Here is a 452,784-nt window from a genome sequence, read left to right on the forward strand (position 1 = left end):
GTCCTGGAAGAATCGGGGACCACGGTCCGGCGGCCCTCGCGGTTGGCGAAGATCGGTTCCAGCCGACTGCGCAAGGCGCTCTACATGGCGGCGGTGGTGGCGACCCGGTACAACCCGGACGTGCGACACCAGCATCAACGTCTGCTGACACGCGGCAAGGCCAAGATGTCGGCGATCGGGGCGGCCATGCGCAAACTCCTGCACATCGCCTTCGGTGTGCTCAAATCCCAAACCCCGTATCAAGCCCGCCATGAAACTCCTTGCACCCCGTAGGGCAAGACGGTATCTACGGGGAGTGCGCCTGCGGGGGGGTGTGGCGGTTCTGTTGGTGGGGTTGCTGGCCGCGTGCGGGGGTGGGGAGCCGCCGGAGGCGGATGATCCGGGGGTGACCGGACTGCGGGTGAGCGAGGCCCTCGGGGGCGAGGACACTACGGGCTTTCGCCGCGCCGATGCGCCGCGGGCGTTCGAGTTTCCTCGCGATCATGGGCCGCATCCGGGGTTTCGCAACGAGTGGTGGTACCTGACGGGGAATCTGGACGGGCCCGAAGGCGAGCGTTTCGCGTTTCACGTGACGTTCTTCCGCGTGGGGCTGGCGCCGGGGCTCGCCGGGGATCCGGTCTGGCACGAGTCGGCCTGGGCCAGCCCCGATCTGTGGATGGTGCATACGGCGGTGCTGGACCGTGACGCGGGGTTTCACGCATCCGAGGAGCGGTTCGTGCGCGATGGCGGCGGGCTGGCCGGGGCGACCGAGCCGGCGGGGCGGGTCTGGGCCGAGGATTGGGAACTGGCCGGGCTGGAGGGGGCGCGCTGGACGCTGCGCTTCACGGTCGAGGACTACGTGCTGTCCCTGGAACTGGAGCCGGCGCGCGAGCCGGTGTTGCAGGGCGAGGCCGGCCTGAGCCAGAAGGGGCCGGAGCCGGGCGATGCCTCGTATTACTACTCGATGCCGCGTATCGCGGTGGCCGGCGAGGTGCGCCGTGCCTCGGGGGCAACGCTGGACGTGACCGGACAGGCGTGGATGGACCGCGAATGGAGTACCAGCGCGCTGGCGGAGGATCAGGCGGGCTGGGACTGGTTCGCGCTGCAGCTGGATGACGGGCTGGACGTGATGTATTACCAGTTGCGCCGCCCCGATGGCACGCCGCACGAGTTATCGAAAGGTCGCTGGATGCCGTTGGATGCCGAGGACGCCCTGCTGGAGCCGGAGCAGGTGCAGCTCGAACCCACCCGCTACGCCACCCAGCCGTCCGGTAACCGCTATCCGGTGGAATGGTCCCTGCGTATCGAGCCTCCGGGTGGCGGGCCTGTGCGCGAGTGGACCGTGGTCGCGGTGCGCGACGAGCAGGAGATGGACACGGTGGTCCGCTATTGGGAAGGGGCCGTGGATATCCTCGACGCGGATGGCGAGCCGGTCGGCCGGGGCTTCGTGGAGTTGACGGGGTATGAGGACGGGTGAAGGCCTTGGCTTGGGGGTCCCTCTGCCCCCGGGCGTTGATGCGATTCGCTCCGCTCATCGCATCCTACAAGGGCGGGTAGAATTTTCGTAGGATGCGATGAGCGGAGCGAATCGCATCGCGTCGGAGCAGCACAAACATCGGTTCGAACCAATCCCAGGGAAGGGAGGCGACGGATGACGGATTATCGCCGTGTGCGCGTGCCGGGTGGCACGTATTTTTTCACTGTGAATGCGGCCGTTCGGGTAGGAAACACCCTATTTACGGATCACATTGACGCGTTGAGAGACGCGTTTCGCGAGGTGCGGAATCGTCATCCGTTCGTGATCGACGCGATGGTGGTGTTGCCCGAGAATCTCCATTGTATCTGGCGCCTGCCGGACGATGATGCCGATTTCAGCCGCCGATGGCGGTTGATCAAGGCGCGGTTCTCGCGGTTGGTGTGTGCTGGCGAAGCGCGCACGCGTAGCCGGGCAAGACGCGGTGAGCGAGGGCTCTGGCAACGCCGGTTCTGGGAGCATTGCATCCGCGATGAGGATGATTGGGTCCGCCATGTCGATTATATCCATTACAACCCGGTGAAGCATGGCTGGGCACGTTGTGTGGCCGAGTGGCCGTACTCCAGTTTTCACCGGTTTGTGCGGGCAGGTGTGTATCCGGTGGATTGGGGTGGCGTGCCGGAATCGGATGGCTTGGTTGTGGGGGAGGCCCGGGGTGATTGATGTATCCGAGTGATGCGATTCGCGGGGCTCATCACATCCTACGAGGGGAGAAATGGGTTCGTAGGATGTGATCAGCGGAGCGAATCGCATCGATGATGTGGGGCGTTTCGGAAATGGGGTGGCGGGGCGCGCCACCCCGGGGGTTACCACTCCAGGGCTTCGTGGGCGGGGGCCAGGTCGAAGTCGTCCTCGAGGTGGGCGCGCAGGGCGCGTTCTTCCATCAGGCGTTCCAGGGCGCGGCGAGCGGCGTGGCGTGCCGGGCCGCGGTCATTCACGAGCTGGTTGTCGAACAGGCTGGCGATTTCGTCGGCCCCATCGGCCACGTCGTCGATCGTCGGATCCATTGTCGGGTCTCCTGACATGCCGGCCGGGCCACCCCGGACTGCGGTATCAGAAAAGCCTTATATATCGTTCCCGGCGCTGCGCAAGCAGAAAATTCTTATTGTTCGGCGGATTGTCTTATGGGCATGGCGCGCCGAACTCGGGACGCTGCTTCTGGTCCATCGTGCACGAGTGGCAGCGCTTCTCACTGTCATCCCAACCAGTCGCGAGGGCAGGCCATGCTGATCCGCAACCGACGTCGTTCCGAGTGTTCCCATAGCGAGATCACCCCGCCGGAGGTCTATGCGCGGCGGCGCGAGTTTCTGCGTGCCGGGGTCGGGTTGGGCGCGGGTCTTGCCCTGGGGGGACTGGGCATGGCGTTGCCGGCCTCGGCCGCGCTGCGCGGCTTCCCGCTCGAGTTCGAGGGCAGCGACTACTCCACGGACGAGTCGAAGACCGCGTATGACGAGATCACCAGCTACAACAATTTCTTCGAGATGGGGCCGGGCAAGAGTGACCCCAAGACCTACGCCGACCAGCTGAAGACCGACCCCTGGACCATCACCGTGGACGGGCTGTGCGAGAACCCCGGCGAGTATGCGGTCGAGGACTTCATCAGCCCCTGGTCACTGGAGGAGCGGATCTATCGCATGCGCTGTGTCGAGGGCTGGTCCATGGTGATCCCGTGGATCGGCTTCGAGCTGAATCGCATCATCGAGAAGGCGCAGCCGCGCGGCGGTGCCCGCTATGTTGCCTTCGAGAGCATCTACGATCCGGACAACCTGCGCGGCCAGCGCCGCCGCCGCGGCAGTAGTGGCGGGCTCGAGTGGCCCTATACCGAGGGGCTGCGCCTGGACGAGGCGATGCATCCGCTGACGATTCTGGCCGTGGGGTTGTACGACGAGGTGTTGCCGAATCAGAACGGGGCGCCGATCCGCGTGGTGGTGCCGTGGAAGTATGGCTTCAAGAGCATCAAGTCGATCCAGCACATCCGTTTTGTCGAGGACCAGCCGCCGACCCTGTGGAATCAGGCGCAGTCCGACGAGTACGGTTTCTACAGCAACGTGAATCCGGACGTGGACCATCCGCGCTGGTCACAGCGCACCGAGCGCCGGATCGGCGAGTTCCGCCGCCGGCGCACGGAGATGTTCAACGGCTATGCCGATGAAGTCGCCTCGCTGTACGAGGGGATGGACCTGACGCGGTACATCTGACGCGGTGACGGCATGACGTCCTCAACGCGCCGGGCGCGCGCCCGGCCACCGCGTGGCGTCTGGTGGGCGGTGCTGCTGGCCTCGCTGGTCCCGGCGGCCTGGATCGGCCTGCGTACGCTGGGATGGTTCGACGGGCTGGGCGTGAACCCGATCGAGAAGCTGCTGGAACTCTCCGGCACCCACGCGATGATCGCGCTGCTGATCGCGCTGGCGGTCACACCGCTGCGGCAGATGACGGGGCTGGCGTGGATCGTGCGGCTGCGGCGGATGCTGGGGCTGGTGGCGTTCGGTTACGTGACCGCGCACGCCCTGATCTGGCTGGGGGTGGATCTGTTCTTTGACTGGGAACTGGTGCTCTACGACCTGACCGAGCGCCCGTTCGTGATGGTCGGCTTCGCCGCCTGGCTGATCCTGCTGGCGTTGACGCTGACCTCCACCGACGGCGCCCAGCGCTGGCTCAAGAAGAAGTGGGTCTGGCTGCACCGTGGGGTGTACCTGGCCGGCGTGCTGGCGGTGCTCCACTTCCTGTGGCTGGCCCGCGCCGACTACGTGGAGGTCGCCCTGTACGCGGCGATCCTCGCCTTCCTCCTCGGCTGGCGCGTGCTCTACCGCTGGCAAACCCGGCGCCGCGTCCATGCCCGCCGCGTTAGCGCCTGATCCCGACGCCGTTACACCAACCACGAAGCGCACGAAGGCATGAAGGTGGTCAAAGGCCTGGAACCACAGAGTTCATAGAGGGCACAGAGAAGGGCAAGAAAGTTAATGGGATGCGGGCAACAGGCTTGGCGCCCGGATGCCGCATTCCATAGTTGCCGATTATTTTCCCTGGACCTGCTCCGTGTCCTCTGTGCCCTCCGTGGTTAATTCGCCCTTGCCCTTCTTCGTGTGCTTCGTAGTGGATAAAAGGGGGGCGCGAAGGACGCTAGCTGGCGTTGAGGGTGATCAGGAATTCGAGCAGGGCCTTCTGGGCGTGCAGGCGGTTCTCGGCCTCGTCCCAGACGACGCTTTGCGGGCCTTCCAGGACATCCGTGGAGACCTCTTCCTCCCGGTGGGCCGGCAGGCAGTGCATGAACAGGGCGTCGTCGTTGGCGAGCCGCATCAGGTCGGCATCGACGAAGAAGCCGGAGAAGGCCCGGCGCCGCGCGCTCTTTTCCTGCTCCTGGCCCATGCTCGCCCAGACATCGGTGACGACCAGATCCGCACCCTCGGCCGCGGCACGGGCGTCGCGCGTCAGCTCGAAGTGTTCCTGCGTGGTTTCGACCACGCTGGGCTCCGGGTCATAACCTTCCGGGCAGGCGGCGACCAGCTGGAAGTCCAGCTGGCGGGCCGCGTACATGTAGCTGTGGCACATGTTGTTGCCGTCGCCGATCCAGGCCACGCGCTTGCCACGGATGTCGCCGCGGTGCTCGACGTAGGTCTGCAGGTCGGCGAGCAGCTGCGCCGGGTGCTCCAGATCGGTCAGGCCGTTGATCACCGGGACCGAGGAGTGCTTGGCGAACAGTTCGATCTTCTCGTGCTCGTAGGTGCGGATCATCACGCAGTCGACCATGCGCGAGAGTACGCGGGCGGTGTCTTCGATCGGTTCGCCGCGGCCCAGCTGGGTGTCGCGCGGGGACAGGAACAGGGCGTTGCCGCCCAGCTGCTGCATGCCCACCTCGAACGACACCCGGGTGCGGGTGGAGGACTTCTCGAAGATCATGCCGAGCGTCTTGCCGCGCAGCAGGTCGTCGTGGTGCCCGCCCGACTTCAACTGCTGCTTGAGCTCGATCGCCCGTTGCAGCAGGGCACGGGTTTCATCCCCGGAGAGATCGAGGAACGAGAGGTAATGGCGAGGGTTCATGCAGAGACCTCCTTGGGGACAGACGATGACAGGAAGGCATCCACCAGGTCGGCTACGGTGGCGGCGATCTGTTCCACCTGGTCGTCGTCGATGATGAGCGGCGGCAGCAGGCGGATCACGCGGTCCGCCGTCACGTTCAGGATCAGGCCGCGTTCCAGGGCGGCCATCACCAGCTCGCCCGCCGGGCGGTCCAGCTCGACGCCGATCATCAGGCCGCGGCCGCGCACGGCGACGACGCCCGGGTGATCGCTCAGGCGGTCACGCAGGCGACCCAGCAGGAATTCGCCCTGGCGGGCGGCCTGTTCGCACAGGGCCTCGTCCTGCATCACATCGAGCACGGCCAGCGCCGCCCGGCACACCAGCGGGTTGCCGCCGAAGGTGGTGCCGTGCATGCCCGGACTGAACAGTTCGCGCGCCGCACCGGCGACCAGATTGGCGCCAATGGGGATGCCGTTGCCGAGACCCTTGGCCAGGCTGACCACGTCCGGCGTGATGCCCTCGTGCTGGAAGGCGAACCAGTATCCGGTGCGCCCGATGCCCGCCTGGATCTCGTCCAGCATCAGCAGCCAGTCCTTGCGGTCGGCCAGCTCGCGCAGGCGCCGCAGGTAGCCAGGGGGCGGGACATGGACCCCGCCTTCGCCGGTGACCGGCTCAACCAGGATTGCGACCACGTCGGGGTCTTCGGCCAGGGCCTCCACCGCATCGAAGTCGCCATGCGGGACATGCACGAAGCCCGAGACCAGCGGTTCGAACCCGGCCCGCACCTTGGGGTTTCCGGTGGCGGACAGCGTGGCCAGGGTGCGGCCGTGGAAGCTGCCCTCCATCACCACGATCTTGGGCTCGGCGATGCCCCGGGCGCGGCCGTGCAGGCGGGCGAGCTTGATCGCCGCTTCGTTGGCCTCGGCTCCGGAGTTGCAGAAGAACGCGCGGTCCATGCCGGCCAGCTTGCACAGACGCCGGGCCAGCTGTTCCTGCAGCGGGATGCGGTACAGGTTGGAGGTATGCACCAGCGTGCTGGCCTGGTCGCAGATGGCCTGGGCCACCTTGGGGTGGGCATGTCCGAGACCGCACACGGCAATGCCGGACAGGGCATCCAGATAGCGCTTGCCGTCGGTGTCCCACAGCCAGGCGCCTTCGCCGCGTTCAAAGGCGACGGGCAGGCGCTTGTAGGTGTTCTGCAGGGCGTCGTTCATTGGGTTCTCCGAAACCAAAGAGCCGGCGGAGGACCGCCGGCTCGATGAAAGGCGCAGCCGCATCATGCGGCCAAAGGCGCCTAGTATATAAACCCTTTGGGGTTTACTTCATCTGCTGGGCAGCAAAGTCCCAGTTGACCACGGCCCAGAAGTTCTCGAGGTACTTCGGGCGCGCGTTGCGATAGTCGATGTAGTAGGCGTGTTCCCAGACGTCGCAGGTCAGCAGCGGGGTCTTGCCGTCGCGCAGCGGGTTGGCGGCGTTGGAGGTGTTGACGATCTCCACCGAGCCATCACTGTTCTGCACCAGCCAGGTCCAGCCGGAACCGAAGTTGCCGACGGCGGATTCGTTGAACTTCTCCTTGAAGGCATCGAACGAACCGAAGGCGCTGTTGATCGCGTCCGCGAGCTTGCCGGAAGGTTCGCCGCCGGCGTTCGGGGCCATGCAGTTGAAGTAGAAGGTGTGGTTCCAGACCTGGGCGCCGTTGTTGAAGATGCCGCCGGCCGGGGCCTTCTTGATGATGTCTTCCAGCGAGGCATTTTCGAACTCGGAACCCGGCAACAGGCCGTTCAGCTTGGTCACGTAGGTCGCGTGGTGCTTGTCGTGATGGTATTCCAGCGTCTCGGCGGAGATGTGCGGCTCCAGCGCGTTCTTGGCGTAGGGCAGATCGGGCAGTTCGTAGGCCATGAAAGACTCCTTGTACGGTGTCGTGAGAAACTGAGGCGGCGTCGCACCCGAACCGGGAGCGACGCATAACGGGTTAACGATAGTCACGTTGCCCGGGCGATGCAATTCCCGATGATGCCGGTTGGTTTTCACCCCGGCGGATTTCCCACAAGACGAGGCGCATGGCGGATACCGACGAGACGGGGCAGGAAGGCGAAGCGGCGGTGGCGAAGGGCTCGACGGTGGACTGGCGCGCCCGGATCGGCCTGATGCTGGGCCCGGCGATCTTTGTGCTGTTCCTGCTGGTGCCAGCGCCGACGGGGTTCGATCCGGCCGCTTGGTGGGTGCTGGGGCTGACGCTGTTCATGGCGACCTGGTGGATCAGCGAGGCGTTGCCGCTGCCGGTCACGGCGCTGCTGCCGATCGCGATCCTCCCTGTCCTCGACATCACCTCCATGGAGAACGCGACCGCGCCCTACGCGAACCCGATCATCTTCCTGTTCATGGGTGGCTTTGCGATCGCCTTGGCGGTGCAACGCTGGGATTTGCACCGGCGCATGGCGCTGGCGATCGTGGCCCGTTCCGGGAATCGTCTGCACGCCCTGGTCGGGGCCTTCATGCTGGCCACGGCCGGGTTGTCCATGTGGGTCAGCAATACCGCGACCGCGGCGCTGATGCTGCCGATCGCCCTGTCGGTACTGGGCCTGATTGAACGTGGTGCATCGCCACAGGGGCCGGGGGCGAGTGCGGAGTCGCGGCGCCCGGCCCTGGCGTTGTTGCTGGGGATCGCCTTTGCCGCAAACATCGGGGGCATGGCGACCATTATCGGCTCGCCGCCGAACGCCCTGACCGCGGCCTATCTCGGGGATCGCCACGGGATGGAGATCGGGTTTCTGGAGTGGATGACCCTGGGCCTGCCGCTGGCGGCGATCCTCCTGGCCCTCGCGTGGTGGCTGCTGACGCGCTGGGTGTTCCCGGTGCACCGGATAGAACTGAACGGCCTGCGCGCCCTGCTGGACGAGCAGCGCGCCACGGTCGGGCGCTGGTCGACCGCAGAGAAGCGCGTGGCGGCGGTGTTCGTGCTGGTCGCGCTCGCCTGGCTGACACGGCCGCTGCTGGAGGGCTGGTTGCCCATCTCGCTGACCGATGCCGGCATTGCGATCCTGGGCGCCGGCTTGTTGTTCCTGATCCCCTCGGGTTCCATGGGGCAGCGCAGGTTGTTGGCCTGGGACAACACCCGCGAGCTGCCCTGGGGCGTTCTGCTGCTGGTCGGAGGCGGCCTGAGCCTGGGGGCGGCCATCGAGTCCAGTGGTCTGGCGGAGCTGGCGGCCGATGCCCTGGTGATCGCGCAGACCTGGCCGCTGATCCTGATCATGGCCGGGGTGGTGTTGCTGACCATGACGCTGAGCCACGTAACCAGCAATACGGCCACGGCCGCGACGTTGCTACCCCTGGTCACCGCGTTTGCGCTGAGCATGGACGTGCCGGTACTGATGCTGGCACTACCCGTCGCCTTTGCCGCTTCCGTGGCCTTCATGCTGCCGGTGGCGACCCCGCCGAATGCCATCGTGTTCGCCAGCAACCGCCTGCAGGTGCTGGACATGGTGCGGGGCGGGGCACTGCTTTCCGTGGTGGCGCTGGTGCTGATCAGCCTGGCGGTCTACGTCTTCGCCGAGGCCCTGCTGTTGTAGCTGCTGCGCGGATTCGTTCTGTGATGGCCGTGTCCCCGACGTTCTTGTGGGGATGAAAAGCCTTCCATGCTCAAGTTCTAGGATTCGCCGCCGCTAGGGAGGGCGAACGGCCCATTATTTTGCGAGCTGGCGCTGACCGGCGGACCGAAGGACGCACAGACATGTTCAACAATATTCGAATTGGCGTACGGCTCATGGTGGGCATCATCGGCGTGGTGGTCCTCGCCGTGGTGCTGACCCTGGTCGTGGTGATGAATGCCCTGGGTACGATGGCGGACAGGGCGGAGCAGCGTGAGCTGAACGACTTGGCTGGCCAGTTGCTGGACCGGCTGGACCAGGAGTCGGCGCGCGCGACCGCGATGGCGGAGACCGTGGCGCGCATCCCGGATGTGCAGGAGGCCATGGCCAATGGGGATCGCGATCGGTTGGCCGCACTGACCGTTCCGAGTTTCGAGTCCCTGAGCGCCGATTACGGCGTGCGCCAGTATCAGTTCCACACGCCGCCGGCGACCTCCTTCCTGCGCGTGCATCGCCCGGATCGTTATGGCGATGACCTGTCCGGTTTTCGCCAGACGGTCGTCGACACCAACGACCGCCGGGCCCCGATCTCGGGCCTGGAAGAGGGCGTGGCCGGCTTGGGAATCCGCGGCGTGGTCCCGATCGCTCACAACGGGGAGCACGTGGGTTCGGTGGAGTTCGGGCTGTCCTTCGGCGACCCCTTCTTCGAGCAGTTCACCGAGGAGTTGGGAGCGCCGGTCGCGCTCTACCTGCGCGATGAGGGACGGTTCAACCGCTTTGGCGGGACCATCGAAGGCGAAGCGACCTTCAATGCGGCCGAGATGCGCGAAGTGCTCCAGGGCGAGCGTCTGGTGCGCAACGTGACCTACCAGGGCGAGCCGATGGCGGTGATTGCCCGGCCGGTGCGCGATTTCTCCGGCGATGCGGTGGGTGTGCTGGAACTGATGGTGGACCGCAGCGCCTACGTGACCATGACCCGCAACGCCACCGGCACGGTGGTCATGGTCGGCGTGATTGCGGTGGTTCTCGGCGCGCTGCTGGCCTGGTTCCTGACCCGCAGCATCGTGCGCCCGCTGTGCCAGACGGTGGAGCGTCTGGACGACATCGCCAGTGGCGAGGGTGACCTGACGCGCCAACTGGAGGTGTCCGGCCGGAACGAGCTGGGCGATCTGGCGGTGGTGTTCAACCGCTTTGTCGAGAAAATTCGCGTGTTGATCCAGCAAGTGGCGGCGGGTTCCGATCAGGTCGCTGCCGCGTCCAACGAGCTGTCCGCGACCAGCGAGGAGACCAACGAGCAGGTGCGCCGCCAGAAGGCGGAGACCGACCAGGTCGCCACGGCGATGAACGAGATGACCGCCACCGTGCAGGAAGTCGCCCGCAATGCCGCGGATGCGGCGGCGGCCGCCCAGGCTACGGACCAGGACGCCGTGGCCGGTCAGCAGGTGGTGCAGAAGACGGTCACCGCGATCAACGGCCTGTCCAGGCAGGTCGACAATGCGGCCGAGGTGGTCACCCGCCTGTCGCAGGATGCCGAGCAGATCAACAAGGTCCTCGAGGTGATCGGCGACATTGCCGACCAGACCAACCTGCTGGCGCTGAATGCCGCGATCGAGGCGGCCCGCGCTGGCGAGCAGGGCCGCGGCTTCGCCGTGGTGGCCGACGAGGTACGCACCCTGGCCAGCCGGACGCAGGACTCGACGCACGAGATCCAGCAGATGATCGAGCGGGTCCAGAGCGGTACGCGCGAGGCGGTGCAGGCGATGGAAGATGGGCGTTCCAAGGCCCACGAGAGTGTCGAGCAGGTGAACCTCGCCGGCGAATCGCTGAACGCGATCACCCAGTCGGTGACCCGCATCAGCGACATGAACACGCAGATCGCCAGCGCCGCCGAGGAGCAGTCCACCGTGGCCGAGGAGATCAACCGCAACGTGGCCAACATCACCGAGGTGCTGGACCAGACCGCGGCGGGCTCCGAGCAGATCCGCAATGCCTCGGAGGAGCTGTCCAAGCTCGCGTCCCAGCAGCAGGAGCGCGTGGGTCAGTTCAAGGTCTGATACTCGACCCGATGGTGTCGAGCCCGCCTCCCTGTTCGGGGAGCGCGGGCTTTTTTATGCGTGTGGGGAAAAGGGCTGTTTCACCACGAAGTCGACGAAGACACGAAGAAGGGCCAGGTCAAGGGCGATTGGACCACGGAGGACACAGAGGACTGGGGGAAGGGCTGGGGAGGAACAGGTCGGATGATGGCCGTACGACGTCAGACGACACTCCGATCGTGATCTTTCGTCACTGTCCTTGCCGTTCTCTGTGACCTCTGTGGTTCAGGCCTTTTACCCGTCTTCGTGCCTTCGTCGGCTTCGTGGTGAATAAAGGCCCTTACTGAGCGGGAAAGAGGCGTTCGCCGTTTTCGAAGGCAATGGCGCGGGCGACGTTGTCGGGCAGCTGGTCGAGCCAGGCGCGGGTCTCGTCTTTCAGGTGGGTGTACTGTTCCCAGCGCGTGGTGGTGAAGGTGTCCACGCCGATCATGAAGCGATCCGGATGGGTGAGGAACAGCTCGAACCAGGCGTCGTCGATCTGACCACCGGGGTTGATGCGCGGGTTGCGCATGGACAGGTCCATGTTCATGCGCGGGTGGCGCTCGAGGTAGTCCTGCACCAGGGGCGGGTAGGCGTAGCTGCCGGCGTGGGCCCAGAGGATGCGGACCTCGGGGTGGGTGGCGTAGGCATGGTCGATCACGGCGGGGTCGCCGTGGATCATGATGGTCAGATCGCGGGCGACGGCCAGGTCCAGCAACTGTTCGAAGCCGGGTCCGAAGCGGTCGTCTGCCAGGATGTGAAACTCGCCCAGCCCGCGCCAGGCCACGTCGGATTCGTCCAGCATGTCGGCAATGCGGGCGCCCAGGTCCTCGACGTGCATCCAGTCCATCTTCTTGCCCAGGCGGTGGGAGACTTCCAGAAACGGCACGATGCGGGTATCCGAGCCCGCTTGCAGGCGACGAATCAAGCCGCCTTCGGTCGACATGACGATGGCGCTGCGCACGTCATTGGAGGCCAGGGTGCGGCCCACGTCGCTGATGCCAAAGGTTTCGGCCACCGCCGGGCGATAGTGCAGGTGGGCATCGAAGATCGGCGGCTCGGCGCTGGCGACGGTGAAGGGCAGGGCCAGCCCGAGCGTGGCGCCGAGCAGGGAACGGTGGAGGCGATGGTGCATGGGCAGACCCTTCGGAAGCCGATTCGACATCAGGAACGCGGCGGACTGTTGGGCGCAGGGGTCGGATCGGTCGTCTGTGCCGGATCGAAGCGCTCGCGCAGGTAGCGGATGATGGCATCGGATTCGTACAGCCAGCGCACCGAGCCGTCTTCTTCCTCGATTCGCAGGCAGGGCACCTGCAGGCGGCCGCCCTCGTTCTGCAGTTCCTCGCGCCAGGGGCCGGTGGCCTGGGCGTTGCGCAGTTCGATATCCAGCGACAGGCGCTGCATCGCGCGGCGGGCCTTGATGCAGAACGGGCACGCCGGGAAGTGATACAGGGCAAGGCGTTGCGTCTGTTCGTCGATTCGGGCTTGCTCGGCCGGGTCCCGTTCGATGCCGCGTGGGCGCGAGACGCGCTCACCGATCAGCATGAACGGGGTCAGAATCAGGCGGACGCCACGGAAGAAGGTGCGAATCAGGAATCTCATGGCGAAAGGATGCCACAGGAGCCCGACACCGTTACAGCATCTCGAGCGATGGAGGCGTTAGTTTCACCCTCAAACCTTTAGGGAAACACTGATCAATGAACGCGTTCGCGCTCGAGTCGCTTTTGCGTGAACGCTGTGCGCGCGCCCGTTTTTGATAACAACGGGCGGCCGAGCCCCTGCTTTCAATAACTTGCGGGGTTGGCGCCCCAGGTTCCCCGATCCTGCGTTGCGCCGCTTACAGGTAGAACCACTACCTGTTGCACGACGCGCCTTGTCTCGGAAAACCTGGGGTACCAACGCGAACGCGTTCATTGATCAGTGTTTCCCTAGAGCGCTTTTCCACAAACCGCATGAAGGCACGAAGAAGGTCAAGGGCGGTCTTACCACGGCGTATACAGAGGGCGCGGCGTGAAGGGGCCCAAGGGTGCGCAGAAATGGGTATCGGTACACCGATCCGCGCTGCTCAGCCCGCATCAAAGCTCCGATCCCGTTAACCATCCTGCCGTTCTCGGTGTCCGGCCGTGACCTCCATGGTTACAGGCTCTCGACCGTCTTTGCGTCTTCGTGGCGCGTATCTTTGAGAATCGGCATGCTCAGAGGGTGCCGAAGTCGAACTCCCAAGGGTCTTCCGAGGGCGCGTCGAGTAGCGACGGGCGCAGGCGGATCACTTCGAAGCCCAGTTCGCGATAGTCATCGAGGCGGTCCGGGGCGCGCTCGGCGACCTCGACGAAGTCGGCAAATGCCTCCGCGTCCAGGCCGCGCCAGCCGGCAAAGGTGCCGCAGACTGCCACGTTCACACCTTCGTCGCGGACCAGGGCCTCCACCTCGTCGTGCAGGCTGGGGTGCTGCGTCGCCTCGCGGCGCGTCAGGGTGAATTGTTCCGCACCGTGGGTGACGACGGCCACTGGGTAGTCGGGGTCGCGTTCGCGCAGGCGGGCGACATTGGCCCGAATCTCGGGAAGAAGCGCGGATAGCGCTGCGCGGTCGTTCTCGATGATCTCGAAGACCACGCCTTCGGGAAGCTTGTCGCGTTCCAGGAGTTCGAGGACGGCCGCGGAGGGTTCGCCCGGGGGCAGCGGGTCAGGGGAGGTCACGGGGCCCGCGTGCAGGCTGGGCGCGGCCAGCATGGCAATGAGGCCGCCCACGAACAGCCAGGCGGGAAGCGGAAATGGTTGAGGGCGTGAGCGGGTAATCCACATGGCCCCATTCAAGCGGGGATCGCCGGACGAAGCAAACATCCGCGCACGGGGCATCCGAATTGGGGCTCCCGCGCGTGGGCAGAGTCGAGTCGCTGGGGTCAGTGGCGGTCACCGGTGGCCTGCTCGGCCATTTGCTCGTAGCTGGTGTGGCGCACGTCCTTGCCCTTGACGAAATAGACGACGTATTCGCAGATGTTGCGCGCGCGGTCGCCGATACGTTCCAGGGAGCGGGTGGCCCAGACGATGTCCATCAGGCGCGGGACGGAGTCCGGGGCGGCGGTCATTTGCCGCATCAGTTTGTGGGTGACGGTCTCGTACAGGCTGTCGATCTGGATATCGAGCTGGGCAACGCGCACGGCCTGTTCCACGTCCATACGGGCGAAGGCATCCAGGGCCCCGCGGGTCATCTCGCGGACATGTTCGCCCATGCTGGCGATATCCGACATCGGGGCGCTGTTGCGGTCTTCATCCAGCAGGTGCAGGCCCATGCGGCCGACCCGCTCGGCCTCGTCGCCCATGCGTTCCAGGTCGGTGATGGTCTTGATGACCGCGATCACCAGCCGCAGGTCGGAGGCGGTCGGCTGGCGTCGGGCGAGGATGTGGGTGCACTCCTCGTCGATCTCGACCTCCTTGGCGTTGACCTCGTAGTCGGAGGTCATGACCTTCTCGGCGAGTTCGGCATCGCCCTCGACCATCGCGTGGACGGCATCGGCGAGCTGCTGCTCGACCAGGCCGCCCATGGCCATCACCTGCTTGATGATGTCTTCCAGCTCGGCGTTGAATTGCTGCGAGATGTGTTGCTTGAAGAAGCTCTTGTCCATGTCGTCGTTCCTCAGCCGAAGCGGCCGGTGATGTAGTCCTCGGTCTGCTTCTTGGCAGGCGAGGTGAACAGGGTGTCGGTATCCGCGTATTCGATCAGTTCGCCCATGTACATGAAGGCGGTGTAGTCGGAGACGCGCGCGGCCTGCTGCATGTTGTGGGTGACGATGACCAGCGTGTAATCCTTCTTCAGCTCGATCATCAACTCCTCGATCTTCAGCGTGGCCAGCGGATCCAGCGCCGAGCAGGGCTCGTCCAGCAGCAGGACCTCGGGGTCGATCGCGATGGCGCGGGCAATCACCAGGCGCTGCTGCTGGCCGCCGGACAGGCCGAAGGCGTTCTCGTGCAGGCGGTCTTTCACCTCATCCCACAGCGCGGCGCGCTTGAGCGACTTCTCCACCACCTCGTCCAGCTTGCGGCGGTTCTTCACGCCCTGCAGGCGCAGGCCGTAGGCCACGTTCTCGTAGATCGACTTGGGGAACGGGTTCGGCTTCTGGAACACCATACCCACACGGCGGCGCAACTCGGGGACATCCACGGACTTGTCGTTGATGTCCGCGCCGTCCAGGCGGATGGTGCCCTCGATGCGTACGGAATCGATCAGGTCGTTCATGCGGTTGAAACAGCGCAGGAACGTGGACTTTCCGCAACCGGAAGGCCCGATGAATGCCGTGATGCGGTTCTTCGGGATGCGGATGTCGATGCCCTTGAGCGCCTGGTCCTCGCCGTAGAAAAGCTTGAGGCCCTCCGCGGTCAGGCAGATGTCCTCTCGGTCGAGGCTGAGGCCGCGCGGGGCCTGGTTATTCTGGGCCACGTTGACGGCGTGGGTCTGGGTGTCACTCATTTCGGGTACTCCATGGGGAATGGGGTTCGACGCATCCCGGCACCGCGAAGGTACGGAAAAGCACCGTCATCGCGAGGCGCGCAGCGCCGTGGCGATCTCCGTGGGTGGCCCGGGCGCTGGGCCCGGCGGACCTCCGGGGTTGCGTCGGGAGATAACTCGCTGCGCTCGCCCTTCGGGCCGGCCTGCGGCCGTTCAACGCGCTTCGCGCTTTTGTGCCGCGGCCCCTGCGGGGCCTCGCAATGACGGTGCATATGAAAGACGTTATGCATGTCGTATCTCAGTCACTGTCGGCGCGGTACTTCTCACGCAGGTAGTTGCGGATCGAGATGGCGGTCAGGTTGAGCACGATGATCAGCATCACCAGGATCAGGGCGGTCGCGTAGACCAGCGGCCGGCCGGCCTCGACGTTCGGGCTCTGAAAGCCGACGTCGTAGATGTGGAAGCCCAGGTGCATGAAGGCGCGATCCAGGTGCAGGTACGGGAAGTTGCCGTCCACCGGCAGGCTGGGGGCCAGCTTGACCACCCCGACCAGCATCAGCGGGGCCACCTCGCCGGCCGCGCGCGCGACGGCCAGGATCAGCCCGGTCATCATCGCCGGCGCCGAAAGCGGCACGATCAGGCGCCACAGGGTCTCCGCCTTGGTCGCGCCCAGGGCCAGCGAGCCGTGGCGGATGCTGGCGCCGATGCGGGTCAGGCCTTCCTCGGTGGAGACGATTACCACCGGCAGGGTCAACAGCGCGAGCGTGAGCGAGGCCCAGATGATCGCCGGCGAGCCGAAGGTGGGCGAGGGCAGGGCGTCGCGGAAGAACATCTGGTCGATGTTGCCGCCAACCAGGTAGACGAAGAACCCGAGGCCGAATACACCGAACACGATGGAGGGCACGCCCGCGAGGTTGTTCACCGAGATGCGGATGATGCGCACCAGCGGGCCCTGCTTCGCGTACTCGCGCAGGTAGATCGCGGCCAGCACGCCGAACGGGGTTACGACGATCGACATGATCAGGACCATCAGTACGGTCCCGAAGATCGCCGGCAGGATGCCGCCTTCGGTGTTGGCCTCGCGCGGATAGCCGGTCATGAACTCCCAGAAGGTGTGCACGTAGTGCCCGAGCTTTTGCGGGATGCTCATGTCGTTCGGCCACCAGGCGTTCACGACATCCGCCAGTGCGATCACGGATTCGGCGCCGTCGGCGGTCTCCATCAGGATGGCGTAGCGGCGCAGTTCGCGGCGCAGCTCGTTACGTTCGTTTTCCAGCTCCGCGTACTGCTCCTCGAGTTCCGCGCGTTCGGCCTGCAGTTCGGCCTCGCGCTCGGCGCGCTCCTCGATCGACAGCTCGGTGGCACGCTCGATACCGCGCAGGGCAATGCGGATCTGCTCGATCTGGAAATTGATCGCGCCGATGTCCACGCGTTCGATGCGTTCGATCTGGCGGACCAGGCCGCGGGTCTCGGGGATAACCGCCTCGAAACGCACGCGGGCCTCGTTGCCGGTGGCCACGGCCTCGCCGTCCACGCGGAACTCGCGAACGAAGCCGTAGAAGTTGCCCCACTGCAGGCGTTCCAGCACCACGGCATCGCGAGGCATCTCGCGCTCGCCCATGAAGTCGTCCAGATACCAGCGGAAGTCTCGCGAGTCGAGGTCACGATTGCCGCGCTTGACCAGGTGCCGTACCACGATCTCCTGGCCTTCGGGCACGTCGAAGCCGGCGTCGCGCATGGCCTGGGCGGTCATTGTCTCGGAGCGCTGGAACTCGCCCATGACCTGGGTAGGCTCGCTTTGCTGCGCCGTCTGGTATTCGAACTGGGCCACGCTGGACGGCCAGAAGAACGACAGGCCGTTGACCGCAATCATCAGGATCAGCCCGAAAACCATCACCAGCGAGGTGGCCACCGCGCCCGCATTCAGCCAGATCCAGGGGGTGCCGGATTTGAACCATTTATTCATCGGATCGGGACCTGTCTGGAATGCGTTTTAAAGGGAGGCGTACTTGTTGCGCAGGCGCTGGCGCACGATCTCGGCGACCGTGTTCACGAAGAACGTGAGCGCGAACAGCACCAGTGCGGCGAGGAACAGGATGCGGAAGTGGCTGCCGCCGACCGCGGCCTCGGGCATCTCGACCGCGATGTTGGCGGAGAGCGTGCGCATGCCCTCGAAGATGTTGAAATTGACCACCGGCGAGTTCCCGGTCGCCATCAGCACGATCATGGTCTCGCCGACGGCGCGGCCGAAGCCGATCATGACCGCCGAGAAGATCCCCGGGCTGGCGGTCAGCAGAACCACGCGCACCACGGTCTGCCAGGGTGTGGCCCCCAGCGCCAGCGAACCCTGGGTCAGGTGCTTGGGCACGTTGAACACGGCATCCTCGGAAATCGAGTAAATGGTCGGGATCACCGCGAAGCCCATGGCGATGCCGATCACGAGGGCGTTGCGCTGGTCGTAGGTGATGCCGTTGTCGGTCAGCCACTGGCGCGCGTCCCCGCCGAACATCCAGATCTCGATCAGGGGGCTCAGCGTCACCGCTAACCAGCCCACCAGCAGGATCACCGGGATCAGGATCGCGGCCTCCCAGCCCGCCGGTATGAATGCGCGGACCTGCTCGGGGAGCACACGGGTCCAGACGAAGGCCATCAGCAGCATGGACAGCGGCAGCAGAATCAGGATGCTCGCGACGGCGGGCAGGTTCGCCTCGATGAACGGGGCCAGCCACAGCCCTGCGAGGAAGCCAAGGATGACCGTGGGCAGCGCCTCCATCAGCTCGATCGACGGCTTGGTGAGCGTGCGCATGCGCGCCGACATGAAGTAGGCGCTGTAGATCGCCCCCATGATCGCCAGCGGGGTGGCGAACAGCATGGCGTAGAAGGCGGCCTTGATGGTGCCGATGGTCAGGGGGATCAGCGAGAACTTGGGTTCGAACTCGTCGGTGGCCGAGGAGGACTGCCAGACATAGTCGCCACCCGAGCGGCCCTCGTACCAGACCTTCTGCCACAGCACGTGGAAGGAGACCTCCGGATGACGGTTCTCCAGGCGCTGCAGGTGCCAGTTCTCGGCCTCGTCGATGGCGATCAGCAGGCGGTTGCGCGGGTCCACGTACACTCGATGCAGCGCCTGATCGGTAATCTGGCGTTCCACCAGGGTGCGCTGCGAGGTGGGGTAGTGGATCTTGATCTGGCCGGTTTCGTCGGCGGTCAGGAAGCCCTTGCGGATGTATTCGGGCTGGGTGTTGGTGACCGGCCCGGCGTGCGCGGGGAATTCGCGCACGCGGGTGATGCGGTTCACGTTGTCGGCGTCGCGCACCAGCATGTACTGGGTGACCGATCCGTCCGAGCCGCCCACGACGATCGACACCGTGCCCAGGAGGTACTCGAGCGAGGTGACCTCGGCCTCGTCTCCGCGAATCACGCGTTTGCTGTCTTCCAGGGTTGCGCTGGCCGGACGACGGATGTCGTAGGAGTGCAGGCGGCCCTGGTCGTCGCCCACGAGCATGATGCGGCCGGTGATGTCGAGCAGGATGCGGGTGGGCGTGCTGCCTTCGGGCAGGGCGGGCATGTCGTAGGCACTGCGGCGCACCTGGGTCTCGCCGGTCATCATCGAGGTGGTCTCCTCGAACTGGACCAGACGGATGTGGCCGTCTTCGGTGGTGGCGGCGACACGAATACCGCTGGACCCGCGCTGGATCCCGACCACGCTGATGGCGGGGCCATCGCCGTCGATATCCAGCAGTGCGGAGTCTTCGTCACCCAGCGGGTAGATCACGCGCGGGTCATATTCGCGGCCCTCGGGGGTGAAGCGCTCGTTGTATTCGTACTCGATGGCGAGGACCTGCCCGTTGTCGAGGCCAAGCGCCACCAGGCGGGTACGCGGCTCGGCCGCGGTGAAACTGGTGACCCGGACGTCATCGGGAATCGGCAAGGTCTGTTCGCGCACGATTTCGCCGGTATTCGGGCGGAAGAACACGGCACGCCGGTCGTCGGTGATGCGCACGGCCATTTCGCGGTGGCGATTCACCGCCAGGTGCACGGTGCGGGTATCGGCGCCGCCGGGGGCGTCGTACTCGGTCAGGGGGTCGAGCTTGGCGCCCTGGAACATCGGCAGGGTTTCGCTCAGGAGGTAGACGAACATGAGGGTGAGGGCACCGACCACGGCGATCCCGAAAAACCCGATCATGTAGCGCGCGGAGCGATCCTTGGTGCGGCGCCAGCGCTGGAAACCGGCGAGACGCGGGGCGATGGTGGCGGTGGACATGAAGTTCCCCTGAGAGCCGCCGCGAAGGGCGTGCAAAACCATTGGATGTCGGGGCGTGATGCTACGGCCGCTATGTGACAGGGACGTGACATCCATGTGACGGCTGGTTGACCGGTGGGCGAGGAAGGCCTGCGCGCAACACACAAAAAAGGCCGGAACCCTTGGGTCCCGGCCTTTGCACCCATTCCCTGGGCGCGGGTACTGCGCCCGGTTTATTCCAGACCGAGGTTCTTGCGCTCGCGCTCGGCGACCGTGGCCGGCAGCGGGATGAAGCCATCACGCACCACGACCTCCTGGCCTTCCTTCGACAGCACCATCTTCAGGAACTCGGCGGCGCGCGGGGTCAGGCCGTCTTCCGGGTGCTTGTTGACCATCACGTAGAGGAAGCGGGCCAGCGGGTAGTCACCGGAGGCGGCGTTCTCGCCGTTCGGCTCGAAGTAGTTGCCTTCTTCGGTGCCCAGCGGGATGGCGCGCACGCCGGAGGTGGAGTACCCGATGCCGGAGTAGCCGATGCCGTTCAGGGACTCGGAGACGCCCTGAACCACCGAGGCGGAACCCGGCTGTTCGTTGATGGCGTTCTTGAAGTCGCCATCGCACAGGGCGTGCTGGCGGAAGTACCCGTAGGTGCCGGAGACGGCGTTACGGCTGTACAGGGTGATGTCACGGTTGGCCCAGGAGCCTTCCAGTCCGAGCTGACCCCAGCGGGTGATGTCCTCGGCACCGCCACAACGACGGGTGGAGGAGAAGACGGCGTCGACCTGATCGATGCTCATGCCTTCGATCGGGTTGTCGCGGTTCACGAACACGGCGATGGTGTCGATGGCGACCGGCACGGCGGTCATCTCGTAGCCGTGGCGCTGTTCGAACTCGGCATGTTCGCTGTCACGCGGCATGCGCGACATCGGGCCGAAGTCGGCGGTGCCTTCGGTCAGGGCGGGCGGGGCGGTGGAGGTGCCGGCACCCTGGATCTGGACGTTCACGTTCGGGTAGAAGCCCTGGAATTCTTCCGCCCACAGGGTCATGAGGTTGTTCAGGGTGTCGGAACCGATGCTCGACAGGTTGCCGGAGATGCCGGAGACCGTCTTGTAGGTCGGGATGTCGGCATCGACTTCGGCCGAGGCGGTCAGCGGGGCGATGGCGAGGGCTGTGGCCGTGGCCAGCGCGAGGATGCTTCGCTTCAACAACATGGGTGTACTCCCTTGGGCTTGCTTGAGGTTTTCAAGGCCGAGTGGCTCGGTCCTTGATGACGAATTATCGGGAGCGGTGCTTGCAGTTGCGTGACGCGCATGTGACAGCCGCGTGACATCTGGCCCGGTAGGGTTGGGGCCGGGTTCGTGGGGGGGATTACTTCGTTGCGCTTGCAATGACGGGTATTGGTATAGGTCATTGCGAGGAGCGAAGCGACGCGGCAATCGGTCTAAAAGGCCCATGGGTTCGGGGCGTTTGCGGACGATTGCCACGGGCCCTGCGGGCCCTCGCAATGACGTTAGTTGGAGGGGCCGGAGGGTTCGGCGCGGCGGATGCGGGTCAGGGGGAACAGGCAGGTGAAACGGCTGCCGCGGCCGACCTGGCTCTCGATGGCGAGGTGGCCTTCATGGCGGGCGAGGACATGTTTGACGATGGCCAGGCCCAGGCCTGTCCCGCCGCGCGACTGGGTGCGTCCGGCATCCACGCGATAGAAACGTTCGGTCAGGCGCCCGAGGTGATGGCTGGCGATGCCGGGCCCGGTGTCCTCGACGCTCAGGCGCCCACCGTCGTCGTCGGCGCGCCAGCGCAGGGTGATGGTGGTCCCGCCAGGGGTGTACTTCACGGCATTGAACAGCAGGTTGGCGCAGGCCGAGCGCAGTTCGTCCGGGTTGCCCTGGAACTCCAGTTTGGGGTCGGCGTCCAGTACGATCGCGTGCGCTTCCGTGCCCGAAAGGATGCGCGCCTCGTCCGTCAGCTTCTGGAACAGTGGGAACGGGTTGAACCAGTCCTGCGGGCCGGTGGTTTCGCCGGTCTCCAGGCGTGAGAGCAGCAGCAGGTCGTCCACCAGCAGTTTCATGCGCTCGGACTGTTCGCGCAGCATCTGGACCGAACGCGCGAGCTGAGGCTGGTCCTCCAGTTCGTCTTCCAGGCTCTCGGTGACGCCGTAGAGAACGGTCAGCGGCGTGCGGAGCTCGTGCGAGACGTTGGCGATGAAGTCGCGCCGCATGACCTCCAGGCGGTGCAGGTGGGTGGTGTCCCGGGCCAGCAGCAGGTACTGCGCGTCGCCATAGGGGAGCATGCGCATCTCCAGTTGGCGCTCGCTGTCCAGCGGGGAGGGCACGGTCACCCGCGCGAGGGACTCGCGGGCACGTTCCATGAACGTCAGGAACTCCGGGTGGCGCAGGAGGTGGGTAATGCGCTGGCCCTCGTCGCGCGGCCAGTGGAGCCCGAGCAGCTGGCAGGACATGTCGTTCAGCCACTCGATGCGCAGGTCATCGTTCAGGACCACTACCGCGTCGGGCATGGCCTTCGCCGAGTCCCGGTAGCGCTCCAGCAGCTGGCGCAACCGATGCACGCGGTTCTCGTGGCGTCTGCGGCGGCGGTAGAGGTGGTCGAAGATCACGCCCCACAGGCCGCGCACGTCCGGTGGGTCGGCACGGCCGCCCCGGCGCAGCCAGGTCTCCAGCCACAGCAGGTTGGCGATGTTCCAGGCCAGTGCAGCCCCAAGCAGAAACGCCAGGGTGGGCCAGAACTGGCCGGTGGCCCAGCCAAGCGTCAGGAGCGGCAGCGCGATCAGCAGGCTGGTAATGAGGATGTCGGGCCAGGTCTTGCGGGGCTGCACGGGGACCGCCGAAGGTCAGGGAAGTTGCGAGAAACGGTACCCTGAACCACGCACGGTTTGCACCAGGTGGTCATGCCCGGTGTCGGCCAGCGCCTTGCGCAGGCGGCGGATGTGAACATCCACCGTGCGTTCCTCCACATAGACGTTGGTGCCCCAGACCTTGTCCAGCAGCTGTTCGCGGCTGAACACCCGATCCTGATGGGTCATGAAGAAGTGCAGCAAGTTGTACTCGGTCGGGCCCATGCTGATGGCCGCGCCGTTGCCGGTGATGCGATGGGAGACGGGGTCCAGACGCAGGCCCTCGATCTCGATCGGTTCCTCGCTGGTGGTGGGCGAGGTGCGGCGCAGCACGGCCTTCATGCGCGCGACCAGCTCGCGCGGCGAGAACGGTTTGGTTACGTAGTCGTCGGCGCCGACATCCAGGCCGCGCACGCGGTCTTCTTCCTCGCCGCGGGCAGTCAGCATGATCAGCGGGATGTCCTTGGTGACCGGGCTGGTCTTGAGCGTACGCGCCCAGTCGATGCCGCTGATGTCCGGCAGCATCCAGTCCAGCAGGATCAGATCCGGCGGGTCTTCCAGCAGGAGGGATTTTGCCGAGCGGACATCTCCGGCCTCGCGGACCTCGTAGCCCGCCTTCTGGAACGGCACCTGCAGCATCTCGCGGATCGCTGCATCATCTTCCACCAGCAGAATTCGAGTGGCCATGGCCCCGTCTCGTGATTACCTGGTCCGCATTAGATAACAGGGATGTTACAGGCGTGTGAACGGGAGGTGGTGCGGCGGCAACCAGCCTGTGGCGTATTCGGGCGGCTCGCGACCGATCATCGTGGATGACGAGCGATGAGTAGCCGCTAAGGGTGGGCGCCGAGTTCGAAGCGTTCGTCGCCGTGCAGGAAGATCATGCCGTCGTGGTGCGGCGAGCGGGCGAGCTGCTGGCGGATGGCCTGTTCGTGGCCTGGCTTGAGATGGGTGATGGCAATGCGCGGGCGGTGCTGCAGTTGTGCCAGGTCCTCGCCCAGGTGCTGCGGGGTGTAGTGCTTGGCCAGATCCGCCATGCCCTCCATCTCGTCTGGGAGGCCGGTCTCGATCATCAGCAGATCGAGGTGGGGCAGGGCGTTCAGCGCGGGCCAGAGCAGGTGCGAGGAGGTCGTGTCGCCGCTGAAGGCGAAGGCGGCGCCGTCGCTGTTGGTGACGCTGTAGCCGACCGCGGGCACGGTATGGCGGGCCGGCAGCACCTGGATCTCGCGATGTTCCACCGCGATGCTGTGACCGGGTTGCAGCGACTCCAGGCGGATCAAGGGCTGATCGGGCCGTGGCAGACGGGTGAAGTCCGGCCAGATCACCCAGTTGAAGACGTGATCGCACAGGGCCTTGAGTGTTGCCGGGAGGCCGTGGACGTGGACGGGCGGGGCATCCGGGCTGTAGACCATGTCCGCCAGCATCGGGAGGAAGGCGATATGGTCCAGGTGCGAGTGGGTCAGGAAGACGTGGCGAATGCGCCGCAGCTCCTCCAGGGTCAGATCGCCCACGCCACTGCCCGCGTCGATAAGGATGTCGTTATCGATGAGGATGGATGTGGTACGCCGGCCCGGGCCAATCCCGCCACTGGCGCCAAGGATGCGAACGGACAGACTCATGTCGGACAGTATATCGAGCGAGCAGCGGGCCGTCGTGTGGCCAGACCCGCGAGCCGGAGGCTGGGGTCGGTCGCCCCGGGTCGTTGGATGTGGGTGACGGACATGCCCTAATGCTAGACCGGGTCCAGGCCCAAGTTCCGTGACGTGCGGCGCGAAAAGGTGATCCCGAGGCATGGCGGGGCGTCTCGCGAATCTTGTGCGGGCGGGGCTTCCCGCCACCCGGTGGAGTTGCTAGAATGCGCGTCCTGTTTGGGGCGGTAGCTCAGCTGGGAGAGCGTCGCGTTCGCAATGCGAAGGTCGGGAGTTCGATCCTCCTCCGCTCCACCAAACACCCCAGAAAATCAGGAAGTTATAGGGCAAAAAACGCCATATATACCATCCTGTGTGCCATTCTTAGGAACGGTAGGCCCCGCCGGTAAATTACTGGCGGGGCTTTTCTTTTTTGGGCCCTACGCTTCCCGAGGCACGAAAACCGGGCCAACAGGTAACAATTGACCTAGACGCCCCGTCCGACTTGTAGATTCTGCTGGACCGTCTCGCCGACGACACGGCCGAAGTGCTGGACACATAGACAAAACAGGCCCTGGCCATATACGAAACCGGGGTCGGCCGAGCGCAAGAGGCATACCCGTGGCGCCAAACGGGGGTGCGTGCTCGACCGGGCTGCGGGCAGATCCACGGCCGCCCTGTGTTCGCAATGCCTCTTTGCCCTTTCCCGCAGGTTCCTATCGGTCAGCGTAGTTGTCACCAGATCCAAGCAGTCGTAGTGACTCTGCTCCGCGCTATCGGATAGCGGTTCTAAGTCCTGCGTGGCCGGGGCTTCCTCTTTCACCCCTGAAGCACTGACCCAAGTGAAAGGGGCGCGTCAGCAGCAGGTCGGTGATGCGGCGGTTGAAGCTTACGACCATACCGTTGGTCTGGGGCCCTTTGGGGGCGGATCAGACGGCGGTCGATGTCTTTCTCGGCACACAGCCGGTCGCAGGGATGCTCCCCGCCGGCTTCCGCTCTCGGGCGGCGCCAAAGCGACCAGTAGATTTCTTTCGGTTCTCGTACAAGGCATGGCTCATATGGCAAGGAGCGTTGCACAGCCGCTTTTTCGGAATACTTGTCGCGGCCTCGGCACTCTGCGAGCCCTCTGGAGCGCCAGATAGACCAAGCGACTGGCGCGGTGGATGGCGATGCACTGATAGCCGGACGATGGTCGGCCATCTGGGGTATGTGTCTGAGGCCCACGTGCAAAGCCTGGGATAAATTGCCGAAACGGCTCGTGCGTCGTCTCCGCCGCCTCCTCGGGCTACGTCCCCCGCGGGGCTCGCAGTGTGCCCACGCCCTGTCGGGGCGAGAAGTCGGCCAGGGCCGCCCACCGGGTACCAACTCACACGCCACGAACACCAAGCCATCCAGGGACAGCGAGCCAGTTGGGGTCGTTTACCTGGATGGAGCTTCACGCCCCTCTCCCTGCATCTCTGGCGCGCCTCACGCTTCCGAATGACGCGTGCTCGCCGTGATGCCTGCCCACGCCGTTTGCAACCACGCGTGCCCCAACACTTTAGTGCCCTGATCACTCTGCATCTTGGTTGGCAGGCAGCTTATCGATCCAGCGTTCAATGCTGGAGAGGCGCCATCTGACGCACCGAGCGCTGATTCGACGGGGAGCCGGAAAGGCATCGCGCTGGAGCAATCGATAGATCGACGCTCGCGACAGGCGTGTCATGTCGCATACGTCGCGGATGGTGATTAGCGTGTCGATTTGTTTCGTATCCATTTTCGCTTTCCTTTTCGTATCTTTGGGCTTTCCTTGGCTTTCTCGGCTTCTCCCTAGATCTAGGGCTTACCGTTGATACGCGTACTACCGTGCCCGATTTCGATTAATTCTGCATAGGTCGTTTTTCACGTAGTGCGGCTGACGCGCACAGTGGTCTCTGAGAGCCTTCAGTCATTTCGTCTCCTTGGGGTTCTAGACCTTACAAGAAATGGACAGTGATGATTACTCGGATACGTTGGTCTCCTCCATGCCAGACGGGCAGGACGAAACCAACAATCACGAGGGATAGCGATATGAAGACATATAGGTTCCAAACAGCTCCAGCGACTATTGGGATGGGGCCATCCGCCGGATGGTGGCGCAGCTATAGAGTGGCGTTGAGCGATGGCCGGTCGATTTTCATCAACGCCTCATCGAGTCACGATCACATGCTCTATGACCTATCCAGTGGGGTGAGTTCGGGCATTTTCGCGCAACGGATATGCGCACTCCTTGGGCTGGATTATCGGCCCTGCAGTTGCACGGTGCGGAAATTGTGTTCGGGGTCAGCCTCGATGGTGATAGAGGCTTCAGTAATCGAGCATAGGGTCGAACTCGTTGTCAGCGAGATTGATCCGACCTTGGTTTCCGGCGAGACCTACGCACTTTGGGGGTTAGCGGCGGTGATCGCAGAAGTGTACGTGGAGCGGGCCCTCCACGAGATCGGCCAGGAGATTACCAGCATCGGCATGCCTGATGCGGAGGCAAAGGAGATACTGGGATCCGCGCTGGTGGTATGTCTGCGCTCGGTGGCGCGCGAGTGGGAAGGGAGCCCCAGTGGAGATCTGGCCGCTGCTGTGCACTCTGCTGTGACCGGGGATTGGGTGCTCCGCGATGCTATGTCGTCGGTTGCTGCCGATTACGTCCGGGCGCAGCAGGAGCTAATCGATGCAATGGCATGAGGCGGAATGGATATTGGGGTCGCTCGAAGCGTCCACCGCGGTGGGGATCGACTACGACGGACGAGTGATACACGCGATAGCGGTGATGACTCCGAGTGGGTATGAGTGGTATCGGTACTCGAAGGAACCAAGGATAGAGGATATGCGGCGATGTCTATGGCGGGCTGCCACACGATGGAGCCGACCAGATGTGCCGCGGGACACGATCGATCGGGCGATGTGGTTAGCGGAATACGAATTGGGCCGCGGAATCCACGCGATGCCATTGGCCTATGGCTTCGTTGCGCTCCACCGTCGACTTCTTTTCGCTGACAGCCCCGCTGAGGTCTAAGGCCTCGGATTGGGTATTTCGGGCAAGGGAACTGACCCCGGGTTCTGTCCACTGTATTAACTATTTGGAATGATGACCCATCATTCACCTTAGGGATTCGGCCGACCATCCGTAGCCTAGCCACCACGAATGTGCTCAACTTCCATCATTCCACTTAACCTTAAGTGGAATGATGATCGCTGTGTCATTTCCATGCTACTCGATCGCATCCAAGGGGCAGAACTTCCATCATTCCATTTAGCGCTAAGTGGAATGATGGAAGTTCTGCCCCTTCCGGAAAACCCCCTGGTAAGCTGCGTTTCGCGGGCGCGAAACAGGCTTTGACGGGTGTCGCAATTCCCATATCCGGGACGGTTTCGCGGCCGCGAAAAAGACGGGTAGGCGTCGAATAAATTAGGCCGAGTAACGCGGCATCGTGTGAGCGTGATGCTCTGGGTCGAGCGTGGGCGCTGATACTGGGCCGAACGGTTTTATCGGGATCCCATGGGTGAATTCGGGTCAGTCGGCGCGATGATCAAGGTGGGTGTGTTCTGGCGAGGGCCCGTGCCCGTGGCGTAGAGCCGAAAACCGTTCACCGCCCCGTAAACAGGCCCGGCGGCTGTCCCATCGCGCGTCCTTGGTTGAGGTCCAAGATGCCGATAACGCTACGGATGATCACCCATACCGCCCAGGTCAGCGTGATCAGGGAGCCCATGGCGGGCGCCTGACCGGCTGTAAAGGCGGCGCTGAAGGAGGCCATCCACATGATCCAGATTCCGACGATCACCACGAAGACGGCAAACGAGGTCCAGAACATCCGAATTATGTTGGTCCAGTGGCTTCGCAAGATCCCGTTTTCATTTCCGCGTTGGATGTACGCAATGATCACCGCAGCAAGTGCAGTCAGGCCGCCGGTGAATGGCGCGGCGATGTAAAGGGCATATCCCACGAAGCCGATGGTGCGGTCCGAGACCTCCGGTTCGTCCGTCGTCCGGGTTTTTGTGCGGGCGTTTTCCTGGCTCATTATCTGTTTCCAACGGGGGTGTTTTTAAACTCAATGGCAGCGGTGCATTGAACGTGCCGGCGGAAGGCGGGAGGGGCGTGCACGCTGCCAACAGGCGGCCGGGGCCGGTGCTGGGGCCTTGGCGGCCAGTGGTGGCATGCCGGCAAGGGCGCCACGATGAGGCCGGGCTGTTATCGACTCCGACCGGTGCCGGGGGCTGAACCGGAGTCCGATCCGGACGCACGAGGCCTCGGAGCCGAGGTCTTTGTCGACCGGGGAGGTTCGACGTGCTCCCTTAAAGGGTCCCCGATTCGGCTTCGCGCTGCTGGCGTTCCCGCTCGATCCGATGCTGGTTGAGGGCGTCTGCGTAATCTTGGGCGATGTAGCTCAGCGTGGTTTCGCGTGACATGTGTGGTTCGTTGAGCCGGATGGTCGTGTCACCGGCCGCGAACCGGGCCGATTTGTCGCCGACGTGCGGGCGGTTGACGTGGATCTGGCGGTATCCGGCATCGCGCAGCATGTCAACGAGCGAGTCAAAGGTTGCGCCGCCAAAACGCTTGCGGAAAGTTGCTTCCACGGCAACGAGGCGGTCGTTGCCCGCGTCGCAGACTGCCAGCAGACCCTGCAGCCCCTCGAAGCGAATGGTGCTGGCATCAAGGTGATGGAACGCATCGAAATCCAGTGCGCCGCCCGTTGTGCGAAGGATGTCATGGTGACGTTCGATCGCCTCGCAACTGCCATCGAGCGGTAGGTCGAAAGGTGCTGCCTGGGTATCGGCCATGGCGGGCATCAGTGCGGACAGGGAGAGGGCGGTCAGGGTCGCAATCAAGAAACGGGACATATCAGGGCTCCGTGGGATGTTTGACGGCGCTGATATTACCCAGACGTGCGACATCAGTCCCGGCCGACAAGCTTGCCGGTCTTCGCGACGGCCCCCCTGCCGCCAACGTTCGCCTCGAAGATTAATCCTGTGTGGAGTGCGTGCTCGCGCCAATATGGCGCATTCAGACTGTTCCCGTTGGGGTGCCTGGAAGTGGGCCAAGAGTAGTCGGGCGAGTCGGCCGCAGCCTTAATGCTGCCCTTGCCTGCCCGAGGGCCCTTTTCACGCTGAGCGTGGGGGTGATTCATCGATTCGCTTATCCGAGCTTCCCAGTCTGTTTATGGGGTTCCGTGGTTTAAGCCGGTAGGCTCTGCCCGCCTCGCAGCCGGTGAGGCCTCCATCACAACAAGGAAGATAGAAAAATGAAGAAGAAACTCCTGCTCATTCTCGGCTCCAGCATGGCTCTTGGGGGGTGCATGGCCGGCCCGAACGCGGGCGGTATGGGTGCTGGTTCGGTAGCTGGTGCCATTGGTGCCATCGCAAACCGCGGAAACACCGAGCGTCAGCTGGAGCAGGCGCAGCTCGAAGCTGAAGCAATCGCTCAACAGGCTGCGGGAGATGAAAACGACGTAACCGTGCCCGCAACGGTGGGGGACGATCCGCAGGCACGGGCTGCGCATGAGGCTATCGCTGCCGGGATCGGCGCAATGGATGGCTCGGCCGCCGCTCGCAGTGGCGCCGCGATCGGGCAGCGCGGGCCGTCGGCCGCAATGGCGGGCAATCTCGGCGCCGCTGCTTCGGGCGCGGGTATTGGCCTGGCATCGGGTGCAATGGGCGCAGGAATGGGCGCGGCGTTTAATGCCATGGCGGGTGAATCCTCGATCACCTACGAGGATGTCCAGGCCATGAACATCGACATCCAGCGCAGCGATGAATACGTCCATGCCAACGGTCTCACCTGCGTGGACTTCACTGTGGACGCGTCCAACCTGCCGGAAGATCAGGCAGATCAGTTCCAGAAGACGACGGCATGCCAGACGGCAAGCGGAGAGTGGGAGCCGATCTGAACGGCCTTTTTGCGCTCGACGTGTCCCCGCCTTCCGTGGCGGGGGCCTTCAAGGTCGGTTCACGGGTGCGCTCATCTAAGCACCAACCCTGACAAAGGATGTTTTTAATGACTCGATTCAAGGCAACGATTCTCCAGCACGGAGAGGAAGTCACAAAGACCATCCATGCGCTGTCGCTGAAAGAAGCTCGCACTAAAGCGGAGACCGACTACCCGGAAGGGAAAGTGGTGAGCATCGACGAGGATCATTCCACGCGTCGAGCGGCCGCGACTCTCGCTGAGCCTGAGGAGGACCCGGTCAAGCGGGCTTTCGCCTCACGCGACTCACTTGGTCCCGTCCTGACAGTGATTGGCTGGGCTGTGATTGTCGTCGCGGGCTTAGCTGGTTTGTTGTTCGGAGCCATGGTCGCTGAGACCCAGGGTGTCGCTGGATTCTGGTACACGGCCATTGGTGTGTGGGCTTATGCGGTTTCGGGTGTCGTTCTGCTGGCGGTGGGGGCGATGGTGACATATCTCCACCGTATCCAGTGGATGATGGCCAAGGACCGTGTGGGCCAGTAGCGAGGATCTAGTCCGGGCCACTGGGGTGGCTCAAAGCAGGGTGTGCGGTAGAGCATTGCACATAGCCTCCCATGTCCGGGGCTTCTTCTCGGCCTGAATTGATCCCGGTCGGATGTGCTCTGTGCGCATCTTGGAAGCCGAGCACGGCCACGTTCGTGGATTTTTGTCGGATCGTCATTCCTATCCCTTCGGGAGAGCCTCAATCCATCGTTCCACCGACGACAGTTGCCAACGCACGCAACCCCTGCTGATTCGTCTCGGTGCCGGGAAGGCATCGTTGTTGCGTAATCGATAGATTGACGCTCGGGACAGGTTTGTCAGTTGGCACACATCCTTCATGGTGATGAGCGGGTCTACGTCTGTTGTGTGCATGTTCTTCCTTTGTTTGATGGCCCGCAGCTGGCCTGCAGGCATGGTCCATACAACCGTGCCTGAATACGGTTATGGCTGCAGAGGTCGTTTTTCACTTCATCTGGCTGGTGTGGGAAGTGGGAACACCAAGCGGAGTACCCATCCCAGCATGCGGCGATGCAGTCGATTGCGCCGAAGATCGGCTGCACGCCGGAGACGCTGCGGCTGTGGGTACGCCGGGCCGAACGGGAGCGGAATGACGCCTCGGCGTTGTCGGACAACGAACGGGCGCGCCTGAAGGCGCTGGAGCGGGAGAACCGCGAGCTCAAGCGCAGCAACGAGATCCTGCGCAAGGCCTCGGCGTTTTGCGCCCAGGCGGAGCTCGACCGCCACGAGAAGTGATGCGGGCGTTCATCGACGCCCAGCGTGCGGTCTACGGGGTCGAGCCGATCTGCCGCAAGCTGCCGATCGCCCCGTCGACCTACTACGAGCACAAGGCCCGGGAACGTGATCCCGGGCGGCTTCCCGCCCGCGTCCGGAAGGACGCGGCGCTGGACGCGAAGATCCGGGACGTCTGGGAAGACAACTTCAGGGTCTACGGCGTGCGCAAGGTCTGGCATGCCCTCCGGCTGGAGGGCTGTGACGCCGGGCGTTGCAGCGTGGCGCGGCGGATGCGCGCCCTGGGCCTGCGCGGGGTAACGCGGGGCAAGGCCCCGCGCACCACCCGTCCAGCGCCCGGGGTCGCGCGGCCGCCGGATCATGTTGGACGGTGCTTCCGGGCTGAGCGTCCGAACGCCCTGTGGGTGGCGGATATCACCTACATGCCCACGGCGCGGGAAGGCTTCGTCTACACGGCCTTCATCACCGATGCGTTCGCCCGCCGCATCGTTGGCTGGCGCGTCAGTCGGAGCCTGCGCACCGACCTGACGCTGGGAGCACTGGAACAGGCGCTGCAAGCCCGGATGGGACGGGGCACGCCCCGTCCCATCCATCACAGCGATCGCGGTGTGCAATACCTGTCGGTCCGTTACACCGATCGCCTCGGGGAAGCCGGGCTCCAGCCCTCGGTGGGCCGGGTCGGTGACTCCTACGACAACGCCCTGGCGGAGACCATCAACGGGCTGTACAAGACCGAAGTCCGGGCCTACTGGGGGCGTCTCAACGATCTGCGCGACGTCGAGTGGGCTACGCTCCAGTGGGTCGACTGGTTCAACCGACGACGCCTGTTGGAATCCAACGGGTATCGACCGCCGGCGGTGATCGAAGCGCAGTACCATCAACCACTTCAGGGGGCCGTTCGTACAGCGTGACCCAAACCAACGGGTCTCCGGGAAACCCGGGGCGGTTCAAAATCCGGGGCGGTCCGCTGTGGGGAACTGACCCCGGGGTCTGTCCACTGTATTAACTATTTGGAATGATGACCCATCATTCACTTTAGGTTTTTGGCGGGCCCTCCGTAGGTCACTCCACGCGAATGTGCTCAACTTCCATCATTCACTTTAGGCCTAAAGTGAATGATGACCGCTGTGTCATTTCTGTCTGCCGAATCATTCGCGAGGGGCAGGACTTCCATCATTCCATTTAGGGCTAAAGGGAATGATGGAAGTCCTGCCCCTCGCCTGAGAATCATTGTCATGCGAGTTTCGCGCCCGCGAAACCACCGTCGAACCCTCCCGTGGTACCGTCTTTTTGCGCGTCCGTTTCTCGCTTTTTAACTCTGCTTTCGAGGGCGCCAGGGCGCCTCGTGTCTTGGTTGGTTTCGCGGCCGCGAAACTCAGACGCAGGCAGGGAACAAATTAGGCCGAGTAACGCCGCATTAGTCCGACGAGTACCCCTTGGATTTGCAGCTGTTCAGGGACGAGGGTGAGCGGAGGATACGCTGGGTTCGCTGCGTGCAGCAGGACCTGTTCTGGCGTTTGCTCGATGCGCTTTAGGGTGGCTTCTTCGCCATCGATCAGGGCCACGACGATCTCGCCGTTGCGCGCGTGGCTGCGCGACTCGATCACCACCCAGTCGCCGTCCAGGATGCCGGCGTCCTGCATGGAGTCGCCCTTTACCTCGAGGACATAGCACTCGCCACGCGCGCGGAGGGCCGGCGGTACCTCCACGGGTTCGGGGTTCGCCAGCGCCTCGATCGGCTGGCCCGCCGCGATGCGGCCCAGAAGAGGCAGGGTGCCGGAGCCCCATGAGCCGGGTCCCGTCGTGCCTTCGGCGACAGGCGAATCCAGTACGTCATCGGCCAACCGGATGCCTCGATGGCGTCCCTGGGCGGGCTTTACGTAGCCCGCGGCCTCCAGGGCGCGAATGTGCTTGTGCAGGGACCCGCGTGAGCGGAGACCCAGGGTCTCGGCCAACTCGTCCAGACTTGGCGCGTGCCCCTCGGCCGCGAAGCGCTGCAGGGCCTCGAGCACCCGACGCTGGTGCGGGGTCAGTGCCTCCATGGCATCCGTTCTCCAGGATCGTCATCGCACAGGGCAGAGAACATTGTTCTCCGTTTGTTCTCCGAGCTATGATCGCCACTGTACGGCTCCCGCGAGAAGATTGCCATGACCGAACCGGCGCGCGTCCTCCCCGAAGTCCCCGAACCCGAGCTGCGCACGGAACGCCCGGTCACAGAAGGGGGTGCGCGGCGCCTGGTTGAGCGCATCAAGGAACGTTACGCCAAGCGCATCACCGGTGAGCTGGTCCTGCCGGCGCGCCCCGCCCAGTACGCCGATCTGCCCGCCGATCTTGACCCGGCCATTGCCGGCGCGCTCCGATCCCGGGGCGTCGAGCAGCTCTACAGCCATCAGCGCGCCGCCTGGGACCAGATCCGCGCCGGACAACACACGGTGGTCGTGACCCCGACCGCGTCCGGCAAGACGCTTTGTTACAACCTTCCGGTTCTCCAGGCGGCCCGCGAGAACAAGGCCAAGGCGTTGTACCTGTTTCCCACGAAGGCGCTGTCGCAGGACCAGGTGGCAGAGCTCATGGAACTCAACGAGGCCGGTGATCTCGGGGTGCGGGCCTATACCTTCGACGGGGACACCCCGGGGGATGCCCGCAAGGCAGTCCGGACGCGTGGCGACATTGTCGTGACCAACCCCGACATGCTCCACCAGGGGGTTCTGCCGCACCACACCAAGTGGGCCCAGTTTTTCGAGAGCCTGCAGTACGTGGTGATCGACGAGACCCACACCTATCGGGGCGTGTTCGGATCGCACGTGGCGAACGTCATGCGGCGGCTGCGCCGGATCTGTCGCTTCTATGGCGCGGACCCGGTGTTCATCATGAGCTCGGCGACCATCGCCAACCCGGAGGAACTGGCCTCGGGCCTGATCGGGGAACCGGTCACGGCGATCACCGAGAGCGGGGCGCCGGCGGGGGAGCGCCATCTTCTGCTGTGGAACCCGCCGGTGGTCAACGCGGATCTCGGCATCCGCGCCTCGGCCCGATCCCAGGTCACGCGGATCGCGCGCATGGCCCTGCGCGGCAAGCTCACCACCATCATCTTTGCGCGCACGCGGCTGATGGTCGAGGTGATCACCCGCTACATGAAGGACGTGTTCGACAACGACCCGCGCAAGGCCTCGCGGGTCGCCGCGTATCGGGGCGGCTATCTGCCCAACGAGCGGCGCCAGACGGAGAAGGCCCTGCGCAGCGGCAACGTGGACTGTGTCATCGCCACCTCGGCGCTGGAACTGGGTGTGGACATCGGTAGCCTGGATGTCTGCCTGCTGACCGGGTACCCCGGAACCATCGCCAGCACCTGGCAGCGCCTGGGCCGCGCGGGCCGGCGCAACCGCCCGTCGCTGGGTGTGCTGGTCGCCAGTTCCGATCCGCTGGATCAGTACATCATCCGCAACCCGGAGTTCTTTCTCGGCCAGTCGCCGGAGCAGGCGCGGATCGCGCCGGACCAGCTCCTGATCCTGCTGGATCATGTGCGCTGCGCCGCCTTCGAGCTGCCATTTCGGAAGGGCGAGACCTTCGGCGGCGAGGATCTGGAGTCGTTGTTGGCGTATCTGGAGGAGCAGGGCGTGCTGCACCGCGAGTCCGACACCTGGCACTGGACCGAGGACAGCTATCCCGCCCAGAGCGTCAGCCTGCGTTCCGTCGCCGAGGGCAACTTCGTGGTGGTGGATACCACCGAAGGCCAGCAGCAGATCATCGCCGAAGTGGACTTCTCCAGTGCGGCCGAGACCCTCTACGAAGGCGCGATCTATCTGGTGCAGGCCGTGCCCTATCAGGTCGAGCGCCTCGACTGGACCGGGCGCAAGGCGTTCGTCACGCGCACCCGCGCCGACTACTACACCGACGCCATCGATTACACGCGCCTCAAGATCCTCGACGACTTTGAACGCTCGCCCGCCGGCAAAGGCGAGGCGGCTCGTGGCGAGGTCCACATCGTCCGGCGCATCCCGGGCTACAAGAAGATCCGCTACTACACCCACGAGAACATCGGTTACGGCAACATCCATCTGCCGGACCAGGAGATGCATACCACCGCCGTCTGGTGGCAGATGGCCCCCGAGGCCCTGGAGCAGCGCTTCGCATCCCGCCACGAGGCCCTGGACGGGTTTCTCGGTGCGGCTTACGCCATGCACCACGTGGCGGCGCTGGTGGTGATGTCCGAGCCGCAGGACCTGGGCCGGGCGGTCGGCGATGGCGATGCGCGCTGGTTTGCGACCGTGGGATCGAACGGCCGCGGCCAGTTGCGCACCCTCGATGGGGGCGAGTGCGATCCGGAGCAGGAAGGCCGGTTCCGCCCGGCCGTGTTCCTGTACGACCACTATCCCGGCGGCGTCGGGCTGTCGGCACCGCTGTTCGACAACCGGGGCCGGGTCATTCGCGATGCACTGAGCCTGATCCGGCAGTGCGACTGCGCTCACGGTTGTCCGGGTTGCATCGGTCCGATCCTGGCGAGCGACGAGGTACGCGGGTTTTCGCCGAAACAGGCCGCGATCACGGTCCTGGAGGGCCTGGAATCCCATGGGGTTGCATGACCGGCTGAACACCCTGCGCCGCCAGGCGGGCAGTGAACCGCCGGCGCCCGGCCGCAGTTCGGCCGAGCCCCACGCCCCGGCGTCCGAACCGGCATCCGGCAACGTGCTGGACGAGATCCGGGCACGCCTGGACCGGATGGGCGTCGTGGGAACGGGGCGTATTCGCGCAACCCCGCCATCCTCCAGTGCCGCCGTTCGACCCGATGAACTGGCGAAGCGCCTGGACGGCGAGCTCATCGACGAGCATCTGGTCCGGGTCGATCGCATCATCGCGGCGAGCCACGCCCATGGACGCCACACGCTCGAACTCGCCCGCGAACCGGCGAGCCCTTTCTGGTCATCCGACCAACGGGTGGGTTTCATCGACACCGAGACCACGGGTCTCGCCGGCGGTGCCGGCACCGTCGCCTTCATGGTGGGATTGGCGACGCTCGAGGGTGGCCAGGTCCGCCTGCGCCAGTGGTTGATGACCGCGTTCGCGGGGGAGGGGGCGCTGCTGGCCGCCGTGGACGCGGCCCTTTGCGACTGTGACCATCTGGTCAGCTACAACGGCAAGACCTTCGATCTGCCGTTATTGCGGGATCGCCGCCGCATGCAGCGCCGACCCGATGCCCCCGAGACCGCGCACACCGACTTCCTTCACCCGGTGCGTAGCCTGTACGGGCACGCCTGGCCGGACTGTCGCCTGCGCACCGTCGAGGAACGGTTGCTCGGGCTTGACCGGCAGGACGACTTGCCGGGGTCCGAGGCCCCGTGGGCCTGGAAGGCCTATCTCAGCTTCGGGCGCAGTGAGGATCTCGAGCGAGTGGTCCAGCACAATACCGATGACATCCTCTCCCTCACGTTGCTGGGACCGGCGCTGGCCAGCGTCCTGGCGCAGCCCGTCGTCCATGAGGCGTCGGTCGAGGGCGCAGCACGCCTGATGGAGCGCCTCGATGGCCCCGCGGCGGCTCGTCGGCTGCTGGCAGGCCACCAAAAGAGCCTGTCGGTGCCGGGCCTGCTGTGGCTCGCTCGCGAATGGCGGCGAGAGGGGCGATTCGACCAGGCGGTGCCCGTTTGGGAAGCGCTGGCCGAGCGGGGCGTTCAGGAGGCACTGGAGGCGCTGGCCAAGTACCACGAACACCAGCGCCGGGACTGGGAGCGGGCGCTCCGGTACGCTGAGCAACTGGAACCTGGACCTCGCGCCGATGGGCGTCTAGAAAGACTTCGAATGCGACATGAGGCGGCTACCCGGTAAGGCGATACCGAATGTGCGGACGATTTGCGCGCTACAGCGCGACCAGCGAGCTGGCCATGCGGTACTTCCAGGTGCCGGTGGACGAGGGATTCGACGCCCCTCGGTACAACGTTGCCCCGGGCACCGACATTGAGGCCTTTCGGGCGGGGGAGGAAACGCCGGCCGCGTTTCAGCCGATGCACTGGGGGTTCCGGCCCAAACGGGTAACGGATGGGCCGCGGCCCATCAACGCCCGCGCCGAGAAGGTAGCGAGCAGTCCGTATTTCCGCAGTGCCTTCGCGCATCGGCGCTGCATCGTCCCGGCGGATGGCTGGTACGAGTGGCAAAAGACCGAAGAGGGCAAGCAGCCGCATTTCATCACGTTGACCGACGACGCGACGCAGGACGTGCTGTTCCTGGCGGGCATCTGGGCGCCGACCGCGGACGGAGGGGCCTGCTGCGCGATCATCACCGAGCCTGCGTCCGAACACCTGGCGCATATCCACGACCGACAGCCGCTCGCGCTGGACGCGGAATGCCGATGGGATTGGCTAGACCCCGAGATCACCGAGCGTGAGCAGGTCCGCCATATCACTCGCCGTATGCCGCCCTCCGCTTTGCGGGCGTATCCAGTTTCCACCCGAGTGAATCGTCTGGCGAATGACGATCGGTCCGTGCTTGACCCTGTAGATCCTGCCTAGTCCCCGGACGTAATTTTGGGGCGGGTGTTTCACGGACGATTGATCGGCCGCTGCGTGGCCATCCCCACGGAACATGTTCTCTCGTTTGAGCATGGCACCCGGACAGGCTTGCCCCTGCGGAAAAACGCGTACCTATCGTCATTGGCTCGACGGCGCGAGTGAAGCAGGCCGCGCCGTTGGCGGGTCGTCGGTTAGTGGGTTCGTGTCCGATCTAGGTACGTACGCACCATCAGCAAGCCCGGAAATCCGTACTCGACGATTATCTCGGCCGGCGTGAGCTGATCGAAAGCGCGGTTTCGGGTGCGGATCCACCGGTACGCCAGATCGCGTTCGTGCGGGAACATCAGACTTAAGGTCTTGTGTATGGCCAGCAGGTGCCCGGCCCGGTCCAGCATGTCCCGGTTCGCGGACAGCGGCTCGCCTTTGCGATAACGCGTCAGCCAGTGGCGAGAGGCTTTCGTCATCCCCAGCATGGCGAGCGATTCGTCTTCATCCAGCGCCCAGTGGTTGAACAGCGTGGTCACCATTCGGGCGAGTGCGCGGCGCTCGTTTGGAGATCGGTTGGGCATCATTGAAGGCATGTTCCTTTCTCCTTCGGTCACGTGGACAGCCTACACCTGCACCTGATGATCCATATCAGGGCGACACCTACCGTCGCATGTGCCGTGTAGCTTCGTGCCCTCGGCTCCAGGGCAACCCGTACAAGGTGACTCTGGGGCGTTTTTCTTGCGCGTCGCAGAGCGCGTATCCACGGCTACGAAGATGAGCGGTACATGGAGCATTGGAAGGTACGAGGCGCGTCAGTCCTACTGGGCGGAGTTCTGTTGGTAGGGGCCGGTTCAGTGGCCCACGCGAGTGGGTTTGATGGCGGTTATGTGGGTGGTCAGATCGGGGGTGCCTCGTACGATGCGGATGTGGACCTGGACGGCGTCGCCAGCCTGTCGGGCCTGAGTGCCACGGGGTTCTCCGCCGGCTTTTTCGGGGGCTACGGTGTCACCTCGGCGTCGGGCGTCTACACGGGGTTCGAACTCGATGTGATCGGTGAGAACGCCGATGCCACGGCCCGCATTGAAGGCGAGGGCACTGCCTCGGTGGAGGCCCGCCACAGCATCGGAGGCAGCCTCCGCGTGGGCGGTCTCGTCAGCGACAACGTCCTGCTGTACGGCTTGCTTGGCTATCAGCACACCGAGTTCCGGGGACGTATCCGTGAGGCGGGTGTCAACAATGTTTCGGATACGGACGATGCGAGCGGCCCGCGCGTCGGAGCCGGTGTCGAGATCCAGCGCGACAGCGGCTGGTTCATGCGTGGCGAAGTGACCTATACCGCGTACAGCAGCGAGTCCTATGGCGACCTCGAGGTCGCCCTGGGTGCGACCCGGGTCAATCTGGGTCTCGGCTATCGCTTCTGATGGCGTGGCGCCGATCTCGGCGCATTGATCAGGTGCTCGGTCGAGGCCGCTCAAAGGCTTTTCGGCCGGGCTCCAACCCCTCTTTTCCCCGAACCAGAAATCCTTCCTGTAGCGCCCGGTCCAGTGGTGTCTGCAGTCGCTCCCGTGCGTTCTCGGTCAGTCGGATGAAGCCCATGCGGTAAAGGGCGTCGTTCAGGGCTGTATCGACCGCGAGCGAGCCGGCCTCCACCACGGTGCGTACGAGTGAGAGCATCAGCTCGGTGTCGTGGACGTGATCGAGCTGGCGCAGGTTGTCCGGCAAGCCGCTCCAGTCCCGAAGACACGGAACCCGAAACTGCTCCGGGCGGCCGCTGAAGTTTCCATCAAGCCGGATCTGTCCGGTGGCCCCCAATGTTGCACGCCGTTCATGGATACGCGCCTGGATCCGGGAGCCGGCCCGACTGAACCCCGCAGCATCGAGTAATCGCTGAGTCAGCAATCGAAGGTGGACAGGGCCTTCGGTATCCACTACCCGCATGATCGCTTCGTCCAGATCGGATTCCGGGATGTCGTGGAAGTGGTCGTGTCCGTCGAGGCCCAGAGAACGGGAATCCGTTTCCGGATAAGCAGGGTCATCGAAGGTCACCACAAAACCGCAGGTCTGTTCGTGGCAGTACGCGCGCCAGCCCGCGCAGGTCTCCCGCGGGCCGGGATTCCGGATCAGGGTCTGATGGATCTGCACCAGGGCATCGAGGGAGCCGGGGCGGGGGTCGCTCATGCCTCCCCCTCGAACACCAGCTCCACGCCCATCGCTTCGGCCGTGAGATCGATCATCGTTTCCTGTAGCAGCGTTTTTGGGCCATCCAGCAGGCAGGCATCATCCAGGGCGAGCAGGGTCTCGGTGATTCGGTCGGGACCGTTGTCCCGCGCATAGGCTTCCGCGATCGACACCAGCACCCCGAAGACCGGCTCGATGTCGTCGGGTGGCAACGGTCCCAGCCAGGTGTCCCACTGACGCCCGGCCTCGGCGATGTCCTCAAGAAGGGCCACCTCGGCCGCCGATGCAATGGAGTTATCGGCACCAGGTTGGGGCGGATGGGTGGAACCGCGTCCCAGTACCAGCAACGCGAAGGCGAGGGCGGCGAGCTGATCCCGCGAAGGCCAGTCGGCTATCGACACCGCGTGTTCGTCGAGGACGCGTTGCCCGAGCGGCTTGACGTGAGCCAGTGCCACGTCGGGCCGGGCGGCTTCCTCCTCGGCCAGGTGGCGGCGCGCGGCGGCGGCTGTTCCCAGACGGTGAAGGCCACCTAACAGACCGGCAACCATCTGCAGTAGGGCACCCACGAACCAGGAGGCGGCCGCGAATAGCCCATACAGCCCCTGGATGGCCGCGGCATTGTGTCCGCGCAGTTGAACCCCCCCGATCTTCGCCGAGGAGCGCCCCGGCCGGATCCAGTTGAACGAGCCGATCGGCGTCTTGGTGGAGACCGTGACGCCGGATTTGGAGAGGTTGAACTTCGCCGCATCCGAGCCGTAGCGCCCGCGCAGGATGAAACGCCCATTCTGCAAAGCGACCTGGGTGTTCTTCGCGAGGCGGGTCGAGACGCGAACGCCGTGGCGGGTGTTCCCGGTGAGATTTACGCCGGCCGCTCGGGTCTGCGCCCGGAGCGACAGCCCGCCGGTTCGGCTGGCTCGCAGATAGCGCCCGGTGTGCTCGATGCGCTTCTGGCGCCCGTCGCGGTCCTTCTCGCCTACTTTCAGAAGCGCCATGGCCTCGTGCTCATTGCAGGGCGATTGAGTAGGGCATTGTCGTTAGGCTATCGCCAGGGGCCTAGCGTACGCCACGAAGTCCGGGGCCGGCGCCTTCGCGTTCAGTACTGTTTTACATGGGCCAGGGTCTCGCCCGGCTCGAGCTTCGACCCCGTCAGCGTGGACGACGAGTTGTGTTTCATTCAGCCCGAACGTCAGATCTAGAACAGCTCGATCGAGCAGCTCAAGGGCACGTACCGCCGTGGAAGAATCGATCTGTCTGTTGTCCGTGTCCGAACCCAGGTTCGGGGCTACACGGAACCTTGGCTGCAGAATATAAATGAAGTCATCGCCCACGACTCGCTGGGAGCCTCGCGCTTATCGAATATCGACCGCTATACCACTTGAAGTCGCTAGGTATGCGTGGCATGAATCCGGGTAAGTCGAAAGGCTGTCAAGCTAGCCGTGCTCGAGGGTTAGGACCCTAATTGAAACCGGCGGCCAAAAGGCCGCCGAATGCAATGCTCAGACTTTCAGATACTTGTCTGGTTTGACCTTCCAACCGGCGGCCCGAAGGCCGCCCCATGCAACGTCTAGCCTTTTTGCGGATATCGATCCGGTCTGGCTTTCCAACCGGCGGCCCGAAGGCCGCCCCATGCAACGTCTAGCCTTTTTGCGGATATCGATCCGGTCTGGCTTTCCACCCGGCGACCCAAAAGCCGCCCCATGCAACATCCCCCCTCGCTTACGCTCTGTTTTGATTCTATTTCAGTCCAGTGACTGAATATCAGCAAAACAGGTTGCCCTGTCCGGGGTTCTTGGCTCCCTCGTCGTACCGGTTAACCAAGCTTGTTGAGCTAACCTTCAGCGCACATCGCTCTAGGTGGACTGGGTGCAAATATACGGATCTAATTTGCGATGTCAACTAAAATTAGAACAATGTTTTTATGTTCGTTTTCGACGGTGGAAATACGCCATTGGCTGTCACTGTTCACTTAGAACTCGGGGCGTAATAATCTGTAGAACTCGGGGCGTAATAATCTGGGTAGTCGCCCGCGAATAGTGTACTCGTATTACCGCCCTAGAAGGCTGAGTGCAGCGCGCTCTGCTGCCATAATGTGCGGGCCTAATGGCTGGGGAAGTCCGCAGCGGGGGAGAGCCGACATGCGATGACATCTGCAGCCACTACGCGCTTCTGTGGAGCCATAACGCATCACTGGGGCGTCAAAATCTGTCGCCTACTGGGTCGATGATTGAATCGCACCCAGACAGGAGATATTCGTGGCCGCTGTAGCCTGCCTCGATCCGAAGCACACTGACGACATGGCGGAGATGGACGCGCTCATACGCTTGTGGTGTCTGCGCGTCCTGCACGACCTCCAGTTCCATACGCACGTTTCGTTGTCCGACGTCACTCCTTCATTGTTGGCGGCATGTGGCCTTGAAGGAGAGGAAGCACCGGAAGGCTCGGATGTTCAAAGGGAAGCCGGAACCGAGCGCAGGATTCAGGACCTCCTGGATCGAGGCGTAGGCGAGGATTTTCCTGAGCCCATGCGCACCAACCTGGAGCGGTTGGGGAAGCGGTTATACCTCAGCCCGGTTGAGGTTCGGTTGTTGGGCGCCTTGGCGCTGATCCAGCTTAGTGGCGATCTGTACGAGGCATTGGACGCCTATCTGGATCGACGTTCGGGCCGTGGCTTCTGCATTCTTGGTCGGTTGCTCGGTATTCCCACGCGGGAGATCCGCGACGCTCTGGATGAAAGTGGGCGCCTCTTTGAGACGGGGTTAGTGTGCGCGTTCGGTCCTAGCCTCGGGCGCGCGAACGAGTTGCAGTTTCAGCTTCGAGGTCGGATGCACGAGGAACTATCGAAAGACGTCGCGGAGGTCGAGGACCTTCTTCGGTGGTTCTATACGCGTGCGCCGGCCCCGGAAATCACGGTAAGTGACATCCCGCATCTGGAGGATGAATTGCACCGCTTGGTCCGGATCATCCGGGAGAGCCAGCAACGGGGCGGCAAGGCGGTCAACATCCTTCTCTATGGTGGGCCCGGCACGGGAAAGACCGAGTTCGTGCGGCTCCTGGCTCAGGAGCTCGGGACATCCTTGGTTGAAGTGGTCCACTGCGAACCGGATGGCGAACCCATCGGACCGCTACAGCGTCTTCGCCGTTGGTCACTGGCTCAGAATCTCTACGGCCAGGACCGCAACGCGCTGCTGCTGTTCGACGATATGGATGATGTTTTCACCATGTCCGGGGACCAGGGTCCCCAGGTCTGGTCGCGCGGCGGAGTCAAAGTGGGGAAGGCCTGGATTAACTCGAGGCTGGAGGCGAGCGTTGTACCCAGTATCTGGGTCGCCAATTCGACGGTTCAGATCGAATCGGCGTACTTGCGCCGATTCACCTATGTCAGGGAGTTTCGATCCCCCGGTCCCGAGACGCGACGCCTGATGGTCCGTCGTTGTTTCGAGGGGGTCCCGATATCGGCGGAATTCGAGGACTGCCTTTCACACCATCGCGCTGTCACACCGGCGATGATGCGGCAGGTGGCGGCCCTGGGCTGCATGGGAGCATCCGGCTCGAACATCGCGACGACGGAATCATTCCTCAGAGAGCAGATCGATCAGCACCTCGGTGTACAGGGATTCGCAGCAGTGCCGAAGGCGCCGCCGGAAACGCTCCCGTGGAAGCGCGACGCCCTCGAGGCCAGCACCGACCTGGAGGAATTGTTCGAGGGTCTACAGCGCAGTGGCCGCGGGCGTCTACTGCTTCACGGCCCACCGGGAACCGGAAAGACCGAGCTCGTACGCGCATTGGCGCAGGAGCTTGATGCGCCGTTGATCCTGAAGCGTGCATCCGACCTGCTGGGCCAGTTCCTCGGACAGACCGAGGCCAACATCGCCGAGATGTTCGAGCATGCAAGGGAATCGAGAGCTGTGTTGTTCCTCGACGAGGCCGACAGCTTTCTAGCCGATCGCGAAGGTGCTCGAAATCGTTGGGAAGTCACCCAGACCAACGAACTCCTGACGCGCATGGAGGAGTTCCAGGGGATCTTCGTATGCGCAACGAACGCGTTCGACCGACTCGATGCAGCGGTGATGAGGCGCTTTGACGCCAAGATCGAACTGCAATACCCGAGTGCCGAGCGGCGCTGGGCTCTGTTTTTGAACCTGCTGGAAGCACTCACCCTTGCCGTGCCAGACTCCGGGCACACTCGGTACCTGCGACAACGGATCGGGCGACTCGAGAATCTGGCTCCCGGCGACTTCGCGATGCTGTTCCGATGCGCCTGCAACCTCGGGCATCGTTTCGAGCCCGAAATGCTCGTCGACGCCCTGGAGCGTGAGAGCGCCTCGAAAGGCCGGGTCGAGGGACGGAAATCTGGGTTTCTCTGAGTTTTCTTACGCTGGCTCACCGATCCGTGTGGGTATGTGGCACCTCGTAACACGAAGGGTGCGAATGCTTGAGATGGACGCGACACTGAAAGGATGGTATGCGACCGATTATTGGGTTTTGGAGAGAATTTCGTACAGCGTTCGAGAAGTCACTCGAAGGGATGAGATCCGACGAGTTCCTTATGGCCTGGAAGGGGAGTGCTGCCAGGACGAAACGGTATGAAGAACATGTCCTCCCTGAAGTCGCACAGCAGATGGGGCTTCGGTTCAAGAAAGAGGAGTTCAAGGTCGATTACACGATGTGTGAGGTCGATTCATCTGGCAATGCGGTTCCCCTCGTTTTCGTGGAGTCAGAGAACAACGCTCAATCCGCCGGTCACGAGATACGCAAACTTGCGTGCCTCCACGCACCTCTGAAAGTTCTGGTGGTCTGCGCTGAGTGGTCGAATGAGCCGGGAGACTGGGGACATCGAGGGTATCGGAAGAGATTGACCGACGAGTGGGCCGGACAAATCAATGCCCACAACGCCGTATGGCCGTCCGCGTCGGTGACCGGGGTCATCGTGGCGGAATGGAATCGAACTCTCCGGTACTACTCACAAGCATTAGGCCCCAGGGGCGAGATCGTTGACCCTCATGAATGCTTCTTCGACCGCGACATCAAGCAATAGGCTTGTCGTGACCCCCACCGTTCATTTCGGAACGCGTTAGCTTGGTGATCTGCTCCGAGGGCGCTCTTTTTAGAACATGGCGCGAGTGGGTGGTTGCTCGCTCCAGACACGTCCGCCCCATTAGGACGGCTGGCAAGCCGCACTCGGTGATGATCTCAGCCAGCGTTCGCTGATCGAAGACGCGGTGGCGGGTTGGGAACTGCGGGTGGCATTTCTTTCGGTCGGGAACACCTGGAGAAGGCACCAGTGTATGGCCAGCAGGTGCCCGGCGCGATCCAGTTGAACGAGCCGATCGGCGTCTTCGTGGAGACCGTGACGCCGGCCGCTCGGGTCTGCGCCCGGAGCGACAGCCCGCCGGTTCGGCTGGCTCGCAGATAGCGCCCGGTGTGCTCGATGCGCTTCTGGCGCCCGTCGCGGTCCTTTTCTCCAACCTTGAGCATCGTCACGGTCGGTTCCCGTCAGCTCGGGGTCGGGCAACCATCCAGGCTTGCATGCCTCAAGCGCTCAGCCCTGCATTCGGATTTCACTCGCGGTCCTTCGTTTCGCCTTCGTCTTGTTTCGGTTCATTCAGCACTTCGAAACCGCCGACGCCCATCTGGCCGTCGCTGCGCCGCTGCATATTCTCCAGGCGCTGCTGGCGTTCATGCTCTTCCAGCTCCTTGTCCCGTTCATGCTCTTCGTCGTCCATGTGGTGCTCCATGCTTTGATTCGTGACGGTGATGTTTCGTGTTTGGGGACGTTCTTCACCCCATGGCATGAATGCTACCCGCCGGTCGTTGGATGTGGCGATTGAGGGCGCCTTTGACCTTGAGGGTCATGGAAGGCCGGATTGCGCTGCAGTGATGTCCGGTGGCCGGACCACGATACTGACACGGTCGAGTGCAGGGTGACGCGTCAGGGGATGACGCCTGCGTGTGCTACCAACGAAGCGAAAGCGCCGTTCACCGGCCGCAATCACGTGAGCGTATCGTCAGGGTTTCATCAGGCCAACAAGAAGAAGGCGGGGCATGCCAACACTCGAAGACCGCTACCGGGGCGCCATGCTGGGATTGGCATGCGGTGACGCATTGGGAACCACACTGGAGTTCCAGCGGCCCGGCAGTTTCACACCGCTTACCGATATGGTCGGAGGTGGACCGTTTGGTCTGCAGCCGGGGCAATGGACGGACGATACCTCGATGGCGATCTGCCTGGCCGAGAGCCTGGTCCACTGCCACGGGTTCGATGCACACGACCAGATGGATCGGTACGTGCGGTGGTGGCGGGAGGGGTACGCGAGCAGTACGGGACGGTGTTTCGATATCGGGAACACGGTGCGAGCGGCACTCCATCGCTATGAGGATTCCGGCGACCCCATGAGCGGCTCGGAAGACCCACAAACCGCCGGCAATGGATCCCTGATGCGGCTGGTTCCGATCCCCCTGGCCTATCGGCGCACACCGGTTCAGGCACACGTTGCGGCGCAGGAGAGTTCGAAAACGACGCATGGTGCACGTGAGTGCCTGGATGCCTGTCGTTTGTGGACGGCCTATACGCTGGCCGCTCTCGAGGGCTCGACCCGAAAAGAGATCCTGGAACGTCCCTGGCGCGAGCTGCCGGGCTTCGAGGCGCAGGATGCGCTGGCGCCTCGGATCGAGGCGATTGCGCAGGGATCATTCCGGCACAACGATCCGCCCCGCATCCGCGGCACGGGCTATGTGGCCGATAGTCTTGAGGCCGCTCTATGGGCCTTTGCCCGAAGCCGCGATTTTCGGGAAGGGGCCCTGATGGCGGCCAACCTGGGCGATGACGCCGACACCACCGCCGCCATCTTCGGGCAATTGGCCGGGGTCTACTACGGGGAGGCGGGCATCCCCGATGAATGGCGCGCCCGGCTCAGCCAGCACGACCGGCTCGCAGCACTCGGCGATGCGCTGTTGCAGCTCTCGGATTCAGCACCCACGGGTGTGAGCGAAACCGGATCACCGGAGGCACTCTGAATGACCACCGTCCGCACCAGTACAAGCCTTCCGTTGGAGATCGCTGCGATTGCGTTGCCGGAAGGCGGCAGCATCGGCATCACCTTCTGCCCAGGCAAGCAGCAACACGACGCGATGACCGGTCCCTGGGTCCGCGACCTGCCGTTGGATCTGGAACGCATTCAGGCGTGGGGCGCCACGGCGGTCGTGACCCTCAACCCCAATGGGGAGCTTGCAGCGTTGGGCGTCCCGGGTCTGGGCCAGGCAGTCGGCGACGCCGGGTTGGCGTGGTATCACCTGCCGATTCCGGATATGGCCAGTCCGGACCGGCGGTGGGACGAGCGTTGGCAGGCCGTGGCGCCGGAAATCCATCGGTCGTTGTACGCGGGGGGCCGTTGGGTGGTCCATTGCAAAGGCGGCCTTGGCCGGGCCGGAACCGTCGCCGCCCGTCTGTTGCTGGACCGGGGTATCCCTTCAGGAGATGCGATGGCGCTCGTGCGTCAGGCGCGCCCGGGCGCGATCGAGTCCCGTGCGCAGGAGCGCTACCTGGCGCAGGCGCCGGTGGGACAGTACGCGAATGGGCGGACAGGCGGCCACGGGCGGGGCCGTTGATGAAGCGGGTGTTTATGAGGTGGGCCGGTTGGGTCGGATTCGCGCTGCTGTTCGCAAGCTCACCAGCGGCTGCCGAGGGCTACTTCAAATGTGAAACCGCCAATGGGATCGAGTACGCCGACGCCCCCTGTGCGGATGGTGCCAGCCGCCGGGGCTTTCCGGACCAGTACGAGCGCGAGCAAAGGCGTGCGGAGCAGAGGCGCTTCGCGGCCTGTTTCCGCCCCTCCCGTGTCTTCTCGCCCGGCGATGCCGCTTCGGAGCTCGCCGAGCTCTGTGGCCAGCCGCGTAGGGTACGTCGGCTGACGACACCCGATGGCGTGGAGGAGCGTTGGGAGTATCGACAGGGACAGGGCGTTCTATTCGTGTTTGTCGAGAAAGGCGCAATCACGGCCATCAGGGACTAGGCTCCGCTTCCAAGCAATCAGCCCGCCTTCACGCGGACCAGGATCTCGCCCGGTTCGGGGCGTGATGGCGAGGGCAGTGGACGCCCATCGAGTCGGTAGCCTTCCAGTGCCACCATGAGTGCGTCCGCCATCTCGGCCTTCGCTTCGTCGCGTTCCGCTCCGTCAGTGAGCGCTTCCGGTACGTCGCGGCAGGTGGCGAGGTAGCGCCCGGCGGCGTCGCGCTCAATGCGGACGGGGTAGTGCTCTGCAGTCATGTCGGTCCCTCCGGGGCTGAGTCAAACATCAAAGCCAGTCCGATATACCCAGACACCCATTGCAGCAGGTCTCGCGGTGCGAGGAGAATTTTTCAGGCGATTGACCCTTTTCCTACGGATATCATCGATCCGAGCACACCCGGTCGCGGCCATTCGCCTTGGCCTCGTAGAGGGCTTCGTCCGCTCGGCGCATGAGCCCGTCGAAGGATTCGCCGGTTAGCAAGGTCGCACTGCCGATGGAGATGGTCAGCCGGATCTCCGGGGCGAAATCGGGCAAACGGACCTCCCGCACGATATCGAGAAGCCGTCTGGAAAGGTCGAGCGCCCCATCGTGGTCTGTTTCCGGCAACAGGATCGCGAACTCTTCCCCTCCGGTACGTGCCATCAAATCCGACTCGCGCAGGATCCCTTCACAGGCCTGCGTGATGCGTCGAAGAGCTTCATCGCCCGCCGCATGGCCGTACTGATCGTTCAGCCGCTTGAAGTAATCGAAATCGATTTCCAGCAGGGAGAGAGGGTGCTGGTGGCGATGCGCGCGCTCCACCTCCTGTTGGGCCCGTGCGAACAGTCGCTGACGGTTGGCCTGCCCGGTCAGGGGATCCGTGTGGGCAACCTCCTGCCAGTAGTGTTCAAGCTGCTTGCGGGGCGTGATGTTCACCGCGACCCAAAGGGCGACGCGATTCGAGTGATCATACGTGGGCAAGGGAAGCACGCGACCCTCGAACCATTGCTCTGTCGTGCCTCGCGCGCCCGTGCGGGCGTCATCAGGCAGTAACGCCACATCGGCGGTTCGCAGGCAATATTCAACGGTCTGCAGTTCGCCGGACTCGATCGCAGTACGCACCATCTCCAGGCATTGGTCCGCGAGCGGAGCCGGCAGGGCATCATGCAGGTAGTGTCCGACCAGGCTTTGTCCGCTGACGTACATGCTCTCATTCGCGCCGCCGATCACCTTTACGTACAGGCCGTCCTCGTCGAAAACGAAGGAGATGTCGGGTAGGGCCTTCAGGAGCGTGAGGAGTTGATCCCTTTCCGCCTTCAGGGCGGCGATAGTCGCAGCTTGTGTCGCATCTTGAATGTCATCCATGTGGCGCTCCTTGGCCTCTGCAATCCGTGCTACTACGTGTTGGCAGTCTTGGGTCAGGCGAAGCCTGCGCGTCGTGCGCCCGTACCAGGCTTGATCCGATGTTCGCCGACCAGGGCGTCGGCCAGTGCCTGCAAGGTGAGGCCTGCGCGAGGCGTGCCCCGGCGCGAGTGGCCTCGCACCACCGTCGCGAAGTCGCCGGGAGTGAGACCGTCGAGTCGGCGCACGACCGCGTGAGCGGTATCGATTGCGGCGCGATCGTCTGCATCGCTTGGCTGCAGTCGCGAGATAAGCTGATCGAAGAGCTGTACGCGCTGCTGGTGATCCAGCGGGCGCAGTTCCAGCTTGTGGTCGAAGCGACGCAGGGCGGCCGGGTCCAGGGCCTCCAGGAAGTTGGTGGCGCAGACGAGGATGCCGTCGAACGCCTCGATCTGGACCAGCAGTTCGTTGGTTCGTGTGGTCTCCCAGGATTGCCGGGCCCGCGATCGATCCGTCAGGAAGCTGTCGGCCTCGTCCAATAGCAACACCGCGCCTTCCTTGCGCGCTTCCCGAAAGGCCCGGGCCAGGTTCTTCTCGGTCATGCCCACGTACGGCGAGATCAGTTCCGAGGCCGTGCGCTTGCGCAGCGGGCGGTCGGCTTGCTCGGCCAGGTGATGAGCCAGCGCCGTCTTGCCGGTCCCTGGCGGGCCATACGCCAGCAGGGTGCCTTGCCCACCCGCAATCAGGTCCTCGATAACCGCCTCCACCGGGGTGTCGGTATTGAGGTATTCGAGGCCATAGTCCAGTGCATCCAGCCCGCGGGGCGTGGTTAGTGGCGGGCGCCCCTGAAGTTCGGCCTGCTGGTTCAGGTGATCCGCCATGATCGATTCCGGCGCATCCCGGCCATTGCGCAGGAGCCGCGCCACACGTGCGGCGCGGCGGATCTCGGCGGGGGTCAGGGCCTCGGTCCCGGCCGTGTGGTCCAGCCAGGCTTCGGTCACGTCGAGGCCGTCGCAGGCGCGCGCCAGGAGTGCGCGGCGGACTGAGCGGGGTGGGTGCCCCACCTCAAGCGCGTAATCGAAGCGACGCAGATAAGCCGGATCCAGTTGATCCGGATGGTTCGTGATCCAGATCGCCGGTACGGCGTTCTCCTCCAGCATCTGGTTGGTCCAGGCCTTGCCGCCGCTTTTCGGGTGACGGCGGCCGCCGAACAGCGCCGCGAACGGGTCGCGCCCGAACACATCCTCGATCTCATCGAAGACGATCAGGGCATCGTCAGCACGGCGCAGCAGGTACTGACAGAGCTGGTAGGCCCGTTGCCGATGATGGGGTTCCATGGGGGCACCTTCGGCGTCTTCATGGTTCACCTCCCGTGCGCGTAGGTCGGTCTCCTGCGCGATGCGCCGCGCGATCTGCGTCTTCCCGGTGCCGGGGGGGCCGTACAGCAGAATGTTGACCCCCTGAACGCCGTCCGCAATGGCCTGCAGAAGAAGCGCCTTGAGCCGTGCAATGTCCGACTCGAGGTGCGGCAGGGCGAGTTGATTTTCCTCGGGAGCCGGCATGTCGCGGAAGAACCCCGCGAAGATGCGATCCGGGGAGTCCAGCGTGCCGGAGAGTTCGGAAGCGAGACCGCGCAGCAGCTCGAACCCGAGATCGTTGCTCATCAACGTGCCGCGCGTGTCCAACTCGACAAGACCGGCACGTACCAGGGTCTCGCTGGGGGCGAGGACGGTCCGGATCTCGCGTTCGGTCCGCTGCAGGGCAAACGCCAGCACCCCCTCCGGGGACAGGTCACAGGCCTCGCGAACTTCGGACAGCAGCGTGGCAAAGGCGCGGTTGGAGGCATTGACGGTGAGAAGCTCCAGGATCTCGCGTTCCGTGCCGTTCAGGCCCAACGGTTCGCCTAGGATCCGGACGTTCTGCGCGATCGGGTGGTCTCGCAGGCGCGGGGCGTCGGACTCGAATATCTGAAGCCGTTCCTGCACCGCCCGCTCCAAAGCGCGCTCGTCGAGGTCCCGTTCTTCGTCGTCGAGGTGTATGCCCAGGCCCTCAAGCAAGTCGCTGCTCAGCAGCTGATCCATGCTGCCGCTTGCGTCCTGCGGCAAGGCCGCTGCGACGACGCGCAGGCCCCACAGCATGCGGATCCCGTTCAGTGTCCCCGAACGGGATGGGCGGCTGGAGTGCACGCGGTTTTTACGAAGTCGACGACGATGGCTCATGGGCATGTGACGCTCCTGGTGTCAGTAGGGCTCCAGCCTTACACAGGAGGGCGACAGGTTTTGTCGCGTGGCGGATTTGGGAAGTCCGCACTTATCCCTCGAAAGGGGCGGGCCTCGTACTGCATGCCGAACGCACGTTTCCACGTCAGTCGCGGATCTCGTAGAGCAGCACGCCTCGAGTATCGCGGACCTGCTGTTGGCCCAGGGCGCCTTCGGCAATGTAGCCCTTGCGGTTCCCGTCGGCGTCATAGATGGAGGGCTTCCCGAATCCGGCAGGCACCGTCGCGGCGCACCCTGCCAACAGGCATGCGATTCCGATCACGATCCATCTCATGGCGACCTCCTGATCCGGTGATGTTTCGGGCAGTTTGAGGCCTTTGTGCGACATGACCTGACGCCCCGATGCGATGTACTGGGGGAACGATGGGGCAGGGGTCCGCTTTGCTATGAGGAGAGTTAGGCGGCGCGCCGGTCGGTGTTGGATGGCTCGGTTTGCTCGATGCCAATGATGAACTGAACACCGCGCTCGAGCGTGTCGACTCACTGGTAACTGCAGACCCTGAACGTCAGCGCTTCTGGGCGCGATGGCGGAGCCTGAACCTCAGGCTCAGGATCGCCTGCGGGTGACGTACCCGCGGGTCTTGGCCGTGCGCAGGCGCACGGTCACGAACGTAGACTCGATCGGGTTGTTGGTCCGGATCCATTGCCAGGGCGCGGCCGAAAAGTAGTAGAACGGCGGGAGTGCCAAGCGGTCTTTGGCCAGGGTGTCCACGGCTTTCGGGTACTTGTCGCCGTAGGCCGTCAAGAAGGCATCGAAGCCCTGCTCGGCATCGGCGCGATGGATGGGAAGGCCACCGTACTCCGGCCAAGTCCCTGCGTGCCGAAGACTTCGACGCCTTGCGTCAACAGCGCAAGCGCCGCATGCTCGAGATCATCGACAAGGTCATGGGTAAGAAGCCGCTGATGGGCTCCGATGAAAGGGAGCCAAGAGTTTGCTGAAGGAAGTACACAGACTGTCCGACCGCTGACCTGACGCATCCGTAATCTCGACAGCGGTGAAGCATGATCAGGATGCCGCTATCGCATTTGGCAATAAGGAATCAGGGATGAAGGAATGCACTGTAGTCGGTGTGGGCGGAGCCGGCCTTTCGTTGGCACGGCAAGCGCACAAGGTGATTGGTGGTCGTTTTTTGGCCATCAATACTGATCGCATAGGACTGGAAGACCTGCCGCCGGGGCAAGGGCTGGTAATAGGCCCTGAGGCCTGCAAGTGCACGAGTGCGGCATCAGCCGCTCGCGGTCGCAAGGCCGTGGAAGAGTCGCTCGAGGACATCAGGGCGCGACTACCCAATAGCGGCAAGGTGGTGCTTCTGGCGGGGCTGGGGGGCGGTGCCGGCACCGGCGCTATGCCTGCAATCGCCAGCGAGGTGGTGCAGCGGGGGCTGAATCTTCTCGTGGCTGTGACCCTGCCGTTTCGGGTCGAGGCGGACAGGCGCGAGGTCGCACTGTCAGGCCTGAAGGAGCTGGAAGCCACCGGCGCCACCATCATCAAGCACGACCATGCCGAACAAACCACAGGCTCGATGGGACTGGAGGAGGCACTCGCGAAAAGCGGGGAGGGCCTCGCCCAGCGGGTGCAACTTTGGATCAAGGGAGAGACCGATGCTTAATGACCTGTTGATGACAGACGAACTCCAGGAGGTCGTCAGCCAGGCCCGCGAGAAGGCCAACCAGCATGGCGAGTGCTTCAATATATTCACCATCCTCAGGATGCAGCGAAACGAAGCAGAGACCCACTCCAGGTTCCTGCATGAGCTGCTGAAACCCAATGGGCGGCATGGCGAGGGTAGCGCCTTCCTGCAGCTGTTTCTCGAGGGTGTGCCTGGCCTCCAAGGGCTTGGCGAAGGCTGCTATAGGATCAGTCGTGAACTTCTCACGGAAGAAAAGCGCCGGGTCGATATTGTCATCGAGTCACCAGACACCATCGTTGGCATCGAGCTCAAGATTGATGCGGCCGACCAGAAAAAACAGCTTCATGACTACTACCGGGAGCTCCAGCGGCGCGCGGGTGGAGAAAAACAGGTCACCCTAGTGTATTTGACCCTGGATGGGGTAAGCCCGTCGGCCAGCAGCTTGCATGCGTTGACCGAAGAGAAGGTGTCCTGCCTTTCGTTCGCAGAAGATATCTCACGCTGGCTGGATAGCTGCATTGAGAGAAGCCAGCACAAGCCGCCTTTGGCGCATGCTATCCAGCAGTACCAACAGCTTATTCATAACCTCACAGGGAAGGGAAATACCATGAACGATTTGGTGGCCGGCGAGCTGAGCAGTGACGTTGAAAAGTTTGAGGCGGCCCTTGCGGTCGAGAAAACACTGCCCAAGGCCAAGGCCTCAGTGCAGGAAAGGTTCTGGCACGAATTGAGATCAGCTCTCGAGGCCCATTTTGGATCTTCCCCGAGCGTTTATGGTGGAAAGAATATCGCCACCATTTCTGCAGACTACTACTCGAAGAACAGGAACAATAAGCATATCGGCATCAAGATGCCGATCTTCCGGGTGGGAGATAGGAAGGTCTGTCTCTATGTCAATCTCTACCACGCCGTTCACTATGGCCTCAGGGTGGAAGACGAGTCCGGTACTGTCGTTTCTTCCCCTGATCTGAGGGAGATGGTCCGAAACGGGCTCGGTAGTGGGAACGCCGTGGCGGACGGCGATTCCGACTGGCTGGTCTGCTACTACTACAACCCGGCTGAGGGTGATGATGAGAAGATGGTCAATTTCGACGCTTTCAATGGCGCAGCCGTAGGCCTCTTGGATGAGGAGGTACGCCGCACATTGATCGCGGATATGGTGTCGCACCTGGCGGAGTTGGCGGAGAAAGCCGAAGTACTGTGCAAGGGGCTGGTTATGGAACCCGAAGCACTGTGTAAAGGGTAACGGAGGCGATTCAGCGTATGCCGGCCTGCGGAAACATTCTTCTTAGAAAGGATGGGAACGGCTCCTTCACCACGGCTCGCCGGATGCCGCTGGGGTTTACCGATGGTCGGAATGAGGCCTGGGTGCGCGATCTGCTGGCCGGGAACCCGGACCTGCTGCCTATCGAGGAGGTCTATCAGTCCTTTGGACCTCTGGCACCGCTTTGTACCGAGCTGCAGACCGAGGCCGGCTCGGTGTTTGCGGTGTCATCAGTCCTTCCGTAGGGCTTGAGGCGGAGGCCGAGGCGGAAGCTTCGAACAAGAGGCCGCCAGTCCAGAATTGGCGTTTGGCCCCGGGGCGTAGAAAACGCGCGTACACTCGCCGACGCGCAGTCGATGACCCTACGAAAAATATAGCTAAACGTCACTATGACGCTTTCTTCCAAGCGCCTGAATAGAAGGGGAAAAAGATCCGGTATTTTTATTTTTAAATACCCACATTTTCGCAAAAAAGCGCCAATTTCGCGCTGTGAACCGCCCCGGGTTTCCCGGACCTTAGGCAGGACCCGCATTGCCCCATCAGTCTGGCACCTTTGTGCGACATGACCTGACGCCCCGATGCGATGTACTCGGAGAAACGACAGGGCAGGGGTCCGGTTTGCCATGAGGGCGATGTGGGATAAGGTGGCGGCAAATGCACCGGCATTTAACGGACCGGACGAGAAAGGGAAAGGGATGCCGGAAGGGCAGGGAATGCGCGCCACGTTGCAGCGCCGGATGTTATTGCTAGGCATGATTCCGCGTCGCCCGAGGCGGCTTAGCGCCCCGGATCTCAAGGATCGGCTCGCCTATCGCGGGATCGACGTGTCGCTGCGTACGATTGAGCGCGACGTAGAAAATCTCTCCTCGTTCCTGCCGCTGGTCTGCGACGACCGCGAGCGCCCCTACGGCTGGTACTGGTCCGACGAGGCGCCGTTGCAGGATGTGCCGGCGATGGATCCGGAAACGGCCCTGACGCTGCAGATCCTGCATGCACACTCTGCCCAACTGCTGCCGCCTTCGGCCCGGGCGCGACTCAAGCCGCAGGTGGCCCGCGCCCGGGAAGTACTGGATTCCGCCGGCGAAGCCTCCGGTCTGAGCCTGTGGCCCGAGCGGGTTCGCATCCTTTCCAACGGGCCGCCACTGAACCCGCCCGAGATGCCGGACGGGGTATTCCCGATCCTGCAGCAGGGCCTGTTGGAGCGCCGCTGCCTCGATATTACCTACCGCTCCCGTTCGAAGGGGCAGGTCAAGGACCACCGGATCCATCCGCTGGGACTCGTGTTTCGCGAACCGGTTATCTACGTTCTGGCCACGATGGAACCGCACCAGGATGTCGTGCATCTGGCGGCCCACCGTATCGAGGCCGCGGCCCTGACCGATCAGCCCGCCCGCGATCCCGAGGGCGGATTCGACCTCGACCAGATCATCCGCGACGGCGCCTTCGACTATCCCGAGGGTGATGCCATCCCCCTGGAACTGCGCGTCAATGCGGATCTTGCCTACCACCTCCACGAGGCCCGCCTGGCGGAAGACCAGCTCATTGAGCCGGGTCCCGACGGCACTGCGCGGGTGACGGCCACCGTGCGCGACACCGCCCGGCTCAAGTGGTGGCTCTTGGGTCTGGGGGCGGGCGTCGAGGTCCTTGGACCCCAGGCACTGCGCGACGCCATTGCCTTGGAGTTGGCATCCGCCCGTCTGGCCTACCGCGCGAAGGATCCCGCATGAGGGGCTTCCGTGCCTTGCGCAACATCTAGACGTGCTTGTCCGGTCGCAGGCGCCTGGCAACGCGCGAGGACATTCGGGCATGGACCGTGGGCAATCTGTTGCTGGAGCTTCCGCGGTGCACCCGCCGTGTTCGGCTTCTGTCACCCCAGCAGGGGCAGTCAGGCGGCGGTGAATGGGTTGTTTCCGCCCGTGGCCTGGAGCCCTGGCTGGAAGAACGTGACCCGCCTGCGGTCGCGGAAAGACCGGACGGGCCTCGTCGGGCCTTTCGATTGTGGCTGCGGGACTACAACAAAACCATCCCTCACGACTCGCTGGGGGGCATGACGCCAGTCGAATGCCGGCAGTTACACACCCGGGGACCATCTAGTTATGTGTGGACCTAATCCGGGGAGGTCGACAGATCGGCTGAGTGCGGACGGAGAGGCAAAGGGGACGGGTATGCAGTCGCAGCTTGGGTGGACACAGATTTCTCGGACGGCGGTTCAAAGGGCGGAAAGCCAGCTTGCAACCGGGGCGCAAGGCGTTGTGGACGAACTCGGCCTACTGAGGATCCACCAACATTATGCCGATCGCTTCTTTCCCGGCACCTCTGTGTTGCATACGCGTTTGCGGTACGTGCTCTTCGTTGCATGGATTTTCGATGACCTTTGGATTTCCGGGCGTAACATCTCCGATCCGGAAGAGGAGATCGCCAGAAGGGAGCTGCAGGTCGCCAAAGCCCTGAAGAAAAACGACTCCGAATCCAGCGTCGAAGGATGGGGGCTGATTGGGCGGAATACGCTACCGAGGATGCCGTCGCAGCGCCCGAGCATGACGTACTGGTCTGCGTTGGGCCGGTGGGGCATTCTGCACCGCCATCGCGACGGGAGTGTGCCGACTCGATCTGAGGTGGTCGCCCGGCTGAAGGGCGCGAGTTCGGCGCCGGCCTTGCACGATGCCGAGGGTCGTTGGCTCGCGGGGGGCGAATCGCCATTTGTAAGTTTGCCGCCCCGGCCCCCGGGTTGGGATTCCGGCGGAAAACTCGGCTTTCGTCTGGAGGAAAAGGAGCGCGAATTTCTGCGTGACGTACTGGAGCATGTATTCGAGCCCGAATCCGCACGTCGCTCCCTGTTCGGGCGCCTTGCCCAATCGAGGGCGGGGGCGGACTTGGCAAAGGGCGACGGGTTGTATTGCGATCGAGTCCGGAACGAGTTGCTGGATGAGCAGGAGAAAGAGGTTTTGCAACAGGCACGGTACGCTGCGGCTCTGGCAGCCGTTGTTCGTGCGGTCTATCTGGCTCTGGTGGAGGAGACGGCCGTGCATACCGACGGGCTGGGAAAGCGGGACGTTTGCCGTAAGAACCTGCAGATGGTGGTTGGTGAATGCCTCGGCGATGCGCAGCAGCTTGAGCTGAAGAGTCTGCGAACGGATCTCAGACCACTGGATCGCGGCACGCAAGGCGTGCTGGATGTGATGAAAAGGACTCGGGACTGGTTGCGCGAGACCGGTACCGCGGGGCTCGACTTGAAGGGTCTGTTCGAGCCCTATCGCAAGCAGGAGGTTGCTCTGAAGGGTGGTCGGGCCCGGCTCGGAGCGTTGGGGCGTGAGCGCCGTAAGGAGTGGTGGCTGGACAAGGCCAGGAGCAACGAATCGCGCCCCGGGTCCCTGCACTACCGCTGGTGGGTGGCGACAAACCTTCTGCGGGATCTGGAGGACACGGCTTGAGCGACTCGCAGGATTCGAGCCAGTGGTCGCATTTGCCCTTACTGGATGTCCTGCGTCCGCCGGCTGGCGCGCAGGTGACGGATGCCATCCTGTCGACGTTTTCGCTGGATCTGACCGTGATGGTTTCGGCCCTGTTGGCTTTGGCCGGGCGGGATGATTTGGACGGCGGGGGGAGCAAGGTGGGCCTGGCTACAGCACTGCAGCATTTTGGCGAAGGCTCGGGTCATTGTTTCCGTGTCCTGGTTCAGAAGGGACGCATTGCGGCTCCATCCACTAGTCCACAGGTGCTGTCCTTGCTGGATCAGTTCGTTCGTCAAGTCCCGCGGGATCCGCGCCAGTCGTCCTGGCACGCGAAAGCTGCCTTGGTCCGAGTGGAAAGTTCGGGAGATACGGCAGGTAGCCCGACTGTCGAGTGGCGGCTCTGGATAGGGAGTCGCAATCTCACTCGTGACATCTCTTGGGACAGCGGCCTAGTCCTGATTGGGCGTCCCGGGAGTGAAGGTGACACCCCCGTCGGTCTGCAGACCATCGCCGAGGGGCTTTTTGCCAATGCACTCGATGCGGAACAAGAGAAGAATCTACGCGAACAGCTTTCGGATGAGCTGAAGCTGGTGCGGTGGGAGCCGCCTGCAGAGGTGGAGTCAGTCCGGCGGATCGAGTGGCTAAATGGTGCGCAGGGGTGGGAACCGGAACTTCCGACCGACGCGGACGAGCTGGTTGTCGTGAGCCCGTTTTTCACCCTTGAGACGCTGAACCGGCTGGCTGCGAAAGCGCCGGCGGCAGATCGTTCTCTCCTGAGCACGCCTTTAGAGATGGATCGCCGGCTCCGGGATCGCCACAAGCAATTGCCGGGTTGGGCGCTCTGGACTCTGCAAGACTCCTGGCAGACGACAGCGGAACCCTTTGAAGCTGAGGAAGAACCCCTCGACGCATCGGTACCGAGCGAGGGGGGCATGGACGAAGTGATACCACTGGGCCTGCATGCCAAGCTGATCGCGACTCGTAAGGGCGGGAGCGTCTCTCTGTGGATGGGCAGTGCGAATGTGACCCGCAGGGGTTGGTCAGCGAATGCGGAGATTGTTGTCGAATTAACGGGCGGGATCGAACTCTTGAATGCCGTCAAGACTTTGTTTCAAGAGGCGAGCGAAGTTCTCGAAGATGGTGAGGGGAAGCCAGAGCCGACGCCGCGCGATCGCCTCGAACAGTTGCGAGATGGGCTGTCGGCCCTGGAGTTTTGTCAGGTTTCCGATCCTGATGGTGTCACCATCCATGTCGAGACGGCCAGGCCACTTGCCGTGGATCTGGCTGACTTCGAACTCTCTGGGGTCGAGTTGGATGTTGGCCCACTCGGGGCGCCGGAGAGTGCTTACGTGCTCTGGCCTCTCGGGCAGGCCTCGGTCCAAATTCCAATCGAGGAACTGAATCTGGCCGGTCAGACCGAGTTGCTCCGATTCCGTTTGCGAGACCGTTCCAGAGTAGCGCCAGACGCGGCGGGGATTCAGTTGCATTGGGTCCTTTTCATACCAATTGCGTCAGGCGTACCCCGCGACCGAGACCGCCGATTGCTGTCGCGCTATCTCACCCCCCACCAATATCTCGATTGGGTACACGGACTGCTGGAGGGGTATGACCTGGACCCCGTGGCGTGGGATGGCGAGGTGATTAATGCGACCGGTGTGGCGACATCCGGCTCCGGACGCCCGGTGGCCGGACGTCCGACCGTGGAGGCCCTTCTGAAAGTCTGGCAGCGTGCCCCGGAAAGCCTGCAGACGGTGCATGAGGCGTTGGAGCGCTATTTGGATGACAAGACGCTGGAGGAGCGCGCCGACGATGCTGCCGGCCGGGAGGCATTCGCCAGCATCAAGGCGTTTCGTGAGCAATTGAATAAGCTCAAGTCGGCGCTGGGGGGAGACAGACGATGACCCGACCGAAGCCCTATCAGGTAGCGACGGTGGAGTCTGCATGCAGGGTGCTGACCGATCCGCATCGGCTGCGGCCGCGTTTCCTGGTGGCTGACGAGGTAGGGCTGGGCAAGACGGTGGTGGCCCAGCAGATCATCCGGCGCATGGCTCAGGAGCGGGGCGACCGTCCGCTCGTGGTGTATTACGTCTGCAGCAGCCTCACGATCGCCGGGCAGAATAGCCGTAAGCTGGTGGAGGCCGTGGTGGGGGATGGCGGAGATGTGGACACGGCGGTCTGCCGAGCGGACCGCTTGTCCATGCTGCCTTTCGAGGAGCCTCCGAGCCACCCGAAAGTCCATCTCTACAGCCTCACGCCGGATACTTCGTTGCCAAACCGTAAGGGGAAGCGCCGTGACGGCCGCAAGGAAGAGCGCGCCCTTCTCCACCAGCTATTGAACCGGTGCTGGCCGGAGCTAATTTCCGAAGACTCCTTCCGTGGCCAAGTGAGCGAGGATAATTGGCCCGGGGCTCTCGCGGCAGCGGCTGCCAGACTGGAGGCGACTAAGGGGCGGCAAGGAACTGTCCCTCTTGGTAAGTTGACCCGCCGATTCCAAGAGCAGATGCGCCTACAGCTTAGCTTGGGTACGGGGGCGCATGTGCCATCCGCGATCCGGCGGACCGACAACCCCCTAGAACTGGTAAGTCTCGCCCGAACGGCCATGGTGGGGGCCGTTTTCGAATTGGAGGGCCTGCAGCCGGATCTGGTGATCTTCGACGAGTTTCAGCGGTTTCGTGATCTGGTCATGGCGGATCACGGGCAGCTGAGAGAGGACGGGAAAGAAATGTCGGAGCTAGAGGGTCCTGCGGCATTAGACCCAGCGCGGCGCTTGCGAGGAGACGAGACAGGCAGGCGAGTACCTCTTCTGCTCTTGTCGGCGACCCCCTATTCGCTCTATCGACAGAGGGACGAAGGGGAATTGTTCGGCGATCACCATGGAGAATTTCTCGACCTTCTGTGCTTCTTGTTCGGGGACGGGGACGGGGGCGAGAAAGCCGCAAAGCATGCGAGGGGCCTGTTCGGAGAATTTGCAGATCAGGTTCGGAAACCCTCCTTGGATTTCGACAGGATCGAAAACGTGAAGAGCGAGATTGAGGAGCATCTCGGCCAAGTCATGAGTCGTACGGAGCGTGCCCGGATTGCGGCTTTAAATGATGGCAGTCCGCCCCCGAAAAAAACCCCGCGTGCCATCCAAATTACAACGTCAAAGGAAGACTGGCAGGTATTCCGTCAATTCCATGAACGTCTGGCTCTGGAATATCGGTCGGCCGCCGTTCCTTACTGGCGTTCGATCCCGCTGCCTCTGCAAAGCATGGGGCGTGGCTATGTCGCTTGGCCAAAAGTGCCTGCGAAAGACCCGGAAGCAATCAGCAAGGCGCCTGCTTTCTGCAAAGACCGCCTAGTAAAGCAGGTTAGCTTCGAATGGCCACATCCCAAGCTTCGCGCATTGCTCAAAACCCTGGCACCGAAGACACTGACCTTGCCGTGGATGCCACCCACGCTTCCATGGTGGCGGCTCGCTGACTCATGGAATACGACGCGGGACATCGAGGGCAAACTGCTTCTGTTCAGTCGGCTCCGCGCAACCCCAAAAATCGTGGCAGCTGCGATTAACCATGAGGCCCGAGCCGTTGCGACCAGTATCGGATCGTGGAGCCGGGCGAGCGCGCATCTTCCTCTAAGGCCATCCCGGATGCCGGTGCTGGCGTGTTTCTATCCGTGTCTCTGGCTGGCGGAGGCTTGTGACCCCCTAGCGGAGGCGCTTCACCCGAACCGGAGGCGGGATTTCGCGGGGGCTCTAAGGGAGGCCTTGGTAACCCGCCTGGAACGGATTGGAGTTGAAGTGGTTCGGCACAGAGGGAAAAAAAGGCCTGTCTGGCAATTGCTTGCAGGGATCGAGACGTCCCTTGGACTCCGGTCTGGAGATACCCTGGCGGACGCGAAGATCGCCCCGGAGGTAGTGGAGGCTTGGAGGGGGGCGGGCACGAAGCGTCTTGCTGCCATCTCTAGGTCGGAGCTTGACGCACTAGCGTGGCATGGCCTATCGGCGCCTGGAGTTGTGATGGCCCGCAGCCTGCTTCGTCACTTCCCAGCCCTGATAGACGGGGCGAGTCGCGTCGACTTGGCCGACTTCAGTATGAATGCCTGGCGGCTCTACTTTGATAACCCGGTGTTTGTCGCCGCCTTGAGAAAACGGTCAAAAAGGCGCGGAGAGGCTAAGCTTCCTGGATATCCCCGAGCTTTGCAGCGGGCGGTAGTAGACGGCAATCTCGAATCCGTTCTGGATGAGCATATCTGGTATCAGACGCAGGGTACCTCTATGTCGGTTACGGATGTGATGGACGGTCTTCGAACGGTCTTGGGAGTCAAGGGTGGGCACGTAACCATTCACGACCCGAAGAATCCGTCAAAATCGTTCAGGGCGCCTTGTGAGGTCGCAATGCCCTTCGCGCAGGAGTTGGCGCGCTCCTCCGGTTCGCATGAAAAACCTCTGCGCACCGAACAGATCCGTGCCGCCTTCAATTCACCGTTCTGGCCGTATGTGCTCACTACGACCTCGGTCGGTCAGGAAGGCCTAGATTTCCACCCTTGGTGCAAGACCTTGCTGCACTGGGACCTACCCGGAAACCCCGTCGACTTGGAACAAAGAGAAGGACGGATTCAGCGCTATGCTGGATTGGGCGTGCGACAAGCCATTGGGCGGGAGTATGAGGAGCTAGAAGGGATTCCACGATTGGGAAGCCCGTGGAAAGTCCTTGAGAAAAAGGTTGATGCGGAGATAGACCCGACAGAGTCGGGGCTGCAGCCTTGGTGGCATTATCCGGGTGCTTCGGTCGACGCCCGTTTTTTCCACATTCCGGCCAGTGAAGAACTGGATGACCTTGCGCGTTTGAAGGAACAGCGCGCGATTTATCGCCTGGCTCTGGGGCAGCAACACCAGGAAGACTTTGTCAGGATGGTGAGTGCGCGCGACGGGAAAGACCTGCGAAGGTTGTCCGAACTAACCCCGGACCTCTCCGCATGGGGGCGTGCGAAGCGAGAAGATCCTTCGGTCTAGATTTGGAGTCTCATGAGGTCGTCCCTGGTTAGCCCGAGGATGGTGATGGGTGGTTGTTTGTTCAGACTACCGTGTGGTCGGTGCCAGTTGTAGTCATGGATCCACCGGGGTAGGTGCGCCCTCCGCTCCTTCGACGTGGCGTAGGTGAAGGCATAAGCCCACTCCCGCAAGGCGGTTTGGATAAAACGCTCGGCTTTTCCGTTGGTTCGCGGCGTGTAGGGTCGGGCCCGACGGTGGCGGATCCCCAGCTCGCGGCAGGCCTGGCTGAACGCCCGGGTGTGATAGCAGGGCCCGTTGTCGGTTAGCACCCGCCGGATGGTGATGCCGAGGGTCGCGTAGTAGTGCACGGCCGCCTTCATGTGGTTGATTGCATCCCCGGCCCGCTCGGCGAGATGGATCTCGCTAAAGGCGATGCGGGAGCGATCATCGATGGCGACATGCACGTACTCGTAGCCCACACCGATGGGGTCCTTGGCCCGGACCCCGCTCACCCGGTGCCCGGGATGGCGGAAGCGGGCCAGCTTCTTGATGTCGGGGTGCAACAGGTCGCCGGGATGCTCGTGCTCGTGCTCGTAGCGCCGCCGCGGCTCGGCCGGCTCCAGCGCCGCCACGCGGTTCAGCCCTTCGCGCCGCAGGATGCGGCTGGCGCTGGCGCGCGAGACGCCCACGAACCGGGCGATCCGATCCATGGTCCAGTATTGCCGACGCAGGGCCACAACCTGACGCTGGATTCTGAGGGAGGCTCGACGCGGCAGACTCCGAGGCCGGGACGAGCGATCCAGAAAGCCGGCACGGCCTTCCTCCTGGAACCGCTGCACCCAGCGGCGTACGACCTTGGGGTCCACGCCACAGGCACGGGCCGTCGCTCGAATGCTCCAGCCTCGATCCAGCACACAATGGACCATGCGCTCTCGACCGCGCGGTCCAAACAAGGATTTTTATGAAGGTTCACGGGCCGTCCTCCTTGGGATGTCTAAGTCGGCAAACTCAACATTTTTCGGACTCGCCCCGTGGACAACCTATTGAGAGATCACACCTAGTGGGGGATCCGGCGCTCCCCATAAGGCGCGAGGTTTCGCGCCTTGCCTTTGAAACCGCGATACTGGCGGCGTTTTAACGCCCTCCCTCGATTTCATCGAAGGCGACGCCGGAGCGGCCATTCGCGACGGCCTCGGCCACTTCGACCTGCATCCCCTGGCGGGGCATTCCAATTCGTTCCGCATACTCCTTGGCCTCGCTCAGCCCCCATGACAGCCACGATCGCTGCCCGGGTTCAACCTTAAAGCTGTGATCGTCGAGTAGCGCCTGTGTCTCCCGATCCAGGCGATAGGCCTCGAATTGCGCGGAATCCCGGGGCGCCAGTTCGAACGTAACGCTGGAATCCGAATCTCGTAGTTGAAAATCGCGGTAGTGCGCCATTACCAGCCACGCCATATTCATCCCTTCATCGCCCTCGATGACCTCCATCCCTGTTCGGGCGGTGCGCTCGACGGCCTTATCGTCCATCTCCGCGAATCGTGCCTTTTGCCCGTCGAGTCCGAAATGCACCGCGGCCGTCAGAGTGAGCACGTCATCCTCCCACCCCGGAGCAGACGCCAGCAGATCCCGCATTCGGTGGCGCTTCTTATCCGCGTCGGGGTACGCATACCCGTTGCCCGGCATTATGAAGCATGCTTCCCCTTCTCCCTTCACAAGGGACCGGCGGTTCCGGTCCAGAATGGCGATGTTGGGTCGGTCGATGACGTTGCGGCGATGGCGATTGACGCGGCCGGCGGTTTGCACAATCGACTGCGTGCTCGAGGGCTCGATCACCGCCCAGTCGAAGTCGTGGTCCCGCCCGATTTCCTCCACCGGCGTTGCCACGACCACGAACGTCAGCTCATCTTCTTCGGCCTCGCGGATGATCCGGTCGAGTTCGGGATCGTCCGCCAGCGGGTCCCGTTCGCCGCCGCGCTGAAAGAGCCGGTCGAGCCGGGCTTCCTTCATCGCGCGCCGCGCCTTGATGTCCATCGAATGATACGAGGAGGCGTACAGCCCCGGCTTCGTGTTCAGCACCCGTGTGAGTTCGACACAGGGCGGCACATTCGCCACCCGGACCAGGCCGAACGACACCTTCTTTCCGCTGGGATGCTCCCATTTCTGGAAGCCATGGAGTTGCCGCACCGCCAATCCCACCGCGATCTGGAACCGCTCCTCCTCGGTATCAGCCCCCTCGACCTCCACTGACTGGATGAAGGCCCTTCTGCGTGGTGTGTCGGCCAGCACTTCGCCCATCATTCGGTTCACGCGCGCGCCGTACCAGCTCGTAATGCTTTCAACGGACTCTAGGGGTTTGGTTTCCGGTTTCAGCCGGTTGTCGACCACCGACACACGGGCGGACTTCGTACCCTCCGGGTTTTCCATCAGCGCGGCGTTCATCCGGGCCCCGACCGCGAACGCGGTCACGAGCGCCTGGGCGACCGGGGAGGAGAGGGTCGCACTGGAGGCGACGATCTTGCGCCCCATCATCGCCGCCAGGGTGACCACGCGGAGCACGGCGACCAAGGCCTTCGGTTCGTAGCTATCAATCTCGTCGAGCACGAGGTCACTCCCGGCCACCCGAAGGAACGCTTTGACGTGGTGCCCCTGCCGGCCCGGCTCGCCGCATTGAATGAGGTAGTCAATGGTGGACACCAGAAGCGGTGATCCCAGCATCGTCCGGGTCCGGGCCTCGGCGGCTCCGGGTGCCCATTGCTCCAGCCATTCCGGGATCTCATGATCGACGCCTTCGCCGATGACATCGAACCCTCCGGCTTCCGTCTCGTCCTCGTCCTCGTCGTTGTCGGCCCTGAACTCCCGTGCGTCATCGAACGCAGCGCGGGCAAACGAGTCCCCGATCAGGCAGGCCAGCTCCTCTTCACCGAGATGGAGCTGATTCTTCAGGGCGTCGTGGGTTTGTAGGGTCAGCGATCGAAGGTTCAACGCGAGCGATGCGCGCATGGGCTCATGGTCCGGGGTCATGGCCTCGAGCGCGCGCAGATTCGCGCGGGTTTTTCCGGCCCCGGTCTCGGCGTTGTTCAGCAGGAGCCATGGACCCCCCTCCTGACGATGGGCCTCCAGGTGATCGACGGCCTGATCCTGCCACTGGAAGCGACCGGGCCCTGCGCGCTCCTGAAGGCGCTCGCGCGTGGTCGCGTGCAGCCCGGGGAGGTTGAGTCGGTCGAGCCGATACACCCACTCCTGGGCTTTCTTCCCGACGTGTTCGAGATGGTAGTCGAGGGGTTGATTGAGGATGGTCGACGCACCGGATTCATCGCGGCCCGTATTCGCAAAAAGCGCGACGCTCTCCGTGTTTCCGGAAAAGACCCGTTTCGAGACCTCGTGGTCGGCCGCGATCAGGGCCACCCGGGAAAGCAGGGTGACCGCGCGCCAGTAGTCCGCGTCCGGTTGCCCTTCCAGTTGACTGACCCGTCGGAGCATCCCGCGCAGATGTTTTTCGGTTTTCGGGTCGAGCGCCTGTTTTTCAAAAATATGATCGTAGAGCTGCACCCCTTGGTCGGGATAGTCCGCCTTCGATCGAACATGACGTTGGCTTTGAGGCTTATACGGGGCGTGATTTGTTTTACCGTCCGCATCCTTACTTCGCTGCGGCCCCATCAATCCGTGATGCGTCAAAACCGCAGCATCGACGGCTGCATGGGGATTGTCGATGGAGACGGGGTTGTCATCTTCGTCATAGGGATCGAAACCGTCCGCGTCTTCGTTTTCCAAAAAACCCGGATAGGCCTCCATCGACTGCACGCGATTCCATGCCTGTTCAATCGAAACTTTGGCGTCCGTTTCTTTCTGCATGGCCCGCCACGTTTCCAGTACGCGGGTGGATACCCACTCATGCCGGATTCGATCGGCCATGCCCTCGTGACTCTTCGGCTTCAGGGCCGCGCGTAACTTCTCCTGGAATCGCGGCGAGGCTTTGCCGATGTCGTGCGCCAGGCCCGCCATTCCGGCCACGAGAGCCGTTTTTCGCACCCAGGGGGCCGGTGGATCGGATGGCTTCACGCGCGTCGTCCCCACAGCGGTTTCCCCGGCGTTCCCAAAGGCACTGCGACGACCGACTACCCAAAGCAACTGATGCCGATTCCGGTCAACCCGGTAACAGCCGACAGCGGTGCTTCGGGAGGCGGTTCGCCGAAGCGCCTTCCGTGTTTCCTCAAGACCTTCCTGGGTAACGGGGGTAATCCATGAACCCTCCCCATGACGGACCGCATATCGATCCAGAATCCGGCGGGTTTTGTTTTTCGAATTTTTCTCGCACAGCGAGACCAATATCACTTGCATCGTTGCCCTTCACTTCAACTTTTTCCTTTGCTACTGTGCACTGAAAGGTATAACCCGACAACCCAAGGAGTGGGTCCGTGAGCCTCCCCGATATCGACACCATCCATCGATGGTTTTCGCAGCAGCTTGTTCATTTCAGTTTTAAGGTTGTCAACACAAATATCGCACCCGGAGGCGGTGTGCGAATCAGCCAGAACCAGGCGCTGGATCGACCGCACGTTTGTGCGCGAACCTATCTTTGTGAATCCCCGGCGGCGGCGGGAGCCGTCTTGAGCGGTCTGGATTCGATTGCGAATATTTCCGTTTCCGGCCCGGCCCGCCATAACGCTTCGGAGCGCGTCACCATTGGCCCGGCGAAACTGCTCAAGGCCGTCCGCCTGTTCCGCGGCGAAGCGGTCAAGCTGGACTCGCCGCCCGAAGCCGATCTTGCCGAGCAAGCCGAGGTCACGGACGCCTACCTCGATGTGGCGAGCAAGAGCCCGGCGGTCATCAATGGCGACCGCCTTTCGCCCCGGCTGCGGCAGATCCTGCTTCCCCGTGAGGACGGCTATCTGGCGGTGACGCCGCTCACGTCCACCGGGGTCGGGCTGGCCGTCAACGAGGCCATTCGTGCCCGTGATGATGCGTTTTTCGCGAGCCGCAAGGCCGCAGAAGCGCCTTCCACCCGGCGAATTCCACTGGTCCCTCAATTCTCGGTCGGGGGCTCGAAGCCCCAAAACGCCGGCGCGCGGGTGGGTGAGTGGACCAAGCGCCCGCTGGTGTTTGATTCCGTTCCGACGCTGGATCGCGAACTTAAGCGCGCCTTCCATCTCGCGTATGCCGGATTTCGCTACCGGCTCCCGGTCAAGCTCGTGGCGGAGCACCAGGCATTTCTGGGGCAGCTCCAGCTGGCGGGGGAGGACGATTCATCGGGCATCGTCTGGACGGTTCGCAATCGTGAGCGCGAAGCGGCGTATTTGATGGCCCTCTGGCAGGCCATCGAAAACCAGGCGGCCTCGGTTCGTAGCTGCCTCCGGCAGCACGAGGATGATCTCCCCAGCCCGCTCCCGGCGCTGGAGAAGCAGCCCATGCTGGAAGGCTGGATCGACCCCGAAAGACGATCTCGTGAATGGCGTGAAACCGTTAGCCGAGAGGTGGCCGCTTCCGTGGTCACCATGGTGCGCTCGTCCTCGTTCAGCCCCCATCGTGTGTGTGAGCTGGATGACGAAGACGGACGCCGCATGGCAGAAACCCTGGCACAAGGAGGTGCGTAATGACCTATTTGGCCCTTCCGCATCTTCGTATCCAGCGGGCGAATGCACTCTCGACACAATGGATGATCTCGCTGTGCCCCGTGATGGCCGCGGTCATGATGAGTCATGCCCTGGGGCGGGCTCTGAAAGTGCAGCCGTCCGGTGTGGCGGTGATCCACCATGATGCTCACCTGCATGCCGAATCGTTCGGGAATGATCGTCACCCGCATCAGTATCGAGCCTCGACTTATATCGATGGCGACGACTACAGCTCGCACTCGAAAGACCCTACGCTTTCGCTCCAGCCAACGGCCTCCATGGATCTGGAATGGTCCTTGGTGTTGCGTTTCGACGAGGACGTGTCGGAGCGGATTCTGAGCAAGGTCCACACGTTTCTCCAGCGGGCGCGCTTGGCCGGCGGTTTGATCGTCGATTTCCGAGATCCGGTGATGTCGCATTCCCTCCAGGGCCGCGATGGCGGCGACCGGGACCATTGGGGTGTGATCGATCGGGCGATTGGGGGTGGCCATATCCTTGCGGACCGCAGCGGGCTGCTGGTGGGTGATGAGTCCCACACTCGACTCGACCGCCTGCTGGCGCTGGCCGGCAATGATCCGAACCCCGGTGCCAGTGGGGCCGTAAAGTTTAATGGGTGGTTGACCCCGGCGGTACTGGGGTATGCGCTCACTTCTCCGGTGGAATACCGCGAAAATGTGCGCAACAACCTGACGCACGCGTATTCCGAGCCCATGGTAGGCCTCGTGGAGTACCTTGGTCTTCGCACCCTGAAAGACCGTCCCGATATCGACCCGGCGGATTTGTTCTGGAGCTATTCCTGGCCCGACGAGACCGCTTTTCTTCTGGAGCAGGATCGCGCTTCCGGCTCTACTTCTTCGCAACTGCAATAAGGAATTTCATCATGGATGAGCTCGCTACCCTCAAAAAAATTCCGGGTGTGACCAGCTTTCAGCGTCTCGCGATTGTCAGCGACGGCGTGTTTTTCAACCTCGACGCCGATGACGTCGAATCGCCGCTGGAAGTGATTCGTCACGGGATTCGCGGCACGCAGAACGTCAACAAGGAATCCGCTAAGGCGCGCGATGTGTCGAACATCCAGGTCACGGAAACGGCGCGGACTCGCGAGAACGCCAACCGATTTGGTGTTCGTTTCGGCCTTCGTTTTCTCCCCCTCCGGGAGAGTCTCCATAGCTGCGCCGGCGATGAGGCGGAGGCCATGCGGGAACACTTCAAGGTGTTTGCCCAGGCGGCGAGCGAAAGCGAAGGCCTGAAAGAGGTGGCTCGCCGGCTGGCTCGAAACGTCCTGAACGGGCGGTGGCTCTGGCGCAACCGAAGCCTCGGTCAGCGCATCGATGTGAAGGTGTCGGTGAATAACAAGGAGCAGGCGTCCGGGCCAGTCGAGACGATCGAGGCCGAGGCGTTGGCGGTCCCGCTCCAGCATTTCGATGCGTTCACCGATCCGGAAAAGGCGCTGGCGGAACACATCGAAAACGCGCTGGCGGGCCGGAAGGGCTCGAAGATGCTCTCGTTCGATGTTGAAGCGGTGATCGACCCCGGCTTTTCGGGCTCGATCGAAGTGTTCCCCTCGCAGAACTATGTCGAGAACAAGCCGAAGGGCTTTGCCCGGCCGCTGTACAAGCTGGGTCGCGCCCAGCCGGTGAACGCCTCCGGCAGCAACATCGGCTTTAACGACGTTCGGGTGATGGGGGTGGCCGCACTTCGTGACCAGAAGATCGGGAACGCCCTGCGCACGATCGACACCTGGTATCCCGAGTCGGAAAACAACGACCATGAACCGATTCCGGTCGAGCCGGAGGGTGCGAGCCTGGGTGCGATGGAGTTCTTCCGCAAGCACAAGGCGCGCGGGGCCAGTGCTTCGTCCTTCACCCTGGCGCGGGGCATGGGGCTCCTGGATCCGAATTCGCCGGAGGGCATGTACATGATGGGGGCCCTGATCCGCGGTGGCGTCTATGGGGAAACCGGGAAAGCGGATACCGCCGAGAAAGCCGGCAAGTGAACAGGGAGGTTCGCATGCAACCGACGAACTTCATTGATGTTCATCTTCGACCGGCGGCGGGCACGTCCGTCTGGGATCTGGCCGGCGCTGTGGTGCGCCAGGTCCATGGGCACCTTCAGGATGCCCCGGGTTCCGTGGCCCTGGCGTTCCCGGGCATGAGCGAGGGCGCGAGCCCGCACCCCGGCCGAGTGCTCCAGGTGTTCTCGGACAGCGAGCTTGACCTGGGGTCCATCAAGGGGCGGATCGAGGGGCTTCGGAGTCTTGCCGAAATGCTTCGCGTCGATCGCGAGGTGCAGGGCGTGCCGGCCGGGGTGGAGCGATGGGATGCCTTCACCCGCTTCCGCGTTCCGGATAACCGTCGACGTGACACGGACACGGATGAACGCTTTGCCCATCGGTGCCGCGCTCGCGTCCAGGCGGTATCCGATGAAGAAAAGCTCCCGACCATCGTTTGGCGGACCGGGCAGGATAAGGGGCGCTCGTTCGGGTTGTCCGTGAAGCGCGTTTCCCAGGAAGGCGGGGCTCCGCCCGAGCAAGGCGCGCTGAATGGCTACGGGCTTTCGAGCGCGGCCCATCCGTTCTGGCTCCCCGTTCTGCGGTAGAGGCGCGCAAGGTGAAGAAACAGGAACGCCCACGCTCGGTCATCCTGAGCAAGCGGGCCAACATCTTCTACCTCGAACGGTGCCGGGTTCTCCAGCGCAACGAGTCGGTGGTCTATCTCACAGATACCGGGTCGGATGTTGAGTCGTACTTCAACATCCCGGATCGCAATACGGCGTTTCTGCTTCTGGGCACCGGGACCTCCATCACGAACTCGGCCATCCGAAAGCTCTCCGAGTCCAACGTTCTTGTTGGTTTTGCGGGCGGCGGGGGCTCGCCCCTGGTATCCGCCTGCGACATGACATTCCTCCTGCCGCAGGATGAGTATCGTCCGACCGAGTACATGCAGGCGTGGATGCGGATGTGGGTTGATGACCTGGCCCGCCTTGAGGTGGGGAAGTCATTATTACGCACTCGCATGGAATGGGCGCGCAAGGCGTGGCTCGATCACGGGCTCTCGCTCCCCCCGGATCTGTGTGATCGATTCGAATCCGGCATTCAGCGATCCGAATCCGCAACTCAGCTTTTGTCGGCCGAGGCTGGGTGGGCGAAAGAGCTTTATGGTTTCCTGGCGCGTCACTGGTCGGTCGAAGGGTTTCAACGCGAAGAAGGCAAGAATGCAGGTGAATCCGTTTCGGATATTGCGAATGGTTTAATCGACCACGGCAACTATCTCGCGTACGGATATGCCGCTACCGCGCTTCACGCCCTGGGGATTCCGTATGCCATGCCGGTATTGCACGGGAAGACACGGCGAGGGGGGTTGGTGTTCGATGTTGCGGACCTGGTGAAGGATTCCCTTGTTATGCCGACCGCATTTGAGATGGCCGCGAAGAAAGGTTCTGAGCGCGATCTGAACCGGGAGTTTCGCGGTCGGGTTATCGAAACCGCACACGAATCCAAGTCGCTGTCAAAGATGATCGATACCATCAAGGCTCTTTGCCAATAAAAGACCATGTTGGCAATGAGTGAATGCCGCTCTTTTATAAATCAGTAAGTTACAACTCCATTCTCGTGTAATGGTATTTGCGACCCCGTGACATGATTCGCTTTTTGGATCAGTGTTTTACTGGGTTTCATCTACGGTTTCCCGCCCCATGGGCGGCTTAGAAGTCTAAGCGGGCGCTGGCTCTGTTGGGCGAAGAGTTTCCCGCCCCATGGGCGGCTTAGAAGATTGTAAAAAGGTCGCCAAAGTTCACCTGTAGGTTTCCCGCCCCATGGGCGGCTTAGAAGCAACCCAGCAGGGAACGTCGTCGTGTGCGTCAGTTTCCCGCCCCATGGGCGGCTTAGAAGGGTTCCAGGCGGGCGTGCCAGATGTTCCCGTGGCTTCCCGCCCCATGGGCGGCTTAGAAGAGCTTAAAACGCTGCCTCGAGTCCTCATCGAGGTTTCCCGCCCCATGGGCGGCTTAGAAGCAAGGGATCAACCCGGATACGGATCCGGATTGGTTTCCCGCCCCATGGGCGGCTTAGAAGGAGAACCCGGTGGAGTCCGGCGCTACGGTATCGTTTCCCGCCCCATGGGCGGCTTAGAAGAACCAGCGTGGATTGACGCAGACGGCATCTCGGTTTCCCGCCCCATGGGCGGCTTAGAAGTTGATCGGTCGGGTCTGGACTCTTCATCAGACGTTTCCCGCCCCATGGGCGGCTTAGAAGTGCCCCGCGCCGCCACCGCCACCACCAGAGAAGTTTCCCGCCCCATGGGCGGCTTAGAAGTAAAGTCCGCAGCCGAACTGGCTGGCGTCCCAGTTTCCCGCCCCATGGGCGGCTTAGAAGTGGCTGGCGGAGCAGATGGGTATTCCGGTTTCGTTTCCCGCCCCATGGGCGGCTTAGAAGAGCTTGCAGGCGTGATCCTCTGCGTCTCCGGCGTTTCCCGCCCCATGGGCGGCTTAGAAGTGTTCAATGGCCGAGGCGCTGGCCCAGCAGGAGTTTCCCGCCCCATGGGCGGCTTAGAAGACTATGGCGAACCGTGGCGGGGCAAGCGGTGCGTTTCCCGCCCCATGGGCGGCTTAGAAGACAATGGGCGTGCGCCCGTCGTTCTACGATGAGTTTCCCGCCCCATGGGCGGCTTAGAAGGCCCGGAGCCGGTGGAGAAATACCATGAACGGGTTTCCCGCCCCATGGGCGGCTTAGAAGCGTTATATCCGGCACCGGCTGGGATTGTTCAAGTTTCCCGCCCCATGGGCGGCTTAGAAGTTGTCGAGCGTGAACACCAGGGTGTTCCCCTCGTTTCCCGCCCCATGGGCGGCTTAGAAGTCGGCTTCGGTGTCTCTGCGATCAACTCACCCGTTTCCCGCCCCATGGGCGGCTTAGAAGATTGACCAAATCCTCAGCCCAGGCCACCGCATGTTTCCCGCCCCATGGGCGGCTTAGAAGAGAGCACCAACGAACCGAACGTCGCCAACCTGTTTCCCGCCCCATGGGCGGCTTAGAAGCGCAGCATTCGAGCCGCAATCTCCCGCAGCTCGTTTCCCGCCCCATGGGCGGCTTAGAAGCCATTGGGGACCGCGGAAATACCAATGCGGACGTTTCCCGCCCCATGGGCGGCTTAGAAGAAGGGCCAGCAGGTCGCTGTGCATGGCGAACTGTTTCCCGCCCCATGGGCGGCTTAGAAGCACGACGGACCATGCGCCCGCCGCCTTGGCGTGTTTCCCGCCCCATGGGCGGCTTAGAAGACGAAGACACCGAGCAACGGACGCTCATCGAGGTTTCCCGCCCCATGGGCGGCTTAGAAGTCAAGACGGTCGATGTAGTCCTGCACCTCATCGTTTCCCGCCCCATGGGCGGCTTAGAAGTCCAGCTCGTCCGCAATGGGGCCGCAAAGGTGGTTTCCCGCCCCATGGGCGGCTTAGAAGGTGAGCCGAATCGAAGGCCGCCTCGCGCAGATGTTTCCCGCCCCATGGGCGGCTTAGAAGCCTACCAGCAGCTCCCCGCGTGGCAGGGTAACGTTTCCCGCCCCATGGGCGGCTTAGAAGTGGTGGCGGTAGAGCCAGTCGTGGTAGCAAGCGTTTCCCGCCCCATGGGCGGCTTAGAAGGAAGCCCCGGCAGATTGCCGGCTTTGCAATTCGTTTCCCGCCCCATGGGCGGCTTAGAAGAGCGTGAACAGCCCCAACGTCAGCACGCCAAAGTTTCCCGCCCCATGGGCGGCTTAGAAGACCTCGAACCATCCCCAGTGGCAGTCCGAAACGTTTCCGGCCCCATGGGCGGCTTAGAAGTGATTCAGGTCACCGCCCTGCTCCAGCGCGTCGTTTCCCGCCCCATGGGCGGCTTAGAAGGGCTTCCTCCTCGGGTACACCGGCGCGCACCAGTTTCCCGCCCCATGGGCGGCTTAGAAGAGGGAGCTGGAAGCCGAGCCGACCGGGCCGTCGTTTCCCGCTGTAGTGGTCAAGCGATTTCGGACACCTCGATAGGAGGTTCGGCTGTCCATTTTCGCTCGTAGGCGTTGGGCGACAGGTAGCCCAAGGTCGAGTGCATTCGGCGCTCGTTGTAGAAGCCGACGATGTAGTCGGTGATGTCCCGGGTGGCCTCGCCATGGTTGGCGTAGTCCCGCCGCCAGACCCGTTCCATCTTCAGGTTCAGGAAGAAGCGCTCGGCCACCGCATTATCCCAGCAGGTGCCCCCGCCGACTCACGATGGCCCGGGCAGCCGTGCTGCGCCAGCAGACGCCGCCAGGCGTCGCTGGTGTTCTGACAGCCCTGGTCGGAGTGCACCAGAAGTCCCGGCTCGGGCTGCCGGCTCTGCAGCGCCATGCTCAGCGCACTGCAGGCCAACTCGGCATCCAGCCTTCGGCCCATGGACCAGCCCACCACCTTGCGGTGGAACAGGTCCAGCACCGCCGCCAGATACGTCCCGCCAGTGCGGGTCCGGATGTAGGTGATATCCGTCACCCAGGCCGCACTCGGACGCGAGGGTTGGAACTGGCGGTCCAAGTGGTTTTCCACCACCGGCGCGGTCGCATCCCGCTGGGTGGTGACGACGAACGCCCGCTTCCAGACCGGGCGCAGGCCCTGTTCCCGCATCAGACGGCGGACCCGGTAGCGGCCCACCGTCACACCGCCCGAACGCAGGGCGGCCTGCACACGGCGGCTGCCGTAGGTCCATTCCGACCGCTCGAACGCCTCCTTGACCCGTGCCTCCAGTGCACACGGCTGGCGCAGTGTGCGCTGGACCGGGATGCCCGAGGTGATGTCGACGTTCAGGGTTTCGACGTCGATTCTCTTTGCGCAGGCCTGTCAGGCCCGAGCATCTTCGATGCTGGTAACGGTGGCCCCGTCTGGCGTCCCTTCGCGGAGAAAGCGCGCCCAAGCGGCCATTAATTGCGCCCGCTGAGGTAACAACTCGTCGCGGGCATAGGCCGCTCGGGTGGCATCGTTGTTGACGTGCGCCAGCGCTAACTCGCTCACCTCATCGGCGTAGGTGGTACAGGATCGTGCCCAGTCCTTGAAGCTCGATCGAAAGCCGTGCGGTACCGCGTCCACCTGCATCCGTTTGCAGACGGCGCTGATACTCATATCGGACAGCGTGCCACCTCGGGGTGCGGTGAATACCAAATCGGAGTTCGCGAAGCGCGGCAGGGCTTCCAGCAGGGCCACGGCTTCATCGGACAACGGAACCCTGTGCTGTTTGCCTGCTTTGATCCGTTCAGCAGGCACTGTCCATGTTCGGGCGTCCAGATCGATTTCATCCCACGTTGCGCCGCGCACTTCACCCGATCGGGCGGTCGTCAGGATGGCGAATTCCAGCGCCCGTGCGCCCATGCCCGGCCGTTGGCGCAGCGCCTCCATGAATGCTGGGACATCGTTCCAGGGCAGGGCTCGGTAATGGTCGCGCTTGCGGATCTTGCGCGGGGCAGGCAACGCAACCTCCAGGTTCCCTTTCCAGCGGGCCGGGTTGTCGCCTTCGCGATAACCGCTCACGGTGGCCCAGCTGAGCACCGATTCAATGCGCTGGCGTATCCGGCTGGCCGTCTCGGTCTTTTCTTTCCAGATGGGGTCCAATACGGCTTTGACGTGCCCCAACTCGATAGCGGAGACCGGAAGTTTGCCCATCGTTGGGAAGGCGTAGTGCTCCAGGGAGCGAATCCAATCCTTGCGGTGCTTCAGGTTGCGGAACTCGTCTTGCTTCGCGGCATGGCATTGGTGGGCGGCCTCGGCGAAGGTGAGCCGCTTGGCTTCCTCGGCGCGCCTCGCGTCTTCTTCGGCTCTGCGTTCGGCTACTGGATCGATTCCCCGCCACAGTTGATCCTTCAGCTCCCGCGCCCGCTCACGGGCTTGTGCGAGCATGACATCGGGGAATCCTCCAAGACCGAAGTTGCGCCGCTTTCCGGCTACGCGCGTGCGCAACACCCATTGCCGCGATCCGGTGTCCGTCACCCGCAGCGCCAGGCCTGACACGCCGCCCACCGCATGGAAGCCTGGACGGTCGATCCGTTTGACCTCAATGGCGGTTAGCTCCTTCGCCTTCTTCGGCACGGTGTCCCTCACAGAGTTATGTGGAGGCTTTTTGTGTAGTGCCTCCTGTATACCCAAAAAAGATGTTCTTGGATGCTACAGGTTGAGACGAAGTTCAACAAGGAGAGAACGGGGAGTCCGGAAAAGGGCCGAAGAACCAGAGAGATAGAGAGGGTCTGTGAGACCTATTGAAACACCGGGGCGGTGGTCCTCCGCTCCACCAAACACCAAGGAAAAGGCCTGCTTTCGCAGGCCTTTTCCTTTTTCAGGTTCAGCTGCGCAGGTGGCCCCGTGGGGCCATGGCGGCCTTTACCGGGGTCCGGCGCGCGAACGGTTCGGGTTCGTGGTGGCTCACGAGCTCGGCCAGGGATGCGGCGGGCAGGGGGCGGCTGCACAAATAGCCCTGCCAGGCATCACAGCCCTCTGCGGCCAGAAATCCGAGCTGATCCTCGGTTTCAACCCCCTCGGCGAGCACATCCAGCCCCAGGTTGTGGGCCATGTCGATGATGGTCATGGCCAGCTCGGCATCGTTGCGGTCCTCCGGCAGGTCGCGCACGAAGGTCTGGTCGATCTTCAGGATGTCGATCGCGAATTCCTTCAGGTAGGCCAGCGACGAATACCCGGTGCCGAAGTCGTCGATGGCCAGCGCGATGCCCAGGCCCTTGATCTGCTGCAGGGTGCCACGGGTCGTGTCGGCCTGTTCCATCAGGGTGCTTTCGGTGAGCTCCAGGGTCAGGCGTTGTGCGGGGAGTCCGGATTCGTGCAGGACCTGGCGGAGCTGATGGAGCAGGCCCGGTGCGGCGACCTGGCGCGCCGACAGGTTGACCGAGACCTCCAGCGGCGGCAGGCCCTGACGATCCCATTCCACGACCTGGCGGCAGGCCTCGCGCAGAACAAAATCCCCGACGGCGGCGATCAGGCCCGTTTCCTCGGCCAGCGGTATGAACACGTCCGGCGCGATCAGGCCGCGTTCGGGGTCCCGCCAGCGCACCAGTGCCTCGATCCCGGTGATCTTCCCGGACGTCATGTGTACCTGAGGCTGGTAGAACACCTCCAGTTCGTTCTGGGCCAGGGCGTGCCGCAGCCGGTTCTCGATCTCCAGGCGCTGGTTGGCGGCATCGGTGAGGGCGGTTCGGTAAAAGCGGAAGGTGTTGCGCCCGGCGTCCTTGGCCTCGTACATCGCCGCATCGGCCTGAGTGAGAAGCTCACCGGCTTCGGTGGCGTCCTCCGGGAACAGTGCAATACCGATGCTCGCGCCGACCTGCAAGTTGGTCCAGCCGCCGACGGCAAAGGGTTCGGCTATGAGCTCCAGAAGCTGGCGGGCGCGGGCCTCGAGCTCTTGATGCTCTGCGGCGTCGTCGATTACCGCGATGAATTCGTCGCCCCCAATCCGGGCCACGGTGCGGGCCTCGAAGCGCGTCTTCAGGCGCTCGCCCAGGATTTGCAGGAGGTCATCGCCGACGCGGTGGCCGAGGCTGTCATTGATGTTTTTGAAGCGGTCCAGATCCACGAACAGGATGGCCACCAGGCCTTGCCGCTGGCGAGCCTGTTGCATGGCCTCGTCAAGGTGCTCCTGCAGCAGCGTGCGGTTGGGCAGTCCGGTCAGCGGATCATGCCCGGCCTGGTACGCCAGGCGAGCTTCGTGTGCGCGCAGGCGGCCCTCCGCCGCGCGGCGTTGCTCGACCTCCAGGGAAAGCCGCCGAGTCAGACGCCGGTAGTAGAGCGCAGCCAACCCGCTCAGCAGCAATAGCCCCGCCATGAAGCCGAGCAGGACCTCCGGCCGGGCCTCCCAGTAGGCGCGCAGGCTGATTGCCACGGTGCGGTCGTACGGCGGGTAGCCGAGTTCTTCCAGGAGTTTGTGTACCGCCCCGTAGGACAACGGGGCCGACCAGCCGTGGTAGCCGCCTTCACGCGCCGCGGGGTGATCCGCGGGCAGGCTCAGCAGGGCGATCGTGACGGCTTCGGCCAGTTGGTCAGGGGTGTGTCCAAGACGCGAGAACGGCCATTCAGGGTAAAGCCGGGTGGAGTGGGCAAATGGAAACCCCGCTGTCTTGCGGGGCGCCAGTACGCGCAGTGTGTCGGCGGGCAGGTCGCCCGATTGCAGCCGTTCCTCCAGCACGCCGGTGCGCACCATGCCGGCGTCGGCCTCGCCGGTTAGCAAGCCCTCGATCACCCGGTAGTGGGGCATGCCCGTGTAGTGAACCGACGCCAGGTCCTCGAACGGATCCACGCCAGCGTTGCGCAGGGCCCCGTAACCGGCCAGCCAACCGCCCAGAGAGTCTTCTTCCACCGCCAGCAACCGCTGCCCACGAAGGTCGTCCAGTGACTGGAGGTCATTGCGTTCGTCGAGGACCAGGATCGTCCCTCCGAACTGACGAATGGGCTGGCCTTGCTCCTCGGCGATGAGGGTGGCCAGGCGGGTGATGCCTTGTTGCGCCTCCAGGCGCACGTAATGGCCGGTGTTGGTGAGGACGAAATCGACGCCTCCGGTGGCGACGGCCTGCTCCAGGTCCGGATAGTTAAGTGCCTGAATGCGAAATTCGGCCGCGTCGACCTGCGTGCTCAGGTAGTCGGCTGTGGGTTGCCACTGGGCCGTGGTCTCTTCGGCATCGCGAAAGGCCAGCACGCCGATGGTGTATACGCTGGCGTCGTCACTATTTGCCGCCATTGCGGGGGCGGCAACGGACAGGCTGATCAGCAGGATCAGCAGACGGGGCAGGGTGGATGGATGGCACATCGGCAAGAGCCTACTATGCGAAGGGACTTGCCGTACACGTTCGGGCGCGAACGGGCGCTGGGGTACCGGCTCGCGGGAAAGGGCGGTCACGCGGCGCGCCCGGCCGCCGCGTGACCGATGGGGACGCTACCAGCTCTTGTAGGGCAGGAACTTGCCGTTCCAGGTGATCTTCACGCGGTCGCCCTTCGGGTCCTCGACCTTGTCGATGTCCATGGTGAAGTCGATGGCGCTCATGATGCCGTCACCGAACTTTTCGTGGATCAGCGCCTTCATGGTGTCGCCGTAGACGTTGATCGCCTCGTAGAAGCGATAGATCACCGGGTCGGTGGGGATGGTCTTGTCCCAGGTCTTGTGCGGGAAGGCCTGCAGCGCCTGCGAGACCTCCGGGCCGAGCCCGAGGAAGGTCGCCAGCTTGTCGGCCTGGTCGCCCTCCAGGTGGTTCATGCCGTAGCAGGCGGAGGTCACGTAGACCTCGTGCAGCCCGGTGGCCTCGGCGATCGCGGCCCAGGTGGTTCCGCGGTTCTCCTTGGCCTCGAGGATGGTGGTGGTCATGGCGCTCTTGCTGAGACTCATCATGTGCTCCTTGAATGCGATGGATGGACTGGGGGTCAGACCGCGCGAACCATGCGCGGACCGGGTTCCGGGTTGGCCTCGGGCTTGGCCGGGTTGACGATGCGCGGGCTGTGGCGCGGGTTGTCACCGCGGGCGGCGCCCGCCTGGGCCTTGGCCGACATCTCCTTGGCGCCGTTCACGAGGAAGTCGACCAGGTGGTTGCGGATCGGGTAGTAGGCGTCGTTCTGGTGCAAAGTGGCGCGTTCCCGCGGCCGCGGGATGTCGATCTTCACCGACTCGGCGACCTGGGCATGCGGCCCGTTGGTCATCAGCAGCACGCGGTCGGCGAGCAGGATCGCCTCGTCGACGTCGTGGGTGATCATGAACACGGTCTGGTGGGTCTCCGACCAGATCTTCAGCAGCTCTTCCTGGATGACCCCCCGGGTCAGGGCGTCCAGGGCCCCGAAGGGCTCGTCCATCAGCAGCAGCTTGGGTTCGATGGCGAAGGCCCGGGCGATGCCGACGCGCTGGCGCATGCCGCCGGAGAGCTGCGCGGGCTTGCGGTCCATGGCGTGGTCCAGGCCCACCATGTGCAGGTAGCGCTCGGCGTGTTCCAGGCGTTTCGCCTTGCTCCAGTTCGGCCACCGGGCGCGCACCGCGAACATCACGTTGTCGCGCGCCGACAGCCACGGCAGCAGGCTGTGGTTCTGGAAGATCACGCCCTGGTCGAGGCTGGGTCCGGTGATCTCCTTATTGTCCATGATCACGTTGCCGTCGGTGGGTGTGGCGAGGCCGGCGAGCACGTTCAGGATGGTGGACTTGCCGCAGCCGGAGTGACCGATCAGGCAGACGAACTCGCCCTTGTTGATGGTCACGTCGACGCCCTCGAACACGGTCATCAGTTCGCTGGAGTCGGGCTGCGGGAAGCGTTGGCTCAGGTTCTCGATCTCGAGGAATCCCTTGCTCATGTTTGGTCTCCTTTTGGGGCCACGCTGACTCAGTCGGCGTAGCGCACGAATTTGGTGGCCTGGGCGAGGGACGCATCCAGCAGGAAGCCGACGATGCCGATCATGATGATCGCGAAGATCACGCTGGCGAGATCGAGGTTGTTCCACTCGTTCCAGATGTAGTAGCCGATGCCGGTGCCGCCCACGAGCATCTCGGCGGCGACGATGACCAGCCAGGCGATGCCGATGGAGATGCGCATGCCGGTGAGGATGGTCGGCGCCGCGGCGGGCAGGATCACCGTGAACGCGGTGCGCAGGTTCGACAGCTGGTGGGTCTTGGCGACGTTCAGCCAGTCATTGCGCACCGAGGCGACGCCGTAGGCGGTGTTCACCAGCATCGGCCAGATCGAGCAGATGAAGATCACGAAGATCGCCGACATGTTCGAGTCGCGGATCACGAACAGGGCGAGCGGCATCCAGGCCAGGGGCGAGATCGGCTTGAGGATCTGGATGTACGGATCGAACGCCTTGTTCAGCAGCGGCGACATGCCGATCACGAAGCCGAGCGGGATGGCGATCAGCGCGGCCAGGGCAAAGCCCAGCAGGACCCGGTAGATCGAGTAGGCCAGCTGGATCCCGATGCCCTTGTCGTTCGGGCCCGCGTCGTAGAACGGGTTGCTCAGTTCGCTGAAGGCGTGGCTGAACACCTGGGTGGGGGCCGGGATGCCGCTGCTGGAACTGCGATCGGTCCCGCCCCCCATCAGTTGTTCGTATTCGCTCAGCTCGCCCTGCTGCGGCGCGAGGACCTCCGGGGCGGTGGCCAGCTGCCACACGCCCAGGAAGACCACGAGCATCACCAGCGAGAGAACGGTCGCCCGGAAGTTGAGATTGCTCAACATGGCTTAGCTCCTGCGGATTGCGAAGCTGTCGAGATAACCTTCCGGGTCGGTGTAGTCGAACACCTTGCCCATGATCTCGAAGTTCTTGTAGGTGTCGCTCGGCGCTTCGTAGCCCAGCTCGGTCATGACCTCGGCGCACTCGCTGGCGAGGAAGACGTCTTCCGCAAGGCGGTTGTAGTCGAAGTCGCGATCCACATAGCCCCAGCGCTTCATCTGGGTGAGGATCCAGGTGGCCATCGAGTGCCAGGGGAAGGGGTCGAAGTCGATCCGGTGCGGGTCGTTCTTGACCTCGCCCAGGCCGTCGGCATAGCGCCCGGTCAGCACCTGCTCGACCACCGATTGCGGCTGGTTGAGATAGGCACGCGGGGAGATGGCCTCGGCAATCTCGGCGCGGTTGTTGATATCCGAGCTGTACTGGGTGGCCTCGATCAACGCGCGGAACAGGGCGCCGAAGGTGTTCGGGTGTTCGTCGGCGAAGGCGGCCGAGCAGGCGAAGGCGCAGCACGGGTGGCCGTCCCAGATCTCCTTGGTCAGCATGTGAATGAAGCCGATGCCGTCCCAGACCGCGCGCTGGTTGAAGGGGTCGGGGGCCAGGTAGCCGTCGACGTTCTCGGCACGCAGGTTGGCGACCATCTCCGGCGGCGGCACGACGCGGATGCTGATGTCGCGATCGGGATCCAGCCCGTGTTCCGCGACGTAGTAACGCAGCAGGAAGTTGTGCATGGAGTACTCGAAGGGCACGGCGAAGGTGAAGCCCTTCCAGTCCTTGGGATCGCGCTTGTCCTTGTGCTTGTTGTGCAGGGTGATGGCCTGGCCGTTGATGTTCTCCACCGCCGGCATGATGTAGTGCTCGCGCGAGGAGCCGGAGCCCAGGGTCATCGACAGCGGCATCGGCGAGAGCATGTGCGAGGCGTCGTACTCACCGGACAGCGACATGTCGCGGGCCACCGCCCAGCCGGCGGTCTTGATCACGTCGACATCCAGGCCGTGGCGCTCGTAGAAGCCCATGGGGTGGGCCATGATGATCGGCGTGGCGCAGGTGATTGGCACGAAGCCGACGCGCAGATTGGTCTTTTCCAGCGGCCCGCCGTCCTTGATTGCGGCCTTGACCTTGTCCAGCGGCAGGATGGAGCCCAGGGCCGCGGCCACCGTGCCGCCCCCGATCATCTGCAGGAAGCGGCGGCGGTTGATCTCGTTGTGGCCGAACATGCCGCGCACGATCGCGCTCTCCACCGCGCGATCGACCATGGCCTCGTCGCTCAGGTCCTCGCCGGTGGCGTGGGCATCGGCCTGAACGGGCTCATGGGTGGCGCGTCGTTCCAGTTTCTCTTCCAGGTCCGGGGACGCGGTGTCGAAGCAGCTGCAGCTGCCCGGGCCGGTGTGCCCGTGGCGACAGCTGGAGCCGTGGCGCAGATCGGCATTGGCGTCAAAGGGATCGTGAAGACTCTTGGTCGGCATGGTCGGCTCTCCTCGTGGGTCGAATCGATGCGGGCATCGTTGCCGCGCATGTCGAGGGTCATTGCAGGTGCCATGCCAAGCGTGGGGAATGGGCCGCCAGGGCGGCGCGCGAGTGCCGGGAGATCGGACCCTTCGTCGACATTGTCGACGAAGGGGACAAAAGGTCCGCTGGTGTCTGAGCGGTGGGCCTAAGTGGTTTCTATGCCGAGCTTTTTCAGGCGATAGCGCAATTGCCGCGGGGTCAGGCCCAGGTCCATCGCGGCGCGGGTCTTGTTGCCCCCGGTTTGCTCGATCGCGCGCTTCAGGCGCTCCGCCTCGGTGGCGTGCACGCGCTGATATGGGCGCACCGCGCTGGTGCAGGACGCGCCGGAAGAGGGCAGGGTTCGGGGCTCGTTGTGCCGCGATGGTGCCGGTGCATGCTCGTCGCGGAGGCCGTGCCTCTCGCTCTCGAACGGGCTGATGCGGGATTCCTCGTGCAGGATCTCGTCGATCAGCGGCGTGCCGATGCGGCCATCCGTGGATAGCAGCACGGCGCGCTCCAGCACGTTCTCCAACTGGCGGATGTTGCCGGGCCAGTCGAAGGCCTCCAGGCGTTCCAGCACGCCCTCGTCGACGACCACGTTCCAGCCGTGCAGGTGGGTGTAGCGGTCGAGGAAGTGGCGGGTGAGCAGGCGGATGTCGCTGGCGCGGTCGCGCAGGGCCGGCATGTGCAGCGGGATCACGTTCAGGCGGTAGAACAGGTCGAGCCGGAAGTTCCCGGCGTTCACCGCGGCCTGCAGGTTCTGGTGGGTTGCGGCGATGATGCGTACGTCCACCGGGAGATCGCGGTTGCCGCCAATGGGCTGGACCACCCGTTCCTGCAATACACGCAGGATCTTCGACTGCAACGCCTCCGGCATGTCGCCGATCTCGTCCAGAAACAGCGTGCCGCCGTCGGCCAGGGCGATCTTGCCGGTCTTGGCGCTGGACGCGCCGGTGAAGGCCCCCTTTTCGTGGCCGAACAGTTCGGATTCCAGCAGGTCGGCCGGGATGGCGGCGCAGTTGATGGAGATGAACGGCTTCGCGTTGCGCTGGCTGATCCGGTGGATCATGCGCGCGATCTTCTCCTTGCCGGTGCCGGAGGCCCCGGTCACCAGCACCGTGGCCTGGGTGTCCGCGATGCGGTGGACCTGCTTGAGGACATGGCGCAGGGCCGGACTCTCGCCGAGGATGCCGTACTGCCCGCCCTGGGTATCCAGGGCGCTCTTGAGGTAGCGGTTCTCCGAGACCAGCTCGGCGGTGCGCTCGGCGATCAGCTGGTGGATGCGCAGCACCTGGCCGATCATGCTCGCGATCACCCGCAGCAGGTTCAGGTCGTCCTGGAACTGGCGCGAGCGGCGTCGCAGCCGGTGGACGCCCAGCACGCCGATGGCGTGTTCGTCCTGGACGATGGGCACGGCGATGTAGGCGACGGTCTCCTGCGGCAGGGTGGAACGGTCGATGGCGCGCGCGAGGTATTCGGGCTCGTTGTCGATGTCCTGGATCAGGGCGATCTGGCCGGTCTTCATGACGCGCCCGGTGACACCCTCGCCGAGGCTGTAGCTGCCGCGGTCGCGCTCGGCATCGGTCAGGCCGTAGGCGTGGCGGATGCGCAGCTGGCCGCTGTTCGGATCCGGCAACAGGACCCGGCCGCGGTTGAGCCCCAGTAGCTGGGACATCATCCCGAGGATGCGGTAGATCGCGGCATCCGGGTCGCCGGAGCGGCCCATGAGCTTGGCAACCTCCAGCAGCAGGGTGATCTCCTGCTCCCGGGTGGCCAGGTCCGGTGGGGTCGAATCGGATATGCGGTGGAGTGCCATGCCGTGGGTTATGCAGAAAGCCTGCCAGTGCGAAAACGACGTGTTGGTGGGCGTTCGGGGGCGTCTGGCCGGGTCGGGATGACGCGGTTGCCTCGAGGCGGGGCAGGGCCTTGCACTGTTGGGTTGCGCTTGCCCGCTTTGCGGGCGCACAAAAAGGCCCGGCCATGAATGGCCGGGCCCGGGTATTGCCCGAGGGGATCAGCCCTCCGCGTGATAGCTGCTGCGCTTGATCAGGCGTACGCAGATGGCGTCGAGCATGTAGCCGATAATGCCGATGACCAGGACAAATGCGGCCAGTTTGTCGTACTCCAGGGTGTCGCGGGCATCGTTGATGGCGTAGCCCAGCCCCGAGGTGACGCCCAGGTACTCGGCCGGCACCAGTACGATCCAGGCCACACCCACCGCCAGGCGGATCCCGGCGAACACATCCTGGGCGATCGCGGGCATCACGATGTAGCGCAGGGTGTGGTACGGATTGGCGCCCAGGTTGTTGCCCACCTTGAGCCACATCGGATCGATGCGTTGCACCCCGTGCGCGGTGGCGTAGGTAATGGGCCAGACGGCCGCGATGGCGATCAGGAAGATGATGGCCGCATCCCAGGTGGCGAAGGCCAGTACCGCGACCGGCATCCAGGCCAGTGGCGAGATCATCCGCAGGAACTGGAACGGGACGTGGGTGACCTGCTTCAGCGTCAGGAAGTAGCCGATCATTACGCCCAGTGGCACGCCGATGGCAATGGCGTAGGCCAGGCCCCAGCCCACGCGGTACAGGCTGGACTCGATCGGCGACCACACGGCCCCGGAGCTGACGATGTCCCAGAAGGCCGCCAGCGTGGGCCCGGGGGCGAAGCTGGCGAAGGCCATCGTGTCCTCGTTGTTGCCGATGGCCCAGCCGCCCCAGTACCACAGGGCGAACAGGCCGGCGATGCCCAGCGCCGGGTACTGCAGCGCCCGGCGCGCTTGGTCCGCGAACCGCAGCACCGGCATGAGCCGCTCCACGGTCGCGGTGTCGACGGAGAGTGTGGCTTCGCGGTTCATAGGACCACCACCTCCTCGCGGGCATAGGGCGAATCCATGTCCACGCCCGGGGCGCCCTGCCAGGCGGTGTGTTTTTCCATCGCCTTGCGCACGAAGTCGTAGTTCACCAGGTCGTCGGTGACGAAGTCCGGGTCCAGGCCTTCGAGGAAGGTGGTGTCGCCGCCGACCAGGGTCTCGTTCATGGCGCCGACCAGCATCTTGGTCGCGGACGGGTAGGGCCAGGGCGAGAAGTCGATGCGGCCGTTCTCCCATTCGGGGTGACGGATCGCGCCGTTGTCGGCGTAGGTGCTGTCGTCGTGGTAGTTCGTCATCGCGCGTTCCACCACGTTGGCGGGCATCGGGAGATACCCCTTGCCATCGCGCGAGAGCATGGTGGCGACACTCTTCTTGTCTTCCTGGATCGTGCCCTGGGCGCGGACCACGGCGTTCATCACCTTCTGGGTCCACTCCGGCTCGCGGTCGGTCAGGCGCTCGTTCATGCAGACCACGCAGCAGGGGTGGTTCTTCCAGATATCGCCGGTGAAGCGCAGCACGTTGCCGCGCGCCAGCAGTTCGCCGGCGGCGTTGAACGGCTCGGCGACGATGTAGGCATCAATGGAGCGCGCGGCCAGGGCCGGCGGCATGTCCGGCGGTGGCATGAGCATCAGGTTGACCTCGTGCGCCTCCAGCGCGTCGCCCTGATCGCGGATCACCGGCGTCAGGCCGGCATCGCGCAGGGCCATCTGCATGACTACGTTGTGCATGGAATACCAGTAAGGTACGGCCACGCTCTTGCCGCCGAGGTCGGCGAAGCTCTGCACGTCGACATGGCGGCCGGTTACTACGGCCGAGCCGTTGGTGTGGGCCCAGGACATGATCTTCACCGGGAAGTCATTCTGGTAGCGCATCCACAGCGGGATCGGCTTCAGCAGGTGCACCAGGTTGAATCGGTTGGCGGCAAAGGACTCGATCAGCGGCGACCAGCCGCGGATCAGCTGGGGATCGGCGACCTCCAGTCCTTCGTCCTCGAAATAGCCCTCGGAGTGGGCGACCAGCAGGGCGGCCGCGTCGGTGATCGGGATGTAGCCGATGCGCACGACGCCGTCGAAGTCGATGACGACGCCTTCGGGCTCTTCGAGGCTCCCGGGTTCGGCCCCGAACAGGGAACCGGGCAGGGCAAGCCCGCTCCCGGCCAGGCCGCCGACGGCGGCGGTACGCAGGAAGTTGCGACGGGAGAAGCTGCGATCCAGCAGCCGGTCCAGTTCGCTGTCGATGTCGTGGTGGTTGTCGCAGTTGCACATGGTGGCGGTTCCTCGCTCGGGTTCGGGGCAGTGGTGGAGATGGATCAGGCGGCGCGTACGCGCGCTCGGGATTCGGATGAAGAAGACTCGTCTTGTTCGCTTTCGGTATCCGGCGTCGGGGCTTCGGCCTCCGCTGAACCCTTGTCAGCGGCCGGGGTGCGGGTGGCGCCGAAGTAGCCCATCAGTTCGGCCTTGCGGTCGACGAAGGCCTGGCTGTTGCGATCGCGAGGGTGGGCAATGTCGATCGGCAGTTCGGCGGTGATGGTCCCCGGGTTGGAGCCCATGACCAGCACGCGGTCGGCCATGGCGACGGCCTCTTCGATGTCGTGGGTGACGAACACCACCGAGATCCCGCGCTCCCGGGCCAGGCGGGTGACTTCGTCCTGCAGGGCGACGCGGGTAAAGGCGTCCAGGGCCGAGAACGGTTCGTCGAGCAGGAGCAGCTCGGGGTCGGTGGCCAGGCTGCGGGCCAGGGCGACGCGCTGTTGCTGGCCGCCGGAGAGCGACTGCACGTTGACCTCGGCCTTCTCGCTCAGACCCACGGTCTCCAGCAGCTGGTCGATGCGTTCGCGCATGTCGGTCTTGCGGCCCTGGAAGATCAGGCCTAGCGAGGCGTTCTTGCGCACTGTCATCCAGGGGTAGAGCGAGGGCTTCTGGAACATCATGTTCCAGCGCGGGCTCGGCTTGATGACCTGGTGGCCGTTGATTCGCACGCAGCCTTCGCTGGGCAGCAGCAGGCCCGCGAGCATGTGCAGCAGGGTGGACTTGCCGCAGCCACTCTGGCCGATCAGGGCGACGGTCTCGCCCGGTGCGACGGTGACCTGGATGTCCTTGAGCGTGGGGGCTTCCTGCCCGGGATAGTGGTGGGTGATGTAGTCGATGGAGATGGCGGCGCCCATGGCGTTTCCCTCTTGACCTTCGTTCATGAGCCGCCGGATGGATCGGATCGGCGGCGCGTTCAAGGGGGTTCCTTACAAGGGGCGTGCCAAACCCGTCGTGTTGCCCGGGAATTTCGTCCGGACCGGGGGCGAAACGGCGCGCTGGTGCGCAATACAGGGAGCGGCGAACGAGGCATCGCAGAAGCGGGGGGGTCCGGCGTGGGGGGCGAGAAGTGGACAATCCGGACAATGCGGACCAGTTCGATTGGACAAATCGGACGGATTGTCCGACGGGGGGATGGGTTGGATTCGGGTGGCCCGGCTGGAAATGGCTTTGTGGTGCGGTCCGCACGGTTTTGGCACGGCTTCTGCACCGGGATGGACGACCCGGTCGAATGCCGGGGATCCACGAATCCCAACTATCAGGAGCACCACCATGTCTGCAGCCGAAGCCACTACCTCCCTGTCCATCAACGCCCTGGAGCCGATCGACCAGGATGGCCTCAATAACCTCGCCGCCAAGGGCAAGGCCAACCCCGAGAACATCGTGACGCTGAAGGCCACCACGGTCTGCGAAGGCAAGTTCCGCAACCTGACCTTCGTGCGCGACCTCGAGGCCCACGTGATCGACGAGCCGCCGCACCTGCTGGGCGACGACACCGCGCCGAACCCCTCCGAGGCCGCGCTGGCCAGCTTGGGTGCCTGCCTGTCCGTGGGGATGCACGCCAACGCCATCGATCGCGGTATCACCCTGACCAAGCTCGAGCTGACCCTGGAGGGCGACATCAACGTGACCGCCGTATGGGGCGTCGGGGATACCGACGTGAACAAGCACCTCGGCTTCTCCGATATCCGGGTGAAGGCGAACCTGGAAGGGGATGCCAGCGAGGAACAGCTGAAGGAGCTGGTCGCCCATGCCGACTTCTGGTCGCCGGTAGCCAACACCATGCGCAACCCGGTCAAGCTCAGTGTCGAGCTGGCCTGATTCCGGTCCTGCTGCCCAACGGGAGTAAACCCCAATGCTTGAAACCCGCACTCACGACGTGACGGGGGTGTCGCCGGCCGCAGGGCCGGCGGATGCCGATGCCGCGCTGCAGGCGCTGGTGGAGCGCGATCTGGCTCCGCTGACCGCCCGTATCGACCGCGAAGGCCTGTACCCCGAAGACTTCCTGCGCGAGGCCGGTCGCCTCGGCGCCTTTAACCGCCACCTGGCCAGCCAGAACGCCAGCGGCACCACGGATATTGCCAGTGCCATCCGCGCGACCGAGGTGATCTCGGCCGAGTGCATGACCACCGGCTTTGTCGCCTGGTGCCAGAACGCCTGTGCCTGGTACGTGGAGAACAGTGCCTCGGACACCCTGAAGCGCGAGGCCCTGCCGAGGCTGGCGAATGCCGAGGCGCTGGGCGCCACGGCGCTGTCCAATCCGATGAAATGGTTCGCCAATATCGAGGACCTGAAGCTCTCCGCCGAACGCGTGGACGGGGGGTACGTGGTCTCCGGGGCACTGCCCTGGGTCTCCAACCTGGGCGAGGACCACTACTTCGGCGCGATCTTCCGCACCACTGGCGCGAACCCGCGGCCGGTGATGGCACTGATCAACTGCTCCGACCCCGGCTTCAGCCTGACCCCCTGTCCCGAGTTCACGGCCCTTGAGGGATCGCGCACCTTTGGCTGCCATTTCGATCGCGTGTTCGTGCCCGATGAGCACGTGCTGGCCGACGCCCTGCCCGAGTACATCCGCCGGATCCGACCGGGGTTCGTGCTGCTGCAGATGGGGATGGGGCTGGGGCTGATCGATGGCTGCATCCAGACCATGCGCGAGGCCAACGAGACGCTGTCCCACGTGAATGGCTATCTGGATGACCAGGTGGGCGAACTGGAAGAGGCGCTGGAGGATGGCCGTGCAGCCTGCTATGCGCTTTCGGAAACGCCCTTCGACGAGTCCGAAGGCTTCTTTGCCGATGTGTTGCAGATGCGCCTGACCGGTTCCGAGTTGTCGCTGCGTGCGTCGCAGTCGGCATTGCTGCATGCCGGGGCCCGGGGGTATCTGGCGAATGCCGCCGCCCAGCGCAAGCTTCGCGAGTCGTACTTCGTGGCCATCGTCACCCCGGCGATCAAGCACCTGCGCAAGGAGCTGGCGCGGATCCACGCGCACTAGTCCACCACCCACGGTCGGGGCCTACCGGGGCCCCGCACCGAACGAAGGAATCGTCATGCTGGAAACCACTACCCGACTGGACCCCGAGACCGCGGTCGCGACCCTGAAGGAGGCGATTGACGCCCAGGGGCTGAAGCTGGTCTCGCACATCAATGGCCAGGCCAATGCCGCGAAGATCGGGGTCGAGGTCCCGACCGACCAGATCCTGGAGATCTTTCACCCGAGCTACGCGGTGCGTGTCTGGGAGGCTTGCAAGCCGGCCGGCATCGACATCCCGTTGCGCATCCACGTCTCCGGAGATGGCGAGATGCTGCGCGTCAGCGCGCGCTCCGCACGGGACGTATTCGCGCCGTGGGCCAACCCCGATCTGGACGCCATCGGGTCCGAACTGGACCCGAAGCTGAAGGCCATTCTCGATGCCGTGGAGGCCGCGTGATGAGCACCGAAACCGACGAGTTCAAGCGCTATATCTGCAAGGTCTGCGGGTATATCTACGACGAGGCTAAGGGCGACACGGATTCCGGTCTGGCCCCTGGGACCCGCTTCGAGGATATCCCCGACGACTGGTATTGCCCCGACTGTAATGTGACCAAGGCGGATTTCACCGCCCTGGAGCCGCGCGCCGAGACCGCGGACGCCGGTGCCGCCGCGATGGCCTGGAGTGCCGGAGCCGGCGCGGCCGATCCGGACGCGGTGGTGATCGTCGGCGGCGGCATGGCGGGCTGGGCCCTGGCCGAGGCCCTGCGCGAGCGGGATCCGCGGCGCACGATCCGCCTGCTGACCGCCGATTCCGGTGATTACTACACCAAGCCGCGGATCTCCAATGCCTTTGCCCGGGGCGTCGCGGTCGCGGATCTGGTGGAGGAGACTGGCGTGGCGCGGGCGGCCCGGCTCGGCATTGACCTGATGCCGTTTGTCCGCGTGCTGGATGTCCAGCGGGCGCAGCAAAAAATCATCACCGCCCGTGGCGGCGTGCCGTACGGCCAGCTGGTGCTGGCCACCGGGGCGCGTCCGCGGCAAATGGCGTTCCCCGGTGGGGCCAGGGCGCCGCTGTCGGTGAACACGCTGGAGGACTACCGTGCGCTGCGTGCGGCCCTCGAGGCGCAAGCCGGGTCACCGGCCCATACCCGTGTGGCCATCATCGGCGCCGGCCTGGTGGGCTGCGAGCTGGCGGACGACCTGGCGGCCGGTGGTTATCCGGTGTCTTTGATCGAGTGTGCGTCGCGGCCGCTGCCGAATCTGCTGCCCGAGTCGCTGAGCGGCGATCTGGAGAAGGCGCTGGCGGACCGCGGCGTGCAGTGGCACACCGAGGCGACCGTCGAGCGCATCGAACCGGTGGCGGAGGGAACGACCCGTCTTGCCCTAGCCAGTGGCGAATCGGTAGAGGCCGAGGTGGTCATCAGCGCGCTCGGGCTGGTGCCCAACCGCGAGCTGGCCGAGCGGATCGGTCTGGCCTGCCACGCGGGGATCGAGGTGGACGCACTCTTGCGCACCACCGACCCGGCGGTCTTCGCCCTGGGCGATGGTTGCGAGTTCGACGGCCAGTTACGTCCCTACGTGGAGACCCTGCGCGGGCAAGCAGCTGCACTGGCGCGCACGCTGTCCGGCGAGCCGACGGTGTACCGGCCGGATGCCGGGATCGTGCAGGTCAAGACCGGGAGCCTGCCGTTGAACGTCTGCCCGCCGCAGACGGACGGGGGCGAGTGGGTGGAGATCTCGGGCGACGGCGAAGGGCGTCACCTGGAGTATCACGCCGACGCACGGCTCGAGGGGTTTGCCTTGTCGGGTTGCCATGCACGCCAGGCGCGGGACCTGGAGATGCGCCTGGGCGAGCCGGTGGCGGATACCCGAACCCGGCTGGCGTCCTGAGCCGCGTGGCCCGGCCGGTGCCGGGCCCGCGGGGGTGCGGCGATGCGGATCAGAGGATTCGGGTCATATGACCCCGTCGAGGCGCAAATAGCCGATCAGGAACAGCACTGCCAATACCCCGGCCAGGGCGTAGAGCCAGTTGGATAGCGTGGGGTTGTCGGGGCGGCTGAAGAAGGCCGCCCACAGTGCCAGCAGGATCAGGACGAAAAAGAAGAACAAAAAGCGCATGCGTCAGGCTCCTTCGGGGACTGCGTAGGGCAGTTCGACCACCTCGGCCTTGGCGCCGTCGGGTGCGTCCCAGCGCAGTTCGCCCTTGGCGGCCGCGACCTGCAGTACGGCCAGGGCGGAGTACAGCCCGTCCGGGTGCAATTCGGCTGCGACGATCTCGCCGTCCGACTGGTCCGGGTTGCCGTCGGCCTGGAACACAGGCGAGCCGGGTTGGGGTGGAGTCTGAGTATGGATCGCCAGGCGGAACATGCGCCGCTTGAGCTTGCCCAGGTAGTGCATGCGTGCCACGACCTCCTGGCCCGGATAGCAGCCCTTTTCGAAGCTGACCGCGCCCAGGGCATGCAGGTTGAGCATCTGCGGCACGAACTTCTCGCTGGTTTCCTCCACCACGGTGGGGACCCCGGCCAGGATGTCCAGCAGTGCCCAGTCGCGCGGGCCCACCGGGGCCGCGTGGACGTTCAGACCGTCCCACGCCTTGCGCATGGCGCCGATCTCGCCGAACAGCTCGAAGCGCGGGTGCACCCCGGGTACCCGGACCACGGTGACGCCGTCCTTCTCGACGACCTCCTCGACCTCGGCGGGACAGATACCCAGCGCGCTTTGCAGCTCCTTCTCGGCATCCGGCCCGGAGCAGCCGAAGTGGATGCGGGAGTCGCCGGCCTGTTCGATGATGACGTTCGCGCGCAGCACGAACATCTGCAGGCGCTTGGCCACCGGCTCGATCCGGTCTGCGGGCATCTCCAGCAGGTAGCCGTCGCGGGTACGCAGCACGCGGAACACGGCGTAGGCGCGGCCCTTGGGACTGGAGTAGCTGGACAGCTGGCTGTGTTGCGCGTCCACCGCGCGGATGTCGTTGCCGAACTGGCCCTGCAGGAAGTCGGTGGCGTCGTCGCCGCGAACCTCCAGCAGGCCGCGATGGGAGAGGTCGCAGATCACCTCGCCGTTGATGGCCATGCGGCGTTCACGTTCCGGGTTGCCGTAGTGCAGGAGGTCGTCCTCCTCGAACTCGGCACCCGCATCGGTGATGTGGTCTTTCCAGTCTTCGCGCATCGAGGATCTCCAGTGGACTGCTGCCCATGCCATCGCCGGGCGTACCGCGCGGGAGGCGGCGATACGGGGTCACGACGGCAGCATGGAGTGGTAAGCTGATTCGGTGGATCGATGGTAGACGAACCCCACGCGGGGTGTCAGCCTGACGGTCCTTTTCTTCCGGCTATTAGGGGTTGGCATGACTCGGCAGGGACGTCCCGTCTTTCTGGATTTGCGCAAGATCCGACTGCCGCTGAATGCCGTGGTCTCCATTCTGCACCGGATCACCGGTGTCTTCCTGATTCTGTCGATTCCCGTGCTGCTTTGGCTGCTGGACCGCTCGTTGGCCAGCCCCGAGGGCTTCGCCCAGGTCGTGGCGATCATTCATCATCCGATCGGCCTGGTGGCGCTGGCCCTGGGGCTTTGGTGGCTGCTGCATCACCTGTTTGCCGGGATTCGCTACCTGCTGATGGAATTCGGCATCGGCGAGGATCGCGCGGGCTCGCTGCGCACGGCGCGCGATGCGCTGTACGCGGGCATCCTCGGCACCGTGCTGGTGTGGCTGGGGCTGGTGCTATGAGGCTGCTGAGCGGACAGCGCGCCTGGCTGCTGCAACGCATCACGGCGGTGTACGTGGGCGTGTACGTGATCCTGGCCCTCGGATTCTTCGTGCTGGCCGCGCCGGCGGATCATGCCGCATGGCTGGGTGTGGTCGGGCACCCGGTGACTGGGCTGCTGACGGCGGTGTTCGTGCTGCTGATGCTGCTGCATGCGTGGATCGGGCTGCGCGACGTGGTGATGGACTACGTGCATGCGCCCGGCACGCGGCTCCTGGTGTTCGTGCTGGCCGCCGGCGGGTTGCTCCTGACGGGGCTGTGGGCATTTTTCATTCTGATTCGGGCGGGACTGGCATGAAGGGACTGGCATGAACGTGGCGCGACGCAAGTTCGACGCCCTGATCATCGGGGCCGGCGGGGCCGGCCTGCGCGCGGCGCTACAGCTGTCCAATGGCGATGCCAAGGTCGCGGTGGTCTCCAAGGTGTTTCCCACGCGCTCGCACACGGTGGCGGCGCAGGGCGGGGTGAACGCCGCCCTGGCCAACGTCCTGCCGGACTCCTGGCACTGGCACATGTTCGACACGGTGAAGGGCTCGGACTATCTGGGCGACCAGGACGCGATCGAATACATGTGTCGCGCCGCACCCAAGGTGGTCTACGAGCTGGACCACTTCGGCGTGCCGTTCTCGCGCCTGGACAACGGCACCATCTACCAGCGCGCCTTTGGCGGGCAGAGCCAGAATTTCGGTCAGGATCAGGCCGCGCGCACCTGCGCGGCGGCGGACCGCACCGGGCACGCGATCCTGCACTCGCTGTACCAGCAGAACCTGCGCGCGCGCACGCACTTCTTCGACGAGTACTTCGCGGTGGACCTGCTGCGCGACGCGCAGGGCTACGTGCTGGGCGTGCTGGCGTTCGAGATCCTGACCGGCGAGCCGATCGTGATCGAGGCCAAGACCACCCTGATCGCGACCGGCGGGGCGGGACAGCTGTTCCGCACCACGACCAACGCGCTGATCAACACCGGTGACGGCATGGCGATGGCCCTGCGCGCCGGGGTGCCGCTGGAGGACATGGAGTTCGTGCAGTTCCACCCGACCGGGATCGCCGGGCGCGGGATGCTGATTACCGAGGGCGCGCGCGGCGAGGGCGGGTTCCTGATCAACTGCGAGGGCGAGCGTTTCATGGAGCGCTACGCCCCGCGGGCGAAGGACCTGGCCTCGCGCGACGTGGTGAGCCGCTCCATTGCCACCGAGGTGCGCGAGGGACGCGGCTGCGGGCGCAATGCGGATCACGTATTGCTCGACCTGCGCCATCTGGGGGCCGATACGATCATGCAGCGCCTGCCGGGGATTCGCGAGACGAGCATGACCTTTCTCGGGGTCGATCCGATCGAGGCGCCGATCCCGATCTTCCCGACCTGCCACTACAGCATGGGCGGCATCCCGACCAATCGCTTCGGGCAGGTGGTGGCGCCGGAGAAGGACACGCCGGAGGACCCGGTCCCGGGGCTGTACGCGGCCGGCGAGACGGCCTGTGTCTCGGTGCACGGGGCCAACCGCCTGGGCGGCAATTCACTGCTCGACATCCTGGTGTTCGGCCGCGCGGCGGCCAATCACATCCTCGAGTACCTGGCCGAGAACCGTTACCACCGGCCGCTGGACGAGTCGGCCGTGGAACAGGCGATGGCGCGGCTCACGCGCTGGGATCGCAAGGACCCGGGCGATGGCTCCGCCGAGCAGGTCGAGCCGCTCAAGCGCGACCTGCGCAAGGTGATGGAAGACCACTGCTCGGTATTCCGCACCGACGAGGTGATGCGCGAGGGCGTGGAGAAGGTCCGCGCGCTCCGCGAGCGCCTGAACCACGCGGTGATCGCGGATCACTCCAGCACCTTCAATACCGCGCGGGTGGAGGCGATGGAGCTGGAGAACCTGATGGACTGCGCGATCGCGACCATCCGCTCCGCGCTGGGGCGCGAGGAAAGCCGCGGCGCCCACTCGCGGATCGATTTCCCCGAGCGCGACGATCAGCACTGGCTCAAGCACAGCCTGTACTCGCTGGCGGATGACAGCCTGGACTACAAGCCGGTGCGGACGCAGCCGAATACCGTGGCCTCGTTCCCGCCCAAGGAACGCGTCTATTGATGGGTCGACTCGACCGTAGGATGCCGATGAGCGTAGCGAATCGCATCAGGGGGCATGGCAGCCCGCGCGTTCAACCATGGGCATCGCGCCCAATGGGAGACGAGCAATGAGCAACCCTGCCGAACCGGTACCCGAAGCGTGGCTGCACGAGCAGCTCGAGGCGCTGCTGACGGAGCTGGATGCAGCGCTCGCGGGCGCCGCCGACAGCGGCGCGACCGTGGAGCTGGACCAGCAACGCACCGGACGGCTCTCGCGGATGGACGCGCTGCAGGGCCAGGCCATGGCCAAGGCGAGCCAGCAGCGGCGCGAGGCCCAGCGTGTTCGCGCCCGCCGGGCGCTGAAGCGGCTGGAGGAGGGCGAGGGCGGACTGTGCATCGACTGCCTGGAGCCGATTGCCCGCTCGCGGCTGGAGATCGACCCGTCGGCCGAGCGATGCATCGCCTGTGCCGAAGCGCAGGAACAGGATTGATTGGGGCTTACCGCAGCGTGTGACAACGGTGGCCGCGGTCACCGACAGGAGATACCGATGGAGTTCTCGATCTACCGCTTCAACCCGGAAACGGACACGCTGCCGAAGATGCAGCGCTTCAGCCTGCCCGATGACCAGGTCGAGCCCGGGATGATGCTGCTGGATGCCCTGCTTCTGCTGAAGGAACAGGACGACTCCCTGGGCTTTCGCCGCTCCTGTCAGCACGGGGTGTGTGGCTCCGACGGCATGAACATCAACGGCACCAATGGCCTGGCCTGCATCACGCCGCTGGCGGATCTGGACTCACCCGTGACCCTGCGCCCGTTCCCGGGCATGCCGGTGATCCGCGACCTGATCGTGGACATGGACAACTTCTGGGAGCAATACCGCAAGGCCGAGCCCTGGCTGGTCAACGACAGCCCGGAGCCCGAGGTGGAGCGCAAGCAAAGCCCCGAAGACCGCGAACAACTGGACGGGCTCTACGAGTGCATCCTGTGCGGCTGCTGCTCCGCTGCCTGCCCATCCTACTGGTGGAACCCGGACAAGTTCCTGGGGCCGGCGGCGCTTTTGCAGGCCGCGCGCTTCATCCACGACAGCCGCGACGAGGCCACCGAGCACCGTCTCGAACAGCTGGATGATGCCTGGAAGCTTTACCGCTGCCACACCATCATGAACTGCACCCAGGTGTGCCCGAAGGGCCTGAACCCGAGCCGCGCGATCAGCGACATCCGCCGCACCATGCTCAAGAAATCGCTGTGAGTGGCGCGACCCCCAACGGTTGTTCCACCCCTGTGGGAGCCTGTTTGCAGGCGAAGCCCCTGCCCGCGTCCTGCTTTGGCAGGGGCATTCGCCTGCAAGCAGGCTCCCACAGGGGGCCTGGACGGGTGTTTGGGTGATGGAACCGGATAACCGGACACGCTGGCGCTGTCGCCGCGGCATGCTGGAGAACGACTGGCTGCTCGGCCACTTTCTCGCGCAGGGATATGCGCAACTGGACCAGGAGGGTCGCGATGCCTTCGAGCGCCTGCTCGATTACCCCGACAACGTGCTGCTGGACGTGGTCATGGGTCGCCAGACCACGGTGGACGAGGGGATAGCCCGTCTTGTCCCGGCGATCCGCGCCGCCACTCAGGCTTCGGCTCCGGCCTGACCCGGTTCTTCCCCGGCTCGCGCTCGCGGGCCAGATCCTCCTGCTCCTGGCTGTGGCCGCCTATGTGCTGGTGTACAGCCCGTTGTGGACGCTGGCCCCGGTCTTCGGGCTGGCCATCGCCGGGTGGTGGTGGCAAGGGCGCTCGCAACCGCCGGCCTGGGACTGGCTGGGGCAGACGCCCGAGGGGGCAACCTGGCTGGCCACCGCCGAGGGCCTGCGCCAGGAGCAGGTGGACTGGGTCGAGGTGCTGCCCGATACACGAGTGTTGCGTCGGGTCGTCATCCTCGTCGTTCGGGTGCCCGCGACCGGCCGGGTATGGCGCCTGTGGCTGCACGCCGGGCGCATGCATCCGGAGGACCTGCGCCGTCTGCGCGTGCGGTTGCGCTGGTCGCCCGCGCGCGAGGTGGTGGATCCCGGCTGGCGGGTGCGGCTTCGCGCGGGGGTAGAGCGCGGCGTTGCTATACTGGCGAAAAGCCGAGTACCCGGAGGCCCGAACATGGCTGGACCCGACAATGCGCAGGTGATGGTGGACGTGTCACACCTGCTGAGTGACGAGCCCGATCACGTGTACAGCGAGGATGAACTGGACGCGATCGAGGAACTCGATCCGGAGCTCGCGCTGCGCCTGGACCGAGCCCAGACCCATGCGCAACGCGAGGCGGCCGACGTGCCGGCCGATGGCCCGATCGACGTGGACGCGGTGCGCGCCGCGATCGAGGAGGCACGGCGGATCATGATGCAGGACGGGGGCGATATCGAGTTCGTGGAGCTCGATGGCCGCACCGTACGGGTCCGACTCAAGGGGGCCTGTGTGGGCTGTCCGCGCTCCACGCTGGATCTCAAGAATGTGGTCGAACGCCTGGTTCGGTCGCGTGCGCCGGGCGTGGCCAGCGTCGCCAACACCTTCTGATCCGCTCTTTGGCAGTCAAGCCTGGCCGGCACCGAGCCGGCGCAGTAGCTGCCGGATGCGCCCCGGCCCGAACCCGTGCACCCGCTTGAAGGCCTTGCGAAAGGCCGCCTCCGAGGTATAGCCCACCGCGTCCATCACGCCCGCGACCGACTCCCGCCCGTCGCGTAGCTGGCGTTCCGCCAGGACCATCCGCCACTGGGTCAGGTAGTCGATGGGCGTCTGTCCGACCAGCGCATGAAAGCGCTCCGCGAAGCTGCTGCGCGACATGGCGGCCTCGCTGGCCAGCCCCTCCAGGGTCCAGGCCGCCTCCGGGTGGGCGTGCAGGGCATCCAGTGCCCGGCGGATGCGGTCGTCCGCCAGGGCGGCGATCAGCGATCCCTCCGAGTGTTCGCGTTGCGAGCAGATGTGATGGCGCACGGCCATCACGAACAGGGTGTCCGCCAGGCGGTCCAGTACCGGCCGATAGCCGGAGGAGCGCTCCGCGAGTTCGATGTTCATCAGGTCCGCCAGGTGTGATAGCCGGTCGCCGGATTCGCGGCGGCGGATGATGATGTGGTCGGGGAGCGCGGCCAGGATCGGGTTGCGGCGGCCGGAATCGAACTCGAAGTGGCCGCACAGGAGCTGGGTGACCGGGATATCCGGCGGATCCTCGCCTTCCACCAGCGTCAGATGGTTTTCGCGGTCGGGTACGGAGTCGCGGCTGGCCATCAGGTGCCAGTCGTCATGCGGCAGCAGGAGAAGATCGCCGGCCTCCATCCAGACGGGGGCCATCGCCTCCATGTGCAGATAGCATCCGCCTTGCCCCACCAGGTGAAAGCTGGCATTCCCCGAGCCCGCCGTGCTGAGCTGCCACTCCCCGCATAGGCGCGGGTTGGTGTCGATGCGGGCACGCAGGTTGTAGGCGGCCAGAACCGTCGACAGCACGTCTTCGTGGGGGCTGATGTCCATCGAACCTTCCTTTTGCCTGTTCCTGTTGGTTCTTCACCTTAGACCTTTGGACGCCCGGTTGCCGGGCGTCACGGGCCTCTCCCCGTGGTCCCGGACGATCGGACATAAAAGCCGGCGGATCACCCCGCGTACGGCGCGAGCCCGGGGTCTAGGCTTTATACCCAGTAGAAGGGGAAAAGGAGATCAGGACGATGGCTGCGACTGGAACCTTGGCAGTGCGCTTGCAGGGTTGGCTGGACTGGACGCGAGGCGCGGACTTCCTGGCGCCCCTGCTGTTGCGGCTCTACCTCGCGCCGGTGTTCTGGATGGCGGGAACCAACAAGCTGGACGGGATCCTGCCGAAAGAGAACGTGGTGATGTGGTACGGCAACGCGGACTGGGGGCTGGGCATGCCCTTCCCCTATCTGATGGTGATGTTGTCGGCGTATGCCGAGGTGCTGGGTGCGATCGCGTTGCTGCTCGGTCTGGCGACGCGCTGGTTCTCGATCCCGCTGATGATCACGATGGTGGTGGCGGCCGTGACCGTGCATCTGGAACACGGGTGGCAACGGATCTCCGACCCGATGATGTGCCTGTTCAACTGTTCCGGGATCGAGGAGGCACAGATGCGCCTGGATCGCGCCAAGTCCATTTTGCAGGAGCACGGCAACTACAATTGGCTGACCGAGACCGGACACTTCGCGATCGTGAACAACGGGATCGAGATGGCCGCGACCTTCTTCGTGATGCTGCTGGTCCTGTTCTTCTGGGGAGCGGGACGCTACGTCAGCATCGACTATTACATCCGTCGGAGGATGATGAGCAGGGGGTAACTCCAAGAGCTGTTTCAGCAGCCATTACACAACGGGTCCAGCGGATCCATAATCGCAACACGAGGAGTACGACCATGAAGAACGATCTGTTTTCCACCAAGACCCTGGCCGGTGCCGTCGGCACGGCGGCAATCGGCATGGCCATGGCCACCAGCCCGGTGTTTGCCTCGGCCGACCTGAACCACGGCTATCAACAGGGCGGCCAGTCGCCGCTGATGCTGGCCGAGGGTTCCTGTGGCGAAGGCACTTGTGGTGGCGCGAGCGATACCAAGGACAGTGAAGGCAGCTGCGGTGAAGGCACCTGCGGTGGCTCGGACGGCGACGACAAGGATTCCGAAGGCGCCTGTGGCGAGGGGACCTGTGGCGGCTAAAGTCGTCCACCCTGCCAACCCGGCCCGCGTCAGCGGCGCCGGGCTCGGCTTGCGGCGGGCCCTGCTGGGTCCGCTGGCCGAGGCCCCGGAGGCGACGGAGCGCCTGGGGTTCTTCGAGGCGGCTCCGGAAAACTGGATGCACCTGGGCGGGCGTCTGGGCCGCATCTTTCGCGAATACACCGAGGCCCAGCCCTTTGTGTGCCACGGGCTGTCTCTCGACATTGGCGGGCCGCGCCCGCTGGACAAGACCTTTCTGCAGGACCTGCGTGTCTTCCTGGATACCCACGGGATCGAGGATTACAGCGAGCACCTCTCGGCCTGTGGCGACGGCCAGGGGCATCTGTACGACCTGATGCCGATCCCGTTCACCGAGGAGGCGGTGCGGTACGTGGCCGATCGCGTGCGCCAGGTGCAGGACATCCTCGGGCGCCGGATGGCGCTGGAGAATGTCTCCTATTACACCCCGGTGGGGGCCGAACTGGACGAGATCACCTTCGTGCGGGCGGTGCTGGAGGAGGCCGACTGCGACCTCCTGCTCGACGTGAACAACATCGTCGTCAACAGCATCAATCACGGCTACGAGCCGACCGAGTTCCTGGATGCAATGCCGCTGGAGCGAGTGCGCTACCTGCACATTGCCGGGCACGAGGAGGAGGCCCCGGACCTGCGGGTCGACACCCATGGCCAGCCGATCTGTTCCGATGTCTGGGCGCTGCTGGAGGCCACCTATGCCCGCATGGGGCCGGTGCCGACCCTGCTCGAGCGCGACTTCAACTTTCCGCCGCTGGAGGAACTGCTGGCGGAGACCGACCGGATTCGGGATCTGCAGTTGCGGTCGCGCGCCGGCCAGGAAGAGCGACTCCTGCATGCCTGAGGCGGATTTCCAGCAGGTACAGGAGGCATTCGCGCGGCACTTGCGTGACCCGGAGCGCTATCCGGCCCCGGAGGGGATCGAGAGCCGGCGCCTGGCGATCTACCGGCGTCTGTTCTTCAACAACGTGGCCAACCTGCTGGCCAGGGGTTTCCCGGTCATGCGGGGACTGCTGGAGGCGGCCGCCTGGGAACAGCTGGTGCGCGACTTCTATCGCGATCATGGCAGCGAGACGCCGTATTTTCCGCAGCTGGCGGCGGAGTTCGTGCGCTACCTGGCAGAGGAACGCTCGGCGCAGCCCGGCGATCCGCCCTTCCTGGCCGAGCTGGCCCACTACGAGCGCGTGGAGACCGAACTGGTCTATGCGGATGCCACGCCGCCTCCGGATGTCGAGCCGGACGGTGACCTTATGGTTCAGGTTCCGGTGTTTTCGGCCGCCGCGCGGCTGCTGGCCTACGAGTACCCGGTGCACCGGATCGGGGCCGACTTCCAGCCCGATCAACCGGGAGAGGTGCCGACCTACCTGCTGGCGTACCGCACCGGGGAGGAGCGGGTGCGGTTTGCCGAGCTGAATCCGCTGGGCGCCCGGCTGCTGTGGCGGGTGATCGAGACACCGGCGACCGGCGATGAACACATCCGCCGGGTGGCCGACGATTTCGGGCTGGAACTCTCGGACGAGCTGGTGGCCAGTGGGCGCCAGTTGCTGGAGCACTACCGCGGGCTGGGCGCCATCGTGGGGACCCGGACTGACCGCGCATCCGCCTGAGGCGGAGGGACCGGACGCGCACGTCGCAGTCCCGGACGCCCGGGCATGGGAAACGAACGTCCAGGGCAGCCGCAAGGGAAGCAGGAAGTCGCTGTCCCCCAGGCGCCACCGGATATGGGCGCAGTTGCCTCGGTACAGCGGTGCCATTGTCTCTTTGCTGATGGCGCTCTCGTGCCTCGATGACACCCGTGACTCGGTGCTGGAGCGGATCCGGAACCTGCGGTGAGACGGGGCCTCAGTAACCCAGGTCGAGGGCGGGTTCGTCGAGGGCGGCGGCCTGCTCGCGCAGGGTGAGGATGTGATCCTCCCAGAAGCGCGGCGTGTAGAAGATCGGGAAGCCGTCGACAAAGGCGGGGTCGTCGGCGCGCCGGGCCAGCCAGGCGGCGTGGCGCAGGATGCGCAGGGTGCGTAGTGGGGCGATCAGCCCGAGCTGGCGACGATCCAGTGGTACGAAGGTCTCGTAGCCTTCCAGCAGGGCCTGCATCTGCCAGGCCATCTCGGGCGGTTCGCCGGACAGGAACATCCACAGGTCCTGCATGGCGGGGCCGGTACAGGCGTCGTCCAGATCGACAAAGTGCGGGCCGTCGTCGGTCCACAGGATGTTGCCGGGGTGGGTGTCGCCGTGCAGGCGCAGCTGCGGGACCGGGCCGATCGTGTCGAGGTCCCGCTGGATTCGCCCCAGGAGGTCGGCGCTGAGATCGCGGTACACGGATTCCAGCTCCAGGGGGAGATAGCCGGAGTCAAGCACAGCCTGGCGTGCCTCCTCGCCACGCGGGACGGGATCGAGCACGGGCCGCTCGTGAAAGCGGGCGGCGCGTCCGACCTCGTGGATGCGGGCGATGAAGCGGCCGATGCGGACCAGGGTTTCGCGCTGCTCCAGATCCGGCGCGCGGCCGCCGCAGCGCGGGTAGACGGCGAACATGAACCCGGCGTGATCGTGCAGGGTTTCGCCTTCAGGATCGGCCAGAGGGGCGACTACCGGGATCTCGCGGCTTGCAAGTTCCTGGCTGAAGCCGTGTTCCTCGCGGATGGCGGCGGGTGTCCAGCGTTGCGGACGATAGAACTTGGCGATGACCGGTGTGGTGTCCTCGATGCCGACCTGGTAGACGCGGTTCTCGTAGCTGTTGAGGGCCAGCAGGCGCCCGTCGCAGCGCAGACCGGTCGTTTCCACCGCGTCGAGGATGACACCGGGTTTCAGTTCGTCGTACGGATGTGCATGCATGCTTGCAGTGTACGGGTTTGCCGCGCATGGTTCCGGCAAAGTGACCGCGAGGAGTCGCGATTGAATCGCTATTACTGGGGGTTGGTTGTTGCCCTGGTGGGTCTCGTCGCCGTCTGGCTGGTGGTTGCGATGGGCCCGGGTCTGGATCTGGAGACCCTGCAGGTCGCGCGCCTGCAGGTGGAGGACTGGCGGGTCGCGCACCCGTTCGTCACGGCCTGGGTGTTCTTCCTGTTGTACATGGTGGTGGCCGCCTTTTCGGTGCCGGGGATCGTGGTGATGACCCTGGCCGGCGGTGCCCTGTTTGGCGTGGTCTGGGGCACCGTGCTGTCGTCGCTGGCTTCGACGTTGGGGGCGACCCTGACCTTTGTTGTGGCGCGGGCGCTGGCGCGCGATGCTGTTCAGCGTCGTTACAAGCACCAACTTGGGCGCATCAATGCGGGCTTTGAGCGCGAGGGCGCGTTCTACCTGTTCGCGCTGCGGATGATTCCGGTGTTCCCGTTCCTGTTGATCAACGCCGGGATGGGCCTGTTGCCGATCCGGATCTGGACGTATTTCTGGGTATCACTCGTGGGGATGCTGCCGGCCACGGCGGTGTTCGCGAATGCCGGGACGCAGTTGGGGCGGCTTGATGGCATCGAGGGCATTCTCTCGCCGGTGCTGGTCCTGTCCCTGGTTGCCACGGGGCTTTTTCCGCTCCTGGCGCGCTGGCTGGTGAATGCCGTGCGCCGCAGGCGGGGTCGATTGGAGAACCCGGGCGCGGACTAACACGCACGCAGTATCTGCCATCGCGTATATAATAGGGTTTACGGTTGGGAGGCGGCCGTGGAGCGCGCACCGCTGGACACAATCTCGAAGTTCAACGAACGATCCCGTCACATATTGCGTGCGCTGTCCGACTCGGGGCGCGAACGACACAAGGAGTTTTCCATGACATTGAATGTTTTGTTGCGCCAGGGTCAGGTGGCCTTCCTCGCGCTGGGCCTGATGGGCTTCGGCATGGCCGCCGTGCAGGCGGAGGAAGAGTCGCTTGATCGTCCGATCGAGAAGGTGCTGGAGCCGATTCAGCTGACCGACCGGGTTCATTACTTTTATGGCTCGCTCGAGAACCGCACGCCGGCCAATCTCGGTTTCACCAATAACACCGGCTTCGTGGTGACCGACGAAGGCGTGGTGCTGATCGATTCGGGGCCGAGCTACCAGGTCGCCCAGCGCATGGAGAAGGCGATTGCCGGGGTCACCGACAAGCCGATCACGCACGTGATTTCGGTGGGCAGCCAGGACCACCGCTGGCTGGGCAACGGCTACTTCCACGAGCAGGGGGCGGAGCTGGTTGCGCTGCAGCGGACCGCGAGCACCCAGGCCGATCGCGGGGAGGGGCAGATCGCCTCGCTGGCCAATTCCGTGGGCGAAGAGGCGATGGAGGGCACCCAGCCGGTTCCGGCACCGAACCCCATCGATGCCGATGAATACATCCTGACCGTGGGCGGTGTGGACTTCGAGCTGATCTATGCCGGGGATGCCCACTTCCCGGGCGACATCATGGTTCACCTTCCGGGTGAGGACGTCGTCTTTACCGGTGACATCGTCTACACCGAGCGCATGCTGGGCATCCATCCCTTCAGCAACCCGGTGGAGAAGCTCGAGGCCTTCCGGCACCTGGAATCCATCGATCCGGAGATCGTCGTGCCGGGGCACGGCCGCGCGACCGACATGGCCGAGGCACGCCAGGATACGGGGGATTACCTGGAACTCCTGGTGCGCGAGGTGACGGCAGGCATCGAGGACTGGGAATCGCTTAACGAGGTGGTCGACCGCCTGGCGGATCTGGAACAGTTCAAGCACCTGCGCCACTACGATGACTGGCACCGCCCGAACGTGAACCGGACCTACCTGTTCATCGAAGGCAACATGTAACAACCGCACGGTAATCCCGGCCACAGCCCGGGAGATCTGCCGACGGCGCGGGGCACATGGTATGCTTCGCGCCGTTGTCGTTTCCGGCAACTCCAAATTTCTGATACGCGACGTTCGACCCCGCGTATGGGTCGGCGAAGGAGCCTCGCAATGCCCGCAATAACCCTCCCCGACGGCAGCCGCCGCGAGTTCGATCACCCGGTCACCGTGCTGGACGTGGCGAAGGACATCGGTCCCGGCCTGGCCAAGGCCACCCTGGCCGGCAAGGTCGATGGCGAACTGGTCGATGCCCGCCACGAGATCGACACAGACGCCGCGCTGGCGATCGTGACCGACCGCGACCCGGAAGGGGTGGAGATCATCCGGCATTCGACCGCGCACCTGATGGCGCAGGCGGTCAAGCAGCTGTTTCCCGACGCGCAGGTGACCATCGGCCCGACCATCGAGAACGGCTTCTACTACGACTTCGCCTATGACCGCGGCTTTACGCCGGAGGATCTGGAGAAGATCGAGAAGCGCATGAAGGAACTGGCCAAGCAAGACCTGCCGGTGGAGCGCTCGCTGATGGATCGCGACGAGGCGGTGAAGTACTTCCGCGACATGGGCGAGGCGTACAAGGCCGAGATCATCGCGAGCATCCCGCAGGGCGAGAACATCTCGCTGTACAAGCAGGGCGACTTTGTCGATCTCTGCCGGGGCCCGCATATCCCGTCCACCGGCAAGCTGAAGGCCTTCAAGCTGACCAAGGTGGCCGGTGCCTACTGGCGCGGTGACTCCGACAACGAGATGCTGACGCGTATCTACGGTACCGCCTGGCCGAACAAGGATCAGCTGAAGGAGCATCTGGATCGGCTGAAGGAAGCCGAGCGCCGCGATCATCGCAAGATCGGTCAGGAGCTGGATCTGTTCTCGATCCAGGACGAGGCCGGTGGTGGCCTGGTGTTCTGGCACCCGAAGGGCGCGCGCATCCGCCGCGAGATCGAGAAGTACTGGTACGACATGCACGAGAAGGCCGGTTACGACTTCGTGGTCTCGCCGCATATCGCGAACCTGGAGCTGTGGAAGACCTCCGGCCACGCGGATTTCTACGCCGAGTCCATGTACGAGCCGATGGAGGACGAACACCAGTCCTTCCAGCTCAAGCCGATGAACTGCCCGTTTCATGTGCTGATGTACAAGGACCGGCTGCATTCCTACCGCGACCTGCCGCTGCGCTGGGCGGAGATGGGCACGGTGTACCGCCGCGAGATGTCCGGTGCGCTGCACGGGCTGATGCGCGTGCGCGGCTTCACCCAGGACGATGCCCACATCTTCTGCCGCGAGGACCAGATCGAGGCCGAGGTCATGGGCGTGATCGATCTGACCCTCGAAGTCCTGCAGACCTTCGGCTTCGAGAAGTTCGACGTGAACCTGTCGACCAAGCCCGAGGATGCGGTCGGCTCGGATGAAATCTGGGAACACGCGACCGCTTCGCTGCGCTCGGCGATCGAGAAGAAGGGCCTGGATTATTCGGTGGACGAGGGCGGCGGTGCCTTCTACGGTCCGAAGATCGATATCAAGATCCACGATGCGATCGGCCGCGAATGGCAGTGCTCCACGGTACAGCTGGACTTCAATCTGCCCGAGCGTTTCGACATGGAATACGTCGCCGAGGACAACGAGCGACGCCGTCCGATCATGATCCACCGCGCGCTGCTAGGCTCGGTGGAACGCTTCTTCGGCGTGCTGATCGAACACTATGCCGGCCACTTCCCGGCGTGGCTGGCCCCGGTGCAGGCCGAGGTGCTGACCATTACCGAAAGGCAGGATGAATACGCCCGCGAGGTCACGAAGACACTGCGCGCGATGGGGTTCCGGGTCGAGGCCGACTTGAGAAACGAGAAGATCGGCTTTAAGATTCGCGAGCACACGCTCAAGCGCGTGCCGTACCTGCTGGTCCTTGGAGACAAGGAGATGGAAAATGGGCAGGTGGCGGTGCGTACGCGGAGTGGGGAAGACCTCGGCGTGATGCGCCTCGAGGACTTCGGCGAACGCCTCCGGGAGGAGGTCGGCAGTCGCCAACACTGAACCCTGAACTGGAGAGAAGGCTATTAGCGCAGCGAAAACGGTCCGCCTGAACGATCAGATCACGAGTCCGCAGATCCGACTGATCGACGCCGAAGGCGAGAATCGCGGTGTCTGCAGCACTGCAGAGGCCCTGGAAATGGCCCAGGAAGGTGGTCTGGACCTGGTCGAGATCTCGCCGAATGCCGAGCCGCCCGTGGCCCGGATCATGGATTACGGGAAGTTCAAGTTCGAGCAGGCGAAGAAGGCGCAGGAAGCCAAGAAGAAGCAGAAGCAGATCCAGATCAAGGAAGTGAAGTTTCGTCCGGGTACGGACGAGGGCGACTACAACGTCAAGCTTCGCAACCTGCGCCGCTTCATCGAGGCCGGTGACAAGGGCAAGGTGACCATCCGCTTCCGCGGGCGCGAGATGCGCCACCAGGAACTGGGTGGCGAGCTGCTCGACAAGGTCGAGAAAGACATGGCTGATATCGCGGTCGTGGAACAGCGGCCGAAGATGGAAGGGCGCCAGATGATCATGGTGCTGACGGGCAAGAAGAAGTAAGTCCGTCAGACGACAAGGGCGATCGGGTTTCCGCATACCCGCATCGCTTTTTCATAAACGGTCGGCCCGCAGTGGGTACGGCCCAAAATGCCGGAGAGAGTAATGCCGAAGATCAAGACCAATCGGGGTGCGGCCAAGCGCTTCACCCGTACCGGGTCGGGGAAGTTCAAGCGGTTCCAGTCGCACCGCAGCCACATCCTGACCAAGAAGCCTACCAAGCGTAAGCGTCACCTGCGCAGTCCGGCGATGGTGCACGAGTCGGATGCCCCGGCCGTGCGCAAGCTGCTGCCGTACCGTTGAACTGACCGAGGAATCGAGACATGCCACGAGTCAAGCGCGGTGTAACCGCTCACGCCCGTCACAAGAAAGTCCTGAAGCAAGCCAAGGGCTACTACGGCGCCCGGAAGAACGTCTTCCGCGTTGCCAACCAGGCCGTCATCAAGGCCGGTCAGTATGCCTACCGTGACCGTCGCCAGAAGAAGCGTCAGTTCCGGTCGCTGTGGATCGTCCGCATCAATGCGGCGGCCCGTCAGTTCGATCTGTCCTACAGCCGTTTGATGAACGGTTTGAACAAGGCCGAGATCGATATCGACCGCAAGACCCTGGCCGATCTGGCCGTGCACGACCTGACCGCGTTCGGCAAGATCGCGGAGAAGGCCAAGGCTGCACTGCCGGCCTGAGCCGCAGGGCCTGAAGGACTGCCCGCCGGCGGTGTGCCGGCGGGTCCCGAGAAGGGAGGGTCGATGCCCTCCCTTTTTTGTTTCGGGAACAGGAAACGAGGCGCCTGCAAGGCAGCGGCCCGCACTCGGGGGCCGCTGCCTTGCAGGCGAATAGGGGGCCGGGGAGGCCCGTACCAGTCGGGGGAAGTCGTGGAACAACTGCAACAGCTGGTCGCCGAGGCGCGCGAGCGCGTCGAAGGGGCCACGGACCTGAAGGCGCTGGACGAGGTCCGGGTGCACTATCTCGGCAAGAAGGGCGCACTCACGGCACAGCTCAAGGAGCTGGGCAAGCTACCGGCGGAGGAACGGCCGGCGGCGGGGCAGAAAGTGAACGAGGCCAAGACCGAGGTCGCCGGCCTGATCGAGTCGCGCAAGGAGGCCCTGGCGCAGAGCGCACTGGCGGAACAGCTGGCGGGCGAACAGGTCGACGTGACCCTGCCGGGGCGGCGTCAGGCTGATGGCGCGCTGCACCCCATTACACAAACCCTGGAACGCATCGAGACCTTCTTTGCCGGGTTGGGCTTTCGCGTGGCCGAGGGCCCCGAGGTGGAAGATGACTTCCACAACTTCGAGGCCCTGAACATCCCCGAGCATCACCCGGCGCGGGCGATGCACGACACCTTCTACTTTGATGCCCACCGCGTGCTGCGCACGCATACCTCGCCGGTGCAGATCCGCACCATGGAACAGGAGCGCCCGCCGCTGCGCGTGATCGCGCCAGGGCGCGTGTATCGCTGCGATTCGGATCTGACGCATAGCCCGATGTTCCACCAGGTGGAAGGGCTTTGCGTGGATACGGATATCACGTTCGCGGATCTGCGAGGCGTGTTGAGTGCATTTCTTCAGGCCTTCTTTGATCGGGACGATCTGGCCACGCGCTTTCGGCCGTCGTACTTCCCGTTCACCGAGCCGTCGGCCGAGGTCGACATCCAGTGCGTGCACTGCGGCGGTGACGGCTGCCGCGTTTGCAGCCATACCGGCTGGCTGGAGGTGATGGGCTGCGGGATGGTGCACCCCAACGTGCTGGGTCACGTGGGGATCGACGCCGAGCAGTACACCGGCTTTGCCTTTGGCCTGGGCGTCGAACGCATGGCGATGCTGCGCCATGGCGTGAACGACCTCCGGCTGTTCTTCGACAACGATATCCGCTTCATCGGGCAATTCGGGCAGACAGGCTAATGCGTATCAGTGTGCAGTGGCTGCAGGAATGGCTGCAGATCGACGAGACCCCGGAACAACTGGGCCATCGCCTGACCATGGCGGGTCTGGAACTGGATGCGATGGAAGCGGCGGCGCCCGCCTTCAGTGGGGTGCGGGTGGGCCACGTGGTGGCGGTCGAGCCGCACCCGGACGCGGACCGCCTGCGGGTGTGCCGGGTCGAAGCGGGCGAGGCGGAGCCGCTGACCATCGTATGTGGCGCGCCCAACGTGCATGAAGGCATGCGGGCGCCGGTGGCGGTGGTCGGTGCGGTATTGCCCGGCGATTTCCGTATCAAGCGCTCCAAGCTGCGCGGCGTGCCTTCCGAGGGAATGCTCTGCTCCGCTCGCGAGCTTGGCCTGGCAGATGATGCCGAAGGCCTGATGTCCCTGCCGGCGACGCTGGAGGCCGGCCAGGACCTGCGTGAGGCGCTGGGGCTGGACGACACCATCCTGGAAGTGGACCTGACGCCGAACCGGGCCGATTGCCTGGGCATGCGCGGGATTGCGCGGGAGTGCTCGGCATTGCTGGACCGGCCGCTGCATGCCCCGGCGATGCCGGGCGTGGACGTCGCCAACGATGCCCGGGTGAGCGTCGTCATCGAGAATCCGGAGGCCTGCCCCTTGTATGCCGCCCGGGTGCTGGAGGGCCTGGACGCCAAGGCCGCGACGCCGCTGTGGATGACCGAACGCCTGCGCCGTGCCGGGGTGCGCCCGCTGAGCGCGATCGTGGATGTGACCAATTACGTGATGCTGGAACTGGGCCAGCCACTGCATGCCTTTGATGCCGATCGCACGGGCGCCCCGATCCAGGTGCGCCAGGGCAAACAGGGGGAAACCCTGACGCTGCTCGGAGGCGACCAGACGGTGAAATTGTCGCCGCAGGATCTGGTCATTGCGGGTGATGACGTCCCCCTGGCGCTGGCCGGAGTGATGGGCGGCGCCGCCAGCGCGGTCGATGCCAGCACCACCCGCGTGATCCTCGAATGTGCGCATTTCGCACCGCGCGCCCTGGCCGGTCGGGCGCGGGCCCACGGGCTGCATACCGATGCCTCCCACCGTTTCGAGCGGGGTGTCGACCCGACCCTGGTCCCGCAGGCGATGGAACGCGCGACCCAGCTGCTGCTGGAGCTCTGCGGCGGACAGTGCGGCCCGGTCGAGCAAGTGGGTGAGACGCCGGCCTCCCATGCGGAACAGGCGATCGTCCTGCGCCCGGATCGTGTCCAGCGCCTGCTTGGGGTGACCCTAGAGGCTTCCGAGGTCGAGCGGATCCTGGAGGCACTGGACTGCCGCATCGAGACAAGCGAGAGCGGCTGGTCGGTACGCGCGCCGCGGGCCCGATTCGACCTCGAACGCGAGGAGGATCTGATCGAAGAGCTGGCCCGGGTGCACGGCTATGACGCCCTGCCGCAGACACTCCCGAAGCCGGTTGCGCCGGTGACGCCGGAGTCGGGTCTGCGGTCACTGCGCAACGGGCTTGCCCGCCAGGGCTTCCATGAGGTGATCAGCTTCAGTTTTATCGCTCGCGAGGCCGCCAGTGCGTTCTACCCGGACGTGGAGCCCCTGGCGTTGGCGAATCCCATTTCGTCCGATCTGGCGGTGATGCGCCCGGGACTGTGGTCCGGGTTGGTGACCACTGCCGCCTACAACCAGGCGCGCCAGCAATCGGACCTGCGTCTGTTCGAGCATGGCCTGCGCTTTGTTCCGGATGCGTCCGGTCTGCGGCAGGAGCCGCGACTGGCCGGCCTGCTTGGTGGGAGGGTGGCTCCGGAGGCCTGGGAAGGCGAGGCGAAGAAGGTCGATTTCTTCGACGCCAAGGGCACCGTGGAAGGCCTGTGCGAACGCGTCGCCGGCGCGCTCGGCTTTCGCGCAGAACGTCATCCGGCGCTGCATGACGGGCAATCCGCACGGGTACTGGTCGACGGGCAGCCGATCGGCTGGGTCGGGCGCCTGCACCCGGCGTTGTGCGAGCGCTTCGACGTGGAGCCGGTCTACCTGTTCGATCTGGACGCGACTGCCGTGGTGCAAGCCCCGGTGGCGCAGTTCTCGCCGTTGTCGCCGTACCCGTCCATCCGTCGGGATCTGGCGCTGGTGGTGGCCGAGTCGGTGGCGGCGGGCGATGTGCTGGCGGCCATCGACGAGCTTGGCCTGGAGATCCTTCAGGATGTTCGCCTGTTCGATGTGTACCAGGGCAAAGGCTTGAATCCGGACGAAAAAAGCCTGGCTTTGGGCTTGATTTTACGGGCTTTTGATCGCACCCTAGGCGAACAGGACGTGGCTGGCGTCACCGACGCGGTGGTGCAGCATCTCCAGGCCCGGTTCAACGCAACCTTGAGACAATAGCCGATGGCAGCTGTAACCAAGGCGGATCTCGCCGCCGCGCTAAACGAGGAACTGGGTCTCAACAAGCGCGAGGCCAAGGAATTCGTCGAGATGTTCTTCGAGGAGATGCGGCAGTCGCTGGAGACCGGCGAGGGCGTGAAGCTTTCCGGGTTCGGGAATTTCATCCTGCGCGACAAGAACCAGCGGCCAGGGCGCAATCCGAAGACGGGCGAAGAGATTCCGGTCTCCGCGCGTCGTGTGGTGACCTTCCGGCCGGGACAGAAACTGCGCGAGCGGGTAGAGAGCTATGCTGGAGGCGAGTAACCACCAGGAACTGCCCGCCATCCCGGGCAAGCGCTACTTCACCATCGGCGAAGTCGCGGAGCTGTGCCAGGTCAAGCCGCATGTGCTGCGGTACTGGGAGCAGGAATTCCCGATGCTGGAGCCGGTCAAGCGGCGCGGCAACCGCCGCTACTACCAGCGTCAGGACGTGATCCTGATCCGTCAGATTCGCGCATTGCTGTACGAAGAGGGCTACACCATCAATGGTGCCCGTCAGAAGCTCTCCGGCGACGAGGCCAAGGGTGATCGTCAGCAGGCCCAGCAGATCATCCAGGACACCATCTCCGAGCTCGAGTCGGTTCTGCGCGTTCTGCGCGCCTGAGGCTCCCTAGGGGACGCCCAGACGTCGTATTGATGCGATTCGCTGCGCTCGTCGCATCCTGCGGTGTCCTTCTGAACCCAACTCCAGTTCGAAATTTCCGCTCTGTAGGATGCGACGAGCGCAGCGAGTCGCATCAATGCGCCATTCTCGGTGTACGTGACACGAATGGTCCGCACGGATCTCGCTGCAATGGGGTGGCCGACGCTTTCGTGAAGGCGGGGAATCGGATATAGTTCGCGGCTTCGGGGCGTGGCGCAGTCTGGTAGCGCATCTGCATGGGGTGCAGAGGGTCGCAGGTTCAAATCCTGCCGTCCCGACCAAACAGGAACGATCAAAAAAGGCCGCTTCAAGCGGCCTTTTTTGTGTTCGGGGTTGCAGGTTGCGGCGTCGCCTGGGCTCAGGCTCAATCCATCGAGCGGCGGCGTGCCTCGCGCTGGTAATGGAGCAGGGCGATGTTGGTCTGGCGTTCCATCCACTGGGTCATGCCGACGATCTCGAAGCCCGCAAACTCGAAGCCATCACGTGTGCTGCGGCGACGGTTGGCCAGACGCAGGTTCCCGGAAAGGCGTTCCCTGACATCGGGGAGCAAGAGGTTCTCGAAGGCCAGGTTCGCCTGCTCCTCAAGCGCATCCAGGAGGGTGGTGGGCAGCTCGATGCACATGCCCTGGGCAGAGAGGTCGGCAACCTCGCCGATCACGGGATCCCTCCAGGCCTTCGCATGGAGTTCGATCTGAGGGCGCTGTGCCATCGGAATGTGCACGCGGAACGTTTCGCGGCGTTGCAGGTAGTGCAAAGTCTCCGGATAGGTGCAGACGTAGAGCGCGCCTTTTTGCTCCTGCTCGATGCGTGTTACGTGCGTGCCGAATCGCACTGCGACCCCGCGCAGCGCCGCGAATACGCGCAAGTCCATGCCGGCACGGACCTGCTGGTGCGCCCGAGGCGGGGTCAGCTCGTCGAGAAAGAGTTCCTTGGCGGCTGGGTCCAGACGGACCAGGGCCGAGGTGTACAGGGGGCCGTCGGTATCCACGCGAACGCTCACGACGGTGAGCTTGTGGTCGAGGTCCTTGAGGATGCCGGCAATCCGGTCCGGCTTGTCGACGGTATAGTCGGTGTCGTCCATGCGTCCGAAGTGTTAGGAAAGTGTGAGGACGCAAGGTACTGGTGGATGCCGCGAAAAGCCAGCCTCCACCAGGACCGGGCTCTCAGGCCTGGGTGATCTGGCGTCCGCCGCGGCTTCCGGGGCGGGCGCGGCCATACGGGTCGTAGGTGGCCGCGGGGCCGGTTTCCTCGCCGCGGAGGATCTGCATGGAGAGTTCCACGCGCTGGCGGTCACGGTCGATCAGGCGCGCATTGCCCTGATTCAGAGTGTCGCAGCGTTCGATGGACTGGCGCAGGGCTTGCCACAGGTCGTTCAGTACTACGCCATCGTCCATCTTCGAGAACAGGCGCGCGACGCCCTCGGGGCTGAAGGCCTCGCCGGCGGCCTCGACCAGGCCTTGCTGGTTGCGGGTCTCGGTTTCCAGCTCATGCAGCAGGGTCTGCTTGCCGGTCACCACGTCCTGCAGCGTATCGGGTTGGCGCGCTTCGACTGCGCGCGTCTCCTGTAGCAGGCTCTCTTCCAGCTGATGAGCCAGCCGGATTGAGGTCTCGAGCGAGCGTTGCAGTTTGTGGTGCGCGTCGGCATTCATGGGCGATAGACCGGGTTAGCGCAGCAGGCTTTCGAGGTCGATCATGCGATCGGCCAGCTGCTGGTTGTCCACCGGATAATTGCCGCTGGAGATCGCCTCGCGCAGTTCGGCAACGCGGGCGGCGTCGAAGGGTGCGGTGTCACCCGCGCCCGCCGCGGCATTCATCGCCTGGGCGGCCCCGGTGAGCGTGACCGAATCATTGTTTGGCGCCGATGCGTTACCGGAGGCCGGGGCACGGCTCGCCGTGTTGCCGGACTCGTCGCGACCCTTTACCCCGGGATTCTGGCTGTCGGGGCGCAGGCTGTTCGTGTTGAGGCCCTTGATATCCATGATGCCTTCCTGTCGTTGTAACTGTGCTGCAATTGTTTACGGCCAGCGGTGCTGAAACTGTAGGCCCCGGGGGCGGAAAAGTGTAACGGGCTTCACAGTCCGCTTCGAAAATCATCGGCGTGCCTGGTGTGGCGAGGCCTCAAAGCGCTACCCGGATGTGGCCGGAGGCCTGGATTTCGCCTTCGACGACGCGCCCGGAGGATGCGTTCTTGACGCGGATTCGCTCGCCCAGCGTCCCGTTCTCCAGCGCTTCGCCCTGCATGCGGATGGCGATCGAGCCGTTCTCTGCCAGGATGGTAACCCGCTGGCCGCGACTGATGATCTCGCGCGGGCTCACATGCTGGGTGCCGATGATCTGACCCGGGCGGATGCTGCGGCGGGTCTGTTGGCCGATCAGGGCATTCTTTTCCTCATGATAACTGCCGGCATGGCGCGAGGTCTCGATTCGCTGGAAACGCAGGTCGCCCGCCGAGAGGGTGTGCTGGCGCGGCAGGGTGCGGTTCGCAACCAGCACTTCGGCGTAACGTTCGACGGTTGCCGGCACGTATAACTGCCAGGTCACCGGGCCGGCACACTGGATATGGACAGCGGTGTTGCCGTCACGCCGCCCGCCGGGTGGGAAACGCGCTTCCAGGCCGTCCGTGCAGGGGGCGAGGCGCAGACGCTTGTCGAGCTGGCCAATCTCGATGGAAACATCCTCCTCGCTATCGGTAACGCCCAGTTCCTGAATCAGGAACTGCTCGGCGGCGTGACGGATGTCGTCAACCGGGTGCACTTCGGCCCGGACGCTGGTAGACAGCAGCACCAGGGTGAACAAGAGGGCGACTCCGGCAAGGAGACGCGGAAGGGTTCGCACGTTTGCGCTCGAGTCGATTGCGCTCGCTGGCGAGGCACCGGACCGGCCGCCTTTTTCCGGAACGAAGAGGGCCCCAACGCGAACGAGCGAACGGATCAGCGTCTCCCTGGAAGCGGAAGAAAATTCTGAAATGTGTCGGCGCTGGTTCATGTCGCGGTCCTGTTTTGTCCTGTCCTGCGCAGCCAGGTCGGTGCGGGCGTCGGACTGTGCGCGAATGGCTCGGGTTTGACGGATCTTGCGTCGTTGTCGAGCGAATCGCGTGCGGTTTCAGTACGCAAAAACATGCAGATGTCGTGCCAATGACTGATCATCCGGCGCCACGCGTGCATTCAAGGCCCGTCGCGGGCGGCCGTTATCACCATGAGGCGGCGCCAGCAGGCGCATGCGCGCGAATGCAAATGACAGGCCGGGGTTGCGCGGTGCACACTTGGCCTTTGAGGCCTGTCCGGTGCCTAGAGCAATCGGGGCAAGGAGAGCGGCACGATGAGTCAATTCATTGACGATGTGAATCAGCGAACCCAGTTGGTGGGGCAGAACCGCATGGAGCTGCTGCTGTTCCATCTGGGCGGGTCGCAGACCTTCGGGATCAATGTCTTCAAGGTCCGCGAGGTGATTCCGTCGCCACCGCTGCGTCAGATTCCCGGCTCCATGAGCGTGGTGCGCGGGGTGGCGTCGCTGCGTGGCGGTACCGTGCCGATCATTGACCTGGCGCGAGCGATGGGCCTGCGTGGCGCCGTCGGGGCGGTCGACAACGGGGAGCAGAAAGTGGTGGTCACCGAGTTCAATCGTTCGGTGCAGGGCTTCTGGGTGTCGGCGGTGGATCGCATCGTCAACGTGAACTGGCAGGATGTGAAATCGCCCCCGCGCGGAACCGGGCGCGAATCCTTCCTCGTGGCCGTCACGGAGATCGACAACAAGCTGGTCGAGATCATCGACGTCGAACGGGTGCTCTCCATCGTCAATCCGCTGCCCAGCGAGGTCTCGCCATCCATCCGCGAGAACGCCAGAGAGGCCAGCGGGCGCAAGGTCGTGATCGTCGATGACTCGGTGGTGGCGCGCAAGCAGATCGAGGGGGCGATCAAGGGCCTCGGTTTCGAATACGACGTCTTCAAGGATGGCCAGGAGGCACTGGATTTCCTTGAACAGAAGGCCGCGGAAGGGCCGGTGGGTGACCAGATCGAGATGGTGATCTCGGATATCGAGATGCCACGCATGGACGGCTACACCCTGACCGCGCGCATCCGGGACAACACCGCGCTGAAGGACCTGAAGGTGCTGCTGCACTCCTCGCTGAGCGGTGAGTTCAATACCGACATGGTCAAGCGCGCGGGCGCGGATGCCTTTCTCTCCAAGTTCAATCCCGATGAGCTGGCCAATGCCGTACTGGATCAGACCGGGCGCGAGAGTCAGCAGGCCGAATGACCGGTCGGGCGGAACCGCGTTGCCGCCCGGCAAGCCCGGAGCGGCGACGGGTGGCCGGAAGTCGGTGTGTATGGTGCCATGCGCGCGACGCCGTATACTCGATCCGATCTTCGGGATCACCCCGGTTTTCCGGCCAAGCGGCCCCGGTCAAGGATTCGTCATCAGGATGCCTAATCACGATGGACAGCGCTCAGGGATGACTCGGTGATCGATTCCCGCGACTACGAGGAGTTCTCCCGCTTCCTGCAGGACTGCTGCGGCTTGGTGTTGGGTGACAGCCGCCAGTACCTGGTTTCCAGTCGTCTGTCGCGGCTGCTCGACGAGTTCGACTTCAAGAGCGTCCCGGAACTGCTGCATGCGATGCGGCAGGCCCCGAATCCGCGCCTGCGCACCCGCGTGATCGATGCGATGACGACCAACGAGACGTCCTGGTTCCGCGATGGCTTTCCGTTCGAGATCCTGCGCCACGTGCTGCTGCCGGAACTGGCCGCGAAGGGAGGCAGCATCAAGGTCTGGTCCGCGGGCTGCTCCAGTGGGCAGGAGGCCTATACGATCTCGATGGTGGTCTCGGAATGGGAGGAGTCGCGGCCGGCCCGGAAGGTACCGGTCTCCATTCTGGGCACGGACCTGTCAGAGAAGATCCTGGACGATGCGCGGCGGGCCGTGTACGACGGCCTGAGCATCGTGCGCGGGCTCAGCGAGAGCCGGCGCGCGCGCTTCTTCGAGACCGTCGCGGATGGCCACAAGGTGATCCCGGATGTGCAGCGGCGCTGTCGCTTTCAGAAGCTCAACCTGATCGACAGCTATGCGGCGCTGGGCAAGTTCGACCTGGTGTTCTGCCGCAACGTGCTGATCTATTTCTCGGGCGACACCAAGCGACAGGTTCTTGACGCTATCGCCCGGCAGATGAATCCGGGCGGGTATCTGTTTCTTGGCGCTTCCGAGACCGCAGGGCCCTATACCCAGGCTTTCGAGACCGTACGAACCGAGTACGGCTCGGTACTTCGTCTGAAGTCCTGACGTAATCCAGCCCCGGGGCTGATTCCCGGGAACGCCCGTGCAATGCGGGCGGCGAGTCGTTCCATCCCTTCCCCTGGCTGCCCGCTGTGCCTGCGCCCCTGCGGCACGCCGCTCGAGAATGGCATAACGATTGCTTCAGTCCCCCTGCGAAGGGTCGCAATCGGTGCGCCCCGTTCTCCAAGCGAGGGTCCGCCACGGGCGGACAGGACGGAAGCGATGAGTCTCTCTCTCGACAAGGCGATGGGTATTTCTCCGCAGGCGGTGAATGTGCGGGCGCAGCGCATGGAGCTGCTGGCCTCCAACATCGCCAACGCGGATACCCCGAACTACAAGGCGCGGGATATCGATTTTCGTGCGGTGCTCGAATCCGCGGCCGGCGGCGGCAATAGCTTGCCCATGGCGCGCAGCCAGGCGGCGCATCTCGACCCCAACGCCGGCGCGATGAACGGGCAGGTCGAGGCGCTTTACCGCGTCCCCTCGCAGGCGTCGCTGGATGGCAACACGGTGGACCCGCAGATGGAGCGGGCCGCCTTTGCCGAGAACGCCGTTCAATACCAGAGCAGCCTGGAATTCCTCAATCGCCGGGTCTCCGGCATCCGCGAAGCCCTGCGGGGCGATCGTTAAGGAAACACTGATTAATGTACACACTCGCGTTGGTACCCCAGGTTTTCCGAGCCAAGGCGCGGTGCGCAGCCGGTAGTGGTTCTACCGGCAAGTGCCGCAACGCAGGATCGGGGGACCTGGGGTTCCAACCCCCGCAAGTCATAGAAAGTAGGGGGTCGGCCGCCCGTTGTTATCAAAAACGGGCGCGGGAACGGCGTTGCGGTTCCTTTGTGCAGAATGACTGCACGGCAGTCACCGCGCCTTATTCGCACGCAAAAGCGACTCGAGCGCGAGCGTGTACATCAATCAGTGTTTCCTTAACGCGGACCTGATCGGGAGATCGATGTCGTGAGCAACCTTTTCAGCCTGTTCAATACCTCCGCCTCGGCGCTGTCGGCGCAGTCGGTGCGCCTGAACACCGTGGCCTCGAACCTGGCCAACGCGAACACCGCCGCGACCAACCCCGACGAGGCCTATCGAGCCAAGCAGGTGCTGTTCCAGAGCGTGATGGACCAGGCCAACCCGAACGGTTCGTCGACCTCCGTGCGGGTGGCCGGCGTGACCGAGTCGCAGGCGGCGCCGCATGCGCATTACGAACCCCATCACCCGCAGGCCAACGAGGAGGGCTACATCTTCCGTCCGGCCATCAGCGTGGTGGAGGAGATGGCCAACATGATGTCCGCCTCGCGCAATTACGAAGCCAACGTGGAGGTGATGGAGACCTCGCGTCAGCTGCTCCAGCGCACATTGCAGATCGGTCAAGGCTAGGGAGCCATCGATGACACAGATATCCCCCGAATTGCTGGATCGCCTGGGCCTCTCGCGCCCCGAGCAGAAACAGGACAAGGACATGGACCGCCTGGGCCAGTCCGACTTCCTCAAGCTGATGACGACCCAGCTGGAGAATCAGGACCCGATGGAGCCGATGGACAACGGCGACTTCCTGGGCCAGATGGCGCAGTTCTCGACCGTGACCGGCATCGAGGAACTGTCCAAGTCGTTCCAACAGCTGGCGCAGTCGCTGGGGCAGAACCAGACGCTGCAGGCGGCATCCCTGGTAGGCAAGGACGTGCTGGTTCCCGTCGAATTCGGCGAGCTGGGTCCGGACGGCATGGTCAAGGGTGCGGTGGACCTGGATCGCTCCACGGAGGAGCTGCAGATCGACGTGTACAGCCCGAACGGCGAGCGCATCCGCCGCATGAACCTGGGGGCCGCCGGCAGCGGCCTGCAGGAGTTCAGCTGGAACGGCATGCGCGACGACGGGACCTTCGCACCCCCGGGCGTCTACGAGTTCAAGGCCACGGCCCGCTCCGGGACCCAGTCCGAGGCCGTGGATACCTTCCTGGATGCCCGCGTGGAGAGCGTCGCGGTGGGCAATGATTCCGGGCTGGCACTGACCGTGCAAGGCCTGGGCGAGATCAGCTTTTCGGATGTACGGCGGATTGGCGGCTAACGGCCGGCGCGCGTCGAACGAACCCTAACGGAGGAAACACCCCATGCCCTTCAATATCGGATTGAGCGGACTGAACGCGGCCCAGGCCGACCTGCAGACCACCGGCAATAACGTCTCGAACTCGGGGACCACCGGTTTCAAGCGCTCGCGGGCGGAATTCGGTGACGTGTTTGCCCAGAGCTTCGGTGGCATCAGTCAGACGGCGATCGGCTCCGGCACGCGCCTGCAGGCGGTGACCCAGCAGTTCTCGCAGGGCCGGACCGAGTTCACCGAGAACGGCCTGGACCTGGCCATCAACGGCGAGGGCTTCTTCGTCCTGAACGACCAGGGCAGCACGGCCTATACCCGGGCGGGGGAATTCCAGGTCAATCGCGACGGCTTTTTGGTGAACAACCAGGGCCAGCAATTGCAGGGCTATCCACCGCAGGATGCCAACACCGCCGACCCGAATTTCAATACCGGGCAGCTAGAGGATATCCGCCTGCAGACCGGCGCGGCACCACCCAATGCCACCACCTCAGTGGAAGCCCTGCTCAATCTGCGCTCCGATGCCGAGGCGCCGGATGCGGATTTCGATCTGACTGACCCCGAGACCTACAACTTCTCGACGTCGCTGACGCTGTACGACTCACTTGGCACCGCGCGCGACGCAAGCATCTATTTCGTCAAGGGTGATGAGGTCGGTCAATGGGCGGCTCATGTCGCGGTGGACGATGGTGATGAACCGTCTGGATCGTTCGAACTTCGTTTTGATGGCAGTGGTGTGCTTACGACCGTGGATCCTGACCCAGCGGTGGTAGATGTGGATGGAGACGCCTTGGGCAACGGCGCTAATCCACTTGAATTCGAGGTCGATTTCGGCGGGACTACCCAGTACGGAGGCGATTTCTCGGTCAATGACCTGAACCAGAACGGTTTCGCCTCCGGGCGCCTGACGGGCGTGGATATCGATGACTCCGGGGTGGTTTTTGCCCGCTTCACCAATGGTCAGTCGACGGTACTGGGCCAGGTGGCGATGGCCAGCTTCACCAATCCGCAGGGGCTGGAACAGCTGGGCAACAACAACTGGGCCGAGACCTTCGCGGCCGGCGAGCCGGTCTTCGCGGCACCCGGGACCGGCAACCTGGGAACCATCCAGTCCGGGGCCCTGGAGGCCTCGAACGTGGATATCGCCCAGGAGCTGGTCAACCTGATCACCGCGCAGCGCAACTTCCAGGCGAATGCGCAGACCATCTCGACGGCCGATCAGGTCACCCAGACGATCATCAACATCCGCTAAGTCGCGGATGAGACGCTGAAGAGGGCTTGAGCATGGATCGATTTCTGTACATCGCGATGTCCGGTGCGAAGGAGACGATGCACGCACAGGCCATCAACAACCACAACCTGGCCAACGCCAATACCGACGGCTTTCGCCAGGCGCTGGCCACGGCAGATACCTTGCCGGTGCGCGGGCCGGGCCATGCCTCGCGCGACTACACCCAGATTGGCAACGATGCGGTGGACTTCAGCAAGGGCAAGATGCAGAGCACCGGGCGCGATATGGATATCGCCATCGAGGGCGAAGGCTTTATCGCGGTGCAGGGCCCGGACGGGGAGGAAGGCTACACCCGCGCCGGCTCGCTGCATGTGGATGCCTTTGGGCTGCTGCGCACCGCGCAGGGTCACCAGGTACTGGGGGATGGCGGTCCGATTGCCATCCCGCCGGCGGAGCAGATCGAGATCGGCACCGACGGCACCATCAGCGTGCGCCCCCTGGGGGTGGGCCCGGAGGCCCTGGCGGCGGTGGAACGCATCCGCCTGGTGAATCCGGACACCGACGAGCTCCAGCGCGGGGATGACGGCCTGTTCCGCCTGGCGGAAGGGGGCGAGGCCCCGGCGGATGCCGAGGTGCGCGTGGTCTCCGGGATGCTGGAGGGCAGCAACGTGAACACGGTGGAGGCGCTGACCCGGATGATCGAGCTGTCCCGCCACTTCGAGATGCAAGTGAAGATGATGGATAGCGCCAACACGCTGGAACAAAGCAGCAACCGCCTGCTGGGCCTCGGGTAATTTCCCGGGACTCGCGCGGCACTTGAGAGAAAACAGGAGAACACCATGAACCAGGCACTGTGGATCGCCAAGACCGGCCTCGACGCGCAGCACACGCGCATGTCGACGGTCTCGAACAACCTGGCCAACGTGAATACCACCGGCTTCAAGAAGGACCGGGCGGTATTCGAGGATCTGATCTATCAGACCGTGCGCCAGCCAGGCGCCCAGGCCACCCAGGATCAGCAGCTGCCCTCGGGCCTGCAGATCGGTACCGGGGTGCGCGCCGTCTCCACCGAAAAGATGTTCCAGCAGGGCAACCTGCAGCAGACGGACAACTCGCTGGACATGGCCATCGAGGGGCGCGGGTTCTTCCAGATCCTGCTGCCGGACGGAAATGTGGGCTACACGCGGGACGGCAGTTTCCAGTTGAACTCGGATGGCCAGGTGGTGATGTCCAATGGCTACCCGCTGCAGCCGGGTCTGTTCGTGCCGGAGGACACCCAGTCCCTCTCGATCGGCAAGGACGGCACGGTGACCGCGCAGATCCCGGGGCAGGCCGCCCCGGTGGAGCTGGGCAATATCCAGCTGGCGGACTTCGTGAACCCGGCCGGTCTGCAGGCGGTGGGTGAGAACCTGTTCCGCGAGTCTGCGGCCTCGGGCGTGGCGCAGCAGTCCCTGCCGGGCCTGAACGGCACCGGCACCGTGGTGCAGGGCTCGCTGGAGACCTCGAACGTGAACATTGCCGAGGAGCTGGTGAACATGATCGAGACGCAGCGCGCCTACGAGGTCAACTCCAAGGCGATCTCCGCGGCCGACCAGTCGCTGCAGTTCGTCAACCAGACGATCGGGTGATGTGATGACGCGCCTCGGAACCGTTCTCCGCCTGGCCCTGGCCGTGACCGCCGCATTGTTGCTGTCCGCCTGCGCCGCCACCCAGACGACCAAGCCGGACGACAACCCGGAATACCAGCCGGTGATGCCGGCGCAGCCGGTCCCGCAGTCGCAGAACAATGGCGGCATCTACCAGGCCGCCCACTCCCAGGGGCTGTTCGAGGACTACAAGGCGCGCAATGTCGGCGACATCCTGACGGTCATCCTGGCGGAGAGCACCAACGCGCAGAAGTCGGCGTCGACCTCCACCGGCAAGGATTCCAACCTGGAGCTGGGCAATCTCTCGGCCTTCGGCCGCGATGCCACGTTCAACGGTCGCCCGTTGTTTGGGGCGAGCAACTCGAGTTCGCGGGACTTCGACGGGTCCGGGGACTCCTCGCAGAGCAACCAGCTCGACGGCGAGATCACTGTGACCGTCGCCGAGGTCCTGGCGAACGGCAACCTGGTCGTGCAGGGCGAGAAATGGCTGGGCATCAACCAGGGCGAGGAGTATGTGCGCTTTCGCGGCATCGTGCGCCCAGTGGACGTAACCACCAACAACACCGTGCTCTCCACCCAGGTGGCCAACGCCCGCGTGTACTACGGCGGTTCCGGCGTACTGGCGGACAGCAACACACCCGGGTGGATCACGCGCTTCTTCAACAGCCCGATCTGGCCCTTCTGACCCGGCATGACCGTGGCGAGGTACGACATGGATTCCACACGCACGACACAACGCGCTTCAGGCCTTCCGGCTGCGCCGTTCGGCGGCTGGCGCCGGCTGGGGCTACTGCTCCTGGCGGCGCTGCTGGTGGCGGCGCTCGGGAGTGCCGCGGTCTCGGCCCAGACCGCGATGCAGCAGCAGGTGGCCATGCAGGAGCGCAGCTACATGGAGCGGGTCAAGGATGTGGCCAGCGTCTCCGGCGTGCGGGATAACCAGCTGATCGGTTATGGCCTGGTGGTCGGCCTCGATGGTACCGGGGACCAGACCACCCAGACCCCGTTCACCGTGCAGAGCCTGAACAACATGCTGGGCCAGCTGGGGCTGACGCCGGATGCGGGCAACCCGCAACTGCGCAACGTGGCCGCGGTGATGGTCACGGCTGAACTGCCACCGTTCGCCAAGGCGGGTCAGCGGATCGATATCACCGTGTCGTCCATGGGCAACGCGACCAGCCTGCGCGGCGGCACGCTGCTGATGACGCCGTTGAAGGGGGCGGATGGCCAGACCTACAGCATCGCCCAGGGCAATCTGATCGTGGGCGGTTTCGGTGCCGAGGGTAGCGATGGCTCGCGCATCACCGTGAACGTGCCCAGTGTCGGCCGTATCCCCAACGGCGCAACCGTGGAGCGCGAGGTCCCGACCGCGTTCGCCCAGGGCGATCACGTCACCCTGAACCTCAACCGACCGGATTTCACCACCGCCAACCGCCTGGTGCAGACGGTGAACGATACCTTCGGCCATGGCGTGGCCCATGCCCTCGACGGCTCGTCCGTGCGGGTGCGGGCGCCGGCGAACCCGGATCACCGGGTCGGTTTCGTGGCCGAGCTGGAGAACCTGCCGATCGAACGCGGCACACCGCCGGCGCGCGTGATCGTCAACTCGCGTACCGGGACCGTGGTGATCGGTTCCAGTGTGCAGGTGACGCCTGCGGCCGTCTCCCACGGCAGCCTGACCGTCACCATCAGCGAGGCACCGCAAGTGGTCCAGCCTGCGCCCTTTGGCGAGGGCGAGACCGCCATCCAGCCGGATACCGACATCGCGATCGAGGAGGGCGACAACACCATGTTCCTGTTCGACCCGGGCACCTCGCTGGACGAGATTGTCCGCGCCGTGAATAACGTGGGCGCGGCGCCGGGCGATCTGGTCGCGATCCTGGAGGCCCTGCGCGAGGCCGGTGCCCTGCGTGCGGAGCTGGTGGTGATCTGATGATTGGCTCGGGCGTCGATACCCAGATGCAGGCCCGCGCGGCCATGGCCTCGGACCCCAGTGGTCTGCAGGACCTGGCCCGGGGCGCGCGTTCGGGCGATCAGAAGGGTCTGGAGGCCGTGGCTCGCGAGTTCGAGGCCATGCTGATCGGCCAGATGCTCAAGCAGATGCGTGAGGCCTCTCTGGGCGACGGCCTGTTCGACAACGACCAGAGCGAGATGTACCTGGAGATGCAGGATCAGGAGTTCGCCAAGGCCATGAGCCAGGGCGACGGCATCGGCCTGCGTGATGCCCTGATGCGCCAGCTCTCCGCCCAGCAGCCTGTCGATCCCGAGACACTGAATGATCCGGATCGTCAGGCGGCCCTGGAAATGCCGCGTCGACGGTCGGAGCTGGATACCCTGCGGGCGTTGCAGGGCGAGGCGGAATCCGAGTTGCGCCCGGTGGGCCCGCAACGCCCGGAAGCTGTGTCGCCGGAGGCGGCTCGCGAAGCGGCGCCGCAACCGGCCCCCATTGCCTGGCCGCCGCGGGATGCCGCGGACTTTGTGCAGACCCTGGAACCCCTGGCGCGGGATGCCGCGGCGGAGCTGGGCGTCGAGCCCGGCATCCTGCTGGCGCAGAGCGCGCTGGAGACCGGCTGGGGGCAGCACGTGCCGTCGCGGGCCGATGGCCAGCCGAGTTTCAACCTGTTCGGGATCAAGGCCGACAGCCGCTGGGATGGCGACCGTGTCTCCGTGGGCACGCTGGAGTTCCGCGAGGGCGTGGCCCAGCGAGAACAGGCCCGCTTCCGCGCCTATGCCGATCCGTCCGAGTCGTTCTCCGATTACGTCGATTTCATTCGCAACAATCCGCGTTACCACCGGGCCCTGCAGGCCGGCGATGACGCGCAGTACATCCGCGAGCTGCAGGACGCCGGCTATGCCACCGACCCGGCTTACGCGGACAAGGTCCTGCGGGTGCGCGACCAGATGGCCGCGCATCGTGACAGTGGATCGACTCAAGTCGCGGCCGATGCGGCCGTTACCCGTACCAAGGGGTAGAGCATGAAGCAGAAATGGCCCAGTCCGATGATTAAACAGGCGTTGTCGCGGGAGGCACGGGCATGAGCGCGTCCGGTATCGGCACCTCCGCGCTGCTGGCGTTCCAGCGCGCGATTGGCACGACCAGCAACAACATCGCGAACTCGGCGACCGAAGGCTACAGCCGCCAGCGCACCGAGCTGTCCAACCTGACGCCGCAGTTCCTGGGGGGCAGCTTCCAGGGCCAGGGCGTGCAGGTGGACACCATCCGCCGTATCTCCGACGACTTCGTGAACACCCAGCTGCGCAACTCGATCTCCGATCAGTCGAACGCCGAGCTAAAGGCGTCGCTGGCCGGGCGCATCGACGACCTGCTGGGCAGCTCCAGTTCCGGCCTGACGCCGGTGCTGCAGGACTTTTTTGATGCCGGCCAGGACCTGGCCAACGACCCCACCTCCAGCGCCGCGCGCACGGTCTTCCTGACCGAGGCGGAATCGTTGGCCGAGCGATTTGGCTCGATCGACCGTCGCATCGAGGAGCAGCGCGACATCATCAACGGCCAGATCCGTACCAACGTCGAAGAGATCAACTCGCTGACCGAGGCGGTCGCCGGGCTCAATCGCGAGATCGTGTCCAAGTCGACGCAAGGCAGCCCCAACGACCTGCTGGACCAGCGCGATCGCGTGCTGAATCAGCTGGCGGAGAAAGTGAACGTCCGCATCACCGAGCAGGACGACGGCGCGGTCAATGTGTTTGTCGGCAACGGCCAGGCGCTGGTGCTGGGCGGTAACAACCGCGAACTGGTCGCCGAGTCGCTGACCGGGGACCCGCGTTCGCCGGACATCGGACTGGCCACCAGCGGCGATCCGGTCAACATCTCCCGCTTCATCCAGGGCGGCGAGCTGGGTGCACTGCTGGAGACCCGGACCGGCATCATCGACGAGGCCCAGAACACCCTGGGCCGCCTCGCGATCAGCATCGGAGAGGAATTCAACAACCAGAACAACCTTGGGCTGGACCTGGAGGGCAATCTGGGTGCGAATATCTTCGGGATCAGTGAGCCGACCGTGCGTGGGTTCCCGGGAAATGGGTCCGATGGTATTCCGGAGGTGGAAGTCTCGGATGTCCGTGCCATGACGACGTCCGACTACCGTCTGCGCTACGTCGGGGGTGACTACGAGTTGACCCGGTTGTCTGACGGCACCTCGAAAACATCCGACAACGGCGTGCTCGAATTCGACGGGATCCGAGTAAATACCGATGCGATCGATGATGCCGAGGAAGGGGACGAGTGGCTGATCCAGCCGACACGGAACGGCGCACGGGATTTGGCGGTGGAGATGACAGATCCCTCTAGGATTGCGGCTGCGGCCGCCGTGCGGGCCGACCTCGGCGAGGACAACAAAGGGGATGCCAAGATCGCTTCGGTTCGAGCCGTGGATGCCGATGACCTCACATTGTTGGACCCGATTACCGTTCAATTTAATGATGACGAAGGTGGGTTTGAGATCAATGGGAATACGTTCTTCCCACTAGATCCCGATGAGGGCGGGGTGACGACCATCGAGTATCAGGGCTGGGAGATGGAGATCCGCGGCACGCCAGCGGAAGGGGATACCTTCGTGGTGAGAAGCAATGAGGACCACCCGGGCGATAACCGCAACATGCTGGCGATGAACGATCTGTCGGATGAACGGCTGGTGGGCGGTGATCGTACCTTCGGGGATGGCTACAACAGCCTGTTGGCCAATGTCGGCACGCGCACCCGCCAGGCGCAGGTCGCGCAGGAATCCGCCGATGCGCAACTGGAGCAGGCGCGCGCCCAGCGCGAGGCGGTATCCGGCGTCAATCTGGACGAAGAGGCGGCGGACCTGATCCGCTATCAGCAGGCCTATCAGGCGGCGGCCCAGGTCATCTCGGTCAGCAATTCGCTGTTCGATACACTGCTCGGCGCGGTCCGCCGCTAGCGCCCACCCGGAGACACGGACATGCGCATTTCGACCACCCAGATCTTCCAGACCGGGATCGACCAGATCCAGCGCGGCCAGACGGAGCTCAACCGGACCTCGCTGCAGATGGGGCGGGGCGAGCGCATCCTGTCGCCGTCCGACGACCCGAGCGGTGCGACCCAGGTCAATCAGTTCGAGCGGATCATCCAGTCGACCAAGCAGTACCAGCGCAACATCGACAACACCCAACCGCGTCTGCAGCAAGAGGAATCGGCCCTGCAGAGCGGAACGGACCTGCTGCAGCGGGCGCGCGAGCTGGTTGTGGCCGGCAACAACGACAGCCAGACCAACGAGACGCGCGGCTATCTTGCTGGCGAGCTGCGTCAGCTGCGCGAAGGGATGTTCGACATCGCCAACACCAAGGATCCGAACGGCGAATATCTCTTCGCCGGCACGAAGTCCCTTGATCAGCCTTTCCGTCAGGACGGCAATGGCGAGGTTGACTACTTCGGCGCCGAAGGGACGGGGAGTGTCCGCGAAGTCGCGATCTCGGCCAACCGGAAGATCCCGGTGGGCGACACTGGCGCGCGCGTGTTCATGGATATCCCCGAGAATGACGGAAGGGTCGGGGCCGAAGTGAGAACCCGTGAACCGGACAGTACCCTTGTGGTCGAGCGCACCGGTGTGGTCGATTCCTCCGAGCTCGATGCGGGGGATTACACCATCACCTTCCAACTCGGTACCGACGGGCTGGAATACATGATTAAGGATGAGGACGATGCCGAGATCCAGCTAGCCGTCCCCTACGTGCCGGGTGAGTCGATCGAGTTCGCCGGCCGCAGCATCACCCTGAGCGGTACGCCGGAGGCGGGTGACGAAGTCGTGTCACGTCCGGCGGAGAACAAGAGCGTGTTCGAGACCCTGGACGCGATCATTGCGGCCCTGGAAGAGGGCGGTGCCAGCGGCCGCAGCCGGGCAAATCTCGCCACGGCCAGCAACACCGCGCTTGCCGATCTGGATGCCGCGCTGGGTAACTTCAGCGACATCCGCGCCGAGGTGGGGTCGCGCCTGAAGACCTTTGACCAGCAAAAGGATCTGAACGAGGACCGGCTGGTGGACCTGAACAGTGCGGTGTCCGAGATTCGCGACCTGGACTACGCCGAGGCGATCAGCCGCTTCAACCAGCAGCAGGTGGCCCTGCAGGCCGCGCAGCAGACCTATACCCAGGTGAACCGCCTGTCGCTGTTCGACTTCCTCTGATCCGCATCCCTTGCCGGGCGGGCCATGGTTGCGCCTTTGTGCGACCATGACGCCGTCCTGATCTGCGAGAGTCCGGCATGGCCAAGAACAACGAACCCTCCGCGCCCATCCAGTACCGTTCCACCGGGCGTCCCCCGCGCTATCTGATCGTCCTGCTGATCCTGGCTGCGTTGTGGGCCGGCTTCTGGGGTGTGATCCACCTGCAGTCGGGTGAGCCCGAGGCGGTGACGCTGGACGTCGAGGAGCAGGCCGAGCTGGAGGCCAAGTTGCAGGCGCTGGGGCCGCGCGATGCCGAGCCCCGCCCGGATCAGGTGCCCGGAGACCCGATCATCGATCTCGACGCCGAGGCCGAGCCGCTGGTCCCGGAACTCTACGAGGAACGCGCCGAGGCGCGCAGCGTGCGCTTCAGCGAGCGCGAACTGAATGCCCTGATCGCCCAGGACCCGGACCTGGCCGGACGCGTGGCCATGCGTCTTACGCCGGGGCAGGTCAGCACTCGGGTGCGTATTGATGTTCCGGCCGATATCCCACTCCTTGGGGGCCGTGTCCTGAATGTCCGCTCGGGTGTCCGCTTCGAGACCGAGGATGGGCGGGTGCATGCGCGCCTGGTCGGCGTCAGTGTTGCGGGAATCCCGCTGCCGGATGCCTGGCTGGGCGGGCTGAAGGACGAAGACCTGCTGGCGCTGGAGCCCTTCCAGCAACTGCGCGCGGGCATCGAGTCCATCGAGGTCCGCGACGGCGAACTGGTGCTGGAACTCGCCCCCTAAAGCCGCTCGAGTCCGTCCGCGAATCACACCGTTTCCCGCACGCGTTCATTTTTCCGTCAATGCCTCTACTAGGCGCGGAGGAGTGCGGGGCGGTTGCGGTGCCCCTGATGCGTTTCGATCCTCAGGGAGACGCAATGCATAAACGGCGATGGCATGGAGTACCAAGCCCATAGGTCGCCCGGATCCTCACCGTGAGCTCGTCATCCCGGAAACCGCGCAGCGGTTATCCGGGATCTCCATCGTTGGAAGGCGTAGAGACGTCGGGGTGTTCGTGCGTGAGGAGATCCCGGCTCTTCGCTGCGCTACGGCCGGGATGACGAGAAGGGGAACGCTGCTTGCACCGCTGGACGCCCGGGGCGTTCGGGGACCCGGGCCCGCATGGGAACGGTGCGGTTCGGCGGGCGCCTCACGGCACCTCACGGTGACGTTGGTGCTAACGCGGGGTGACGCGCAGGGTCTCGGCGCCCAGGGCCTGCAGGCGTCCACGCACGCTGAGGGTCAGGGTGGAATGCCCGGCCTCCAGCGACGGCTGGCTGGCTGACTCGTCCATGGCGCGCATGGCCATCATGGGCTGCGGTCGATCGTAGTGGTCGTCCGGCAATTCCACTTCCAGCGTGCGCAGGTGCGTGGCCCCCAGCGAGCGGGCGATGACGCGCGCTTGTTCCTTCAGGTCTTCCATGGCCTCTTCGATCATCGCCTCGCGATGTTCCTGGCGTGCCTCGGGGCTGAGGGAGAATCGGATCTGGCTGACGTTGAGGTCCCGCTGCTGGAGCGCGCCGACCAGTTCGGTCAACCGATCGAAATCGGCTCCGGTCAGTTCCAGGTTCTGCTGGACCAGCCAGGCATTGATGCGGCTGCGGTCGTCGGAGTCGTGAATGGCGCGGGTGGAATAGCCGATGGTGCGGGCGTCAATCCCATCCTGTTCGCCGGCGCGTTCCAGTGCGGCCTGCATGTTGCGGTTGACGGTGGCAGCGGCCGTGGCGGCCTCCGGGGCGCGGGCCTCGGTCGTCATCAGCACGGTCATGTGGTCGTTGGCGACCTGGCGCTCGGCCTTGCCGGTCAGGGTCAGCGTGGTTCCGCCGTCGCTGGCGATGGCCGTAGCCGGAAACGCCAGGACCAGGGCGGCGAGCCCGGCGACGAGCCAGGACGGGCGGGGCGCGAGGGGAGTGTTCTTCGGTCGCATGTTCATGAACCTCTACAGATTGCGCGCAAGCCGGAGGCCGGCGAACACGTGGCGTTTTTCGGGGGTGAAGAAGTTGCGCATTGTAGAGCGGGTGAGCAATGGATCGCTCCAGGCGCTTCCACCGCGCAGAACGTAGTGTTCGCCGTCGAACCAGGGTAGGGAGTATTCCTTGTACGGAAAGGGCTGGAAGCCCGGGTAGGGCTGAAAGGGGTTGCCGCACCATTCCCATACCTGGCCCGTGGCGCGCAATCGCCCGGCCTGGGCGGCGTGTTCCCATTCGTGTTCGTGGGGGAGGCGAGCACCCACCCAGCGGGCGTAGGCCGAGGCCTCGAACCAGGAGAGTCCGACGGCGGGTGCATGCGGATCGAGTGCCTGGGTGCCGTGGGGGAGGGTTTGTACCCGGGTCCCGTCGGGTAGCTTCCACCATCCCAGAGGGGCCGCGATGCCTGTTTGTTCCAGCCAGGTTCGACCCGGCGGGTCCCAGTGGGGGCCCGGGCGGTAGCCTCCGGCCTCGATAAACGCGGCGATCTCGGCATTGGAGACCGGATGCGAGCGGATCGTGTGGGGCGCGAGCCGGACCGGGTGGAGGCCACGCTCGTTGTCGAAGGCGGTCGCCGCGTCGCTGCCGCTGACATGTTCGCCGCCCGGGCACTCGATCCAGTCGCCGCCGGCCGCCAGTGCGGGTTTTGGCTCCTGCGTTCGGGGTGGGGCGGGGCGATGCAGGCGGGCGAACCAGCGCACCTGCTCCAGGCTTTCCAGGTGCATGGCGTGGTGCTGCGCGAGAAAACCGGTCAGGTAGTCCCGCTCGAGCAGGCGATGCCGCCGCACCGCCGGATGGTTGTGCAACAAGTCCAGGTGATGTTGCTGGCTGGCCTTGCCCCATTCCAGCAGGGATGGGCGCGTCGGGAGTCTTCCGCCGCGGCGCCACTTCGGGCTCTGTTCCGGGAAGTAGAGATCGTGCCAGTCGCGCCGGTCGGGCGGAGGTTCGCCCAGGATGCGTTCGTGTAGCCATACCGCCTCGATGAAATGGCAATGGGCGTAGTGCCACCCGATGGGGCTCAGGTCCGGGTGATACTGATTGCGCCATTCGTTCCCCGGTGTCGACTCCAGTGCCGTGTTCAGGCGGTCGTGCTGGGTCGCCAGGCAGTCCAGGAGGTCGGATGGGTGCGGGTTTGCACTTGGCTGCGGATGGGCGGCATTCATATCCGGTGGAGCGTGTTACAGCGCCAGGAGTTCCGGCGGTTCGTCGGGATCGAGGATCAAAAGATGGCCGGGCGGGACCGGGCGCCAGCGTTCGCGGTCGGTGAGGGGCTCGGAGGCCACGACCACGCTGTCGTCGGGGAACGTCTCGTCATCGGTGGTGTAGTAGAGGCTGGGACAGGGCGCATTGACCGCATGGCGGCTGGCGATGATGCGGCGGCCGTCGGACAGGATCACGTTCAGCAGGGCGGTGTCGGCACCCAGCCAGGTCTCCACGGTGGAGAACGCCTCGCCGAGGGCGCCCTCCAGCGTCGCGTTGTCGTCATCGGCCAGGTATTGCCGGACCAGGGCGAAGAGGTATTCGGAATCGGTGGTCCCCTCGATGCTCGCTTCGACCTCCTGGCTGAGGATGTTCTGGATCTGGCGCCGGATGTCGGGACGGAAGCGGCTGATCAGGCCGTTGTGGCTGTACAGCAGGCCATCGCGGGCGAATGGCTGGGCGTTGACGGTGTCGCCGCCGAAGCCGGGGGTTGCGCTGCGGATGGCGGCAACCCACAGGGGCTGGGTCATGTCGCTGGCCAGATCCACCAGGTTGGGATCCTGCCAGAGCGGATCGGCGCGCCGGTAGTGGCGCGCAACGCCCCCCTCGCCAAACCACCCGAAGCCGAAGCCGTCGGCGTTGACGCGCGCATACACCAGCTCCTGCGGGGCCATGGCTTGCTCGATCAGGTTGTGTGGCGGATCCAGGATCAGGCTGCGGAGCGTGATCGGAGGACCCAGATAGGCGAGGTGTCGGCACATGGCTAGGGTCAGTTGGGGCGTCCGGGGTTTCGTGCTAGCGTGCCGCAAACCACCCCGATACGGAAGCCCGGATGTCCGCCGAACCCAGTGCTGTCTCTATTTCCCCTCGTTACAGCCGCGAGGTGGTGGAGGAACGCGACGCCCACGCCGACTTGCTGGCCGATTTCCGTGCCGGGATGCTCGAGCCGCCCCGGTCCCTGCCGCCGAAGTATTTCTACGATGCGCGCGGATCGCAGCTGTTCGATGCGATCTGCGATACCCCGGAGTATTACCCCACGCGCCTGGAGGCCGACCTGCTGGAGCGGCATGCCGAAGCGATCCTGGAGGCATCCGGGGCGCGCACGCTGTTTGAACTCGGCAGTGGGACGTCGCGCAAGACCGAGTACTTGCTGGCGGCGCTGGAAGCCCGCGTCTCCGCGCCCCATTACGTCGCGAACGATGTCTGTGGCGAGATCCTCGACGAGGCCGGCGCGCGACTCCTGCAGCGCTTCGATCAGATGCGGGTGGACAGCCTGTGCGGGGACTATGCGGCGGCGCTGACCCATCTGGCCGATGTTTCCGGTGCGCAAGCCGACGGTCCGCGTCTGTTTGCCTTTCTCGGCAGCAGTCTGGGGAATTTCGAGGACGCCGAGGCGGCTGCACTGCTGCGACGAATCCGCGACACCATGAACCCCGAAGACCGGCTACTGCTGGGGCTGGACCGGGTCAAGCCGCGCCCGGTCCTGGAGGCGGCCTACAACGATGCGGCGGGGGTAACCGCGGCATTCAACCTGAACCTGCTGTCGGTGTTGAATACCGAGTTGGGGGCGGACTTCGATCCGGAGGGTTTCGAGCATCGCGCTCCGTTCGTCGAAGACCTCTCGCGGATCGAGATGCACCTGGTGTCGCGGCGGCAGCAGACGGTGCGCGTGTCGGAGCCGGAGGCGGTTCTGGAGATCGCCGAAGGCGAGGTCATCCGGACCGAGATCTCGCGCAAGTTCAGCCTTGAGGCCATCGACCGTCTGCTGACGGCGGCCGGGCTCGAACATGCGGCACAGTGGTCGGCGCCCGAGGAGTGGTACTCCCTGTTTCTGCTGCGGCCGGGGGCGGACTGAGCGGGATGCGCGCACCGCGGCTGGTGCTGGTGCGGCACGCCCAGGCCGGAAACCCCGGCGACTGGGACGGGGCGGATCGTGACCGGCCGCTGACCGACAAGGGCCAGGTGAGTGCGGTACGCATGGCACAGGCACTCGGGGATCTGCTGCCGGGATCGGTCGAGCTCCTTTGCAGCCCCTATCTGCGGGCCCGCCAGACGGCGATCCCTTTGTCCCAGGCGCTGGATGTCCCGGTGCGGCAGAAGAAATGGCTGGCGCCCGGACAACCCACGGGGCTGGAGGTCGAGGCCCTGGCCCGCAATCTCCCGGCGGATGGTGGCCTGGTGATCGTGGGACACGAGCCGGACCTGTCGCTGCTCGTAAGCTGTCTGCTGGGCACGACGGGCGGGCGGAGTCTGGTTCATATGGGCAAGGGCGATGCCTGCGGATTGACGGGCGCGCTGCCGGGCCCCATGCAGCTCGCCTGGCACCTGCCTCGACGTATCCTCGAACGGCTGGCCGGCGGTGAGGCGGATTGAACATGCACACGGAGAACGATGCCGAGACGGTTGCGGCCGTTGATCTGGGATCCAACAGCTTTCACATGATCGTCGCACGGCGCCAGGACGGCGAGGTCCTGAAGGTCGACCGCATCAAGGAAACGGTGCGTCTTGCCAGCGGTCTGGATCCCGATGGACAGCTGGATCCGGAGGTGGGGCAGCGTGCCCTGGCTTGTCTGGATCGCTTCGGCCAGCGACTGCGCCAGCTGCCGCGCGGCTGCGTGCGCGTGGTCGGCACCAACACCTTGCGCCAGATGGACGACAGCCGCGCCTTCCTGCGCGCGGCGGAAGAGGCCTTGGGGCATCCGGTGGAGATCATTGCCGGGCGCGAGGAAGCGCGGCTGATCTACCTGGGCGTGGCGCATGCGCTGGCGGACGATAGCGGCCGCCGGCTGGTGATGGATATCGGTGGCGGCAGTACCGAATTCATTATTGGAGAGCGCTTCGAGCCGGTCCTGGCCGAGAGCCTGGAGATGGGCTGCGTGACGTTCACCCGCAGCTTCTTCGCCGATGGCAAACTGACGCGCAAGGCCTTCGCGGCCGCGCAACTGCAGGCGCAGCGGGAGCTGCAACCCATCGCGAGTGCCTACCGCGCGGCCGGCTGGGAGCAGGCGCTGGGGGCGTCGGGTACGATCCTGGCCCTGGACCGCATGGTGCATGAGGGGGAATTGGACGAGGCGCCGGGTGTAAGCCGCGAGAACCTGGAGCGGCTGCGCGATGCGCTGATCGAGCAGGGGGCCATCAAGCGGCTGAAATGGCCTGGTCTGGCCGAGGACCGGGCGCCCGTGATTGCCGGTGGCCTTGCGGTGCTTCTGGGTGCCTTCGAGGCGTTGGAGATCGAACGGCTGCACCCCTCGGACGGGGCCCTGCGCGAGGGCGTGATTCACGACCTTCTGGGACGTTTTCGGCACGAGGACGTGCGTGGCAGCACCATTCACCATCTGCGCCGGCGGTTCGCAGTCGATGCGTCCCAGGCGGAGCGGGTGCAGGCGACGGTGGCGCGTCTGGTGACCGCCGTTCGCGCTGCCTGGGAGCTTGGCGAGGACGACGCGGAACGCCTGGACTGGGCGGCCGAACTGCACGAGATCGGCCTGGCACTGGCCCACAGCAAATATCACAAACATGGGGAGTACATCCTCACCTGGGCCGACCTGCCGGGTTTCTCGCAGCCCGAACAGGCCGAGTTGGCGTGGCTGGTGCGCCTGCACCGGGGCGGGCTGAAGCCCAAGCTGTTGTCCGGGGTGCGAGAGGATCGCGCGCGGCCGCTGCTGTTCATGGCGGCCCTGCTGCGTCTGGCCGTGTTGCTGCATCGTTCGCGCGCGCCGGATCCGGTGCCGCTGGAGCGCATCGAGGCGACGCAGGAGGGTCTGACGCTGACCTTCGCGCCCGACTGGCTGGATACCCACCCGCTAACGCGCGCCGATCTGGATGCGGAACGCGAGGACTGGGCCCGCCACAAGCTGGAACTGGAGTTCGAGTGAGCCCCTATTCCGAACCGGACACAAGGAACGCGGGATGCTGACATGGGTGGTCTGGATCTAAGTGCTCGCGGTGCCGCTGTGGATCGGCATCTGGTGGTCGGCGACCGGGTTTCGGTTGATGCGACACAACCGGTTGCTGGCACGGCCCTTCCTGCTCCGCCATGTGCAGTCGATCGGCCTGAATTTCGGGCTGTTCCTCTGCGTGGCCGGGATCGTGGTCCTGCTGCAGGACCTGCTGCGGCACGGCGACGCCGAGGTCAGCTTGCTGGGCGGGATGCACGATGTCCCGCGTTCCGGCACCGCTTCAGCGGACCGGGACCACGACAAATCCTGACCTGACTAGCCATGACGTTCAGCCAGCCGCCGGGTCGCAGGATGGCAGGATGGGATGAGCGCAGCGAATCCCATCAAGGGATTGGCACGACGCCGGAAATGGTGCGTTTCGCTGCGCTCAACGGCACCCTACCGCGGCGGAAGGGAGCCAACGCCTGGGAGAACGTTCCCTGCAATTGGCTGAAGCTCGTTGCTAATGAGGGATTCTGAAGTCGGCGAGACAGAGGGTCGCTCAGCCCGTGGTGGCACCCGACAGTTGGGCGGTCAGGGATTCCTGGGCGGAATAGGGGATCTCGCCCGCGGTTGGCCGGATGCGTTGGTAGCTGCCGTCGGGCTGCAGTGCCCAGGCGGTGGAGCTGTCCTGCAGGTAGTTGAACAGGGATTCCTCGGCGACGCGGTCGCGCAGGTCCGGGTCGCGTACGGGGAAGGCCACCTCGACGCGGCGGAAGAAGTTGCGCGGCATCCAGTCGGCGCTGGACAGGAACACCTCGGGGTCGCCGCCGTTCTCGAAATAGAACACGCGGGAGTGTTCCAGGAACCGGCCCAGGACCGAGCGCACCTCGATGGTTTCCGAGATGCCGGGCACCCCGGGGCGCAGGCTGCAGATGCCGCGCACGACCAGCTGGATAGGGACGCCCGCCTGCGAAGCCTTGTAGAGGGCCTGGATGATCTTCGCCTCGTTGAGCGAGTTCATGCGCGCGACGATGCGGGCGGGCTTCCCGGCCTGGTGGTTGTCGATCTCGCGCTGGATCTTCTCGAGCATCGCGGCATGCAGGCGGAACGGCGCCTGGAGCAGCTGGCGCAGCCGGGTCACCTTGCCCAGGCCGGTGAGCTGGAGGAACACGCGGTGGACGTCCTCGGTAAGCACCGGATCGGCCGTCAGCAGGCCGAAGTCGGTATAGGCCTTGGCGGTGCCGGAGTGATAGTTCCCGGTGCCCAGGTGGGCGTAGCGGGTGATGCGGTCGCCATCGCGGCGCACGACCAGCGCCAGCTTGGCGTGGGTCTTGTAGCCGACCACGCCGTAGGTCACATGGACCCCCGCGTCCTGCATGCGGTTGGCCAGTTCGATGTTGTCGGCCTCGTCGAAGCGCGCCCGCAGCTCGATCACGACGGTGACCTCCTTGCCGGCCTGCGCCGCCTCGATCAGGATCTCGACCAGCGGCGAGCGGGTGCCGGTGCGGTAGAGCGTCTGCTTGATGGCCAGCACCCGCGGGTCCGCCGCCGCCTGGCGCAGGAAGTCGACCACCGGCATGAACGACTGGTAGGGGTGATGCAGCAGCAGCTCCTGGTCGCGGATGCAGGCAAAGATGCCGGTGCCGCTCGTGTCACTGCGGGGCAGGGCCGGGACCAGCGGGGGAAACTTGAGGTCCGGCCGGTCCACCAGTTCGTGCACGGCCATCAGACGGTTCAGGTTGACCAGTCCGGTGACCTGGTACAGGTCGTCCGGCTCCAGGTGGAATTGCTGCAGCAGGAACTCCGCGACCTCCTGCGGGCAGTTGTCCGCGACCTCGAGGCGCACCCCGGCACCGTAGTTGCGCTGGGGCAGCTCGCCCTCCAGGGCGTTCAGGAGGTCGTCAATCTCCTCCTCCTGCACGAACAGGTCCGAGTTGCGGGTCAGCCGGAACTGGTAGCAGCCGGTGACCTTCATGCCCTGGAACAGCTCGTCCACGTGCGCATGCAGGATGGACGACAGCAGCACGAAGTCGTTGTCGCCGCTGGCGACCTCCCGCGGCAGCCGTACCAGGCGCGGCAGGGAACGCGGGGCCTGGACCACGGCGCGGCCGGATTCACGCCCGAAGGCGTCCTTGCCCTTGAGGGTGACGATGAAGTTCAGGCTCTTGTTGAGGATGCGCGGGAACGGATGGGCCGGGTCCAGGCCGATCGGGCTGAGGACCGGCTGGAGTTGTTCGCGGAAGTATTCCCGCACCCAGTCCCGCTGGGCCGCGTCCCAGTGGGTGCGCCGAACGAAGTGGATCCCCTCCGCTGCGAGTGCCGGGATCAGTTCGTCATTCAGGGTGCTGTACTGCTGTTCCACCAGCTCGTGGGCGCGCGGCGCGATCTGGCGCAGCTGTTCGGCGGCCGAGAGGCCATCCGGGCCCGGGGCCTGCACGTTCAGTTCGACCTGCTGGCGCAGCGAGCCCACGCGGACCTCGAAGAATTCGTCCAGGTTGGTGGAGGAAATGCTGAGGTAGCGCAGGCGTTCCAGGAGCGGGAAGGCCGGGTCCTGGGCGATGGCGAGTACCCGGCGGTTGAATTCCAGCAGGGACAGTTCGCGGTTGAGGAACAGGTCGGTTTGGGTCACGTCGGCATCCGGCATGCACGACTCGCGGCAGAAGTGGGACCGAGAGTCTATGACGGCATTATGTCAGTTCCGTGAACCGGGGTCGGTTGGGACGGCCCGGAACGGTCCTGGAAGTCCCCGGGCGGCGTACCTGAACTGCGCTGTCTCGGCGCTGGTGGCTATACTTGAATGCTTGATCATGCAGCGCGAAACGCGCTGCCGTAAGGAGAAGTCCGTTGGCCGAATTTACCCTGACACTGCACGCGCGCGACGAGGCACAGCCGGAGCTGCACAAGGTCTCGGTGGTCGCCGAAGGCGAGCTGCCCGAATACGGTCAGGTCTGGGTCTGGGACATCCTCTACGCCCGGCAGTTGTTCGCCCTGGGCGAGGTGCAGGCGGCCCAGGACCTCAAGGAGACCCTGGAGCTGTGGGCAGTGAACATGTCCAGCAAGGTGTTTCAGCCCCACGGCCATATCCTGTCCAAGGGCTACCTGGACCTGTCCGAGAACCTGCAGCTCGTGACTGGGGACGATATCCCCGCCGCGGCCGAAGGCGATCGCCAGGTGGTGGTCTCGGTCGATGGCCAGGCCGGGCAGCTGCCGGATGTCGTGGTGTCGCCGGAGAGCCTGACGGCCGAAGAACGCCAGGACCTCGTGCTGGGGCTCGGGCAGTACTTCAACTTCGAAAATCCGATGTTCGCGCGCGAGCTGCCGATCCACGTGCTGGCCATGCGCAAGTACTACGCGGACATCAACTTGCCGCATACGCAGATCGCCCTCGACGAGGCCCCGTTCTTCGCCATCCAGAAGGCGATGGAGTACTTCCAGGCCGCCAACCAGGGCACCGTGCAGTAGGCACCTTCGCCGCTCTGCGCCGGGTCCGGGCTGCGTGCTACGGTCGCGATCATGAGGACCGTCTATTCTGCCGCCGACCCGGTGATGGCCGGGTTCATCGAGACCCTGCTGCAGGAGGCCGGCATCCCGGCCTACGTGAACCAGGCCGGGCTTTACGGTGCCGTCGGGGAGGTCCCGCCGACCGAGACCTGGGCCCGCATCATGGTCGTGCACGAGGAACAGGCCGAGGAGGCGCGCGCCATCATCCTGGAATACCTGGAGGGCGAGCCCGAACACGACGGCCGCGACTGGAAGTGTCCGCGCTGCGGCGAGGTGATCGAGCCGCAGTTCACCCAGTGCTGGAACTGCGGCCGGGACAAGCCCAAGGCCTGAGGGTCGTCATTCGGGCCGCCCGTTGCCGCCATACTGGGCGCGGATGCGCTGGATGTAGTTCTGTGTCTCGCGAAACGGGGGCACGCCGCCATGCCGTTCCACCGCGCCGGGGCCGGCATTGTAGGCGGCCAGGGCGAGATCCAGATCCCCCTCGAAGCGATCGAGCATGGCGGCCAGGTAGCGCGTGCCGCCATCGATATTCTGGGCGGGATCAAAGCGGTCGGTCACCCCGAGATCGGCGGCGGTAGCGGGCATCAGCTGCATCAAGCCGTGCGCGCCCACCCGGGATACCGCCTGCGGATCGAAGCAGGACTCCACGTGAATCACCGACTGCACCAGCGCCGGGTCCACGCCCTGGCGGTGGGCGGCGTTGTGGATGAGGTCCGCGAAGTCGCCACCGCCGGTGGCCAGGGCATTGCGGGCGCGGGCACCGCAACGCGCGCGGGCGGTCGGTCGGCCGTAGGTAGCGATCAGCTCCATGCCGCTATTCTGCTGACGCTGGTTGGTGATCAGGCGCTCTCCACCCGGGCCCTGGAACACGAAGATCTGACTGGGTGACCAGTTTCCACCGCCGGGTGTCGAGGTGACCGTGCCGGCACCGCCGGGCGAACGGATGGTCTCGTAGGGAACGCCCTGCGGGCGCTCGTCGGTCAGGACGCGGGCCCCGGAGGCATCGCGAAAGGAGTAGAGCTCGGCCGCGCTGGTGCCGGCCAGAGCCAGCCCCGCCACCAGTATCAGCAGGCGCAGCACCGTCCGACCGGAATGCTTACCATGGTGCCTTGTATGCAAGCCCTGTTCCCCCTGGCCCGGATGCGAGCCGAGTACTGATCCCGATGACCGAGACCGCGTTCACAGTTTGCATTATGGCGCCGGAGAGCGCACGCCTGAAAGCGCGTGTCGAACGCCTGGTCGACGGGGCGGGTGTGACGGCGCCGGCGGTCGAGGTGCTGGAGTCGGTGGACTCGACCAACCGCTATCTGCTGGAGACCCGCCCCGAGGCGGGCGATCTGCCACGCGCCTGCGTGGCGCAGGCCCAGACAGCGGGTCGCGGGCGGCGCGGTCGTGTCTGGCATTCGCCTCCGGGGGCGAGCCTGGCGCTGTCGCTGGCATGGCCCATCATGCAGGGGCGGGTGCCGCCCGCCTATCCGGTCGGGGTTGGCGTTGGGGTCATCCGTGCGCTGGAAGCGCTGGGTCTGGAAGGTGTGCGGCTCAAGTGGCCCAATGATCTGATGGTCGATGCCGCCAAGCTGGGCGGCATCCTGGTGGAGCAGCGCGCGGCGAGTGGTGGCCAGCCAGGCTGGCTGGTGGTGGGGATTGGTCTCAACCGGCAAGGCGCCGGTGGCCTGGAGCTGGACCGCGCGGTGACCGATCTCGCGACCCAGCTCCCCGGCCCGGTTCCAGAGCTCCTGGAGCTTGCAGCCCGGGTGATCGCGGAGCAATGTCGCCTGCATCCGCTGTTGATGGGCGAAGGGCTTGTGCCGCTGGAGCGTGAGCTGGTACGGCTGGACTGCCTGCGCGGCCGGCCGGTCGAAATCCTGGATGACGGCGCCCGCGGACAGGCGCATGGAATCGATCCGGCGAGCGGCTGCCTGGTTGTGCAGTTCGACGACGGTGCGATCCGGCACCTGCATTCGGGCGAGGTCTCGGTACGGAGTTGCGAACATGGCTGACATTGCCCTGGTGGATATCGGCAGTACCCGTGTGAAGTGGCAGGTGCGCAACGCGGAGGGCGAAGTGCTGGGGTCCGGGGCGAATCGTGACCCGGCCGGTTGTGTCCGTGGCCTGGCCTCGATGGCGCGCGAGGCCCCGCTCACGGCCGTCTGGTTGTCGCGGGTCGGGCCCGGCGAGCGCGAGGAGGCGTTCTCGGTCGAACTGGCGGCTGCCGGGGTCGACGCGCCGGTACACGCGGTGACGGTGCCGGCGAACGGCCCGCATGGCCTGCGGATCGACTATGCGGCGGGGCAGCTGGGCGTCGATCGCTACTGCGCGCTGGTCGCGGCGCGGGCCCGCTGCGATGCGCCAATGATCCTGGTCGATGCCGGAACCGCCGTCACCGTGGATGTACTGGAGGCGGACGGTCGCCATGCGGGAGGCTATCTGTTGCCGGGGCGCCAGCTCGGCTGGGAGGCGCTGCAGACGCGTCTGACAGATCGCATTGCGCCGCGCGAGGCCACGCAGTGGCCGGATGACCTGGAGACCGCGCCGGGCCTGAACAGCACCGAGGCCCTGGAGCGCGGATGGAGCCTGGGGCTGGCCGGCGCGCTGGATGGGTTGATCGCGCGCTCGCGGACGGCGGAGCGGGCGGGCGCGGCCTGCTGGCTGACGGGGGGCGATGCCTACTGGCTGGCGCCGGTGTTGCGTGCAGAGTCCACGATCTTCCCGAACCTGGTGCTGGACGGCCTCTGGGAGCTGTCGCGCTGGGAGGGCGCCGAATGCGCTGGCTGATCCTGTTTCTCGCGTTGGTGAACCTGGGGTATTTCACCTGGGCCTGGCACGACGGCCGCCTCAACCCCGATCCCTACGCCGACGTGCCTCCGCTGGAGCGCAATGGTGGCGAGGTGGAGCTGCTGGATGCGTGGCTGGAGGCGCCTGCTGGTGACCCGGACCCGGGTGATTCGGTGTGGCGTGATCGACTTCGGAGCGGGGCCCCGTAGTGGGTCTCTAACGCTCCCGCTGTGCAGCGCGTTCGGCACGGCGCCGGGCGCGGTGGCGTTGCCAGGCGGCCGACAGGCGGCGGGAGGCCCAGTAGCCGGCAATGGCGGTTGGCGTGGCGATCAGCAGGCTGCCCATCAGGGTATAGGTGATCTCGTCCCCGATGCCCTGCAGATACCAGGCGTCGGGGTCGTGCGAGATCAGGGGGACATAGTAGAACACGGCCTCGCCGAGTTCGTGGAAGCCCCCATACAGCGGCGCGGCGGTGAAGGGGTTGCTGACGAACGAGGCCACGAACGCCGTCGGAAAATTGCCCGCCAGTGCAATGCAGAGAATGATCATCAGCACGGTCTGGAAGCCGACCGTGGGGGTCAGGCCAATAAACAGCCCGATCGCGACCCCGCGGGCCAGCGCCTCCGGGCCGCTCTTCATGCTCCCGGCGGCATGCAGCCCGGAATGCAGGCGCGGATGACGGGCCAGCCAGTTGTGGGCGCGCCAGCGCAAGGCCCGCCAACGGATGCTGGCCCGTCTCAGCATGGCCGCGAGTGCCTCAGGCCGCTCCCCACCGGGCCGCGGTCTTGGGTGTCCAGCCGACGGTGATCGCGTCGTCCTGTTCGATGACGGGCCGCTTGATGAGCGCCGGGTGTTCGAGCATCAGCGCGATGGCGCGTTCCGCATCCAGTCCCTCGCGCTGATCGTCCGGGAGTTGGCGCCAGGTCGTCCCGCGCCGGTTGACCAGGGTCTCCCAGCCGACGGCGTCGACCCAGCCGCGCAGCCGATCCGCCGCCAGCCCGTCCTTGCGAACGTCCACGAAACGATAGCCCACGCCGGCCGCATCCAGCGACCGTCGGGCCTTGCGGACGGTATCGCAGTTGGCGATGCCGTAGAGCGCGATCTCAGACATCGCGCAGCAGGGCGTTCAGGCCCACCTTGGCCTTGGTCTTCTCGTCGACGCGCTTCACGATCACGGCGCAGTACAGCGAGTACTTGCCATCCTTCGACGGAAGGTTGCCGGAGACGACCACGGAGCCAGCCGGCACGCGGCCGTAGAGGATCTCGTCGTTTTCGCGATCGTAGATGCGGGTGGACTGGCCCAGGTACACGCCCATGGAGATGACCGCGCCTTCCTCGACGATCACGCCCTCGACCACCTCGGAGCGTGCGCCGATGAAGCAGTTGTCCTCGATGATGGTCGGGGCGGCCTGCAGCGGCTCCAGTACGCCGCCGATACCCACGCCGCCGGAGAGGTGCACGTTCTTGCCGATCTGGGCGCAGGAGCCGACCGTGGCCCAGGTGTCCACCATCGTGCCTTCATCGACATAGGCGCCGATGTTCACGTAGGACGGCATCAGCACGGTGTTGGGGGCAATGAAGCTCCCGCGACGGGCGGTGGCCGGGGGCACGACGCGCACGCCGGCCTCGCGGAAGTCGCGGCTGGAGGTATCCGCGTACTTGGACGGGACCTTGTCGTAGTAGTTGGTGAAGCCGCCTTTGATGAACTCGTTCTCGGAGATGCGGAACGACAGCAGCACGGCCTTCTTGAGCCATTCGTTCACCACCCAGTCGCCGTCCTTCTTCTCGGCGACGCGGGCACGGCCGGTGTCCAGCATATCCAGCGCCTCGTTCACGGCGTCGCGGACGTTGGTTTCCACGTTGCGCGGGTTGATGTCGGCGCGGCGTTCAAAGGCGGCTTCGATGGTGCTCTGGATATCGGACATTAGGTATTCCCTTTAAGGCAATGAAAAATAGTTTGATGAATGGCGTTAACGATAAAGAGCGGTGATCCGCTCGGCCGCCTCGATGCAGGCAGCGGGCGCGGCGACCAGCGCCATGCGCACGTGCCCGGCCCCGGGATTGTGCCCGGTCTCCGGGTCGGTCCGGGAGAGGTAGCGCCCCGGCAGGACCGTGACCCCCGCCTCGCCGTAGAGGCGTCGGGCAAAGCCCTCGTCGTCGCCATCCGGCACGCGCGGCCACAGGTAGAAGCCGGCGGCGGGTGCTCGCACCTCGATTACCGATTCCAGGATCGGGACCACCGCAGCGAATTTCTCGGCATAGAGGGCACGATTCTCGGCCACGTGGGCCTCGTCTGACCAGGCGGCGCGGCTGACGGCCTGGGTCGGCGGCGGCAGGGTGCAGCCATGGTAGGTCCGGTACAGCGCGAAGCGGTCGAGCAGGGCCGCATCGCCGGCCACGAAACCAGAGCGTAGCCCCGGCAGGTTGGAGCGCTTGGACAGGCTGTGGAAGACGATGCAGCGCTCGAAGGCGGTATTGCCTATTCGCGCGGCAGCGCCCAGCAGGCCGGCCGGCGGCTCGCCATCGGGGGGGTAGATCTCGGAGTAGCATTCGTCCGCCGCGATGATGAAGTCGTGGCGCTCGGCCAGGCGGATCAGATCCTGCATCGCGGCCTCGGACATGCAGGCCCCGGCGGGGTTGCCCGGGTTGCAGATGTAGACCAGCTGCACGTCCTCCCAGGTGGCCCGGTCGACCGCCGAGAAGTCGGGCAGATAGCCGTTCTCCGGCGCCAGGTCGTAGAAGGCCGGCGCGGCCCCGGCGAGCAGCGCCGCGCCCTCGTAGATCTGGTAGAACGGATTCGGCATCAGCACGCGGGCGCCGGGCTTCTCCGCCACGACCGCCTGGGCAATCGCGAACAGGGCCTCGCGGGTTCCGCTGACCGGAAGCACCTGCCGTTCCGCGTCCACATTGCCGAGATCAAACCGCCGTTGCAGCCACGCCGCGATGGACTCGCGCAGGGCCGGTTCGCCGCGTGTGGTCGGGTAGTGGTTGAAGCCCTGGAGGGAGGCCCGCAGGACGGGTTCGACGAAATCGGGCAGTGCGTGACGCGGCTCGCCAATCGACAGTGCGATGGGCTCCCGGTCCGCAGGCGGTTGCAGGTCCGCGAACAGCCGGCGCAGGCGTTCGAACGGATAGGGCTGTAGCCGGTCCAGGCGCGGGTTCATGGCGGCTCGGGCGTCGTGGTCGGAGTTGAACGGAAGACTGCGCAGTATACCGGGCCTCGATGCCCCGCGGGAAAACCCCGACAGACCGGCGGCGACCGGGTGGCCCGGCGCAGACCCTGCAGGCTGAGCGGGGAGGCATCGGGCGGTTCTTGAGAAAAAGGTGCGCGCCCGCGGCAACGGCGCCTGGGTCCTGTGACTTGACAACGATACAAGGATCGTTGAAATATCGGCCTATGGATAAGGTCACCGCCACCCACATGTTCGAGTCGCTGGCCTCCGGCATTCGCCTGGATATCGTGCGCCTGCTGGTGCGTTATGGCCACGCTGGGCGGGTCGCCGGCGAGATCGCCGAAACCCTGGAACTGCCGCGCACGAACCTCTCGTTTCACCTCAAGACCCTGACGCAGGCGGGTCTGCTGACCGTCACGCAGGAAGGGCGCTACCAGCGCTATCGGGTGCATCTCGACGCGATGCAGGACCTGGTCGCCTACCTGACCGAAAACTGCTGTGCGGCCGACTCCGACAGCTGCGCGTTGCCTGCGGCCCTGGATTGTGCAGGGGATACGGAAGCCACAGCGGCTCTGCCAGTGCCGGGCCGGCACGTCCGATAGACCACGCGCCCGGGTGGGGACCGCAACAACCGAGCCGGACCGGGTTCACCCGGGATGGCCCGTGGGACCCCGGGCCGATCCGCGAAATGTAGGGAATCAAGGAGTCTGATCCATGAAGCGCATGCACCTGCACGTTTCCGTGCCGGAACTGGAACCGGCGATCCGCTTTTACTCGCAGCTGTTCGCGGCCCAGCCGAGCGTGGTCAAGGGCGACTACGCGAAATGGATGCTGGAGGACCCGCGGGTGAATTTCGCGGTGTCGGCCCGCGGTGCGCCGGTGGGCCTGAACCACCTCGGCATCCAGGCCGAAGAGGCGGCCGAGCTCGAGGAGCTGGGCCAGCGTCTGGACGCCATCGACGCGGACGTGCGCGAGGAGATGGGCACGCATTGCTGCTACGCGCAATCCGACAAGTACTGGACCACCGATCCGGCCGGGATCGCGTGGGAGAGTTATCACACGCTCGGGAGCATCCCGATGTTCGGCGCACAGGATGAAGGGACCGGTGACTGCTGTGTACCGGAAGGGACATCAAGCGTCTCGTGCGGGCCAGCTAGTGACAATGAAGCCAAGGGTTGTTGCTGACGCGTTACCTGGGCAGATACGGAGGAAGCAATGACCGACCGGAACGCCTCCGTCGAGGAGATCTCGACGAAGGAAGGCATGGGCATCTTCGAGCGCTACCTGAGCGTGTGGGTGGCGCTGTGCATCGTGGCGGGCGTCGCCCTGGGGCAGTTCCTGCCGGTGGTGCCGGAGACCCTGTCGCAGTGGGAGTACGCCCAGGTCTCCATCCCGGTGGCCATCCTGATCTGGGCGATGATCTACCCGATGATGGTGCAGATCGACTTCTCCGCGATCCTCGGCGTGCGCCGGGAGCCGAAGGGCCTGGCCATCACCACCTCGGTGAACTGGCTGATCAAGCCGTTCACCATGTTCGCGATCGCCTGGTTCTTCTTCATGGTGGTGTATGCCGCCTGGATCCCGGAAGACCTCGGGCGTGAATACCTGGCCGGGGCGATCCTGCTGGGCGCGGCGCCGTGTACCGCGATGGTGTTCGTCTGGAGCTACCTGACCCGCGGCGACGCCGCCTACACGCTGGTACAGGTGGCGGTGAACGACATCATCATGCTGTTCGCCTTTGCCCCCATCGTGGTGCTCCTGCTGGGTGTGTCGAACATCCACGTGCCCTGGGACACGGTCGCGCTGTCGGTGCTGCTGTACATCGTCATTCCGTTCGTCGCCGGCTACCTGACGCGCATCTGGCTGATCCGCAAGAAGGGCATCGAGTGGTTCGACAACGTGTTCATGAAGCGTCTGGGCCCGGTCACGCCGATCGGCCTGCTGGTGACGCTGGTCCTGCTGTTCGCCTTCCAAGGCGAGCGCATCCTGGAGAACCCGGGGCATATCGTGCTGATCGCGATTCCGCTGATCATCCAGACCTTCCTGGTGTTCTACATCGCCTATTACTGGGCCAAGGCGTGGCGCGTGCGGCATGCGGTGGCCGCGCCCGGCGCGATGATCGGCGCGAGCAACTTCTTCGAGCTGGCGGTGGCCGCGGCGATCGCGATGTTCGGCCTGCAGTCGGGTGCGGCGTTGGTGACCGTGGTGGGTGTGCTGGTCGAGGTGCCGCTGATGCTGGCGCTGGTGCGCATCGCCAATCGCACCCGCCACTGGTTCCCGGCGGACACCGAGGGGAAACCGGCATGACCACGGTTACCCTGACCGATGCGGCACGCGACTGGCTGGCCGGGCAGGGCGGCGAGGTGACGCTGCGGTTGTCTACGCGCCACGGCTGCTGTGGCGGCCAGGCCGCGGTGCCGGTGGCCGAACCGGGCGCACCGCGTAATGCGGACGGTTATACCGTCCGGGAGATTGATGGCGTCCGGGTCTTCGTCGCCGATGATCTCGGTGCGGGTCCCTATCGTATTGATGGGGAGGGCCTGTTTCGCTGGCGCCGGCTGGTGGTGGAAGGCGAAATGGGCCAAAGCCAAAACTAAAGGCTGGAGAGCGCGATGTTCGAACATATTCTGGTTGCAGTGGACTTCTCGCCCGCCTCGGCCCGTCTGGAGGGCCAGCTAGAACGCCTGCGAGCGCTGGGCTGCCGCAGGCTGACCCTGGTCCACGTGCTGGTCGGGGGGTACACCCAGGCCCCCGAGCTGGGGCATGGCCCGTATTACGAAGAGCGCCTGGAGGAAATGGCCGCCCGGCTTCGTGAGCGAGGTTTCGAGATCGATACGGCCGTCTGCGCGGGCGCCGTGGCCTCCGAACTGGAGCGCGTGGCCCGAGAGCGTGGTGCCGGCGTGATCCTGGCCGGCAGCCATGGTCACAGCTCGCTGCGCGATATCTTGCTCGGTAGCACGGTGCTGGATCTGGCGCGCCGCGCCCGGCGCCCGCTGCTGCTGGCACCCACCGGCGGCGATGTGGCACTGGCCGAGGCCCCGGTGTGTCGCCCTTTGCTGGCGACGGATGGCTCGAAGGCCGCAGCGGCTGCCGAGGAGGTCTTCCTCCAGGTCTTGCCTCAGTGTCGGCGCGGGGTGGTGGTGGCGGTCGGGCGTTGGGGCGATGATCCCGAACGCGTCGAGGAGCGCCGGACCATCGAGGCCCACGTCGAGGGGCTGGCGCAGCGGGCCGGTGAGCGCCCCTTCGACACCGTGCTCGTCGGCCAGGGCAAGCCCTCGGTCGTGATCGGTCGGGTGGCCGAGGAAAAGGCCGCGGATCTCGTGGTCATCGGCAAGCGCGGTCGCAACCCGGTCACGGACCTGCTGCTGGGCAGCACGGCCGAGGCGGTATGCCGCCAGGCCCGGCGCCTGACGCTGCTGGTGCCATCATCCTGAGAGGCCAAGTTCTGGAGTTCGATGTGTTTTGTTAATGCCGGCGTGGGCGGGTGTACCAGAACCAGCTGAGGCGGCGTGAGCGCAGGCTCCAGGGGAACAGCAGCACCTGCGTCACCACGAGGATGTGGCGGCCTGGATGGAACCAGTCCGCCTTGCGGCCGGAGGTCAGTACGGGTGTTTCCAGGATCTCGACGCGCTGGCCGTGCGCGCGGCCCCAGCGTCTCAGCGCGCGGGACAGGAACACCTCTTCCCCCGCGTACACGGCCTCGCTGAAGCCGCCCACCGCCGCGAAGGCCTCGCGGGTGCAGAAGACGTAGCAGCCAGCCGCCAGAACCAGGCGCGCGGAGAGGGTGTTCCACGCGGTGGCACCCCAGCGATAGATCCGGTGGCTGAGGTGGTCGAACGTGACCCGAGCGCCACCCCCACAAACCTCGCCGCTGTCCAGCGCGTCCAGTGTTGCCTGCAACAGGGCGCGGTCGGGCCAGGTGTCGGCATCGACGAACAGGAGGTAATCGCCGCAGGCTACGGCCGCGCCGGCATTGCGGGCGCGGCTGATGCGGCGCTCGGGTTCGAACACGACGCGGCATCCCGCGGCCTGGGCAATCTGTGGCGTGCGGTCGGTCGAGGCGTTATCGACCACGATGATCTCGCTGTTCCGGTCAATGCCGGACAGCGCTTCCTGCACCGCCGCCAGGGTGCGCGGCAGCCATTCGGCCTCGTTCCAGGCCGGGATGATGATCGACAGGGCCGGTCTGCGGGACACGCGGTTCAGTAGGTCGGCATGTGGGGGTCGACATCGCGCGCCCAGGCATCGACGCCGCCGGTCAGGTTGATCACGTGCTGGAACCCGGCCCGGTCCAGAAATCCGCAGACCTGCTGGCTGCGCACCCCGTGGTGGCAGATCACCACGATCTCGTCCTCGGCGTTCAGATCCTGATAGGCCGTCGGGATCTGGCCCATCGGGAGCAGTTGCGAGCCCCCGATGTGGCAGTGCTCGTATTCCCAGGGCTCGCGTACGTCCAGGAGCAGCGGCGGGTTCTCCGCCTGGGCGAGGTAGTCCTGTAGTTCTCGGGGAGACATCTGGCGCATGGGTCGATCCGTGCCTGAGTAAGCCCGTCACGCTAGGGTGCGGCGGGCCGGGGTGCAAGAAACACGATCCTTACCGCGTCGAGAGGGATCGACCGGCATGCTGTCGCGGAGGGAGACACCCATTCATGGGTGCGGCGGGTCGAGGTGCTCGGGATCGCATCGCCTGGTTTGCGGCAGGAGGGGTGGCTGGAGGTTGCGGCGGTTCTTGTATAACTGCGGCGATGGGGAGGCGTGCGAGAGCATGCGAATGGCACCCGGGCCCGCGACGTTCGTGGTGGATGGGCCTGGCCCCAGGCGCTTCATCCACGTCGATCCAGGGGGCTGTCAGCGAGACACGGCCAGGAGGCTCCCCGGCTGCAGATCAGGCGACGTTGACAGCAGACGATGGTATTCCGCCCGGACCGCCGTATAGCATTCACAGGCACACGCCTCCAGCCCGGGCCGGTCGAGCACGGTGATGTGCCCGCGGTGGTACTCGATCAGGCCCGCTTTTTGCAGTTTTCCGGCGGCGCAGGTGATGCCTTCCCGGCGCACGCCCAGGATATGCGCGATCAGTTCCTGGGTCATTTCGAGGGTGTTCGCGTGCAGACGGTCGAGATTCAGCAGCAGCCAGCGGGCGAGTTGCTGGTCCAGGGTGTGATGACGGTTGCATACCGCCGTTTGTGCCATCTGGGTCAGCAGCGCCTGGGTATAGCGCAACAGCAATTGCTGCATGTGACCGCCGTGGGTGAACTCCTCTTTCAGGACCTGGGCCTTTATCCGGAACCCGTGTCCGGCACTATGCACGACAGCGCGGCTGCATGTGCTTTCGCCGCCCATGAACAAGGAGACCCCGATCATGCCCTCGTATCCAACCACGGCGACTTCGGTTGTTGCACCATCCTGCATGACGTTGAGGAGGGACACGATGGCCGTGGTGGGGAAGTAGGCGTAGCGCATCGGGTGTCCGGGCTCGGCCAGGACTTCCCCCAGCGGCATGGGTACCGCCTCCATGTGCGGGGAAAGATGCGCGTAGTCCTCGAGCGGAAGTCCTGCGAGCAACTGGTTCGCGCGAAGTCTATCGGAGTACGGCATCCTGGCCCCCCTGCCCGAAGGTTGAATCAGCACATAAGCCCCCCCCGGTGGCCGCAAGCGCGCCGGCGTCCCAACGCTGGCTGAAGTGTTCATGGATTCGATCATTACCACGCCATGTTGGTTTAATAGCCTTACGGATGCTGGGCGTCAACGCTCTATTCACGTAAACGTGAACTCGAAAGGATTCTTTCGGGGGGCGTCCACTCGCATGCGTGTCGCCCCGGGCCACGCGGAGCCGAGACTGAACAGCGGGCAGATCGAGTAACACCCGGGTGCTACAGAGGTTTGGACGTTCCACGTTCAATGTGTGTGTCCAATTGGCGTGACCAGGGCGTCTGCACGGACTCGCGGAGGCGAACAGACGACAAGGTTCGCGGAGGGGCGGAGCGGAAGCTGCCATGGTTCCGCGGGCACAATGTGTGGGATCGAACATACGGTGAACGCGCCTGGCCCCAGTATAGGCTGGAAGTGTACGGCTTTCGGACCCGTTCCTAGTATCGAGACCGATAGCCCGGTGTTAGAAACCGGCTGGCCGGCGGTGGGTTGCGAACCCGGACGCTGGCGTCGAGCCAAGTACGGAGTCCCAGCATGGAGCCACAAGCAGCGGTCGTCGAACCCGCCGATGATCCCCGAGCGTTACAGCGCGCACTGTCCGCGTATCGTACGCCGCTTCTCGCGCGCAGCGGGTTTGAACTGGTCGTTACTGTGATCCCGTTCGGCCTTTTCTGGTTTCTGACCTGGGCCAGTGTGAGCGCCGGCTACTGGGTCGGCCTGGTGCTGGCCATTCCCGCTGCCGGGTTTCTCGTGCGGCTGTTCATGATCCAGCATGACTGCGGGCACGGGTCATTCTTCCCGTCCCGGCGCGCGAATGACTGGGTGGGACGGGTGCTGGGCATATTCACGCTCACGCCCTACGACTTCTGGCGTCACACGCACGCCCTCCATCATGCGCACTCCGGCAATCTGGATCGCGCGGACGAGGGGAGCATCGAAACCCTGAGTGTGCGTGAATTCCAGGCGCTGTCTCCCTCGCAACGCCTGCGTTACCGGCTGTACCGGCACCCGCTGATCCTGTTCGGGCTGGGTCCGGTGTACCTTTTCATGTTGAGCAACCGCCTACCCGTTGGGTTCCTGCGCGCGGGATGGATGCCCTGGCTGAGCACCATGGGTACCAATGTGGGCATTGCGCTGGTCGTCGTTGCGATGATGTGGCTGGTGGGTGCGGGCACCTTTCTCCTGGTGCATCTGCCGATCGCGGTTCTGGCGGGTTCGATCGGCGTCTGGCTGTTCTATGTCCAGCACCAGTTCGAGAATACGCGGTGGGCGCACGACGAGGCGTGGAGCTTCCAGGAAACGGCGCTCTACGGAAGTTCTTATTACGAGCTGCCTGCGGTGTTGCGCTGGATGACCGCGAATATCGGGGTACACCACGTCCACCATCTCGCCAGCCGCATTCCGTTCTACCGATTGCCCGAGGTGCTGGAAGACCATCCGCAGCTTCGCAAGATCAGCCGTGTCACGCTGAAGCAAAGCCTCCATTGCGCCCGGCTCGCCCTGTGGGACGAGGAACGGCAGCGTCTGGTGCCCTTCGAGCACGCAAGCACGGAGACGCCTCCGGTACGCGCGTAGGTATGGAGAGCGGGGTCTCCGGCAGGGCGCTCGACGGGTGCGTCGGCCACCGGTGCGCGACGTGCGAATGGAACAGGGTCTCCCTGGCGCGCAACCGGCCATGCCGGACAGGGTGCCCGGGCTGCACTCTGTCTGGCGGATGGGGGCCTGTGATCGCTCCCTGAATGGCCGGCGGGCTGCGCGGCACAGCCCGGAAAAGCCGCAGGCGGACCCTCCGCCGCGACGATGCGAGGCCTATCGGAGTCCGAAGAATCCCAGTATGAACAGGACGATAACGATGGCGCCGACGATGTAGATGATCTGGTTCATGAGCTTTTCCTTGGTTTGGACGGGTTCGGCGACAGGCTGTCCGAACCCGGTGATTCGCCTTTAAGCGTATGCGTGGCCGGATTGCCCGTCGGTGCGGCACCGCACAGGGAGTTTCGGGGCTCATTCGAGCTGCCAGTGCACCGCATTGGCGCCTGTGGCGCACAGACGCCCGCATGGCCGCATGCCGATCGGAGGGCGGGCGGGGCCGCGTCCCGCGGCCGGGTTTTGTTCGGCAGCAGACAGACGCTGGGCTTGGGGCCCGTGTAGCTTGGAGCTGGCGAAACCGCGGGAACGCGAGTGGTCGCTCGAGCACGCCGGAGACCGCCTCCGGGACGCGGGTCGGGTCCCATAAGTGAATGACGGATGGGCCGGGCGGCCATCCCGGACGTGACTCCTTTTTATCGACAACCGTTAATGGGAGAACAAGCATGAACAAGGACCAGATCAAGGGCCGCGTCGAAGAGGCGAAGGGCCAGGCAAAGCAGACGGCTGGAAAGGTCGTTGGCAACAAGGAACTGGAAGTGAAAGGGCGCGCTCAGAAGGCGGGTGGAAAGCTCCAGGCGGGATATGGCGACCTGAAGAAGGACATCAAGGATTCCACCTGACCCGGACTTCCCGCGGGTGACACCGGTCACCGGCTGCGATCGCGGTGCGTCCGCCGGGAAGCAGAACGGCCCGGCACCGGGCTATTATGCGCGCACCAGGGGCGGTGACCTCGGGATGGATTTGACTGGAGGACCGATGCGGAAGCTGAGCCCGGAGTTCGAGAGACAGTTGCAATTGCGCCATGAGGCCGAGTCCCGGCTTAAAGAGGGCTCGGCTCCGCCTACCGGTGGCTGGACGGTGGGCCCGGATTCGCTGACGCTCCTTTACCGCCTGGCAAGCGACCCCGATACCGCCGCGGATGCGCTCAGGCTGCTGAGTGAACTGCAGACCCACCAGGTCGAGCTGGATCTGCAGAATTTCCAGCTAAAGACCGATCAGGAGGAGCTGGACCAGGCCCTGGCTCGTTATCGAAGTCTCTATGAGTTTGCACCGGTGGGGTACCTGGTTGTCGGGCTCGATGGAAGAATCCGCGAAGGCAATCGCGCCGGCGCGGAGCTGCTCGGTACGGTACCGGATGGACTCGAGGGCGAGCCCCTGGCGTCGTGGTTCGCGCAGGGCAGCCAGTCGGCGATCCAGGGCGTGGTTGAAGCGTGCCGGGAAGGCGCCGGGGGTGTCTGCTGTTCGGTTGAATCCAGCAGCCGAGGGGGTGATGGCGCAGAACTTTTGCGAATCACCGCGAGCCTGGGCCCGGGGGGCGAGGATGTATTGCTGATCGTCTCGAGGTGCGAATCATCGCCGCGATGAGTCTGCCCGGGAGGCGCTGAGTATGGGTAACCATTCCCCTGTCGATGCTCCGGAGGCGGTGCGCATTATCGGTATCGGGGCATCGGCCGGCGGTCTGGTCGCGCTGGAGGAGTTTCTGCACCGCATACCACCGGACAGTGGCATCGCTTGTGTCGTGGTGCAGCATCTTGATCCCACCCAGAAGGGGCTGCTGCCCGAACTGCTGCAACGGGTCACCGCCATGCCGGTGCGTGCGGCCGAACAGGGCATGCGCGTCGAGCCCGGTCACGTGTATGTGATTCCGCCGAACACGGAACTCACCGTGGTCGGCACGACGCTGCATCTGGGCGCACCCGCGGAGCCACGGGGCATGCGCTTGCCAGTCAATATCCTTTTTTCGTCGCTGGCCGGTGGGCAAGGCGAACGCGCCATCGGTGTCGTGCTCTCCGGTATGGGCTCGGACGGAACGGCGGGCCTGGAGGCGATCAAGGCCGTGGGCGGCCTGACGGCGGTGCAAGACCCCGAATCGGCGCAGTTCGACTCGATGCCCCGAAGCGCGATCAATGCGGGGTGTGCCGATATCGTGGCGACGCCGAGCGAGCTGCCGGAACGGATCCTGGCCGTCGTGCGCGAGGCGAGCGCCGTTTCGGGCGAGGCGCTACCCTCGGACATCTCCACGCCTCTGGAACGGATCGTTGCCGCGTTGCAGCAGCGGATTCGCCATGACTTTTCGCTGTACAAGCCCAGCACGCTGCAGCGCCGGACGGAACGGCGCATGGCCATCCATGGCATCGCCTCGCTGGAGGAGTACGCAGCGTTCCTTGAACACAACGCGCAGGAAGCCGAACTGCTGTTCAAGGAACTGCTGATCGGCGTGACCAGTTTCTTCCGTGATCCCGCCGCCTGGGAGTATCTGGCGGATACGGTGCTGCCCGAGCTTCTGGAGCGCCAGAAGGGGACAGAGAAGCTTCGCGCCTGGGTGATTGGCTGTTCGACCGGCGAGGAGGCCTATTCGCTGGCCATGGTGTTCACCGAGGTCATGGAGCGATCGCCGCAGCCGCCTGCCGTCACGCTGCAGATCTTCGCGTCGGATTTGAGCCCGGACGGCATTGCGACCGCGCGCCGGGGCCGGTACCCACTCGCGATCGCGGACGATGTGTCGCCCGAACGGCTGGCGCGTTTCTTTACCGCCCATGAACACCACTATCAGGTCATACCGGGCATTCGGGACATGGTGCTGTTTTCCCAGCATGACGTGATCCTCGATCCGCCATTCACCAAGCTCGACCTGATTGCCTGCCGCAACCTGCTGATCTATTTTGGGCCGGTGTTGCAACGCAAGCTGCTGCCCCTGTTCCACTACAGTCTGCGCCCGGGTGGCGTACTGTTTCTGGGGACTTCCGAGACCGTCGGGCAATTCAACCATCTGTTCACGCCGATCGAGTCGCGGCTGCGGTTCTATCAGCGCCAGGATCACACCTACATGGGTGGGCGTGATTTCCTGCCTCATGCCTTCCCGCCCCTGTCCGGCCCGAGCAAGGAGCGTCCCGTGTCCCCATCCGAGGTTTCCTCCCAACCCACCGATGCGCTGCAGGCGGCGGCCGATCAGGTCCTGCTGCAGGTGTACGCGCCGGCCGCGGTCGTGCTCAATGCCGACGGGGATATCGTCTACGTCAGCGGCCATACCGGAAAGTACCTCGAGCCGGCCGCCGGCAAGGCCAACTGGAATATCTTCGCCATGGCGCGCGAAGGCCTGGGTGGACCTCTGGCCGGGGCGTTGAAAAAGGCCGCGAAGGCCGACTGCCCCGTGCACTTGCATAGCCTGGAGGTGCCCACGCACGCCGGAGTGCAGCGCGTCGATGTCACCGTGCATGCCTTTCATGACGCATCCCCCTTGCGGGGCATGACCATGATCGTATTCCGCGATCTGGCCCCGAGCACGGCCGGGCAGGGTGGGCGCAGGAACAAGGGCAAGGGGGCAATGCCGGCCGCGCATGCCGCCGAGCTGCAGCAATACCGCGCCGAGATCGAGGCCTTGCGCGAGGAGGCGCGCACGGCCCGGGAAGACTCGCAGGCTGCGACCGAGGAGCTGCAATCCGCCAACGAGGAACTGCAATCGTCCAACGAGGAGCTCAACAGCTCGAAGGAAGAGATGCAGTCCATGAACGAGGAACTGCAGACGATCAATGCCGAGCTGCAGGCCAAGCTGGACGATCTCGCGCTCGCGCAGAGCGACATGCAGAACGTGCTCAACAGCATCGATATCGCCATCCTGTTCCTGGATCAGAATCTGGATGTCCGGCGTTATACCGATCAGGCGGCCCGGGTCTTCCGACTCCGGGAGAGCGATGTCGGCCGGCCGCTGAGCGATCTGACCACCAGCCTGGAATACCCGGAACTGCATGACGATGCCCGCGATACCCTGCGCACCCTGGCCGTCTCGGAGAAACAGATCACGACCGACGACGGGCGCTGGTTCACGGTCCGCATCATGCCCTATCGGCGGGTGGACAACGTGATCGACGGGGTGGTGATCACCATGGTCGATATCACCGAGACCAAGAGGCTGGAAGCCGGGTTGCGGGACTAGGGAGACGCTGATCTATCGCACGCCCGCGTTGGTGCCCCCTGTTTGCCGAGACAACGCGCGTCGTGTAGCGGGTAGTGGTTCTACCCGCAAGCGGCGCAACGCAGGATCGGGGAACAGGGGGCGCCAACCCCACGAGCTATTGAGCGCAGGGGCTCGGCCGCCCGTTGTTGACAAAAACGGGCGTGGGAACGGCGTTGCGGTTCCCTTGTGCAGAATGACTGCACGGCAGTCACCGCGCCTTGTTCGCACGCAAAAGCGACTCGAGCGCGAACGTGTACATTAATCAGTGTTTCCCCAGGGCAAACCGATGACGGCCCGCCCCAATGGGCGGGCCGTCATGGAGCATGGACGAGTGGCGGCGCGTCACCGCGATCGCGGCCTCGGCAGGGTGGCCGAGCGTGCGTAGCGGGGTCCGACCGCTATTTGAGCTGCATGTCGTTTTCGACCGACCGTACGCCCTCGACGCCACGTGCGATCTCGACGGCCTTGTTGATGTCCTCCTGGGAACTGACGAAGCCGCTCAACTGCACGCGGCCCTCGTAGGTCTCGACGCTGACTTCGAAGCCGCTCAGGGATGGCTCGTTGAACAATGCCGCCTTCACCTTGGTGGTGATCACGCTGTCGTCGACGTACTCGCCGACAGTCTGTCGTTCATTCGATGCAGCGCAACCCGCGAGGAGCAGGGCCAGCAAAAGGGTCAGGAAGATCGGGGGTAAATATCGCAACTGTCTCATTTCTTGTTCTCCAGATGGGTATGGACCAAGTCACCGTGGACGGTGTCGGTCAGGTGCTGCCTTGGCTTCGGGGTGTCGGTGGCGGCATGTCCGTCGGCAGGAACGATGGGGACTAGATCCGGCCGGTGAGTAGCAGGATGAGAAGGATGATCAGCACCACGCCGATTACCCCGCCCGGGGCATAGCCCCAGTTCCGGCTGTGCGGCCACGTCGGGATCACGCCGATCAACAGCAGGACAAGGACGATGAGCAGAATGGTTCCCAGTGTCATGGCGTTTCCCTCAGTGTTGTGGGCCGTTTTGTGGCCGGGTCTTCTTGACCAGCACCTGTGAGAAAGTCTGGCGCGTGCCCGATGGGCTGTCTGTACGATCCCGCACACATCGCGGGTCTTTCCCGAAGCGAGAAAGGCCAGGCAGTAAGGCGGGGCCGGCGAGCAGGCGTGCGGGCTTGAGTTCACCCGGCGCGTGGGCCACCCAACCCGTGTGGACCAAGGGGCGGGTAGGCCTCGCCTGGGCCGGTGGGCGATCGGAGGGGCCGTGCACGGAAGGTGATTTTGTTCGGCGGCGAACAGAGTCGTCCCCGGGGGGATGGCATTCTTGTTCGGTAGCGTTTCCCTAAGTCGGGTCAGCCCGGGTAGCGGGCTGTCGGTTTTCTACTCGGGGGAGCCTGGACGAGACGGGCCGTCCGCGCTGTGGAACTCGCATTCAGTCCGGAGACAGGAGAGATCATGACCGCCAACGAACTCGGAAACGCCGCCGGTGACGCCCTCGACCGCATGGGTACCTGCGCAGAAGCGGGCGATGGCACTACCTTCTCCAGGAGTGCCCTTGCCAGAATCTGGAGCGGGCAGGAACGGCTGCGACAGAAAATGCGGAGCAGAACCTCGACGAGCCCTGCTCACCGCAACGGCTAAGGGCGCGGCCCTGCCTTGCGCAATAGCCGCTGAAAATCATCCAGTGGCAGTGGCGCGCTGAACAGGAAACCCTGGAAGGTATCGCAATCCTGATCGGCGAGGAGACGGCGCTGTGCCTCGGTTTCCACGCCTTCGGCAACGGTCGCGAGCCCCAGGCTCTTGGACAGGGCGAGGATGGCCGAAACCAGGGTGGCGTCATTGCCCGGTTGACCCATGTTGGCCACCAGCGATCGGTCGATCTTGATTTCCTGCAGCCTCAGCCGTGTAAGGCGAGACAGGGACGACCACCCCCGTCCGAAGTCATCCACCGACAAGCGAACGCCGAGGTCCATAAGCTGGCACGACCGTGCGATGGTCGCTTCACTGCTGTCGAGGGTCGCGCCCTCGGTCAGCTCCAGGGTCAGCTTTTCCGGATTGGCGCCAGTGGACTCCAGTGCCTGGCGGACCTGATCGATGAAATCGGCCTGCCGGAACTCCAGCGCACTGATATTGACCGCCAGGGTAAGTTCGCGGGTAGTGGGATCCTGCGCCCAGGCGGCGAGCTGGGCGCAGGCGATCTCCAGCACCCAGCGTCCGATGGGCAGGATCAGACCCGTCTGCGCGGCCATCCCGAGGAAGGCGCCAGGCGCCATCAATCCGTGTTTCGGGTGTCGCCAGCGGAGCAGCGACTCGGCCCCCACCACGCGCCGTGTTCCATCGAACCGGGGTTGGTAGTGCAGTTCGAGCTGTCCCTTGCTTAGCGCCTGGCCCAGTGCGTCCTCCAGGATGCCCCGGGCATCCAGCACTGCCTGCATGGACGGGTCAAAGAAGATTACCCGGTTACGTCCGGCCGATTTCGCCCGGTACAGGGCCAGATCGGCATGCTGGAGCAATTCTTCTTCGGCTTCGCCCGGACCGAACAGGCGCACGCCGATACTGGTCGTGCAGTGGAACGCGAAGTCGCCGAGATTGACGGGCTCGGCAATGCTTTGACGCAGTTTCTCGCCAATGCTCTGGGCGAGCAGGGCGGCGCTGTCCCGCGTCGGCCCCAGGCCATCCAGGATGACCACGAATTCGTCTCCGCCCATGCGCGCCACGGTATCGCCTTCGCGCAGCCCGGCACGCAGGCGCTGTCCCAACTCGGCGAGGAGCCGATCGCCGGCGTCGTGACCCCGGGTATCATTGAGCACCTTGAAATCGTCGAGGTCGAGAAACACGATCGCGCCGTAGAGGCCCTTGCGCTCGGATGCCGCCAGCGTCTGGGCCAGGCGGTCCAGTAGGAGCCGACGGTTGGGAAGGCCGGTCAGCGCATCGAAATAGGCCAGCCGGTGGATCTCTGCCGCGGCCTCGGCGCGCTCAGTGATGTCGAAGAACGCGATGCGCATGGTGGTCCCGGTGTGGGAGCGGTCCAGCACGCCGCATTGTAGTTGGGCCGGGAACTGTGAGCCCTCCGCGTTCTGGAGTAGAAGTTCGTGCTCCTGGGGTGCGTCGAGGCGGCCCGCCCACACGGCCGCGGCCCGTTCCTGCCACCGCTCCCGGTCGCAGGAAGCGATGAACTGGTCGAAGGAATGTTCAAGCAACTGTGCCTGGGTGAGGCCCAGGAGCCGGGTGGCGAGCTGATTGGCGTCGGTCAACCGGCCATCGGGCGCAAGGATGACATAGGCCACCGGGGCGGATTCGAAGAGATCGACATAGCGGTTACGCGATTCCTCCAGTTCATGCTGGGCCTGACGCAGGGTCTCGTTCTGCATCTCCAGTTCGATCTGGTTAACCCGGAGTTCGTGCACGAGTGCCTGGGTCGATTCGGGGGGCTCCCGGGAAGCGACCCTTGCGAGGCGGGCCTCCGCCGCGCGCCGCAATGCGTTCTTGGTCTGGTACTCATCCCTCATCTGGTACTCAAGCCTCATGGTATCGTCCCTGTCGCATTCGGGGTTCGGCACGCCTCGTGGCCGTCTGCGTGTACCACCAGGTGTAAAGATTCATCACAAACGATTCGACCGGACGCATGCAGATGGCAGGGCGGCGCGGTGTCCGCGCGGGGTCGAACGCTCATGCCCAACCCTGGCACCGACCCTCCAGGGGGTCTGTGCGCTAGCGAACACGCGGCCGGTTCAATGGGCGGTGCCATCCCTCCGGGCCGATGGGCCGGGCCGTGTGGGCCATGCGGCATCGGTGGCTGGTTGGTGTGGGCGCGATCACGCCTTTGTAACGAGATGGAGTTCGACATGATGCTCCTGGTGGTCGTCCACCAATGGGATGCGTGAATCCGGGCACTCGACACCGTCCACCGTCATGCGGGTCACCTGACCTTCGGGTTCCCCGGTCGGCCGGATGGTGATGTGGTAGACCGTCTCGCGGTAGCGGTAGTGGATGCGGTAGGCGTCCCAGTCCGCAGGGATGCGGGGCGTGATGCGCAGATGGTCGGCCTCCAGGTGCAGGCCCAGCAGGGTCTCGACCGTCAGCCGGTACATCCAGCCGGCCGCCCCGGTGTACCAGGTCCAGCCGCCGCGGCCGGTGTGCGGTGGGGCGCCGTAGATATCCGCGCACATCACGTAGGGCTCGACCCGGTAGCGTTCGATCGCCTCCGGGGTGCTGCCCTGGTGGATGGGATTGAGCATGGCGAAGAACTCCCAGGCGCGTTCCGTGTCGCCCATCCTGGCGAATGCCATCGTGGTCCAGATCGCGGCATGGGTGTACTGGCCGCCGTTCTCGCGCACACCGGGGATGTAGCCCTTGATGTACCCCGGTTCCAGGTCGGAGTGGTCGAAGGGCGGGTCGAGCAGCTGGATGATCCGCGCGTCGCGTCGCACCAGGCGCGTGTCCACCGCCGCCATTGCCTGGCGGGCGCGCAGCGGGTCGCCACCCCCGGAGAGGATCGCCCAGCTCTGGCTGATCGAATCGATCTGGCACTCCTCGTTGCTGGACGAACCCAGCGGAGTCCCATTGTCGAACCAGGCGCGCCGGTACCAGGCACCGTCCCAGGCTTCGGCTTCGATGTTGTCGCGAAGCGCTTCGGCCTGCGCGGTGCACAACTCGGCAAAGTCCGCGTCGCCGTGGTTGCGCGCGAGGTCGGCGAATTGCTCAAGGTTCTCGAACAGGAACCACGCGAGCCATACGCTCTCGCCCTTGCCCTCGTTGCCGACCAGGTTCATGCCGTCGTTCCAGTCGCCGCAACCCATCAGCGGCAGGTGGTGCTCGCCGAAACGCAGCCCGTGCCGAAGGGCGCGCACGCAGTGTTCATAGAGGCTGGCCGATTCCGACGAGGTCTGCGGCTGGTCGTAATAGGCCTCCTCGTCCGCATGGAGTTCGCGGCCCTCCAGGAACGCGATGGACTCGTCGAGCACGCCGGTGTCCCCGGTGGCTGCCACGTAGCGACAGGCGGCATAGGGCAGCCACAGGTAGTCGTCGGAGAACCGGGTGCGCACGCCCTGGCCGTTGGGCGGGTGCCACCAGTGCTGCACGTCGCCCTGCGGGAACTGGCGTCCGGCACAGCGAAGCAGCTGTTCGCGGGCCAGCCAGGGCGTGGCATGGACGAGCGCCATGGTGTCCTGCAACTGATCCCGGAACCCGTAGGCACCGCCGGACTGGTAATAGCCGCTGCGGCCCCACAGCCGGCACGATATCGTCTGATACACCAGCCAGCCGTTGGCCAGCACGTTCAGGGCGGGGTCGGGGGTGTCCACATGCACCGCGCCCAGCGTGTGATTCCAGAACTCCCAGACCGCTTCGAGTGCGTGGCGCGCGCCGGCGCGTCCGCCGAATCGCTGGATGTACTGGCGCGCCTCGTCGGCGTTGGCGGCCGCACCGAACACGAACACGATCTCTTGTTCCTCTCCTGCAGCCAGTTCGATCCGGGTCTGGAGCGCGGCGCACGGGTCGAGGCCGGGCCCGGTCTTGCCGGACAGCCGCTTACGGCGCATCGCCTCCGGGCTGGCCAGCGAGCGGTTGCGGCCAATGAATTCGTTGCGACTCCCGCTGATCCAGCGCTCGCGTCCGCCGACATGGGCAAACACCACCCGGTTGGCGCATTCGCGGCCGTAGGCATTGCGGGCCAGCAGCGCCCCGGTTTGCGCATCGGCTTCGGTGACGATGTGCATCATGTTCGCGTGCCGCCACTCGCCGAGCACCAGTTCCCAGTACCCGGTCAGCGACAGGCTGCGTGGCCGCTGCGATGTGTTGCTCAGTTTGACCCGCACGATCTTCACCGGCGCGTCCATGGCGACGTAGGTATGCAGCTCCGAGGCGATCTCCGATTCGGTGTGCTCGAACACGCTGTAGCCAAACCCGTGCCGGCATACGTAGCCGGATTGGCCGCGGGCTGGCAGCGGCGTGGGTGACCAGAACATCCCGGTCTCCTCGTCGCGGATGTAGAAGGCCTCGCCGCTGGCGTCCGAGAGCGGATCGTTGTGCCAGGTGGTGAGGCGGAACTCGTGCGCGTTCTCGACCCAGGTGTAGGCACTGCCGCTCTCGCTGACGACCGTGCCAATGTGGGGGCTGGCGATGACGTTGACCCACGGCGCCGGGGTCGTCTGGCCGGGCTCCAGGGTGACCACGTATTCATGCCCGTCGGGGGTGAAGCCGCCCAGCCCGTTGCTGAATACCCGCTCGCGTGACGCCAGCGGATGAACCGCTTCGGGGGTGGCAGGCTTGGCGGGTTCCAGCAGATCGGAGGCACGCGTTGCGGTCACGCGCCGGTCCACCGATCGGCCCGGCTTCGAGCGGCGCCGATCCACCGATCGTCCCTTGTTCGAGACCCGCCGATCCAGCGACTTGGCCGACAGCCTCCGGTCCATCTCTTCGCTCAGGGTCTTGGCCGTGTCGCTGAAGACGATCCGCGCCACCGTCTGCAGCAGGACCCGTTCGTCCTCGGTCAGTTCTTCGGCACGCCGCACGAAGACCCCGCCGGGGTGGTCGACGACCTGCGCCTCGGGTCCGGCGTGGATCAGCCCCATGATTTGATCCTGGAGCAGGGCGCGGTAGCCGGAGAAGTCCTCGTTCACGATCACCAGGTCGGCGGCCAGGCCCTTCAGACGCCAGTAGGTGTGGGCCTGCAGGATCTGTCTGACCAGGCCGATGCGATCCAGGCTGCGGATGTGCAACAGGACAATGGGCAGGTCCCCCGAGATGCCGAAGCGCCACAGCCCGGACTGGCCCAGCCGGTTGCGCGCGATGGTGGCGGGCTCGGTGCGGCGCAGGGCGTTGCCGTACACGACGGAACTGGCCAGGCGACCGAAGAGCTGGGCATCGACTTCGGTGGCATTGATGTGGCGCAGCACCTCCTGGCTCTGGAACCAGGCCATCTCGAATGCCCGCTCGACAAAGTAGCGGTCGCAATACTTTTCCAGCAGGGCCAGTGCGGTCTCGCGGGTGTCCACGGCCCCGGAGATGATCTGCACGCTGGCCGACTCGTCGGGCGCCAGGGTCAGGGTGCGGCGGATCGCGACCACGGGATCGAGCACCGGCCCATCCGTATTGGAAAGGGTCGCCTCGCTGTCCGGCTTGTCGAGCACCAGCGGGTTGGCGGCGCTGCGCCCGCGGCCGATGAAGCGGGCACGGTCGGTCTCGTAGGAGGGTTCGTCGGTTGTCGCACCCGGGGCCGCCATCAGGTGGAACATCCAGGGCACTTGTTCGCCCGGCGTGCGTGGGCGCCGCGTGCAGAGGATCGCCTGGCGCTCCGGCAGGATCTCGGTCTGCACAAACAGATTGCTGAACGAGCGGTGCGCGAGGTCGTTGTTCAACGGCGCCAGCACCACCTCCGCGTAGCTGGTCACCTCGATGTGGCGGGTACTGGACGACTGGTTGGTGAGGGTGACGCGGCGGATCTCGACATCGTCTTCGGGCGAGACACAGATCTCGGTGTGGGCCTCGATCGCGTGGTCGCGGCGGCGGTATTCCGCCCGCCCCTGGACGAAGATCGCCTCGTAGTGGTCGGCGGGGCGCAGGGTGGGCTGGTGGGCTGTCGACCAGTAGGTGCCGCTGTCGCGGTCGCGCAGGTAGATGAACGTGCCCCAGCCATCGGTGGTGGCATCCTCGCGCCAGCGGGTGACGGCGAGGTCGCGCCAGCGGCTGGCGCTGCCGCCGGCATGTGTCGCCACGACGTGGTAACGACCGTTCGACAGCAGATGAACCTCGGGCATCGGCGTGTCCGGGTCGGTGAACATGCGCATGATCGAACCGGTGTCCGCGCCGGAGGGTCGAGCGGCGGCACTGACCTCCGCGGCGTGCGGGTGCACGGTGGCGCCCTTCTTTGGCACCCGTTCCTGGAGCAGCAATTCGGTCGCCCGCACCAGCGGATCGGACATGAAACGGCGCTGCATTGGCTGATCGAGCAGGACATGGGCAAAGGCGAGCAGGCTCATGCCCTGGTGATGCGCCATGAAGGAGCGCACAACGGCATGCGGATTGCCGTGCGGCACCCGGGTCGCCGTATAGTCGATCGCCTCGTAGAACCCGTAGGCGCCGAGGAATCCCTGATCCGCCAGGTTCTGGAGGTTACGGCAGGCGTCCTGCGGTGCCACGGTCAGGGCCAGGGCGCTGGCGTAGGGTGCGATCACCAGGTCATCGCCCAGCCCCCGCTTCAGGCCGAGGCCGGGCACGCCGAAGGCGCGGTACTGGTACACCTGATGGAGATCCGTGGCGCTGTAACAGGACTCGGATATACCCCAGGGCACTGCCCGTTGACGGCCGTATTCGATCTGGCGTGCCACGGCCGCCTTGCCGGTCTGGTCCAGCAGGGTATTGGTGTAGCTCGGCATGATGAGCTGCGGCATCAGGTACTCGAACATGGAGCCGCTCCACGAGATCAGGCTGATGTCGCCTCCATGGCGAGTCAGCAGGCGGCCGAGCGTGAACCAGTGTTTCTGCGGCACCTGTCCCTGCGCGATGAGCAGGAAACTGGCCAGGCGGGCTTCCGATGCCAGCAGGTCGTAGCACGATGGGTCACGCCGCCGTTCGGTGACGTCATAGCCGATGGCCAGCAGGTCGCGCGGCGCGTCGTAGAGAAACTCGAAATCCATCGTCGCCAGTGCGCTGCAACGCCCGATCAGGTCATCGATGCGGTCGATCTGCGCCCGGGCCCCGCCACCTCCAGTATCCGCCCGGGCCAGTTCCGCCCGCGTCGGGAGGCCGTTGTCCGGCCACGTGGCGGGAACCAGCTGCGCGAACTCCTCCTGGAGGGCCTGGGCCTGGCGCTGGAATGCCTGCGTCCAGGCATCCAGTTCAGGGTCGATCTCGGTACCTGGCGACGGCTCCTCGAGGAGCATGCCCCCGAGTCGGTGAAGTTCGCCGAGCGCACGGGTGGCGGCCTCCAGGGTCTGCGGGGGGCCGTTCAGCATCAGGGTGCGCAGGGTCTCCTGCAGCCGGCCGACGGTTTTCGTCAACTCGGGCGCGGAAGCAGGGGGCAAGTGTTCGGCGAGCACCTCCAGGGTGTCCTGTAGGCCCTGCCACGCGTTCGCGGTCAGTATCGGTTGGTGTTTCAGTTCCTCCAGGCCGGCTTGCAGGGTCAGCAGGCTGCCGGCCAGGTTACCGCTGTCCACCGACGATACGTATTGCGGCTGGAGGGGTTGCAGGGTGCGGGTGTCGTACCAGTTGTAGAAATGCCCGCGATAGCGTTCCAGCTGCTCCATCGAGCCCAGGGTGTTGCCGATGCGTTCCAGGCATTCCCCGGTCGTGAGATATCCGAAATCGACCGCCGCCAGATCGGCCAGTAGCGCCATGCCCATGTTGGTCGGCGAGGTCCGCGTGGCGATGGCCGGGGCGGGGGATTCCTGAAAATTGTCGGGTGGGAGCCAGTGATCTTCGGGGCCGACGAAGTCCAGGAAGTAGCGCCAGGTACGTCGGGCCACGGCCCGCAGGAAGGCCCGCTGATCGGCGCTCAGGTCCGGAGTGGAAACGATTAGCGGCCGGCTGATCCACCAGCCGATCACCGGCGCGATCAGCCACAGCAGCAGGATTGGGGCGGCAGCAAGCCAGACCGCCGCCGGGCTGCCGGTCAGGGCCAGTAGCACGCCCAGCACGACGGCAAGGCCGGGTGCGCTCGCCATCTCCCGGAAAAAACCGGCCGGCGTCTGGCGGGCGTTGCGGCGCGCGTACGATGGCAGGTACCACAGCAGCAGACCGCTGCGCGTGTACAGCATGCGGATGCCCGAGTGCAGGATCGCACCCACGCTGATCCGCGCGTCGTAGGGCAGGAAGGCCAGGGTCAGCAGGGCAAGCAGCAGCGGCCGGCCGGTCGACCGTCCGGTCAGGTTCAAGTGTGGCGCCCAGTCGCGTCCGGTTGGCTTGTCGATCAGCTCGATGATGCTGGACAGCAGGGTGGGCAGGAGCACCACGGCCACGACCAGCAGGGTCCACAGCCACGCTGGTCCCAGCAGCCAGCCCCCTGCAAGCAGGAGTACCAGCGCGGGCGCGACCAGGCTGCGCCGCAGGTTGTCGAACAGTTTCCAGCGCGACAGGGCCGAGAGCGGGTTCGGCTGGCGCGGTCCCATGGATCCGTCCGGGCCGGGCGGCCCCGGTACCCGCGGGCGCAGCCAGCCTGCCAGTTGCCAGTCGCCCCGTATCCAGCGGTGGCGCCGACTGGCCTCGATGGCAACACTGGCCGGGTGTTCCTCGATCAGTTCGATATCGGTCACCAGGGCCGACCGCGCATACCCGCTTTCGAGCAGGTCGTGACTGAGGATCAGGTTCTCCGGAAAGCGTCCGTCGACGGCCTGGCGGAACGCATCCACGTCGTAGATGCCCTTGCCAATAAACGAGCCTTCGCAGAAGACATCCTGGTAGACGTCCGACACTTCACGGGTATACGGGTCGAGGCCGGACTCACCGGCAAACAATCGGCTGAAGTGCGACTGCTCGGCGCTGGTCAGGCTGATCATCGCGCGGGGCTGGAGGATCGCATAGCCCTCCACCACGCGGCCCTTGTCGGGGTCGTAGATCGGGCGGTTGAGCGGATGCGCCAGATTGCCGATCAGGGCGCGGGCGGCGTCGCGCGGTAGCTGGGTATCGGTATCCAGGGTGATGACGTACTGGATCGACGCGAGCACGGACGGATCGCCAACAAGATCGGAGAAGGCGGTCAGGGCTTCGCCTCGCAGCCGCGCATTGAACTGCTCCAGCTTGCCGCGCTTGCGCTCATGGCCCATCCATATCTGCTCGAACGGATTCCACACCCGGGGCCGGTGGAACAAGTAAAAGATGCAGGGGCGATCGTCGCTGTAGGTCTGGTTGAGTTGTTCGACTGCACTGCGCGCATGGGCGAGCAGGGCCTCATCCCCGGGCATGGTTTGTTCGGGCGCGTCGCGGAAGTCCGTCAGCAGGGCGAAAAACAGGTTGGGGTCACGGTTCCCGAGGTAGCGGATCTCCATGGCTTCGAGCAGATCATCGACATCCTGCGGACTTCCCAGCAGGGTGGGTACGACCACCATGGTGCGGTGGCGGTCGGGAATCCCGTGGGAAAAATCCATGCGGGGCAAGGCCCGTGGTGGAAGAACGCGCGTGTACAGCAGGTTTACCAGCGCGATCGCCAGCGCCGAGGCGGCGATCAAGAGCGGCAGCGCAAGCAGCCAGTTCCACCCGGAACCGGCGCCGAAGAAGCCTCCAAGGGATGCCGCACCCCCTGCGATGAGGAGCGTGAGCAACCCAATGGGCCCCAGATACAGGGGCAGGCTGTGTTCCCGGAACACCCCGCGGATGCGGGATCTCCACGAGGGCCGATAGCCCACTGCCTGCTCCAGGTCCGGACGTCCCCGGTCGACCAGGTAGTAGCCCACATGCGCATTGCGGTCGCGGTGGTTCTGGTGTGTGGCTGCCGCTTGCGCCAGACCGATGGCTTCGTGCGCGACGGTCGGTTCGCTGCGGCCGCTGTGGCGCGCCACTTCCTCAATGACGTGGCGATACCGGTCGCGGGTCGCGAAGTCCTGGCCGGCGTAGCTGCCCATTGGATCCTCGCTCAGGATCCGTTCCACTACGCTGAGTGACTCGACATACTGCTTCCAGTCCATCGAGGAGATGAACCGCAGGCTGCCGATGCAGTTGGCGATGGAAATCTGATTGGCTGCCGCCGTGCGTCCATACGCCTCGGACAACCCGGTAGTGGTGACCCCCTGTTCCTGCAACCGTTGCTCGACCCAGGTCTGCACGAAGGCCATGGACGGCCCCTGCGCCTGGAGCCGGCCGTAGAACTCCTCCACAAACGGCGCCGTCAGCGGCACATCGGCACTGGCAAACTCGGCCAGCAACTGGATCAGCTGCGCGGGTTCGCGTTCGGCGGCCGCGAGCATGCGGTCCGCCCAGGTGATGGCCGCGTCACGTTCCACGCGACGCTGGGCGATGCGCACCCCAACGCGGCGCAGGTTCTCCAGCAAGGCCAGCTGGAGCATGATCGGGAACGCCCACAGCTCACCCAGTTTCAGGGGCTCGACGGTTTGATAGGCGGCGATCATCTCGGTGGCGTTGTCGCGATCGACCCGCCCATCCATGTGCGAGATCAGTCCCAGCGCCAGGTCGTAGATGCGCGGGAAGCCCGCCGAGGGGCCATCGGCCAGGTGCGGCAGCTGCCGGCTGTAGCCGTCGGGCAGATGGCGTCGTGCCATCGCGATCTGCTGCTCGATCAGGTAGAAGTTGTCGAGCAGCCACGCCTCGTCCGGCACGATTCGCTGGCCCGGTACTTCGGCACGGGTCGCGGTGATGACATCGTAGGCCGCGATCAGGACCTGTTCATTGTCCGCCAGGCGCGGCAGCAGCCGGTCCGGTCCGGGGCGGGGATCGATACGGTGCTGCTCGGCCAGCGTGACCGCATGCCGCTTGAGCTGCTCGACGCTCAGAAGCTCCGAACGCAGCAACTCGGTGTCGCGGTCGTGGCGAAGCGCCTCGCGCGTACGCGAGGAAGATCCGAACGCCTTGATGTCGATGACCTTCTCCTTGTCCGGACGCAGGTGGGTCAGGGCCGGGCTGGCCTACCCCGTCGTAGGCAACGACTTCAGTCTTGCACCTTGCGTCAGCGCCGTATGTTCGCCAGCGCACGGTTGCCTGGCGTCAAACGTGATCCAGCGGGAAGTCGAGGCCGCCAGCCTGGGCAGGGGACACGGATGGCGTGAGGGGCTCGGTTGGAGCGGTCGGATCAGGCCTGGACCCGGTATGAAGTCACCCCGCCTCTGGGGAGGGGGTCCAGGGGCGGGGAGCGCAGCACGGCTGGGGGAAGGGGGGGTTCCCGAATGGTGGGTGCGGGAGAGTGCTCTCAGGTGCTGAACGCTATGGCGCTTGGGCAGGAGGTGGACTTGATGCATTGGTCAGCGCCGCACTTGGCAAAGAGGAGAAGTGGTTTCGACCGCGCGACCCACATGCCTGACGTGGCGCCTTCTTCGTCTGGCCCCGCACCCGATCGGCGACCCGCTGGAGGTGCGGTTTAGCCTGGGGCCTGACCTGCCTGACACTCGCTCGGCTCGACTGGAACTCGCAGCGACAAAAAAGCCCCTTGCAAACGGCCCGCGGGAACGGGGTCGAACTCAAGCGGAGTACCATCAACGACTTCAGAGGTCCGCTCGTGCGGCGTGCCCCAAACCAGCGAGTTTCCGAAAATCCGGGGTGGTTCATCCGCGGGGGTGCTTGTTGGTCAATGCGTATTTGGCTTGAAGGTAGTTGGACGCAATGACGAACATGGAGGCTTCAGAGCCGCGGAGCTGGGTCCTGGCCGCGACGGTGTATTCCGGCATGGCGCTCATCCTGGCGACCGAGTGGGTGACGCAGCTCGGCTTTGCGCACGGATTTCTCTACATACCGCTGATTGTGCTGGCCTTCTATGCCGGTGGTGGTCGCTTTCTGGCATTGGTGACTGCATTGGCGGTGGCGGCGATCTGGGTCGGGCTCCTGCTGTCGCCCCCCGCGCCAGAAGGTTTTTCGATGGACTATGTGCTGGCGAACCGGCTGGGGGCTACGGCCGCTGTGCTGGCGGTGTTCTTTGTCTTTTACTACCACCAGTCCGTCTTTGCTCAGGAACGCAGGGGGCTGGAATGTCTACGCGACGAGCGAGCGCGCTACGAGCAGATTGCGGACGTGATGCCGATTCAGGTCTGGACCGCTGGACCGGATGGCGAGCTGGACTATGTCGGGGCCCAGTTTGCGCGCTTTTCCGGGGCTTCCAAGGAGGATTTTCTGAGCGCCTGGCGCGACTGTCTCCACCCGGACGATCGCGACCCCACGCTCGAGCAATGGGGCCGGGCTGTGGCGACAGGAGAGCTCTATCTGCGCGAGGTGCGCCTTCGCCGTGCGGATGGCGAGTACATCTGGCATTTGGCCCAGGCGATTCCGGTGAAGTCGGCGTATGGCGTCGTCCAGCGCTGGCTGGGCTCGGCCATCGAGATCACGGCGTTACGACAACTGCGCGAGGAGGCCCGGGCGCTGGATCTTCGCCTGCAGGATACCGTCGAGAGCATCACGGACGCGTTCTTCACGGTGGACCGGGAGTATGGGCTGACCTACGCCAACCTCAAGGCGAGGAGCTTGCTCGGGTTGCCGGGTGGACCGGAAGAGGCCCGTTCCATCTGGGGCAAGGGGCGATTCTCGCCGAGTGACCCGTTCGGAGTGCAGTTTCGCCGGGCGATGCGGCGAGGGGGGGCGGTTACCTTTCAGGCCCATTTTGAACCCCGCGGTGTGTGTCTTGATGTGCGGATTTACCCGTTTCCGGACGGTCTGACCGTGTACCTCCTGGATGTGACCGAGGAGCGCAAGCAACAGCAGGACCTCAAGCTGCTGCGGGCGGCGATTTCGCGAATCAACGATATTGTCCTGATTACGGAAGCCGAGCCGATTGAGTACCCGGGGCCGCGGATCATCTTTGCGAACGAGGCGTTCGAGCGACGTACCGGGTACACGCTCGACGAAGCCATTGGAAATACGCCACGCATGCTCCAGGGACCGGGGACGCAGCCTGCAGAACTGCGCCGGATTCGGCGTGCTCTGGAGCAGTGGCGCCCGGTGCGGGCCGAGCTCCTGAACTACACCAAGAGCGGCGAGGAGCTGTGGTTGGAGCTGGATATCGTGCCCTTGGCCGACGAGACGGGATGGTTTACCCACTGGGTGTCGGTCGAGCGCGATGTCACGGCGAAACGGGGGCTGGAGCGCGAGCTGATGAACGCGCAGCGGATGGAGGCGACGGGGCGGCTGACTGGTGGTCTGGCGCATGATTTCAACAATCTGTTGACCGTCATTCTGGGCAACGTCGATCGACTCGCAGAGCATGTGCCCCAAGGGTCGCAACCGGCTCGGCTGCTGAGGGTCATCGAGCAGGCCGCGGAACGCGGCCGGAACCTCACGCAAAGCCTGCTGGCCTTTGCCCGACGCCAGACCTTGATGCCCGAGAGGCTGGATTTCCAGGATCTCCTCGAAGAGATGCGGCCGATTCTCGAGGCCTCGCTCGGGCAGCAGAGCCGACTGGTCATCCTGACCCCGAATGAATCAATCCTGCCGGTGCATATGGACCGAAGTCAGCTGGAGAGTGCCCTGCTGAACCTCGCCTTCAATGCTGCCGATGCGATGCCGGAAGGGGGCGTGCTGGAGATCGGGATGCGCAACGCGGACGGTGACGCTGCTGTGGGTGAGCTCGACGCTGACGCAGGCGACGGCGATTTCCTGGTGGTAACGGTGCGGGATACGGGCACCGGAATGTATCCGGACGAGCTGGACCGTATCTTCGAGCCATTCTTTAGTGGCAAGGCGACGGGGCAGGGCAGCGGCCTGGGTCTGAGCATGGTGTTCGGTTTCCTCCAGCAGTCGGGAGGGTCGATTCAGGTCAACTCCGAGCCGGGGTCCGGGACCACCTTTACCTTGTTATTGCCCGCCTCGAGCGAACCGGCCGACTTGATTGTCGAACCCGTACCGGACGTGTTGGACAAGGGTTGGGGGCAGGTCATCCTGATCGTCGAGGATCACCCCGAGATCCTGGAGCTGGTGACGGGCATTCTCCGCGAGGCGGGTTTTCAGACGTGCGAAGCTGAGGACGCCGACACGGCGATCGAGATTCTCCGCAGCGATGCGCAGCTCGATCTGTTGTTGTGCGATGTGGTGCTGCCGGGCTGTTTGTCGGGAACCGATGTAGTCGCGCAGGCCTGCGAGGTGCGACCGGGCCTGCCCATCGTCATGGCGTCCGGCTACACCGGTGACGAGCCGATGGTTGGCAATCCGTCCGGAAGCTCTGCACCGGTGCTACGCAAGCCCTATCGCAAGGCACAGCTCCTGACCGCCATCCATCAGGCGCTGCACAAAAGGGTCTGAGTAGTGGGCGAGCCGCAGTCATCGGTGAGCGAGTCCCGCCGCTGATGGTTTTTGAATGCCGAAGGCGCTCTCTCCGTTCAGGCCGTTTCAATGTGGCGACTAGGCTGGATCAAGTGCCGTTTCTTCGCTCGCGGGCGCAAGGGTGGCCGTAAGCGGCTTGATCTGCGAGAAGTGGACATCCATCAGGCTGTCCACTTGGGTATGTTCGACCGGCTTGCCGAGCAGTGGACCCTGGAGTTCGTCGCAGCCCAGATGCACGAATTCGCCGAGTTGCGTGGGGTTCTCGATCCCGGCGCCAATCACCGATAGTCCAAGGTCATGCGCCATCCGCACGATGGCCTGGATGGAGCGCGGGTCTTGCAGCTTCCCGGAGGCGTAGCACAGGGCCTTGGCATCCAGCTTGATCGTGTCCAGGGGGAGGGTGCGCAAGTGGGTGAGTGGCACATGTTTGCCGTGGAAGCTGTCTACAACACAGCGCATGCCGGACGCTCGCAGATGGCGCAGATGCCGCAGTTGCCGACCTTTCAAGGACATCACGTAGCGTTCGTGGATCTGTAAGCCCAGTTGTGCCAGGGATAGGTCATGGGTCCGCAGCTGCCGCGCCACCTCTCCAAAGAAGGTGTGGTCATGCAGCATGTGAGGGTGCAGGTCCAGATAAACGACGGGCTCGTAACCCTTGGCTTTCCACTCGGCCAGACGTTCCACAACGTCCTCGACTACCCAGCGGGCAAAATGCTGGACCATCCCCGCGTGTTCGATCAGCGGCAGGAAACGGCTGGGCGGGATGAGTCCCCGGATGGGATGGTTCCAGCGGGGCAAGGCCTCGAGCTTGAGGAACTTGCGGCTGCGCAACTCGAGGACCGGCTGATAGACCACCTGGATTTCCTGGTCCTCGATGGCCTTGGCGATCTCGCCCAGCAGTTGCGTGTCGCCGTGCCAAGAAGGGGCGGGTCCACCGGAGTTCAGATCGGACTCGGCCGTCAGGGCCTCGCGCGCACGCGCCAGCAGGCGGCTTGCGGCGTCGCTCATGTTGGAGAGCGGGGCGGCCGTATCGCCCATGCCGGGGCTCGCTGCGAGCGGTTCCATGCGTTGGCTGACCGTGCTTGAGACCAGCTCGGTATGAATCTCGAGGCCGTCAATCTGGAGCGGGGTCTCGCGGACCGAGCGCAGTCGCTCGGTCTGCTCGGCGGGGTTCCAGGGTGCATGCGAGCTGTTGACTACGGAGAGCGAGTCCGGGGCCGAACGACTGACAAAGGTTCCCGCGGGCATCACGAGGCGGATGCGCTCCGCCAGAACCTGCATGACTTCATCCATGCGCCGTGTGCCGAAGCGCTGCTGCAACGCCTTGAAATTCGCTACCCGCACCTCCGTGACATTCGCGTACTGGTCGCGGCCGGTTGTGCTGCTCAGCAGAACTTCCACGTGTTTCTGCGCAGAGTCGTAATCGGGGTCGCCATTTTCCGGATTGAGCCCTCGCAGCAGGTTGACGCGGCCCTCGAGGTTACAGACCGCGCAGGAGAGCATACCGACCAGCACCCCGATCACGGTCAGCCACGTGGCGCGGATGCCCCAATCCAGCCAGAGCCAGGCGTGTTCCGGCGCTAGGGTCAGGGCGGAGTAGGGAGCGATCAGCGCGGCCGCAACCAGAGCTGCGAAAAAACCTCCGTAGATGCCAAACGCCAGGGCTGCGAGGATAACGGGGGCAAACAGGAATAGCGTGAAGGTGCCCTGCTGGCTGTCGTCGACGTAGAGAAAGGCCAGACTACTGACGAACACCAGGACCACGAGCGCCGCCGACTCTTTCGGGTTGCGGCGCAGGGCGTGGACGAGGTCGGTCATCCCCGAGAGCGAGGGGTTCCAGTCGCGCAGGCGCTGGACAGGGCGTAGCCAGGGTTTCATCGCCGATATCCCGTTCCACGTGGGGTCGGCCACAGGGGCAAGTCGACCCAAAGTGGAGCAAATAGGTGCTGCAGGGGGGCAGTCCGGTGGGCATGGCGCTTCGTGAACCATGCCGGCAGCCGACGTATGCCACCCACCTGAGTGTGAGCTGCCGGTGGTCTGGGCCTGACATGGGTGCGGTGGATGGCGCGTTTCCTCGAGTCGCGGCTAGGCATGTCGAGTCTCCGTGTTTCCGAATGCTCGTCCTGCTTCCAGCATGTTGCCGCCGCAGCCAATCATCCAGGCATGTTTGTCCCAGTCTGGTGGGATGCCCTTGGCGCATTAGGCACGGTCCATGGGGACGGAGGTTTCCGGACGCGGGGAGAGCGCGAGGGGATCGCCCAGCCCGGCTGCCACCGGGTCGCGCAAAAGGACCGGATCCTCGACCCGCCCGGGCTTGAGCGTCAGGCCGGCGCCTTGTAGCGTCTGGTTCACTCGATCATGCAGTGAGTCGAGCAGTCCAAGCCCGTCCAGCGTGTCTCTGAATTCGTTGATCCGTTTGCCTTCGACCGATGTTTCGGTCCCGCAGAAGGCACAGAAAAGGGGAATTTCGTACAGGGCTTCTTCGACTGCCGGGTCGGTATAGGTGAACCACTGTTGCAGGCAATGGATGCGCAGGTGGGTGTTCAGCCCTGCCGGGAAGTGATCCTCGGCAACGCCGGCATCGATCAGCTGCTGGATCAGCGTCTCCCACGGAAGCAGGCGTTCGATTCGGTCCAGAAAAAGCGCACGATGGGTCATGCAGGCCGGGTCATCGGTCAGCGGGCGGGGCCAAGTGAGCAAGGCCATCGGTTTGGGTTCCTCGAATGGTAGAAGGCGGACGGAAAGGATGTTTTTACGGTTGTGCGTTGGGGGGCAGCGGTAGATAAACCGAGACGCGGGCGCCACCGCTCGTGGATGCCAGTTCGACATGGCCACCGCGCGCCTGTGCGATCCCCTGGACGAGCGTGAGGCCCAGTCCGAGGCCCTGCTCCTTGGTCGTGTAGAACGGTTCGAACAGGCGCGCCGAAGGCCCCTCGGGGAGACCACAACCGGTGTCCTGGATCGCAAGCACCGCCCAGGGGGCACCGTTGTATATCTCGCGGGACGTGGTGATCCAGATGGTGTCCTGTCCATTGCGCATGCGGGAACCAGGCTTTGTCTCCAGCGCATCGCGGGCATTGAACAGGAGGTTGGCCACAATGTGTTCGAGATCACCGCGTGCGGCGTGGACTGCGGGTAGCTCCGCGAACTGACACTGCACCCGGATGTCGCGCATCTCGAGTTGTTGCCCCATCAACGTGAGGACATGGTCAACCGCATCCCGCAACTGGATGGCTTGAAGGGCTGTCGCCTGCGGTCCGAACAACCGCAACAGGCGGATCAGTTCGGCCGCCCGCTCGGTCTGCTCCATGATCCGTTCGAGCCGTGCAACGGCGTAGGAGGGTGGCTGACCGCCACCGGGTTTGCGCAAGAATTCCTGGGCATTGTCCGCCGCTAGCTGGATGACCTGAAGCGGCTGGTTGAACTCGTGCGTCAATCCCAGTGCGATCTGGCCCATGGTGGCCATGCGAGCGTTTTCGAGCAGGCGTTGCGGACCGAGGCGGGCGCCCGTGACATCCAGGGCGAGCCCGGCGATGGTCCAGGGTCCGTCCGTTGTTTTGTCGCAAATGGCCAGTCGCTCGTGGATCCAGCGCAGGGTCCCGTCAGGAAGCTGGATACGATAGTCGACTTCACAGCGGCCCTGTGCGCGCAGGGTTTCCAGGGCGCACTCGATGTTCGATGCGTCCTCTTCCACGGCCGTCCCGAACCAGTCGTCCGGAGGTTCATTCAGTCCGGTGAGGCTGGTATAGCCATCGCTGACGGAGTCCACCCTGGGGCGCCCCTGCGGCTGCAGCGTCCCGCTCCACAGGGCGAGGGGGGCGGGGAGGCCGGTCAGGCACGCCAGTTGATGACGTTGCGTTGCCTCGACTGTGGAAGGCCGATCGGCGGACCCGGGCCTGTCACTCTCTTGCCCGGCGGTATGGGGGCTCGTTACGTCGAAGCCCAGGAATCCGATCAGCCAGGCTGTGGCAAGCCCCGCCACCAGGCCCCCAAGTACGTACCAGGGGCCCCCGGTCGATGGAGGCGAAGCCATGACGGTGTGGCCGGCCCAGGGGATCCCGAACATCACGATCGGGATCACAAGTGCGAGCAACAAGCCGATGCGTAGCAGGCGGGGGTTCATCAGTGGTGCAGCGCCGCGGTGGCAGAGGATCGACAGGTGTTTCGCGACGGCGAGCGCGCGCAGGCCTGCCTGAATGCCGTGCGGATCTGTTCTCGCGATACCGGTTTTTCAAGGTATTCGGCGTGGTGCTCGCGGGCCTGGTTGGCGGTCGTCTCGTTGCCATGCCCGGTCAGGATGATGGGAATGGGTGCGAGCTGACGGTCGAGAAAGACCGGATGCTGAAGTAACTGCAGTCCGTTGCCGTCGGGCAGGTCGATGTCGATGAACATGACCGCCACATCGTCGATGTTTGCCAGTTGCCACTCGGCATCGCTGACGCTGCCGGCCAGCCAGCACGTCACGCCTTCGCCGGTAAGAATCGCGGACATCTCTTCGCGAATATGGGGGTCGTCGTCGACGATCAGGCACCAGGCGGATGGTTCGTGGGTCGTCTCTGCATGCGATGAAACGAGGGCCTCGGGTTCCAGGGAGACCTCCGTCGTGCGGATGGTCCGGTTCGGGGCGTCGCTCTTCGAGGTGGATTCCGTGTTCAGGGCGAAGTGATCGGCGCACTCCATGGCGTGCTCGATCGGCACTGGATGCCCGAACAGGTATCCCTGTGCGACACCGAAGCCAAACCGCTGGGCCATCTGCAGCATTGCCTGGTCCTCGATCCCTTCGATGACACTCTCGATGGCCCGGTGGTTGCAAAGGATGGCGATATCCCGCAACAGGGCCTGACGGCGCCGGTCGCTTGTGGCGTTGCGGATGAACCAGCTATCCACCTTGGCTTCGGTCAAGGGCAACTGGGCGAGCCGTGTCAGACCTGCCGAGCCGGCACCGAAGTCATCCAGAGAGATCCCGAACCCCGCGATGCGTGCCCGGGCGAGACCCAGGCGCTGCTCGACGCTGAGTGACGGTGCGCTCTCGGTCAGTTCGATGGTGAGCGAATGAACGGGCAGCGCTGCCTCGGTGCATGCCCGAACCAGATCGCCCGGGAAGCGGGCGTGTCCAAAGATCGTTGCACCGGCGTTGACGGCAAAGCGCAGGTGAGCGCCGAACCGTTCTTGCAGGGCGGAGGCGTGGTGCAGGACCTGGCGGAAAATCTGTTCGAATACGGGCCATGCGAACTCAGGGTCATCCAGGTAGGCCGCAAATGTAACGGGCGTCAGCGTTTGGCCGAGTTCCCAAACCTCCCAGCGAGCCAGGCTCTCGAATCCGAGCAAACGACCGCTGCGAAGACAGTATTGGGGTTGGAGATAGGGGATCAGCCGCCTCTGTGCGAGCCCTTCGGTGAATTCGCGCCGCCCTATGGTGGCTGGGAGCTCGACCCCGGGGCGGGAGCGAGGCTCTTGTTCCAGTTGGCGAAACAACGCGGTCAGGGATGCGCGCCGGATGGGTTTTCCGAGTGGGGCGAGCACGTTCAGCCCGAGTTGGGCCGCCACGTCGCCCGCGGCGCCCAGGATGTCCGCGTTGAGTCCGGACAGAAACGCCACCGCTGGTGCCGCTGATTCCATCCGTGCGAGTTCGGGCAACAGGGCGAGCCCGTCCCCTTCCGAGAGCTTCAGGTCGAGCAGGATCAGGTCGTAGCGAGCCGTTCTCAGGCGGCGCCGTGCTTCCGCCAGATCGGGGGCTCCATGGGCCGCGATGCCATGAAGGCCGGCGCTGGCGATCAGTTCCTCCCGAATCTCGCGCACATCGTCCACAATCAGCATGAGTGGCGCGCTGGGCATGGTGGCAGGCTGCGTGTGGTCCACTGGCGTCATGCTGAGCCCCGGGGTCATTTCGACGATCGTTTCGTGTCGGCTCCAGCATACGGAACCAGCCGCCAAGCGGAAGCGAGCGACAATGAGACTTCTGCCAGAATGGGGCCATTGTGGCGATGCGATGCAAGGCACCTTCGTGGGATTGCCCCGCGCGGGTCCGCTTATCCAGTGGCTTTAGCCGGCAAATAGAGGCGGGTGCTGCTCGCGGTACCTTGTGAGCGTCTTTCCAGAATGAAAGAAGTGCTTTTGACGAGCCAATGCATTGATGATGCATTGAGCGCGCAGGTATAACACTTCAACCCGGCAATGGATAACGCTCCGCATGAACACGACGTCACTTGCCGAATCGGCGGTTGCCCCGATTGCGCTACTGGTCGATGACGACCCCGATGTCCTGGATGAACTCCAGGGCAGCCTGTCGCTTTCGGATATCCCGTGCGTTTCGGTGAGGGACGGACGTGAGGCCCTGCGATGGCTGCAGGGACACCCCGGCATTCTGGTCGTTGTCGTGGACCTTCGAATGCCGGGCATGGATGGCTTCGCGCTCATCCGCGCCATACATGACATCGCGGAGGATGGCGCGCGCCCTCGCATCGTCGTGATGAGCGGTCACCTGGATGCGGATGCGGCCGTGACGGCGCTGCGCCACGATGTTGAGGACGTGCTCAGCAAGCCGGTCAGTCGCGAAGTCCTGCACGGAGCGGTCACCCGGGCGATCCGCCGGGCACGCGAAGAGCGCGAGAGAAGTGGCTTTGTCGATAACGTGTCGTCCGCGATGGAGCATTTGCGCAAACAGATGCGCGATATGGACCGCCAGTTGAAGGCGTTCGGGTCGACCAGCCACAGGCGCGGGGCAGGCTCGACGCAACCGGACGAAATCGATCTGTCGGACGGCGAGATGCTGGAACGTGTCGGAGAGGTGTTGGCCCTGCAGCGACGACGGCTACAGCATTTCCCGTCCGATCTCTTTTCCGATCCGGCCTGGGACATGCTCCTCGATCTGACCCATAACCACCTGACTGGCCATGCGACTTATGTCTCCAGCCTCGCGGTAGGCGCGCGAGTGCCGTTGACGACCACCTCCCGCTACCTGGATACCCTCGAGCGTCTCGGTCTGACAACTCGGTATCCCGATCCAGGAGATCGCCGGCGAATGCGTGTCGCTTTGACGGACAAGGGCCTGGCCTCGATGCGCGCCTACCTGGCATCGCTGTGACGTGACTCTCCCTGGCATCTCATTGGGTCTTGGCGTGAGTGGTTACAGATTCCCTGCAGCCCGAAGAAAGGAAAAAACGCACCGGATGTGGATGCCCTCTTTCGAAAATATGGCGCGCCCGACTTCGTTCGTAGCCAGAATTTTCCATACTTCGGGAAACAGGCTAAAGCGACCTCAAGTGGGATCGCGGTACCCTGGTAATAACGTAACCCCCGGAAAATCGGCGCGGCCTTGTTCTTGAGATGGGACAAACAAGAACGGAAGACGTCGACTACGGTGTCACAGGGGGTGTCCCGCCCAAACGAGTATCTAGCGCTCGTCGGACACGAGTCGGTCGACCATTATGTGGAACCGTCTGGACAGGGAGGTGAGCGGACTGAGAGCATCCCTTCCGGTCGCCCCAACGGGTTGGGGGCTACCCAAGCCATCCCTCGCCGAACCTCCAGGCCAAAAAGGTAACGCCGCCCGGATACCCACTGATGTGGCACGGCTACGCCAAACTCACCACGACGGCCTACGCCTACGCCTACGCTTTGAGAGATGAAATCGGATGACATCGCCCTGCATTGATGGGTCTGCGCGACGTATGGGTAAAGGGCAGGACTAGCGCGGAACCGCGTCGATAGCGTGCATTCCCGGGCGCAACGCTTTTTGCGACTCGGCGTCCGCGCCTTGCCAGACGCCAAGCGCTTCACTCCTCGAAGGCCAACTCGCCCTGGGCCCAGGGTCCCGGATCTTCACCGCCCTTGCCAACCGGCACCAGGGCGCTGACATGTACGCCCAGCAGCCGCAGTGGCCGCTCCAGAGGCGCCCGGCGCAGGCACTCCCGGCTCGCGGCCAGCAGGCCTTCCGGTTCGTCGATTGGCTCGCGCAGCGTGTGGTCGCGGGTCAGCGTGCGGAAGTCCTCATAGCGGAGTTTGATGCCCACGGTCCGTCCGCGCACGCCCAGCGCCTGGAGATCCACGGCCACCCGTTCGCAGAGGGCCACAAGGGTTTCGGTGAGTTGCGCGCGGTCATGACGCGGATGCAGGTCGCGTTCGAACGTCGTTTCCCGGCTGACCGACTTGCGCCCGGCCTCTGTCACCACCGGCCGGTCGTCCCGCCCGCGTGCGGCCGCGTGTAGCCAGGTGGCGTAGTTGGACCCGAAGTGTTCTTGCAGAGACCCGAGCTCTGCTCGGGCGAGATCGCCGATGGTGTGAATGCCCAGACGCGCCAGCCGCTCTGAGGACTTTGGCCCGATCCCGTTGATCTTGCTCGCCTTCAACGGCCATATCCGGCCGCCCAAATCCGCCGGACCCACCAGCGTGAGACCATCCGGCTTGTCGAACTCCGAAGCCATCTTCGCCAGCAGCTTGTTCCGAGCGATTCCGATCGAGCAGGACAACCCCGTCGCGGCACGCACCGCCTCTTTGATCCGGCGGGCGATCCGCGCAGGGCCGCTGCGGTAGGACGTCAGGTCGATGTAGATCTCGTCGATCCCGCAGTCCTCGATCTGCGGCGCCAGGGACGCGACGGCCATCTTGAATCGCCCCGAGTAGTGCCGGTAGGCCGTGAAATCGGCCGGCAGCAGGAACGCATCCGGCGCGCGACGGGCAGCGGTCATCAATCCCATGCCGGAATGCACGCCGAGGGCCCGCGCCTCGTAGGTCGCGGTGGTCACCACGCCCCGGCCGCGGTAGTCGCGCAGGCGGGTGAACTGGACCCCGCCGCCGTCGCCCACAGCCGGGGCTTCGATACGGCGCCCACCGACCACGAGCGGCTGGCCCCGCAGTTGCGGGTAGCGCAGCAATTCCACGGAAGCGAAAAAGGCGTCCATGTCGAGATGTGCAATGCAGCGGTCCAAAACACTCAGAGCGGTCTCCTCCCGTTGACGGTATTTTCCATCAACCGAAAAGGCCTCGCGTGTTTCGCGTTCCGCTTTCACCACAGTGCAGCCAATATCCTTCATGTTGTGTTTGATTTTCGGGGGGGGGGCACAGAAGTGGCACGAGAGTGTCACGGGGCGTGACCTGGCCCAAAACGAAAAAAGGACCAGCGACGGTAAGTCACTGATCCTTTTCTCTGGAATATGGCGCGCCCGGAAGGATTCGAACCTCCGACCACCTGGTTCGTAGCCAGGTACTCTATCCAGCTGAGCTACGGGCGCATCGACTGAAGGCGCGCATTATCGCGATTGGTCCCGAAGGATGCAAGCCGTCGCGGGGTATTCTTTGCGTTCGGCTTGGTCTGCCTGGCTCTCCCAGCCGTGCACGATCGGGCGATAGAGCGTGCTTCGCACTCCGTCGCGTTCACGAATGCGGTCGTGGGCGAAATCCTGCATGCCGCCGACGCCCGCGGAGGCATGGCGCCGGCGCGGCATTGTTCCGGTGTGGATTTCACGATTCGAGCGTGCGCCCGAAAAGCCCCGGTCCCGGACGCGAATCAGAAGTTGTAGCCAAGTCCGACAGTGTACGAAAAGTCACTATCGAGGAGCGCATTCTCTGCGTCATTCGAGCCGCTGAAGAACCATTGGTATTCAATGCGACCCAGGGCGTAGGTGTCCTCCAGAAGGTAGTACTTCAAGCCCCCATCCAATCCGGCGAACCCGCTGTTGTTGACCCCGTCGCCGTAGACTGCGCCCAGGCTCCCGCCAGCGAAGGGACGCATCCGGCCGTCTGTGTCTTGAAGGTTGAGATAGCCTCGAGTGGCTCCGCTCCAGAAGTCATTGGTCAGGAAGTCGCCCTCGAGGTCGGCGTAGTGGATGCTCTGGCGGACGCCGAGGACCAAGTGACCACGCAGATACCAGCCTATATCACCCGTGATGCCGAGGTTGGTGTTGTCGAACCTCCGGTCACTGCTGCCACTTCCGGAAAGCGAGAATTCGCGGTCGCCTATGGAGGGCCCAAAGTTGGCGGCTGATCCTTGTTGAGCCTGGACGGAAAGGGTGAACGGTCCAGCCAGGCAGAGCATGACTGCGGCTACCTTTTTCATCATTACCTGCCTCCTGAAACGTTACCCGCCGCGTTGGCATGGCGCAGAGCACTTTGGAGTGCGACCGCGACCGGGAGGGCCCGCTTTGCATCCGAAACGGCAGATTGCGGTCGCAACCGAGAGGGCATCTGTACGTTGCCGCACATTCGCCCCCGGGCGCGTTGGGTTTCAGGTAACGGGAGACAGAAAAAATACGAGAGATCAATGGCGTAACGATGATTTCGATACGTCATATGAGGTGTTGAAAAGGATCTTCAGCGAGACGCTGATTGAAGCGCGTTTGCGTGTTCTCGCGGTGTCGCCCCATGTCGTCCGAGACAAGGGCGCTGTGCATTGGGTAGTGAACGAAAGGGGCCTGATCGAGGACGCACAGAAGTCTCTGTCAACCTGCTCTTCGAGCAGTTATGAAGCGACTTTGCGGCCCGATTGGATGGTGGCGGGCGGCGGCTGCCCCCTGACCGTGGTGTGCCTCGGGGCAGGGCAGCAGGCGTTCTTTCGAACTGCCCCTACCCCGGGCAAGAAGGCTCAGAAGTTGTAGCCGAGGCCTACGGTGTAGGCGAACGCACCATCGCGGAAGGCATCTTCTGCATCGCTGGAGCGGCTGAAGAACCACTGGTATTCGACGCGGCCCAGGACGTAGGTGTTTTCCAGCACGTAATACTTCAGGCCGCCTTCCAGGCCGGCGAACGCGCTGTCCTTGACGCCGTCGCCGTAGATGAAGCCCAGGCTGCCACCACCAAAGGGACGCAGACGGCCGTCCGTCGTCTGGAAGTTGAGGTAGCCGCGCGTGGCGCCATTCCAGAAGTCATTGGTTATGTTCTCGCCCTCGATGTCGGCGTAGTTGATGCTCTGGCGGACCCCGACGATCAAATGATCGCGCAGGTACCAGCCCATATCGCCCGAGATACCGAAGTTGGTGCTGTCGAACTTGCGGTCACTGCTGCCGCTTCCGGAAAGCGAGAACTCGCGGTCGCCCATGGAAGGTCCAAAGTTCGCCGTTGATCCTGCTTGCTGGGCCTGGACGGCGAGGGGGAGTGTTCCGGCCAGACAGAGCGTGAGCGCGATTAGCCTTTTGGTCATTAGGTTTCTCCTGATTGGTTCCCATCCGGGGCGGGATAGGGTGGTTGTCTCGGTGGGTTCTGGGCGTGGCCGGGATGGTCCCGGTCGATACTCGGGATCAGATTACGTTTCCAGAGATGGGGTATCTGTACGGTGGCGCACATAGACATCCGGACGCGCTGTGTTCTGGTTGGCGAAAATCAACAGAGCCCTGGGTTCTGCGGAACCGTGGATCCAAATCGTGCTTTTCAAGATGGGAAGGACCCTTGATGGGTAGAACGGAGGCGGACGTTGCGCGTGAAGTTCGGGCGGGTTTGTGCGGTCCCGCACAGACGGGGACGGGTGGGCTCCGCAGGGTTCTGGATCGGGCGGCAATCAGGCCGACCAGCCATTCGGAGGAGTGCGAGATGAACTGGAATATCGCGAAAGATCACTGGAAGCAGTTCAAGGGCAAGGTCAAGGCGCGTTGGGACAAGCTGACCGACGATGAACTGGAAACCGTGGCGGGGGAACGCGACGAGTTGGTGGGCTGCATCCAGGAGCGGTATGGCGTGAGCCGGGCCGCGGCCGAGGGGCAGCTCGTAGAGTTCGAGAGGAAAGTGAGTCGGGTCCACCACTGAACCGCCAGCCGTGGGTGGGGCCTGGCCCGCCGGGGCTCACCTCCAGGTTTCGGTGATTGGCGTGTGTCCGGGGCGGTGGCGTAGTAGTGGGCGGCCCTGCTAGCTGGAAACTGGCTACGCGGTTTGGGTGGCGCACGGGGTTTGCGCAAGCGCAGGGCCCCACCCGGACGCGCGAGATAACCAATGGCTGCGTAGCGAGTCGGTGGCCCCGAGGAGTGTGGTACCCCTCGGGGCGAGGACAACCAACGCGTTAGTCGCGTTCGTATTCCGGTATTTCCTGCAGCGTGTCTTCATTCATGTCGATGTAAAGCTTGACCTCTCCGTCTTCGGACGTACGCTCGATACGGTCCCAGGCGATCGCCACGTCCTTTCCGCCGAGGCCGAGAACGCCGCTGCCCGTGCCGATCACGACCGCGACGATACGGCCGTCCTGATCGACGACCAGGTCATGGACTTCCCCGATCTCGTCCTGGCTTTCACGGCTATGGATCTTCTGGTCCATCAGGTCCGAGACGTGCAGCCCCTGGTCCGGCATGCGCTGGATATGGGGGGCATCGTCACGGGCGTCCGCACGTGGTTGTTCCATGGCGTCGCGGTCGTGGCCTTCGGCGCCACGTTCTTCCATCACCTCGTGGTCGTCCGAGTCCTTCTCGTGTTCGCCGGCCATCGCGCCGGTCATGACACCGCCCAGGCCAAAGACGAAGATGGGGACCGTGGCCGCGGCGAGTTTGAGTGAGGAAAGTTTTTTCATGGTGTCGCTCCTTGATGGGTCCGGCGTTCAATCCGGAAGTCGATGTCGCGTGCATCACGCGGGCACTTGGACCCAGCGATGCGAACGCACCAACGATGTTGCGGAGCGCTGTCACCCACGTCTGTACGTTGAGGCACACACCTGGTTCGTAGCCAGGAAGTCTATCCAGCTGCGCTCGCATCGACGGGATGCACGGTGGACCCGATGGGCCCCGAGGCAGCAAGCAAACCGTCGCGGTGAGTGTGTTGTGGCTTTCCGGCCCCGTCCGCCGTCCTTATCCCCTCGGGATGGGGTGATAGGGCGTACTGCGTACTCGGTCGTGTTCATGCATGCGGTAATGGACGAAGGCGTCCTTGTCGTCAAAGTGCAGGAAGGGGTTGCCCGCATCCTCCTCCGCCAGGGTGGATTCCGCCTTTTCCGCGTAGTTGTGGCCCGGGTGGATGCAGGTATGGGCCGGAAGCCCCTCGCGCAGGCCGTTGAGGGTGTGAAACATCTGTTCCGGATCGCCGCCGGCCAGGTCGCAGCGGCCGCAGCCGAAGACGAACAGGGTGTCGCCGGTGATCAGGTCGTCGCCCGCCGGCATGTGGAAGCAGGCGGAGCCGGGGGTGTGGCCGGGTGTATGCAGGAAGCGGATCTCGGTGTCGCCCAGACGCATCTCGTCGCCACCGTGGTGCAGTTCCGGACGTTCCAGCTCCTTGCCCCAGAACTCGGCCTCGGGCTTGAGCAGGTGCAGTCGCGCATTTGGATACTGTTCAAGGATTGCCTCGACCCCGTTGATGTGGTCGTGGTGGCTGTGCGTCAGCAGGATGTCGGAGATGTCGACTTCATTTTCGCGGGCCTGACGGATGATCGCCTCCGGGTCCCAGGCTGGATCGACCACCGCACCACGATGGCTGGCGCGGTCCTCGATCAGATAGACGAAGTTCTCCATCGGGCCGAGTTCCTGGCGGTGGATGCGATAGGGCAGTTGAGTACGGTCCATCGAGGTCTCCGGGAGTTATTCGTGGTTTGGTAGGGTCTATGCATTTCCTATCCTGTGCCGAGAAGGGGAGTGATGCCAATTTCCGAAGGTTCGCCAGTTGATTCCGAAGTTCTGAATGCCGAGACCGACTGGGAGGCGCGCTATCAGGCGGGTTCGACCCGTTGGGATCGCGGCGCGCCCAGCCCTTCGCTGGAGCGTTGGTTGGAGGTCACCGCGCTGGGACCCGGTTCGCGGATTGTGGTGCCCGGTTGCGGTTTTGGGCACGAGGTGCCGGCTTTGGCCTCGCGGGGTTTCCGTGTGATCGGGCTGGATGTGGCGCCTACGCCGGTAGGGCACTTGCGCCGCGAACTGGCGCAGGCCGGGCTGGAGGCGGAGGTGGTGCAGGCGGACATGCTCGCCTGGCAACCAGAGGGGCCAGTGGACGGCATCTACGACCAGACATCTCTTTGTGCCCTGGCGCCCGAGCAGTGGTCGGCCTACGAGGCGAAGCTGCATGGCTGGCTGCGTGAAGGCGGTGAACTGTTTGCGTGTTTCATGCAGACCGGTCGCGAGGGCGGGCCGCCCTACCATTGCGCAGTGCCAACGATGCGTCAGCTGTTTCCTGCCGCTCGTTGGGGTTGGCAGGGCGAGGAGGGCCGGACCGACCACACCAATGGCAAGTACGAGCAACTCTACTGCTTGATCCGGCGTTAAGGCGCTGCTGTGGATCCTGTCGGCCGGGCCCGTGCGGGGCCCGGCGCCGATTGTGAATCTCCCGCGTCCAGGCGCGGTAGATTCGGTGAAGTGCATGCGCATGATCTAGATTCGCACTAGGGAGGGCCGCAAGGGCTTTCGGCCGACGGGCTCTCCCGTCCACCCGAACCAGGAGTGCGCGATGAAAGTCTGGATGCTCGTGTTGTCGTTATTGCTGCTGCCGCTTCCGCTGGCCGCGTCCGAATCGACGGAGGGGGACGAGGCGCTGGATCCTGAAACGTTGCAACAGATGGTTCGGCAGAGTGCCGAGGTTTTCAAGATCGAAGATGGTGTCACCATCGACGAGGCCATCGAGTCGATGAAATTGCGGGCCAATCTGCGCAATTTCCAGGAGGTCGCCGATTTGCCGCTGTCGGATCAGGTGCAGGCAATGGGCGGCGAGGGCAATTACATGCGTATTCTCGCCTTCTGTGATGCCCTGATCGCCAACCAGATGGTGAAGCACGACATCATCTATGCGAGCTTTCTGCCCTGTCGTATCGCAGTGGTGGAGGATGACGAGGGGCAGGGCTGGATCGTCACCACCAACATGGACATGATGCTGCATGCGACGGATCTCCCCGAGGATCTCGAGGTCGTGGCCCGCGAGGTGCGCGACACGATCTACAGCATCGTCGAGGCGGGGCGCACCGGAGATTTCTGAACGTCCAAATGAAACGCCCGCGGCTCCTTTCGGAGGCCGCGGGCGTTGTCTGGCACGCGCCTTTGAGTTGCCGCGCTTAGCCGTTGGCGGCCTTGCGCTTGATCATCAGCGTGCCGTCCGCGCGCGAGCCGGTGTTCTTGGGCCCACTGGTACCCTTGCGCACGGGGCGTTTGCCGGGTGCGGCGGCATAGGCCGGGCGCTTGCCGTTGCCCGGGGCCGGGCCGCGCTTGGCCGGTGTGGGCTTGCTGGTCGGCTTGGACCTGCCGCTGGTCTCCGGCTTGTCACTGCGCGGCTTGGCGGTCTTGCGCGGCGCAGGCTTGCGAGCGTCGTCCTGGTTCGCGGCCTGGCCCGGGCGCGGGGCCTGAAGGGTCAGTTCCAGCTTGCGGTTGGCAATATGGATGTTGCCCAGGCGACGAATCGCGGCTTCGTCCAGCGACGCCGGAAGATCCACATGGCTGTGGTCGTCACGCAGGCCAATGCGGCCGATGTCGCGGCCGTTCAGGCCGCCCTCGTTGGCCAGCGCGCCAACGATGGCACCCGGCGCCACGCCGTTGTTGCGGCCGACCGGCATGTAGTAGCGCACCATGTCGGCTTCCGGCTCGCGATCCTTGCCGCGCGATGGACGCTCGCCCCGGGGCTTGCTGTCCCGGCGCTTGTCGCCGCGCTCGGAATAGGGGGCACGGGCGGCCGCCAGCAGCGGATCGGCGCCCTTCGTGGCGTTGGCATCCAGCGGGCTGCCGGCGGTGGCCAGTGCGACCAGGGCGGTGGCGAGTTCGCGCTCGGATACGCCACTGTCGGTCAGCAGGCGATCGACCAAGGCTTCGTGTCCGGAGTTCTGCTCGCTGCCCAGGAGGGCCTGAACGCGCTCAGCGAAGCGCGTCTCGCGGCGGGCCTGTACGGCCTGGCGGTCGGGCACCGGCTGTTCGCGCACCGGCTTGCCGGTGAGGCGTTCGATGTCCTTCAACATGCGGCGCTTGCGCGGTTCCAGGAACAGGATGGCGCGGCCCTTGCGGCCAGCGCGACCGGTACGGCCGATGCGGTGGACGTAGACCTCGGCATCGCCGGGGGCGTCGAAGTTGAAGACGTGGCTGATGCGCGGCACATCGATGCCGCGGGCGGCGACGTCGGTGGCGACGATGACATCCAGGCGGCCGTCGCGCAGGTCACTGACCACACGCTCGCGCTCGCCTTGTTCCATGTCGCCGTTCAGCGCGGACGCGGCGATGCCGGCCTGGCCGAGTGAATCGGCGATCTCGACCGTGGAGGCCTTGGTGCGGGCAAAGACGACCGCGCCGTCCAGGTCTTCCTCGGTCTCCATCAGGCGAGTCAGGGCCTCCACCTTGTGGCGGGCATCGACCAGGCAATAGCTCTGGTCGATGTCGGTGCCGGCCTCGTTGCCGGCGCCGATGCGGATCTCTTCCGGTTCGCGCATGTGGCGGTGCGCGATACGACGGATGGGCGCCGGCATGGTGGCGGAGAACAGGGTGGTCTGGCGCGCTTCGGGGGTTTGTTCCAGGATCCACTCGATCTCTTCGACAAAGCCCATGCGCAGCATTTCGTCGGCTTCGTCCAGCACCACGACGCGCAGGGCATCCAGGTTCAGGGTGCCGCGCTTGATGTGGTCCACCACGCGGCCGGGCGTACCGACCACGATCTGCGGGCCCTTGCGCAGGGCGCGCAGCTGTTCGCCCATCGGCTGGCCGCCGTAGACGGGCAGCACATCGATGCCGGAGAACTCGCGGGCGAACTCAGTCAGGGCGCCGGCGACCTGGTTGGCCAGCTCGCGCGTCGGGGCCAGCACCAGTGCCTGGGGCGCGCGCTTTCCGGCGTCCATCAGGTCAATCAGCGGCAGGCCAAAGGCCCCGGTCTTGCCGGTGCCGGTCTGGGCTTCGCCCAGAACGTCGCGGCCTTTCAGCAGCGCGGGGATGCAGGCGGCCTGGACCGGGGTCGGGGTCGTGAAGCCCATGTTCGACAGGGCATGAACCAGCGACTCGGAAAGCCCGAGCTGGGAGAAGGAGGGGGAATCAGACATTGAGGGTACTCACACAGGCCGGAAACGAAGGCCCGGCGAAAATCGGATGGCAACTGCCAACCCCGCATCATACACGAATCGAAGACGTAACGAACGAAAACGTCGGACATCTTCCAGGGAGATGCGGCCGGATGTTCGAAATGCCGCAACCGGCTTGCTCGTCCTGGACTGGGGCGGAATCGTGGGGACGCCTATTCGTTGTTCCACTTGAGCTGTCGGGATATAGTTCGTCCAAGGATTTTTGCTGGATACGGTATGTCGCTTACCCCTACGGACCTGTTCAACTTGCTGGCCGACGAGACACGGCTTCGCTCGCTCTTGCTGATGCAGGCGGAAGGGGAGCTGTGTGTCTGCGAGCTGACCCACGCTCTGGAGATGTCCCAGCCGAAGGTATCGCGTCACCTGGCCGCTCTGCGCCATTATCAGGTGGTGCGTACCCGGCGCGAGAGCAACTGGATCTATTATCGGCTCTCGCCGGAGCTTCCTGAATGGGCCGCGGAGATCCTGAAGACTGCGGATCGTGCCGCCTCCCGAACGGAGCCGTACACAAGTGATCGCGACCGGCTCAACACCGCGCCCAGTCGTGCGGAGTGCCTGGATTCGGCCTGAGGATCGTCGTACGCAGAAAGCTGCAATAACGTCAAAACGGCCGGACCACCAAGAGGGTGGTCCGGCCGTTTCTGTTTGGATGCGAAGCCTTGCGCGTGACCGCTCAATGAGGCTCGCGGTGGACGCAGGCGAGGATCGCCGTCGCGATGTCGCTGGCTTCGATGCCCGGGGCGTCCAGGCCGATCTCCTGCATGCAGGTGGTCGCAGCAGTGCGCAGGGCTTCTTCTTCCAGTGGCTGGCCGTGCAGGGCGTCGGCGATGCGATCCATGCCGTCTTCCGGGAAGACCGTGAAATCGCCGGACAGAAGGAGATCGGCGATGTGGTCGTCCTTCTCCATCAGCTGGGCCCGGATCAGCCCGCCGGGGGCCTTGTGGGCACCTTCGGTCAGGTGGGTTCCGGCGGCGATCTTGACGCCCATCTCGACGAATTTGCGGCCCTTTCGGTAGGTCCATTCGGGGTCGGTCAGCTCGGCCATCTGTTCCTCGATGGCGGCGGTTTCCTCGGCGGTGGGTTCGCTCATCGCGACCTCGATGGCGAGGTCACTGGCTACGCGTTTCAGGAAGGCATCGCGCACGGTCTCGCGGGCAGGCATCTCGCCGAGTTCGCGTGACAATGTGGTGATGTAGTCCTCCATGCCGGCGCGCAGCTTGTCGCGGAACTTCTCCGAAGGGACCTTGAGGCAACGCGCCATGGTCGCGGTGTCGAAGTCGAACATGAAGCTGCCGACCATCACGGTGGCGTTGCCAATGCTGGCGGCACCCGTGCCACCGATCTTGCGTCCGTCCACGTGGATGTCGTTCACCGGGCGGAAGGTCGCGTTCACGCCCAGGTCCTGGTAGGTGTTGATCACCGGGTCGATGAACTTCTTGTAGATCTCGGAGACGATCCGCGGGGCCTTGGACGACGGATAGATGAAGTGGAAGAACATCTGGTTGTGGTCCAGATACACCGCACCGCCACCGACGTGGCGGCGGATGATCGGCAGGTCCTGTTCCTTGCAGAAGTCTTCGTCGGCCTCCAGGGCGATCTCCTGATGCAACCCGACGCAGACATACGGGTCGTCGGGGTTGACCAGGGTGAGCACCGGATCGTCGTCCTTGCCCATGGCTTCGGCGATGCCGTGGTAGACCGCCTGGGAACGCACGGCGGGCTGCTGGCCGAAATCGATTACGCGTAAACGCATGGTGTTGTCCTTGTCTTGTCTTGGGGGCGAAGGCGGCGGCCGGTCTAGAACTCGGCGTTCCAGGTGAGCCCGAAGCTGCGGCCGGGGGCCCAGATGTCCTGTACGCCATTGGCCGGGTCCAGGCGTGCCTCGGTCATCTCGTTGACGTGCTCGCGGTAGGTCTTGTTGGCGATGTTGGTCACGCTAAAGGTGATCTCGTTGGAACGAAAGCCGGCGCTGGGCCCGAAGCGGTAGCCGACCGCGAGATCGGCGGTGGCGAATCCGGAGGTGTTGCGTTCGCTGTTCTCCGTGAAGGTGTCGGCCGTCCGGCTCTGGCTCGCCACGGCCCGGATGCGGGCATCCCACTGCCAGCCCTGCGGGACAGAATGACTGAGCCCGACGCTGGCCTCCGGCGGCGGCATCTGGGTCAGCGGCTCGTCAAAGCGGCTGTCGCGGTTCTCGCCGCGAATCCACGTGCCGCTCGCGTAGCCGGTGATCGCAGCGGTAAACGCGTGCTCCACCAGGGCTTCGATGCCGTGTATGCGGGCCTCGTCGAGGTTGATCGTCTGCTTGGTTTCGGAGCCGATTACTTCGCCACCTATGTAGTCGCGGATCCGGCTTTCGTAAGCGGATACGGTGTAGGAGGTCGCGCCGATCTGGCCGCGTGCGCCCACCTCGAACGTGCGGTTCCGTTCCGGGTCCAGCTGCGGGTTGCTCTGCCAGGTGAAGCCGTCGCTGTAGGGGTAGGTCAGGTAGCGTTCCAGCAGGCTTGCAGAGCGATAGCCCTCGGAGAGGCTGAAGTAGGGGTTGAAGGCCTCATCCAGGTGCCAGGTCAACCCGGCCGACCAGCTGAGGTTACGGTCGGTCTTGTCGAGTGGGGGGGCGACCATGAACGCATCATCCGCTTTCCCGGAAATCTCGTCGTACCGAACACCAAGATTGACCGTGGCCCAGTCCAGGTAGGTCTCGTGCTGCGCGAATATCCCAACCGACTCAATGCGTCCGTTCTCTACCAAAGGCTGAGGCGTATCGATAAACGGATTGACATACTCGCCTGGTTGGAACTCATTGCTCTCGGTCCCGAAATACGATTCGGGGCTTGCACGAAGACGCCAGGCCTCGGCTCCGACCAGCAGGATCTGGTCGTCGGCGGGGACCAGTTCCGTCTGCACGCGAAGCCCGTCCGTAGTGAAGTCGGTATCCGACGTGCGGTAATCGCGGCCGAGTTCCGCGTTCCAATCGTAGTTGCCACGCGAGAGTTCGTGTCGGTACACCGAGGCTTCAACGCGAGGTGCCCAGTCGCCGGATAGCTCGCCCTCGTAACGAAGTTCGAAGAGATCGCGTGTCTGACGCGGGGTGTAGTGGGTATTAAGCCCCAGGGGCGGAGCAATGGGATTCGGTGAGGCGCTGGGTGGGGTTTCATTGAAGTTGCGCGAGGCGAGGTACCAGACGTCCTTGCGCTGGTCGCGCTGGGCGCGGAACTGGACCTCGTGGCCTGGTGCGAGCTTGCCGCGGTAGCGCAGGTGGTAGGCGTTCTGTTCGGTGCCGGAGTCGCGCAGACGGTCGCCGTCGCCGTTCTTGTAGTCGTCGGTGTTCAGGTAGGCGGTGGAGAGGTCCAGCACGTTGCGGTCGTTGGAGACGGTGACGCCGACCGCGCCGCGGATGCCTTCGTCGACCGAGGTGACGCCCAGGCGGGAGAAGCCGCGGGTCTCGGGTTCGTCGGTGAAATCGCCGCCGCGGGTGATGATGTTGATCACGCCGCCCATGGCACCGGCGCCGTAGAGCACGGAGCCCGGGCCGCGCACGATCTCGATGCGTTCGATCAGGTCGACGTTGACATAGGAAGCCAGCGAGCCGCGGGCCGGCGGCTGCATCGCATTGATGCGCACGCCATCGACCAGAACCAGCACCTGGTCGCGCTTCAGGCCACGAATGATCGGATCGGAGCCCACCGATCCGTCCACGGCCGTAGCGACACCCGGCTGGCCGCGCAGGAGGTCGCCCAGGGTGCGGGCCTCGCGGTTGCGGATTTCGCTGGCCTCGATCACGGTGACGGAGGACGGCGTCTCGTCGATCAGGGTCTCGTATCCGGTGGCCGTAACCGATACGGTGCCCAGTGTCTGAGCGGCCTCCTGGGCATAAGCGAGGGCGGGTGATGCAAGCAGACTGGCCAGCGTCAGATGACCGACAACACGACGTTTCATGACTCGATGGCTCCCCAATAAGCGTTTCAGAACGCGCTAAAGTAGGTTCGTCGATCACGAAGGGCAACTTAAACCCCGGATGGCCAGGCCCATTCCGGGCATGTCATGGCCGTTGGAGAACAGCCGCCAGAGGAGGGATCCGCCATGCTGGAACTGGGAATCGTCGCGCTGGCCACGTTTTTCGTGACCATCGGGCCGGTGGATGTCGCGGTGGTATTCGCGGTCCTCAGTCGGGGCGTGGACCCAGCCCAGCGCCGTGCCATGGCCATCCGCGGGGCGGCGGTCGCGGGCGGCATCCTGTTGCTGTTCGCGCTGGTCGGGGAGGCGCTGCTGTCGCTGCTGGGGATCTCGCTGGCGGCGCTGTACACCGCGGGCGGGATCCTGCTGCTGTTGATTGGCATCGACATGGTGTTTGCCCGCAGCTCGGGCGCGGTGTCGGCCACGGCGGCCGAGACGCAGGAGGCGCGCACCCGCAAGGACTTGTCGATCTTTCCGTTGGCCACGCCCTTGCTGGCCGGCCCCGGCGCGATGGGGGCCGCGATCCTGATGATGAGCCGGGCCGAGGGCGACTGGATGGCCCAGGCCGTGGTGCTCGGGGCGTTGGTGGCCGTTATGGTGCTTGCGCTGGTGTGCCTGCTGGTGGCGTCACGTCTGCAGCACTGGCTGGGCGTGACCGGCGCGCATGTGCTCACGCGCATCCTGGGCGTGCTGCTGAGCGCGCTCGCGATGCAGTTTATCTTCGACGGGCTTCAGCGAAGCGGTTTGCTCGGCGCCTGAAACGGCTGGCGTGGTCATGCGATGAACGGGGCCCTCCGCTCGCGCGAGAAGGCCCCGCCGGCAGATGGTGGGGTTAGAGCAGGTCTTCGGTGATGGCGTCGATGCCGGCTGCCGCGCATTCGTCATCGACCTGTCCGCTAGGGGCGCCGGAGATGCCGATGCCGCCGACAATCCGACCACCGGTGGTGATCTGCTTGCCGCCGCCCAGAGTGCTGACGCCCGGCAGGTGCTGGATGCCATAGCCGGCTGCCCCCGGTTCCGTCATCTCGCGAAGCTCCAGGGTGTCGGTGCGGAAGCTGACGGCAGTCCAGGCCTTGCGGATGGCGGTATCCACCGTGTGCGGACCGGCAAAGCGGTCGCGCTTCAGGGCCTGGGGGGTGCCATGTCGGTCGACCACGGCCGCAGTGACCTGGGTGTCGCGTTCGCGGCAGGCCTCGACCGCGGCCTCTGCGGCCTTGACCGCAAGCTCGGGGATCAGCGTTGGGGTGTCGAAGGTACCCTCGCTGGCGTGCAGGGGCGCGGCGGCAAACGCAAGGAAGATCGGGGCAGCAAGGCAGTAACGCAGGGTGGTCATGATGGGCCTCCAGAAAGCTGTGGTTTCGCAACTCTGATAACTAGATGCCCGGGCACCGCTCTTCAACGCGCCGAGACCCCGCGCTAAGTGGTATCCACTTTCGATCAGGTAAATCTGACTATTCGACAGTAAGGTACGGAAGAAGTCTTATAAAACGGATTGAATAACGCCACGCCTGGCGGGTGTGCAGCTGGGGCCCGTAGGACGGGCCGATCAGGCGGCGCCGCTCGCGGCTTCACGCTCGCGACGGGCGAGATCGCGCAATGCGTGGCGCAGGGCCGGGCGCAACGGGGTATTCAGGTGAGCCCTCGCTCGGGACGGCGGGATGGCGTGCCGCCGGCAGAACAATCCCAGGGCGTAGGCAAGGTCGTCGCGCGAGAGTGCGGTTTCGCGTTCGGCGCTCGGCCCCTTGCAGGCACCGCACTGATTCACGCGGACCTGGAAGGCAGTATTGGCCAGCATGACCCCGAAGCCCATCTGGGTGGCGAGGAGTTCCGCGATATGGGCCTCGTTACCCTCCAGGGCGGGTGGGGGCTCGCCAGCCGTGGCGAGCAGGCGCAAGGCGATCTCGCGCGCGAAGTGGGCAATCAGCGCCTGGGAATGGGCGACGAGCTCCGGGTCGTAGCGGATGCCGACGTCCCCCGACTGGGGTTCCGCCGGGTTGCGGCTGGGTCGGGCCGTATTCATCGCATCCCAGGGGATGGGATCGTCCATCAGGTTTCCAGGGTGCGCGAGCCGGAATGGGCTGTCTGCGAGCCCGGCATGTTCCAGCACGCGATCGAACACCAGTTGAGCCATGGCCTGGCGATTGTCGGCTTGCCCGGGGAAGTGCTCGGCCGTGGGCAGAACGAGGTGGGCCTTGCGCAGCATCGATCCCAGGTGTGGTTCGTTCCCGGCCCAATCGAAGATGGCGTGGATCCAGGCCCGGCTTTCGGGATCGAGGGCCGGGGCGCGTTGAAACAGGCGGGGAATGAGCGAGATCACAGGCGATCCTGAACAGCAGATGTAGGCTCATTGTAAGGGAGGCGAGCGGGGCGTCGCGATCAATCGGTGCCCGGGCGGGAAGATCGGGTGGCTGGCCTGCTATGTTTGATGAACAGGGTGTGCATGACGGCATGCCGCCCCTTGGGGAAAACGCTGGATGAGCCGGGCTTGCGGGTAGCGCAGCGGCGAAGCAATCCATGAACAGCGGATGGCCCGGCCCGATTGATTGGCTCGCTGCGCTCGAAATCATGGAAAGCGGGTGGTTCAGTGTTTTTCCGGGAACGCTACAAAGGAGGTTGGTATGAGCACGATGAAGGCGGCAGTTTTTGTCGAACCCGGGCGGATCGAGTTGCAGGAGCGTCCAATCCCGGAGATCGGGCCGACGGACGCCCTGCTGCGGGTGACGACCACGACCATCTGCGGGACCGATGTGCATATCCTCAAGGGCGAATACCCGGTGGAGGCGGGCCGCATCGTGGGGCACGAACCGGTTGGGGTGATCGAACGCCTCGGGGACGCAGTGACCGGCTACGAGGTCGGCCAGCGGGTCATCGCGGGCGCGATCACGCCCTGCGGGCAATGCCATTCCTGCCAGGAGGGCATCTCCAGCCAGTGTGGTGGCAAGGCCATGGGTGGCTGGCAACTGGGAAACACGATCGATGGCTGTCAGGCGGAGTACGTGCGCATCCCCAATGCGCAGGCGAATCTGACCCCGGTGCCGGACGGCCTGAGCGACGAACAGGTACTGATGTGTCCGGACATCATGAGCACCGGTTTCGGCGGCGCCGAGCATGGGCACATCCACATCGGCGATACGGTGGCCGTGTTCGCCCAGGGCCCTATCGGCCTTTGTGCCACGGCGGGTGCCAAGCTCATGGGGGCCACCCGGATCATCGTGGTGGACGGGGTGCCGGAGCGCTTGGAGACCGCCCGCAAGCTGGGCGCGGATGTGGCGATCAACTTCCGCGAGCAGGACCCGGTCGAGACGATCATGGAGCTGACTGGCGGGCGCGGGGTCGATGTGGCCATCGAGGCCCTGGGGCAGCAGCAGACCTTCGAGGCCTGTCTGCGCATCCTGAAACCGGGCGGGACCCTTTCCAGTCTCGGGGTGTATTCGGGCAAGCTTTCCATGCCGCTGGATGCGATTGCAGCCGGGCTGGGCGATCACACCATCGTGACCACCCTGTGCCCCGGCGGGAAAGAACGCATGCGGCGGTTGATGGAGGTCGTCGCCTCGGGGCGCGTGGAGCTGACGCCGATGGTGACGCACCGTTACAAGCTGGCGGATATCGAGACGGCTTACGAGCTGTTCTCGCATCAACGCGACGGCGTGCTGAAGGTCGCCATTACGCCGTAGGCAAGCACTTGCTGAACCAGGCGGCCGCGAGTTCGGCTGCCTGTTCCAGCGTGCCCGGTTCCTCGAACAGGTGGCTGGCGCCGGGTACGATCTGGAGCTCGCAGCGCGCGTGCATAAGCGCCTGCGCCTGGCGATTCAGCTGAATCACCATGGTGTCGTCACCGCCCACGATGAGGAGGGTAGGGCTCTCGACTCGGGGCAGGGCGGCGCCCGCCAGATCCGGGCGCCCGCCGCGCGAGACAACGGCCCGGATGGTCTCCGGAGCTGCTGCAGCGGCCTGCAACGCTGCGGCGGCGCCGGTGCTGGCGCCAAACAGCCCGAGCGGCAGGGTTGCCAGGCGAGGCTGGACGGACGCCCATTGGCAGGCCTGCACCAGCCGCCGGCCGAGGAGTTCGATATCGAAGCGGTTGGCGTAGGTGCGATCTTCCTCTTCGGTGAGAAGATCGAACATCAGGGTGGCGATGCGGCTGGCCTGCAGTGTCCGCGCCACTTGATGATTGCGCGGGCTCAGGCGGCTGCTACCGCTGCCGTGTGCGAAAACGACGAGCCCAATGGGTCTCTCGGGCACGCCGAGAATCCCCTGGTGGACCTGGCCGTCCAGGGCCAGGTCGACGGACTGTTCATTCGCGCGAGACATCGGGGTTTTCCGCACGGTGGACGGAGGCCATCATCGCGATGACCGCGTCGTCGGAGACTTGTTCGAAATCGTCGTAGTACGCCCCCACCGAGCCGCGGTAGTACTCGGGGATGTCCAGGGTGACCAGTTCATCGACCTCGTTTTCCAGGAGCGCCGCGGTCTCCTCTGGTGCCACCGGGATCGCCACGACCAGATGGCGAGGCTGGCGCTGACGTGCGTCGCGGATCGCGGCGCGCATGGTGAGTCCGGTGGCGATCCCGTCGTCGACAATGATCGCCAGCTTGCCGCCAACGTCCGGGGAAGGCGTCGTGCAGTACAGTTGGCGCCTGCGCCGGGCTTCGGCGCGTTCGCGTGCCTCGGCCTGGTCCAGCCAGCCTGAATCGACGCGTTCCGCCTCGCGTGGATTGCAGACCGGTTCGCCCTGCTCGGGCACGGCACAGATCGCGTACTCGGGATGGAACGGGTGGCCGATCTTGCGCGGGATCAGGAGATCCAGGGGCATGCCCAGGTGCCGGGCGACGGCGATCCCCAGGGGGACTCCGCCGCGCGGCAAGGCATACACAACGCCGGGTTGGCCGCGATAGCGGTCCAGGGCATGTGCGAGTTGCTCGCCGGCTTCCTTTCGGTCTCGAAATCGCATTGGGCCTACCCTCAGCGTGAGTGGGTATCACCTGAAGTGTAGACAGGCGTTGATCACTCGCGGGCGGCGCAAACAAAAAGGCCCGGGACCAGCGGTGCCCGGGCCTTGGAAGGGGTGGGGACCCCTCGGTATTAGTTGAAGGCTTCCCCGGGCTTCACGCCCATCGCCTTCAGGATCATGGCCAGCGGGCAGAAGCCGGTGAAGGCGGACTGCAACAGGTTCGCGCCGACGAACAGGGTCAGGATCAGCCACATCGGGGTGAAGACCCACCCGAGGATGGCGCTGATGATCACGACGGTGCCGGCAAAGGCGAGGACAATGCGGTCAATGCTCATGGATGGTGTCTCCTGATTAAGTATTAGCGAAGTCTAATATGCAGTCTGACGCTCACGAACACAAGGGGCGCGCAGTCGATGGGGTTTCCTCGCCACCCACCGCGCGGGCCGGGTTCAGGGGAAGATTTCGCCGGGCTTGAGCCCCATGGATTTCAGGATCATCACCAGCGGGCAGAAGCCGGTAAACGAGGCCTGAATCAGGTGGATGCCCATGAAGACGGCGAGCAGCAGCCACCAGGGGCTGGCCAGCCAGGTGAGCAGTACGCTGATCAGGACGACAATACCGGCAAACAACATGAAGAAACGGTCGGTGGACATGAGCACTCCCTCCCTTGTTACTACCCAGTAGATAGCACCGGCGCGGGAGTTCGGCAAGCATCGGATCGGATGCCCGCCTGGGGTGGATGCGGATCAACGCACGCGTTCGCGCTCGCGCGGCAACACCGTCGGTGGGCAGAATCGGCCAAGCCCCGGCGTTCCATCGGTCGTGGGGTGGGTACTCCACGCTCCCCGATCTGCGTTGCGACCTCCAATGAGAGGACACAGGCCGGTAGCGCGTCTACCCGTCTGCGTGCCGTATCGGGTCGCGGAAAACACGGGGTGCCAACGCGGACCTGCGCATGGATCCGTGTCTCTCTAGCGTTCCTCGATGGAGGTGTAGTCGCGCGAGCGGTAGCCGGTGTAGAGCTGGCGCGGGCGGCCGATGCGGGATTCGGGATCCTGCATCATTTCGTTCCAGTGCGAGATCCAGCCGACGGTGCGGGCGAGGGCAAAGATCACGGTGAACATGTTCAACGGGATGCCCATCGCGCGCAGGATGATGCCGGAGTAGAAGTCCACGTTGGGGTAGAGCTTGCGCTCGATGAAGTAGTCGTCCTCCATCGCGATACGTTCCAGCTCCATGGCGACGTCGAACAGGGGCTGGTTATCGGCGCCCATGTCGCCCATCTCCGCCAGCAGGTCGTGGCACATCTTGCGGATGATCTTGGCGCGCGGATCGTAGTTCTTGTACACGCGATGGCCGAAGCCCATCAGGCGGAAGGAGTCGTTCTTGTCCTTCGCGCGGGCCACGAAGTCCTCCACGCTCTTGTCGGAGTGCACGATCTCCTCGAGCATGCGGATGACCTTCTCGTTCGCACCCCCATGCAGTGGACCCCAAAGCGAGGCGATGCCGGCGGAGATCGCGGCGAACGGGTTGGCCTCGGAGGAGCCGGACAGGCGCACGGTGGAGGTCGATGCGTTCTGCTCATGGTCGGCGTGCAGGATCAGGATCAGGTCGAGCGCGCGCACGAACACCGGGTTCGGCTGGTAGGGCTCGCTGGGCACGCCGAACATCATCGCCAGGAAGTTGGCGGTGTAGGACAGGTTGTTGTCCGGGTACATGAACGGCTGGCCGTTGGCGTACTTGTACGACCATGCGGCAATGGTGGGCATCTTGGAGATCAGCCGGTGCGCGGCGATGCGCCGATGTTCCGGGTTATGCACGTCCACGTTGTCGTGATAGAAGGCCGACAGCGCGCCAACCACGCCGACCATGATCGCCATCGGGTGCGCGTCGTGGCGGAAGCCGTCGAAGAAGCGGCGCACCGCCTCGTGCAGCATCGAATGCTCCTTGATGATGCGCGAGAAGTCGTGCAGATCGTCGGCGGCGGGCAGGTCGCCGTTCAGCAGCAGGTAGCAGACCTCGAGATAGGTGCTTTCCTCCGCCAGCTGCTCAATTGGGTAGCCACGGTAGAGCAGGGTGCCCTCGTCGCCGTCGATAAAGGTGACGTCCGAACGACAGCTGGCCGTGGACATGAACCCCGGGTCATAGGTGAAGTAGCCGAGCTCCTTGTACAGGGTGCGGACGTCCAGGCAGTTGGGGCCGTGCGAGCCCTCCTGGATCGGCAGCTCGATGCTCTTGCCGGTGGTGTTGTCGGTCAGCGTGACGGTTTTGCTCATGAAACGGCCTCGTAGCGAAGGGGTCGTCCGGATGCGGATTAGGTGAATGGTAAACCATCGACCGGCCCGCGGCAGAGGGGTGCGTGAAGTGTGTTGAGCTCGGAGGAAAAGGGCGATCGCGCTTGCCGCGCGAGGGCGTCAGGGCCCGGGGGTTCCGCGGCGCTGGCGCTTGTCGGCGTACATCGCGGCATCGGCGCTGGTCTGGGCCTCGGGCAGGGACCCGCTGACGGTGCGGCAGGCGTAACCGATGGACGCCGACACACCGGCCTCCTGCAGCACCGCCCGCAGCCGGTTCGCGATCCCGGGGAGGTGGTCGGCCGGCGTCTCCGGAAGCAGCACGCCAAATTCGTCTCCACCCAGGCGGGCAATGATGTCGATTTCGCGACTGGCATCCCGCAGGGCCTGGCCAGCCGCCTTGATCAATCGGTCGCCGGCGTCATGGCCTTCCTGGTCGTTGACGGTCTTCAGGTTGTCGAGGTCGATGGCGACGAGACCCGCCGGGAGGCTGTGATCCTGGCAGCGCTGTTCCTCGGCGCTCAACGCGAGTAGCCAGCCGCGCCGGTTGCAGGTGCCGGTGAGGGCGTCGTTGTAGGCCTCCAGTCGCAGGGCCTCGCGCTCGCGTTCCAGTTCGTCGATCTGGCGGCGCTGGCGGATCAGTGACTCGATGACGGTGACGGCGGCCTGGATCTGGTCGGATTGCGCTTCGATGTCGGCCGATATGGGCTCCGGATTCATCGCGCAAAGTACGCCATACATCTCGTATTCGTGGTCCTGTACCGGAAACCCGATGTAGCTGCCGATGGCGGGGGGATCGGGTTGTGCGGCGAGGGCTTCCTGGTAGGCGGGAACCTGTTGTACGTCCGGCGTGATTCGCGGGCCGCGTTCGGCGAGCATGCGGATGCAGAAGGAGTTGCTCCAGTCAAAGGCCGTGCCGGCCTGAATGCCGTACCCGTGGTCGTCGGCGCGCACCACGATCTGCTCGTTGCCCTCGATGCGGGTTAGCATCCAGACGTCCAGGGGGGCGATCCGGCGGAGCAGTTTCAGGACGTGATCGACCCCGAGGTTGAACGGCGAGGGCGCGGTATCGGGGGGATCGAAGATTCGGGCCATGGGGCATTCCGTCGAGACGGTGGGGGCGGCTGTTCGCCGCGCAGGATGGAAAAAGTCTAGGAGATCGCAGGTCGCGCTGCCGGTCGCAGTTCGCGTTCCGCGCGCTTCAGGGCGTGTTCCAGGCTTCCAGCACCGGGTTCGCGCATGGCGTGGCCAATGGCCGCGGGGATGGCCTTTGCGGACAGGGCCTGTCGGATGTGTTGCGCCCGCGCCGCCAGGGGTTGCGCCCTCAGGTCGATCGCGAGCAGGCCGAAGCGGGTGCCACCGAGTCGACCGATCAGGTCGCTGGGGCCTGCCAGGCCCTGCAGGGCGAGGATCGCGCGAACCAGTTCGGTGTCATCCTGAATGCCAGTGCTGTCCACGCTCGAGTCCCCGGGGAAGAGATCGAACAGGATGATGCCGGCGGGTTGGCCGCTCTGTTGGCAGCGGGTCTCCTCTGCGTCTACCGCGAGCTCCCAGCCGTGGCGGTTGAGCACGCCGGTCAGGGGATCACCGTGGGCGGCCAGGGCCGCGTGCTGTCGCAACCGGTCCAGCCCCTCGGCGCGCTGGCTGAGGCGCAGCAGGTGCCCCAGCGATCCTGCCAGGGCACGAACGACCGGCTCATGGTGTTCGATCGCGGGGTCCATGGGTTCGGGATGCAATCCGCAAAGCGTGCCGAAGAGTTCGCCATCGGCATCGTACAGCGGGAACCCGATGTAGCAGCCAATCGTTGCGACGTCATTGATCGGGGCACTGGCATAGGCTGGAACCGTGCGTGCGTCGGCGGCGATGTTCGGTCCGTCTCCGGCGTTCATGTGCACGCAGTAGGAGTGCTGCCAGCTGAATGCCGCCCCGGGACGGATGCGCGGTGCGTGGCCGTGGGTGTGCAATACCACCCAGTCGTCGGATTCGACCCGCGTGAGCATCCACATGTCCAGCGGGATCAACGCCTGCAGCGCCCTCAGGGTGGCGTCGACGGCTCCGGAGAAGTCGTCGGCCAGTGCGGTAGCAAGGGTGGCCCGGGGCATTGGAGGTTTAGCTCGGTTCGGTCGAGCCGGTCATCCTACAGGCGCGGGAGTTCCGGGTGCGACAGCTGCCCACCGTGGACGTGTTGGCGTCCGAACTCGGCGCAGCGGGCGAGGGTGGGGATGGCCTTGCCGGGGTTGAGCAGCCCGAGCGGGTCGAACGCGCGGCGCAGGTGGTGAAACTGCTCCAGTTCCGGCGCGGCGAACTGCACGCACATGCCGTCCAGCTTTTCCACGCCTACGCCGTGTTCCCCGGTGACGGTGCCACCCACCTCCACGCAGAGTTCGAGGATCTGCTGGCCGAAGGCCTCCGCCGTTTCCAGTTGCCCGGGCTGGTTGGCGTCGTAGAGGATCAGTGGATGCAGGTTGCCGTCGCCGGCGTGGAACACGTTGCACACGCCGAGGCCAACCTCGCGCGACAGGATGTTGATCCGTTCCAGCACCGTCCCGATCTGGTGGCGCGGGATGGTCCCGTCCATGCAGTAGTAGTCCGGCGAAATACGCCCGGCGGCAGGGAACGCGGCCTTGCGCCCGGCCCAGAACAATGCGCGTTCGGCGTCGTCGCGGGCGGTGTGCACCTCGGTGGCCCCCAGATCCAGGAGCTTCTGGCGTACCACCATGACGTCCTCGGAGACCTCGGCGTTGGTCCCGTCGAGTTCGCACAAGAGGATCGCGGCCGCCTCCACCGGGTAGCCGGCGTGGACGAAGTCCTCCGCAGCGCGGATGGCAGCGTTGTCCATCATTTCCAGCCCGGCGGGAATCAGTCCGGCGGCGATGATGCCTGCCACTGCGCGTCCGGCGGCCTCGGCCTGGTCAAAGCTGGCCAGCAGGACCTGGGTGCGCTCGGGGCGGGGCAGCAGCCGCACGGTGACTTCGGTGACGATGCCCAGCATGCCCTCCGAGCCAACCATGAAGGCGAGCAGGTCCAGTCCGGCACTATCCAGCGTCTTGCCGCCGAGGCGGATGATCTCGCCCTCGAGGGTGACCAGTTCCAGCCCGATCACGTTGTGCACGGTGAGTCCGTACTTCAGGCAATGCACGCCTCCCGCGTTCTCGGCCACGTTGCCGCCGATGGAACACGCGATCTGCGAGGACGGGTCGGGTGCGTAGTAGAGCCCCTGCGGGGCCGCCGCCTCGGAGATCGCGAGGTTGCGCACGCCGGGCTGGACGACCGCGCAGCGGTTGTCGGCATCGATCTCCAGGATGCGATTGAAGCGCGCCAGGGATAGCAGCAGCCCAGTCTCGCTGGGCAGGGCGCCGCCGGACAGCCCGGTGCCAGCCCCGCGTGGCACGATCGGGACCCCGTGCTCGCGGCAAAGCCGGAGGCAGGTCAGCAGTTCCTCGTGGGTCCGTGGCAGGGCCACGGCCCCGGGGATCTGGCGGTAGGCGGAGAGACCGTCGCACTCATAGGCTCGGCGTTCCGCGGCCTCGACCACCAGGGCGTCCGAGGGCAGCTCGGTGGTCAGACCCTCAATGACCGCAGCCAGCGCCTGTGCGGCGGCCTCGGTCGGCGGTGTGGCGGGATGGGCGCTCATGGCCTCGATGGTAGGGGTCTGCTGGGTCCGTGTGAGGTGATCGCATAAACTGTGGGTCTTTTCCGCAAGCGGGACGTGATGATGGGCATTGGGCTGGGCTCGTATCTGGCAGTGGCGGCAGGCGGTGCGCTGGGCTCGGCACTGCGGCTGGGGATGCAGGAGTGGATGGTGGCGCACTTCGGGCGTGCCTTTCCCTGGGGTACGTTGAGCATCAACATCCTCGGCTCGTTCCTGATCGGGGTACTGGCCGTGGTGCTGGTGGAGCGCCTGGAACTGCACCCGGCCTGGCGCTTGTTGCTGGTCGTCGGGGTGCTGGGTGGCTTTACGACGTTCTCCACCTTCTCCCTGGAAGTCGTTCACATGGTGGATGTAGGCGCCTGGGCGCGTGCACTGGGCTACATGCTCGCGAGCCTGCTGGTCTGCGTGCTGGCTGCGGCAGCGGGGCTCCACGGAACTCGATTCCTGCTGGGGGTCGGGCCGGTCGCCTCGTGAGGGCATTGGCCGCGACCGTGGACGCCACGGGGCGGCAACCGTAGACTTCCCCGTCGTTCTTTCCACCCCTTGCCGGAAATCCGTCATGCTTGATATCCACAGCCTGCGCCAGGACCTGGATGCGACTGCCACCGCTCTGGAACGCCGTGGCTATACCCTGGACCGCGAACGCTTCAAGGCCCTGGAGGCCCGCCGCAAGGCGTTGCAGATGCGCACCCAGGAGCTGCAGGCCGACCGCAACACTCGCTCCAAGGGTATCGGGCAGGCGAAGGCGCGAGGCGAGGACATCGAGCCGCTGAAGGCCGAGGTCGGGCGCCTGGGCGACGAGCTCAAGCAGTGCGAGACCGATCTGCACGGGGTCCAGCAGGAGCTGGATGCGATGCTGATGCAGATCCCGAATCTGCCGCAGGCGGACGTGCCCGACGGACTGGACGAAAAAGACAACGTCGAGGTCCGCCGCGAGGGGACCCCGCGGACCTTCGATTTCACGCCGCGCGATCACGTGGATCTGGGCCTGCCCGGTGGCTGGCTGGACTTCGAGGCCGCGGTGCGGGTGGCCGGTTCGCGTTTCGTGGTGATGCGCGGTCAGATGGCGCGCCTGCACCGGGCACTGACCCAGTTCATGCTGGATCTCCATACCGGCGAGCACGGCTACCAGGAGACCTACGTCCCCTACCTGGCCAACCCCGAATCGCTGGAGGGGACCGGGCAATTGCCGAAGTTCGACGATGACCTGTTCTCGGTCGACTGTGACCAGCGCTACCGTCTGATCCCCACCGCCGAGGTCACCCTGACCAACCTGGTGCGCGAGCAGATCCTCGATGCCGAGGCCTTGCCGCTGAAGATGGTGGCCCACACCCCGTGTTTTCGTTCCGAGGCGGGCAGCTATGGGCGCGACGTGCGCGGCCTGATCCGGCAGCACCAGTTCGAGAAGGTGGAGCTGGTGCAGATTGTGCAGCCGGAGAGCTCGGATGCCGCACTGGAGGAACTCCTGAGCCATGCCGAGCGGGTCTTGCAGGCGCTGGAACTTCCGTACCGCGTGATGCTCCTGAGCGCCGGGGACATGGGCTTTGCCGCGGCGCGCACCTATGACCTGGAAGTCTGGCTGCCGGCCCAGGATGCCTACCGCGAGATCTCCTCTTGCTCCAACTTCCAGGCCTTCCAGGCGCGCCGCATGCAGGCGCGCTTCCGACCGAAGGCGGGCGAACGCCCGGAGCTGGTGCACACCATCAACGGGTCCGGGGTTGCGGTGGGCCGGGCCCTGGTCGCGCTGCTGGAGAATCACCAGCAGGCAGACGGCTCGATCCACATCCCGGAAAAACTGCGCCCGTATCTCGGGGGAACCTCGGTGATGGAGCCGCCGTCCGAATAGGAGGTCCACCGGGAGTCTTCTCGACGTGAATAACGCCCTTGGCAGGAAGAATTGGTTGGGTTGGCTGGCGAGCGTCGTCTCGCTGCTGGGCATGGTGGTGTTGTTCGCGACCGCCTCTGTGGCGGACGAATCCGTCGAATCCGACGAGGGGATCGTGTTCGATGACACCCCGCGCCCGATTGGGCTGCATACGCCCGACTGGTTCGAGCTGAGCTTCCTCGATCTGCGCGAGGACCTGGAAGATGCGGTGGAGCAGGGAAAGATGGGGCTGGCCGTCTACTTCGGCATGGATGACTGCCCCTATTGCGAGGCGCTGTTCGACAAGAACTTCGCCCAGGACGATATCCGCGAGTACCTGGCGTCACACTTCAACGTGGTGGCGATCGACGCGCTGGGCACACGTGAAGTCACGGACCTGGGCGGCGAGACCTGGCTTGAACGGCGCTACGCCGCCGAACAACGGCTGAACTTTACCCCCTCGATTGCCTTTTACGACGAGGATGGCGAGCGCATCCATCAGATGCGCGGTTACTACCCGCCATACCGGTTCCGCGCGCTGCTGGAATACGTGATTGACCGGCATGACCGCGAGGAGAGTTTTCGCGACTATCTGGAGCGCGCCGACCCACCGCCAAAGTTCGATCTCGACGACATCAACCAGCGGGAGTTCTTCATCAACCAGCCGTATGCGCTGGATCGGAGCCGAATCCCCGCCGAACGCCCACTGGTGGTGTTCTTTGAGCGCGAGGCCTGCCATGCCTGCGATATCATGCACTCCGAGCCGCTGCAGCAGGACGAAGTGCTGGAGCGCATCGGCCTGATGGATGCGGTGCAGCTGGATGCCGACGATGCCGATACGCCGGTGCTGACGCCGGGTGGCGACCGCACCAACGCAAAAGACTGGGCCGCGGAACTGGGTGTGCACTGGGCGCCCACGCTCATTTTCTTCGACGAGCGTGGCGAAGAAATTATCCGCATCGATTCGGTCGTCCACCAGAATCGGCTGCGCAACGTGCTGGATTTTGTCCTGACCCGTGGCTACGAGGAGTATCCGACCTTCGAACGCTGGCGTGCCCAGCAGCCGCCGCGCCCCTGACCACGCCGCTGACTCAAGGAATCATCCCTTTGCATTTCGACCGTGACTTCGTAATCCGCAACCGTGAAGTGCTGGAAGGTATCGTTGCCCGTTCCCACCGCGTGGCGCTGGGAATCTTCGCGCTGACCTTCGGGGGCTACGGGGCGGCGGTATGGCTCTGGTTCCAGGACAACGTGTGGGCCGCCCTGGTGGTGGCGACGCTCAGCTACCTGGTGTTCCGCCAGTTCCGCATGCTGGCGCTGGGCGTAGCGCGCATGCCGCTGCGCGGCGATGCGGAGGCGGTGGAGGCGCTCAAGGCGATCGATATGGCGCTGGAACAGGACAAGCCCCACCCGGTACTGGCCGAGGTCGAGGCGCATCTGCGGGCGCTGGAAGAGGCGCCCGCAACGCAGGAGGAACGCGAGGCCGCGGGCCCGGACGCTTCGAAGAAGGGGGCCGGCAAGGGCGACTGACAGCGACCTGTGGTCGCCGGATCAGAGCTCGACGGGTACGCCCAGTTTCTGCTCGATGACCCGCACCAGGGTCGCGTGCAGCTCTTCGCCGTTACGATCGTCGATCCAGGTGCCTTCCTCGTCGGAATAGCCGAAATGGGCCGGTCCTTCGGGCGAGGAGAGCCAGATCTGCTGTGCGGCCTCCTGGCGGTTCAGGATCATCTGGGCGCCATCGTCGAATTCGATCGTCATCACGCCGTCGATCAGGTCAATGTCCAGGTCGTCCAGCGCGCTTTGCTCGGTGAGGCGGGTCTGGATGTCGTCCAGGGTGTTTTCGGCGAATACGGTGAAGGAGGTCTGGCTCATGGGGATCTCGATACGGTCGGGAAGAGGGGGTTGGCTGCGCCGCGATTATAGGTCAGCCGCGCCAGGCGGCAATGGCCAACCCGGCCCAGCCGAGGATAAACGCCGTGCCGCCCAGCGGTGCAATCGCGCCGAGGATACGGGGTGCGCCGAGCGCCAGGGCATACAGGCTCCCAGAGAACAGCAGGATGCCGATCACGAACGCCACTGCACTGGCAGCGGCCCAGCCGTTGGCCAGGTGGGCCCACAACGCCGCGACCAGCAGCAGGGCCAGGGCATGGATGAAGTGATACTGGACGCCGGTATGCCAGGTCGCGAGGGCCTGTTCCGTCAGGCGTTCCTGCAGGGCGTGGGCGCCGAAGGCGCCGAGGACGACGGCAATCCCTGCCAACAGGGCAGCGATGACAACAAGGGGGCGAATCAGCGGTTCGCTGGCCCCCATCAGGCGTCGTCGCCCATCTCGCTGTCGATGTCCTGGCCGGCGACCCAGCCGTGCTCACGGGCGCGCTCGATGGCTTCGTTATGGATGCGCTCATGGCGCTCGCGCAGCTCGGGCGGGAGGTTGCTGATGCGCAGGCTGTATTTGTCCCACTCGGCGTTGACCTGGTCATGCAGCATCTGGATACGCGAGACATCCCAGCCATCGCAGGTTTCGTCCTCCGGGAGGATGCCGAATACCCAGGCATCGCGGATGAAATTGCCGATGGGGGTCATGCCGGCGTACATGTCGTTGTACAGGCCGACGTAGGTGCGACTGGAGCGTTTGGGTTCATTCATGCTGCATAGTCTAGGGAAATACTGATGAATGTACACACTCGCGTTGGCACCCCAGGTTTTCCGAGACAAGGCGCGTCGTGCAGCGGGTAGTGGTTCTACCCGCAAGCGGCGCAACGCAGGATCGGGGAACCTGGGGTGCCAACCCCATAAACCATTGAATGCAGGGGCTCGGCCGCTTTTGCGTGCGCCCAGCGTTGCGGCTCGCTTATGTAGCTCGGCTACACTTCGCTCACCGCGCCTTGTTCGCACGCAAAAGCGACTCGAGCGCGAGGGTGTACATTCACCAGTATTTCCCTCGGCGTGCGTCCGTCTCAGGCAAAGCGATTTCGACGCGGGTTCCGGGGGCTTCCGGACGCGAACAGGGATACCAGGTGCACGCAACAAACGACTCGCTGACTCGGGTACGCATCCGCGCCCTGATCAAACTGATGGTTCTCGGGGCCGCCCTGCTGCTGGTTGGGGTGATGCTCCGGTACGCCTTTTCCGGACCGGGCGATACCCGTGGCGAGACGCTGCGGGTGGATCTTGCCGAGATTGCCCCGGGCGAGGCCCTGCGTGTGATTCACGGTAGCCGCCACGTGCTTGTGGTCCATCGCGATGCCGCGTGGCAGGCCGCCCTGGCCGGTGATGACGAGCTGGTCGACCCGGAGGCCCGCCGCGGCCAGCAACCGGACGGGCTGGATCGGCCATTGCGCAGCTTCCGGCCCGAGTGGCTGGTGGTGATCGGCGAAAGTGCGGATCTGGGTTGCGAGCTGGACCTGGTCCACCCGGACGAGGCCGACGGCTGGAGCGGTGGCTTTGTCGACCGCTGCCGGGGCGGACGTTACGACGGCGCCGGCCGCGTATATGCGGATCAATCGGCCCGGCGCAACCTGCCCATCCCCGACTATCGTTTTGCCGGGGATGACCAACTGATCCTGGGCAGACCGTGAAGGTTACCTCCCAAGCGGCCCCGGCTCTTTCACAGGGCCCCAGGGGTGACGTGGTTCCGGGAGGCGCCAACTCGCTATGCGGGTGTCTCTGCGGACGCGGAAAACCGTGTCCGGCCTGGACGGACTGAGTCAGCCGTCCTCCACCTTCGCGAGGGTGATGGCAGGGTAGAGGTCAAAGCGCACGCTCTTGCCCTTGATGCTCGCCTGGGGCGAGTCGGGACCGAGGGCGGGCGCATGCAGCGGGCGCTTGACGATGACGCGACGTCCCACGTTCTGGCGCAGGGTGGCCAGGGTTTGCTCTGCGTCGGGGTCGGCCGCCTCGGGCATCAGCGCCTGCATCAGCTGCATGTCCTTTTTCACCGCGGCCCGCTTGGCCCGTTCCGGGAACATGGGATCGAAGACCGCGGCCATTGCCGGGACGGCGAGATGCGCCGGATCGGCCTTTCCCTCGTGCAGGGTGATGCGTCCGATGATGGGCGCGAGTTCCGGACTGGCCGCCGCGCGTTCCAGCGCGTCGGCGAGCAGGTGGTACACCACGGGATGCCGCTCCCAGGCCGTGACCCGGAAGCCGTGCGCGGCCAGCAGGAGGGTGTCGCGGCCCAGGCCGGCGGAGGCATCCAGCACATGGCCGTCACGCGGGAGTCTGCCGAAGGCGCGGATCAGGCCCTCGCGCTGGTGACCGGCATGGGCGAGGCGATAGCCCTGGCGCCCGGCGGCAAAGTCCAGCTGCAGTCGCAGCGGCGGGTGTACGTCCTCGCGGACCAGTTCGAGCCCGCGGTCTCCCGTCTCCAGCACGAGCGTGGCTTCCCCGGCATGGGCGTAGCCGCGCGCCGCCAAGGCCTGGCGCAGTGCGTTGGCGGCGGACTCGTGGCCGGGGGCCGCGCGTACGGTGAGTGGCATGGGCGTCAGTAGTGCGGCGGGGGTGGTTCGGCGCCCTCCGGCCCGCCGCCGTGCTCCTCGAGGTCGCGCATGCGATCGCGCAGCCACTGGACCTGCTGGCGCAGCTCGGTATTGGCCTGTTGCAGCTCCAGTTGCACGCGGGCCTGCTCCTCCTGGGTGTATTCCTGATGGGCCAGGCGGATCTCCAGATCCTCGATGCGTTTTTGCAGGGCTTCCGAATCCATGTGGGTTACTCCACCACGTTGCGCGGCTGGTCGCTCGCGAAGCCGTGGATATTGGCCGTGACCTCGTCGATCACCCGCTGCCGGGCGGTTCGCGCGGCCCAGGCGGTGTGGGGCGTGAGGACGAGGTTGGGGATATCGTCGGCCAGCAGGGGGTGATCCGCCGGTGGGGGTTCCGGTTCCAGTACGTCGATGCCGGCGCCGCCGAGATGCCCGCTGCGCAGGTACCTGGCCAGGGCCTCGGGATCGACCAGGCCACCCCGGGCGGTGTTCAGCAGCAGGGCCCCCGGACGCATCTGGCGCAGGGCGGCATCATCGATTAGGTGCCGGGTCGTCGCGGTCAGGGGGCAGTGCAGGCTGATGACGTCGCATTGTCCCAGCAACCGTTCCAGCGGCACGCGATCCTCTTGTGCTGCGCGGTCCGGATTCAGGCTCTCGGCGACCAGCACCTCCATGCCAAAGGCCTCGGCGACGCGCGCGGTGGCCCGGCCCAGTACGCCCCAGCCGATGATGCCGAGGCGCATTCCGGCCACCGTGCCGATGGGGTGGTCGAGGAGACAGAACTGATCGGAGGCGCTCCAGCGACCGGCGCGAATGTCCGCGCGGTAGGCGTCCAGTTGGGTGACCAGCGTCAGCAGCAGGGCGAAGACGTGCTGCACCACGGAGTCGGTGGCGTAGTCGCGCGCATTGCTGACGACGATACCCAGGCGGTGGGCTGCCTCCACGTCGATATTGTTGGTTCCGGTGGCGGCGGCGCAGACGAGTCGCAGGCGGGGTACGGCGGCCAGTACCTCCGCATTCAGCTCGACCTTGTTGGTGACGATCACCTCGGCATCGCCGATCCGGCCCAGCCGCTGATCCGGCTCGGTGTGCTCGTGGAAGGACCACACGGGAAGGCTGGCCCGGAGTTCGGTCAGGTCAAGATCGTCGCGGTCGACCGTGGCGAGATCGAGAAAGACACCGCGTTGGAGCTGGCTCATGATCGGCGTGTACCCGTAGTCAATGAAGATGGTGTCCAATGAAAAGGGCCCCGCTGTGCGGGGCCCTGGAACGCATTCCTGCCGTGCTGTGCAGCGCGGAACCTAGTTGTCGCCCATGAAGGCGTGGAACAGGTTCAGCAGGTGCAGGAACATCACATAGAGGTTCGCGTACAGCGAGACCGTCATCACGATGTAGTTGGCCTCGGGATCGTGAATCATCCGGCTGGTGTCGAACAGGATGGCGGCCGACAGCAGCAGGACAACCGCGGCCGAGATGGCCAGCGACAGAGCCGGGATCGCCAGGAACAGGTTGGCAACGATGGCCAGCAGCGCGACGATCAGGCCGACGACCAGGAAGCCGCCGAGGAAGCTGAAGTCCTTCTTGGTAGCCAGGGCGTAGCCGGAAAGCGTGACAAACGCGACCGCAGTGGCGGCGAAGGCGTTGCCGACGATCTGTGGCCCGTTCGGCAGACCCAGGTACATGCTCAGGATCGGGCCGAGGAAGAAGCCCAGCACGCCGGTGAAGGCGAAGGTCAGCACGATGCCCAGCGCCGAGTTGCGCGCGGCGTGGATGGCGAACGGGCCGCCGATCAGCACCCCCAGCATGATGATCCAGTGCACCGGCGGCGCGTTGACCGCCATGGCGATGAACGCGGTGATCGCGCTGAACGCCAGGGTGAGCGACAGCAGCATGTAGGTCTGCCGGATCACCTTGTTGGTGGAGATGGTCTCGCTGATGGAACCAGTGCTGGACGGATTGCGACTCGAGCGGACGATCTGGTCTCGGGACACGGGTCAACTCCTCATTGGATTCGAAACAAGCACAGTGTAGCGACAAGCGTTCCCGGTTGCAGCGGTTCCCTTGCGGTTTCAGGGCATGCGGGCCGATCACGCGGTGATCGGCCCGGCGCGGGTTACTTGATCGGCTCGCCGACCTTTTCCGAGATGGTCTTCACCGCATGGTCGGTGGACTTGAAGATGTTGTCCTTGCCGATGATGTCGTCCAGCCCCGTGCGCTGCATGACCTCCATGATCTGGGCCTTGACGCCGGCGAACACGAGCGTGATGCCGCGCGCCTTGAGGCGGTGAACCAGTTGATGGATGACCTCTTCGCCGGAGGCGTCGATCTCGTTGATGCCCTTGCCGACGACGATCAGATATTTGGATTGTGGGTGGCGGGCCAGCAGGTCCAGTACGGCATCTTCGAAGTAGGGCACGTTGGCGAAGTACAACGACCCATCGAAGCGCATGATGCCGACCTTCTCGTTGGTCTCCAGGCCGTAGCGCTGGGCCTCGCGCAGGGTGCCGTCCTCATAGCGTGCCAGTTCCGAGACACGCGGCTTCATGGTGCGGTACAGATACAGCACGATGGCCAGACCGGCACCGGTGAGGATGCCGTAGTCCAGGTTCGGAGCCATTGCGAGGGTCGCAACGAAGGTCACGGCCGCGGCAGCGCCATCGTGCTTGTTGGCCACCCATGCGTGCTTGATGGCCTTGAAGTTCACGAGCCCGGCAACCGCCATCATGATGATCGCAGCGAGGACCGCCTGTGGCAGGTGATAGATCAGCGGCGTCAGGAACAGCAGGGCCAGGCCGATGAGTACCGCAGTAAAGACCGAGGAGAGGCCGGTCTTGGCGCCGGAGTTCAGGTTGACCGCTGATCGCGAGAACGAGCCGCTGACCGGGTAGCCCTGGGTGAAGCCGCCGGCGATGTTCGCCAGACCCTGACCCATCAACTCCTTGCTGGGGTCCAGGCGCTGGCCGGTCCGTGCTGCCATGGCCTTGGCGATCGCGATGGCCTCGGTGAAGCCCACCAGCGCGATGACGAAGGCGGTGGTCAGCAGCGTGGTGAAGGTGCCGAAGGTGATATCCGGGATCGAGAACCCGGGGAGGCCCTGGGGCACATTGCCCACCACGGCGCCGCCGCCATTCAGATGCACGGTATCTTCACCGACCCGTTCGATACGCCATGCGGCGCGATCGGCGCGTGCACGTTCGGCATCAGTCAGGTGATCGTCTGCAATGAACCGCGCAGGCTGATCGTTCTCGCCGGGGACGCGACGCAGCGTGATGTCGCGGATCTCCTCGCGCATGCCGGCAAGTTCGGGGCGCAGTTCATCGCGCTGCAGACGCAGCTGGTCGGCCTCGTGGCGCATGCGCACGGCCTCGGCGCCTTCCTGTTCCTGGAGCTCTGCTTCCAGCCGACGGATCTGCTCGTCGAGATCGGCGAGGCGCCTGCCATCGCTCTCGATGGACTGCGCGAGAGTCAGAACCTGGGCCGGGGCGATCTGCTGAAGGGACGTCTCGGCCTTCTGCTCGTAGCCGATTGCCCAGCTCACCAGGATCGCCACGACCACGGCGACAAGTACCCCCGGGATCTTCGGCACGAACCGTTTCATCAGCACCATCAGGCCAATGGCGCCGACGCCGAACGCCAGCGTGGGCCAGTGGACGCTGCCCAGTTCCGTCATCACGCCCCAGAGACCCAGCATGAAGTGGCCGCTGGTATCAATCGGGACGCCGAGGATCTTGTTCAGCTGCGACAGGGCGATGATGATGGCCGCGGCATTGGTGAAGCCGACGATGACCGGATGCGAGATAAAGCTGACCAGCGCGCCAAGCTTGAACAACCCCAGCATCAACTGGACCAGGCCCACGATGAATGCCAGGGCAATGGCCAGCATGACAAATTCGGAAGAGCCCTCGGCGGCCAGCGGTATCAGCGCCGAGGCGGTAAGCAGCGAGACCACGGCGACCGGGCCGGTGGCGAGCTGGTTCGATGAACCCCACAGCGCGGCGACCATGACGGGCAGCAGGGAGGCGTAAAGCCCGTACACCGGCGGCAGCCCGGCCAGCTGGGCATAGGCCATGGACTGCGGGATCAGGACCAGGGCGACCGAGATCCCGGCGATGAGGTCCGCGTTGAGGGTTTGCTTCGTCGGGCGCCAGCTGAGGAAGGGGAACACTCGCAGCAGAATCGAATTCATCGGGTCGCTCGCTTGGCCAGTTCGTGAGGGTTGACGACGGCCGGAACCGATGCAATGGGCCCAAGGGCAGTCCGGGCCGGGGCTTGCCAGGGCCGTCGTCACAATACTGGCAGCCGGTGCTGGGCCCGGTCGGATGCACGGGCGCAGTCGCGAAAGTAGCGCCAGATTATAGGCGGTCAGTCCATTTTCTTCTATCTAACTTGTTCTATATGACACATGCCATATCGGCTATGTATTGCGAGGAAGTCGCGAGAGGTGGGGTTGCTTGGCGTAGTCGGGAGATGACTGTGGCCGGGACGGTGGGAATGGCGGAGAGGGAGGGATTCGAACCCTCGAGGGGCTTTCACCCCTGCCGGTTTTCAAGACCGGTGCAATCGACCACTCTGCCACCTCTCCGGGGCTGGGCATTGTCTGGCAAGGAGGGCGGGCTGGCAACCGAGGGTGGCCCGCGTGGCCTGGCGGCCACGAGAGGGAGGGATAGATTCGGACCTGCGGTCCTCACCCTCCGGGCGTTGCCTGGCGGCAACGTCCTGCGGCGGCTGCGCCGCCTTGTCGAACCCTCGAGGGGCTTTCACCCCTGCCGGTTTTCAAGACCGGTGCAATCGACCACTCTGCCACCTCTCCGAGGCTGAGCATTGTCTGGCAAGGGGGACGGGCTGGCAACCGGGGGCGGTGCCGGGTCTCCCGGCGAAGGGGTCGATGGGAGCGGGATATTCGGCATGCAACGCTTGACGTTCGATCGCTTGAACCCTAATCTTGTCCGCGCTCCGGGCGGTTAGCTCAGCGGTAGAGCACTGCCTTCACACGGCAGGGGTCACTAGTTCGAACCTAGTACCGCCCACCAGCTTTGAATAACAAGAAAGCGGCCTCGGGAAACCGGGCCGCTTTTTTTGTGCCTGTGAGACGGTCGCATGTGACATGAGAGGCGCTTGCGGAATCTGGCGGAGCGGGAGGGATTACGGCCAGCGCGGCTGGCCGCTTTCGCTTTGCTGCGGCGTTCTGGTGTCGCGTGCGCGCCACCGGTCGAACCATCGTTTCCGATTCCTCGGGTTCGAATCTCCAGGCATCTGTGGCCAAGAACGCGAAAGGGGCCACTAGGGCCCCCTTGCTTGAATCTGGCGGAGAGGGAGGGATTACTCGGCACTTCTTCGCGCCTCGCCCTTCGGGTCGTCGCCTGCGGCGACGTTCTGGCATCGCTGCGCGCTGCCAGTCGAACCGTCATTTTCGATTCCTCGGGTTCGAATCCCGAAACCGAAGAGGCCAGACATGCGAAAGGGGCCGCTCGGGCCCCTTTGCTAGTGTTTGGCGGAGAGGGAGGGATTCGAACCCTCGGTACTCGCGAGAGTACAACGGTTTTCGAGACCGCCCCGTTCGACCACTCCGGCACCTCTCCGAATCTGCTTGCCGCGCGGGGTCGAGCCGCTACGACGGAGCGAATCCTAGCAGATTCGGTTGGCCGAGCGGTAGCGTCTCCCTTAGGGCATCAGACGGGTGATCTCCCAGTCGCTGCCCACGCGGTGGTATTGGAACCGGTCGTGCAGCCGATTGGGGCGGCCCTGCCAGAATTCGAACAGTTCGGGCTGCAGGCGGTAGCCGATCCAGGCGGGATCGCGCGGAATGTCGCCCTCCGGGTATTGCTGCTCCAGCGAACGCACACGTTGCTCGAGTTCGTCGCGGCCGGCGACCGGGTGGCTTTGGGTCGAGGCCGCCGCGGCAATCTGGCTGCCGCGCGGGCGCTGGTGGAAGTAGGTATCGGCCAGTTCGCCCGGGAGGGCGGTGACCGGGCCTTCGACCCGGATCTGGCGCTCGGTCTCGGGCCAGTAGAACAATAGGGCGGCCTGCGGGTTTTCGCTCAGGTCCTGGCCCTTGCGGCTGCGCGAGTCGGTGTACCAGGCCAGGCCCTCGGGATCGACGTGCTTGAGCAGAACGGTGCGAGCGGAGGGCTGGCCGTCGGCGCCGGCGGTGGCCAGGATCATGGCGGTGGGGTCCGGGTTGCCGGCTTCACGGGCGGCCTCGAGCCAGTCATTCAGCAGGCCGAGCGGGTTTTCGTGCAGGTCGCTGCGGCGAAGTTCGGCGTGGGTGTAATCGCGGCGGGTATGGCGGTGGTCGGCGGTGCTCATGGGGCCCCCTGGGCTGGATGCGACGACGTCATCATACGGCGCCGGCGGGGATTCGGAAATTTGTGCGACTTTCACTGTCACAGATGAGGACGATTCAATTCGAGCGCAAGGAGCATCTGATGGCTGAACCGATTATCGCCGCAGTGGAACCCCGGGGAGTGGAACTGACAAAGGGCGAGGAGTACGCGTTCTGTCGCTGCGGGCGCTCGAAGGATCAGCCATTCTGCGACGGCTCGCACGAGGGCACAGGTATCGAGCCGCTGATTTTCACGGCGGAAGAGGACGGCGAGGCGTACCTGTGTCAGTGCAAGCAGTCCGGCAATCTGCCGTACTGCGACGGGACGCATGCGCAGTTCGATCAGGACGCGGTGGGTCAGCCCGCGAGCGCGGCGGAAGGGGATTCCGAGGCATCGGATCAGGGCGATCAGGCCCCGAGCCCCCGTAACAGCGCGGTTGAACCGCATGTCGAGTGGATTCACGCCCTGGCACGCGATGGCTTGGAGGGTGTGGGCCGCCATGGCACAACGGTGGCCATGGGTGTCCCGCGCGATCGATTGCCCGCGTGGGACGGGCTGCAGCTCCTGGCGGCGCAACTGGCCACACGCCCGCTCGACGAAGATGCCGACGTGGGCACCTCGCTGGTGATCGGGCCCGAGGCGAAGCGCCCGCTGGAACTGGCGATTCCGCTGCTGGTGTCGGACATGAGCTTTGGTGCGCTTTCGCGCGAGGCAAAGATCGCCCTGGCGCGCGGGGCAGAGCGGGCCGGGACCGGTATCTGCTCCGGCGAGGGGGGCATGCTGGACGCCGAGCAGGCAGAGAATTCGCGCTACCTGTTCGAGTTGGGGCCGGCGCAGTTTGGCTATTCGGACGAGGTGCTGGACCAGATTCAGGCGTTTCACTTCAAGGCCGGGCAGGCCGCGAAGACCGGGCTGGGCGGGGTTCTTCCGGGCAGCAAGGTGAGTGACGAGATTGCGCGGGTGCGTGGGATCGAGGCGGGGCAGGATGCCCATTCACCCGCTGCCCATGCCGATCTGCAAAGTCCGGACGATTTCCGCCGGTTTGCCGACGCGGTGCGCGAGAAGACCGGTGGTGTGCCGGTCGGATTCAAGCTGTCGGCCAACCACATCGAGGCGGACCTGGCCTTTGCCCTGGAGGCTGGCGCCGACTACCTGATCCTGGATGGCCGAGGCGGCGGCACGGGCGCCGCGCCGGCCCTGCTGCGCGATCACATCAGCGTGCCTACCATCCCGGCGCTGGCACGGGCGCGGCGCTTTCTCGATGCCAACGGCGCCACTGGACGGGTGACGCTGCTGGTTACCGGTGGGCTGCGCACGCCCGCGGACTTCGTGAAGGCCCTGGCCCTCGGTGCGGACGGGATTGCCCTCGCCAATTCGGCGATCCAGGCCGTGGGCTGCGTGAGCGCGCGGATGTGCCATACCAATCAGTGCCCCAGTGGTGTAGCGACCCAGGATCCGAAACTGCGCAGCCGGCTGGACCCGCAGGAGGGGAGCGAGCGGCTGGAGCGCTTCCTGAATGGTTCCACCGAGTTGATGAAAGTACTGGCGCGGGCCTGTGGGCATTCCAGTCTGGAGGACTTCGGGCCGAATGATCTGACCACGTTCGATCGCGATCTCGCACGTCTCGCCGGTATCCAGTACGCAGGGGTTCTCGAGGGACGTTGATGGCCGTCCTCTGGAGCCGGGTAACCCCGATGTGTTCCTGCTCCCGGGGGGATCTGGATTAGCCCGCCTCGGAGCAATCCCGGTAGAATCGCGCTTTTTCGGGAATGGGGGTTTTGATGAGCTACTCCGATGTCCACCAGAGCTACGGGCGTTGTCGGCGGGCCGGCAACTTCGTGGATCGCTTCTACGAACGCTTTCTCGCCGCCGACGAGCGGGTGGCGCAGGCGTTCACGACCACCAACTGGTCGCAGCAGAAGCGGGCCCTCGGGCAGGCAATCTCCACTGCGATCAGTTACGCCGAGGGCGAGAGCTTCGTGGCCCCGACCATGGAGAAGATGGCCGAGGTGCATAGCCGCCATGGCCGCGTACCGGTCGCGCCGGAGCTGTACGGGGTGTGGCTGAACTGCATGGTGGAGACGGCCCGCGAGGTGGATCCGCGCTGGGACGAGTCCCTGGCGCAGCGCTGGCGCGGCGCGCTGAGTCCTGCGATCGATCTCTTCATCGAGCGCTACTGACGCGAGCCGGGCCGTTTCCGGCGGCCCGGTTACCCACTGCGAAGTCCCGCCCGCGGGCGTGCCCTGTTGATCTTGGGGCTGCCCCGGCGTGTAATGCGCGCATTTCCTGTTGCCGGCGTCCGCCGGAAGAAGCCTGGTCATGTCCGCAGCACCCGATTCCCTGTTCGCCCGCAAGCCCTACTGGGCCAAGCGCTTTGGCACGGCGCCGTTTCTGCCAACCACGCGCGAGGAAATGGACGATCTCGGCTGGGAGAGCTGCGACATCGTGCTGGTGACCGGCGATGCCTATGTGGACCACCCGAGCTTCGGCATGGCGATCATCGGCCGGCTGCTGGAGGCCCAGGGGTTCCGCGTGGGCATTCTGGCGCAGCCGGACTGGACCTCGGCCGAGCCGTTCCGGGCCCTGGGGCGGCCGAACCTGTTCTTCGGCGTGACCGCCGGGAACATGGACTCGATGGTCAACCACTACACCGCGGAGCGGAAGATCCGCTCCAACGATGCCTATACCCCGGGTGACGTGCACGGCAAGCGCCCGGACCGCGCGGTGATCGTGTACGCCCAGCGCGCCCGCGAGGCGTACAAGGACGTGCCGGTCGTGGCGGGCGGGATCGAGGCCAGCCTGCGGCGTATCGCGCACTACGACTACTGGCAGGACAAGGTGCGCCGCTCCGTATTGCTGGATTCGCGCGCCGACATCCTGCTGTTCGGCAATGCCGAGCGCGCCCTGGTAGAGCTCGCCCATCGCGTCGCTGCGGGCGAGCACCCGCGCGAGATCACGGACCTGCGCGGGACGGCCCTGCTGCGCGATGCGGTGCCGGCCGGCTACGTGGAGCTGGATTCCAGCGAGGTCGATACCCCCGGACCGGTGGATGCCAACCCCGACCCCTACGCCATGGTCTCGCCCGAGACCTGCGCCGATGCCGAGGCACAGGATGCGCAGGCGGCAGAAGCGGAGGCGGGCGCGAAGGTCGTGCGTTTTCACCGGGATATCCCGCGCGGCACCCCGCGCGAGCAAACGGTGATCCGTATTCCGGCCTTCGAGCAGGTGAAGGGCGATGCGGTGCTCTACGCGCATGCCTCGCGGGTGCTGCACCTGGAGACCAACCCGGGGAATGCCCGCGCGATCGTGCAGCGCCACGGGGACAAGGAGGTCTGGCTCAACCCGCCGCCGATCCCGCTGTCGACCCCCGAGATGGATGCGGTGTTCGATCTGCCCTATGCGCGGGCCCCGCATCCCTCCTACGGGGATGCGCGCATCCCGGCCTGGGAGATGATCCGCTTCTCGGTCAACATCATGCGTGGCTGCTTCGGCGGCTGTACGTTCTGTTCCATCACCGAACACGAAGGGCGGATCATCCAGAGCCGCTCCGAGGACAGCGTGCTGCGCGAGATCGAGGAGATCCGCGACAAGGTGGACGGGTTCACCGGCGTGATCTCGGATCTGGGCGGCCCGACCGCCAACATGTACCGCCTGGCCTGCAAGGACCCGAAGATCGAGCAGAGCTGCCGGCGACTGTCCTGCGTGTACCCGGGCATCTGCAGCAACCTGGACACCGACCACGCGCCGCTCATTCGCCTGTACCGCAAGGCACGGGCGCTGCCGGGCATCAAGAAGATACTGATCGCCTCCGGGCTGCGCTACGACCTGGCGATCGAGTCACCGGAGTATGTGAAGGAACTGGTGACCCATCACGTGGGGGGTTACCTGAAGATTGCGCCGGAACATACGGAAACCGGACCGCTTTCGCGCATGATGAAGCCGGGCATGGGGACCTATGACCGGTTCAAGGCCATGTTCGAGAAATACTCGAAGGCGGCTGGGAAGGAGCAGTACCTGATCCCGTATTTCATCGCCGCGCATCCCGGCACCACCGACCAGGACATGCTGCAGCTCGCGCTCTGGCTCAAGCGCAACGACTTTCGCGCGGATCAGGTGCAGGCATTTCTGCCCAGTCCCATGGCCCTGGCCACCGCCATGTGGCATTCCGGGCGCGACCCGCTGCGCGGCATCCGGCGCACGACCAGCGAACGCGTCCCGGTGCCTCGCGGGGCGCGCGCGCGGCGTCTGCACAAGGCGTTCCTGCGCTATCACGATCCGAACAACTGGCCGCTACTGCGCGATGCCCTGCAACGCATGGGGCGTGCGGACCTGATCGGCAATGGCAAGCATCAGCTGGTGCCGACCTGGCAGCCGGCCGGGACCGGTCAGGGTGCGGCACGTCCGTCCACCGGCGGGCGCATCACCCGAGGCGGCAAGGCGCTGAAAAAGCGCGGCCAGACCTTCCAGACGCAGCACAACGGCGTCGAGGCTGCGGCGCGTCCCGGTGGCAAGCCAGCGCCAGCGGGCAAGGCCGGGGCACGCTCTGCCGCGCCCAAGGGCGGCAAGCCGCGCGCGGGTGGTGGGAAGGTGCGCAAAGGGCGCCCGGCCGGCAAGCGGCCGCGCGCCTGACGCCGCTGCGGTTCAGGACGCCGCGTCGGGCACCGGGACCTGGCCTTCCAGACTGATGTTCAGACCGGTGGTGGTGCGGTCGCCGGGGTCCAGGAAGTACAGATAGGGGCCGACCACGGCCTCGGGCTCGGGCAGGAGGTCGGGGTTTTCCCCGGGATAATGGCCGGCGCGGAAGCGGGTGCGCACCGGGCCGGTGTCGATACCGTTCACGTGCAGGAAGCGCGGTTCGTTGCGATGCTCGTGCGACAGGATGTCGATCAGGCCGTCCTGGGCCGCCTTGGCCATGCCGAAGGCGCCCCAGAAGGCCTTGCGGGCGTTCTGAGTGGACACGACCAGGCTCCCGGTGGGACTGGCCTCCAGCAGCGGCAGGACGGCCTGCGTGAGGAAGAACGGGCCGTGCAGGTTACTGTTGATGACCTTGAACCACAGCTCCGGGTCGTAGTTCTTCATCGGCATCAGGGCGCCGGCCCAGCCCGCGTTCATTACCAGCCCGTCCAGGCGGCCCAGCGAGTCGCGGATGTTCTCCGCCAGGTCACCATAGTCCTTGACCGTCGCGCCTTCGAGATTCAGTGGGTAGATCGCGGGCTGCGGGTGACCGGCCTGTTCGATCCGGTCATAGACCGCTTCGAGGCCCTTCAGGTCCTTGTCCAGCAGCACCACGATCGCGCCGGCCGCGGCACAGGCCTCGGCAACCGCGCGGCCGATGCCGTCGGCGGCCCCGGTGACCAGGATCACGCGTTCATCGAAGGCGCCGGGTTCCGGGCGGTAGGCGAGCAGGCGGGGAATATCGAGATCGGTCAAGGATGGTCCTCCAGGTACAGGTGCGCCGATTCTAGTCCAGATTGTACGGCCGCTTCGAGCGTGGACGGCAGTGCAGGCGTCAGGTAATCCCCGGCCAGATAACACCCCGGCCAGGGCGTGCGGGCCGGCGGGCGACGTGCATCCAGACCGGCTTGCGCGTCCAGCGTCGCGCGGCGTTCGCAAATGCTGTGGCCGGTCTCGGGTTCGCCCAGTTCGGGGAAGGTTTGGGCCAGGGAGCGGGCGACGGTGCGCCATCGCGCATCCGCCGTCAACGGTTCGAGGTCGTCGGCCGCGGAGATCACGACCGCCAGCCAGTGTGGCGCCCCGGCGACATTCCGCGCGATTAGCCATTGGCCATGCTGGTCCAGCAGCCCCTGTAGTGGCGGAAGATCATCAAGGCGCCGCGCATAGCGCAGGTAGACGGTGCAGATGCTGCGGGCGCTCATGGCATTCAGGCCCTGGTGCGTGGCCTCCCAGCCGGTTTCGTGCGGAAGCAGGGCAGCGGCGGCGGCTGGAGGGGCGGCCAGGATCACGCCGCGCGCCGGGCTCGCCACGCCCTGGCGGTCGCGCAGGCGGTAGGGGGCGGCGTCGTGAGTCGTGCTGCGCTCAATGGCGGTGATGCGGCGGCCAAGATCCACTCTGGCGCCACGCTCCCGGAGTTCCTGTACAGCCGGTTCCGGGAACAGCTCGCCGAGTGGCCGCGCGGGGACGAGAAGGCGCGCGGCTTCCGGGCCATGGTTGAGTGCCAGGCGCAGGACGTTCTGGAAGATGCGGGCCGAGGCGGTTCGGGGCGGGGTGTTCATCACCGCCAGGCACAACGGGTCCCACAGGCTGCGAATGAGGGCGTCGGGCTGACGGCGCTGGCGCAGCCAGTCGAGGACGGGGAGATCGTCGCGCAGGGGCCGGTGCAACATGGCGGCGGCGCCGGACAGTGCACGCAGGCGTGTACCAAGGGAGTGCTTCGCAAGCGCCCGGTAAAGCGCGGCGGCCAGGGCGGGCAACCGGGGCGAACGTGGTTCCAGCTGGAACGCCGGGGCCTGCGGCCGGCCCGTGGGCTCAAACATGCGCAGGCCGAAGGGCAGGGCCTGAAACGCCTGCTCGGGGTTGATGCCGACCGAACGGATCTGCTGCAGGGTCTGCTGGCAGGCCCCGACCAGGATGTGCTGGCCGTTGTCGAGCGGGGTACCGTCCAGGTCGAGGCTGCGGGCACGGCCACCGGGGGCCTTGCCGGCCTCGATCAGGTGCACGGGGTGCCCGGCGCGTGCAAGCGCCAGCGCGGCGGTCAGGCCGGCCCAGCCCGCGCCGACCACGACGACGGGCGCGTGGGGTGAGCCGGAGATCATGGCATCAGGTCGCGCGGCGGCGTTGTTCGCGCTTCAGGCGGCGCGCGGTGCGCCACGCGATCCACAGCTTGCGGATCGGGGTCAGGCGTACGCGGTGTTCCAGCACGCGATAGCCATCGTCCGCGATCTCGTCGAGCAGGGTGCGGTAGATGGCTGCCATGATCAGGCCCGGGCGCTGGGCGTAGCGGTCGGCGTCCGGGAGGTGTTCCTCGGCGCGTTCGTAGTAGCGTCGCGCCCGTTCCGCCTGCTCCGCGAACAGGGCGCGGTGGCGGTCGTCGGTGATGTTGATCTGGAATTCCTCCGGCTTGACCCCGTGCTTGCTGAGCTCGTCCATGGGGATGTACACGCGGCCACGCATGGCGTCCTCGTGTACGTCGCGCAGGATGTTGGTGAGCTGCAACGCCATGCCGAGGTCGTGGGCGTACTTGAGAGTGCGCCGATCGGTGTAGCCGAAGATGTGAGCGGACAGGATGCCCACGACGCTGGCCGCGCGGTAGCAGTACAGCGACAGCGTGGTGAAGTCCGGATAGCTGTCGTAGTCGAGATCCATCTGCATGCCGTCGATGATCTCGTCGAAGTACTCGCGCCCGAGGTCAAAGGCGGCGATGTGCGGCTGCAGGGCCTGGGTGATGGGGTGGCGGGGTTCGCCGGCGAACAGGCGTTCGATCTCCTGGCGCCACCAGTCGAGCTTGGTGCGCGCAATGCTCTCCTCGCTCACCTCGTCGACGATGTCGTCGACTTCCCGGCAGAAGGCGTACAGCGCCGTGATGGCGCGACGGCGATCCGGTTCCAGAAAGCGGAACGCGTAGTAGAAGCTGGAGCCGCTTTGCGCGGCCTTCTCCTCGCAATACTCGTCGGGGGACATGCGCTCTCGCGTGGCGGGTGTCGAACAGGGAGGAGAAGGCTAGCACAGGCAGCACAGGGGGCGGGAGAGGGCGCCGAAGGCGGATTGTTGACCTGTATCAAGCTCGGGCCTGGCGTGCGGCCGTAGTCTGCAGAACCAAGGTCGCGAGTGCGCGGCGACGGCTGTGGAGCTCCCAATGGAACAACGCCTGGTGTTTGATCCCGAAATCCTGCGCCGATACGACGTGAGTGGGCCGCGGTACACGTCGTATCCCACCGCGCCACAGTTTCACGAGGGCTTCGACGACCGCGCCTATGCCGAGGCGGCGCAGGCGACCAACGGGGCCGATCCGGCGCGCCCCCTGTCGCTGTACGTGCATGTCCCGTTCTGCGACACGGTGTGCTTCTACTGCGCCTGCAACAAGGTCATCACCGGAAATTACCAGCGCGCCCAGCGCTACCTGCAGTATCTGGAGCGCGAGGCCGAATTGCAGGGCGAGCTGTTCGATCGGGAACGCACTGTCGGGCAGCTGCACTTCGGGGGCGGCACGCCGACCTATCTTGGCGATGACGATCTGCGCCGGGTGATGGCGACGCTGGCGAGGCACTTCCGCCTGGACGAAAGCGATGCCCGCGAGTTCTCCATCGAGATTGATCCGCGCGCGGTGCGGCCCGGGACCATCCCGCTGCTGGGCGAGCTGGGTTTTAACCGGATCAGCCTCGGGGTGCAGGATTTCGACCCGAACGTGCAGCGGGCGGTGAACCGCATCCAGCCGTTCGAGGTGACCGCGCAGGCGGTGGAGCAGGCGCGGGCCAACGGCTTTGAATCCACCAACCTGGACCTGATCTACGGCCTTCCCTTGCAGACGGTGGAGACCTATACCGCCACCCTGGAGCGCGCGCTGGAGCTGCGCCCGGAGCGCCTGGCGATCTACAACTACGCGCACCTGCCGCAGATGTTCAAGACTCAGCGCCAGATCCGCGAGGCCGACCTGCCGGACGCCGCGGAGAAGCTGGCGATCCTCGAGACCACCATCGCTCGCCTGACCGATGCCGGCTATGTATACATCGGCATGGACCACTTTGCCCTGCCGGACGACGAACTGGCCACGGCCCAGCGCGCCGGGACGCTGCAGCGCAATTTCCAGGGCTACTCCACACGGGCGGAGTACGACCTGGTGGCACTGGGGCCGACGGCTATCGGCAAGGTGGGCGCCACCTACAGCCAGAACCTGCGCGAACTGGATGCCTATTACGCGCGGCTGGATGCCGGGCGCCTGCCGGTGTTTCGCGGACTCGAACTGAGTGCCGACGATCGGCTGCGCCGGGACGTGATTACCGAACTCATGTGCCACTCGCGCATCGATTTCGCCGCGATCGAGGCGCGCCACGGGATCGTGTTCGGCGAGGTCCTTGGGGATGCACTGGAGCGGCTGCAGGGCATGGAGGCCGATGGACTGGTACGGATCGGCGCGGGGCGCCTGGAAATCCTGCCGCGTGGGCGGTTGCTGCTGCGCAACGTCGCCATGGCCTTCGACGCCTACCTGAAGACGGAGAGCGCGCAGCGCTACAGCAAGGTAGTGTGAGCGGCTTGACGGCGATCCGTTCTCGGCGGAAGCTTTGAACAATAGCAACCGGTAACAGGGACGTTCCGGTGAAGACGACACGTTACTTCGAGACTGTACGCGAGAGGCCGGATCGGCGAATGATCCGGGATCACTGGATCAGTAGTGCAATCGACCAACCGTTGTGCGAAGAAGTCCAAGGCGATGGGCGTATCCGCAGATGGGCTCGTGTCGAGGAGGCTGAAGGACGCTACCTTCGCGTTGTTCTGCTGCCGGATGGAGAAACCGTTCACAACGCCTTTTTCGATCGAGGGTTCCAGCCATGAAACTCCAGTACTTCGGCGATACGGATACGCTTTATATCGAATTCCGAGGCGATAGCGTGGCCGAAACCCGCTCGCTTGACGAGAACACGACCCTGGATGTCGATGCCAGTGGTGGTGTTTGCGCCATTACCTTTGAGCACGCAAGCGAACGAACTGACCTCCAGCACCTTACGGTCGAGGGCATTGCCGCTTGATGCCTTTTAAGCCCTCAGCTTAACCAGGGGTTCTCGGCGGCTCGATCCCTACGGTCTTCGGCGGCGCGGCCGAAGGCTGTGGCTCAGGATGATCCAGGCGTCGCGGGTACGCAGGCGCGGGCGGGCAAAGACGTCATCCTGCTGCCGCAGCCGCCAGAGGATGCGTGCCCCGCCGTTGATGATCGCCCGGATCTCCAGCCCCATGCGCCCGCGCAGCAGGCCGCCCAGCGGCGCCCCGGCGCGCAGCAGCCGGTCGGCGCGGGCGTATTGAAACTGCATCAGGTTGCGTAGCTGGAAGGTGGTCTGCCCGGTGGCCAGCATCGCTTCGGTCACGCCGTACTGGTCCATCTCTTCCTGCGGCAGGTAGATGCGGTTGTTCTCCTGCAGGTCCTGCTGCAGGTCCTGGTAGAAGTTGATCAGCTGCAGCGCCGAGCAGATGGCGTCCGAGTACCCCAGCATCTCGTCGGTCGGGTTGCCGTTCAGGTGCAGCATCAGCCGGCCAACCGGGTTGGCCGAGCGGCGGCAGTAGTCCATGACCTCGCCGAAGGTCGCATAGCGGGTCTGTTCCAGATCCTGCAGGAAGGCGTCGATCAGGTCGGAGAACGGCGCGGCCGGGAGGTCGAAGCGGGCGCGGGCGTCGGCAAGGGCAATCCATTCGGGTTCGTGTTCGGCGGCGGGGTCTTCCAGGATCTGCACCCGTTCCTGCATCGTCAGCAGCGCCTGGCGCCGCTCGGCGACCGGACGCGGGTCCTCGTCGGCCAGGTCGTCGGCATCGCGTGCGAAGCAGTAGATCGCCGCCACGGGGCCGCGCAGGCGACTGGGCAGCAGCCAGGAGGCCACGGGGAAGTTCTCGTAATGCGCCTTGGCACGCTGGCGACAGTGGCGGTAGGCCGAACGGATACGGGGCGACATGGCTGCTCAGGCCCTGTTTCCGGCGTGCGGGGCGCCGGGGTGGGCGGATTCAGCGCGCAAGCCCGGGCTCCGTGGCGGCTCCGTCGGCGTACCAGGCCCAGAAGTCGTTCGGCTGTTCCAGGGCGGCATCGGCGCCCCATTGATCCGGACGCTGGTTGGCGTCGATGTAGCCCCAGTTGGCGATCAGGGTGGGCATGCCGGCGGCCCGTCCGGCCGCGATGTCGCGTTCTGCATCGCCCCAGTAGCAGTGGCGTTCCGGCGGCAGGCCAGTCTGCCGGGCGGCCAGCCACATGGGTTCCGGGGCGGGTTTGCGCTGGGGCAGGGTATCGCCGCTGACGACGGCTGCCATGCGCGCATGCAGCCCGAGGGCCTCCAGCAGTGGATCGGTCAGCCAGCCCGGCTTGTTGGTCACCACGCCGACGGACCAGCCGCGGGCCTCGCAGGCGTCCAGCAGCTCTGCGAGTCCGGGAAACAGGGCGGTGGTCCGGCACAGGTCGCGGGCGTAGATCTCCAGGTAGCGCTTCTTGAGATGCTCCGCGAAGGCGGGATCGGCGTCCGGGAAGGCGAGATCCACCAGGGCCCGGGACCCGTGGGAGACAAAGTTACGCACGACCTCGAACGCCAGCGGCGCACGGTCGTGTTCGGCCATCAGGGTGACCAGGGCCGCATGCATGTCGGGAGCGGTGTCCAGCAGGGTCCCGTCGAGGTCGAACAGGACCGATCCGAGTTCGTGGGTCATTCGTCGGGGCCGGCTTCGTCGCGGCGAGCGGCCATCAGGTAGTTCACGTCGGTGCGGGCGACCAGGCGATAACGCCCGCTCAGGGGCGAATAGGTCAGGCCGGTCATCGCGGTGACCTCGAACCCGTGGCGGCGCAGGGCGGTGCCCAGTTCGGAGGGACGGATGAAGCGGCCGTACTCATGGGTGCCGGTGGGCAGCATGTGCAACACGTATTCGGCCCCCACGATGGCCTCGGCAAAGGCGCGCGGAGTTCGGTTGATGGTGGACAGGAACAGCCAGCCGCCGGGGCGCACGAGCTTTGCAAGGGCGTCGATGACGGCATCCGGATCGGGCACGTGTTCCAGCATCTCCAGGCAGGTCACCACGTCGTAGTCGCCGGCGTGACGTTCGGCGTGCGCCTCGGCGGTGGTGTGCAGGTAGTGGATCTCAAGCCCTGCCTCCACCGCATGTTCGCGCGCCACCTCCAGGTGTTCGGCGCCGGCGTCCAGCGCGGTGACCTGAGCGCCGCGAACCGCCATTGCCTCGGAGAGGATGCCGGCGCCGCAGCCTACATCCAGCACCTTCTTGCCGGCGAGATCGGCCTGGCCGTCGATCCATTCGAGGCGCAACGGGTTGATCGCGTGCAACGTGGCGAAGGGGCCCTTCGGGTCCCACCATTCGTGGGCCCGATGGGTGAATTTGTGGATCTCGGCGCTATCGACGTTTGCGTGCGCAGAAGTTTGGGAGAGGGGTTCGGGGCTCATGGCGTCTGTCTCGCTCAGGCAGTGGGCTGCTGGGTTTCCAGCACCCGGATGCGCCAGTACTCGGCTTCGGCGTGGAGATCCTGCGAGTTCAGCGTAAGCAGTTCGCGGTCGCGTAGCAACGGCCGTCCGGCCACGTAGACATCGCGCACGGCATCGCGGGTGGCGGCGTAAACGATCTGTGCACTGGGGTCGTGCGCCGGTTGCAGTTCCAGCGCCTGCAGGTCTACTGCGACCACATCGGCCTGCTTGCCGGGCTCCAGGGAGCCGATCCGATCCGCGAGTCCCAGGGCTTTGGCACTCCCCAGCGTCGCCATTTCCAGCGCGGCGGTGGCGGGCAGGGCGGCGGCATCGCCACTGACGCCCTTGGCCAGCAGTGCAGCGGTGCGCATCTCGCCGATCATGTCGAGATCGTTGTTGGAGGCGGTGCCGTCGGTCCCGAGGGCGATGTTGATGCCGGCGGCCTGTAACCGCGTGACCGGGCAGAAGCCGGAGGCGAGTTTCAGATTGGATTCCGGGCAGTGGGCGATGGAGATCGGGCGTTCGCGCAGCAGATCCAGATCGGTATCGTCGACCTGGGTCATGTGCACCGCGATGAAGGGCTGGTCCAGCATGCCAAGGCGTGCGAGGCGGGCCAATGGTCGTTCGCCCTGGTCGCGCAGGGCGTCGGCGACCTCGCTGGCCGTCTCGTGAACATGCATGTGGATGGGCGCGTTCAGTTCGCGGGCACGGGCCGCCACGCGCTCCAGGCTTGTATCCCCCACGGTGTATGGCGCGTGCGGGGCGACATTGAAGGCGATGCGGTCATGGTGCCCCCAGTTCGCGACGACGTCCGCGCCGCGCTGGAAGTATTCGTCTGCCGTGCTTGCCCAGGGCGTTGGGAAGTCGAACACGGTGAGGCCCAGCGAGGCGCGGATGCCGGTCTCGTCGACCACCCGGGCCGCATCGTCCACAAACAGGTACATGTCACTGAAGCACGTCGTGCCCCCGCGCAGCATCTCGGCTATGGAGAGGCGGGTGCCTGCGCGTACGAATTCGGGGGAGAGCAGCTTGCCCTCGGCGGGCCAGATATAGCGCTTGAGCCAATCCATCAATGTGTGGTCGCTGCCGATGCCGCGCAGGAGGCTCATGCCGGAATGCGTATGGGCGTTCACCAGGCCCGGGATCAGGACCTGTCCGGGGTGGTCCCGGTACTCGGCGTCGGGATGGTTTGCGCGAGCGGTGGCTTGCGGCTCGATGGCTTCGATCACGCCGTTACGAATCACCAGGACGTGATCCCGCAGGATGGTGTCGCGGGGAATGACCGGGAGGATCTGCGGGGCGCCGAGGATCAGCGTCTGGGCGTTGTGCATGGCGGTATGTCTGCGCGGGGGCCAGGGTCGCGCATGGTACCCGAAAGGGGCGGCATTGCGCCGCCCCGGGAAACGGCCGGGACTACCAGCGATTAATCGCCAGGCGGCCCGGACCGGTCAGTGCCAGGGCGATGGCCGTGAACAGGAACATGCCCTGCAGCTCGAGGGCCCAGCCGCCGGTGCCGGTGAGCAGGAAGACCTCGTGGGTGTGGGCGAGCGCGATGGCGAAGAGCATGTTGATGGCGATAATCACCGCGCCGATGCGCGAATACAGGCCGATGATGACGAGGATCGGGGCGAGGATCTCGCCGATGTAGACGCCATAGGCGAGGATCGCCGGGAGTCCGGCGTTGGTAACCATGCCTTCGATGCCACTGATCCCGCCAGTCAGCTTGGCGATGCCGTGCAGCAGGATCATGATCCCGAGGGCCAGGCGGAGTACGAGCTTGCCACTGTCGTCTAGCGTGTTGTCCATTGCCATCCTCTCCTTGTCGTGCTGCGGATCGATGTCCCCAGTCGCTACGGTCGGGCCTGTGCCCGACCGGGTTTGTCCCCGGGCAACATCCGGCCAGGGCATGCGCCCCTTTGGGATGTACCTGTGGCGGGTCAGCCGGCGTCGCGCCCCAGACGCTGGGCCCGGGCGACCTCGGCGACGTGACGCCCCTGCGAGGCGGCCATGCCCAGTTCGTTCTCGCTCGGCTGGCGCGAGCCGTCGCCGTCGGCCAGCGTAGTCGCCCCGTAGGGGGTACCGCCGCAGACCTCGCTGACATCGAGCAGGCGCTTCTCGGTGTAGGGTAGACCAACCACGGTCATACCGTAGTGCAGCAGGTTCACGATGGTCGAGATCAGGGTGGTCTCCTGGCCGCCGTGCTGTGAGGCGGTGGAACTGAACACGCTCCCGACCTTGCCGACCAGCTTGTCGCCGAACCACAGGGCACCGGTTTGATCGAGGAAGTTGGCCATCTGCGCGGCCATCCGACCGAAGCGGGTAGGGGTGCCGATGATGATCGCGTCGTAGTCCGCCAGTTCTTCGGGCTTGGCGATGGGGGCGGCCTGGTCGAGCTTGGCGCCGGCATTGCGGGCCACGTCGTCCGGCATCAGCTCGGGGACGCGCTTGATCGTGACTTCGGTCTCCGGGACCTCACGGGCGCCGCGGGCCACAGCTTCGGCCATCTGCTCGATGTGGCCCCAGGTGGAGTAGTACAGGATCAGGATCTTGGTGCTCATGGCGAGTCGCCTCTGGTTGGCTAGGTTGCAATACCCGCCACCTTAGATCCGATTTATACGAATGAAAATGGCGAAAAACGGCTCCAACGATTCGGATAATACGAATGGTTAGGGGTGGGTTGCGGCGTTTCCGTTGCCGCTCTGGCGCAGCACCAGGGCCTCAAGTTCTGCCAGCGTGTCGGGATGGCCGTACAGGTAGCCTTGAAAGTGGCGGCAGCCGAGGCCGAACAGGAAGGCCCGCTGCTGGTCGTTCTCGACACCTTCGGCGATGACGTCCAGGTCGAGAGTGTGAGCCAGGTTGACCACCATCTGGGCGATCGCGGCATCGTTGGGATCGTCCAGGACGTCGCGTACGAAGGACTGATCGATCTTCAGCTGAGCGAGGGGCAGTCGCTTGAGGTAGGCGAGAGAGGAGTAGCCGGTCCCGAAGTCGTCCAGGGAGAACTCGATGCCGAAGCTCCGCAATTCCTCGATGTGGGCAATGACGGTCTCCACGTTTTCGAGCAGCATGCTCTCGGTCAGCTCCAGCTTCAGGCGGTGCCCCGGGGCGCCGGTAGCCTCGAGCGTCTCGGCCAGATCGCGCACGAAGTACTTGTGCCGGAATTGGCGCGCGCTGACGTTGACCGACAGGGTGAGGTCCCGAAAGGCGGGCTGGTGTTTCCAGGCGGCCAGCTGCTCACAGGCCGCGCGCAGCACCTTGCGGCCAATCGGGACAATCAGACCGGTCTGTTCAGCCACGGGGATGAACTCGGCGGGCGAGATCATCCCGCGGCTGGCGTGCTTCCAGCGCAGCAGGATCTCGGCCCCGATAACCGCGCCCGACGTGTTCACCTGTGGCTGGTAGTGCACGCTGAAGGCGTCCTGATCCAGGGCGTGGCGAAGCTCGCTCTCCAGCTCGAATCGGGCCTCGACGGCACGGTGCAGCTCGGGGTCGTAGAAGCGCACGGTGTTGCGCCCGGCGTTCTTGGCCCGGTACATGGCGAGGTCCGCCTGCTTGAGGATCTCCTCCACGCTCAGACTGCGGCCGCTGAACAGTGTGGCGCCGATACTGGGCGTTACGTGCCGCCTCTGTCCCGCCAGCTTGAATGGATCGCGCAGAATCTCGATGAGCTTGCGACCCACGGCCTCGGCCTGGGTCGCCGCGCGTGCCGGGTCCGGGTGGAGATCATTGAGGATGATGACAAACTCGTCGCCCCCGAGGCGGGCGAGGGTGTCCGCCTCGCGCACGGAGTTCAGCATGCGCTCGGCGACTTGGCGTAGCAGGTCGTCGCCGACTGCATGGCCGAGGGTGTCGTTGATGTCCTTGAAGTTGTCGAGATCGATGAACAGCAACGCGCCATGCAGTCGGGTGCGTTCGGTATTGGCGAGACTCTGACCCAGCCGGTCGTGCAGCAGGGTGCGATTGGGCAGTTGGGTCAGCCCGTCGAAGAAGGCGAGACGCCGGATCTCGTCCTCGGCCTGCTTGCGATCGGAGATGTCGGTCATCGTGCCGAAGGTCGCCATCACCTGGTCGTGGTCATCGAAGCGGGCACTGGCGTAGATGCTGACCCAGCGGATGTCACCGTCGCGGGTGCGCAGACGGATCTCCTCGGATTGCGAATGGGAGCCGCCCTCGAGGAGGGTGGCACAGAAGCTATGGGCGTCGTCGTGGTCCTCGGGGGCTACAAAGTCGCACAGCGGGCGGCCGAGAGTCTCTTCCACGCTGAACCCCGTCAGGGCCTCCCAGGCTGGATTCAGCAGGGTCCAGTGGCCTTCGGCATCGGTACGGAAGATGACCTCGGAGATGTGGTCCACCACGTCGCGGTAGCGGTTCTCGCTTTCCGCCAGAGCATCGGTGGTGCGTCGGTGGGTGGTGATATCCAGGGTCAGGCCGCGCAGGCTCTCCCGGCCGTCCGCGTCACGGGCCCAGGAGAGGATGTCTCGCAGCCAGATCCACTGGCCATCGCGATGGGCGAAGCGGTAGTCCACCGTGCGCGGGCTGGTCCGGCTCTCGCGGGCGGCGTTCTGCACGCGCGGCAGGTCGGCAGGGTGGATATGCCGGGCGCGCAGCTCGCCCCGGCCCAGGTTGTGGGCCGGGAAGCCCAGCAGACGGCGGGTGTCGCCGGACACGAACTCCCATTCGTGGGTGCGCGGGTCAGCCTCCCACAAGATCGCATTGGCACCGCCGAGCATGGACTCCAGGCGCGCGACCGAGCGGTTCAGTTGCTGGTTCTGTTGTTCCAGGGTGGTCTGGGTGGACCCCAGATGGGCGGCGACATCGTTGAAGGTGCGCGCGAGGTCGCCGAACTCGTCGTGCGACCGCACCGGGATGCGATGGTCCAGACGGCCGCCCTGTAGCGCCTTGCCGCCCTGGTTCAACAGGCGCAGGCGGCGAGTAATAACCAGGCTGAAGACCACCGCGGCCAGCATGGACAACACGAGCACGCCCAGTGCCAGCAGGACGTTGCGCTGCAGGAGGGTGGCGGACAGGGCGTCGATCGCATCGGTGGAATAGCCCACCGCCAGAGTCCCCAGTGGTTGCCCGGCCAGCTCAATGTCGCGAAGGATCTCGATCTGCCCGGGCGTGGTGCGAGTGCCGTCCGCGCGTGCCGGGATGGTGTCCGGCGAGATGCCCACCGACGCCATCGGCTGGTCCTGGGCATCGAGTACCACGGCATAGAGGACATTGGAGTCGTCCGCGACGAGCTCGAGCAGGTCCTGCAGCATCGCCGGATCCGCGTAGGCCAGGCCGGGGGTCAGCGCGCTGGAGAGCAGGCGGCCCTGCTGTTCGGCAAAGCGTTCCAGCATCTGCGACTGGTTGTGCTGCACCTGGGAGATGCCGCTGATCATCAGCGCTGCCACCATCGCGACCTGGATCGCGACGGTGCCGATAATGATCTGCCAGGCGAAATTCAGGCGCATGGGGGGGGCGCCGACGCCTGTGGGGCGATGCCGGCAGGGGTGGGGCCAGAGCTGGTTGGAGCCGGGCCGGGAAGGGGCATCGACGGAATCCGGGTTGCGTGCGCGCCAGAGTCACCGCGTGGTGCGGCCATGGATGTTATCCCGACCATTTTAACGATACTGGACGATGGATGCCCGTGCCGTTTGAAATTTGGGGAAGGCCACGGCGGTCGGGGGCGATCATTGGGGTGGGTGGATGGCGAGGTAGCGGGGGAGAAGCCGAAACCCCAGGAGCGGTCCGCGTCCGCGCGGCGGGCGTGATGGATGCTGCGGCCTGGACTTACGGGGTCGGGTTCCCGGCCGGGATGGGGGCCCGGAGATCGAATTTGGCTTCCAGGTCATCCAGCGCACCCTGAAATGCCGCGTACTCGCCGGCATGCGCCTCGATGAATCCGCGGTGTCCGATATGCCTCAGGAGTGTTGTGCCGGACGGGCTCTGCTGCAGCGTGATCAGGCGATGGTGCAACCGCGGGATGTCGCGATCCAGACGTTCGTGTACCAGAAGGGTAAGCCCCGGGAACCGTTCGGATTGGGCGAGGATACGCACCAGGCTTCCGTCGCCCAGCGACATGTGGCGTTGGCGGGTGCCTTCCATATCCGGTCGTACCGGCAATACGTTGCCTTCGATGATCATGACGAGGGCATCGGCGATTCCGCGTTGGAATGCGGCCACTGCCGCGTTGTTGTGGTGATAGTGCAGGTAGCGGGGCGGGCCGGGTGGGTCGGGCCAGTCCTGGGCGTCAGTCAGGCTGCGTGCGAGGGTCGCCGCGCGGCTTTCCTTGTACGGGACTGCGAGGGATCGGCCTGCGAGGCCGGCAAGCGAATCGATGCCACCCCCGGGCCGCACCAGGAGGACCATCGCCAGCTCTTCCTCGCTGCGTACCAGTAAGCGGTAGGGCCCGTTTTCCGTGAGGAGCGGCACTACCTGCGGTGCCACGAGGATCAAGTCGTAGCGGCCCTCTCGGGTGCGTTCGAGGAGCGTCGGCAGGTCGCGTGCGGACTCTAGCCGTACCGGCTGGCCGAGTTCCGTTCCCAGCCAGTCGCGCAGGGGCGCGTAGCGTGTGAACAGCGCTGGCGGGCTGGCAAATGGCTGAATCCCGAAGGTGAATGGGGCTTGTGCCTGAGCCGGGGTGCTCAGCAACCAGAGCAGGATGGCGAGTGCCAGCCAGACGAGCGCCGGCCGCCGCCGGGGCGGGCCGGTGGGCTTGCATGACACGTTCGCAGCAGGCGTGACCGTCGCAGGCATGGAGCCACCGTCTATTGGGCTTCACTAGGTAAGACGGGGCAGGCGCGCGATTTCGTCCCGTTCCGGGGCGTCAAAGAATGGACGATTGGGCTTTGGTTGGGCTTGGCCGTCTGGTCCGTGGGTGTCGGGAATCCGTCGGCATCTTGTGGCGCGCCCGGTCCTGTCGTGCCTGAAAGCCCCGTTCCACCGGTCTTTGGTGGGTCTGGCGTTGTTTTTGCTTGCATCCGGTTCTTACGAATCGCACGACCGCGCGGGCGCTACCGGCGCCGCGGGACGGAGGAAGCACATGACCGGAATTTTCGATCGGGTCGCCGAGGCGCTGTTGGCCACGTTGCAGGGGCTCAGTCCATTAAGTGTGATTGGCTTGTTCGCGCTGTTGCTGTTTGGGCTGTTCCTGGCGGCGTTGACGGCGACGGCATTGCGCCGCGCCGAGTCCTTGCAGGGAGCGGCGCCCGCGCTGCTGACCACCGTGGGGATCCTCGGCACCTTCCTCGGGGTCGCCATTGGGCTGCTGGATTTTGATGCTGGACGGGTGGAGGCCAGTATCCCGGCCTTGCTGGAGGGGCTCAAGCTGGCCTTCGTGACCAGTATCGTGGGCATCTTGCTGGCTGCGGTGTTGCGGATGGTTCAGGTGATGGTACCCGCACCGACGGCATCCCCCGAACCGTCTGCTGAGGGTGCGTCGGATGCACCATTGGATAATGCGCACCTGGCGGCACAACAACGGGATGCCTCGCTGGCCGTAGTGGAGGCGGTGCGGGCCCTCGATCAGCGCCTGGATGCCCGGCTGGAGCAACAGCACCGCGAACTGACCGGCGCGCTCGATGGCATGGCCGAACGTATCACCGAAATGAGCAGCGGACACCTGGTAGAGGCCCTGGAGCGGGTGATCCACGATTTCAACGATCGCCTGGGTGAACAGTTTGGCGAGAACTTCCGGCGTCTGGATGACTCGGTCGCCCGCCTGGTGGAGTGGCAGGCTCAGTATCGCGAGCAGATGGACACCCTGCATCGGGCCTTCGACCAGGCCCGTGCCGGGGTCGAACAGACCGAGCAGACCCTGGAGCGCATGACCGGGCAGGCCTTGCAGATCACCCGGCACGTGGAGGATCAGGAATCGACGCTCTCCAGTCTGCGGCGCGAGACGGTGGAACTGGAGGCCCTGCTGGGGAGCATCGCGGCCCTGCGGGATCGTGCCACCGAGGCCTTCCCGGCGATGGACGCACGGCTGGAGGCGATGCTCGAGAGTATCGAGAATGCCGTCCAGGCAGGGCTCGCGGCGGAGACGCGCTGGGGTGGGGAACGTTCCGCCGCCATCGCCTCCGCGGGCGGGCGTAACTGATGTTTTCCTGGTTGGCGCGCCGCCGTCGGCGACAAGGTGTGGCCGCGGGAAACGAGGCCGATCAGGGTTCGCACTGGCTGGCGGTGGCGGACCTGATGGCCGCGCTGATGATGATCTTCCTGTTCCTCGCGCTGCTGCACATGGTTCAGGTGGAGCGCGAGAGTGCGGTGCATACCGAGGTTCGCAACGAGGCGGCCGCCTTGCGCGCGGCGATTTATTCGGTTCTGGAGGAGGAGTTTCGCGAGGATTTGCCGCGCTGGGATGCGGAACTGGACCGCGATAGCCTGACCTTGCGCTTTCGCGAGCCGGAGGTCCTGTTCGAGCGCAGTTCGGCACGCATCCGGCCGCGCTTCGAGGCGATTCTCGAGGACTTCATGCCGCGCTACGCGGAACAGTTGCGTCCGTTCGCCGAGGTCATTCGGGAGGTGCGGATCGAGGGCCACACCTCCAGCGAGTGGGCCGGCAGCGACGATGCGCTGGATGCCTATTTCGGAAACATGGATCTTAGCCAGCGCCGCACGCGCGCGGTGCTGGAATATGCCTATCAGCTGGAGCCCCTGCAGGAGGCGGACTGGTTCCGCTCGCGGGTCGCGGCCGTGGGGTTGTCCTCTTCGCGCCGGGTGCTGGACGAGCGCGGCGAGGAGGATCGTCGGGCATCCCGCCGAGTCGAGTTCAGTGTCCTGACCGATTTCGAGGCGCGCCTGCTGGGCGCGGGGACGGCGTCGGACGAGGCAGGGCCTCGACCTCTGGAGGCGCGCGTCCGCTGACCCGGTTGCCGTCAGATGGCGCCGAGCAGGGCCTTGCGCAGGCGGGCCTGATCCTCGTCGTCGAGCGCCGCGTGGTCGGGGCGGCTGAGGAGGAAACTGTCCTCGACCTGTTCCCCGGCCGTGGCGATGCGTGCAGTCCGCACGTCGATTCCCTGCTCGGCAAGGACATGCCCGATGGTCGACAGCAGGCCGGGTCGGTCCAAAGCGCGCAGCCGCATGCGCGTTGCCTGGCCGCCCGCAGCGGGTTCGAATTCGATCTGCGTATCCACGTCGAAGTGCTTGAGGCGGCGTGGAAGCTGGCGTGAGGCCGGGTTGGGGATGGTCCCTTCGCGTTCGAGTTCACGTTCGAGGCTCTGGCGGATCTCTTCGGAGCGATAACCGGCATCCACCGTCTGGCCCCCGCCGCTTTCGAGAACCAGAAAGGTATCCAGCGTGCGGCCGGCTGCGGTCGTGATGATCCGTGCGTCCACGATGTCCAGTCCCAACTGGGTCAGGGCGCTGGTGATGCGCGCGAAGATCCGGGGATGGTCGCTGGCGTAGACGAAGATCTCCGTGCTCCCGCGCGAGGTCTTCGGGCGCACCAGGATCAGGGGGAGGGCGTCCGGGGGGAGTGGCAGCAGGGCCCGGCCGTGCCAGGCGATCTCGTCGGCGGAATGGCGCAGGAAGTATTCGTCGTCCAGTTCGTCCCACAACTTCCGGGCCTGATCGGTATCGAAGCCTTGTTGTTCGATTAACGCGAGTGCCTCGGTGCGGGTTTGTCGGATCTGTTCGTCCATGTCCGGCGGGGTATCCAGACCCCGGTCCAGGACATTGCGGGTGGCGTGATAAAGGGTTTGGAGCAGGGAATCCTTCCAGCTGTTCCACAGCTCCGGATTGGTTCCGCGGATGTCGGCAATGGTCAGCAGATAGAGAAAGTCCAGGCGTTCGCGGGTGACCACCTCGCGGGCGAAACCCATGACGACCTCGGGATCGGAGATGTCCTTGCGCTGGGCCGTCAGCGACATCAGCAGGTGGGAACGCACCAGCCAGGCAACCAGGCCGGCATCCGCGTCCGACAGGCCGTGATGCTGGCAGAAATGCAGGGCATCGTGGGCCCCCAGCTCGGAATGATCACCCCCGCGGCCCTTGGCGATGTCGTGAAACAGGGCGGCCAGCACCAGGCGTTCGGGGCGCACCAGTCCGGAGTAGATCTGGTGCGCCAGGGGCTGTTCGTGCGCGAACTCGGGCAGCGCCAGGCGCCGCGCGTTGCGCACCACGTTCAGGGTGTGCTCGTCCACGGTGTAGGCGTGGAACAGGTCGTACTGCATGCGTCCGATGATGCGCCCGAAGGCCGGCAGGTAATTGCCCAGCACGCCGTAGCGGTTCATGCGGCGCAGCTGGCTGGTGATCCCGCGCGGGGCGCGCAGGATGTCCATGAAGAGCTCGCGGCACACCGGATTGCGGCGGAAGTGCCCATCGATCAGGTGGCGGTGGGCCCGGATCAGGCGGATGGTGGAGGCGCGGATGCCCTGGATCTCCGGGTGTTCCTGGAGCAGGCGGAAGACCTCCAGCAGCGCCGGCGGATAGATCATGAAGACCTGATCGTGCGCCGCCTCGAGGTAGCCGCCCCGGACCTGGAAACGCTGGTGGATGCGTACGGGGTCCTGCAAGGCTTCCGGATCGTCGAGGATGGCCTCGTTGAAGTGTTGCAGCAGCAGTTCGTTCAGCCGCTCGAGATCGTTGATGGTGCGGAAGTAGCGCTGCATGAACTGCTCGACCGCCCGGTTGTGGTTCTGGTCGACGAAGCCGAAGGTGTTGGCCAGCTGGCGCTGCAGATCGAAAAGCAGGCGGTCCTCGCGGCGGCCAGCGAGCATGTGCAGGGCAAAGCGTACCCGCCAGAGGAAGTTCTGGCCCTCCATCATCTCGCGGAACTCACCCTCGCGCAGGAAGCCCAGTGACACCAGCTCCTCGATGCGCTCGGCGCCATAATGACGCTTGGTGACCCAGCCGATCATCTGGATGTCGCGCAGGCCGCCGGGGCCTTCCTTGACGTTCGGCTCGAGGCGGTAGGCGGTCTCGCCAAAACGCCGGTGGCGTGCTTGTTGTTCGGCCAGCTTGGCGGCATAGAAACTGCGCGAGTCCCAGATGCGGTCGGGCTCGATGGCGCCACGGAAGTCGTTGAACAGGCTGAGATGGCCGGCCAGGTAGCGGGCCTCGATCAGGTTGGTCGCGACGGTGATGTCGTCGCGCGCCTCGCGCGTGCAGTCGTCGATACTGCGCACGCTGTGCCCGACCTCGATGCCGATGTCCCAGAGGAACGTGACGAAGTCGCTGATCCGGTCGAAGAGGGCGGGGTCATGTTCGCCCTCGAGGATGATCTGGATGTCGATATCGGAGGCCGGGTGCAGTTCGCCGCGGCCATAGCCACCGACCGCGATCAGGCATAGCTGGTCGTCATCCGCGAGGCCCTTCTGAGCCCAGATCAGCTTGAGAAGCTCGTCGATGCGCCGGGCGTGGCCATGGATCAGCTCGGCGATCGGCATGCCGTCGCGAAAGCCCTGGTATTGCTGTTCCAGGATGGCGCGGCGCCGGTCCCGAAACAGCGCAATATTCCCCGGGTTGCGGCTCAGCCGCTGGTAGTCCTCGCCCCAGCCGGGGGTGAAGGCCGGAGTATCGAGTTCGCCGGGGGTGCTGCCCGCAGGATTCATTGGGGCTCCGTGGAGTGGGCGGTTCGAATCGGCGGGGAACAGGCGTGATGGCGTTCGATCAGGCCGCGATCTCCTGCGGTGGGGTTTCGTCCTTGCGCAGGGTCAGGATCTCGTATCCGTCGGCGGTGACCAGTAGTGTGTGTTCCCACTGCGCCGACGGACTGTGATCCTTGGTCACGGCGGTCCAGCCATCCGCCAGGATGCGGGTGTGGCGGCGGCCGGCATTGATCATCGGCTCGATGGTAAAGCACATGCCTTCTCTCAGGGTCATGCCGGTGCCAGGCTTGCCATAGTGCAGGACCTGCGGATCCTCGTGGAAGCCGCGCCCGATCCCGTGGCCGCAGAACTCGCGCACCACGGAGCAGCGTTGTGCCTCGGCGTACACCTGAATCGCGTGGCCGATATCGCCCAGCGTTGCGCCCGGGCGAACCTGCTGGATGCCGAGGTACATGCTGGTACGTGCCACGTCGATCACCCGCTGGGCCTGGATACCGGCCTTGCCGATCACGAACATGCGGCTGGTGTCGCCGTGGAAGCCGTCCTTGATCACGGTGATATCGATATTGAGGATATCGCCGTTCTTCAGCTTGCGATCCCCCGGGATGCCGTGGCAGACCTGATGGTTCACCGAGGTACAGATCGACCTTGGGAAGCCGCGATAGTTGAGTGGGGCCGGGATCGCGTCCTGGGTGTTCACGATGTAGTCGTGACAGATCCGGTCCAGTTCCCCGGTCGTCACGCCGGCTTGCACGTGGGGCTCGATCATCTCGAGGACTTCGGCGGCCAGGCGGCCGGCGACGCGCATGTGTTCGATCTCTTCGGGGGTCTTGATGGAAACGGACATGGGGGCTCCCGCCGCGGCGCCCGGAGGGGCTCGGCGTTTGGTTCGGGTAAGTGTCCTATGCTATAAAGCGCGCGCCTCGCTGGCAATTCGGCGGGGCCGGAAGCCGCCTTTTGCGGGGCGACTCCCGAAACCTTAATCCACACACGCATCGGCACGATCTGTCGGGTGCCCGCCCTCGAAGAAGATTCGGTTCGGGTTTCAGATCGGGATGCGTGGAGGCTCAACCCGTTACAGGAGAAAACTCATGTCCCTCGTGACTATGCGACAGATGCTGGAGGCCGGTGTGCACTTCGGCCACCAGACGCGTTACTGGCATCCCAAGATGGCCCCGTACATCTTCGGGGAACGCAACAAGATTCATATCATCAACCTCGAGAAGTCCCTGCCGATGTTCAACGATGCGTTGAACTTCCTCGGCAAGATCGCTGCCGATGGTGGCCAGATCATGTTCGTCGGCACCAAGCGCTCGGCCCGCGACGTGGTGGCCGAAGAGGCAAACCGTTGCGGCATGCCGCACGTGAGCCACCGCTGGCTGGGCGGCATGCTGACCAACTTCAACACCGTCAAGCAGTCGATCAAGCGCCTGAAGGACCTCGAGACGATGGACGCCGATGGCAGCTTCCAGGTCCTGAACAAGCGCGAGGCCCTGAGCCGTCGCCGCGAAAAGGACAAGCTGGATCGCAGCCTGGGCGGTATCAAGGACATGAACCGCATGCCCGATGCGATGTTCGTGATTGACGTCGGCTACGAGAAGATTGCGGTGGCCGAGGCGAAGAAGCGCGGCATTCCGGTCGTCGCCGTGGTGGATTCCAACCATTCCCCGGAAGGCGTGGATTACGTGATCCCGGGCAACGATGACGCGATGCGTGCGATTCAGCTCTATGTGGCTGCGATCGCCGATACCATCATCGAGGCCAAGGGTGCGGTGACCACGGGTGGCATGGGCGAAGCAGAAGCCGCCGAGCCGGCCGCTGCAACGACTGACGCCCCCGACACCGCGTCGCCCGCCAACCCCGCTTGATAACAGGAGCCGGTCGCCACGCTGGCGGCCGACTCGAGCATGATTCAGGAGCAAGCAACGATGCAGATTACTGCTGCACAAGTAAAAGAACTGCGCGAGCGCACCGGCGCCGGCATGATGGAATGCAAGAAGGCCCTGACCGAAACCGGCGGCGATCTGGAAGCGGCGGTCGAGGCAATGCGCAAGTCCGGCATGGCCAAGGCCGACAAGAAGGCGGATCGTGTCGCGGCCGAAGGTCGCGTCGAGATTGCCAGCGACGGTTCGCGCGCGGTGATCGTCGAGATCAACTGCGAGACGGACTTCGTCGGCAATGACGACAACTTCCGTGCCTTCACCAGCGCCTGCGCCAATGTGGCGCTGAACACCGCCGCCGATTCGGTGGAAGGCCTGATGACCGAGACCGTCGATGGTCAGACCCTGGAAGAGCAGCGTACTCAGCTGATCGCCAAGGTCGGCGAGAACGTCCAGGTCCGCCGTTTCGAACGCATGACCGCGGAAGGTGCGCTGGGTTTCTATCAGCATGGTGCCCGGATTGGCGTGCTGGTTGGCCTGAACGGTGGTGACGAGCAGCTGGCCAAGGATATCGCGATGCATATCGCGGCGAGCCATCCGGTGTGCATCGACGAGAGTCAGGTGCCGACCGAGATGCTCGACAAGGAACGTGCGATCTTCAAGGCCCAGGCCGAGGAATCGGGCAAGCCGGAGAACATCATCGAGAAGATGATCGAGGGGCGTATCCGCAAGTATCTGGGCGAGATCACCCTGGTGGGCCAGCCGTTCGTGAAGGATCCCGATCAGACGGTCGCACAGCTGCTGGAAAGCAAGGGGGCTTCGGTCTCCGGCTTCATCCGCTTCGAGGTGGGCGAGGGGATCGAGAAGAAGACCGAGAACTTTGCCGAAGAGGTAATGGCTCAGGCGCGCGGCGCCTGATCCAGCAGGACTCCGGGGCGGCCGCTTGATGCGGCCGCTTCCGGATAAAAGGGCCAGAAAAAACTGGCAAGCGAGAACAACCGAGCCCGAGATAAGGAACCCCATGAGTCAGGACAGCCAGCCCGCGTTCCGGCGCATCCTTCTGAAGTTGAGTGGGGAGGCCCTGATGGGTCAGCAATCCTATGGGGTTGACCCGGATGTCCTGGCGCAGGTGGCCGAAGAGGTCTCGGAGCTCTCCCGCATGGGGGTCGAGGTCGGCATCGTGATCGGTGGCGGCAACATCTTCCGTGGTGCGGGGCTGGCACAAGGCGGCATGGACCGGGTGACCGGCGACCACATGGGCATGCTGGCAACGGTGATCAATGCGTTGGCGCTGCAGGATGCGATCGAGCGCGCCGGGCGTTTTTCGCGGGTGATGTCGGCGATCCGCATCAACCAGGTGTGCGAGGACTACATCCGCCGGCGTGCGGTACGGCACCTGGAAAAGGGGCGCATCGTGGTGTTTGCGGCCGGAACCGGCAATCCGTTCTTCACCACGGATTCCGCGGCGAGCCTGCGGGCGATCGAGATCAACGCCGACATCATGATCAAGGCGACCAAGGTCGACGGGGTCTACGATGCCGATCCGATGACCACCAAGGATGCCCGACGCTACGAGCGGCTGACCTTCGACGATGCGCTGGAACAGCGTCTGGGCGTAATGGATACCACGGCCCTGGTGATGTGCCGAGACAATGGCCTGCCGATCCGTGTAATGAACATGTTTGCCAAGGGCGACCTGCAGCGGCTCGTGATGGGCGAGGCGGTCGGCACCTTGGTCGAGGGAGCCCGTAATGAGTGACGCCACCCTGAAAGATGCGCGCGAACGCATGGACAAGAGCCTGGAAGCGTTGCGCAACGAGCTATCGAAGATTCGAACCGGCCGTGCGCACCCCACGCTGCTCGAACATGTGCATGTGGAGTACTACGGCATGGATGTGCCGATCAACCAGGTCGCGAACATCAATGCCGAGGACGCACGCACGCTCTCCGTGGTCCCGTACGAGAAGGACATGGTCGGCAAGATCGAGAAGGCCATCATGACTTCGGATCTGGGACTCAATCCGGCGAGCATGGGGACGACGATCCGTGTGCCGCTGCCGGCGCTGACCGAAGAGCGTCGGCGTGACCTGGTCAAGGTCGTCCGGGCCGAAGCCGAGCACGCGCGGGTGGCCGTGCGCAATATCCGGCGGGATGCCAACAACGCCTTCAAGCAGCTGGTCAAGGACAAGGAGATGTCCGAAGACGACGAGCACAAGGCGCAGGAGCTGATCCAGAAGCTGACCGACGACCACATCGCCAAGGTCGACGCGATGCTTGCGGACAAGGAAGCCGAGTTGATGGAAGTCTGACCGGCGCAGGCGATGCCGGTTACTACTTCACCCAGCGAGGCGCTCCCTGCGCACGTGGCCATCGTCATGGACGGCAACGGGCGTTGGGCCGAGGCCCGAGGTCTGAGTCGTTCCGAAGGCCACCGGGCGGGGCTGGAGGCGACGCGGCATGCCGTGCGGTTTTTCGCCGAACAAGGCGTGGGCACCCTGACGCTGTTCGCCTTTAGCAGCGAGAATTGGGGCCGCCCGCGCGAAGAGGTCGAGGCACTGTTCGATCTGTTTGTGTCCGCCATCGAGGCGGAACTCCCGGAACTGATCGAGCGCGGGATCGCGCTCACCTTTATTGGCGATCGCGCAAGCTTCCCGTCGGATCTGCAGACGCGGATGGCGGAAGCCGAGCAGGCCTCTGCCGCCAACGAGGGTATGCGGGTTGTCGTGGCACTGGGATACGGTGGCCGCTGGGACATCCTGCAGGCGGCCCGCCGCTGGGTGGCCGCCGGCGACGAAGGGGCGAATCCCGAGACTTCTTTCGCCGGCTATTTGAGCACGGCCGGGATGCCCGACGTCGATCTGTTGATCCGCACCGGCGGCGAACGCCGCATCAGCAATTTCCTCCTGTGGCAGGCGGCGTATGCCGAGTTGCTCTTCGTCGAGACGTTCTGGCCGGACATCACAGCCGATGATCTGCGACAGGGGCTGGCGTGGTATGCGAGTCGCCAGCGGCGTTTCGGCTGCGTGACCGGAGCCGCCGAGGCAAGTGCGCGGGAGGTGCCGAGTGCTTAAACAACGGATTCTGACGGCCGCGGCGCTGGGTTTGCCGGCGCTGGCTCTGGTGGCCTGGGGCCCGAACTGGGCGGTGCTGGCGCTGGTCGCGCTGGTCCTCGGGTTGGCGACCTGGGAGTGGGGCGGACTGGCCGGGCTCGAAAACCCGTTGGCACGCGGTGCGCTGGTGGCGGCCGTGGTGGTTCCCGTGGTTGCGCTTGGTCTGGCGCCGGTTGCGGGGTTGCACTACCTGATCCTGGGTCTGGTGTTGCTGTGGTGGCTGGTGATCCTGTTGCTGTTGCCGTTTTATCGCGAACGCGAGAAGGCCGCACCGGCATCCAGTCGGACCCTCTTTGCGGTGGCCGCGATCATGACGTTGGTGCCGGCGGGAATGGGCCTGGTTTGGCTGCATGCCCTGGCGCCGTTGCTGGTGGTCTATCTGGTGGTGCTGGTTGGCCTCGCCGACACCGGGGCGTATTTCGCCGGGAAGGCGTTCGGGCGCAACCCGCTGGCGCCGCATATCAGTCCGGGGAAGACCCGCGAGGGCTTGCTTGGCGGTCTGCTGACGGTGCTGGCCTTCGCGATCGTGGTAGCGGCCGTTTGGGGCCTCGAGCCGATGGACGCGATGGTGTTCTTGCTGCTGTCGGTGCTGATCGGGCTGGTCTCGGTTGTGGGGGACCTGTTCGAGAGCATCCTGAAGCGACAGGCTGGCGAGAAGGATAGTGGTTCCTTGCTGCCGGGCCACGGGGGTATTCTGGACCGGTTCGACAGCATGGTCGCGGCGGCTCCGGTTTTCCTGGCCGGGTTGTTGTGGCTGGCGCTGATTCCGGCCCCGCCGGTGGCGGCATAGCGCGAACGGACGCAGGTACCCATGAAGACGACGCAGATCACCATTCTCGGATCAACCGGCAGCATCGGGTTGAGTACGCTCGATGTCGTGGCGCGTCAGCCGGAACGCTTCCGCGTGTATGCCCTGACGGCGCATTGCAATGTGGAGCGCATGCGCGCGCAGTGCCTCGCCCACCACCCGGAAGTGGCCGTGATGGTCGATCCCGACGCCGCCGAGGCCCTGCGCACGGCTTTGGCGGCGGTCGGTTCGCGTACCGAGGTGCGGGCGGGTGCGGAGGCCCTGGCTGAGGTCGCCCGGGAACCCCGGGTCGACGCGGTGATGGCGGCGATCGTGGGCGCAGCCGGGCTGTTGCCGACGCTGGCCGCGGCCGAGGCGGGCAAACGGGTGCTGCTCGCCAACAAGGAGGCGCTGGTCATGTCCGGGGCCTTGCTGATGGATGCCGTGCGCCGCTCCGGTGCCTGTCTGCTGCCGATCGATTCCGAGCACAACGCGATCTTTCAGTGCCTTCCCAATGGCTACGTCTGCGCCGAGTCGGTGACACCGCACGGGGCACGCCGGATCTGGCTCACCGCATCGGGGGGGCCGTTTCGCGACCGTCCGCTGGACAGCTTTGCCGGGATTACGCCGGACGAAGCCTGCGCCCACCCCAACTGGGATATGGGGCGCAAGATCTCGGTGGACTCGGCGACCATGATGAACAAGGGGCTCGAGGTGATCGAGGCCTGCTGGTTGTTTGCCGTGGCGCCCTCGACGATTCAGGTGGTACTTCACCCACAGAGCATCGTGCATTCGATGGTGGCCTACGATGACGGGTCGGTGCTCGCGCAACTCGGCAACCCCGACATGCGCACACCGATCGCCCATGCGCTGGCCTGGCCCGAGCGTATGGAGTCGGGCGTTGAACCGCTGGATCTGCTTACGATGGGCAAGCTGGAATTCTCCGAGCCGGAAGCGGCGCGTTTCCCGGCGCTCGGTCTCGCCTACGCGGCACTGGAGCGTGGAGGGACGGCCACCGCGGTTCTCAACGCCGCCAATGAAGTGGCGGTGGATGCCTTCCTGGGAGAGCGCCTGGCCTTCAGCGAGATCCCGGCGGTGATCGCCACGACCCTGGAGGCGATCGAGGCCGAGGCGGCCGATTCGCTGGAGCGCGTCCTGGGGGCGGACCGGCGGGCTCGCGAGGTCGCGAGCGAGTATGTCGCGAACGCACGACCCGTCCTGTCATGACGTTCCTGACGAGCCTGCTGGCGTTTGCGGTGGCCATTGGCGTACTGGTGACCGTGCACGAATATGGGCACTACCTCGCCGCCCGTCTGGTGGGGGTGAAGGTGCTGCGCTTCTCGGTGGGTTTCGGCCGGCCGATTTTTAAGCGCTACTTCGGGCGGGACCGGACGGAATTCGTGATTGCCGCATTGCCGCTGGGTGGCTACGTGAAGATGCTCGACGAGCGCGAGGGTCCGGTGGCGGAGGAGGAGGTCACGCGCGCCTTCAACCAGAAAGGTCTTGGGGCCCGTACATTCGTGGTGTCGGCCGGTCCGGCGGCGAATTTCCTGCTGGCGATCCTGGTATACGCCGTGATGTTCATGGTGGGTGTGGGCGGGATCAAGCCCATTCTCGGCGAGGTAGCGCCGGATACGCCGGCCGCCGAGGCGGGCCTCGAGCGGGGGCAGGAGATTCTGCGGGTGGGCGATCGTGAAGTGGCGGACTGGGAGCAGGCCAACCTGCGACTGCTGGACCATGCGGTTCGCGGCGAGGCGGTCACCCTGCTGCTGCGGGGCACGGACGGTCGAGAGATCGAGCGGGAGGTGGATCTGCGGGATCGCCAGGCGTTGCTGGCAGAGGGGCAGTTCCTCGACAAGCTGGGATTGCAGCCCTATCGGCCGATGCTGGAACCGCGGATCGGTGCCGTCGAGGGTGGGAGCCCGGCGGCGGCGGCCGGACTGGAGGTCGGGGATCGTGTGCTGGCAGTGGACGGCGAGCCGGTCGCGGACTGGAATCGCTGGGTCGAGGTGGTGCGTGCGCATCCAGAAGCCGATCTGCGGGTCACCGTGGAGCGCGACGGGCGCACCCTGGAACTACGGATGACGCCGGAGGCGACGGATCACGAGGGGGTGGCCATTGGCCGTATCGGCGCGGGCGTGGATACGGATCAATCGGCGGCACGGGACATGGCCGTACTGGTGCGCCAGGGTCCGGGATCGGCATTTGTCTCGGGGGCGGAGCGGACGTGGGATGTGACCGTCCTGACACTGGGCATCCTGTGGCGAATGATCACCGGGGATGCGTCGGTTAAAAATATCAGCGGACCGGTTACCATAGCCGAGTTTGCGGGGGTCTCGGCATTGATCGGGATTTCGGCGTTCCTGGGATTTCTCGGGCTGGTGAGCGTGTCGCTCGGGATCATCAATCTGCTGCCGATCCCGATGCTGGATGGCGGCCATTTGCTGTACTACGCCGCCGAGGCGGTGAAGGGCAGCCCGGTGTCGGAGCGCACCCAGATAATCGGTCAGCAGGTGGGTCTGCTGGCGATCGCGGGGCTGATGATACTGGCCCTGTACAATGATTTGACACGACTGTTCGGTTAGGCGAAGGCACACTGGAGCGCATCCCGGGTGCCTCGATCAGCCCACCGAACGGCCTATTTTTTGGCGGAGAGCATGGCGCGAAACAGCTTGAGAGGAATGGCCCTGGTCGGTTTGCTGGGCCTGGCGGGGACGGCCTGGGGCCAGGCCTACGAGATCGAGGATATCGAAATCGAGGGGCTGGAACGGATCACCGCCGGTACCGCGCTCAGTTATCTGCCCGTGCAGGTTGGGGATACCTTCGACGACAATCGAAGTCCGGAGGTGATCCGCGAGCTGTTCCAGACCGGCTTCTTCGACGATGTGGAGATCGCCCGGCGCGGGGACGTCCTCGTTGTGATTGTCTCGGAACGACCCGCGATCAACGAGATCAACTTTTCCGGTAACCGGGATATCCCCGACGAGGGCTTGCGCGAGGCGCTGGATTCGGCCGGCCTGCGTTCCGGGCGGGTATTCAACCGCACGATGCTGGACCGCATCGAGAGCGAGCTGCGCCAGCAGTATTTCGCGCGCGGGCGCTACAACGTGCAGGTCGATGTGGAGATCGTGGAACTGCCGCGTAACCGCGTGGACATCGAGATCGACATTACCGAAGGGCCGGTGGCCAAAATCCGCCAGGTCAATGTGGTGGGCAACGAGAGCTACTCGGGTCGTGAACTGACCCGGCGTTTCGAGTCCGGCGTGCCACGCTGGTGGGCCTTTTTCAGTCGGCGGGACAATTACTCGCGCGAGAAGCTCTCCGGGGATCTGGAACAGCTCCGTTCGCATTATCTGGATCAGGGTTTCCTGGAGTTCGATATCGACTCCACTCAGGTGACGCTGACGCCGGACCGGCGGGATTTGTTTATCACCATCAACGTCGACGAGGGCGATCGCTATACGGTGACGGGTGTGGATCTCGCCGGGGATTTCGTGATCCCGCGAGAGGAGCTGGAAAGCCTGATTGACGTGGACATCGATGCGCCGTTTTCGCGCAGTCAGGTGACCGAGTCCGCCGAACGGATCAGCGAACGCCTGACCCGGGAGGGTTTCGCGTTCGCCAACGTGAACCCGGTGCCCGACGTGGACGAGGACAACCGCGAAGTCGCGATCACGTTCTTCGTCGACCCGGGCCCGCGTGTCTACGTTCGGAACATCCGGATCACCGGCAATCAGAACACCGAGGAACGGGTGTATCGCCGCGAGATGCGGCAGATGGAGAGCGCCTGGTACAACGGGGCATTGGTCGAACGTTCCCGGGTGCGTGTCCAGCGGCTGCCGTTCGTCCAGAGCGTGAACGTGGAGACCGAGCGGGTCGCCGGCACCGATGACGAAGTAGACCTGAATATCACCGTGACCGAGCAGCAGTCCGGGGCCTTGTCGCTGGGCGCCGGGTTCTCGCAGAACCAGGGGCTGCTGCTGACCGCGAGCCTGACACAGGACAACTTCCTTGGGACTGGCAATCGCTTCTCCACCGAGGTGAGTACCAGCAAGGTCAACCAGCTGTTCCGGATGAGCGTCACCAATCCGCACTTCACCCCCTCCGGTGCGAGTCGCGGGTTCTCCGTGTTCTATCGCAAGATCGATGCCGAGGAGGCCAACATCTCGCGGTATTCATCCAACCGCTTTGGTTTCGACGTGACCTACGGGATTCCGCTGTCGGAGTTCGACCGGATTCAGGTGCGCCCGGGTTTCGAGAACATTGAAATCGAGACGGTCGAACGCTCCAATAATCGTATCGGAACCCCGGACGAGATCATCGACGAGCTGGACGAATTTGGCGATTCCGCGAACCTCTACAAGCTGGAGACAAGCTATATTCACGACACTCGGGACAGCACGACCTTCGCTTCGCAAGGCCGTCGTCATCGGGTCGGCCTGGAGGTCACGGTGCCGGGCAGTGACCGCGAGTTCTACAAGCTCACCTATTCGGGTCAGGAGATCTTCCGGCTGTCCGATCGGTACTCCTTCAGCCTCTCCGCCGGGCTCGCGTACGCGGATGGTTACGGAGGGGATGACGTCCCGTTCTACGAACGGCTGTTTGCCGGGGGCATTCGCTCGGTCCGCGGTTACGAGGACAACCAGCTGGGCGATCTGCGACCGATCCGCGATGGTCAGGTGGCGACGCGCGATTCCAATGACGATCCCTACGGTGGGCGTTTCCGGACTACGCTTTCCGCGGAATTGTTCTTCCCGATGCCGTTTGCGGCCGACAATGATGCAGTCCGCATGAGTACCTTTGTGGACGCGGGGAATGTGTTCCATGATGTGTCGGACTTTGATACCAGCGAGTTGCGGGCATCGGCGGGTGTGGCGGTGACCTGGTTCTCGCCGGTGGGGCCGCTGAGCTTCAGCGTCGCCGAGCCGTTCAACGATCAGCCGGGTGACGAGCTGCAGCGCTTCCAGTTCCTGCTGGGGGCCAGTTTCTGAGGATGATCGATGCAAGCGCATCGGGAGGCGTCATGAGATCCGGGATGGCCTGGTTCGCGGCGGTGATTCTCGTCGCCAGCGGATGGCTGGTAGTACCCGCTGTCGCCGGGGCGCAGAACGTGGCATTCGTGACGATGAACCGGATTCTCGAGGATTCGCCGCAGGCCGAAGATGCCATGCGCGAACTGGAGCGGGAGTTTTCGCCGCGCGATTCGGAGCTGGTGGCGGAACGTGAGGAGCTGCAGCGGCTGCGTGACCGGCTGGAACGTGACGGGGACCTGATGAACCCATCGGAACGGGCGGATCTGGAGCGGGAGTTCTCGCAACGTTCGCGCGAATTCCGGCGGGCGCAGGAGAGCTTCAGCGAAGACCTGAATGTACGCCGCAACGAAGAGCTGGCCAAACTGCAGCGACGGATCAACGATGCCATCGTCGATCTCGCCCGGGAACGCGACATTGATCTGATCCTGACCGAGCGCAACGTGCTGTATGCCAGTGACCGGATCGACATCACGGACGACATCCTTGCCACAATGCAGCGAGACTGACGGCGGGTATTCGGCCCGCGAGCTGGCGGAGGCGCTGGGCGGGCAGCTCACGGGCGATGACCAACGCCGCTTCACCGGGTTGAGCGCGCTGGCCACCGCAGGCCCCTGCGATCTGAGTTTTGTGACGGACGCCGGGCGTCATGCCGAGGCCCTGGCAGCGAGTGCCGCGGGTGTCATCCTGGTACCGGTGGCCGCGGGGCTGAAATCGACGGCTTCCCGAACCCTGATCCACCTGGATGATGTCTACCTGGGCTATGCCCGAGCGAGTCAGTGGCTGGGCAGGCCACGTCGCGCCCGAGCTGCGGGTGTCCATCCGGGTGCATTTGTGGATCCCGAGTCCTCGGTTGCTCCCGACGCATTCGTGGGGCCTGGGGCGGTGATCGGCGCGGGGGCCACGGTGGGACCCCAGAGTGTCGTGGGGGCGCACTGCGTGGTGGGCGAGGGGGTGATGGTGGGGGCCGATACCTTCCTGCACCCCCGTGTGACCCTGCTTGAAGGCGTTGCGGTGGGGGATCGCTGCATCCTGCACAGTGGTTGCGTGATCGGGGCCGATGGCTTTGGCTTTGCCCCCGCAGGCGACCACGGTTGGGAGAAGATCGAACAGCTGGGCCATGTCGTGATCGGTTCCGATGTGGAAATTGGAGCGAACACGACCATCGATCGCGGGGCGTTGCGCGCGACGCGGATCGGTAGGGGTGTGAAGATCGACAACCTGGTTCATGTTGCCCATAACGTCGAGATTGGCGACCATACAGCCATCGCCGGCTGTGTGGGGATTGCGGGCAGTGCCCGGATCGGAGCGCATTGCGCAATCGGGGGCGGTGCCGGGATCCTTGGCCACCTGTCGATCGTGGATCACGTCACCATTCACGCGATGACCTTGGTCACGCGCTCCATTACGCGTCCGGGTCACTACGCCTCTGGAGTCCCGCATCAAGAGGCCCGGTTGTGGAATCGCATGCTGGCCCGACTGCGCCGTCTGGCGCGTTAGGCAAGCGAGGGGCGATCAATCGGCCCTGGTAGTAACTGGCCTTGCCGCGTGTGGGGAGGCCGAGTCGAACGTCGTATTGCACGTCCCGCGCAGCGGTCCGGATGCGGCACAACAAGATCAAGAGAAAGGACACCGGCGTGGATGACTTTAATGTCCAGGAGATCATGCGCTACCTGCCGCATCGTTACCCGTTCCTGATGGTGGATCGGGTGCTGGAGTGGGAGGCGGGCAGCTATCTGACGGGGATCAAGAACGTCAGCATCAACGAACCGTATTTCCAGGGGCACTTCCCGATCAAGCCGGTGATGCCCGGGGTTCTGATCCTCGAGGCCCTGGCACAGGCCACCGGCCTGCTTGCGTTCAAGACCGAAGAGGCGCGTAACGAGAACCAGGACAAGCAGCAGCTATACCTGTTTGTCGGAATCGACGAGGCGCGCTTCCGGCGCCAGGTGGTACCCGGGGATCAACTCCACCTGCGGGTCGATCTGAAGCGTACGGTGCGGGGCATCTGGCGCTTCGACGCGGTCGCGAAGGTGGGCGACGACGTGTGCGCCACGGCGCAGCTCATGTGTTCCGGTCAGGAAATCCCGGCGTGATCGATCCGCGCGCGGACGTCCACCCGAGTGCCGAGATCGACAGCTCGGTGACGATCGGGCCGTTCTCGGTCATCGGTGCCAATGTGAAGATCGGCGCGGATACCTGGGTGGGCCCGCATGTGGTGATCAACGGACCGACCGAGATCGGGCGGGAAAACCGAATCTTTCAGTTCTCCTCGATCGGGGAGGAGCCTCAGGACACCAGCTATCGGGGTGAACCCACGCGGCTGATCATCGGCGATCGCAATGTGATTCGGGAGTCGGTAACGCTGCACCGCGGAACCGAGAAGGGCCTGGGTGAGACGGTCATCGGGCACGACAACCTGATCATGGCGTATGTCCACATCGCGCACGACTGCACCATCGGGAACGGCATCATCTTCTCCAATGCCACTTCGCTTGCCGGGCACGTGGAGATCCAGGATCACGCAACGCTGGGTGGGTTCACCCTGGTGCATCAGTTCTGTCGCGTGGGCACCTACGCCTTCACCAGCATGGGTGCGGCGCTGAACCGTGACCTCCCGCCGTATTGCCTGGCGAGCGGCAACTATGCGCGGCTGATCGGGATCAACAAGGTTGGCCTCAAGCGCAACGGTTTCTCCAATGACGCCATTCAGGCGCTGCACCGGGTATTCATCCAGGGAATGCGTGGACGCGCCGGGCGCGAGAGTCATCTGGACGCCATGTTCGAGGAGACCGAGGTGCCCGAAGTGCGCAATCTGATCGGTTTCGTGCGCGGCAGTCGTCGCGGCATTCTGCGCGGCGGTCGTCCGCACTGACGCGGTCGCCGCGGGACAGGACCCTGCGTGCTGCCCAAGCGGTTGCTCCCCAAACGAACCGTCGCCCTTAGATCGGCTTCTCGCTGTCCCTTAGTTGGCCGTGGTGCAGGAGTTCGTGCGCCATTTCGGCCACGCGGCGGTCGGCTCCACCATTGCCCAGGCGAACGCGCACCTGCGCCAGGCGATCGCGCATCGCTTCCAGGGCCTCGGGCCGGTCGAGGAGATCCGCGGCATCGCGCGCCAGACGTTCGGCGGTGGCATCGTGTTGCAGGTACTCGGGCACTAGGCGCTCGCCGCCCACGATATTGACCAGGGCGATATTCTCGACCCGTACGAGCCGCGAGAAGACCGCGTGGCTCAGGGCCCCCATGCGGTAGAAGACCAGCATGGGGGCCCTGAGCAGACCGGCCTCCAGGGTTGCGGTGCCGGACGCAATCAGCAGCAGGTCGGCCCCGGCCATCAGGGAATGGGTTCCTGCGTCCCCGCCCACGAAATGCAGGGGCAGGCCGTCAGAGGCGGCGAGGGCCCCCAAGTGTTCGGTGGTGACTCCCGGCGCCATGGAGGCCACGAACTGGATGTCCGGGTGCGATACGTGGAGGCGGCGGGCGGTGTCCACGAGCATGGGCCAGTGGCGCTTCAGTTCGCCGTTGCGGCTGCCTGGGAGAAGACCGACCAGGCGCGTATTGGCCGGGAGGCCAAGCTGTTCGCGAATCGGCTGTTTGGGCGGCTGCACCCGGTCCACAAGCGGGTTTCCGACATAGCGTACTGGCACCCCGGCCTTCTCGTAGACGTCGGTCTCGAAGGGAAAAAGTACCGCCATCGCGTCCACGCTGCGCTGGATGCGCTTGATCCGGCCCGAACGCCACGCCCACAGTTGCGGGCTGACATAGAACAGCACGCGGATACCGAGGCGGCGGGCGTGGGCAGCCAGGCGCAGGTTGAACTCCACGTAGTCCACCAGGACCAGCAGGTCCGGGCGGTGGGTCTCCAAATGCTGGCACATGCGCCGGAACAGCCGGCGCAGGCGCGGGTAGTTGACCAGCACATCGACCAGGCCCACCACGGCCAGTTCGGAGACGTCGATCAGGGTGTCGACCCCGGCGGCGCGCATCTGCGTCCCGCCCATGCCCGTGTAGCGGAGACCGGGCTCCAGTGCCGAGAGTTCGTGGACCAGCCCCGCCCCGAGTGCGTCACCGGAGCTTTCGCCGGCGCAGATCACGACATGCTGCGTCATGACCGGTTGAGGCCCCCTGTGGAAGCGATGTGGCGTGGCGTCACGCGAGGGCGGCGCGGATCTTCCCGCAGATCATGTCGATGGTCGCATCCTCGAGTTCCGGGAACACCGGCAGGGACAGACAGCGCGCGGCGACGTCTTCGGTGACGGGCAGCGATTCCGGCCGGTTCGGGAGATCGGCGAAGGCCTTTTGCTGATGCAGGGGTACCGGGTAGTAGATTGCACAGGCCACCTCGGCGGCCTTGAGCGCCTCCATGATCGCGTCGCGATGATCAGTCAGCAGCGTGTACTGGTGGTAGACGTGGACCCCGATGCCGTCCTCGAACGGCACTTCGACCGGCAGCCCGGCCAGGCCATCGCGATAACGTGCCGCCACCCGGCGGCGTTCGGCGTTGTAGGTGTCGATATGCGGCAGCTTCACCCGCAGGATCGCCGCCTGCATCTCGTCCAGGCGGCTGTTGTAGCCGATCTCGTCGTGGTAGTAGCGCACGCTGGAACCGTGGTTGCGCAATCGGCGCAGGGTGTCGGCGGCAGACGGGCAGTTGGTGGTCACCAGACCCCCGTCGCCGAAGGCCCCGAGGTTCTTGCTGGGGAAGAACGAAAAACAGCCGAAGGCGGTGGACGCGCCGGTCTGTACGCCATCGACCGTCGCGCCGAAGGACTGTGCGCAATCCTCGACGATCAACACCTTGTGTTTCTCGGCGATGGCCTGCAGCCGCGGCATGTCGGCTGGCTGCCCGAACAGGTGGACCGGCAGGATCGCGCGGGTGCGCTCGGTGATGGCCGCCTCGACCTGGTCCGGGTCGATGTTGAAGGTGCGCGGGTCGATGTCCACGAATACCGGGTCGGCCCCGACATAGCGGATCGCCTCGGCGGTGGCAATGAAGGTAAACGGGGTGGTGATGACCTCGTCGCCCGGGCCGATGCCGGCCGCGGCCAGCGCCAGATGCAGGGCATCCGTGCCGGAGGCACAGGTGATCGCGTGTTCCACGCCCAGGTACTCGGCGATCTCCTGCTCCAGGGCCTGGACGTTGGGGCCGAGGATAAAGCGCGCACCGGCCAGCACCTCCTGTAGCGCGGCATCGATTTCGGGGCGCAGGGTCTGGTACTGGCGCTGCAGGTCGACCATCGGGATCACGGCTTGACTCCTGTGGGGTTCGCGTCGAGGTGGCTGTGCGGGCCGTCGGCCCGGCTCATGATGTTCAGGTTTTCGTAGACCAAGTCGGTGATGCGGCTGGCCGTCTCCAGGGCGCGCTGGCCGTCGCGGCCACTGACCACGACCGGTCCCTGACCGCGCACGGCGGCCACGAAGGCCTGGATCTCGGCCAGCAGGGCGTCGGCCTCGTCGAAGACACTCTCCTCGCGGTGGATCGCGGGGGCCCCGGTCTCCGGGTCGGGCTCGCCGATGTGGTTCAGCGACAGGATGCGGTTCTGGAAGTCCACCGAGGCGTAGGCATGCGACTGGAAGATGCGCATGCGGCGCTCGGACTTGGTGCTGATGCGGCTGGAGGTCACGTTGGCTACGCAGCCGTTGGCGAATTCCAGTCGGGCATTGGCGATGTCGATGTCGCCGGTCAGCACGCGGGCGCCGGAGGCGCGAATGTCGGTCAGCGGGGCATCCACCAGCGACAGGATGATGTCGATGTCGTGGATCATCAGATCGAGCACGACCGAGACGTCGGTGGCGCGCGGCTTGTAGGGCGCCAGGCGGTGCGACTCGATAAACCGCGGGTGCAACGGGGTCTCGGTCAGTCGGCGTAGCGCGGCATTGAAGCGTTCCAGGTGCCCGACCTGGAGGACGACGCCCTGTTGCTCGGCGATCTGGTTCAGCGTCTCGGCCTGCTCCAGGGTGGCGGTAATCGGCTTCTCGACCAAGACATGACAACCGGCCTCGAGGAAGTCCCGGGCGATGTCGAAGTGCAGGGTGGTCGGCGCGGCGATGGAGACCGCATCGACCTGACCGATCAGGGCGCGATGGTCGGTCTCCGCGCGGCAGCCGTGCTCCGCCGCGACGCGGCTGGCGGTTTCGGAATCGGCATCGACCACGGCAACCAGTTCGGTGTCCGGCAGCGCGGCGTATTTGGCGGCATGCCATTTGCCAAGATGGCCCACGCCGATAGCGGCGCAGCGTAACGGAGATTGGGACATGAGTAGGCTCGGATCCGGAGGGGGTGTGCTAGGATTTTCGGCGCTATTGTAACGGATCCCCGGCGCGGCGCATGTTCGCGTTCGGGCGATTGCCCGCAGTTCACCGTGGTGGAGACTCCATGTCCGATTTAGAGGCAGCGCAGCGCTACGTCGCCGGCGTGGACGAAGTGGGGCGCGGGCCGCTGGCCGGGCCGGTGGTGGCGGCCGCCGTCATCCTGCCGGAAGGCTACACCTGCCCCGGTTTGACCGACTCCAAGAAGCTCAGCGCGAAACGCCGCGAGTCGCTGGACGTGCAGATCCGTGCCGACGCGCTGGCATGGTCGCTGGGCCGGGCCGAGGCGGCGGAGATCGATGAACTGAACATCCATCATGCGACGCTGCTCGCCATGCACCGGGCGGCGGCCGGGCTCGCCATCGCGCCGGCACATCTGCTGGTGGACGGGCGCTTCACACCGCAGGGTCCCTGGACTGCCGAGGCGATCGTCGGCGGGGATGGCTCGGTGGCTGCAATCAGTGCCGCCTCCATCGTCGCGAAGGTGGCGCGCGACGGCTGGTTGCGCGATCTCCATCACGACTACCCCGATTACGGCTTCGATCGCCATTCCGGCTACCCCACGGTGGCGCATCGCGAGGCCCTGGAACGGTTGGGGCCGTGCCCGCAACACCGCCGTAGTTTCGGCCCCGTAGCGCGTGCGCTGGCGGCGCGTGAACAGGAGATGGGGGCATGAGCGAAGGCCATCCCGGTTTCGTGCACCTGCGGGTGCATTCGGAGTATTCCCTGATCGACGGGCTGGTCCGCCTCAAGCCACTGGTGAACGCGGTGGCCGAGGGCGGGATGCCGGCCGTCGCGGTAACCGATCACTGCAACCTGTTCGGGCTGGTAAAGTTCTACCGTGCCGCGGTCGCAAAGGGTGTGCAGCCCATCATCGGTGCGGACGTTCTGGTGCGCGATGCCCGTGCCGACGGGAGCCTTGCTCGCATGACCCTGCTGGCGCAGAACGACCCGGGTTATCGCAATCTGACCCGGCTGATCTCGCGCGCCTGGCAGGAGGGCCAGGAGAAGGGCATTCCGCGGGTGGACTGCGCCTGGCTGGATGCGGCCGCCGAGGGCCTGATCGCATTGTCTGGCGGGATCGACGGCCTGTTCGTGAACGGTTCGGGGGCCGCGCGCGCGCTATTGGCCGAGGATCTCGAGCCGTGGATGCAGCGCTTCCCGGGTCGCTTCTATCTGGAACTGGTGCGTAGCGACCGCCCGGGCGAAGAGGCCTGGATCGAACAGGCGCTGGCCGCGGCCGAGGCCTTCGATCTGCCGGTGGTGGCCACCAATGATGTTCGCTTCCTGCGGCCCGAGGACTTCGAGGCCCACGAGGCGCGCGTCTGCATCCATGACGGCGTGACCCTGGACGACCCACGGCGCCCGCGCCGTTACTCGGAGGCGCAGTATCTGCGTACACCCGAGGAGATGGCGGAGCGGTTCGCGGACATTCCCGAGGCCCTGGCCAACAGCGTGGCGATCGCCCGGCGCTGTTCGGTGAGCCTGACCCTGGGCGAATCGGTGCTGCCGGACTTCCCGGTCCCCGAGGGCTATACCGTGGAAGATCACCTGCGCGAGACCTCGGCGCAGGGGTTGGCGGGGCGCCTGGAGCGCTTCTGCTTCGCGCCGGCGGCGGATTACGAGGCGCGCTTGCAGCGCGAGCTGGACGTGATCTGCCAGATGGGTTTCCCCGGCTACTTCCTGATCGTGGCGGACTTCATCCAGTGGGCCAAGGACAATGGCATCCCCGTGGGCCCGGGGCGTGGTTCCGGTGCGGGCTCTCTGGTGGCCTATGCGCTGGGTATTACCGACCTGGATCCATTGCGTTACGATCTTTTGTTCGAGCGATTCCTTAATCCTGAACGTGTCTCCATGCCCGACTTTGATGTCGACTTCTGCATGGAGCGACGCGACGACGTGATCGACTACGTCGCCGAGCGCTACGGGCGCGACAAGGTCTCGCAGATCATCACCCACGGCACCATGGCCGCCAAGGCGGTGGTGCGCGACGTCGGGCGTGTGCTGGGCCATGGCTACGGTTTCGTCGACCGCATCGCGAAGCTGATCCCGTTCGAGCTGGGCATGACCCTGCAAAAGGCCCTGACCGAGAGCACGGACCTCAAGACGCAGTACGACGAAGACGAGGAGGTGCGCGCGATCATCGATCTCGCGCAGAAGCTGGAGGGGCTCACCCGGAACGCGGGCAAGCATGCCGGCGGGGTGGTAATCGCGCCGTCGGCGCTGACCGATTTCTCGCCGCTGTACTGCGAGGACGACGGCGGCTCGCTGGTGACCCACTTCGACAAGGATGACGTCGAGGCGGTCGGCCTGGTGAAGTTCGACTTCCTCGGCCTGCGCACGCTCACCATCATCGACTGGGCGGTGGACAACATCCGCAAGATGGATGCCGCGGTTCAGGTCGATCTCGATGCCATCCCGCTGGATGACCCCGAGACCTTCCGGCTGCTGAAGGACTACCAGACCACCGCCGTGTTCCAGCTGGAATCCGGTGGCATGAAAGACCTGATCCGCCGCCTGCAGCCCGACAGCTTCGAGGAGATCATCGCACTGGTGGCGCTCTACCGCCCGGGCCCGCTGCAGTCGGGCATGGTGGACGACTTCATCGACCGCAAGCACGGTCGTGCCCAGGTGGAATATCCGCATCCGGATCTGGAACCCATTCTCCAGCCCACCTACGGCGTGATCCTGTACCAGGAGCAGGTGATGCAGATCGCCCAGGTGCTGGGCAATTACACCCTGGGTGGTGCGGATCTGTTGCGCCGCGCGATGGGCAAGAAGAAGCCCGAGGAGATGGCCAAGCAGCGCGAGATCTTCCTCGAGGGGGCACTGGGGCGCGGGGTGGATGAAGGGGTTGCGACCTACATCTTCGATCTGATGGAGAAATTCGCGGGCTACGGCTTCAACAAGTCGCACTCCGCGGCCTATGCCCTGGTTGCCTACCAGACCGCCTGGCTCAAGGCGCATTATCCGGCGCCGTTCATGGCGGCGGTGCTGTCCGCGGACATGGACAACACCGACAAGGTCGTGGGGCTGATCGAGGAATGCCGCAACATGGGCCTGGAGGTCCTGCCGCCGGACGTGAATCAGTCGGACTACCGCTTTACCTGCCACGACGCGCAGACCGTGGTCTACGGCCTGGGCGCGATCAAGGGCGTTGGGGAGTCGGCCATCGACACCCTGCTCAAGGCGCGCGGCGAGGGCGGCGAATTCCACGGGCTGGTGGACCTGTGCCAGCGGGTGGATCTCGGCAAGCTGAACAAGCGTGTGCTGGAGACGCTGGTGCGCGCCGGCGCGATGGATCGGATCGGCGCCAACCGTGCGACGCTGCTGAACGACATCCCGATGGCGGTCGCGGCAGCCGAACAGAGCGAGCGCAATGCCAATCTGGGTGTGGTGGACCTGTTCGGGGATCCGGCTGCGGCCGTGATCCCGGAGAGCGCGACCCTCGCCGAGATGGAGGACGACGATCGTCTGCGCGGCGAGAAGGACACCCTGGGGCTTTATCTGACCGGCCACCCGGTGGAGCGCTACCGCGCCGAGTTGCTGCGCCTGACCGGCACCACGCTGCAGGCGCTGGAGGCCAAGCTGGAGGATCGCCCGGACGAGCCCCAGGGCCAGAAATGGCGGGGCAAGCAGGAAACCGTGCGCATCGCCGGTCTGATCGTCGGGGTGCGAGAACGCAACACGCAGAGCGGACGCATGGGCATCGTCACCCTGGACGACCGCAGCGGGCGGGCCGAGGTGGTGTTGTTCAACGACGACTTCACCACCTACAAGGACCGTCTGGAGCCGGATGCCCTGCTGGTCGCGGAGGGCACGGTCACGCTCGACGACTATGCTGGCGGGATCCGTATGCGGGCCCGTACCGTGTACAGCCTGGATGAAGCGCGGGTCCAGTGGGCCCGCGCGCTGCACCTGTGCCTGGAAGGGGTGGTTCCCGAGCAGGTGGCCCATTTGCGCGGGCTGATGGAGCCGCATCGTGAGGGGCCTTGCCGGGTGCACCTGTGCTATCGCCGTGACGGGCTGGAGGCGGATATCAGCCTGCCGGAGGGATGGACCATCCGCCCGGACGAGCGGCTGTTGCGTGGCATTCAGCAGTCCCTGGGTCCGGGTTGCGAGGCCGAGGTGCTTTACGGCCGATAGCTGGAAACAAGGCGTCGCCGCACCTGCATTGGAGCGGGGATCGCCGCAATTGGTTACAATTCGCATCCTTCGTCGGTATCCACAACCAAGTCTTCGGGACCCTGCATGAATCCGGACTTTCTCGACTTCGAACAGCCCATTGCCGAACTGGAAGCGAAGATCCGCGATCTGCGCTATGTCGGCGACGATGCCGAGGTCAACATCCAGGAAGAGATCCAGCGCCTGGAAGGCAAGTGCCGGTCTTTGACCGAGAGCATCTTCGCCAAGCTGACCCCGTGGCAGGTCTCGCAGATGTCGCGGCATCCGCGGCGACCCTACACCCTTGACTACATTCCCGATTTGTTCGACGAGTTCGAGGAACTGCACGGCGACCGGGCGTTTGGGGACGACCCGGCGATCGTGGGCGGCGTGGCGCGCCTGGACGGGCGGCCGGTGATGCTGATCGGGCACCAGAAGGGGCGCCAGACCCGCGACAAGGTCTACCGCAACTTCGGCATGCCGCGCCCGGAGGGCTACCGCAAGGCGCTGCGTTTGATGGAGATGGCCGAGCGCTTTCGCATGCCCGTGCTCACCTTCATCGACACGCCGGGTGCCTACCCGGGCGTCGGGGCGGAAGAACGCGGCCAGAGCGAGGCCATCGCGCGCAACCTGCGAGTAATGGCGCGCCTCGACACGCCGATCATCGCCACGGTGATCGGCGAAGGCGGCTCCGGTGGGGCCCTCGCGATCGGGGTGGGCGACGCCACCCTGATGTTGCAGTACTCGACCTACTCGGTGATTTCGCCGGAGGGCTGTGCCTCCATCCTCTGGAAAAGCGCCGAAAAGGCCTCGGAGGCCGCGGAGGCCCTGGGCATCACGTCGGAACGCCTGCGCGAGCTGGGGCTGGTGGACCGCATCGTGCCGGAACCCCTGGGCGGTGCCCACCGCGACCCCGACACCATGTCCTCCAGTCTGCGCGCCGCGCTTCTGGAAACCCTGGACGGCCTGGAAGGGCTGGACCCGGGCAAGCGCCTGGAGCGGCGCTATCGCCGGCTGATGGATTACGGTGCCTTCCAGGAAGCCGCTTCCTGATCCCGGTGCCGGGGCGCTCGATCCTGTAGCCGCGGCGCTGCGGGACTTCCTCCAGGCGCATCCCGGCTATCGTCAGGTGCGCATCGCCTTTAGCGGCGGTCTCGACTCGACTGTCCTGCTCCACGCCGCGGTGCGCCTGGGTATCCCCAACCTCGAGGCCATGCACGTGGATCATCGCCTGCGTCCGGACTCCGGCGAGCAGGTCGAGCACTGCCGCGCCTTTGCACAGGCACTGAACTGCCCGTTCCGGCTCCGCACCCTCGGCTCGCTCGACTTCCGTGGCCTTGGCGTGGAGGCCGCGGCGCGCGAGGCACGCTACGCGATGCTGCGCGAAGGGCTGGACGCTACGGGCATCATCCTGGCCGCGCAACATGCGGACGATCAGGCCGAAACGTTCCTGCTGGGCGCTCTGCGCGGCAGCGGGCCCGAAGGGCTGCAGGCCATGCGGCCGCTGCGCCGCGAGGGCGAGACCTGGCTGGGGCGACCCTTGCTGGGCCTGCCCCGCGAGGCACTGGCCGCGTTGGCGGAGCAGGAGGGCCTCGATTGGTATGACGATCCCAGCAATCATGATCCCCGATTCGATCGCAATTTCCTGCGCCAGTCGGTGCTGCCCTTGTTGCGGGAGCGATTTGATGGCGCGGCCGGGCTGGCGCGCGCTGCCGGCTGGCAACAGGAGGCGGTCGGGCAATGCCGTCAGCACTTTTCCGGGCTGCTGAAGGGGCTGCGGGACCCGCTGGACGGTAGCCTGGACCTCCGCGCCTTGCGCGCGCTCGACTCGAGTACCCAGCGGGGGCTGCTACGGCACTGGCTGCGCGAGCAGGGCCTTCGTCCGCCCGGCCACGACCGCCTGGGTGAATTCCTGCGCCAGGCGCTCGTGGACAACCCCGAGGCCTCCCCCGCCGTGGAATGGGATGGCGGATGGATGCGGCGTTATCGCGATCAGCTGCACGCCGGGCCGAAGGAGGAGGCTGCGGGTCCGCCGCCCGAACAGCCGTGGCCAGCCGATCAGCCGGAACTGATGCTGGCAGACGGACGCCGCCTGACCCGGGAGATGCTGCCGCGGCTCGGCGTGGACCGCGAGGTCGCCCTCACCGTTAGCTATCGAAGCGGGGGCGAGGTGGTCGCGACCCCCGCCGGGCGCCGATCCCTGAAAAAGCTGATGCAGGAGCGCGGGATCGCCCCCTGGGAACGCAATCGGGTTCCGCTTTTGTGTCAGCTGGATGGAACGATTGTGGCGGTGCTCTGGCCCGGGTCGGTTCACGCTGGGAGTTGACGCGCCTGTCCAAATCGGACAATTCTTGGATCGTATTCAGGGGTGCGGGTGAGTGGTACGTGACAGGTTTCGCGGCACAATGCGGACGACGTACGGGCATGGGGGTGCTGGCGGCCGGGATGTTGCTGGCCGCGCCTCTGGCCGCGGACTCGCTGATGCTCACGACCGAGAGCTACCCCCCGTTCAATTTCGAGACCGAAACCGGCGAGCTGGACGGGATCTCCATCCGGGTGATGGATGCCCTGCTGGATGTCGCCCAAGTGGACGCCGAGATCCGCCTGCTGCCGTGGAGTCGGGCCTACGCCGAGGCTCAGTCGGACCCTGGTACCTGCGTCTTTTCCACCACGCGCACCTCCGAACGCGAAGATCTGTTCACCTGGGTCGGTCCTCTCGTGGAAAACCAGTGGCATGCGTTCGTGCTTGAAGGTGCCGAGGTGGATGCGCAGTCTCTGGAGGATCTGGAACGCTACCGCGTCGGGGGCTATCGAGACGATGCCGTGGCGCTCTTCGTTGAGGGCCGGGGCATCCCCGTGGATACCGCACCGAATGACCGGCTGAATGCGCGCAAGCTTGCGGCCAACCGGATCGATGTATGGGTCAGCGGTGAACATCTGGCCCCGTGGTTTGCCCGCCAGGAGGGTATCGGTGAACTCCGGTCCCTGTTCGCGTTCAACGATACCGTGATGTCCCTGGCCTGCCACCCGGAAACCGCGCGAGCCCCGCTGGATCGCATGCAGGAGGAACTGGATGCGATGCGCGCGGACGGGCGCTATGCGGCCATCGTGCAGGATGTCCTGGACAGCAATGGAGAGCGCAATGACTGACGCAGCCGAGGCCCGGACGGAATCGTCGGCCCTGATCGCCGAGGAGGTGCTGGGCTTTCAGCGCAACATGACGCGGCGCGGCATCATCTTTTCGTTCACTGGCTACATTTCCGAGGGCATCCTGAAGGCCCTGGGGGATGCACTGCGGCAGAAAATCCGACTGGAGTCCACCGATACGAAGACCGTGAACCGCGTCTTTTCGGTATTCGTGGAACAGGTGCAGAACGTGATTCGCTATTCAGCGGAGCGTATCGAGCACGATGCGGAGCCCCCTGTCGAGCTGAGCTCCGGGATGATTACCGTCGGGTCGGAAAACGGCCGCTTCTTCGTTATTTGCGGCAACGTGATCGGGCGCAAGGATGCCGACACCCTGGCCGTGCGCCTGCGTGAGCTCGCGGGCATGGACAGCGATGAGTTGCGCCGCTTTTACAAGGAAAAGCTGCGGGAACCACCGGACGAAGGCAGCAAGGGCGGCAGCATCGGCCTGATCGAGATCGCACGCCGCGCAAGCGAGCCCATCCAGTTCGACTTTCAGCATCTCTCCGATGCGCAATCCTATTTTGTCCTGAAGGCCTATATCTGATGGCAGTCGTCGAGACCATTGAACACGCGGCAACCGACCGGACCCCGGCTGTCGTTTTCGATTTCGCGGCGGGGCAGTACCGGCTGTCCGGCGAGTCGTATCCGGAAGATGCCGCGAACTTCTACGGCCCGCTGACTCAGGGGTTGCGGCAGGCGGTCGAGGACCGGGCCAGCGACGAGGTGGAGTTCACCGTGGAGATGATCTACTTCAACAGTTCGACTGCGAAGGCCTTGATGAACATGTTCCAGATCCTGGAAGACGGCGCCGAGTCGGGTCTGAACGTACGGATCAACTGGTGTTACCACGATGACGACGAGACCATGGAGGAGTTCGGCGAAGACTTCTCCGAAGATTTCGAACACGCTGACTTCCGAATGTGTCCGCTGACATGAAGGCCCCCTCCCGAGACGACCCGATGAATCCTGCTAGCCGGCCACGGGAGGGCCAGGAAATGGAGAGGCTCGCGGACTTCTCCCTGTTCGAGCAGGAAAAGTCCGTCATGCAGCGCTCCGAACAGATGCTCGAGGCGCTGGATGCGGTAGGCGATGGCGTGAAGGTGCTCGCCAAGGCCTATTCCGAGAGCTATCGGGCGCAGCGTCGCATGATGCGCATGAGCGACCGCATGCAGGCGGATCTGCAGGAGGCCAACCGCCAGTTGCGCGAACAGGCGGAGCACCTGGCACAACTCAACAATGCATTGTCCGACGAGGTGCGCGAGCGCGAGCGCCTGACGGCCGAACTGGAACGCCTGGCGCTGGAGGATGCCCTGACCGGCCTGTTCTCGCGTCGCCGGGTGATTGACTGCGTGGAGGGCATGGCGGATAGCGTCGGCGAGGAATCGCGTTCGCTCACCGTGATGATGCTGGATCTCGACGACTTCAAGGCGCTGAACGACACCCACGGCCATGCTGCTGGCGATTTCGCCCTCGAGAGCTTTGCCGACATCCTGCGGGGCGAGCTGGGGGCGGAACAGTACGCTGGGCGCATGGGTGGGGAAGAGTTCCTGGTAGTGGCGGCGGATCTGGATGCCGAAGAGGCAGTCGCACTGGCCGAGCGCATTCGTTCGTCAGTGGAGAATGCATCGCTGCACTGGAAGAACGAACCGCTCGCGCTGGCAGTTTCCATTGGCCTGGTCATCACCACGAACCCGTGGCCGGATGCCGGCGAGCTGGTGGCGCTGGCCGATGACCTGCTATACCGGGCCAAGAACGAGGGGCGCAACCGTGTCATCGTGCAAATGCACGGCGAACGCGGGTGATGGCGGGCGGTACCCGCCGGAATCGCAGCCTTGTCGCCAAGCTGGCCGTCGCCACGCTGCTGGCGGCGCTGGCGCTGAGCCTTCTCAGCAGCGCCTATGTCATTGCCTCGGACTGGCATGCCTTCCGTGCTGAGACCGGGGAACAGATCGACCGTCTGCAACGCCTGGTCGAACCACCCGCCGCCGAGGCGGCCTTCCAGTTGAGCGCGGCCCAGGCCGATTCCCTGGTCCAGGGCCTGCTGGTTTTCGACGAGATCCGGCGGGTCGAGATCCTCGACGACTTTGGCAACACCCTTGCGGAAGATGCCCAGGAGCGCACCCAGACCGGTGGCGAGTGGGCACACTGGCTCTTCGGCGATCTGCAAACCCATGAGCGCGAGCTGCGCCATCCTGATACCCGCGGAAATATCCAGGGCGTGGGCGTCCTGCGCGTGGAACTGGACCCCGGCGTGCTGGGGCGGGCCTTCGTCAACCGTCTGCAGACCGGGGTCGTGACCAGTGTGACCCAGGCGGTGATCGTCTCTCTGGTGGTGGTTGTACTGTTCTATCTGCTGATGCTCCGTCCGATGTTGAAGATTTCCCGTGCGGTGGCGGACACCGACCCGGAGCAGCCCGCGCACTGGCCGATGCCACGGCTGGGGCATCACGAAAACGATGAGCTGGGGGCGCTGGGGCGTTCGCTGGATCGTTTGCTGCGGGCCTTTCAGGCGGGGCTGGACGCGCGCGACGGGGCCCGCGGCGAGCTGAAGGCGCTGAATGCAGACCTCGAACGGCGCGTCGAGGAACGCACCCGGCAGTTGGAGGCCGAGAAATCCGAGACGGAACGGGCGCTGGCCAAGGTGGACGAGGCCAACCGTGAGCTTGAGCGTAGTAATCGCCTGGTGGTGGAGAGCATCCGTTATGCCCGCCGCATCCAGACCGCCATGCTGCCGGACAAGCATGCCCTCGATGGTCACATGGACGAGGTGCAGATCTACTGGGAGCCCCTGCACCTCGTGGGTGGCGACTACTTCTGGGTCGAGGCCATCGACGGACACAGCATCCTGGTGGTGGCGGACTGCACCGGCCACGGTGTACCGGGTGCCTTCATTACCCTGGTGGTGGCCTCGGCGCTGGATCGCATCCTGCACGAACACCGCTTGCTGGAGCCCTCGGCCATCCTGCGCGAGATGGATCGACTGGTTCGCTCGCGGTTGCGTCAGGATGGCTATGACTCCGACTCGGACGACGGGCTGGAGGCCGCGGTCTGCGTGTATCGTCCGGAGGACCGCAAGTTGGCCTTTGCCGGGGTCGGGCTGCCGTTGATGATCGACCGCGACGGCGAGGTCGAGGAGATCCGGGGCGTACGCGGCGGCCTTGGCTACCGCAGCCTGGAACCGGCCCAGCCCGTGGACCACGAGGTCGACGTGGAGCCGGGCACGGAATTCTTCCTGATCACCGATGGCGTGCACGATCATGTCGGCGGAGAGCCGCCGCGATTGTTTGGTCGGCGGCGGTTGCGCCAGGTGCTGTCGGACAAGAGTGGTCGCGATCTGTCCGCCAAGATCGATGCCGTGGTCCGAGTGCTGGAAGATTATCGCGACGGCGAGCCGCGGCGCGACGATATGACCCTGGTGGCCTTCCGGCCGTTGTCATCCCGGGCTGGAAACGAGGCACTGCCCCCACCTTCCGATTGAGCGGGGGCGGGTGCTCTGGTACTCTCTCAGGGGTTTTCCGCCTGCCCCGGATTGTGTGTGCGAACCGGGGCAGGGTGCTTGTCAGCTCCCAGCCAGGTTTCCCGCATGACGCGTTTTGTTTTCATTACCGGAGGCGTGGTCTCGTCTCTGGGCAAAGGTATTGCATCCGCCTCGCTGGGGGCGATCCTGGAGGCGCGTGGCCTCAAGGTGACGCTGCTCAAGCTGGATCCGTACATCAACGTGGATCCGGGCACCATGAGCCCGTTTCAGCATGGCGAGGTGTTCGTCACCGATGACGGCGCCGAAACGGACCTGGATCTCGGGCACTACGAACGCTTCGTGCGCATTCGCACCTCGCGGCGCAACAATTTCACCGCCGGGCAGATCTACGAGAATGTGATCCGCAAGGAGCGTCGTGGGGATTATCTCGGCGGCACGGTGCAGGTCATCCCGCACATCACCGACGAGATCAAGCGCTCGATCCACGAGGGGGCCGGCGATGCCGACATCGCCCTGATCGAGATCGGCGGTACGGTCGGTGACATCGAATCCCTGCCGTTTCTCGAGGCGATCCGTCAGATGGGCGTGGAGCTGGGGCATGACAACGCCCTGTTCATGCATCTGACGCTGGTGCCGTATATCGAGGCCGCCGGCGAGATCAAGACCAAACCGACCCAGCACTCGGTCAAGGAACTGCGCTCCATCGGCATCCAGCCGGATATCCTGCTGTGCCGCTCCACGCAGGCGATCCCCGAGGGTGAACGGCGCAAGATCGCGCTGTTCACCAACGTCGAGGAGAAGGCGGTCATCTCTGCAGTGGACGTAGACAACATCTACAAGATCCCGCTGTGGCTGCATTCGCAGAAGCTCGACGAGATCGTGCTGCGCAAACTCCATATCGAGGTCCCGCAAGCCGACCTTTCGGACTGGAAGCACGTGGTCAATGCCATGGAGTTCCCGGAGTCCGAGGTGACGGTCGGCATGATCGGCAAGTACGTCGATCTGACCGAGTCGTACAAGTCGGTGAACGAAGCCCTGACCCACGCGGGCATCCAGGCGGGTACCCGGGTCCGGATTCGTTATCTCGATTCGGAAAAGCTGGAAGGGGCCGAGAACGAGGCCGCGCGCGAACTCGAGGGCCTGGACGCCATCCTCGTTCCGGGTGGCTTCGGCGAACGCGGCGTGGAGGGCAAGATTGCCGCGGTGCGCTACGCCCGCGAGAACGATGTGCCCTATCTTGGAATCTGCCTGGGCATGCAAGTGGCGGTCATCGAGTTTGCGCGCGATGTGGTCGGGCTGGAAGGTGCGCACAGCACCGAGTTCGCCCCCGACACGCCGCATCCCGTCATCGCGTTGATTACCGAGTGGCAGGACAAGGAAGGCCGCATCGAACAGCGCGATGCCGACAGTGACCTCGGTGGCACCATGCGTCTGGGCGCCCAGAGCGCGCGCCTGTCCCCGGGGTCACGCATTGCCGAGGCCTATGGTCGCGAAGAGGTAGGAGAACGCCATCGTCATCGCTTCGAATTCAACAACGCCTATCGTGAACGCCTGGAGGCCGCAGGTCTTCGACTCTCCGGGGTCTCGGAATCCGGTGAACTGGTAGAGGCCGTGGAGCTGGCCGACCATCCGTGGTTTGTGGGCTGCCAGTTCCACCCGGAATTTACCTCGACCCCAAGGGATGGCCACCCGCTGTTCACCGCGTTTGTGTGTGCCGCCCGGGATTACCAGGATGCCCGCGAACCGGAAACCACCACGGCGCTGACGGAATAGGCGCCCGTTCACTTTTTTGTGGCCGCACCCGGAGGGTGGTGGCCACCAGACAGGACAGAGCATGCAGCTTTGCGGTTTTGAAGTCGGCCTTGATCGGCCCTTTTTTCTGATTGCCGGCCCCTGCGTCATCGAATCCGAGGCCATGGCCCTGGAGACCGCCGGCGCGCTGAAAACGATGGCGGACGATCTCGGCATTCCGTTCATCTACAAGTCCTCGTTCGACAAGGCCAACCGGTCGTCGACGAAGAGCTTCCGCGGGCTGGGCATGGAAGAGGGCCTGCGCATCCTGGACAAAGTGAAGTCGGAGATCGGCGTGCCGATCCTGACGGATGTCCACGAGGACACCGCGCTGGACGAAGTCGCCAGTGTTGTTGATGTGCTGCAGACCCCGGCCTTCCTTTGTCGGCAGACCAACTTCATCCAGAACGTTGCGCGCCAGGGCCGGCCGGTGAACATCAAGAAGGGCCAGTTCCTCGCACCCTGGGATATGGGCAATGTCGTGGACAAGGCCCGCGAGGCCGGTAACGATCAGATCATGGTTTGCGAGCGCGGGGTCTCGTTTGGCTACAACACCCTGATCTCCGATATGCGCGGCCTGGCCCAGATGCGTCAGACCGGCTGCCCGGTCGTCTTCGATGCGACCCATTCGGTGCAGCAGCCGGGCGGGCAGGGCGCCTGCTCCGGTGGGCAGCGCGAATTCGTGCCGGTGCTGGCACGGGCGGCGGTGGCCGCTGGCGTATCCGGCCTGTTCATGGAGACCCATCCGGACCCCGAGAAGGCCCTGTCCGACGGTCCCAACGCCTGGCCCCTGCCGAAGATGGCCGCGCTGCTGCAGACGCTCAAGGCGCTGGACGCCGCCGCCAAGGCGCAGCCGTTTGCAGAGGCGGAGTACGGTCTCGGTTAACGACCGAAAGAATCGATAAAACGTCCCGGACGGGCCCGTCCGGGCGGGTATTTTCAAGGAGAGAGCATGTCCAAGATTGCGGAGATTCACGCCCGCGAGATCATCGATTCTCGGGGCAACCCGACGGTCGAGGCCGATGTTGTCCTGGATTCCGGCGCCATGGGGCGCGCGGCGGTGCCCTCCGGTGCCTCCACAGGCGCCCGCGAGGCCCTGGAACTGCGCGACGACGAAAAGCGTTACGGCGGCAAGGGCGTACTGAAGGCCGTCAGCCACGTGAACGGCGAGATCCGCGACGCCCTGCGAGGTATGGAGCTGGATCAGACCGCGGTCGATCGCCGCATGCTGGAACTGGACGGGACCGACAACAAGGCACGCCTGGGCGCCAATGCCCTGCTGGCCGTCTCCATGGCCACTTCACATGCCCTGGCCGCGGATCGCGAACAGCCACTGTTCGAGACCCTGGGCGGCGACGACGCCACGCTGCTGCCGGTACCGATGATGAACATCATCAATGGTGGTGCCCACGCCGATAACAGTGTGGACATGCAGGAGTTCATGATCCTGCCAGTGGGGGCGGATTCGGTGCGTGAGGCCGTGCGCTACGGCGCCGAGGTCTTCCACGCGCTGAAAAAGGTGCTGTCCAAGCGCGGGCTGGCGACGGCGGTGGGCGACGAGGGCGGTTTTGCGCCCGACCTGCCGTCCAACTCCGCCGCGATCGAGGTGATCCTGGAAGCGGTTCACAACGCCGGCTTCAAGGCGGGCGAGGACATCTGGATCGGCCTCGACTGCGCCAGCTCCGAATTCTACCGGGATGGGCGCTATCACCTCGATTCCGAAGGCAAGGCCTTCTCTGCCGACGAGTTCTCCGAGTATCTCGCCCACTGGGTGGACCAGTACCCGATCCTGACCATCGAGGACGGGATGGCCGAAGATGACTGGGACGGCTGGAAGACGCTGACCGAGCGCCTGGGCAATCGCGTGCAGCTGGTGGGTGACGACCTGTTCGTGACCAATACCCAGATCCTGCAGGAAGGCATCGACAAGGGCGTTGCGAATTCCATCCTGATCAAGCTCAACCAGATCGGCACGGTCACCGAGACGCTGGAAGCCATCGAGATGGCGCGCAAGGCCAATTACACTGCAGTGATCTCGCATCGCTCGGGCGAGACCGAAGACGTGACCATCGCGGACCTGGCCGTGGCCACGCGCGCCGGCCAGATCAAGACCGGTTCGTTGTCGCGTTCCGATCGGGTCGCCAAGTACAACCAGCTGATCCGTATCGAGGAACACCTGGGTTCGCGGGCGACCTATCCGGGCATGTCGGCGTTCACCTTCGGGCGCTGATCGAGACCCGGGACGGCCTTGGTCACCACGCAGTCCTCAGCCTGCGGCGCGGTTCCTGTCCCCGGTCGTCAGGGGCTCGTAGAATGCCGGGCATGCCGGCCACTTGCGAAAGCCCTCGTCTCCACGTTGTCGCGTCTGTCGCGCTGCGCGGGCGAGGGCTTTCTCTGTTCAACCATACGGAGTGCGGGTGATGCGCGGCCTGTTGATCGGTCTGGCCCTCGTGCTGCTGGCCCTGCAATGGCCCCTGTGGCTGGGCGAGGGGAGTTGGCGCGATGTTCGCGATCTGCGCGATCAGGTTGCGCAACAGCAAGCCGCAAATGCCGAGCTGGAACAACGCAACCAGGCTCTGGAGGCCGAGGTGCGCGATTTGCGCGGCGGTACCGCGGCGGTCGAGGAGCGAGCGCGTCGCGATCTGGGGATGATCCGCGAGGACGAGATCTTCTTCTTCGTGGTGGGCGAGGACGAGCCAGCGAGACTGAAGGTCGAGCCGCTACCGGGCCCGGCTGGAGAGACCGATCCGGGCCCGGATTCGCAAGTCCCGGAGGATGCCGAGCCGGCCACCGACACCCTGCCACCCGAGGACCCCTTTGATGGCTGACGCGGAACACGTGCCGACTCGGGAGCCAGCGTACTGGGCGTTGATCCCGGCGGCTGGCATCGGTCGGCGCATGGGATCCGACCGTCCGAAGCAGTACCTGACACTCGGATCGCACACGATCCTGTCCCACACCCTGTCGATCTTTCTCGAACACCCGCGGATTCGCGGGGTGGTTCTGGTACTCGGTCCGGACGTCGACCCGGATGCCCTGGACCTGCCGCTGGCCGGCGGGCGGCTGTTCCGTGCGGCCGGAGGGGCGGAGCGCGCGGATTCGGTCCAGAACGGGCTCGACTTCCTTGCCGAACGGGCGCACGAGGACGACTGGGTACTGGTGCATGACGCGGCACGACCCTGTCTGCCGCTAGCGGATGTGGACCGGCTGCTGCACGAGTTGCGTGACGATCCGGTGGGTGGGCTGCTCGCCAGTCCCAGCACCGATACCATCAAGTGGAGCGATGGTGCCGGGAAGGTCGAACGGACGCTGGATCGCGAACGGGTCTGGCGGGCCCTGACCCCGCAGATGTTCCGGCTGGGCATGCTCCGCACGGCCAACGCGCAGGCGCGTGCCGAGGGGCATCCGGTGACGGACGAGGCCAGCGCCATCGAGTTCCTGGGCCAGGCACCCCGGCTGATCGAGGGCTCCCCGATGAACATCAAGATCACCCGCAGCGAAGACCTTGAGCTTGCTCGCCTGTATCTGATGCAGCAGGGACGCCTGGAAGGCGGGTTTCGCGCATGAGCGGCTTGCGGATTGGCCAGGGCTTCGACGTACACGCCTTCGGCGAAGGCGACCACTTGGTACTCGGTGGCGTGCGCATCCCGTTCGAGCGTGGATTCGTGGCCCATTCGGATGGGGACGTGCTGATCCACGCGGTGTGTGACGCCCTGCTGGGCGCCGCGGCGCTGGGGGATATTGGCCTGCACTTTCCGGATACCGATCCGGCGTTTCGAGGGGCGGACAGCCGCGTCCTGCTAAGGGAGACGCTCGAACGAGTGGCCGGGGCCGGCTGGCGCCCGGTTAACATCGACACCACGGTGATCGCGCAGGCGCCCAAGCTTGCACCGCATGTCCGCGCGATGCGCGAAAACCTGGCAGCCGATACCGCACTGAATATCGCCGATGTCAGCGTGAAGGCGACCACCACCGAGCACCTCGGCTTCACCGGGCGCAAGGAAGGGGTGGCGGCCCAGGCTATTGTGTTGCTCGAACCGGCCTCGGGGGTGATGCGGGTATGACTTCGGCGAAGCGGGTAGAACCCGGCATCCTGCGTTTGCATCATGCAAGCCTGGTGATTGCGGACACGCGGGTGGCGGCGGCCTTTTACGGGGAGCAGCTCGGCCTGGTGCCACTGGAACGCCCGGATCTCGACTTTCCCGGTCTGTGGTATGACTTGGGGAGCGGACAGGCTCTGCATCTGTTGCAGGTGCCGAACCCCGATCCGACCGAGCGCGGCGTGCGCTGCGGTCAGGACCGTCATCTGGCATTGCGCGTCCGTGGCCTGGAGGCGCTGGCAGCGCGTCTGGAAGGGGCAGGGATTGCCGTGGAGCGCAGTCGTTCCGGGCGCCCGGCCGCATTCGTGCGCGATCCCGACGGCAACGCCATCGAGCTGATCGAGGAAGGCGGCTGAGGCCGGACTGGGGGGGCCGGCCACGAACCAGCGCCCCTGCACCCGTTGCGGGGCCATCCTTCTCCACGGAACGGATCGTGGGATCACCGGATCCACCCCCAAGCCTAGCTGGGTGGCCCGCGACGCCATCCATAGCGACCTTGGCTCCCAAAGCCCCTTCACCGCAGCCGTAGCGAACCGAAGAGCCGTGGTCATGTGCGTGGGTGCGAGAGAGCGGGTCGGGGTTCGTTCCACGCAGTGAGATCCCGGATAACCGCTGCGCGGTTTCCGGGCTGACGAAAGCGTTAGGTGGCGGGGGGGATGCAAGGATCACCGGTCGGGTGATCTTCCCTGGCGTCATCCCGGCCGTAGCGGAGCGAAGAGCCGGGATCTCCGGCGCGGGTGCCAGGCAGCAGGTCGGGGTTTGGTCCACGCGGGGAGATCCCGGATCACCGCTGGGCGGTTTCCGGGATGACGGTGAGGGGACTCGCGCGAGGAACTTGCGGGATGATGGGCTGGCTCGAGCTCAGTCCATGCTGGCCGGTTCGGCGGCGAGCTGGCCGGACTGGTAGTCGCTGATGGCCTGTTCGATCTCGTCGGAGGTGTTCATCACGAACGGGCCGTAGTGGGCGATCGGTTCGCCCAGGGGCCGCCCCTTGAACAGCAGTACCCGGGCATCCTGCTGCGCGATCAGGTGGACCTGGGTGTGGCCGTGCCAGACGCCCAGTTGGCCCGTGCCGAGGCCGGTCAGCTCGCCGTCGAACACGTAGGCCAGCACGCGATCTTCCAGTTGCACCGCAAGCGACAGGCGGTAGCCGGCCGGTAGCGTGAGATCGGCCATGGCGGCGCCTTCGCCGATCTGCGGCAGCGCGCCTTCGGTGTCCCCGGCGCTGGTCTGCCAGGAGCCGGCAATGGCCTTGAAGCGCAGCGAATCGTCGTCTTCCGGCAGGTGGCGCATCGCGTCGGCGCGCACGTCGCGGTAGCGCGGCGGGTCCATCTTGCGCGCGGCGGGCAGATTTACCCAAAGCTGGAAGCCGTGCAGGCCGTCGGCATCCAGCAGCGGCATCTCGGAGTGGATCACACCGCGGCCGGCGCTCATCCACTGGGCCTCGCCGGCCTCGACGCGGCCCTGATTGCCCATGGAGTCCTCGTGAGTCAGGCCGCCGTGGACCAGGTAGGTCAGCGTCTCGAAACCGCGGTGCGGGTGCGAGGGGAAGCCGCCGATGTAGTCCTCGCGCGCGCTGGCCTTCAGTTCGTCCAGCATCAGGAAGGGATCCAGCCCGCCACTAAAATCATGGATGCGCCGAATCTTCACCCCGGCCCCGTCCTGGGTGGGATGAGAGGTCTTCACGCTGTCCGGCGGTGTCGGGTTCATGGCGTTCTCCTTCGCAACAGATCTGCACCATACCGACCATGAAACGAAAAGAAAATTGCATCGTTTCCCGTCATGGGGCGTTCTGTCAGGTGGCCGAAAGCTCCCAGGAATCGGCGAACATCTCCAGGCTTTCGATGAAATCGGGATCGTGTTCCTGACGATTGATGGTGAGGTGCAGGGTGACGGCCCGCGGCTCCGGCGGGTGACCGGTGGTCAGCGTCCAGGCGAGGCCATTCGGGCATTCCGGCAGGGAAAAGCGCACGCCACCGTTGATGACTTCCCGATGGACGCGAAACTCGCCCCACAGGCAGTACACGACGCCGGCATCGGGGCCCTCGTCGGCGATCAGCGTATCGATCGCGCCGCTGGCGTCGGGTAATGCGGACACGGTGAGGCTTCGCTGCAGGTTTTCGGCATCCAGGTCGGAATGCAGGGTGCGGAAGAATTCCATGGGGACTACTCGTTGCGCGGCAGGAAGACGGGCAGGCCGTCCACCTCACCCACGCTCAGGCGTTGGTTGTACAGGCGCTCCAGTGCGCTGGGCACCAGCATGGTGGCCGTGGGGCCCCAGCACGCCTGTCCGTCAGGGAATAGCAGTAGCAAGTGATCGCAGTAGCGCGCCGCGAGGTTGACGTCGTGCAGGACCAACACCGCGCCTCGGTTTTCCTGACCGACGATGGCCTGCACGCGGTTGAGCACGGCCACCTGATGATGCAGGTCCAGCTGGCTGGTGGGCTCGTCCAGCAGGAGCAGGCTGGGGTCCTGCGTCAGCACGGTCGCGATCGCCAGGCGCTGGCGTTCCCCGCCGGACAAGGTGTCCACCATGCGGTCCTCGAGGTCGGCGAGATCCATCGCCGCGAGTGCCGCCCGGGCGCGGGCGTAGTCCTCGGAAGACTCGATATCCCAGGGCCGCAGATACGGGTGGCGCCCGATCAGGGCCGTCTCCAGCACGGTGGCGGGAAAGCCGTCGTGGTGGGTCTGGAAGACCAGGCCCAGGCGACGGGCCAGTTCCGCGCGGGCGAGGGTCGCAATGGATTGTCCCTTGACCTTGATGGTTCCGGCACGCGCGGTCCGCAGGCCGGCGAGGGTCTGCAGGAGGGTGCTCTTGCCGGCCCCATTCGGGCCCAGGATGCCCCAGCACTGGCCCGGGTCGACCGTCAGGTCCAGCGGCGAACCGGGCGGCCGCTCGGGCACGTCGATGACGAGCTCATGCGTCGCGAGCAGGGTCTTGGGCCCCGGTTCCTGGTGGACGCTGCGCGCGCCCAGGCCCGGCGTGTCGTGTGGCTGGGTCGCTGCGGGGGCGGGGGAAGGCGTACGCGGCATCAGCGGCTCCGGTAGAGCAGGAACAGGAACACCGGGACACCCAGCATCGCGGTGATGACGCCCACCGGCAATTGCTCCGGGGCGATGATCGTGCGGGCCAGGGTGTCGGCCAGGGTGAGCAGGATGCCCCCGCCCAGGGCCGAGGCCGGCAGGATCACGCGCTGGTCGTTGCCAAAGATCAGACGCAGCATGTGCGGCACGATCAACCCGACAAAGCCGACCGCGCCGACCTGGGTGACCGCGGTCGCGGTGATCAGGGCCGCCACCACATAGATCGTCCATTCCACCGGGCGTACGGCCACTCCGAGGGCCGCGGCCTGCATCGGGCCGCGCGCGAGCACGTTCAGGGTGCGGCCAAATGGCAGGGCGAGCAGCGCCACGACCACGAGTACGCCCCAGGCCGGGTAGGGGTTGCGGGCATGGGAGACGTCGCCCATCAGCCAGTACAGCATGCCCGGGAGCTCCGCAGTGGGGCTGACCGCGAGGATGAAACTGATCATCGCGCCCCAGCCGGCGGCCACCACGACACCGGTCAGCAGCAGGCGGGTCGGGGTCCAGCTGCCCGTGCCGTGGGCCAGGCCGAACACCAGAATGGTGGACAGCAGGGCGCCCACGAAGGCCGCGGCCGAGACCGAGAACATGGACAGTCCCGCGAGCATCGCCAGCAAGGCGCCCACCGAGGCACCGCCGGAGAGCCCCAGCACGTAGGGATCGGCCAGTGGATTGCGCAGCAGGACCTGCATCAGCGCTCCGGCCAGGCCTAGCAACCCGCCGGCGGCGAACGCGGCCAGCGCGCGTGGCAGGCGCAGATCCAGTACCAGGGTGCTGTGCAGTCGCGAGGCCTCGCCGAAGAAGACACTCAGCAGGTCAGGGAACGGAATCTGCACGCTGCCGTAGGCCAGTGCCACCAGAACGGAGAGCACAGACGCGGGCAACAGCGCGCCCAGGGCCAGGAGGAACGAACGGGTCAAGCGGTAGCCCTCCGCTCCAGGCGGGCGAAGCGGTAGGTTGCCGGAACGGCGGGAGCGCTGCCTTCAGCGCACGTACAACGCTCCTTCATTGGTGTCCCGCGATATCCTTTCCGAGAGACTGCGAGGCGGACCGTCATGGTCATGGGGCGGGACGGCGTGCGCGGGCGCGTTCGAGCTCTTCGCACATCAGGGCCGTGCCTTCCGCGATGCGTCCGGTATGGCGTTGCAGGAGCGAAGGGGGAATGAAGAACAGATTGTCGCGCTGGACCGCGGTCATGTCCTCCCATTGGCCCCAGGCGACCACCCAGTCGGGGCGGTCCTCGCCCATGCCGCCGCCGATGATGACCTCGGGGTCGGCATCCAGTACGGCTTCGCGGCCAATGCGTGGCACCAGGCGGTCGAGATCGCCGAACACGTTCACGCCGCCACAGACGGCGATGGCCTCGGCGATCAGGTGGTCGTCATTGACCGTCATCAACGGTTGCTCCCACACCTGATAAAACACGCGAATCGGGTCCCGGTCGCCGTACGTGGCGCGGAGCGCGTCCATTCGGCCCAGGAAGTCCTCTGCCGCGGCCTCGCCCTGGTCATGCGTGCCGGCGAGCGTGGCCATCCGCCGCATGCTCGAGGCCACACCCTCGAAGCTGCGTGGTTCCGATACGTACACTGGCAGTCCCAGTTCGCGCAGGCGTTCGACCTGGGAGGCGGAGTTGCCGCTCTTCCACGCGATCACTAGATCGGGGTCCCTTTCCAGTACCCGTTCCAGGTCAATCCGGCTGTAACCGCCAATCCGCGGGATGCCCTCCGCCTCGGGCGGATAATCGCTGTACTGCGTTGCGCCCACGATGCGGTCCCCCGCACCCACGGCAAACAGCACCTCGGTGATGTGCGGCGCCAGGCTGACGATGCGCTCGGCAGGCTGCTCCAGATGGACCTCGCGGTCATCGTCGTCGGTGACCGTGATTGAGTCCGCCATTGCGATCAGCGGGGTTGAGAGCACGCCCAGGAGGCAAGCGAGCAGTGGAGTTCGGAAAGTCAAGAATTGCATGATTTTACAGTCGCATTGGATTGGTTGTTCAAGCGCCTTCGAGCCGGCTGGGGAGCCGCCACCTGCCGCTGGACTAGCGGGGCATCATAGCAGCAAGCTTGGGGCCCCTCGGAGCGTCAATTGGTCGGCAGTGGGCTTGCCGCGTATGATTGGCGGCTTGCTACCAGGTGCCCGGGCGACTGATCGCGCGGGTTAAACGGGAAGTCGGTGCAGGCGCGAGATCCTCCGCAGCCCCATTCCGACGCTGCCCCCGCAACGGTAAGCGAGTGGGTTCGAGGGGTGCTTCCGCAGGCCGCTCGGACCTCGACAAGTCGAAAGCCACTGGGCCGAACGTGGCCCGGGAAGGCGACTTGCCGCCCCGGGTTGCCCGGGGCCTCGCGAGCCCGGAGACCGGCCTGGACGATGTTTCTGCGACCGCGCGGTGGGCGAGGGTCGGTAGGTGCGGGCCCCTGTGGCCACACCCCGATCCCTCTGCATCCGCGTCGTGTCCCCCTGACGGTAAGCCGATGCAGTCCGAGTTGCCCGCCAATGAGAACCCTTCCTGCCCGGGCGCTGATGCCGGGGGTTCGGGATTTTCCCAAGATGATCTTGCGGCCGTCTATCGCGTGATCGCGGAACGCCGGGATATGCGCCATTTTCGGCCGGACCCGGTCGATCCAGCGGTGTTGCGGCGGCTGCTGGAGGCGGCGCATCGCGCGCCGAGCGTCGGCTACATGCAGCCCTGGCGCTTCCTGCGCATTACCGACCCGGCGGTGCGCGAGGCGCTCCACGCCCACGCGGCGGATGAACAGGCGCGCACCGCCGAGGCCTGTGGCGAGCGCGCGGCCGACGTGCATCGCTTGAAGCTGGAGGGCATCCGCGAGGCGGGCGAGTTGCTGGTCGTGGCCCTGACCGATGGCCGCGAGCGCTACGTGCTGGGCCGGCGGACGCTCCCCGAGATGGACCTCTGTTCTGCCGCGTGTGCGATCCAGAACCTGTGGCTGGCCGCCCGCGCCGAGGGCCTGGGCATGGGCTGGGTTTCCCTGTTCGATCCGGACTGGCTGGCCAATCGGCTGGACATGCCCGAAGGCGGGTACCCGATCGCGGTGCTGTGCCTGGGGCATGTGGAGCGCTTCTATGACCGGCCAATGCTGGAGACCGCGGGCTGGGACAGCCGGCGCCCACTGGAAGACTTGGTGTTCCAGGATCGCTGGGGTGCGCCGTGCGAGCTGGCCTTGCCCACGGTTGTGCGGGAATCCGCCGCGCGTCCGGATGGGCCATCCGGGGGTGGCGACACATGAGTACCTTTCTGATCTTGATCGGCGCCCTGATCCTGGACCGACTGTTTGGTGACCCACGGCGGTTCCATCCGCTGGCCGGATTCGGCCGGCTGGCCGCCTGGGCCGAATCCCGCTGGCATGCGCCGAGTCGTGCACGCGGAGCGCTCCTCCTCGCGGCACTGGTCCTGCCCTGGGTGGCGCTGGCCGCACTGGGCGCGTCGCTGGCCTGGGGCTGGGTTCTGACGCTGGCGATCCTCACGCTGGCGATTGGCTGGCGCAGTCTGGACGAGCATGCGGAGGTGGTGGCCGAGGCCCTGGAAAAGGATGACCTGTCTGGGGCGCGCACCGGTGTCGGCATGCTGGTCAGTCGCGACACGGCGGCCCTGGACGCGCGCGGGGTGAGTGGCGCGACCATCGAGTCGGTGCTGGAGAACGGCAACGACGCGCTGTTCGCCACGATCTTCTGGTTCCTGGTGGCTGGCGCACCGGGCGTGGTGGCTTATCGCCTGGTGAACACGCTGGACGCGATGTGGGGCTATCGCAATGACCGGTTTCGCTCGTTTGGCTGGGCCGCCGCGCGCCTGGACGATGCGATGAACCTGATCCCGGCCCGTCTCACGGCGCTGGGCTATGCCCTGGCCGGTCGTGGCCGGGACGCGCTGCAGTGCTGGCGCGAGCAGGCCGCCGGCTGGAAGAGCCCGAATGCGGGGCCGGTGATGGCCGCGGGGGCGGGTGCGCTGGGCGTGGTCCTGGGGGGGGCGGCGCCCTATGGCGGGCAGCGCGAGTGGCGACCCCGTCTGGGGATGGGCCGCATGCCCGACGCGGCAGGCATTCGCCAGGCGGTTGCGCTGCTGGATCGTGCGCTGGCCATCTGGATGGCCTTCATTGTGGCCGGAGTGATTGTCGTTGTCCTGTTCTGAGGCCCAATCGATGCAGAAGCCGGAGCCGCAGGTACTGATCCAGGTGCACGGGGGCGGTATCCGTCAGGCGGCTGCGCGCTACGGGATCCCCGAGGCCGACTGGCTGGATCTCTCCACGGGCATCAACCCGCATGGCTACCCCGCGGGCGAGCTGCCGCCAGGGGCCTGGGCGCGCCTGCCGGAACCGGACGACGGCCTGGAGGCCGTAGCCGCCGCCTATTACGGGACCGGGGCGCTGTTGTCGGTGCCCGGTTCCCAGGCCGCGATCCAGCTGCTGCCCGCGCTACGGGAAGGCCCTTCGCGCGTGGGCATCCTCGAGCCCAGTTACAACGAGCACGCCCGGGCCTGGCACGGGGCCGGGCACGACGTCGTCCCGCTGGATGGGGATTCGATCGAGGCTGCATTGCCCGGCCTGGACGTGCTGGTGCTGGTCAACCCGAACAATCCGACCGGGCAACGGTTCGACCGCGCGGACCTGCTGGCGTGGCATGCGGCCCTGGCCGCGCGCGGCGGCTGGCTGATCGTGGACGAGGCGTTCATGGACGTGACACCGCAGGCGAGCCTGGCCAAGGAGGCGCCGCGCGAAGGGCTGGTGGTGCTGCGCTCGCTGGGCAAGTTCTTTGGCCTGGCCGGGGCGCGCGTGGGGGTTGTCATCGCGGAGGACACGCTGCGCACGCGGCTGGCCGCCCGGATGGGGCCGTGGGGTCTTGCCGGACCGTCCCGCTGGATCGCCACCCAGGCGCTGTCGGACCGGGCCTGGCAGGCCGAGACGCGCGGCATGCTCCAGGCACGTGGCCAGCGCCTGGCGGACTTGTTGCGCGACCAGGGGCTGGAACCCGCCGGTGGCACCGCGCTGTTTCAGTGGTGCCGCGTGGACGATCCCGCAGGCTGGCAGGATCACCTGGGCGCGCAGGGCATCCTCGTGCGGCGGTTTGATGAGCCGGGCAGCCTTCGTTTTGGCCTGCCGGGGCAGGAACACGAATGGAAGCGCCTGGAACAAGCGCTGGGGGCGTCCTGATGGGTACGACACTGATGGTGCAGGGCACGACCTCGGATGCCGGCAAGAGCGTGCTGGTGGCGGGGCTGGCGCGGGTGCTGTACCGGCGCGGACTGTCCGTGGTGCCATTCAAGCCGCAGAACATGGCGCTGAACAGCGCGGTCACGGCCGACGGTGGCGAGATCGGACGCGCCCAGGCCCTGCAGGCGGCGGCCTGTGGTCTGGAGCCGCACACGGACATGAACCCCGTGCTGCTCAAGCCCAGCTCGGACCAGGGGGCGCAGGTCATCATCCATGGTCGGCCGGCGGCGGAGCTGGATGCCCGTGCCTATCACGACTACAAGCCGGTAGCGCGCGAGGCCGTGCTGGCATCGCATCGGCGCCTGACGGCGCAGTACGCCCATGTGCTGGTGGAGGGCGCCGGATCGCCGGCGGAAATCAACCTGCGCGCGGGCGACATCGCCAACATGGGCTTTGCCGAAGCCGTGGACTGCCCGGTGATCCTGGTCGCGGATATCGACCGGGGCGGGGTGTTCGCGCATCTGGTGGGCACGCTGGCGCTTCTGAGCGAGACAGAGCGCGCCCGGGTGCGGGGCTTCGTGATCAACCGCTTTCGCGGCGATATCGGCCTGCTGCAACCCGGGCTGGACTGGCTGGAACAGGAGACCGGCAAGCCGGTGCTCGGCGTGATCCCGTACCTGCACGGGCTTTACCTGGATGCCGAGGACGCTCTGCCGCGCGAGGCGATGCCTTCGACGCCCGCGGACGCGCTGAAGGTGGTCGTGCCGGCACTGCCGCGCATCTCCAACCATACGGATTTCGACCCGCTGCGCCTGCACCCGGCAGTGGACCTGCGGTTTGTGGGGCCGGGCGAATCCCTGCAGCCCGCGGATCTGGTCATCCTACCGGGCTCGAAGTCCGTGCGCGCCGATCTCGCCTGGCTGCGCGAGCAGGGCTGGGAAGAAGCGTTGCAGCGGCATGTGCGCTATGGCGGCAAGGTGCTGGGGATTTGTGGTGGATTCCAGATGCTGGGCCACGCCGTGCACGATCCCGATGGCGTCGAGGGCCAGTCGGGCTCCACGCCGGGGCTGGGATGGCTGGATATCGAGACCCGGCTCGCACCCGAGAAGCACCTGGAGCGGGTTCGCGGCGACCGCGTGCTGGATCGGGAGGCCCGCGTGGAGGGCTACGAGATCCATGCGGGCGTGACGACCGGTCCGGGCCTGGAGCGGCCGGTGCTGCAGCTGGAACACGGCGCGGATGGCGCGCGCAGCGAGGATGACGCGGTGGCCGGAACTTATGTCCACGGCGTGTTCGATACATCGGACGCCTCCGAGGCCTTGCTGCACTGGGCGGGTATGCGGAGCGGGATGGCGACCGGGGAAGACCTGGCCACCGCGCGGGAGCGCGGCCTGGAACGCCTCGCCGATTCCCTGGAAGAACATATGGATATGAAATACATACTGACCCTTCTGCAAGCCGAACCGAAGGAGCCAGTCGCATGAAGACCCTGGTACTGGGTGGGGTGCGCTCGGGCAAGAGCCGGCTGGCGGAACAACTGGCGGTGGCCAGCGGCCTGCCCGTGACCTACGTGGCGACGGCGCGCGCGGACGATGCCGAGATGGCGCGCCGGATCGAACGCCATCGCGCCGACCGGCCCGGAGACTGGGGCCTCGTCGAGGCGGGCACGGGCCTGGCCCGGGCGCTGGAGCAGGCCGCGGGACCCGAGCAGTGCCTGCTAGTGGACTGCCTGACCCTGTGGCTCACCCAGCTACTGTGCACCGATGACGAGGGCCGGATCGAGCGTGAACGCGAGGCCCTGATTGAGACGGTTCCGCGCCTGCCGGGCACGTTGGTGTTCGTCTCCAATGAAACCGGCATGGGGATCACGCCCATGGACGCACTGTCCCGTCGCTTCGCCGACGAGGCCGGCTGGCTCCACCAGCGCTTGGCCCCGGCAATGGACCGCGTCGTCCTTACCGTCGCCGGCCTCCCGCACGTCCTGAAGGGTGACCCGCTGTGACAGGCCGGCATACAAGCATTCCGCCCTCCAGGCACATAGACAAGCACGCCGGCTGGCCGTCACCACCGCAGCAACCCGACCCCAATCATCATCCCGGCCACCCAACCCTCGTCATCCCGGAAACCGCGAAGCGGTTATCCGGGATCTCCGTCGTTGGCAGGTGGCACGGACGTCGGGGGGTCCCGGCGTGGGGAGATCCCGGCTCTCCTCTTCGCTGCAGCCGGGATGGCGGACAGTAGTGGGAGGGCGGGCTGACGTCAGGGGGGAGTGCTGCGCCCGGGATGACGCCAAGGAAAGCGCTTACGGCCGGGAGGGCGAGAAGTAATGGGCCGGGATGTCATGTGGGCGGGTGGCCAGGATTCCTGTTCCAGACATTCGGATGTTCCCCCCAACGTCGTAATCCCGGAAACCGCGCAGCGGTTATCCGGGATCTTCGTCGTGGGAGGTGGCGCAGACGTCGGAGTGTTCCCGCGTGGGCAGATCCCGGCTCTCCGCTTCCCTGCGGCCGGGATGACGGGAAGTAGCCGGCCGGGATGGCGAGGAGCCATGGGTCGGGATGAAGGAAAGTGGCAAAGCACGCACGAGAGACTAATGAGGACCAACAAGTGACCGAAGACTGTGACTGGCTGCAGGTGCCGCCGGCGACCCTCGACGCCGCTGCCCGGCGGGCCGCGGCTGAACGGCAGGCCCAGCTGACCAAGCCGCCCGGGTCGCTCGGGCAACTGGAGGCTATCGCCGAACGCCTGGCCGGCATGCAGGGCCAGGAAAAGGCCAGCCTGGAGAACGTCCACATCGCGGTGTTCGCCGGCGATCACGGCGTGGTGGCGGAGGGCATCTCGCGCTTTCCGCAGGCCGTGACGGCACAAATGGTCGCGAACTTCGCCACGGGCGGGGCGGCGATCTCGGTGCTCGCGCGGTACCTGGGCGCCTCCATCGATGTGATCAACCTGGGCACGGTCGCGGAGCCGCCCGCTGTTAGCGGTGTGCAGCAACTGAACCTGGGCCCCGGCACCGCGAACCTGGCCCGCGAACCGGCCATGACGCCGGCGCAGCTGGAACGCGCCCTGAACGCCGGCCGCCAGTGCGCGGAACGCGCCCGGCGCAGCGGCGCCCAGATGTTCGTCGGCGGCGAGATGGGGATCGGAAACACGACCTCCGCCGCTGCGCTGGCCTGTTCCCTGCTGGATCTGCCGCCCGCCGATCTGGCCGGCCCCGGCACGGGCCTGGACGCGAACGGGGTGAGGCACAAGGCCGAGGTCATCGAACAGGCGCTCCAGACTCATGCGGCCGTGCGGGGCGACGCCCTCGGCAGCCTTCGCTGCCTGGGGGGCTTCGAGATTGCCGGGCTTGCCGGCGCGTATATCGCCGCGGCCCAGATCGGCCTGCCGGTTCTGGTGGACGGCTTCATCAGCACCTCGGCGGCGCTGGTGGCCGAGCGCCTGTGCCCGGGCACGGCGGACTGGTTCTTCTATGCCCATACCTCGGCGGAGCCGGGTCATCAGCGCCTGTTGGCGGCGCTGGAGGCCGAGCCGCTGCTGGATCTTGGCATGCGCCTGGGCGAGGGGAGCGGGGCGGCCACGGCCGTGCCCCTGCTGCGCCTGGCCTGCGAGCTGCACTCCGGCATGGCGACCTTCGCCGAGGCGGGTGTTAGTGGAGAGGGCGCTTGAGCGTCGGGGGCACGCGCATCGGCCTGCTGCGCCACGGCGAGACCACCGGCCAGGGCTTTTGTGGACGCGGCAGCGATGTTCCGCTGACCGAGGGCGGGTGGACGGCGATGCGCGATGCTCTGGCCGGAGGTAGCGTCTGGGATCGCATTGTCTGTTCGCCGCTGATGCGTTGCCGCGCCCCGGCACAGGCGTTTGCGGAAGAGGCCGGTGTACCGCTCGCCGTCGACGACCGCCTGGCCGAACTCGACTTTGGCACCTGGGAAGGCCGCACGGCGGCGGCCCTGATGGAGACGGACGCTGGTGCACTGGGCCGTTTCTGGCGGGACCCGCTGAATCACCCGCCACCCGACGGCGAGTCGCTTCAGGAGTTTCGCGACCGCGTCGTCGCCGGCTGGAACGACCTGGCGCCGAGCGAAAACGAGCGGGTGCTCGTGATCGTCCACGGTGGCGTCATTCGCCTGATCCGTGCCCTGCGCGAGGACTGGCCATTGGAGAAGCTGCTCGGTATCGACGTCCCGCTCGCCTCGCTGCATATTGTCGAGCCATGGAAGCCCTACCCATGAATCTCCTGCCCTTGGTGGGCCAAGGCCCTGTGGGTGACCTTGTGAGGGCTCTTGTGGGAGCGTGCTTGCACGCGAAGCCCCTGCCAAAGTCTGGCGCGGGCAGGGGCTTCGCGGCCAAGGCCGCTCCCACAGGAATGCCGAGAACCAGCGGTGTGCGTCCTACATATTGTAGGAGCGCCCTTGGCCGCGAATACCTCCCACCAAAGTCCGACCGGGCACCCGCATGAGCGCCGCGCTAACACCCCTCTGGCTGGCCCTCCAGTTCCTCACCCGCCTGCCCACCCCCGCGCTCGACCCGCAACCGGCCGACCTGGGTCGTTCGGTACTGGCTTACCCGCTGGTCGGCCTGATCCTGGGCCTGGTCGTGATACTGGTCGGTATCGCGCTGGCGGCCATACCTGGCACGCCGCCGCTCTTGGTCGCGGCACTGGCGCTCGCGTTATGGGTCGGTCTGACGGGTGCGCTGCACCTGGACGGGCTAGCGGACACGGTGGACGCCTGGGTCGGCAGCCACCAGGATCCGGAACGCGCTCAGGCCATCATGAAGGATCCCACCAGCGGCCCGATGGCGGTCGCGGCCCTGATCCTGGTGCTGCTGATCAAGTTCGCCGCGCTTGTGGCCGTGGTGGAGGCGGGCGCCTGGATGGCGTTGCTGGTCGCCATCGTGCTGGGGCGCGCGGCGCTCACCGGGCTGTTTCTGCTGGTGCCCTATGTGAGAGAGCAGGGCCTGGGTGCCGAGATGGCCGCACACCTGCCGCGCAGCCCCGCCCAGATGGTGCTGGTCGCCACCGGCGTGTTGATCCTGCTACTGGCGCTGGTCACCGGCGTTTGGGGCCTGATCCTGGGCCTGGCCGCTGCGCTGGCCTTGGTGTTCGCCATCGCCGCCTTCCTGCGTCGCTGGCTCGGCGGTTTCACCGGCGATACCGCCGGCGCCACCCTGGAGCTCGTGGAAATGGTGGCGATTACCGTCATGGCGCTAGTGCTCGCCCTGCATTAGGGCGCTGCTGCTCAATGAGGCGAGGTGTTTCCCATCGCCTTGTCCAGCAGCGCAAGACCTTCCTGTTCCCGGCCCTGACCACGCTGGGCGCGCACCCGGAAAAGGGTCTCGGCATCGTGCTCCGCAATCATCAGCGTGGCCATTTCGTCGACAAGGCGGTTCACGCTGGTCCCGCGTTCGCGCGCCAGCGCCTTCAGCCGTTCGTACTTGTCGTCCGGCAAACGGATCGTCAATCGAGCCAATTCAGGGTCTCCGCGTTCAGGACCAGATGATGCATGTCGAGAGTTCGTAAAAGCTGTCATCGAATGGTCACGGAATTGCCACATACTTCGGCGATGAACGTTCCCGTGAGACTCAACCCGGCCCGCATGACCCTGCGCGCGCTCGTAAACCCGCTTGGGGCGGTGCGCGATGCGCGTGCAATCGAGCCGGCCCCGCCGTGGTGGCAGACGTTTCTGGGGCTGGCGTTGCCGGTGCTGCTGGTGAGCGTGGTCGCGAGCCAATGGCTTTACCAGGTGATCCCGACCGGCCTGCCACCCGAGGCCATGCCGGGCGCCTGGGGCTTTGGCGTCTACAGCATGCTGGCGATGAGCATCGGGGTGCTGGGGATGGCCTGGTCCGCGCACTACCTGACCGATCTGTTCCAGGGCTATTCGCACCCGGACCGGGCGATGCTGGCGGTTTCCGTAGGGCTGCTGCCCGCCTGGGTCGGCAAGGTGGTCGCGGCGTTCCCCTGGCCCTGGGGCAACGGCATCGCGTTGCTGCTGATCCTGTATTCCCTCTGGCTGCTCTACTGGGCCCTGCGCGAGATCATCGGCCTGCGCCGCGGCAACCGCATCGGCCTGTTCGTGGCCACCATCTTCTGCGGCGCCTTCATCACCCTGATCTTCGGCTGGCTCCTGATGGACCTGATCCCCGGCGCCACCCCCGATCACCGCATCGGCACCACCTGGCTGCTCTAGCCCGCGCCAGCCGTGGTGACCGGCACCTGTGACTATCGCAGCAGTCGCCCCCTACACACCCCGTCATCCCGGAAACCGCGAAGCGGTTATCCGGGATCTCCACCGTCGGGGGTGGCGCAGACGTCGGGGCGTCCCCGCGTGGGGAGATCCCGGCTCTCCGCTTCGCTGCGGCCGGGATGACGGTAAGGGGAGCGCAGCGGCCGGGATGACGGGGAGGGGCGCGTTGCGGCCGGGGTGATGGCGAAGGAGGGGCCCGCCGGGACAAAGGCCAGGGGATGCGGGCTGGATGGATGCACGCACGTTCGGGATGACCACCCATCCCTCGGGACGATCACCCAACCCTCGTCATCCCGGAAACTGCGGAGCAGTTATCCGGGATCTCCGTCGTTGGACGTGGCACATACGTCGGGGTGTGCCCGCGTGGGGAGATCCCGGCTCTTCGCTGCGCTACGGCCGGGATGACGAGAGCGATGGCGGGGGTGGGGCCGGGCCGGTCAGGGGCGCGGCGGCAAAGGAGTGCCGCCCCGTGGCAAAAAAATTCGAAATTAGGCTAAAGGTTCCTGGGTGAGGGTCGTTAAGGCTTGTGAGAGCGGGGATCAACCCGTTCACCAGAACCGCCCGAGGCGGTGACGCAAGACTCTTACAGGAGAGCGATCATGTCCCAAGTAATTAACACCAACGTTCTTTCCCTGAACGCCCAGCGTAACCTGAACAACTCCCAGGGCGCGCTGTCTCAGAGCCTGGAGCGTCTGTCCTCGGGCCTGCGTATCAACAGCGCCAAGGATGACGCGGCCGGCCTGGCCATCGCCGAGCGTTTCACCACCCAGATCCGCGGTCTGAACCAGGCGGTGCGTAACGCCAACGACGGTATTTCTTTCGCGCAGACAGCGGAGGGCGCCCTGGGGACCGTGGGTGACGCGCTGCAGCGTATCCGCGAATTGGCCGTCCAGTCGGCGAACGATACCAATTCCGCCTCCGACCGCCAGGCGTTGAATAACGAAGTTCAGCAGCTGATTGCCGAGGTCGACCGGGTCGCAAACGCGACCGAGTTCAACGGACAAAAGATCCTGGATGGCTCGCTTGAAGATCTGTTCTTCCAAGTGGGTGCGAACCAGGGTCAGACGATCTCCGTGAACGGGGTCAATGCCCAGGCCTCCGTGCTGGGTGCTGCCGTGGCCGAAGGAAACAGCATTGATACAGTTGCAACGAATCTGGCGGACGATTTGGCGGGCGATTTGACCGTTCAGGGTGTGAGTATCGACCTGACCGACGTGGCATCCGTGAACGACATCGTTGCCGCGATCAACAACGAGCTTTCGACCACCGGGGTCGAGGCCTCGCGTGCCACAAGCGTGACTTCGAGCGAATTGACGGTGGATGACAGCGCCACTGGTTCGATCGAACTGAATGGCGTCAAAATAGATTTTACGGCCGGTGATGGCGCAGCGGGGATGGTGGAGAGCATTAACAACTTCACGGCGCAGACCGGAGTTACCGCCGAAGAGGGCGAAAATGCTGGCACGATTGTGTTAACCAACACGTCGGGTGCCAATATCGCGCTTGTGGATGACGCCCCTGCGATCCTGGGTGGCGATGCCACCTTCGAGGCGGGTATCGTCTTGGCTGGTGAAGTGGGTACAGAGATTGAAGTGGGTGGTACGGACGCTGCTACCTTGGGTGGACTGAATGACGCGCTCACCGAGCAGAACCGGCTCAACAACGTCGACGTTCTGACGCGCGAGAGTTCGACCGAGGCCCTGCGCACCATGGACTTCGCGCTGCAGCAGGTGAGTGGCCTGCGCTCCGAACTGGGTGCGGTGCAGATCCGCTTCGAGAACACCATCAACAACCTGGAAATCTCCACGGAGAACCTGTCCGCAGCCCGTTCGCGGATCCAGGATGCGGACTTCGCTTCGGAGACGGCCGAGCTGACACGCGCCCAGGTGCTGCAGCAGGCGGGTACCTCGGTGCTGTCGCAGGCCAACGCCGTTCCGCAGAACGTGCTGGCCCTGCTGCAGTAAGCTCGATCACTCGGGCTCTGGTTGAGGGTGGATGGCGAAGCCGCCATCCACCCCTTCTGATGAGGACAGCGATATGAGTGATGGAATCGGTAATATCACATCGCCGCTGGTTGCAGTGAACCCGCGCGGGGGTGAGGGGGCGAAGGCGCCCGGTCCCGGCGCGGGTCTTGTTGGTGGCGAGGGGCAGCCGGAGGCCGTGGCTCGTGCGGACAGTCGTTCGGAATCAACGGCTCCTGGTTCCACCGGACCGGCGATCGAGGCCATGGATATGGCCGAGGTCAATCATGTGGTCGAGTCGATCAATTCCTATCTGCAATCCACCAAGCGGGCGCTGGAGTTCAGCGTGGACGACAGCAGCGGCCGCACGGTGATTACGGTGATGGACGGAGAACGAGAAGAGGTGATCCGCCAGATCCCGCCGGAGGCCGTGCTGGCCCTGGTGGAGCAGTTCCAGACCGAGCAGGAGCTCGGCGGTACGGGGCTGGCGGACAAGGCCTGAGCGCCTTCTTCAGACTGCACCTCAACGCGGTATGTTTCATTGAGCCGGATCCGGTAATGGGTCCGGCTTTTTTCGTTGTGCCAGCGCCAGCCAGCCGCAGATCCACGGTCCGCTGGCCCCTTCCCTGTCATCCGTGCCGCGGCCCCCTTGCCGTCATCCCGGCCGCAGCGAAGCGAAGAGCCGGGATCTCCCGCGCCGGGATGCACCACACGGAAGGGGCAGCCTTGGCGGTGGAGATCCCGGATAACTGCTGCGCAGTTTCCGGGGTGACGGGGTTGGGGTTTGGATGGCGTTTCGGGTGTTTGCGCCTTTCCGTGGCCTGGCGATTCGCGGGGCGCGATTCCGGCCACGCCCGCTTCACCATAGACGCGGCCACAGCCGCTCTACCGTCATCCCGGCCGCAGCGCAGCGGAGAGCCGGGATCTCCCGCGCCGGAATGCCCCCGACGTCTGTGCCACCTTCGGCGGTGGAGATCCCGGATAACTGCTGCGCAGTTTCCGGGATGACGGAGTATGGGTCTGGGGCTGGGTCGGATCGACGTATTGGGGCCAGGTTCTGGCGATTGCTTCGCTTCGCTCGCAATGACGGGGTTGCGGGCGGGGCTGGGGACGGACGTCCGGCGTCGACGGATTCTTCTGCGGCCCGCTCAAGATTTGGGCTAGGCTGTCGTTAAGTGATATATCGCACGTGCAAAGGGCACGTACAAAGGGTTCGAGACGTCGAACGCCGAGGAGCAGAGAGACCATGGCCATCAGTTCATTGGGTGTTGGATCGGGACTGGATCTGAATCAGATCGTTGGTGACCTGATCAATGCCGAGCGAGTACCGAAAGAGCAGCGTTTCGATCGCCGGGAAGGGCGGATCGAGGCGCAGATCTCCGCGTTCGGCAACCTGACCAACAGCGTGGAGCAGGTGGGTGGGAGCCTGAGCCGGTTGGCGGGCTTCGAGCTGTCGCAGTCGGCGACGGTCTCGGACTCCAGCGTGGCCAGTGTGACGTCCGACGGCACGGCCGCGAACGGCGATTTCTCTCTGCAAGTTAAGGAGCTGGCGCAGGCGCAGAGCGTAGCGACGGCGGCCGGTCAGTTCGATGACTCGGATGCGGAGGTGGGCGCCGGCCTGCTGGAGATCAGCGTGGGCGGCGGAAATACCATTACCATCGACGTGGAGGAGGGCGACACGCTCCGGGACGTGCGCAACGCGATCAACGCGGCCGAGGGCGGTGTGACGGCCTCCATCGTGAACGATGGCAGTGGCGCGCGATTGGTGCTGAACGCTACGGAGACCGGAGCGGAGAACACGATCTCCGTGGCCGTGAACGGTGACACCGCAGCCGCGAACGACGGGCTGGGTCGTTTGGCGAGCGGGAATCTGGAAACGACCCAGCAGGCGCGTGACGCCGTCGCCGTCATCAACGGTCTGGAAGTGACCAGTTCGACCAATACGCTCGATGACACCATTGAGGGGTTGAGCATCGAGTTGCGCGCGACTTCCGAGGCCCCGGTGACGGTCTCCGTTAGCGAAGACCAGGATCAGTTGCGGGCGGCCCTGCAGGGCTTTGTGGAGTCCTACAACGGCCTGGTGGGCCAGACGCGGGAACTGACTTCGTTCAACCCGGACTCCGAGGAGGGGTCGGTGCTGACGGGGGACAGTACGGTGCGCGGTATTCGCAGCCGCCTGGGCAATGCGCTGATGCAGCCGGCCCAGGTGCCGGACGCCAATGCGCAGACGCTGGCGGAACTGGGGATCGTGTCCAACCGCGACGGGACGCTCTCGTTTGACGGTGAGCGTTTCGATCGTGCGATGGAGACGGATGGCTTCGACCGGGTCACCGAGATCGTGCGCGAGATCGGCGGGCGCATGCAGGAAGTGACGGACGGCTTTATCGGGCCGGAGGGTCTGATCAATGCGCGAACGGACGGCTTGCGCAACGACCTGGAGCGGATCGGCCAGCAACGCGAGAATCTGGAGGTCCGCCTGGAGCAGATGGAACAGCGCCTGATCGGCCAGTTCTCGCGGATGGATAGTGCCGTGGCGCAGATGCAGAGCACGGGTGATTTTCTGATGGGGCAGCTGGCGAACATGCCGCTGGCCCAGAACAATTCTCGTCGATAGTCGCCCCGTTTGGGCGAACGGATAACGGAGACCAACGCATGTACGGACCGGGCATGAATCGCGGAGTGAACCAGTACCGGCAGTCGGGCGCGCTGGCCGAGGCCCAGGTGGCGGACCCGTACCGCCTGATCCAGATGCTCTTCGAGGGCGCACTGGAGCGGATTGCCGTGGCCAAGGGTGCCATGCAGCAGGGCAACGTGGCCCTGAAGGGCGAAAAGATCGGCAAGGCGATCGACATTGTCGAGTCCCTGCGGGCAGTGCTGGACCACAAGCACAACGGCGAGCTGGCCGGGAACCTGGATGCGCTCTACGAGTACATGAGCCGCCGCCTGCTGGAGGCGAATGCGAAGAACGATCCGGCGGCACTGGACGAGGTGGCCAAGCTGCTGCGCGAGATCAAGGCTGGCTGGGACGATATTCCGTCCGAACAACGTGTTGCCCGGGCGAGTTGAAGGCGCCCATGGGCCAGCTTCTCGTGTGCCCCCAGGGCCGACGCCTATGACGGCCGGCGATAGGACCGATACCGCCGACGTCACGGTCGCGGCGACCATGGAGGATGCTGTCGAAGCGATCCGCGCCCATATGGCACGGGCCGTGGCCGAGGAGGATTGGGAAGAGTTGCAGGAGCTGGACCGGCAGACGAGGGCTCTGGTGGAGCGGGCCTTCGGAGCCGATCCGGTGCCGCTGCGCGATGACTCCGGTGCGGCGCTGCGCGCGGCCCTGGAGGACTTGGCGCGCTTCTACGAGACCTCCGTACAGGACCTGTCGCAACGACGGGGCGAGGTCGCGCAGCAGATCCGCGAGCTGAAGTCCGGGCGCAAGGGCACCAACGCCTACGAGACGACCCGGCGGCATTCCATGCGGGCCGGGCCGGGCCACTCGGCCGACTGACGGGGCTCTGTACCCGGTCGGCACTTTTTCGACATCCAGCAAAGCTCGATCCCCCCTCCCGTCATCCCGGAAACCGCGGAGCGGTTATCCGGGATCTCTGTGGCGCGGTGCGCCCGCGCGTTGGGGCGTGTCCGGCGTGGGAGATCCCGGCTCTTCGCTGCGCTACGGCCGGGATGACGGGGAGCGCACGTTGTGCCGGGATGACGGGAAGGGGCGGCGATGTACGGTCTGGTTGACGAGATGCGGTCAGGGGTTTGGGGGTAGGCGGCGGACGGTTTGGACGCTGCTGAGGGATTGGAGGCGGTCGAAGAGGTGGCTGAGTTCGCCGAGGTCGCTGAATTCGGCTTCCAGTTCCATGCGGACGCTGCGGTCTTCGCGGTTGGTTTCGGTGTTTACGCGCAGCAGGTTGATGCCGCATTCGGAGAAGGCGTTGCCGACTTCGCCCAGCAGGCCGGGGCGGTCGTGGGCATCCACCTCCAGGGTGATCGCCTCGCGTTCGGGCTCTTCGCCCCAGGAGACGGGGATCAGGCGGCCGCGCTTGTCTTCCGGCATGTGCAGGATGTTTACGCAGTCGCTGCGGTGCACGGAGACGCCGGCGCCGCGGGTGATGAAGCCGATGATCGGATCACCGGTCTGCGGATTGCAGCACTGGGCACGAGTGGTTAGTAGCCCACCCACACCCCGGATTCGGATGTCGTCCGGTTTGGCTTCGCCCTCGTGGCGGCGCGGCCGCTGTGGCGCAGGGGTGGCAGCCGGCTGTTCGCCCGTTCGGGCGTCGCGCAGCTGGTGGGAAATGCGTCCGGCGATCTGGGCGGTGGTGACATCCCCCGCGCCCAGGGCAATCAGGAGTTCGTCGAAGGTCTGATACTTCATTGCCTCGGCCAGCGCGCTGCGGTCGAGGATGTGGCCGCAGCCGAGGCGCTGGCATTCGCGATCGAACAGGTGCTTGCCGGTCGCCAGGTGTTCGTCCTGGTGCTGCTGACGAAACCAGGTGCGGACCTTGGAGCGCGCGCGGGCGGTGTTGAGATAGCCCAGCGCGGGGCTCAGCCAGTCGCGGCTGGGCCCGCCTTCGCGGGTGGTCAGGATCTCCACGCGCTCGCCGGACTTCAGCTTGTAGGTGAGCGGGACGATATGGCCGTCGACCTTGGCGCCGCGGCAGCGGTGGCCGACCTCGGTGTGAACGGCGTAGGCGAAGTCCAGCGGGGTCGCGCCCTGGGACAGGTCCAGCACTTCGCCCTGGGGCGTGAGCACGAACACGCGTTGGTGCAGCGGTTCGCTCTGGATCTCGTCGAGCAGGTTCTGGTCGTTGTTGTCGGCGGCCTCCAGCAGCTGCCGCAGGCTGTTGATGGCGCGGTTGAGCGCCTGATCCTCACGCCCGCCTTCCTTGTAGCGCCAGTGCGCGGCGACCCCGAGCTCGGCGAAGTCGTCCATCTCGCGGGTGCGGATCTGCACTTCCACGACCTTGCCCTCCGGTCCGACCACGGCCGTGTGCAGGGACTGGTAGCCGTTGTCCTTGGGGTTGGCGATGTAGTCGTCGAATTCGCTGGGCAAGTGGCGCCAGTCGTTGTGGACGATGCCGAGCACGGTGTAGCAGGTGGCCAGCTGGTCGACGATCACGCGGGTGGCGCGCAGATCGTACAGCTCCGACAGCGAGGTGCGCTTGCGCTGCATCTTTTTCCAGATGCTGTAGATGTGCTTCGGCCGGCCGAAGACCCGGGCCTCGATGCCGTCTGCCTGCAGGCGTGTCTTCAACGTGCGGGCGAACTCTTCGACGTAGGATTCTCTTTCAGTGCGGTTTTCTTCGAGGCCGACGGCGATGTCGCGGTAGGTTTCGGGTTCCAGGATGCGCAGGGCGAGGTCTTCCATCTCCCACTTGAGCTGGCCCACCCCGAGGCGGTTGGCCAGCGGTGCGATGACGTCGAGGGTCTCCTGGGCGAGGATGCGGGCGCCTTCGTCGGGCTCGCGGACCAGCTGGCGCAGGTGCTGCACCCGAAACGCCAGCTTGATCAGCACGGCGCGCACGTCGTCCACCATGGCCATCAGCATGCGGCGCAGGCGTTCGGCCTGTTCCGGACGCCCGGCCGGGGCCTCGAAGCGGCGGCGCACCAGCGCGGCGACGTTGGTGGTCAGCCGGGCCACCGCGGCACCGAAGCGCTGCTCGAGCTCGGCCGGCTTGAGCAGGTCCGCCAGATACACGGGTACCAGCAAGGTCGCAATCAGCGTCTGCCGATCGACGTTGAGATGGCGCAGGATCTCGGCCACGTCCAGTGGATGCGATTCAAGCCCGGCGGTATCGACGGCCTCCAGTGCTTGATCCAGTGCCTCGGCCAGCTGCAGGCCGGTGGCGTCGTCCAGGGGCTGGCTGCCCGCGAAATGGCGCAGCAACGCGTCGCGGTCGAGCCCCTGCAGATCGGTATTGGTCAGCAGCGAATGGCGCATGGAGGCAATCGTCGAAACAGAGCGAGAGCCCTATTGTACGGGAGCGCAGAAGGTGGCGAGAGGCTTGCGAACGGGGGTGACCGGGATCAGGATCGGGATATGGCCAACTTGTTCAAGATCCTGCTGCTCGTGGGGCTGGGCTATGTCCTGGTAACCGCGCTGATCTTCGTGACTCAGGATCGTCTGATCTATCTGCCGTCGAGCACGGTGACCAGCACGCCGGAGCGCATTGGGCTGGACTACGAGGAGGTCGAGCTGGTCACCGAAGATGGGGTTCGGATTCATGGCTGGTTCCTGCCGGGGCCCGGGGGCGACACGCCCGTGTTGCTCTTCCTGCATGGCAATGCCGGAAACATCGGTCACCGGTTGCATTCCCTACGCCAGTTCCACGAGCTGGGACTGGCCGTGCTGATCATCGATTACCGCGGCTACGGGCGGAGTTCGGGGCGCCCCGACGAGGCCGGCACCTACGCGGATGCCCGCGCCGCCTGGCAGTACCTGATTGATGACCGTTCGGTTTCGCCAGAGGAGATCGTGCTGTTTGGCCGTTCGCTGGGGGCGGCAGTCGCGGCGGAACTGGCAACGGGCGTGGAGCCGGCAGCGGTGATCCTGGAATCCGCCTTTACCTCGGCTGCCGATCTGGGGGCGCGGCATTACCCCTGGCTCCCGGTGCGGGCGCTGCTGCGGCACCAATACGACACCCTGGGCCGGGTGGGCGCGATCTCCGCGCCCATCCTGCTGGCTCATAGTGCCGAAGACGAGATCGTGCCATTCGAGCATGCCAAACGCCTGCGGGCCGCCGCTACGAATGCGCGAGTGCTGGAGATGAAGGGTGGCCACAACGACGCTTTTCTGGCCACGGGGGACGACTACACGGAGGGCCTGCGGGCGTTCCTCCGCGATGCGGGTGTGGCGGTCTACGGCCCTCAATGACGAACGGACAAAGAGACTGGAAGGGGCAGGTCGAGGGGAGAACCCGTGTTTCCCTCGTGGGAGATTGGTAGACTCCGCGGCTGTTTTGGCTGGAATGGATCTCCCTGGCGTCCGGAATGAGCGAATCTGCCGCAAAAGCCCCCCTGACGGTTACCTATTGTCGTGATAAGCAGCCGGAATCCGCGTCGGCGCCGGTGGTGATCCGCTTTGGCGGGGCGAGCGGTGTGAAATGCAAGCCCGGGCGTCTGGAGATCCGCGTGGGGCTGGAGCCCCTGGGTGGCGAGTCGGACTGGGCGGAATGCTGGTCGCTGCCGGACGGCGCCGAGGGCGAGACCGGGGTGGAAGGCTCGCTGAGCTACCTTCGCCACAAGGATTGCCTGATCGGTTGCTGGATTCAGCCGCTGGATGCCGCAGGCGACCCGGACCCCCTGACCGAGCGCGCGTACCGCGAGATCCTGGATGGCTGCCGTGCGCTGGGTTTCGAGCACCTGGTGCGGGTGTGGAACTATCTTCCCGCGATCAATGACCCGGTCGCCGGCCAGGAGCGCTATCGTGGCTTCTGCAGCGGGCGGGCGCGGGTGTTCGAGGCATTGCCGGAGTACGACCAGTTCCTGCCGGCGGCGACGGCGATTGGCACCCATTCCGACGGCTTGCTGATCTATTTCATTGCCACTCGCGAGGCGGCCGCGCGTATCGAGAATCCGCGCCAGGTCAGCGCGTATCACTACCCGCCTCAGTACGGGCCGCGCAGCCCTTCGTTTGCCCGCGCCAGTCTGTGGCAGTCGGGGCCGGAATCGGCCGAGCTGTTTATCTCGGGCACCGCCAGTATTGTCGGCCATGAAAGCCGGCATGTTGGCGATCTCGAGGCGCAGATCGACGAAAGCCTGCGCAATGTCGGTGTCCTGCTGGAACAGGCCGCCACGGATCACCCGGTTCGGGTGGAGAGGCCGCGCGACCTGTCGCTGCTCAAGGTGTACCTGCGCCATGCGGCCGATGCGTCGGCCGCGGAACGTCACTTGCGCGCGCGCCTTGGTCACGATGTGCCGTGCCTGTTGCTGCACGGGGATATCTGCCGCGAGGAGTTGCTGGTGGAGATCGAGGGACTTTATTCGGAGCGTCTGGCCGCGACGTTCGCGACACCATGAAGGATTGATGCCGGGCCGGTCAGGCCGCCGACTTGCGGTGGCGCCGGTCCCTTGCCTGGGGAGTACACGCAATGCAGCCAACCACCAAGAAGCCACACCCGGTCCTGAAGGACTACTACGGGGATGAAGCCAGCCGGCGCGCCTACGTCGACGACCTGTTCGACCGGACTGCCCCGTATTACGACCGAATCCTGCGGGTCGGCTTCTTCGGCACCGGGCAGTCGTATCGCCGGTTTGTCCTGAAACAATCCGGTCTCGAGGCCGGCATGGAGGTGCTGGACGTGGCCACCGGCACCGGCCCGGTTGCAGAGGAGATCCGCAAGGTGGTGGGCGATGACCACCTGACCTGCGTGGACCCGAGCCGCGGCATGATGGATGTGGCCCGAACCAAGATGGATGCCACGTTCGTGCAGAGCCTGGGCGAACAGATGCCCTTGCGCGACCAGCAGTACGACCGTCTGTACATGGGGTATGGGCTTCGCCATGTGCGCGACCTGCACGAGTTGTTCAGCGAGTACTTCCGCGTGTTGAAGCCCGGCGGGCGCTGCACCATTCTCGAGGTCTCGCGGCCACGTACGAAGTTCCAGTTTGGCCTGGCGCGTTTCTATTTCCGCGATTTCGTGCCGTTCGTGGGGAAGGTTCTCACCCGCGACCCGGACGGGCAACTGCTGATGCGCTATTTCTGGGACACCATCGATCAGTGCGTCCCCCCGGAGGACATCATGGAAACCCTGCGATCCGTCGGATTCGAAGACGTGCAGCGCAATGTCCAGCTCGGCGTCTTCAGCGCCTACATGGCGACGCGCCCGGCCGGGTAGGGTTTTTGGGCCGGTTGAAGGTCAAGGTGGCGCCCGGGAGCAAGCGCAACGCCATTGGCGGCTGGATGGGCGACACGCTCAAACTTCAGGTCCAGGCACCGCCCGAGAAGGGCCGCGCCAACGCGGCGGTGATCGAGCTCCTGGCGGCGGAACTGGACTGTCCCAAGTCGGCCGTGCAGGTGGTAGCCGGTGCGACCTCGCGCAGCAAGACCGTGGTGGTCGAGGGCTGGTCCGCGGCCGAGTTGCACCGCGCGTTATCCTCATGACTCATACACTGTGACGGGGCCCAGTACCGGACGGCCCCCCTGCGAAGGGAACTACGGATGAACCGCCTGACCCTGACTCGACCGGATGACTGGCACCTGCACCTGCGCGATGGCGATGTGCTGGCGACGGTACTGCCGGACACGGCGCGCCGCTTCCGCCGCGCCATCATCATGCCCAACCTGAAACCGCCGGTGACGACGGTGGAGGCCGCCGCCGAGTACCGCGACCGCATTCTGGCGGCGCTGCCGGAGGAGGCGGACTTCGAACCCCTGATGACGCTGTACCTGACCGAGGGCACGACACCGGGCATGATCGACGCGGCGCAGGCCTCCGGGTTCGTGCACGGGGTCAAGCTCTATCCCGCGGGTGCCACCACCAATGCGGCCAGTGGCGTGACCGATATCCGCCGCTGCTATCCGGTGTTCGAGGCGATGCAGCGGGTGGACCTGCCGTTGCTGATTCACGGCGAGGTGACCGATCCGGACGTGGACATCTTCGATCGCGAGGCGGTGTTTATCGAGCGCCACCTGGAGCCGCTGATCCGCGATTTTCCGGAGCTTCGGGTGGTGCTGGAACACATCACCACCGAGTCGGCCGTGCAGTTCATCCAGGACGGGCCGGCCAACGTCGGCTCCACGATCACGCCCCAGCACCTGCTGTACAACCGCAATGCGCTGTTCGCGGGCGGCATGCGGCCGCATCACTTCTGCCTGCCGATCCTGAAGCGCGAACGCCACCGCAAGGCGCTGCTCGAGGCGGCCACCAGTGGCCACCCGCGCTTCTTTTTGGGGACCGATAGCGCTCCGCATCCACGCCACGCGAAGGAGTCGGCGTGTGGCTGTGCCGGGATCTATTCCGCGCACGCGGCCATCGAGCTGTACGCGGAGGCCTTTGCCGCGGCGGACGCACTGGACCGGCTGGAGGGCTTTGCCAGTCATTTTGGCCCCGATTTTTACAAACTGCCGCGCAATACCGACAAGCTGACGCTGGAGCGGTCCCCGTGGACCGTACCGGAGGCCGTACTGTTCGGGCATGATCCGGGTGTGCCCCTGCGCGCAGGCGAGACGATCGCCTGGCAGCTGGCGTAGTCCAGCCTCCGGAAGCGGCCGGCGTGGCGAACCCTGTAACGGCTCGGCGGTCAGCAGGGTAGACGAGTACAGGACAAGACGAGGATGGAGACATGACCGAACCCAATGTGCAACGCGGGACCCTGTTGTTCTGGATGGCCATCAGCCTGGGGGTGGCGTTGCTGATCGTGGCGCTTGGGGTCGGGCTGGAGCCGGCCGGCGCGCCGATCCTGCGCGCGCCGCTCAGCTCGCCGGCCGCCGGTGCCCTGGGCTTCGGTCTGCTGATGGTCTGGGCCGCGTATGCCTATGCGCTGTCTGCCGGACGAGCCGCGGGCAGCCAGGAGATGGGGGTGGTGATCCTCAACCTTGGGCTCCCGGTGGCCCTGATCCTGCTGTGGCGGGCCGAACTGAACGCGCTGGCGTTCTTCGTGGCGTTGGGCTGGGCGCTGACCCTGGGTGGCATGGCCGTGCGCCTGTTCCGGCGCGAGGCCCTGGCCGGCGTGATGATGTTGCCGCTGATCGGGGTCAGCCTGACGGCGATCCTGCTGTCACTGACGCTCTGGGTGCTGCCGGCCGCGACCGGCGGGGCCTGAGGCCGGTTTCCTATCCGGCCGCCGGCGCCGCTCGATTGGTGTCCGGCTTCAGCGCTGGCGCGCGGCGGCAGTGGTCGAAAAAGGCATTGGCATCCATGGGCCGGGCGAACAGGAAGCCTTGAAAGCGCAGGTCACCGTGGGTGGTCAGCCAACGGTACTGGGCCTCGGTCTCGACCCCCTCGGCCACCACCGCCAGACCGAATTGGCGTGCGATGTCGCAGATTGTGCGCACCATGGCCTGGTCGTCCGGGTCGTGGTCGACCTGGCGGACGAAGCTCCGGTCGATCTTGAGTTCGTCGAACGGGAGACGCTTGAGGTAGCTGAGCGAGGAAAACCCGGTCCCGAAGTCGTCCATCGAGAAGCGTAGGCCCATGTGCCGCAGGGCCTGCATGATATGGATCACCCGGTCGGTATCCTCCGCCACCACGTGCTCGGTGATCTCGAGCGTGATGCGGTGGGCGTGTTCACGGCCCAGATAGCGGGTGATCAGGTCTTGCATGCGGTGGACGAAGTTCAGGTGCACCAGTTGCCGCGGGCTGATGTTGATTGCGAGCTGCTCCAGGGGGAACCCGGCGCGATCCCAGTCGCGCAAGGCCTGGAACGCCCGCGCGATCACCGCGTCGCCCAGTTCGCTGATATAGCCGGTCTGTTCGGCGATGGGGATGAACTCCGCCGGTGACACGGCGCCCAGCTCGGCGCTGTGCCAGCGAATCAGGGTCTCGGCGCTGCGGATCCGCCCAGTGGTATCCACCTGGGGCTGGAACAGGACCTCGATCTCGCGATTGTGCAATGCAAAGTGCAGGCAGCGCTCGATCTGCAGATGCCGCTCCACCGCCCGCGACAACTCGTCGCTGAAGACGACCACGCCGTCGCGCCCGCGGTCTTTTACTTCGTACATGGCGATATCGGCCTCGCGCACGAGCTGATGCGAGTCGACCGGCTGCGCGGGCTCGATCAGGCGGATGCCGATGCTCGCGCTCACGTGCAGGTGATGGTTGCGGATAATGTAGGGCGTCTTGACCACCTGGAGCAGCGAATGCGCCAGGCGCCGGGCGGCGCGCTCGCAGGTCTGGCGGTCTTCCTTGCCAGGGGCCACGATGACGAACTCGTCGCCGCCCAGGCGGGCGAGGTGGTGGCCCGGGGGCAGGGCGTTGGCGAAGTCGCGCGTCACGGACTTCAGCAGCTCGTCGCCGATGTCGTGCCCCAGCAGGTCGTTGACCGTCTTGAAATGGTCCAGATCGATCAGCAGCAGGTACGAGTGCTGTCCGTGATGTTGCAGGACCTCGAGGCTTTGTTCGAGATGCTCGATGAAGGCGGCGCGATTGTTCAGCCCGGTCAGGGCATCGTGGGAGGCCTGGTGGAAGCTGTTGCGCAGCAGCCCGAAGCTGCTGTTGGCCGCGTAAAACAGGACCAGGGCAAGGGTTGCCGAGAAGGCCGCCAGGACATAGCTATACCAGTCCCCGATTAGCAGGAAATACCCGGCCAGCGGCACCATCATGGCCGGGATTAGCGGCCGGAAAACCCAGGGGGCCGGGTAGAGCAGGGCCGCGACCACCGTGGTGGCGCCGATCTGCGTGAAAATGGCGATGTAGTGGAGATTGTGCGAGTCCAGGCGCACAAAGATCAGAAAGATCGCGGTCCACAACGCCAAGTAGAGATACAGGAAGAGGGTGAGGTGCAGCCGCCAGCGGAGCCGTTGCTCCGGCGACAAGGGTGAGCGGTGATAACGCCAATACAGCTGCAGGCCCCAGAGCGATGCGGCAAGCATCACGCTGTACCAGGCTGCAGCCGCGGTGAAGGCCCCGTGCAGCGCACCCAGCAGGATGTAGCCCAGGCCGGGGACCAGGGACAGCGCCACCAGCACCGGGATCTGGCGCGTCAGATAGGTGTCGAACTGGGGATCGGCGCGTAATGCCTCGCGGGCCGGAACAAGCGCGCGTACGCTGGACGCCGGTGGATTGTCTCGCGGGGTGAGTGCCATCGGGGTCCAGACGGGGACGGTTTGTGGAAGAGCTGGACGTTACGGTAAATCGGGCGGGGCCTCAACAAGCGCGGCCCGGCGCATGAACAACGGACTACGGGATGTTGCTAACCGAGTTACAGATCGAGGCCCAGCTGGCCGATGCGGCGCGCCGCGGGGAGTTCGATGACCTCCCGGGGGCGGGTCGACCCCTGGAACTGGATGATGACAGCGCGGTGCCGCAAGAGCTGCGCATGGCCTTCCGGGTGATGAAGAACGCCGGCTATGTCCCCGAGGCCGTGCAACTGAGGGGCGAGATCGCCTCCACGGAGGCGTTGCTGCAGGCGGCGGATGACGAGGCGGCGCGCCAGCAGGCGGCCAAGCGCCTGCGCTTGCTGCTCGACCGGCTGAACCGCAGCGATGCGGGTCGGGGCATGCTCTCCGAGTCCGGCTATTTCCGACAGCTGTGCGAGCGCATGGATGGCCCCAGCCAATGAAGCCGGTCCATGGACCGACCAAGGGCCGGGGCGCGACCATCGATCCCCATGCTCGCTTCGAGTCGACCCGGCACGAACCCTTCGACGACGGGTGGGTCGGTGATGGCGAGGCACCGGCGCCGCTGCGCACCGAGGTGACGGTCGAGCACCCGCGCAGCGTCCTGTCCTGGAATCAGTCCCCGGATGTGCCATTCGAGCTCTCCCTGAACCCTTATCGTGGCTGCGAGCACGGCTGTGCCTACTGCTTTGCGCGGCCGGCCCATGCCTATGTGGGCCTTTCGCCGGGGCTCGACTTCGAGAGCCGGCTGTTCGCCAAGGTCGGCGCGGCCGACTGCCTGCGGCGCGAACTGGCGCGACCGTCCCACCGGGTGACCCCGTTGGCGCTCGGGATCAACACCGATGCGTACCAGCCGATCGAACGTGAATGGCGGATCACGCGTGAGCTGCTGGAGGTGCTGGCCGAGACCGGGCATCCCGTATCCATTGTGACCAAGTCCGCACTGGTCGAGCGCGACCTGGATTTGCTGGGTCCGATGGCGGAGCGCGGACTGGTGCAGGTGGCGATCTCGGTGACGACCCTGGATCGCGGGCTGTCGCGACATCTGGAGCCGCGCGCGGCGGCCCCGCAACGGCGCTTGCAGACCGTGGAGCGGCTCACGGCGGCGGGTGTCCCCGTCAGCTTGCTGGTGGCGCCGTTGATCCCCGTGCTCACGGACGGGGAGCTGGAGGTCTTGCTGGATGCCGGGGCGGCGGCTGGCGCAGTGGCCGCCGGCTATGTGCTGCTCCGGCTCCCGCGTGAGGTGGCCCCACTATTCGAGGACTGGGTGCGCACGCATCACCCGCTCAAGGCGGAGCACATACTGCAGCGCCTGCGCGAGGCGCATGGGGGCAAGGTCTACGATTCCACCTTCGGTCACCGTATGCGCGGGGCCGGGCCGTATGCGGAGCTGTTGCGGCAGCGCTTCCGGCTGGCGCGGCGCCGGGCGGGGCTGGCCGGACGTCTCGTGGAGCTGGACTGCAACCAGTTTGTCCCGCCCCCGCCCCCGCACCCGCAGAAGACGCGGTCCGAAGGGCAGCTCGATCTCTTCTGACGCTCGGCGAATGGCGCCATTGTCCTGAGGATGCTTCTCCCGCGGACGGGGTGTTCTGGTTTACAGTGGCGCCAACACCACGACAGGGCGGACGATGCCGCAGAATCCAACCATGAGTACCAACGATGCGGCCTGGTGGGGGCGCCGGGGACTTGCATCGGGGCAACATGGACGCTGGTCCATCGGCCCCCTGGACCTCTGGCTGCTGCACGGCGAGCAGGAATGGCAGATGGTCCTGGAACGCCCGCGCGACCCCGCCGATGCCACACTGGCGATCGATGTTCCCTGCGCCGATGGGTTCCCTGCCGATGCGAACGACCTGCTGCGTTTTGCCGGATCCCCGGCGGATTCGGTACCGGAGCTGCGGGTGGCCCTGGCGGATCGGCCGATGGTCAGCCGGCCGCAAAACCCCTTCTATGTGCCGGCCCGTGGTCAGGTCACGCTTTATCTGAGTTCCCCGGCCTGGGTGCAGCTGCACCTGGGCGACGCCATGGTGCAGGAGTTTCCGGTCTATACGCCGTCCGATACCTGGTTCGGCCCGAATACCGTGAACGGGGAGCTCTGTTATGCCACCCGCACCCAGGCTCGCCTGGACCTGGCCGACGTGCCCGTGCGCCCGCACCGCGTCATCACGCCGCTGACCATCGAGAACAAGGCTTCGGATGCCCTGTTCCTGGAACGCGTGAACCTGCCGGTGCCGCGCCTTCCGGTGTTCGCCGACGAGCACCACCGGTTGTGGACCCCGGCGGTGCGCATGGAGCGCGAGGAAGATCGCGACATGGCGGACATGAAGATCGACTCCGGTCCTCCCGGCGTGGCCGGCGGGGCCCAGCGCATCGCCGAACCCCGCCAGGCCGGGGGGCGGCATTTGATGGTCAGGGCGTTCACCGCCCTGTTTCAGTAGGGAGCTTCCGGCGCGATGAATGAATGGCTGCAAACCGCTCAGACCTTTGTGACCAGCGAGGCCTTTCTCGCCGCCATCCGCGCCGCGGTCTATCTGCTGGTGGGCCTGTTGCTGGCGCGCCTGCTGTCGCGCGGTCTGGCGCGCGCTTTGGAGGACAAGCTCGACGCGCAGCAGGTCATGCTCACCCGCCGCATCAGCTTTTACTTGATCGTTCTGCTGGTGCTGGCCTCGGCGCTGCGCGAGCTGGGGTTCGATCTCACCGTGCTATTGGGCGCGGCCGGCATCCTGACGGTCGCGCTTGGCTTTGCATCGCAGACCTCGGCCTCGAACCTGATCTCGGGGCTGTTCCTGATTGGCGAACGCCCGTTCTCCGTGGGGGATGTCATCAAGGTCGGGGATGCCACGGGCGAGGTGCTGTCGATCGACCCGCTGTCGGTCAAGCTGCGCACCTTCGACAACCTGATGGTGCGCGTGCCGAACGAGACCCTGGTGAAGACGCAACTGACCAATCTCAGCCGCTTCCCCATCCGCCGCCTGGACATGCAAATCGGGGTGGGCTACCGGACTGATCTCAAGCAGTTGCGCGACGTGCTCATGGGCGTGGCCGAGCGCAATCCAGTCTGTCTGGAGGAGCCCAAGCCGCTGTTTATCTTCCTCGAGTACGGTGATTCCGCGCTGAAGATTCAGCTCTCGGTGTGGGCGCGGCGGGAGAAGTTCCTGGACCTGCGCAATTCCATGCACGAGGGTGTGAAGGCCGCGCTGGACGAGGCGGGGATTGATATCCCGTTCCCGCAGCGCACGCTGGGTGGCCTGGATGGAAGCCCGTTACCCGTGCGCATCGTCGACAACGTGCCGGAGGCCGAGGCGGAAGCGTCCGCGCGCGACTGACCGGCAGGCCGCCGGAGCGGGGTTGGGCCGTCCCTCAATCCAGGCGGAGATCCGCCCAGACCGGGTCGTGATCCGAGGCGCGCCAGGGCCCCGTGGCGGGCGCGCGACCGTTAAAGCCGAGGAAGCCGGGTTCGTCTGCATTGACCGGCCAGGTCGCCCCGTCGTGCACGGCGTCGCGCAAGGCATCGGGACCCAGCAGGTAATCCAGCTGTCCGGCCCGGCCGCGAAAGACATAGGTATGGGCGGACGCTGGATCGTCATGCACCAGGTCCCGCTTGCCGGCCGCGGCCAGCGTTCGCACCGGGTCTTCGGCGGCGTAGGCGTTCAGGTCGCCGAGGATCAGTACGGGAACATTGGCAAACTCATTGCGTTGCTGTTTCCGGATCCATGTCACCAGACGTTCGGCCTGGGCCGTGCGCCGTTCATTCCAGCAACCCTGGCCGCGGTCGATATCGCCCGCGTCGGGGCAACCGCTCTTCGCCTTGAAGTGCACCACCACGGCCCCGAAACGCTTGCCACTCCCGGGTTGCTGGAACCAGCCGAGCAATGGCGGGCGATGATGCACGGCATCGCGATCGGTGGCGGACCCAACGAGTTGCAATCGGTCCGGACGGTAGAGCAGGGCCACCTTGATCGCGTCGTCGCCCGGCCCCGGGTGGGCGATGGCCGCATAGTCGCCGCGCGGCGGAGGGACGGCATTCAGTCGTTCGACCAGCTGCCGGCGCGCCGCCTTGGCGTTTTCCAGTTCGACCGCGCCCAGCAGGTCGGCGTCCAGCGTTTGCAGCAGGGCATCCAGCTTGGCCGTCTGGCGCTCGCGTTCCGCCCGGTTTTGTGCGCCGCGCTCGCCCAGCGTCACGAAGTCGTTCTCCAGATTGGCGGTGGCGATGCGCAGGTGGTCCGTCCCCGGCGTCGACGGCGGTTCGGGGCGCTCGCCGCCGAGCCAGTCCAGCGAGTGGGTGGGATGGATGCGATGGTCGCCGAAGGCGTGGGTCAGGATCCCGGTCAGGCCTTCCAGCGTGCTGCCCACCCGGCGCGTGCCATGATCGTCGCGATAGGGGATCGGGTCGGGGTTCGCGCGATAGCTGCCATCATCCAGGGTGATCCGGCGATTCTCGTCCCGGGCGGTTCCTGCGGCCCCGGTCTGGCCGGGGTGCATGAGCCGCCCCCCGGCCGAGAGCGTCAGGCTGCCATAGCGCGCGAGTTCGTGGTTGGCGGTCACCGCCAGCGTCTGCGCAAAGCGAACACGGAGGTCGGCGTACTCGCCGAGGCGGCTGGCGTCGTCAGGCAGGCGCACCTCCAGCGGTGCCGGCAGTTCGCCGTGCCCGCAGCCCTGGATGCGGTCCAGCCGAGCGATCTGCGGGCGTCCGCGGTGGCGGCTAAAGACCCCGTGTACTTGCACATGCTCGCCGGTCGAGACCGGCTCGCGCCGCGGGGCATACACGAACATACCGGCCGAGTCGGGCCCGGCGCCCTGCTGCAGATAGAACCCGCCGAGTTGATCGGGCCCCATAAACACGCCCGTGACGATGCCCTCCGCGATGACGGCATCCCCCTCGGCGACCGCGCCGGCGCGGAGCTCGGCGAGAGGGGCGACCTCGGCCCCGGGGGAGGGGCAGGTCACCCGGGCATCGACCGGGGAGGCTGCGAATAGCAGAACCACCAGTGCGCCCCCCAGCGTGCGGCGCACGCACGGGGCCGGGTTGGCGTGGCGGCGGGGGTGCGTCAGCCGATCCATGGCCGCATGAGAAGAATCAGGCGCTCTTGCTGGGGTTCAGCAGTTCGTAGAGATAATCCGGCGCCTGGGTGACATCGGCGATGGTGTAGCGGTCGAGGACGTCCAGGAAGGCATCGCGCGCATCGTTCAGTACCCCACGCAACTGGCAACCAGGGAGAATCGGGCAGACGGGATTCTCGCAGTCCACCACGTTCAGGTTCGGCTCCATGTCGCGGATGACACTGCCTACGTTGATCTCGTTCGGCTCGCAGGCGAGCGAGATCCCGCCCCCCTTGCCACGCCGGGTGATGATGTAGCCCTTCTGGCCGAGCTGGTGAACGATCTTTACCAGGTGGTTGCGCGGGATCGTGAACTGCTCGGAGATATCGCTCACGGTCACGCGCTGGTCGCGCGGTTGCACGGTGAGGTACATCAGGACCCGAAGGGAGAAATCAGTATAGCGAGTGAGCTGCATAGGGAAGGAATCGTCGGTTCGCGGTTTTGAAGGATATGCATGCGCGCATATGTCTTGGAACCTTAATCGCTCCGGACACCCGTCACAAGTTCGGTCGTTGCCGCTGAGTGAAGGCCGGGGCGTATTCGGGGTTCAGAAACCGCACAGCCCGGCCGTTACATGCCAATAATAACAAGGCTTCTGAAGCCGAAATACAGGGGAATTCAATGGAGTCGATCAAGGGGTTGGGCCGGCTGTCACTCGCCGGACGGTTCTCGCTGGCCCTGAGCGCGATCGTGGGGGTGTTCTTTCTAATTGCCGCTGCCGCGGTGTTCTGGCACACCGCAACGCTCAAGGGGGGTATGGAGGCGACGTTGACGGGGGTCATGCAGGGCCACGAGACGACCCCGGCACTGGAGGCCGAGGTGGCGCTCGAGATCAATCGTCTGCTGGATCTTGCGGCCTGGCAGGTCAACGCGATGATGCTGGGTGTCGCGATCGGCGTGGTCGTCGTGGTGTATTTCCTGTTCGTGTTGATGATTCGGCGGCGCCTGGCGCATCTGGCCTCGCAGTTTCGCGGGGTATCGGAGGGTGAGGGCGATCTGAGCCAGCGGATCGATGCCCCGCGCAATGACGGGATTGATCGTTTGGCGCGTCTGTTCAACGCATTTATCGAGCGCTTGCAGGGGATGGTTTCGGAGATGGTGGAACATGCGCGTGAACTGGGGGAGTCCGTCGGCACCCTTCATCGCGTGGCGGAAGAGACCAACAAGGAGGTGCAGCAGCAACAAGCCCGGATCGGCCAGGTTGCTACCGCGATGAACCAGATGACGGCCTCGGCCGAGGAGATCGCGCGCAATGCCCAAACCGCGTCGGAAGCCGCAGATCAGGCCGAGAGCGAGACGCGTACCGGGTCCGATGTGGTGGACGCCTCGGTCCGCACGATGCGCGAACTGGCGAGCGAGATTGGCACCGCAAACGAGCAGGTGGCGCGCCTGCAGTCCGAGTCGGACAGCATCGGTTCGGTGCTTGACGTGATCCGCGGCATTGCCGAGCAGACCAATCTGCTGGCGCTCAATGCGGCCATTGAAGCCGCGCGGGCGGGGGAGCAGGGAAGGGGATTCGCTGTCGTAGCGGACGAGGTGCGGACCCTCGCCACGCGTACACAGGACTCCACCACCGAGATCCAGGCCATGATCGAACGCCTGCAGGCCGGCGCCCGGGCGGCGGCCAGCGCGATGGAGCGCAGCCGCGAGAGGGGCGAGGCCGGAGTGGACCAGGCCGCTGGTGCGGGCGACGCCCTGCAGGCGATCCGTTCAGCGGTGGAACGCATCCGTGATCTCAACAACGAGATCTCCGGGGCGGTATCGCAACAGGCGGAGGTCGCGCGCGAGGTGGATGGCACGCTCACGGAGGTTAGCCAGGGGGCCCAGATCACCGCGGGGAATGCCGAAGCCACGGCCAGCGAGACGGACGCCCTGGTGGGGCGGATCGAGCGGCTGCGGGGACTGACCACCCAGTTCCGAGTCTGATCGACGCCTGCCTGGGCGTGCGAACGGGGTCCCGGCGTCTCCCTGGCGTTTTCCGTATACTGCGGCCCGCCTCGGGTTCATGGAGCGGTATCTGCAATGACAGTCTGGGTCGCTGCCCTGCTCGGGGTCGTTCAGGGCATCTTTATGTTTCTGCCGGTCAGTTCGACCGCGCACCTGGTCCTGACCCAGCACTGGCTGATCCGTCAGGGCGAACCGCTGCCGGCGCCCGAGAGCCCCGAGATGATCCTGTTCGACCTGGTAGTGCACGTGGGCACCCTGGTCTCGATCGTCTTCGTCTTCCGCAAGAGCCTGACCCGGCTGACCGGTGGCATTGCCCGCGAAAGCCTGCAGTGGGCATCGGCCCGCGGGTCGGCCGGGCGCGAGATGCTGTCCCTGCGTCTGGCCCTGCTGGTGGTGCTTTCGGTGTTCGCGACCGCGGTGGTCGGATTCACCCTGAAGGCGGGCTTCGAGCAGGTGTTCGCCCACCCGACCCTGATCGCGGGCACGCTTAGCCTGACCGGGGTATTGCTGTGGTGGACGGACCGGCTGCAACGGCGCCCGTTGGGGCTGCGCCAGCTGAGTCCGAAGATTGCTACCATCATCGGCGTGGCCCAGGGCTTTGCACTGATCCCGGGGCTCTCGCGCAGCGGCATGACCATCACCTTCGCCCTGTTCACCGGGCTCAAGCGGCGCTGGGCGGCGGAGTACAGCTTCTTCCTCGCGATTCCGACCATCCTCGCCGCCACCGCCGTGCAGTCACTGGACGTGCTCAATGGCGACGGGCTGGGGAATCTGAACTGGACGGCGCTCGCGGTGGGCTTCGTGGTGTCCGCCCTGGTCGGGATCGTCTCGTTGAAGATGGTCCTGTTTTTCCTGTACCGCGCCAACCTCAAGGTCTTCTCGTTCTACCTCTGGGCGCTGGCGCTGCTGGTCCTGTTCGGATTCCTCGACGTGGACATCATGTACGGAAAATGACCGGATCCTCGGGTGCGGAGTCTCACGAGGGGGCCCCATTTGCTCCGATCCTGCGCTGCGTCCCAATGATCGACGCGGGACCGGAGAGTGATCAGGGCGCTGCGGACCCCGCCTTGTCTCGAAAAAGTGGGGTACCAACGCGGACGGGTGAATGAATCAGCCGTTCCCTGGATCCCTAGGCTTACTCCGGTCCGCGCAGGACCGCCAGGGGCGCCTGATCCAGCACCCGTCGGGTGCCGAGCCAGCCCGCCAGGGCAATCCCCAGCGTACCGCCACCGATGCCGTAGACGAAGGTCAGCGGGTTCACGCTGTAGTCGAACCCGAAGACCTGCCAGGCAAGCAGGGCGCCGACCGCCGTGGCAATGACGGACGCCAGCAGCCCGGCCAGTAGCCCCAGGGCGCCAAATTCGGCGAGCAAGCCGTTGCGGATCTGGTCGCGGCGTGCACCCAGGGTGCGCAGCAGCGCGGCCTCGCGCCGGCGCACATCGCGTGTCGCCTGCACCGCCGCATAGAGCACGGTCAGACCCGCGATCAGCGTGAACAGGAAGACGTACTCCACCGCCCGGGTGGCCTGATCCATGACGTCGCGCACCTGCGCGAGGATCGCGCTGACATCGATCGCCGAGACTGCGGGGAATTCGCGCAGCCACTGGTTCTGGGCGGAGCGCTGCGCCTCGGGTACGTGCATGGCCGTGATAAAGGTCCGGGGCTGCTCGTCCAGCAACGGCGGCGGCCCAATGACGAAGAAGTTCACCTGGAAGCTGTCCCAGTTGACCTCGCGGACACTGGTGATCGGGCTGCGAATAGCCTGACCGCCGACACGGAACGTCAGGTGGTCCCCGAGTGCCAGGTTGAAGCGTTCCATCAGCCCGGCCTCGACCGACCACCCGGTATCGGGGTCCTGCCCCTGCTCGCCAAACCAGTCGCCCTCGACGATGGGGTTATGGTCCGGGGGCGACGCGGCGTAGGACAGGTTGAACTCGCGATCCACCAGCCTGCGGTCGCGATCATCGTCGAAATCATCCGGACGCACGCGCTCGTCGTTGATCTCGATCAGCCGACCGCGGATCATCGGGTCCAGTTGCGGGCGCTCGAGACCGGCCGCTTCGACGCGGTCGGCGAAGGCCTGCTCCTGTCCCGGCTGGATGTTGATGAAGAACTGGTTCGGGGCATCCTCGGGGATGCTGGCATCCCAGGCCTCCAGCAGATCCACCCGGACAATGGCAAGCAGCAGCAGTGCCAGGATGCCTACGCTGAAGGCCACGAGCTGCACGGCACTCAGGCCACCCCGACGGGATAGATTGGCCAAGCCGAAGCGCAGCGCCATGCCGCCGCGGTTGCGCAGGGGCCGCAGGGCCAGCACCAGCGCCATCCCGAGTGCGGCCAGCACCGCGATCGCAACGGCCGTGCCTACCAGCACCCAGGCGGCCAGTTGGGGATCGGCGGCCTGCCAGTACAGCAGACCGCCGAACGCCAGCAGTGCCAGGGCGCCGGACAGCCAGACCGAGGTGGGCGGCAGACCCAGATCGCGCCGGAGGACCCGCAGCGGCGAGACCTGGCCGATCCGCAACAGAGCGGGCAGGGCAAAGCCCACGGCCGTGATCAGCCCCACCCCAAGGCCGGCGATGACCGGGCGGGAACCGGGCGGAGGCAGGTCCCCGGCGAGCCAGTCGCCCAGCAGGGCCGCCAGGACAAACTGGGCCGCGAAGCCGATCGCGAGCCCAACCCCACTGGCCAGCAGCGCGACCAGCACAACACGGCCGAAGTAGGTGAGCAGGACCTGGCGTCCGCTGGCTCCCAGAGCGCGCATCACCGCCGCCGGGTCGGCGCGGCGCTGGGCGAAGTGATGGGCCGCGACGGCGATCGCGGCCCCGGCCAGCAGCACCGCCATCAACGAGGCGAGGCCGAGGAAGCGCTCCGCACGTTCGATCGCGGTGCGCAGTTCCGGGTTGGCGTCCTCCAGACCCAGCAGGCGCTGGCCGGACTCCAGGTCATCCTCCAGCCAGTCACGGAACTCCGCGACCCCGGCGCTGGGTCCCGCGGCAAAGAACTCGTAGCGTACGCGGCTGCCGGGGCCGATCAGACCGCTGGCTTCCAGGTCATCGAAGGCCAGCATCAGTCGCGGCGCGATATCCAGCAGGTTGCTGCCGCGATCCGGTTCATGAGTGATGATCGCGGCGACCTCCAGATCGAGGTCCCCGACCTCCACCCGGTCCCCGACCTCCAGTCGCAGGGCCTCGAGCAGCGCCGGCTCCAGCCAGGCCGTACCCGGTTCCGGACCGCGGTCGCGGACCCGCTCGTCCGCCTCGCGGCCAGGACGGATACGCGCCTCGCCTTTCAGTGGCCAGCCCGCCTCGACCGCGCGCAGGGCGGCCAGTCGCGATTCGTCGTCCGCAGTAAAGACGACGCTGGGGAGGGAGGCCGTACGCGCCGTTTCCAGTCCGTAGCTCGCCGCTTCGGCAGGCCAGCCTGCCGGCAGCGGGTTGTCGCTGACGACTGCCAGGTCACCCCCCAGCAGCGCGGTCGCCTGCTGGGCCATGCCCCGATCCACCCGATCGGTGAAGAAGCCCACCGCCGCGACGGCTGCGACGGCGACGACCAGGGCGGCGGCGAGGACGCGCAGCTCGGCCGAGCGCCATTCACGCCAGGTGCCACGCAGCAGGGCGCGTAGATGGCTGCGGTCGGTTCCCCGGGTGGCGATCATTCGAGCACACCATCCTGGATCGAGATAATGCGATCACATTGTCCGGCCAGCTCGGGGTCGTGTGTAACCAGCACCAGGGCCGTTGCCGGCCCATCACTGTCGGGGTGGCGCGCGAGGCTGAACAGCAGCTCGATGATGCGGTGCCCCGTCCGCCCGTCGAGGTTCCCGGTGGGTTCGTCGGCGAACAGCACCGCCGGGTGATCCACAATGGCGCGGGCAATCGCCACTCGTTGTTGCTCGCCACCGGAGAGTTGATGGGGGTAGTGTGCGGAACGTTCGCCCAGACCCACGCGTTCCAGGGCCTGTGAGGCCCAGTGGTTCAGGGTTTCCTGACTCTCTTGCGCATGGGCCGGGTTGAGCTCCAGCGGGAGCAGGGTGTTTTCCATCGCTGTCAGTGCCGGCAGGAGCTGGAAGGACTGGAACACAAACCCGACCCGGCCGGCGCGCAGGGCGGCCCGGCCATCCTCGTCCAGTTCGCTGATGGTTTGCCCGAGCAGCCGAACTTCTCCCGCACTCGGGGCGTCCAGACCTGCAAGCAACCCGAGAAGGGTGGACTTGCCGGAACCCGAGGCGCCGAGAATGGCCACCGTCTCGCCCGCCTGGACCGCCAGTGAGATGCCGCGCAGGATGTCCAGCGGTCCGCTGGGTCCGTTGATCCGCTGCTCGAGGTCCCGGGCCTCCAGTACAAATGACGAGGATGCATCCATGTTGCGTATTCCATTGGTCGTGATGGGCTTGATCGCGTTGCTATGGAGTCCTGTGGCGGCTGCAAATTCCCTACCGGACGAAAATCGTTCGCTCGAGCCGCTCCGGGTCCTGGTATTCGGGGACTCGCTGAGTGCCGCGTACGGCATGCCCGATTCCGCCGGCTGGCCGGCCCTGCTGGGCGAACGGCTGGCCGAGCGAGAGAAGGACTGGAAAGTGGTCAACGTATCCATCAGCGGTGATACCACTGCCGGTGGACGGAGTCGCTTACCCGACGTGCTGGAACGCGCAGCGTTCGAAGTCGTCATCCTGGCCCTGGGCGGCAACGATGGCCTGCGCGGCCTGCCCCCGCAGGCCATGCGCGAAAATCTGGAGGCCATGGTCGATGCGATCGAGGCCGTCGACGCCAATACCCTGTTGCTGGGCATACGCATCCCGCCGAACTACGGCCGCCGCTATACCGAGCGTTTCGAGGCGGTCTTCGCTGATCTTTCCGAGGAGCGGGGGCTGGCATTCGAGCCATTCTTCCTCGAGGACATCCTGCTGGAAGACGGCATGTTGATGGACGACGGAATCCACCCCAGCGAGGCCGCTCAACCCCATCTACTGGACGCCGTGTGGTCGCGGCTGGAGCCCATGGTGGAGGAGGTCGAAGCCCGATCGCGCCCATGCAACGGAGCCGGGTAGACCCTCACTCCGTCAGCAAATCCCGCAGGTCGGCCACGACGGATTCCGGAAGCAGTTGTCGCAGGACCGGGTGCAGGTCGCGTTCAACCTCTGACAGCAACGAGAGGGTGCGAATTTCCGAATGGCGACAGAGGGGATTGCCGTACTGATTGGCCTGGATGCTGCGCTCGGCGCCCATGCTCATCAAGGCGACCCCGGGCAAACCCCGAGGCCCCTCGTCGAGGACCTCGACCAGTTCGACCATACAACCATCCACCTCGCCCTGAATGCCGATCAGCGGGGCAAGCAGATCGATCATGCGGGTGGACTGTTCGGTCGTCAGCATGGCCATCTGCCTACCTTACGACCGATGCGGGCACGGCGCCAGATCGAAAATCGGCATCGGCCTCATGAATTTGGTGTCCCCGGCAGGATTCGAACCTGCGACCTGCCCCTTAGGAGGGGGCTGCTCTATCCAGCTGAGCTACGGAGACCTAGGGAAACACTGATCAATGTACACGCTCGCGCTCGAGTCGCTTTTGCGTGCGAACAAGGCGCGGTGACTGCCGTGCAGTCATTCTGCACAAGGGAACCGCAACGCCGTGCGCGCGCCCGTTTTCGTCAACAACGGGCGGCCGAACCCCTGCATTGAATGGTTTGTGGGGTTGGCACCCCAGGTTCCCCGATCCTGCGTTGCGCCGCTTGCGGGTAGAACCACTACCCGCTGCACGACGCGCCTTGTCTCGAAAAACCTGGGGTGCCAACGCGAGCGTGTACATTGATCAGTGTTTCCCTAGCGCGAGAGTATAAGCGCCGGGCAGGGGCAGCCCCAAACGCTTCAGTCACCCGGGGCGGATTTCGGGTCGAGCTGGTGATGGGCCCAGGCGGAGAATTCCTCCAGCGTGGCGCGGTCCTCGCCGGGGGTGTCCGGCCCTGCAAGGTTGCGGTAGGTCACTTGCCCGTCGTCGATGCGTAATACGCGGCGCACGGCCCAGTCGGCATCGCTCTCGCCATTGCTGAAACAGTGATCCGGCTGGATCGCATCCGGCGTGATGGGGTCGGGGTGCTGGTGATGGCGCCGGGCCAATAGGTACAGGCGTGCGAGGTCGTCTTCCGTGAGGTCGAGATACAGGTTCATTTCGCGCATGGCGTATTCGAGGTCGTCCTGGCCCAGTCCTGCTCGCTCCAGGGCAGCCAGGGGACCTTGCTTGGGGGCTTCGGGCGTCGGCGTCAGGCTGGCCGGGTAGCGCCGCCAGGGGAACGGGTAGTTGATGATTACCGCGACAACCAGCATGACCCCCACGCTGGTCAACACGGGATGCAGGAGGAACCAGGGGCCCAGGGCATGCACCGACTCTCCCCCGAGCACCGCATAAAGCGCGGTGGCGCCGCCGGGGGGATGCAGGCAGCGCAGGTAGTGCATCAGCCAGATTGCGAGCCCGACGGCGACCGCTGCAGCCAGCAATGGGTGGGGCAGAACGTCGCGCACCAGCACCCCCACGATGGCGGCGACGGCATGACCACCGAGCACGTTCCTGGGCTGCGACATCGCCGCGTGGGGCGCAGCGAAGAGCAGCACGGCCGTGGCACCCAGAGACGCGAGGATCAGGCCGTTGATCCCGTTGTCGGTGACCGATGCTGCGACTTCCAGCGAGAGGTAGAGGCCGATCACGCCGCCAATCAGGGCAATCAGCTTGTCCTTGTGGTCGGTGGTATCGAGCCAGTCGCCCAACAGGGATCCGCGTCCAGAGCGCAAACCGGCCTCCTCGTAAGTGGAAAACGGAGTATATGTTCTGCGTGCGGCGTCTCCGGGTCAAATGGCATCGCTTTGACACGGACTGGCGGAGGATGTCAGCGGGGCAGGTCAATAACGCGGCCGCACCCGGGAAACGCTAATCGCATGTTTCTCCGGAGATCCAGTTTCCGCTATGCGGCCAGCGAGCGAGCAATCACATCCGGGAAATGCCTGCATGAGCCTGCAGGACCGGCTGGAGGCCTTGCGAAACCGGGGTGGGGTGTCCGAGATAATAGCCCTGTGCGAAGTCGAACTTCAGGGCGCGTACCCGGCTGAGTTGTTCCGCGGTCTCGATCCCTTCCGCCACGGTAGTGTAGCCCACATCGCGGATCATCCGGGCCAGACCCTCGAGGATGTGGTGCTGGTCCGGGATATCCAGGCTACGTATCAGGGTGATATCGAACTTGACGGTGTCCACGGGCATGGAGGCCAGATAGCGGATGGAAGAGTAGCCGCTGCCGAAATCGTCGAGGGCGACGAGAAACCCTTTCCGGCGCAGTCGCTGGAGATTTTCCGTCGCCAGTCCGATCTCGGTGATCAGGGCGGTCTCCGTGACCTCGAGGATGATTGACCGGTCCTGCAGGAAGGGGACGAAGGCCTCCAGCCACTGGGTAACCCCGGCATTCACGATGGTGGGGCCCGACAGGTTGATAGAGATACCGACCTCAGGCGGGATGAGGGAGGCTCGCAGATCGCCGAGGATGCGGGTTAGTACGGCCCGGTCCAGGTCGATCTCCAGGCGGCGCGCCTCGACGACGGGGAAGATATCCGCGGGTCCGATAACCTCGCCCTGGTGTTCGATACGCAGCAGGGCCTCGACATACGAGGGATGGTGCTCGTTGAGCGCAACCACTGGCTGGTAGGCCATTCGGATCCCGGTTCCCCGGGTGATGGCCTCGTACACGGCATTGTTGATCCAGTTCGAATAAAGGCTCTGGGTATCCTTCTCCAGTTCCGGGGTGAACAGCACAACCGGCGAGGATCCCGGGCGCTTGGCCTTGTACATGGCAACGTCGGCCTGCCACTGCAGGGCAAGCATGGCCGGGCCGTTGTTGCCGGGTGCAACGGCCAGGCCGATACTGATCTTGATGGGTTCCCGCACCCCGTGCTGGGTGAAATCGGTGGCCCGGATCCGCTCCTGGCAACGCTCGCCCAGGCGCTGGGCGCCCGATTCGTCGCAGTTGAGGAGAATCGCGGCGAATTCATCGCCGCCGATGCGAAACAGGTGTTCCCCCTCCCGCAAGACCTCGTCGATGCTGCGCGCCACACTCTGCAGGACTGCGTCGCCCGTCTGATGGCCGTAGCTGTCGTTGATGGCCTTGAAGTGATTGATGTCGAACAGGGCAAAGCACACAGGATAGCTGTGGCGGGCGGCCAGTCGCGGAAGGGTGTCCCAGTATTCATCGAAGGCCCGGCGGTTGCGCACGCCGGTCAGGGCATCGTGATGCGCGATGCGCCAGAATTCGCGGTTCTTCTCCTCCAGGCTGGAATGGACGTCCTGGAGCCGGGCCTGGTAGGAATTCAGCGATTCGCGGATCTTTTCCGTCTCCGCGACGGGCAGCAGCCCGCCGACGCGTTCCAGCACAAGGCCCCCGGCGCTTTCGCGCAGCCGGTCGACGTGGCCGGAGATGTCGCGCAGGGGGCGGACGATCAGATAGGCCAACGTGGAGAACAGGACAAGCGTGATCACACCCAGGATGGCCCCGAGATTGACCACCGCGCCCGACAGCAAGTCCTCCACCTGATCGGCCATGGGATTGGGGCGCAGATCGAACTGAGCATGCTGCAGAAGCTCCCTCGCGGGGATGGCGTTCCGCTCGCCGAGGTCGAATCGGATCGATTCGGGATCGACATGGCGGTAGACACGGCCCTCGCGGAGGGCATCCAGGAACCGGCTCTTCAGACCGACGAAGCCGGGTGGGGACTGGGCTGCGTCCGGCGCGGGAATCGGCTCGATGACCATCAGGAAGGGCTCGGTGTCGCCCCGTACCGCCCGTGGAGCGGGTGGCGGGAGCTCGAGTTTCCCGGGCAAGTGGTCGCTGTCCGAACCGGGCAAGGTCATTCCCTGGTGATCATAGATCCCGGCGTCCAGGATCCTGTCGGTCAGGATCCCCGCCTGGTGCATGCGATGATTCTTCCAGTAGGCATAGTAGTGCGGCGTGCCCAGTTGCTGGCGCACTTCCTCCCAGCGGGCGAACCTTGATGCCTGTTCTGCCGCCTGCGTGAGGACGTGCTCGAGCGTGCCGGCAAGCTCCTGGCGGGCGGCCTCGCGGCCACTTTCCTGGATCTCGCCGCGTAGCTGGTCGACCTTGTACCAGGTGTAGAGGCCAAAACTGGCGAGGGTGACCAGGGCGATCGCAGCTAGCAGCAGGGCATAGTGCGTGATTGACGGGGTTCGGCCGGAAATCATTGCGCGCGGTATCCCTGGAGGACGTGCTCGATCTCGTCCAGCAGGTCGAATTCGTGAAACTGATCGAAGAAGTGGTTGGCACCCTCCACGATGCGGACCTCTGCGCCATGCTGTTGCAGGGTCTCGATCCATTCCAGGTCGATCCGGTCATCGGCGCTGCCCGCGATCAGGGTGGAAGACACACCGCACGACTGGAAGGCCCGGTTGGTACGTTGCTTGTCCCAGTCGTAGTAGGACAGGTACGCCGCGGGCGTGGTGACGTACTGGCGACAGAAACCCAGGGCATACTCCGCCAGCCCGGCCTCACCACGGGCAAGGGCAGCGCGGGCACGAGCGGCATGTTCGGGGGATTCGAACGCGGCCTCGCCGTGCCCAAAATAGGTCACGCTAATGAAGATGGCGTGGGCGACGGGGCTGCCCGGGGAGTGCGTAAGATAGTCGAGAAGGTTGATGCTGCCGGCGCTGTGTCCGATGACGACGGGTTCCTGGCCGGTCTTTGCGTGCAGCCAGTCGACCCAGATCGCGATCTCTTCCTGGGTGTGTTCCATGGTGTGGGTATGTACGGCCTCGCATGGCAGGCTCGCCGTGCGCCGATCGATCCCCAGTGTCAGTGTGGGGGTCAGGACCGTGAACCCCGAGTCCGCTAACGCCAAGGCGAGGCGGCGCACGGTGGGGAAGTGACGGGTCTGCAGGAAACCGTGCTGGATCAGGATCGCGGGCATGTCCGGTTCGCCCGCCCAGTACGCCGCTTCAGCCGAATCCCCGGACGACATCTCCAGGATCACGGATGTTTCCTTGGCGGTTGCAACCGTGTTCAGGCTCAGGAGGATCACGGTCGCAACCGCAGCCGCACTTCGCAAGAACCATCTAGACATCCTTGTATCCCCCTGTCCTGACACGCAAACCGCTAGCGAAAATCCCTGATCGCAATGTACCAGCATCCTGCTGCGGCGGCATGCGTTGGCTAATAAACACGCGTGGATCGTACCGCGCTGTCGCGCGATCGCCGCACCGGCGATTTTCGTCGCGGTCGAGCAACGTTGCCTGAGCCGAGCCTACTGGCCGGGATCCGTGTGTGGCACCGCATCGGTCTCCAGCATGAGTGACACACGACGGTTGGCGGCGCGGCCTTCCGGGCTGGCGTTGTCGGCAACCGGACGAGTGTCGGCCAGCCCGACCGCGCGGAGCTGGGCTGCGTCCAGCTCGCGGGCCACCAGGTAGCGCACGACGCCGCTGGCGCGAATCGAGGATAGCTCCCAGTTCGACGGGAAGCGCTCGGTCGCGATAGGGATGTTGTCGGTATGGCCTTCCACGGTGATGGTGCCCGGGTGGTCTTCCAGGATGGGGAGCAGGTCCTGGAGCAGCGACTGGCCATCCGGGCGCAGGTCTGCCTCGGCGGTCCCGAACAGGATGTCGTCGCGGATGCGCAGCTCCATCCGTCCAGGTTGCTCGACGACGTCCACGCCCTCGGGGGCGCGCGCGCGTAATCGGCCGGCCTCGCGGCTTGGGGGCTGTTCGGCGACCACCTCCGGGCCGGAGCGCTCACCGACCGGCGCTTCCTCCAGGGCGGGCCGATCCAGCAGAGAGGAATGGACCAGGGGTTCGATGAGGGCGCTGCGGTCCGGGTGGGCCAGGGCGATCGGGCTGGCCGAGACCGCCCTCGGATCATCGTCACGCGGGTCCATGAAGGTGAGCATGATGACGAACACCACGATAACCAGGGTCAGAACGTCCAGATAGGTGAGGATCCAGGCGTGCTCGTCGTCGCGCTGGCGTTCGCCCGGGTAGGAGCCGAGAAAGGCCTGCTCCGGACGCGTGGCGGCGTGGGCATCCATCTCTGCCTGCAGCGCGGCGCGTTCGGCGGTGGAGGGGCTGGGTCCGGACATGGACTCAGCGCCGCTCCGTGGATTCGCCGCTGGCGCGTTCGTCCGCCTCGGGTTCTTCCTCGCCATTTGGGGCCGCCTGGCGGATCTCGTCGCTGTGATTCTCCATGAACGAGCGCAGGGTCTCGCGGATGTAGCCGGGTGAGCGTCCCTTGCGCATCAGCATGATGCCCTCCAGCACCATGGTCATCAGCACCACGCGCTCCTCGGTCCGGCGCTCCAGCTTGATGGCGATGGGCCGGAAGACCAGGTTGGCGAGCAGGATGCCGTAGAACGTGGTGATCAGGGCGATGCCCAGGTTCACCGCGATGACGGTGAAATCGTCGTTTTCGGTGGTCAGCAGCAGGTTGATCAGGCCAATAAGCGTGCCGAGCATCCCGAACGCCGGGGCATAGGTGGCCATGGTTCGGAACATCTGCGCATCGGCCTGTTCGCGGGCACGCAGGCGCGCCATGCGCCAGTTCAGCAGGTCGGAGACATCGTCCATCGGCGTGTCGTCGATGACCAGCTGGATGCCGGTGCGCAGGAACGGGTTGCGGATCTGGTCCAGCCGATCCTGGATGCGCCGCAGATTCTGGGAGAACCAGTAGCGCGAGACCTGGACGATCTCCTCGAGATCCTGGGTGACGTCGTAGCGTTCCTCGCGAATCGCATTGGCGCCGGCGCGAAACACGCGCATCACCTCGTGGAAGGGGTAGCTCATCAGCGTGGCCGCGATGGTGCCGCCTACCACGATGCCGAGGCCCGGCAGGTTCAGGAAGGCGTCGATATTCTGCGAGGAAAACGCGATGACGCTGCCGAACACCAGCAGACTGCCAAGGATGCCGAGGAGGGTGGAGAGATTCATGCGTACTTCCGGAAGGAGACCGGGGTCAGCATAAAACACCGCCATCGTGAGCGTCTGCCTTGTCGTGCTACCCGCATTCCGGCGTACACTCGGCTCGTCGACGATCAAGGAGTGTGGCGGGATGGATATGACTTGGGTGGTACTGGGGATCCTGGTTCTGTTGGTGATCTGGGGGGTGTGGACGTACAACCGCCTGGTGACCTCGCGCAACCGGTACAAGAACGCCTTTGCCCAGATCGACGTGCAGTTGACCCGCCGCTATGACCTGATCCCCAACCTGGTCAAGGTTGCGGAACGCTACATGAGTCATGAGCGCGACACCCTCGAGGCGGTCATCCAGGCCCGTAACAATGCGAAGGAAAGCCTGCAGGAGGTCGGCGGTGATCCAACCAACACCGAGGCCGTGCGCAAGCTCTCGAGCTCGGAACAGGGGTTGTCGGGGGCCTTGGGGCGGTTGTTCGCGCTGTCCGAGAGCTATCCCGACCTGAAGGCCAACGAGAACATGATGCAGCTGTCCGAAGAACTGACCAGTACCGAAAACCGCGTGGCTTATGCCCGTCAGGCCTTCAACGATGCCGTCATGCAGTACAACATCCTGCGCGAGATGTTCCCCAACAGCCTGATTGCCAACAACCTTGGGTTCCGCCCGGGGCAGCTGCTGGAGATCGAGGACCCGCAGAAGCGCGAGCCCGTGCAAGTGAACTTCTCCTGATACCCGGGGCGTCATGAATTTTTTCGAGCAGCAGGACCGGGCGCAGCGCCGGACGCGCTGGTTATTGTTTCTGTTCGGCCTGGCAGTACTCGCCATCGTGTTGGTGATGAATGCCATCGTGCTGGTGGTGTTCGGTCAGGCAGAGCCTGTCGCTGCGGGCGAACCCTGGCTGACACGTGAGTTCCTTGCCAGCAATGTCGCCGTGATGGTCTGGACGACCGTGCTGACGGTTGGCTTGATTGGCCTGGGCAGTCTCTACCGCACGCTCGGTCTGCGCGATGGCGGCGGGGCGGTGGCCCGCGAACTCGGCGGGACGCGGGTGGATGGTGATACCCGTGACCCGCTGCGGCGTCGCCTGATCAATGTGGTGGAGGAGATCGCCATCGCTTCCGGCGTGCCGGTGCCCGAGGTCTACGTGCTCGAACAGGAGGCCGGTATCAACGCCTTTGCCGCGGGTTACTCGCCGGACGACGCGGCCATCGCCGTAACCCGCGGGGCCCTGGAACAACTGGACCGCGATGAGTTGCAGGGCGTGGTGGCGCACGAGTTCGGGCACGTACTCAACGGCGACATGCGCCTGAACATCCGCCTGATGGGCATGCTGTTCGGGATCCTGGTGATGGCCCTGATTGGCCAGCGTGTGCTGCTTGCCATGAGCCTGTCGCGCAATAACCGCAACGCCGGGGGCATCGTCGCCGCGGGCGTGGCACTGATCGTGGTGGGCTATATCGGGCTGTTCTTCGGGCGCTGGATCCGCGCATCCGTTTCGCGCCAGCGGGAATACCTGGCGGATGCCTCGGCGGTGCAGTTCACCCGGCAGCCGGAGGGTATTTCCGGAGCGCTCAAGAAGATCGGCGCCGCCCATACCGAGCTCGGGGCGGACACCGAGGAGGTCGGACACATGCTGTTCGCCTCCGGGGCCGTCAGTCAGATGTTTTCGACCCATCCACCGCTGGTCCAGCGCATCCAGGCGATCGAGCCGGGGTTCAAGCCGGAAGAACTGGAGACCATCCGCGAGCAGATGCAGAAGGATGCCGAGACGCGTCGTGTCGAAAAGGACGCCCAGGCCGAGGCGGAGGAACGCGACCGCGACTCGACGGAACGCCCGGGTGGCCTGCTCCTGAATCCGGAGCGGCTGATGGAAAACATCGGCGATCCGGGGCTTTCGCAGATCCTCGGGGCGGGGTTGCTAGTGGCGGCGATGCCGGGGCCGCTGGAGCGCGCGGCGCATTCCGATGCCTGGGGTGTCGATGTCTTGTTGTACCTGCTGATCAGTAACGATCCGGAAGTACGCGATCACCAGCTCCTGCGGATCGCCGGCACGCGGGGGGCGGAGAGCGAGTCCCACGTCCGCACCCTGCTGGAGGCCGAACCCGAGTTGCGCCCGGACCTGCGCATTCCGCTGCTGGAGATGAGCTTTCCGGTATTGCGCCATCGCCCACGCGAGGAACGCCGGCAGCTGGAAGGCCTCATTGACGAACTGATCCGCGCCGACGGCCGGGTATCGGCGTTCGAATACGCGACCGGCCGTCTGTTGCGGCGCCAGTTGCGCGACTTGGAGCAGCCCGAACGTGCCCGCGCGGGCGGACGCGACCGGCTGGCTCGCCATGCTGCCCACGCGCAGGACACGCTGGCCGTGCTCGCGCATCACGGACACCCGGACGACCCCGACAAGGCCAGGGCAGCCCTGCGCGCGGGCCTTCTGGCCCTGGCGATCGAGGATCCCACCGACGAGGCAATTGCCGCGGCTCTGGAGCGGACTGCCGATGAGGCCGTCTGGGCCGAGGGGCTGGATAGGGCGCTGGAGGCACTGGATGCCCTGCGTCCGGCGGACAAGCAGACCCTGGTCACGGCGATGCTTGCCACGATCACGCATGGCGGCCAGACGGTGGTCGCGGAAGTGGAGCTGTTGCGGGCGATCGCCGCCTCGCTGCACGTGCCGTTACCCGTCGCGGAGATGCCCGCCGCCGACGCGGAATAGTGCGGCCCGCTCCCGCGGGTGCGACGATTGGGGCCGCGCGGTATGATGCGGCCGGTCCGGGGGCGTGGCGGAACTGGTAGACGCATCGGACTTAAAATCCGCTGGGCGCAAGCCCGTGCCGGTTCGATTCCGGCCGTCCCCACCAATAAAAACAACACGTTATGCTAGCATTACCGCTAGCCTTGTTTCTTCGGGGTTTCCGTGTAACCGCTGTGTCACCCAAGCGAACGACTCGGGCCTCATGCCCCTTGCCCGTGACGGCGTAACGATCCACCACCACGGTTCTTCGGCCTTCTTTGTTGTACGCGGAGAAGTCCAGCGCCTATTCTACTACCTCGCACTTGAGAAGCACGCAACCTAAGCAGGTGGCCGGGATCGCGGTCGTCGCATCTTTGTTGCCACGGGAGGCTCTTATGAACTGCGATCAGGCGGCAACGACTGAGATCCTCTGGACAGGCGGATGGGACTCGACGTTCCGCGTGCTGGACCTTTTGGCCCGGTGCGATGGGACGATCCAGCCGCATTACCTGCGGGATCGGGATCGCGCATCGTGGAAGCTCGAGGTTGAAACCATGGAGGCCATTCGCGAGCACGCCAATCGCCGCTTCGGGTCTCGAATTCTGCCCCCGAAGCTTAGCGACCGAACCGATATCGAGGTCCCGGAACAGGTCAAGGCATGGTTCCGTCTCCTGAACCAGCAGTTTCGCCTCGGGTCGCAATACATCTGGTTGTCGCAATACTCTTTGAACGAGACCGATGGTCGGCTTGAACTCTGTGTTCATGTCGATGACAAGGCACACAAGGCGATTAGCTGGGCGCAGAGTCACAGAGATCGTGAAGAAGCCACGGAGATCGTGGAGGCGGTGGATGGCCTACTGTTGTCGACGTTCCACTTTCCAATCTTGGACATGTCCAAAATTGGGATGCAGCGGGCGGCAAGGGATGCCGGCTTCGATGATCTTCTGGACCGAACCTGGTTTTGCAATAAGCCAACCCTCGACGGCCGGCCCTGTGGATTTTGCGGACCCTGCACCTGGACGATCGAGGAAGGCTTGGGTTACCGCATTCCCGGAGACCGCCGTTTTCGCGCCAACCTCTACCAATGGATTGGATGCCACCTGCCTAGCTGGCGTCTCCGTCAGGCATTTCTGCGCACGGTCCGGGGGCAGAATTAGAGAAAACTGGATCGTCCGTAGCCTCGATGGATAGTCGTCAGCGTGCCTGATAACGCCGGGGTAAGTAGGCACAAAAAACCCCAACCCAAAAAACCCCAACTATTGTTTCGCCCGATAGTGCGTGTCCTGATTGGATAATGGCAAAGCGGCCTCGATCCATTCGACCGGATGCAGGCCAGCATCCCCATTGATTGAGTGCCGTGCCCGGTACGCGGATCTCTTGCGGAGGCAGTCAGCCGCTGTCCGCAGGGCATCCGCCGCTTATGCGGATAATTGCTCCACACGGCGCAGCGCCTCCGATACCTGGTCCGGCGCGTGAAACTTTAGGGCGTCGAGGATTGCGGTCAGGACAATTTGCGGGTGCGTAAAGTGGGGGACCTTGCGGCCAATCTCGGCAATGGCTCGTTCCAATTCGACGGCCGCCCCAGGCCCGAGCATGCGCTGAATCAACCGCGTCTCGCCGAAGTCGATACCTTGTTGCTCGTTACGGCCCATGCGGTCCCGCAACCAGGACCACGCCCACTCCGTCTCGCCGCTCATTTCGCCACCCGCAGGCGGCCGGCGCCGGGTTCGGGCTGCGGGATTCCAGCCTCATCGAGCATCCAGCCCTCAATTTTGGTAAGCCACTTGCGCAGAAGATCCAACGGCCGGCGACGATAGTGCTTTTCAGCGATCGCGCTCGGCTTGTGGCCCTGGATCTGCGCGACCACGCCAACCGGACACTCCACCCATTCTGACAGCGTGCCGAAGGATCGCCGCAACCCGTGCAGGGTGATATGGGGCAGGCCGGCCGCGCGCAGGGCCTTGGTGTGCGCCTGGTTCGCCCCACCCATCCGGCCGGTCTTGGAGGTGGGGCTCGAGAAAACCCAATCGTTGCGGCGGGGCAGGGCGTCGAGCAGGGTCGCCAGGTATGGCGTCAGGGGGATTACCCGCTCGCCTTCCACTTTGTCCCGGATGGTCAACGCGCCCCATTGGAACTCCACGTCATCCCAGTGCAACCGCGCCAGTTCCTCGCGGCGCGCGCCGGTCAGTTGGAGCCCTTGCAGGTATGCGGCCTTCGCGGGGTCCGCCAGCGTCCGCACCGCGTCGAACCAAAGGGGGAGCTGCTCGCGTTGCAGGCAGTCATCCCGCGCGCCGAGCTTGGGCACCTTCCGGCGAACGTCTCCAGTCAGCACCCGGCCAGGATCAGCGAGACCGGCATACTCGGGCCGGCCCTCAGCCCACCGGAGGCAGGCGCGAAGGAGGCGAAAGGCGCGAGCAGCATACGCCGGCCGCGATTTGCGCTCGGTGTCGAGCCAGTTTTCCAGGCGGCTGCCGGTCAGTTCCTCGAGGCGCAGATCCCGTAGCGGATAGAGCGCCCCGCCTTCGTGTTGCGCTTGCGATCAATCTGCCACCCTGGAGCGGTCATCGCCTGTTCATGGTCCCGCCGGTGCGCCTCGCTCCAATCCTGCGCCCGTGCAGCCGTGTACGCTTCCCAGACAGTCGCCAGCGCTACCGTGGCGCGTTCCTGTTCCCGCCACGACGAATCCAGCGCCCGCAGGCGCTCGGCCTTCTCCTGCCTCGGGTCGATACCCTGGTCGATCAGGATGCTGAGGCGCTTGGCTTCGGCGCGTGCTTGGTCGATTCCCCAGGAGGCGCAGTCGCCAATGGTCACCCGCACCTGCTTGCCGGCGGGCTTGCGCTGAAAGATATAGGACCGGGCGCGGACCGTGGCGCGGATGCCCAGGCCTGGCTGGCCGGAGTCTCAGTAGTAGGCTTGCTGTTTGTCGGGCGCGCACTCAATAGCCGCCCCGCGGCCGGCGGTGAAGTTCTGGCGGGTGGTACTATTCCGGGTAGCCATTGGCACCTCCATTTCAGGTTGCCGGTGGTCAGGGCCTCGGGGGGTGTTACCGCACCTTCGGGGCCTGCTTGCTTGGGTGACACGGGGCTTCGTGTCACCGCCATGTCACCCAAGAACCACAATATCCGCTAATGAAACTGCATTATCTATAGGGGTGAAAAATGCACAAGCCGTTGAAAACCGATGTTTTTGATAATCCACGGAAATGCATGAAACAGTCCGGAACCCGGACTTAAAATCCGCTGGCCGCAAGGCCGTGCCGGTTCGATTCCGGCCGTCCCCACCAATCATTTCTACCCGGGTGTGTGATCGTGGCCAGCCCCCAACCCTGGTACGTCTATCTCCTGGAGTGCCGCGGTGCCCGGATCTATACCGGGGTTACACCGCGGCTTGCGGCGCGTCTGGCCGCTCATCGTGCGGGGCGCGGGGCGCGTTTCACCCGCATGTACCCGCCGGAGCAGCTCCTGGGGGCGAAGGTGTTTCCCGGCCACGGCGAGGCATTGCGCGAGGAACAACGTATCAAACGCCTGCGACCCGCCGAGAAGCGACATCTCGCGGCGACCTGGAAGAGGCAGAACGACGGGTCCGAGGGCACGCTCGATCACGAGGCGTGAGGCGAAGGTTCGTGTTACATCCATGCAACGGTTCAGCCAGGCCCGGGAAAGGCGCATAGTGGGGCTCTGAGCGTCCCTGTGAAAAGATCCGGCATGCCCCAGTCCACGGACACAACGGAAGGATCCGAAGCGCGGCCAGCGGCCCAGCCGGCCGACGCCCGCACCACCGAACCGCATATCAGCGGCCCGGTGGTGGCGGCGCTGATTGCCGGGTTGCTGTTTGCCCTGCTGTTCGTGGCCATCGACCAGGGCTGGAAACAGCAGATGGCCGACCGCTATCAGCAAGCCGTGGTCTCGGAGGCAAGCAGCCTTCGGACCCAACTGGAAAGCGTGCTGAATGGCACGGTCCATGCGACGATCGGGCTTGCCGCCTATGCCTATGTCCACCCGGACCTGACCGAGGATGACTTCGACCGGGCAGCGGACCGTCTTTATCGCAGCCAGCCGGAACTGATTCGCTCTCTGACCCTGGCGCGCGGCGAGATCCTTGCGCTGGTCTACCCGCGCGATGGCAACGAGGACGCGATCGGCCTCAACCTGGCGGAACATCCGGAGCAGGGCGCCTCCTATCAACAAGTGCTGGAGAGCCGGCAAACGGTCGTCGCCGGGCCCTGGACGTTGGCACAGGGCGGTCGGGGGCTTCTGGTGCGCGCCCCGGTCCTGACCGATCCGGAAGATCCGCCGGCGTTGGCCAATCCGTGGACACTGTCGAGTATTGCGCTGGATTTCGAAACGATCCTTGGCAAGGCGGGTCTGGCCCCGCGCCCGCCCAGCCTGCAACTGGCCCTGCGCGGCCTCGACGGGACCGGCGCCGACGGTGAGGTCTTCTACAACCCCGAACAGATCGACGTGGCCAGCGCGCCGCTCGCGCTCGACGTGACCTTTGCCGGGGGCCAGTGGCAGATGCTTGCACACCCTGTCCCCAACCCATCCGCCACGGAGCGCCCGGCCGCCTGGTGGGTGATGGGCGTGGTCGGGCTGCTGGCGGTTAGTGGGTACACCTTCCGTGTGGGGGAGGGCATCCGGCAGCGGCGGGAGGCCCTCACGCGCTATCAGGCGCTCGTGAATCGTCTGGCGGATGCCACTCTGGTGGTCGCGGGGCGCCGGGTCCTTTGGGCCAATCCGGCCTTTACCCGCATGACCGGCCTGTCGCCGGATCCTGGCCAGACTCTTTCGGCGCTGGGGGTGATTCAGGCCGACGATCGCCGGCGCCTTCCCCCTGCGCTCGATTTTTCAATGGCATTGGAGGAGCCGCGCGGGCGCGAGATTCGCGTACACACGGCGGACGGAGACCAGCGGTTTCATCTACTGCGTTGGGTGCCGATTGACTGGGAAGGGCAGCGGGCCTTCCTGTTGAGCTTTGTGGATGTACACGACAACCGAATGCTGTTCAACGCGTTGAGCGAGGCCCGTGATCTTCAGGACGCGCTGTTCGAGGCCATGCCCGGCGATGCCCTGGTGATCGACGACACTGGCCTCGTTCGCGCGGTCTTTGGCGAAGCGCGGCGCGGCCAGGCACCCCAGCACACGGCGGCCGGGCACACACTGGCGGAACTGCTTCCGGATGAGGTCGCGCAGCGCTTTTCCGGCGTCGTGCGCCGGGCCTTGCGCGAAGGCGAATTGCAGGAGATCCAGTACCGCCTGCAGGCGAGCGTGTTCCACGGAGGCGAGACGAGTCCATCAATGGAGGCAACCCGCTGGTACGAGGCGCGGGTACGCCCAATCGACGCACCGTTCGAGGGTTCGTCGGCCGTGGTGTGGCACGCCCTGGACGTGACCGAGCGCAAGCAGCTGGAAGAGCGCATGCAGGCCCTGGCCTGGGAGGACCCGTTAACCAGAACCGCGAATCGCGCGGCGCTGGATCGGGCATTTCCGCGGCTTGCGGCGCGAGCGGATCGCAAGGAGGGACAGCTGGCGCTGCTGTTCATTGACCTGGACCGTTTCAAGCCGGTGAACGATCAGTACGGCCATGCCGTAGGGGACGAACTCCTGCGCCAGCTGGCGCAACGGCTTGCGGCCAGTCTGCGTCCGGATGACCTGCTGGTGCGCCTGGGCGGGGACGAGTTCATCGTGCTGAGTGCGCCGTTGAATCGACGAGAGGAGGCCGGGGGACTGATCGAACGGTTGCAGGCGGCTTTCCGGCAGCCATTCGAGTTGCACCCCGGCCATATGGAACCGGTGGAGGAGACCCTCTCGTGCAGTATCGGGGTCGCCTTCTACCCCCGAGATGGTCAGCGCCTGGCGGACCTGATGATGGCCGCGGACCACGCGATGTACCGCGTCAAGGCCGCCGGACGCAACGACGTGGCCTACGCGTCGGAGGCGGCGCCGGAATCCGGCACGGAGTGACGCGCCGGGGCGAACCGAGCCGCAGTTTGCGCCTCGAGCGGCTCGATCAGACCCAGCAGGTGATCGGCCAGCCATTCGCCAGCCAGCGGGGCATAGAGCAGTCCGCGCGAGCCATGCGCCAGGCTCAACAGTACACGGCCACCGGGATCCAGCCGGCTGCGCCCGACGAGCGGCAGGCGATCGCGGACCACGGCGCGCTCCCCGGTCCACTGCGCAAGGATCTCGACTGCCTGGGCATCCTGTAGCCCTGGAACCCAGGCAAGATGCCGCAGATTGGTCTGATCATCCTCGGCCTGCGGTGCCTGTTCATTTTCGGCCCCGGGGCCCTCCGTGCGGCGATAGGTCGCCCCAATCCAGGCGGTTCCGCCGCCCTCCGGGATGCAGTAGCCCTGACCTGTTGCCACAAAGCCACCCCAATCGGGGAAGGCCGCACGGACCCGGGTCATCTGACCGGTTACCGTGGAGATACCCGCTTGTTCCGGGCACAAGGTGGTGCCATCGCCGGCGGCCGTCGCCACTACGACCGCGTCGAAGGCTTCAGACCCAGCGTCGCTCTCAACCTGCACGGGACCGGCGTTGGACGACGGCTCCAGCGCCTGTACCGATTCCATGCGCAGGGGCGGCAGGTCGTGGGCCACAGCCTCGCAAAGGGCCCGCATGTCGATCGCCAGACCGTCCGGGTAGTAGATGTGAGGGTCCGCGGTGCAACCCGGCCCGCCAGGGTCGAACAGCAGGGCCGCATGTTCGGGACCCGCTTTCAGCAGACGTTCCACGCGCTTGCGTCCGTGGGCGCTGATGCCATGGAAGGCCACGCCCGTTGCCAGCCGGATACCGTATGCGCCGGTCGGGTCGAGCTGTCCGGAAAGGAAACCGGTACGGCGTATCCCCGCGAGTGCCAGGGTATTCAGCTCCCCGTCGCGAGGATGAAGGTTCGGCAACAGGACGCCCGCCGGGTTGCCGGAGGCGCCACCGCCAACACCGTTCGGGTCGAAGACCGTGACCTCCACTCCTCGCGCCTGCAGGGCATGGGCGGCGCTGAGCCCGGCAATCCCGGCCCCCACGATGGCGACACGTTGCGGTACCTCGCGGGGCGGTGACTTCGCGGGCGACTGGGTATCCCGAAGGGTCCCCACGAGACGCTCGCGTTTCGGGCCATGACCGGGCACCCGGCGTACCTCGAACCCCGTGCTCTCCAGGTCGCGTCGAACCTGACCGGCTGCGGTGTAGGTGCCGAATGTAGTACCCGGCGCGGAAAGCCGCGCCACTTGCCGGAACACCCCGGTGTTCCACAGGGCGGGATTGCTGCGCGGCGCGAACCCGTCAAAGAACCAGGCGTCCACGGTGCCGCGGATCTGTGCAAGAAGTGGGGCGGCGTCACCCAGGCCCAGGGTCAACGCGGCCCTGGCCTCGGGGAACTGGATTCGGTGGAGTCCGGGAACCGGTGGTGGATACTGGGCCCGTAGCTGGCGGGCGTCAGCATTGTCGAGGCCCAGGCGTTGGTGCAGGGCCGCAAGGTCGGCGGGTGCGAGCGGGTGGGCCTCGAGGCTCAACAGAGACAGGAAGGCGCCGGGGGGCGCGTGGCGTCGCCACTCCTGCAGCGCCAGCAAGAGGTTGAGCCCGCTCCCGAAGCCGGTCTCGGCAAGCACGAAGCGCTGACACTGGCGGAAGCGCCGGGCGAGGTCGTTGGCCTCGATGAAGACCTCGCGCACCTCGGCATGCGGATCGCTGGAGCCGAAGTAGCCGTCCCCGTAGTCGGCGGCGAAAGGCTGTCCGTCACGCCATTCGAGGCGTGCCCAGTCGAGCAAGGGGGGGGAGAGCAAGGGTGTCGCCAAGGACCGGACCGTCACAGCCCGCCAGGCGCGATTGCGCGAGACGGGCCGTAATGGGAGGTTAGCGGGCCAATTCTTCGAACGGGGTGAACGCCACCTGCTGGTTGCGCTGTCCGTTATCCAGCTGGGCCAGCAGGGTCTGGCTGATGGACTTGAAGCGGTCGAGCTCGTCGCCTTCCAGGGCGTCGCTTTCCGGCAGTTCCACGCGCATCGGGTTCTGGGGGCGGCTGTTCACGTGGATCTCGTAGTGAAGATGCGGCCCGGTACTGCGACCGGTATTGCCGGACAATGCGATGCGGTCGCCCCGCTCGACGGTCTGACCCGGGCGCACCAGCGGGCGGTCCAGATGCAGGTAGCGGGTGGAGTAGCCTTGACCGTGCTCGATCACGATGAAGCGACCGGCATACGGGTGGTTCTCGACGCGGGTTACGCGACCGTCGGCTGGTGCCTGGATCGGAGTTCCGATTGGCATGGCGAAGTCCGTCCCCTGGTGCGGGGCCACGCGCCCGGTCACTGGGTGACGACGGTTCGGGTTGAAGCTGGAGCTGATGCGATAGTTGCCGGAGAACGGGCGGCGATCGAACGGGGGCAGCAGGCTTTCGCCATCCGGGGTGTAGAAACGCCCGTTGACGTTGCGCGCCGCACGGATCTCGATGCGCTCGCCTTCGTAGTCGAATGCCAGCAGACGCAGGTTGAGCGGGGTGTCGTCGCCTACCAGGGTTTCCTGCTCTACCAGCAGGGTGAACTGGTCGCCGGTACGGGCGTGGGTGCGCACCGGCAGGTAGCGGTCCAGCAGCACGGCCAGGGCGTTGGCCGAACGCGCGGAGATATCCGCGCGTTCGGTCAAGGCGTTGGCGATGTTGCCATCGATCTCGGCCGTAATGATCAGGTGGCTGACCTCGCGGCCGTTCTCGACTTCGCCGAGTTCGAACTCCCAGCCATCGGCCTCGCGGACCCACTCATGCCCGCTGGCCCGGTCGGTCCACAGGCGCAGGCGAGTCAGGTAGCCCTCGTCGTCGACCTGCCATTCGATCTCCTGGCCGGGGCGCACACGGTTCAGGATCGAGGCGTTGTCGTCGTCGTCCAGCAGGCGGTAGAGGGTCGCCAGCGGGAGTTCCCATTCGCGTTCCCAGAGGCCCGTCAGACGCTCGCCTTTCTGCAGGGTGTGGGTGTACCAGTCGGTGTCCGTGGCTGCGGCGTCAGCGGCGACATCGGAGTCGCCGTCGAGATCGAAGGTCTCGTAGGAAGTGGGGGCCTCGGCGTCCGGGTCGATTGTGGCGTCGTCGTAATCCGGGGCGGGCTCGCCCGGCAGGTCGGAGGCAAAAGCCACGGTCTGGGCGCCACCCTCGAATGCGGCACTATGCGCCGTCCGTATCGACGCGCCGCCAGCCGGATGGTCCGCACGGGCGAGCGCGAGCTGGGAAGCGGGGAGGGGATTGCCGGCGCCGATTTTCAGCGGTTGGGACGTCTCGGAGGGCTGGGAGGCGAGAAGCAGGCTGGTGCCCACCAGAATGGTGAGTCCGGCGGTGCCCGCCAGAAAGAAATGCAAAGTCTTTCTGTTGTTACCCATATGGCCGTTGCCCTGCAGAGTTTCCGCTTTATACCACGTTTTTTCGGGCAATAAACAGCGTCGGAAGGCGGTCTCCCGGAGTTTCGCGGCCTGCGCGTCTCAGGATCGAATCCCCACGCCCCGGTTGAGCAGGACCAACGCAACCCCGTACATGACCGCAATGAACCCGGCAATGATGGCAAAGGACATGGCGATCGGGAAGTCGCTATGGCCCAGGCTGCCGTAACGGAAGGCGTCGACCATGTAGAGGATCGGGTTCAGCATGGACACGCCCTGCCAGAACTCCGGCAACAGGCTGATGGAGTAGAACACCCCGCCCAGATAGGTCAGCGGCGTCAGGATGAAGGTCGGGACGATGGCGATGTCGTCGAAGGTACGCGCGAAGACACCGTTGATCAGCCCGGCGAGGGCAAACAGGATGGACGTCATCAGCACGATGATCAGCATTACGCCGGGGTTGTGGATGCTGAGCGGGCTGAAGAACAGCGAGACCAGCAGTACGGCCACGCCGACCGCCAGGCCCCGCGCCACGCCGCCAAAGACGAACCCGAGAATGATCACGCTGTTGGGGATGGGCGAGACCAGCAGTTCCTCGATGTGGCGCTGGAACTTGGAGCCGAAGAACGACGACACCACATTGGCATAGCTGTTGGTGATCACCGCCAGCATGATCAGGCCCGGGACGATGAAGTCCATGTAACGGTAGCCTTCCATCTCTCCGATGCGCTCGCCGATCAACCCCCCGAAGATGATGAAGTACAGCGCCGTGGTAATAACCGGGGGCAGGACCGTCTGCACCCAGATCCGGGCAAAGCGCAGCACTTCCTTGCTGACGATGGTCCGGAAGGCGGTCCAGTAATCGCGCAGATGGGAGTCGCTCATGCCTGATTCTCCGGCTGCTCGGTGGTCCCGCTGGCGCCGGGGGTCAGATGGCTGGGGCTCTGGCCGGGGCGGGTCATGCGGATGAAGAGTTCCTCCAGCCGATTGGCCTTGTTGCGCATGCTCTGGACGCGAATGCCGGCCTGGTCCAGCACCCGGAACAGGTCGTTCAGGTGCTGGCCGCTGCGGATATCGGCCTCCAGCGTCATCTCGTCCACCTGGCGCAGGGCAATCGGGGAATCCAGCGGGATGCCGGGTGGCGGCTCGCTTAAATCCAGCACCATGGTCTCGGTCTCGAGCTTGGCCAGCAGCTGCTTCATCGTGGTGTTCTCGATGATCGCACCATCATCGATGATCGCGATGTTGCGGCACAGCGTCTCCGCCTCTTCCAGGTAGTGCGTGGTCAGGATGATGCTGCGCCCGTCGGTATTGATGCGGGTCAGAAAGTCCCACATCGAACGCCGGAGCTCGATGTCGACCCCGGCGGTGGGTTCGTCGAGAATCAGCAGGCGCGGTTCGTGGACCAGGGCGCGGGCGATCATCAGGCGGCGCTTCATGCCGCCGGAGAGCGTGCGCGCCATGTCCTTGCGCTTTTCCCAGAGCCCCAGCTCCTTGAGGTAGTGCTCGCAGCGTTTCCAGGCCTCGCGCCGGGGGATGCCGTAGTAGCCGGCCTGATTGACCACGATCTCGCCAATCGGCTCGAAGTTGTTGAAGTTGAACTCCTGCGGGACCAGCCCGATGGAGCGCTTCACTGCCTGCAGGTCGGTATCCACGTCATGGCCGAAGACCTTGACCGTGCCGGCGGTCTTGTTGATCAGCGAGGTAATGATCCCGATGGTCGTCGACTTGCCGGCCCCGTTGGGCCCCAGCAGGGCGAAGAAGCTGCCCGGGGCCACCTCGAGGTCGATGCCCTTGAGGGCCTCGAATCCGTTCTTGTAGGTCTTCTTGAGCCCGCGAATCTCCAGCGCTGGCGTCATCGTCACATCCTGTAAGGCTAGGGGAACACGACCCCGAAGGGTCGACAAGGCAGGTATTATGAAGGCTTTGAATCGTTTTCGAGGAAAGCCGCGTGGATTCTGTTTTTGTTGCGTCGTCCGAAACCGCCGTTCCCCTGATCCCGGTCAGCCGCGAGTCGCTGCCGGTCCGCCTGGAGAGTGCGCCGGAGAGCTGGCGCAAATGGGTGGAAGCCTCCGGGTTCGAGGCGGAGCCGGGCGCAACCCTGCGCATCCCCGATGCCGAGGGCGGACTGGCGGCGGTGCTGGCCGGCTTCGATGCGGAAACGCCGATCTGGATGGTGGCCGCGGCGGCGGAGACCCTCGGGACGGGGGATTACCGTCTGGAAACCGACCCCCTGAACCCCGAGATCCAGAACCTGGCGGCCATTGGTTGGGGCCTGGGGCGTTACCGCTTCGAGCGTTACCGCGAGCCGGTGGCGCGGTCGCCGCGGCTGGTGTGGCCGGAAGACGCGGATCAGGCGCGGGTGCTCGCGTTTGTGCAGTCCATCGGGCTGACCCGCGACCTGATCAACACCCCGGCCGCCGACATGATGCCGGCCAACCTGGTGTTGAAGGCACGGGAGCTGGCCGAGGAATTCGGCAGCAGCCTGCATCTGGTCAGCGACAGCGACAAGCTGGAGCAGGATTTCCCCTGTATCCACGCCGTGGGGGCTGCCAGCGACCACGGGGCCCGGGTGATCGAACTGACCTGGGGGGCGCCCGACGCGCCGTCGCTGGTGCTGGTGGGCAAGGGCGTGTGCTTCGATTCTGGTGGCCTGAACCTGAAGCCCGGCAATTCCATGCGCCAGATGAAGAAGGACATGGGCGGGGCGGCGATCGTGCTGGGGCTGGCGCGCCTGATTATGGCGCAGGCACTCCCGGTGCGGCTGACGGTGCTGATCGGGGCCGTGGAGAACGCCATCGGGGCCGGGGCCTTCCGCCCGGGCGATGTGCTGACCGCACGCAACGGCAAGCGGATCGAGATCGACAACACGGACGCCGAGGGGCGCCTGGTGCTGGCCGATCTGCTGGATCGTGCGGGGTCGTTCCATCCGGACCTGCTGGTGGACTTTGCGACGCTCACCGGGGCGGCGCGCGTCGCCGTGGGGACCGAGATCAGCGCCTGCTTCACCCAGGACGAGGGCTGGGCGCGAGCACTGGTCGAGCCGGCGCGCGAATGGGATGACCCGGTCTGCCAGTTGCCGCTACATACGCCTTATCGGTACATGCTGGACAGTGACGTGGCGGACATCGTGAACAGCACCACCGGGGGCCACGCCGGGGCCATTACCGCCGGTCTGTTTCTCAAGGAGTTTGTACCGGAGGGCACGACCTGGATGCATTTCGACATCATGGCCTTTAACGATCGCGCGCGCCCGGGGCGGCCCAAGGGCGGCGAGGCGATGGGCCTGCGGGCCCTGTTTGCGGCGCTCGAATCGCGCTATCGGAAGCCGGGGTAAGGGGGATACTCCCGCCCCTGACGCGGCGCGGCGCGGCGCGGCGGCATCAGATCAGTTTCAGGTCGCTGCGGGCACGAATGATCTTGCGCAGCGCGATTAGATAGGCGGCGGTGCGGTAGTCGAGCACCTCGCCATTGCTTTCCATCTCGCGGACCTCGTGCATCTCGCGGAAGGCCTCGCGCATGGCGTCGTCCAGGCCCGAGCGGACCAGGTCGATTTCCTCGGCCCCGCGCACCACGGCATCACGAATCCATTCGGGGACACTCTCGTTGGTCATCATCTCGATGGCACTGACGATGTGCTGGCCCTGGGCCTGGTCGTAGCGGCGCTCCAGGCGCCCGAAGCGCATGTGGGACAGATTCCGCACCCACTCGAAGTAGGACACGATGACGCCGCCGGCATTGACATACACGTCCGGCAGGATCGGGACGCCGCGATCACGCAGGGCCTGGTCGGCCTCCCAGGTGCAGGGGCCGTTGGCCGCCTCGGCGATCAGGCGCGCCTGGATTTGGTCGACGTTGTCCCGATGGATCGCGCCTTCCAGGGCGGCCGGAATCAGGATGTCGCACTCGCGTTCCATGATGCGGTTGCCATCGCGGACGAACTCGACCCCTGCGAAGCCCTCCATGGTGCCGCTGCGGCGCACGTAGTCGTGCAGGGCCTCGATATCGATCCCGTCCTCGGAATACACGCCGCCATCGCTCTTGATGACGCCGACAATCTTCGCGTGATCGTCCTCCTGCAGGAAGCGCGCGGCGTAATAGCCAACGTTGCCGAAGCCCTGGATGATGATGCGCTGGTCACCCAGGCCGCCCTCGAACCCGGCCTCGCGGGCCGCCGAGCCTTCGCGGAAAAAGGCCTGCAACGCGTACTGCACCCCGCGACCGGTGGCCTCCAGGCGCCCGACCATGCCGCCCAGCTCGACCGGCTTGCCGGTCACCGAAGCGGCATGGTCGAGGTCCTCCGGGTGGCGATCGCGATAGGTCTCCATGATCCAGGCCATCTCGCGCTGGGACGTCCCCACATCCGGCGCGGGGACGTTCTGGGCCGGGCTGATGTAGTCGCGTTGAATCAGTTCGTGGGCAAACCGTCGGGTAATGCGCTCCATCTCCCATTCGTTGTACTTCTGCGGGTCGATGCGCAGGCCGCCCTTGGATCCTCCGAAGGGGATATCCACGATGGCGCATTTGTAGGTCATCAGGGCCGCCAGGGCCTCGGCGTGGTCCTGATCCATGGTCGGCGAAAACCGCAGGCCGCCCTTGGCCGGCAAGCGATGGGCGGAATGCACCGCGCGCCAGCCCTTGAACACCTCGATGCGGTCGCGAAAGCGGATCGGAAAGCTCACCTGAATGACCGAGTCGCAGGTCTTGACGGCCTCCCGGGCCCCCTCGGGAAGATCGAGGTAGCTCATGGCCCGGTCGACCATGTGTGAGACACTATCGCGAAAGGTTTCAGGCACTTCGCTTTCCGACATGATGGCAATCCTTTCTGATTTTTGGCCGCCGCCTGCGCGGCATGGAGATTCTGTGAATGGGTAACGCGGGCCACGCTCCCGACCCGCGGTTTTCGGTTGCGCCGATGATGGACTGGACGGACACCTGGTGTCGCCGGTTCCATCGGCTGCTGACCCGACGGGCATTGTTGTACACCGAGATGGTGCATGCCAACGCGGTCATCCATGGCGATCGCGACCGGTTGCTGGGGTTCTCCCCGGTGGAACACCCGATCGCGCTGCAGCTGGGCGGCTCCGATCCGGCCACGCTGGCGCAGGCCGCCCGCATCGCGGCGGATCGCGGCTACGACGAGATCAACCTGAACGTGGGTTGCCCCTCCGACCGTGTGCAGTCGGGCGCGTTCGGGGCCTGCCTGATGGCACAACCGGGCCTGGTGGCCGAGTGCGTCGCAGCCATGCAGCAGTCCGTTGACGTCCCCGTCACCGTCAAGCACCGCATCGGCATTGACGACCAGGACTCGGAGGCCGACCTGCACGCCTTTGTCGAACGCGTGGCCACCGCCGGGTGCCGCCACTTCGTGGTGCACGCGCGCAAGGCCTGGCTCCAGGGGCTCAGTCCAAAGGACAATCGCGACGTTCCCCCGCTGGACTATCAACGCGTCTATCGGCTGAAGGCCGAGTTCCCCGACCTGACGATTGTCCTGAACGGCGGACTGGACGACGTCGGCGCCGCGCGCGCGCACCTGGAGCATGTGGACGGGGTCATGTTCGGTCGGCTGGCCTACCACCAGCCCTGGAGCCTGTCGGTGGTGGACCGCCTGTATTTCGAGGGCGCGGACGACCCGACGCGTGAAGAGGTTCTGGAGGGCATCTTGGGGATTGCAGAGGGGATGCGCCGTGATGGCGTGCCGCTGGCGCGTCTGACCCGGCATATCCTGGGTCTGTTCCACGCCGAGTCGGGCGCGCGCCAGTGGCGGCGCATCCTGACCGAGGGGGCCCACCACCCAGATGCCGGGCCGGCACTGATCGAGCGGGCCGCGCAGGCCTGTCTCCCCCGGGCAGCCTGAGAGCCCGGAGTCGTCCCGGCGTGACTATTCGCGCGGGTCGTCCGGTGCCAGCCAGCCAGCCTCGAGCCCATCCTCGAGGATCTGCCGGATCATGGGGATTGCCTCCTCCCATTCCGCGATGCTGAGCGTCTCCGCGCTACAGAAGGCTTCGAGAACGTCCGCCGCGACGGCTTGTGCGGGATAGTCGTTTCCGGCGATGCACAGGGTCGGGCCATCGGGGCCCTGGAACCACGCACGCCGGACGCCGGGGTGGATCGCAAAGCGATCGGCCGGGCCGGCGGTGGCCGCCAGTCCCGGATCCCCCGGGGCGAGCTCGACGTTGCCGGCGGGGCGGGTCAGGAAACGCCCCAGATAGGCGTCCAGATCGTGATCCTCCGCCGCCAGCAGGGCACGCAGGGCCTCGCGCAGCGCCTCGCGATCCGCGGTTGGGAGCTCGGCCGCGTGCGCGGACGGGTGCCGACCCGGATCCTCGAAGCGCGCCTGGTCGCCGATCACGTTGGCGCGCTCCTCGAGAAACCCGGTCAGGACATCGAGGATGGTCGGGGCGCGAAACCCCACCGACCAGGTCATGCACTGGTCGTCCAGCGACAGCCCGTAATGCGGCAGGTTGGGGGGCAGGTAGAGCAGGTCGCCGGGACCCAGCTCCCAGGTCTCGGTGGGATCGAATGCCCGCAGGATGGCCAGTGGCAGATCGTCGTGGCAATCCAGCGATCCCGGAGGGTCCTGGATCTGCCAGCGGCGCCGCCCCGCGGCCTGGAACAGGAAGACGTCGTACTGATCCACATGCGGCCCGACCGAACCGCCGGGTGGGGCGTAGGAGATCATCAGGTCGTCCCGGCGCCAGCGTGGGATGAAGTCAAAGCGCGACAGGAAATCCAGGCCACCGGGCCAGAAGCGCTCCACGTCAGTGACCAGCAGGGTCCAGTCGCGTTCAGGAAGCTCGCCCAGCCGCTCGGCATCGAAGGGGCCGTATTCGACATCCCAGTCCTGGCGGTCGACATGCCCGCTGACGATCCGGCTGGCCGCGTCCGGATCGGTGGCCAGGCCGGCGAGGTCATCGGGCTCGATCGGATTGTCGAAACCCGCAATCGCGTCGCGCACCAGTAGCGGGCGCTGTTGCCAGTGGTCGCGCAGGAATTCGGCGGACGTCAGGCCGCCGAGTAGCGCGAGCGGTTGGTTCGGGTCCGGGGCCCCCATGCCGCGCGCGGGATCAGAGTTCGCGCGCGAGTCGGTCGGCGATCCCGGTGTAACTGCCTGGCGTCAGCTCGCGCAGGCGGGCACGGGCCTCTTCCGGGATCTCGAGGCCGTCGATGAACGCCGCCAGGCCCTCGGGGGTGATGCGCTGACCCCGGGTCAGTTCCTTGAGCTTCTCGTAGGGCGACTCGATGCCGTAGCGGCGCATCACGGTCTGCACGGCCTCGCCGAGGACCTCCCAGTTCTGGTCCAGGTCCTCTGCCAGGCGTCCCGGCTCGATCTCCAGCTTGCCGAGGCCGCGGCCGAACGCCTTGTAGGCGATCAGCGACCAGGCGAATGCCAGGCCGATGTTGCGCAGCACGGTGGAGTCGGTCAGGTCGCGCTGGAACCGCGAAACGGGCAGCTTGCTCGCCAGGTGGTCGAACAGGGCGTTGGCCAGACCCAGGTTGCCCTCGGCGTTCTCGAAGTCGATCGGGTTGACCTTGTGCGGCATGGTCGAGGAGCCGACTTCGCCGGCGACCACCTTCTGCTTGAAATAGCCCAGCGAGATGTAGCCCCAGATGTCGCGCGACGCATCCAGAAGGATCGTGTTCGCGCGCATGAACGCGTGGAACAACTCCGCCAGGAAGTCGTGCGGCTCGATTTGGGTCGTATGGGTGTTCGGTTCCAGGCCCAGACTCTCGATCATCCGGCGCGACAGGGACGGCCAGTCGACCTCGGGGTAGGCCACGGAATGGGCGTTGAAGTTGCCCACCGCGCCATTGATCTTGCCGAGGCAGGCCACCCCGGCGATCTCGGCGCGCTGCCGCTCCAGTCGCGCGACCACGTTGGCCAGTTCCTTGCCCATGGTGGTGGGGGAGGCGGGCTGGCCGTGGGTGCGCGCGAGCATGGGCTGTTCGGCGAAGCGGCCGGACAGTTCGCGCAGCGGTGCGAGCACGGCGTCCAGGGCCGGCAGCATCACCATGTCGCGCGCCTCGCGGACCATCACGCCATAGGCGAGGTTGTTGATGTCCTCGGAGGTGCAGGCAAAATGGACAAACTCGATCTGGCTCTGCAGGTCGGAGCGATCCGCCATCTGCTCCTTGATGTAGTACTCGATCGCCTTCACGTCGTGGTTTGTGGTCGCCTCGATCTCCTTGACCCGGGCGCCCGCGGTCTCGTTGAAGCTGAAGGCGATCTCGTCGAGGAAGGCGCCGGCCGTATCGGTCAGCGCCGGGACCTCGGGGATCGCGGGCTCGGCGGCCAGGGCCTTGAGCCAGGCGATCTCCACCCGCACGCGGGCCTGCATCAGACCTTGTTCGGAGAAGTAGGGGGCCAGGTCGCGGGTATGCCGGGCATAGCGGCCATCGACGGGGCTGATCGCGGACAACGGGCTCAGGGACATGGGGATTCCGGGGTCGGGTTCGGGACAGGCGGCGCAGTATACTAAGGTGCTCAACTGCAATACAGCATCGCGCCACGCGCAAACCAGGAGGAAGGCATGTCGAAGCCCGCAATGCGTCAGGAACAGGACAGTCTCGGGACGGTGGAGGTCCCGGAGCAAGCCCTGTGGGGCGCCCAGACCCAGCGCGCTGTGGACAACTTCCACATCAGCGGGCGGCCGCTGCCGCAGGCCTTCATTCGCGCCCTGGCGCAGACCAAGGCGGCCTGCGCCGAGGCCAACCAGGCGCTCGACCAGCTCCCGGACGAGGTGGCCGGGGCGATCGTCGCGGCCGCCGAGACCATCGCCAGCGGCGAGCATGCCGATGCCTTCCCGGTGGATGTCTATCAGACCGGTTCCGGGACCAGCAGCAACATGAACATGAACGAGGTGATCGCAAGACTGGCCTCGAGTGATGCCTTGACGGTCCACCCGAACGATCACGTCAACCGTTCCCAAAGCTCCAATGACGTGATCCCCACCGCCCTGCATGTGGCTGCGTCCGTTCAGATGGAAAAGCAGCTGATGCCGGCCTTGCGTCATCTCATTGCGACCATCGCCCGGCGCGAGGGCGAACTGACCGCAATCGTGAAGACCGGACGCACCCATCTGATGGACGCGATGCCGGTGCGGATGAGTCAGGAGCTGTCCGGCTGGCGCCGGCAACTGGAACTGGACGTCGAACGCCTTCGCGACACGCGCGCGCGGGTCAACCGACTGGCGATCGGCGCCACGGCGGTGGGCACCGGCATCAATGCACCGGCCCAGTTCGGGGACCGGGTCACCCACCGCCTGGCGGAGCGCACCGGGATCGCGTTCGAGCGCGAACCCAACGGCTTTGCGGCACTGGCCAGCCAGGACACCGCAGTGGAGCTCTCCGGCCAGCTGCGCACCACGGCCACCAGCCTGATCAAGATCGCCAACGACCTGCGCTGGATGAATTCGGGCCCGCTGGCCGGACTGGGTGAGATCGCCCTGCCGGCCCTGCAACCGGGCAGTTCGATTATGCCGGGCAAGGTCAACCCGGTGATCCCCGAGGCGGTGATCATGGCCGCGCAGCAGGTCGTGGGCCTGGACGCCGCGGTCGCCGCCGCGGGACAGGGGGGCAATTTCCAGCTCAACGTCGGCCTGCCGCTGATCGCCGACAATCTGCTCAACCAGATGGGTCTGCTGGCGCGCGCGGCCGAACACCTTGCCGATCGGGCCATCGCCGGCTTCACCGTCAACGAGGAGGTCTTGCGCGCGGCGCTGGACCGCAACCCGATCCTGGTGACGGCGCTGAACGCAGAGATCGGCTACGAGGCCGGTGCCCGGATTGCCAAGGAGGCGTACGCCAGTGGCCGGCCGATCGTTGATGTCGCGGCGGAACAAACGGACATCCCGCGTGAACGCCTGCAGGCCTTGCTGAACCCGGCGACCCTGACCGAGCCCCAGACGGACTAGGCCGAGGCCGCCCGGGCCCATGCGTCCGGGGTGACGAACGGTGTCAGGCGGTCGCGGCTGGGAGCTGGGTCCGGTCGCGGAGCAGACCCCGAAGCGCATCGAACGCCACCGGGTGCGAGAAATAGAAGCCCTGGGCGGTGTGGCAATCCAGCTGTTGCAGAATCTCCGCCTGGCGTTCGGTCTCCACGCCCTCCGCAATCACGTCCAGCCCCAGGGTATGGGCCATCAAGACGATCGCGCGGACGATCTGCGAATGTTCCTCGCCCTGGTCGAGATCCTTCACGAAGGAGCGGTCGATCTTCAGGGTGTCGGCCGGTATCTGCTTGAGCTGCACGAGGGACGCATGACCGGTTCCGAAATCATCCACCGCCAGGGACATGCCGGCGTGACGCAGTCGCTGGAAGACCCGCGCCGCCCCTTGGGGGTCGTCCATGATCGCGGTCTCGGTGAGCTCCAGCTCGATACAGCGGGGCGGAATGCCGGCCTCGCGGATAATGCGGTGGAAGGTCCCCGCAAGATCCGGCTGGCGCAGTTGGCGCGCGGAGACATTGATGGCGATACGCGGCAGTTCGTCTTCGGCCAGGCGCAGGGACTGCAGGTCCCGACAGACCTGGCGCAACACCCATTCCCCAATCTCCTCGATCAGGGTCATGTCCTCCGCCAGTTCGATGAAATGGCTGGGGGGCAGCAGACCCAGCGTTGGGTGCTGCCAGCGAATCAATGCCTCCGCGCCGATGATTCGGCCGCTGTCCAGGTCGATCTTGGGCTGGTAATGCAGTCTTAGCTGATCATTGGCAATTGCCTGCCCCAGTTCGTTTTCCAGCTCAAAGTGGCGGAAGGTGCGGGCGTTGAGGTCCTGAGTGTAGAACCGGAACCCGTTGCGACCGCGCTGCTTGGCCTCGTACATCGCCGCATCGGCATTGCCAAGCAGGGTGTCCGCATCCTCGCCGTCATAGGGGTAGACGGCAATCCCGCAGGAGACACTGCTGACCACGGGCTGATCGAAGATCTGCCGCTCGGTCGCCGTTTTGCGCACGACATCGGTGACCAGCCGGACAACGCCCTCCAGTCCATGGGTGTCCTCGACGAGGATGCCGAACTCGTCGCCGCCAAGACGCGACAGGGTGGTTCGCAGGTGGCGTCCCGAGCGTTCTCGGGCATGGTCCAGCAGAGCGGACAGGTCCTGGGCGACCTTGCGGATCAGCTCGTCGCCGGCGCGGTGACCCAGCGAATCGTTGGTGCGCTTGAAGTTGTCCAGATCCAGCAGGATCAAGGCCACATGACCCGCCGCAGCACCCGCGTGGCGTTCCATCGCCTGCGACAGCCGGTCGCTGAACAGCATGCGGTTGGGCAGGTTGGTCAGCGAGTCATGGGACATGTGGTGCAGCAGCTCGCGTGACTGGCGCTCGGTGATGCGCTGCAGTGCCTTCTGGCGCCGGTCCATCATCTGAAACAGGTCGGCACTCTCCAGGGCATAGGCCGTGTTGAACAGCACCATGGTCAGTGTCGACAGGATCATCTCGTAGCGTTGCAGCTCCGCCTGCCGGAAGCGGGCGACGAACATCCCGCGAATCCGGGTGCGCGTCGAGATCACGTGCAGCATCACACTCTCGCCCTCGACCGGGGAGGGCAGACAGACCGGATGGTTCTGGTGCAGCGCCCAGGAGAACTGGCCGTCCTGGATCAGTTGCTCGACAGTCTCCGACAGGTCCGGCGCCAGTTCCCCGGGGCGTTCCTGATAGTCCAGGTTGAACGAGCAGTCGTTGTCCAGGACGTACACGGCCATGTCCTGCGTCGGCAGCAGGCGCCGGATGGACTCGACGGTGTTCTGGATGATCAGTTCGGGACTGCGGTTACGGTCAGTGTCGCCGAAGATCGCCGTGGTCGAGGCGAGCACATCCATCGCATAGGCGTTGGCTTCCAGTGCTTCCTCGAGGAAGCGGATGCGCTCATGGAGGGCATTGACCTCCTCGGGCGTGCGGTACGATGGGCTCATGCAACAGCGTCCTTTGCTTGCATACAGGCTCAGTCGAGGAGGATCGTCTGCATCTGATCCAGATGCTTGCGGGCGTGGCCGATGATGTCCTCGTAGACCGCCATCTCCAGGCCAATGCGGTCGAAGATCTCCGGGGCAACCGGGGGCACGAAACGTTCCCCGGAGGATCCCAGGCGCAAGGAGTTGGCGATGCTGTCGGCGACGTGCACGATGGCCGTCTCCACGGGAAACGCGCGGGCATCTTCCGGGGCATGGTGGTAGCGCGTGGCTTCCACCTGGGCCGGGGCCATGCCCCATTCCTCCAGCAGGGCGGACCCGATGGCGGCGTGGTCAAAACCCAGCAGCTCGCGTTCTGCCTCGTACAACAGGCACTGCTCGCGCTCGCGGATGTTGATCAGCTCCTCGGTGCGGCTGCCCAGCCGGAGAAACAGCAGCAGCCGCCCGAGGTCGTGCATGATCCCGTAGAGGTACAGACGTTCGATGTTCGCTTCGCGCCGAAAGCGGGCGATCGAGCGGCTGAGCACGCCGACAGCAATGCTGTGGCGCCAGAACGATTCCATGTCGACGCCGATGACCGGCAGGCCGCGGAAGTGCTCGATCACGATGGTCGACAGCACGATCTGCCGCATCTGTTGCAGGCCGATGATGGAGACTGCCCGGTGCAGGGTATCGATCGGTTCGGGGAAACCGTACAGCGAAGAGTTGGCCATGCGCAGCGTCTTCGCCGCAATGGCCGGGTCCAGTTCCACCGCTTCGGTAATCCCGGCCACGTTCGCGGTCGGGTCGCTAAGGCGCGAGAAGATCGTGTTGTAACTCCCGGAAAAGCTGCACAACGAGTCATCCTGCTCGAGAAACTCGGCAACGGTCATCATGCGCTCCGGGCCTTGTGGCCGCGGCGCATGAGCTCGTCGAGCAGCTGGGTACGCGCGATGGAGTAGATGCCGTCCATGGGATAGCCGGTCAAGTCACAGTGACGGAAGCGCTCGGCCAGGATGGCATCGGCCTGCTCCTCCATCTCCGGCGTGGGCCGGGCATCCGCGGCCAGGTCCGGGACCGCGTCGTCCCGGGAATCGTTGGCTGCAGCATGTTCGTCCTCGACGATCTCGACAGTGCTGATGCCCCAGGACAGGAGCACGCGGATCTGCTTGTCCTGGAGCACCATGCCGGCGGGGATCAGGAGACGGCCGGAACGGTCATGCACGGCTGTTGCCAGCGTCTGACCGGACTGAATCACCTCCGTGGATACCCGCCGTCCCATGGCCAAACCTTATGCGGAAGCCGCGAGCTGGCGCAACACGTAGGGCAGGATGCCGCCGTGGCGGAAGTAATCCACCTCCTGCGGGGTATCCAGCCGCACACGCACGGCAAAGGTCTTGCGGTGGCCATCATCGGCCACGGCAGTGACCGTGGCCTCGCGCGACTCGCCGTTCTCCACGCCGGTAATGCTGTAGGTCTCGCGCCCGGTCAGTTCGTGGCTGGCCGCGTTCTCGCCGGGCAGGAACTGCAGCGGCAGTACGCCCATCCCCACCAGGTTGGAACGGTGGATACGCTCGAAGGTCTCGACGATGACCGCCTTGACGCCCAGCAGCAGGGTGCCCTTGGCGGCCCAGTCGCGCGAAGAGCCGGTCCCATATTCCTGTCCGGCGATAACGATCAGCGGGGTGTCCTCTGCCTGGTACTGCATCGCCGCGTCGTAGATCGACATCTGCTCGCCATCCGGCAGGTGCTGAGTCACGCCCCCCTGGGTCCCGGGCGCCAGCAGATTGCGCAGGCGCACGTTGGCGAAGGTCCCGCGCATCATCACTTCATGGTTCCCGCGACGAGAGCCATAGGAGTTGAAGTCGGCCGGCTTCACGCCCTGGGACTCCAGGTAGCGACCGGCCGGGCTGTCCTTGGCGATGGAGCCGGCCGGGGAGATGTGGTCGGTGGTGACCGAGTCGCCCAGCAGCGCGAGGACGCGCGCGCCCTGGACATCGGTCCAGGGCGTAGGCGTCATGCTCATGCCCTCGAAGTAGGGCGGGTTGCGCACGTAGGTGGAATCCTCCTGCCAGTCGAAGCGCTGACCCTGCGGGGCCTCCAGGTTGCGCCAGCGTTCCTCGCCGGAATAGAGGTCACCATAGGCGCTGGTAAAGCTGCTGGCGCCGACGTGGCTGGCGACCGCCTCGCGCACTTCTTGCGTGGTCGGCCAGATATCCTTCAGGTAGACCGGCTCGCCCTGTTCATTCTCCCCGATCGGGTCGCTGTACAGGTCGATGTTGCTGCGTCCGGCCAGGGCGTAGGCGACCACCAACGGCGGCGAGGCCAGGAAGTTCATTTGCACCTCGGAGTGGATCCGCCCCTCGAAGTTGCGGTTGCCAGAGAGCACCGAACTGACGATCAGGTCGTCCTTGATGATGGCCTCGGAGATGGGCTCCGGCAGCGGGCCGGAGTTGCCGATGCACGTGGTGCAGCCATAGCCCACCACGTGGAAACCGAGAAACTCCAGATCGGTCAACAGCCCGGACTTCTCCAGGTAATCGGTTACCACGCGGGATCCGGGGGCCAGGGAGGTCTTGACCCAGGGCTTCACTTGCAGCCCGGCCTCGCGCGCCTTGCGCGCGACCAGGCCTGCGCCCAGCATCACCGACGGGTTGGAGGTGTTGGTGCAGGAGGTGATCGCCGCGATCACGATGTCGCCGTGATCCAGGGTGAAGGTCTCGCCGTCCATCTCGATGGCGGTGTGGTGGGGCTCCTCCGCCTGATGCTCCACGCCCACCGCGGTGTGCCCGCCCTCGGCCGCGAAGCGCTCGGCGTCGTCCGGCTCGTCGGCGCCGCTGGCGCGCTCCTTCAGCATGGTGTCGAGGTGACGGCTGATGGTCGCGCCGGCCTGGCTCAGCGGGATGCGGTCCTGTGGGCGCTTGGGCCCGGCCAGGCTCGGCTCCACGGTGGACAGATCCAGTTCGAACATGTCGCTGTAGCGGGCGATCGGGGCGTTGTCGTTGCGCCACAGGCCCTGGGCCTTCGCGTAGGCCTCGATGAACTCGATGTGCTGGGCGTCGCGCCCGGTCAGGCGGAGGTAGGTCAGGGTCTCGTCATCGATCGGGAAGATGCCGCAGGTGGCGCCATATTCCGGCGCCATGTTGGCGATGGTGGCGCGATCGGCCAGCGGCAGATCGGCCAGGCCGTCGCCGAAGAACTCGACGAACTTGCCGACCACGCCCTTCTTGCGCAACGTCTCGACGATCACCAGCACCAGGTCGGTCGCGGTCGCGCCCTCGGCCAGCTTGCCGGTCAGACGGAAGCCCACGACCTGCGGGATCAGCATGGAGATCGGCTGGCCGAGCATTGCGGCCTCGGCCTCGATGCCGCCCACGCCCCAGCCGAGCACGCCCAAGCCGTTGATCATGGTGGTGTGGGAATCGGTCCCGACCAGGGTGTCGGGGTAGGCCATGCAGCCACCCTCGGCCTGCTCGTCCACGAACACCGTGCGCGCCAGGTACTCGAGGTTTACCTGGTGGACGATGCCGGTGTCCGGCGGCACCACCTTGAAGGTGTCGAACGCCTGCTGGCCCCACTTGAGGAAGCTGTAGCGCTCGCGGTTACGCGAGTATTCGAGCTCCGCGTTCAGGTTCATCGCGTTGGCGTTGCCGTGGGCGTCCACCTGCACGGAGTGGTCGATGACCAGCTCGGCTGGCTGCAGCGGGGTGATCTTTTTCGGATCGCCGCCCAGGGCCTCCATCGCATCGCGCATCGCGGCGAGGTCGACGACCGCCGGCACGCCGGTGAAGTCCTGCAGCAGCACGCGCGCCGGACGGAACGCGATCTCCTGGGTCGGTTCGGCCTTCGGATCCCAGTCCAGCAAGGCCTCGATGTCGGCGCGGCGCACCGTGCGCTCGTCCTCGAAGCGCAGCAGGTTTTCCAGCAGCACCTTCAGCGCAAACGGCAGGTCGGTCGCCCGGGCGTCGTCGGTGATCGGCACGTAGCGGCATTCGCGGCCGCCAGCGGTGAGGGTCCGGGTGTTCTTGGGGTCAGCGTGGCTCATGTGCGTCTTCCGCGTTCAGGTATTGAGTCGATTGAGGATGTCATGCGCTTCGCGAATCAGCCGCTTGCGGCCGAAAAGCAATTTCCAGCGCGATCCACCGGCCTGGCGCCAGAGGACCGCCGCGCGGATCCCGGCCAGCAGCAACGCACGGATGCGCGCGGCGGTGTCGGGATTGGAGAGGTTGTTCTGTTCGCCCTGCACGATGATGCGCGGGCCGAGCTCGGAGATGGTCTCCTTGTAGATCTCGGCCAGCCGGGCAATCACGCTTTCGTGGGTAATGTGGAAGTAGTCGATCTGGCGCTGGGCGCCCTGCAGGCCGTCGGTCAGCTTCTGCAGCATGTCGTCGCGCCTTTGCAGCTTGCGCTCGAGGAAGATCAGCCCGATGGCGTAGCGGGTGATCTCCATGTCCGGCGGCTTGCTGCCATTTTGCAGCTGGCTCTCGATACGCTCCAGGCCACTGCGCAGGCTGACCGCCTCGCGATAGACCGCTTCCGGGGTGTCCGCGTCGAAGGCGAACAGGCTCCCGACCAGGACCTCGAATTCGTAGTCGTCGCAGCTCCCGCGCCAGGCCAGATCCTTGACCAGGCTCGCGCACTGGAAGAGGGCGGCCAGCGCCAGGGTGCGGTTGTGATCGGAGCGGTCCAAACCAGTCGGTTCCTTGGGTGGGTCGGAGTCGGGTCGCCGGGCAGCGGCCACTATACCGGAAGTGGCCTGGCAGACTCACGGCGCATTCGTGGTTCGTGTGGCAATCACCGCCCCGCCCAGGCAGACATCGCCACGGTAGAAGGCGATGGACTGCCCCGGCGTCGCCGCGCGTTGGGGTGTGTCGAAGACCACGGTGGCGCCGGCCGCGTCCAGCGCCTGCACTCGGCATTCCTGCAAGGGCTGGCGATGGCGTAACCGGGCCTGCAGCGGCTCACCGGGGACCGGTACATCGTGGATCCAGTGCACCACCTCGGTCGTCAGTGACGGGCTCATCAATAGCGGGTGCTGCGGATCCTGGGCGACCACCAGGGTGTTGCTGTCCAGGTCCTTGTCGACGACATACCACGGGGCTTCGGCAAAGCCGTCGACCCCGCCGATCCCCAGGCCCTGGCGCTGACCGAGGGTGTAGAACATCAGACCCTGGTGGCGACCGACCACCTGGCCTTCCGGGGTGCGCATCGCTCCCTCGGGCGCTTTCAGGTACTGGGCGAGGAAGTCACGGAAGCGTCGCTCGCCAATGAAGCAGATCCCGGTGGAATCCTTGCGCGCATGGTTCGGCAGACCCAGTTCCCGGGCGCGTTCGCGGACCTGATGCTTGGGAATGTCTCCGAGCGGGAACAGGGCGGGGCGCAGTTGCTCCTGGGTCAGGGTATGCAGAAAGTAGGTCTGGTCCTTGTTGGCATCGGCCGCCTGGCACAGCTCACTGTAGTGCGCGTGATGGCGCACCCGGGCGTAGTGACCGGTGGCAATCCAGCGCGCCCCGAGATCCCGGGCATGATCGAGGAACGAGCGGAACTTGATCTCGCGGTTGCAGAGGATGTCGGGGTTCGGGGTGCGTCCGGCCTCGTACTCATGCAGGAATTGCGCGAAAACGCGCTGGCGGTAGTCCTCGGAAAAGTTCGCCTTGTGCAGCGGGATTTCCAGGCAGTCCGCCACCTCACGGGCCATGGCATAGTCGGCCTCGGCGGCGCAGTACTCGGCGTCGTCGTCATCTTCCCAGTTCTTCATGAACAGGCCTTCGACGCGATAGCCGGCCTCCAGCAGGCGGCTGGCCGCGACAGCGGAATCGACCCCACCGGACAATCCGACGATGACGCGCTCGCCGCGCATCATGCGCCCGGCGCCCGAACCAGATCGCCCACCGCCGCAAGCGGCAGACGCAAGCCATCCTGATACCGGCGGATGCTGCGCATCACCAGCAGACTGCGCAACGGCCAGTCGCCCTCGGCCTGTTCGGGCGCCAGCCAGTGCAGGGCATGAATCGCCGGGTCGCGGGGGGCAGGGGATTGAACCGGTGTCACCGGGCCGCAGAAGGTCACGCGCAGGATCACGGCGCCGCTGGCCACTTGCAGCAAGTCGCAGCCGAGGGCCGCCTCGGGCACGAATTCCAGGCAGGTTTCCTCGCGGACCTCGCGGATCACGGCCCCGATCAGGTCCTCGCCGGCATCCAGGTGGCCTGCGGGCTGGTTCAGCACCCGGCGGCCGGCGTCGGTCTCCTCGACGAACAGGAAACGGCCCTCGCGCTCGATTACGGCGGCCACGGTGATATGACAGGGGAGGCGGTCGGTCATGCCACGGATGATAACGCAGGCTGCCGGTCGGGCTGCCATACGGGAACGCGCAATCGCGCACTGGTTCGGTCACCGGAAAACCCGGCCCGGCATGTATAATCAGGTCATACGTGATTAACGATTCATCTACGAGATCCGCACAAGGAGTTGGCATGGCCTATCAGCACATTCAGGTCCCGGAGAAGGGCGAACGCATCACCGTCGACGACCAGGGGAAGCTGCAGGTGCCGGATCATCCGGTGATCCCCTACATCGAAGGTGACGGGATCGGTGTGGACATCACCCCGGTGATGCGCCGGGTGACCGATGCGGCGGTGGAAAAGGCCTACGGCGGCAAGAAGGCCATCGAGTGGATGGAGGTTTACGCCGGCGAGAAGGCGACGCAGGTCTACGATGACGACTCCGGGCTGCCTGACGAGACCCTGGAGGCGGTGAAGGACTATCGCGTGTCGATCAAGGGTCCGCTGACCACCCCGGTCGGTGGCGGCTTCCGCTCCCTGAATGTGGCCCTGCGTCAGAAGCTGGATCTGTATGTCTGTCTGCGCCCGGTGCGCTATTACGACGGCACCCCGAGCCCGCTGAAGGAGCCGGAGAAGACCGACATGGTGATCTTTCGCGAGAACTCCGAGGACATCTACGCCGGGATCGAGTTCGAGTCGGGGACCCCGGAGGTCAAGAAGGTCATCGACTTCCTGCAGGACGAGATGGGTGTCACCCAGATCCGCTTCCCGGAGACCGCCGGGATCGGTGTGAAGCCGGTCTCCAGCGAAGGCACCAAGCGCCTGGTGCGCAAGGCCATCGAATACGCGATCGATAACGATCGCCCGTCGGTGACTCTGGTGCACAAGGGCAACATCATGAAATTCACCGAAGGTTCCTTCAAGGCCTGGGGCTACGAGCTGGCACGCGAGGAATTCGGCGCGAAGGATCTGGACGGCGGTCCGTGGCAGACCTTCAAGAACCCGAAGACCGGGCGTGACATCGTGATCAAGGATGTGATCGCCGACGCCTTCCTGCAGCAGATCCTGCTGCGCCCGGAGGACTACTCGGTGATCGCGACCCTGAACCTGAACGGCGACTACATCTCCGACGCCCTCGCGGCCCAGGTGGGTGGTATCGGCATCGCGCCGGGGGCGAACCTGTCCGACAGCACGGCGATGTTCGAGGCCACGCACGGCACGGCGCCCAAGTATGCCGGTCAGGACAAGGTGAACCCGGGGTCGCTGATCCTGTCTGCCGAGATGATGCTGCGGCACCTGGGCTGGTCGGAAGCGGCAGACCTGGTGGTCAAGGGCATGGGTGGAGCGATCAGTGCCGGCGAGGTCACCTACGACTTTGCGCGGCAGATGGATGGCGTCGAGCCGATCGACTGCTCGGCCTTCGGCGAGGCGATGATCAAGCACATGTGAGGGTCGGGTGGTCGGAGTGTCCGTAAGGGCACTTGGCCTGAACCCGGAACCAATCGAGGATGACGACTAACAAACGAGTAACCGCTGAAGGCGTAATTTCGACCGATGAGTAATGACAAGCCCCAATCCCCCGATCGAGACGACTCGGTAACGGTCGAAGAATCGAGGCCGGAGCTCAAGCCACCGCGACAGTACAAGGTGGTGTTGCTCAACGACGATTTCACGCCGATGGAGTTCGTGATCGAAGTACTGGAGACCTTCTTCAGCATGGATCGCGAGAAGGCCACCCGGGTCATGTTGCACGTGCATACGCGTGGCAAAGGCGTATGCGGCATCTTTACCCGGGATGTGGCCGAGACCAAGGTGGCGCAGGTGAACGACTATGCCCGCAGTCATCAGCACCCACTGCTTTGCTCGATGGAGGAGGTCTGACTCCCATGCTCGACAAGGAACTCGAATTCAGCCTGAACATGGTCTTCAAGGAGGCCCGCGAAAAGCGTCACGAGTTCGTGACGGTTGAGCATCTGCTGATGGCGCTGGCGCAAAACCCCAGCGCTGCCACGGTGCTGCGGGCCTGCGGGGGCGATCTCGATCGCATCCGCGACGAGCTTGCGGCCTATATTGACGAAAACACGCCGCGCATCCCGCCGAGCGATTCGCGCGAGACCCAGCCAACCTTGGGCTTCCAGCGAGTGCTGCAGCGGGCGGTATTCCATGTGCAATCCAGCGGGCGCAAGGAGGTCTCCGGCGCCAACGTGCTGGTGGCCCTGTTCGGAGAGCAGGACAGCCAGGCCCTGTACGTGCTGGGTCAGCAGAACATCTCGCGTCTGGACGTCGTGAATTTCATCTCCCACGGCATCTCCAAGGTCGGCGAAGACGAACTCGGGGCCCAGCCCAACCCGGGCGAGTCCCAGGCCGAGCCGGTGGAGGGTGAGCGCGAAGAAAAGACCAACGCGCTGCAGCTCTACGCCGCCAACCTGAACGACAAGGCGCGCAAGGACGAGATCGACCCGCTGATCGGGCGCGATCACGAAATCGAACGCACCATCCAGATCCTCTGCCGCCGCCGCAAGAACAACCCATTGCTGGTGGGCGAGGCCGGCGTGGGCAAGACCGCGATCGCCGAGGGTCTGGCGCGCCGCATCGTCGATGAACAGGTACCGGACGCGATCGCGTCTGCCACCGTCTATTCGCTGGATCTGGGCGCGCTGGTCGCCGGCACAAAGTACCGCGGTGACTTCGAGAAGCGTCTGAAAGGCGTGCTCGCCCAGCTCAAGAAAGAGCCGGGCGCGGTGCTGTTCATCGACGAAATCCATACCATCATCGGGGCCGGCGCGGCCTCCGGCGGGGTGATGGACGCCTCCAACCTGATCAAGCCGATGCTCGCCTCGGGCGAACTGAAGTGCATCGGATCCACCACCTATCAGGAATATCGCGGCATCTTCGAGAAGGACCGGGCCCTGGCGCGGCGCTTCCAGAAGATCGAGGTGCCGGAGCCGACGGTGGACGAGACCGAGCAGATCCTGCGCGGCCTGAAGTCCCGCTTCGAGACGCACCACAACGTGCGCTTCACCAAGCCGGCCCTGCGCGCGGCAGCGGAACTGGCCGATCGCTACATCACCGACCGTTTCCTGCCGGACAAGGCCATCGACCTGATCGACGAGGCCGGGGCCAGCCGGCAGTTGCAGCCGGTCAGCCAGCGCAAAAAGACCATCGGCGTACAGGACATCGAGACGATCGTGGCCAAGATCGCGCGCATCCCGCCGAAGTCCGTCTCCAGTTCCGACAAGGAGACCCTGCGCCACCTCGATCGCAACCTGAAGATGACCGTCTTTGGACAGGACGAGGCCATTGGGACGTTATCCACCGCGATCAAGATGGCCCGCTCCGGGCTGGGCGACATGGACAAGCCGATCGGCTCGTTCCTGTTTGCCGGGCCGACCGGTGTCGGCAAGACGGAGGTCACGCGCCAACTGGCGCAGCAGATGGGCATCCATCTGGCCCGCTTCGACATGTCCGAGTATATGGAGCGGCATACCGTATCTCGCCTGATCGGGGCGCCGCCGGGCTATGTGGGCTACGAACAGGGAGGGTTGCTGACCGATGCCATCCTGAAGCATCCGCATTCGGTGCTGCTGCTGGACGAGATCGAGAAGGCCCACCCGGACGTGTTCAATGTGCTGCTGCAGGTGATGGATCACGGCACGCTGACCGATGCCAATGGGCGCGAGGTCGACTTCCGCAACGTGATCCTGGTGATGACCACCAACGCGGGGGCCGAGCAGGCCAGTCGTCCATCGATGGGCTTTACCAAGCAGGATCATTCCAGCGATGCGATGGAAGCGATCAAGCGCACGTTCACGCCGGAGTTCCGCAACCGCCTGGATGCCACGATTCAGTTCGGGCCGCTGGACGAGGCCACCATCCTCAGCGTGGTCGACAAGTTCCTGATCCAGCTGCAAGCCCAGCTCGACGAGAAGAAGGTGCATATGACGGTCGAGCCGGAGGCACGTGCCTGGCTGGCCGAGCACGGCTACGACGTCAAGATGGGTGCGCGCCCGATGGCGCGTACGTTGCAGGAGTACATCAAAAAGCCGCTGGCCGACGAGCTGCTGTTCGGGCGACTGGCCCACGGTGGCGAAGTGGTGGTCCGATTGGGCGAGGCCGGTCTGGAGCTGGACATCCAGGAAACCGCGGTGCCGTCCTGACGCAGCTCGCCGATCAACGCTACCGGGCCCGGGAGGGCCCGCAAACGAAGAAGCCCCGGTCCGGCCGGGGCTTCTTCGTTGGAGAGGGAACTTACTTGTTGCGGTAGACGATACGACCCTTGGTCAGGTCATAGGGCGTCATCTGCACGATCACCTTGTCACCGCGCAGGATCCGGATGTAATGCTTGCGCATTTTTCCGGAGATGTGCGCCGTGATCGTGTGCCCGTTTTCGAGCTCCACCCGGAAGGTGGTGTTGGGGAGCGTTTCGACTACAGTGCCCTCCAGCTCGATTTCGTCTTCCTTCGCCATACGGTCCCTCTCGTATTGAATCAAGGTGCGACATTATCCGGATGCACCGGCGGAACACAAGTCACGTGGCGGCTTTCGGGGGGACATAGCAGCCCCGGCGACGGACCAGAACCGGTCCCTGCGGATGGGCGGCGTTTGCCGGGGTGTACGTGACCGCCTACACTACGCGCGCTTTCACGCGCGAGATCTGTAACGAATGACAACTTCTTGGGCCGCCGTATTTCCGGGGCAAGGGTCCCAGTCCACCGGCATGCTGGCCGATCTGGGCGATGACCACGCCATTGTCCGCGACACCTTTCAGGAAGCGTCGGATTGCCTCGACGCGGATCTCTGGAGCCTTTGCCAGCATGGTCCGGTGGAACAACTCAACCAGACCGAGTGGACACAACCGGTGATGCTGGCTGCCGGGGTCGCCACTTGGCGCCTCCTGACCGAACAAACGGACGCCCGCCCGCAGGCCGTCGCGGGCCATAGCCTGGGCGAATACAGCGCCCTGGTCGCCGCCGGCGTCCTGCGCTTCCCGGATGCAGTACGCCTGGTCGCCGAGCGCGCCCGGGCCATGCAGGCTGCGGTGCCGGAAGGTGAAGGCGCGATGGCGGCCATCCTTGGGCTCGACGATGCCGCGGTACACGCGCTTTGTCTCGAGCATGCCGGAGGCGAGATCCTGGAGGCGGTCAATCTGAACGCGCCGGGGCAGGTCGTGATTGCGGGCAATGCCACTGCGGTGGATCGGGCCGTAAGCGCCGCCAAGGATGCTGGTGCGAAGCGCGCTCTGAAGCTGCCGGTCTCGGTCCCGTCGCATTGCGCACTAATGCGCCCGGCCGCGGAACGCCTGCAGGCGGCCCTGGACGGCACCAGCTTTCAGTCCCCCACAATCCCGGTCTGGCAGAATGTGACTGCCGCGCCGACCGATGCCGCCGCGGCCATCAAGGAAAATCTGGCCGCGCAGCTGTATCGCCCGGTGCGCTGGGTCGAGACCATTCGCGGCTTGCGCGGGCAGGGCGTGGCGGTTCAGGTTGAATGCGGGCCGGGACGCGTCCTGACCGGTCTTGCCAAACGCATCGACCGCGAACTGGAGCTGTTCGATGTCGCCGACCGCGATACCCTGAAAGTCACGCTCGAACGTCTGGCCGCAGGCTGATCGACCGATCGCGACGGCGGCTTCCTCTCATTTGAAGTAAAGGCACAACCATGTCCGACAGCAAACGTGTAGCCCTTGTAACCGGTGCAAGCCGCGGAATTGGCGCGGCCATTGCCCGCCGTCTGGCGGAGCAGGGCCTGCAGGTGGTGGGTACCGCGACCAGTGCGTCCGGCGCCGAGCGGATCACCGAAACCCTGAAGCAATGGGGCGGGCGCGGCATTGCGATGGACGTTACCGACGCGGACTCCGTCGCGACCGGCCTGCAGGCGATCCAGGAACAGGAGGGTCCGATCGAGGTGCTGGTCAACAATGCCGGCATTACCCGCGACAACCTGTTCATGCGCATGAAGGACGCGGAATGGGACGCGGTCCTCGACACCAACCTGTCCGCTGCCGTGCGCCTGACACAGCGCCTGCTGAAAGGCATGATGAAACTGTGCCGCGGCCGCATCATCCTGGTTGGTTCGGTCGTGGGCTCCACCGGAAACGCCGGGCAGACCAACTACGCCGCCGCAAAAGCCGGCCTTGCGGGATTTGCTCGCTCCCTGGCGCGCGAGGTCGGCAGCCGCAGTATCACCGTGAACACGGTCGCACCGGGTTTCATCGATACTGACATGACCCGGGAACTGGGCGATGACACCAAACAGGCCCTGCTCGGACAGATTCCGCTGGGGCGCCTGGGGGCGCCGGAAGAGATCGCCGCGGCCGTCGGTTTCCTGGCCTCCGAGGAGGCCGGGTACATCACCGGCGAGACCCTGCATGTGAACGGCGGGATGTTCATGCACTGATCACGACGGGTCGGCTGCAGGCCGCCCGCACGGCCCGCTGCGCGGATCGCTAGATCGCGGCGGGGCTTTTCTCTAGAATGGCGGACCTTTCAACGAAGCCGCCTCACACTGAAGGGGATTTCTGAACCATGAGTAGCATTGAAGAACGCGTCAAGAAAATCGTTGTCGAGCAGCTGGGTGTCAAGGAAGAGGACGTGACCAACGCGGCCGGCTTCGTCGACGACCTGGGTGCGGATTCGCTGGACACGGTGGAACTCGTCATGGCGCTCGAGGAGGAATTCGAAACCGAAATCCCCGACGAGCAGGCGGAAAAGATCACCACCGTGCAGCAGGCGATCGATTACATCAACGAGCACATGAAGGACTGATTCGACGCCTCCGGGCGCCGATCAGGACGACGCGAACGGGCCTTCCTGCGCGCAGGGCGGCCCTTCGTCGTTGCGCTGAGCGCGTAATTTCAGTCTTTCGAGGAGAACACATTGGCTAAGCGACGTGTCGTGATTACCGGACTGGGGATCGTCTCCCCGGTCGGATCCACTATCGACAAGGCCTGGAGCAACATCAAGGCCGGCAAGAGCGGCATTTCCCCCATCGATGTCTTCGATGCCTCGGACATGCCGGTGAAGATTTCCGGCGCGGTCCGGGACTTCGAGGCCAATGACTACGTCCCGCCGAAAGACCAGAAGAAGATGGATACCTTCGTCCTTTACGGGATCGCGGCGGGGCTTCAGGCCCTGGATGACTCCGGGCTGGAAGTCACCGAGGAGAACGCCGAGCGGATCGGGGTGGCCATTGGCTCCGGCATCGGCGGGCTGCCCTATATCGAACGTTCCTACGGCGCGTATCTGAAGGGCGGGGCGCGCAAGATCTCCCCATTCTTCGTGCCCAGTGCGATCATCAACATGGTGGCGGGGAATCTGTCCATCATGCGCAACCTGCAGGGCCCGAATATCTCCATCGTCTCGGCGTGCGCCACTGGCACCCACAATATCGGCGACGCCGCTCGCATGATCGCTTATGGCGACGCCGATGCCATGGTCGCCGGCGGGGCCGAGATGGCCACCACGCCACTGGGCATTGGCGGCTTTGCTGCCGCCCGCGCGCTGTCCACTCGCAATGATGATCCCGAGCGCGCCTCGCGTCCCTGGGACAAGGATCGCGATGGCTTTGTGCTGAGCGATGGCGCCGGTGTGATGATGCTCGAGGAGTACGAGCACGCGAAGGCCCGCGGGGCCCACATCTACTGCGAAGTGGCCGGCTTCGCCTGGAATGCGGATGCGCACCACATGACGCAGCCGGTCCAGGATGGTTCCGGTGCCGCCAAGTGCATGCATCGTGCCTTGAAAGATGCCGGTGTGAATCCGGAAGAGGTTGGGTACATCAATGCTCACGGAACCTCGACCCCCGCGGGTGACCTGGCGGAGACCCAGGGCCTGAAGAAGGCCTTCGGCGATCATGCCTACAAGCTCATGGTCAACTCCACCAAGTCGATGACCGGCCACCTGCTGGGTGCCGCCGGCGGGATCGAGGGTGTGTTTACCGCCCTGGCGCTGCGCGATCAGGTGTCACCGCCGACCATCAACCTGGATAACCCGAGCGAAGGGTGCGACCTGAACTACGTGGCCAACGAGGCACGCGAGATGAAGACCAAGGTCGGCCTGTCGAACTCCTTCGGTTTCGGGGGCACCAACGGCACCCTGGTGTTCCGCAGCATTTGACGTTGCGGCGCCGCCATGGCGGTCCATGAACTGGCCGCCGGGGTCGACTTCGCGGCCCTGGCGCGGCGATTCCCAGAGCGCTATCCCCACCTGCTGGAGTCGGCCCTGATCGGGCAGGCTCCCGCTCGTTTTTCCATCCTGTTCGCCTTCCCCGGCCGCACGTTCTCCAGTGCGGCCGGGGAAGACGTGCTTGGCGTGCTGGACCAGGATCTCTCGAGCACACCACCACTCGACCCCGAAGACGCCGCATATGCCCATCTCCCGTTCCTCGGGGGATGGTTCCTGTACGCCGGCTACGAACTGGCCTGGCGCATGGAGCCGGCCCTGGGTGACTGCCGATCGGACCCCTGGCTTCCGGATGCACTGGTGACCTATTTTCCGGCGGCACTGGTCCACGATCACCACGAGGGGACGACCTGGTTCGTCGACGAGGCAGGCGATTACGCGCGTTTGGAGCGGGTTGAGTCGGACTGCGCGACAGTCCGGGGCCAGCCGAGTCCCGCATCCGAGCCGCTGCCCGCCCTGGCCCTTCAGGAGGAGGACGCCCAGCGCTATCGCGACGCAGTGATGAAGGGTCTCGAGTACATCCGGGCCGGCGACACCTTTCAGGTCAATCTGTCCCGCGAATGGCGTGCCACCGCCACGCAGCCGCTGGATCCGGCGGGGCTGTACACCCGCTTGCGCGAGGCCAATGCCGCGCCGTTTGCCGCATGGCTGCAACTCCCCGGCGCTCACGTGATCAGTTCCTCGCCTGAACGGCTGGTGTCGGTGGAAAACGCCATGGTCGAGACCCGGCCGATTGCGGGGACGCGTCGCCGCGATCCGGATGCGGAAGAAGACCGGCGTCTTTTCAGTGAGTTGACGTTCAACATCAAGGAACGCGCCGAGCATGTCATGCTCGTGGATCTGGAACGCAATGATGTCGGGCGCGTGGCCGAGATCGGTAGCGTGCGTGTGGCGGAGCTGATGACCATCGAGAGCTATCGCCGGGTGCATCACATCGTCTCCAGCATTGTCGGGCGCCTGCGCCCGGGCACCACCACGGCCGACATCCTGCGCGCGGTCTTTCCGGGCGGCACCATCACCGGCTGCCCGAAGATCCGCAGCATGCAGATCATCCAGGAACTGGAACAACAGGCCCCGCGTGGGGCCTACACCGGCGGCTGCGGGTACGTCAGCCGCCACGGCCGCATGGATACCAATATCCTGATCCGGACCCTCGTCGTTCGGGGGAACGAACTGCGTTTTCGGGCGGGAGCCGGCATCGTCGCGGACTCCGATCCCGAGCGCGAGCTGGAGGAGACCCGGCACAAGGCACGCGGCCTGCTGGAGGCGCTGCAGGGGGCGGGGGAGAAGAGCCCATGATCCTGGTGAACGGCGAGCGCGAGGGGCGGGTATCGCCATTGGATCGCGGGCTACTCCTGGGTGACGGCCTGTTCGAGACGCTACGGGTGCGACAGGGCCGACCGCAGCTATGGTCCTACCACTGGGCCCGCCTGACGCGCGGGCTGGAGCACCTCGGGTTTCCGCAACTCGGCGAGACCGAGGTGCTGGACGAGATTGCCCGAGTGGCGACCCTGCCAGCCTGCATGGTGCGCCTGACGGTGACCCGGGGTGAGGGGCCAAGGGGCTACGCGCCGCCCGCGGCACCGGCACTGACTCGGATCGTCAGTGCCGGTCCGGCGCTGGACGACACCGCCCCCACTGAACGCGAACCCCTGAGCCTGGGTTGGGCCGCAGTGCCGATCGGCGTAAACCCGGCGCTCGCGGGTCTCAAGCACACCAGTCGCCTGGAGCACGTGATGGCCCGGCGCAGCTGGCAACCGGGCTGGGACGAGGCAATCCTCCACGATGCGCTGGGGCGCGTGGTCAGCGCCACGCAGGGGAATCTCTGGCTGCGCGAAGGGTGTACCTTGCTCACCCCGCCGGTGGATCAGTCCGGGATCGCCGGTACGCGACGCGCCTGGGTCCTCGAGCATGCCGAACGGTTCGGGTTCGAGGTGATCGAGGCGTATCCGGAGCGCGCGCGTATCGGGCGCGCCGATGCGCTCTATGTCAGCAACGCGCGTATCGGGATGACCCCGGCCGTGCTGTCCGAAGGGGACAAGCGGGGGCCTGCGTGGCAGGATGATCCGCTGTATTCAATGGGAATTGCATTGCATGAAGCGGATTAGCCTCGCTGTCCTGGCGCTCCTGGTCGTTCTGGCCCTGGGCGCCGCCTGGTGGCTTAGCGAACACTACCAGGCGCAGCTGGATACGCCGATGGCGCTGGACGCCTCGGAACGCTTTCAGTTGGAACCGGGGCAGGGGTTGCGTTCGGTGAGCAGGACTTTTGCCGAACGCGGCTGGGTGGATTCTGCCTGGGTGCTCGAGGCCTATGGACGGCGTCAGGGCATTGCACCGCGTCTCCAGGCAGGAGAATACGCCGTGACGCCGGGCATGACCCCGCGCGAACTGATCCATGCGATGGCTCGCGGCGAGGTGGTACAGCATCGCCTCACGTTCCCGGAGGGCTGGACCATCCGCCAGGCGCTGGCCGCCCTGCGCGAGCACCCGGAACTCATCGGGCCCGCCGAATCGGTCGGGGTCGACAACCTGCTGGAGGCACTGGGGCTCGAGGACCTGGGACACCCGGAAGGATGGTTCCTGCCGGACACCTATTTCTTCGGCTCCGGAACCGAGGCCCTGACGGTGCTGCATCGCGCCCACCAGGCGATGGGCCTGCACCTGGACCGCGCGTGGGAGGACCGCATCGAGGACCACCCGGTGAATTCCCCCTATGAGCTGCTGATCCTTGCCTCCATCATCGAACGCGAGACCGGGCGCGGGGACGAACGTGACCGGGTGGCCGGGGTGTTCGTGAATCGGCTCAAGCGCGGCATGCGCCTGCAGACCGATCCCACCCTGCTGTACGCGCAGGAGCCCGGCGTACAACGCCTGACGCGCGCCGAACTGGACCGCGATCATCCCTACAACACCTACACCCGTGCCGGGCTCCCGCCAACGCCCATCGCCCTGCCGGGGCGCGCGGCCTTGCAGGCGGCGGCACGTCCGGCCGAAACCAATGACCTGTTCTTCGTCTCGCGCGGCGACGGCAGTCATCATTTCTCCGAGACCTATCGTGAACATCGCGAGGCCGTGATCCGCTACCAGCTGGGCGGGGATGGCAGCCGCTACGGCATACGCAACCGGTAACTGGAGACGCCCTGCACATGGAACGCTCGCCCCATCCCGGCCATTTCCTGGTCCTCGAAGGCATCGAGGGCTCGGGCAAGACCACCCAGATCGAGCGTGTGGACACCGCGCTGCGCGCTGCCGGACACGCGGTGCGCAACACCCGGGAGCCGGGCGGGACCGCCCTCGGCGAACGCCTGCGCGGCCTGCTGCTGGACCCCGACCTGCCGGGCATGTGCGCCGAGTCCGAGCTGCTGCTGATGTTCGCCGCGCGGGCCCAGCACCTGCACGAGGTGATTCGGCCGGCTCTGCAGGCCGGCGATTGGGTGCTTAGCGACCGCTTTACCGATGCCTCGTTTGCCTACCAGGGGGCCGGGCGGGGACTCGGCTCCCAGCGGGTCGCGCAGCTGGAGGACTGGCTGCAGGGCGATCTCCGCCCGGATCTGGTAATCCTGCTGGACATCGACCCACAGACCGGGCTCGATCGAGCCGTCCAGCGCGGCCGGCGAGACCGCATCGAACGCGAGGCGCTGGACTTCTTCGAGCGCGCACGCCAGGCGTATCGGGAACGCGCCGAGCGAGCGCCGGGACGCTATCTGGTCGTGGATGCATCCGCGGACCCGGACACGGTAGCCGAGCGCATCCTCGCGGGCGTGCGCGAGCGCCTGCCGTTGCACGCGCTGGAGGGTTAAGGGGGCCATGGCTGCGCCAGTCACCGACGATACCCTGCCGCCCTGGCTGCAAAAGCCGTGGGAGGCGCTGGCGCGGCGCGGGCGCGAAGGGCGCCTGCCCAGCGGTCTGCTGGTTCATGGCGCTCCGGGCGTTGGCAAGGCACTGCTGACGCGGGCGCTGGTCCAGGCCCTACTGTGCCAGCGCGCGACGGGCACCGAGCTGCCGTGCGGCGAATGCAACGGCTGTCGCAGCTTCCTTGGTGGTGTACACCCCGAGGTGATGACGCTGGAGCCGGAGGAGGCGGGCAAGGAAATCCTGATCGCGGCGGCCCGCGAGGCGATCGAGTTTCTCTCGCTGTCCGGTTCGGGCGGGCTGCGCAGCGTGATCATCCGCCCGGCCGATGCCCTGAACACGAATGCGGCGAATGCGCTGCTGAAGACCCTGGAGGAACCCCCGCCCAGGGCCATGCTGATTCTCGAGGCAGCGCAGCCGGCGCGCCTGCCAGCGACCATCCGCAGCCGCTGCCAGATGGTCGAGATCGCCACGCCGGGGCCTGCCGAAGCAACGGACTGGCTGCGCGGGGCCGCCGATGACCCTGCGGCAGTGGACGAGGCCTATGCCGCCAGTCTCGGGCGTCCGCTGGCCGCCCGCGAGATCCTGACCGACCCCGACCGTATGGCGCGCTGGGAACAGGACCGCGAGGCCCTGACCCTGCTACTGCGGCGCCCCGGGGTGACACCGATGGCCAGTGCCATGCAACGCAGCCTGCCGGAATCCCTGATCCCACGAATCCAGGCCCTGCTGGTTGCGGCCCAGCGCCTGCTCGTGAACGGCGAGCCGGACGCGTTTGGCCGGCAGTTCCCGCGCGATCGACTCGAGGACTTCGCGCGCCGCATGGGACCGCGGCGGCTGGCCGAACTTTCGAATCAAGCGCTCGGCTGGCAACGCCAGGCCTCGCGCCAGCTCAACCCGCAGCTGCGCATGGAAGACATCGCATTGAGCTTCCTCGAGCAGTAAGGCGTCACACGCCACGAGTACAGTCGGGGTGGCGCGGTATCGGTGCGATGGGCGATACTGCCAGACCCAGTACGATTTCAGGTCACACGGAGGGTCTATGGCCGGGCAGGGCATGCTCACCTTGGCAATCAAGGAAAAACCCGCGCTGTATGCGGCATACATGCCGTTCGTGACCAATGGCGGTCTATTCATCCCGACCGACAAGGCTTACAAGCTCGGAGACCAGGTCTTCCTGCTGCTGTCACTGCTGGAGGATTCGGATCGCCTTCCGACCCCTTGCACGGTGGTCTGGATTACGCCACCGCGCGCCCAGGGCAACCGGCTGCGGGGCATCGGCGTGCAGTTCAACAAGTCGGACAAGGGTGTGACCCACCGCCGCATCGAGGAACATCTGGGCGGCATGCTGAACTCCGACCGCAAGACCCATACCTTCTAGAAGAGACGTCCTTGCGGACGACGCCTCGCGCCCTTGGGGCGCGCTCCCACGCGCGTTACCACCGGCCGTTCTCCGCCGTACCTCTCAGCGTACCGTAGCCGCGCCGGCTTCTCGGATGGCCTCGCCCAGATACTCCAGCGCCTGGTCGATCTGCGCCCGCGTCAGGTAGAAGTGGGGCGCAAAGCGGATCCCGCCGCCTCGCATGGCACACAGGATGCCGCGCCCCTGAAGCCTCGCGTATAGCGCTTCCAGGTCATCCACCGGCGGTCGGAACGTCAGGATGCCGGCACGCCGGCCGCGCGGTGTCAGGATTTGGCAGCCGTGCGCAAGCAGGCCTTCTTCCAAATGTAGCCAGTGCTCGCGGATCTCGTGGTCGATGCTGTCCAGCCCGACCTCCAGCAGAAGGGAGAGACTGGCGTGCAGGGCGTGAATCCCGAGCATGTTCGGACTGCCCGGTTCGAAACGCCGCGCACTCGTGGCGGGCTCGATCCCCGGGTTCGAGAAATCGCCGGCATGCGCCAGCATGTTCCAGCCATATTCCTGCAGCGTCAGCCGTTCGCGGATCTCCGGGTTTACGTAGAACACCCCGATTCCCTCGGGCGCCAGCATCCACTTGTGGGCATCGGCCATCACGAAGTCGGCATGGCAACCCGGGGCATCGAAGGGCAGGGCGCCCAGGTGCTGGATCGCATCAACACAGAACAGGATGCGCCGCGAGCGCAGTTCCGCACCCAGCGCCTGGATGTCGACCCGCAGCCCGGAGTCGTAGCGCACAGCACTGGTGGCCACCAGGCGGGTCCGCGCATCACATGCGGCCAGCAGGTCGCGCTCCGGTTCCTCGCCAATGGCGACCTCGCGCGCCTCGATGCCGAAACGCTCTGCGGCGGCCAGCCAGACGACACGATTGGACGGGAACTCGTGCGCCGGGAACACCACATTGTCGCCCGGCTGCCAGTCCAGGCCGAAGGCCACCATCGACAGCGCCTCGGACGTGTTCTTCACGAAGGCAATGTCCTCTGCGGACGGCGCCCCGATCAACGCCCGTGCGAGTTCCCGCGTCGCGTCGATTTGCTGCAGCCACTGCAGGTAGTCACGCGAGCCATGGGCCACGTTCTCCCGGGCGAAGCGGCAGACCGCGTCCTCGGTGCGCCGGGGCCAGGGGCCCACGGCGGCATGATTGAGGTGGATGATCCCTTCCTGTGGAAACTCCGGGTGCATGCGATCCTCCTTGGCGGGAGCCAAAGGGTAACCCAGTCAGGCGAGGCTTAGAACACCCGGAGAGACGCAGCCGAAGGAGCCCGCCTGCGCACCCGGCGCATCAGCCGCGCCCGGGAACTGGTTGTGAAAATGCGCTCAAGTTGTTAATTTACCGGCTTCTGAAGGTCCCGCTACCCCGCCCATCGACAGCGGCACGGGTCAGCATCTTACTCGCAGCTCTTCCGGACGCCGTTCGCGTGCGAATGGTCATCCCGTATTCCTAGAGCTTGAGCGCCCCGAACGTCCCGGGATACACGCGCATCCTCGCCCATCGCTGCGGCGAGGCACTCCAATTTCAGTTTGTCGGCACAGGAGTCGCGGATGAATTCCGTTGTCCAGTTCTATCGTGATCCCCAGCTTGGTGCGGTCGAGCCGCGCGAGTTCCGCGTCTTTAATGAACGCTCGATCGAACGCATCCCGGCCCTGGCCAGCCTGCCCGAGGCCATACGCTTCGAGATGCAGGTCGTTGCCAGCGTTCTTCCGTTCCGGGTCAATGACTACGTGATCGAGGAGCTGATCGACTGGAGCCGGGTTCCCGACGACCCAATCTTCCAGCTGACCTTTCCGCAACGGGACATGCTGGCCCCCGAGGCCTTCGAGCGCATGGCCGTTCTGCATCGCCAAGGGGCAGGGCGGGCCGAGATCCAGGCCCTCGCGCGCGAGCTGCGCGAGGAGCTCAACCCGCATCCAGCCGGGCAGATGGAGCTCAACCGCCCGAGCGAGGAAGCGGGCGAGGTCATCAACGGCCTCCAGCACAAGTACCGTGAAACCGTGCTGTTCTTCCCCGGCCAAGGCCAGACCTGCCACAGTTATTGCACCTTCTGCTTCCGCTGGGCCCAGTTCGTCGGTGACAAGGAGCTGCGCATCGCCAGCACCGATGCCGCGTTGCTGCACGACTACCTGCGCGGCCATCCGGAGATCAGCGATCTTTTGATGACGGGTGGCGACCCGATGGTAATGAAAACCAAGCACCTGAAGGCCTATCTTGAGGCCTTGCTGGAGCCCGATCTGGCCCACATACAGACCGTACGGATCGGCACCAAGGCCCTGACATTCTGGCCTTACCGATTCGTGACCGACTCGGATGCGGACGAACTGTTGCGTCTACTGGAACGGCTGGTCGAGGCGGGCAAGCACGTGGCCCTGATGGCGCATTACAACCATCCGAACGAATTGCGGACCCCGATTGCCCACGAGGCCATCCGCCGTGTGCGCGACACCGGCGCCGAAATTCGCGCCCAGGGGCCCTTGCTCCGGCACATCAATGACGACGCCGAGGCCTGGGCCAATCTCTGGCGCGAACAGGTACGCCTCGGGATTATCCCGTATTACATGTTCGTAGAGCGTGACACCGGGGCGCGACGCTACTTCGAGGTCCCGCTGGCGCGCGCCTGGGAGATCTACCGCGAGGCCATGAAACAGGTCTCGGGGCTCGGGCGCACCGCCCGCGGCCCCTCAATGAGCGCCGAGCCCGGCAAGGTGGAGATCCAGGGCGTTGCCGAGATCCAGGGCGAGAAGGTCTTCGTCCTGCGCTTCATCCAGGCACGCAACCCCGACTGGGTCCAGCGCCCGTTTTTTGCGCGCTACGATGACCAGGCCACCTGGCTCGATCAGCTCAAACCCGCCTTCGGCGAAGATCGCTTCTTCTTCGAGGACGAGCTGATGGCGATGAAGGCCGAATCGGCTCACTGAGTCCGCCTCAGCCGGACGGGTTTGGCACAATGGACCTCATGGACAACAACACGCTCAAGCAACGCGACCTGCGCACCCTCTGGCATCCCTGTACCCAGATGAAAGACTACGGCGAGGAGGGGACCCTCCCGCTGCTTCCGATCCAGCGGGGGGAGGGCGTCTGGCTGTACGATTTCGACGGCAATCGCTATCTGGATGCCATCAGTTCGTGGTGGGTCAACCTGTTCGGTCACGCCAACCCCCGCATCGGCAATGCGGTGAAGGAGCAGCTCGATCAGCTGGAGCACGTCATCCTCGCAGGCTGCACCCACGAGCCGGTGGTCGAGTTGTGCGAACGCCTGATCGACATCACCCCCGAAGGCCTGAACCGGGTGTTCCTGGCGGACAACGGCAGCGCCGGGGTCGAGGTCGCGCTGAAGATGAGCTTTCACTACTGGCGCAACGTCGATCGCCCGCAGAAGACCCGATTCATTCGCCTGTCCAACAGCTACCACGGCGAGACCCTGGGCGCCTTGTCCGTGAGCGATGTACCGCTGTACAGCGCAACCTACGAACCGCTGATGCTGGACGTCATCACCGTGCCGGCACCGGATTGTTTCGACCGCGAAGACGGCGAAACCTGCGCCGATGTGGCGCGTCGCCAGTTCGACCACATGGAACAGGCGCTGGCGGAACATGCCGATGAGGCCGCCGCAGTCATCGTGGAGCCCCTGGTCCAGTGCGCCGGCCACATGCGCATGTACGACCCTGAATACCTGCGGCTACTGCGTGAAGCCTGCGACCGTCACGGCGTCCACCTGATCGCCGACGAGATCGCAGTCGGCTTCGGGCGCACCGGCACGCTGTTCGCCTGCGAACAGGGGCCAATCACGCCCGATTTCATGTGCCTGTCCAAGGGCCTGACCGCCGGCTATCTGCCCATGGCCGCCGTGTTGACCACAGATACCATTTACCAGGCGTTCTACGACGATTACGAAAAGCTCAACATGTTCCTGCATTCGCATTCCTATACCGGGAATCCGCTCGCGTGCAGGGCCGCACTTGCCACACTGGACATCTTCGATTCCGATCCCGTTCTCGAGAGAAACCGGGAGCTTGCCGCCCATATCGAGAAACGACTTGAACCATTGCGGGAACATCCGCATGTCGCCGACGTGCGCCAGCACGGCATGATTGCGGCGGTGGAACTGGTGCAGGACAAGTCCCGACGCACCCCGTATCCGTGGCAGGAACGTCGCGGACTGCACATCTATCGCCACGGCCTGACACGCGGTGCGCTGTTGCGACCGCTGGGGAACGTGAGCTATCTGATGCCGCCGTACGTGATCACCGAGGAACAGATCGACTTCCTCGTCGAGGTGATGACCGAGGGGATCGAAAAGGCCGTGCGCGCCTGAGGTGCGGGATCAGGCCTAAACGGGAACGGGATTGGGCCTGGCGCAGGCCGCGTTCATGACTTCGGTGGGAGCATCCCGGTCATTCCGCTCGAGACACGCCCATCTTCAATGTCGCATAATACATATTATGTTAAATCGTGGATAAGTGACTGTGCTGGTCGCCTTAGCGAGTCCCTGGACCATGCACGTGCGGTAGCCCGGCGCGGGTTCTCTCCCCGGCCGGACTCCGGATTGTTAACGCCTTGGAGTCAGGAAAGACTGCTGATCACGCGCGTCAGGATCTGTTTCACCCGGGCCATGCCGACATCGAGATTCGCGGCGATGTCGTTCATGGTGATCTCGCCTTCGGCGCGTCCGGCCGCCCAGTTGGCGATTACGGCACAACAGGCGTAGTTCAGCCCCAGTTCACGCGCCAGTGCCGCCTCGGGCATGCCGGTCATGCCCACCAGATCGCAGCCGTCGCGTTCCAGGCGATCAATCTCCGCGGCCGTCTCCAGGCGCGGTCCCTGCGTGGCCCCGTAGGTCCCGTGCTCCACGGCCTCGATACTCAGGTCGTCAATCGCGCGGATCAGCGTCTGGCGGACGCTGTCGCTATAGGGCCAGGTCATGTCGATGTGGGTGACCTCTTCCAGGTCTTTCCCCTCGAAGAAGGTATTCGCCCGTGACCAGGTGTAATCGATGATCTGATCGGGGATCGCGACCATACCCGGCTTCATCTCTTCGCCAATCCCGCCGACTGCAGCCACGGCCACCACGTTGTCGATCCCGGCATTTTTAAGCGCCCAGATATTGGCGCGGTAGTTCACCTCGTGCGGCGGGATGGTATGCCGGGCCCCATGCCGTGGCAGAAACACGATCTCGGTGTCGTTCAGGCGGCCGAACACCAGCGGCCCCGAGGGTTCGCCATACGGCGTGTGCATTACCTGACGCCGGGTGATCTCCAGATCTTTCAGCTGGGTCAGGCCGGTGCCGCCGATGACGGCGATACGGGGTGTGGACATGAGCGCCTCGGACGTCAGTGGTTTATTGGTCGGCCACGGCGAAGATGCCGGGCGCATTGCGCAGATAGTCCTGATAATCCATACCGTACCCGAACAGGTAGCGGTTGGGGGCCTCCAGGGCGGCGTAGTCGACGGTGATCGCCGGGTCCCGCTCCGGGTTGTGCTTGTCCACCAGGACGATGGAGATCACCTGCGCCGCACCCTGCTCCTCGCAGAACGTCTTGATTCCCTCCAGGGTGATCCCGCCGTCGAGGATGTCATCAACGACGACGACGGTACGGTCCTTGAGCGACGCCTGCGGACGTGCCAACCAGTGCAGCTGATCGCCGCCGCGCGTGCCACCGCGATAGCGCGTGGCGTGCAGGTAATCCACCTGCATGGGAAACGACCAGCGGGTCAGCAACCCGCCCATCAGCACCACGCCCCCGTTCATTACGCCCATGACCAACGGATTGCGGTCCTTCAGCGAGGCGGCCGTGCGTTCCGCCAGGCGGTCGATCGCCGTCTCGACGGCATCGCGGCTGAAGAGGCAGTCGGCGTCGCGCAGCGTGGCTCGGGCCTGTTCCGGGCTCATGGCATGTCCTGAGGGTGTCGATGCGGGGAAATCATGTCCGAGCGCCGAAGATTCGGCAAGGTTGGCCTCGCCTTTTCGGAGCCCGGAAACGCAACCGGCCGGCACAAGGGCCGGCCGGCTGAAAACGAACGTCGATAACCTTAGTAGGTAAAGGTGACCGTGTCGTCGTCCATCGCTTCGGAGATGACGTAGGCGCCGCCCACGGTTTCTTCGATCTCCGGAATCAGGTCGTTGCCCCACAGATCCAGCGTCGGGGTGCAGACCTTCATTACGACGCCGGCTTCGTGGGCGTCCTTCATGAAGTCGTAGACGCTCTTGCTGGAGCCTTCCTGCACGAACAGGTTCTCGGCAACGCCCTTCTTGGCGAGCTCGCCAGCACGGCCGGTCATCACGATTTCAACGTCGTATTCCATGGCGGCAGCCACGGTGGCCTGGAAGAACGGGGCACCCAGTTCGGAAGCGTTGCTCGGGTCGGTGTTGACCATGACGATCATGAGCTTATCGGCCATTTTGGATCTCCAACTTCAGTGGTGAGTGTGAATATTACTAGCTGCTCAACTGCAAACCGGTGGCGCATTATAGGCGGCTCGGCACGCGGGTGCCAATGCGCCCTTTCCATGGGGTTATGCCGTGGCGATCTGGCTCGCTTGAGTCCAGCGCGCCAACTGCTCGCGCAGTGCGACGAGACGCTGTGGATCAGGCTCCACTGGGCGCGCCCGCAAGCGTTCCAGTCGACGCCGCGATTCAGGTGACAACGGCTGATCCGTCTGGGCGGCAAGGATGATGTCGGCTTGTTCCGGCTGGTTGCAAATCAGCACCATGTCGCAGCCGGCCGCACGTGCGGCCGCAGCGCGCTCGGCGGGCCCGCCAATGCCCTCCGCTCCAGCCATGGCGAGGTCGTCGCTGAGGATCGCCCCGCGGTAGCGCAGTTCGCGGCGCAGGATGTCCTGCAGCCAGACGCGCGAGAAGCCCGCGGGATGTTCATCCACCTGTGGGTATACGACGTGGGCCGGCATGATGGCCTCGAGGTCCCCAAGCACCGGGCGAAATGCCTCCAGATCCTGATTCTCGATCTCGGAGAGTGGACGGTCGTCGACCGGCAAGGCCACGTGCGAATCCGCGGCAACAGCCCCGTGACCCGGGAAATGCTTGCCCACGGCCGCCATGCCGGCCGCGGACAGGCCCCGGATCAACTCGCCGGCCAGGCGCGCGATCACGTCCGGGTCATAATGGAAGGCACGATCACCGATGATCTCGCTGATGTCGAGGTCGCGATCCAGCACCGGGGTAAAGCTGAAGTCGATGTCCACCGAGCGCAGCTCGCGCCCGAGAAGTTCGCCGGTCGCATGCGCGAGCTCGCAGGCCTTGTTGCGGTCGTAATCGTGGACGTGGCCCAGCTGACGCATCGGCGGGATGGCGGTGAAGCCATCGCGCAGCCGTTGCACCCGCCCGCCCTCCTGGTCCACCGCAATCAGGATGCCGGGGCGCTCGGCGCGAATGGCGGCGACCAGCGCGCTCACCTGCTCCGCAGCGCCGACGTTGCGGGCGAACAGGATCACGCCGCCGGTGGCGGGATGACGCAGGCGTTCACGGTCTTCGGGAGTCAGTTCGGTACCGGCGACATCGAGCATCACCGGACCCAGGGGCAAGGGGTCGTTCTTGGACATTACTCAGGGGCTCGATTCGGCGCTCCCGCGGGAGCCATCTTTTCAGGATAGCGAGGCTTCGGGGAGAAAGGCGAGTGCCTTGAGCTTTTCGATGCGGTTGCGAATGCGGGCGGCCTCCTCGAACTCGAGGTCGCGGGCCTTGGCAAACATCTCTTGTTCCAGGCGCTCGATCTCCTTGGTCGCATTCTCCGGCGCGCCCACGTAATCGGCGCCCTCCTCCGCCACCTTCCGGCCTCGTCGGCCACCGGCGCCGGGCATCGCGTTGCGCGCCTCCAGGATGTCCGCAACGTTCTTGCGAATGCCCTTGGGCGTGATCCCGTGGGCCTCATTGTGCTCGATCTGCTTGGCCCGGCGGCGCTCGGTCTCGTCGATCGCGCGCCGCATGGATCCGGTCACCTTGTCGGCGTACAGGATCGCCTTGCCGTTGACGTTGCGCGCGGCGCGGCCGATGGTCTGGATCAGCGAACGATCGGAGCGCAGGAAGCCCTCCTTGTCGGCATCCAGGATCGCCACCAGCGAGACCTCCGGCATGTCCAGGCCTTCGCGCAGCAGGTTGATCCCCACCAGCACATCGAACTCGCCCAGGCGCAGGTCGCGGATGATCTCCATGCGCTCGACGGTATCGATATCCGAGTGCAGGTAGCGCACGCGTACCCCGTGCTCGGACAGATAATCCGTCAAGTCCTCGGCCATGCGTTTGGTCAGCGTGGTGATCAGGACGCGCTCGTTGCATTCGACCCGATCGCGAATCTCGGAGAGTGCGTCGTCCACCTGGGTACCGGCCGGGCGGATCTCCAGGATCGGGTCCAGCAACCCGGTCGGGCGCACCACCTGGTCCACGATCGCGTCGGCACGCTCACGCTCATAGGGCCCCGGGGTGGCGGAGACGTAGATCGTCTGCGGCTGCAAGGCCTCGAACTCCTCGAAACGCAGCGGCCGGTTGTCCAGCGCCGACGGCAGGCGAAAGCCGTATTCCACCAGCGTCTCCTTGCGCGAACGGTCGCCCTTGTACATCCCGCCCACCTGCGGGACCGACACGTGCGACTCGTCGATCACCAACAGCGCATCCTTGGGCAGGTAGTCGAAAAAGGTCGGTGGCGGCTCGCCCGGGGCGCGGCCGGAGAGGTAGCGCGAGTAGTTCTCGATGCCGTTGCAGTAGCCGATCTCGAGGATCATCTCCAGATCGAACAGCGTGCGTTGCTCCAGACGCTGCGCTTCGACCAGCCGGTCTTCCTTGCGCAGAAAGTCCAGGCGCTCCTTCAATTCGTCGCGGATGTGGTCCACCGCCCCCAACAGGGTTTCGCGCGGCGTCACGTAGTGGGTCTTCGGGTAGATCGTCAGGCGCGGGACGGTGCGCAGCTGTTCGCCGGTCAGGGGGTCGAAATACGACAGCCGTTCCACCTCGTCGTCGAACAGCTCGATGCGCACCGCCTCGATGTCCGACTCCGCCGGGTGGATGTCGATGACTTCGCCGCGGACGCGGTAGGTCGCTCGGCGCAACTCCGCATCGTTGCGGGTGTACTGCAACTCCGCCAGGCGCCGCAGCAAGTCGCGCTGGTCAATACGCTCGCCGCGCTCCAGATGCAGCACCATGGAGAGATACTTGCGCGGATCGCCCAGGCCGTAAATCGCGGAGACCGACGCCACGATGATCGCATCGCGCCGCTCCAGCAACGCACGCGTGGCCGACAGGCGCATCTGCTCGATGTGGTCGTTGATCGACGCGTCCTTCTCGATATAGGTATCCGAGGACGGGACGTAGGCCTCCGGCTGGTAGTAATCGTAGTAGGAAACGAAATACTCCACCGTGTTGTTCGGGAAAAACTCCTTGAATTCCCCGTACAATTGGGCGGCCAGGGTCTTGTTTGGCGCCAGGATGATGGTGGGGCGCTGGATATTCTCGATCACATTGGCGATGGTGAACGTCTTGCCCGACCCGGTGACCCCGAGCAGGACCTGATGTGCCAGGCCCGCCTCGAGGCCTTCGGTCAATGCCGCGATCGCCGCGGGCTGGTCGCCAGCCGGCTGGTATTCGGACACCACCTGGAATTGTTCGCCTTCGCCTGGCTGCACCTTATCCTCCGCGCCTGATTTCAGTATCATTTCGCACCCGACCGCCCGCGCGGCCCTTCGCCCCGATCACACAGAGGCCCCACCTTGGAAATCGAGCTCTCCGACCGCGTCCAGCGCATCCAGCCCTCCCCCACTCTCGCCGTCAGCGCCCTGGCCGCCCAGCTGCGAGCCGAGGGTCGGGATATTGTCGGGCTGGGGGCCGGAGAACCGGATTTCGATACCCCCGAGCATATCAAGCAGGCCGCGGTCGACGCGCTTGCCCGCGGAGAAACCAAGTACACTCCGGTGGACGGAACGGTCAGTCTCAAGGCCGCCATCATTCGGAAATTCGATCGCGACAACGGCCTGACGTTCACCCCCGACCAGATCCTGGTCTCCTCCGGCGGCAAGCAGAGCATCTTCAACCTCTGCCAGGCCCTGCTGAACCCGGGCGACGAAGTGGTGATCCCCGCCCCCTACTGGGTCTCCTACCCGGATATTGCCCTGCTCGCCGGCGCCCGCCCGGTGGTCGTCAGCGCAGAGCAGGAAGCCGGCTTCCGCATCACCGGCGCACAGCTGGAAGCGGCGATCACCCCGAACACCCGCCTGGTGTTCCTGAACAGCCCGTCCAACCCCACAGGTGCCGCCTATTCGGCCGAGCAACTGACGGAACTGGCCGAGGTCCTGCGACGCCATCCGCGCGTCGTCATCGCCACCGACGACATGTACGAGCACATCCTGTTCGGCTCCACGCCGTTCGTGAACATCGTCAACGTGGCCCCGGACCTGCTGGACCGTACCGTGGTCCTGAACGGCGTTTCCAAGGCCTACGCGATGACCGGCTGGCGTATCGGCTACGCCGGTGGACCCAAAAACCTGATCGCGGCGATGAAGAAGATCCAGTCGCAAAGCACCTCCAACCCGACTTCCATTGCCCAGGCCGGGGCCGAGGCCGCGCTCGATGGCGATCAGGACTGCGTGGTCGCCATGTGCTCCGCCTTTGCCGAGCGGGCACGTCGCGTGGTGGACGGCCTCAATGCCATCGACGGGATCGAGTGCCTGATGCCAGACGGTACGTTCTACTGCTTCCCGCGCGTCACCGGATTGATGCAGGCCGCGGACATCGATACCGATGTGGCCCTGACCAAGCAGCTGCTGGACGAGGTGGGGGTGGCCCTGGTGCCGGGCAGCGCCTTCGGGGCTCCGGGCCATGTTCGCGTCTCGTTCGCCACCAGCGTCGATCAGCTCGACAAGGCCCTGGAACGCCTGCGCCAGTTCGTGGCCAACCACAGCTGAGGCCGCGAACGGCGGTAAAACGCGAAGGGCGGCCAGATTTCCCTTGACGCCCCCGCCCCGCCCCATTAGGATTTGCGCCCAATTCCCCGGTAGCTCAGTTGGTAGAGCGGGTGACTGTTAATCACTAGGTCGGCGGTTCGAGCCCGTCCCGGGGAGCCAGATACAGGAAAAGGGCCAGGTCATTGCGACCTGGCCCTTTTTCGTGGTGCGTACAGCGGTGCCGATTACTCGGGATCGTGTTCGATGGGCTCCAGAGAACCCATATAGATCGCGATGGCGCGGCGATCGGCATCGGTCAGGTGGGCAGTGCCGTGGTCGATCACGTCGGCCATGCCGCCGCCTGCAAAATCGCCGTCGCGGGTCAGGCCCATCTCCAGATAGCGCGCGATATGCCGCTCCCCCCAGCGTCCGATGCCGGTTTCGCGATCCGGGGTGATATTGGAGGCAACGTCCCCGTCGGGCAGTCGGGCGCCGGCCCCAATGCGCTTGAGGTCCAGACCACCGGTCCGCGTGCGCGGGGTATGGCACTCCATGCAGTGTCCAAGGGCGTTGGCGAGGTAGGCCCCACGGTTCCATTCGTCCGACTGGTCGGGGTCAGCCTCGAAGGTGCCCGGTTCGAAATGCAGCCACTTCCAGCCCATCAGGGATGACCGGAACTGGGCATACCAGACCAGGTCATGCGGGGTGTTTTCTCGAGCGACGGGCTCCACCTCGGACTGCAGAAAGGCCCACAGGGCTTCCACGTCTCGCGGCTGCATCTTTGTGTACGACGTATACGGAAAGGCCGGATAGTAGTGGCGTCCGTCCGGACTGCGGCCCTCCAGCAGGGCGCGCTTGAAGTCCTCTTCCGACCAGCCCCCGATGCCGTGTTCCGCATCCGGGGTGATGTTCGGACCATAGAACGCACCAAACGGGCTCTCGATCGCACGCCCGCCGGCCAGGAATTCCTTGTCTTCGGCCGTGTGGCAGGTCACGCAGCCACCGGCTCGCAAGACGTACTCACCGTAGGCGATCTGCTCGTCGGTACCCGCGGACGGGTCGTGCTCGCCAATCTGCACCCCTGCCTGCGCCGTGGCCGCCGATCCAACCAGAAAAAGGGCTGACAGACAGGCTGTCAGCCCCTTGTTGCGAACTGCCGCCATGGATCACTCGCGGCGGAAGTCGTCGTGGCAGGCCTGGCAGGACTGTCCAAGGTTGCGAAAACGAATGGCGTATTCGCCTTCGTCACCGGCTTCCACGGCTGCGTGCAGGGCCTCGGCGGCCTCCACGGTGTCATTGGAGAGCTCCTCGAAGCGCTCCCAGTCGCCCCAGATCTCTTCCTTGGCATCGGTGTCCGGGAAGTCGCTTCCCTCGGGGAAGAGGCCCGGGATGTCCTGACTGAGCGCCACCAGCTGACTGGTATGCATCTCGAGGTTGTCGCCGAACTCGGCGCCGTCCACGACCACGGCGGCAATCGCGCCCACGTTGCCACCAATGGCGCGCATCACACCCTGGCGGTAATCGATGGTGGCCTCGTGTTCATCGAAGGCGTGAACGGTACTGCCGGCACCCAGCCCGAGGGTGAGTGCGGCGGCCACGGAGGTGGCGGTAATCAGGCGTGCGACGTTCTTCATGGTGCTTCCTCCCTGTAACAAACAAGAATTCGCCGATATCGGGCGAATCGGATATTCAAGGTCACTATAGACGGACGAATGGCCCAATTTCCATGAGCGAAAATGATCACCGTTAACGGACGCCGGTTTTTCCGATTGACCACATTCCCTGCGCGGGGTCCACGGACAAAGCCGGTACAATCGAACGACCCCCACTACGCGCTAAAAAGATGATCGCAAACCCCGATTACCCCACCGACGAGACGGCCCTCCGCGAGGCCATCATCCACACCGGCATGGAGACCAATCGTCGCGGGCTCAACCAGGGCACCTCGGGCAATATCAGCGTGCGCTGCGGCGACGGCATGCTGATTACGCCCTCGGGCATCGCGTACGAGGCGTTACAGCCAGACGACCTGGTCTATATCGATGCAGACGGGCAATGGGCGCCCGGCCGCAAGCCCTCCAGCGAGTGGCACTTCCATCGCGCCATCCTGCAGGCGCGACCGGAGCTGGGAGCCGTCGTCCATGTCCATTCCGTCCATGCCAGTGTCGTGGCGATCCAGGGCCGCGACATCCCCGCGCTGCATTACATGATCGCCGCAGCCGGCGGGAACTCCATCCGTTGCGCCCCATACGCCACGTTTGGAACGGAGACCCTCTCGCAGCTCGCGGTGGCGGCCTTGCAGGACCGCACGGCTTGCCTGCTCGCAAATCACGGGATGATTGCCACCGGCACGGATCTGGCGCGCGCCCTGTGGCTCACCGAGGAGGTTGAACTCCTGGCGCGGCAATATGTGCTGAGCCTGCAGATCGGAGGGCCACAACTGCTGGACGACGCGGAGATGGATCGCGTCCTGGAAAAGTTTCGCCACTACGGGCCACAGCGCGACAGGAAATAGACACGCGTGGAGCGTGCCACCCTCAAAGACCGGGGGTGACACCTTCTCCATCGGCCAGCGGGGCCGAGCGCGGGGCGAAGTCGGCGCGATCACGGGTTTCCAGATAGTGCTGCAGGGCCCAGGTCACCGACGGGAAGGCGCGCTCCTCCGGCAGTTCATCGAATCGGAACAGGCCGACCTCTTCCGATTCAGGGCCCGGCGCAATCGCATCGCTCAGCAAGCGCGCCCGATAGATCATCTGCACATGCCCGATGTGCGGGACGCTATAGACGCCCAGCAACTGACCGATTTCCAGATCGGCCCGCGCCTCCTCCCAGGCCTCGCGGCGGGCCCCCTCGGCCGGGCTTTCCCCCTTTTCCATGAACCCCGCCGGCAGGGTCCAGAAACCACGACGCGGCTGAATGGCCCTTCGACAAAGCAATACGCGGTCTTCCCAGATGGCCACGCTGCCGACGATGATTCGCGGGTTTTCGTAGTCAACGAAGCCACAATGGTCGCAGACACGCCGTTCGCGATCATCGCCTTCGGGGATATGGTGATGGAAGCTGGCGTCCAGCCTGTTTTGATTGCGACTCATGGCGGTACCGTTAGGGGCGTTATAGCTTTAAATACAAAGTCGTACAGTGCCATGCGGTGCACCAGAGAGCCGAGCTCGAACACGCGCCGGTGGCCGCGGTCCACAATAGAGGCTTGCGCACCGAGGCAGTACAGAGGCGAACATGACCACACGCACACGCTTTACCGTTGGTGAGCTCATTCACCATACCAAGTTCGATTACCGGGGTGTGATCGTCGATGTGGATCCGGTGTACGCCGGGTCGGACGAATGGTACGAAACCGTGGCCAAGAGCCGCCCACCCAAAGACCAGCCGTGGTATCACGTGCTGGTGGACGGCTATTCGCACAGCACCTACGTGGCCGAACGCCACCTGGAGCCGGATACTCGCGGCGAACAGATCGAACACCCCGCCCTCGGGCAGTTCTTCGATCGTTTCATGAACGGCCGCTACTCGCGCCACGGCGAGCCCGGCGCCCACTAACCCACAACTGCAGGGAAGACCATGGCACAGGACAACCGCCGCAGCCGCGTCGTCACCGAAGGGCCCCGCCGCACGCCCAACCGCGCCATGCTGCGCGCAGTCGGCTTCGGCGACGACGACTTTCAGCGCCCGATCGTGGGCATTGCCAACGCGCACAGCACGATCACGCCCTGCAACATGGGCATTGGTGCCCTCGCCGCCCGCGCCGAACAGGCGGTGCGGCAAGCCGGGGGCATGCCACAGACCTTTGGCACCATCACCATCTCCGACGGCATCTCCATGGGGACGCCGGGGATGAAGTACTCGCTGGTCTCGCGCGAGGTCATCGCCGACGCCATCGAGACCGTAGTCAACGGCCAGAGCCTGGACGGCATTCTCGCCACCGGCGGCTGCGACAAGAACATGCCCGGGGCGATGATTGCCCTGGCCCGTCTCAACGTGCCGGGCATCTTCGTCTACGGCGGAACCATCAAGCCCGGGCACTACAAGGGTCAGGACCTGACTATCGTCAGCGCCTTCGAGGCCGTGGGCCAGCATGGTGCCGGCAATCTGTCCGACGAGGACCTTCAGGGCGTGGAACGCAACGCCTGCCCCGGCGCCGGCTCCTGCGGCGGCATGTTCACCGCCAATACCATGTCGAGTGCCTTCGAGGCCATGGGCATGAGCCTCCCCGGTTCGTCCACCCAGGCCGCCGAGGACCCGGAAAAGGGCGATTCGGCCGCCCGGTCGGCCGAGGTCCTGGTAGCGGCCATCCACGCGAACCGGCGCCCGCGCGACATCCTGACCCGCGAGGCCTTCGAGAACGCTCTCGCCGTGGTGATGGCCATCGGGGGCTCCACCAACGCAGTACTCCACCTGCTGGCGATTGCGCATGCCGCCGAGGTCCCCCTGGACATCGACGACGTCGAGCGCATCCGCCGCAAGGTCCCCGTGCTGTGCGACCTGAAGCCTTCCGGACGCTACGTGACCACCCAGTTCCATGCGGTGGGCGGCACGCCCCAGGTGATGAAGATGCTCCTGAATGCCGGGCTGATGCACGGTGAGTGCCTGACCATTACCGGGGCCACCCTGGCCGAGACCCTGGCGGAGATCCCCGATACGCCCTCCCCGGATCAGGAGATCATCCGCCCGCTGGAGCGGCCCCTGTACCCACACGGGCACCTGGCCATCCTCAAGGGCAATCTCGCGACCGAGGGCGCGGTGGCCAAGATCACCGGACTCAAGCGGACCGCCATCGCCGGCCCCGCGCGCTGCTTCGACTCCGAGGAGGCCTGCCTGGATGCCATCCTCGACGGCCAGATCCAGGCCGGCGATATCCTCGTCATCCGCTACGAGGGGCCGCGTGGGGGTCCCGGCATGCGCGAGATGCTCGCGCCGACCGCCGCGATCATCGGTGCGGGCCTGGGAGATTCCGTTGGTCTGATTACCGACGGGCGGTTCTCCGGCGGGACGTACGGAATGGTGGTTGGACATGTCGCCCCCGAGGCGGCGACCGGCGGCACGATTGCGCTGGTCCGGGACGGGGATACGATCGAGATCGATGCCGGCGAAAACCGGCTCACGCTGCAGGTCGACGAAGCCGAGCTGGAACACCGCCGCGCCGCCTGGGAGCCGCCGGTGCCCCGCTTTGACCGCGGGGTCCTGGCGAAATACTCGCGTATCGTGGGCTCGGCCAGTCGCGGTGCCGTAACCGACGATTTCACCTGACGGCGGGGAGCAAAAGAGTCCGATGACACACCCGGACCCCCGCCACCCCGACTTCAGCATGATGCCGCCGGTGATCGGCTTCCTGCTGATCGCCAACGTGGGCCTGTTCCTCACTATGCCGTGGCTGGGTGACTGGTTGATCACCCATTTCGGGCTCTGGCCCATCGGCACGCCGGCCACCGTCCATCAGGACGGCAGCTGGATGCGGGTGCCCGACTTCCAGCTCTGGCAGCTGGTCAGTTACGGCTTTCTGCACGGCGGTCCAGTCCATTTGTTCGTAAACCTGTTCGCCGTATGGATGCTGGGCGTGCAGATCGAGAACGCGTGGGGTTCACGCACCTTCGGGACCTACTTTCTGGTGTGCGTGATCGGCGCCGGGCTGGTGCAGCTGGTCATCACTGCCCACGGCAACGGTGACATGATCTACCCGACCATCGGGGCCTCGGGCGGGGTATTCGGGGTTCTGCTCGCGTTCGGGATGATGTTCCCCAACCAGCGCCTGTTCCTGATCTTCCTGCCGATCCCGATCAAGGCCAAGTACTTCGTGATCGGCTACGGTGCGCTGGAGCTGTACCTGGGGATCTCCGGCACGCTCGCCGGCATCGCCCATTTCGCTCATCTGGGCGGGATGGCCTTCGGCTTCCTGCTCATCCAGTACTGGCGCGGGCGCCTGCCGATCCGCCCGCGTCAGCGCCGTTTCTGGTGGTGACAGGACCCGCCGAGGCTCGGCGTCTCCCTAGCGGTTGCGGAGATACTCGGCGAAGTCGTCTTTCAGCTCCGGGTGGTTCAGAGCGAGCTCCACGGTCGCCTCCAGATAGCCCAGCTTGGAACCGCAATCGAAGCGGCGCCCCTCGAAGTTGAAGGCCGTTACCCGCTCCAGCTCCAGCAACCGCGCGATGGCATCGGTCAGCTGGATCTCGCCGCCGGCCCCTGGCTTTTGCGTGGCCAGCATCTCGAAGATTCTCGGGGTCAGGATGTAACGCCCCACCACCGCCACGTTCGACGGGGCCTGGTCCGGATCGGGCTTCTCGACGATCCCCTTCACATCCCAGCTGCGCGGGCCGGTCTTCACTGGATCGATGATCCCGTACTGATGTGTGCGGTCACCCGGCACTTCTTCCACCCCGAGCACGCTGCACCCGTGCTCGGCGTATTGCTCCACCATCTGCCGCGTCGCCCCACCATTACTTGACTCAATCAGGTCGTCCGCCAGGATCACGGCAAAGGGTTCGTTACGCACAATCGGATGGGCACAGGCCACCGCATGGCCGAGACCCAGCGCATCGGACTGGCGCACATAGACACAGGTCACGTTCGGCGGAACGATATTACGCACCTGCTCCAGGAGCTCTGTCTTGCCACGCTCCTCCAGCTCGTGTTCCAGCTCGTAAGCCTTGTCGAAGTGGTCCGGAATGGAGCGCTTGTTGCGCCCGGTCACGAACACCAGGGTCTCGATCCCCGCTTCCACCGCCTCCTCCGCTGCGTACTGGATCAGCGGCTTGTCCACGATCGGCAGCATCTCCTTCGGATTCGCCTTGGTGGCCGGCAGAAAACGCGTACCCATGCCGGCAACCGGGAACACGGCAGTACGGATCGGTGGGTGATTCTGGCTCATTCCATCTCCTGGGCGCTCAATAACGAACCCCTGGCCCACGCGTCCTGCCGGACCCATTGACCAGGGGCTGGAACCGGATGGCAGCACACGCCGCCATCCACTACGCTACAACGTTACTCGACGACGATGCGGTCGAGATTCATCTCCACGGTGCGTTCACCAATCCCGGAGACCTCGGTCAGTGCCTGCACCGAAGCGAACTCACCGTGTGCCTCGCGGTGCTCCACGATCGCCTGGGCCTTCACCGGACCGACGTTGTCCAGCGCGGCCAGCTCTTCGGCGGATGCGCCATTCACGTTGAGCGGCTGGCCTCCCGAGGCCGTAACCATCACCAACGGCAGGACGCAAAGGCCCGCCAGGGCCCAGCACTTCGCGCATTGAAAAAGCTTCTTCATGAAAACGCTCCTTATCTTCATTGAACGATCGGTGCATCCATGCACCAACGGCATCCTAGCGGGATTGATGCCCTGCGAAAACCCCTCCAATCCACGCCGTCATTCCCTCTTCCCCAATCGTGTGATGAAGGCCTCCATGGCCATGCTCGGGTCCGCGGCACGCGTGATCGGCCGGCCGACCACGATGGCGCTGGCCCCGGCCGAGATCGCCCGTTCGGGGGTCATCACCCGCTTCTGATCGTCCCCGCCCGCGTCCTCCAGCCGAATTCCGGGCGTTACCAGCAACGGATCCTCGCCGAGCAGGCGGCGCAGCATGGCGGCCTCCTGCGCCGAACAGACCAGCCCTTCCAAGCCCGCCTTGCGCACCGCCAGTTCGCCCAGAAGACGCACCTGCTCGGCCGGTTCCCGATTCACGCCGATCTCACGCAAGGTACCGGCGTCACTGGAGGTCAGCACCGTTACGGCCAGAAGTGCCGTCGTGTCATTCGTCTCGCGCACCGCCGCGTGCGCGGCGCGCATCATCTCCACACCGCCGCTGGCATGCACGTTAATCAACCAGACACCGGTCCGCGCCGCGGCCCGACAAGCCGCCGCCACCGTATTCGGGATGTCGTGGAACTTCAGATCCAGAAAGACGCGAAAACCCAGGCCGTGCAGACGGTGCAACAGTTCGGGCCCGGCGACCACGAACAGCTCAAACCCGACCTTCAGCGCGCACTGGGCTGGATCAAGCTTTCGGGCGAACGCCAGTGCGGCTTCGGCTTCGGAAAAATCGAGCGCCACAATCAGGCGCGTTGCAGGTTCCGGAATCGGATTCATGAACGGGGACTCCCTTCGCGGATTAGCGCCTCCTCGGCGGCCTCCGTCGTCTGGTCAATGTCGAAGTCGAGACCGCGCAGCGTATCCCAGCGACGACAGCTTGGGCACTGCCACACATGCGCACGCCCTTGATAGCCACAGTTCACGCACTGGTACAGATGCTGGCTCCCGAGCTGGTCCGCCAGGGCCTTCTCGAATGCTGCAAACTCCGTGCTGTATTGCTGGACCGCCGGGAGAATCTTCATCCAGCGCACCGCCTCCAGCAATCCCGAGGTCGGCACCGGGCGCTGTGCCAGGATCGAACCCAGCTCCATCAGCGCGGCATCCAGTCGGCCAGTGCGTCGATAAAGACGCATCAGGGCGATGCGCGCCATCGTGATCCCACGGTTGCGCGCAAGATCGTCGAGGAGCTCCTCCAGCTGACCTAGACGATTCTCCCCAGGCAGCTCCTGATGCAACCGCTCGATACGCGGTACCAGCAAGGGCGCCAGCTGCGGGGTACGCGCCACCGCATCGCGTCCGAATCCGATCGCCTCGCGGATCTCGCCCTTGCGTGCCGCGATCTCCGACTGGATCAGCAGTGCCCGCGAAAGCCCCGGCACCAGGCCCTCGGCCTGCTCCGCGCGCGCTCTGGCGCTTTCCCAGTCACCCTTGTCCAGCGCGATCTGGGCCAGTTCGCAATGATAATGCGCGATCCTCTGATGCTCGTGCGCGACCCCATGTTCTTTCAGCCGGTCGCCCACCTCGATCGCACGCTCCCATTCCCGCTGGGTCTCGTAGACCTGACGCAGGCCTTCCAGTGCGGCGACCGCCTGATGCGGCGAATCCGCCAATTCACGAAACACCGCCTCCGCCCGATCCAATACGCCGGCCAGGAGAAAATCCTCGCCCAGTTCGCACAGGGCCTGCGCCCGCTGCGCCGCGGGCAGCGTGGGCCGCGCGACCAGGTTCTGATGGATACGGATGGCGCGGTCGACCTCGCCCCGGCGCCGGAAGAGCCGGCCCAGGATCACATGGGTCTCGAAGGTTTCGTGATCGACTTCCACCATTTCGATGAAGGCCTGAAGGGCATCATCCGTGCGGTCGTCGAGGAGGTGGCGCACACCTTCCAGGTAGCGATCCAGTGACGGCTCCCGTTCCTCACGGTCTTCCGGCACGCCGTAACGCGCGAGCCACCAGCCACTCGCAGCCGCAATAGGTAGCAGCAACCAGAACCAGTCGTCGATCATGAGCGAGAATGGTTCCCGGATGAGAAAAGAAACGTGTGGGGCGTCAGTGGCCGCATGCGCGCCACGTGACTAGTAGAAATCCCGCATGGGTGCGGTACGCAACTGCTCGACCTCGACCTTGAGGGCATGGTTCTGTTCGCGCAGGTCTGCAATCTTTTGACGCAACCGGCGCAGCCGCAGCCAGAGTACGAGCGAAGCCAAAACGACCCCGAACAGGACCGCAATCCCGAGGAACACCACGAGCGGCGCCTCGATCTGCACACCGGGTAACGCAAGGGTCACCAGGTCTTCGTTCAATACAACAAGAATGCCAACAGCGGACGAAATCACGATAAGCGCGGCAAAGGCCACGGCATTGCGAATCTGCTGTCGACGTCGGTCGTCCACGGACGGTCCCTAGTCGTTCCCGTCGATGGAGCCGTTTACCCGTTCGCGCAATTCCTTGCCGGGCTTGAAATGGGGGACATGCTTACCGGGCAAGGCAACACCTTCACCGGTCTTGGGGTTGCGTCCCAGCCTTGGGGGCCGGAAATGGAGGGAAAAACTGCCGAAGCCCCGAATCTCTACCCGCTGCCCATTGGCCAGCGCATGACTCATCCGTTCGAGTAATGCCTTGACCGACATCTCGACATCCCTGGCAGGCAAATGTGGCGATTTCCGGGCGAGGTTCTCGATCAATTCCGATTTGGTCATCTGGCACTCGTCACAGACAGGAAGGAAACCCGGTTTCCCGGAACAAAATGGCCCACGGCACCTTCCGGCACCGTGGGCCGCTGCAGAACGGACTTAGTCGTTCTTGTCCATCTGCTCCTTGAGCAGATCGCCCAGGGTAGTACCGGTACCGGCATTGCTGCCGTAATCGGAGACCATCTCGGCTTCCTCGGCACGATCCTTGGCCTTGATCGACAGGCTGATGGCGCGGGTCTTCTTGTCAACGCCCATGAATCGGGCTTCGACGGTTTCGCCGACCTTCAGCACGGTGCTGGCATCCTCCACACGATCCTGGGAGATGTCGGCGGCACGCAGGATGCCGTCGATGCCGTCGGCCAGTTCGATCACCGCGGCCTTGGCGTCCACTTCCTTCACGGTACCGGACACGATGCTGCCCTTGCTGTGCTCGGCCACGAAGTTGGCGAACGGATCGCGGTCCAGCTGCTTCAGACCCAGGGAGATGCGCTCGCGCTCGGGATCCACGGACAGAACCACGGCCTCGACCTCGTCACCCTTCTTGAAGTTGCGGATCGCCTCTTCGCCGGCCTCGTGCCAGGACAGGTCGGAGAGGTGGATCAGGCCGTCGATGCCGCCTTCCAGGCCAACAAACACACCGAAATCGGTGATCGACTTGATCTGGCCACTGACCTTCTCGCCCCGGTTGTGGTTGGCCGCGAAGTCGTCCCACGGGTTGGACTGGCACTGCTTCATGCCCAAGGAGATGCGGCGGCGCTCTTCGTCCAGGTCCAGGATCATTACCTCGACCTCGTCACCGATGGCAACCATCTTGCCCGGGTTGACGTTCTTGTTGGTCCAGTCCATCTCGGACACGTGCACCAGGCCTTCCACGCCGTCTTCGATCTCCACGAAGCAGCCGTAATCGGTGATGTTGGTGACCTTGCCGAAGATCCGGGTACCGGTCGGGTAACGACGGGTGATGTTTTCCCACGGATCCTCGCCCAGCTGCTTCAGGCCCAGCGACACACGCATGCGCTCGCGGTCGAACTTCAGGACCTTGACCTCGACTTCCTGGCCGATCTCGACCACGTCGGACGGATGCTTGACGCGCTTCCAGGCCATATCGGTGATGTGCAGCAGGCCGTCGATGCCGCCCAGATCCAGGAACGCACCATAGTCGGTCAGGTTCTTGACGATGCCCTTGACCTGCGCGCCTTCCTGCAGGTTCTTCAGCAGCTCTTCGCGCTCGGCGCTGTATTCCTGTTCGACCACGGCGCGACGCGACACCACCACGTTGTTGCGACGGCGATCCAGCTTGATGAGCTTGAATTCCAGCTCCTTGCCTTCCAGATACGCGGTATCGCGCACCGGACGGACATCCACGAGTGAACCCGGCAGGAACGCCCGGATATCGCCCAGCTCGACGGTGTAGCCACCCTTGACCTTGCCGGAGATCTTGCCGGTGACGTACTGCTCTTCTTCCATCGCACCTTCGAGACGGTCCCAGGCCTTGGCTCGCTTGGCCTTCTCGCGCGACATGCGCGTCTCGCCGAAACCGTCTTCCGGGGTTTCGAGGGCCACTTCGACGACATCGCCGACCTTGACCTCGAGCTCACCCTCTTCGTTCATGAACTGCTCGGTGGGAATGACCCCCTCGGACTTCAGGCCGGCGTTCACCACGACGACTTCCGGGGTGACCTCAATGACGGTGGCACTGAGGATGGCACCCGGCTGCATCTGGGTGTAGGCCATGCTCTCTTCGAGCAGTTGCGCGAAACTTTCACTCATGGATTTGTGAACCTGTGGTTTAACAAATGCTTGCAGATACTTCCTGCAACCAGTTCTAGACGTTTATGATCCCGCTTCCGACGGCTTATTCCGCGGGGCGGGGGCTTTGTTCCGGGAGTACGTCCCGGAGGCGTTCCAGGATCATGTCGACCACGCCGACGATGTCCAGGTCCGTGGTATCCACTTCCCAGGCATCTTCGGCGGGCTTGAGGGGGGCCACGCTGCGTTCGCGATCACGCCGGTCGCGGGCCTCCATCTCGTCCTGAAGGGCGGAGAGATTAGCACTAAGTCCTTGTTCCTTCAACTGCATGTATCGCCGCCTGGCCCGCTCCTCGGCCGAGGCCGTCAGGAAGATCTTCAGGTCCGCTTCGGGGAACACGACCGTGCCCATGTCGCGCCCGTCGGCGACCAGCCCCGGGGCCTTCGCGAAACCGCGCTGACGCTCCAACAGCGCCTCGCGCACCGCCGGAATCGCAGCCACCTGCGAGGCGTCACTGCCCGTCTGCTCCGTGCGCAGCAGTTGGTCCACGGGTGCACCTTCCAGCAGCGTGGTCACGGCCGTGGCATCCCGATTGACCTCGAAGTCCACATCCAGACCCGCGGCCAGCCGGGCCAGCGCCTCCTCGTCGGTCAGTTCCACGCCGTGCTGCCGGGCAGCCAGCCCCAACAGGCGATAGAGGGCTCCGCTATCCAGAAGATGCCAGCCCATCGCCGCCGCCACGCGCATGCAGACCGTGCCCTTCCCTGCACCGCCGGGGCCATCAATGGTCAGTACCGGAATGGCCGTATTCATGCCGCCTCCAGTTGCAGTCCAGCCTCACGCGCCAGCGCCACGAAGCCGGGGAAAGAGGTCCCCACGTTGGCGCAATCGCGGATGCGGATCGGCGCTCGGGCACGCAGCCCGGCCATCGCGAACGACATGGCGATGCGGTGATCGCCATGACTGTCGACCTCGCCCCCAGTGAAACCGTCACCGCCCTGGATGCGAATGCCATCCGGCTGCACTGCGCAGTCCACGCCCAGCGCGGCCAGACCATCGGCCATCACCTGGATACGATCACTTTCCTTGACCCGCAGCTCCTCCGCGCCGGTCAGGACCGTCTCGCCCTCGGCACAGGCCGCGGCAACGAAGATGGCCGGGAATTCATCGATTGCCAGTGGCACCAGGTGCTCGGGGATCTGGATCCCCTTCAGAGTGGCCGCCTCGACCTCGAGATCGGCCACGGGCTCGCCGCCGGCCTCGCGCTCATCGAGGACGCGGATCTCGGCGCCCATCAGACGCAGGATGTCGATCACGCCCGTGCGCGTCGGGTTGATCCCCACATGTTCCAGGCGCATGCGCGAGCCGGTGGCAATCGAGGCACCGACCAGAAAAAACGCCGCCGACGAGATGTCCGCGGGCACATCCACCGGGCTTCCGACCAGGCGCCCGCCGCCCTCGACACAGGTACGGGGGCCGTCGCGCTCCACGTGGTAGCCGAATCCGGCCAGCATCCGCTCGGTGTGATCGCGGGTGGGCGCCGGCTCGGTCACGCAGGTCCTGCCGTCCGCCCAAAGACCTGCCAACAACAGGGCCGACTTCACCTGGGCACTGGCGACTTTCAATACATGGTCCGTACCCCGCAACGGGGCCCCGCCGTGTACCCGCAACGGTGGCGTTCCGGTCGCGCTGGTATCGATGTGCGCACCCATGTGCGCGAGCGGGTCGGTGACTCGGCGCATCGGCCGCCCGCTCAGGGAGCGATCACCGATCAGCTCGCTGTCGAACGCCTGACCGGCCAGTACGCCGCACAGCAGCCGCATCGCCGTCCCCGAGTTGCCCATGTCCAGCGCCGCCGCCGGGGCCTTGAGCCCGTGCACGCCGGCACCCTGAATGCGTACATCGCCTGGCCCAGTCCGCTCGATCGCCACGCCCATCGCACGAAACGCCTCCAGTGTCGCAATACAATCGGCCCCCTCGAGGAATCCGGTCACACGCGTCTCGCCCTCGGCCAGCGCACCCAGCATGATCGCCCGGTGGGAGATCGACTTGTCGCCCGGCACGCGGGCGCGGCCCGAAAGCTGCCCTCCGGGCTGTACGGTAAAGGTATTCATCGATTTTCAGGTATCCAGTTGTGCGTCCGCGGGGTCGCAAAGGCGATCGCGGGTTTCCTTGGCGTGTTCAAAGCTCTGTTCGATGGTCGCGGCATCGCCGTGCTCGATGGCGCTGCGCAAACCCTCCAGATCGGCCTGGTACTGGCCGATCACCTCGAGGATGGCGGTGCGATTGGCGAGGCAGATATCCCGCCAGACCACCGGATCGCTGGAGGCGATGCGCGTGAAATCGCGAAAGCCCCCGGCGGCGTAATGAAAGATCTCGTCGCGCTCGCTCATGTTCGCAAGCGACGACACCAGTGTGAAGGCCAGCACATGGGGCAAATGACTGGTCGCGGCCAGCACCCGGTCGTGGTGCGCCGGAGTCATGTACTCGACCCGCGCCCCGGCGGCCTGCCACATCGCGGCCACTCGGTCGGTCGCCAGCGCATTCGTGGCATCGACCGGTGTCAGGATTACCAGGCGCTCACGGAACAGGGTGGCAAAGGCCGCCCCCACCCCGCTCTTCTCGGTCCCCGCAATCGGATGGCCGGGGACAAACGCGCGCGGGACCTTGCCGAAGCCGGTACCCACCGCATCGATTACGGCCTGCTTGCTGCTGCCCACATCGGTCAGCGGGCTGTCTTCGGGCCACGCCGCAGCCAGGTCGCGCGCCAGTGGCTCCATCGCCCCCAACGGGACGGCGAGCACGCCCAAGTCCGCGCCCTCGGCGGCCTCGGCGACATCGGTGGTCCAGCGATCGATCACGCCCAGGCGCTGCGCCTCGCGCAGGTTGTCTGCATTGCGCGAACAACCCACGATCTCGCGCACGGCCCCCGCCTCGCGCAGGGCCAGGGCCAGCGAACCGCCGATCAGCCCAACGCCGAAGATGACCAGCCGTTCGATCACGCCAGGGCCTTTTTCAGGGCCGCGAGAAAGCGGTCATTGTCCGCACGGGTCGAGATCGTGACGCGCAGATGCCCGGGGAGACCGTAATTCTCTACCGGGCGCGTAATCACGCCGTCGCGCAGCATGGCGTCATATACCGGGCCCGGGTCACGGCCGGTATCGAAGGTCACGAAATTGCCCACCGACGGGATCACACGCAAGCCCAGCTCGCGCAGGGCGACGCTCACCTGGCGAACCCCCTCCCGATTGATGGCCACCGACTTTTCCACATGCTCGTGGTCGTCCAGCGCGGCCAGGCCGGCCGCCTGGGCAATCGCATTCACATTGAACGGCTGGCGCACTCGATTCAGCAGGTCCGCGATGGCCGGCGAGCTAACCGCATAGCCGAGGCGCAGTCCGGCCAGGCCCTGGATCTTGGAGAAAGTCCGGGTGACGATCAGGTTCGGATAGCGATCCAGCCATTGCGTGGTGTCCGGATACTCGGCCTCCTCGACATATTCGAAATAGGCCTCGTCGATAACAACCACGGTCGTCACCGGCATCGCGGCCACGAAGGCTTCGAGTGCCGCCGCATCCAGCCAGGTGCCGGTCGGGTTGTTCGGGTTGGCCACGAACACGACCCGCACATCGCCATCCACCCGCGCCTGCATCGCGTCAAGATCGTGCCCGAAGGGCTGTTTCGGATGGTCGGCGGGCAGCGCCGGGGCCACTCGTGCCACAGCATCCACCGCCTGGGTCACCAGCGGATAGACCGCAAACGCGTGGGCAGAAAACACGGCAGCACGCCCCGGCGCCAGCCAGGTCCGTGCAACCAACTCCAGCACCTCGTTGGAGCCATTGCCGAGGGTGATCTGCTCCGGGGTCACGCCATGGCGTTCGGCCAGACGTGCCTTCAGCTCGAAGCCATTGCCGTCGGGATAGACATGCGCATCGGCCAACGCCGCGCGCCCGGCTTCCACCGCAAGGGGCGACGGGCCCAACGGATTCTCGTTGGAGGCCAGCTTGACTGCCTGGGTAATCCCCAGTTCGCGTTCCAGCGTGGCCACGGGCTTGCCCGGCTGGTAGGGGCTAAGCCCCTGGACGCCAGCAACCGCCAGAGTCACCGGATCAAACGCCGGGCCGGCCGTAGCGGATACGGAAGGATTGGATGCCATGCGGAAACCTCGGGGATTCAGGTGGCGGCCTGGGGATAGCTCCCCAGCACCTTGACGGTATCGGCGCTTGCGCGCAGCTGCTCCAGACATTCGCGGATCAGCGGATCCTGCTGGTGGCCGACCAGGTCGAGAAAGAACACGTAGTTCCACGGCGTGCAGCGCGACGGACGCGATTCGATACGGGTCAGGCTGATACCCGACTCGGCAATCGGCTTGAGCAGCGAATACAGCGATCCCGGGCGATTGGCGGTCGTCAGCATCACCGAGGTGCGATCCGCGCCACTGGGTTCCGTGGTGCCGGAACCGATAATCAGGAAACGTGTGGTGTTGTCGGCGCGATCCTCCACGTGCGGCGCCCGCACCGGGATCTGGTAATGGTCGGCCGCGGCCTGGCTGGCGAGTGCCGCCACGGTCGGGTCCTGCGCCGCAATCTCGGCTGCGCGGGCGTTGCTGGAGACCGCCTCGCGCTCGGCGTTCGGCAGCTCCGCGTCCAGCCACTGGCGGCATTGCGCCAGCGCCTGGGCGTGGGCCAGCACGCGCCGGACCTGACCGAGATCCTCGGCGTGCGTCAGCAGATGGTGATGAATCGGAGTCACGACCTCACCGCAGATCTGCAGCGAAGAATCCATGAAACAGTCGACCGTGTGGGTTACCACCCCCTCGGAGCTGTTCTCGATGGGCACCACGCCGAACTGCGCGCGACCGGTCTCTACGGCGTCGAACACGGCATCGATAGAGGCCAGCGGCTGGGTCTCGACCGCATGGCCGAAATGCTTGCGCGCCGCCAGATGCGTAAAGGTGCCCACCGGTCCCAGATAGGCCACATGGAGCGGATGCTCCAGCGCCAGGCATTCGGACATGATTTCGCGGAACAGCCGGGTAATCGCTTCGCCGGATAGCGGGCCGGGGTTCTGCTCACGCACCCGGCGCAGGATCTCGGCTTCGCGCTCCGGACGATAGAACACCGGATTGCTCTCCTGGCTGCGCTTCACCCGGGCCACGGCCTCGGCACAGCGGGCACGCTCGCTCAGCCGCTCGAGCAGCTCGGCATCCAGCGCGTCGATGCGCGCCCGCAGGGCAGCCAGATCTTCCTGGCCGTCGGCGGGCTGCGACGAATGCGGGTCCCCGGCCACGATCTACAGCACCCGCGCCCGCAGCACGCCGTCGATCTCATGCAGTGCATCCAGGGTCGCCTGGTCCGGCTGGCCATCCACATCCAGCAGGGTGTACGCAATGTCGCCGCGGGAGTCGTTCATCAAGTGCAGGATGTTGATGTTGGACTCACCCAGGGTATGCGAGATGCGCCCGACCCGGTCCGGCAGGTTGCGGTTGACGACGGCGATCCGGGTATCCCCCTTGCGATCCAGCACCAGGGTCGGCAGATTCACTGAATTGACCACGTTGCCGTTTTCCAGGTAGTCACGCAGCTGATCCGCGATCATCACTGCGCAATTCTCCTCGGATTCGGTCGTCGAGGCCCCCAGATGCGGCAGGGTGATTACCCGCGGGTGCCCCATCATGCCCTGCACCGGGAAATCGGTGATGTAGGCGTGCAGGCGTTCGGCGTCCAGTCCCTCGCGCACAGCGGCGTCGTCCACGATGCCCTCGCGCGCCAGGTTCAGCACCATCGCCCCGGGATTCATCCCGCTCAGGTTCTTCGCGTTGACCAGATTGGCGGTGTTCTCGGTCAGTGGCACATGCACGGTGACCGCATCGGCCCCCTCCATCGCGGCTTCCACCGAGCGCGCGCGCTCGATGCCGGAGTCCAGACGCCATGCGTTCTCGACCGTCACCTTGGGGTCGAAGCCCACCACCTCCATGCCGAGCGCCCGCGCGGCATTGGCCACACCCACACCGATCGCACCCAGGCCGAGCACGGCCAGGCGCCGGCCGGGCAGTTCGAAGCCGGTGAACTTCTTCTTGCCGTGCTCCACCGAGGACATGAAGTCCTCCTTGGTGGGGTCCAGCCCCTGCACGTAGCCTGCCGCCGGCAACAGATTGCGCGCGGCCAACAGCAGACCGGCAATCACCAATTCCTTCACGGCGTTGGCATTGGCGCCCGGGGCATTGAACACCGCCACCCCGCGCTCGGACAGCGCCTCCACCGGGATGTTGTTCACCCCGCTGCCGGCGCGCCCGACGGCCAGGACGGAATCCGGGATCTCCACCGAATGCAGGTCGAACGACCGCAGCATCAAGGCGTCTGGCTGGTTGATGTCCGACGCGACCTCATAGTGGTCGCGCGGGAAGCGGTCCAGCCCACGCACGGCGATGTTGTTGTAGGTCTGAATTCGGTACATCACGACCTCCTGGCCCGGTAGTTACGCCCGGCGACCACGATTCAACAGGATCAGGCGTGGCGGTTCTCGAAGTCCGCCATGAAATCGATCAGGGCATCCACGGAGCTTTCCGGCACGGCGTTATAGATACTTGCACGCATCCCGCCCACCGAGCGATGTCCCTTCAACGAGGACAGGCCGGCCGCATCCGCCTCGTTGAGGAACGTCCCGTCGAGGGAATCGTCCGCCAGGATAAACGGCACATTCATCCACGACCGGGCCGTGGGCTCGACCGGGTTGCGATAGAAGGCGGAGTTGTCGATGTACTGGTACAGCTTGGCGGCCTTGCGCTGGTTGGTCTTGCCCATGCTCTCCAGGCCGCCCTGCTCCAGCAACCATTCGAACACCAGCCCGGCCAGGTACCAGCCAAAGGTCGGCGGGGTGTTGTACATCGAATCGTTCTTGGCCTGCAGCGCCCAGTCCAGCACCGCCGGCACGTTGCCCTTGTCGCGCTCCAGCAGGTCATTGCGCACGATCACCACGGTCAGGCCGGCCGGACCGATGTTCTTCTGCGCCCCGGCATAGATCACGCCGAACTTCGAGACGTCGATCGGACGCGACAGGATGGTGGAGGACATGTCCGCCACCAGCGGTACGTCGCCCACATCCGGAATTTCCGGAAACTCGACCCCGCCGATGGTCTCGTTCGGGGTGTAGTGCACGTAGGCGGCGTTCGGGTCCAGTTTCCACGAGGCGCGATCCGGGATCGAGTCGTACCCGCTCGCTTGCGAGCTGGCCACGATATTCACCGGCCCGTATTTCTGAGCCTCCTTGATGGCCTTGCCGGACCAGGCCCCGGTATCGATGTAGTCCATACCCCGGCCATTCGCCAGGTTCATCGGGATGGCGGCAAACTGCCCGGTCGCCCCGCCCTGCAGGAACAACACCGAGTAGTTGTCGGGGATGTCCATCAGCCTGCGCAGGTCCTGCTCGGCCTTCTCGGCCACGGCCATGAAGGGCTTGCCGCGGTGGCTCATCTCCATCACGGACATCCCGGACCCGCGGAAGTCCAGCAGCTCGTCACGCGCCCGTTCGAGCACCGCCTGAGGCAGGGCCGCCGGCCCCGCGCTGAAGTTCATCACTCGCGTCATGCCTGTTCTCCATCGTCACTGGATTCGGGACCCGTCTCCGGGTCCGGGTCCGTCCCGATTTCCGATTGACCGGGCTCTTCATCGTCTTCGACGCCGTCCTCGCCTTGCAACTGGGCGACCCGGGCGAGCTCGACCAGGTTTTCGTCTTCATCGAGACGGATCAGACGCACGCCCTGCGTGTTGCGACCGATCAATGGAATCTGGTCGATCGGTGTCCGCACCAGCGTCCCGCCATTGGTGATCAGCATGACCTCGTCGTCGTCCAGCACCCGTGCTGCCCCGACCAGCAGGCCATTGCGGCCCTCGGTCTGGATCGCGATCACGCCCTGGCCACCACGGCGATGCACCGGGAATTCGTCGAAACGGGTGCGCTTGCCGTAACCGTGTTCGGTCGCCAGCAGCGCCGATCCCTCGTCGACATTCAGCAGCGCGATCACCCGCTGGTCATCCTCCATGCGCACGCCGCGCACGCCGCAGGCCGTCCGCCCCATGGCGCGCACGTCGCTCTCGTGGAAACGCACGGCCTTGCCGGCCGTGGTCACCAGCATCACGTCGAGGGTGCCGTCGGTCAGGGAGACATCGACCAGATGATCCCCCTCGCGCAGATCCACCGCGATGATGCCGGAGGTACGACGACGCGAGAAATCCGTCAGCGGGGTCTTCTTCACCGTTCCCTGCGCGGTCACCATGAATACATAGTGATCCGGGTCGTACTCGCGCACTGGAAGGATCGTGCTGATGCGTTCATCCGCTTCCAGCGGAAGCAGATTGACGATCGGCTTGCCGCGCGCGGCCCGCGACCCCTGCGGCAACTCGTAGACCTTCAGCCAGTACACCCGGCCGCGGCTGGAGAAGCACAGGATCGTGTCGTGCGTATTGGCCACCACCAGCCGGTCGATGAAATCCTCTTCCTTGAAGCTGGTCGCCGCCTTGCCGCGACCGCCCCGGCGCTGGGCACGGTAGTCGGCCACGGGCTGGTACTTCACGTAGCCGGCGTGCGAAAGCGTGACGACCACGTCTTCCTCGCCAATCAGATCCTCCAGCGTCAGGTTGGCCTGGCGCTCGCGGATCTCGCTACGGCGTTCGTCGCCGAACTGCTCGGCCACCCCCAGCAGTTCGTTGCGGATTTCCTGTTGCAGGCGGTCGCCCGAGCCGAGGATATCCAGGAGGTCTTCGATCAGCTCCAGAAGGTCGCGATATTCGTCGAGGATCTTGTCCTGTTCCAGCCCGGTGAGGCGGTGCAGACGCAGATCCAGGATCGCCTGGGCCTGGGCCTCCGACAGCCGATAACCATCCTCGCTCACGCCATATTCCGGCGCCATGTCCTCGGGACGCGAGGCACTGGCCCCGGCGCGATCGAGCATGTCGCTGACCACGCCCAGCGGCCAGGCGCGCGCCAGCAGCCCGGCCTTGGCCTCGGCCGGGTTCGGCGCGGCACGGATCAGTTCGATCACCGGATCGATATTGGCCAGCGCAATCGCCAGGCCTTCCAGGATGTGGGCGCGCTCGCGCGCCTTGCGCAGATCAAAGATCGTGCGCCGGGTCACCACCTCGCGGCGATGACGCAGGAAGGCCCGTAGCACCTGGCGCAGATCCAGCACCTTCGGCTGGCCATCTACCAGCGCGACCATATTGATGCCGAAGACATTCTGCATCTGGGTGTGCATGTAGAGGTGGTTCAGGACCACCTCGGCCATCTCGCCGCGCTTGAGCTCGATGACCAGGCGCATGCCGTCCTTGTCCGACTCGTCGCGCAGCTCGGAGATGCCCTCCATGCGCTTTTCCTTCACCAGCTCGGCGATCTTCTCGGTCAGACGCGCCTTGTTCACCTGGTAGGGCAGCTCGGTGACGACAATCGCCTCGCGCTGGCCGCCTTCCAGCGGCTCCACGTGCGAGCGCGCCCGGATCAGGACCCGGCCGCGACCGGTCCGATAGGCCTCGCGCACGCCATCGATGCCGTTGATGATGCCGGCGGTGGGGAAATCCGGCGCCGGCACGTGTTCCATCAGGCCATCAATGGAGATGTCGGGGTCATCGATCAGCGCCACGCAGGCGTTGACGACCTCGCGCAGGTTGTGCGGCGGGATATTGGTCGCCATCCCCACCGCGATCCCGGCGGAACCATTGACCAGCAGGTTGGGAAACTTGCTCGGCAACACGGCCGGCTCGCTCTCGGAGCCGTCGTAGTTGTCGGTAAAGTCGACCGTTTCCTTTTCGATATCGGCCAGCAGCTCGGCCGCGATGCGCGCCATGCGCACCTCGGTGTAGCGCATGGCCGCCGGCGAGTCGCCGTCGATGGAACCGAAGTTACCCTGCCCGTCTGCGAGCATGTAGCGCATCGAGAACGGCTGCGCCATGCGCACGATGGCGTCGTAGACAGCGGAGTCGCCATGCGGGTGGTATTTACCGATCACGTCACCGACCACACGCGCCGACTTCTTGTACGGCTTGTTGTAGTCGTTGCCCAGCTCGCGCATCGCGTAGAGCACGCGGCGATGGACCGGCTTGAGGCCGTCACGGACATCGGGGAGGGCCCGGCCCACGATTACGCTCATCGCATAATCGAGGTAAGACTGCTGCATCTCGTCTTCGAGATTGACCGGAAAAACTTCCTTGGCAAATTCAGCCATCGAGGGTTACGCCGTCCGTCTGAACAAGCTCGCGATGATACCACAGGGGTAACCACTGGGGGCGCCCTTTTCTCCCCTCAAAACGGTTCTCCGAGGCTCTCAGGCCCGAGGGCGGCCGGTGCCGGCCCCATTTTCCCGGGTGTCAGGCCCCGGTCGTGGTGGATTCCGCGGCAGCGGGCTCGCGCAGTGTGGCCAGGCGCTCCCGCGTCGGGGTCTCGACCACACCACGTTCGGTGACGATGGCATCGATCAGGTCCGCCGGGGTCACGTCGAAGGCCGGGTTGTATCCCCGCGCACCGTCGGCGGCCACGCGCTGGCCGGCCAGCGCCAGCACCTCGTCCTCGCCGCGCTGCTCGATGGGGATGCCCGATCCGTCTGCCATCTCGAAGTCGATGGTCGCCACGGGCGCCGCAACCATGAAACGCACCCCGTGGGCCCGCGCCAGCAACGCCAGGCCATAGGTGCCGATCTTGTTGGCGGTATCGCCGTTGGCGGCAATTCGGTCCGCCCCGACGATCACCCAGCCCACCCGGCCGGAGCGCAACAGGCTGGCCGCCGCACCCTCGCACAGCACCTGCACCGGAATGCCGTCGTGCACCAGTTCCCAGGCGGTCAGTCGGCTGCCTTGCAGCCAGGGGCGGGTCTCGTCGGCAAACACCTCCTTGATACGCCCGGCATCCCAGGCGGCCCGGATCACACCGAGCGCGGTGCCATAGCCCCCGGTTGCCAGCGAACCCGTATTGCAGTGGGTCAGCACGCCGCGACCCGGCTCGATCAATTGCGCACCCAGGGCGCCCAATTGCCGATTGCCGGCAATGTCCGCCTCCAGCATCCGCTCGGCTACCGCCCGGGTCTCGCTCACGGCCGCATCTACTGACTGGCTGGCGGCCACGACCGCCTGCATGCGATCCAGCGCCCAGAACAGATTCACCGCTGTCGGGCGCGAACCGCGCAGGGTCTCGATATCGGCGGCTACACACGCACGCCAGTCGTGCTGACCTGCCACGCGCTGGCAAGCCAGCACCACACCGAATGCCGCCGTGATGCCGATCGCCGGCGCCCCGCGCACGACCATGTCGCGGATCGCCACGGCGACGGCGGGCGCGTCCTGATAGGTTTGCCAGACGCTCTCCTGCGGGAGGCGGCGCTGGTCCAGCAACTGGAGCGCGCCCTCGCGGAAGCGGATGGGACGGATGGTGTCGGAATGTTCGCGATTCATCCAGTCATTCTACCAGCGTGTCTCGTCCGTCGGCGTGGGGGTGCAACCCTCCTGCCCGCGCAAGGGTGGCAAGGGCGCAGGCTGCCAGAGCCTCCGGTGGCGGGCCCGATGACCGGGCCCCACCTCCAGCTCCGAGTTCGCTTCCAGGCGCAAGGCGCCATGCAGCCCGGTCTCCTGCAGTGGCACACAGGCCGCCTTCAGACGTTCGCGGACAGTGGCCTCCAGACCGCGCCCGCGCCCATCGGTACTCGCCCAGGCGATGCGCGGCGGCGCATCCACCAGCCAGCCCCGGCTCAAGCTGCCCGTGCCAGCCCCGCGCGGCAGCACCAGAAGATCACTGGCACGCCCGTCCGGCACATCACGCATCAGCACTGCCTCGCCCAGTCCTCCGAGCCCGCCCGTCAGCAGCAGACGGACGCCACCGGCCGTCTCCACCGCCAGCACGCAGGAGGCCGAGGCGCTGCCATCCCATCCGGGCGGCGGGTGCAGCACTTCGAATCGCACCGCGTCCCATTCCCAGCGCTCTCCGACCTCGCACGCCCGCTCATCGGCCTCTGCCGGCACCCGTCGCAGGGTCTCGACCACGGGTATGGAATCCCCGACCCCGGCGCTGCCTCCGGCGTGCGCGGCGTGTTCGTGGCTGAGGATCATGCGATCCAGCCGGCGCACCCCCTCGGCCCGAAGGGTCGGGACCACAATCTGCTCACCCGCGCTGTAGCCACCCGCACGCCCGGGACCCGCATCGAACAACAGGTTGTGGTTACGCGTCTGCAGCAAGGCCGACTGCCCGTTCCCGACATCCATCAGGAGCACGTGCACGGCACCCGGCTCGATATCCGGTCGCATGGGCAAGGCCAGCGGCATGCCTGCGAGCACGACCCACAGGGCACCCAGACGCAGCCGCGGCTGCAAGGCCACGAGCACCGCGAGCCCGCCCAGCAGGCTCGCAGCCAGCGGGACCCGCCGCTCGTCCACCAGCACGGGCAATCCGGACAGGAGATCCAGCAACCCGACGAGCAGAGCCAGTACGCCGTCGCCCGCGTGCAGGAACGGCTGCCCCAAGGGGTCCCACAAGGCGGCCAGCCCTGCCCCGACCAGCAACACCGGCAGCACCAGCAGGCTGATCACGGGCACTGCCACCAGGTTGGCCACCGGCGCGACCCACGAACCCAACTGGAACCAGGCGAGACTGAGCGGGAGCATCGCCAGTGCCAGCATCACCTGGATACTCCCCGCCTCGCGCCAGCCCGGACGCCCCGAGCGCCCCTGCAACAACAGAAGAATGACCGCGACCGCGCCAAACGAAAACCAGAAACCGGGGGCCAGTACACTCGTCGGCTGCCACAGCACGACCGCGATCGCGGCCAGCATCAGACCTCGCCAGGCGAACGCCTCGCGGCGCCACAACAGGGCCGCCATGAAGGCCGCGAGCATGATCAACGCCCGTTGGGTCGGGATGCTGAAGCCGGCCAACGCGGCATACACCGCAGCCCCCGCCAGACCGGCCAGCGCCATGAAGGCCGCCTTCCGCAGACCCCGTTGCAGCGGCAACAAACCGCTCCAGACCAACCCCGACAGCAACCCGACAAAACCGGCAACCAGCCCTACATGCAAGCCGGAGATCGCCATCAGGTGGTTGGTTCCGGTGCGCAGAAAGGCCTGCCATTCCGGCGCGGTCATCCCCTGACGGTCGCCAATGACCAGGGCCTGCACCAGCCCCGGATGGCGCAACTCCGGAGCCGCGACTTCCAGCCGCCCGCGCAGCCAGCCGCGGACGCGGTGCAAGTCGGCCCGCCAGGGCCGTGCCGGTGCGGCCGACACTCCGTTCCCGATCGACTCCAGATCAAGCAACGTCGCGGAGCCATGCAGGCCCTCGCGGTAAAACCACCCCGCGCGATCGAATCCGCCAGGATTCGCGGGCCCTTCGGCCGGGCGCAGGCGCAGGATCATCTGGCCGCGTGTGCCTGCCTCGACCTCAGGCCGCGCCGGATACGCCGTCACCAGGAGTTCACGGGCAGCGAATTCTTCCGGCCCCGCGATGACCGCCTCCACCGTGACCCGGAACCGGCTGCGATGCCCGGCGTGTTCCGGCAAACTGGTGACCGTGGCAAGAACGGTGACCTCTTCTCCCGCAAGCGAAGGCGCCAAGGCCTCCTCGAGCCAGAGGTTCGCGGTCATGGAGACGCTCCCCCAGGCGACCACCACACCCAGCGCCATCGCCCATGGCACAGTGGCCCGGTAGCCGTATCGTCGCAGGCCGGCGCTAGCGCCTGCGGTGACCACGAGCAGCGCGAGCACCAGACCCGGGGCCATCGGAAGCGGCTCCGGTACCCGGTGTAGCCACCACGCCGTGACCAGAAGTCCGAGGGTGAAAGCGGTCACGTTGAGGCCCTGAACGCCCGGCCAACCGCGTGGCCCAAGACCCACGTGCCGGGCGACACGGGCATTCGCCGGCCCAAATCAGCGAGAATGGAACCCACATGCGCGGTCGCGAGCCCGCGCCAGGCGCACCATCGGCAACCCGGAACATGGCAAGACACATCATCAAGAAGATGTTTCCAGGCATGGAGCGCATGCGTGGGCACAAGGCGCTCGCCCCGCTGGGGCCGCGTCTGGGGTCGCCGGATCTGTGGCATCTGAACCGCCGCTCCGTGGCTGGTGCGTTTGCCGTGGGGCTCTTCGTGACCTTCCTGCCACTGCCCATGCAGATGCTGATCGCGGCGGCCGTGGCCATTATCGTCCGCGTCAATCTGCCGATTTCGGTGATCCTGGTCTGGATCTCCAACCCGATCACCATGCCGCCCATGTTGTATACGGCCTACACGATCGGGCGCAAGCTTCTGGACGAACCCCGTCGCGATATCCGCCTGGACTGGAGCTGGGAGTGGTTCAGCACGGAGTTACTGACCATCTGGCAGCCCCTGCTCCTGGGGAGCGTCCTGCTGGGCTCGGTCGCGAGCCTGTCGGGTTATTTGCTCGTCCGCTTCCTGTGGCGGCTGAACGTGGTCCAGCGCGTGCGCAGCCGCCGTTATCTGCGGCGGTTGCGCAAGGAACTGGCGGAACGCGAAGCCGCGGAACGCAGCGAAGAGGAAAAATCGAACAAGAAGCAACCGCCGTTGGACTGATCAACCGAGCCCGTTCAGGGTCCGATGCTGCCAGGCGCGCGGATGCGCGCTGCACGGGGGCCTATTCGTGGACCGCCGCCAATTGGCCGTCGAAGACCTCCGGCTCGAGGTGTCCCTTGACCAGCTGGACCGAGCGGTCCAGCTCGCGCGCCAGGGTGATGTCGTGGGTAACCAGGGCCAGCGCGGTGCCGGTGGAGCGATTCATCGCGCGCAGCAGCTCGAACACCTGCGCTGCCCGCTCCTGGTCCAGGTTCCCGGTCGGCTCATCCGCCAGGATGGCCGAGGGTCGGGTGACCAACGCACGGGCGATCGCGACCCGCTGACGCTCGCCACCGGAGAGCTCCGAAGGCTTGTGCTCCAGGCGGTGGCCCAGATCCACCTGCTGCAGCCAGTGGCGGGCCTCCTCCCGCGCCTTGCGGTTGGACATCCGCCGGATCAGCAGTGGCAGGGCCACATTCTCGGCGGCCGTCAGTTCCGGCAACAGGTGGTGGAACTGATAAACGAACCCCAGATGCTGGTTGCGCAGATGCCCGCGCCGCGCCTCGCTCATGCGGGTCCAGTCCGTGCCCAGCAAGCGCACCTCGCCGGCCGTCGGGCGGTCCAGACCACCGAGCAGGTGCAGCAGCGTGCTCTTGCCACTACCCGAGGCGCCGATAATCGCGGTCTGGTCCCCCGGCTGCAGGGCGAAATCGACCCCGGTCAGCACGGCCACATCCAGCTTGCCGTCGCGGAAACGGCGTTCCACGCCCAAGGCCTCGAGGACCGGGGTCTCGTGGTCAGTCATAGCGCAGCGCCTCCGCCGGCTGGGTACGGGCCGCGCGCCAGGCCGGGAACAGTGTGGCCACGACCGTCAGCAGGAAGCCCAGAATGCCGACCCGGAGAACATCCGACAGTTTAAGTTCAGATGGCAAGTCACTGATGTAATAGACTTCGGCGGACAGGAATTCGACGCCCACCAGCCGCTCGATAAAGGGCACGACGACATCGATATTGGACGCCAGCGCGACCCCGGCCGCGGTACCCAGGAGGATGCCGATCGCCCCGATCACGACCCCCTGGACCATGAAGATCACCATGATGCCTGCGGGCGACAACCCGAGCGTTCGCAGGATCGCGATATCCCCCTGCTTGTCGGTCACCAGCATGATCAGGGTCGAGACGATATTGAAGGCGGCCACCGCCACAATCAGCGAGAGGATGATGAACATCACCATCTTCTCCATCTGGATGGCGCGGAACAGATTCGCGTGCTGACGGGTCCAGTCGGACACCCGGAAAAGCCCGTCCAGCTGCGCCGCGACGTCGCGTGCAATCACCCCGGCCTGCATCATGTCGGTCAGCCGCAGCCGCAGCCCGGTAACCTGATCGCCCATCTGGAACACCGCCTGGGCATCCTCCAGATGGATGAAGGCAGTCCCCCGGTCGTATTCATACATGCCGACCTCGAACAGGCCGGACACCTCGAAGCGCCGCATGCGCGGCATCACCCCGGCCGGCGAGACCGAGGCCTGGGGAGCCATCAGGATGATCGAATCTCCGACCTGCACACGCAGTTCCGCCGCCAGTTCGCGCCCGAGCACGACGCGATAGCGACCGCCCTCCAGGCTCCCCAGCTCGCCGCGGATCATGTGCTCACCGATGCGCGCAACCCGTTCTTCCGCCTCCGGCTCCACACCGCGGATCAACGCCCCGGAGATGTTCCCGCGCGCACTCAGCATCGCCTCGCCCTGAACATAAGGGGCCGCGGCCACCACCCGGTCATCGATCTCCGGCGCCTCGCGCTGCAGGCGCTCCCAGTCACGCAGCCCTCCGTTGGCCTCACCGATGGTCGCATGCGAGGCCATCCCCAGGATGCGCTCGCGCAATTCGCGCTCGAACCCGTTCATCACCGACAACACGGTGATCAGCGCCATCACGCCGAGCACCAGCCCGATGATCGACACCACCGAGATGAACGAGATGAAGTGGTTACGCCGCTTGGCACGCGTATAGCGCAGGCCGATGGCAAGGGTCAGGGGGCGAAACATCGCGAAAGCATGCCAGAGATACCGGGTCGCGCCTATAGGGGAAGCCTCGGGGGAGGCATGGCGTCGCGGTTGACGCTACCATGGAGCCATCCAGCAAACGGAGAGTTGGTCATGCCAGGGAAATGCAACGCAGCGAACCCCACCTTGAAGTCCGGCGCACGCCGGGGCAGCACCGTGCGCGCCGCGGCCAGCGCCCTTGTACTGGCGCTTTTCGCCGGGGCCTTGGCCACCGCCTCGGCCGACATCCTGCGCAGCCCCGAAGGGGGGTTCACCGTAAAGGAACGTGAAGGGGCCCCAACCCGTGGTCAAAGCCAGTCAGCGGTCATCCGCCAGCACGGCGAGCCGGAACAACGCCACGCCACCGTGGGCGATCCGCCGATCACACGCTGGGACTATGCCGACTTCTCAGTGTTCTTCGAGGGCGAGTACGTCCTGCACAGCGCAGTGCGCAACGGATCCCGCTCCGACCGTCCATGAGTACCGGGGACGCCACCCCGGTGCCGCCCAAACGCCGCCTCCCCGCCGAGTGGGAGCCCCAGGGTGCGATCCAGCTGACCTGGCCGCATGACGCCACGGACTGGGCACCCGTCCTGGATCAGGTGCACCCGGTATTTGCCACCATTGCCGCGAGCATCAGCCAGTACGAGCCGGTCATCATCGTCGCGCGCGATCCCGAGCACATCGAGGAGATCTCCGGCTTCCTGACCGAGACCGCCATCCGGCCCGACCGGCTGTGGTTTGCCCTGGCCTCGAGTAACGACACCTGGGCGCGCGACCATGGCGCCATCACGGTATTCGACGGCAATCAGCCACGCCTGCTGGACTTTACCTTCAACGGCTGGGGCGGCAAATACCCCGCCGATCTGGACGATGCGATCACTCGGGCCCTGGCCAGCCAGGGCGTATTCGGCAGCTGTGTACCGGAACCCACCGGGCTGATCCTCGAAGGCGGGTCGATCGAATCCGACGGCGCCGGCACACTGCTCACTACAACGCGCTGCCTGCTCTCCAGCACCCGCAACCCCGATCTGGATCGCACCGGGCTGGAACAGCGCCTCGGCGAATGGCTGGGTGCCGAACGGATCCTCTGGCTGGAACACGGGCAGCTGGAGGGCGACGACACGGATGCCCATATCGACACGCTGGCCCGCTTCTGCGCCCGCGATACGATCGCCTACGTCCAGTGCGACGATCCGCAGGACCCCCATCACCCCGAACTGCAGGCGATGGAACAGGAACTCCGGGCCCTGCGCCAGACCTCCGGAGAGCCCTACCGCCTGATCCCGCTCCCTTGGCCGGCCCCCATCGTCGAGGACGGCCGACGGCTGGCCGCCACCTATGCGAACTTCCTGATTCTGAACGGTGCGGTGCTCCTTCCGGTCTACGATGATCCCGCCGATGCCGTCGCCCGAGACCGGCTCGCCGGGGCCTTTCCGGGACGCGAGATCGTGGAGATCGACTGCCGGGCGATCATTCGCCAGGGGGGCAGCCTGCACTGCCTGACCATGCAATACCCTGCGGCCGCCCTCGGCATCCCGCAGGAATAACCTTCTGCACCGAGCACCCGCCATGCCCAACGACCCATTATCCGTCGCCCTGATCCAGCACCGCGATGCCGGGAGCGTCGACGCCAATCTCGACGCCACCGCGGCCGCGGTCACCGAGGCCGCCGCGAACGGTGCCCGCCTGGTCGTATTGGCCGAGTTGCACACCGGCCCCTACTTCTGCCAGACCGAGGACCTCGCCACCTTCGACCTTGCCGAGGCGATCCCGGGCCCGAGCTGCGAGCGCCTGGGCGCAATGGCACGGGACAACGGCGTGGTCCTGGTCGGCTCCCTGTTCGAGCGTCGCGCCCCGGGCCTCTATCACAACACCGCAGTGGTCTTCGAAACCGACGGCCGCCCGGTTGGCGCCTACCGCAAGATGCACATCCCGGACGATCCCGGCTATTACGAGAAGTACTATTTCACCCCGGGGGACACCGGCTTCGTCCCCATCGACACTTCGGTCGGTCGCCTCGGGGTCCTGGTCTGCTGGGACCAGTGGTACCCGGAGGCCGCCCGCATCATGGCGTTGTCCGGCGCCGAGCTACTGATCTATCCCACCGCCATTGGCTGGGACCCGCAGGACACGCCCGAGGAACAGGCCCGGCAGCAGGACGCATGGATGACCGTCCAGCGCGGCCACGCCGTTGCCAACAACCTGCCGGTGATCGCCTGCAACCGCACGGGGCACGAACCGGACCCCTCCGGACACGCGCCCGGGGCGAACTTCTGGGGCACAAGCTTCGTCGCGGGGCCCCAGGGCGAGATCCTGGCCCGCGCCGGCGAAGCGCAGCCGGAGATCCTCACCGTCGAGCTGGATCGCGGCCGGACCGAGGCCGTACGCCGCCAGTGGCCTTTTCTCCGCGATCGCCGCATCGATGCCTACGGCCCGATCCTGCAACGCTACATCGATCCCACCTGAGGTGATCAACACCCACTAGCGCGATCCGCCCCAGGTAATCCCCGGCCTTCTCCGTGATCTCCACGCCCTCCGCCGCAAAAACGCCCTTCAGCCTCACACAGCACAAACCGATTCGTCAGGGCGTCTTCTGGCTCACGCGCACCCGTCAGGCGGAATCCGTATAATCGCGGCCCTTTCCGCCCCTCCCGACCGAACAACAGGCCCATGTCCGAACAACGCCGCAACCCGCTCCATCCCGGCCGCCTCCCCGGCTCCGGCTTCGAGGTGTGGTCGGGGCTCAATGCCTCAGCGGCGACGCTCGCACTTTCGCGGAACGCCGGCGAGTTCGCCCGGCCACTTCTGGTGATCACGGAATCCAACGAGGCGGCCGACCGCTGGCAGGAAGAGTGGGAGTTCTTCGCCGGCGACCACGACCTGCCGCTGCTGCGCCTGCCGGACTGGGAGACCCTGCCGTTCGATGTCTTCTCCCCGCACGAGGACATCATCTCCGAACGCCTGCGCACGCTGTACCACCTGCCGGGGCTGGAACGCGGGATCGTGTTGATGCCGGTCTCGACCCTGATGCAGCGCCTGCCGCCGCGCGACTGGCTGACCACCCAGGGCCTTTCGCTGCAAACCGGCCAGCGCCTGGACCGCATGACCCTGCGCGAGAACCTCACCGAGGCCGGGTACAGCGCCGTTCAGCAGGTCATCAGCCATGGCGAATTCGCCGCCCGCGGGGAGATCCTCGACCTGTTTCCGATGGGCGCGGACGAACCCGTGCGCATCGAGTTTCTGGATGACGAGATCGACTCCCTGCGCCGCTTCGACCCCGAGTCGCAGCGCTCCACCGAAAAGGTCGAGCGACTGGAGATCCTGCCCAGCCACGAATTCCCGCTGAACGACACCTCCATCAGCGAATTCCGCACCCGCTACCGGGCGCATTTCTCAGGCGATCCCGCCAAGCACCCGATCTACCGCGACATCAGCGAGGGCCTGGTCCCGCCGGGTATCGAGGCGTACCTGCCGCTGTTCTTCGAGGGCATGGACACGGTGTTCGACTACTGCCCCGAGGTCCAGATGGTGCAGGTCGGCAACATCGCCGGGGCGGCCGAGGAGTTCGCCCAGGAGATCCATGACCGCTTCGAACAGCTCAGCCATCAGTATGATCGACCGCTGCTGCCGCCCGAACGGCTCTACCTGGACGTCGACGGCCTGGCCGGCGCGCTGCGCGAGCACTCCGGCATTGCCTTGGGCGACCCGGCCGCCCCGCTCCCCGCGGGACGCGGCGCGGATATCGCATTTGCCTGCGACGCGCTGCCGGAACTCGGCATGCAGCAGGGCCGCGACGATCCAGCCCAGCCCCTGAAGGTCTTTGTCGAGGGGCAACAGCGCGTGCTCCTGACCGCGGAATCCGCCGGTCGCCGCGAGGCCCTGCTGACGCTGTTGCGGGACCAGGCCGTACCCCATCATGCCGTGGACGACTGGGACGCCTTCCTCACCGCCGAACCCGGCCTGTACGTCACCGTGGCCGCGCTCGGCGAGGGCTTTGTGCTGCCCGAGGGTGTGGCCGTCGCCCCCGAGGCCGCCCTGCTCGGAGAACGCGCGCGCCAGACCCGCGGACGCAACCGCACCACGCGGGACGCAGACGCGGTCATCCAGAACCTCAGCGACCTGACCATCGGTGCACCGGTGGTCCACGAGGAACAGGGCGTCGGCCGTTATCTCGGGCTGCAGACCCTGGACTTCAACGGCCAGCCTTCGGAGTTCCTGACGCTCGAGTACGCCGACGAGGCCAAGCTCTATGTCCCCGTGTCCTCTCTGCACCTCATCAGCCGGTATACCGGCGCGGATGCCGAGCACGCCCCCCTGCACCGGCTCGGCAGCGAGCAATGGGGCAAGGCGCGCAAGAAGGCGGCGGAAAAGGCGCGGGACGTGGCCGTCGAACTGCTCGATATTCATGCCCGGCGCGCGGCGAAACAGGGCACGGTCTTCGCTACCGACACCGCCGAGTATCACGCCTTCGCCGCCGGGTTCCCGTTCGAGGAGACCCTGGATCAGCAACAGGCCATCGACGCCGTGCTCGCGGACATGGCCGACACCCGCCCCATGGATCGCGTGATCTGTGGCGACGTGGGCTTCGGCAAGACCGAGGTCGCGATGCGCGCCGCTTTCGTCGCGGTGCAGAACAACAAGCAGGTCGTGGTCCTGGTCCCGACCACCCTGCTCGCCCAGCAGCACCACCAGAACTTCACCGACCGCTTCGCCGACTGGCCAGTCCACATCGAGTCGCTTTCACGCTTTCGCAGCGCCAAGCAGCAGGCCGCGGTACTGGAGGGCCTGAAAGACGGCAAGGTCGACATCGTGATCGGCACCCACAAGCTGCTGCAGGCCAACCTGGACTTCTCCAACCTCGGCCTGGTGATCGTCGACGAGGAACAGCGCTTTGGCGTGCGCCACAAGGAGGCGCTGAAGAAAATGCGCGCCGAGGTCGACATGCTCACGCTGACCGCCACGCCGATCCCGCGCACCCTGAACATGGCCCTGGCCGGCCTGCGCGATCTGTCGGTGATCACCACACCACCGCGCGACCGCCTGGCGATCAAGACCTTCGTCAACGAATGGAACGACGCCATCATCCAGGAGGCCTGCCTGCGCGAGATCCGGCGCGGGGGCCAGGTGTACTTCGTGCACAACGAGGTCAACACCATCGAACGCACTGCCCAGGGCCTGCAGGAGCTGTTGCCCGGTGCACGGGTCGGCATTGCCCACGGGCAGATGCGCGAACGCGAACTGGAACAGGTGATGCTCGACTTCTATCACCGGCGCTACAACATCCTGGTGTGCACCACCATCATCGAGACCGGCATCGACGTCCCCACCGCGAACACCATCATAATGAACCGTGCGGACAAGCTGGGCCTGGCACAGATGCACCAGTTGCGTGGCCGCGTCGGGCGTTCACACCACCGCGCCTACGCCTACCTGATCACCCCGCCTGAGAAGGCCATGTCCGCCGATGCCAAGAAACGGCTGGAGGCCATCGCATCGCTGGAGGACCTGGGCGTGGGCTTCACCCTGGCCAGCCACGACCTGGAGATTCGGGGTGCCGGCGAGCTGCTCGGCGACGAGCAGAGCGGGCAGATCCACGAGGTCGGATTCTCGATGTACAACGACCTGCTCAACCGCGCCGTGAATGCCCTGCGCTCCGGCAATATGCCGGAACTCGAAGGGCCCGCGGCTACCGGGACCGAGGTGGAACTGGGCCTTCCCGCCCTGCTCCCGGGCGACTACGTACCCGACGTGCACACCCGGCTGATCCTCTACAAGCGCATCAGCAGCGCACCGACCTCCGATGCCCTTCGCGAGCTTGAAGTCGAACTGGTGGACCGTTTCGGCCTGCTTCCGGACCCGGCCAAGGCCCTGTTCGAGGCCGCCCGTCTGCGGCTGAAGCTGACCCCGCTCGGGATACGCAAGCTGGAACTGGGCCCTGCTGGCGGACGCCTGGTTTTTGGCCCGAGTCCCAATCTGGACATCGCGGCCCTGATCCAGCTGGTGCAATCCGATCCGCAAATGTACAAACTGGATGGCCAGAAGGCCTTCCGCTTCTTTGCGCCGATGGAGACACTGGAGGCTCGGGCGCAGGCCGTCCTGCGCCTCTTGAACACCATCAGCCCCGAACAACAGGCCGCCTGAATGCGCAACGACCCATCCGAACCCCACAACCCCCTTCGACGCCGCCTGCTGGGCGGGCTGGCCGCCCTGCCCCTGGCTGGCGCCACGGGACCGGCCCTGGCACAGGCCGGACGCCAGTATCGCATCGAACTGGTGATCTTCGAGCATCGCACGGACGAGAGCCGTCGGCTGCAGATGGAGCTCGCCGCGCCGCGCGAGGCCATGCTCGGCGAATCCGAACTGGGCGGGCGGATCTATCGCGACTCACGCAGGGGCTTTGAACTGCAGCGCGTGGTACGCCGGGTGGAGGACTCCGGCGCCGGGCGCATCCTGGCGAGCCTGGCCTGGGATCAGACTGGACGCGACCACGCCTCCGCCCCCTGGCTGCGCGTGCAGCAGGGACGGCGAATCGGTACGCGTGATCTTCTGCGCGACGAGGCCGACCGGATGCCGCGTCCGCTGATGGAGGAACAGGACGAACGCTTCGAGCTGGAGGGCCGACTGCGTATCTGGGTGGGGCGATTCCTGCACCTGGAGACCGACCTGATCTACCACGTCGAGGATCCGCAGGGGGACCAGCCGCCGCGCGCGATAACGGTACGCGGCAGCCAGCGCATGAACTCCGGCGACGAACTGTTCTACCTGGACCATCCGGTGATCGGCATGATCGCCCGCGTCACCCGCATCGATCGCAGCTGACCCGCAGACTGGGAGGCCGGGCAGCGCGCCTCAGCGCCACTGCGGCGTGGTCTCCCAGCTCATCCATTGCTGGAAGGCCGCCATGCCGAGGTCTTCGAACAGCAACTGCAGCGCACTGCGCCGCGGCTTGAACTCCACCATCTTCTCCACACCGATCACGTCGCGCGCCACGCTGCGGTCCGTGCCGATGCCATCGATCAGGCCGAGCTCTACCGATCGATCGCCCGTCCAGATCAGGCCGTTGAACAGATCGTCGCGTTCGACCAGGCGATCGCCACGACCGGCACGCACCACGTCCACGAACTGCTCGTGCACGCCCTGCAGCACCCCGTCGAGGTGATTCACATGGTCATCGTCCAAGGGCAGGAACGGGTCCAGGAACCCCTTGTTCTCGCCGGCGGTAAACAGCCGTCGTTCCACACCGATGTTGTCGATCAGATCCACGAGCCCGAAGCTGTCCATGCGCACGCCGATCGAACCCACCATGCTGGCCTGGCTGGCATAGATCTCGTCCGCCGCTACCGCGATGTAATAGGCCGCCGAGGCGCCCACATCCCCAATGACCGCATACACGGGGATATCCGCGTGCTTCTCCTTTAGCCGCAGGATCTCGTCGTGCACGTTGGCGGCCTGCACCGGGCTTCCGCCCCCGCTGTTGATACGCAGCATTACCGCCTGGGTGCCAGCCGCCTCGAAGGCCTCTTTCAGCACCTTGGAGATGTCCTCGGCATTGGCCGCCGCGCTGGAGGCAATCAGCCCCTCGACTTCGACCACGGCCACGTGTTCGGTGGGCTCGCGTTCGCTCTCGAACATCCCCGAAAGCCCCAGATCGCCGCCGCGCACCAGGATCAGCAGCGCGACCAGGTAGAAGAAGAACAACAGCTTGAAGAAGATGCCCCAGCGTCGGGCCCGGCGTTGCTCGATCACCTGTGCCTGGACCAGATTCTCCAGGGCCTCGCGTTCCCAGCCCGGTTTGTTCTCGTTCGCCCAGCCCATCGTCATTCCTTTTCTAAGTTGTACCTTCAGCCCGCCGGAACGCCTCAAGCAGCGATTCCAGATCCGGCTGCAAGGCCAGGGGGGATTCGTCACTCAGGCGTTCCGGCGAATGCACCCCGTGGGTGACAGCCACGGCCGGTACTCCAGCATGCCGCGCCATTTCGAGATCATAAACGCTATCACCGACCATGCGCGTGCGGGCCGGTTCCACCCCCGCGCGCCCCATCACGGACTGGAGCATGGACGGATTCGGCTTCGACGGGTATTCATCGCCCGTGGCGGTTGCCATGAAGTACCTGCCCAGACCGGTCGCCTCCAGGGCCTGGTCCAGTCCCCGTCGCGATTTGCTGGTCGCCACGGCCAGCAGGATCTCGCGCGCATCCAGCCAGTCGAGCAGGTCGCTCACGCCGGCGAACAGCGGGGTCTCCGGGGCATCGTCAGCCGCCAGATAACACTCGCGATAGGTGTCGGAAAAGTGCTGCACGAAGGCATCATCGGCGTCCGGGTAGAGCTCGCGGACCGCTGCCTGAACCCCGAGCCCGATAATATTGCGCAGCGTCGCCTCGTCCCGCACCGGGGCACCGGTATCCTTCGCCGCACGCTGCAGGCAGTGCACGATCCGGCGAGGCGAGTCCATCAGCGTTCCATCCCAGTCAAACACAACCAGGCGCAGGTCGCCCTCCTCCGGTGGCAGCAACGGGGTCATCATGCGTCGTCCTCGCCTCCGGCATCCAGGCTCGCGAGCACCGCGGTCAGCTCGTCCGGCAACGGGGCGGAGAAGATATGTCGCTCGCCGTCCGCCGACTGGTATGCCAGTGCCTGTGCGTGCAGGAACAGCCGTTTCAGCCCATGGCGCCGCAGGCTGCGATTGGCATCCGGCAAGCCGTAGTCGTGATCGCCCCCCACCGGATGGCCGATCGACTGACCGTGGACGCGAATCTGGTGCGTGCGGCCGGTCCCGATCTTCACCCCCGCCAACTGGAAGGCACCGTGCGCCTCCAGCGGCACAAAGACGCTCCGGGCTTCCCGTGCCCGCGGCCCGTCGCTGTCGGTCTCGCCCGCACGCATCCGGCGGCGGCCGTCTTCCTGTCGGCCACTGGCGACCGGGGCATCGCATTCGATGGTCTGTCCGCCCGCGAACTGCCCCACCAGCAGCGCCAGGTAGCGCTTCTCGACCCGCCCTTCACGCAACGCGGCATGGAACTCTTGCAGCGCCGAGCGGCGCTTGGCCAGCAGCAGGCAGCCACTGGTCTCGCGATCCAGGCGGTGCCCCAGTTCCAGCTCGATATCCGGCCGTAACTGGCGCATCGCCTCGATAATGCCAAACGCCAGCCCGCTCCCGCCGTGCACCGCCAGGCCGGACGGCTTGTCCAGCACCAGCACATCGTCATCCTCGTGGATAATCGCCCGACGCAACCGGTCCAGTACCTTCGGCGGGATCTCGCTGCTGGCCACCTCCGGTCGATCCAGATCCGGCACCCGGACCTCGTTGCCGACCGCCAGGCGCTTGTGGGCCTTGGCCCGGCGCCCATCCACCCGCACGGCACCCTGACGGACCAGGCGGTAGATCAGGCCCTTGGGCACGCCCTTCAGTTCGCGGAGCAGGAAGTTGTCGAGCCGCTGACCGTCACCACGCTCGGTGACCTGGAAGGTACGTGGGCCGGAGGGTTCGCGCGTTGCTTTCATGGCGCGGGATGCTACCGGAGCCGCGCTCACCGGGCTACTGCACCCATCCCCCTTGCGGGCGGAAAAACTTGCCCGGACGGGGGGTTATGCCCTACATTGGCCCACGGTACGTTGCTGTGCTACGCCTGCAACGCGCCTCGAATCACCCGCCGCTTCGATCCACAGGCTGAACGCAGCCTCCGGTCGAAGGGCCATCGCCACAAAGCGACACTGTGACGCTATTTCTTCTAACCCAGTCCTGTCTCCCCGGCTACGCCTCCCGCAGGCGACTGATCCCGTGGTTGCTGGTGAACACCTGGCTGGCGCGTTGGCTTGTGCTACGCGCCGCCGCTGCGAGCACGCGTGCGCAAGCGTTGCCGTGCCGCCGCTCGATCGCCGCACCCCGGACCCCGATCTTCCCCGCCGGACGCCAGGACGCCCTACCGAGTCCAATGCATGAAACGCATCCTGATCAATGCCACGCAGCCGGAAGAGTTGCGGGTCGCCATGGTCGACGGCCAGCGGCTGTACGACCTGGATATCGAACTGCCTTCGCGCGAACGCAAAAAGGCGAACATCTACAAGGCCAAGATCACCCGCGTCGAACCGAGCCTGGAGGCCGCGTTCGTCAACTTTGGTGCTGATCGCCACGGCTTCCTCCCGTTCAAGGAGATCGCTCATTCCGCGGTTGGCGCCCCTGCCGACAGCGACAAGCCAATCCGCGACTTCCTGAAGGAAGGCACGGAACTCCTCGTCCAGGTGGAAAAGGAAGAGCGCGGCAACAAGGGTGCCGCGCTGACTACCTACATCAGCCTGGCCGGCCGTTATCTGGTCCTGATGCCCAACAACCCGAAGGCCGGTGGAGTCTCGCGCCGCATCGAGGGCGAAGACCGCGCCTCCCTGCGTGACGCACTCTCCGGACTGACGATGCCGGACGGCATGGGCGTAATCGCCCGTACCGCGGGCGTCGGGCGTACCACCGAAGAGCTCCAGTGGGATCTGGATTACATGACTGCCCTGTGGGCGGCGGTCACCGAAGCGGCGGAAAAGGCCAAGACCCCGGCGCTGATCCACCAGGAAAGCAACGTCATCATCCGCGCCCTGCGCGACCACATGCGCAACGACGTCGGCGAGGTCATCATCGATGACAACGACGTTTACCAGCAGGCCGAGGAATTCGTTCGTCTGGTCATGCCCAACAGCCTGCGCAAGCTCAAGCGCTACGACGACCCGGTCCCGCTGTTCAATCGTTACCAGATCGAGAGCCAGATCGAGAGCGCATTCGACCGCGACGTCACCCTGCCCTCCGGCGGTGCGCTGGTCATCGACCACACCGAAGCCCTGATCTCCATCGACGTCAACTCTGCGCGCTCGACCAAGGGTGGCGACATCGAGGAGACCGCCTTCCACACCAACCTGGAGGCGGCGGAAGAAGTCGCGCGCCAGTTGCGCATCCGCGACCTGGGCGGCCTGATCGTGATCGATTTCATCGACATGAACGCCAACAAGCACCAGCGGGAGGTCGAAAACCGCCTGCGCGAAGCGCTGGAGATGGATCGCGCCCGGGTCCAGGTCGGGCGCATCAGCCGCTTCGGCCTGCTGGAGATGTCGCGCCAGCGCCTGCGTTCATCGCTGGGGGAATCCAGCCAGAACACCTGCCCGCGCTGCCAGGGTCACGGCCAGATCCGTAGCGTGGAATCCCTCGCCCTGTCGATCCTGCGATTGATCGAGGAAGAGGCGATGAAGGACCGCACGGGCCTGGTGATGGGTCAGGTCCCGGTCGACGTGGGCACCTTCCTGCTGAACGAGAAGCGCGAATCGATCAACGACATCGAGGAGCGTCACAAGGTCGACATCAGCATCATCCCCAACCCGCAGTACCTTACTCCACGCTTCGAGGTCCGCCGCGTGCGCGGCGACGAACGCGAAGAGGCGATCAGCGACCGCGGCTCGCACGAACTGGTGGAGACCACCGAGGACGAGAGCGATCCGCATCAGGAGCGCCGCAGCAAGGTCGAAAAGCCACTGGTCCAGGGCGTCAAGATGACCGGGCCGGCCCCGGTCAGCGACAGCGCACCCTCCGCTCCAGAGACGTCACCGCCGGTGGCGAAGCCCGGATTCTTCACGCGCATCTGGTCCTCGCTGTTCCCCAACGCGCGTCCGGCAGACGGACCGGAAGATGAACAGGAAGACAGCCGCAAGGGCGGAGGTCGCGGGCGCGCCGGCGAAAGCAACCGCGGCGGCAAGGGCAGCGGCCGCGGGGGCAGTCGGAAAAAGGCCGACAACGGCGGCCGCAATACCGGCGACAAGCGTGACGAGACCGACAAGGGCAAGAAGGGCGCACCCGACAAGACGGATAGTGCCAAGGGCAATGGCACCAAGCCCGATGGTGCCAAGGGCCGTTCCCGTCGTGGCGGCAAGAAAGATGCCGATGCCGCGAAGGGCACGAGCAACGAATCTCCGAAACAAGCCGCCGAAAGCCGGACGCCTGACACCAGGGGACCCGAGAAGTCCGCAGACTCGAAACCGGCCGAGAAGCCGGCCGAGAAACCAGCACGGGACAAGGACGAGGCCGCCACTAGCGAAGCCGCGGACACTCCTGCGGGTAACGGACCGGAGAAGTCGGACGAGGATGACGGCAGCAAGGGTCGCAGCACCCGTTCCCGCCGTTCCCGTCGCGGTGGCCGGCGTCGTGGCGGTCGTGGACGTTCTGGCGAAAACGCCGGCGAAGCCGGCACCGATGGTGCGCAGAACACTGCAAACGAGGGTTCCGCTCCGGAATCCGGCAGTGATACGGCCGCCCCGGATTCGGCCGCCTCGGCCGACACCGGAAAGGCGCACGCTGAGACGCCCAAAGAAGCTCAGAACCCCGAGTCCTCTGCCCCAACCCGGGACGGTGGCGAGAGTACCCCGCCACCGGAAAAGGCCAGCCCCGACGATGGCGTCCCCAAGGACGCCGCGCCCGCCAAGGGGCGTAGCCGCGGTGGTCGCGGCCGCAAGCCGGCCCCGGCCTCCTCAGACACCTCCGCCGGCGAAGGGACTCCGGGCTCCAGCGAGCCGAACACCCCGACGGAAAGCCAGCCGGCCGTTTCCGATTCCCGGGAACCGGCCCCAAAAGCCGAGCCGGCTGCGAAGCAGGACACGGCGGACGCCACAGGCCAAAGCGACAAGGCCCCGGCCAAGCGCCCGGCCCGGGCCAAGAAGTCCGCAGCCGATGCCGGGGATGCCGCGAGCAAGACCGATGCGACCCCGACGGAACCGCCGGACACCGCTCCCAAGCCAAGAACCCGCCGGCCAAAGGCGACCAAGGCGGAGACCACCCCCTCCGATGAAGGGGCCTCTGCTTCAAGGCCGGACGAAGTGAAAGCAGAAAAGCCTGCGGAGGCGAAAGACGACAAACCTGCCGCGCCCAAGCCCACTGCCGAGCCAGCGGAACCGGCCGCCGAAAGTCCGAACCGCAAAGGCGACGACTGACAGGACCAGGTCCCTCGTCCAACCAAAAAGGGCCCGCCTATTGGCGGGCCCTTTTTGGTTCTGGCCTCGGGATTCCGAATGGATGATCTTCCAGAAGGGTCAGACCGACGCCTTTGGCGCGGCTTGCACGCGACCCTGCGCCAGTCGACTCCGGCAGCGACTCCTGCGCCCGGTCCGCCACTCGCCCGGCAGTGCTGTCAGGAGGCCTTCAACGTGTGGCGATCGCGGATATGTTCCAGCAACCCATCCGCTGCCGCTTCCACCAGGTCCATGACGTGCACGAACCCTTCGTCCCCGCCGTAGTACGGGTCCGGGACTTCGTGTTCGCCGAACTGTGGCGCAAAGTCCAGAAACCGCAGCAACTCCGCCCGCGCATCTGCCGGACGGATGCGCTCGGCATTGCGGTAGTTTGCGTCGTCCATGGTCAGGATGTAATCGAACTCCAGGAAATCCTCGGGCTCCAGCCGGCGCGCGCGCAGATGTTCCAGATCGTAGCCGCGCGAGCGCGCCTCCTGGCGGGCCCGGCTATCCGCCTTCGCTCCCACGTGATACCCGGCGGTTCCGGCCGAATCGACCTCGATGGCCTCGCTCAGTCCGTGTTCGCGCACCCGCGCCTCGAACACCCCATGGGCCATCGGCGAGCGACAAATATTGCCCAGGCAAACCATCAGTACACGTATCTTCGACATCGCTCCACAGTCCGAATCGCGAAAGGCATCAGGATAACAAACCGGGCATCCTGGGCGGGCCGTTTCATTCCGCGCCCTCCGGTATGCCATGCTGAGGCTTTGCATCACGAGATCCATTGATGGTCGACCTTGGCGGTCCGCGCATTCCCGGCTGGACACCCCCCGGCAATGTGGCCAGTGGGGCGGGCACCGGAACGCGACAATCCCTCCAGACCGGAACGCGCATCGAGGTTCGTGTCCTGGACGTACTTGCCGATCGCGGGGTGCGGCTGCGTCTCGAACCCTCCCCGGGCCGCAGCGGCGCATCGACCGCGACACGCCCCTCCCCCCCTGCCACGGTGGTCGCCGCCCAGCTGACCGGCGCATTGCCCACGGCCTTGTTGAACCGACCCGGCTCGGGCGCTTCCGGCACCGCCATGCTGGCCGAGATCACCCGCACCGAGCCACGCCTGGAGGTCCGCCTGCTCCCCCTGACCATGGATCGCGCCGCACCCCGCCCCGCCAGTAGCGGCTCAGCGCCCAACCCGGCCCAGCAGTGGCTGGGACAAGAACTGCGTCTACAGCTCCCCGGGGCTCGCTCACTGGGGCCGGCTCTGCATGGCCTGCTGACCCAGCCCTCCGGGACCGGGGCGCCAGCCACGAGCGCCATGCCCGGGGCCCAGGCCGCACCCGCACTGCACCGTATCCTGGAGCTCCTGCCCACGCCGGGCCAACTGGCACAGCCCGAGACCCTGCGCCAGCACGTCCAGCAATCGGGACTCTGGATGGAGGCCATGCTGGGGCATGCCGGACGCGGTCAAGGCCCGATGCATCCATTCGCGGCAGATCTCAAGGCCCAGCTGCTGCGTGCCGCAGACCAGGTTCGCCAAGCGGCGGACGCACGCCCTGCAGCGCAAGCACCCCCCGCCACCGCCTCGGCTCCCCCTGCCCCGGCCGCCCTGTCCGGCCTTCTGGAGGGCCTCCTGAAACGTGTCACGTCGCTCCAGCTCCAGTCGCTGCAGTCCTTCGCAAGTGACGAGCCCGGCAACAGTCGCTGGTTATTCGAACTTCCGCTGCGCAGCGAGCAGGGTATCCACGGTGTTTTCGGCGAGATCCACCGCGAAGGCGGAAGCGACGACGAAGCCGAAGCGCCCTGGTCGATTGTGTTGACGCTGGATATCGGTGACCTCGGCCCGACGCGGATCGCCCTGGCATCGCGCAATGGGGGCGTCAGCGTGCACTTCACCGCACCCGAGGCCGATACTGTCACGCGACTGCGCAGCGAAATGGCTTATCTCCGCGATCGGCTGGGCGAGCGCGACCTGACGGTGACGGGGCTGTCGGTACGTCAGGGCGAGGTCGATACGGACCCGCGCCCCACGAATTCGCATCGCATGCTGGACGAACAGGCCTGAGCCGATGGCACGAAAGGATCATGGGGACCGAACGGCCGACCGCGGCCGATCACCGGCCAAGGCGGTCGCACTGGAATGGGATCGTCGGCAGGCGCCGCGGATCACAGCCAGCGGCTCGGGCCTGACGGCCGAGGCCATCCTGCGCATTGCCGAGGAACACGGAATCCCGCTGCATCAGGACCCGGCCCTGAGCGAGGCGCTGGCGCAGGTCCCCGTCGGCAGCGAGATCCCGGAAGAGCTCTACATCGCAGTCGCGGAGATTCTCGCCTTTGTGTTCCTGCTGGCAGGGATCACACCCGACGACCGGGGCAGTGGGTATCAGGCCCCCTCGCGCCAGTCCAGACCGGACCGCGAAGGGCCGGACCGGGACTCATGAACGCCCGGCGAACCCGGAACCGCCGGCATTCCCGGAGCCGTGCAGGCTGAACAACAAGTCGAGTTCGGTGGAAGTAAGGCCACAACGCCGACGGACCTCTTCACGACCCAGGCCCTGCTGGATCAGAAGAATCGCCTGCTCGTAGGCACCGCTGTCGCCCTCGCGGGCGCGTAGCTCGCTGTGCTGGTCATGCAGGCGCGCCAGGGCACGCTGTACCGAGGCCTGTGCCTGCCCGTGGGTCGCAACCCCTTCAGACAGAGCCTTCATTGCCCCTTGCAGCGCCATTACCGAGGTGGCCTGACGCTGATAATCCTGACGCAGGGCAACCAACTGCCGACGCAACAGAATCACGAGCCCCACGGCAAATCCGGCGACGATGGTCGCCAGCAACGCAATCAACGCGGCGAGCCAGATCAGCATTCCCTCTCCCATTGCCTGCACACTCCTGAAACCCGGGGCCTGCCGATTGTCGCGTGATTCGTGAGGGCGTGACCAGCCATGGCGAAAAAATCGGACACGGACCCGCGCCCGGACCGAGTGGGTGCCGGTCCCCGGGGAGTTCAAGCGTAGTCGTCGATCAGGCCGCGCCGCTGGCGGCGTTCTTCCTTGCGCGGCGGACGCTGCTGGGTTGGACGCACTGCGGGACGAAAGACCGGATCGCGGTCATGGTCGTCGCTCAAACTGCGCCCGGGAACAGTGGTATGGACCGGTCGAACAGTCCGGTCCGGCTGGAGTTCGTCGACCATGGTTCACCTCCCGGCTTGCGCCTCATGGTCCTCGTCTGTTGACTGTAGACCCGACGTGCGCGGCTACAGTTCGCGCAACTGCGCCCACTCGTCGTCCGATAGCAGCCTGTTCAGGTCCACCAGGATGGTGAGGCCCTCCTCGGTGCTGGTCACGCCCTGAATAAAGCGGCTGCTGTCATCGTTACCCACCTCGGGCGCCGGCTCGACCGAATCCGGGGAGATCCGCACGACCTCCGAGACGGAATCCACCAGAATCCCCACGTTCTGGTTGTCTACATCGATGATCACGATGCGCGAGGCCTCATCCGACTCGCGATCATCCAGCCCCATACGCCGCCGGGCGTCGATCACCGTAACGACATTCCCGCGCAGGTTGATGATCCCGAGGATGTAGTCCGGCACACCCGGTACCGGGGCGATCTCGGTAACCTTGAGCACCTCCTGAACCTGCAGAACGTCGATCGCATAGGTTTCCTCCGCCAGACTGAAAGTCACATACGGAGCGGTGTCGGCCTTGGTCATGGCTTCTACGTCTTGTGCGCTGCTCATGTCATCCTCGATATTCCGTGCCGGCGGGGGCCGCCCTGTGGTGTCGTCTTGACCGGGTTATCGGCCGATTACCGCCATGCTTGAATGGCGCCGGCCGGGATCAGTCCCAGCCACCCTCGTCGAGGGTGCGATCCAGCGCCTCCAGGTCCAGCAACGTCGCCATCTTCTCGCGCTCCACGCCGGCCAGCCAGGGCAGGCGCCGGCGGTGGCTGCGCCAGCGCAACGACTCCGGCTGGATCACCCGGGTACCGTGAATCGCGCGACAGGCCAGCGCGAACCGCGAACCCGCGAGGAACACCACCTGCCGGGCCGTATCCGGCTCGTAGTCACGATCTTCCGGTGTCACCACTGCGGCCAGGTCAATCAGCTGCACCCGCCCCTGCTTGGTATCCGCCAATCCAAGGTACCAGACCGAATGATTCGGGGTGGGCCGCACTTCCAGGCTGTCCAGCGGCGCCACCCCGCCCAGCGCATGTAGCGGCGCCAGCAGGGTCAGGTTGCCAGCCTCGATCACGAGGGCCGAAAACGGCTGCTCGGGCCGCGCATACTCGCGCTCCGCTGGATCGGCCGGTGGGGCTGGTGGGGCCGAGGCCACTACCGGCGCCGGGACGACGTCCACCGCATCGGCTTCACGGACCGGGGCTTCCAACTCCACTACGGGCGCAGCTTCTTCTACCGGCGGCCGTGGCTCCAGGATATCCGGTCGCAGAAGCGGGCGAACGGGCTCCGGCTCGTCCAGCAGGCTGCCGAAGTAGTCGTCCAGCGCCTCCGGCTCGGCCTTCAGGGCCAGGTTGTCGACTATGGAACGGTTCATCCGCGTCGCCTCCGTTCATGGGGTTCGGACAGCCGGCCACCGATGGCCTCCAGCAGATCCGAGTAGGCGAGCACACCCCGGGCGTCCGGGATCATGAAACACAGCGGCTGCCCGGCACTGGAGGCATCGCGGAATTTCGTGTCCACCGGGATTACGCCCGGCCAGACGTCGTCGCCGTACAAACGACGCAGTTCCGACAGGGCCTCGTGCGCCGCGCGCGTACGACGGTCGAACAGGGTCGGAATAATCCGGTACGCCAACTCGGACTTGCGCGATTTCTGTACCATTTTCAGCGTATTGATCATTCGTTCCAGCCCCTTCAGGGCGAGGAACTCGGTCTGCACCGGCACCAGCAGTTCGTCACAGGCGGCCAGCGCATTGACCATCAACACACCGAGCATCGGCGGGCAATCCAGCAACACGTAGTCGTACTGCCCCGAGATCTTCTCCAGCGCGTGACGCAGCACCAGCCCCATGCCACTGCGGGTTCCCAGCTGGCGATCCAGCGTCGCCAGCGCGGTACTCGCGGTCAGTAGATCCAGCCCCGGGAACCGGGTCTCGCGGATCAGTCCATTCGGGTCCGGATCCGCACCCTCGGCGCACTGGCTGAAAAGCTCGTACACCCCGCGCGTGGCGGTCTCCGGATCATGGCCGAAATACGCCGTCAGCGATCCGTGCGGGTCCACATCCACCAGCAGCACGCGTTGCTCCGGGCCCGACAGGAGCCCGCCCAGCGTCACCGTGGTGGTGGTCTTGCCCACCCCCCCCTTTTGGTTTGCAACCGCCCAGACCTTCATGGTGTGTCTCCATCCATCGGGAGCGGTGCGGGCGGAAGATCCTCGCGCAGGCGCTCCGGTTCCTGCGCGCCCTCGGCGCGCGGACGCGCCCCGGGCAGTACCACGATGGACACGCGCCGGTTCTCGGCCCGCCCCTCCGCAGTGTCGTTGCTGGCCGTCGGCCGGTGCTCGCCATAGCCTAGGGCGACCAGATTCTCCGGATCGACCCCGACCTCCTCGAACACGCTGACCACTGCGGCCGCCCGTCCGGACGACAGCTCCCAATTCGACGGATAGATCGCGGTCTGGATGGGCACATTGTCCGTGTGTCCCTCCACATGAACGCGGGAGACACGTGGCGCAAGAATCTCGCCAACCTCTTGCAGAAGACCCTCCGCCTGTGGGTTCAGGGTCGCCGCCCCGGACGCAAACAGGAGACGGCTGGTGATCTCGATCTCCAGCCAATAGGCCTCGCGCGTCACGCGCAGGTCGCCATCCTCGATCCATTGCGCCATCGCCTGTTCGATCTCGCGCGCGGTATCCGCCAGTTCGTCCAGGAACGCCTGCATCCCAGCGTCGTCCGGGCCCTCGTCAAGCATCCCGCTCAAGGCCATGTCGATGGGCTGAGGACCATCCTCCACCAGACCTGGCTGGACCTCGATAGGCACCAGGGCACGCAGATCCTGCGGTGTACGTTCCCGGGCCACGGTGGGATCCCCGACCTGAATCGGGTCGGCCTGCATCGGTGCGCGAAAGGCGTCCACTAGCGACTCGGACAGCACCCTGTACTTGCCGTCATCCACCGAGGAGATGGCGTACATCACCACGAAGAACGCCAGCAGCAGTGTGACCAGATCCCCATAGGGGATGGCCCATGCCTCGTGATTCTGATGTTCTTCCGCCCGCTTGCGTCGCGCCATGGTGACCTCACTCGTGGATGAAGCCACTCAGCTTGCTTTCGATGTTCCGCGGGTTTTCACCTTCCGCAATGGCGATAAGACCTTCCATCAGCATTTGCTGGTGTTGCGAGCGGTTCTGAATAATCGACTTCAATTTGTTGGCCACCGGAAGGAACAGCAGGTTGGCCGAGGCAATGCCGTAGATCGTGGCGACAAAGGCCGCCGCGATGCCCGCCCCCAGCTTGCTCGGATCCGCGAGGTTCTGCATCACTGCCATCAGGCCCATCACCGCGCCGACAATCCCCAGGGTCGGGGCATAGATCCCCATGCTCTCGAAGATCTTCGCGCCCTGCAGGTCGAAGTGCTCGCGGTTGTCGAGGTCGGCCTCCATGATCTGGCGAATGGTCTGCGGTTCACTACCGTCCACCAGCAGTTGCAGTCCCTTGCGGGCAAAGCCGTCGGTCTCCTCGTCGGCCAGCGTCTCCAGGCCTAGCAGGCCTTCCTTGCGCGCGACATGCGACCACTCGACGATCTGCTCGACCGTCGCGCGATTGTCGACCTTCGGTGGCTTGAAGGCCCACGGCAGGATGCGCATACCGTGCATGAAGACCGACAGCCGTGCCTGCACCAGGGTCGCCCCCAGGGTCCCCAGCACCACGATCAGGAAGGCCGCGGCATTCCACAGCGCACCCAGGCCACTGCCCTTGGCAATGCTGCCGCCGAGAACCGCCACCAGCCCCAGGGTAATCCCGATGAGGCTCAGGATATCCATGTCAGCAGAACCCCTTCACCAGTGCGGGCCCGATTTCGGGCAGCGGGTACACATGATCGGACAGGCCGGCCTCGGCCACTGCCGCCGGCATCCCGTACACCACGCAGGTCGCCGCATCCTGCGACCACACCTGCGCGCCGGCGCCCTTCAGCGCCCGCGTGCCTTCGCGGCCATCGGCGCCCATGCCGGTGAGGATCACGGCAAGCACCTGCCCGCGCAGCGCCTCCACGGCGGAACCGAAGGCCGCATCCACGCTCGGCTTGTAGATGGTGCCCAGGGGGCTCTCCGCGATTCGCACATGCGTCTGGCTGCCGCGCTCCAGCGTTGTCTGCATCCCGCCCGGGGCCAGCAGCGCCACGCCCGGCTTCAGCACATCACCGTCCTTCGCCTGACGCACCTCGATATTGCACATGGCGTTCAGACGTTCGGCGAAGGCCGGGGTAAAACTGGCGGGCATGTGTTGCACCAGCAGGATCGGCAGCGGGAAATTCGCCGGGAGCGGCTTCAGCACCTCCTGCAGCGCCACTGGACCGCCGGTGGAGGTACCAATCAGTACCGCGCGCAACTGCCGTAACGGCGTCGGCGGCCGGGAACTGGCAACCGCCGGAGCCGGCTTGCGCGCATCGGCCGCGGCCTGACGGTCGGTCTCTTCGCGGCGCGCGGACGGCCGGGCCTCCCGCGCAGGCGTGGTCGTGCCCGGGGCACTGACAGAGCGCGCCCGGCTGCGTGACAACGAGCGCACGCGGCGCCGAAGCAGCATGCGCGCGCTGTCCTCGTCCCCCGCCATGTCGCTGAAGCGCTTGGGAAGGAAGTCCACCGCCCCGGCCTCCAACGCATCCAGGGTCGCCTGGGCTCCCTCGGTCGTGAGACTGGAGAACATCAGGATCGGAAGCGGGCGCTCGGCCATGATCTTGCGCACCGCAGTGATGCCGTCCATCACCGGCATCTCGATATCCATGGTCACGACATCGGGATCGAGGTCCCGGACCTTGGCGATCGCCTGCTCGCCATTCTCGGCCGAACCTACGACCTCAATGCCGGAATCGGAATCCAGGATCTCGGCGATACGCCGACGAAAGAACCCCGAATCGTCAACTACCAGAACCCTGATCGGCATCCTCAGCCCTCGCTCGAGCGCGACGCGCGGCGCGGTCGACCGGACATTTGCAGTTGCCGCATCAGGATGGTCACCAGGTCGGAGACGTCGAGGATCAGGGCGATGCCCCCATCCCCGGTGATCGTCGCTCCCGCCAGGCCCTTCACGCCTTGCAGATTCTGGCCGAGCGGCTTGATGACCACCTCTTCCTGCCCCACGAGATCATCCACCACCAGTCCTACCTTGCGGTCGGCCGTATGGACCACCACTACGTGGGCATCCTTGCGCACCTCGGGCTCGTGCCCAGGCTTCAGCCAGCGCTTGAGGTAATGGACTGGCAGGGCGTGCTTGCGCACCATGATGACTTCCTGATCATCCACGTAATTCGTCTTGGTCAAATCCAGATCCAGGATCTCGGAGACCGAGGCCAGCGGGATCGCAAAACGCCGGCCGTCCAGAATCACCATCAGGGCGGGCAGGATCGCCAGGGTCAGGGGCAGCTTCACCCGCAGCGTGGTCCCTACGCCGATCTCGGAATCGATCTCGATGGTGCCGTTGAGCTGCGAGATCTTGGTCTTGACCACGTCCATGCCAACCCCGCGGCCGGAGACGTCCGAGATCTCGGTCTTGGTGGAGAATCCGGCCATGAAGATGACGTTGAAGGCCTCGCGATCGGTCATGCGTTCGGCCATCGCGGGCTCCATCAGCCCCTTCTCCACCACCTTCCGACGCAGGGCCTGCGGGTCCATGCCACCGCCGTCGTCCTTGATCAGCAGTGCGATGTGATCACCCTCCTGGGCCGCGCCGAGCACGACCGTACCCTTGCGCGACTTGCCCGCCGCCTCGCGCACATCGGGCGTCTCGATGCCATGGTCCACAGCATTCCGCACCAGATGCACCAGCGGATCGGACAGGGCCTCGACCAGATTCTTGTCGAGGTCGGTTTCCTCGCCGAAGATCTCCAGCTCGATCTCCTTGCCCAGATTCCGCGACAGATCGCGGATCACTCGAGGGAAGCGATTGAAGACCTTCTTCACCGGCTGCATGCGGGTCTTCATCACCGAGGTCTGCAGGTCGGAGGTCACCAGTGCCAGCGAACTGATCGCCTTGCCCAGTTCGTCGTCGACATGCTGCGAACGCAGCATGCTCAGCCGGTTTCGTACCAGAACCAGCTCGCCCACCAGGTTCATGATCTCGTCCAGGCGCTCGGTATCCACACGCACGGAGGTCTCGCCCTGCGGAGCCGAGCGCCCACCGGCCTCGGCCCCGCCGGCGCGGGCACTACCGCCGCCCTGCCCACCGGCAGCCGCCGGTTCCGGCGTTACCGCTTTTTCCGGCTCGGGCGCCACGGCCGCGGGCTCGGTCGGCAGTGGATCCGCAGGGGCGTCCGCAGCCGGTTCGGGCGATGCCGGACCTCCGCCCTTGGCCTGCAACTCGTCCAGCAAATTCTCGAACTCGTCGTCGCTGATCAGATCACCGCCCGAGTCTTCGCTGGCCCCGGCGTCGCCCGGCACGGCCGCGTCCACGGGTGCCGGGGCCCCGTCACCATGCAACGTATCCAGCAGGGCCTCGAACTCGTCGTCCGTGATCTCCTCCCCACCGCCCACCATGGCGTCGCCGGGGGCCGAGGCCTGTGGCTCGGGGACGGGCTCCGGTTCAGGCGCGGGCGGCGCCCCGGCGGTATCTCCGGCGACATCTTCGTTTTTTGCCATGCGCCGCAGGTCCTCGACCACCGCGGCATCGGCGGGGGTCGGGTCCACTCCGGAACGCAGATCCCCGAACATGACGTTCAGGGAGTCCAGCACGCGGAGCATGGTGTCCATCAGATGGCTATCGGCACGGCGTTCGCCGTTGCGCAGCAGATTGAAGACGTCCTCGGCGTGATGACACACCGTCACCAGCGCATCCAGGCTCAAGAACCCGGCGCCCCCCTTGATGGTGTGGAAGCTTCGAAAGACCGCATTCAACAGATCCCGGTCGTCCGGGTTCTGTTCCAGGTCGATGAGTTGCTCGTTGAGCCCCTCCAGCAGTTCCCCGGCCTCGATCAGGAAGTCCTGAAGGATCTCGTCATTGGGGTCGATGGCCATTCAGTCTCTCCGGTCCCGTGGCGCCAGTCGTATGGGGGGCACTGCTAGAAGCCCAGGCTTGATAGCAGATCGTCCACCTCGTCCTGTCCTTGAACGACATCTGCGCTGGAATCTTGAGTCTTGGGCACACTGGGGCCGTGACCCTTGCGGTCCGCCTCGCGGTCTTCTTCGCCACGATCCAGGGACGCCTCGGCCGCTTCGACCTGCTCCATGCGCCCGCTGGAGAGCCGAATCAGGGTAACGAGGTTCTCTTCGAGGTCAGTCACCAACTGGATCACCCGGCGAATCACCTGGCCGGTAATGTCCTGATAACTTTGTGCCATCAGCACCTCGGAGAGCAGCCGCCGCAACTCCTCGGCGTCCTCGCCCGCCTGCCCGAAGAAGCTGTCCAGCTCACGCGCGAAATCGCGGAATTCGTCCACCGAGAGCTGCCGGTTGCGAAACCGCGTCCATTTGGCGGTCAAGTCGGCCGCCTGCTGGCTGAACGACTCGGCGATCGGCAGGCTCGACTCGATGGCGCCCATCGTGGCGTGCGCGGCCTGCTCGGTCATGGTGACCACGTAGTTCAGGCGTTCCTTCGCATCCGGGATCTCCGCCTGCGTCAGCTCCACCAGACGCGAGTCCCCACGGAAACTCTGCAAGGCCTCGTGAAGGTCGCGCGTCAGCTTGCCCAGTTCATCGAAGAGCTCGCGGTCGTAAGGACGCGCAAGATCCTGCACCAGCGCGCGCGCCGCCGCGTCGTCGCCCGCCTCGAGCGTCTGCACCAGTTGTCGGGCCAGCTCGAGCTGGCCGTCGCGTGGGGGGTGTTCCTGTTCAGTCATGAGGAGCCTCTTGCTGGTACGGCGCCGAAGGAGCCGGGTCACGCCCACCCGCGCAAGCGAGACGGACGTCGTCCGTATTCACCACCGGGCGATCCTTAGCCCTGTGCTTCAATACGTTCGAAGATCTTGTCGATCTTTTCCTTCAGCGTTTCGGCGGTAAACGGCTTGACCACATAACCGTTCACACCCGCCTCCGCGGCCTCCACGATCTGGTCGCGCTTGGCCTCGGCCGTCACCATCAGCACCGGCATCGACTTCAGGTTGGCATCCGCCCGGACGGCCTTCAGCAGGTCGATGCCCGGCATGTTGGGCATGTTCCAGTCGGTAATCAGGAAGTCGAAATCACCATTTTGCAGCATCGGCAGCGCGGTGCTGCCGTCGTCGGCTTCCTGCGTATTATTGAAGCCAAGATCGCGCAAGAGGTTCTTGATAATGCGCCGCATCGTGGAAAAATCGTCCACGATGAGAATTTTCATTCCCTTGTCCACACGTCACTCCGGGATTCGTAAGGTGAGTTTTAGAATAACTGCAAAGCCGCGCCGTCTTCGAGCCACGACCCCATGCGCGCGCGCAGCCGAATGACCGCCTGGCTGCGAATCTGGCTCACGCGCGACTCGGTCACGCCCAGAACAGCCCCGATCTCGCGCAGATTCAGTTCTTCGGTGTAATACAGCGAAAGCACCAGGCGTTCGCGTTCAGGCAGATCCCCAAGGGCCTCGGCCAACTCCTCGCGAAACTCGCCAGCCTCAAGGCTACGCGACGGCGAGACTTCCTGCCCCTCGATCACGCGATCGGCCCCGTCATCCCCGCCACCCAGATCGTCCAGTGCAAACAGATGGGCCCCGGCGTGGTCCTTGAGCATGTCGTAATAGTCATCGATAGGCACGTCCAGCTCGGCCGCCACCTCGCTCCCACGCGCCGCACGCCCCTCGCGGGCCTCGACACTCTGGATCGCGGCGGCAATACGCCGGCTGTTGCGATGCACCGAACGTGGCGTCCAGTCACTGCGACGCAACTCGTCGATCATCGCGCCGCGGATGCGGATTCCGGCGTAGGTGGCAAAGGTCGCCCCCTGCCCGCCCTCGAACTGCCGCGCCGCCTCCAGCAGACCGATCATGCCGGCCTGGATCAGGTCATCGACCTGGACCGAGGCCGGTAGACGGGCCATCAGGTGGTGCGCAATGCGATGCACCAGTTCAACGTGATCGGCAATCAGCTTCTCGTGTCCACCGGTCGCGGTGGACGTCGCCTGGTAGCCGGAAAGGCGATTACGCGTCGTCATCATGCGCTCTGCAGCATTCGTTCCACGAAGAACCCGACGCCCCCGTGGTCACCCCCACCGACTGGCCAGCGATCCACCGTGTGTGCCAGGTCGGCAAACGCCTTGCCAGCCGGACTGCCGGGATACTGCTGAACCACCGGCGCCCTTTTCTGCACGGCCTTGCGCAGATGTTCGTCCATGGGGATATAGCCGGCCAGGTCCAGGACCACCTCCGGCAGGTACTTGCCGCAGACGGTATTGAGTTTCTGCATCAGCCGCTCCGCCCCCTCGCGTCCGCTGACCATGTTCGTGACCATGCGGAAACGCCGCAGGCCGTGGTCACGGTGCAGCACCTTGATCAAGGCATAGGCATCGGTAATCGAAGCCGGCTCGTCGCAGACCACCACCAGGGTCTCCTGTACCGCCCGGCAGAACGAAGTCACCGACTCCTGCAGGCCTGCGGCGGTGTCCACGATCAGGACATCCAGCGGCCTGCGGTAGGCGCTGAAGGCATGGATCAGCCCTGCGTGCTCCGCCGGCGTGAGGTTCGCCATCGCCGCGATACCGGAGGCCGACGGGACCACCTTCACCCCGTCCGGCCCCTGGACCAGGACATCGTCCAGGCTGTCCACCGCGCCGGTCACCAGATCATGCAGGGTGCGCTCCGGGCGCATCCCGAGCAACAGGTCCACGTTGGCCAGGCCCAGATCCGCATCGAACAGCATCACCTCGCGGCCCAACCGGGCCAGGCCGACCGCCAGATTGACCGACACGTTGGTCTTCCCGACCCCGCCCTTGCCCGACGCGACCGCAATGACCTTCAACGGCTTGTTAGTGCGTGGCATAACGCCCCTTTCCAACCGGCTGAATCAGTTCCAGTGTTGCCGGCTCGGTCCCCTGCGCCGGGCGCAGCGGCGCGCGCGAGCGTCGCGGCGGTTCCATTTCGGCCAGCCGTTCGGCAGCCCAGGTCTCACGGGCATTGCCACCCGCCCGCGCGCCCTCCGCGTCGTCGTCCAGCGCCAGGCGGGTCAGATACCCCGTATCAACCCGGTGAAAATCCTCGGCGATGCGCTGGCCATCGCTCACGAACCCAAGTCCCAGGTGCTGATCCAGCAGGACCGACAGGACCTCGCCCAGCTGTTCTGCCTCGTCCAGCTTGGTCAGCACCAGCGCCGAGGGATCCGCCTTGCGAAACGCGTCCAGCACCCGCCGCAACGTACTGCCCTGGGTCGTGGCCGACACGACCAACCAGCTCTCGGCGCGGATATCCGGCGGCAGATGCGCGAACAGCGACTCCTCCTCCACCGTGCGCGGCGCCTGCCCAGCAGTATCCACCAGGATCAGGTGGCCATCGTCCACGCGCCGCGCCAGATCGCGCAGTTCGCGCGCATTCTGCAACACGCGCACCGAGATCCCCGCCATCTGGGCGAAGGCTTGCAACTGCCGTGTTGCACCGATGCGCTGGCTATCGAGGGTCACCAGCGTAACCGAATCCGGTCCCATCCGACGGATCTGGCGCAACGCGATCCGTGCCAGCGTGGTGGTCTTGCCGACACCGGTCGGACCCACCATCGCCAGCAGCCCACCCTCGTCCAGGATCGCCGGGCGATGCGTGGCAATCGCGCCCGAAAGCCGCGCGCGGAGACGCTCCCAAGCCTGCTCGGGGGAGCTGTCATCGAGGATGCTGCCCGCCAGGCTGCGCGCCAGCGATTCACTAAAGCCGCGGTCGATCAGGCGGACCTTGCATTCTGCCGCCAGCGGATGACGGGCCGCCCAGCGAGCCTCGTCACTCTCCGCATACTGACGCGTCATCAGGCTGCGCAGGTCACGCAACTCCTGGCGCATCGCGGTGAGCTCGGGATCGGCCGGCCAGGAAGGGGCCGCCGAATTCGGGGCGCGGTCGGCAGTACGCGCCTCGCGGGCCGGCTTTGCAGCCTCCGGCTCGCGCACCGGCTCCGAGGACTCGCCATCCTCCAGGGCGGCGACCACCTCCAACCAGCCATCCACCCGGCGACTGGAGAGGATCACGGCATCCTCTCCCTGTTGTTCGCGCACCTGACGCATGGCGTCGCGCATGTCCCGGGCCCGATATCGTCTGACATTCATGCTTTGATCTCCTGCGCCGCTCGCGCGGCGGAACCCCTATGTCTCATGCGGACTGCTTCGCCGTTTCTTCCTGACCGACCGTGGCCACTACCCGAATCCGCCGGTTGTCGGGGATCTCGGTAAACGCCAGGACGGTCAGGCTGCGAACCGCGCCGCGCAACCAGCCGGCAATCCAGGAACGGATCTCCGGTGCCACCACCAGGATCGCCGCTTGACCGGCTGTCTCCTGGCGGCGCGCCGCGTCCGCAACCGAACGCTGCAACCGTTCCGCCAGCCCGGGCTCCAGTCCAACCGTGCCACCCGAGCTGCCCTGCAGGGACTTATGCAAGAGCTGTTCCAGCGATGGGTCCAGGGCAATCAGTGGCAGCTCATCCTCCGGTCCCACAAGGTCCTGGACGATGGAGCGCGCCAGCGCGACGCGCACCGCTGCGGTCAAAGTGCCGGGATCCTGACTCTTCACCCCGTCGTCTGCCAGGGTTTCGGCGATCGTGCGCAGGTCGCGGATCGAGACCTGCTCGGCCAGCAGGTTCTGCAACACCTTCAGCACGATCGAAAGCGACAGCGTCTTGGGCACGAGGTTCTCCACCAGCTTCGGCGAATGCCGCGCCAGCTGATCCAGCAGGTGCTGTGCCTCCTCGTGCCCGATCAAGCGGTGGGCGTTCTCTCGGAACACCTGCGACAAATGCGTCGCAATCACCGTGGAACAGTCGACTACGGTATAGCCGGCGCCCTGGGCCTGGTCGCGATCCGACGGGTCGATCCACAGGGCATCCAGGTTGAAGGTCGGGTCCTTGGTCGGGGTACCCGGGACGGTGCCGAAGACCTCGCCCGGATTGATCGCCAGTTCGCGATCGGGAAACACCTCGGCCTCCGCCACAGTGACGCCCAGCAGGCTGATCCGGTAGGCGTTCGGGCTCAATTCCAGGTTGTCGCGGATATGCACCGGCTGCAGCAGGAAGCCGAGCTCCTGCGACAGCTTGCGGCGCACGCCCTTGATCCGGCCCATCAGCTGGCCGTCCTGGGTGCGGTCCACCAAGGGGATCAAGCGGTAGCCGACCTCGAGGGAGACCAAGTCCACCGGCGGGACATCTTCCCAGGTCAGGTCGCGATCCTCCGAACGAGCCCCGCCTTCGTCTTCCTGCGGGATGCGCTCCACTTCCACCTCGGCCTCGCGGCTCCGGCGCTTGAGCAGGTAGGCCCAGCCAAAGATCAGCGCCGCCAGCCCCAGGAACACGGCGTTCGGCATGCCCGGCACGACGCCCAGCGCGCCGATCACCCCACCGGCGACGTACAGGACCCGCGGGTTGGAGAACATCTGCCCGTACACCTGCTGGCCCATGTCCTGGCTGCTGGTCACGCGGGTCACAATGATCGCGGTGGCGGAGGACAGCACCAGCGACGGGATCTGGGCAACGATGCCGTCGCCGATGGTCAGCAACACGTAGTTGGTCGCGGCATCGCCGATCGACATGCCGTGCTGCACCGCACCGATGGTGAGCCCGCCGATGATGTTTACGAACAGGATCAGGATCCCCGCGATGGCATCGCCGCGGACGAACTTGGAGGCACCGTCCATGGAGCCGTAGAAGTCCGCCTCGCTGGCGATCTCCTCGCGGCGCTTGCGCGCCTCTTCCTGAGTCAGGATGCCGGCGTTCAGGTCGGCGTCGATCGCCATCTGCTTGCCGGGCATGGAATCCAGGGTAAAGCGGGCGCTGACCTCGGACACACGCCCGGCCCCCTTGGTCACCACCACGAAGTTGATGATGATCAGGATCGCGAACACCACCAGCCCCACGGTGTAGTTGCCGCCGACCACGAAGTCGCCGAAGGCCTGGATGACCTTGCCGGCGGCATCCGTGCCGGTGTGGCCTTCCAGCAGGATCACTCGGGTGGAGGCGATGTTCAGCGCCAGACGCAGCAGCGTGGCGACCAGCAACACGGTCGGGAAGACCGCGAATTCCAGCGGCCGCGGGGTGTACACCGCAACCATGATCACCACCAGCGACAGCGCGATATTGAAGGTGAACAGCACGTCCAGCGCCAGCGGCGGCAACGGCAGCACCATCATCGAGAGCATCGCGATCAGCAGGATCGGCGCCCCCAGCCCCCACTTGCCCACGTTACCCAGACGGTCAAAGAAGGCCATTATTGATCCCTCCTCTGGCCGCGCTGCTTGTCAGGATCCAGATAGTCCTCGGGCACCGGCAGGTCATCCGGCATCTGCGCGTCGGCATCGGCCCGCTTGAGCTGGTAGACGTACGCCAGGATGCGGGCCACGGCCACGAACAGACCGTTGGGCACTTCCTGGTTCAGATCGGTGGTGAAGTAGATGGCGCGGGCCACGCGCGGAGCCTCGACGCGGATGATCGCGTGTTCGTCCCCGACTGCACGGATCGAGGCGGCCACCTCGTCGACGCCCTTGGCCACCACCTTCGGCGCTGCCATGCGCGAGGCCTCGTAGACGATAGCCACGGCATAGTGGGTCGGGTTGGTGATGATCACGTCGGCCTTGGGGACCTCCTCCATCATTCGCCGCTGCGCCATCTCCTGCTGCAACTGGCGGATCTTTTGCTTGACCTCCGGCTTCCCGTCGGTCTCCTTGTACTCGTCCTTCACTTCCTGCCGAGTCATGCGCAGCTGTTTCTGGTGATTCCACATCTGGAACGGCGCATCGATGGCCGCTACGACGATCAACGCCGCGGACACCGCGATGAACGTTCCCAGCACCAGCTGGGCGGCATGGCTAATGCCCTGATGGACCGGTTCGTAGCCAAGCATCAGCAGCCGGTCGGAGAAGGTCGCCAGCACGGCGACCGCGACACTGCTGATCAGTACGAACTTGGCGAAGGTCTTGCCGAACTCCATCAGCCCCTGCCAGGAGAAGATTCGCTTGAGGCCCTTCCCGGGATTCAGCTTGGAGACCTTGGGCGCGGCGGCCTTCCAGGAAAAATTGGCGCCGCCGATCACGATCGGCGCGAGTACCGCGGCGACGATCAGTACGCCGAACAACGGGAACAGGGTCCGCAGGGTACGGAAGATCTCGTCGGCCAGATAAGGCAATAACAGCGACGAGTCGTAGGCCATTTCACGTTCGAAATCCAGGCGACTGCTCATCTGTTCAGTAAGTTGCGCCCCCATGTTCGGGCCGTACATCAGCAGGAAGCTCCCGCCCGCCATCAGCACCAGAAAGGTGCTCAGCTCGCGCGAGCGCGGGACCTGCCCCTTCTCCTTCGCCTCGCGCAGGCGTTTCGGAGTGGGCTCTTCGCTTTTTTCCTGTCCGCTCTCGTTCTCGGCCATCTCAGAAGCCCATCCGGGTCTGCATCAGGTTGAAGCCCTCGAGCATCAGCTCGCCGAAGCGTTCGGGCAGGCCCGGCAGGATCAACATCATCAGTACGAACCCGATCAGGATCATCATCGGGAAACCCACCGCGAAGATGTTGAGTTGCGGGGACGCGCGGGTGATGACCCCCATGGAGATATTCACCAACAGGAGCGAGGCAACCGCCGGCAACGCCACCAGCACCGCGCCCACAAACATCGTGGAGCCGAAGCCCACCAGGGCGTAGAAGGCCTCGGCGTTCAGACCGGTCGGCGCGATCGGCATGGTCTCGAAGCTGGTCAGCATCAGCTCCAGGGCGATCAGATGGCCGTTCATCGCCAGGAACAGGAGGGTCGAGAAGATCACAAAGATGGTGGAGACCACCGGGACCTGAACGCCCTGGGCCGGATCCATGATCGAGGCAAAACCCAGGCCCATGCCCAGTGCGACCACCTCGCCCGCCTGAGTCACGGCCGAGAACACCATCTGCAGAATGAACCCCATGAACACGCCGATCGCGACCTGGTGCAGGGTGACCAGCACGCCCTCAAGGCTCAACGGATCGATATCCGGCAGGACCGGCCCCTGCATGGCCACGAAGATCGCCAGCAACAGCGCCAGCCCCATACGCACCCGCGCATTGACCGTATCCGCACCGAAGATCGGCATGGCGACGAGCATGGCGCCAATGCGGGCGAACGGCCACAGGACCGCCCCCACCCACAGCACCAGCTGTTCCGCCGCCAGGGCCATATGCCTACCCCACCATCCCCGGCGCACCCTCGTAGAGGCGCTCGGTGTAGTCGATCAACAACGCCAGCATCCAGTGCCCGCTGATCAGCAGCGCCGCGAACATCGCCAGCAGCTTGGGGATGAACGACAGGGTCATTTCCTGTATCTGGGTCGCTGCCTGCAGCATCCCGATGGTCAGACCCACGGCCAGCGCCGTCAGCAGCGGCGGCGCGGCCAGCAGGACCACCACGGTCAGCGTCTCGCGACCGATGTCCACAACGAGTTCGGGTGTCATCGCGCTCTCCTACACGAAGAAACTGGTGGCAAGGGTGTTCATCATCAGCGCCCAGCCGTCCACCAGAACGAACAGCATCACCTTGAACGGCAGCGAGATAATCAGCGGGGAGAGCATCACCATCCCCATCGACATCAGGACCGAGGCCACCACCAGGTCGATGATCAGGAACGGGATCAGGATCAGGAAGCCAATCTGGAATGCGGTCTTCAGCTCGCTGGTAATGAACGCTGGCACCAGCAGGTTCAACGGGATGTCATCCGCCTCCTCGAATCCGTCGATCCCGTTGATCTCGGCAAACATCGCGATATCGCTTTCGCGGGTATGCATCAACATGAACTCGCGCAACGGCTGCACCCCCGCCTCGATCACCTCCTCCGTCCCGATCTCCTCGTTCACGTAGGGCACAAACGCGGTCTCGTAGATCTCGTCGAGCACCGGGGCCATCACGAACAGGGTCAGGAAAAAGGCCAAACCGATCAGGATCTGGTTCGAGGGCGTCTGGGTCGTGCCCAGGCCCTGGCGCAGGATCGCCAACACCACAATGATCCGGGTGAAGGACGTCATCATGATCAGGATCGACGGCAGCAGGGTCAGCAGCGTCATCAACAGGATGATCTGCAGCGTGACCGAGTAGGTCTCGCCCCCGTCTCCGTTGGTGGTCACGGTCAGGGCCTCGATACCCTGCGCCACTTGGGCCCCGGCGAGGCCCGGCAGGAGCAGCAGGCCCAGTGCCAGCGCGAACCGCAGGAACAGCGCCATCACGACTGCCCCCGCTCGCTGCTACCGGGCGGAGCCCGGCGGGTCACGGCGCGCTTGAGCGCACTGGAGAAGTCCGGGGTCTCGCCTACCGGCGCCACCACGGACTCGCGCATCGTGTGCAGGGTGCGCATGCCGGAAGGCGCCACGCCCACCAGCACCTGTTCATCGCCCACCTGCACCAGCACCAGACGCTCGCGCGTGCCCACCGAGCGTGCCGCGACGATCTCGATCACCTGCGAGCCGCGGTTCAGTCCGCCCTGGGTCCGGCGCAGGATCCAGCCCAGCACCACAATGGCACCGATCACCAGTACCAGACCGCCGATTAGCTGGGTCAGATAGGCCGCGGCCCCGCCACTGCCACCCTCCGCAAGGGCAGTCAAAGGCCAGAGGGTCCCCGTGACGGCCGCCAGGACGAGGGCCGAACTACGCGTATTACGTGGATTCATGGCTATTTGAGCTTGCGGATGCGCTCACTGGGGCTGATCACATCGGTCAGCCGGATACCGAACTTCTCGTTGACCACCACGACCTCGCCATGAGCAATCAGAGTGCCGTTCACCAGCACGTCCAGCGGCTCCCCGGCCAGACGGTCCAGCTCCACCACCGAGCCCTGGTTCAGCTGCAGAAGGTTGCGGATCGGGATGCGCGTGCGACCGATCTCCATGGCGATGGTCACCGGCACGTCCAGCACCATCTCCAGGTTCATCTCCTCGCCGTCGCCCTGCACCACGCCCGACAGTTGTTCAGGCTGCAGCGCCTCCGCGGCCGAATCCGGCTTGTGCTTGCGTTCCTTCTTCTCGGTCTTCGGCGCCGCTTGCGCGGACGCGGCACCCCCACCGCCTTGCGCTTCGTTCAGCAGGGCGTCCGGGTCGGCGGCCTCTTCGTCATCCTTCTGCTCGGCCAGGGCGGACTGTTCCGCCAGAGCGGCCCCCCATTCGTCGGCCAGCGCCTGGTCGTCGCTACCGCCTTCGGTCTCGGCCATGGTTTCAGCGCCCGCGGTATCTTCATCCGCGGTCGGGGTGTCCTGTTTGGGATCGTCGGTGTCAGCCATGCTGCGCCCTCTATCGTTTGATGATGCGTTCCGAAACCTGGATCGCATTCATGCCATTGGATACGCCGAACTTCCCGCGGAACATCGGGATGTCTTCGACCTGCAAGGTGATCTTCTCGGGGAGGTCCACCGGGATGATGTCGCCCGGCTGGATATCCAGTAGCTCGCGCACGGTGACCTCGGTCTCCGCCAGCATGGAGCTGATCTCGACCTCGGCGGTCTGGATCTCCTCCTGCAGCGCGTGCATCCAGCGCTGGTCGACGTCGGAGCGATCCGACTGGATGCCGGTATCCAGCTGCTCGCGGATCGGCTCGATCATCGAGTACGGCAGGGTCACGTGCAGGTTGCCGCCGCCCCCGTCGAGCTCGATGTGGAACTCGCTGATGACCACGATCTCGGTCGGCGAGACGATGTTCGCGAACTGCGGGTTGACCTCGGAGTTCAGGAACTCAAACTTCAGCTCCATCACCGGCTGCCAGGCCTTCTGCATATCCTCGAAGGCCCCTTCCAGCACGCCGTGGACGACCTTCATCTCCATCGGGGTGAAGTCTCGCCCCTCGATGCGGGTGTAGTAGCGCCCGTCGCCACCGAAAAAGTTGTCGACCAGGATGAACACCAGCTTGGGATCGAACACGAACAAACCCGTGCCATGCAGCGGATGCGCCCGCACCAGATTCAGGCTGGTGGGGACAAACAGCGAGTGCATGTACTCGGAGAACTTGGTGATACGGGTGCCGACCACCGAGATCTCGGCCGAACGACGCAGCACATTGAACAGACGGACCCGGAGCTGACGCGCAAAGCGCTCGTTGATCATCTCCAGCGTGGGCATGCGCCCACGGACGATGCGATCCTGCGTGGCAAAGTTGAATTCCCGCGCCTGACCATCACTCGGATACGGGTCTTCGGTCTCGACGTCGCCCTCGTCCACACCATGCAGGAGGGCATCGATCTCGTCCTGGCTGAGGATATCCGTCTGCGCCATAACGGGGCTCCTACTGCATCACCAGTTCGTTGAACAACACGGCCTCGACCGCGTCCGGCGCATCCCGCGAGCGCAGAATCTCGCGGATTGCTTCCTTCAGCTCCTCCGCCAGCGATTCCTTGCCATCACGCGTATTGAGATCCTCGTAACGCTGTTCCGCCAGGATGCCCAGGAGGTCGTTGCGGATCGCCGGCATATGCCGCTCGAACGCCTCGATCACCGGCGCCTCGTGGGTCACCAGGCTCACCTCGGCACGCAGATACCGGATGCGGCCCGGCGCTTCGATGTTGACAGTCATCGGCTCCAGGCTGGTGTAGAAGCGCTCGGGGGGGCCTTCCTCCACCTGTTCGGCAGCCTCGTCGCCCGCAACCAGGAAGAACCAGGCCGCAGCGGCCCCGCCGCCCACCAGCAGGATCACGATCAGCAGCAGCACAAGCAGCTTGCCCATGCCGCCCTTCTTCGGGGTGCCGCCTTCTTCGTCGTCCAGATTGACTTCCTTCTTCGCCATGTCGCACCCGCTATCCGGTAAACCGAGGATTTGCTCTCGGAAAAGACCTTAGCAAGGCAGATGCCAGCATTGTCTTTCTATCGCTTTATCCGATAGTTAGCGACCAATACTGGAGGAGACTGAAGGACACTTCGGGGGAAGGAACGGGCGATAACGTCAAGAATCGGCCGCCCGCCGCGCGGGAAAGACGGATTCTTGGCGGCACTCACGGAAAATCGCTACGACAGCGAAAGGGGCCCGATGGGGCAGGTCACGGACACCGCCCGCCGCCCATCGGATATCGCAAGACCGAGCCCGCGCCGGGCTCGAATCAGGCAAACAAATCCAGGCGCCGATTCAGCATCGAGAGCGTGCTGCCCTCATTCTCGTTGTCTTCGGCCTCGGCCAGCTCCGAAGCGGCCCCGGCGGCTGCCTGGCGCTCATCCTGCTCGGCCTCCTCCTCGGCCGCCTGGTCGGAGACGGTCGCGTCCTCGAGCATCAGCCCGCTCTCGGCGAGGCTGTCGCGCAAGCGCGGCATGGCCGCCTCCAGCACCTCGCGGGTCACCGGATTGGCGCTGATGAACTGGATGCTTGTGCGGTCACCCTCGACCAGCACCCGAATATCCAGACTGCCCAGCTGCGGGGGATGCAGCTTGAGCTCGGTGCGCCCACCCTGTGCCTGGGCGAGCATGCGCACCTGATCGGCCAGCTCGCGGGCCCCATTGGGCTGCTGCAGGAGCCGGGTCAGGTCCAGTCGCGGCAGCGCACGCGCGGCCTCCGCCCCCTCGGCCTGCCCACCGGCGAGAGCCGGCAGGACGCCCCCCAGGGGGTCGGTACGCCCGCGGCGCGACTCGTCGTCCCCGCCCTGGGTCATCCACTGGGCGAGGACATCGAGCACGCCGTCCCGCGACAGCCCGCCCTGCGCGCCCAGCAGTTCGGGCTTCAATGCGGCCAGGCCGTCGCGCCCGCCCGCCGCCTGGCTGGCCTCGACAAACAGGCGCATGACGGCTGCAGGCAGGGGCTTGACCGGCAACGCCTGGCCCTCGGCACCCCTGCGGCCAGAGGCGCCCGCCTCCCCACGGGCCGCGTCCATACGCCCCGGTTCCTGCACTGCCGCCATCAGGCTGGCGACCGGCAAGCCCTTGCCCCCCGCCTCGTCGCCCGCGGCGAAACCCTGCCCGTCGAGTAGATCCTGCAGCCGCGCCAGCATGGCTTCCAGATCGAGCCCTTCCAGCTCGTCCCCGGGCACGCCCAGGTTCGCCAGCAAGGCCTCCATCTGCGGCTCCAGAACCGCGAGGAACCCCTCGCCGTCCTTCCCTTTCAGCCCCTTCAGGCCGTCCAGGTCCTGCAGCGATGCCTCGCCGCCCAGCAATTGCAGCAGCGGCAGCATGCCCTGACCGGTGTTCTGTGTCGCGATCATCTCCGAATCCTCGGTGTGCCGGGTGGATCCCCGGGCCCTTGCCCTAATCGATAGTCACGGTCCATTCAAGAACCTTGCCAACGCGACGCTTCCTCGCGCGCATGAGCCTGCCGCGTGGCCCACATATCCTGTTCGGTTTGCTGGCGCCGGGCGCCGTGTTGCGCCGTCTCGGCCTTCCGGCGTTGCAGCAGCTTTTCCAGCGACAGGCTGTTGCGGTGGCGCTCCAGCCACTCCTGGCGCGCGGTCTCCACCTGCGACTCCGCCGCCTGAATGCGCAGGTCCTGTTGCTCCAGCGCCGAGCGCAACTGGTCGCGCATGCCCGCCAACCACTTGAGGGCGTTGGCGTCATCCGGAAGGGTCGCCTGCAGATACTCGCGCTGATAGGTTTCCAGGCGCTCGCGCTGACCGGCAATGCCATCCAGTTGCTGCAGACGTTCACCCAGCTGGCGGGTGGCCTCGCTCTCCTCGATTCGGCGCAGGCGCAACAGTCGTTCCAGGCGCTTCGGGTTCATGCCGCCCCGCCAACCAGCGCCAGCAGGTCATCCCGCGCCCGGTCAAAACCGACGGCCTCTTCGCGACCCTGCGCCAGATACGCCTCCAGGCGCTCGTGCATCGCCACTGCCTCGTCCAGGTGCGGGTCGGCCCCCTTGCGATAGGCCCCGACCGCGATCAGATCGCGGTTCTGCATATAGGTGGCCGAGAGGCCGCGGAAGCGGCGCGCCGCCCGCTCGTGTTCCGGCGAGATCAGCGACGACATTACGCGCGAGACCGACGCGCCGACATCGATCGCCGGGTAGCGCCCGGTCTCTGCCACCTCGCGCGACAGCACGACATGGCCGTCCAGGATCGCGCGCGCGGCGTCCACGATCGGATCGTTCTGGTCATCGCCCTCGGCGAGCACGGTATAGAAGGCGGTAATCGAGCCGCCCCCTACGTCGCCGTTGCCGGCGCGCTCCACCAGTTGCGGCAGGCGCGCAAATACCGATGCCGCATACCCCTTGGAGGCCGGCGGCTCGCCGATCGCCATCGCGATCTCGCGGGCGCCCTGGGCAAAGCGGGTCAGGGAATCCATCAACAACAGGACGTGCAGGCCCTGGTCCCGGAAATGCTCCGCAACCGCAGTGGCCACCCAGGCCCCGTGCTGGCGCAACAGCGGCGACTGGTCCGCCGGCACGGCGACCACCACCGTGCGCGTGCGCGATTCCTCGTCGAGGATCTCGTGGATGAACTCGTTCACTTCCCGACCGCGCTCGCCGATCAGCCCGACCACGATCACGTCCGCCGTCGTGTTGCGGGTCATCATCCCCAGCAGCACACTCTTGCCGACCCCGGATCCGGCGAACAGACCGAGGCGCTGACCACGACCCACCGACAGCAGACCATTGATTGCCCGGATCCCCACATCCAGCGGCTCGCGCACCGGTGCGCGTTGCAGCGGGTTGATCGGCCGCCCGGCCAACAGCCCAAAATCATGGGTGCGGATCGGGCCTTTTCCGTCCAGCGGCTGCCCGTTGGCATCGATCACGCGGCCCAGCAGCCCCTCCCCGACCGGAATCTGACGCTGGTTGTCCAGCGGCTCGATGCGCGCGCCGGGCGTCAGGCCCGCCGCGATTTCCTCAGGCATCAGGAACGTGCGTTCATTCTGGAAACCGACGACCTCGGCCGGCACCGTGTCTCCGTTCTCGCCGTGGATCAGCGCACGCCCCCCGATGGGCAAGCGCAGGCCTTCCGCCTCCAGCGTCAGGCCGGTCAGGCGCGACAGGTGACCCTCCGACTGCGGCGGATTGACCCGCTCGACCCGCCCGCGCGACTGCTGCAGACGATCCAGCAAGCCACTACTCAGCCGTTCCCGGCCCTTGCGGCGGACCTCGTCGATCGGGGTACTCATGAATCCTCCGGGGCCGCGCTGTCCACGGAATTGGCGGATTGGTGATCTTCCTCGTCGGGTGCGCCGTCCATCTCCGGATAGTCGCCATCCCAGAGGGCTTCCACCGCGTGCTGCAGACGCCGCTCGAGACTTGCGTCGACACTCGCCGCGCCCGATTCGAGGCGACAGCCGCCGCGCGCAAGTCCCGCGTCCGGGACCCAGGTGATACGCGCATCCGCCCGCTCACCATAGGCCTCCACCAGCGCCTGGTCGTCCGGGTTCAAGTGCACCCGAACCTCCTGGTTGCGCCCGGGAAGCTGGGCCAATGCCCCCTCCAGGACCGTCCGGATCTGCTCCGGTCGCGTCTCCAGCTCGCTTTGGACGACCTTGCGTGCAAGCGCCGTCACCAGCGCCAGCAACTCCGGCTCCAGGGCATCGGCGGCATCCGCCAGGGGGTCGGCAAGCCCGCCGGCCACGGATTCCAGCACGGCGACCGTCTCCCGCAGTTTCTTGTCCTCACGCGCCCGGGTGGCCTTCTCGGCTTCTTTCTTGCCCAGTTCATGCCCCTCGGCATAACCGCCCTCGAACCCGTTCTTGCGGGCCTCGTCCTCGATCGCCTCGATCTCGGCGGCCGTGGGCAGGCGACGCGGGGGGTGGACCCCATGGTCGCCAATCTCCGGCGGCTCCCACCGCGATGCCGCCGCGTCGGTGTAAAGCCTGGCCGCCGGGGCGTCGGTCACAACATCGCCTCGCTACCACCGCCACCCAGCACGATATCGCCGTTCTCCGCGAGCCGGCGGGCCACGGACAGGATCTCCTTCTGTGCGGCCTCGACCTCGCTGACCCGGACCGGCCCCTTGGCCTCGAGGTCTTCGCGCAGCATCTCGGCCGCGCGCTTGGACATGTTGCGGAAGATCTTGTCCTTCATGTCGTCGTCGGCACCCTTCATGGCGAGCACCAGCGATTCCGTCTGGATCTCGCGCATCAGCGTCTGGATACCGCGGTCCTCGATCTCCACCAGGTTCTCGAACACGAACATCTCTTCCTCGATCCGCGAACCCAGATCGGAATCGGACTCCTTGATCGTATCCATGATCTCCGCCTCCCGTGAGCCCTCCATCAAGTTCATGATGTTGGCCGCCGAACGCACGCCACCCAGCATCGACGTCTTGCTCGCGGCATTGCCGGAAAGCTGACGGTCGAGGATCTCGTCCAGCTCCTGCAGGGCCTGGGGCTGAACGCCATCCATGGTCGCAATGCGCATCACGATGTCGGACTGCACCCGCGCGGGCAGGTACTGCAGGGTGTCCGAGGCCTGGTCGGAGTCGAGGTGGGAAAGAACAATCGCCACGATCTGCGGGTGCTCGTTGCGCAGCATGTCGGCGATCGCCCGTGGATCCAGCCACTTGAGGGCCTCGATTCCCTTGGAATTGCGTCCCAGCAGGATGCGGTCGATCAGGCCCGAGGCCTTGTCACCCAGCGCGCTCTCCATGACGCTGCGCACGTACTCGTCGGCACCCACGCCCAACGCCGTCTGTTCCTGCACATGAGTGGAGAACTCGTGCAGCGCCGCGTTCACGTCACTGCGCGAAATGCGGTCCATGGAGGCCATCGCGGTGCCAATCTTCTGCACCTCCTTGGGCCCCATGTGGCGCATGACCTCGGCCGCCGCGTCCTCGCCGAGGCTCATCATGAACACGGCGGCGCGCTCGGCACCTTCCTGTTTGGCGTTCTTGTCAGCGGCCATCGTCACCCAACCACGTCTTCATCACCTGTGCCACGCGCTTGGGGTCCTCGCGGACCATCTCGCGCACCGCCTCCAGATCCATCTCCTGCTGGTCCGGCCCCTTGGGGCCAGTCAGCGCAGCCACGGCCGAACCCTCACCCTGACCCATCGCCATGCCCGTCTCGCTGCCGCCTGACTCGTCGGTCAGCGCCTCGCGATCTTCCTCGCGCCGCGGCGGCGGAGCCGGCCGCTTCATCAGATGTTTCATCGCCGGACGCACCACCGTCAACAGGATAATCAGAGCCAGCAGCAATGCCGCCACGATCTTGACCACCTCGAGGAACCAGGGTTGTTCCCAGAACGCGATTTCGTCCGCCGCCACCGCCTCGATGGGTGCCTCGAACGGGGCGGTCACTACATTGATCGTATCCCCCCGTTCGGCATTGAATCCTACCGCCTCGCGCACCAGCGCCTCGATGCGTTGCAGTTCCTCCGCATCCCTCGCCACCTGCACGGTCTCGCCCTCCTCGTTGACCTCCTGGCGGAAGTCCACCACCACGGCCGTGGACACGCGCTGCACGCCGCCCGGCATCTCGCGGATATGGTTGATGCGGCGATCCACCTCGTAGTTGCGGGTGATATTGGTGCTGCGGCTGCCCGGGAGCGCCGCGGGCGGGCCCTCACCCTCCTCGCCTTCCTCGCCGACCACCCCACCGGCGGGGGGCTGGTTGGTCAGCGCCCCGGGGACACCCCCGATACCGCCCTCGGGTCCGGTGCGCTCGTCCTCGCGGGTCTGCTCGGACCGCAAGGCAATCGTCTCGGGATCGTACAGTTCCTCGGTGCGCTCGACGCTCGAGAAGTCGATGTCCGCGTTCACCTGCACCCGTACCTTGTCGCGCCCGACGATCGGAATCAGCAGGTCACGGATACGGTCGGTATAGCGGGTCTCCACGTCGCGGGTGAAACTCAGGCGGTCGCCACTACCACCCATGCCCGTCTCGCCGCCATCCTGGGTCAGGAGCGTCCCGCTTTGGTCCACCACGGTGACCCGATCAGGATCCAGATCAGAGGTGCTGGACGCGACCAGATGCACGATCGCACCGACCTGCGACTCGCTCAGGGACCGCCCACCGCGCAGGTGCACGACCACCGACGCGCTGGCCGGGCGCCGATCACGCACGAACACCGACTGCTCACCCTCGGCAATGTGCACACGCGCCCGGTCCACCGCATTCAGCGATGCCACGGTACGCGCCAGTTCGCCCTCCATCGCCCGATGGTGGCGCGCCCCCTCGATCATCCGGCTCGTACCCAGGCCGGTATCCTCCTGCAGCAGCTCGAAGCCCATGTCGCCCGAACGTGGCAGGCCTTCGCCGGCCAGCTGCAGCCGCGCACCAGCCACCTCGCCCTGGGGTACCTTCACCTGCCCCGTCGTGGAATCGACCTGATACTGAATACCGGCCTGCGAAAGGACTTGCACAACCTCCGCCGCATCCTCCGAATCCATACGCGGAAACAGCGGTACGTAGGTCGGGCGCAGCGCCCAGTACAGCAGCGCCACGATCACCACAATGGCACCCGCCAGCATCCCGATCAGGGCCAGCTGGCGGCCCGCAGGCATCCCGTTAAACTCCTTGATCCCGCCGGTCACCACCGCGGGCAGGGATTGTGCATTTTCGGCCATCGTCCGTTCTCTCCCTCAGCCCGATCGGCCGATCAGACCTGCATCCGCATGATTTCCTGATACGCCGTCAGCAGACGGTTGCGCACCTGGTTGGTCGCCTCGAAGGCGATGCTCGACTTGCTCATCGCGGTCATCACCTGCGGCAGGCTCACGTTGTCGTCGCCCAGCTCGAAGCGCGTCTGCAGATCGGTCGCCTGCTGCTGCACCTGATTGACACCCCGCAGCGACTCCGTCAGCACGTTCTGGAAGTCCGTGCCGCCGACGCGCTGGGGTTCGCGCGTCTGCTGGGCCGCATTCGTGTTTTCCACGCCGTTGGCTTGCGTCAGTTGACGCATCTGCTGCAGGACGTTCTGGATCTGCATCTCGCTCATGCTCACTACCCCCGGGGCGTCTTGTTACGCCGGCCGACCGACCACGAAGGGCCCGCCGTATTTTCGTGTTCGACAGAAACTCTCAAGCAATCCATATGCCAGGCGACTGCACATTAGCCCGACGCGGGCACCGCAAAGCCGTGCTCGCGCAGACGCGCTATCTTGTAACGCAATGTTCTGGGGCTGATTCCCAGCCGGTCGGCCGCCTCCTTGCGCCGCCCGCCGGACTCGCGCAGGACGTTCATGATCACCCGGCTCTCCTGCGTCTGCAGGGTCTGCTCCAGCATCGGTGTCGGGTTCTCGTCATCCAGCCTCGATTCCGCCCCGGTGGTCACCTCGCCGGCCCCGGTACTCCAGGGGTTCACCATGTCCGCATCCAGCCAAACCGACTCTGCACTCACCTGCGGATCCGCGTTGTCATGCAATGTGACCGCGCGTTCCATCACGTTCGCCAGTTCGCGCACGTTGCCCGGCCAGTCGTGTTCGCGCAGGCGTCGTTGTGCGCCGTCATCCAGGGTCTGGAGCTGGCCGCCACTCAGGCGTCGGAGCAAGGCCTCGGCCAAGGGCACAATATCTTCTGCACGCTCGCGCAGTGGCGGGATGCACAGGGGAAAGACGTTCAGTCGGTAGTACAGGTCTTCGCGCAGATGCCCTTCGGCCACGGCCGCGCGCAAATCCCGATTGGAGGTCGCGATCACGCGCACGTCCACGCGCTGCGGCCGCCGCCCGCCCAGGGGCTCGACCTCGCGCTCCTGCAGCGCACGCAGCAGCTTTGCCTGCAAATGCACCGGGATCTCCGTCACTTCGTCCAGCAGCAATGTGCCGCCGTCGGCCCGCACAAACTTGCCCGGTCGTGCCTCGACCGCGCCGGTAAAGGCGCCCTTGGCATGCCCGAAGAGCATCGCCTCGAGCATCGCCTCGGGCAGTGCGGCGCAGTTGATCGCTTCGAATGGTCCCCGTCGCCGCGGCGAGCGCGCGTGCAACTGCCGCGCCAGAACCTCCTTGCCCACCCCCGACTCACCGGTAACGAACACGGTTGCCGTGCTGCCGGCAATGCGCGTAACGAAGCGATCGATGCCGCGCATCACGGGACTGCGTGTCACCAACGCAGGGACCTCGAGCGACGGCTCCGGTCGCACCCGCGGACGCAGCCACCCGGCCAGCTCGTCCGCCATAAGCGGGAGCGCGAAGTGCGCCTCCAGCCCATGTCGCATCGCGGCCAGTTCCTGATCCTGGCTCGCGTCGCGGCTGACTGCCGCCAGCGCTGCCGTGGCATGGCTCAGGGCATCCCGGGACAGGTCCGCAGGCTGCGCCAGCAGAATGACCGCCGGGGCGGATACCTCCAGGGATTGCACCAACTCGCCGGCAGTACACGTCTGCAGACGCACCCGCGGGATCGTGGCCAGCACCTGGACCACGGCCTCTCGCAGTTCGGGTTCGGCATCCACCAGCAGGATCGTGGCTCGCGACATGAAGGTCTTCCCGTATCGATTCGGGAAAGATCTAGCAAACATCGCGCCACCAAGGCAGGCGATTGGTTTATAGAGGGTTTTTCTGGATCGGCCCGGGATCCGTCAAGCCTATGACGCGGGGGTTGCCCATCTCGGATCCATCGAGTGACGGGATTCCGTCCACTTGAGCCCACCGATTTCCGGGCGCGTTCACGCCCGCATTCGCGTCTTCTCAGGCCTTGCCCAGCCCGAACTTGCGCATGCGCTCAACCAGGGTGGTCCGCCGCATGCCCAGACGCCGAGCGGCGCGCGCCACCACGTGCCCGGTCTCATCCAGGGCACGGGTGATCATGTCGCGCTCGAGGTCGTTGAGGAAGCTGCGCAGATCGACGCCCTCCGGTGGCAGACCACCGGCCAGCAGGTTGGCGCCCGCAGCGGAACCGCCTTCGAAACCATTCGGCGTAGTCGGCGGCAGGGTCAGATCCTCGATTCCGTCCGGACGCACCCGCGGCGGCAGCTGCGCCAGGTCCACCGGTAGATCCGGATAGATGATCGCAAGCTGCTCCAGGAGGTTAGCCAGCTCGCGGATATTCCCCGGCCACGCCAGTTGCCCCAGGTGGGCAACCACCGCAGGGGTCAGGTGGGCGGGGGCCATGCCCTGGTCGCGCAGCCGGTCTTCCAGAGCGGCGATCAGCAGCGGCATATCGCTGGTGCGTTCGCGCAGTGGCGGCAGCTCGATCGGGAATACACTCAAGCGGAAGAAAAGATCCTGCCGGAAGCTGCCATCCGCCACCGCATCATCCAGATTCCGGTGGGTGGCCGCGATGATTCGCGCGCGGGCCGGGATCGACTTGTTGGAGCCGACCCGCTCGAACACCCGCTCCTGCAGTACGCGTAGCAGTTTCACCTGCATCGGCAACGGCATGTCGCCGATCTCGTCGAGAAACAGCGTGCCATCCTCGGCCAGTTCAAAACGGCCAGCGCGCGCGGTGAAGGCGCCCGTAAAAGCGCCCTTCTCGTGGCCGAACAGCTCGCTTTCCAGCAGATCCGCCGGGATGGCACCGCAGTTGACTGCCACGAACGGCTTGTCCGCGCGGTCGGAGGCGTTGTGGATCGCGCGGGCCACGACCTCCTTGCCGGATCCGGTCTCGCCCAGGATCAGCGCCGTGGCATCGGTCCGCGCCACTTGCCCGACCAGGCGCTTGACCGCCTGCATGGTCGGATGCGACCCGACCAGCCCGGGGATATCGTCGTACCCCGGCTCGCGACCGAAGCGCAGCCACTGAAGGACCTGAGAAACCCGGCCAATCGAGAGCGGATGCTCGACGATGCAATCCACCCCGTTGGCCTGCACCTGGCCACCGTCAGTCGGTTGCACGACAACCGGTGCCAGATTCCCGCGCGGCTCCTGCAGGCGCGCGGAGAGTTCGGCGGCAGGTCCGCAAAGCCACACGGCTGCGGCGGGCGTGCCGTCCATCAGATCAGTGGGGTTGGAGTGGGTCTCGGCCTCGCAACCAAGGCAGTTCAGGATCGCCCGTGTTGCGTCCGCGGCTCCCGCATCGCCGCTGAGTGCAATGCGCATGGCCTGTTGTTGTTCCCCCGGATCCCGCATCTGTGCCCCGATTGCCGCGATCGGATGCGCCCACCCGAGAAAAGTCCGGGCCGGCATCCAATGGTGTGATCGAGTTCGCAGTATCGAGCTTATTTGTGATTGCCGTCAACTTTCTGGCGTTTCCCGGCGACCTCGCGGCGATGCAACCGAAAGATCCAGCGACCGATCGCCTCTTCCAGGGGACCTTCAATCCCTGTCCAGCGAGTCATCTGCAGGCCTCCACGGGTTGTCGGAGTCTCGACACGCAGAACGCAGGGCTGGGGCAACAGGCGACTGAGATAGACCTCCACGCGGTCACAATCCTCCGGCAGCGTGCCCGCTGGCAGCACAATCCCGTGGCCACTGAGCGTCGCCTCCACCGGATCCGGGCGCTCGGGGTGGAGTGACTCCGCGACCAGATGCAACAACAGATCCAGCTTGTGTTCCAGACGCTGCACCTCGGGCGAGGACTCGTCCTCGTGCGGCATCGCTCCGCGCGGGTGCGCGTCGTCGAACAGGTCCAGGCTCTCGATCAGGCGCTGCGCCAGCACAGGATCGGTGGCGGACCGGACCGACGGACCAATCATCAGCGCGGTCGTCACACGCAGGTCATCTCCGAGAAACTCGTCCTGACTGGCGTCATCCATGTGCGCTCCCGCCTCCCTCGTCGCCGGAACAAATGTTTCCGTTATAGACCATGGCGGGCTTCAGCCGACGAACACCCGGGCATTGCGGAACAGCCGCAACCACGGGCCCTCCTCGCCCCAGTCCGCCGGGTGCCAGCTGTGCTGCACGCTGCGGAACACGCGTTCCGGATGCGGCATCATGATCAGCGCGCGCCCATCCTCACTCGCGAAGCCGGTGGCCCCGCCGGCAGAGCCATTCGGATTGGCCGGATAAACCGTCGCCGGGGTGTCATCGGCCTCC

415 protein-coding genes, 10 tRNA genes, 1 other RNA gene, 4 pseudogenes, 1 CRISPR repeat array, 1 riboswitch and 1 other annotated feature (1 of these 433 only partly in view) are annotated in these 452,784 nt (G+C 65.4%); of the genes and pseudogenes, 207 read left to right on the plus strand and 223 right to left on the minus strand.

Going from position 1 to position 452,784, the window contains the following annotated elements:
* From G335_RS0109340 to G335_RS0109350, 3 genes are all read left to right on the plus strand, one after another.
* A partial coding sequence (locus G335_RS0109340) for a transposase (RefSeq protein WP_026148227.1) occupies positions 1-273 on the plus strand: 273 nt, incomplete at its 5' end.
* Between the two features lie 40 nt (positions 274-313).
* Positions 314-1,456, plus strand: a complete 1,143-nt coding sequence (locus G335_RS0109345; protein ID WP_018176562.1) for a lipocalin-like domain-containing protein — start codon at positions 314-316, stop codon at positions 1,454-1,456.
* A 174-nt stretch (positions 1,457-1,630) separates the two neighbouring features.
* Entirely contained in the window at positions 1,631-2,176 is a 546-nt protein-coding gene (locus G335_RS0109350; protein ID WP_018176563.1) for an REP-associated tyrosine transposase, read from the plus strand.
* A 143-nt stretch (positions 2,177-2,319) separates the two neighbouring features.
* Here G335_RS0109350 and G335_RS0109355 read toward each other — a convergent pair whose 3' ends face one another.
* Entirely contained in the window at positions 2,320-2,520 is a 201-nt protein-coding gene (locus G335_RS0109355) for a PA3496 family putative envelope integrity protein (protein WP_018145403.1), read from the minus strand.
* Positions 2,521-2,736: 216 nt separating this feature from the next.
* On the opposite strand from G335_RS0109355, the gene msrP reads away from it, so the two are divergent.
* Both msrP and G335_RS0109365 read left to right on the plus strand, forming a co-directional pair.
* Positions 2,737-3,711, plus strand: coding sequence for a protein-methionine-sulfoxide reductase catalytic subunit MsrP (gene msrP / locus G335_RS0109360; RefSeq protein ID WP_018176564.1), 975 nt, complete (start codon positions 2,737-2,739; stop codon positions 3,709-3,711).
* A gap of 12 nt (positions 3,712-3,723) precedes the next feature.
* Entirely contained in the window at positions 3,724-4,368 is a 645-nt protein-coding gene (locus tag G335_RS0109365; RefSeq protein ID WP_026304806.1) for a sulfite oxidase heme-binding subunit YedZ, read from the plus strand.
* Between the two features lie 265 nt (positions 4,369-4,633).
* On the opposite strand, the gene argF is transcribed toward G335_RS0109365, so the two are convergent.
* The 3 genes from argF to G335_RS0109380 form a co-directional block, all read right to left on the minus strand.
* Positions 4,634-5,551 (minus strand): ornithine carbamoyltransferase, encoded by a 918-nt coding sequence (gene argF / locus G335_RS0109370; protein ID WP_018145406.1) that lies wholly within the window; start codon positions 5,549-5,551, stop codon positions 4,634-4,636.
* Positions 5,548-6,744: an acetylornithine transaminase gene (locus tag G335_RS0109375; RefSeq protein WP_018176566.1), complete on the minus strand. Its 1,197-nt coding sequence runs from the start codon at positions 6,742-6,744 to the stop codon at positions 5,548-5,550. The genes argF and G335_RS0109375 overlap by 4 nt, the downstream gene beginning before the upstream one ends.
* A 103-nt stretch (positions 6,745-6,847) precedes the next feature.
* Positions 6,848-7,429: a superoxide dismutase gene (locus tag G335_RS0109380; RefSeq protein WP_018145408.1), complete on the minus strand. Its 582-nt coding sequence runs from the start codon at positions 7,427-7,429 to the stop codon at positions 6,848-6,850.
* Positions 7,430-7,590: 161 nt separating this feature from the next.
* Between G335_RS0109380 and G335_RS0109385 the strand changes: the two genes are divergently transcribed.
* On the plus strand, positions 7,591-9,099 hold the full coding sequence (locus G335_RS0109385) for a DASS family sodium-coupled anion symporter (RefSeq protein ID WP_018170012.1): 1,509 nt from the start codon (positions 7,591-7,593) through the stop codon (positions 9,097-9,099).
* A gap of 161 nt (positions 9,100-9,260) precedes the next feature.
* Positions 9,261-11,171: a methyl-accepting chemotaxis protein gene (locus G335_RS0109390; RefSeq protein WP_018170011.1), complete on the plus strand. Its 1,911-nt coding sequence runs from the start codon at positions 9,261-9,263 to the stop codon at positions 11,169-11,171.
* Between the two features lie 319 nt (positions 11,172-11,490).
* On the opposite strand, the gene G335_RS0109395 is transcribed toward G335_RS0109390, so the two are convergent.
* From G335_RS0109395 to G335_RS0109445, 11 genes are all read right to left on the minus strand, one after another.
* Positions 11,491-12,324, minus strand: coding sequence for an amidohydrolase family protein (locus G335_RS0109395; protein WP_018170010.1), 834 nt, complete (start codon positions 12,322-12,324; stop codon positions 11,491-11,493).
* 29 nt (positions 12,325-12,353) lie between these two features.
* Positions 12,354-12,791, minus strand: coding sequence for a glutathione S-transferase N-terminal domain-containing protein (locus G335_RS0109400; RefSeq protein WP_018170009.1), 438 nt, complete (start codon positions 12,789-12,791; stop codon positions 12,354-12,356).
* Between the two features lie 593 nt (positions 12,792-13,384).
* Positions 13,385-13,990 carry a DsrE family protein gene (locus G335_RS0109405; RefSeq protein WP_018176567.1) on the minus strand — a complete coding sequence of 202 codons (606 nt, stop codon included), beginning with the start codon at positions 13,988-13,990 and terminating at the stop codon, positions 13,385-13,387.
* Positions 13,991-14,088: 98 nt separating this feature from the next.
* On the minus strand, positions 14,089-14,811 hold the full coding sequence (gene phoU / locus G335_RS0109410; RefSeq protein WP_018145414.1) for a phosphate signaling complex protein PhoU: 723 nt from the start codon (positions 14,809-14,811) through the stop codon (positions 14,089-14,091).
* A gap of 11 nt (positions 14,812-14,822) precedes the next feature.
* A complete protein-coding gene (gene pstB, locus G335_RS0109415; protein ID WP_018170007.1) occupies positions 14,823-15,653 on the minus strand; it encodes a phosphate ABC transporter ATP-binding protein PstB in 831 nt (276 codons plus the stop codon).
* 277 nt (positions 15,654-15,930) lie between these two features.
* The gene (gene pstA, locus G335_RS0109420; RefSeq protein WP_018176568.1) at positions 15,931-17,598 is read right to left on the minus strand and encodes a phosphate ABC transporter permease PstA; all 1,668 of its coding nucleotides are present in this window, start codon (positions 17,596-17,598) and stop codon (positions 15,931-15,933) included.
* A gap of 27 nt (positions 17,599-17,625) precedes the next feature.
* On the minus strand, positions 17,626-19,896 hold the full coding sequence (locus G335_RS0109425; protein ID WP_018176569.1) for an ABC transporter permease subunit: 2,271 nt from the start codon (positions 19,894-19,896) through the stop codon (positions 17,626-17,628).
* A 212-nt stretch (positions 19,897-20,108) separates the two neighbouring features.
* The gene (locus G335_RS0109430; protein WP_018176570.1) at positions 20,109-21,083 is read right to left on the minus strand and encodes a PstS family phosphate ABC transporter substrate-binding protein; all 975 of its coding nucleotides are present in this window, start codon (positions 21,081-21,083) and stop codon (positions 20,109-20,111) included.
* A gap of 299 nt (positions 21,084-21,382) precedes the next feature.
* Positions 21,383-22,705 carry a phosphate regulon sensor histidine kinase PhoR gene (gene phoR / locus G335_RS0109435; protein WP_018170004.1) on the minus strand — a complete coding sequence of 441 codons (1,323 nt, stop codon included), beginning with the start codon at positions 22,703-22,705 and terminating at the stop codon, positions 21,383-21,385.
* A gap of 15 nt (positions 22,706-22,720) precedes the next feature.
* Positions 22,721-23,410 carry a phosphate regulon transcriptional regulator PhoB gene (gene phoB / locus G335_RS0109440; RefSeq protein WP_018145420.1) on the minus strand — a complete coding sequence of 230 codons (690 nt, stop codon included), beginning with the start codon at positions 23,408-23,410 and terminating at the stop codon, positions 22,721-22,723.
* A gap of 146 nt (positions 23,411-23,556) precedes the next feature.
* Positions 23,557-24,342: a 3',5'-cyclic-nucleotide phosphodiesterase gene (locus tag G335_RS0109445; RefSeq protein WP_018176571.1), complete on the minus strand. Its 786-nt coding sequence runs from the start codon at positions 24,340-24,342 to the stop codon at positions 23,557-23,559.
* A gap of 251 nt (positions 24,343-24,593) precedes the next feature.
* Between G335_RS0109445 and G335_RS0109450 the strand changes: the two genes are divergently transcribed.
* Positions 24,594-24,669 (plus strand) — tRNA-Ala (locus tag G335_RS0109450).
* A 1,234-nt stretch (positions 24,670-25,903) separates the two neighbouring features.
* Here G335_RS0109450 and G335_RS0109455 read toward each other — a convergent pair.
* Complete coding sequence (locus G335_RS0109455) at positions 25,904-26,107, minus strand: AlpA family transcriptional regulator (RefSeq protein ID WP_018176572.1); 204 nt, start codon at positions 26,105-26,107, stop codon at positions 25,904-25,906.
* A gap of 293 nt (positions 26,108-26,400) precedes the next feature.
* On the opposite strand from G335_RS0109455, the gene G335_RS14365 reads away from it, so the two are divergent.
* Positions 26,401-27,048, plus strand: coding sequence for a hypothetical protein (locus G335_RS14365; RefSeq protein WP_231368483.1), 648 nt, complete (start codon positions 26,401-26,403; stop codon positions 27,046-27,048).
* A gap of 902 nt (positions 27,049-27,950) precedes the next feature.
* On the opposite strand, the gene G335_RS0109470 is transcribed toward G335_RS14365, so the two are convergent.
* Both G335_RS0109470 and G335_RS0109475 read right to left on the minus strand, forming a co-directional pair.
* Complete coding sequence (locus G335_RS0109470; protein ID WP_018176575.1) at positions 27,951-28,382, minus strand: hypothetical protein; 432 nt, start codon at positions 28,380-28,382, stop codon at positions 27,951-27,953.
* Between the two features lie 274 nt (positions 28,383-28,656).
* Positions 28,657-29,202, minus strand: coding sequence for a hypothetical protein (locus tag G335_RS0109475; protein WP_018176576.1), 546 nt, complete (start codon positions 29,200-29,202; stop codon positions 28,657-28,659).
* Positions 29,203-29,603: 401 nt separating this feature from the next.
* On the opposite strand from G335_RS0109475, the gene G335_RS0109480 reads away from it, so the two are divergent.
* Positions 29,604-30,248 carry a hypothetical protein gene (locus tag G335_RS0109480; RefSeq protein ID WP_043690035.1) on the plus strand — a complete coding sequence of 215 codons (645 nt, stop codon included), beginning with the start codon at positions 29,604-29,606 and terminating at the stop codon, positions 30,246-30,248.
* Positions 30,249-30,355: 107 nt separating this feature from the next.
* Positions 30,356-30,808: a hypothetical protein gene (locus G335_RS0109485; protein ID WP_018176577.1), complete on the plus strand. Its 453-nt coding sequence runs from the start codon at positions 30,356-30,358 to the stop codon at positions 30,806-30,808.
* Between the two features lie 180 nt (positions 30,809-30,988).
* Here G335_RS0109485 and G335_RS13950 read toward each other — a convergent pair whose 3' ends face one another.
* Positions 30,989-31,222 carry a helix-turn-helix transcriptional regulator gene (locus G335_RS13950; protein WP_369773010.1) on the minus strand — a complete coding sequence of 78 codons (234 nt, stop codon included), beginning with the start codon at positions 31,220-31,222 and terminating at the stop codon, positions 30,989-30,991.
* A 21-nt stretch (positions 31,223-31,243) separates the two neighbouring features.
* Here G335_RS13950 and G335_RS0109495 point away from each other — a divergent pair.
* Positions 31,244-32,469 (plus strand): IS3 family transposase gene (locus G335_RS0109495; RefSeq protein ID WP_231368530.1). Its coding sequence is split into 2 segments (ribosomal slippage): positions 31,244-31,526 and positions 31,526-32,469, totalling 1,227 coding nucleotides; the frame shifts between segments, so codons are not numbered across the junction.
* Positions 31,519-31,635, plus strand: a sequence feature (AL1L pseudoknot). (Overlaps the previous gene by 117 nt.)
* Before the next feature lie 486 nt (positions 32,470-32,955).
* On the opposite strand, the gene lexA is transcribed toward G335_RS0109495, so the two are convergent.
* Positions 32,956-33,600 carry a transcriptional repressor LexA gene (gene lexA, locus G335_RS0109500; protein WP_018176580.1) on the minus strand — a complete coding sequence of 215 codons (645 nt, stop codon included), beginning with the start codon at positions 33,598-33,600 and terminating at the stop codon, positions 32,956-32,958.
* Positions 33,601-33,705: 105 nt separating this feature from the next.
* On the opposite strand from lexA, the gene G335_RS0109505 reads away from it, so the two are divergent.
* The 3 genes from G335_RS0109505 to G335_RS0109515 are packed head-to-tail and all read left to right on the plus strand — an operon-like array spanning position 33,706 to position 38,058.
* Positions 33,706-36,141 carry a DEAD/DEAH box helicase gene (locus tag G335_RS0109505; RefSeq protein ID WP_018176581.1) on the plus strand — a complete coding sequence of 812 codons (2,436 nt, stop codon included), beginning with the start codon at positions 33,706-33,708 and terminating at the stop codon, positions 36,139-36,141.
* Positions 36,128-37,378 (plus strand): ribonuclease H-like domain-containing protein, encoded by a 1,251-nt coding sequence (locus G335_RS0109510; protein ID WP_018176582.1) that lies wholly within the window; start codon positions 36,128-36,130, stop codon positions 37,376-37,378. The genes G335_RS0109505 and G335_RS0109510 overlap by 14 nt, the downstream gene beginning before the upstream one ends.
* Positions 37,379-37,389: 11 nt before the next feature.
* Positions 37,390-38,058: an SOS response-associated peptidase gene (locus G335_RS0109515; RefSeq protein WP_018176583.1), complete on the plus strand. Its 669-nt coding sequence runs from the start codon at positions 37,390-37,392 to the stop codon at positions 38,056-38,058.
* Positions 38,059-38,249: 191 nt separating this feature from the next.
* On the opposite strand, the gene G335_RS0109520 is transcribed toward G335_RS0109515, so the two are convergent.
* On the minus strand, positions 38,250-38,585 hold the full coding sequence (locus G335_RS0109520) for an MbcA/ParS/Xre antitoxin family protein (protein ID WP_018176584.1): 336 nt from the start codon (positions 38,583-38,585) through the stop codon (positions 38,250-38,252).
* Between the two features lie 246 nt (positions 38,586-38,831).
* Between G335_RS0109520 and G335_RS0109525 the strand changes: the two genes are divergently transcribed.
* Complete coding sequence (locus G335_RS0109525) at positions 38,832-39,467, plus strand: outer membrane protein (RefSeq protein ID WP_051080065.1); 636 nt, start codon at positions 38,832-38,834, stop codon at positions 39,465-39,467.
* A gap of 28 nt (positions 39,468-39,495) precedes the next feature.
* Here the strand turns inward: G335_RS0109525 and G335_RS0109530 are convergent, their stop codons facing one another.
* Complete coding sequence (locus G335_RS0109530; protein ID WP_018176586.1) at positions 39,496-40,224, minus strand: DUF3320 domain-containing protein; 729 nt, start codon at positions 40,222-40,224, stop codon at positions 39,496-39,498.
* Entirely contained in the window at positions 40,221-41,216 is a 996-nt protein-coding gene (locus tag G335_RS0109535; RefSeq protein WP_018176587.1) for a hypothetical protein, read from the minus strand. Before G335_RS0109535 ends, G335_RS0109530 begins: the two co-directional genes overlap by 4 nt.
* Before the next feature lie 1,260 nt (positions 41,217-42,476).
* On the opposite strand from G335_RS0109535, the gene G335_RS0109540 reads away from it, so the two are divergent.
* Positions 42,477-44,588, plus strand: coding sequence for an AAA family ATPase (locus tag G335_RS0109540; RefSeq protein ID WP_018176588.1), 2,112 nt, complete (start codon positions 42,477-42,479; stop codon positions 44,586-44,588).
* 98 nt (positions 44,589-44,686) lie between these two features.
* The gene (locus G335_RS0109545) at positions 44,687-45,259 is read left to right on the plus strand and encodes a hypothetical protein (RefSeq protein WP_018176589.1); all 573 of its coding nucleotides are present in this window, start codon (positions 44,687-44,689) and stop codon (positions 45,257-45,259) included.
* Between the two features lie 263 nt (positions 45,260-45,522).
* On the opposite strand, the pseudogene G335_RS13955 reads toward G335_RS0109545, so the two are convergent.
* Both G335_RS13955 and G335_RS14285 read right to left on the minus strand, forming a co-directional pair.
* Positions 45,523-45,705 (minus strand): annotated as a pseudogene (locus tag G335_RS13955) (hypothetical protein); the annotation flags it as partial.
* A gap of 77 nt (positions 45,706-45,782) precedes the next feature.
* Positions 45,783-45,947 carry a hypothetical protein gene (locus G335_RS14285; protein ID WP_196802253.1) on the minus strand — a complete coding sequence of 55 codons (165 nt, stop codon included), beginning with the start codon at positions 45,945-45,947 and terminating at the stop codon, positions 45,783-45,785.
* Between the two features lie 319 nt (positions 45,948-46,266).
* Between G335_RS14285 and G335_RS0109560 the strand changes: the two genes are divergently transcribed.
* Positions 46,267-47,238 (plus strand): ADP-ribosylglycohydrolase family protein, encoded by a 972-nt coding sequence (locus G335_RS0109560; protein WP_026304810.1) that lies wholly within the window; start codon positions 46,267-46,269, stop codon positions 47,236-47,238.
* The gene (locus tag G335_RS0109565) at positions 47,239-47,829 is read left to right on the plus strand and encodes a cyclin-dependent kinase inhibitor 3 family protein (RefSeq protein WP_018176593.1); all 591 of its coding nucleotides are present in this window, start codon (positions 47,239-47,241) and stop codon (positions 47,827-47,829) included. It begins immediately after the preceding gene.
* A gap of 421 nt (positions 47,830-48,250) precedes the next feature.
* On the opposite strand, the gene G335_RS0109575 is transcribed toward G335_RS0109565, so the two are convergent.
* From G335_RS0109575 to G335_RS14370, 5 genes are all read right to left on the minus strand, one after another.
* On the minus strand, positions 48,251-48,487 hold the full coding sequence (locus G335_RS0109575) for a type II toxin-antitoxin system HicB family antitoxin (RefSeq protein WP_018176595.1): 237 nt from the start codon (positions 48,485-48,487) through the stop codon (positions 48,251-48,253).
* Between the two features lie 121 nt (positions 48,488-48,608).
* A complete protein-coding gene (locus tag G335_RS0109580; RefSeq protein ID WP_018176596.1) occupies positions 48,609-49,574 on the minus strand; it encodes a sensor domain-containing diguanylate cyclase in 966 nt (321 codons plus the stop codon).
* A gap of 53 nt (positions 49,575-49,627) precedes the next feature.
* A complete protein-coding gene (locus tag G335_RS0109585; RefSeq protein WP_018176597.1) occupies positions 49,628-51,688 on the minus strand; it encodes an ATP-binding protein in 2,061 nt (686 codons plus the stop codon).
* Positions 51,689-51,914: 226 nt separating this feature from the next.
* Positions 51,915-52,103: a hypothetical protein gene (locus tag G335_RS0109590; protein ID WP_018176598.1), complete on the minus strand. Its 189-nt coding sequence runs from the start codon at positions 52,101-52,103 to the stop codon at positions 51,915-51,917.
* A 273-nt stretch (positions 52,104-52,376) separates the two neighbouring features.
* On the minus strand, positions 52,377-52,574 hold the full coding sequence (locus G335_RS14370) for a transposase (protein ID WP_018176599.1): 198 nt from the start codon (positions 52,572-52,574) through the stop codon (positions 52,377-52,379).
* Between the two features lie 301 nt (positions 52,575-52,875).
* On the opposite strand from G335_RS14370, the gene G335_RS13565 reads away from it, so the two are divergent.
* From G335_RS13565 to G335_RS0109630, 8 genes and pseudogenes are all read left to right on the plus strand, one after another.
* Positions 52,876-53,439 (plus strand): hypothetical protein, encoded by a 564-nt coding sequence (locus tag G335_RS13565; protein ID WP_018176600.1) that lies wholly within the window; start codon positions 52,876-52,878, stop codon positions 53,437-53,439.
* Positions 53,432-54,706 (plus strand): PD-(D/E)XK nuclease family protein, encoded by a 1,275-nt coding sequence (locus G335_RS0109605; protein WP_018176601.1) that lies wholly within the window; start codon positions 53,432-53,434, stop codon positions 54,704-54,706. Before G335_RS13565 ends, G335_RS0109605 begins: the two co-directional genes overlap by 8 nt.
* Before the next feature lie 83 nt (positions 54,707-54,789).
* A complete protein-coding gene (locus G335_RS0109610; RefSeq protein ID WP_018176602.1) occupies positions 54,790-54,969 on the plus strand; it encodes a hypothetical protein in 180 nt (59 codons plus the stop codon).
* Between the two features lie 450 nt (positions 54,970-55,419).
* Positions 55,420-56,451 carry a YafY family protein gene (locus G335_RS0109615; RefSeq protein WP_026304812.1) on the plus strand — a complete coding sequence of 344 codons (1,032 nt, stop codon included), beginning with the start codon at positions 55,420-55,422 and terminating at the stop codon, positions 56,449-56,451.
* Between the two features lie 35 nt (positions 56,452-56,486).
* Positions 56,487-56,732: pseudogene (locus G335_RS14505) on the plus strand (hypothetical protein); the annotation flags it as partial.
* Positions 56,733-56,889: 157 nt separating this feature from the next.
* Positions 56,890-58,155 carry a DUF6361 family protein gene (locus G335_RS0109620; protein ID WP_018176604.1) on the plus strand — a complete coding sequence of 422 codons (1,266 nt, stop codon included), beginning with the start codon at positions 56,890-56,892 and terminating at the stop codon, positions 58,153-58,155.
* Positions 58,152-60,077, plus strand: coding sequence for a phospholipase D family protein (locus G335_RS0109625; protein ID WP_018176605.1), 1,926 nt, complete (start codon positions 58,152-58,154; stop codon positions 60,075-60,077). The genes G335_RS0109620 and G335_RS0109625 overlap by 4 nt, the downstream gene beginning before the upstream one ends.
* A complete protein-coding gene (locus G335_RS0109630) occupies positions 60,074-63,172 on the plus strand; it encodes a hypothetical protein (protein ID WP_018176606.1) in 3,099 nt (1,032 codons plus the stop codon). Before G335_RS0109625 ends, G335_RS0109630 begins: the two co-directional genes overlap by 4 nt.
* Here G335_RS0109630 and G335_RS13570 read toward each other — a convergent pair.
* Together G335_RS13570 and cas3f are read right to left on the minus strand one after the other, a co-directional pair.
* A pseudogene (locus tag G335_RS13570) lies at positions 63,169-64,124 on the minus strand (IS481 family transposase). The gene G335_RS0109630 and the pseudogene G335_RS13570 overlap by 4 nt on opposite strands.
* A gap of 161 nt (positions 64,125-64,285) precedes the next feature.
* The gene (cas3f, locus tag G335_RS13975) at positions 64,286-67,489 is read right to left on the minus strand and encodes a type I-F CRISPR-associated helicase Cas3f (RefSeq protein WP_081623067.1); all 3,204 of its coding nucleotides are present in this window, start codon (positions 67,487-67,489) and stop codon (positions 64,286-64,288) included.
* A gap of 77 nt (positions 67,490-67,566) precedes the next feature.
* Here cas3f and G335_RS0109645 point away from each other — a divergent pair, with 77 nt between their 5' ends.
* Genes G335_RS0109645 through cas1f form a run of 5 tightly spaced genes read left to right on the plus strand, consistent with a single transcriptional unit; the run spans position 67,567 to position 72,305 of the window.
* Positions 67,567-68,742: a type I-F CRISPR-associated protein Csy1 gene (locus G335_RS0109645; RefSeq protein ID WP_231368488.1), complete on the plus strand. Its 1,176-nt coding sequence runs from the start codon at positions 67,567-67,569 to the stop codon at positions 68,740-68,742.
* Positions 68,742-69,629, plus strand: a complete 888-nt coding sequence (locus tag G335_RS0109650) for a type I-F CRISPR-associated protein Csy2 (protein WP_018176611.1) — start codon at positions 68,742-68,744, stop codon at positions 69,627-69,629. The genes G335_RS0109645 and G335_RS0109650 overlap by 1 nt, the downstream gene beginning before the upstream one ends.
* An 11-nt stretch (positions 69,630-69,640) precedes the next feature.
* A complete protein-coding gene (gene csy3, locus G335_RS0109655; protein WP_018176612.1) occupies positions 69,641-70,756 on the plus strand; it encodes a type I-F CRISPR-associated protein Csy3 in 1,116 nt (371 codons plus the stop codon).
* A gap of 14 nt (positions 70,757-70,770) precedes the next feature.
* Positions 70,771-71,358: a type I-F CRISPR-associated endoribonuclease Cas6/Csy4 gene (locus G335_RS0109660; RefSeq protein WP_018176613.1), complete on the plus strand. Its 588-nt coding sequence runs from the start codon at positions 70,771-70,773 to the stop codon at positions 71,356-71,358.
* Between the two features lie 11 nt (positions 71,359-71,369).
* Positions 71,370-72,305 carry a type I-F CRISPR-associated endonuclease Cas1f gene (gene cas1f / locus G335_RS0109665; RefSeq protein WP_018176614.1) on the plus strand — a complete coding sequence of 312 codons (936 nt, stop codon included), beginning with the start codon at positions 71,370-71,372 and terminating at the stop codon, positions 72,303-72,305.
* 136 nt (positions 72,306-72,441) lie between these two features.
* Positions 72,442-74,688: direct repeats of the CRISPR family, unit length 28 nt; unit sequence GTTTCCCGCCCCATGGGCGGCTTAGAAG.
* Positions 74,689-74,737: 49 nt separating this feature from the next.
* On the opposite strand, the gene G335_RS14510 is transcribed toward cas1f, so the two are convergent.
* The 12 genes from G335_RS14510 to G335_RS0109720 all read right to left on the minus strand — a co-directional run bounded on the left by G335_RS14510 (position 74,738) and on the right by G335_RS0109720 (position 88,451).
* Positions 74,738-74,950, minus strand: a complete 213-nt coding sequence (locus G335_RS14510; RefSeq protein ID WP_018176615.1) for an IS3 family transposase — start codon at positions 74,948-74,950, stop codon at positions 74,738-74,740.
* On the minus strand, positions 74,929-75,567 hold the full coding sequence (locus tag G335_RS13575; protein ID WP_155986718.1) for an IS3 family transposase: 639 nt from the start codon (positions 75,565-75,567) through the stop codon (positions 74,929-74,931). Before G335_RS13575 ends, G335_RS14510 begins: the two co-directional genes overlap by 22 nt.
* Before the next feature lie 18 nt (positions 75,568-75,585).
* Entirely contained in the window at positions 75,586-76,836 is a 1,251-nt protein-coding gene (locus G335_RS0109675) for a site-specific integrase (protein ID WP_018176616.1), read from the minus strand.
* Positions 76,837-77,074: 238 nt separating this feature from the next.
* Positions 77,075-79,540, minus strand: coding sequence for a bifunctional diguanylate cyclase/phosphodiesterase (locus tag G335_RS0109680; RefSeq protein WP_018176617.1), 2,466 nt, complete (start codon positions 79,538-79,540; stop codon positions 77,075-77,077).
* Positions 79,541-79,666: 126 nt separating this feature from the next.
* A complete protein-coding gene (cynS, locus tag G335_RS0109685) occupies positions 79,667-80,113 on the minus strand; it encodes a cyanase (protein WP_018145423.1) in 447 nt (148 codons plus the stop codon).
* 35 nt (positions 80,114-80,148) lie between these two features.
* On the minus strand, positions 80,149-81,060 hold the full coding sequence (locus tag G335_RS0109690; protein WP_018176618.1) for an ABC transporter ATP-binding protein: 912 nt from the start codon (positions 81,058-81,060) through the stop codon (positions 80,149-80,151).
* 29 nt (positions 81,061-81,089) lie between these two features.
* Positions 81,090-81,938: a nitrate ABC transporter permease gene (gene ntrB / locus G335_RS0109695; protein ID WP_018176619.1), complete on the minus strand. Its 849-nt coding sequence runs from the start codon at positions 81,936-81,938 to the stop codon at positions 81,090-81,092.
* 3 nt (positions 81,939-81,941) lie between these two features.
* Positions 81,942-83,396 carry a CmpA/NrtA family ABC transporter substrate-binding protein gene (locus tag G335_RS0109700; protein ID WP_018176620.1) on the minus strand — a complete coding sequence of 485 codons (1,455 nt, stop codon included), beginning with the start codon at positions 83,394-83,396 and terminating at the stop codon, positions 81,942-81,944.
* A gap of 188 nt (positions 83,397-83,584) precedes the next feature.
* Positions 83,585-85,234 carry a sigma-54-dependent Fis family transcriptional regulator gene (locus G335_RS0109705; protein WP_018176621.1) on the minus strand — a complete coding sequence of 550 codons (1,650 nt, stop codon included), beginning with the start codon at positions 85,232-85,234 and terminating at the stop codon, positions 83,585-83,587.
* A gap of 198 nt (positions 85,235-85,432) precedes the next feature.
* The gene (locus G335_RS0109710) at positions 85,433-86,272 is read right to left on the minus strand and encodes an ABC transporter permease (protein ID WP_018145428.1); all 840 of its coding nucleotides are present in this window, start codon (positions 86,270-86,272) and stop codon (positions 85,433-85,435) included.
* Positions 86,269-87,552, minus strand: coding sequence for an ABC transporter substrate-binding protein (locus tag G335_RS0109715; RefSeq protein WP_018176622.1), 1,284 nt, complete (start codon positions 87,550-87,552; stop codon positions 86,269-86,271). Before G335_RS0109715 ends, G335_RS0109710 begins: the two co-directional genes overlap by 4 nt.
* 44 nt (positions 87,553-87,596) lie before the next feature.
* Positions 87,597-88,451, minus strand: coding sequence for an ABC transporter ATP-binding protein (locus G335_RS0109720; protein ID WP_026289509.1), 855 nt, complete (start codon positions 88,449-88,451; stop codon positions 87,597-87,599).
* Positions 88,452-88,866: 415 nt separating this feature from the next.
* Between G335_RS0109720 and G335_RS0109725 the strand changes: the two genes are divergently transcribed.
* Genes G335_RS0109725 through G335_RS0109740 form a run of 4 tightly spaced genes read left to right on the plus strand, consistent with a single transcriptional unit; the run spans position 88,867 to position 92,458 of the window.
* Positions 88,867-89,415, plus strand: coding sequence for an OsmC family protein (locus G335_RS0109725; protein ID WP_018145431.1), 549 nt, complete (start codon positions 88,867-88,869; stop codon positions 89,413-89,415).
* Between the two features lie 34 nt (positions 89,416-89,449).
* Complete coding sequence (locus tag G335_RS0109730) at positions 89,450-90,589, plus strand: acyl-CoA dehydrogenase family protein (protein WP_018176624.1); 1,140 nt, start codon at positions 89,450-89,452, stop codon at positions 90,587-90,589.
* 55 nt (positions 90,590-90,644) lie between these two features.
* The gene (locus tag G335_RS0109735; RefSeq protein ID WP_018176625.1) at positions 90,645-91,025 is read left to right on the plus strand and encodes a DUF302 domain-containing protein; all 381 of its coding nucleotides are present in this window, start codon (positions 90,645-90,647) and stop codon (positions 91,023-91,025) included.
* Complete coding sequence (locus G335_RS0109740; RefSeq protein WP_018176626.1) at positions 91,025-92,458, plus strand: FAD-dependent oxidoreductase; 1,434 nt, start codon at positions 91,025-91,027, stop codon at positions 92,456-92,458. Before G335_RS0109735 ends, G335_RS0109740 begins: the two co-directional genes overlap by 1 nt.
* Positions 92,459-92,521: 63 nt before the next feature.
* Here G335_RS0109740 and G335_RS14290 read toward each other — a convergent pair whose 3' ends face one another.
* Complete coding sequence (locus tag G335_RS14290; protein ID WP_018140916.1) at positions 92,522-92,686, minus strand: hypothetical protein; 165 nt, start codon at positions 92,684-92,686, stop codon at positions 92,522-92,524.
* 3 nt (positions 92,687-92,689) lie between these two features.
* The gene (locus tag G335_RS0109750; RefSeq protein ID WP_018176627.1) at positions 92,690-93,736 is read right to left on the minus strand and encodes a folate-binding protein YgfZ; all 1,047 of its coding nucleotides are present in this window, start codon (positions 93,734-93,736) and stop codon (positions 92,690-92,692) included.
* A 178-nt stretch (positions 93,737-93,914) separates the two neighbouring features.
* Here G335_RS0109750 and sdhC point away from each other — a divergent pair, with 178 nt between their 5' ends.
* From sdhC to G335_RS0109785, 7 genes are all read left to right on the plus strand, one after another.
* Positions 93,915-94,295: a succinate dehydrogenase, cytochrome b556 subunit gene (gene sdhC / locus G335_RS0109755; protein ID WP_019563546.1), complete on the plus strand. Its 381-nt coding sequence runs from the start codon at positions 93,915-93,917 to the stop codon at positions 94,293-94,295.
* A complete protein-coding gene (gene sdhD, locus G335_RS0109760) occupies positions 94,292-94,630 on the plus strand; it encodes a succinate dehydrogenase, hydrophobic membrane anchor protein (protein ID WP_018176629.1) in 339 nt (112 codons plus the stop codon). The genes sdhC and sdhD overlap by 4 nt, the downstream gene beginning before the upstream one ends.
* A 10-nt stretch (positions 94,631-94,640) precedes the next feature.
* Entirely contained in the window at positions 94,641-96,416 is a 1,776-nt protein-coding gene (gene sdhA, locus G335_RS0109765; RefSeq protein WP_018176630.1) for a succinate dehydrogenase flavoprotein subunit, read from the plus strand.
* A gap of 106 nt (positions 96,417-96,522) precedes the next feature.
* The gene (locus G335_RS0109770) at positions 96,523-96,885 is read left to right on the plus strand and encodes a TraR/DksA C4-type zinc finger protein (RefSeq protein WP_018176631.1); all 363 of its coding nucleotides are present in this window, start codon (positions 96,523-96,525) and stop codon (positions 96,883-96,885) included.
* Positions 96,886-96,942: 57 nt separating this feature from the next.
* Positions 96,943-97,644 (plus strand): succinate dehydrogenase iron-sulfur subunit, encoded by a 702-nt coding sequence (locus G335_RS0109775; RefSeq protein ID WP_018145440.1) that lies wholly within the window; start codon positions 96,943-96,945, stop codon positions 97,642-97,644.
* Between the two features lie 136 nt (positions 97,645-97,780).
* Complete coding sequence (locus tag G335_RS0109780; protein WP_018938539.1) at positions 97,781-98,035, plus strand: succinate dehydrogenase assembly factor 2; 255 nt, start codon at positions 97,781-97,783, stop codon at positions 98,033-98,035.
* 52 nt (positions 98,036-98,087) lie between these two features.
* Positions 98,088-98,945: a NifU family protein gene (locus tag G335_RS0109785; RefSeq protein ID WP_018176632.1), complete on the plus strand. Its 858-nt coding sequence runs from the start codon at positions 98,088-98,090 to the stop codon at positions 98,943-98,945.
* A 15-nt stretch (positions 98,946-98,960) separates the two neighbouring features.
* Here the strand turns inward: G335_RS0109785 and G335_RS0109790 are convergent, their stop codons facing one another.
* Complete coding sequence (locus tag G335_RS0109790; protein WP_018176633.1) at positions 98,961-99,893, minus strand: AraC family transcriptional regulator; 933 nt, start codon at positions 99,891-99,893, stop codon at positions 98,961-98,963.
* A gap of 191 nt (positions 99,894-100,084) precedes the next feature.
* On the opposite strand from G335_RS0109790, the gene G335_RS0109795 reads away from it, so the two are divergent.
* The 4 genes from G335_RS0109795 to G335_RS0109810 all read left to right on the plus strand — a co-directional run bounded on the left by G335_RS0109795 (position 100,085) and on the right by G335_RS0109810 (position 102,713).
* Positions 100,085-100,705, plus strand: coding sequence for a DoxX family protein (locus G335_RS0109795; protein WP_043690043.1), 621 nt, complete (start codon positions 100,085-100,087; stop codon positions 100,703-100,705).
* 74 nt (positions 100,706-100,779) lie between these two features.
* Entirely contained in the window at positions 100,780-101,076 is a 297-nt protein-coding gene (locus G335_RS0109800) for a hypothetical protein (RefSeq protein WP_018176635.1), read from the plus strand.
* Positions 101,066-101,950, plus strand: a complete 885-nt coding sequence (locus G335_RS0109805) for a DUF692 domain-containing protein (RefSeq protein WP_018176636.1) — start codon at positions 101,066-101,068, stop codon at positions 101,948-101,950. Before G335_RS0109800 ends, G335_RS0109805 begins: the two co-directional genes overlap by 11 nt.
* Complete coding sequence (locus tag G335_RS0109810) at positions 101,943-102,713, plus strand: DUF2063 domain-containing protein (RefSeq protein ID WP_018176637.1); 771 nt, start codon at positions 101,943-101,945, stop codon at positions 102,711-102,713. The genes G335_RS0109805 and G335_RS0109810 overlap by 8 nt, the downstream gene beginning before the upstream one ends.
* 235 nt (positions 102,714-102,948) lie before the next feature.
* On the opposite strand, the gene G335_RS0109815 is transcribed toward G335_RS0109810, so the two are convergent.
* Positions 102,949-103,935, minus strand: a complete 987-nt coding sequence (locus G335_RS0109815) for a serine/threonine protein kinase (protein ID WP_018176638.1) — start codon at positions 103,933-103,935, stop codon at positions 102,949-102,951.
* 60 nt (positions 103,936-103,995) lie between these two features.
* Here G335_RS0109815 and G335_RS0109820 point away from each other — a divergent pair, with 60 nt between their 5' ends.
* The 11 genes from G335_RS0109820 (at position 103,996) to G335_RS0109870 (ending at position 113,678) form a co-directional block, all read left to right on the plus strand.
* On the plus strand, positions 103,996-104,700 hold the full coding sequence (locus G335_RS0109820) for a TVP38/TMEM64 family protein (protein ID WP_018176639.1): 705 nt from the start codon (positions 103,996-103,998) through the stop codon (positions 104,698-104,700).
* Positions 104,701-104,862: 162 nt separating this feature from the next.
* Positions 104,863-105,849 (plus strand): MBL fold metallo-hydrolase, encoded by a 987-nt coding sequence (locus tag G335_RS0109825; RefSeq protein ID WP_026304816.1) that lies wholly within the window; start codon positions 104,863-104,865, stop codon positions 105,847-105,849.
* A 150-nt stretch (positions 105,850-105,999) separates the two neighbouring features.
* On the plus strand, positions 106,000-107,916 hold the full coding sequence (thrS, locus tag G335_RS0109830; RefSeq protein WP_018145452.1) for a threonine--tRNA ligase: 1,917 nt from the start codon (positions 106,000-106,002) through the stop codon (positions 107,914-107,916).
* Positions 107,917-107,938: 22 nt separating this feature from the next.
* Positions 107,939-108,457 carry a translation initiation factor IF-3 gene (gene infC, locus G335_RS0109835; protein WP_081620152.1) on the plus strand — a complete coding sequence of 173 codons (519 nt, stop codon included), beginning with the start codon at positions 107,939-107,941 and terminating at the stop codon, positions 108,455-108,457.
* A gap of 102 nt (positions 108,458-108,559) precedes the next feature.
* Positions 108,560-108,757, plus strand: coding sequence for a 50S ribosomal protein L35 (gene rpmI, locus G335_RS0109840; protein ID WP_017942014.1), 198 nt, complete (start codon positions 108,560-108,562; stop codon positions 108,755-108,757).
* A 20-nt stretch (positions 108,758-108,777) separates the two neighbouring features.
* Positions 108,778-109,137, plus strand: coding sequence for a 50S ribosomal protein L20 (gene rplT / locus G335_RS0109845; RefSeq protein WP_018145454.1), 360 nt, complete (start codon positions 108,778-108,780; stop codon positions 109,135-109,137).
* A gap of 189 nt (positions 109,138-109,326) precedes the next feature.
* The gene (gene pheS, locus G335_RS0109850; RefSeq protein ID WP_018145455.1) at positions 109,327-110,355 is read left to right on the plus strand and encodes a phenylalanine--tRNA ligase subunit alpha; all 1,029 of its coding nucleotides are present in this window, start codon (positions 109,327-109,329) and stop codon (positions 110,353-110,355) included.
* Complete coding sequence (gene pheT / locus G335_RS0109855) at positions 110,355-112,715, plus strand: phenylalanine--tRNA ligase subunit beta (RefSeq protein WP_018176641.1); 2,361 nt, start codon at positions 110,355-110,357, stop codon at positions 112,713-112,715. The genes pheS and pheT overlap by 1 nt, the downstream gene beginning before the upstream one ends.
* Positions 112,716-112,718: 3 nt before the next feature.
* Positions 112,719-113,018 carry an integration host factor subunit alpha gene (locus tag G335_RS0109860; protein ID WP_018140932.1) on the plus strand — a complete coding sequence of 100 codons (300 nt, stop codon included), beginning with the start codon at positions 112,719-112,721 and terminating at the stop codon, positions 113,016-113,018.
* On the plus strand, positions 113,002-113,358 hold the full coding sequence (locus tag G335_RS0109865; protein ID WP_018140933.1) for a MerR family transcriptional regulator: 357 nt from the start codon (positions 113,002-113,004) through the stop codon (positions 113,356-113,358). The genes G335_RS0109860 and G335_RS0109865 overlap by 17 nt, the downstream gene beginning before the upstream one ends.
* Positions 113,359-113,601: 243 nt before the next feature.
* A tRNA-Pro gene (locus tag G335_RS0109870) sits at positions 113,602-113,678 on the plus strand.
* Positions 113,679-113,761: 83 nt separating this feature from the next.
* Here G335_RS0109870 and G335_RS0109875 read toward each other — a convergent pair.
* The 4 genes from G335_RS0109875 to flgA form a co-directional block, all read right to left on the minus strand.
* Positions 113,762-114,478 (minus strand): flagellar brake protein, encoded by a 717-nt coding sequence (locus G335_RS0109875; RefSeq protein ID WP_018176642.1) that lies wholly within the window; start codon positions 114,476-114,478, stop codon positions 113,762-113,764.
* A gap of 82 nt (positions 114,479-114,560) precedes the next feature.
* The gene (locus G335_RS0109880; RefSeq protein ID WP_018169967.1) at positions 114,561-115,046 is read right to left on the minus strand and encodes a flagella synthesis protein FlgN; all 486 of its coding nucleotides are present in this window, start codon (positions 115,044-115,046) and stop codon (positions 114,561-114,563) included.
* A gap of 15 nt (positions 115,047-115,061) precedes the next feature.
* A complete protein-coding gene (gene flgM, locus G335_RS0109885; protein WP_018176643.1) occupies positions 115,062-115,376 on the minus strand; it encodes a flagellar biosynthesis anti-sigma factor FlgM in 315 nt (104 codons plus the stop codon).
* A gap of 139 nt (positions 115,377-115,515) precedes the next feature.
* Entirely contained in the window at positions 115,516-116,193 is a 678-nt protein-coding gene (flgA, locus tag G335_RS0109890; protein ID WP_018176644.1) for a flagellar basal body P-ring formation chaperone FlgA, read from the minus strand.
* 522 nt (positions 116,194-116,715) lie between these two features.
* Between flgA and G335_RS0109895 the strand changes: the two genes are divergently transcribed.
* The 14 genes from G335_RS0109895 (at position 116,716) to G335_RS0109960 (ending at position 130,559) form a co-directional block, all read left to right on the plus strand.
* Positions 116,716-117,654, plus strand: coding sequence for a chemotaxis protein CheV (locus G335_RS0109895; protein WP_018169964.1), 939 nt, complete (start codon positions 116,716-116,718; stop codon positions 117,652-117,654).
* 204 nt (positions 117,655-117,858) lie between these two features.
* Entirely contained in the window at positions 117,859-118,674 is an 816-nt protein-coding gene (locus tag G335_RS0109900) for a protein-glutamate O-methyltransferase CheR (RefSeq protein ID WP_018145462.1), read from the plus strand.
* Positions 118,675-118,890: 216 nt separating this feature from the next.
* Entirely contained in the window at positions 118,891-119,298 is a 408-nt protein-coding gene (gene flgB, locus G335_RS0109905) for a flagellar basal body rod protein FlgB (protein ID WP_019563558.1), read from the plus strand.
* 327 nt (positions 119,299-119,625) lie between these two features.
* Entirely contained in the window at positions 119,626-120,045 is a 420-nt protein-coding gene (gene flgC, locus G335_RS0109910) for a flagellar basal body rod protein FlgC (RefSeq protein ID WP_018169962.1), read from the plus strand.
* Between the two features lie 10 nt (positions 120,046-120,055).
* Complete coding sequence (locus tag G335_RS0109915) at positions 120,056-120,730, plus strand: flagellar hook assembly protein FlgD (protein WP_018145465.1); 675 nt, start codon at positions 120,056-120,058, stop codon at positions 120,728-120,730.
* A 43-nt stretch (positions 120,731-120,773) separates the two neighbouring features.
* Positions 120,774-122,009, plus strand: coding sequence for a flagellar hook protein FlgE (flgE, locus tag G335_RS0109920; protein WP_018176645.1), 1,236 nt, complete (start codon positions 120,774-120,776; stop codon positions 122,007-122,009).
* 32 nt (positions 122,010-122,041) lie between these two features.
* Entirely contained in the window at positions 122,042-122,782 is a 741-nt protein-coding gene (gene flgF, locus G335_RS0109925; RefSeq protein ID WP_018145467.1) for a flagellar basal-body rod protein FlgF, read from the plus strand.
* Positions 122,783-122,827: 45 nt separating this feature from the next.
* Positions 122,828-123,616, plus strand: coding sequence for a flagellar basal-body rod protein FlgG (gene flgG, locus G335_RS0109930; RefSeq protein ID WP_018145468.1), 789 nt, complete (start codon positions 122,828-122,830; stop codon positions 123,614-123,616).
* Positions 123,617-123,620: 4 nt separating this feature from the next.
* Positions 123,621-124,319 (plus strand): flagellar basal body L-ring protein FlgH, encoded by a 699-nt coding sequence (gene flgH / locus G335_RS0109935; protein ID WP_018145469.1) that lies wholly within the window; start codon positions 123,621-123,623, stop codon positions 124,317-124,319.
* 27 nt (positions 124,320-124,346) lie between these two features.
* The gene (locus G335_RS0109940) at positions 124,347-125,564 is read left to right on the plus strand and encodes a flagellar basal body P-ring protein FlgI (RefSeq protein WP_018176646.1); all 1,218 of its coding nucleotides are present in this window, start codon (positions 124,347-124,349) and stop codon (positions 125,562-125,564) included.
* The gene (gene flgJ, locus G335_RS0109945) at positions 125,564-126,604 is read left to right on the plus strand and encodes a flagellar assembly peptidoglycan hydrolase FlgJ (RefSeq protein WP_018176647.1); all 1,041 of its coding nucleotides are present in this window, start codon (positions 125,564-125,566) and stop codon (positions 126,602-126,604) included. Before G335_RS0109940 ends, flgJ begins: the two co-directional genes overlap by 1 nt.
* 62 nt (positions 126,605-126,666) lie before the next feature.
* Positions 126,667-128,550: a flagellar hook-associated protein FlgK gene (gene flgK, locus G335_RS0109950; RefSeq protein WP_018176648.1), complete on the plus strand. Its 1,884-nt coding sequence runs from the start codon at positions 126,667-126,669 to the stop codon at positions 128,548-128,550.
* A gap of 21 nt (positions 128,551-128,571) precedes the next feature.
* Positions 128,572-129,792, plus strand: a complete 1,221-nt coding sequence (gene flgL / locus G335_RS0109955) for a flagellar hook-associated protein FlgL (protein ID WP_018169955.1) — start codon at positions 128,572-128,574, stop codon at positions 129,790-129,792.
* Between the two features lie 77 nt (positions 129,793-129,869).
* On the plus strand, positions 129,870-130,559 hold the full coding sequence (locus G335_RS0109960; protein ID WP_018176649.1) for a hypothetical protein: 690 nt from the start codon (positions 129,870-129,872) through the stop codon (positions 130,557-130,559).
* A gap of 433 nt (positions 130,560-130,992) precedes the next feature.
* Here the strand turns inward: G335_RS0109960 and G335_RS0109965 are convergent, their stop codons facing one another.
* Genes G335_RS0109965 through egtC form a run of 3 tightly spaced genes read right to left on the minus strand, consistent with a single transcriptional unit; the run spans position 130,993 to position 133,743 of the window.
* Complete coding sequence (locus tag G335_RS0109965; RefSeq protein WP_026304817.1) at positions 130,993-131,742, minus strand: SIMPL domain-containing protein; 750 nt, start codon at positions 131,740-131,742, stop codon at positions 130,993-130,995.
* Positions 131,743-131,754: 12 nt separating this feature from the next.
* Positions 131,755-132,945, minus strand: a complete 1,191-nt coding sequence (locus tag G335_RS0109970) for an SUMF1/EgtB/PvdO family nonheme iron enzyme (RefSeq protein WP_018176651.1) — start codon at positions 132,943-132,945, stop codon at positions 131,755-131,757.
* Positions 132,946-132,960: 15 nt separating this feature from the next.
* Positions 132,961-133,743, minus strand: a complete 783-nt coding sequence (egtC, locus tag G335_RS0109975) for an ergothioneine biosynthesis protein EgtC (protein ID WP_018176652.1) — start codon at positions 133,741-133,743, stop codon at positions 132,961-132,963.
* Positions 133,744-133,814: 71 nt separating this feature from the next.
* Here egtC and egtD point away from each other — a divergent pair, with 71 nt between their 5' ends.
* From egtD to G335_RS0109995, 4 genes are all read left to right on the plus strand, one after another.
* A complete protein-coding gene (egtD, locus tag G335_RS0109980; protein WP_018176653.1) occupies positions 133,815-134,837 on the plus strand; it encodes an L-histidine N(alpha)-methyltransferase in 1,023 nt (340 codons plus the stop codon).
* 5 nt (positions 134,838-134,842) lie between these two features.
* Entirely contained in the window at positions 134,843-135,355 is a 513-nt protein-coding gene (locus tag G335_RS0109985) for a histidine phosphatase family protein (RefSeq protein ID WP_018145479.1), read from the plus strand.
* Between the two features lie 2 nt (positions 135,356-135,357).
* A complete protein-coding gene (gene ppx / locus G335_RS0109990; protein ID WP_018176654.1) occupies positions 135,358-136,857 on the plus strand; it encodes an exopolyphosphatase in 1,500 nt (499 codons plus the stop codon).
* A gap of 61 nt (positions 136,858-136,918) precedes the next feature.
* Positions 136,919-137,191: a hypothetical protein gene (locus G335_RS0109995; RefSeq protein ID WP_018176655.1), complete on the plus strand. Its 273-nt coding sequence runs from the start codon at positions 136,919-136,921 to the stop codon at positions 137,189-137,191.
* A 231-nt stretch (positions 137,192-137,422) separates the two neighbouring features.
* On the opposite strand, the gene ppk1 is transcribed toward G335_RS0109995, so the two are convergent.
* Positions 137,423-139,507, minus strand: a complete 2,085-nt coding sequence (gene ppk1 / locus G335_RS0110000) for a polyphosphate kinase 1 (protein WP_018176656.1) — start codon at positions 139,505-139,507, stop codon at positions 137,423-137,425.
* A 200-nt stretch (positions 139,508-139,707) separates the two neighbouring features.
* Here ppk1 and G335_RS0110005 point away from each other — a divergent pair, with 200 nt between their 5' ends.
* Both G335_RS0110005 and G335_RS0110010 read left to right on the plus strand, forming a co-directional pair.
* Positions 139,708-140,325, plus strand: coding sequence for a hypothetical protein (locus G335_RS0110005; RefSeq protein WP_018145483.1), 618 nt, complete (start codon positions 139,708-139,710; stop codon positions 140,323-140,325).
* A 51-nt stretch (positions 140,326-140,376) separates the two neighbouring features.
* Positions 140,377-140,697, plus strand: coding sequence for a DUF2007 domain-containing protein (locus tag G335_RS0110010; protein WP_077276935.1), 321 nt, complete (start codon positions 140,377-140,379; stop codon positions 140,695-140,697).
* Between the two features lie 6 nt (positions 140,698-140,703).
* Here G335_RS0110010 and G335_RS0110015 read toward each other — a convergent pair whose 3' ends face one another.
* The gene (locus G335_RS0110015) at positions 140,704-141,447 is read right to left on the minus strand and encodes a lytic transglycosylase domain-containing protein (protein WP_018176657.1); all 744 of its coding nucleotides are present in this window, start codon (positions 141,445-141,447) and stop codon (positions 140,704-140,706) included.
* Positions 141,448-141,560: 113 nt separating this feature from the next.
* Between G335_RS0110015 and G335_RS0110020 the strand changes: the two genes are divergently transcribed.
* Genes G335_RS0110020 through G335_RS0110030 form a run of 3 tightly spaced genes read left to right on the plus strand, consistent with a single transcriptional unit; the run spans position 141,561 to position 143,351 of the window.
* The gene (locus G335_RS0110020) at positions 141,561-142,367 is read left to right on the plus strand and encodes a biotin--[acetyl-CoA-carboxylase] ligase (RefSeq protein WP_026304818.1); all 807 of its coding nucleotides are present in this window, start codon (positions 141,561-141,563) and stop codon (positions 142,365-142,367) included.
* Positions 142,360-143,142 carry a type III pantothenate kinase gene (locus tag G335_RS0110025; RefSeq protein ID WP_018176659.1) on the plus strand — a complete coding sequence of 261 codons (783 nt, stop codon included), beginning with the start codon at positions 142,360-142,362 and terminating at the stop codon, positions 143,140-143,142. Before G335_RS0110020 ends, G335_RS0110025 begins: the two co-directional genes overlap by 8 nt.
* Positions 143,130-143,351 (plus strand): hypothetical protein, encoded by a 222-nt coding sequence (locus tag G335_RS0110030; RefSeq protein ID WP_018176660.1) that lies wholly within the window; start codon positions 143,130-143,132, stop codon positions 143,349-143,351. The genes G335_RS0110025 and G335_RS0110030 overlap by 13 nt, the downstream gene beginning before the upstream one ends.
* 7 nt (positions 143,352-143,358) lie before the next feature.
* On the opposite strand, the gene G335_RS0110035 is transcribed toward G335_RS0110030, so the two are convergent.
* From G335_RS0110035 to dapC, 4 genes are read right to left on the minus strand one after another with little or no spacing between them, the layout of a single operon-like run.
* A complete protein-coding gene (locus G335_RS0110035; protein WP_018176661.1) occupies positions 143,359-143,886 on the minus strand; it encodes a DUF2062 domain-containing protein in 528 nt (175 codons plus the stop codon).
* 13 nt (positions 143,887-143,899) lie between these two features.
* On the minus strand, positions 143,900-144,253 hold the full coding sequence (locus G335_RS0110040; protein WP_018176662.1) for an ArsC family reductase: 354 nt from the start codon (positions 144,251-144,253) through the stop codon (positions 143,900-143,902).
* Positions 144,246-145,067, minus strand: coding sequence for a 2,3,4,5-tetrahydropyridine-2,6-dicarboxylate N-succinyltransferase (dapD, locus tag G335_RS0110045; RefSeq protein ID WP_018145491.1), 822 nt, complete (start codon positions 145,065-145,067; stop codon positions 144,246-144,248). The genes G335_RS0110040 and dapD overlap by 8 nt, the downstream gene beginning before the upstream one ends.
* A gap of 45 nt (positions 145,068-145,112) precedes the next feature.
* Complete coding sequence (dapC, locus tag G335_RS0110050; RefSeq protein WP_018176663.1) at positions 145,113-146,306, minus strand: succinyldiaminopimelate transaminase; 1,194 nt, start codon at positions 146,304-146,306, stop codon at positions 145,113-145,115.
* A 233-nt stretch (positions 146,307-146,539) separates the two neighbouring features.
* On the opposite strand from dapC, the gene G335_RS0110055 reads away from it, so the two are divergent.
* From G335_RS0110055 to G335_RS0110075, 5 genes are all read left to right on the plus strand, one after another.
* Entirely contained in the window at positions 146,540-146,917 is a 378-nt protein-coding gene (locus G335_RS0110055; RefSeq protein ID WP_018176664.1) for a helix-turn-helix transcriptional regulator, read from the plus strand.
* Positions 146,918-147,029: 112 nt separating this feature from the next.
* The gene (locus tag G335_RS0110060) at positions 147,030-147,500 is read left to right on the plus strand and encodes an ArsI/CadI family heavy metal resistance metalloenzyme (protein ID WP_018176665.1); all 471 of its coding nucleotides are present in this window, start codon (positions 147,030-147,032) and stop codon (positions 147,498-147,500) included.
* Positions 147,501-147,530: 30 nt separating this feature from the next.
* Entirely contained in the window at positions 147,531-148,622 is a 1,092-nt protein-coding gene (gene arsB / locus G335_RS0110065; protein WP_018176666.1) for an ACR3 family arsenite efflux transporter, read from the plus strand.
* Positions 148,619-148,912: a CC/Se motif family (seleno)protein gene (locus G335_RS0110070; protein ID WP_018169936.1), complete on the plus strand. Its 294-nt coding sequence runs from the start codon at positions 148,619-148,621 to the stop codon at positions 148,910-148,912. Before arsB ends, G335_RS0110070 begins: the two co-directional genes overlap by 4 nt.
* Before the next feature lie 15 nt (positions 148,913-148,927).
* On the plus strand, positions 148,928-149,749 hold the full coding sequence (locus tag G335_RS0110075; protein ID WP_018169935.1) for a universal stress protein: 822 nt from the start codon (positions 148,928-148,930) through the stop codon (positions 149,747-149,749).
* A gap of 31 nt (positions 149,750-149,780) precedes the next feature.
* Here the strand turns inward: G335_RS0110075 and G335_RS0110080 are convergent, their stop codons facing one another.
* From G335_RS0110080 to G335_RS0110090, 3 genes are all read right to left on the minus strand, one after another.
* Entirely contained in the window at positions 149,781-150,512 is a 732-nt protein-coding gene (locus tag G335_RS0110080; protein ID WP_018176667.1) for a glycosyltransferase, read from the minus strand.
* 5 nt (positions 150,513-150,517) lie between these two features.
* Positions 150,518-150,838, minus strand: a complete 321-nt coding sequence (locus G335_RS0110085; RefSeq protein WP_018176668.1) for a rhodanese-like domain-containing protein — start codon at positions 150,836-150,838, stop codon at positions 150,518-150,520.
* A gap of 324 nt (positions 150,839-151,162) precedes the next feature.
* Positions 151,163-151,816, minus strand: coding sequence for a Crp/Fnr family transcriptional regulator (locus tag G335_RS0110090; RefSeq protein ID WP_018176669.1), 654 nt, complete (start codon positions 151,814-151,816; stop codon positions 151,163-151,165).
* 684 nt (positions 151,817-152,500) lie between these two features.
* On the opposite strand from G335_RS0110090, the gene G335_RS0110095 reads away from it, so the two are divergent.
* From G335_RS0110095 to G335_RS0110115, 4 genes are all read left to right on the plus strand, one after another.
* A complete protein-coding gene (locus G335_RS0110095; protein WP_018176670.1) occupies positions 152,501-153,541 on the plus strand; it encodes a fatty acid desaturase in 1,041 nt (346 codons plus the stop codon).
* A gap of 737 nt (positions 153,542-154,278) precedes the next feature.
* Positions 154,279-154,455 carry a CsbD family protein gene (locus G335_RS0110105; protein ID WP_018176672.1) on the plus strand — a complete coding sequence of 59 codons (177 nt, stop codon included), beginning with the start codon at positions 154,279-154,281 and terminating at the stop codon, positions 154,453-154,455.
* A 136-nt stretch (positions 154,456-154,591) separates the two neighbouring features.
* On the plus strand, positions 154,592-155,200 hold the full coding sequence (locus G335_RS0110110) for a PAS domain S-box protein (RefSeq protein ID WP_018176673.1): 609 nt from the start codon (positions 154,592-154,594) through the stop codon (positions 155,198-155,200).
* A gap of 22 nt (positions 155,201-155,222) precedes the next feature.
* Positions 155,223-157,769 (plus strand): chemotaxis protein CheB, encoded by a 2,547-nt coding sequence (locus G335_RS0110115; RefSeq protein WP_018176674.1) that lies wholly within the window; start codon positions 155,223-155,225, stop codon positions 157,767-157,769.
* Positions 157,770-158,188: 419 nt separating this feature from the next.
* Here the strand turns inward: G335_RS0110115 and G335_RS0110120 are convergent, their stop codons facing one another.
* The 4 genes from G335_RS0110120 to G335_RS0110140 form a co-directional block, all read right to left on the minus strand.
* Positions 158,189-158,503: a BON domain-containing protein gene (locus G335_RS0110120; protein ID WP_018169928.1), complete on the minus strand. Its 315-nt coding sequence runs from the start codon at positions 158,501-158,503 to the stop codon at positions 158,189-158,191.
* 112 nt (positions 158,504-158,615) lie between these two features.
* Positions 158,616-158,774 (minus strand): DUF3309 family protein, encoded by a 159-nt coding sequence (locus G335_RS14000; RefSeq protein WP_018145506.1) that lies wholly within the window; start codon positions 158,772-158,774, stop codon positions 158,616-158,618.
* A gap of 638 nt (positions 158,775-159,412) precedes the next feature.
* On the minus strand, positions 159,413-161,182 hold the full coding sequence (locus G335_RS0110135; RefSeq protein ID WP_018176676.1) for an EAL domain-containing protein: 1,770 nt from the start codon (positions 161,180-161,182) through the stop codon (positions 159,413-159,415).
* A 408-nt stretch (positions 161,183-161,590) separates the two neighbouring features.
* On the minus strand, positions 161,591-170,233 hold the full coding sequence (locus tag G335_RS0110140; protein WP_018176677.1) for a GH36-type glycosyl hydrolase domain-containing protein: 8,643 nt from the start codon (positions 170,231-170,233) through the stop codon (positions 161,591-161,593).
* An 805-nt stretch (positions 170,234-171,038) separates the two neighbouring features.
* Here G335_RS0110140 and G335_RS0110145 point away from each other — a divergent pair.
* The gene (locus G335_RS0110145) at positions 171,039-173,660 is read left to right on the plus strand and encodes a PAS domain-containing sensor histidine kinase (protein WP_026304819.1); all 2,622 of its coding nucleotides are present in this window, start codon (positions 171,039-171,041) and stop codon (positions 173,658-173,660) included.
* A 99-nt stretch (positions 173,661-173,759) separates the two neighbouring features.
* Here the strand turns inward: G335_RS0110145 and G335_RS0110150 are convergent, their stop codons facing one another.
* The 4 genes from G335_RS0110150 to G335_RS0110165 all read right to left on the minus strand — a co-directional run bounded on the left by G335_RS0110150 (position 173,760) and on the right by G335_RS0110165 (position 179,549).
* Positions 173,760-175,499 (minus strand): EAL domain-containing protein, encoded by a 1,740-nt coding sequence (locus tag G335_RS0110150; RefSeq protein WP_018176680.1) that lies wholly within the window; start codon positions 175,497-175,499, stop codon positions 173,760-173,762.
* Positions 175,500-175,880: 381 nt separating this feature from the next.
* Positions 175,881-176,387: a transposase gene (locus tag G335_RS0110155; protein ID WP_018169921.1), complete on the minus strand. Its 507-nt coding sequence runs from the start codon at positions 176,385-176,387 to the stop codon at positions 175,881-175,883.
* 46 nt (positions 176,388-176,433) lie between these two features.
* Positions 176,434-177,804, minus strand: a complete 1,371-nt coding sequence (locus G335_RS0110160) for an ATP-binding protein (protein ID WP_018176681.1) — start codon at positions 177,802-177,804, stop codon at positions 176,434-176,436.
* Positions 177,804-179,549, minus strand: a complete 1,746-nt coding sequence (locus G335_RS0110165; protein WP_231368500.1) for an EAL domain-containing protein — start codon at positions 179,547-179,549, stop codon at positions 177,804-177,806. Before G335_RS0110165 ends, G335_RS0110160 begins: the two co-directional genes overlap by 1 nt.
* A 322-nt stretch (positions 179,550-179,871) precedes the next feature.
* Here G335_RS0110165 and G335_RS0110170 point away from each other — a divergent pair, with 322 nt between their 5' ends.
* Positions 179,872-180,765, plus strand: coding sequence for a response regulator (locus tag G335_RS0110170; RefSeq protein WP_018176683.1), 894 nt, complete (start codon positions 179,872-179,874; stop codon positions 180,763-180,765).
* Positions 180,766-181,456: 691 nt separating this feature from the next.
* On the opposite strand, the gene dinB is transcribed toward G335_RS0110170, so the two are convergent.
* The 4 genes from dinB to G335_RS0110200 all read right to left on the minus strand — a co-directional run bounded on the left by dinB (position 181,457) and on the right by G335_RS0110200 (position 184,815).
* Positions 181,457-182,713, minus strand: coding sequence for a DNA polymerase IV (dinB, locus tag G335_RS0110175; protein WP_018176684.1), 1,257 nt, complete (start codon positions 182,711-182,713; stop codon positions 181,457-181,459).
* A 121-nt stretch (positions 182,714-182,834) separates the two neighbouring features.
* Positions 182,835-182,911, minus strand: a tRNA-Arg gene (locus G335_RS0110180).
* 275 nt (positions 182,912-183,186) lie between these two features.
* Complete coding sequence (locus G335_RS0110190) at positions 183,187-183,738, minus strand: hypothetical protein (protein WP_018176686.1); 552 nt, start codon at positions 183,736-183,738, stop codon at positions 183,187-183,189.
* Between the two features lie 522 nt (positions 183,739-184,260).
* A complete protein-coding gene (locus G335_RS0110200; RefSeq protein ID WP_026182098.1) occupies positions 184,261-184,815 on the minus strand; it encodes an outer membrane beta-barrel protein in 555 nt (184 codons plus the stop codon).
* 386 nt (positions 184,816-185,201) lie between these two features.
* On the opposite strand from G335_RS0110200, the gene G335_RS14375 reads away from it, so the two are divergent.
* Positions 185,202-185,414: a CsbD family protein gene (locus G335_RS14375; RefSeq protein WP_026304820.1), complete on the plus strand. Its 213-nt coding sequence runs from the start codon at positions 185,202-185,204 to the stop codon at positions 185,412-185,414.
* Between the two features lie 250 nt (positions 185,415-185,664).
* Here the strand turns inward: G335_RS14375 and G335_RS0110210 are convergent, their stop codons facing one another.
* Both G335_RS0110210 and G335_RS0110215 read right to left on the minus strand, forming a co-directional pair.
* Positions 185,665-186,165, minus strand: coding sequence for a PRC-barrel domain-containing protein (locus G335_RS0110210; RefSeq protein ID WP_018176689.1), 501 nt, complete (start codon positions 186,163-186,165; stop codon positions 185,665-185,667).
* A gap of 274 nt (positions 186,166-186,439) precedes the next feature.
* On the minus strand, positions 186,440-187,147 hold the full coding sequence (locus G335_RS0110215) for an MBL fold metallo-hydrolase (protein WP_018169912.1): 708 nt from the start codon (positions 187,145-187,147) through the stop codon (positions 186,440-186,442).
* Positions 187,148-187,219: 72 nt separating this feature from the next.
* Here G335_RS0110215 and G335_RS0110220 point away from each other — a divergent pair, with 72 nt between their 5' ends.
* Together G335_RS0110220 and G335_RS0110225 are read left to right on the plus strand one after the other, a co-directional pair.
* A complete protein-coding gene (locus G335_RS0110220; protein ID WP_018176690.1) occupies positions 187,220-187,840 on the plus strand; it encodes a methyltransferase domain-containing protein in 621 nt (206 codons plus the stop codon).
* A gap of 181 nt (positions 187,841-188,021) precedes the next feature.
* Entirely contained in the window at positions 188,022-188,543 is a 522-nt protein-coding gene (locus G335_RS0110225; RefSeq protein WP_018176691.1) for a DUF302 domain-containing protein, read from the plus strand.
* A 76-nt stretch (positions 188,544-188,619) separates the two neighbouring features.
* Here G335_RS0110225 and G335_RS0110230 read toward each other — a convergent pair whose 3' ends face one another.
* Positions 188,620-190,575, minus strand: a complete 1,956-nt coding sequence (locus G335_RS0110230; protein ID WP_018176692.1) for a DEAD/DEAH box helicase — start codon at positions 190,573-190,575, stop codon at positions 188,620-188,622.
* A 255-nt stretch (positions 190,576-190,830) separates the two neighbouring features.
* Between G335_RS0110230 and G335_RS0110235 the strand changes: the two genes are divergently transcribed.
* Positions 190,831-191,184 carry a metalloregulator ArsR/SmtB family transcription factor gene (locus tag G335_RS0110235; protein ID WP_018169908.1) on the plus strand — a complete coding sequence of 118 codons (354 nt, stop codon included), beginning with the start codon at positions 190,831-190,833 and terminating at the stop codon, positions 191,182-191,184.
* 103 nt (positions 191,185-191,287) lie between these two features.
* Here the strand turns inward: G335_RS0110235 and G335_RS0110240 are convergent, their stop codons facing one another.
* Positions 191,288-192,367, minus strand: a complete 1,080-nt coding sequence (locus tag G335_RS0110240; RefSeq protein WP_018176693.1) for a lipoate--protein ligase — start codon at positions 192,365-192,367, stop codon at positions 191,288-191,290.
* Between the two features lie 44 nt (positions 192,368-192,411).
* Entirely contained in the window at positions 192,412-194,550 is a 2,139-nt protein-coding gene (locus G335_RS0110245; RefSeq protein WP_018176694.1) for a TonB-dependent siderophore receptor, read from the minus strand.
* Positions 194,551-194,694: 144 nt separating this feature from the next.
* Between G335_RS0110245 and G335_RS0110250 the strand changes: the two genes are divergently transcribed.
* Positions 194,695-195,327: a MarC family protein gene (locus G335_RS0110250; RefSeq protein ID WP_018169905.1), complete on the plus strand. Its 633-nt coding sequence runs from the start codon at positions 194,695-194,697 to the stop codon at positions 195,325-195,327.
* 73 nt (positions 195,328-195,400) lie between these two features.
* Here G335_RS0110250 and G335_RS0110255 read toward each other — a convergent pair whose 3' ends face one another.
* Positions 195,401-195,901 (minus strand): heme-binding protein, encoded by a 501-nt coding sequence (locus tag G335_RS0110255; protein WP_018176695.1) that lies wholly within the window; start codon positions 195,899-195,901, stop codon positions 195,401-195,403.
* 213 nt (positions 195,902-196,114) lie between these two features.
* The gene (locus tag G335_RS0110260) at positions 196,115-196,885 is read right to left on the minus strand and encodes a hypothetical protein (RefSeq protein WP_018176696.1); all 771 of its coding nucleotides are present in this window, start codon (positions 196,883-196,885) and stop codon (positions 196,115-196,117) included.
* 301 nt (positions 196,886-197,186) lie between these two features.
* Between G335_RS0110260 and G335_RS0110265 the strand changes: the two genes are divergently transcribed.
* Entirely contained in the window at positions 197,187-198,242 is a 1,056-nt protein-coding gene (locus tag G335_RS0110265; protein WP_018176697.1) for an NAD(P)-dependent alcohol dehydrogenase, read from the plus strand.
* On the opposite strand, the gene G335_RS0110270 is transcribed toward G335_RS0110265, so the two are convergent.
* The 8 genes from G335_RS0110270 to G335_RS0110305 all read right to left on the minus strand — a co-directional run bounded on the left by G335_RS0110270 (position 198,232) and on the right by G335_RS0110305 (position 205,444).
* Positions 198,232-198,879, minus strand: a complete 648-nt coding sequence (locus tag G335_RS0110270) for a dienelactone hydrolase family protein (protein ID WP_018176698.1) — start codon at positions 198,877-198,879, stop codon at positions 198,232-198,234. The genes G335_RS0110265 and G335_RS0110270 overlap by 11 nt on opposite strands.
* The gene (locus G335_RS0110275) at positions 198,863-199,519 is read right to left on the minus strand and encodes a phosphoribosyltransferase (RefSeq protein WP_018176699.1); all 657 of its coding nucleotides are present in this window, start codon (positions 199,517-199,519) and stop codon (positions 198,863-198,865) included. Before G335_RS0110275 ends, G335_RS0110270 begins: the two co-directional genes overlap by 17 nt.
* A 131-nt stretch (positions 199,520-199,650) precedes the next feature.
* The gene (locus tag G335_RS0110280; RefSeq protein WP_018145532.1) at positions 199,651-199,854 is read right to left on the minus strand and encodes a DUF2892 domain-containing protein; all 204 of its coding nucleotides are present in this window, start codon (positions 199,852-199,854) and stop codon (positions 199,651-199,653) included.
* 114 nt (positions 199,855-199,968) lie between these two features.
* The gene (locus tag G335_RS0110285) at positions 199,969-200,172 is read right to left on the minus strand and encodes a DUF2892 domain-containing protein (protein WP_018169900.1); all 204 of its coding nucleotides are present in this window, start codon (positions 200,170-200,172) and stop codon (positions 199,969-199,971) included.
* 318 nt (positions 200,173-200,490) lie between these two features.
* Positions 200,491-201,795 carry a citrate synthase gene (locus tag G335_RS0110290; protein WP_018169899.1) on the minus strand — a complete coding sequence of 435 codons (1,305 nt, stop codon included), beginning with the start codon at positions 201,793-201,795 and terminating at the stop codon, positions 200,491-200,493.
* Positions 201,796-201,933: 138 nt separating this feature from the next.
* The gene (locus tag G335_RS0110295; RefSeq protein WP_018176700.1) at positions 201,934-202,905 is read right to left on the minus strand and encodes a sensor domain-containing diguanylate cyclase; all 972 of its coding nucleotides are present in this window, start codon (positions 202,903-202,905) and stop codon (positions 201,934-201,936) included.
* A 56-nt stretch (positions 202,906-202,961) separates the two neighbouring features.
* A complete protein-coding gene (locus G335_RS0110300; RefSeq protein ID WP_018176701.1) occupies positions 202,962-203,912 on the minus strand; it encodes a GGDEF domain-containing protein in 951 nt (316 codons plus the stop codon).
* 35 nt (positions 203,913-203,947) lie between these two features.
* A complete protein-coding gene (locus tag G335_RS0110305) occupies positions 203,948-205,444 on the minus strand; it encodes an FAD-linked oxidase C-terminal domain-containing protein (protein WP_018176702.1) in 1,497 nt (498 codons plus the stop codon).
* 81 nt (positions 205,445-205,525) lie between these two features.
* On the opposite strand from G335_RS0110305, the gene crcB reads away from it, so the two are divergent.
* The 4 genes from crcB (at position 205,526) to G335_RS0110325 (ending at position 208,856) form a co-directional block, all read left to right on the plus strand.
* On the plus strand, positions 205,526-205,936 hold the full coding sequence (gene crcB, locus G335_RS0110310) for a fluoride efflux transporter CrcB (protein ID WP_018145538.1): 411 nt from the start codon (positions 205,526-205,528) through the stop codon (positions 205,934-205,936).
* Positions 205,937-206,021: 85 nt separating this feature from the next.
* On the plus strand, positions 206,022-207,308 hold the full coding sequence (gene serS, locus G335_RS0110315; RefSeq protein WP_018176703.1) for a serine--tRNA ligase: 1,287 nt from the start codon (positions 206,022-206,024) through the stop codon (positions 207,306-207,308).
* 55 nt (positions 207,309-207,363) lie between these two features.
* Entirely contained in the window at positions 207,364-208,404 is a 1,041-nt protein-coding gene (locus G335_RS0110320) for a thioredoxin fold domain-containing protein (protein WP_018176704.1), read from the plus strand.
* 29 nt (positions 208,405-208,433) lie between these two features.
* Positions 208,434-208,856, plus strand: coding sequence for a hypothetical protein (locus G335_RS0110325; protein WP_018176705.1), 423 nt, complete (start codon positions 208,434-208,436; stop codon positions 208,854-208,856).
* Between the two features lie 21 nt (positions 208,857-208,877).
* Here the strand turns inward: G335_RS0110325 and cyaY are convergent, their stop codons facing one another.
* The 3 genes from cyaY to G335_RS0110340 are packed head-to-tail and all read right to left on the minus strand — an operon-like array spanning position 208,878 to position 209,975.
* Entirely contained in the window at positions 208,878-209,201 is a 324-nt protein-coding gene (gene cyaY, locus G335_RS0110330; RefSeq protein ID WP_018176706.1) for an iron donor protein CyaY, read from the minus strand.
* A gap of 52 nt (positions 209,202-209,253) precedes the next feature.
* The gene (locus G335_RS0110335; protein ID WP_018176707.1) at positions 209,254-209,640 is read right to left on the minus strand and encodes a DUF423 domain-containing protein; all 387 of its coding nucleotides are present in this window, start codon (positions 209,638-209,640) and stop codon (positions 209,254-209,256) included.
* Entirely contained in the window at positions 209,640-209,975 is a 336-nt protein-coding gene (locus G335_RS0110340) for a hypothetical protein (RefSeq protein ID WP_018145544.1), read from the minus strand. Before G335_RS0110340 ends, G335_RS0110335 begins: the two co-directional genes overlap by 1 nt.
* A gap of 371 nt (positions 209,976-210,346) precedes the next feature.
* Here G335_RS0110340 and G335_RS0110345 point away from each other — a divergent pair, with 371 nt between their 5' ends.
* A complete protein-coding gene (locus G335_RS0110345; protein ID WP_018169891.1) occupies positions 210,347-210,907 on the plus strand; it encodes a hypothetical protein in 561 nt (186 codons plus the stop codon).
* Between the two features lie 129 nt (positions 210,908-211,036).
* On the opposite strand, the gene G335_RS0110350 is transcribed toward G335_RS0110345, so the two are convergent.
* The 7 genes from G335_RS0110350 to G335_RS14205 form a co-directional block, all read right to left on the minus strand.
* A complete protein-coding gene (locus G335_RS0110350; protein ID WP_018176708.1) occupies positions 211,037-211,807 on the minus strand; it encodes a class I SAM-dependent methyltransferase in 771 nt (256 codons plus the stop codon).
* A gap of 5 nt (positions 211,808-211,812) precedes the next feature.
* Positions 211,813-212,031 carry a SlyX family protein gene (locus G335_RS0110355; protein ID WP_018145547.1) on the minus strand — a complete coding sequence of 73 codons (219 nt, stop codon included), beginning with the start codon at positions 212,029-212,031 and terminating at the stop codon, positions 211,813-211,815.
* A gap of 5 nt (positions 212,032-212,036) precedes the next feature.
* On the minus strand, positions 212,037-213,008 hold the full coding sequence (locus G335_RS0110360) for a D-2-hydroxyacid dehydrogenase (protein WP_026304821.1): 972 nt from the start codon (positions 213,006-213,008) through the stop codon (positions 212,037-212,039).
* Between the two features lie 102 nt (positions 213,009-213,110).
* Positions 213,111-213,800 (minus strand): Bax inhibitor-1/YccA family protein, encoded by a 690-nt coding sequence (locus G335_RS0110365; RefSeq protein ID WP_018145549.1) that lies wholly within the window; start codon positions 213,798-213,800, stop codon positions 213,111-213,113.
* A 122-nt stretch (positions 213,801-213,922) separates the two neighbouring features.
* Complete coding sequence (locus G335_RS0110370) at positions 213,923-215,995, minus strand: SulP family inorganic anion transporter (protein ID WP_018176710.1); 2,073 nt, start codon at positions 215,993-215,995, stop codon at positions 213,923-213,925.
* Positions 215,996-216,301: 306 nt separating this feature from the next.
* A tRNA-Ser gene (locus tag G335_RS0110375) sits at positions 216,302-216,391 on the minus strand.
* Between the two features lie 68 nt (positions 216,392-216,459).
* Positions 216,460-216,619: transfer RNA gene (locus G335_RS14205), tRNA-Ser, on the minus strand.
* Positions 216,620-216,764: 145 nt separating this feature from the next.
* On the opposite strand from G335_RS14205, the gene G335_RS0110380 reads away from it, so the two are divergent.
* A tRNA-Val gene (locus tag G335_RS0110380) sits at positions 216,765-216,839 on the plus strand.
* A gap of 272 nt (positions 216,840-217,111) precedes the next feature.
* Here G335_RS0110380 and G335_RS14015 read toward each other — a convergent pair.
* The 3 genes from G335_RS14015 to pdxH form a co-directional block, all read right to left on the minus strand.
* Positions 217,112-217,245: non-coding RNA, RtT sRNA (locus G335_RS14015), on the minus strand.
* 53 nt (positions 217,246-217,298) lie between these two features.
* A tRNA-Ser gene (locus tag G335_RS0110385) sits at positions 217,299-217,388 on the minus strand.
* A gap of 82 nt (positions 217,389-217,470) precedes the next feature.
* Entirely contained in the window at positions 217,471-218,115 is a 645-nt protein-coding gene (pdxH, locus tag G335_RS0110390; RefSeq protein WP_018169887.1) for a pyridoxamine 5'-phosphate oxidase, read from the minus strand.
* A 119-nt stretch (positions 218,116-218,234) separates the two neighbouring features.
* Here pdxH and G335_RS0110395 point away from each other — a divergent pair, with 119 nt between their 5' ends.
* From G335_RS0110395 to G335_RS0110405, 3 genes are all read left to right on the plus strand, one after another.
* Entirely contained in the window at positions 218,235-219,797 is a 1,563-nt protein-coding gene (locus G335_RS0110395) for a glutamate synthase-related protein (protein ID WP_018176711.1), read from the plus strand.
* Positions 219,798-219,913: 116 nt separating this feature from the next.
* The gene (locus G335_RS0110400; protein WP_018145553.1) at positions 219,914-220,312 is read left to right on the plus strand and encodes a globin; all 399 of its coding nucleotides are present in this window, start codon (positions 219,914-219,916) and stop codon (positions 220,310-220,312) included.
* A gap of 139 nt (positions 220,313-220,451) precedes the next feature.
* Complete coding sequence (locus G335_RS0110405; RefSeq protein WP_018176712.1) at positions 220,452-222,761, plus strand: YgiQ family radical SAM protein; 2,310 nt, start codon at positions 220,452-220,454, stop codon at positions 222,759-222,761.
* Positions 222,762-222,773: 12 nt separating this feature from the next.
* Here G335_RS0110405 and G335_RS0110410 read toward each other — a convergent pair whose 3' ends face one another.
* The 3 genes from G335_RS0110410 to hpnD are packed head-to-tail and all read right to left on the minus strand — an operon-like array spanning position 222,774 to position 225,770.
* Positions 222,774-223,562, minus strand: coding sequence for an SDR family NAD(P)-dependent oxidoreductase (locus G335_RS0110410; RefSeq protein WP_018169883.1), 789 nt, complete (start codon positions 223,560-223,562; stop codon positions 222,774-222,776).
* Positions 223,559-224,905, minus strand: coding sequence for a hydroxysqualene dehydroxylase HpnE (gene hpnE, locus G335_RS0110415; RefSeq protein ID WP_018176713.1), 1,347 nt, complete (start codon positions 224,903-224,905; stop codon positions 223,559-223,561). The genes G335_RS0110410 and hpnE overlap by 4 nt, the downstream gene beginning before the upstream one ends.
* Positions 224,906-224,909: 4 nt before the next feature.
* Positions 224,910-225,770 (minus strand): presqualene diphosphate synthase HpnD, encoded by an 861-nt coding sequence (gene hpnD / locus G335_RS0110420; RefSeq protein ID WP_018176714.1) that lies wholly within the window; start codon positions 225,768-225,770, stop codon positions 224,910-224,912.
* Between the two features lie 175 nt (positions 225,771-225,945).
* Between hpnD and hemN the strand changes: the two genes are divergently transcribed.
* Positions 225,946-227,334 carry an oxygen-independent coproporphyrinogen III oxidase gene (gene hemN / locus G335_RS0110425; RefSeq protein ID WP_018176715.1) on the plus strand — a complete coding sequence of 463 codons (1,389 nt, stop codon included), beginning with the start codon at positions 225,946-225,948 and terminating at the stop codon, positions 227,332-227,334.
* A gap of 301 nt (positions 227,335-227,635) precedes the next feature.
* Entirely contained in the window at positions 227,636-227,833 is a 198-nt protein-coding gene (locus G335_RS0110430; protein ID WP_018145559.1) for a DUF2283 domain-containing protein, read from the plus strand.
* A gap of 48 nt (positions 227,834-227,881) precedes the next feature.
* Here the strand turns inward: G335_RS0110430 and hpnC are convergent, their stop codons facing one another.
* From hpnC to G335_RS0110470, 8 genes are all read right to left on the minus strand, one after another.
* Positions 227,882-228,745, minus strand: coding sequence for a squalene synthase HpnC (gene hpnC, locus G335_RS0110435; RefSeq protein ID WP_018176716.1), 864 nt, complete (start codon positions 228,743-228,745; stop codon positions 227,882-227,884).
* A 49-nt stretch (positions 228,746-228,794) separates the two neighbouring features.
* Positions 228,795-229,484: a phosphoglycolate phosphatase gene (gene gph, locus G335_RS0110440; protein ID WP_018176717.1), complete on the minus strand. Its 690-nt coding sequence runs from the start codon at positions 229,482-229,484 to the stop codon at positions 228,795-228,797.
* Positions 229,481-230,227 carry a bifunctional 2-polyprenyl-6-hydroxyphenol methylase/3-demethylubiquinol 3-O-methyltransferase UbiG gene (gene ubiG, locus G335_RS0110445; protein ID WP_018145562.1) on the minus strand — a complete coding sequence of 249 codons (747 nt, stop codon included), beginning with the start codon at positions 230,225-230,227 and terminating at the stop codon, positions 229,481-229,483. The genes gph and ubiG overlap by 4 nt, the downstream gene beginning before the upstream one ends.
* A 14-nt stretch (positions 230,228-230,241) precedes the next feature.
* Entirely contained in the window at positions 230,242-231,576 is a 1,335-nt protein-coding gene (locus tag G335_RS0110450; protein ID WP_018176718.1) for a TRZ/ATZ family hydrolase, read from the minus strand.
* A gap of 82 nt (positions 231,577-231,658) precedes the next feature.
* Positions 231,659-232,051 carry a DoxX family protein gene (locus G335_RS0110455; protein WP_018169876.1) on the minus strand — a complete coding sequence of 131 codons (393 nt, stop codon included), beginning with the start codon at positions 232,049-232,051 and terminating at the stop codon, positions 231,659-231,661.
* A gap of 131 nt (positions 232,052-232,182) precedes the next feature.
* Positions 232,183-232,803, minus strand: a complete 621-nt coding sequence (gene wrbA / locus G335_RS0110460; RefSeq protein ID WP_018169875.1) for an NAD(P)H:quinone oxidoreductase — start codon at positions 232,801-232,803, stop codon at positions 232,183-232,185.
* A 108-nt stretch (positions 232,804-232,911) separates the two neighbouring features.
* On the minus strand, positions 232,912-235,704 hold the full coding sequence (locus G335_RS0110465) for an EAL domain-containing protein (protein WP_018176719.1): 2,793 nt from the start codon (positions 235,702-235,704) through the stop codon (positions 232,912-232,914).
* Between the two features lie 319 nt (positions 235,705-236,023).
* Complete coding sequence (locus tag G335_RS0110470) at positions 236,024-236,884, minus strand: PhnD/SsuA/transferrin family substrate-binding protein (protein WP_018176720.1); 861 nt, start codon at positions 236,882-236,884, stop codon at positions 236,024-236,026.
* A 391-nt stretch (positions 236,885-237,275) separates the two neighbouring features.
* On the opposite strand from G335_RS0110470, the gene G335_RS0110475 reads away from it, so the two are divergent.
* Together G335_RS0110475 and G335_RS0110480 are read left to right on the plus strand one after the other, a co-directional pair.
* Positions 237,276-238,331: a hypothetical protein gene (locus G335_RS0110475; protein WP_018169872.1), complete on the plus strand. Its 1,056-nt coding sequence runs from the start codon at positions 237,276-237,278 to the stop codon at positions 238,329-238,331.
* Positions 238,331-239,098, plus strand: coding sequence for an OmpA family protein (locus tag G335_RS0110480; protein ID WP_018176721.1), 768 nt, complete (start codon positions 238,331-238,333; stop codon positions 239,096-239,098). The genes G335_RS0110475 and G335_RS0110480 overlap by 1 nt, the downstream gene beginning before the upstream one ends.
* An 11-nt stretch (positions 239,099-239,109) precedes the next feature.
* On the opposite strand, the gene glnD is transcribed toward G335_RS0110480, so the two are convergent.
* Together glnD and map are read right to left on the minus strand one after the other, a co-directional pair.
* Positions 239,110-241,785, minus strand: a complete 2,676-nt coding sequence (gene glnD / locus G335_RS0110485; protein ID WP_018176722.1) for a [protein-PII] uridylyltransferase — start codon at positions 241,783-241,785, stop codon at positions 239,110-239,112.
* Positions 241,786-241,843: 58 nt separating this feature from the next.
* Entirely contained in the window at positions 241,844-242,629 is a 786-nt protein-coding gene (gene map, locus G335_RS0110490) for a type I methionyl aminopeptidase (RefSeq protein WP_018145571.1), read from the minus strand.
* Positions 242,630-242,873: 244 nt separating this feature from the next.
* Here map and rpsB point away from each other — a divergent pair, with 244 nt between their 5' ends.
* From rpsB to lpxA, 13 genes are all read left to right on the plus strand, one after another.
* Complete coding sequence (gene rpsB / locus G335_RS0110495) at positions 242,874-243,650, plus strand: 30S ribosomal protein S2 (protein WP_018145572.1); 777 nt, start codon at positions 242,874-242,876, stop codon at positions 243,648-243,650.
* A gap of 60 nt (positions 243,651-243,710) precedes the next feature.
* On the plus strand, positions 243,711-244,580 hold the full coding sequence (gene tsf / locus G335_RS0110500) for a translation elongation factor Ts (RefSeq protein ID WP_018145573.1): 870 nt from the start codon (positions 243,711-243,713) through the stop codon (positions 244,578-244,580).
* Between the two features lie 103 nt (positions 244,581-244,683).
* Positions 244,684-245,421 carry a UMP kinase gene (gene pyrH, locus G335_RS0110505; protein ID WP_018145574.1) on the plus strand — a complete coding sequence of 246 codons (738 nt, stop codon included), beginning with the start codon at positions 244,684-244,686 and terminating at the stop codon, positions 245,419-245,421.
* Complete coding sequence (gene frr / locus G335_RS0110510; RefSeq protein ID WP_018169869.1) at positions 245,414-245,971, plus strand: ribosome recycling factor; 558 nt, start codon at positions 245,414-245,416, stop codon at positions 245,969-245,971. Before pyrH ends, frr begins: the two co-directional genes overlap by 8 nt.
* A 12-nt stretch (positions 245,972-245,983) precedes the next feature.
* Positions 245,984-246,733 carry a polyprenyl diphosphate synthase gene (gene uppS, locus G335_RS0110515; protein WP_026304822.1) on the plus strand — a complete coding sequence of 250 codons (750 nt, stop codon included), beginning with the start codon at positions 245,984-245,986 and terminating at the stop codon, positions 246,731-246,733.
* A complete protein-coding gene (locus tag G335_RS0110520; RefSeq protein ID WP_018169867.1) occupies positions 246,726-247,562 on the plus strand; it encodes a phosphatidate cytidylyltransferase in 837 nt (278 codons plus the stop codon). Before uppS ends, G335_RS0110520 begins: the two co-directional genes overlap by 8 nt.
* A 21-nt stretch (positions 247,563-247,583) precedes the next feature.
* A complete protein-coding gene (gene ispC / locus G335_RS0110525; protein WP_018176723.1) occupies positions 247,584-248,786 on the plus strand; it encodes a 1-deoxy-D-xylulose-5-phosphate reductoisomerase in 1,203 nt (400 codons plus the stop codon).
* On the plus strand, positions 248,783-250,144 hold the full coding sequence (rseP, locus tag G335_RS0110530; protein WP_018176724.1) for an RIP metalloprotease RseP: 1,362 nt from the start codon (positions 248,783-248,785) through the stop codon (positions 250,142-250,144). Before ispC ends, rseP begins: the two co-directional genes overlap by 4 nt.
* 72 nt (positions 250,145-250,216) lie before the next feature.
* Positions 250,217-252,550: an outer membrane protein assembly factor BamA gene (bamA, locus tag G335_RS0110535; protein WP_369773013.1), complete on the plus strand. Its 2,334-nt coding sequence runs from the start codon at positions 250,217-250,219 to the stop codon at positions 252,548-252,550.
* Positions 252,551-252,594: 44 nt separating this feature from the next.
* On the plus strand, positions 252,595-253,098 hold the full coding sequence (locus G335_RS0110540; RefSeq protein ID WP_018176726.1) for an OmpH family outer membrane protein: 504 nt from the start codon (positions 252,595-252,597) through the stop codon (positions 253,096-253,098).
* Entirely contained in the window at positions 253,076-254,089 is a 1,014-nt protein-coding gene (gene lpxD / locus G335_RS0110545) for a UDP-3-O-(3-hydroxymyristoyl)glucosamine N-acyltransferase (protein ID WP_018176727.1), read from the plus strand. Before G335_RS0110540 ends, lpxD begins: the two co-directional genes overlap by 23 nt.
* Before the next feature lie 101 nt (positions 254,090-254,190).
* A complete protein-coding gene (gene fabZ, locus G335_RS0110550) occupies positions 254,191-254,685 on the plus strand; it encodes a 3-hydroxyacyl-ACP dehydratase FabZ (protein ID WP_018145583.1) in 495 nt (164 codons plus the stop codon).
* Positions 254,682-255,464, plus strand: coding sequence for an acyl-ACP--UDP-N-acetylglucosamine O-acyltransferase (gene lpxA / locus G335_RS0110555; RefSeq protein WP_018145584.1), 783 nt, complete (start codon positions 254,682-254,684; stop codon positions 255,462-255,464). Before fabZ ends, lpxA begins: the two co-directional genes overlap by 4 nt.
* A 67-nt stretch (positions 255,465-255,531) precedes the next feature.
* Here the strand turns inward: lpxA and lpxB are convergent, their stop codons facing one another.
* Genes lpxB through G335_RS0110570 form a run of 3 tightly spaced genes read right to left on the minus strand, consistent with a single transcriptional unit; the run spans position 255,532 to position 258,846 of the window.
* Positions 255,532-256,698: a lipid-A-disaccharide synthase gene (lpxB, locus tag G335_RS0110560; RefSeq protein ID WP_018176728.1), complete on the minus strand. Its 1,167-nt coding sequence runs from the start codon at positions 256,696-256,698 to the stop codon at positions 255,532-255,534.
* Positions 256,699-256,738: 40 nt separating this feature from the next.
* Positions 256,739-257,836 (minus strand): DegT/DnrJ/EryC1/StrS aminotransferase family protein, encoded by a 1,098-nt coding sequence (locus G335_RS0110565; protein ID WP_018176729.1) that lies wholly within the window; start codon positions 257,834-257,836, stop codon positions 256,739-256,741.
* On the minus strand, positions 257,833-258,846 hold the full coding sequence (locus G335_RS0110570; RefSeq protein ID WP_018176730.1) for a Gfo/Idh/MocA family protein: 1,014 nt from the start codon (positions 258,844-258,846) through the stop codon (positions 257,833-257,835). Before G335_RS0110570 ends, G335_RS0110565 begins: the two co-directional genes overlap by 4 nt.
* Positions 258,847-258,965: 119 nt before the next feature.
* Here G335_RS0110570 and rnhB point away from each other — a divergent pair, with 119 nt between their 5' ends.
* The 16 genes from rnhB (at position 258,966) to G335_RS0110650 (ending at position 275,976) form a co-directional block, all read left to right on the plus strand.
* On the plus strand, positions 258,966-259,574 hold the full coding sequence (gene rnhB, locus G335_RS0110575; protein WP_018176731.1) for a ribonuclease HII: 609 nt from the start codon (positions 258,966-258,968) through the stop codon (positions 259,572-259,574).
* The gene (gene dnaE, locus G335_RS0110580; protein WP_018176732.1) at positions 259,571-263,044 is read left to right on the plus strand and encodes a DNA polymerase III subunit alpha; all 3,474 of its coding nucleotides are present in this window, start codon (positions 259,571-259,573) and stop codon (positions 263,042-263,044) included. Before rnhB ends, dnaE begins: the two co-directional genes overlap by 4 nt.
* 105 nt (positions 263,045-263,149) lie before the next feature.
* Entirely contained in the window at positions 263,150-264,115 is a 966-nt protein-coding gene (locus G335_RS0110585) for an acetyl-CoA carboxylase carboxyltransferase subunit alpha (RefSeq protein ID WP_018145590.1), read from the plus strand.
* Positions 264,116-264,191: 76 nt separating this feature from the next.
* On the plus strand, positions 264,192-265,388 hold the full coding sequence (tilS, locus tag G335_RS0110590) for a tRNA lysidine(34) synthetase TilS (protein ID WP_018176733.1): 1,197 nt from the start codon (positions 264,192-264,194) through the stop codon (positions 265,386-265,388).
* Positions 265,389-265,486: 98 nt separating this feature from the next.
* On the plus strand, positions 265,487-266,212 hold the full coding sequence (locus tag G335_RS0110595) for an ABC transporter substrate-binding protein (protein WP_018145592.1): 726 nt from the start codon (positions 265,487-265,489) through the stop codon (positions 266,210-266,212).
* Positions 266,205-266,795, plus strand: coding sequence for a SiaB family protein kinase (locus G335_RS0110600; RefSeq protein ID WP_018145593.1), 591 nt, complete (start codon positions 266,205-266,207; stop codon positions 266,793-266,795). Before G335_RS0110595 ends, G335_RS0110600 begins: the two co-directional genes overlap by 8 nt.
* On the plus strand, positions 266,795-267,187 hold the full coding sequence (locus G335_RS0110605) for a DUF1987 domain-containing protein (protein ID WP_018176734.1): 393 nt from the start codon (positions 266,795-266,797) through the stop codon (positions 267,185-267,187). The genes G335_RS0110600 and G335_RS0110605 overlap by 1 nt, the downstream gene beginning before the upstream one ends.
* Before the next feature lie 59 nt (positions 267,188-267,246).
* Positions 267,247-268,053, plus strand: coding sequence for a GGDEF domain-containing protein (locus G335_RS0110610; protein WP_018176735.1), 807 nt, complete (start codon positions 267,247-267,249; stop codon positions 268,051-268,053).
* Complete coding sequence (locus G335_RS0110615) at positions 268,053-269,729, plus strand: SpoIIE family protein phosphatase (RefSeq protein ID WP_018176736.1); 1,677 nt, start codon at positions 268,053-268,055, stop codon at positions 269,727-269,729. The genes G335_RS0110610 and G335_RS0110615 overlap by 1 nt, the downstream gene beginning before the upstream one ends.
* 105 nt (positions 269,730-269,834) lie before the next feature.
* Positions 269,835-271,502: a CTP synthase gene (locus G335_RS0110620; protein ID WP_026304823.1), complete on the plus strand. Its 1,668-nt coding sequence runs from the start codon at positions 269,835-269,837 to the stop codon at positions 271,500-271,502.
* Between the two features lie 61 nt (positions 271,503-271,563).
* Positions 271,564-272,406 (plus strand): 3-deoxy-8-phosphooctulonate synthase, encoded by an 843-nt coding sequence (gene kdsA / locus G335_RS0110625; RefSeq protein WP_018176738.1) that lies wholly within the window; start codon positions 271,564-271,566, stop codon positions 272,404-272,406.
* A 66-nt stretch (positions 272,407-272,472) separates the two neighbouring features.
* Positions 272,473-273,750 carry a phosphopyruvate hydratase gene (gene eno / locus G335_RS0110630; protein ID WP_018145599.1) on the plus strand — a complete coding sequence of 426 codons (1,278 nt, stop codon included), beginning with the start codon at positions 272,473-272,475 and terminating at the stop codon, positions 273,748-273,750.
* Between the two features lie 190 nt (positions 273,751-273,940).
* Positions 273,941-274,348 (plus strand): cell division protein FtsB, encoded by a 408-nt coding sequence (ftsB, locus tag G335_RS0110635; protein WP_018176739.1) that lies wholly within the window; start codon positions 273,941-273,943, stop codon positions 274,346-274,348.
* A complete protein-coding gene (gene ispD / locus G335_RS0110640; RefSeq protein WP_026304824.1) occupies positions 274,341-275,087 on the plus strand; it encodes a 2-C-methyl-D-erythritol 4-phosphate cytidylyltransferase in 747 nt (248 codons plus the stop codon). Before ftsB ends, ispD begins: the two co-directional genes overlap by 8 nt.
* Positions 275,084-275,584, plus strand: coding sequence for a 2-C-methyl-D-erythritol 2,4-cyclodiphosphate synthase (ispF, locus tag G335_RS0110645; RefSeq protein WP_018169848.1), 501 nt, complete (start codon positions 275,084-275,086; stop codon positions 275,582-275,584). Before ispD ends, ispF begins: the two co-directional genes overlap by 4 nt.
* The gene (locus G335_RS0110650) at positions 275,581-275,976 is read left to right on the plus strand and encodes a VOC family protein (protein WP_018176741.1); all 396 of its coding nucleotides are present in this window, start codon (positions 275,581-275,583) and stop codon (positions 275,974-275,976) included. The genes ispF and G335_RS0110650 overlap by 4 nt, the downstream gene beginning before the upstream one ends.
* A 505-nt stretch (positions 275,977-276,481) precedes the next feature.
* On the opposite strand, the gene G335_RS0110655 is transcribed toward G335_RS0110650, so the two are convergent.
* From G335_RS0110655 to G335_RS0110675, 5 genes are all read right to left on the minus strand, one after another.
* A complete protein-coding gene (locus tag G335_RS0110655) occupies positions 276,482-277,330 on the minus strand; it encodes a pirin family protein (RefSeq protein WP_018176742.1) in 849 nt (282 codons plus the stop codon).
* A gap of 85 nt (positions 277,331-277,415) precedes the next feature.
* Positions 277,416-277,781, minus strand: a complete 366-nt coding sequence (locus G335_RS0110660) for a hypothetical protein (protein WP_018169845.1) — start codon at positions 277,779-277,781, stop codon at positions 277,416-277,418.
* Positions 277,782-277,786: 5 nt separating this feature from the next.
* A complete protein-coding gene (locus G335_RS0110665) occupies positions 277,787-278,653 on the minus strand; it encodes an ABC transporter ATP-binding protein (protein ID WP_018176743.1) in 867 nt (288 codons plus the stop codon).
* Entirely contained in the window at positions 278,653-279,624 is a 972-nt protein-coding gene (locus G335_RS0110670) for an iron ABC transporter permease (protein ID WP_018176744.1), read from the minus strand. The genes G335_RS0110665 and G335_RS0110670 overlap by 1 nt, the downstream gene beginning before the upstream one ends.
* A 139-nt stretch (positions 279,625-279,763) precedes the next feature.
* Positions 279,764-280,600, minus strand: a complete 837-nt coding sequence (locus G335_RS0110675; protein WP_018176745.1) for a cobalamin-binding protein — start codon at positions 280,598-280,600, stop codon at positions 279,764-279,766.
* 220 nt (positions 280,601-280,820) lie between these two features.
* Positions 280,821-281,086, plus strand: a riboswitch (cobalamin riboswitch).
* 92 nt (positions 281,087-281,178) lie between these two features.
* Here G335_RS0110675 and bluB point away from each other — a divergent pair.
* The 8 genes from bluB to G335_RS0110715 all read left to right on the plus strand — a co-directional run bounded on the left by bluB (position 281,179) and on the right by G335_RS0110715 (position 289,098).
* Positions 281,179-281,952, plus strand: a complete 774-nt coding sequence (gene bluB, locus G335_RS0110680; RefSeq protein WP_018176746.1) for a 5,6-dimethylbenzimidazole synthase — start codon at positions 281,179-281,181, stop codon at positions 281,950-281,952.
* A complete protein-coding gene (gene cbiB / locus G335_RS0110685) occupies positions 281,949-282,851 on the plus strand; it encodes an adenosylcobinamide-phosphate synthase CbiB (protein WP_018176747.1) in 903 nt (300 codons plus the stop codon). Before bluB ends, cbiB begins: the two co-directional genes overlap by 4 nt.
* Positions 282,852-282,861: 10 nt before the next feature.
* Positions 282,862-283,869, plus strand: coding sequence for a threonine-phosphate decarboxylase CobD (gene cobD, locus G335_RS0110690; protein WP_018176748.1), 1,008 nt, complete (start codon positions 282,862-282,864; stop codon positions 283,867-283,869).
* Positions 283,869-285,353 (plus strand): cobyric acid synthase, encoded by a 1,485-nt coding sequence (locus tag G335_RS0110695; RefSeq protein WP_018176749.1) that lies wholly within the window; start codon positions 283,869-283,871, stop codon positions 285,351-285,353. The genes cobD and G335_RS0110695 overlap by 1 nt, the downstream gene beginning before the upstream one ends.
* Positions 285,350-285,871 carry a bifunctional adenosylcobinamide kinase/adenosylcobinamide-phosphate guanylyltransferase gene (gene cobU / locus G335_RS0110700; protein ID WP_018176750.1) on the plus strand — a complete coding sequence of 174 codons (522 nt, stop codon included), beginning with the start codon at positions 285,350-285,352 and terminating at the stop codon, positions 285,869-285,871. The genes G335_RS0110695 and cobU overlap by 4 nt, the downstream gene beginning before the upstream one ends.
* Positions 285,872-286,476: 605 nt before the next feature.
* The gene (gene cobT, locus G335_RS0110705) at positions 286,477-287,538 is read left to right on the plus strand and encodes a nicotinate-nucleotide--dimethylbenzimidazole phosphoribosyltransferase (protein ID WP_018176751.1); all 1,062 of its coding nucleotides are present in this window, start codon (positions 286,477-286,479) and stop codon (positions 287,536-287,538) included.
* The gene (locus tag G335_RS0110710; protein ID WP_018176752.1) at positions 287,535-288,101 is read left to right on the plus strand and encodes a histidine phosphatase family protein; all 567 of its coding nucleotides are present in this window, start codon (positions 287,535-287,537) and stop codon (positions 288,099-288,101) included. Before cobT ends, G335_RS0110710 begins: the two co-directional genes overlap by 4 nt.
* Before the next feature lie 223 nt (positions 288,102-288,324).
* Positions 288,325-289,098: an adenosylcobinamide-GDP ribazoletransferase gene (locus G335_RS0110715; RefSeq protein ID WP_018176753.1), complete on the plus strand. Its 774-nt coding sequence runs from the start codon at positions 288,325-288,327 to the stop codon at positions 289,096-289,098.
* A gap of 11 nt (positions 289,099-289,109) precedes the next feature.
* Here G335_RS0110715 and G335_RS0110720 read toward each other — a convergent pair whose 3' ends face one another.
* Complete coding sequence (locus tag G335_RS0110720; RefSeq protein WP_026304825.1) at positions 289,110-289,319, minus strand: hypothetical protein; 210 nt, start codon at positions 289,317-289,319, stop codon at positions 289,110-289,112.
* 114 nt (positions 289,320-289,433) lie between these two features.
* Here G335_RS0110720 and G335_RS0110725 point away from each other — a divergent pair, with 114 nt between their 5' ends.
* The 6 genes from G335_RS0110725 (at position 289,434) to G335_RS0110750 (ending at position 295,583) form a co-directional block, all read left to right on the plus strand.
* The gene (locus G335_RS0110725) at positions 289,434-290,060 is read left to right on the plus strand and encodes a YIP1 family protein (protein WP_018176755.1); all 627 of its coding nucleotides are present in this window, start codon (positions 289,434-289,436) and stop codon (positions 290,058-290,060) included.
* Between the two features lie 656 nt (positions 290,061-290,716).
* Positions 290,717-292,081, plus strand: coding sequence for a flagellin (locus G335_RS0110730; RefSeq protein ID WP_018176756.1), 1,365 nt, complete (start codon positions 290,717-290,719; stop codon positions 292,079-292,081).
* Positions 292,082-292,154: 73 nt separating this feature from the next.
* The gene (locus G335_RS14420) at positions 292,155-292,580 is read left to right on the plus strand and encodes a flagellar protein FlaG (protein ID WP_255349374.1); all 426 of its coding nucleotides are present in this window, start codon (positions 292,155-292,157) and stop codon (positions 292,578-292,580) included.
* A gap of 744 nt (positions 292,581-293,324) precedes the next feature.
* A complete protein-coding gene (fliD, locus tag G335_RS0110740) occupies positions 293,325-294,692 on the plus strand; it encodes a flagellar filament capping protein FliD (protein WP_018176758.1) in 1,368 nt (455 codons plus the stop codon).
* Between the two features lie 38 nt (positions 294,693-294,730).
* A complete protein-coding gene (gene fliS / locus G335_RS0110745) occupies positions 294,731-295,144 on the plus strand; it encodes a flagellar export chaperone FliS (RefSeq protein WP_018169828.1) in 414 nt (137 codons plus the stop codon).
* Positions 295,145-295,190: 46 nt separating this feature from the next.
* Positions 295,191-295,583 (plus strand): flagellar protein FliT, encoded by a 393-nt coding sequence (locus G335_RS0110750; RefSeq protein WP_018176759.1) that lies wholly within the window; start codon positions 295,191-295,193, stop codon positions 295,581-295,583.
* A gap of 246 nt (positions 295,584-295,829) precedes the next feature.
* On the opposite strand, the gene G335_RS0110755 is transcribed toward G335_RS0110750, so the two are convergent.
* A complete protein-coding gene (locus G335_RS0110755) occupies positions 295,830-298,022 on the minus strand; it encodes a bifunctional (p)ppGpp synthetase/guanosine-3',5'-bis(diphosphate) 3'-pyrophosphohydrolase (RefSeq protein ID WP_018176760.1) in 2,193 nt (730 codons plus the stop codon).
* A gap of 99 nt (positions 298,023-298,121) precedes the next feature.
* On the opposite strand from G335_RS0110755, the gene G335_RS0110760 reads away from it, so the two are divergent.
* From G335_RS0110760 to G335_RS0110785, 6 genes are all read left to right on the plus strand, one after another.
* Positions 298,122-298,955, plus strand: coding sequence for an alpha/beta hydrolase (locus G335_RS0110760; RefSeq protein WP_018176761.1), 834 nt, complete (start codon positions 298,122-298,124; stop codon positions 298,953-298,955).
* Positions 298,956-299,071: 116 nt separating this feature from the next.
* On the plus strand, positions 299,072-300,100 hold the full coding sequence (locus G335_RS0110765) for a hypothetical protein (protein WP_026304826.1): 1,029 nt from the start codon (positions 299,072-299,074) through the stop codon (positions 300,098-300,100).
* Between the two features lie 71 nt (positions 300,101-300,171).
* Positions 300,172-300,918: a class I SAM-dependent methyltransferase gene (locus tag G335_RS0110770; protein ID WP_018176763.1), complete on the plus strand. Its 747-nt coding sequence runs from the start codon at positions 300,172-300,174 to the stop codon at positions 300,916-300,918.
* Positions 300,919-300,923: 5 nt separating this feature from the next.
* The gene (locus G335_RS0110775; RefSeq protein ID WP_026304827.1) at positions 300,924-301,184 is read left to right on the plus strand and encodes a DUF167 domain-containing protein; all 261 of its coding nucleotides are present in this window, start codon (positions 300,924-300,926) and stop codon (positions 301,182-301,184) included.
* Positions 301,185-301,241: 57 nt separating this feature from the next.
* Positions 301,242-302,273 carry a dihydroorotase gene (pyrC, locus tag G335_RS0110780; protein WP_018176765.1) on the plus strand — a complete coding sequence of 344 codons (1,032 nt, stop codon included), beginning with the start codon at positions 301,242-301,244 and terminating at the stop codon, positions 302,271-302,273.
* 92 nt (positions 302,274-302,365) lie between these two features.
* Positions 302,366-302,845 carry a hypothetical protein gene (locus G335_RS0110785; RefSeq protein WP_018169820.1) on the plus strand — a complete coding sequence of 160 codons (480 nt, stop codon included), beginning with the start codon at positions 302,366-302,368 and terminating at the stop codon, positions 302,843-302,845.
* Between the two features lie 10 nt (positions 302,846-302,855).
* Here the strand turns inward: G335_RS0110785 and G335_RS0110790 are convergent, their stop codons facing one another.
* Entirely contained in the window at positions 302,856-304,826 is a 1,971-nt protein-coding gene (locus tag G335_RS0110790) for a bifunctional diguanylate cyclase/phosphodiesterase (RefSeq protein WP_018176766.1), read from the minus strand.
* A gap of 101 nt (positions 304,827-304,927) precedes the next feature.
* Between G335_RS0110790 and G335_RS0110795 the strand changes: the two genes are divergently transcribed.
* The 4 genes from G335_RS0110795 (at position 304,928) to G335_RS0110810 (ending at position 308,185) form a co-directional block, all read left to right on the plus strand.
* Positions 304,928-305,302 (plus strand): DUF1992 domain-containing protein, encoded by a 375-nt coding sequence (locus tag G335_RS0110795; protein ID WP_018145633.1) that lies wholly within the window; start codon positions 304,928-304,930, stop codon positions 305,300-305,302.
* Positions 305,299-306,393: a PA0069 family radical SAM protein gene (locus tag G335_RS0110800; RefSeq protein WP_018176767.1), complete on the plus strand. Its 1,095-nt coding sequence runs from the start codon at positions 305,299-305,301 to the stop codon at positions 306,391-306,393. The genes G335_RS0110795 and G335_RS0110800 overlap by 4 nt, the downstream gene beginning before the upstream one ends.
* 94 nt (positions 306,394-306,487) lie before the next feature.
* The gene (locus tag G335_RS0110805) at positions 306,488-307,297 is read left to right on the plus strand and encodes a hypothetical protein (RefSeq protein WP_018176768.1); all 810 of its coding nucleotides are present in this window, start codon (positions 306,488-306,490) and stop codon (positions 307,295-307,297) included.
* Between the two features lie 15 nt (positions 307,298-307,312).
* Positions 307,313-308,185 (plus strand): mechanosensitive ion channel family protein, encoded by an 873-nt coding sequence (locus tag G335_RS0110810; protein WP_018145636.1) that lies wholly within the window; start codon positions 307,313-307,315, stop codon positions 308,183-308,185.
* 34 nt (positions 308,186-308,219) lie between these two features.
* On the opposite strand, the gene G335_RS0110815 is transcribed toward G335_RS0110810, so the two are convergent.
* Positions 308,220-309,920 (minus strand): ExeM/NucH family extracellular endonuclease, encoded by a 1,701-nt coding sequence (locus G335_RS0110815; protein WP_018176769.1) that lies wholly within the window; start codon positions 309,918-309,920, stop codon positions 308,220-308,222.
* 16 nt (positions 309,921-309,936) lie between these two features.
* Entirely contained in the window at positions 309,937-310,374 is a 438-nt protein-coding gene (locus G335_RS0110820) for an Rrf2 family transcriptional regulator (protein ID WP_018145638.1), read from the minus strand.
* A 206-nt stretch (positions 310,375-310,580) separates the two neighbouring features.
* On the opposite strand from G335_RS0110820, the gene G335_RS0110825 reads away from it, so the two are divergent.
* Together G335_RS0110825 and G335_RS0110830 are read left to right on the plus strand one after the other, a co-directional pair.
* Entirely contained in the window at positions 310,581-311,885 is a 1,305-nt protein-coding gene (locus tag G335_RS0110825; protein ID WP_018176770.1) for a methyl-accepting chemotaxis protein, read from the plus strand.
* Between the two features lie 96 nt (positions 311,886-311,981).
* Entirely contained in the window at positions 311,982-312,860 is an 879-nt protein-coding gene (locus tag G335_RS0110830; protein WP_018169813.1) for an undecaprenyl-diphosphate phosphatase, read from the plus strand.
* A 181-nt stretch (positions 312,861-313,041) separates the two neighbouring features.
* Here the strand turns inward: G335_RS0110830 and G335_RS0110835 are convergent, their stop codons facing one another.
* Both G335_RS0110835 and G335_RS0110840 read right to left on the minus strand, forming a co-directional pair.
* The gene (locus G335_RS0110835; RefSeq protein WP_018176771.1) at positions 313,042-315,564 is read right to left on the minus strand and encodes an ABC transporter permease; all 2,523 of its coding nucleotides are present in this window, start codon (positions 315,562-315,564) and stop codon (positions 313,042-313,044) included.
* Entirely contained in the window at positions 315,561-316,271 is a 711-nt protein-coding gene (locus tag G335_RS0110840) for an ABC transporter ATP-binding protein (protein ID WP_018169811.1), read from the minus strand. The genes G335_RS0110835 and G335_RS0110840 overlap by 4 nt, the downstream gene beginning before the upstream one ends.
* Here G335_RS0110840 and G335_RS0110845 point away from each other — a divergent pair.
* Positions 316,270-316,956 (plus strand): arylesterase, encoded by a 687-nt coding sequence (locus tag G335_RS0110845; RefSeq protein WP_026304828.1) that lies wholly within the window; start codon positions 316,270-316,272, stop codon positions 316,954-316,956. The genes G335_RS0110840 and G335_RS0110845 overlap by 2 nt on opposite strands.
* A gap of 4 nt (positions 316,957-316,960) precedes the next feature.
* Here G335_RS0110845 and G335_RS0110850 read toward each other — a convergent pair whose 3' ends face one another.
* The 7 genes from G335_RS0110850 to G335_RS0110880 form a co-directional block, all read right to left on the minus strand.
* Positions 316,961-317,287 carry a hypothetical protein gene (locus tag G335_RS0110850; protein ID WP_018169809.1) on the minus strand — a complete coding sequence of 109 codons (327 nt, stop codon included), beginning with the start codon at positions 317,285-317,287 and terminating at the stop codon, positions 316,961-316,963.
* A 65-nt stretch (positions 317,288-317,352) separates the two neighbouring features.
* Positions 317,353-317,429, minus strand: a tRNA-Arg gene (locus G335_RS0110855).
* 344 nt (positions 317,430-317,773) lie between these two features.
* Complete coding sequence (locus tag G335_RS0110860; RefSeq protein ID WP_026304829.1) at positions 317,774-318,691, minus strand: HPP family protein; 918 nt, start codon at positions 318,689-318,691, stop codon at positions 317,774-317,776.
* A 193-nt stretch (positions 318,692-318,884) separates the two neighbouring features.
* Positions 318,885-321,140, minus strand: a complete 2,256-nt coding sequence (locus G335_RS0110865) for a bifunctional diguanylate cyclase/phosphodiesterase (protein WP_018169807.1) — start codon at positions 321,138-321,140, stop codon at positions 318,885-318,887.
* Positions 321,137-322,000, minus strand: coding sequence for an alpha/beta hydrolase (locus tag G335_RS0110870; protein WP_018176773.1), 864 nt, complete (start codon positions 321,998-322,000; stop codon positions 321,137-321,139). Before G335_RS0110870 ends, G335_RS0110865 begins: the two co-directional genes overlap by 4 nt.
* A gap of 195 nt (positions 322,001-322,195) precedes the next feature.
* Positions 322,196-323,026 carry an OmpA family protein gene (locus G335_RS0110875; RefSeq protein ID WP_018169805.1) on the minus strand — a complete coding sequence of 277 codons (831 nt, stop codon included), beginning with the start codon at positions 323,024-323,026 and terminating at the stop codon, positions 322,196-322,198.
* A gap of 4 nt (positions 323,027-323,030) precedes the next feature.
* Positions 323,031-323,870, minus strand: a complete 840-nt coding sequence (locus G335_RS0110880; RefSeq protein WP_018145649.1) for a motility protein A — start codon at positions 323,868-323,870, stop codon at positions 323,031-323,033.
* Positions 323,871-323,991: 121 nt separating this feature from the next.
* Here G335_RS0110880 and G335_RS0110885 point away from each other — a divergent pair, with 121 nt between their 5' ends.
* The 4 genes from G335_RS0110885 to G335_RS0110900 all read left to right on the plus strand — a co-directional run bounded on the left by G335_RS0110885 (position 323,992) and on the right by G335_RS0110900 (position 327,738).
* Positions 323,992-324,582 carry a LemA family protein gene (locus G335_RS0110885; protein ID WP_018145650.1) on the plus strand — a complete coding sequence of 197 codons (591 nt, stop codon included), beginning with the start codon at positions 323,992-323,994 and terminating at the stop codon, positions 324,580-324,582.
* A gap of 13 nt (positions 324,583-324,595) precedes the next feature.
* Positions 324,596-326,563: a M48 family metallopeptidase gene (locus G335_RS0110890; protein WP_018176774.1), complete on the plus strand. Its 1,968-nt coding sequence runs from the start codon at positions 324,596-324,598 to the stop codon at positions 326,561-326,563.
* Between the two features lie 58 nt (positions 326,564-326,621).
* Positions 326,622-326,708, plus strand: a tRNA-Leu gene (locus tag G335_RS0110895).
* 268 nt (positions 326,709-326,976) lie between these two features.
* Positions 326,977-327,738: a hypothetical protein gene (locus G335_RS0110900; RefSeq protein ID WP_018176775.1), complete on the plus strand. Its 762-nt coding sequence runs from the start codon at positions 326,977-326,979 to the stop codon at positions 327,736-327,738.
* Between the two features lie 261 nt (positions 327,739-327,999).
* Here G335_RS0110900 and G335_RS0110905 read toward each other — a convergent pair whose 3' ends face one another.
* From G335_RS0110905 to G335_RS14385, 3 genes are all read right to left on the minus strand, one after another.
* A complete protein-coding gene (locus tag G335_RS0110905) occupies positions 328,000-328,278 on the minus strand; it encodes a hypothetical protein (protein ID WP_018176776.1) in 279 nt (92 codons plus the stop codon).
* Positions 328,275-328,886 (minus strand): tyrosine-type recombinase/integrase, encoded by a 612-nt coding sequence (locus G335_RS14380; RefSeq protein ID WP_231368504.1) that lies wholly within the window; start codon positions 328,884-328,886, stop codon positions 328,275-328,277. The genes G335_RS0110905 and G335_RS14380 overlap by 4 nt, the downstream gene beginning before the upstream one ends.
* Before the next feature lie 170 nt (positions 328,887-329,056).
* Positions 329,057-329,464: an Arm DNA-binding domain-containing protein gene (locus G335_RS14385; RefSeq protein ID WP_077277022.1), complete on the minus strand. Its 408-nt coding sequence runs from the start codon at positions 329,462-329,464 to the stop codon at positions 329,057-329,059.
* A 419-nt stretch (positions 329,465-329,883) separates the two neighbouring features.
* Here G335_RS14385 and G335_RS0110925 point away from each other — a divergent pair, with 419 nt between their 5' ends.
* Both G335_RS0110925 and G335_RS0110930 read left to right on the plus strand, forming a co-directional pair.
* Positions 329,884-330,192, plus strand: a complete 309-nt coding sequence (locus G335_RS0110925; RefSeq protein WP_018176778.1) for a GIY-YIG nuclease family protein — start codon at positions 329,884-329,886, stop codon at positions 330,190-330,192.
* Between the two features lie 93 nt (positions 330,193-330,285).
* A complete protein-coding gene (locus G335_RS0110930; protein ID WP_018176779.1) occupies positions 330,286-332,541 on the plus strand; it encodes a diguanylate cyclase domain-containing protein in 2,256 nt (751 codons plus the stop codon).
* On the opposite strand, the gene mnmD is transcribed toward G335_RS0110930, so the two are convergent.
* The 4 genes from mnmD to G335_RS0110950 form a co-directional block, all read right to left on the minus strand.
* Positions 332,502-334,346 carry a tRNA (5-methylaminomethyl-2-thiouridine)(34)-methyltransferase MnmD gene (mnmD, locus tag G335_RS0110935; RefSeq protein ID WP_018176780.1) on the minus strand — a complete coding sequence of 615 codons (1,845 nt, stop codon included), beginning with the start codon at positions 334,344-334,346 and terminating at the stop codon, positions 332,502-332,504. The two genes, G335_RS0110930 and mnmD, sit on opposite strands and share 40 nt — an antisense overlap.
* Before the next feature lie 85 nt (positions 334,347-334,431).
* On the minus strand, positions 334,432-335,940 hold the full coding sequence (locus G335_RS0110940) for a peptidoglycan DD-metalloendopeptidase family protein (RefSeq protein ID WP_043690068.1): 1,509 nt from the start codon (positions 335,938-335,940) through the stop codon (positions 334,432-334,434).
* A 99-nt stretch (positions 335,941-336,039) separates the two neighbouring features.
* On the minus strand, positions 336,040-336,822 hold the full coding sequence (locus tag G335_RS0110945; protein ID WP_018169799.1) for an ABC transporter permease: 783 nt from the start codon (positions 336,820-336,822) through the stop codon (positions 336,040-336,042).
* Positions 336,819-337,796, minus strand: coding sequence for an ABC transporter ATP-binding protein (locus G335_RS0110950; protein WP_018169798.1), 978 nt, complete (start codon positions 337,794-337,796; stop codon positions 336,819-336,821). Before G335_RS0110950 ends, G335_RS0110945 begins: the two co-directional genes overlap by 4 nt.
* Positions 337,797-337,888: 92 nt before the next feature.
* Between G335_RS0110950 and G335_RS0110955 the strand changes: the two genes are divergently transcribed.
* On the plus strand, positions 337,889-339,274 hold the full coding sequence (locus G335_RS0110955) for a M17 family metallopeptidase (RefSeq protein WP_018176782.1): 1,386 nt from the start codon (positions 337,889-337,891) through the stop codon (positions 339,272-339,274).
* 46 nt (positions 339,275-339,320) lie between these two features.
* Here G335_RS0110955 and G335_RS0110960 read toward each other — a convergent pair whose 3' ends face one another.
* Positions 339,321-340,748: a Glu/Leu/Phe/Val dehydrogenase gene (locus G335_RS0110960; protein WP_018176783.1), complete on the minus strand. Its 1,428-nt coding sequence runs from the start codon at positions 340,746-340,748 to the stop codon at positions 339,321-339,323.
* A gap of 56 nt (positions 340,749-340,804) precedes the next feature.
* Between G335_RS0110960 and dusA the strand changes: the two genes are divergently transcribed.
* Positions 340,805-341,794 carry a tRNA dihydrouridine(20/20a) synthase DusA gene (gene dusA, locus G335_RS0110965; protein ID WP_018176784.1) on the plus strand — a complete coding sequence of 330 codons (990 nt, stop codon included), beginning with the start codon at positions 340,805-340,807 and terminating at the stop codon, positions 341,792-341,794.
* 24 nt (positions 341,795-341,818) lie between these two features.
* Here the strand turns inward: dusA and G335_RS0110970 are convergent, their stop codons facing one another.
* Both G335_RS0110970 and purB read right to left on the minus strand, forming a co-directional pair.
* Complete coding sequence (locus G335_RS0110970) at positions 341,819-342,991, minus strand: cupin domain-containing protein (protein ID WP_018176785.1); 1,173 nt, start codon at positions 342,989-342,991, stop codon at positions 341,819-341,821.
* A gap of 13 nt (positions 342,992-343,004) precedes the next feature.
* Entirely contained in the window at positions 343,005-344,372 is a 1,368-nt protein-coding gene (gene purB / locus G335_RS0110975; protein WP_018176786.1) for an adenylosuccinate lyase, read from the minus strand.
* Positions 344,373-344,468: 96 nt separating this feature from the next.
* Here purB and G335_RS0110980 point away from each other — a divergent pair, with 96 nt between their 5' ends.
* A complete protein-coding gene (locus G335_RS0110980; RefSeq protein ID WP_018176787.1) occupies positions 344,469-345,851 on the plus strand; it encodes a lyase family protein in 1,383 nt (460 codons plus the stop codon).
* A gap of 43 nt (positions 345,852-345,894) precedes the next feature.
* Here G335_RS0110980 and G335_RS0110985 read toward each other — a convergent pair whose 3' ends face one another.
* From G335_RS0110985 to G335_RS0111015, 7 genes are all read right to left on the minus strand, one after another.
* Positions 345,895-347,847, minus strand: coding sequence for a bifunctional diguanylate cyclase/phosphodiesterase (locus G335_RS0110985; protein ID WP_018176788.1), 1,953 nt, complete (start codon positions 347,845-347,847; stop codon positions 345,895-345,897).
* A 29-nt stretch (positions 347,848-347,876) separates the two neighbouring features.
* A complete protein-coding gene (locus tag G335_RS0110990) occupies positions 347,877-348,716 on the minus strand; it encodes an HDOD domain-containing protein (protein ID WP_018176789.1) in 840 nt (279 codons plus the stop codon).
* Positions 348,716-349,048 carry a hypothetical protein gene (locus G335_RS0110995; RefSeq protein WP_018169789.1) on the minus strand — a complete coding sequence of 111 codons (333 nt, stop codon included), beginning with the start codon at positions 349,046-349,048 and terminating at the stop codon, positions 348,716-348,718. Before G335_RS0110995 ends, G335_RS0110990 begins: the two co-directional genes overlap by 1 nt.
* Before the next feature lie 66 nt (positions 349,049-349,114).
* Entirely contained in the window at positions 349,115-351,868 is a 2,754-nt protein-coding gene (gene acnA, locus G335_RS0111000) for an aconitate hydratase AcnA (RefSeq protein WP_018176790.1), read from the minus strand.
* Between the two features lie 15 nt (positions 351,869-351,883).
* Positions 351,884-352,513 carry a high frequency lysogenization protein HflD gene (hflD, locus tag G335_RS0111005; RefSeq protein WP_018169787.1) on the minus strand — a complete coding sequence of 210 codons (630 nt, stop codon included), beginning with the start codon at positions 352,511-352,513 and terminating at the stop codon, positions 351,884-351,886.
* A 75-nt stretch (positions 352,514-352,588) separates the two neighbouring features.
* Positions 352,589-353,686: a tRNA 2-thiouridine(34) synthase MnmA gene (mnmA, locus tag G335_RS0111010; protein ID WP_018176791.1), complete on the minus strand. Its 1,098-nt coding sequence runs from the start codon at positions 353,684-353,686 to the stop codon at positions 352,589-352,591.
* On the minus strand, positions 353,683-354,144 hold the full coding sequence (locus G335_RS0111015; protein WP_018169785.1) for an NUDIX domain-containing protein: 462 nt from the start codon (positions 354,142-354,144) through the stop codon (positions 353,683-353,685). The genes mnmA and G335_RS0111015 overlap by 4 nt, the downstream gene beginning before the upstream one ends.
* A 152-nt stretch (positions 354,145-354,296) precedes the next feature.
* Between G335_RS0111015 and icd the strand changes: the two genes are divergently transcribed.
* The 3 genes from icd (at position 354,297) to clpA (ending at position 358,261) form a co-directional block, all read left to right on the plus strand.
* Positions 354,297-355,553: an NADP-dependent isocitrate dehydrogenase gene (gene icd / locus G335_RS0111020; RefSeq protein WP_018169784.1), complete on the plus strand. Its 1,257-nt coding sequence runs from the start codon at positions 354,297-354,299 to the stop codon at positions 355,551-355,553.
* 105 nt (positions 355,554-355,658) lie between these two features.
* Entirely contained in the window at positions 355,659-355,985 is a 327-nt protein-coding gene (gene clpS / locus G335_RS0111025; RefSeq protein ID WP_018650138.1) for an ATP-dependent Clp protease adapter ClpS, read from the plus strand.
* A gap of 5 nt (positions 355,986-355,990) precedes the next feature.
* Positions 355,991-358,261, plus strand: a complete 2,271-nt coding sequence (gene clpA, locus G335_RS0111030) for an ATP-dependent Clp protease ATP-binding subunit ClpA (protein ID WP_018176792.1) — start codon at positions 355,991-355,993, stop codon at positions 358,259-358,261.
* 91 nt (positions 358,262-358,352) lie between these two features.
* On the opposite strand, the gene infA is transcribed toward clpA, so the two are convergent.
* Complete coding sequence (gene infA, locus G335_RS0111035; RefSeq protein ID WP_012982660.1) at positions 358,353-358,571, minus strand: translation initiation factor IF-1; 219 nt, start codon at positions 358,569-358,571, stop codon at positions 358,353-358,355.
* 196 nt (positions 358,572-358,767) lie between these two features.
* Between infA and fabD the strand changes: the two genes are divergently transcribed.
* From fabD to G335_RS0111085, 10 genes are all read left to right on the plus strand, one after another.
* Positions 358,768-359,712: an ACP S-malonyltransferase gene (gene fabD / locus G335_RS0111040; protein WP_081623070.1), complete on the plus strand. Its 945-nt coding sequence runs from the start codon at positions 358,768-358,770 to the stop codon at positions 359,710-359,712.
* A 50-nt stretch (positions 359,713-359,762) separates the two neighbouring features.
* Positions 359,763-360,500 carry a 3-oxoacyl-ACP reductase FabG gene (fabG, locus tag G335_RS0111045; RefSeq protein ID WP_018176793.1) on the plus strand — a complete coding sequence of 246 codons (738 nt, stop codon included), beginning with the start codon at positions 359,763-359,765 and terminating at the stop codon, positions 360,498-360,500.
* A gap of 128 nt (positions 360,501-360,628) precedes the next feature.
* Positions 360,629-360,868: an acyl carrier protein gene (gene acpP / locus G335_RS0111050; protein WP_018145676.1), complete on the plus strand. Its 240-nt coding sequence runs from the start codon at positions 360,629-360,631 to the stop codon at positions 360,866-360,868.
* 129 nt (positions 360,869-360,997) lie between these two features.
* On the plus strand, positions 360,998-362,218 hold the full coding sequence (gene fabF / locus G335_RS0111055; protein WP_018145677.1) for a beta-ketoacyl-ACP synthase II: 1,221 nt from the start codon (positions 360,998-361,000) through the stop codon (positions 362,216-362,218).
* Positions 362,219-362,233: 15 nt separating this feature from the next.
* Entirely contained in the window at positions 362,234-363,583 is a 1,350-nt protein-coding gene (locus tag G335_RS0111060) for an aminodeoxychorismate synthase component I (RefSeq protein ID WP_018176794.1), read from the plus strand.
* Positions 363,580-364,392 carry an aminotransferase class IV gene (locus G335_RS0111065; RefSeq protein WP_018169778.1) on the plus strand — a complete coding sequence of 271 codons (813 nt, stop codon included), beginning with the start codon at positions 363,580-363,582 and terminating at the stop codon, positions 364,390-364,392. The genes G335_RS0111060 and G335_RS0111065 overlap by 4 nt, the downstream gene beginning before the upstream one ends.
* On the plus strand, positions 364,379-365,413 hold the full coding sequence (gene mltG / locus G335_RS0111070; protein WP_018176795.1) for an endolytic transglycosylase MltG: 1,035 nt from the start codon (positions 364,379-364,381) through the stop codon (positions 365,411-365,413). Before G335_RS0111065 ends, mltG begins: the two co-directional genes overlap by 14 nt.
* A 17-nt stretch (positions 365,414-365,430) precedes the next feature.
* Entirely contained in the window at positions 365,431-366,084 is a 654-nt protein-coding gene (tmk, locus tag G335_RS0111075; RefSeq protein WP_018176796.1) for a dTMP kinase, read from the plus strand.
* Positions 366,085-366,091: 7 nt separating this feature from the next.
* On the plus strand, positions 366,092-367,081 hold the full coding sequence (locus G335_RS0111080; protein ID WP_018176797.1) for a DNA polymerase III subunit: 990 nt from the start codon (positions 366,092-366,094) through the stop codon (positions 367,079-367,081).
* 97 nt (positions 367,082-367,178) lie between these two features.
* Positions 367,179-367,517 (plus strand): PilZ domain-containing protein, encoded by a 339-nt coding sequence (locus G335_RS0111085; protein ID WP_017941553.1) that lies wholly within the window; start codon positions 367,179-367,181, stop codon positions 367,515-367,517.
* An 84-nt stretch (positions 367,518-367,601) separates the two neighbouring features.
* Here G335_RS0111085 and G335_RS0111090 read toward each other — a convergent pair whose 3' ends face one another.
* Complete coding sequence (locus G335_RS0111090) at positions 367,602-368,735, minus strand: aminotransferase class V-fold PLP-dependent enzyme (protein WP_018176798.1); 1,134 nt, start codon at positions 368,733-368,735, stop codon at positions 367,602-367,604.
* Positions 368,736-369,095: 360 nt separating this feature from the next.
* Here G335_RS0111090 and G335_RS0111095 point away from each other — a divergent pair, with 360 nt between their 5' ends.
* Together G335_RS0111095 and G335_RS0111100 are read left to right on the plus strand one after the other, a co-directional pair.
* Complete coding sequence (locus tag G335_RS0111095; protein ID WP_018176799.1) at positions 369,096-370,466, plus strand: KamA family radical SAM protein; 1,371 nt, start codon at positions 369,096-369,098, stop codon at positions 370,464-370,466.
* Positions 370,467-370,504: 38 nt separating this feature from the next.
* Positions 370,505-371,863: an adenosylmethionine--8-amino-7-oxononanoate transaminase gene (locus G335_RS0111100; RefSeq protein ID WP_026287897.1), complete on the plus strand. Its 1,359-nt coding sequence runs from the start codon at positions 370,505-370,507 to the stop codon at positions 371,861-371,863.
* A gap of 248 nt (positions 371,864-372,111) precedes the next feature.
* Here G335_RS0111100 and G335_RS0111105 read toward each other — a convergent pair whose 3' ends face one another.
* The 5 genes from G335_RS0111105 to uvrB form a co-directional block, all read right to left on the minus strand.
* Positions 372,112-372,864: an S-methyl-5'-thioinosine phosphorylase gene (locus tag G335_RS0111105; RefSeq protein ID WP_018169771.1), complete on the minus strand. Its 753-nt coding sequence runs from the start codon at positions 372,862-372,864 to the stop codon at positions 372,112-372,114.
* Between the two features lie 22 nt (positions 372,865-372,886).
* The gene (locus tag G335_RS0111110; protein ID WP_018169770.1) at positions 372,887-373,438 is read right to left on the minus strand and encodes a hypoxanthine-guanine phosphoribosyltransferase; all 552 of its coding nucleotides are present in this window, start codon (positions 373,436-373,438) and stop codon (positions 372,887-372,889) included.
* 140 nt (positions 373,439-373,578) lie between these two features.
* Positions 373,579-373,947, minus strand: coding sequence for a DsrE family protein (locus tag G335_RS0111115; protein ID WP_018145688.1), 369 nt, complete (start codon positions 373,945-373,947; stop codon positions 373,579-373,581).
* Between the two features lie 114 nt (positions 373,948-374,061).
* The gene (gene nagZ, locus G335_RS0111120) at positions 374,062-375,105 is read right to left on the minus strand and encodes a beta-N-acetylhexosaminidase (protein ID WP_018176801.1); all 1,044 of its coding nucleotides are present in this window, start codon (positions 375,103-375,105) and stop codon (positions 374,062-374,064) included.
* Positions 375,106-375,147: 42 nt separating this feature from the next.
* Entirely contained in the window at positions 375,148-377,178 is a 2,031-nt protein-coding gene (gene uvrB / locus G335_RS0111125; RefSeq protein WP_018176802.1) for an excinuclease ABC subunit UvrB, read from the minus strand.
* Between the two features lie 84 nt (positions 377,179-377,262).
* Between uvrB and G335_RS0111130 the strand changes: the two genes are divergently transcribed.
* Together G335_RS0111130 and G335_RS0111135 are read left to right on the plus strand one after the other, a co-directional pair.
* On the plus strand, positions 377,263-378,453 hold the full coding sequence (locus tag G335_RS0111130) for a pyridoxal phosphate-dependent aminotransferase (protein WP_018145691.1): 1,191 nt from the start codon (positions 377,263-377,265) through the stop codon (positions 378,451-378,453).
* A gap of 83 nt (positions 378,454-378,536) precedes the next feature.
* Positions 378,537-378,612, plus strand: a tRNA-Asn gene (locus G335_RS0111135).
* Positions 378,613-378,677: 65 nt separating this feature from the next.
* Here G335_RS0111135 and G335_RS0111140 read toward each other — a convergent pair.
* Positions 378,678-379,595, minus strand: coding sequence for a c-type cytochrome (locus G335_RS0111140; protein WP_018176803.1), 918 nt, complete (start codon positions 379,593-379,595; stop codon positions 378,678-378,680).
* 3 nt (positions 379,596-379,598) lie between these two features.
* The gene (locus G335_RS0111145; protein ID WP_018176804.1) at positions 379,599-380,066 is read right to left on the minus strand and encodes a cytochrome c; all 468 of its coding nucleotides are present in this window, start codon (positions 380,064-380,066) and stop codon (positions 379,599-379,601) included.
* Between the two features lie 209 nt (positions 380,067-380,275).
* Between G335_RS0111145 and G335_RS0111150 the strand changes: the two genes are divergently transcribed.
* Positions 380,276-380,947: an L-fuculose-phosphate aldolase gene (locus tag G335_RS0111150; protein WP_018176805.1), complete on the plus strand. Its 672-nt coding sequence runs from the start codon at positions 380,276-380,278 to the stop codon at positions 380,945-380,947.
* 22 nt (positions 380,948-380,969) lie between these two features.
* Here G335_RS0111150 and G335_RS0111155 read toward each other — a convergent pair whose 3' ends face one another.
* Positions 380,970-381,524, minus strand: coding sequence for an NUDIX domain-containing protein (locus G335_RS0111155; RefSeq protein ID WP_018176806.1), 555 nt, complete (start codon positions 381,522-381,524; stop codon positions 380,970-380,972).
* Between the two features lie 142 nt (positions 381,525-381,666).
* Here G335_RS0111155 and hspQ point away from each other — a divergent pair, with 142 nt between their 5' ends.
* The 3 genes from hspQ to G335_RS0111170 are packed head-to-tail and all read left to right on the plus strand — an operon-like array spanning position 381,667 to position 384,403.
* Positions 381,667-381,987: a heat shock protein HspQ gene (gene hspQ / locus G335_RS0111160; protein WP_018169763.1), complete on the plus strand. Its 321-nt coding sequence runs from the start codon at positions 381,667-381,669 to the stop codon at positions 381,985-381,987.
* 21 nt (positions 381,988-382,008) lie between these two features.
* The gene (ilvD, locus tag G335_RS0111165; RefSeq protein WP_018176807.1) at positions 382,009-383,694 is read left to right on the plus strand and encodes a dihydroxy-acid dehydratase; all 1,686 of its coding nucleotides are present in this window, start codon (positions 382,009-382,011) and stop codon (positions 383,692-383,694) included.
* 22 nt (positions 383,695-383,716) lie between these two features.
* A complete protein-coding gene (locus G335_RS0111170) occupies positions 383,717-384,403 on the plus strand; it encodes a rhomboid family intramembrane serine protease (protein WP_018145698.1) in 687 nt (228 codons plus the stop codon).
* Positions 384,404-384,430: 27 nt separating this feature from the next.
* On the opposite strand, the gene galU is transcribed toward G335_RS0111170, so the two are convergent.
* From galU to G335_RS0111255, 17 genes are all read right to left on the minus strand, one after another.
* Positions 384,431-385,309, minus strand: coding sequence for a UTP--glucose-1-phosphate uridylyltransferase GalU (gene galU, locus G335_RS0111175; RefSeq protein WP_018169761.1), 879 nt, complete (start codon positions 385,307-385,309; stop codon positions 384,431-384,433).
* 113 nt (positions 385,310-385,422) lie between these two features.
* Complete coding sequence (locus G335_RS0111180) at positions 385,423-385,704, minus strand: ComEA family DNA-binding protein (protein WP_018145700.1); 282 nt, start codon at positions 385,702-385,704, stop codon at positions 385,423-385,425.
* Between the two features lie 99 nt (positions 385,705-385,803).
* Complete coding sequence (gene pyrF / locus G335_RS0111185; protein WP_018169760.1) at positions 385,804-386,523, minus strand: orotidine-5'-phosphate decarboxylase; 720 nt, start codon at positions 386,521-386,523, stop codon at positions 385,804-385,806.
* Positions 386,520-387,752: a tetratricopeptide repeat protein gene (locus G335_RS0111190; RefSeq protein WP_018169759.1), complete on the minus strand. Its 1,233-nt coding sequence runs from the start codon at positions 387,750-387,752 to the stop codon at positions 386,520-386,522. Before G335_RS0111190 ends, pyrF begins: the two co-directional genes overlap by 4 nt.
* 69 nt (positions 387,753-387,821) lie before the next feature.
* Positions 387,822-388,139 carry a lipopolysaccharide assembly protein LapA domain-containing protein gene (locus G335_RS0111195; RefSeq protein WP_018176808.1) on the minus strand — a complete coding sequence of 106 codons (318 nt, stop codon included), beginning with the start codon at positions 388,137-388,139 and terminating at the stop codon, positions 387,822-387,824.
* Positions 388,140-388,148: 9 nt separating this feature from the next.
* Entirely contained in the window at positions 388,149-388,445 is a 297-nt protein-coding gene (locus G335_RS0111200; RefSeq protein ID WP_018145704.1) for an integration host factor subunit beta, read from the minus strand.
* 93 nt (positions 388,446-388,538) lie between these two features.
* On the minus strand, positions 388,539-390,209 hold the full coding sequence (gene rpsA, locus G335_RS0111205; RefSeq protein WP_018650149.1) for a 30S ribosomal protein S1: 1,671 nt from the start codon (positions 390,207-390,209) through the stop codon (positions 388,539-388,541).
* An 85-nt stretch (positions 390,210-390,294) separates the two neighbouring features.
* Positions 390,295-391,002 carry a (d)CMP kinase gene (gene cmk, locus G335_RS0111210; RefSeq protein WP_018176809.1) on the minus strand — a complete coding sequence of 236 codons (708 nt, stop codon included), beginning with the start codon at positions 391,000-391,002 and terminating at the stop codon, positions 390,295-390,297.
* Positions 390,999-392,303 (minus strand): 3-phosphoshikimate 1-carboxyvinyltransferase, encoded by a 1,305-nt coding sequence (gene aroA, locus G335_RS0111215; protein WP_018176810.1) that lies wholly within the window; start codon positions 392,301-392,303, stop codon positions 390,999-391,001. The genes cmk and aroA overlap by 4 nt, the downstream gene beginning before the upstream one ends.
* A 6-nt stretch (positions 392,304-392,309) precedes the next feature.
* Positions 392,310-393,191: a prephenate dehydrogenase/arogenate dehydrogenase family protein gene (locus tag G335_RS0111220; protein WP_018176811.1), complete on the minus strand. Its 882-nt coding sequence runs from the start codon at positions 393,189-393,191 to the stop codon at positions 392,310-392,312.
* Complete coding sequence (gene hisC, locus G335_RS0111225; protein WP_026304830.1) at positions 393,188-394,345, minus strand: histidinol-phosphate transaminase; 1,158 nt, start codon at positions 394,343-394,345, stop codon at positions 393,188-393,190. Before hisC ends, G335_RS0111220 begins: the two co-directional genes overlap by 4 nt.
* A gap of 17 nt (positions 394,346-394,362) precedes the next feature.
* Positions 394,363-395,478: a prephenate dehydratase gene (gene pheA, locus G335_RS0111230; RefSeq protein ID WP_018176813.1), complete on the minus strand. Its 1,116-nt coding sequence runs from the start codon at positions 395,476-395,478 to the stop codon at positions 394,363-394,365.
* A 3-nt stretch (positions 395,479-395,481) separates the two neighbouring features.
* A complete protein-coding gene (locus G335_RS0111235) occupies positions 395,482-396,645 on the minus strand; it encodes a 3-phosphoglycerate dehydrogenase family protein (RefSeq protein WP_018145711.1) in 1,164 nt (387 codons plus the stop codon).
* A 50-nt stretch (positions 396,646-396,695) separates the two neighbouring features.
* Positions 396,696-397,775: a 3-phosphoserine/phosphohydroxythreonine transaminase gene (gene serC / locus G335_RS0111240; protein ID WP_018169753.1), complete on the minus strand. Its 1,080-nt coding sequence runs from the start codon at positions 397,773-397,775 to the stop codon at positions 396,696-396,698.
* Positions 397,772-400,405: a DNA gyrase subunit A gene (gyrA, locus tag G335_RS0111245; RefSeq protein ID WP_018176814.1), complete on the minus strand. Its 2,634-nt coding sequence runs from the start codon at positions 400,403-400,405 to the stop codon at positions 397,772-397,774. Before gyrA ends, serC begins: the two co-directional genes overlap by 4 nt.
* Before the next feature lie 142 nt (positions 400,406-400,547).
* Positions 400,548-401,624, minus strand: a complete 1,077-nt coding sequence (gene mtnA, locus G335_RS0111250) for an S-methyl-5-thioribose-1-phosphate isomerase (RefSeq protein ID WP_018176815.1) — start codon at positions 401,622-401,624, stop codon at positions 400,548-400,550.
* Positions 401,625-401,633: 9 nt separating this feature from the next.
* The gene (locus G335_RS0111255; RefSeq protein ID WP_018176816.1) at positions 401,634-403,937 is read right to left on the minus strand and encodes a DNA internalization-related competence protein ComEC/Rec2; all 2,304 of its coding nucleotides are present in this window, start codon (positions 403,935-403,937) and stop codon (positions 401,634-401,636) included.
* A 215-nt stretch (positions 403,938-404,152) separates the two neighbouring features.
* Here G335_RS0111255 and G335_RS0111260 point away from each other — a divergent pair, with 215 nt between their 5' ends.
* Positions 404,153-404,749, plus strand: coding sequence for a DUF2062 domain-containing protein (locus tag G335_RS0111260; protein ID WP_018176817.1), 597 nt, complete (start codon positions 404,153-404,155; stop codon positions 404,747-404,749).
* A gap of 61 nt (positions 404,750-404,810) precedes the next feature.
* Here the strand turns inward: G335_RS0111260 and G335_RS0111265 are convergent, their stop codons facing one another.
* Both G335_RS0111265 and G335_RS0111270 read right to left on the minus strand, forming a co-directional pair.
* Positions 404,811-405,533, minus strand: a complete 723-nt coding sequence (locus tag G335_RS0111265; RefSeq protein ID WP_018176818.1) for an ABC transporter ATP-binding protein — start codon at positions 405,531-405,533, stop codon at positions 404,811-404,813.
* Positions 405,526-406,776: a lipoprotein-releasing ABC transporter permease subunit gene (locus G335_RS0111270; protein WP_018145718.1), complete on the minus strand. Its 1,251-nt coding sequence runs from the start codon at positions 406,774-406,776 to the stop codon at positions 405,526-405,528. The genes G335_RS0111265 and G335_RS0111270 overlap by 8 nt, the downstream gene beginning before the upstream one ends.
* 144 nt (positions 406,777-406,920) lie before the next feature.
* Here G335_RS0111270 and G335_RS0111275 point away from each other — a divergent pair, with 144 nt between their 5' ends.
* From G335_RS0111275 to G335_RS0111295, 5 genes are all read left to right on the plus strand, one after another.
* Positions 406,921-407,253: a hypothetical protein gene (locus tag G335_RS0111275; protein WP_018176819.1), complete on the plus strand. Its 333-nt coding sequence runs from the start codon at positions 406,921-406,923 to the stop codon at positions 407,251-407,253.
* The gene (locus G335_RS0111280) at positions 407,250-408,323 is read left to right on the plus strand and encodes an agmatine/peptidylarginine deiminase (protein ID WP_018176820.1); all 1,074 of its coding nucleotides are present in this window, start codon (positions 407,250-407,252) and stop codon (positions 408,321-408,323) included. The genes G335_RS0111275 and G335_RS0111280 overlap by 4 nt, the downstream gene beginning before the upstream one ends.
* Positions 408,324-408,345: 22 nt before the next feature.
* Positions 408,346-409,242: a carbon-nitrogen hydrolase gene (locus tag G335_RS0111285; protein ID WP_018176821.1), complete on the plus strand. Its 897-nt coding sequence runs from the start codon at positions 408,346-408,348 to the stop codon at positions 409,240-409,242.
* A gap of 204 nt (positions 409,243-409,446) precedes the next feature.
* Positions 409,447-412,917 (plus strand): transcription-repair coupling factor, encoded by a 3,471-nt coding sequence (gene mfd / locus G335_RS0111290; RefSeq protein WP_018145722.1) that lies wholly within the window; start codon positions 409,447-409,449, stop codon positions 412,915-412,917.
* Positions 412,918-413,595, plus strand: a complete 678-nt coding sequence (locus G335_RS0111295; RefSeq protein ID WP_018169746.1) for a CsiV family protein — start codon at positions 412,918-412,920, stop codon at positions 413,593-413,595.
* Between the two features lie 30 nt (positions 413,596-413,625).
* On the opposite strand, the gene G335_RS0111300 is transcribed toward G335_RS0111295, so the two are convergent.
* Genes G335_RS0111300 through G335_RS0111310 form a run of 3 tightly spaced genes read right to left on the minus strand, consistent with a single transcriptional unit; the run spans position 413,626 to position 416,277 of the window.
* Entirely contained in the window at positions 413,626-414,591 is a 966-nt protein-coding gene (locus G335_RS0111300; protein WP_018169745.1) for a S49 family peptidase, read from the minus strand.
* A 13-nt stretch (positions 414,592-414,604) separates the two neighbouring features.
* Positions 414,605-415,300, minus strand: a complete 696-nt coding sequence (locus G335_RS0111305) for an HAD family hydrolase (RefSeq protein WP_018176822.1) — start codon at positions 415,298-415,300, stop codon at positions 414,605-414,607.
* Complete coding sequence (locus G335_RS0111310; RefSeq protein ID WP_018176823.1) at positions 415,297-416,277, minus strand: RluA family pseudouridine synthase; 981 nt, start codon at positions 416,275-416,277, stop codon at positions 415,297-415,299. Before G335_RS0111310 ends, G335_RS0111305 begins: the two co-directional genes overlap by 4 nt.
* A 435-nt stretch (positions 416,278-416,712) precedes the next feature.
* Here G335_RS0111310 and G335_RS0111315 point away from each other — a divergent pair, with 435 nt between their 5' ends.
* On the plus strand, positions 416,713-419,730 hold the full coding sequence (locus tag G335_RS0111315) for an Rne/Rng family ribonuclease (RefSeq protein ID WP_018176824.1): 3,018 nt from the start codon (positions 416,713-416,715) through the stop codon (positions 419,728-419,730).
* A 197-nt stretch (positions 419,731-419,927) separates the two neighbouring features.
* Here G335_RS0111315 and G335_RS0111320 read toward each other — a convergent pair whose 3' ends face one another.
* Entirely contained in the window at positions 419,928-420,419 is a 492-nt protein-coding gene (locus G335_RS0111320; protein WP_026313054.1) for a low molecular weight protein-tyrosine-phosphatase, read from the minus strand.
* A 119-nt stretch (positions 420,420-420,538) separates the two neighbouring features.
* Between G335_RS0111320 and G335_RS0111325 the strand changes: the two genes are divergently transcribed.
* Complete coding sequence (locus G335_RS0111325) at positions 420,539-421,813, plus strand: flagellar hook-length control protein FliK (protein ID WP_018176825.1); 1,275 nt, start codon at positions 420,539-420,541, stop codon at positions 421,811-421,813.
* A 4-nt stretch (positions 421,814-421,817) separates the two neighbouring features.
* Entirely contained in the window at positions 421,818-422,189 is a 372-nt protein-coding gene (locus G335_RS0111330) for an EscU/YscU/HrcU family type III secretion system export apparatus switch protein (protein WP_018176826.1), read from the plus strand.
* Here the strand turns inward: G335_RS0111330 and G335_RS0111335 are convergent.
* The 34 genes and pseudogenes from G335_RS0111335 to purL form a co-directional block, all read right to left on the minus strand.
* The gene (locus G335_RS0111335) at positions 422,184-422,609 is read right to left on the minus strand and encodes a DUF2802 domain-containing protein (protein WP_018176827.1); all 426 of its coding nucleotides are present in this window, start codon (positions 422,607-422,609) and stop codon (positions 422,184-422,186) included. The genes G335_RS0111330 and G335_RS0111335 overlap by 6 nt on opposite strands.
* A 140-nt stretch (positions 422,610-422,749) precedes the next feature.
* Positions 422,750-422,935, minus strand: a complete 186-nt coding sequence (locus tag G335_RS0111340; RefSeq protein ID WP_018169737.1) for a hypothetical protein — start codon at positions 422,933-422,935, stop codon at positions 422,750-422,752.
* Between the two features lie 63 nt (positions 422,936-422,998).
* Entirely contained in the window at positions 422,999-423,457 is a 459-nt protein-coding gene (locus G335_RS0111345) for a chemotaxis protein CheW (RefSeq protein WP_018145733.1), read from the minus strand.
* A 127-nt stretch (positions 423,458-423,584) separates the two neighbouring features.
* Positions 423,585-424,298: a chemotaxis protein CheW gene (locus G335_RS0111350; RefSeq protein WP_018176829.1), complete on the minus strand. Its 714-nt coding sequence runs from the start codon at positions 424,296-424,298 to the stop codon at positions 423,585-423,587.
* Positions 424,295-425,095, minus strand: coding sequence for a ParA family protein (locus G335_RS0111355; RefSeq protein ID WP_018169735.1), 801 nt, complete (start codon positions 425,093-425,095; stop codon positions 424,295-424,297). The genes G335_RS0111350 and G335_RS0111355 overlap by 4 nt, the downstream gene beginning before the upstream one ends.
* Positions 425,092-425,994: a flagellar motor protein MotD gene (gene motD / locus G335_RS0111360; RefSeq protein WP_018169734.1), complete on the minus strand. Its 903-nt coding sequence runs from the start codon at positions 425,992-425,994 to the stop codon at positions 425,092-425,094. Before motD ends, G335_RS0111355 begins: the two co-directional genes overlap by 4 nt.
* 7 nt (positions 425,995-426,001) lie before the next feature.
* On the minus strand, positions 426,002-426,745 hold the full coding sequence (locus G335_RS0111365) for a flagellar motor protein (protein ID WP_018145737.1): 744 nt from the start codon (positions 426,743-426,745) through the stop codon (positions 426,002-426,004).
* A gap of 1 nt (position 426,746) precedes the next feature.
* A complete protein-coding gene (locus tag G335_RS0111370; RefSeq protein ID WP_018176830.1) occupies positions 426,747-427,862 on the minus strand; it encodes a chemotaxis response regulator protein-glutamate methylesterase in 1,116 nt (371 codons plus the stop codon).
* A gap of 2 nt (positions 427,863-427,864) precedes the next feature.
* Positions 427,865-429,928, minus strand: a complete 2,064-nt coding sequence (locus tag G335_RS0111375; RefSeq protein ID WP_018176831.1) for a chemotaxis protein CheA — start codon at positions 429,926-429,928, stop codon at positions 427,865-427,867.
* A gap of 44 nt (positions 429,929-429,972) precedes the next feature.
* Positions 429,973-430,749 carry a protein phosphatase CheZ gene (locus tag G335_RS0111380; protein ID WP_018176832.1) on the minus strand — a complete coding sequence of 259 codons (777 nt, stop codon included), beginning with the start codon at positions 430,747-430,749 and terminating at the stop codon, positions 429,973-429,975.
* Positions 430,750-430,844: 95 nt separating this feature from the next.
* Positions 430,845-431,225, minus strand: a complete 381-nt coding sequence (gene cheY, locus G335_RS0111385; protein ID WP_018145741.1) for a chemotaxis response regulator CheY — start codon at positions 431,223-431,225, stop codon at positions 430,845-430,847.
* A 41-nt stretch (positions 431,226-431,266) separates the two neighbouring features.
* Entirely contained in the window at positions 431,267-432,034 is a 768-nt protein-coding gene (locus tag G335_RS0111390; RefSeq protein ID WP_018169731.1) for an RNA polymerase sigma factor FliA, read from the minus strand.
* Positions 432,031-432,855, minus strand: coding sequence for a MinD/ParA family protein (locus G335_RS0111395; protein ID WP_018176833.1), 825 nt, complete (start codon positions 432,853-432,855; stop codon positions 432,031-432,033). Before G335_RS0111395 ends, G335_RS0111390 begins: the two co-directional genes overlap by 4 nt.
* 168 nt (positions 432,856-433,023) lie before the next feature.
* Positions 433,024-434,116: pseudogene (flhF, locus tag G335_RS0111400) on the minus strand (flagellar biosynthesis protein FlhF); the annotation flags it as partial.
* Between the two features lie 43 nt (positions 434,117-434,159).
* Positions 434,160-436,262 (minus strand): flagellar biosynthesis protein FlhA, encoded by a 2,103-nt coding sequence (gene flhA, locus G335_RS0111405; RefSeq protein ID WP_018169728.1) that lies wholly within the window; start codon positions 436,260-436,262, stop codon positions 434,160-434,162.
* A complete protein-coding gene (flhB, locus tag G335_RS0111410) occupies positions 436,262-437,413 on the minus strand; it encodes a flagellar biosynthesis protein FlhB (protein WP_018176835.1) in 1,152 nt (383 codons plus the stop codon). Before flhB ends, flhA begins: the two co-directional genes overlap by 1 nt.
* A 1-nt stretch (position 437,414) precedes the next feature.
* Positions 437,415-438,188: a flagellar biosynthetic protein FliR gene (fliR, locus tag G335_RS0111415; RefSeq protein WP_018176836.1), complete on the minus strand. Its 774-nt coding sequence runs from the start codon at positions 438,186-438,188 to the stop codon at positions 437,415-437,417.
* A gap of 4 nt (positions 438,189-438,192) precedes the next feature.
* Positions 438,193-438,462 (minus strand): flagellar biosynthesis protein FliQ, encoded by a 270-nt coding sequence (gene fliQ, locus G335_RS0111420; RefSeq protein WP_018145748.1) that lies wholly within the window; start codon positions 438,460-438,462, stop codon positions 438,193-438,195.
* 9 nt (positions 438,463-438,471) lie between these two features.
* Entirely contained in the window at positions 438,472-439,224 is a 753-nt protein-coding gene (fliP, locus tag G335_RS0111425; protein WP_018145749.1) for a flagellar type III secretion system pore protein FliP, read from the minus strand.
* Positions 439,224-439,670 (minus strand): flagellar biosynthetic protein FliO, encoded by a 447-nt coding sequence (gene fliO, locus G335_RS0111430; RefSeq protein ID WP_026304831.1) that lies wholly within the window; start codon positions 439,668-439,670, stop codon positions 439,224-439,226. Before fliO ends, fliP begins: the two co-directional genes overlap by 1 nt.
* Positions 439,671-439,672: 2 nt before the next feature.
* A complete protein-coding gene (fliN, locus tag G335_RS0111435) occupies positions 439,673-440,275 on the minus strand; it encodes a flagellar motor switch protein FliN (protein ID WP_018169723.1) in 603 nt (200 codons plus the stop codon).
* Between the two features lie 10 nt (positions 440,276-440,285).
* Positions 440,286-441,260 (minus strand): flagellar motor switch protein FliM, encoded by a 975-nt coding sequence (fliM, locus tag G335_RS0111440; RefSeq protein WP_018169722.1) that lies wholly within the window; start codon positions 441,258-441,260, stop codon positions 440,286-440,288.
* A 10-nt stretch (positions 441,261-441,270) separates the two neighbouring features.
* Positions 441,271-441,768, minus strand: coding sequence for a flagellar basal body-associated protein FliL (gene fliL / locus G335_RS0111445; protein WP_018169721.1), 498 nt, complete (start codon positions 441,766-441,768; stop codon positions 441,271-441,273).
* Positions 441,769-442,078: 310 nt separating this feature from the next.
* Positions 442,079-443,167: a flagellar hook-length control protein FliK gene (locus G335_RS0111450; RefSeq protein WP_018176837.1), complete on the minus strand. Its 1,089-nt coding sequence runs from the start codon at positions 443,165-443,167 to the stop codon at positions 442,079-442,081.
* Between the two features lie 65 nt (positions 443,168-443,232).
* Positions 443,233-443,679, minus strand: coding sequence for a flagellar export protein FliJ (gene fliJ / locus G335_RS0111455; protein WP_018169719.1), 447 nt, complete (start codon positions 443,677-443,679; stop codon positions 443,233-443,235).
* A complete protein-coding gene (locus tag G335_RS0111460; RefSeq protein WP_018145756.1) occupies positions 443,676-445,055 on the minus strand; it encodes a FliI/YscN family ATPase in 1,380 nt (459 codons plus the stop codon). Before G335_RS0111460 ends, fliJ begins: the two co-directional genes overlap by 4 nt.
* Positions 445,052-445,774, minus strand: coding sequence for a FliH/SctL family protein (locus tag G335_RS0111465; protein ID WP_018176838.1), 723 nt, complete (start codon positions 445,772-445,774; stop codon positions 445,052-445,054). The genes G335_RS0111460 and G335_RS0111465 overlap by 4 nt, the downstream gene beginning before the upstream one ends.
* Positions 445,771-446,781 (minus strand): flagellar motor switch protein FliG, encoded by a 1,011-nt coding sequence (gene fliG, locus G335_RS0111470; RefSeq protein ID WP_018169717.1) that lies wholly within the window; start codon positions 446,779-446,781, stop codon positions 445,771-445,773. The genes G335_RS0111465 and fliG overlap by 4 nt, the downstream gene beginning before the upstream one ends.
* Positions 446,771-448,444: a flagellar basal-body MS-ring/collar protein FliF gene (gene fliF / locus G335_RS0111475; RefSeq protein ID WP_018176839.1), complete on the minus strand. Its 1,674-nt coding sequence runs from the start codon at positions 448,442-448,444 to the stop codon at positions 446,771-446,773. The genes fliG and fliF overlap by 11 nt, the downstream gene beginning before the upstream one ends.
* A gap of 32 nt (positions 448,445-448,476) precedes the next feature.
* A complete protein-coding gene (gene fliE, locus G335_RS0111480; RefSeq protein WP_018145760.1) occupies positions 448,477-448,815 on the minus strand; it encodes a flagellar hook-basal body complex protein FliE in 339 nt (112 codons plus the stop codon).
* A gap of 113 nt (positions 448,816-448,928) precedes the next feature.
* Positions 448,929-450,287, minus strand: coding sequence for a sigma-54-dependent Fis family transcriptional regulator (locus G335_RS0111485; RefSeq protein ID WP_018176840.1), 1,359 nt, complete (start codon positions 450,285-450,287; stop codon positions 448,929-448,931).
* A gap of 211 nt (positions 450,288-450,498) precedes the next feature.
* Complete coding sequence (locus G335_RS0111490; protein WP_026304832.1) at positions 450,499-451,878, minus strand: sigma-54-dependent Fis family transcriptional regulator; 1,380 nt, start codon at positions 451,876-451,878, stop codon at positions 450,499-450,501.
* A gap of 89 nt (positions 451,879-451,967) precedes the next feature.
* Complete coding sequence (locus tag G335_RS0111495) at positions 451,968-452,504, minus strand: PilZ domain-containing protein (protein ID WP_018176841.1); 537 nt, start codon at positions 452,502-452,504, stop codon at positions 451,968-451,970.
* Positions 452,505-452,564: 60 nt separating this feature from the next.
* Positions 452,565-452,784, minus strand: partial view of a phosphoribosylformylglycinamidine synthase gene (gene purL, locus G335_RS0111500; protein ID WP_018176842.1) — the end only. The gene runs 3,656 nt beyond the window's last position; 220 of the gene's 3,876 nt are visible here — the last part of the coding sequence; its start codon lies beyond the right edge, outside the window — the gene reads right to left on this strand; it ends in the stop codon at positions 452,565-452,567.

This window comes from Thioalkalivibrio sp. AKL8 (genome assembly GCF_000380525.1).
GTDB lineage: Bacteria > Pseudomonadota > Gammaproteobacteria > Ectothiorhodospirales > Ectothiorhodospiraceae > Thioalkalivibrio > Thioalkalivibrio versutus.

Excerpts from the sequence above, each read along its gene's own strand:
- G335_RS0109350 (WP_018176563.1), top strand. The coding sequence starts at position 1,631 with ATGACGGATTATCGCCGTGTGCGCGTGCCGGGTGGCACGTATTTTTTC.
- G335_RS0109355 (WP_018145403.1), bottom strand. The coding sequence starts at position 2,520 with ATGGATCCGACGATCGACGACGTGGCCGATGGGGCCGACGAAATCGCC.
- msrP (WP_018176564.1), top strand. The coding sequence starts at position 2,737 with ATGCTGATCCGCAACCGACGTCGTTCCGAGTGTTCCCATAGCGAGATC.
- G335_RS0109365 (WP_026304806.1), top strand. The coding sequence starts at position 3,724 with ATGACGTCCTCAACGCGCCGGGCGCGCGCCCGGCCACCGCGTGGCGTC.
- argF (WP_018145406.1), bottom strand. The coding sequence starts at position 5,551 with ATGAACCCTCGCCATTACCTCTCGTTCCTCGATCTCTCCGGGGATGAA.
- G335_RS0109375 (WP_018176566.1), bottom strand. The coding sequence starts at position 6,744 with ATGAACGACGCCCTGCAGAACACCTACAAGCGCCTGCCCGTCGCCTTT.
- G335_RS0109380 (WP_018145408.1), bottom strand. The coding sequence starts at position 7,429 with ATGGCCTACGAACTGCCCGATCTGCCCTACGCCAAGAACGCGCTGGAG.
- G335_RS0109385 (WP_018170012.1), top strand. The coding sequence starts at position 7,591 with ATGGCGGATACCGACGAGACGGGGCAGGAAGGCGAAGCGGCGGTGGCG.
- G335_RS0109390 (WP_018170011.1), top strand. The coding sequence starts at position 9,261 with ATGTTCAACAATATTCGAATTGGCGTACGGCTCATGGTGGGCATCATC.
- G335_RS0109395 (WP_018170010.1), bottom strand. The coding sequence starts at position 12,324 with ATGCACCATCGCCTCCACCGTTCCCTGCTCGGCGCCACGCTCGGGCTG.
- G335_RS0109400 (WP_018170009.1), bottom strand. The coding sequence starts at position 12,791 with ATGAGATTCCTGATTCGCACCTTCTTCCGTGGCGTCCGCCTGATTCTG.
- G335_RS0109405 (WP_018176567.1), bottom strand. The coding sequence starts at position 13,990 with ATGTGGATTACCCGCTCACGCCCTCAACCATTTCCGCTTCCCGCCTGG.
- phoU (WP_018145414.1), bottom strand. The coding sequence starts at position 14,811 with ATGGACAAGAGCTTCTTCAAGCAACACATCTCGCAGCAATTCAACGCC.
- pstB (WP_018170007.1), bottom strand. The coding sequence starts at position 15,653 with ATGAGTGACACCCAGACCCACGCCGTCAACGTGGCCCAGAATAACCAG.
- pstA (WP_018176568.1), bottom strand. The coding sequence starts at position 17,598 with ATGAATAAATGGTTCAAATCCGGCACCCCCTGGATCTGGCTGAATGCG.
- G335_RS0109425 (WP_018176569.1), bottom strand. The coding sequence starts at position 19,896 with ATGTCCACCGCCACCATCGCCCCGCGTCTCGCCGGTTTCCAGCGCTGG.
- G335_RS0109430 (WP_018176570.1), bottom strand. The coding sequence starts at position 21,083 with ATGTTGTTGAAGCGAAGCATCCTCGCGCTGGCCACGGCCACAGCCCTC.
- phoB (WP_018145420.1), bottom strand. The coding sequence starts at position 23,410 with ATGGCCACTCGAATTCTGCTGGTGGAAGATGATGCAGCGATCCGCGAG.
- G335_RS0109445 (WP_018176571.1), bottom strand. The coding sequence starts at position 24,342 with ATGAGTCTGTCCGTTCGCATCCTTGGCGCCAGTGGCGGGATTGGCCCG.
- G335_RS0109455 (WP_018176572.1), bottom strand. The coding sequence starts at position 26,107 with ATGGATACGAAACAAATCGACACGCTAATCACCATCCGCGACGTATGC.
- G335_RS14365 (WP_231368483.1), top strand. The coding sequence starts at position 26,401 with ATGAAGACATATAGGTTCCAAACAGCTCCAGCGACTATTGGGATGGGG.
- G335_RS0109470 (WP_018176575.1), bottom strand. The coding sequence starts at position 28,382 with ATGAGCCAGGAAAACGCCCGCACAAAAACCCGGACGACGGACGAACCG.
- G335_RS0109475 (WP_018176576.1), bottom strand. The coding sequence starts at position 29,202 with ATGTCCCGTTTCTTGATTGCGACCCTGACCGCCCTCTCCCTGTCCGCA.
- G335_RS0109480 (WP_043690035.1), top strand. The coding sequence starts at position 29,604 with ATGAAGAAGAAACTCCTGCTCATTCTCGGCTCCAGCATGGCTCTTGGG.
- G335_RS0109485 (WP_018176577.1), top strand. The coding sequence starts at position 30,356 with ATGACTCGATTCAAGGCAACGATTCTCCAGCACGGAGAGGAAGTCACA.
- G335_RS13950 (WP_369773010.1), bottom strand. The coding sequence starts at position 31,222 with ATGCCTGCAGGCCAGCTGCGGGCCATCAAACAAAGGAAGAACATGCAC.
- lexA (WP_018176580.1), bottom strand. The coding sequence starts at position 33,600 with ATGGAGGCACTGACCCCGCACCAGCGTCGGGTGCTCGAGGCCCTGCAG.
- G335_RS0109505 (WP_018176581.1), top strand. The coding sequence starts at position 33,706 with ATGACCGAACCGGCGCGCGTCCTCCCCGAAGTCCCCGAACCCGAGCTG.
- G335_RS0109510 (WP_018176582.1), top strand. The coding sequence starts at position 36,128 with ATGGGGTTGCATGACCGGCTGAACACCCTGCGCCGCCAGGCGGGCAGT.
- G335_RS0109515 (WP_018176583.1), top strand. The coding sequence starts at position 37,390 with ATGTGCGGACGATTTGCGCGCTACAGCGCGACCAGCGAGCTGGCCATG.
- G335_RS0109520 (WP_018176584.1), bottom strand. The coding sequence starts at position 38,585 with ATGGTGACCACGCTGTTCAACCACTGGGCGCTGGATGAAGACGAATCG.
- G335_RS0109525 (WP_051080065.1), top strand. The coding sequence starts at position 38,832 with ATGGAGCATTGGAAGGTACGAGGCGCGTCAGTCCTACTGGGCGGAGTT.
- G335_RS0109530 (WP_018176586.1), bottom strand. The coding sequence starts at position 40,224 with ATGAGCGACCCCCGCCCCGGCTCCCTCGATGCCCTGGTGCAGATCCAT.
- G335_RS0109535 (WP_018176587.1), bottom strand. The coding sequence starts at position 41,216 with ATGGCGCTTCTGAAAGTAGGCGAGAAGGACCGCGACGGGCGCCAGAAG.
- G335_RS0109545 (WP_018176589.1), top strand. The coding sequence starts at position 44,687 with ATGCGACCGATTATTGGGTTTTGGAGAGAATTTCGTACAGCGTTCGAG.
- G335_RS14285 (WP_196802253.1), bottom strand. The coding sequence starts at position 45,947 with ATGGACGACGAAGAGCATGAACGGGACAAGGAGCTGGAAGAGCATGAA.
- G335_RS0109560 (WP_026304810.1), top strand. The coding sequence starts at position 46,267 with ATGCCAACACTCGAAGACCGCTACCGGGGCGCCATGCTGGGATTGGCA.
- G335_RS0109565 (WP_018176593.1), top strand. The coding sequence starts at position 47,239 with ATGACCACCGTCCGCACCAGTACAAGCCTTCCGTTGGAGATCGCTGCG.
- G335_RS0109575 (WP_018176595.1), bottom strand. The coding sequence starts at position 48,487 with ATGACTGCAGAGCACTACCCCGTCCGCATTGAGCGCGACGCCGCCGGG.
- G335_RS0109580 (WP_018176596.1), bottom strand. The coding sequence starts at position 49,574 with ATGGATGACATTCAAGATGCGACACAAGCTGCGACTATCGCCGCCCTG.
- G335_RS0109585 (WP_018176597.1), bottom strand. The coding sequence starts at position 51,688 with ATGCTGTGGGGCCTGCGCGTCGTCGCAGCGGCCTTGCCGCAGGACGCA.
- G335_RS0109590 (WP_018176598.1), bottom strand. The coding sequence starts at position 52,103 with ATGAGATGGATCGTGATCGGAATCGCATGCCTGTTGGCAGGGTGCGCC.
- G335_RS13565 (WP_018176600.1), top strand. The coding sequence starts at position 52,876 with ATGAAGGAATGCACTGTAGTCGGTGTGGGCGGAGCCGGCCTTTCGTTG.
- G335_RS0109605 (WP_018176601.1), top strand. The coding sequence starts at position 53,432 with ATGCTTAATGACCTGTTGATGACAGACGAACTCCAGGAGGTCGTCAGC.
- G335_RS0109610 (WP_018176602.1), top strand. The coding sequence starts at position 54,790 with ATGCCGCTGGGGTTTACCGATGGTCGGAATGAGGCCTGGGTGCGCGAT.
- G335_RS0109615 (WP_026304812.1), top strand. The coding sequence starts at position 55,420 with ATGCCGGAAGGGCAGGGAATGCGCGCCACGTTGCAGCGCCGGATGTTA.
- G335_RS0109620 (WP_018176604.1), top strand. The coding sequence starts at position 56,890 with ATGCAGTCGCAGCTTGGGTGGACACAGATTTCTCGGACGGCGGTTCAA.
- G335_RS0109630 (WP_018176606.1), top strand. The coding sequence starts at position 60,074 with ATGACCCGACCGAAGCCCTATCAGGTAGCGACGGTGGAGTCTGCATGC.
- cas3f (WP_081623067.1), bottom strand. The coding sequence starts at position 67,489 with ATGCAAGTGATATTGGTCTCGCTGTGCGAGAAAAATTCGAAAAACAAA.
- G335_RS0109650 (WP_018176611.1), top strand. The coding sequence starts at position 68,742 with ATGACCTATTTGGCCCTTCCGCATCTTCGTATCCAGCGGGCGAATGCA.
- csy3 (WP_018176612.1), top strand. The coding sequence starts at position 69,641 with ATGGATGAGCTCGCTACCCTCAAAAAAATTCCGGGTGTGACCAGCTTT.
- G335_RS0109660 (WP_018176613.1), top strand. The coding sequence starts at position 70,771 with ATGCAACCGACGAACTTCATTGATGTTCATCTTCGACCGGCGGCGGGC.
- G335_RS0109680 (WP_018176617.1), bottom strand. The coding sequence starts at position 79,540 with ATGTGCCATCCATCCACCCTGCCCCGTCTGCTGATCCTGCTGATCAGC.
- cynS (WP_018145423.1), bottom strand. The coding sequence starts at position 80,113 with ATGAGTCTCAGCAAGAGCGCCATGACCACCACCATCCTCGAGGCCAAG.
- G335_RS0109690 (WP_018176618.1), bottom strand. The coding sequence starts at position 81,060 with ATGAGCAAGGGATTCCTCGAGATCGAGAACCTGAGCCAACGCTTCCCG.
- ntrB (WP_018176619.1), bottom strand. The coding sequence starts at position 81,938 with ATGTTGAGCAATCTCAACTTCCGGGCGACCGTTCTCTCGCTGGTGATG.
- G335_RS0109700 (WP_018176620.1), bottom strand. The coding sequence starts at position 83,396 with ATGCCGACCAAGAGTCTTCACGATCCCTTTGACGCCAATGCCGATCTG.
- G335_RS0109705 (WP_018176621.1), bottom strand. The coding sequence starts at position 85,234 with ATGGCACTCCACCGCATATCCGATTCGACCCCACCGGACCTGGCCACC.
- G335_RS0109710 (WP_018145428.1), bottom strand. The coding sequence starts at position 86,272 with ATGAACCGCGAAGCCACACTCTCCGTCGACACCGCGACCGTGGAGCGG.
- G335_RS0109715 (WP_018176622.1), bottom strand. The coding sequence starts at position 87,552 with ATGTGCAACTGCGACAACCACCACGACATCGACAGCGAACTGGACCGG.
- G335_RS0109720 (WP_026289509.1), bottom strand. The coding sequence starts at position 88,451 with ATGGGCGCCGCCATCTCCATCGACTACATCACCCACCACTATCCCGGG.
- G335_RS0109725 (WP_018145431.1), top strand. The coding sequence starts at position 88,867 with ATGTCTGCAGCCGAAGCCACTACCTCCCTGTCCATCAACGCCCTGGAG.
- G335_RS0109730 (WP_018176624.1), top strand. The coding sequence starts at position 89,450 with ATGCTTGAAACCCGCACTCACGACGTGACGGGGGTGTCGCCGGCCGCA.
- G335_RS0109735 (WP_018176625.1), top strand. The coding sequence starts at position 90,645 with ATGCTGGAAACCACTACCCGACTGGACCCCGAGACCGCGGTCGCGACC.
- G335_RS0109740 (WP_018176626.1), top strand. The coding sequence starts at position 91,025 with ATGAGCACCGAAACCGACGAGTTCAAGCGCTATATCTGCAAGGTCTGC.
- G335_RS14290 (WP_018140916.1), bottom strand. The coding sequence starts at position 92,686 with ATGCGCTTTTTGTTCTTCTTTTTCGTCCTGATCCTGCTGGCACTGTGG.
- G335_RS0109750 (WP_018176627.1), bottom strand. The coding sequence starts at position 93,736 with ATGCGCGAAGACTGGAAAGACCACATCACCGATGCGGGTGCCGAGTTC.
- sdhC (WP_019563546.1), top strand. The coding sequence starts at position 93,915 with ATGACTCGGCAGGGACGTCCCGTCTTTCTGGATTTGCGCAAGATCCGA.
- sdhD (WP_018176629.1), top strand. The coding sequence starts at position 94,292 with ATGAGGCTGCTGAGCGGACAGCGCGCCTGGCTGCTGCAACGCATCACG.
- sdhA (WP_018176630.1), top strand. The coding sequence starts at position 94,641 with ATGAACGTGGCGCGACGCAAGTTCGACGCCCTGATCATCGGGGCCGGC.
- G335_RS0109770 (WP_018176631.1), top strand. The coding sequence starts at position 96,523 with ATGAGCAACCCTGCCGAACCGGTACCCGAAGCGTGGCTGCACGAGCAG.
- G335_RS0109775 (WP_018145440.1), top strand. The coding sequence starts at position 96,943 with ATGGAGTTCTCGATCTACCGCTTCAACCCGGAAACGGACACGCTGCCG.
- G335_RS0109780 (WP_018938539.1), top strand. The coding sequence starts at position 97,781 with ATGGAACCGGATAACCGGACACGCTGGCGCTGTCGCCGCGGCATGCTG.
- G335_RS0109790 (WP_018176633.1), bottom strand. The coding sequence starts at position 99,893 with ATGGACATCAGCCCCCACGAAGACGTGCTGTCGACGGTTCTGGCCGCC.
- G335_RS0109795 (WP_043690043.1), top strand. The coding sequence starts at position 100,085 with ATGGCTGCGACTGGAACCTTGGCAGTGCGCTTGCAGGGTTGGCTGGAC.
- G335_RS0109800 (WP_018176635.1), top strand. The coding sequence starts at position 100,780 with ATGAAGAACGATCTGTTTTCCACCAAGACCCTGGCCGGTGCCGTCGGC.
- G335_RS0109810 (WP_018176637.1), top strand. The coding sequence starts at position 101,943 with ATGCCTGAGGCGGATTTCCAGCAGGTACAGGAGGCATTCGCGCGGCAC.
- G335_RS0109815 (WP_018176638.1), bottom strand. The coding sequence starts at position 103,935 with ATGCATGCACATCCGTACGACGAACTGAAACCCGGTGTCATCCTCGAC.
- G335_RS0109825 (WP_026304816.1), top strand. The coding sequence starts at position 104,863 with ATGACATTGAATGTTTTGTTGCGCCAGGGTCAGGTGGCCTTCCTCGCG.
- thrS (WP_018145452.1), top strand. The coding sequence starts at position 106,000 with ATGCCCGCAATAACCCTCCCCGACGGCAGCCGCCGCGAGTTCGATCAC.
- rpmI (WP_017942014.1), top strand. The coding sequence starts at position 108,560 with ATGCCGAAGATCAAGACCAATCGGGGTGCGGCCAAGCGCTTCACCCGT.
- rplT (WP_018145454.1), top strand. The coding sequence starts at position 108,778 with ATGCCACGAGTCAAGCGCGGTGTAACCGCTCACGCCCGTCACAAGAAA.
- pheT (WP_018176641.1), top strand. The coding sequence starts at position 110,355 with ATGCGTATCAGTGTGCAGTGGCTGCAGGAATGGCTGCAGATCGACGAG.
- G335_RS0109860 (WP_018140932.1), top strand. The coding sequence starts at position 112,719 with ATGGCAGCTGTAACCAAGGCGGATCTCGCCGCCGCGCTAAACGAGGAA.
- G335_RS0109865 (WP_018140933.1), top strand. The coding sequence starts at position 113,002 with ATGCTGGAGGCGAGTAACCACCAGGAACTGCCCGCCATCCCGGGCAAG.
- G335_RS0109875 (WP_018176642.1), bottom strand. The coding sequence starts at position 114,478 with ATGGACGACACCGACTATACCGTCGACAAGCCGGACCGGATTGCCGGC.
- G335_RS0109880 (WP_018169967.1), bottom strand. The coding sequence starts at position 115,046 with ATGAATGCCGACGCGCACCACAAACTGCAACGCTCGCTCGAGACCTCA.
- flgM (WP_018176643.1), bottom strand. The coding sequence starts at position 115,376 with ATGGATATCAAGGGCCTCAACACGAACAGCCTGCGCCCCGACAGCCAG.
- G335_RS0109895 (WP_018169964.1), top strand. The coding sequence starts at position 116,716 with ATGAGTCAATTCATTGACGATGTGAATCAGCGAACCCAGTTGGTGGGG.
- flgB (WP_019563558.1), top strand. The coding sequence starts at position 118,891 with ATGAGTCTCTCTCTCGACAAGGCGATGGGTATTTCTCCGCAGGCGGTG.
- G335_RS0109915 (WP_018145465.1), top strand. The coding sequence starts at position 120,056 with ATGACACAGATATCCCCCGAATTGCTGGATCGCCTGGGCCTCTCGCGC.
- flgE (WP_018176645.1), top strand. The coding sequence starts at position 120,774 with ATGCCCTTCAATATCGGATTGAGCGGACTGAACGCGGCCCAGGCCGAC.
- flgF (WP_018145467.1), top strand. The coding sequence starts at position 122,042 with ATGGATCGATTTCTGTACATCGCGATGTCCGGTGCGAAGGAGACGATG.
- flgG (WP_018145468.1), top strand. The coding sequence starts at position 122,828 with ATGAACCAGGCACTGTGGATCGCCAAGACCGGCCTCGACGCGCAGCAC.
- flgH (WP_018145469.1), top strand. The coding sequence starts at position 123,621 with ATGACGCGCCTCGGAACCGTTCTCCGCCTGGCCCTGGCCGTGACCGCC.
- G335_RS0109940 (WP_018176646.1), top strand. The coding sequence starts at position 124,347 with ATGGATTCCACACGCACGACACAACGCGCTTCAGGCCTTCCGGCTGCG.
- flgJ (WP_018176647.1), top strand. The coding sequence starts at position 125,564 with ATGATTGGCTCGGGCGTCGATACCCAGATGCAGGCCCGCGCGGCCATG.
- flgK (WP_018176648.1), top strand. The coding sequence starts at position 126,667 with ATGAGCGCGTCCGGTATCGGCACCTCCGCGCTGCTGGCGTTCCAGCGC.
- flgL (WP_018169955.1), top strand. The coding sequence starts at position 128,572 with ATGCGCATTTCGACCACCCAGATCTTCCAGACCGGGATCGACCAGATC.
- G335_RS0109960 (WP_018176649.1), top strand. The coding sequence starts at position 129,870 with ATGGCCAAGAACAACGAACCCTCCGCGCCCATCCAGTACCGTTCCACC.
- G335_RS0109965 (WP_026304817.1), bottom strand. The coding sequence starts at position 131,742 with ATGCGACCGAAGAACACTCCCCTCGCGCCCCGCCCGTCCTGGCTCGTC.
- G335_RS0109970 (WP_018176651.1), bottom strand. The coding sequence starts at position 132,945 with ATGAATGCCGCCCATCCGCAGCCAAGTGCAAACCCGCACCCATCCGAC.
- egtC (WP_018176652.1), bottom strand. The coding sequence starts at position 133,743 with ATGTGCCGACACCTCGCCTATCTGGGTCCTCCGATCACGCTCCGCAGC.
- egtD (WP_018176653.1), top strand. The coding sequence starts at position 133,815 with ATGTCCGCCGAACCCAGTGCTGTCTCTATTTCCCCTCGTTACAGCCGC.
- G335_RS0109985 (WP_018145479.1), top strand. The coding sequence starts at position 134,843 with ATGCGCGCACCGCGGCTGGTGCTGGTGCGGCACGCCCAGGCCGGAAAC.
- ppx (WP_018176654.1), top strand. The coding sequence starts at position 135,358 with ATGCACACGGAGAACGATGCCGAGACGGTTGCGGCCGTTGATCTGGGA.
- ppk1 (WP_018176656.1), bottom strand. The coding sequence starts at position 139,507 with ATGCCGGATGCCGACGTGACCCAAACCGACCTGTTCCTCAACCGCGAA.
- G335_RS0110010 (WP_077276935.1), top strand. The coding sequence starts at position 140,377 with ATGAGGACCGTCTATTCTGCCGCCGACCCGGTGATGGCCGGGTTCATC.
- G335_RS0110020 (WP_026304818.1), top strand. The coding sequence starts at position 141,561 with ATGGCGCCGGAGAGCGCACGCCTGAAAGCGCGTGTCGAACGCCTGGTC.
- G335_RS0110025 (WP_018176659.1), top strand. The coding sequence starts at position 142,360 with ATGGCTGACATTGCCCTGGTGGATATCGGCAGTACCCGTGTGAAGTGG.
- G335_RS0110030 (WP_018176660.1), top strand. The coding sequence starts at position 143,130 with ATGCGCTGGCTGATCCTGTTTCTCGCGTTGGTGAACCTGGGGTATTTC.
- G335_RS0110035 (WP_018176661.1), bottom strand. The coding sequence starts at position 143,886 with ATGCTGAGACGGGCCAGCATCCGTTGGCGGGCCTTGCGCTGGCGCGCC.
- G335_RS0110040 (WP_018176662.1), bottom strand. The coding sequence starts at position 144,253 with ATGTCTGAGATCGCGCTCTACGGCATCGCCAACTGCGATACCGTCCGC.
- dapD (WP_018145491.1), bottom strand. The coding sequence starts at position 145,067 with ATGTCCGATATCCAGAGCACCATCGAAGCCGCCTTTGAACGCCGCGCC.
- dapC (WP_018176663.1), bottom strand. The coding sequence starts at position 146,306 with ATGAACCCGCGCCTGGACCGGCTACAGCCCTATCCGTTCGAACGCCTG.
- G335_RS0110055 (WP_018176664.1), top strand. The coding sequence starts at position 146,540 with ATGGATAAGGTCACCGCCACCCACATGTTCGAGTCGCTGGCCTCCGGC.
- G335_RS0110060 (WP_018176665.1), top strand. The coding sequence starts at position 147,030 with ATGAAGCGCATGCACCTGCACGTTTCCGTGCCGGAACTGGAACCGGCG.
- arsB (WP_018176666.1), top strand. The coding sequence starts at position 147,531 with ATGACCGACCGGAACGCCTCCGTCGAGGAGATCTCGACGAAGGAAGGC.
- G335_RS0110070 (WP_018169936.1), top strand. The coding sequence starts at position 148,619 with ATGACCACGGTTACCCTGACCGATGCGGCACGCGACTGGCTGGCCGGG.
- G335_RS0110075 (WP_018169935.1), top strand. The coding sequence starts at position 148,928 with ATGTTCGAACATATTCTGGTTGCAGTGGACTTCTCGCCCGCCTCGGCC.
- G335_RS0110085 (WP_018176668.1), bottom strand. The coding sequence starts at position 150,838 with ATGCGCCAGATGTCTCCCCGAGAACTACAGGACTACCTCGCCCAGGCG.
- G335_RS0110090 (WP_018176669.1), bottom strand. The coding sequence starts at position 151,816 with ATGCCGCTGGGGGAAGTCCTGGCCGAGCCCGGACACCCGATGCGCTAC.
- G335_RS0110095 (WP_018176670.1), top strand. The coding sequence starts at position 152,501 with ATGGAGCCACAAGCAGCGGTCGTCGAACCCGCCGATGATCCCCGAGCG.
- G335_RS0110105 (WP_018176672.1), top strand. The coding sequence starts at position 154,279 with ATGAACAAGGACCAGATCAAGGGCCGCGTCGAAGAGGCGAAGGGCCAG.
- G335_RS0110110 (WP_018176673.1), top strand. The coding sequence starts at position 154,592 with ATGCGGAAGCTGAGCCCGGAGTTCGAGAGACAGTTGCAATTGCGCCAT.
- G335_RS0110115 (WP_018176674.1), top strand. The coding sequence starts at position 155,223 with ATGGGTAACCATTCCCCTGTCGATGCTCCGGAGGCGGTGCGCATTATC.
- G335_RS0110120 (WP_018169928.1), bottom strand. The coding sequence starts at position 158,503 with ATGAGACAGTTGCGATATTTACCCCCGATCTTCCTGACCCTTTTGCTG.
- G335_RS14000 (WP_018145506.1), bottom strand. The coding sequence starts at position 158,774 with ATGACACTGGGAACCATTCTGCTCATCGTCCTTGTCCTGCTGTTGATC.
- G335_RS0110145 (WP_026304819.1), top strand. The coding sequence starts at position 171,039 with ATGACGAACATGGAGGCTTCAGAGCCGCGGAGCTGGGTCCTGGCCGCG.
- G335_RS0110150 (WP_018176680.1), bottom strand. The coding sequence starts at position 175,499 with ATGACCGACCTCGTCCACGCCCTGCGCCGCAACCCGAAAGAGTCGGCG.
- G335_RS0110155 (WP_018169921.1), bottom strand. The coding sequence starts at position 176,387 with ATGGCCTTGCTCACTTGGCCCCGCCCGCTGACCGATGACCCGGCCTGC.
- G335_RS0110160 (WP_018176681.1), bottom strand. The coding sequence starts at position 177,804 with ATGAACCCCCGCCTGCTACGCATCGGCTTGTTGCTCGCACTTGTGATC.
- G335_RS0110165 (WP_231368500.1), bottom strand. The coding sequence starts at position 179,549 with ATGACGCCAGTGGACCACACGCAGCCTGCCACCATGCCCAGCGCGCCA.
- G335_RS0110170 (WP_018176683.1), top strand. The coding sequence starts at position 179,872 with ATGAACACGACGTCACTTGCCGAATCGGCGGTTGCCCCGATTGCGCTA.
- dinB (WP_018176684.1), bottom strand. The coding sequence starts at position 182,713 with ATGAAGGATATTGGCTGCACTGTGGTGAAAGCGGAACGCGAAACACGC.
- G335_RS0110190 (WP_018176686.1), bottom strand. The coding sequence starts at position 183,738 with ATGATGAAAAAGGTAGCCGCAGTCATGCTCTGCCTGGCTGGACCGTTC.
- G335_RS0110200 (WP_026182098.1), bottom strand. The coding sequence starts at position 184,815 with ATGACCAAAAGGCTAATCGCGCTCACGCTCTGTCTGGCCGGAACACTC.
- G335_RS14375 (WP_026304820.1), top strand. The coding sequence starts at position 185,202 with ATGAACTGGAATATCGCGAAAGATCACTGGAAGCAGTTCAAGGGCAAG.
- G335_RS0110210 (WP_018176689.1), bottom strand. The coding sequence starts at position 186,165 with ATGAAAAAACTTTCCTCACTCAAACTCGCCGCGGCCACGGTCCCCATC.
- G335_RS0110215 (WP_018169912.1), bottom strand. The coding sequence starts at position 187,147 with ATGGACCGTACTCAACTGCCCTATCGCATCCACCGCCAGGAACTCGGC.
- G335_RS0110220 (WP_018176690.1), top strand. The coding sequence starts at position 187,220 with ATGCCAATTTCCGAAGGTTCGCCAGTTGATTCCGAAGTTCTGAATGCC.
- G335_RS0110225 (WP_018176691.1), top strand. The coding sequence starts at position 188,022 with ATGAAAGTCTGGATGCTCGTGTTGTCGTTATTGCTGCTGCCGCTTCCG.
- G335_RS0110230 (WP_018176692.1), bottom strand. The coding sequence starts at position 190,575 with ATGTCTGATTCCCCCTCCTTCTCCCAGCTCGGGCTTTCCGAGTCGCTG.
- G335_RS0110235 (WP_018169908.1), top strand. The coding sequence starts at position 190,831 with ATGTCGCTTACCCCTACGGACCTGTTCAACTTGCTGGCCGACGAGACA.
- G335_RS0110240 (WP_018176693.1), bottom strand. The coding sequence starts at position 192,367 with ATGCGTTTACGCGTAATCGATTTCGGCCAGCAGCCCGCCGTGCGTTCC.
- G335_RS0110245 (WP_018176694.1), bottom strand. The coding sequence starts at position 194,550 with ATGAAACGTCGTGTTGTCGGTCATCTGACGCTGGCCAGTCTGCTTGCA.
- G335_RS0110250 (WP_018169905.1), top strand. The coding sequence starts at position 194,695 with ATGCTGGAACTGGGAATCGTCGCGCTGGCCACGTTTTTCGTGACCATC.
- G335_RS0110255 (WP_018176695.1), bottom strand. The coding sequence starts at position 195,901 with ATGACCACCCTGCGTTACTGCCTTGCTGCCCCGATCTTCCTTGCGTTT.
- G335_RS0110265 (WP_018176697.1), top strand. The coding sequence starts at position 197,187 with ATGAGCACGATGAAGGCGGCAGTTTTTGTCGAACCCGGGCGGATCGAG.
- G335_RS0110270 (WP_018176698.1), bottom strand. The coding sequence starts at position 198,879 with ATGTCTCGCGCGAATGAACAGTCCGTCGACCTGGCCCTGGACGGCCAG.
- G335_RS0110275 (WP_018176699.1), bottom strand. The coding sequence starts at position 199,519 with ATGCGATTTCGAGACCGAAAGGAAGCCGGCGAGCAACTCGCACATGCC.
- G335_RS0110280 (WP_018145532.1), bottom strand. The coding sequence starts at position 199,854 with ATGAGCATTGACCGCATTGTCCTCGCCTTTGCCGGCACCGTCGTGATC.
- G335_RS0110285 (WP_018169900.1), bottom strand. The coding sequence starts at position 200,172 with ATGTCCACCGACCGTTTCTTCATGTTGTTTGCCGGTATTGTCGTCCTG.
- G335_RS0110290 (WP_018169899.1), bottom strand. The coding sequence starts at position 201,795 with ATGAGCAAAACCGTCACGCTGACCGACAACACCACCGGCAAGAGCATC.
- G335_RS0110295 (WP_018176700.1), bottom strand. The coding sequence starts at position 202,905 with ATGGCCCGAATCTTCGATCCCCCCGATACCGCGCCCTCGCCGTTCAAC.
- G335_RS0110300 (WP_018176701.1), bottom strand. The coding sequence starts at position 203,912 with ATGCCCCGGGCCACCCTTGCTACCGCACTGGCCGACGACTTCTCCGGA.
- G335_RS0110305 (WP_018176702.1), bottom strand. The coding sequence starts at position 205,444 with ATGAGCGCCCATCCCGCCACACCGCCGACCGAGGCCGCCGCACAGGCG.
- crcB (WP_018145538.1), top strand. The coding sequence starts at position 205,526 with ATGGGCATTGGGCTGGGCTCGTATCTGGCAGTGGCGGCAGGCGGTGCG.
- serS (WP_018176703.1), top strand. The coding sequence starts at position 206,022 with ATGCTTGATATCCACAGCCTGCGCCAGGACCTGGATGCGACTGCCACC.
- cyaY (WP_018176706.1), bottom strand. The coding sequence starts at position 209,201 with ATGAGCCAGACCTCCTTCACCGTATTCGCCGAAAACACCCTGGACGAC.
- G335_RS0110335 (WP_018176707.1), bottom strand. The coding sequence starts at position 209,640 with ATGGGGGCCAGCGAACCGCTGATTCGCCCCCTTGTTGTCATCGCTGCC.
- G335_RS0110340 (WP_018145544.1), bottom strand. The coding sequence starts at position 209,975 with ATGAATGAACCCAAACGCTCCAGTCGCACCTACGTCGGCCTGTACAAC.
- G335_RS0110350 (WP_018176708.1), bottom strand. The coding sequence starts at position 211,807 with ATGCCACTCACCGTACGCGCGGCCCCCGGCCACGAGTCCGCCGCCAAC.
- G335_RS0110355 (WP_018145547.1), bottom strand. The coding sequence starts at position 212,031 with ATGGATTCGGAAGCCCTGCAAAAACGCATCGAGGATCTGGAGATCCGC.
- G335_RS0110360 (WP_026304821.1), bottom strand. The coding sequence starts at position 213,008 with ATGAGCCAGCTCCAACGCGGTGTCTTTCTCGATCTCGCCACGGTCGAC.
- G335_RS0110370 (WP_018176710.1), bottom strand. The coding sequence starts at position 215,995 with ATGAATTCGATTCTGCTGCGAGTGTTCCCCTTCCTCAGCTGGCGCCCG.
- pdxH (WP_018169887.1), bottom strand. The coding sequence starts at position 218,115 with ATGAGCACCGCCGACCACCGCCATACCCGCCGCGATTACACCCACGCC.
- G335_RS0110395 (WP_018176711.1), top strand. The coding sequence starts at position 218,235 with ATGGCTGAACCGATTATCGCCGCAGTGGAACCCCGGGGAGTGGAACTG.
- G335_RS0110400 (WP_018145553.1), top strand. The coding sequence starts at position 219,914 with ATGAGCTACTCCGATGTCCACCAGAGCTACGGGCGTTGTCGGCGGGCC.
- G335_RS0110405 (WP_018176712.1), top strand. The coding sequence starts at position 220,452 with ATGTCCGCAGCACCCGATTCCCTGTTCGCCCGCAAGCCCTACTGGGCC.
- hpnE (WP_018176713.1), bottom strand. The coding sequence starts at position 224,905 with ATGATCTCCGGCTCACCCCACGCGCCCGTCGTCGTGGTCGGCGCGGGC.
- hpnD (WP_018176714.1), bottom strand. The coding sequence starts at position 225,770 with ATGTCCCCCGACGAGTATTGCGAGGAGAAGGCCGCGCAAAGCGGCTCC.
- hemN (WP_018176715.1), top strand. The coding sequence starts at position 225,946 with ATGGAACAACGCCTGGTGTTTGATCCCGAAATCCTGCGCCGATACGAC.
- G335_RS0110430 (WP_018145559.1), top strand. The coding sequence starts at position 227,636 with ATGAAACTCCAGTACTTCGGCGATACGGATACGCTTTATATCGAATTC.
- hpnC (WP_018176716.1), bottom strand. The coding sequence starts at position 228,745 with ATGTCGCCCCGTATCCGTTCGGCCTACCGCCACTGTCGCCAGCGTGCC.
- gph (WP_018176717.1), bottom strand. The coding sequence starts at position 229,484 with ATGACCCACGAACTCGGATCGGTCCTGTTCGACCTCGACGGGACCCTG.
- ubiG (WP_018145562.1), bottom strand. The coding sequence starts at position 230,227 with ATGAGCCCCGAACCCCTCTCCCAAACTTCTGCGCACGCAAACGTCGAT.
- G335_RS0110450 (WP_018176718.1), bottom strand. The coding sequence starts at position 231,576 with ATGCACAACGCCCAGACGCTGATCCTCGGCGCCCCGCAGATCCTCCCG.
- G335_RS0110455 (WP_018169876.1), bottom strand. The coding sequence starts at position 232,051 with ATGGACAACACGCTAGACGACAGTGGCAAGCTCGTACTCCGCCTGGCC.
- wrbA (WP_018169875.1), bottom strand. The coding sequence starts at position 232,803 with ATGAGCACCAAGATCCTGATCCTGTACTACTCCACCTGGGGCCACATC.
- G335_RS0110465 (WP_018176719.1), bottom strand. The coding sequence starts at position 235,704 with ATGCGCCTGAATTTCGCCTGGCAGATCATTATCGGCACCGTCGCGATC.
- G335_RS0110475 (WP_018169872.1), top strand. The coding sequence starts at position 237,276 with ATGACCGGAATTTTCGATCGGGTCGCCGAGGCGCTGTTGGCCACGTTG.
- G335_RS0110480 (WP_018176721.1), top strand. The coding sequence starts at position 238,331 with ATGTTTTCCTGGTTGGCGCGCCGCCGTCGGCGACAAGGTGTGGCCGCG.
- glnD (WP_018176722.1), bottom strand. The coding sequence starts at position 241,785 with ATGAATCCTGCGGGCAGCACCCCCGGCGAACTCGATACTCCGGCCTTC.
- map (WP_018145571.1), bottom strand. The coding sequence starts at position 242,629 with ATGTCCGTTTCCATCAAGACCCCCGAAGAGATCGAACACATGCGCGTC.
- rpsB (WP_018145572.1), top strand. The coding sequence starts at position 242,874 with ATGTCCCTCGTGACTATGCGACAGATGCTGGAGGCCGGTGTGCACTTC.
- tsf (WP_018145573.1), top strand. The coding sequence starts at position 243,711 with ATGCAGATTACTGCTGCACAAGTAAAAGAACTGCGCGAGCGCACCGGC.
- pyrH (WP_018145574.1), top strand. The coding sequence starts at position 244,684 with ATGAGTCAGGACAGCCAGCCCGCGTTCCGGCGCATCCTTCTGAAGTTG.
- frr (WP_018169869.1), top strand. The coding sequence starts at position 245,414 with ATGAGTGACGCCACCCTGAAAGATGCGCGCGAACGCATGGACAAGAGC.
- uppS (WP_026304822.1), top strand. The coding sequence starts at position 245,984 with ATGCCGGTTACTACTTCACCCAGCGAGGCGCTCCCTGCGCACGTGGCC.
- ispC (WP_018176723.1), top strand. The coding sequence starts at position 247,584 with ATGAAGACGACGCAGATCACCATTCTCGGATCAACCGGCAGCATCGGG.
- rseP (WP_018176724.1), top strand. The coding sequence starts at position 248,783 with ATGACGTTCCTGACGAGCCTGCTGGCGTTTGCGGTGGCCATTGGCGTA.
- bamA (WP_369773013.1), top strand. The coding sequence starts at position 250,217 with ATGGCGCGAAACAGCTTGAGAGGAATGGCCCTGGTCGGTTTGCTGGGC.
- G335_RS0110540 (WP_018176726.1), top strand. The coding sequence starts at position 252,595 with ATGGCCTGGTTCGCGGCGGTGATTCTCGTCGCCAGCGGATGGCTGGTA.
- fabZ (WP_018145583.1), top strand. The coding sequence starts at position 254,191 with ATGCGGCACAACAAGATCAAGAGAAAGGACACCGGCGTGGATGACTTT.
- lpxB (WP_018176728.1), bottom strand. The coding sequence starts at position 256,698 with ATGACGCAGCATGTCGTGATCTGCGCCGGCGAAAGCTCCGGTGACGCA.
- G335_RS0110570 (WP_018176730.1), bottom strand. The coding sequence starts at position 258,846 with ATGTCCCAATCTCCGTTACGCTGCGCCGCTATCGGCGTGGGCCATCTT.
- rnhB (WP_018176731.1), top strand. The coding sequence starts at position 258,966 with ATGTCCGATTTAGAGGCAGCGCAGCGCTACGTCGCCGGCGTGGACGAA.
- dnaE (WP_018176732.1), top strand. The coding sequence starts at position 259,571 with ATGAGCGAAGGCCATCCCGGTTTCGTGCACCTGCGGGTGCATTCGGAG.
- G335_RS0110585 (WP_018145590.1), top strand. The coding sequence starts at position 263,150 with ATGAATCCGGACTTTCTCGACTTCGAACAGCCCATTGCCGAACTGGAA.
- G335_RS0110595 (WP_018145592.1), top strand. The coding sequence starts at position 265,487 with ATGGGGGTGCTGGCGGCCGGGATGTTGCTGGCCGCGCCTCTGGCCGCG.
- G335_RS0110600 (WP_018145593.1), top strand. The coding sequence starts at position 266,205 with ATGACTGACGCAGCCGAGGCCCGGACGGAATCGTCGGCCCTGATCGCC.
- G335_RS0110605 (WP_018176734.1), top strand. The coding sequence starts at position 266,795 with ATGGCAGTCGTCGAGACCATTGAACACGCGGCAACCGACCGGACCCCG.
- G335_RS0110610 (WP_018176735.1), top strand. The coding sequence starts at position 267,247 with ATGGAGAGGCTCGCGGACTTCTCCCTGTTCGAGCAGGAAAAGTCCGTC.
- G335_RS0110615 (WP_018176736.1), top strand. The coding sequence starts at position 268,053 with ATGGCGGGCGGTACCCGCCGGAATCGCAGCCTTGTCGCCAAGCTGGCC.
- G335_RS0110620 (WP_026304823.1), top strand. The coding sequence starts at position 269,835 with ATGACGCGTTTTGTTTTCATTACCGGAGGCGTGGTCTCGTCTCTGGGC.
- kdsA (WP_018176738.1), top strand. The coding sequence starts at position 271,564 with ATGCAGCTTTGCGGTTTTGAAGTCGGCCTTGATCGGCCCTTTTTTCTG.
- eno (WP_018145599.1), top strand. The coding sequence starts at position 272,473 with ATGTCCAAGATTGCGGAGATTCACGCCCGCGAGATCATCGATTCTCGG.
- ftsB (WP_018176739.1), top strand. The coding sequence starts at position 273,941 with ATGCGCGGCCTGTTGATCGGTCTGGCCCTCGTGCTGCTGGCCCTGCAA.
- ispD (WP_026304824.1), top strand. The coding sequence starts at position 274,341 with ATGGCTGACGCGGAACACGTGCCGACTCGGGAGCCAGCGTACTGGGCG.
- ispF (WP_018169848.1), top strand. The coding sequence starts at position 275,084 with ATGAGCGGCTTGCGGATTGGCCAGGGCTTCGACGTACACGCCTTCGGC.
- G335_RS0110650 (WP_018176741.1), top strand. The coding sequence starts at position 275,581 with ATGACTTCGGCGAAGCGGGTAGAACCCGGCATCCTGCGTTTGCATCAT.
- G335_RS0110655 (WP_018176742.1), bottom strand. The coding sequence starts at position 277,330 with ATGAACCCGACACCGCCGGACAGCGTGAAGACCTCTCATCCCACCCAG.
- G335_RS0110660 (WP_018169845.1), bottom strand. The coding sequence starts at position 277,781 with ATGGAATTCTTCCGCACCCTGCATTCCGACCTGGATGCCGAAAACCTG.
- G335_RS0110665 (WP_018176743.1), bottom strand. The coding sequence starts at position 278,653 with ATGCCGCGTACGCCTTCCCCCGCCCCCGCAGCGACCCAGCCACACGAC.
- G335_RS0110675 (WP_018176745.1), bottom strand. The coding sequence starts at position 280,600 with ATGGCGGACTCAATCACGGTCACCGACGACGATGACCGCGAGGTCCAT.
- bluB (WP_018176746.1), top strand. The coding sequence starts at position 281,179 with ATGCAGTCCGAGTTGCCCGCCAATGAGAACCCTTCCTGCCCGGGCGCT.
- cbiB (WP_018176747.1), top strand. The coding sequence starts at position 281,949 with ATGAGTACCTTTCTGATCTTGATCGGCGCCCTGATCCTGGACCGACTG.
- cobD (WP_018176748.1), top strand. The coding sequence starts at position 282,862 with ATGCAGAAGCCGGAGCCGCAGGTACTGATCCAGGTGCACGGGGGCGGT.
- G335_RS0110695 (WP_018176749.1), top strand. The coding sequence starts at position 283,869 with ATGGGTACGACACTGATGGTGCAGGGCACGACCTCGGATGCCGGCAAG.
- cobU (WP_018176750.1), top strand. The coding sequence starts at position 285,350 with ATGAAGACCCTGGTACTGGGTGGGGTGCGCTCGGGCAAGAGCCGGCTG.
- G335_RS0110715 (WP_018176753.1), top strand. The coding sequence starts at position 288,325 with ATGAGCGCCGCGCTAACACCCCTCTGGCTGGCCCTCCAGTTCCTCACC.
- G335_RS0110725 (WP_018176755.1), top strand. The coding sequence starts at position 289,434 with ATGAACGTTCCCGTGAGACTCAACCCGGCCCGCATGACCCTGCGCGCG.
- G335_RS0110730 (WP_018176756.1), top strand. The coding sequence starts at position 290,717 with ATGTCCCAAGTAATTAACACCAACGTTCTTTCCCTGAACGCCCAGCGT.
- G335_RS14420 (WP_255349374.1), top strand. The coding sequence starts at position 292,155 with ATGAGTGATGGAATCGGTAATATCACATCGCCGCTGGTTGCAGTGAAC.
- fliD (WP_018176758.1), top strand. The coding sequence starts at position 293,325 with ATGGCCATCAGTTCATTGGGTGTTGGATCGGGACTGGATCTGAATCAG.
- fliS (WP_018169828.1), top strand. The coding sequence starts at position 294,731 with ATGTACGGACCGGGCATGAATCGCGGAGTGAACCAGTACCGGCAGTCG.
- G335_RS0110750 (WP_018176759.1), top strand. The coding sequence starts at position 295,191 with ATGACGGCCGGCGATAGGACCGATACCGCCGACGTCACGGTCGCGGCG.
- G335_RS0110755 (WP_018176760.1), bottom strand. The coding sequence starts at position 298,022 with ATGCGCCATTCGCTGCTGACCAATACCGATCTGCAGGGGCTCGACCGC.
- G335_RS0110760 (WP_018176761.1), top strand. The coding sequence starts at position 298,122 with ATGGCCAACTTGTTCAAGATCCTGCTGCTCGTGGGGCTGGGCTATGTC.
- G335_RS0110765 (WP_026304826.1), top strand. The coding sequence starts at position 299,072 with ATGAGCGAATCTGCCGCAAAAGCCCCCCTGACGGTTACCTATTGTCGT.
- G335_RS0110770 (WP_018176763.1), top strand. The coding sequence starts at position 300,172 with ATGCAGCCAACCACCAAGAAGCCACACCCGGTCCTGAAGGACTACTAC.
- pyrC (WP_018176765.1), top strand. The coding sequence starts at position 301,242 with ATGAACCGCCTGACCCTGACTCGACCGGATGACTGGCACCTGCACCTG.
- G335_RS0110785 (WP_018169820.1), top strand. The coding sequence starts at position 302,366 with ATGACCGAACCCAATGTGCAACGCGGGACCCTGTTGTTCTGGATGGCC.
- G335_RS0110790 (WP_018176766.1), bottom strand. The coding sequence starts at position 304,826 with ATGGCACTCACCCCGCGAGACAATCCACCGGCGTCCAGCGTACGCGCG.
- G335_RS0110795 (WP_018145633.1), top strand. The coding sequence starts at position 304,928 with ATGTTGCTAACCGAGTTACAGATCGAGGCCCAGCTGGCCGATGCGGCG.
- G335_RS0110800 (WP_018176767.1), top strand. The coding sequence starts at position 305,299 with ATGAAGCCGGTCCATGGACCGACCAAGGGCCGGGGCGCGACCATCGAT.
- G335_RS0110805 (WP_018176768.1), top strand. The coding sequence starts at position 306,488 with ATGCCGCAGAATCCAACCATGAGTACCAACGATGCGGCCTGGTGGGGG.
- G335_RS0110810 (WP_018145636.1), top strand. The coding sequence starts at position 307,313 with ATGAATGAATGGCTGCAAACCGCTCAGACCTTTGTGACCAGCGAGGCC.
- G335_RS0110815 (WP_018176769.1), bottom strand. The coding sequence starts at position 309,920 with ATGGATCGGCTGACGCACCCCCGCCGCCACGCCAACCCGGCCCCGTGC.
- G335_RS0110820 (WP_018145638.1), bottom strand. The coding sequence starts at position 310,374 with ATGCAGCTCACTCGCTATACTGATTTCTCCCTTCGGGTCCTGATGTAC.
- G335_RS0110825 (WP_018176770.1), top strand. The coding sequence starts at position 310,581 with ATGGAGTCGATCAAGGGGTTGGGCCGGCTGTCACTCGCCGGACGGTTC.
- G335_RS0110830 (WP_018169813.1), top strand. The coding sequence starts at position 311,982 with ATGACAGTCTGGGTCGCTGCCCTGCTCGGGGTCGTTCAGGGCATCTTT.
- G335_RS0110835 (WP_018176771.1), bottom strand. The coding sequence starts at position 315,564 with ATGATCGCCACCCGGGGAACCGACCGCAGCCATCTACGCGCCCTGCTG.
- G335_RS0110845 (WP_026304828.1), top strand. The coding sequence starts at position 316,270 with ATGTTGCGTATTCCATTGGTCGTGATGGGCTTGATCGCGTTGCTATGG.
- G335_RS0110840 (WP_018169811.1), bottom strand. The coding sequence starts at position 316,271 with ATGGATGCATCCTCGTCATTTGTACTGGAGGCCCGGGACCTCGAGCAG.
- G335_RS0110850 (WP_018169809.1), bottom strand. The coding sequence starts at position 317,287 with ATGGCCATGCTGACGACCGAACAGTCCACCCGCATGATCGATCTGCTT.
- G335_RS0110865 (WP_018169807.1), bottom strand. The coding sequence starts at position 321,140 with ATGATTTCCGGCCGAACCCCGTCAATCACGCACTATGCCCTGCTGCTA.
- G335_RS0110875 (WP_018169805.1), bottom strand. The coding sequence starts at position 323,026 with ATGTCCGGACCCAGCCCCTCCACCGCCGAACGCGCCGCGCTGCAGGCA.
- G335_RS0110880 (WP_018145649.1), bottom strand. The coding sequence starts at position 323,870 with ATGAATCTCTCCACCCTCCTCGGCATCCTTGGCAGTCTGCTGGTGTTC.
- G335_RS0110885 (WP_018145650.1), top strand. The coding sequence starts at position 323,992 with ATGGATATGACTTGGGTGGTACTGGGGATCCTGGTTCTGTTGGTGATC.
- G335_RS0110890 (WP_018176774.1), top strand. The coding sequence starts at position 324,596 with ATGAATTTTTTCGAGCAGCAGGACCGGGCGCAGCGCCGGACGCGCTGG.
- G335_RS0110900 (WP_018176775.1), top strand. The coding sequence starts at position 326,977 with ATGAACTGCGATCAGGCGGCAACGACTGAGATCCTCTGGACAGGCGGA.
- G335_RS0110905 (WP_018176776.1), bottom strand. The coding sequence starts at position 328,278 with ATGAGCGGCGAGACGGAGTGGGCGTGGTCCTGGTTGCGGGACCGCATG.
- G335_RS0110930 (WP_018176779.1), top strand. The coding sequence starts at position 330,286 with ATGCCCCAGTCCACGGACACAACGGAAGGATCCGAAGCGCGGCCAGCG.
- G335_RS0110940 (WP_043690068.1), bottom strand. The coding sequence starts at position 335,940 with ATGGGTAACAACAGAAAGACTTTGCATTTCTTTCTGGCGGGCACCGCC.
- G335_RS0110945 (WP_018169799.1), bottom strand. The coding sequence starts at position 336,822 with ATGAGCGACTCCCATCTGCGCGATTACTGGACCGCCTTCCGGACCATC.
- G335_RS0110950 (WP_018169798.1), bottom strand. The coding sequence starts at position 337,796 with ATGACGCCAGCGCTGGAGATTCGCGGGCTCAAGAAGACCTACAAGAAC.
- G335_RS0110960 (WP_018176783.1), bottom strand. The coding sequence starts at position 340,748 with ATGTCGGAAAGCGAAGTGCCTGAAACCTTTCGCGATAGTGTCTCACAC.
- dusA (WP_018176784.1), top strand. The coding sequence starts at position 340,805 with ATGGGTAACGCGGGCCACGCTCCCGACCCGCGGTTTTCGGTTGCGCCG.
- G335_RS0110970 (WP_018176785.1), bottom strand. The coding sequence starts at position 342,991 with ATGGGGGCCCCGGACCCGAACCAACCGCTCGCGCTACTCGGCGGCCTG.
- purB (WP_018176786.1), bottom strand. The coding sequence starts at position 344,372 with ATGTCCCTGAGCCCGTTGTCCGCGATCAGCCCCGTCGATGGCCGCTAT.
- G335_RS0110980 (WP_018176787.1), top strand. The coding sequence starts at position 344,469 with ATGTCGAAGCCCGCAATGCGTCAGGAACAGGACAGTCTCGGGACGGTG.
- G335_RS0110985 (WP_018176788.1), bottom strand. The coding sequence starts at position 347,847 with ATGAGCCCATCGTACCGCACGCCCGAGGAGGTCAATGCCCTCCATGAG.
- G335_RS0110990 (WP_018176789.1), bottom strand. The coding sequence starts at position 348,716 with ATGACCGTTGCCGAGTTTCTCGAGCAGGATGACTCGTTGTGCAGCTTT.
- acnA (WP_018176790.1), bottom strand. The coding sequence starts at position 351,868 with ATGAGCCACGCTGACCCCAAGAACACCCGGACCCTCACCGCTGGCGGC.
- mnmA (WP_018176791.1), bottom strand. The coding sequence starts at position 353,686 with ATGATGCGCGGCGAGCGCGTCATCGTCGGATTGTCCGGTGGGGTCGAT.
- G335_RS0111015 (WP_018169785.1), bottom strand. The coding sequence starts at position 354,144 with ATGACCGACCGCCTCCCCTGTCATATCACCGTGGCCGCCGTAATCGAG.
- icd (WP_018169784.1), top strand. The coding sequence starts at position 354,297 with ATGGCCTATCAGCACATTCAGGTCCCGGAGAAGGGCGAACGCATCACC.
- clpS (WP_018650138.1), top strand. The coding sequence starts at position 355,659 with ATGAGTAATGACAAGCCCCAATCCCCCGATCGAGACGACTCGGTAACG.
- clpA (WP_018176792.1), top strand. The coding sequence starts at position 355,991 with ATGCTCGACAAGGAACTCGAATTCAGCCTGAACATGGTCTTCAAGGAG.
- infA (WP_012982660.1), bottom strand. The coding sequence starts at position 358,571 with ATGGCGAAGGAAGACGAAATCGAGCTGGAGGGCACTGTAGTCGAAACG.
- fabD (WP_081623070.1), top strand. The coding sequence starts at position 358,768 with ATGACAACTTCTTGGGCCGCCGTATTTCCGGGGCAAGGGTCCCAGTCC.
- fabG (WP_018176793.1), top strand. The coding sequence starts at position 359,763 with ATGTCCGACAGCAAACGTGTAGCCCTTGTAACCGGTGCAAGCCGCGGA.
- acpP (WP_018145676.1), top strand. The coding sequence starts at position 360,629 with ATGAGTAGCATTGAAGAACGCGTCAAGAAAATCGTTGTCGAGCAGCTG.
- G335_RS0111060 (WP_018176794.1), top strand. The coding sequence starts at position 362,234 with ATGGCGGTCCATGAACTGGCCGCCGGGGTCGACTTCGCGGCCCTGGCG.
- G335_RS0111065 (WP_018169778.1), top strand. The coding sequence starts at position 363,580 with ATGATCCTGGTGAACGGCGAGCGCGAGGGGCGGGTATCGCCATTGGAT.
- mltG (WP_018176795.1), top strand. The coding sequence starts at position 364,379 with ATGAAGCGGATTAGCCTCGCTGTCCTGGCGCTCCTGGTCGTTCTGGCC.
- tmk (WP_018176796.1), top strand. The coding sequence starts at position 365,431 with ATGGAACGCTCGCCCCATCCCGGCCATTTCCTGGTCCTCGAAGGCATC.
- G335_RS0111080 (WP_018176797.1), top strand. The coding sequence starts at position 366,092 with ATGGCTGCGCCAGTCACCGACGATACCCTGCCGCCCTGGCTGCAAAAG.
- G335_RS0111085 (WP_017941553.1), top strand. The coding sequence starts at position 367,179 with ATGGCCGGGCAGGGCATGCTCACCTTGGCAATCAAGGAAAAACCCGCG.
- G335_RS0111090 (WP_018176798.1), bottom strand. The coding sequence starts at position 368,735 with ATGCACCCGGAGTTTCCACAGGAAGGGATCATCCACCTCAATCATGCC.
- G335_RS0111095 (WP_018176799.1), top strand. The coding sequence starts at position 369,096 with ATGAATTCCGTTGTCCAGTTCTATCGTGATCCCCAGCTTGGTGCGGTC.
- G335_RS0111100 (WP_026287897.1), top strand. The coding sequence starts at position 370,505 with ATGGACAACAACACGCTCAAGCAACGCGACCTGCGCACCCTCTGGCAT.
- G335_RS0111105 (WP_018169771.1), bottom strand. The coding sequence starts at position 372,864 with ATGTCCACACCCCGTATCGCCGTCATCGGCGGCACCGGCCTGACCCAG.
- G335_RS0111110 (WP_018169770.1), bottom strand. The coding sequence starts at position 373,438 with ATGAGCCCGGAACAGGCCCGAGCCACGCTGCGCGACGCCGACTGCCTC.
- G335_RS0111115 (WP_018145688.1), bottom strand. The coding sequence starts at position 373,947 with ATGGCCGATAAGCTCATGATCGTCATGGTCAACACCGACCCGAGCAAC.
- nagZ (WP_018176801.1), bottom strand. The coding sequence starts at position 375,105 with ATGTCCAAGAACGACCCCTTGCCCCTGGGTCCGGTGATGCTCGATGTC.
- G335_RS0111140 (WP_018176803.1), bottom strand. The coding sequence starts at position 379,595 with ATGGCGGCAGTTCGCAACAAGGGGCTGACAGCCTGTCTGTCAGCCCTT.
- G335_RS0111145 (WP_018176804.1), bottom strand. The coding sequence starts at position 380,066 with ATGAAGAACGTCGCACGCCTGATTACCGCCACCTCCGTGGCCGCCGCA.
- G335_RS0111150 (WP_018176805.1), top strand. The coding sequence starts at position 380,276 with ATGATCGCAAACCCCGATTACCCCACCGACGAGACGGCCCTCCGCGAG.
- G335_RS0111155 (WP_018176806.1), bottom strand. The coding sequence starts at position 381,524 with ATGAGTCGCAATCAAAACAGGCTGGACGCCAGCTTCCATCACCATATC.
- hspQ (WP_018169763.1), top strand. The coding sequence starts at position 381,667 with ATGACCACACGCACACGCTTTACCGTTGGTGAGCTCATTCACCATACC.
- ilvD (WP_018176807.1), top strand. The coding sequence starts at position 382,009 with ATGGCACAGGACAACCGCCGCAGCCGCGTCGTCACCGAAGGGCCCCGC.
- G335_RS0111170 (WP_018145698.1), top strand. The coding sequence starts at position 383,717 with ATGACACACCCGGACCCCCGCCACCCCGACTTCAGCATGATGCCGCCG.
- galU (WP_018169761.1), bottom strand. The coding sequence starts at position 385,309 with ATGAGCCAGAATCACCCACCGATCCGTACTGCCGTGTTCCCGGTTGCC.
- G335_RS0111180 (WP_018145700.1), bottom strand. The coding sequence starts at position 385,704 with ATGAAGAAGCTTTTTCAATGCGCGAAGTGCTGGGCCCTGGCGGGCCTT.
- pyrF (WP_018169760.1), bottom strand. The coding sequence starts at position 386,523 with ATGAATCCGATTCCGGAACCTGCAACGCGCCTGATTGTGGCGCTCGAT.
- G335_RS0111190 (WP_018169759.1), bottom strand. The coding sequence starts at position 387,752 with ATGATCGACGACTGGTTCTGGTTGCTGCTACCTATTGCGGCTGCGAGT.
- G335_RS0111200 (WP_018145704.1), bottom strand. The coding sequence starts at position 388,445 with ATGACCAAATCGGAATTGATCGAGAACCTCGCCCGGAAATCGCCACAT.
- rpsA (WP_018650149.1), bottom strand. The coding sequence starts at position 390,209 with ATGAGTGAAAGTTTCGCGCAACTGCTCGAAGAGAGCATGGCCTACACC.
- cmk (WP_018176809.1), bottom strand. The coding sequence starts at position 391,002 with ATGAATACGGCCATTCCGGTACTGACCATTGATGGCCCCGGCGGTGCA.
- aroA (WP_018176810.1), bottom strand. The coding sequence starts at position 392,303 with ATGAATACCTTTACCGTACAGCCCGGAGGGCAGCTTTCGGGCCGCGCC.
- hisC (WP_026304830.1), bottom strand. The coding sequence starts at position 394,345 with ATGGCATCCAATCCTTCCGTATCCGCTACGGCCGGCCCGGCGTTTGAT.
- G335_RS0111235 (WP_018145711.1), bottom strand. The coding sequence starts at position 396,645 with ATGTACCGAATTCAGACCTACAACAACATCGCCGTGCGTGGGCTGGAC.
- serC (WP_018169753.1), bottom strand. The coding sequence starts at position 397,775 with ATGACGCGAGTGATGAACTTCAGCGCGGGGCCGGCGGCCCTGCCTCAG.
- gyrA (WP_018176814.1), bottom strand. The coding sequence starts at position 400,405 with ATGGCTGAATTTGCCAAGGAAGTTTTTCCGGTCAATCTCGAAGACGAG.
- mtnA (WP_018176815.1), bottom strand. The coding sequence starts at position 401,624 with ATGAATCGCGAACATTCCGACACCATCCGTCCCATCCGCTTCCGCGAG.
- G335_RS0111255 (WP_018176816.1), bottom strand. The coding sequence starts at position 403,937 with ATGGCCCCGGGTCTGGTGCTCGCGCTGCTCGTGGTCACCGCAGGCGCT.
- G335_RS0111260 (WP_018176817.1), top strand. The coding sequence starts at position 404,153 with ATGGCAAGACACATCATCAAGAAGATGTTTCCAGGCATGGAGCGCATG.
- G335_RS0111265 (WP_018176818.1), bottom strand. The coding sequence starts at position 405,533 with ATGACTGACCACGAGACCCCGGTCCTCGAGGCCTTGGGCGTGGAACGC.
- G335_RS0111270 (WP_018145718.1), bottom strand. The coding sequence starts at position 406,776 with ATGTTTCGCCCCCTGACCCTTGCCATCGGCCTGCGCTATACGCGTGCC.
- G335_RS0111280 (WP_018176820.1), top strand. The coding sequence starts at position 407,250 with ATGAGTACCGGGGACGCCACCCCGGTGCCGCCCAAACGCCGCCTCCCC.
- G335_RS0111285 (WP_018176821.1), top strand. The coding sequence starts at position 408,346 with ATGCCCAACGACCCATTATCCGTCGCCCTGATCCAGCACCGCGATGCC.
- mfd (WP_018145722.1), top strand. The coding sequence starts at position 409,447 with ATGTCCGAACAACGCCGCAACCCGCTCCATCCCGGCCGCCTCCCCGGC.
- G335_RS0111295 (WP_018169746.1), top strand. The coding sequence starts at position 412,918 with ATGCGCAACGACCCATCCGAACCCCACAACCCCCTTCGACGCCGCCTG.
- G335_RS0111300 (WP_018169745.1), bottom strand. The coding sequence starts at position 414,591 with ATGGGCTGGGCGAACGAGAACAAACCGGGCTGGGAACGCGAGGCCCTG.
- G335_RS0111305 (WP_018176822.1), bottom strand. The coding sequence starts at position 415,300 with ATGATGACCCCGTTGCTGCCACCGGAGGAGGGCGACCTGCGCCTGGTT.
- G335_RS0111310 (WP_018176823.1), bottom strand. The coding sequence starts at position 416,277 with ATGAAAGCAACGCGCGAACCCTCCGGCCCACGTACCTTCCAGGTCACC.
- G335_RS0111315 (WP_018176824.1), top strand. The coding sequence starts at position 416,713 with ATGAAACGCATCCTGATCAATGCCACGCAGCCGGAAGAGTTGCGGGTC.
- G335_RS0111320 (WP_026313054.1), bottom strand. The coding sequence starts at position 420,419 with ATGTCGAAGATACGTGTACTGATGGTTTGCCTGGGCAATATTTGTCGC.
- G335_RS0111325 (WP_018176825.1), top strand. The coding sequence starts at position 420,539 with ATGGTCGACCTTGGCGGTCCGCGCATTCCCGGCTGGACACCCCCCGGC.
- G335_RS0111330 (WP_018176826.1), top strand. The coding sequence starts at position 421,818 with ATGGCACGAAAGGATCATGGGGACCGAACGGCCGACCGCGGCCGATCA.
- G335_RS0111335 (WP_018176827.1), bottom strand. The coding sequence starts at position 422,609 with ATGCTGATCTGGCTCGCCGCGTTGATTGCGTTGCTGGCGACCATCGTC.
- G335_RS0111340 (WP_018169737.1), bottom strand. The coding sequence starts at position 422,935 with ATGGTCGACGAACTCCAGCCGGACCGGACTGTTCGACCGGTCCATACC.
- G335_RS0111345 (WP_018145733.1), bottom strand. The coding sequence starts at position 423,457 with ATGACCAAGGCCGACACCGCTCCGTATGTGACTTTCAGTCTGGCGGAG.
- G335_RS0111350 (WP_018176829.1), bottom strand. The coding sequence starts at position 424,298 with ATGAACCGTTCCATAGTCGACAACCTGGCCCTGAAGGCCGAGCCGGAG.
- G335_RS0111355 (WP_018169735.1), bottom strand. The coding sequence starts at position 425,095 with ATGAAGGTCTGGGCGGTTGCAAACCAAAAGGGGGGGGTGGGCAAGACC.
- motD (WP_018169734.1), bottom strand. The coding sequence starts at position 425,994 with ATGGCGCGACGCAAGCGGGCGGAAGAACATCAGAATCACGAGGCATGG.
- G335_RS0111365 (WP_018145737.1), bottom strand. The coding sequence starts at position 426,745 with ATGGATATCCTGAGCCTCATCGGGATTACCCTGGGGCTGGTGGCGGTT.
- G335_RS0111370 (WP_018176830.1), bottom strand. The coding sequence starts at position 427,862 with ATGCCGATCAGGGTTCTGGTAGTTGACGATTCGGGGTTCTTTCGTCGG.
- G335_RS0111375 (WP_018176831.1), bottom strand. The coding sequence starts at position 429,928 with ATGGCCATCGACCCCAATGACGAGATCCTTCAGGACTTCCTGATCGAG.
- G335_RS0111380 (WP_018176832.1), bottom strand. The coding sequence starts at position 430,749 with ATGACTGAACAGGAACACCCCCCACGCGACGGCCAGCTCGAGCTGGCC.
- cheY (WP_018145741.1), bottom strand. The coding sequence starts at position 431,225 with ATGAAAATTCTCATCGTGGACGATTTTTCCACGATGCGGCGCATTATC.
- G335_RS0111390 (WP_018169731.1), bottom strand. The coding sequence starts at position 432,034 with ATGATGACGACGCGTAATCGCCTTTCCGGCTACCAGGCGACGTCCACC.
- G335_RS0111395 (WP_018176833.1), bottom strand. The coding sequence starts at position 432,855 with ATGCCACGCACTAACAAGCCGTTGAAGGTCATTGCGGTCGCGTCGGGC.
- flhA (WP_018169728.1), bottom strand. The coding sequence starts at position 436,262 with ATGGCCTTCTTTGACCGTCTGGGTAACGTGGGCAAGTGGGGGCTGGGG.
- flhB (WP_018176835.1), bottom strand. The coding sequence starts at position 437,413 with ATGGCCGAGAACGAGAGCGGACAGGAAAAAAGCGAAGAGCCCACTCCG.
- fliR (WP_018176836.1), bottom strand. The coding sequence starts at position 438,188 with ATGGCCCTGGCGGCGGAACAGCTGGTGCTGTGGGTGGGGGCGGTCCTG.
- fliQ (WP_018145748.1), bottom strand. The coding sequence starts at position 438,462 with ATGACACCCGAACTCGTTGTGGACATCGGTCGCGAGACGCTGACCGTG.
- fliP (WP_018145749.1), bottom strand. The coding sequence starts at position 439,224 with ATGGCGCTGTTCCTGCGGTTCGCGCTGGCACTGGGCCTGCTGCTCCTG.
- fliO (WP_026304831.1), bottom strand. The coding sequence starts at position 439,670 with ATGAATCCACGTAATACGCGTAGTTCGGCCCTCGTCCTGGCGGCCGTC.
- fliN (WP_018169723.1), bottom strand. The coding sequence starts at position 440,275 with ATGGCTGACACCGACGATCCCAAACAGGACACCCCGACCGCGGATGAA.
- fliM (WP_018169722.1), bottom strand. The coding sequence starts at position 441,260 with ATGGCGCAGACGGATATCCTCAGCCAGGACGAGATCGATGCCCTCCTG.
- fliL (WP_018169721.1), bottom strand. The coding sequence starts at position 441,768 with ATGGCGAAGAAGGAAGTCAATCTGGACGACGAAGAAGGCGGCACCCCG.
- G335_RS0111450 (WP_018176837.1), bottom strand. The coding sequence starts at position 443,167 with ATGATCGCGACACAGAACACCGGTCAGGGCATGCTGCCGCTGCTGCAA.
- fliJ (WP_018169719.1), bottom strand. The coding sequence starts at position 443,679 with ATGAACCCGAAGCGCCTGGAACGACTGTTGCGCCTGCGCCGAATCGAG.
- G335_RS0111460 (WP_018145756.1), bottom strand. The coding sequence starts at position 445,055 with ATGAGTACCCCGATCGACGAGGTCCGCCGCAAGGGCCGGGAACGGCTG.
- fliG (WP_018169717.1), bottom strand. The coding sequence starts at position 446,781 with ATGGCCGCTGACAAGAACGCCAAACAGGAAGGTGCCGAGCGCGCCGCC.
- fliF (WP_018176839.1), bottom strand. The coding sequence starts at position 448,444 with ATGGCCGAAAATGCACAATCCCTGCCCGCGGTGGTGACCGGCGGGATC.
- fliE (WP_018145760.1), bottom strand. The coding sequence starts at position 448,815 with ATGAGCGAGATGCAGATCCAGAACGTCCTGCAGCAGATGCGTCAACTG.
- G335_RS0111485 (WP_018176840.1), bottom strand. The coding sequence starts at position 450,287 with ATGTCGCGAGCCACGATCCTGCTGGTGGATGCCGAACCCGAACTGCGA.
- G335_RS0111490 (WP_026304832.1), bottom strand. The coding sequence starts at position 451,878 with ATGCGGGATCCGGGGGAACAACAACAGGCCATGCGCATTGCACTCAGC.
- G335_RS0111495 (WP_018176841.1), bottom strand. The coding sequence starts at position 452,504 with ATGGATGACGCCAGTCAGGACGAGTTTCTCGGAGATGACCTGCGTGTG.